Here is a 461,373-nt window from a genome sequence, read left to right on the forward strand (position 1 = left end):
GGGTAACTCGTTTGACGCCTGACCTGCACTCATTTTCTTGACCAACTCTTCGGCCCGCGTCAGAAACTCCTTGTAGGAGGCCGTTTCAGAGCGCCACTCCTCAATCAAGTCATTGAGCAGCGTCGACATTTCTTCGTAGAAGCGTGGGTCGGTCAACTGTTCGCGGATAATGGTTTTGCGCACATTGTTGATGATGCCTTCTGCCACCGCATTGTTCGAAAGCTTACCTTTGGCATTGAGCTTCTGGGCAATCGCATCATGAATACCAGTGTTTACAATCAGCTCCACCAGCGAGTAGGAATCCACCGCGCCCATATTGCTTGCAGGATCAGCCTGAATATAGGTGTTGATGAGATGGCGCATGTCAGCTTCAAAGGGCTTGATATCCAGCTCTTCACCGGAATGGCGTTTAATGGCGTCGCGCACTTCGCTGTAGAACGCCACTTCGTCGTTCAGCCGCTGTATGTCGCTCTCGGAATAGCCCGCTTCGTTCATGTGCTGGCTGATGTTGGCAAAAGCGCGCACAAAGCTGGTGACTGACTTGTAAAATGAAATCCGCAGCGTCTCCGTGTTGTCTAGCGCCTCGGGGTTGTAGGCCTCTCCACAGAAATAGTGGATATGCTGTTCGATATCCTTGGGGGGCGATACCGGGTCGCAGAGGTAGTGGAGTGCCTCGCGGGCAGTGTCCAGTGTCTCACGGCCTTCTTTCAGCCAATCTTTCAGTTCGATATTGTTCTCAGCCGCACCGCCGTCATCAAGGTCCAGCTCGTCCGAGCTATAGACCGCGATGGCGTTCTGCACATCACCGAACAGCTGCTTGAAATCGACAATATGGCCATAGTCCTTGTCGTCGCCATCCAGGCGGTTCGTGCGGCAGATAGCTTGGAACAGGTTGTGATCGCGCAGTTCGTTATCCAGGTAAATATAGGTGCAGGAGGGTGCGTCAAAGCCGGTGAGTAGTTTGCTTACCACGATCAACAGTTTGCAATTGGCTGGTTCTTCCTTGAAGCGGCGTTTCAATTCATTTTCGTATTGCTGGGTGGACTGGCCATCTTTCAAGACATACTGCTTGTAGGTATCAAACTTATAGCGCTCACCACTGTGTTCCGATTCGCGAGAGATGGCGTTGTGGTTGGGATCGAAGGACGTGATGATGCCGCAGTATTTACCAAAATACGTGTTGTGAAATAGTCGAAAATAATGGCAGGCATCGTAGATCGAGGCTGCCACCAGCATGGCAGTGCCTCGGTGGTTGTTTAGGCGCGGCTTGCGGCTGAAATCCTCAATGATATTGGCAATGATGCGTTCCTTACGCTCCTTGGCACTCATCAGATGTTCCAACGTCGCCCACTTGTTGCGCAAGATCGCCTTTTGATAGTTATTCAGGTTCTTGGTGGCGTGCTCAAACCAAGCATCCACTGCTTCTTGTGAAGTTAGTCGCTGGGGCACATCCCGAGCTTCATACTTCAAATCCAAAACGACTTTATCGGCTACCGCCTCGGGAAACTTATAGGTGTGAATGTAAGTGCCGAACACCTCGCGGGTAGTCTGTTTGTCTTTGCGCAGCAGGGGCGTACCGGTAAAGCCGATAAAAATGGCATCCGCCAGCCAGCGCTTCATCTGTTTGTTCAGGTGGCCACCTTGGGTGCGGTGGCACTCGTCCACGAACACATAAAAGCGCCCCTGAACCTGCGGTGGCTCGCCTTTAAAGTCAGATGGGTCAAACTTATGCACCAGGGCGCACAGTAGGCGGGGCGTGCTGGCGCTCAATTTCTCTACAAACTGGGCGCGGGAGTTAATGCGTGGGGAGGGCGCGTCTTCGCCCACCACGCCAGCGTTGCGCATGACGCCGACAATCTGCTGATCCAACTCGTCCCGGTCGGTCACCACCAGAATGCGCCCCTCTGGATCATGCTCCAGTAGCCACTTGGCCAGCAGCACCATTAGTATGCTCTTACCGCTGCCCTGGGTGTGCCAGATCACGCCGCCTTCGCGCTTGGCTACCCGGGCCTGCGCTGCCTTGATCCCGAAGTACTGGTGCGGGCGCGGTACCTTTTTCTGCCCGGCATCGAAGATCACGAAGTTGCGCATTACATCCAGCAACCGCTCCTTGCAGCAGAGCTGCGCCAGTGGCCGATCCAGCAGTGTGCCTGGGCTGATCTCCTCTGGGTGGTCTTCGTCCTTCCATTGAACAAAGAACTGCTCCGGGGTGCCGGTAGTGCCATAACGCAGGCCCTGGGAATCGCTGCCCGCCAACAGCAACTGCGAGGTGCTGAAAAACGCCTCGTTGAACAGCGGCTCTTGGTTAGTTATCAACTGACGAACGCCGTCAGCGGCCTCTACCGAGCTGCGCTTGAGTTCAATGACTGCCACCGCCAAACCGTTAAGGTAAAGCACAATATCAGGCCGCCGCTCATGCCCGCCCTTGAGGGTGACTTCCTCGGCCAACGCGAAATCGTTATTTTCGGGGTGTTCCCAGTCGATCAAGTGCACATCTTCATGGGGCTTACCCGGTGAAAGTAGCACTTTTACCGGGTAGCGCAGCAGGCTGTAGGTGCGCATATTGGCCTGGTAGAGCCCCACCCCAGTAACATCGGCGGCGGCTTCCAGCTTTTGTAGGGCCTGTGCGATATGGGCGTCCGAGTAACCTCGCGCCTGCAGGCTGGTGCGCAGCAGCGCGGGCTCTATAGCGCGGTTATTCCCCCGTTTGTTCCAGTCGCCCAGGTATTGATAGCCTAGCCCACCGTCTTTCTCAGACTGAGTAAACAGCGTTACTACGCGGTGCTGGGTTTCACTTTCTGGGCGAGGGTTTACAGCCATGAATTATCCCTTGTTGTTTTGTTGTTGAAGCCATGCTTTGCCAGCGGCCGTTAGGCGGTATTTTTGTAGGCGGCTATTAGGTTTGTCTGGGATCGTATACTCAATTAACCCCTGCTCCAGAGCCGGATCGATATAGTGCTTGCGCACATGAGTACGATCCTTGAGTTTTAGGTGTTCCCTGAGGCTAGCATTCGAGAGTTCACCTTCTTCTGCCAACAGTCCCAGCAACCTCTCCACTGGTGGAGTGACTGGTGGAGTGACTGGTGGAGTGACTGGTGGAGTGACTTGGTTGGTCACTTTCCCGGGCCACTCTGCTTCTGGCCGCCAGATCACCGTTCTGAACTGATTTCCCGCTGGGTCGTCCACTAGGTCAATTTGTGGCCAGGCTTCCAGCGCGCGAGGGATACCGCTGCCCATGCCGCGATAAGGCAGGATGTGAGAAGCATGTTCAGTGAGCGTGGGGTTGCGGCGGATGGTCTTTCCCCGGCTAATGTCGTCGGGGCTCAGGCTGTCCGGTAGGTGGCCAGGGCTGACGATCTCCACGCGGTCGGTAAAGACCATCAAGCGGACGGAGGCACTGGTGAAGTAGTCCCGGTGGATCAAGGCATTGACCAGCAGCTCTTCCAGAGCCGTTTCGGGAATTTCCAGCTCGCCTAGGGTGTTGAAGCTCCGTCCGTGCTGTACATGGTGCAGGTTGCGTTTGATAAAGGCGAAAGCACCTCGGAACTGCTCCAGTAGGGTGCCCTTGATATCTTCACTATCCAGGTAGCGGGTATCGTGAAGCGCGGTGCTGGGGAAGGCCACCGCCTTTACCTCAAAGGCGGGACGCCAACGCTGCGGATTTCGACCAAACAGCATCAGCCCCGCCAGATTCAGCTCCTGTCCATCGCCCAGCCCCAGGTTCTGTAGCAACTGCTCCCGTGTGAGGCCTGAAAACTCGCTGTTCTCGCCATAGCGACGATTAAAGTAGATGGTAAAAGCTTTGTCGTCGATATCATCGGTGGAAGTGCCCGCCACTGGCACCACATCAGCGTAAACCAGCCCGGAACGCTGGAACATGCGTTGCAGCTCTTCTCGGGAGGTCACATGCCGCTTATCAGAGCCTTGTTTCACCCAGATGCGGCCTTGATTATCGAGATACGGTTTGGCTAAGCCATCAGGCACCTCCATCGCTATCACGATGCCCTGATCCGTCTGCACATTCTCGGTAAGTGGATGCACGGGTGGGCGCACATGCTGGGAAGCGGCGTTGCCCAGCAACTGGTTCAATCGCCGAACCGCCGCACTATCCAGCCCCGCAATCGAGCCGTCATCATTAACGCCCAGAAACAGCCAGCCACCGCCACTGTTGGCAAAGGCAGCCAGTTCAGCAGCAAGGCCATCCGCGTTGGTGGCATCGCGTTTGAACTGGTGGCGGCTGTCTTCGCCGCGGGAGAGAGTGCTCAGCAGTTCGGTTTGATCCATTATTTTACTTCCAGCTTGGGGGGATATTCCTTTCCCCACGCCCTGTAAAGTGACTTAACCATTGGGCTTTACCAATCGTGTGCGACCAGTCAAAAGCTCCTGCATCATGGCTTGTTTGAGAGCGGCAGTTTTAGCTCGGCGCTGTTTCAAAGCGTCTATTTCGGTATCCATATCGGAAAGTATGGCAGCTATAGCTTTTTGCTCATCCAGGCTTTCCGGTAGGTATAAATCAAACTTATCCAACTGTTTTTTGCCGATTTCAAGAAACGTACTGCCAGCACAAAGCTGTACCAGTCGGCTTTTTTGAATTGTCATCAAGTAATAAAGAAACTCACAGTCTGCTGCTATAGGAACTAGATTTTTAAACCCTTGGTTGGTGGTCATTGGAACGGTATTGATTGCGCACTCACCAATGGTCGCTCTAGTTGTCATGATGACAGAGTTCGGAGGAATTGTTTCAGCCGAGCTGGCTTGAAGCCCCGACGGCGAAATTGTTCTCTCAGTGTTGGTAAGGTGTTTTTGGCCGCGTAGAGCCGTAATATCGGTCGGTGTGCACCAAGGTATCCCCCCATTCCAGAATCCGGGGGTTGATGTGCTTGGCGTGCCTCCACTGCGTATTTCAGCCAAATGTGCGAGTGTTTTCGCCTGCCACTCCTCCTTAAAGCCCGACAGGCGGGTTTGACCGGTGAGGAGTTGTTGCATGGTGGCTTGTTTAATGTCACGTTTTTTGGTGATCAGACCATCCAGTTCTTCCAGCAGGGCGTCCACGTCGCTTAGAGCGGTGGAGATGGCGCGTTGTTCAGATACTCTAGGCAACACAACTGGGAGTTGTCCGAGAGATGTTTTGTTAATTGATGCAAGGTTGGTTGTTTGCCTTCCAGCAATCAGAAAATACTTTCTAGCCTCATCACCAGCAGACCAGAACGCAAGGTACTCTGGATCCACTACTTTCTTTGGCCTAACCACAAATACGTGATTTTGATGTATGCAAGGCTGATATTGGCCACGCCAGATTGCACCTCGGCCCAGTTTATCCCGATCACCCCCCTCATTCATGAGGACGTCACCGGACTGCACAGAGAACCGTGCCAAATCTGACCGCGAAATGGTGATCTGGCTCATATCTGAGAGATCAAGGTATCCATCTTGAACATTCGCAACTCGTAGATAGTGAACGTGAATAGGATCTTGGACTTGGGCTGAAGAGTTCTTCGCGATACCAGAACGAATCTGTGTGATTTCACACAGCTGTTTTAATTCCCAATCCTCAGGAATCATCCCAACCTCGGTCTGCTTATACCCGGCAGGTACTGCAGGCTTAGCCGCTGTGAAGCCATACTTTGGCGATGCTTCTTGAACGTCCGTTGCTTCGCTGCTCATGCCCACTCGACCCCCATCTTTTTCAGATGCTCATCCACCTTGGCTGACAACACTTCCACCCGCTGGGTGAGTTGCGGTAGGGGGGTGGCGTAGCGCTCAGTTAGTTGGCGCACGCGAGAAGTCAGGGTTTGGGAAACACGCTCCAGTTCACCCTGCACGGCGGCTTCCAGGGCGGTGAGCCATTTGTGGTCGACGACTAGGGTTTTGATTTCGACTTCGGTGAGTTCTGGGTATTTGTCATGGGCGAGCTGGTCTAGTTCGGCGTCTTGTTCCTTGATTTGTTTTTTCAGTTCGCTTTGGCGCTTTTCCAGGTCACTCCACTGTTTGAGGACAGTGACCTCATCAGCGTAGTCGGGGTCTTTCTTGATCTCTTTCAAGCGCTTGGTGACTTCGCCCTTATTAATTTTATCCAGCTCGGCAAAAGCGCCGTCTTCGCCGCCGTGCTCTTCTTCCAGCTCGGTGATCTGGCTGGCGAGGGTGTCCAGCTCGGTTTGCAGGGCATCCAGCTCTGCCTGCTGCTCGGCAAAGTAGTGCGCAACCATGTAAGGCTTGGGCAGCAGGTCGCACGTCCAGCCTTTGTCTTTCAGCTGGCCTTTTTTCTTGCCGCTGGTGATCTCTTCCTTGATTCGGCGGGTCTTGGCCACCCAGCCGTCGGCGGCGATTTCGTAGGCATCGTCTTGCAGTGTCTCGTACCAATAGTCCATCAGATGCTGGTAAATATCGTAAGGATCCAGCAATGGCGCGTTACGGAAACTGTCGAGCAGGTCTTCGCCCACTTCTGTGATCAGTGCCTTGGGTTGGCTGTCTTCACCGAAGGCTCTCAGGCGTGGCGTGTTACGCTCGCGCCAGTCGTTGAATAGGCCGATTACCTCTTGGCGAAAGGCGGCGAACTCCTGGTGCTCCAGGATGGCGGGTTTGATGGCCGCTGCTTTTATTGCCGGGTCGGCGTAGCCTGGACGGCGGTTGGGCCGAAATAGGGTTTGGCGCAACTGCGGAAATACCTGCCAGTAGGCAGCCAAACCTTGCACCGGTGGAATGGCATGCTCGTCGCCGTCGATATCCCGTAAAGGAATGCCGCCGTTGAGGTGGGCGTGGATGTCGTGCTGGTCTTCCGGCTCGCTGGTATCGATGTAGCGCGGCAGGGTGAGGTTGAAATCGTTTTTTGGGTCGGCGATTTCATCAAAGGGCACCATGCGGGCATAACGCGGCACGGACACTTGCTTTTTGAAGGAGTCCACCATGCGGTGGATGTCCTGCTCACGCAGGCGGGTTTTATTGCCGTCTTTGATAAAGCCTTTTGAGGCATCGATCATAAAGATGCCTTTGCGAGCCTGGGCGTTCTCCTTGTCCAACACCAGGATACAGGCGGGGGTGCCGGGGCCGTAGAAGAGGTTGGCAGGAAAGCCGATGATGCCTTTGAGCATGCCGGAGCGCACCAGTTGCTTGCGGATAACTGCTTCGGCGTTGCCTCGGAAGAGTACACCATGGGGCAAAATGACCGCGCCCTTGCCGGTGCTCTTCATGGAACGAACGATGTGCAGCAAGTAAGCATAGTCGCCCTGCTTGGCGGGCGGAACGCCCCAGTTGAAGCGCTGAAACTCGTCGTCCTCCGGCGTTAAGCCGGTACTCCAAGCCTTATCGGAAAAGGGCGGATTGGCCACGACATAATCGTAGGTGCGCAGGTCTTGTCCGTTGTCACTCTTGAATTTCGGGTTGGCTAACGTATCACCCTGCAGAATGTTGGCGCTGGGAAAATTATGCAGGATCATGTTCATGCGGGCGAGACCGGCAGTGGTCACGTCCTTTTCTTGGCCTTCCAACGTGATGTATTTGCCCGCTTCAGCAGCGACTTTGAGCAATAGGGAGCCCGACCCGCATGTTGGGTCATAAGCGGTGGTGGCAGCCACGGCGGTCTTCGGGGAAATGCCAATGACCTGGGAGATGACTCGGCTCACTTCCGAGGGGGTGTAGAACTGGCCCTTGCTCTTGCCGCTTTCACTGGCAAAGTGGCGCATCAGGTATTCGTAGGCATCGCCGAGAATATCGTCGTGTTCGGCGCGATTCTTGGCAAAGTCCAGCTCCGGCTTCTGGAAAATGCCAATCAGGTTGGTCAGGCGATCAACCATCGCCTTGCCTTCGCCCAGCTTGTTGGGGTCGTTGAAATCCGGGAAGTCGCTGCGCGCCAGCCGGGAGTTGTTATCGATCAAAGGCTGAATGATCTGGGTGTTGATCTTGTCGCCAATGTCGCTTTTGCCCTTGAGCTGAATCATATCCTTGAAGCTGGCGCCCTTGGGGATGACTACCGGCGGGGCAAAGTCGTCCGAATCGGCGTACTTATCCGAAATGTACTTGATAAACAGCATAAACAGGACGTAGTCCTTGTACTGGGACGCGTCCATTCCCCCGCGCAGCTCATCGCAGGAGGCCCAGAGGGAGGAGTAAAGTTCGGATTTCTTGATGGCCATATGGGTTACTTGCTCAACCTGATTTTGATTTTGATCGTACTTTTTTACCAACTATCTCAGCCATTACCCAACTTATGTGGCACCACTTCATGACCCATTTCTTTATAGCGCTGCCAGCAGGCGCGTTTGGCGACCAGTACTTGTTGGTGCTGATTGATAATTTCGGCAATGCGGGAGTAGCGTTCCACGCCGTCGGGAATGTCAGGGTGCAAGTTCAGTAGTGCGGTCTCTTGCGTTGGCACGGGGAGTTGTTGCCAGCCTAGCGTTATCGGCACGCTGGCGGCCATGTCGCTGTCTTCCAGCGCGTGGGGTAGGTAGGCATCTTCACGGAACTGCCAAAGGGCCTCGTCGGCCTGTTCTGCCAGGGCTTTATCTTCGCAGTGCAGGTGTAATCGATAGCCTTTGCGGTGAATAGTTTCGGCTAGCTTGCAAGCAAACTGCAGACGCGCTTCCAGGGTAGTGTCAGGAAGAATATAAAAATCGATACGTGCCATCAAAGGCTCCAGCGGTTCCCGCTTTTTTCAAAACCCGTCCCTACCACCGCGGCTAGCGGTGGTAGGGAGCTAGGTTATACCAGTTGCTTTATACCAACTGATCTATACCAACCGGGTGAGCCAGCCGTATTTATCTTCACTGCGGCCATATTGTAGGTCGAGCAGCGTTTTACGGATGCGCTTGGCAATTTCGTTGTTGCCATCGCCTTGTAAACGAATACGCTCGTTTTCAGTGACCAGTTCGCCGACCGGGGTAATGACCGCTGCTGTGCCGCAGGCGAACACTTCGGTAATCTCACCAGACGCAGCGCCTTCGCGCCATTCATCGATGCTGATGGCGCGCTCTTCCGGTGTTAGGCCCGCATCTTTTGCCAGGGTAAGCACTGAGTTGCGGGTAACGCCTTCAAGGATGGTGTCGGTGAGACGGGGTGTCACTAAGCGACCATCTTTATAAACGAAGAACAGGTTCATACCGCCCAGCTCTTCAATCCACTTGTTTTCAGCGGCGTCTAAGAACGCTACCTGGCTGCAGCCATTCGCGGCGGCTTCTTTCTGAGCTGCCAGGGAGGCTGCGTAGTTCCCGCCGCACTTGGCAAAGCCGGTGCCGCCAGGGGCTGCACGCTTGTAGTGGGAAGAGAGCCAGATAGACACCGGCTCAATGCCGCCCTTGAAGTAAGCCGCCGCCGGTGAGGCAATCACGTAGTAGTCCACTTCATGGGCCGGACGTACGCCTAGGAAGGCTTCGGAAGCGATCATGAACGGACGTAGGTAGAGGCTGGACTCGTCGGCATCGCTAGAGGGCGTGGGCACCCAGGTGTGGTCTTGGGCCAGCAGCGCTTTCAGTGAACCGATGAAGTCTTCATCGGGAAGCTCCGGTAGCGCTAAACGGCGGGCACTGCGGCGAAAACGTTCGGCGTTTTTCTCTGGGCGGAACGTCCAGATAGAGCCATCGGCATGGCGATACGCTTTAATGCCTTCAAAAATTTCCTGACCGTAGTGCAGCACAGAGGCCGCTGGGTCGAGGGTGAGCGGGCCATAGGGGCGCACTTGATGGCCGTGCCAGTCGGCGTCGACTGTCCAGCGGACGTGGGCCATGTGGTCAGTGAAGTGCTTGCCAAAACCTGGGTTTTGCAGAATGTTGTCACGAATCTCATCAGCCATCGGTTGATTGGACGGCAGTATTTCAAAGTGTGATTCAAGCTGGGTATCTGAAGCTGTGGGCACGGCGTATTCTCTCCGCTATAGCCTGGCCCCGAAGGGCAAGTGTTAGTGTTTATTTGGCGTAGCGTGCGCCCTGAAAACAGTACGCACGCTAATGCCCTTAGATGTAACGTTTACGTCAACCAATGGCAACCGTTGATCGCCTGATTGTGATGTTAGCCGTCGCTATTTTCTACTTGTGCATCGGCCTCACGATCAAGCAAGTACTGGGTGAGCAGTCCTACTGGTCGGCCGGTAGCGCCTTTTTGTTTGCCGGAGTGCCAGGCGGTGCCCGCGATATCCAGATGCGCCCAGGGGAAGTGGTCGGCAAAGCGTGATAGGAAACAGGCTGCCGTAATGGTGCCTGCCGGGCGGCCACCAATATTGGCCAAGTCGGCGAAATTAGAATCTAGCTGTTCCTGATACTCATCCCATAGCGGCAGATGCCAAGCACGATCCCAAGCTGCTTCGCCAGCGTCCAGCAGGTCAAGTGCCAAGTCATCATCGTTGGAAAGCAGGCCCGTTGCATGGTGGCCAAGGCCAATAATGACAGCACCAGTGAGGGTGGCAATATCAACCACGCTGGCCGGGGTGAAACGCTCGGCGTAGGTAAGCGCATCGCACAGCACCAAGCGGCCTTCGGCATCGGTGTTGAGTACTTCAACCGTCAACCCCTTCAGGGTTTTGATAATATCGCCGGGTTTGGTGGCTGCACCGTCAGGCATGTTTTCAGCGGCGGCAACAATAAACACCACGTTTAGCTTGGGCTTAATGGCGAGTACTGCTTTTACGGTGCCGAATACGCTAGCCGCACCGCCCATGTCGAACTTCATTTCATCCATGCCTTCGCCGGGCTTCAGCGAAATACCACCGGTATCGAAGGTGATGCCTTTGCCCACTAGCACATGGGGCGCTTCTTCAGGATTTTCCGCTCCCTGGTATTTCATCACGATCAGGCGTGTCGGTTCTTGACTACCGCGTCCAACAGAAAGCAGTGAACCAGCACCCAGCGCTTCTAGCGCCTCTTCATCTAAAATTTCAACCTCAAGGGCGCCTTGGGATTCGCGGCCCAGCTGTTCGGCTTGTTCGGCTAAATAGCGAGGTGTACAGACATTGCCTGGCAAGTTACCTAGGGTTCGAGTGACGTTGATACCCTGGCCAATGGCGGTACCCAGCGCTGCTCCTTGTTTGGCCATGGGAGCTTCGTCGGCATCGCTGACAATAAGGTTCAGCTTGGCCAGGCTGGGGGCTTTTGCGGGCGATGATTTGAACTGATCAAAGCGATAAATGGCGCGCTCTGCTGCCTCCAGCGTTTTACGGGCTTTCCAGGCAGTGTCACGATCTTCAAGGGGAACATCGGTAAACGTAGCGCTAGCTTCGTCAATTGGCAGCTTGGTCAACGCTGCCATGGCGGCGTCTAAGGCTTTAATAAACGCTGCTTCCTGACATTTTTCGCGTTCGCCCAGGCCAACGAGCAATAAACGTTCAGCGCCCAGGCCCGGCGCAAAGGGGACAAGCTGCACATTGCCCAGCGTGGCATCAAAGTCGCCACGGTCTAGCAACTGGCCAATTAGCCGCTCGCTCGCGTCATCTAATTTGGCAACGGCGGGCAGTAAGTCGCTACCTTTAAAGACAGGCAAAACGAGGCAAGCCGTTTCGGCTTTGGCTGGGGTTGCGGTCTGAACGGAAAATTCCATGACGTCTCCAACAAGACAAGCATCGAGTGATTCGGGATAATGCCCCGTTACTTAGGTTTTTTGATAACAGGTTTTTGATAACAGTTTGATTAGTGTACCCAAGCCATGGGCGCATTGCATTGCAACCTGCGCTACTAGCCGGAGAGTGCGTTGATTTTATTTCGGTACTTAACTCGCGAAGTATTACTGACGATGTCAGCGGTGGCTGGAATTTTGCTGCTGGTCATCATGGGCAGCCGTTTTATTCGCTATTTCTCTGATGCGGCAGAGGGCGACATTCCTGTCACCATTTTAGGCAGCCTCATGGTTTTTCACCTGCCTGGATTTATGGAGCTGATCCTACCGCTATCTTTTTTCCTGGGGATATTGCTGGCCTATGGTCAGCTTTATATGAACAGTGAAATTACCGTGATGGTGGCTTGTGGTATGAGCCCTATGCGTCTGTTGCGAGTAACGCTGTTACCTGCTTCGGTCGTGGCGGTGCTGGTGGGGCTTTGTAGTTTGTGGCTAACGCCTGCGGGTGCGCTACAAACTGAGGCCGCGCTTGAAGAGCAACGCAGCCGACTAGATGTGTCAGTACTGGCGCCAGGGCGATTCCAAGATTTCGGTGGAGGGCGTACCGCTTACATCAGCGATTTCAGTAGTGATGGCACCGAAATGCAGGAAGTGCTGGTTCATGAGCAGCCCGTTTCTGGGGCGGAAAAGACCCATAGCTACGTGACCCGGGCAGGTTCTGGTTATCAAGAAACCAGCATGGAAACCGGCAGCCGTTTTCTAGTGCTGGAGGATGGCGAGCGGTATGGCGTGACGCCAGGCAGGCAAGTGGCCGAGCGGCTAACGTTTGAGCGTTACACGCTGCGCCTGGGTTTGAGCCGGAATCGACAAGAGCTGGATTCATTAGAGTACGCGACCACCACTGAACTATGGAACGACCCCAGTCCTCGTGCCCAAGCTCAGTTTCAGTGGCGAGCGGGGTTGCCGCTAATGGTGTTTGTTTTGGCATTACTGGCCCAGCCGCTTTCCAGAGTAAACCCTCGTCAAGGGCGGTTTGCCAAACTGCTGCCTGCCGTCTTTCTTTATGTGGCCTATTTAAGCCTGCTGCTGGCGGCGGTAGATGCCATTGGTAGCGGCTCGCTAGCGGTTGCTATTGGTGTTTGGCCAGTACACGGGCTGTTCCTGGCGCTGGGCTGCTTACTGCTATGGCACTCGCAACGTAAAGGAATGCGCTAATGAAGGGGCTCACACATGCTTGCTGATCGTCTTGATCGTTATATTGCCCGCAACGTATTAGCGGCCATCATTGTTGTTCAGTTCGTCTTACTTGGCTTGGATATCACCATTGCCTATATCGGTGATTTAGGTGACACCCAAGGTAACTATACCGCGTTAGATGTGCTGCTTTATTTGGGGATGCGCCTGCCCTGGCGTTTTTATCAATATGCCCCGGTGGCGGTGTTAATTGGCGCGCTGATTGGCTTGGGGAGTATGGCTTCCAGCAACGAATTAACCGTAATGCGTGCCGCTGGTCGTTCGCTTGCGCGGATTCTCTGGGGCGTCATGAAGCCGGTGTTGTTAGTGGTAGTAGTGGTACTGCTGGTCGCCGAATTTGTATCTCCCCGCACTGAGCAATTTGCCGAGGCATGGCGTTTAGAGCAGCGCCAGGGTGAAGGAGCGCTACTACCCAGCCGCAGTGGCTGGCAGTTCGAAGGAGAAAGTGTCTATCGCTTTGGCGCTATTCGTGCGGATAACGTGGTGCTGGATTTAACGCGCTATCGTTTTGATGAGCGTCGATTGATTGAGGCCACCCATGCTAATCGTGCCCATTGGGAAGAGGGCGCATGGCAGCTTGAAGGCGTTACCACTACGCGTATTTTTGATGATCATACTGAATCGGCATATCAGGAGCGTGCAGGTTGGGAGACAGCGTTGACGCCTACCCAATTGGAGCGCCTGCTGCGCGATATTGAGAGTCAGGCACCCAGTGAGCTGTGGGCGTACGCCAACTTTTTGCAAAGCCAAAACCTCCAAGCTGATCAACCGTTGCTCTACTTCTGGCAAAAAGTACTGATGCCGCTAACGATGGGATCGCTGGTATTAATCGCCGCTTCCTTTGTGTTTGGCCCATTGCGCACGGTAGCGGCGGGTACGCGAGTGTTTTATGGCGTGGTAACAGGTCTTGTTTTTAAGTATGTACAAGACCTGCTGGCGCCTGCGTCAACCATTTTTGGTTTTTCGCCTGTGTGGGCAGTGTTGGTACCAACCCTTGCCTGCGCGGCGGTGGGTATTTATTTCTTACGCCGCAACGGTTAGTTGGGGCTGCGATAGGTGAAAGAGAATGAGCAAGGTGACGAACACCCGACGCTTTACCCAATTAGATAGTGTCTGGCCTGCTGGTTTAAGCCGCCGTTTGGGCGCGATGCTGTATGACGGTTTTCTGGTGACGGCCATTTGGATCACGGTAACGGTGGCTCATCTGGCATTTTTTCGGTTTTTGCTGGGGCAACAGGCAGATGAGATAGGCACAACCTCGTTCGATATCTGGAGCCTTAGATTGATGCTGTTGTTTTTTGTCACGCTGTTCTTTGTCTACTCTTGGCGGCGCGGCGGCATGACGCTAGGCATGCAGGCGTGGCGGCTGAGGGTGCAAACTGTCGATGGTCATGCGATTACGCTTAAGCAAAGCCTAATTCGCTGCGTGACAGCCTGGCTTTCCCTCGCCGCATTTGGCATTGGTTACTGGTGGGTCTTATTTGATCGGCAGCGGAGAAGCTGGCCGGATATCGCTTCTAATACGCAAACGGTGGTGCTACCGAAAAAATAATTTCATCGCCTTTTTTGCTAAAAATATTGTTATGACAAGACGTTAACATATGGCTCATTTTTATTAAGACGAATGGCTACCAAAAAGCATCCATTTCTACTTGAAAAGATGTATGCGAATCATTTACATTCATCTCATGATCTTTATGAGGTGTCGCCATGTACGTTTGCGTGTGCAAGGGAGTAACCGACCATCAGATTCGCCAGCACGTTAGCGACGGAGCGCGCAGCTGGCGAGAAGTACGCGAAGCCACAGGTTGTGCAACCCAGTGTGGCAAATGCGCCTGTTTTGCTAAATCGCTTACCCGTGAAGCGGTTCAGGAGGCTCGTTGCGAAGCGAATATGGGGCTTGCCTACGCTGTGTGACGCGAATCACTATTGTTAGGGTTATCGTTAGCAAATATATGATTTTTTTGAGTTTTTAGTCACTTGCTATATACTCCCAACATCGTTGGGAGTAAGCCTTTTTATGGCCTATACTCTCTAGTTAGCGTAGTAATTGCACACTAAGAAAGGTGACGTCATGAAAGGTGATCCCAAGGTCATTCAGCATCTCAATATCGCCCTCGGTAACGAACTGGTAGCGATCAACCAGTATTTCTTGCATGCCAAAATGTACAAAGACTGGGGCTTTAAAGAGCTTGCCAAGTGGGAATACGATGAGTCTATTGAGGAGATGCAGCACGCCGATAAACTCATCGAACGTATTCTATTCCTTGAAGGCATTCCTAACCTTCAGGATCTAGGCAAGCTACATATTGGCGAAAACGTCAAAGAAATGCTCGAAAGCGATCTAAAAATTGAGCACGACGGCCGCAACGACTACATCGAAGCGATTACCTATTGTGAAAGCGTTAAAGATTACGTGACTCGTGATCTACTGCGCGACCTGCTTGCCGATGAAGAAAGCCATATCGACCATATCGAAACGCAGCTTGGTCTGATCGATAAAGTGGGTATCCAGAACTACCTGCAAAAACATATGCAGTTGGCGACTGACGAAGAGTAACACCGCTTAACTGGATTAAAGCAAAACGGGCAGCCAAATGGCTGCCCGTTTTGTTTGGGGCTGTTTACGTCTTCTATTTTTGCGCTTGATGATCTTAGCGAGGTAGCTTGCGCAAGCCCACAATACTTGAAAGTGACCCCGCCAGTACCGATAGCAAAATCAGTGCTAGCGCAGGAATCAGCACTGCCCAGGGGGCTCGCTCAATATAGGGCATGCCTTCGGCAAGGATCAGCCCCCACTCCGGCGAAGGCGGGCGGGGGCCCAGGCCGAGAAAGCCAAGTGCCGCCAAGGCCAGCGCCACGCCGGGTAGGCGCAGCATGGCGTGGCGAAACACGGGGCCAAGCACCGCCGGCAAGATGTAGCGGCTCATTAAGCGGAAATGCCCCACGCCTAGCATCGGCGTAATGCGAACGTGGGGCTGGGCTTTCACTTCCGCCACCAGTGCCGCTGTGTGCGCTGCAAGCGGAGCCCAAGCTACGGCTGTTACCGCAATGATCGCGCCGCTAGCACTTGGCCCTATTAGCCCCGCGACAATCAACCCCGCAATGGTGGGTGGCGTTGCCTTGGTGATTTCAATAGGGCCAGTGGCTAGCTTGGGAGCTAGTCCAATCAGTAGCCCTATGACTAGCGAAAAGAATACGACGACTGTTGCCATGCCCATGGTGGACAGCGCACCGTGAGCCACCCGTGCCAAAATATCGCGCCCAGTGCCGTCGGCACCTAGTGGTAGCGCAAGGCTTGGTGACTCTAGACGCATAAACGCAGAGCTAAACGGGTCGCGACCAATCCCTGCAGCGATTAGCACAAATAGCAGCAACATCGCGATGACGGGTACGATCCATGCCCTGCGTTGAATACGCTGTTCGCTATGCGCTACGGGTAGAGCCCCGAGCTGAAAGGCACGGCCTAGTAACAGTACGCGACCAATATTGGCCAGGCTGCCTAATATAATGGCGATAATCAGCAGAATCAGAATGCCAGTTTGCAGGGCCGGTAGGTCCTGGGCAGATGCTGCACCAAGCGTTGCTCGGCCCAGACCTGGAATGGAGAACACCTGTTCGACGGCAATGGCTCCTCCCGTCAGGCCCACCATCACCATGCCGACCTGAGGCATAAGGCTCGGTAAGGTGCGTCGCAGTGCGGCTATGATAATGCGGCTGCTTGAGAAGCCCGCTACGTTCCAGGTAGCGACCCAGCGCTCGCTGAAGGTGGCCGCAAGGCCATCGCTAAACAAGCGCCCCAATAATCCGCCCGCCGGAAGGCCCAGCGCAAAGGCGGGCAATATGGCATAGCTAAAACCTCGCCAGCCGTAAGGCGGCAGCCAATTAAGCCATGCCGCAAACACGACTAGCAGTATTGAGGCGAGTAGGAACTCAGGCAGGGCCGTCAATGCTGCGCCAATCGCGCCGGAAGAGCGGCTGACCTGACCTCTCAAACCACGCCGTACTACGGGTAGGCAGATAAGCGTAGCGGTAATTATCGCTACCAGCATGCCAAAGGTCATTAGTGTAAGTGATACCTGGGCGCTTTTTAACATACCTGGTAGCACGGGTGCGCCGGAGATCCAGGAATTGCCTGCATCGCCATGCAGCAGGCCCATCAGCCAGCTCTGTAGCTTTTCGAAGGGGCCAAGATCAAGGCCTAACTGAGCACGAATGGCTGCTAAGGCTTCGGGCGTGGCTTCCTGCTCAGCAGAGCGCGCTCGCAAAATGCTCAGCGCTGGATCTCTGCCGGATAACCATGGCAGTAGCCCTACCAGCACCACCACACCGGCTAACGTTAGCAAACGTGAGAGCAGCGGAATAAAGGCCGTGATGCGCAAGCTGCGCCATAGGCGCAGCGGTATTGCGGTTGTCATACGGGGCGCACCCTTAGGAGTCACTGTCGGCGACAATGGTGGTCTCTTCAGTAATTAGCATGCGCTCGCGGGGGTCGCGCTCGGCGTTAGAGACCCGCGCCGACTCGCCCTGAATAACGCGTTCGTGGAGCATCGGAATAGCCGCATCGGTGCGTAAAATAGCTGCTTCCGCCTCGCTAATTGCCTGACGGCGCTCATCTCCGGTGGGCAGTATGGCGGCATTGGCCAGCGCTTCATCGACGGCGGGGTCACACAGCTGAGCGATGTTGAAAGAGCCCGCACAAGCGAAATCGCTAAACATATAGGCCACCGGGTCGCCGGAGTCGAGGACGGTGGCACGCGAAAGAATAAAGGCGTCAAATTCACCGGCTAAGGCGTCTGCCTCTATATGCGCGTATTCGCGCACTTCTTGGTTCACGTTAAAGCCTGCACGGGTCAACTGCTGTTCAAGCAGTACGGCCACTTCGGGCAGCTCGGCGCGGTCGGTGAAGGTTGCTAGGGTGATTTCAGTGCCGTTTGGCTCAGTGGGTAAGGTGCGATCTTCAAGCGGGGTGCGGTAGTTGCTTGCCCACGCTAGCGCCGGGCCGAGCAACCCTTCGGCGATATCCGCGCGCCCTTCGTAAACGGTATTCACAATAGCGGAGCGGTCTACCGCTTCGCGGACGGCTGCGCGAAGGCCGGGGTCGGTCATTGGGCCTGATTCGGTATTCAGGTAAAGCGTATTGGTGCGTGGCATGGGCACTTCGTGGACTAACTCAGGGTCAAGCAGCGCCACCTGGGAGACTGGAATTGCTTCAACCACATCTGCCGCGCCGGTTCTCAAGGCTGCCGCTCGAGCGGTGCCGTCGGGGACATAATCAGCATCAATACCGGCCACTTTGGCGGGCTCGCCCCAGTAGTCATCAAAGCGGTCTAGATGTGCGCTGGTAGTGCCGTTGATCTCTGTTAATACGAACGGGCCGGTACCCGCTTTGATGGGGTTAACCCGGCCATCTTCGCCATAGGCGCTGGCGGCCAGAATCGCTAGTTGCGGGCTTGAAAGGCGGTTGGGAATCAGCGGGTCATCGGTTTCTGTGCGCACAACCACCGCGTTATCACCATCGTCTTCGATGGTCATGTTCACGCCGTCTAAAATGCGTGGCTTGGGGGCGGCTTTGGTGGCCGCAGTAAGAGCGTTCACTACGTCGTTAGCTGTCAGGGTTGTGCCATCATGAAAGGTGACTCCATCGCGAATCACAAACCGCCATGTGTTGGCATCGAGCTGCTCCCACTCGGTGGCCAGAAATGGCTGTGGGTCGCTGCTGTCATCCAGTCGAATCAGGGTTTCTGCTGCGCTCCAGCGCGACAGTTTGAAAGCATCGTCGGAAAGGGGGGTTAATCCCGAGCGAGGTGGTTGCAGCATGGCCAGGCTGATCCGCTCACCAGCTTCTGATGAGGCGGGGTCGCGCTGTTCATCGAAACAGCCAGCAAGCAGTAGGGGGGCAGCAAGGGCAATAGGCAGAGAAAGGCGCAGCGGGCGGCGTAGCATCGTAACGACTCCAGTCGAAGTAACGGGTAGCAAAAACGTGTAGAAAAGATGAATAAAAAACGTCACGGATGCGTTATAAAAGCGCTTCTACCTCAGCCGCATTGCAGTTTGGGTGCGCACAAGTGGGTAGTTGCGCAACCGCATTGATTAGCGAGCGCGTTGTCGGGTGACGGGGTGTGCGCCATAGCGCTTCCGTTGGGCGGTCTTCAACTATCTTGCCGTCATCCATGACCAGCGTGCGTTGGCACAGTTTGGTGACCACCGATAAATCATGGGACACCATCAGCAGTCCGGTGCCACTTTCATCACAAAGCTGCTTGAGCACGCTAATCACCTGCGCGCGAACCGGTAGATCCAGGCCGCTAAGTGGCTCATCGGCCAATAAAAAGTGCGGGCGTGTGGCTATCGCGCGAGCAATGGCGACCCGTTGGGCTTGGCCGCCGGAGAGTTCATGAGGCAGGCGCTCCAAAAACTGGGTATCCAAGCCGACTTGCTCCAATGCTTCTCGGGCGCGTTCTCCAGGGTCGCAATCAACGTTTAGGCGTATCAATGGCTCGGCCACTAGTGCACGAACATTCATACGAGGGTCAAGGGAGGCACCGGGGTCTTGGGGAATATACTGAACAGCCCGACGGTACCATCTAAGCTTGGCCGTGGAGGCGGGACGTACCGTTTTATGCAGACAAGTAATCGAACCAGTATCGGGCGCTTCAATCGCTAACAGCGAGCGCAGTAATGTCGTTTTCCCCGACCCTGACAAGCCGACTAGTCCGACACGTTCACCCGGATAAAGCCTCAGGTTGATGTTATTCATGACTTGTTTGCGTTCACCCGCCCGCCAGAAAACAGCGCGGGGTAACGAGACGCTTTTATAGAGCCCGTTTGCTGAGAGGAAAGCTTCCTGGCACTTGAAAAGTGGATGGCTCTGCATTTAGGCACTCTTCAAATAGTCAGTTGGGACTACTTCAGGCGGTTGCACATTATGCGCCGCCGCTACTAGCGCTTGAGTGAAGGGGTGCTGCGGGGAGGTGATTAGGGTATCTAGCTCACCGCTTTCGATCATCGTGCCCCGTTCAATAATGACTGCCCGCTGGCATAGCTGTGCTGCCGCGTGTAGATCATGAGTAATGAATAGCAGCGCAGATGCTGAGCTGTCGGTATGTTGATGTAAGGCGCGCAGCACCTGGGCTTGAGTGACGACGTCCAACGCAGTCGTAGGTTCATCGGCAACCATTAGCGACGTTTTACAAGCCATTGCTAACGCAATGCATACCCGCTGACGCTGTCCACCAGAAAGCTCTGCTGGGGTACGCTTGATTAACCGTTGAGGGTCTGGAAGGTCCAGTGACGCGAGTAGTGCCACTGTGGCGTCATTCGCGGCAGAGCGCGATAGGCCATGGTGGCGCAAAAAGGGTTCTCGCAGCTGGGAGCCGATAGAAACTAAGGGATTAAGTGCCGAGAGCGAATCCTGAAACACCATCGACACCCGTGAGTTTTTCGGCCGCTGTGTGGCAGGGGTTGCAATCGCCTCTTGGCCTTGAATACGTATGCTTCCCTGAGTTCTAGCATTGGGTGGCAGCAAGCCGAGCACTGCTTTAGCTGTGAACGATTTGCCTGAGCCAGAGGCGCCCAAGAGGCAAACACGCTCGCCGGGCATGACATCAAACGAGAGTCCATCAACAACCTGTAGCTGGCCGATTTTGATGCGCAGATCACGCACGGATAACACTGGGTCGCTGCACATTGACACCATCGTTTGCTATACCGCTCAATAAGATATTTTAGTTATGATATAACATTGGCTGGATGGGCATCAATCTATGCGTTAAGTCTGCGTCTAAAAAGCGTATTTATGTGGTTAACAAAGGTCGTCAAAACAGTTTGTTAAAACAGTTTTTAAAAACAGATTTTCAAAATACAGGGCTAAAATGAAGGGAAGGGTGTACCCATAAAAAAAGCGCTGATTAGCTCAGCGCTTTTGTTTCTTCAGGTTAGTAAAACAATAACTTACTTGGTAGCAGTAGATAGTGTTTGTGTTTGTCCCTCTTTGCCTTCACCGAAGTCATCAGCATGCTCATCAACAGCAAAGGTAGCGCGGCTTAATCGGTGTACACGCTTCATGAAGAGTGCAATGCATACCAGCGTACCCAGAGCTGCCACGATATAGCTCGTTTGCAGTGGCAAGCCAAAGCCAATCGGTGCGTAGGCTAAATAGGTAAAAGTCGCCATGGTCATAAAGACGGCTGGGATCGACGTGATCAGATAAGGTTTACGCGACAACACGAGGTACATGGTGCCAACCCACAGCGCAATCACCGCCGTGGTTTGGTTGGCCCAGGAGAAGTAGCGCCATAGCAGTGTGAAGTCCATGTGGGTAAGCGCGTAAGAAGCAACAAACAGTGGCAGGGCGATCAAAATGCGCTTAATAATTGGTTTCTGCTCAACCTTTAGATAGTCAGCAATAATCATCCGTGCACTGCGAAAGGCGGTATCGCCTGAGGTAATAGGCAGCACAATAACGCCTAGCACAGCCAACGTTCCGCCTACTGCACCAAGCATGGAAATAGACACTTCGCTCACTACCGCGGCAGGGCCGCCAGCCGCTAACACAGCAGACAGCGATTGTTCACCCTGGAATAGGCTCATGGCGGCGGCGGCCCAGATCATCGCAATCACGCCCTCTGCAATCATCATCCCGTAAAAGATTCGACGGCCATTGGTTTCGTTTTGCGTAGTGCGCGAAATGATAGGGGTTTGCGTGGCATGGAAGCCTGATAGAGCACCGCAGGAGATCGTTAAGAACAGCAGCGGAAAAATGGGCGCGCCTTCCGGATGCATGTTCTGGAAAGAGAGTTCTGGAATCGGTGCGCCGGTAACAACCAAACCGATGCCAATGCCTGCTGCGCTGAAAAGCAGCAAAGCACCAAAGTAAGGGTAGATACGCCCAATGACTTTATCAATCGGCAGCAGCGTAGCAACCAGATAGTAGGCAAAAATCGCTACAATAATCAGCGTTAGAGAGAGCGACGTCATATTAGAAAGTAGCGCTGCAGGCGAGGTTACAAAGACCGTGCCCACTAGTAACAACAGCAAAATTGCAAAGCCGTTGACCACATGCTTCATGGTTTTACCGAGAAACTTCCCCGCCAATTGAGGCAAATGAGCCCCGTGATTGCGAATCGAGATCATACCGGTGAGGTAATCATGTACGGCACCCGCGAAGATGCAACCAATCACAATCCATATGAAGGCCACCGGGCCATAAAGCGCCCCTAAAATGGGGCCAAAAATTGGGCCGACACCGGCAATGTTAAGCAATTGAATAAGTGAGTTGCGCGTGGTGTTCATCGGCACATAGTCAATATTGTCACGCATACTAAACGCCGGTGTTTGACGCTTGCGGTCAGTAACAAACACGCGCTCAACAAACTTGCCGTAGGTGAAGTAGCCCACGACTAGAAGCAGTATCGATACAATGAAGGTGATCATTTAGGGCACTCAGTATCAAGGGAATTAAGATGGTTGTGCATGCTAGTGAGTTACTTGTTAGCACGCTTATTTGGCCGGGCTGAATGTACCGACTCATCAGGAGAATCGCTTTAAGACTTTAGTTGCCTATGGTGCTAGCGAGAGCAACCAACAACATAAGGCTTCATCAACACAAGAAATCATCAACACAAAAAAGGGCAGCGCTACGCTGCCCGATAAGTCGTCACAATGATGAGTTTTAAACGTTACGATTCAACGACGCCGCAGGCCATGCGCGCACCGCCGCCGCCTAAGTGGGGATCATCTGAATAAGTATCGCCGCCAGCGTGAATCATCAGGCTTCGTCCTGGCATATCTTCCATGCTCAAGCGCGGTGCCAACACGGGAAGGTTAGCTTCACCATCTTCATTCACTGTGAGAACCGGTAGGTCACCCAGATGACCGTCGCCGTAAGGACCTTGGTGGGTGTCGGACTCTTCTGGGTCGTAGTGACCACCAGCAGACAGCGCTGCTGTCATTTCGCCGCTATCGTTTTCAGCAGGCTCGCAACTGGCATTTTGGTGGACATGAAAGCCGTATACACCGGGCTCTAGGTCAGTTAACGACGGCGTAAGCAACACGCCGTGCTCAGTATGCTCAATAGCGACAGTCCCAATAGACTGTTCAATTCCTTCAGCGCTGACCTTGTGCATTTCAACGTCGAGCGTCTCATTGGCCTGAGCGGTGGTTGCCAGCAATAGCCCCGCGGCAATACCTGTTAGCGGTAGTGAATAACGCATAGTGCATTCTCCTTTCCTTATCCATGGAAGCTCGTAAGACGAGTTGCCACTTTAAGGTAGCTTCCTGGAAGCAACTCTGCCAATGGATTGGGTATTGGGGCTATTCGCTTTCTTGATGCCGCTAGTAGCGGATGACATTGAACCGTTAAGCCGCGACAATAGCGCGCTGCTTCAAATCACTGCGATTTGTTATCTCAATTGCCGCTATCGGGGAGTGCCATGTTGCCATTGAACATCCTTTATCAGGATGAGCACCTTGTTGCAGTGCATAAGCCGTCTGGGTTACTGGTGCACCGCTCGGCGCTGGCGCGTGGAGAAACAGAGTTTTTGCTTCAACGTCTGCGCGACCAAATTGGCAAACGGGTGTATCCAGTGCATCGGTTAGATAGACCTACCTCTGGAGTGATGGTGTTTGGCTTATCATCCGAGGCGGCAGCCTTGTTAAGTGAAGCCTTCAGCGAGCGGCAGGGAGAAAAACGCTATCTGGCGGTAGTAAGGGGCAAGGCGCCGGAGCAAGAGCGCCTTGATTACCCGTTACGGGAAGAAGATGGTACGCGGCCCAAGGCCGAGATGCCTGCTATGCCCGCGATGACCGATATTCGCCGCCTGGATAGTGTTGAACTGCCTGTACAGGTAGACCGCTATCCGGTGGCGCGCTATTCGCTAGTGGAAGCGCGGCCCATGACCGGGAGGCGACATCAGATACGTCGCCACCTTTCTCGGCGTGGTTATCCGGTTATTGGCGATGCCAAACACGGAAAAAGTGTCCACAACCGCTTTTTTGCGGATCAGCTTAATGCTCCCCGTCTGCTGCTGGCTGCCACCTATTTGGCGTTTGATCACCCGTTGATCGATAAGCGTATCCAGCTAAGCTGCGCACTCGACGAGACCATGAGAAGCCTGTTCGAGCAGTTCGGCTGGGTTGGGCATCTGCCGCTAGACAGCGTGCGAACCCCACCCATTGCCACGCCCACAGTGCTTCAGCGGTAGCTGGTACGAATCGAGCCATGTTTTTATTAGAGAGACCCTGCCATGTCTTCGGATTACGACTTTCGCTTTGGTGGCATTCGTCGCCTGTATGGCCAGCGTGCCGCTGAGGCGTTTCGCCATGCCCATGTTGTGGTAGTGGGTGTGGGCGGTGTGGGCAGTTGGACAGTGGAAGCCCTGGCGCGCTCTGGTATTGGCAAGCTGACGCTGATTGATCTGGATGATGTGTGCGTGTCCAATGTGAATCGCCAGCTCCACGCGCTAGACGGTACTATTGGTCAGCCCAAGGTGGCGGTGTTGGCTGAGCGCTGTCGTTTGATTGCCCCGGAGATTGAGATTGTGGCTGACACCGCTTTTGTCACACCCTCCAACTTGGCCGAGCGTATTCCCGATGATGCCGATCATGTGGTCGATGCCATTGACAGCGTCATCGCTAAGGCAGCGCTAATCGCCTGGTGCAAACGACGTAAACTACCGATTACCGTGACGGGAGCTGCCGGCGGGCAGACAGATCCTACCCGCATTCAGGTGGCAGATTTAACGCGCACTGAACACGACCCGCTACTTTCCAAGGTGCGCTCGCGGCTGCGCAGGGATTACGGTTTTTCCCGTAATCCAAAGCGGCGCTTTTCCGTTGAGTGTGTCTATTCTGATGAGCAGTTAGTGTATCCCAGCGCTGATGGTGAAGTTTGCCTGCAAAAGCCCGGCAACGGTGACGCGACCCGTTTAGACTGCGCCTCAGGCTTTGGCGCCGCCACCTTTGTCACTGGTACGTTTGGTTTTGTCGCTGCCTCAAAAGTGCTTGAACGGTTGGCTAAAAAAGCCGCTAAGCCCATGCCATCAACGACCCATCAAGAGGAAAGTGAATGACTGCGCCTGTTCCTGGTATATATCGCCACTATAAAGGCAGCCTTTACGAAGTGCTGGGCACCGCTCAGCACAGTGAAACTGAAGAGGTGCTGGTAGTTTACCGTGCGCTTTATGGCGACTACGGCCTGTGGGGGCGCCCGCTTACAATGTTCACTGAAAGCGTTAACAAAGACAGCCAACCACAGCCGCGCTTTGCGTTAGAAAAAGTGTTTAATTAATCCGGCGTTCCCCAATAGCGACAACACTCAATAGCGTTACGTTTCTCCCTTCGGTATTTATGCGCCACCCGGGGCTTTTCTCAACAAAGCCCCGGGTGTTTTTGTAGTGCGCTATTGCTTATATTCCAAAATAAGCTATGTTTATAACATTATTTCAATGGCATGTTATGCCTGCACTGCTGCTTAAAACGGCAGTGAGAAACGCTAGGAGAGATGCATGCAAACACAACCGTTAGAGAAGGGCGTCGATATTACTTCGCAGCTCACGGTAGAAGGGCTCGAGCAAGTAAAAGAACAGGGCTTTAAAACGGTGATCTGTAACTGCAAGCCGGGTGAAAGCGCTGAGTTTCCAGGTGAAGATGCTTATCGCCGCAAAGCAGCGGAAATCGGACTTCACTGGGTGCACATCCCTGTGACCCCCGGCGAGTATAGCCAAGCGGATGTAGCCGCTTTCGCTGAGGCGTTGCAGCAGCTACCCCGGCCCATTTTGGCGTTCTGCCGGTCAGGTAAGCGCGCTACCCATCTTTGGGCTTACGCCAAGCGCCACACTGAGAAGTGCGATCTGGCGGAACTGTTTTCCGCTGCAAAAGCAGCCGGTTTTGATTTGGAAGAACACCGTCATGGGCTCGAAAATCAGACAGCGTAAGCGGGCGATGTGATTCGTCGTGGTCAGTGTTATTACCAGAACGAGTATGCCCCATGATCATAGAGCGTTGGGTGCCTTTGATTGGCTGGCTGCAGCGCTATAACCAGGCTTTGTTATTTAAAGATGCGCTGGCAGCCGTTATCGTCACGCTAATGTTGGTGCCCCAGGCGCTGGCCTATGCCTTGCTGGCTGGGTTGCCGCCAGAGATGGGCCTGTATGCCAGTATGCTACCGCTGGTGCTTTACGCCATCTTTGGTACCAGTGCCAGCTTGGCGGTAGGGCCGGTAGCCGTGGCAGCGTTAATGACGGCGTCGGCTTTAAGCAGCTTTGCCATTCCAGGCAGCCCTGAATATATTGGCGCTGCATTGGTGTTGGCTGCGCTTTCAGGATTGATGTTGATCGCCATGGGCGTTCTGCGGCTGGGCTTTTTAGTCAACTTCTTAAGCCATCCGGTTATTTCTGGGTTTATCACTGCGTCGGGTATCTTGATCGCCATTAGTCAGTTCAAGCATATTCTAGGCGTGGAGGCCACGGGACATAATGTTATTGAGCTGCTGGGCGCACTGTTCAGTCAGTGGCAGCAGGGCAATCTCATCACGCTGCTGATTGGTTTAGGGGTGTGGGGCTATCTGCTGATTTGCCGCAAGCGGTTACACACATGGCTGATGGCTATAGGCGTCTCAGCCAGCGCTTCAGGGTTGATGGTTAAAGCCGCGCCGATTTCGGCAGTGATCGTCACCACACTACTAGCTTGGCAGCTTAATCTAGATCAGCGCGGTGTGGGGCTGGTCGGCTTTGTGCCTAGCGGCTTCCCCGCCATTGCGCTGCCTAGCCTAGATCAGTCGTTGTGGCTTGGCCTATTGCCTGCGGCCTTACTGATCAGCTTGGTAGGCTTTGTGGAGTCGGTATCCGTGGCGCAAACGCTGGCCGCTAAGCGCCGCCAGCGTATCGATCCTAATCAAGAGCTTATTGCCCTGGGAATGGCCAATTTTGGTGCTGGCATCAGCGGCGGGTCGCCGGTGTCAGGTGGGTTTTCACGCTCGGTAGTGAACTTTGAAGCGGGCGCGGCAACACCGTTAGCCGGGGCATTTACCGCCTTGGGTATCGTGCTTGCAACGTTGTTGCTCACTGGTCTGCTGGCATTCCTGCCGACGGCGACATTGGCCGCTACCATTATCGTCGCCGTGGGCACATTGATTGATCTGCCTGCAGTAAAGCGCACTTGGCAATACTCCCGCAGCGACGGCGTGGCAATGGTGGCGACCTTACTACTGACCCTGCTGCACAGTGTCGAGGTCGGTATTATCAGCGGCGTTGTGCTTTCGTTAGGGCTACATCTTTACCGCACCAGCCAGCCCCACAGTGCCGTGGTGGGCCGGGTGCCGGGCACCGAGCACTTCCGCAACGTGAAGCGCCATGACGTTGAAACCGATGAACACGTGGCCATGTTGCGCATTGATGAAAGCCTTTACTTTGCTAACGCTCGCTACTTAGAAGATACCGTGATGGCGCTGGCTGCTCGTTCGCCCTCGTTAAAGCATATTGTACTGACCTGCCAAGCGGTGAATGTGATTGATGCGTCCGCGCTTGAAAGCCTAGAAGCCATTAACGGACGGTTAAAAGATGCTGGCGCGATGCTTCATTTGGCAGAGGTGAAAGGCCCTGTGATGGATCGCTTAACGAATACGGCGCTTTACCGTGAGCTAACGGGGCGGGGGTTTTTTACCACCTTTGAGGCTTGGCAGGCGCTGGCTCTGTCCACGCAGAAGGAGACGCCACAGCCTTGTTCTTAACGGCTACCGTTAATTGGGTAAGACGACTAATTGGAGAAAACGACGTGAACACGTTAGCTTAGCCGCTAACGTATGTTGACTCTCGTTTTTTTGACTCTCCAGGGACCGGCCATGACCTCACTATCACCGCAGCAGACGCTGAAGACAGTATTCGGATTTGATGATTTCCGCGGCGGCCAGCAGGCGGTGGTGTCTAGAGTGTTGGATGGGCACTCTACCGCAGCGATTTTTGCCACGGGGGCAGGGAAGTCGCTCTGCTATCAGCTGCCTGCACTTCATCTTCCGCACCTGACGCTGGTGGTATCGCCGCTGCTGGCGCTGATGCAGGATCAACTCGCTTTTCTGGCACGCCATGGTGTTGCAGCGGCCAGCATTGATTCCACCCAAGATCGCGCTACGACCCGTGATGTGATGGAGCGCGCCAAAAACGGTGAGCTGAAAATCCTCATGGTGTCGGTGGAGCGGCTTAAGAACGAGCGTTTTCGGCACTTTCTACGCCAAGTACAGATATCGCTGCTAGTGGTTGATGAAGCACACTGCCTCTCTGAGTGGGGACATAACTTCCGCCCGGATTACCTCAAACTGCCGGATTATCAGCGCGATTTCGCCATTCCCCAGGTACTGCTACTGACTGCCACGGCCACGCCAGCGGTTATCGCGGATATGCGTGAGAAGTTTTCCATCGTTCCGAAAAATGTCATTACCACCGGCTTTTACCGCGCTAACTTAGAGCTTCTGGTGGCGCCCGCGATGGAAAATCGTCAGCAGCAGCTGATTGATTGGCTTAAACCGCAAATGCCGCCTGGCAACGAAGCGCCCACGATTATTTACGTCACCTTGCAGCAAACCGCCGAGCAGGTGGCAAACGCGCTAGCGGCCCATGGGATTGCCGCCCAGGCCTACCATGCGGGGTTGGATTCAGTCCGCCGTGACGAGATCCAGCGCCAGTTTATGAGCGGCGAGTCGCCCTGCATTGTGGCTACCATTGCCTTTGGTATGGGGATTGATAAAGGCAATATCCGCAACGTCGTGCACTTTGATCTCCCCAAATCGATTGAGAATTACAGCCAGGAAATTGGCCGAGCGGGTCGCGACGGGTTGCCTTCGACTTGCTTGACGATCGCTGGGCGCGATGGACTGAGGGTGCTGGAGAACTTCGTTTACGGCGACACGCCTGAATACGTGGGTATTCTGCGCTTACTGGAAGAAATTTCATCAGCCGGCCAAGCGCAAGATCGTCAGTGGGAAGTGCTGCTCAACACACTTTCCCGAGATACTAATATCCGTTTGCTGCCGCTAAAAACGTTGCTGGTGCGGCTGGAAATGCACGGCATTATTGCGCCGCGCTTTGCGTTCTTAGCCGAGTATCGGCTGCGCTACCACATTGAGCCTACTGCCTTAGTAGGGCGTTTTGAAGGAGAGCGGGCGGCCTTTGTTCGCCTATTGATTGACAATATTGCTATTGCCCGGACCTGGGGAACGGTAGATTTTGAGCGGTTGCATCAGGCTGGGCAAGCGCAGCAGATTGATGCTTCCCGGGCTCGCGTGATAACCGCACTTGAGTACTTTCAGGATAAAGGCTGGCTGACCCTGGAAGGCAAACGCATGACCGACGTGTATGAAATTTGTCAGCCGGGATTTTCGGTCGAGGCGCTGGCGAGCCAGTTGTTTAATGAGTGCTTACATCGAGAGCAAATCGAAATTGAACGGTTGCACTCCATGCTGGCACTGTTTGAGTCGGAAAGCTGCCTGACTCGGCGATTGGCTGAGCATTTTGGGGATACCACCTTCGATGGGCCATTTGATACCGAGCAGGGGCGCTGTGGCCACTGCTCGGTATGCTACGGCAACCCAGTTCGGTTGCCGGATGCCCCGCCGTTAACCACACTGTCTGATAATGATTTTATCCGCTATGCCACACCGCTGATTGAACGCCACACCGAAAAGCTCGGCCAGCCACCTAATGCTCAGCGGCTGGCGCATTTTCTGTGTGGCTTAACCATGCCGGTCTTTACGCCACTCAAAGCCCGCGGCCTTAACGGCTTTGCGGTCTTTGAGCAGCGTGCCTATCCTGAGGTGCGACAGTGGGCAGAGCGCTATTTGGCCAGTTTAGGCGGCGACACCTTACTCCCAAGCGGGGAAAGGATCGGGTAGCTGCTTCCAGGCTTCCATGCCTTCCAGCAGCTCCGCTTCGCTTAGCAAGCAGGCGTCCAGCGCTTCGCGCATGTTGTCTTGGTCTAAGTTCTGGCCGATAAACACCAGCTCCTGGCGCATGTCGCCAAACGGCTCCTGCCCCTTTTCCATAATGAACTGGCGAGTTTCAGGATCTTCCGGCCAGTTAGCTTCTGGGATAGCTTTCCAGAACACGCCCGCTGGGCCGTGATGAGCAATACCACCTGCTTGGCTCCATTGGCCTGCGAAGCGTGGCCGAGTAGCAAGCCAAAAAAAGCCTTTCGAGCGCAGCAGCCCCTCACCAAACCACTCCTGATTCAATAGGTCGTGGAATTTTTGCGGGTGGAAGGGGCGGCGAGCGTGGTAGGCAAAGCTGCCGATACCGTACTCCTCCGTTTCCGGCACATGCTCGCCGCGCATCTCTTTTAGCCAGCCGGGGGCTTGCTGGGCGCGCTCGAAATTGAACTTGCCTGTATTAAGCACTTTCTCTAGCGGCACGCTGCCTTGGGTAATGGGCACCAGCTCAGCATCAGGGTTCAGTGAATGCAGAATCGCCTTCAACGCCTCGAGCTCTTTTTTATTGATGAGATCCGTTTTACTGATCAGCAGCACATCACAAAACTCGATCTGGTCGACCAGCAGGTCAGCGACATTACGCTCGTCGTCTTCACCCAAGCTTTCGCCGGCTTCAGCGAGACTCTGCGCTTCGCGGTACTGGGCAAGAAAATTGGCACCATCGACCACGGTTACCAGCGTATCCAATCGTGCAACGTGGGAAAGGCTTTGGCCGCTTTCATCTTCAAAGGTGAAGGTTTCTGCCACCGGTAGCGGTTCGGAAATGCCGGTGGACTCAATTACCAGATAATCGAACTTGCCTTCCCTGGCCAGTTGGCTCACTTCTTCTAGTAAGTCTTCACGCAGCGTGCAGCAAATGCAGCCGTTGCTCATTTCTACCAAACGCTCTTCAGAGCGGTTTAGCGCCACCTCGCCATCTAACGTTGATTCGCCAGGGCCGCCGCGCACTAATGCACCATCGATATTGACCTCGCTCATATCGTTGACGATTACCGCAACACGGCGACCTTCGCGGTTAGCCAAAATATGATTGAGTACGGTAGTTTTACCGGCACCCAGAAAACCCGAGAGCACGGTCACGGGCAGGGGAGAGAACGCGGTCATTGCTAGCACCTCTAAGCGGGTTTTTATAAACGGCTTTATGTTATGTGATAATATAACACTTTGTCGGCAGTTAAAAAGACCCGGTTAGAAAATGGCAACCTATGAATTTTCGGTGCGAATGAGGATTAGCGCTTATATTGCGTTGGGCAGTAGCCCCGTAAAACATCCGGCGATCGCAAAGCCGTATGTTTAGTCGCCCGACCTGTAACGCGTTTACGCCATAACCGAAACGAGGCAGGCTTAAGCTGGTGGCGCATTACTTCGATGACTTCTGGCTCGCTCAAGTCAAACAGAGTGTCGATCGCTTCAAACGGGGTGCGATCTTCCCAGGCCATTTCAATGACGCGGGATTGTTCTTCTTCGGATAAGCGACGAAAGCGTTTCACGGCAGGTTTAGGCATCAGACACCTTATGAGTTGATGAGGTGAGCAAATAACAAGGTGACATTAACTATACCAGTGTTAGACGGAGCGTTGCTCACTGTACTGATATTCTGGAGAGATGTGTAGATGTGTAGATGTGTAGATGTGTAGATGTGTAGATGTGTAGATGTGTAGATGTGTAGATGTGTAGATGTGTTGGGTAAGCTACTTTATTGCTAACAGCGCGCGAAAAAGGCCATTCATCAATACGGGTTCGTCGCGGCGGATGTTGAAGCCTGCTTGTTGAAGCAGTGGTGTCGCCTGGCGGGTGATGTCGGTCGCGATCAATGAAGTAATGACGTTCAGTGCTCGCCGACTTGGACCAGCAATGTGGGTGTCGGGTTGAAATTTATCCATAACACAGAGCTGCCCGTCATTTTTCAGTACCCGGTGCGCTTCGGCTAGTCCCTGTTCCGGATTGGGCATCACCGCCAAAATAAGATGCATCACAACGACGTCAAAATGCTCATCTGGGTAGTCCAGTGCAGCAGCATCCATCACACGACATACCACGTCACGTTGCGCATGTTCCGCTCGCTCACGGGCGCGCGTCACCATGGCGGGAGTAAGATCGGTCAAATGAATTTCTAATTCGCGGGGTAAATAAGGCAGGTCTAAGCCAGTGCCAGCACCTACCAGCAGCACGCGCATGCGGGGTTCCCAGTCGACTTGGCTAAGTGCACTCCTGCGGGGTTTACGAAACGCTTTAGTCGCCACCAGATCATACATTGGCGCGTAAATGCTGTAGCGCAATCGGTTCCAGGCGGTGGTATTTACCATAGGGTCTACCTCGAATAGGCGGTCTTGCGCGCTTAATAAGTCGTGTTTAACGTCTGCGAAGGGCTTTCGCCAAACTGCTGCTTATAATCATGAGCAAATTGCCCCAAATGCCAAAAGCCCCAGTAGGTGGCAATTTCAGTTACCGTCTGGTGGGGCTCGGCACTGCGCAGGGCGCGGCGCACTCGGTTAAGCCGCGTTAAACGTAAAAACTGCAGCGGGCTAATACCTAGGATAGTCGTAAAACTGTATTGCAGCGTACGCCTGCTGACATGAGTCAGTTCGCATAGTGTCTCCATCGTCACCGGACCTTCCAGGTGTTCATCAACATAGCGCTTCACCCGGTCAACCACTGCTTTTCGATGGGTATAGCTGGGTGGCAATTCATGGCTTGTTTGGTTGGCTTTTAGTAGCTCCAGTAAGCCCGTTAGCAAAATATCTTGATGCACGTTTTCGGCGATGGCGCCCTGCTGATTTGAGAGTAAGCGTTCAAGCAAAAACGACACAGCATGCAGTGTTTCAGGCGCAACCCGGCGTCGGGGTGACGCGTGCCACTCATTATCAAGTATTACACCTTGTCGCTGGGCGCCAGCCTGTAATAACGGCATACGTATCACCAGTCCATAAATATCAAATGCCTCTGGTGTTACCAGCTCAAAATCGCGACCGCCGGGGTGGCACATCACCTCATGCTCTTCCAACGCCTGTCCATTGATTCGTGACCCTGGTGCCTGGGTGGGGATTCCCAGCCATAGGGAGTCAGCCCACACTCGGCAGTCTTGGCGCAGCGCTTGCCCTGTATGTTCTTTAAACACCTGCATGGCGGGTAACTCAATTTCATCTAGTCGCCCGTAAAATCGCCCTGGACTCAGTTGGTCGTATTGCTGCTGCCAGCGGGTCAGGTTTTGAGCATGTTCGTCGGCATCAAACGCCTCTTGCATGCACTTTTTTGGTGCAATGTCTTGGCTTGTCAACGTCATGAGAAACTCCTGTGAACGTGATTAAAGCGCTATCACGTTGCTTGCTTGTTTCTAATTTATTGTATTTGTTTGAATTTTTATCAGTATGACAGGTTTGCCAAAACTCGATACTCCCCATTAAGTGATAGCGCTATTGTGGAAACAAGCAAATTTTGTTCCTCAACGCGCATTCGGCGACGTTGTTTTAGAGATAGTCAGCTTTTAAATATAAAAAAGGAAGGTCCCATGGCGCAGACCTATCAAACGACAGTGGGAAGCCGCCGTTATCGCTTTAATGGCTTGGCGGAATTAATGGCCAAGGCCACGCCGCCACGTTCCGGTGACCGCTTGGCAGGTGTCATTGCGGAAACAGCAGAAGAGCGGGTAGTGGCGCAAATGGTCCTGGCGGAGCTGCCGCTTACCACGTTTTTGAATGATGTACTGATTCCCTACGAGCAAGATGAAATTACCCGCTTAATCATCGACGAGCACGATGCTGATGCATTTGCGCCGCTGAAGCATTTGACCGTGGGGGACTTTCGTAACTGGCTGCTGTCCGACTACGCCACCAGTGATGTGTTGGCTGCGGCCCGCCTCGGCATTACCCCTGAAATGGCCGCCGCTGTTAGCAAGTTGATGCGCAATCAAGATTTGATGCTGGTCGCCAAGAAATGTCAGGTGACGACCGCGTTTCGCAATACTATTGGACTGCCAGGCCGGTTATCCACACGGTTGCAGCCCAATCATCCCACCGATGACGTGACCGGGATTGCTGCCAGTATTCTGGATGGCCTGCTGTATGGCAGGGGCGACGCAGTCATTGGCATCAATCCTGCCACCGATAACGTCGCCCAAAGTATCAAGCTGATGCGCCTGATGGATGACGTCATCCAGAAATACGAAATTCCCACCCAATCCTGCGTGCTCACCCATGTCACCAACACGCTAGAAGCGATCGAGCAGGGCGCGCCTGTAGATCTCGTCTTTCAATCCATTGGCGGTACCGAAGCTACCAACCGCAGTTTTGGTTTTGATTTGAGTACGCTGGCGGAAGCCGAAGCGGCCGCTCAGACGCTGAACCGCGGTACGGTCGGACGCAATGTGATGTATTTCGAAACCGGCCAAGGTAGTTCGCTTTCCGCTGACGCCCATCATGGCCTGGACCAGCAAACCTGTGAAGCCCGTGCCTATGCCGTGGCACGTAAGTTCAACCCGTTGTTGGTGAATACGGTGGTGGGATTTATCGGCCCCGAGTATCTGTACGACGGCAAAGAAATTACCCGAGCGGGGCTGGAGGATCATTTCTGCGGCAAATTGTTAGGCGTGCCCATGGGCTGCGACGGGTGCTACACCAATCACGCTGAAGCCGATCAAAATGATATGGACAACCTGCTAACGCTATTAGGCGTGGCGGGCTGTAGCTTTGTGATGGGTATCCCTGGTTCTGATGACATTATGCTCAACTACCAGACCACGTCCTTTCACGATGCTCTGTATGCGCGGCGGGTGCTTGGGTTGAAGGCCGCCCCGGAGTTCGAGCAGTGGCTGGCGAAGATGCAAATCTTCCAAGACGTTTCTTCCTATCGGCTAAACGATCAATTACCGGCCGCTTTCGCCAATAGCCTTCGCCACCTGCCAAAGGAGGCTGCCCGCGATGTCTGATAATGAATCGAAAGAGTCCCCATCTATCGTTATCGCGAACCCATGGGAGCGGCTGAGGGCATTTACCGATGCCCGTATTGGGCTTGGTCGTGCGGGTATTAGCCTGCCTACACATCAGCTATTGGCGTTTCAGCTGGCTCATGCCCAGGCCCAGGACGCCGTTCACTGCCCCCTTGAGTGCGACGCGTTGGCCGATGAGTTAACGACAGCGCTGAACCTGAGCCAGGCGCCTATTCATGTACACAGCCACGCAGTGGACCGGGCCATGTATCTGCAACGCCCTGATTATGGCCGTCGTCTTAACGACGCCTCGCGCGCGAAGTTGCAGCAATGTGCGGAAAGTGGCCAGCGCTTCGATTTGGCGGTGGTCATTGTCGATGGGCTTTCCGCACTGGCGGTGCAGCAGAATAGCGCGCCGTTTCTTACTGCGCTGTATCGCGCCTTTGAACATGATCAGCGGGAGTGGCAGCTCGCGCCGCTAACCATTGTCGAGCAGGGCCGCGTGGCGATTGGTGATGAGGTTGGCGCGCTGCTTAATGCCGATGCCGTGCTGGTGATGATTGGTGAACGCCCAGGCTTAAGTTCCCCCGATAGCCTCGGGCTGTATATGACTTGGGCACCTGAAGTGGGCTTAAAAGATGACCGCCGTAACTGCATTTCGAACGTTCGCCCGGCAGGGCTGAAACCGGAAGAGGGCGCGCGGCGGCTGCTGTTGCTATTAACCGAGGCCCGTCAGCGAAAACTGTCCGGCGTTCAACTTAAAGATCGTAGCGAGGACAACGTATTAGAAGGTGCATCGGGTGGCTCAACACAAAACTTCCTGGTGGCCGATTAACGGGGGCTTGCGTGCTAAGAGCAACCCATTAACAACCTATCAATAACAACACTTATAGAAACGCTCCTAACAACACTCCTAACAACAATACGGAACCAACACCCCGACTCAGCACGCCGCTGACAATGATTGCGTTCCACACTGAAAAGGGCATGACAATGACACAACCTTCTGTCGATCAAGCGTATCTGGCCAAGCGCCAGCTGAGAAAAGGGACCGCGGGCTGGCTATTACTAGCAGGGCTTGGGGTTTCTTATGTTATCTCCGGTGATTTTGCCGGCTGGAACTTCGGTATTGCCGAAGCGGGCTGGGGTGGTTTTGCCATTGCCGCCTGCCTAATGGCGTTGATGTACCTTGCACTCGTATTAGCATTGGCGGAAATGTCCGCAGCGATTCCAGCCGCGGGTGGGGGCTATAGTTTTGCCCGCCAAGCGATGGGGCCAGCCGGTGGTTATTTAACGGGGCTTGCGGTGCTGATTGAGTACGCGCTTGCCCCTGCCGCGATAGTGATTTTCATCGGCTCGGCAGTCGAAGCGCTGCTGGGTATTAATGGACCGTTGGTTTACCTGCTGTTCTACGCAGTGTTTATCGGTATTCATTTAGCAGGCGTGGGTGAAGCGCTAAAAGTCATGATGGTGATTAGCGGCCTGGCGGTGTTTGCGATTTTGGCAACAGCAGTAGCGCTGATTGGCGATTTCGATTCAGCGAACCTCTTTGATATTGCGCCCACTGATGCCGCTGGCGCGAGTACCTTTATGCCCTATGGCTGGTACGGTATTTGGGCCGCGCTGCCGTTTGGTATGTGGCTATTTTTAGCGGTTGAGGGTGTGCCCCTAGCGGCAGAAGAAGCCAAAGATCCCGCGCGCGATATGCCTAAAGGCATTATTGCTGCGATGCTGTTTCTGCTATTTACCGCTTTATTAGTCGTGGTGTTACTGGCAGGCGCAGCGGGTGCTGAAATGATAGGTCAAAGCGGTGTGCCGCTGGTCGATGCGCTTAAGGTTGCAGGCAACCCTACGCTTGCCACACTGGTTAACGTGCTGGGCCTTGCGGGACTGGTGGCATCATTTTTCTCGATTATCTATGGCTACAGCCGTTTGGTTTTTGCGCTTTCACGAGCGGGTTACTTGCCTAAGCAGTTGTCACTAACCAGTGAGCGTAAAGTGCCTTATCTGGCGCTGATCGTGCCTGGTGTATTTGGCTTTTTGGTCTCACTTAGCGGCGAAGGCGATCTAATTTTAGGGATGGCCGTTGTCGGTGCAACGCTCTCTTATGCATTGATGGCGCTCAGCCACATTCTATTACGAGTTAAACAGCCTGACTTGCCGCGCCCTTATAAAACACCCGGTGGTGTGGTGACCTCTGGGGTTGCATTAGTTCTTTCACTCGTCGCGCTGACCGGTGTCTATGCTTTCGACCCACGGGCGTTTAATTACACCATTGTTCTATTCATCGCCGGTGCAGCGTACTACTTCCTTTACAGTAAGCATAAGCTGGTGGCGAAAACCGCTGAAGAGGAGTTTGCGTTGGTGACTGCCGCCCCGGAAGAGGTAGGCATTAGCGAGCCAACGCCAGCCGCTGCCAAGCTGTAATGTTCGGCCCCAATCGCCTAACCTGATTAGGCAGTTTAAGCCTCTGTGCCTAACGGCCCAGAGGCTTTTTAGTAACTATGGTAACAAACAGCGAAACGTTGACGACGCCAGGAGCCAACATGACATTAACCTTTTTGTCCCGCGCTAACGCCCCCGATTTTAATCAGCACCGTGAGGAGCAGCGCTGGTTTGCAGTGAATGACGGTGTAATGGGCGGCGTGTCTCGCAGTACGTTTCGTATCGACGCGGGGGCGGGCTGTTTTATCGGTGAGGTGTCGCTTGATAATGGCGGTGGTTTTGCCTCGATACGCCGCGAACCTGACCACTTTGAGCAATCGCTTGCCAAAAGTAACGGCGTTACTCTACGTATACGGGGCGACGGGCGTACTTATCAATTGCGTTTGAAAAGTACGGCGTTAGACGAAGCCAGCGCCTATCGGGTAGCGTTCACACCGCCCCAAGGTCAGTGGGAAACGCTGGCGTTTACTTGGAATAGGTTTGAAGCTGTGCGGCGTGGCACTCTTCTTAACGATGCGCCGCCACTTTCTTCTGAAAGCATTTATCAACTTGGCTTCTTGATTGCTGACCGAACTGCTGGACCATTTCGACTCGACATTGCATCCATTGCAGCGCTTTAGCAGTCTATTTTGCAAAGTAATTTTCCAATAAGAGCACACCGCCATGAAGCACTCCCCAGCGTATCGCTTAGCGGTCACTATTCTGCATGGGTTTGATGGTTACCGTGCTCGCTTTAAGCAGATAACCTTTGATGCCAGCCGTCGTTTTCGAGAGGCAGCATGGCGGGAGGCTCAGCAAGCCTCCGCAGCGCGGATTAACCTGTATGAAGAGAAAGTGGGCGATACGCTAACACGTTTGCAGCGCACGTTTGATCATGAATCGCTTACGTACTGTGAAACATGGCGAGAGGCGCGTGAGCACTATGCGCAGCTGATCAGTCAGCGGTTGGATTACGAATTGGCAGAGACATTTTTTAACTCGTTATTCTGCTCGATTTTCCACCACCGCCATATTCGCAATGACTGGATGTTTGTGTACAGCTCTCGAGAAGATGCAGCGCATCATTCTGGAATTGAGCTTTGTCGCCAGCATTCAGTCAGCGGTGATTGGCCCCAGGCACTTGCCTGGGCGCTTGAAGAAGCACCGTTTGATAACGCTTTTGCTGATCTGGAACGCGATATTGAACTAGGTGCTGGCTTATTAGAAACCCTGCTTCCTGCCGCTATTCTGCAATCAGAAGATGCTCAATTAGAACTGTTGAAAAGCGTCTTTTATCGCAATAAAGGGGCTTACTTGGTGGGCCGCATTTTGGGTGGCGGTGAGCAGGTGCCGTTGGTATTACCTATTCTACATGGTGAAGGGTTGGGCGAGCAGCAGGGCGGCGACCCCTGCCTGCACTTGGATACCGTGCTAACCGAGACTGATGAAGTCTCGATTATTTTCTCGTTTACCCGTGCCTACTTCCAAGTCGATGTGCCGGTGCCTGGGGAGTTTGTTCACTACTTAAAACAGCTGATGCCTCATAAACCCGAAGGTGAGCTGTATGCTGCGATTGGCTTTTTTAAGCATGGCAAAACCGAATTTTTCCGTGCGTTAAACCTGCAAGTAGCCAAGCGTGAGGACCAGTTTGTCATTGCACCTGGCGTGCGTGGCATGGTGATGGCGGTGTTTGTGCTGCCCAGTTTTCGCACTGTGTTTAAAATCATTAAAGATAAATTTGATCCGGCCAAGGATGTCACGCACGCGGTGGTGCGCGAAAAGTACCGCTTGGTGAAACGCCATGACCGAGTCGGGCGTATGGCCGATACCCAGGAATTCTCAAATTTTATCGTGCGCCAGGACCATTTTTCCCCAGAGTGTCTGGAGCACTTGCTAGAAGTGGCACCCTCTACGGTGTCGCTGAAAGATGACAAGGTGATTATCAAGCACTGCTATACCGAGCGCATGATGACGCCGCTGAACATCTACCTTGAACAGTGCAGTGCGGATGAGCGCGTGATGGTGCTCAAAGACTACGGTAACGCCATTAAACAGATGGCTGCGGCCAATATTTTTCCTGGCGATATGCTGTTAAAAAACTTTGGTGTTCCCCGCCATGGTCGAGTGATTTTTTACGATTACGACGAGGTATGTTATCTCACGGAGTGCCGCTTTCGACACATGCCTAAATCGTATGGCAATGATTACCTGTGCGGCGGTGGCGAAAGCTTTTCTATCGGCCCCAACGATATTTTCCCCGAGGAGTTCGGGCCCTTTATGTTTGCCAACCCGGAGCTGCGCGGTATTTTTATGGAACAGCATCCGGAGTTATTTGATCCCGATTACTGGTTGGAGCTGCAGCAGGCTATTGTCGATGGGCGAGTGATTGATGTTTACCCATATCGTAATAAGCAGCGCTTCGCGGGGACCATAGGGCAACTGGTATATTAGAAAACAGTAAGCAGTGATTTAGTCGAGGAAAACATGACAGCACCACCGCACCTAGTGGTTTTTACTGGCTCGGGCATTAGTGCCGAAAGTGGTATTAAAACGTTCCGTGCCAGCGATGGCCTGTGGGAAGACCATCCGGTTGAAGAGGTAGCCACGCCCGCGGGCTGGCGACGAGATCCTCAGCGGGTGCTGGAGTTTTATAACCTGCGTCGGGAGCAAATTCGTAAGGCTAAGCCCAACGCTGCTCATAAAGCCCTGGCGGCACTTGAAAAAGATGGCTTTAGAGTTAGCGTTGTAACGCAGAATATTGACGATCTGCATGAGCGTGCAGGGTCGCGAGATGTGTTGCATCTTCATGGCGAGATTTTGAAGGCGCGATCTTCAGTGGATATGCGGCTGCGCTATCCACTGCCGAAAGGCGGTATTGCGCTGGGCGATATTTGTGACAAGGGCAGCCAACTGCGCCCGGACGTGGTGTGGTTCGGTGAATCGGTACCACTGTTTGAAGACGCCTGCGAGCTTGTTAGCCAAGCAGATTTTTTGCTGGTGGTGGGCACGTCATTGGCGGTTATGCCCGCGGCATCGCTGCTATCGTATATTGACTTGGATACCCCGTGTGCCCTGGTCGACCCAGACGCAGATGCCTTAACACCGCCGGGCGTTCTAGCGATTAACACCACCGCAGGCGAAGGCGTTCCTGCCTTGGTCAATCAGTGGCGCAAACAGGGCAATTTGATGCTGCCTTGAACTGTCTATCGCTTCAAAAACCATGCTTTCATTACGTCGGTAATCTGAGTGATGTCGGCGTCGGTAGCGATATAAGCGGGCATGGTGTAAAGCCAGCGGCCTATCGGACGCAGCCATACACCGCGCTCGCGGGCGAATTGCCCGACACCTTTCAGCGCCTCGGCGGAGTGCGCTTCAATCACCGCGGTGGCACCCAGTACTCGCACATCGGCCACGTCTGGGTGGGCGTTCAGCGCGGAGTCGTCAATTAACGCTCGGCTAAGCTGTTGGCTAAGAGCCGCAATCTTGTCCAGGTAGTGCTCCTCTTCAAACACGCGCAGGCTTTCCAGCGCGACGCGGCAGGCCAGCGGGTTGCCCATAAATGTAGGGCCGTGCATAAAGGCATGGTGGGCGCTGTCGCCAACAAAAGCGTCGTGAACACGGTCGCTGGCCAGGGTCGCTGCATGGCCGAGGTAGCCGCCGGTTAATCCTTTTGAGAGCACCATAATATCCGGTGTTACGTCAGCGTGATTGGCGGCAAACAGCTTGCCAGTGCGGCCAAAGCCGGTGGCTACTTCATCAAAAATCAGCAACACGCCAAACTCGTCGCATAACTCCCGTGCACCGCGCAGGTAGTCAGGTGAGGTCATATTCAGCCCGCCTGCCGCCTGTAGTAACGGTTCCATCAGCAGGGCAGCAACTTCATGATGGTGGCTCGCCAAGACGTCGCGAAGTGCCGCTAAATCGTCGGCTACCTGTTCCGGTGTGGCGTTAAACGGTGCGGTGGGCGCGGGGGCGAAGTGGTGTTGGGGCAGCAGGCTGGCGAACAAGCTATGCATGCCTTCTTCAGGGTCACATACCGCCATACAGCCAGTGGTGTCGCCATGGTAGGCCTTCATTAACGAAAGCATCTTGCATTTTTCGGGGTGGCCGATGAGCACCTGGTACTGCAGGGCCATTTTCATCGCCACCTCCATCCCGACTGAACCACTGTCGGAGTAGAACACGTGATTAAGGCCGTCAGGGGTGATGCGCACTAGCTCCCGAGCAAGCTGGTCGGCGGGATCATGGGTGAGGCCACCGAGCATTACATGGCATAGCTCGCCTGCCTGTTCACTAATGGCAGCGACTAAACGCGGGTGGCCGTAACCATGAATCATGCACCACCAGGAGCAGGTAGCGTCGAGCAGTTGCTCACCGCTTTCCAGGGTGAAATGGCTAACGCTACCGCCGACCACTTTAGGGGCGGGTGCTTGTGTTTTGAGGTGGGCATAAGGGTGCCAAACGGGAGAACTCATAGAGCGGCTTCCTGATTCAAAACTGAGGTGTTGAGCAGCGCGGTTAGTGAGAGAGCGTGGCGCGCATGGACGGCATCGGCGATAGCTAAATGGGGAATAATGCCCAGACATGGCGCGTTAAGGGTGTTTTTAAGCAGGGCAATGTTGGCATCAAAGCGTGCTGTATCAGAGGAGAATACAGGGTCCACTACGCTGCCGACCCAGCCTGCAAGCATTAGACCATCGGCAGCGATGACCTCAGCGGTAAGCCGCGCATGATTAAGACAGCCAAGCTTTAGGCCCACGACCAGAATGACTGGCAACTGCATCATCCGTGGTATGTCGGAAAAGTCGTTGTGCTCATTGAGTGGCACACGCCAGCCGCCAGCGCCTTCGATGAGCGTTAAATCGCGCGGCGTGTCGTTTAGAGTGGCGTTAAGCGAGTCAACCACGCGGTTGACATTAAGAGAGTGCCCCGCCTCGCTGGCGGCCAGATGCGGCGCAATAGCGGGCGCAAATGCCCAAGGGTTAACGGTGGTGTAATCGACGGCGGGAGCGCTTTGTGCCTGTAGCGCCAACGCGTCGCTATTGCGCAGCCCATCCGTCGTGATGTGGCTACCAGAGGCAATCGGCTTAAGACCCAGCGTGCTGAGCTGCTGATGTTTGGCAGCGCACAGCAGTGCGCTGGTGGCCAGGGTCTTACCCGCATCGGTATCGGTGCCGGTCACGAAATAGACGGTCATGATGATTTTTCCAAGTGCAGGGTGATGCAGTGATAGCTAACGGGGAGCCCTTGGGGGTCACGTAGCGTTTCAAACCGCTCGCGGGCGGCGGCCAGCTCTCGGCGGGTAAGACATGCCTTGGGCCGCGCCACCTGGGCGCCTACCCCCTTGATTGAAGCCATGACGGCAGTGAGATCGGGGTAGTAAAACCGCCGCCATTCGGTGATGCGGTCAACCAGCGTTAAGCCGCTTAAGCCAACGGCGCGTTCAAGCGCTTGGGCATTCGGCGTTTGTAGTAACGCCTCTGGGCGCTGCAAAGCCGTGGCGACTTCTGACAGCGTGCCAGGTAAGAGCGTTGTGAGGCGCACTTGGCCGCCAGGGGTCAGTGCTCGTTGAAGCTCGCGCATAACAGTATCGATATCGCGGCACCACTGGATGGCAAGATTGGAAAATATCAGATCGAAGGTGGCGTGCTCAAAAGGCAGCGCAGCAGCATCGCCTTGCTGCCAGCGAATATGATGGCCATAGCGCGCTTGGGCGTGAGCGAGCATGCCAGGGGCAATATCCAGCCCAGTGACGTGAGCTCGGGGAAATTGAGTGGCTAGCCGTTGTGTCCAGACGCCAGTACCACAGCCAAGGTCGAGTATGTTGTCGGCACTAGGCGGAAGTGATGACCAGAGCGTTTCCCCTATTTGGCGCTGAGCACTGGCCAGAGCGTCGTAGCGCGGAGCCGCCCGAGAAAAGGCGTGGGCGACTTTTGCCTGCCAGTTTGGTGCGGGCATTGTCGTTAGGTGCATGCGTGCTCCTTAGTGACCAGTGCGGCGTGGGAAGCGATGGTCGTGACCAGCTGAGCTGGCTGGGAAAGCATCGGGCAGTGCCCCGCGTGGGCAAGGTTGATGGCCTGAGCGCGGATACCGAAAGCCACTAACGGGTCGTGCTCGCCAACTAATCGAATGACCGGACAGGGCGCTTCTTGCAAACGCTGGGTGTTATCCAGGCTGGCAAGCCAGTGAAGCCCTTGGGATAGAGTGCTGTTAGTAGCGCTGGGGGTGTCACCCAACATGGTGCGTAGCTGTTGATAGGCATGGCGGGCATTGGGTTCGCCCTGAGTTTGCCAGCGCAAGAAATGCCGCCACGTGGCGTCGGGGTCGCGGGTGAAGGCGCGATGAAAGCTGGCAAGCTCGGCTTTGCTCACGCCGTCATCGCTACAAAATTGATCGCCCGTGCCAATCAGCACAAGGCCGCGTGGCGCAGGCAGCTTATCGAGCAGCGCGCTGGCTAACAGCCCGCCCAGCGACCAGCCGACCCACACAGCGTTACTGGGTAGTTGGTCGGCCATGGCGCTGGAAAGAGTATCAAGGGTGGCCGGTTCAGCCAGGGCAGGAGTGTCGCCATAGCCTGGCCAGTCCACTGTGTGTACCTTGCTATGGGCGGGCCAGTGGTGTTCCAACGGCTGCCAGATGCGCTGGTCGATTCCCCAACCCGATAGCAGCACCAGACGTTGAGGGGCACCTAAGCAGGACATAGTGTCTCCTCGCGCTGACAGGCGCTCAGACCTTCGACAAGCCGATCAATATCGCCGGGGGTATGGCGGGCACTCAGCGTAATACGCAGGCGAGCGGCACCATTGGGCACCGTGGGTGGGCGAATCGCCCCTACTTGGATGCCTCGCTGGGAGAGCTTAGCCGCCCAAGCCATGGTGCGTGGCTCGTTGCCGAGTAGCAGCGGTTGAATAGGCGTATGGGAGTCTGCAAGGGGCAGCCCTAGCGCCTGGGCCTGCTGGCGGAAATAGCTGATATGGTGCTGGAGTCGCTGGCGGTGTTCGGGTTCACGCTGCACGATAGTTAGCGCTTCCAGGGTCGCTGCGGCAATGCTGGGGGGCTGGGCCGTGGTATAGATATAGCTGCGAGCAAACTGGGTGAGGTGGTCAATCAGCGCAGCGTCACCGGCCACAAACGCGCCAGCGGTGCCCAATGCTTTGCCCAGTGTGCCCACCAAAATAGGCACCGCTTGGCTGTCGAAACCTTCCACACAGCCGCTGCCGTTATCGCCTAAAACACCCAGACCGTGAGCGTCATCAATCATTAGCCAGGCGTTGTGCTGCTGGCTGACGTGGGCAAGGGTGGCAATATCGGCAACGTCGCCATCCATACTGAACACGCCATCGCTGACCACCAGCTTATGGGTGGCGGAGCTTCGCGCCAACAGGCGTTCAAGATCAGCACTGTCGCGGTGATGAAAACGCCGTGAGCGAGCGCCGCTTAACACTGCGCCATCCAACAGCGAGGCATGATTCAAACGGTCTTGAAAGAGGGCGGTATTTGAGTCGGCGAGCGCCTGCAACACGCCAAGGTTAGCCATATAGCCGGTGGAAAACAGCAGTGCACGCTGCCGTCCGGTCCACTCGGCCAAGGCATCTTCCAGTGCGTCGTGGATTTCCAAATGGCCGCTGACCAAGTGCGACGCGCCCGCGCCTGCGCCATAGCGGCGCGCACCCTCTGCCTGGGCAGCTTGTACACGTGGATCGCAGGCCAGCCCAAGATAGTCATTACCCGCAAAGTCCAGCGTGCTATGGGTGTTCACCCGCCGGTGTCGCCAGCGTTGTTGATCGACACGCTGCTGACGGACGCTGGCTAGGCGCTGCAGCCACGCTTCAGACACTGGCATCTACTGCCAGTGCTGCTGCCCGCTCTGCCTGGGCGCGCTGCTGAGCTTGTTGGGTGAGTCGCTCGGTGTGAGCGGCTTCATCTTCGCAGGTATCGCGGCGCTCTGGGTGCAGGCCTAATTTTGCAAATAGCGCGCGGTCGCGGTCTGCCTGAGGATTGCCGGTGGTTAGTAGTTTGTCGCCGTAGAAGATCGAGTTGGCTCCAGCCAAAAATGCCAGTGCCTGAGTCGACTCGCTCATCTGCTCGCGGCCAGCGGAAAGCCGTACATGGCTTTGCGGCATCATAATACGCGCCACGGCGATAGCGCGGATAAACTCAAGCGGGTCCAAGTCTTCGACGTTTTCCAGCGGTGTGCCCGGTACTTTAACCAGCATATTGATGGGGACGGATTCTGGGTGCGGTGACAGCTTTGCCAGCTGCTGTAACAGCGCGCTGCGGTCTTGCGCGCCCTCACCCATACCTAAAATGCCGCCGGAGCACACTTTCATGCCCGCTTCACGCACGGTGGCCAGGGTGTCCAGGCGGTCGCTGAAGGTGCGGGTGGTGATGATTTCACCGTAAAAGTCGGGGGAGGTATCCAGGTTATGGTTGTAGTAATCCAACCCAGCCGCCGCCAAACGGTTGGCTTGATCGCCGTCGACCATGCCTAGTGTCATGCAGGTTTCCAGCCCCAGGGCTTTTACTTGGCGAACCATCTCTTCGACCAGCAATAAATCTTTATCCCGCGGGCTGCGCCATGCCGCGCCCATACAAAAACGGCTAGCTCCGGCCTCCTTGGCAGCCTTGGCTTGGGCAACGACTTTTTCGATTTCCAGCAGTTTCTCTTTTTCGAGCTGGGTATTGTAGTGACCGGACTGCGGGCAATATTTGCAGTCTTCCGGGCAAGCCCCCGTTTTAATCGACAGCAGGGTAGAAACCTGCACCGCGTTAGCATCAAAGTGGGCGCGATGCACTTGCTGAGCTTTAAATAACAGGTCGTTGAAGGGCAGCGCGAACAGCGCATTAATTTCGTCCAGCGTCCAGTCGTGGCGCGGGGCGGCGGCATTGAAAGCGGTGGCGGTCACGGGTAAACCTTTTTTCTTTTGAAAGTTGACGAGACTCTAGCGGCGTTACGCTTTTGGTGTCAACTGTTCAGAGTGTTCTGGTTTACTACGAGTGGTTTTAGAGAGCAGGGGTTCGTCATGGTGGCCGAGCTGCTTTATACTCGGCGCCCTTTGTTAACCGTCTTTTGTTAATCGCCCTTTGTTAATCGCCCTTTATTAATCGCCCTTTATAAATTGGAGCGCGGATGTCTGACGCTACGTCACAGCCCCCTGAGTCTTCTTCATTGACTGACTTCGACCCTGCTACGGGGCATCCGCGCCCACCTCGGCGTGAATTTAAAGCACGGGGCAGTTTTGTCACGCGTTGCGCGGGGTGCAATCTTCCCGAGCTTAATTGCTTGTGTCCCTACCAGGTGAAAGCGGATAGCACCGCCCAGGTGTGGCTATTGACCCACTCTATAGAACACTACAAGCCAACTAATACAGGACGGTTAATTGGGGATGTGCTGACGCAAACCAAAGTGTTTACCTGGTATCGCACCGCACCGGACGAAGAACTAGCCGCACTGCTTAAGGATCCGCGCTACGCGCCTTTTGTGATCTTTCCTGATGACCAGCCCGACTATTCAGATCGTGTGGTGGACATTAATGCCGTGCATGCGGTGAAGCAGCAAGCGCGTATTCCGGTATTTGTGATTTTAGATGGCACTTGGCGCCAAGCGCGGCGAATGTTCCGTAAGAGTCCTTATCTGGATGCGCTGCCGGTATTACCGCTGCGCACTGAGCGGGAAACACGCTATCGGCTACGCAAACCCGCCTCAAAAGCGCATCTTTGTACTGCGGAAGTTGCTATTGAGCTGCTGCGCCAAAGTGGTGATGAAAATGCCGCCGATGTGCTAGACGATTACTTTGATGTATTTAACGATAGCTATGCCGAGAGCCGCTACTATCGCAAAATTGCTGAACCAACCACTGCCATGCAGCGGCTATTAGACCGAAAGGGTTAGCGCTGAGCGCCAGGTAGCCAGCGAAGCATCACTTTGCGCACCCAGTACCAGCGGTTAATCAATAGGGCGGTAAAAATCAGGCTACAGCCAAGTAGCTGTAGCAGGGTCATGGTTTCGCCAAACCACCAGGCTGCGAATAGGGCAGTCCACACTGCTTCAAGCATTAAGATAACCGCCGCGTGGCTAGGCGTGGTCATGCCCTGGGCTTTGATTTGCAGAAAGAAGCGCAGTGAACTTGCTAGCAGCACGCTGGCCATAAACCAGCCCAGTATTGAGGGGCTGAGCGCTAGCGGCTGATGCTCGATGACCAACGATAGGCAGGTCAGTATGCTGCCTACCGACATCAGCTGTAGTGTCGTTAATGGCAGCGCGGGCACGTTGCGCACCACGCGGGTGTTGACGTTGATCAACAGCGCGAAGCAGAGCGCCGCGCAGACCATCAGCAGTTGACTAGCTTCTACTTTGAATCCTGCGTTTAGCGACAGGAGGGCAAAGCCCAGTAGTGCTACCGGCAGGGCAATCCAAGTAGAGCGTGGCGGACGGTCGCCAAACAGTAGTCGCGCCACTACAGGTACCAGCAAAATCCCCAAGCTGTTGATAAACGCGCTTTCACCCAGGTGGTCGGAGTAATTTAATCCCAGAATCCAGAAGGCAATCGCGGCGCTGAACAAGAAACCCACCATGACGCCGCGTCTTATCCTACGTGCGGGTAAGCATCTTAGGGCAGGCCAGGCGAAGGGTAGGAGTATCAGCCCTGCCAGTAAAAAGCGCGTACCAATAAACAGTAACGGTGGCATGCCCGCTAACGCTTCTTTAGAAAAAATCCAACCGCCAGCGGCTACCACCGTTACCAGCAATAGCAATGCATCGGCTTGCCATGGCGCTTGTTTGATCGCGCTCAAGCAGCACCACTACCGAACAGTGCACCGGCAATTCTAAAGCCTGCTACCCAGGTGCCCACCGCAGACCCTAATGTTGCCAAAATAAACACCAGCAACGTACGAGAGACGCGATTTTTCCACCAACCTTTGAGCTCGGTGACATCATGGCGCAGTGTCGAAAAATCGCGCACCTTCGGTTTACGCATATAGAGTTCGACCCCCGCAGCGACAAAGCCTGCACCAATGGTGGGGTTAAGCGAGGTCAACGGGGCGGCAAAGAACGTGGCGATCACCGTCACAGGGTGTGCCAGAGCTAGAATAGTTGCGCCGCCGGACAAAACACCATTAATTAAAAACCACTCCATGACCAGCTGCCAGCCAAGCTCGGTATTGCGTGAAAAGCCGATCACAAAGCCGGTCAGAACTAGCGCGGTAATCAGCCAAGGGGCTGCTTTCCAGAGTTTAGACGGTGGTGGCGTTGCCTCCAGCGTCTCTCGCTCAGTGGTAGGGTTCTCGGGAAGCGGTGTTTCCAGATGCTCACCGGTGCCTTTTAAATGCCCGGCACCCAGTACCACGAGCACGTTTTGGTAGCGCCCAGGCGGTGCTTCTTCAGCTAAGCGCAGTGCCATATAGCGGTCGCGTTCGCGAATAAGCGGGGTATAAAGTGCTTCTGATTCGGCAGCAAATTCGCTGAAAGTGGCTTTCAGCATATCGCCTTCTTTGAGCTTTTCGATGTCCTCTTTGGAAACATCCTGGCGCGACATTACGCTGCCAATCAGCCCCGAAAATAGCGAAAAACGTTGCCACCAGGGAACATTGCGGTAAATGCGTTTTAATGTAATACCGACGTCGCGGTCGACCAACAGTAGCGGCAGCTTGCGAGTGCGGCACTCTTCTACTGCTGCACGCATTTCAGCGCCTGGCTGAATGCCTGATTGCTCGGCAATCCGTTGCTGAAACGCACCAAGCGCCAGGCTTGCCGCGACCATGCCAGCTTTGCCCTGTCTAAATACCTGAAAAAGATCCTGCTCGCCCATTGCATCAGGGTTGTCCATGCTGTGATGGCGAGCGTCGCATAACTCAATGGCAACAGCATCAAAGTTGCCACTGTTGATTAATTGGCGAACATCGTCGGCACTTTCGGCAGAAACGTGTGCGGTGCCGAGCAGGGTATAACGGGTGCCGCCAACGGTGACGGTTTTTAACGGGCCGCTGGTAGCTGGTAACGCGTTGGGGTCTTGCGCCAGCGGTGTTGCATCGTCATGGATCATTAATGTGTCTCAATTTGAATAGAAAGCATTGATACGTGTTTAACGACGCCAGAAGGCGGGTGTAAATAGCACGAGTACCGTGAAAATTTCCAAACGACCCAATAGCATTGCTAGTACTAATATCCACTTGGCGAGGCTGGGTAAGTCGCCATAATGACTGCTAGCTTCGCCCAACGCTGGGCCTAAATTGTTTAGCGCAGAGCCAACGGTTGACCAAGCGGTAACTTGGTCAACACCGGTGGCCATCACGCCCACCAGCATCAAGAAAAATAGCATGACGTAGGCAGAGAAAAAGCCCCATACCGCCTGGGCGATGCTGTCGGGGACACTGACTTTGCCCACTTTAACGGCAATGACTGCGTTGGGGTGAATAAGGCGCATGACTTCGCGCATGCCCTGCTTCAAAATCAGAATAATACGGATTACTTTCATGCCGCCCGCCGTCGAGCCGGAGCAGCCGCCTACAAACGCGGCGACAAATAAAAGAAAGGGTAACGCCCCTGGCCAGCCTGAAAAGTCGGCAACTGCAAAGCCTGCCGTGGTGGCGACAGAGACTACCTCAAATAACGCATGTCTCAGACCTTCAACATCGTCGTAGGTGTCAGTGAGCCACAAAGTAATTACGGTAATCGTGGTTAACCCAGCAAGAAATATCATTAAAAAGCGGGCTTCTGGATCCTGGAAATAATGCAGCAGGCTTTTTTCACGCCAGGCAATAAAGTGCAGACTAAAACTCACCGCTGAAATCAGCATGAAACCAACGCAAATCAGCTCAATGGCGGCGCTGTCAAAATAGCCTATGCTGGCATCATAGGTAGAAAATCCGCCAATCGCGACAGTCGAAAAACTGTGGCCCAAGGCATCGAACCAGCTCATTCCTGCCAACATGTAAGCGACCATACAGGCCAGCGTTAGTGTCGCGTAGATGTACCAAAGCGCTTTGGCGGTTTCGGTAATTCGCGGCGTCAGCTTTGAATCTTTGAGTGGCCCAGGAATTTCAGTGCGGTACAGAGCCATTCCTCCGACCCCCAGGGTGGGCAAAATGGCCACCGCTAACACGACAACCCCCATGCCGCCTAACCACTGCAACTGTTGGCGATAGTAAAGAATGGATTCTGGTAGAAAATCGATGCCAGTAATGACAGTTGCACCTGTCGTGGTTAGCCCGGAAAACGATTCAAATACCGCATCGGTGATGCCGAGTGAGCCTTCACCAAACAGCATCAGCGGTAGCGAGCCGAACAGTGCCAATACAGTCCAAAACATAGCCGCAATAATGAAACCGTCGCGAATCCGTAGCTCTTTATGGGCGCGGCGATTGGGTAGGAAAAGCAGTAAGCCGGTTATAACTGTAATAGCGATGCCGCTCATGAAAGCGTGCCAAACACCGTCGCGAAACCAGAGTGATATCAGCATGGGTGGCAACATGGTGAGGCTAAATAGCATCAACAGCAGCCCTAAAATGCGTAGTATGACCCGCAAACTCATAGCAGTGGTTGCCTCATAGCGGTGGCCTGGTTTCTTGAAGAACGTTACCTAGAAGAACGTTAAACCGACTTGGAATAGGCGCTCCACATCACGGATGCGCCGCTTGTCGATCACGAACAGGATAATGTGGTCACCGCTTTCTACCATCACATCCCCATGGCCAATGATGACCTCTTTACCCCGCACAATGGCACCAATGGTGGTGCCTTCAGGCAGGGTGATCTCTGCAATGGTGCGGCCCACGACCTTGGAAGACTGCTTGTCGCCGTGGGCGATGGCCTCAATGGCTTCTGCAGCGCCACGGCGCAGCGAGTGTACATTGACGATGTCGCCCCGGCGGACGTGGGTAAGTAGGCTGCCGATAGTCGCTTGCTGGGGTGAAATGGCGATATCGATTTCGCCCCCCTGAACCAAGTCTACATAGGCCGCGTTGTTAATCAGCGTCAGTACTTTCTTGGCTCCCAAGCGTTTGGCCAGCAGCGACGACATAATATTCACCTCGTCGTCGTTGGTCAGAGCACAAAAGATATCGCAGTCTTCGATGTTCTCTTCTTCCAGCAGCCGTTTGCTGGTGGCGCTGCCGTGGAGTACCACCGTGCGGTCAAGTCGTTCGGAAAGGGTATTACAGCGCTCTAAACTGTGCTCAATAATTTTAACCTGATGGCTATGTTCCAGGTGTTCGGCCAAGCGTTCACCGATATTGCCACCCCCGGCAATGACCACCCGGCGAAAATCCCGTTCAACGCGGCGTAGTTCGCTCATTACTGCGCGAATATCGCGCCGTGCCGCCAGGAAAAACACCTCGTCATCAGCTTCAATCACCGTATCGCCACGGGGAATAATCGGCCGGTTGCGGCGGTAAATCGCCGCCACGCGTGTTTCCACATTGGGCATGTGCTTGGCTAAAAAGGCTAAATCCTGCCCCACCAATGGGCCACCGTAAAATGCTTTTACCGCCACCAGTTGTACCAAGCCACCGGCAAACTCCAACACCTGCAGTGCACCGGGGTGCTCAATCAGGCGGCGCACATGATCTGTCACCACTTGTTCAGGGCTGATCAGTACATCAATCGGAATTGCTTCGTTGGCAAATAAGCCTTTACGGGTGAGGTAGGCCGTTGAGCGCACACGGGCAATTTTGGTGGGGGTACGAAACAGCGTATGCGCCACTTGGCAGGCGATCATGTTGATTTCATCGGTGTTGGTCACCGCTATCAACATGTCGGCATCTTCACAGCCCGCCTGACGCAGTACAATGGGGTACGAAGCCGCGCCTGTGACGGTGCGAATATCCAGTTTAGTGTGTAGTTCGCGCAGTTTCGCGCCGTCAGTATCGACGACGGTGATATCGTTTTCCTCGCGGGCGAGGTGCTCCGCTAAGGTGCCGCCGACTTGGCCGGCGCCAAGAATGATGATTTTCATTACTGAGCATCGGTTCCGTTGTAAGCGCCAGCGCATTCTCGGCAAGTGATATGTGCGCTGCAATAAAGACGGCGGCCAGTGTAAACCAGCCGCCGTTGAAAAGCAGGTCGGAATTACTCGAGCGTGAAGCCGACTTTAATCGTGACCTGCCAGTGAGCGACACGGCCATCTTCGATATGGCCGCGTGTGTCGGTGACTTCGAGCCAGCGCAAGTTATGAACGGTTTCAGATGCTTTGGCGAGGGCATTTTGCACGGCTTCCTCAATTCCCTTCTCAGAAGAACCAGTTAGCTCAATATGCTTATAAGTGTGAGTGCTCATAGTGTCTCCATCCTTGCCATCAATTCACTGCCCTGTCAGGGGCAGTAGGTTAAGCAGTACGCTTCTCTAGTCTGGCATAAAAAAAGCCATCATGACTGCTTTGCGCGGGAAACAGTTGGCGACCTTGGCCGCTTGGTTCGCCCCAAGCCACGTCGTTTGGTGTTGTGACCTTTGCATCTGGCGTGCGGGCCAGAAATGCATCGATTTGTTCAGCGTTTTCTTCGGGCAGCACCGAGCAGGTGGCGTATAACAATGTGCCACCAGGACGAAGTAGTGACCAAAGGTTATCCAGCAGTTGGCGCTGTAGTTTGGCGAGCTGGCGAATATCCTCTTTACGGCGCAATTTTTTAATATCGGGATGGCGACGAATAACGCCCGTGCCTGAGCAGGGGGCGTCGAGCAAAATAGCGTCAAAAGACGTGCCATTCCACCAGTCTTGCTGAGTAGCATCAGCGTGCTGCAGCTCTGCCGTTAAGCCTAGTCGGTTCAATGTGTCGTCTACGCGGCCTAGGCGCTGGTTGTCGCTATCAATCGCCGTCAGAGCAACATCGAACTGCTCTAGTAGGTGAGCTGTTTTACCGCCAGGTGCACAGCAAGCATCGAGTACATGAGCACCTGGTCGGGGGGCTAATGCGGGGCCTAGCAGTGCGGCGGAGAGCTGAGCTGCTTCATCTTGAACGCTGACATGACCTTCTTCAAAGCCGGGAAGTATGGTGACATCACAGGGCGCATCCAAAGTAATGCCATCCGGCGCATGCAGACAAAGATGCCCACTTAACCCCTGTTCAGTGAGCTGTTGTAAATAGGCTTCACGATCGTTGTGGCGCTGATTAACTCTCAGCGTCATGGGGCCTGGCTCATTGTTGGCTTCGGCAATGGCGCGCCACTGCTCAGGCCAAGCGCTGTGCAAGGCATTGAGCAGCCAGGGTGGGTGCTCCAAAGCAACGCTCTCGTCGCGGTCGACGGCGGCTTGCAGCTCGTCAGATTCACGTTGGAGACGGCGCAGGCAACCGTTTAGCACTCGGGTAGCCCACTCTTTGCCTAGCAGACGAGCAGCACCAGCGGTTTCGCCAACCGCTGCGTGGGCCGGAATACGCATATACAACAATTGGTAAATACCCACGAGTAGCAGGGCGTGGATATCGCTATCGCGTTTTTTAAAAGGCTGTTTCAGCAGCGAGTTAGCTAACGCTTCCAAGCGCGGTAAGCGTCGGCAAGTACCGTAACAGAGCTCTTTTAACAGGCTGCGATCGCGAGCAATGACACTGTGCTCATCTAGCCCGGCTAGCGAGCCTTGATCGGTCAATATAGGCACTAGCGCACGGGCGGCTGCGGCGCGAACTTCCTGGCCGCTGCCGCCTTTAGGTGGGCGATTCTGGCTCATTCACTAACTCCTTGATGAGCGGCGGCGTGCCCAAGGCGTGCGCCGACGGTAAGCGGGGTTTGACGGGCGTTAAGCAGGTCGCGCACGGCCATCGCTTTACCACCAGGTAACTGAGCGTGGCTAACGCACAGTACTTCTTGGCCTTTCTCACCACAGGCAATGCGCAGGTGATCCTCGCCATGTTTTAGTAGCGTACCGGGCGGAGAGGGCGGTTGTTCACCTGATTCAACACTGGCCATTAATAAACGTAGGCGGTCATCGCCAAGCGTGCACCAAGCGACTGGCCAGGGGTTAAAAGCACGGATTTTGCGCGCCAGCTGTTCAGCAGGCTGGTGAAAGTCGAGCTCGGCTTCCGCCTTGCTGAGCTTAGCAGCGTAGGTGACGCCCTCGTCAGGCTGCATCGTTGCTTCTAAATCGTTGCTGTCTAGCGCATCCAGCACGTTAACCAGTGCATTCGCCCCTTGAATAGCCAGCCGGTCATGTAAGTCACCGCCCGTGGTGTGGGAAGTGATCGGCGTGCGAACTTCATACAGCATCTCTCCGGTATCCAGGCCTGCATCCATTTGCATAATGGTAACGCCTGATGCGCTATCACCGGCTTCAATGGCGCGCTGGATGGGGGCAGCACCTCGCCAGCGTGGCAGCAGGGGTGCGTGCACGTTGATGCAGCCTAAGCGGGGAATGTCGAGCACGGCCTGTGGTAGTAAGAGCCCGTAAGCAACCACGACCATCACGTCGGCATTCAGCGCTGCCAGTTCCGCTTGGGCATCAGTATCTTTTAAACTGACAGGTTGGTAGACCGGTAGCCCGTGCTCAAGAGCAAGCTGCTTGACGGGGCTGGGGGTGAGTTTGCGCCCGCGGCCTGCTGGGCGGTCAGGTTGAGTATATACCGCCACCACCTGATGCTGACTTTCGAGCACGGCAGCAAGGCTTGAGGCGGCGAAATCAGGCGTGCCAGCAAAAACAACGCGCAACTGTGACATGGTGATAGCTACCTAGCATTGAAGGGGTAAAGTAATCGTGCCGTGGGTGAAACAAATAAAGGCCGAGAAGCAACGCTACAGAACACAGAATTAATATTCCGTGCGCTTGCAACGTGTCAGCTCGGCCAGTCATGCCAGCAATCACACACGGCGTAGGTCGGTTTACGCGTCGTGTAATAGCTTGTGGCGTTTCTGCATCTTTTTCATCACTCGGTCACGCTTCAGGGGTGACAAATAGTCAACAAAAAGCACGCCTTCCAGATGGTCATACTCATGCTGAATGCAGTGGGCTAATAAGCCATCGGCTTCCAGCTCGTAAGGCTCACCACTACGATCTAGCGCGTTCAGCGTTACTTTTAAATAACGCGGCACTTCAGCGTAGTATTCAGGAATCGATAGGCAGCCTTCAGAAAGGGGCTCTTTTTCGTCACCAATCGGCTCGTAGCGCGGGTTAATAAGCACCAGCGGCTGCGAGTTATCGTCGCTGACATCCATCACCACGACGCGACTATGAACGTCGACTTGCGTCGCAGCAAGGCCGATACCGCGCGCGTCGTACATGGTCTCCAACATATCGTCGACGAGCTGGCGGACCTCATCGTCAACGGTTTCCACCGGTGCAGCCTTGGTGCGCAGGCGCTCGTCGGGGAATTCGAGAATAGGAAGTTTGGCCATGGCGTTACAATCACCGTTATGCTGAGTCTTTAATATGAGCAGGCCTTGCCGTCTGTGTTGGCAGGCCTAAGTGCTTTACTATCGGCCACTATATCATGCTGTAAGCGTTCCTGGGCACGCACAACGCCATGCAGCTCCCCTCAACGGCTTCACCAATAACTGGCAAGGGAGAACAGGATGGTGGTGAAAAGGATCGTGGCGAAAAAGCCTCTCTATTATAGCCTGTCGTTAGCATGTTTGACGCTCATGACGGCAGGTGCGTTCGCGTGGGAATCACCGCAACGGGTGGGGAAGCTTTCACCCCAGATGCGCGCTGTTCCTCAGCAAGAAGCAATGGCACCGCTTCCGGTGGATACGGTTCAGGCATTTTTACGTGAACACCGAATCATCGAGCCAGACGTGCCCTCACGGGAACTGGCCTACGTGGTCGGTGGTGAGAATCAACGATTGATGAGTGGCGCGGGCGATACGCTGTATGTGCGCGGCAAACTACCGCCCAGAGCGCGTTTAGGCATTTATCGGCCGGGCGAGCATTACGTTTCTGCTGATGGTACACCGCTGGGTATGGAGTTAATCAGTATTGGCGAAGCGCGCCAGCTCAGCAGTGAGGGAGACATTGCTCGCTTAGAAGTACTCAGTGCTTACCAGGAAGTGCGTAATAACGATATTTTGCTGCCGCTTGATCCTCAGTTGTTTGAATCTCAGTCGTTAGAAAATAGCGTTCAGCCTCGTTTACCGTTGAACGATGTCGCTGGCCAGATTGTTGCGGTGCCTGGCGGAGTGCGCTTTATTGGACGTTTACAAATGGTTGCACTGGATGTCGGTACTCAGGACGGTTTGCAGCCCGGTCATGTGTTGCGCGTTGGGCAGCAGGGGGAGCTCGTTAATGACCCACGTACCCAAGAGCTTCTGCAACTACCCGCCACCGATGCTGGAAGGGTTATGGTCGTTAAGCCGTATAACCTGATGAGCTATGCCCTGGTGATGCAGGCATCGAGTGTTTTAGCCGTTGGCGACACGGTACGCACGCCGACGCACTAAACGCCACACAGCTAATAGGGGATACGTATGGATGCCAAGGAGTGGCTAGTGGTGAATGAGCTGCCGGGTATGGGAGCGCTTCGCACGGCAGCGTTGGCCGCCAAGCAACCGCAATGGCCACATGGTTGGCTTGCGGGGTTGCCTAGTAACGCTGCTAGTGCACTACGGCTTTGGCTAGCGCAGCCAGAGCGCAGCCCGCTGCAGCAGGCAATCGATCATACCTTCGCTTGGTTAGAGGCCGCGCCTAATCGACATTTGCTCCACCGTAACCATCCGGCATGGCCAGAGCTACTCGATCAACTGCCAGATCCGCCTGTAGTGCTATGGGCGCAAGGTGATCTCAGCGCATTGGATGGCCCAAAACTGGCCATGGTTGGTACTCGACGTCCCACTTCGGAAGGCAGCGGTAATGCTCAGGCGTTTGCCCGAGAGTTGGCCAATCGCGGCTGGTGTATTGTCAGCGGTATGGCGCTAGGGGTTGATGGCGTTGCACAGCGCGCAGCGTTAGCGTCAGGGGGCCGGTCGATTGCTGTACTTGGCTGTGGCATAGATGTCATTTACCCGCCACGTCACCGTGATCTACATGAGCAACTAAGTACCGTAGCAGGAGGCTTGTTATTATCGGAGCATCCACCGGGAACCGTTGCTCGGCCAGCCTTCTTTCCTCGACGGAATCGAGTTGTGACCGGTCTTTCATTAGGTACGTTAGTGGTCGAAGCGACTGAGAAGAGCGGCTCATTGGTCAGTGCACGATTAGCCCTTGAGCAAGACCGTGAGCTGTTTGCATTGCCCGGCTCACTACATAACGTACAGGCTCGCGGTTGCCTGCAGCTAATACGTAGCGGTGCGACGTTGGTGCGTCATGTAGACGATATTTTAGAAGAACTGCAGCACTGGGCTGAACGCTATATGCCAACCAGCCCAAGCGTTATCGCTGACAACGCAAGCCTCGATTTGCCCATTATCGATAACGAAGCGCCCAAGGACGATGTGTTAAGCACTTTGGGCGCAACGCCAACGCCAATTGATGTATTGGTTCAGAGCGTGGGCATCACGGTCAGCGAATGCCAACAACGGTTATTGATGCTGGAGCTTGATGGCAAAGTGGCGCAGCAGGCGGGCGGCTGGGTGCGCTTGACGCGGCCATGGTAGGATGTATGTAACCGTTTTTCATCTACTGAGGCTGTATCAAACCCAGATGATGAAGGGCCGCGTTTGTGACGAGGAGCATCTATGAAATCGGCTGTTGACGTTAAAGAGGCGGTACGTGCACTGAAAGAAGGGGGCGTTATCGCCTGCCCCACTGAAGCAGTGTGGGGGCTGAGCTGTGACCCAGATAACGACGAAGCGTTAGCGCATTTGATGCGTATGAAAGAGCGCGCCCCCGCCAAAGGCGTCATTCTTGTCGCTGCGAGTATTCAGCAATTTCAGCCCTGGCTAAACCAACTGCCGCTTGAGCTGCATGCACCTTTAGCGGCCAGTTGGCCTGGCCCCAACACATGGCTAGTGCCCGACAATGGCCGTAGCCATGGCTTAGTACGCGGCGCTCACCAGAGTGTGGCACTACGAGTGACTGACCACCCTCTAATGAAGGCGCTTTGCGAGGCCTTTGATGGCCCATTAGTTTCCACTTCAGCTAATCGTGCGGGCGACCCTCCTGCCATGAGTGCTGAAGAAGTCGCGTCCATTTTCGGCGATGAAATAGCCGCGATTGTCGCGGGTGAGCTTGGGGGAAATGCAAAGCCCAGCACCATTAAAGACTTGGTGACTGGCAAAATAATGCGTTCTTAACCCAGCGTCTCAAACGGCCTCTGCCATTCACTATTCACCAATCACACTTATCCTCGACCCCTTTGGAGTTACTGTGGCTCACGAGCACCTAGATGACGTTAAACATTACCTTCTGGACCTGCAGGAACGGTTGTGCGCAGGGCTTGCCGCTGCTGACGGAAAAGCGGCGTTTAAAGAAGATAGCTGGCAGCGTGAAGAAGGCGGTGGCGGTCGTTCAAGAGTCATTGAAGAAGGCGCTGTTTTCGAGAAGGGCGGTGTTAACTTCTCCCATGTTTACGGTGCTCAACTGCCTCCCTCGGCGACGGCTGCACGGCCGGAACTTGCCGGACGCAGCTTTCATGCGGTCGGTGTGTCCTGGGTGCTCCATCCTGAAAATCCTAATGTGCCGACAAGTCACGGAAACGTGCGCTTTTTTATCGCTGAAAAACAGGGTGAAGCACCGGTATGGTGGTTTGGTGGCGGCTTTGATCTAACGCCTTACTACCCTGTGTTTGAAGATGTTGTGCACTGGCATCGGGTAGCCCAGGCTGCCTGCGTGCCATTTGGCGAAGAGGTCTACCCGCGCTACAAAGCTTGGTGCGATGAGTACTTCTATCTTAAACATCGTGAAGAAACCCGAGGTGTTGGTGGGCTATTTTTCGATGATTTAAATGAAGGCGGTTTCGACGACTGTTTTGCTTTCCAACGTGCGGTGGGCGACAGCTTTCTGGATGCCTACGTACCGATTGTGCAGCGCCGTAAAGATGATGCATGGGGTGAAAAAGAGCGTGATTTTCAGCTCTATCGTCGCGGCCGCTATGTTGAATTTAATCTAGTCTGGGATAGGGGCACTCTGTTTGGCCTGCAAAGCGGCGGGCGCACCGAATCCATCTTAATGTCTATGCCGCCGCTGGCCCGTTGGGAGTACGCATTTACACCGCCCGCAGGTAGCCGAGAGGCTAAATTGCACGAGTACTTGGTACCACGCGATTGGCTAGCCGAAGCCACCCAGTTGGGTAAAGCGTAAGGAGCTTATATGACCGACCGTTACTGTGTCTTTGGTAACCCAATTAAGCACTCTAAGTCGCCGTTAATTCACGAAGAGTTTGCTAACCAAACCCAGCAATCCATGACCTATACCGCCGAACTTGCACCGGTGGAGGGCTTTTCCAGCGCTTGGCGAGAATTTGTGGCAACGGGTGGCCGCGGGGCAAACGTCACCGTACCGTTTAAGGGCGATGCCTTTGCGTTGTGCGATACCTTGAGCCACCGCGCCAAGCGTGCTCAGGCGGTGAATACGCTGATTGTCGGCGGCAACGGCCGCACCTACGGTGACACCACTGATGGCATTGGGCTGGTACGTGACCTCGGGTACCACCGCGTCCCCATCCAGGATAAGCGCGTGCTGGTGATTGGCGCAGGCGGTGCGGTGCGTGGCGTGCTTGAACCGCTGCTTGCTGAGCAACCCCGTGATGTGGTTATCGTCAATCGAACGGCGGAGAAAGCCGCCCAATTGGCAGAAGCGTTTGCCGATTTAGGCACCCTTCAGGGCGGCGGATTTGACTCGTTAGAAGGCCAGTTTGATCTAGTGATCAATGGCACTAGCGCCAGTCTTTCTGGGGATTTGCCGCCGTTACCGGATAACCTATTTAACCAAGGCGCTTGGGCCTACGACATGATGTATGGCTCGGAACCTACGGTGTTTTTACAGTGGGCAGGGCCACGCGGCGCTAAGCTGCTCGATGGTCTGGGTATGCTGGTAGAACAAGCCGCCGAATCCTTTTTCTTGTGGCGTAACGTGAGGCCCGAAACTGCTTCGGTGCGCACACTATTAAGGCAATCTTTGAACGTCGCCAGCGACTAGCTAACTTTCGAACGTTCGACAAAGAAAAGGCAGCCATCGCGGCTGCCTTTTTGCGGTTTTATTTAAGTAATTGATATTGAATGATGAATATATTTATACGGCTTTAAGCTAAGGCCAGCCTAAGAATACTAATTAGTGGTGTTGAGTGGAGCGCTGGTGCAGGCAGCACCGATTGGGCAGCGCTGGACATGCTGGGTGCGGAAGGTCATTCACGCTAGGGTAGTGTGGCTCACTGGCGCTGTGGGGGCTGCTCAATGCGGGCCGAAAGGGGGTTAAGATCAGCGGCAGGTGACTGATGCTCAGCCGACGCAGGGTCTCGCGGAGCAGGGCATCAGGCTCGGGGCGATCTCCAGGTTGAGGCCGGGCGCGCTGAGACCGTGCAGGTGGCCGCTGCTGTAGGCATGCCTAAGTTTAGTGTGATTGAGTCATAGTGAATAGCGCCGATTGTGATTGCCACGCTACCGCCAAGGAGAACAGCACATGCCTTCCCTGGTGGATGGAGCAACATCTGTGTTGCAGTTATTGGTTGAGTTCAGGATTCATATGGTCACATATAGTAATCCACTACCATCGAAGTCAGTGCGGCAAAATATAGATTAACGAAAACCATTATTTTCCAAAATCCATCATCCTTTGGCACTCCCATAACTTGTGGATATAAAAATAAGATTATCATCCATACGGCAAAATATTCCCTATACAGTAGTAAGCTAGTCCATAAAAAAGCACAAAAAAAACAAACTGATATCAATATTTTTGCAGGTATTTTAGTTCCCATGAAATGTTGCCTCAAGAACTCGGTAGACAACTTCTTCGCATTCCACATGAGGATTTTCTTTGATTAGATCCTCCACTGCTACGGACACATCACCATATAAAGCGGTAGGGCCCAAGCCGGTAAGTGTCCCCATGAAAGCTCTCCCAGCCATGAATCCTTCACCGCAGTAATCCTTTACTCTGGAGTTTGCCTCTTCCCGCACAAAGTCATTTGAAGCATACAGCCTAGCTGCCTCATCAATTGTATTACCCCTTGGCCGCAGAAACTGAGTGCAACACCTGAGCATTTCGCTAAGGTGTTGTCCCATGTCTTACCTCGAACTCAGTATTGAAGAACGTGCCAGCATCCAAGTGGGTCAAGCCCAAGGGATGAGCCTTCGGCATATTGCCCAGCTCCTGGGGCGAGCTCCTTCAACCATCTCTCGTGAAATACGCCGTAACCAAATGGCCCAGAACGGTTACTGCGCCCGGTACGCCCAACGTCAGCGAGAAAAGCGTCGAGAGGTCTGTCGTCCTGCGCGTAAGCTTTTGCCAGGCACCGAGCGGTTTGATCTCATCGTGCATATGTTGCGGCGACGCTTGTCTCCCGAACAAATTAGCGGCAAGCTCAAGACGATGAAACTACCTGATTTGCGCGATGCCTACGTCTGCCGAGAGACCATCTACACGGCCATTTATGCCTTGCCTGTTGGCCACCTTCGCAAGGAACTGATTCACTGCTTGCGACAAGGTAAAACCACACGCAAGCCTCGCCGTGGCGAAGTGGATCGACGTGGCCAGATCCCTGACATGGTCAGCATTCACTTACGTCCGCCCGAGGTCAGTAAGCGTGAAATGCCCGGCCACTGGGAAGGCGATCTGATCAAAGGTAAGAATAACGCGTCCGCGGTAGGCACCTTGGTAGAGCTTAGTAGTGGCTATCTGATCCTCGCAAAAATGGACGACGCCACCGCCACCTCCGCCGTAGCAGGCTTTAGTGCTGCTCTGAATCGAATGCCGACCACCGCTCGAAAAAGCATGACCTATGATCAGGGGCGTGAAATGGCACAACATGCAAAAATCACTCAAGAAACCGGCGTTGCGATTTACTTTTGCGATCCCCATAGCCCCTGGCAACGTGGGGCCAATGAGAATATCAATGGCCTTATCCGTCAATATTTACCGAAAGGAACGGACCTTTCAGTACATAGCCAGGAAGAGCTGGACGCCATTGCCTTTGAGCTGAATATGCGACCTCGAAAACGCTTTGGATTTAAATGTCCGATAGAAGTGATGAGCGAGCTGATGGCCAAGTACCATGAAAGCCCATCAACCATCCAATGAGTGTGTTGCACTCAGAGTCTGCATCCGCCCCCTCTATCGTTACTCGCTTCATCTCCTCTCTACCTAACAGTCTCGCATTTCTAGATAGAGTTCTGAGGAAATTAACATTTCCACCTATAACAGATGCAACTCCCTGCCCAAAGCCAATTAAGTGATTACTACTGGCGCTACAGCTCTTAGTTGCTGATTCAGTTTGTTCCACAGATCTGGAAATGCGATTTGACTGTGAATACGGGCCTCCGCCTAATCCATAATGCCCACCGCTCAACCCCAGCGGATCCACCATCCCCCTCTGGTTCGTCACATACCCATACAAATTCGTGCCGCCGTTGAAGCCGATGGGATCCTGGCTGATATAACGCCCCTGCTTGGGGTCGTAGTAGCGGTGTCGGTTGTAGTGCAGGCCACTCTCTTCGTCGTGCCTTCTGGCCCAGTGACCGAGATAGGATGACCGCAGTCATTGCGTTCGATCTGCCAGCGCTGATCGTCGGGGCCGTTGAGGCTCATCGGCTGTCCCAGGGCATCTCGTTCGATGGTCTAGCGGCTACCGTCTGGGGTGGTCTGGCGTTTGCTGACCACATTGGGAAGAGGCATTGTTTAAATGTTGCCTTTCTATGTACGCATCACTACATAGCTACTCCAACACATACACATGGCCATCAATACTGCCAAAGTACAAACGTCCATCGACTACTGCGGGCGAGGAGGCAATACCTGCCTCCGTTTCATAACGCCATTTCAACTCACCAGTGTAGCGGTCAACAGCATACATATAATGATCATAACTACCGAAGTACACCGTGTCCCCTGCAATAGAGGCCGCTCCTCCGACCAGATCGTCTGTTTCAAAACGCCAAATCAATTCTCCATTTTCAACATCCATAGCATTCATATAGCCATGAGTATCTTGCCCGCCCCCGTCATCACCGAAAAATGCAATACGGTCAGCCAGGCTAACCGAAGACATACTAGATGAGTTAATGGGGAATATGGCTTCTTCCTGTCCATTATGCCTGTTTAATTTAACAAGCTGCCTACCTTCTAAATTCCTAGTCAGTGCATAAACACAACAATCTTTTAGAGCAGGCGTACTGAAGAGGGATTCTTTACTGTTTGGAGGGACATATTTCCAATGAGGCACACCATCACTAAGAGACAAAGAATATATTGTCTGTGAGTCATCTTGAAAATAAAGCACCTCATCATAAATTAGAAGTTGCCTGCTTACTCCTGAAATAGGATGCCGCCACCTCTCTTCCCCAGTACTTAAGTCTAAAGAAAAAAGATGATTAGAGGACGCAAGATACACCCTTTCATTGTATATGGCAGGAGACTCCATTCCCGTAATATCATCTGCTTCAAACTTCCAGAGTTCTTCGCCTGAAAGCCGATCAATTGCTATCAAGTATCCTCCATCACCACGATTAAAGTGATACCCAACTAGAAGCAGATCCTCATTTAATGTGATTTGAAAGCTTGGCTGCCCCCCTAAATTTTTTTCCCACAGTACCGAGCCATCTTCCTTATCAACGGCGTAAACGCCTCCTTCAAAACTGACAAAGTACACCGAACTGTCGTACACCAAGGGGGTGCTAAAAACCGCGGAACCAGCATCAAATTTCCATACGAGTTCCGGGCTTTCTTCTGGCCCCAGATCCTCATAAACTCCCGTTCGTTCTAGATTGGCTTGAAACATCACAGAGTCAGCCATACCGAGAGCAGGTATTAGTATCATCACTACAGCACTAGCGGTGAAAGCGAAGGAAAACACGCTTAAAGATTTTTGTTTCATTTAACTCACCTAACTTTTTATATCCACATTATCTGCTGCGGGGTGTTGGAATATCTAAATCAGCAGGATTGGGCATCGCACAGCCTGTAAATATTCCGTTTAGGCCATCATTAATAGATGTGTGGCGGGCAGCGTCTCGTTGAGTCAATTCCCCAACCCTATCGTTATACTCTTCTGCAACGTCTTCTTGGCAGGGGTTAAACTTACCTTCGTTGACATTCTCTTTAGTGCCAAAAATACGTCGGTTTCTTTTTTCTTGGCGGCATAGTTCTAGATCAATAGCTCTAGACTGTCTGGCCGCATCCATTTCTTCCTCCAAGATGTCCGGTAGTTGATCTCGACTATTGTTTAAAGCAACATCCTGGCCAATGCACCAGCCTACATTTCTGACTTTTTCTGCAGTTTGTGCGGCTGTCACAATGGCTCTTGGATTCAACCCCAGCGGATCTACCATGCCCGTCGGGTTGGTGACGTACCCATACAAGTTCGTCCCGCCATTGAGACCGATGGGATCCTGGCTGATGTATCTTCCTTGCTCGGGGTCGTAGTAGCGGTGGCGGTTGTAGTAGAGCCCGCTTTCTTCATCGTGCCATTGGCCTTGGAAGCGGATCGGTTGGGTGACGCCGCGTACGGCGCGTTGGTTGGTGACGGCGGCCCAGTCATCGGGCTCGGCCAGCCAACGGGGTTGGCCGTTGGGGCTGAGCAGTTGCAGCGGGGTGCCGAGGGCGTCAGTGATGTAGGCGCTTACCTGTTTTTCCTCGTTCGCTCCGGCTGTGCCGTTGTTGTGTGAGACGCGTTGGTCAATTCTGAGCATCGGCACAAAGCTGCCGGGTTCGTAGACCACCGTGGTGCGTTGGTTGCTGGTCTCTTCTCGTACGATGCGGTCGCCGCCCCAGCCGTAGTGGGTGGGGGCGGTGGTGCCATCGGTGTGGCTCACGGTTTTGTTGATGCGCCGCCCCAGGCCGTCGTAGCGGTAGCTGGCGTGGCGGGTATAGCCCAGTTTGCTGATGTGGGTCAGTTGCACCAGTCGGTTGGCGCCGTCGTAACCCAAGGTGAGGCGCTCGCCGTCGGGGTGTTCGCGATGGATCAGATTGCCTGCGCCGTCGTAGCGGTAGCGGGTGCCGTTAAGCTGGGCGAGCTGGTTGGTGGCATTAGGTGTGGAGCTGCTCGCGGCACTGCGGTTACCGGCGGCATCCACCGGGTAGCGGTGGGCATCGTGGCCGTGCTGGCTGCCGATTAAGCGCCCGGCCTTGTCGTAGTTATACGCAATGGTCGGGCTGGTTTGGCCTTGCCCTTGTGAATGCTGCTGGGTGCGGAAGGTCATTCTGCCCAGGGCGTCGTATTGGTAGTGTTGCTCACCGGCGCTGTGGGGGCTGCGCAATGCGAGGTGATCCACCTGGCCCGTGGCGGGATAGCCACGCTCTAAGATCAGCGGCTGGGTGTGATCGCCGGTACTAACGCCGGTACTGAGGCTCAGGCGGCGCTGGGTCTCGCGGTGCAGGGCATTGGGTTCGAGGGCGATCTCCAGGTGTAGGTCGGGGGCGCTGAGACCGTGCAGGTGGCCGCTGCCGTAGGTGTGTTTGAGTCTGATGTGGGTCATGGTGGAAGCTACACAGCCACGCTACCGCCAAGGAAAGTAGCCAGTGGCTTCCTTGGCGGTAGCTGGGAAAATGCCCTTGTTGTGGTTCCACTGTAAGCCCAGGGGCTAAGCATGATACCTACCACTTAGTAGCATTAAAAAAGTCACTAACATTGCAAGTGAAGCAAGGATTATGCAGACTTTTAAATATGCGCCATATCTCTCATGGAAGTTCCAGTGCGCTGTAATTATCAATAGAATCCCAATAATTAAATATAAAATAGCTAAACCTTTGTTTACATAAACAACCTGTGATAAAGAATTAAATTTTATAGAAAGCCACAGCCAGTGAAAAAACCTTTCAAAGCCAAAGTAGCAATATAGAGTTAAAGTAAAAAAGGCAAGTAAACGAAAAAAATCCATGTCAATTATTTCCCGTCACTTTAATACGGCCATATCTTATTAGTTGCTCTTTTCGAGAGCTAAATGGATTGCGGCTTTTTGAATTAACTGCTACCGAATCTGTAGCTGTGGAAAGCACGGCTTTCCTCACTTCTAACCAATTACTAGAATCTTTTGCTGCAATACAACCAATAGTCATGCCTGGCCTATGAAGTCGAAATAGATCTCTACCCGATTCTTCATGGATGTCATCCCCATAATTTGAATCCCGAGGTTCTAAGCGAAAAAAATCTGGGTCGGGATGTTCAAGAATATCATATTCTCCATTGGGTATAGGCTCACCATAAGGAACACCTCCAGATCGAAATACTCCTCTTGTTTCTACCCCAGTATTACTATCAATCAACATTAAATCGCCAGTAGAAACATCAAAGGTACCAACAACTTCCAACCCCAGCGGATCCACCATGCCCGTCGGGTTGGTGACGTAGCCATACAAGTTTGTGCCGCCCCTTAACCCAATCGGATCCTGGCTGATATAGCGCCCCTGCTCGGGGTCGTAGTAGCGGTGGCGGTTGTAGTACAGCCCGCTTTCCTCATCGTGCCATTGGCCCTGGAAGCGGATCGGTTGGGTGACGCCGCGTACGGCACGTTGGCTTTTAACTGCGGCCCAGTCGTCGGGCTCTGCGAGCCAGCGGGGCTGGCCGTTGGGGCTGAGCAGTTGCAGCGGGGTGCCCAGGGCGTCGGTGATATAGGCGCTGAGTTGCGTGTCTTGGTTGCCTTGCGGGTCTTGGGTTTCATCAATGCGTAGCATGGGAACAAAACTGCCCGGTTCGTAGACCACCGTGGTGCGTTGGTGGTTGGTCTCTTCCCGTACGATGCGGTCGCCGTCCCAGCCGTAGTGGGTGGTGGCGGTGGTGCCATCGGTGTGGCTCACGGTTTTGTTGATGCGGCGGCCCAGGGCGTCGTAGCGGTAGCTGGCGTGGCGGGTATAGCCCAGTTTGCTGATGTGGGTCAGTTGCACCAGCCGGTTGGCGCCGTCGTAACCCAAGGTGAGGCGCTCGCCGTCGGGGTGTTCGCGATGGATCAGATTGCCTGCGCCGTCGTAGCGGTAGCGGGTGCCGTTAAGCTGGGCGAGCTGGTTGGTGGCATTAGGTGTGGAGCTGCTCGCGGCACTGCGGTTACCGGCGGCATCCACCGGGTAGCGGTGGGCATCGTGGCCGTGCTGGCTGCCGATTAAGCGCCCGGCCTTGTCGTAGTTATACGCAATGGTCGGGCTGGTTTGGCCTTGCCCTTGTGAATGCTGCTGGGTGCGGAAGGTCATTCTGCCCAGGGCGTCGTATTGGTAGTGTTGCTCACCGGCGCTGTGGGGGCTGCGCAATGCGAGGTGATCCACCTGGCCCGTGGCGGTATAGCCACGCTCTAAGATCAGCGGCTGGGTGTGATCGCCGGTACTAACGCCGGTACTGAGGCTCAGGCGGCGCTGGGTCTCGCGGTGCAGGGCATCGGGTTCGAGGGCGATCTCCAGGTGGAGGTCGGGGGCGCTGAGACCGTGCAGGTGGCCGCTGCCGTAGGTGTGCCAGTTAAGGGCCGGTAACTCGCCGAACTGGCTGGCCTGGGGCGCGCCGGTAGCAGTGAGTGTGTGCTGGTGTTGCCAGCTCCACGCCGTGTGTTCGTTGGTGGCGCCTTCGAGGCTGGCATGGCGTTGCTGTTCGCCGATCATCCGTTGGGCGTGGTCGTAGCGGAACGTGACTTCGCTGTGGTCGTTGGTGACGCTGTCCAGTTGCCCATGGGTGCCCAGTGGTAGTGTTCACTGCTGGCGGGGGCGTGCTCGGTGGCGGGCAAGTGGCGGGTGATAAGACGCCCGGCGTTATCGTAGTCGTACCGCGTCACTAGTGGCTGGCCGTCAGGGCCGGGGCGGTTGGCTTCCACTCGCTCGATCAGTTGCCCGGCGTCGTCGTAGCGGTACTGCTGTTCCCGGCCATCGGGGCCGGTCTCGCTGGCGAGACGGTCCATGGTGTCATAGGTAAAGCGGTACACCGCGCCGTTGCCCAGAGTGAGTTCACTGAGTCGCCCAGCGTCATCGTAGGCGGTGTGCTGCTGACTGCCGTCGGCCTCGATGCGCTGCACCGGACGGCCGTGGTCATCATAGAAGATCTGTTGCCGGAACCCGTGGGGCCCTTCCAACTCGACCAGCCGCCCTTGAGGGTCCACATGGTGGTGCCAGTAATGTCCGTCGGGGAGTTGGGTGGCGACTCGCTGGCCGCGTTCGTCGTGCTGGGTGCGAGTCGTCTCGTTCAGGGCGTTGGTGACACTGGCCAGATAGCCGTGGCGGTCGTAGGTGACGGTGGTACGTTGCTGGGAGCAGTCGGTCTGGGCGGTGATTTGGCCCAGGGCGTTGTACTCGCGCTGGTGGGTGGCCCCAACCGCATCCGTCAGCGTGGTGGGCCGGTCAGGAAGTGACGCGTTCTCATAGGCGAAGGCGGTGGTGCCTTCTGGCCCAGTGACAGAGATAGGATGACCACGGTCATTGCGTTTGATCTGCCAGCGCTGATCGTCGGGGCCGTCGAGGCGCATCGGCTGTCCCAGGGCATCCCGTTCGATGGTCCAGCGGCTGCCATCCGGGGTGGTCTGGCCGACCACCTGGCCGTGGTCGTCGCGCTCGATCAGCGTCTCACGCCCTAGCGAATCAATCGTGGCCACCTTACGCCCGGCACGGTCGTAGCGGAACTCGATGCGTGAGCCGTCGGCGCGGGTGTGGGCTGTCCAGCGTTTGCCGGGGCCGCTGCCCACAAAGTGGAAGCGCTCTTCGCGGCCCAGGCTGTCGGTGACCAGGGTGTGATCCACCTCGTAGCGGTACGACCGCGCCAGGCCGCCGGCTTCCTGTTGACCGATCACGCGGCCATCCGGGGCATGACGATCCCAGGTGTAGTGGGCTTCTATCCCCCGGGGACGCGATGAGCCGTCAACATATGGGTGTCCCACTCGAACTCGCGCATCACCTCACCGTGGCGGTGGCGCACGGCGATCAGGTCGCCCACGGCACTGAAGGAGTAGCGTACCAACCAGTCATCCGTGGCGCTGCCGTCGTGATCTTGAACCAGCTTGACGACGGTTAAGCGGTAACGAATCAAGTTGAATCCCAGCAACTAATTAAGATCAAGAGGCAAAGTTAACGTCGCTTTTTCTTGTTCTTTTCTCCTTTTTTTCTCTGTAATTCATTAAGCCCGTTACCAGCACTATCTATAAGCACTATAAACGTAGTCACCACAGCGAAAACTGCTGATATACGACTAGTATTCGCCAATATTCCCCATAATGCACCCTCTAAAAAATCGTTGGGTCCAAACACGAGAGCCCCCCCCCTCAAAAAGCAAATCACAAAAGACCATATGCGTATTTTATTTATTAAGGGCATGCTTTTAGTCTCCTGGCTTTTCACGCACGGTTGTAGTGGTTTTACAATGTTGAATGCCACCTGCCATGCCATAGCTTGGTCCAAACCAGCCACTTGCTCCTGCAATGGAGTTACTTCCGACATCAATCGACCCACCACCCCCCTTCATAGCTCCCGCACGCACAAAAGCCCCCCAAGTTTCAGACACTCCGTTTTCAAGAGGCCCAGAGCTAACCCCGATATTTCCTCCAGTGCCTGCCCCTCTAAAAATCCCCAAACCATACTGCTGACACTCAGTTACTACTGTGGCGATATTTCCTTCAGAATCAAACTTAAGCCCAGTTGATACTGTTTGTCCGAATACACCGCCAAACGTTTCAGCCGCGACGTTCGGTTCCACGCTTGTAACAAGCTCCTCGCTCTTCCTTCTCACCGTATTCGATTGACTATAAGGCCCACCTCCAAGCCCATAAACACCACTGAGGCCGAGTGGATCGACTTCCATAATCGGCGACGCCGCATATTGGTAGAGGTTATCTCCGCCATTGAGACCAATCGGATCCTGGCTGATGTATCGGCCTTGCTGTGGGTCGTAGTAACGGTGGCGGTTGTAGTACAGGCCGCTTTCTTCGTCGTGCCATTGGCCTTGGAAGCGGATCGGTTGGGTGACGCCGCGCACGGCGCGTTGTTTTGTGACCGCCGCCCAGTCGTCGGGCTCGGCGAGCCAACGGGGTTGGCCGTTGGGGCTGAGTAGTTGTAACGGGGTGCCCAGGGCGTCAGTGATATAGGCGCTGAGTTGCGTGTTTTGGTTGCCTTGCGGGCCTTGGGTTTCATCAATGCGTAGCATGGGCACAAAACTGCCCGGCTCGTAGACCACCGTGGTGCGTTGGTTGCTGGTATCTTCATGGACGATGCGGTCGCCGTCCCAGCCGTAGTGGGTGGTAGCGGTGGTGCCATCGGTGTGGCTCACGGTTTTGCTAATGCGCCGCCCCAGACCGTCGTAGCGGTAGCTGGCGTGGGTAGTGCTACCGCGCTGAGTGGTTCGGGTTAACGTCACTAGCCGATTGGCGCCGTCGTAACCCAAGGTGAGGCGCTCGCCGTCGGGGTGTTCGCGATGGATCAGATTGCCTGCGCCGTCGTAGCGGTAGCGGGTGCCGTTAAGCTGGGCGAGCTGGTTGGTGGCATTAGGTGTGGAGCTGCTCGCGGCACTGCGGTTCCCGGCGGCATCCACCGGGTAGCGGTGGGCATCGTGGCCGTGCTGGCTGCCGATTAAGCGCCCGGCCTTGTCGTAGTTATACGCAATGGTCGGGCTGGTTTGGCCTTGCCCTTGTGAATGCTGCTGGGTGCGGAAGGTCATTCTGCCCAGGGCGTCGTATTGGTAGTGTTGCTCACCGGCGCTGTGGGGGCTGCGCAATGCGAGGTGATCCACCTGGCCCGTGGCGGTATAGCCACGCTCTAAGATCAGCGGCTGGGTGTGATCGCCGGTACTAACGCCGGTACTGAGGCTCAGGCGGCGCTGGGTCTCGCGGTGCAGGGCATCGGGTTCGAGGGCGATCTCCAGGTGGAGGTCGGGGGCGCTGAGACCGTGCAGGTGGCCGCTGCCGTAGGTGTGCCAGTTAAGGGCCGGTAACTCGCCGAACTGGCTGGCCTGGGGCGCGCCGGTAGCAGTGAGTGTGTGCTGGTGTTGCCAGCTCCACGCCGTGTGTTCGTTGGTGGCGCCTTCGAGGCTGGCATGGCGTTGCTGTTCGCCGATCATCCGTTGGGCGTGGTCGTAGCGGAACGTGACTTCGCTGTGGTCGTTGGTGACGCTGTCCAGTTGCCCATGGGTGCCCCAGTGGTAGTGTTCACTGCTGGCGGGGGCGTGCTCGGTGGCGGGCAAGTGGCGGGTGATAAGACGCCCGGCGTTATCGTAGTCGTACCGCGTCACTAGTGGCTGGCCGTCAGGGCCGGGGCGGTTGGCTTCCACTCGCTCGATCAGTTGCCCGGCGTCGTCGTAGCGGTACTGCTGTTCCCGGCCATCGGGGCCGGTCTCGCTGGCGAGACGGTCCATGGTGTCATAGGTAAAGCGGTACACCGCGCCGTTGCCCAGAGTGAGTTCACTGAGTCGCCCAGCGTCATCGTAGGCGGTGTGCTGCTGACTGCCGTCGGCCTCGATGCGCTGCACCGGACGGCCGTGGTCATCATAGAAGATCTGTTGCCGGAACCCGTGGGGCCCTTCCAACTCGACCAGCCGCCCTTGAGGGTCCACATGGTGGTGCCAGTAATGTCCGTCGGGGAGTTGGGTGGCGACTCGCTGGCCGCGTTCGTCGTGCTGGGTGCGAGTCGTCTCGTTCAGGGCGTTGGTGACACTGGCCAGATAGCCGTGGCGGTCGTAGGTGACGGTGGTACGTTGCTGGGAGCAGTCGGTCTGGGCGGTGATTTGGCCCAGGGCGTTGTACTCGCGCTGGTGGGTGGCCCCAACCGCATCCGTCAGCGTGGTGGGCCGGTCAGGAAGTGACGCGTTCTCATAGGCGAAGGCGGTGGTGCCTTCTGGCCCAGTGACAGAGATAGGATGACCACGGTCATTGCGTTTGATCTGCCAGCGCTGATCGTCGGGGCCGTCGAGGCGCATCGGCTGTCCCAGGGCATCCCGTTCGATGGTCCAGCGGCTGCCATCCGGGGTGGTCTGGCCGACCACCTGGCCGTGGTCGTCGCGCTCGATCAGCGTCTCACGCCCTAGCGAATCAATCGTGGCCACCTTACGCCCGGCACGGTCGTAGCGGAACTCGATGCGTGAGCCGTCGGCGCGGGTGTGGGCTGTCCAGCGTTTGCCGGGGCCGCTGCCCACAAAGTGGAAGCGCTCTTCGCGGCCCAGGCTGTCGGTGACCAGGGTGTGATCCACCTCGTAGCGGTACGACCGCGCCAGGCCGCCGGCTTCCTGTTGACCGATCACGCGGCCATCCGGGGCATGACGATCCCAGGTGTAGTGGGCTTCTATCCCCCGGGGACGCGATGAGCCGTCAACATATGGGTGTCCCACTCGAACTCGCGCATCACCTCACCGTGGCGGTGGCGCACGGCGATCAAGTCACCGACGGAGTTAAACGAGTAACGGACTAACCAGTCGTCCTGGGCGCTGCCGTCGTGGTCCTGGATCAGCTTGACGCCGGTTAAGCGCAGCCCAGCGTCATCAGGCTGGGCGGGAAGGACACGGTCATAGACCAACTGATAGTGACGCTGGGCACTGTCGATCACCCGTACCAGCAGGTCTGCTTCCCAGTGGTACTGGGTGGTATAGCCGTTGCGGTCGCGCTCTTCAATCAGCGGCCAGCGGGCGGTGTCGGTGTCGGTTGTTTCCTCCTGCTCTACGGTGGAAGGTGCAAACACATAATAGAGGCCGCTGGCATCGCTGAGCACAATATGCTCAGGATCACTTCGCAGCGTTTCGTCTAACGCTTGCCAGCGAGACGCGTTGCTCTCTTCATCGACTGAGGCACCCCCACGGCGTATCCATAGCTGCTCGGTGGGCGAGTGGCGCGCCTGACCGGGGGCCAGTGAGCCAAAGGTAATCTCGCGCCCCTGTGCGTCGTGGATAATACAAGCATCCGCGTTGAGGGTGATCGACAGACTCTCCCCAGGCAACGACCAGCCTTGGCCAAGCGCGCCGATGTGCGCATTGCTGGAGAGGTAGCCGCGGCTAAACACCCAGGGCCGTGGCGCCGGTAGCGCAAAATCGGTCTCGGCGGGCAGCAGCTTGGCGCCGAGCAGCGGGTTGACCGGGCTGCCCACCGCAGGCTCGCAGGCGCTGCACTGGTCGGCCAGACCATCGGCGATGTCGATATCCTCCATCGCGAGCGGCGTGGCGGCGATAATATCGCTGACCAGCAGCGGGGTTTGGTGCGGTTCTAGGGTGACGTACTCACTGGCTTCCGAGGCGGCTTCACCCGGTAACCGCGGCAGCACAATGGCGTGGCCGCGGCCACGACCGGGGCTGCCGCCGGAGTTGATCTTGACCATGGCGCCGACGATGGTCACGCCGCCGCTGTCCAGCTTGATAAAGCTGCCGCCCGCGTTAAGGGTAATTTCATTGCCCGCATCCAACACGATCTGGCTGCCCGCTTTGTGGTGCAGTTCACGGCCTGCCTCGACCAACTGCGCCTCGCCGTAGTGTTCATGGCGGGTGTCATCGACCTGGAGGTGATCATCGCCTTTGATCAGGGCGTGGCGTTTGCCGTGTACCGTCAGGTGATCATCGTGGTGGATCTCGCTGAGGCGGTCGTGGTGAACGGTGAGGTGGCTATGTCGGCGGATTTCTTCGGTGCGGTCGTTGAGGGTCAGCAATTCCAGGTCTTTTTGGGCGTGGAGCCAGATCTGCTCTTGATCGGTTTTGTCGTCAAAGCGCAGTTCGTTAAAGCCACTGTGGTGCTCTGGGTGCGCAATACGTACGGGTTTTGTTCCGGCAGGGTAGGGGCCGTTCACGCGTGGTAGGTGCGGCCAGTAACCAGTGGTTGATCCGGGTCGCCTTCTAAAAACGAGACAATAACCTCATGGCCGATCCGCGGTATTGCCATGCTGCCATAGCCGCCGCCTGCCCAGCCTTGGGCAACCCGTACCCAGCAACTGGCGGTCTCGTTGGGTTCGGCGTAGCGGTCCCAGGGAAATTGCACTTTAACGCGGCCATGTTCGTCGCAGTAGATCTCTTCGCCCTCTGGCCCGACCACGAACGCCACCTGAGGGCCATCGACTCGGGGCTTGGGGGCGGGCGTCGGGCGAAAGGGTTGATCCCGCGGCATGATTACCACCTCGTTGTGGTAGCGGGTCATGCCGTCACCCCCTGCGGCATCTTCTTCCAGGGCCTGGGGCTGTTCCCCGTAGTGCACCACCGAGACCACTTGCCATTCCTGGTTCAGCTTTCCGTGTCGTGCTCGGTGAGGGTAAAGCACAGGCCGGGGGCCAGTTCAGGTAAGTCACTCTCCGCTCGGCGGTGGTAGCATCAGCGCGCAGCGCTTCCAGGCGGTGGCGGGTAAACGGCTTGCCGGAGGCGTCTTTTTTATAGCGCCCTGGGTAATCGAAGTGTTCGTAATCCTCCCGCTGGGCATGTGCTTCCAGGTCGCGAGCCTCATGCTGGTGCGCTGTGCATAGGCGGGGTTCTTAAAGCTGTAATCCTTGAGCGTGCCGAGGCAGGGCGTACACGCTGACCTGACGCAGCTTGCGCAGGTGGCGCTGGGGCGGTGTACCGCCCGCACGGCCGTGGTAGGTGCGCTCGCCGACGTTGGGCAGAATCGAGGCATCGCAAACACCAAACGGTGTTGACCGCCATCCGCATTCTCAAACTCGTGAAAGTAGAAATAACCCTCTTCGGCAGCTAAGCGCTCAATAAAGGCCAGATCGGTCTCGCGGTACTGAACCAGAAACTCACGCTCGGCGGGCTCACGGAAGGCAGACACGCCCATATCGGTAAGCCCACGCTCGTTGGCCAGGGTGGTGATGGCATCAAACGGCGCGATGTCTTGAAAGATACGCGAGTTGTGACGCAGCGACAGCCGCCACAGGGCGGGGCGAATCTCGACACGATAAAAGCTGCGGCGGTGACCGCGATCACCGCGATGAAACTCACTGACGATGCCATGCACGCGGCGCAGCGGCTCGCCATCCTGCCAGATCGTCAGCGTGGCATTCTGATCCAAACAATCAGAGGGCGACAGGTCATGGGTACGGCTGGCAAATTCCACCGAGAGCAAAAACGGCGCTGATAGCGCCTCGCGGTGTGTAAAACGCACCACGGCTGTGTCCCTCGCTCCGGGTAGCGAGAGGGTGAATTGTAGGCCCGTTCCCTGTGCCATCGTGCCGCTCCTTGGATCATTACTGAAAAAGTCAGAATCGTCCAAAGTAGCGTGTTAAGCACAAACTGCAATCGCTAAAGGTGCTTTTAAACAACCGTTTACGGTCTTGTAGGTAATGGCTTACAAGGTGTAGGAGATCTCTTACAACCTAGGGTTAGTTAATAAGATAGTGCTTAATAATGGAGGATGGTTCTGTTTTAAATTTGGATGCCTAACAGCGCAGCATTGGTGGGAAGTAAATGACGGCTGTATAAGGATAAATGCTCTTCAATATCAAAAGGCAGCCATTGCGGCTGCCTTTTTCGGTTAATGCTGGTTGTTCTCTCTTGTTTAGCGAGATTTGGTGTAAAAGCCAATCATGCACATAACGAGTCCAACCACCGAGACCAGCATGCCGCCGTTGACCAGCAGTGGAGAACGCTCAAGCCACGATACAAAGGGCTGCGGCGACTCGCTGCACGCACTTGCCAGGTAGTCCCAGTGTCCCCCGTCGAGCTGGCAGGCACGTACATCACCCAGCTCCCAGAAATAGACGCCGAGTAATACTAGAATCGGCAGGGCAAGCAGCAATAAACCAAATCGAATCATTCAAACCTCAACATTAAGGTGCCTAAGGACGTGTGCAGTTGGGGGTGCGGCCGCTATTACGCGCCTGCTCGTAGCTTGCCATAGCGTTATTCATGTTAGCTTGAAGCCCTTCGATGCGCTGGCCTTCGCTTGGGTGAGTCGACATCCAGGCGGGCGGAGCGCCACCGCTGGAGGCAGCCTGCATATTTTCCCAAACGGTAACACTTTCTCTTGGGTCAAAACCGGCCTGGGCCATCAGTTGGAGGCCGATAACATCGGCTTCACTCTCATGACGACGAGAGAATGGCAGCGCAATTCCGTACTGCGCACCCATTCCCAGTACGCCCATTAGCTGTTGGCCACCAGGGGTTTGCATTCCTGATGTGCTGGAAAGTACCGATAAACCAAGTGACGTGGCACTTTGGGTCGAGGCGCGCTCGTTGGCATGATTTGCAATTACGTGACCAATTTCGTGGCCGACAACTGAGGCTAGCTGATTTTGATTAGTTGCGATATCGAGCATGCCAGTATTCACGCCCATGTAACCACCAGGCAGAGCAAAGGCGTTGGGCTGTTCAGATTCAAAGACACGGATTTGCCAATCAAGATTACGCTGTTCGGCTGGCAATCCCTCTACGATGGCATCCGTAATGCACTGTACATAGCGATGGCTTGCCTGACCTGCAGTGGGAATATCTTGTTGATATTGCGCAAAGGCTTGCTGACCCATTTGATTGAGCTGATCATCAGAGAGCAGCAGCAACTGGGAGCGACCGGTAGGTGACGTGGAGCATGCTGCAATAGAAGCACACAGTGCAGTAACAGCCAGTGGGCGAAGCCAATGCATAGACGGTTTCCTTATAGACGAGTAGGGATCTTGCACACAAGATAACCACTGTCAGTGGTAAATCAACTCATATCATAACGCACTCTGAGGACAATCATGGATGCTGAATTGAGCCAACGCTTAACGCGGTTACTGGACCACGTAGAACACTGGCTGCCGCCTGCGCCAATCCCGGTGGATTGGAGCAAGCATGTGGCGGCCATTTGGCAGCGTCATCCGTTAGGAGGGCGCTTGGTTCCCGTGCCACCGCGAGACACAATGACACTGGACGACCTGTTAGGCATCGAGCGTCAAAAATTAGCGTTGGTCGATAACACACGTGCTTTTTTGCAGGGGCTACCCGCCAATCATGGTTTGCTGTGGGGATCACGGGGCAGCGGGAAGTCATCGGTGATTCGCGCGCTGCTTAACTCACTGGCAAGTGACGGGCTGCGCTTGATTCAGGTGGATCGCCACGATTTGGGTAGTCTGCCGATGTTGGTAGAACAGTTGCGCGATACGCCGCATCGTTTTGTGGTGTATTGCGACGATCTTTCGTTTGAAGGCAATGACGATGCTTACAAGGCACTCAAAAGCGTGCTAGACGGCGCATTGACGGGGCCGCCGGAAAACGTCTTGTTGTATGCCACTTCTAATCGTCGCCATTTGTTGCCGGAATCCATGGACGACAATAGCGGTACGCGTCTCGTGGGTGAAGAGCTACATCATGGTGACGCTGTTGAGGAGAAGATCTCATTGTCGGATCGCTTCGGCTTATGGTTAGGCTTTCATCCTTTTAGCCAAGCGACCTACTTAGAGGTCTGTGAGCACTGGGTTGCTCGTATTGGTGATAAGCAGGATTGGAGTGATGCTGCGCGGGCAGAAGCGGTTCGCTTTGCAACGCTAAGAGGTGGGCGCAGCGGCCGAACGGCTTGGCAGTTTGCAGCCCAGTGGGTGGGCCGCAAACGGCTTCATGAGAAGGCTACATAGCTAGTATTTAACGCACTGGGGTTAGCTGACCGTCGGCGCCTACGTTCAGGCGAATGGTCGGCGTTAAAAGCCCTGCGGGTAATGTCATACCCAGTCCACGCAGGTCTCCTGGCGTGATGGCAAGCTCACTGCCAGGCGGTAGAGCGCCCTGGGTAGCTAACTGACTGGCGAGTTCTAGCATTGGCATCATGCGCTGGGTATCGGTCGTCAGGATGTCAAATGATACGGGTAGACGTAATGTGGAGTCCTCCCCAGACGTGAGCGTTACATCCTCTTGGTATTGACCCTGCACTGGATCGACGCCCGGCATATCTAACATCCAGCGGAAACCTGACATCTCAACAGCGGGCATGCCGGAGGGTAAGCCAAGTCCCATCGCTAAGGTGGCTTGAACGGGCAAGCTGCCAGCACCAAGGCTAGACGCGAGCAAGCTTGTCAGGTCGCTGGTATCAAGCCCTGCTTGCACGCTGTAAGGGCCAATACGCACCTCTTCAATGCCTAGCGATGTTACCGCCAAGCGAAAGGCAAATAAGCCTGTTTGGGGCAGGGCAAGGCAGCCTGCTAGCAAGCTTGCCAGTAGCAGTAAGAGCAAACCGCGCCCGCGTTTAATTGCGTAGTGCATTAATATCCCTCCTAAGAAGGGCAATGGGTATGAGTGGCGATTGCCGAAAAGCGCGGCTATTTGAGGGCTCGTGCGGATAGCTGTCAAGCTAATTCACTAGAGAATGATGACCATTAACCAAAACGCCTGCTGATGGTCAGCAGGCGTTTGGTAGGTTCAATTAATGAGATAGCGTTAGCGGCGGCTTTTACGTGCTTCCTTTGTACGGTTGAGCTCGCGTTTTTTGGCCTTCTCTTTATCGCTTGCCCCTGCCATGTGGTCAAACGGATTGCTGCCCGAACGGAATTCAAAGCGCATCGGAGTACCGCGAACCTTTAACACTTTACGGAACGTGTTGGTTAGGTAGCGGCGGTAGGCTTCCGGCAGTGATTCAGTCTGGTTGCCGTGTACCACGATAATGGGTGGGTTGCTGCCACCTTGGTGCGCCATGCGTAGCTTGATACGCCGGCCGTTGACCATGGGCGGCGGATGTTGGCTGACTGCATCTTGAAGCAGCGTGGTCAATCGATTGGTCGACCAGTGAGCATTAGCGGCATCGAAAGCCCGTTCGATCGAAGGATAAAGATCGCCCACAGCGGTGCCGTGTAGTGCGGAGATAAAATGCATCTCCGCATACTCAGCAAAGCCTAAGCGGCGCTTAATTTCTGCGCGCATCTTCTCTTTCGCGTCGCTTTCCAGTCCATCCCACTTGTTGATTGCCAGCACCAATGCGCGGCCAGAGGTAAGTACGTAATCAAGCAGGTGTAGATCTTGCTCAACCAAACCGCTACGCGCATCCAGTACCATCACTGCGACGTGACACTCTTTGATAGCATCGAGCGTTTTGATGATGGAAAACTTTTCAGCGATCTCGCTCACGTTTTTACGCCGCCGAATACCTGCAGTATCGATCAATACGTAGGGCTTGCCACGACGTTCGAAAGGGATTTCAATCGCATCGCGGGTAGTGCCTGCCTCATCGAATACGACAACGCGCTCTTCGCCCAGCAGCCGGTTAACCAACGTGGATTTACCCACATTGGGGCGGCCAATAACGCCTATGCGAATGCCTTTGGTACCCGTATCCCCAGGAATGCTGGGGTCACGCTCGGGAAACGGCTCCAGTACGGTATCAATTAGCAGTGAAACATTGCGGCCGTGGGCGGCAGCAATCGGCCATGGGTCGCCAAGCCCTAAGGTCCAGAAGTCGGCCATGGCCGAATGCTCTTCCAAACCATCGGTTTTGTTGACCACCAGCCAGGTTTTTTTCTGATTAACGCGCAGATGGTTAGCAATGGCCTCATCAGCCACGTTAAGCCCCGCGCGAGCGTCTACCAGAAACAGTACAATATCGGCTTTATCAATCGCGGCCAGAGACTGCTCGGCCATTGCCGCATCAATCCCTTCTTCGTCACCGCTGATGCCGCCGGTATCAATCACCGTATACGCTTTGCCGCCTAGCATGCCGTTCCCGTATTTACGGTCACGGGTAAGGCCAGGAAAGTCCGCCACGAGCGCATCGCGTGAGCGGGTTAGGCGGTTAAACAACGTCGATTTGCCCACATTGGGCCGACCGACTAAAGCAATGACGGGTGTCATGGAGTTACTTCCAGGGTTTCCAGGCGACCATTATTGGCCTGGACATGAATGGTGCTGCCTTCAGTGGCAGGGCGCACGCTGATGCCCGATTTGTGCACGCGCGTACGGCCTACTAACGTGCCTTCGCGGGCATCAAGTAGATGAACGTAGCCTTCGAAGTCACCGACGACCACACGGCCATCTGCAAACGCAGGCGCTGTTAACCAGCGGTCTTCTAGGTCATCGTTACGCCACACTTCCTGTCCGCTGTCGGCATTCAGGCCAACGACGTGGCTATCATCAGTGACCACTAGCAGAATGTTACCTACCAAAATAGGGGTATGGCGGCTAGATAAGTTGCTTTCCCATAGAACGCCACCGCGCGTCGCTTCTAAAGCAACAACGTTACCGTTGTAGCTAGTGACGAAAAGTCGTCCATCGGGGGTTACTACTGGCTGACCGGCAAGGTCAACCAATCTGTCGACGTCGCTACGTCCGCGAGGAGTGGCAATCTGCAATTCCCAAAGTGGCTGGCCATTGCGGTTGTCTAATGTTGCTAGTCGCCCGTTAGCAAAGCCAACAAAACTCACGGGGTCGATGACCATTGGCGTGCCGGTACCGCGAAGGGTGAGCGAAGGTTGTGAGCTGGCATATCCCCAACGCTCCTCGCCACTGACGCGATCGAGAGCCGTAATTTGGCCATCAACGCTCTGAACAAGCAGTAGCTGTTGGTTCGCTTGAGGTGCTGCCAGCACTTCACTGGAAACCCGTGAGCGCCAATTAACACTGCCGTCGCGCTGATCTAGGGAGATAACTTCACCGTTGCGTGTGCCTAGATAAACCTGACCTGCAATGGCGTTCAGGGCGCTTGAAATAGGCGTGTCCAGCTCAATTTCCCACTTGCGGTTGCCGTTATCAGCGTTAAATGCGGCGACTAATCCATTGGCATCCGCTGCAAATATGGTGTCGCCTTCGCGAGCCGGTGCAATGGGGTAACGGGCGCGGCCAAAGCCATCGCCTACGTTCCTGCTCCATACGCCATTAAGCGAGGAAGTCTCTGCAAAGCTACGCAGTTCTTTTGGCGTATAAGCAGGTTCGCTTTTACTGGCACAGCCTGAAAGCAATGCTAACGCCACCGCTCCGACGGCAATGCGTAAAGACGGCTTGGAAAATAGCGATTTAGGAAGACTGGTCATGATCATTGTGTCACCTCTTCAACGCCGAGATCGTCAAGCTTGAACTGTACGCCGTAAAGCGGCTGATTCTGGGTTTGGGCCAGTTCTAGCGCAGTTTGCCAAGCGTCTCGCGCTTGTTCTGTTTGGTCTAACGCGGCATAAGCGTCGCCGCGCACGTTGGCTTGCTGAGCTGCCAGAGCATCAGTAATAGACGCATCTAACACGCTTAGGGCTGCTTCTGGATTGCCGTTTGCGATCTCAATCCGCGCCAATCTTAGCCATGCGAGACTTTGTACATAACGGCGAGAAGAGTCGCTAGCCACGTTCTCAAGCACGCTTTTTGCTGCGTCAAGATCACCTTGTTGAACGGCTAAACGCGCTTCCAGCAGCTGTGCTAACTCTGCATAGAGGGTGTTGCCATGATCACTGGTGATTTCGCTAATGAGCTCACGGGCATTGGCTAACTGATCATCTGCCAAGGTATTACCAGCCGTCATGTTGACGAGTTGCTGATAACGCACGGAGGCGGCTTCTGCTTGGCCTTCTTGATAGTTCTGCCATGCATTCCAGCCAAATACACCCGCCGCCGCAAGAACAGCCCCTGCTATGAGAGAGGTTCCGTTCTCTTTCCACCAGCGTTTAATTACCTCTAGCTGTTCTTCTTCGCTTCTCAGCTCCGCCACGGGCGGCCTCCTGTTCTTTAGCTCAGCCACTAAGGCGGCTGACGAGTGTTCGTCTGCCAGATAGTAGGCAGTAAGGTTAGTGGGACACTAGGTTTTGCAGTGTCGCGGTGAGCTCTGCTTGAGAAACGCGCAACTGTTCGCGATCATCACGCAAGAACTTAAGCGTTACGGCTTGCTCTGCCAGCTCGTCTTCGCCCAATAAGACTGCAACAGGTGCGTTGCTTTTGTCCGCTTTTTTCATTCGGCTTTTAAAACTGCCGCCGCCACAGTGCAACTGCAGCCTAAGGGTTGGCAGCTCACTACGTAGTTTTTCAGCCAGGGTGAGGGCGACAATGGTAGCGTTGTCATCCATGGGCAGCAGATAAACATCGCAGCCACCTAGCGCTTCTTCTGGAATCAGGTCTAATGTTTCCAGCAGCAATATTAAGCGCTCGATGCCCATGGCAAAACCAACGGCTGGCGTGGGCTTTCCGCCTAGTTGTTCGACCAGGCCATCGTAGCGGCCGCCTGCGCATACCGTGCCTTGGCTGCCTAGGGCCGTGGTCGTCCACTCAAATACTGTACGGCAGTAGTAATCAAGGCCGCGTACCAAGCGTGGGTTAACAACGTAGTCAATGCCTGCTGCATCCAGCATTGCTTTGAGTTGTTCAAAATGTGTCCGCGACTCCTCATCCAAATGATCCATCAACTGCGGCGCACCGTTCAGCATTTCTGCCATCGCTGGATTCTTGGAGTCCAAAATGCGCAGTGGGTTGCTGGTGAGGCGACGCTTAGAGTCGTCATCGAGGACATCGTGATGTTGTTCAAAATAGGCGACGAGTTTATCGCGATAGGCCGCGCGTGCGTCTGTGGAGCCTAGAGAGTTAAGCTCTAGCGTAACGTGTTCCAGTAAGCCGAGCTCTTGCCATAGACGAGCAGAAAGCAGAATGACTTCGGCATCAATATCCGGTCCATCAAAGCCGTACGTTTCTACGCCAACCTGATGAAACTGGCGATAGCGGCCTTTTTGCGGGCGCTCATGTCGGAACATGGGGCCTTGATACCACAGCCGTTGCGTTTGGTTATGCAGCAAGCCATGTTCCATCGCTGCTCGTACACAGCTGGCGGTACCTTCTGGCCGCAGCGTTAGGCTGTCGCCGTTGCGGTCATCGAACGTGTACATCTCTTTTTCGACAATATCGGTGACTTCACCAATAGAGCGAGCAAATAGCGCCGTTTGTTCAACAATGGGCGTACGGATTTCATCAAAGCCATAGCGATGCATGAGCTGACGCACCTTGGCTTCAAAAAATTGCCAGCGGGGACTTTCGCTGGGCAATAAATCATTCATACCACGGATAGCTTGAATTTTTTTTGCGGCGGACTTGCTCAATGAAAACTCCTTGTATGGGAGACAACGCTGGGGCGAGAAAAGAAACGTTATGCTCGCCTCCAGGTTGGGTATCACTTGCTCGGCTTTTTTAAACGCTGCGAGCAATCATGTCGTCTTCTTGCTGCTGTTTTTGGCGTACTTTCTCGCGGATCAGCTTTTCAAGGTCATCCACCAGGTGGTCATTACGTAGTTTGCTGGCAGGGTTGCCATCGATATAAACCAAGTTGGCAGGGGAGCCGCCGGTTAGGCCGATATCAGTTTCTTTCGCTTCACCTGGGCCATTAACGACGCAACCAATCACCGATACGTCCAGAGGGGTCATGACGTCTTCAAGCCGCTCCTCAAGCTGGTTCATGGTGCTGATGACGTCAAAATTTTGCCGCGAGCAACTGGGGCAGGCAATAAAATTAATGCCTTTGGCTCGCAGCCTCAGGCTTTTAAGCATGTCAAAGCCAACTTTAATTTCTTCTACTGGATCGGCGGCGAGCGATACGCGAATCGTGTCGCCAATGCCGTCCATCAGTAGCATGCCAAGGCCAATCGATGATTTGACTGTGCCTGAGCGTAGGCCGCCAGCTTCGGTAATGCCCAGGTGTAGTGGCTGGTCAATACGAGTAGCTAGGTCGCGGTACGCTGCTACCGCCATAAACACATCTGAGGCCTTTACGCTGACTTTAAATTCCTGAAAATCAAGACGATCAAGATAATCGATATGGCGCATGGCCGACTCCACTAACGCTGCGGGAGTAGGCTCGCCGTACTTTTTCTGAAGATCTTTTTCCAGTGACCCAGCATTGACGCCAATGCGAATCGGTATGCCGTTATCGCGGGCAGCACTAACAACCGCGCGCACTCGATCTTCGCGGCCAATGTTGCCTGGGTTAATACGCAAGCAGTCGACACCCAGTTCGGCAACACGCAGGGCAATTTTGTAGTCAAAATGAATGTCTGCTACCAGCGGTACGTCGACGCGCTGCTTGATTTTGCCAAAACTTTCAGCGGCATCCATATCGGGTACAGAAACGCGGACAATATCGGCTCCCGCTTTTTCCAACTGCTGAATTTGTGCCACGGTGGCATCGACGTCTAGGGTATTTGTGTTGGTCATGCTCTGAACGGCAATAGGTGCATCACCACCGACAGCAACATTGCCAACGTTAATTTGACGCGAGAAGCGGCGTTTAATCGGAGAAGGGGCGTGCATAAGACGGGTCACTCTCCCAGGGTAAAGCGGGCAACATTATTAGCACCGGCGCGCTGGACAAGATTAACGTTCTCGCCTTCATAGCGCAGTTCTACACCGGTGGCATTGCCGATAGTTAAACGAAAAGGCGGTTCGCCCTCAACACTTGCTGTGGTACCGGGCGTTTGCAGACCAACGAACACCCGCTGGTTATTGGCATCAAAAATTTCAGTCCACGACTGCTCGTTAAACGTAAGCTCAAGCAGATTGGGGTTTGTTGCAGGTGCCGTTTCGGCCGCATTGTCTTCACTAGCAGCGGCGGCATCAGCATCAGCTTGCCCAGCCGTATCGTCTGCAGAGGCGAACTCAGCGTCTTCTGCCCCTTCGGAAGAAGTAGGCGACTCTGATGCCGACTCAACGGCTGGCGCTGCGGCGTCAGCCGCTCCTTCATCGATGCTAGTCTGCTGTGCTGGCGCGCTGCTAGGAAGCTGAGGTGTGGCAACCTGCGCTTGCTCTGTCGGTGCTGCATTTTCGGCTGGCGCGCCCGTGGAGCTGCTCTCATCTTCTAAAGAGGGGTTGCTCCCCATGCTGGGTGGCTCGCTGCCGCCACGGCTTTGCCACCACATTACCGTGACTGCAATTAAGGCAACAATCACTAGCAAGGTGACTAGCTTGAATAACCAAGCGCCAATACGGGAGGGTGGCCGAGTGACTGAAACAGGGGCCACTCGACGATCTGTCTCTGTATTCCCATGGTTAGCTTGGTAGGCCTCAAGTACTAAGCGATCGTCCATGCCTAGGTACTTTGCGTAAGCACGTAAATAGCCCCGGCGATAAGCGGCAACGGGGATTTCTTCGTAGTTATCTTGTTCTAAACCGTCGACAACCGCAGGGCGTAAATTAAGGGCCCGTGCGGCATCGGTAAGCGGTACGCCGAGTGCTTCGCGTTGGCGTGAGAGAAGCTCGCCAGGTGTTGCAGTTGGGCTAGAGGTCGTAACATTATCGTGTGATTGTGTATCGCTCATAGCTGAGCATCCTTCAATAATTAGGTGGTCAGGGCACCGTTAGTCAATATTCAATAAGCGCTGGTAGTTCGCAGCCGCAGCGTGATCACCACGGGCGTGGGCGATATCGATCGCCATTTCCAACGCGACTGGATCTTGCCCGGCCAGTTGCAAGTAGCTCTGCAGCGGCTCCCAGGCTTGACCATAATTGCCCTGTGAAACTTCAAGTTCGGCTAATAATAAATATCCACGCGGGCTACGTGGATCAATGCTCACTGCGCGCATTAGGCGTTTGCGCGCTTCATCAATGTTATCGGCTGCCAAATAGCATTGCCCCAGGTTAGTAAACAGCTGGGCACGATTGGCATATTGGGCATCGTGAGATGCGGTTTCTAACTGTTCGCAGGCGGCGTTGAACTGCCCCTGCTGATATAAAAACGCCGCGTAATTGTTACGCGCACGCGTTAAAGAGGGCGCTGATTTAATCGCTTGCTGAAAATAACGACTTGCAAGCTCATTTTCGCTCTGCTGTTGATAGACCAGCGCAAGCGCCTGAAGTGCCTCAGCATTGCGAGGATTAATTTCAAGCGCACGATCCAGCGCGCCGAGCGCACGGGTCAGGTTGTCGCGTTCTAGGTAGGCAACCCCTAGTTGGGTGTAAGCGTCTGCAGCGCCATCGTTAGCCTGAGAAGACGTGCTACCTGAAGAGGCACAACCGGCTAACAACATGCTGCTTACTAGCATGCACAGCATGGGAACCCGGGATGGGTAAAATCGCCAGCGGTGACCGATCATGTACACCCTCTTGTAGTAACCATCTTCTCGTAACCGTCTTCAAAGAGCTATTTTCAAAAAAACATCTTCAAAGAACCATCTTTCAGTGACCATTAGACACGTAGTTATTCGATATTCGAAAAAATTTGCGCTTGTGGCGGGTTGAAAACGTGTCCATCAAAGCGCTGCACTCGACGGAAGTCAAGATAACGACGGTTTAGTCCGCATCAAGCTGTACGGACTGAATATAGCGCGCACTTCGCTTAGTGCGGTCTTTGACACGGCCGACTAGCTGACCGCAGGCAGCGTCGATGTCCTCACCCCGCGTGACGCGTACGGTGGCGTTATAACCCAGGTCATAGAGCCATTGCTGAAAGCGCATCACTTGGTTACGTGAGGGCTTTTCGTAGCCTGAGTTAGGAAATGGATTGAACGGTATCAGGTTGATCTTGCAGGGCAGTTCTTTTAACAGTGCCGCCAGTTGCTCGGCATGTTCCTGCTGGTCATTCACATCTCTAATGAGCGTATATTCAATGGTAACCTGACGATTATCCGGGCATTTGGATAGGTAACGATGACAGGCGTCCAGAAGTGCGCGGATATTATATTTACGATTAATCGGTACCAGCTCGTTGCGTAGCTCGTCGGTAGAGGCATGCAACGAAATGGCTAAGCTCACGTCGATCTCATCGCCAAGTTTATCTATCATCGGCACAACGCCTGATGTGGAAAGCGTGACGCGGCGTTTGGAAAGTCCGTAGCCGTTGTCGTCTAGCATCAGCTTCATTGCCGGAACAACGTTATCGAAGTTGAGCAGCGGCTCACCCATGCCCATCATGACCACGTTAGTCACCGGGCGATTAGCGGTGTCGCGACGCGGGCCAACGCTACGCTGGGCGACCCACACTTGGCCGATAATTTCGGCGGCGGTCAAGTTGCGCTGGAAGCCTTGCTTGCCCGTCGAGCAAAAGCTGCAATCTAACGAGCAGCCTACCTGGGAAGAGACACATAGCGTCCGGCGCTTGCCGTTTTCCGCAGGAATCAGCACCGTTTCCACGTAACTGCCATCTTCTACTTCCAAGACCCACTTACGCGTGCCGTCGCTTGAAGTACCTTCATAGACAACGGCAGGGCCACGAATCTCTGCCAGCCGAGCCAGGTTTTCACGCAGCGGTTTAGAGAGATTCGTCATGGCAGCAAAGTCATCGCTGCCTTCCTGGTGAATCCACTTCATTAGCTGGGCAGCGCGAAACTTCTTTTCGCCGATCGACAAAAAGAAGTCTTCCATCTGCTCACGAGACATACCAAGCAGGTTCTGGCGCTCTGGCGCGTTAGTGGCGGCAGGTTCGCTTTCGGTCGAGGAGCGAGAGGTAGGCGTATGTTGAGCTACGGTAGTGGTCATGGCGGTCAGCGTTCAGAGAAAAGGCGGGGGCATAGCCCCCGCGAAAATGGCCGGCAACGGATGTTGAATCGGCGGCACGCTTGGCTTAGCGCGGGCAAATTTCGTCGTTACCGAAGAAGTAACTAATTTCGCGTTCAGCGCTTTCCGGAGAATCAGAACCATGGACAGCGTTTGCGTCGATTGTTTCCGCAAAGTCAGCGCGGATAGTGCCGGCTGCCGCTTCTTTCGGGTTAGTAGCACCCATCAGATCGCGGTTTTTAGCAATAGCACCTTCGCCTTCTAGTACCTGAACAACAACCGGGCCAGAGGTCATGAAGCCAACCAGGTCTTTAAAGAAAGGGCGCTCTTTATGTTCGGCGTAGAAACCGCCAGCTTTCTCTTCAGAAAGATGAACCATCTTAGCAGCAACAACTTTCAGGCCTGCTTTTTCAAAGCGAGAAATGATGTCGCCAATCGCATTTTTAGCAACGGCATCAGGCTTGATAATAGAAAGAGTACGTTCAATTGCCATGGTGTAATCTCCTTAAGAGGCATAAAGCAGAAGTGCCGCCCCGGAAAGCCGAGGCGGCGCAGGAAAAATGAGTCGGCAGGGCTGCCATTGCATTACCGGATGCCGAGTGGCCGCGATTATAGCGCCTCAAGGGGATGATGAATACCGGTGATGCAGCGCTAAACGCTTAGACCGTGAAGCTTTCGCCACAGCCACACTGATCTTTAACGTTAGGATTGTTGAAGCGGAAAAAGCGATTCAGCCCTTCGCTTACATAGTCCACTTCACTGCCGTTGAGCATTTCGAGCGCGTCTGGAGCGACATACACGCTGGCGCCATGCTCTTCAAAGCGGATTTCGTCATCGCTGACGTCGTCGGCAAAATCGAGTACGTAGCTATAGCCTGAACAGCCGCTAGGCTTTACGGAAACGCGCAGCCCAAGCCCTTGGCCACGTTCATCAAGAACGTGACGAATTTGCTGAGCAGCAGCGGGAGTAATGTTGAGAGTTGCCATAGGGGCGTTCTCCTTCAAGAAATCGGTAGGTTGATTGCCTAGTGGTGGCATCAGCCATTTAACGCGTTGCTGAGCGTAGGCCGCTCAACGCGTGGCGCAGTAGTGTCAGCGCATGATCAATGTCGGCGTCGGTAGTGAAACGCCCAAAGCTGAAACGCAGTGATGAGAGTGCAAGGGCGCGCGGCGTACCAATTCCCAATAAAACATAGGAAGGGTCGACGCTAGCAGAGTTGCAGGCAGACCCAGTTGACACAGCAACATCGCGCAGCGCCATCAATAGAGATTCACCATCTACCCCTTGAAATGCCAGATTTAAAATATTGGGAACGGCATTTTCCAGAGGCGAGTTGGCGAAGACACCATCAGCATCTTCTAGCCCCTTTAGGAAGCGCTCGCGTAGCTGGGCGATATGCGCTTGATCTTCCTGATGGTGGTGTTGCATTAACGCAAACGCTTCACCCATGCCAGCAATTTGATGGGTAGGAAGTGTTCCAGAGCGCATGCCTCGCTCGTGGCCGCCGCCATGGATGAGTGCTTCTATGCGTATATCTGGATGGCGTTTGACGTAAAGTGCGCCTACCCCTTTGGGGCCGTAAGCCTTATGACCAGACAATGACATCAAATCAATCTGCTGTGCCGCTACGTCTAATGGGATGCGTCCAACGGCTTGGGCTGCATCGGTATGGAAAACGGCTCCAAATTCATGGGCAACCTCTGCTAACGCGGTAATATCATTGATGCTACCCAATTCATTATTACCCGCCATTAATGACACGAGCGCCGTGTCATCACGCATGGCTGCGCGCAACTGTTCAGGCGTTGTGCGTCCGTCTCGTCCTGGCGTGATCCACGTCACCTCGAAACCTTCGCTTTCTAAGGCGTTGGCAGTATCGACAATCGCTTTATGCTCAATGGTAGACGTTACCAAGTGCATGCCGCGCTCACGATTGGCGCGCATGTAGCCAATCAGCGCTAGATTGTTAGCCTCAGTGGCACCGCTGGTCCAAACCACTTCACGTGGGTCAGCGCCAATGGTGTCCGCTACTTGGCGGCGGGCCTGCTCTATCACCTGCTCCGCCTGCCAGCCCCACATATGGCTGCGCGAGGCAGGGTTGGCAAATAGCTGGTCAACGGTTAAGTAGCGCTGCATGACGTCAGCCACGCGGGTATCGACCGGCGTGGTCGCGGCATAGTCCAAATAAATCGGCAGCGAAGGTGAGGAGGTCATCGTCATAGAGTCCAACGTGCGGTGAAAGCCGTTAAGGGGATGAGGCGAGAATGCCTGCTTCTACGCGTTGCTTTTGCCGAGAGGCAATGCGCATAACATCGGGGCGCTGCATCAGTTGTGCAAGGCTGGTGTCATCCAGGAAATTACGAATTTGGCCTGACAGATCACACCACAGGTGGTGGGTTAGGCAGGTGTCGCCTTGTTGGCAGTCTGAAAGCCCTTGGCAGCGTGTTGCATCCACGGTCTCATTAACGGCATCAATCACTTGGGAAACACTGATATCTTCGGCTGGTTTAGCCAGCAAATAGCCGCCACCAGGACCGCGCACGCTGCTAACTAGGCCCGCTCGGCGTAGGCGTGCGAATAGCTGCTCAAGATAGGAGAGCGAAATTTCCTGACGCTGAGAAATATCCCCCAGGCTGGTAGGGCCTTGAGGGGTATTTATCGCCAAATCGAGCATGGCGGTAACGGCGTAACGGCCTTTAGTGGTCAAGCGCATGACAGGCACCTCGACGCTGAACCTCAGCGCACTTACGGCAAATGTAGCGCCATTATGGAAATCCTGAGTGCTTTGGTCAACTATTGCGCGATGTCGTTGAGTCAGATGACGAGTCAGCAGTTGTGTCAGGAGCTGTTTTCTGTGGGCTGGCTGCTACTGTCTCGGTTGTCCCAGCGTTGGCTTTTGGGTCGTGGCTGTGTTTGCCACCCCCTGGGCAGCCTGTATCGTTTTCGTCAAGAATGTCGGCGAAATCTTCATCCCGCAGGGCAGGTAGTTGGCCGTCGCGATAGTTGGCATCTAATTTACGCAGCGTTGAACACATACGCTCAATGCGCTCATCCACGGCGTGCATGTGGTCAAGCATTGCCTGCATCGAGCGTGCCACAGGGTCGGGCATGTCTTGGCTAACACCATAAGCATCGAAGCCGAATTTTTGGCAAATCGCTTCACGGCGAGCCGGGTCAACGTCTAACGCTTCTTCGACATCGGGGTCGGCGCGTTTAACGATTTTGCCAGGAATGCCAACCACTGTAGCGCCAGATGGTACTTCTTTGGTTACCACTGCGTTAGAGCCAATTTTGGCTCCCGCGCCAACGGTGAATGGACCAAGAATCTTGGCGCCAGCACCAACAATGACGCCATCTTCTAGCGTAGGGTGGCGCTTACCTTTATTCCAACTGGTGCCGCCCAAGGTAACGCCTTGATAAAGGGTGACGTTATTGCCAACTAACGCTGTTTCGCCGATCACTACGCCCATGCCGTGATCAATAAAGAAACGGCGGCCAATGGTGGCTCCTGGGTGGATTTCAATGCCGGTCAGCCAGCGGGAAAACGTCGATAGCGTTCGCGCTAACCATTTAAGGTTTTTCTTCCATAGCCAGTGGCTGCAGCGGTGAAGCAGCAGGGCGTGCAGGCCGGGATAGTTGGTCAGCACCTCAAGAAAGTTACGTGCCGCAGGGTCGCGGTCGAATACGCTATTAATGTCTTCACGCAGGCGTTGAAACATGGGTGATCCTTGGGCGTTAAAGGGCAGTAATCATAATTTCTTGGAATATGGTTAGGGCAATGTAGCGTTCAAAAAAGCGATGTTGGGGCGTACTGATGCGACTTCAAGTTTAGGCCGTTCAGGCTGCTAGCAGCGAGCAGCGTTAAGGACGGTGTTTATTCGCCGCTTTTTCGGTTGCCGAGAGAATGCCACGCAGAATGTTCATTTCCATTTTTTCTGGGCGAGCACGCAGATACAGGCGACGTAATCTAGCCATTAGTTGGCGCGGCTGTGCAGGGTCATGAAATTCAATAGCAATCAGCGTGCGCTCCAAGTGCTCAAAATAGCGCTCAAGCTCGACGTGGGTTGCTAGCGCATCATCGTCTTCGTGTGCGGTGCTGGCGGTATCCTGTTGGCTAAGCCATGCCATACGACACTCATACGCGATAACCTGAACGGCAGCGGCCAGGTTTAGCGAGCTAAAGTCCGCATTGGTGGGAATATGTACGTGGGCGTGACAACGCTGCAGCTCGGCATTGGTTAAGCCGCTGTCTTCACGGCCAAATACCAGGGCGACACGTGCATTGTCGGGCTGGCATTCACTGGGCAGCCGTTCGGCCAGCTCGCGGGGGGAGATCATCGGCCAAGGCAGCGTGCGCGAGCGGGCGCTGGCGCCCACGGCAAGCGTGCAGTCAGCAACAGCGTCTTCGAGGGCAGGGTGAACCTTTGCCTGGTGAAGCAAGTGGTCGGCTCCCGAGGCGCGGGAAATGCTGTCTTGGGCAATCACCTCACAGCGCGGTGCCACCAGGGCTAAGTCGGCTAAGCCCATGTTGTGCATGGCGCGGGCGACGCCGCCAATATTACCAGGATGGCTAGTGCCAATAAGAACAATACGGATGCGCTCAAGCATAATGGGCTCGGTAATCAAGTGCGGAAAACGCGCAGTTTAGCATGAGTCGATAGCATGCCCGAGGGGGCTCTGTTAGAATTGCGCGCCAAAGCAGTCCTGCCACTGCCTCCGTTCTTTAACATCACTGTGACAAGGCCCGATCATGAATCCTATGGTCCAATTTACGCTGCGCGCTGCGCGTGGCGCTGTTGAACACTTTTTACGTGTTCGTGAGCGCATTGAAAATGCTCACGATGAATTTAACCTCGACCGCTTGCTGGAAGACACCGCTCGCAAAGCAGAGGCTACCATTGTTCAGCAGCTGCAGCGTGGGTATCCCCTGCACGGCTTCAGTGGCCGCTATACGCCCCATAAAGCGGGTGAAGGCGAAGGCGCTGATATCGTCTGGAAGATTGAACCAATGCACGGCTATTCCAATTTAGCGGTGGCAGGTAAGGGCTTTGCTCTCTCAGTGGTGTGTCTCGTGAAAGGTCGTCCTGAGCATGCGGTCATTATTTGCCCGTTCGCCGATGACGAATATATCGCCAGCCGCGGTCGCGGCGCTCAGCACAACGACAAGCGCATGCGTGTAAGCAAACCTACCGCCATTAGCGGTACGCGAATAGCGATGAGCCTGCCTGAAACTTGGTTGCGCCCAAGTCATTTGTCAGCTTACCTGACCATTACTCAACAATTAGCGCCCCAAGTAGAAGCCATGTTGGCTTCTGGTAGCGGCCTGCTGGATATTTGTGAACTCGCCTGTGGCCGTGTGGACAGTGTTTTTGTACTGGGCCTTGAAGAGCAGGATATGCAGGTGGGGACGCTATTGCTGAAAGAGGCTGGTGCGTTGATGGGCACGCCTGATGGCAAGCCGACAGTGAATGCTGAAGGCCAGCTAATGGCCGCTGGTCCGCGACTGTACAAGGCCTTGATTAAACAATTGGCACCGCATTTTTAAACGTTTAAAAATGATGTAATTAAAAAGCCCTGCTGGTGAAAACCAGCAGGGCTTTTTGTTGTGCGCCAATCAAAGCGCTGGCGCGATAGAGCCGCTGTTTAAGGTAGCTCTTCTTCCTCTTCGTCCACTTCTTTCTTCGTGGGGATAAGGTCTTCCCGTGAAAGCCTAAGCGGGATCAGTAGCGCGCCTGAGATATAAATTGATGAGAACGTACCCACCACGATGCCAATCAGCAGCGCAATAGCGAAGTTCTCAATCATATCGCCGCCCAATAGCAACAGCGCCAGCAGCACCAGTACGGTAGTGCTAGAAGTGGCGAGCGTGCGGGACAGCGTGGCATTGATCGCTTCGTTGAAGATTTGCGGCATATCATCAATACGCGATGTGCGAATAGACTCGCGGATACGGTCATACACAACAATTGTGTCGTTTAGCGAGTAGCCGATAACAGCCAAAATCGCTGCCAGTACAGTGAGATCGAAGTCCAACTGAAACAGCGCAAAAATGCCAACAACGATGATGACATCGTGTAGCAGAGCCAGCAGGGCACCAAGCGCAAACTTGTATTGAAAGCGAAAAGCAACGTAAAGCATTACCACGCCCAATGCCACCAGAAGGCCTAAGCCGCTTTGGTCGCGTAGCTGGTCGCCGACCTGTGCGCCGACAAACTCGGCTCGTACAAGATTAACGCTATCGCCACTGGCACGTAGCAAGCTGACGACTTCGTTGCCGACATCAGCATCGAACGCCTGCTGAAGACGGATAAGTATCTCAGTTGATGCCCCAAACGTTTGTACCGACACATCTTGGAAGCCACTGTCTTCGAGCAATTGACGAATCGCGTCTAAGGAAGGTGCTGCGCCATAGCGCACTTCCACCAGCGTACCGCCAGTGAAGTCCAGCCCAAGGTTTAGCTGCTGAAAAATAATCGCGCCAATCGAGATGATTAGCAGCACGGCAGAGACGACAAACGCAAGGTTGCGCCGCCCCATAAAGTCGATTCGCAGTTGTGATAGGGGTTTCATTACCACCTCTTAAATTCTGGGCTAAGCACGTGGTTCAGATCCATGCTTTTCAAATCTATGCCATTTAGATCCATGCGTTTAAATCCACAGCTTTTTGACGGGTTTGCTGCCATAGGTCAGGTTGACCATGGCGCGCGTCACCAGCAGTGCCGTGAACATGGATGTCAAAATGCCAATGGAGAGCGTAACGGCAAACCCTTTCACCGGGCCGGTACCAATCGAGAACAGAATCACTGCTACCAGCAGTGTGGTGATATTGGCATCCACGATAGAGGTGAAGGCGCGCTCGTAGCCCGCATGGATTGCTTGCTGAATCGACATGCCGTTGCGTAATTCTTCGCGTATGCGTTCGAATATCAGGACGTTGGCATCAACTGCCATGCCCAGCGTAAGCACGATCCCGGCAATGCCTGGTAGCGTTAACGTGGCGCCCAGCATCGACATAACAGCGACGAGTAGCGTTAAGTTAAGCGCCAGGGCAATGTTGGCAAACACGCCAAACACTTTATAGCGTACCAGCATAAACAGAACGACCAGCAACAAGCCGATTTGAACCGATAGCAGGCCACGTTCAATGTTCTCGGCACCCAGGCTTGGGCCAATGGTGCGTTCCTGCACAAAGTAGATAGGTGCAGCCAGTGAGCCAGAGCGGAGCAGAAGGGCAAGCTCAGCAGCTTCAGTCGGTGAGTCTAAGCCGGTGATGCGGAAGCTGTTGCCCAATGCGCTTTGGATGGTGGCAAGACTGATCAAGCCGCGTTCGACGTAAGGTTCACGAACGATGGTCTCTGCGCCGGTCTCTGGATCGATTTCAACACGGTCTTCGCTTTTATGCTCAATGAACAACCCCGCCATGTTGCGACCGATGTTAGTCCGCGTGGCGCGGTTCATTAGCGTACCGCCGGTGCCGTCCAGGTTAATGTTGACCTGTGGGCGACCATTTTCATCAAAGCTATTGCTGGCACTGGATACGCTATCACCAGTAATAATGACATCGCGCATCAGCTCTGCCGAGCGTGTTGGGTCATTACGGAATTCGAGGCGCTCGGTTTCCGATTCAGGCGTGTCATTACGCGCTTCCAGGCGAAACTCTAGGTTTGCCGTCGCGCCGACAATGCGCTTTGCAGCCACGGTATCTTGAACGCCGGGCAGCTCAACCACGATTTGGCTAGGACCTTGGCGTTGAACCATCGGCTCAGCCACACCCAGCTCGTTCACACGGTTACGTAGCGTGGTTAAGTTTTGATTGATCGCATAGTCCTGAATCTCGTTAACCGTTTGGTCGCTGAGCGTCATGACTAGGTTGGCGGCGCGGCCATCGCCTTCAGTGCTATATTCAAAATTAGGAAAGTCGCGGCTAATCAAGCGTCGTGCGGTATCGCGATCTTCTGTACTTCCGAAGCCGATTGAAAGCGAGCGCTCGTCGATGGTGGTATTGCGATAGCGAATGCGCTCTCCACGCAGCAGTTCGCGCATGGCGCTGGCATTCACTTCTAAACGCTGGGTAAGAGCGGCGTCCATATCCACTTCAAGTAAGAAGTGCACGCCTCCGCGTAAATCGAGGCCCAGCGTCATGGGGGATGCGGAAAAGGCTTGCAGCCAACCAGGGGTGGCGTCAGCGAGGTTGAGCGCGACAGTGCCGTCACTACCCAATACATCAGAGGCAATATCACGGGCATCAAGTTGGTCATCGTCACTTTGTAGGCGAATCAGCCATTGGCCATTCGCTTCTTCAATGGCTTTAATGGCGATATCGCTGTCGATGAGTGCTTCTTCAACGCGGGATATTTGCCGTTCATCCAGCGAGTCGCCCTGGGCATCGCTAACCTGGATGGCGGGATCTGCGGGGAATAAATTGGGAAGCGAATAGATAAGGCCAACCACCAGGACGACCAGTATCAGCAGATACTTCCACAGGGGGGAACGGTTGAGCATGCAAGCCCTGCCTTCAATTACAAACGGAATTGCTGTGCACGGACAGACCGCGCACAGCAAAGTTCACCATCGTGGCTACCATGTCACCCCTGCCGGGGTGGCTGGCACTGGATCGGCAGGGGGGAGAAGCAGGCGTTAGATGGACTTAATAGTGCCTTTAGGAAGTACGGCAGCAACGGCATTTTTCTGCACGTTAACTTCGGTGCCTTCAGATACTTCCAGCGTCAGGAACTCATCATTAACTTTGGTAACACGACCAACAAGGCCGCCACCGATGACGACTTCATCGCCTTTAGCCAAGCCGGTAACCAGCTGTTTGTGCTGCTTAGCGCGCTTTGCCTGGGGGCGCCAAAGCAGGAAGTAAAAAATCAGCACAAAACCAACCAGCATAACAATTTGCGCGATGCCACCGCCGGCAGCGGCTTCTTGGGCATGGGCTGGTGAGATGAAGAAATCCAGCATTGCAGAGAACTCCTGGGTTAGAAAACTCAATGGGTGAACCGATTAAACCACCCGCCAATGGCGGATGGCGATTAATTTGCTAGGGGAGGCACTGGCAGGCCGCGCTGGGCATAAAAGCCTTCCACAAAGGTCGTCAATGTACCCGCTTCGATTGCCGCGCGCAAATCAGCCATTACCCGCTGGTAGTAGCGTAAGTTATGGATGGGATTGAGCATGGAACCCAGCATTTCGTTGCAACGATCCAAGTGGTGCAAATAGCCCCGTGAGAAATTCTTACAGGTATAGCAGTCACACTCGGCATCAAGCGGTCGGGTATCGAAGCGGTGCTTGGCGTTACGGATCTTGACCGTACCCTCTGAGGTAAACAGGTGACCGTTGCGTGCATTACGGGTAGGCATCACGCAATCGAACATGTCGACGCCGCGGCGCACGCCCTCTACCAAGTCTTCTGGTTTGCCAACGCCCATCAGGTAGCGAGGGGTGTCGTCCGGCATCCATGTCGGTAGATAATCAAGCACCTTGATCATCTCTTCTTTGGGTTCGCCTACCGACAGACCGCCAATGGCTAAGCCATCAAAGCCAATGTCGAGCAGCCCTTTTAGTGAGCGTTCGCGAAGTTCAGGGTGCATGCCGCCTTGAATAATGCCGAACAGCGCTGAAGGTGAGTCACCATGAGCATCGCGTGAGCGTTTCGCCCAACGAAGTGAAAGCTCCATGGATTTTTCGGCTTCTTCAAAGGTGGCTGGGTACGGCGTGCACTCGTCGAAAATCATCACCACGTCAGAGCCCAACGAGCGCTGCACGGCCATGGATTCTTCCGGCCCCATAAATACCTTGCTGCCATCGACTGGCGAACGGAAGTGAACGCCTTGCTCGGTAATTTTGCGCATTTCACCCAAGGAAAAAACCTGGAAGCCGCCGGAGTCGGTCAGGATCGGTTTGTCCCATTGGGCAAAGTCATGCAAGTCGCCATGGGCTTCAATAACGTCGGTGCCTGGGCGCAGCCATAGGTGAAAGGTATTGCCGAGAATGATTTCTGCGCCAATCTCTTTCACGGAGTCAGGTGTCATGCCCTTCACCGTGCCGTAGGTACCCACCGGCATAAAGGCAGGGGTTTCGACGGTGCCGCGGGGGAAGTGCAGGCGCCCCCGGCGCGCACGGCCATCGTCGGCTAGGCGCTCAAAGCGCATAAAGCATTCGTTTCGCATCTAAATAACTCGTCAATAATCGGTTAAGGCGCTGGGCGTATCGTGTCTAGCGGGTCAGCAGCATGGCATCGCCATAACTAAAGAACGCGTAGCGCTCGTCAACTGCCGTGTGGTATGCCCGCATCATGTGGTCATAGCCTGCAAACGCGGAGACCAGCATCAGCAGGGTCGACTCGGGCAGGTGAAAGTTGGTAATTAGGGCATCCACACAGCGCCACTCATAGCCAGGGTAGATAAAGATATCGGTGTCGCCGCTGTAGGGGGCGATCTGGCCGTCGTTACTTTTCAGGCAAGCGCTTTCTAAGCAGCGCACGCTAGTAGTGCCGACAGCAATGACCCGTTTTCCAGCGGCCTGAGTGTCGCGAACTTTTTGACAGGCGTCCTCAGAAACCTCAATCCACTCGCTGTGCATGTGGTGTTCGAGGATGTTGTCGACGCGCACAGGCTGAAAGGTGCCAGCGCCGACGTGCAAGGTCACAAAGGCACTGTTAATGCCTTTCTCTGCCAGGGCATCCAGCAACGGCTGGTCAAAGTGAAGCCCCGCGGTAGGCGCTGCTACTGCGCCGTCGCGGCGGGCGTACACGGTTTGATAGCGTTCCCGATCACTCAGCTCATCGTCACGGGTGATATAGGGTGGCAGTGGCATATGGCCGTGCTTTTCAAGCAGCGCAATCATGGGCGTGTCGCCTAAAAAGCGCAGCTCAAAAAGCGCATCGCGACGGCCTTCAACCACCGCATGAATATCGCCTTCAAAGATCAGTTCGGTGCCAGGTTTGGGCGATTTGCTCGAACGGATATGCGCTAAACCACGGTGGCTATCCAACGGACGCTCCAGCAGCATTTCTACTTTACCGCCGCTAGCTTTGTGGCCGTGCAAGCGTGCTGGAATGACACGCGTATCATTGAATACCAGCAAGTCGCCGGGTTCGAGTAGCTCAAGTAAATCAGGAAATCGACGATGCTCGAGTGCGCCGCTTTGACCATCCACACATAGCAAACGGCAGTCGCTGCGCTGCTCAGAAGGGTAGCGAGCAATTAGCTCGTCGGGTAGCTCGAAATGAAAATCCGCGCGCTGCATGGAAATGGCTCTTATCAGTGGTCAAACAGGCGGCATAGGATAGCGCTTTAGATAGATAAAGTCAGTCAATGTGATTGACCTGTGAGGTTATCTACGTATAATGCGCAGCCATTGCCGGTGTGGCGGAATTGGTAGACGCAGCGGATTCAAAATCCGCCGCCTTTACGGGTGTGCCAGTTCGAGTCTGGCCACCGGCACCAAATTCAAGGGCTTAGCGATTTATCGCTAGGCCCTTTTTTGTGCCTGCTTTTTACGATCCCTTTTCATCTGGCCGCGCTTTTCGGCTGATTCCATTGCTTGCTACCGCGTTTCGGTAGTGGCGATGCGTCTAATGCTCTGTTACCGCTATATAACCAGTCTTTTTCAGGGTTTGGCTAACACTTCTTTGTGGAATACTTAAGCCTATTTTTCTAATGCGCTTGGTAAGCACGGTGTGTGCAGGCGCGTGGGCGATGTACGCCAACCGGATATAAAAACGATTAGGCGCCAAGCGCCTGCGAACTTTCAGTGGAGAAGTGCTCAATGGCGATATCATCAGCCGATATTCTTAAGTCGACCCAGCCTGGTGTGATGAACGGCCACTTGCTCAATGGCGTCAGGGTGAGTTCAGTGGGCTCCCAGGGCGACTGGCAAGCGTTCGCTGACACCCAAGAGGGTGTGGCGCGCATAGAAATACCGGCTGATCCGCAGGCACGCCTTGCTTTCGTTCGCCGTTGGATGGCGAAAAACCAAAAAGTGTTAAAGCATGGTGGAATGGCGGCAACGCTGGTTCTACCGCTGATGGCTCAGCAGGCGATGGCAGATGACATGGTTGCTGTTAATGACCTGCAAGGGGTTGATGAGGTTATTCGCCAACCTAATGGCAGCCTGACATTGGTAATGGATAACGGCCAGCGTATTTACCTAGCGGCTGCGGATGTTGAGCTTGAAGGCGGGCGCGTGGTGGTCGATATCACGGCGCTTATGGAAAAGCTGGATGCCGACAGCGGCCTTCTTGTGCCGTTAAGCCAGTTGCCCAATGTGCAGACATGGGAGCTGTTGCCCGATGGTAATGTAATGATTACCCGTGCTGATGGCTCACTGTTGCTCGTGGAGCGTGGCGCTGTGGTTCAACAGGGCGATCTTTTGTTGATCAGCCCGAGCAGTGCGTTGCAGCAAGGTGTGGCAGAAAGCACTGACTTTGGCACGCTGCTCTTTGTGCCTAGTGCGTCTTTTTCACCTAGCGTTAGCGGCAACGAAACCACGCCAAGTAATACAAGTGCCACAAGCGGTAGCAGCACCCCAGTTAGCTCTTTTGGTGAGATTCCACCTTGGCTTTACATCGGTGGCGGTGCGCTGGCGTTAGGAGCTGCTGCAGCTGGGGGCGGGGGAGGTGGTGGTTCCTCAACACCGCCTGCACCAGAACCACCCACGATCAGCGGCTATGTGATTGATGGCTATATTGCTGGTGCCACCGTTACTCGTGCCGTTAACGCTAATCAAGTGGAAACCGATAATAGCGGTTTCTTCAGTGGCCTGCAGGGCAGCGGTATCTTGACTGCCACAGGTGGCGTTGACATTGCCACTGGGCTGCCCTTCAACGGGGTGTTGCGAGCGCCAGAAGGTGCCACAGTGATCACGCCGTTGACCACCATGATGGTTCAGCTATCGGCGCAGTTTGATGTCAACGATGCTACGTCGCAAAGTGTGATTAAAACCGCGTTGGGGCTAGATGAGCGCGTTGATTTGCTGACTACCGACCCACTGGGAGAAGACTCTGCTAGCGTTGAGTTGCTTGTCGCGGGTGTTAAAGTTGCTGGCTTGCTAGCGATGGCCAACAGTGCGGGTATTAGCAGTAGCGACGCGCTTTCACTACTTGCCAACGCACTCAATCAAGCCAATGAAGCGGGTCGTGAGCTGACCAATCAGCAAATGGCTGATGCATTAGGGCTGCCTTCTATCGCCGGTCAGGTAAAGCAAGCACTAGACGCTATTGATAACGCGGGGGCGGACGTCAACCTTGATGCTTATCGAGACGGCGACAGCAACCCACTTCGCGATGCTCAACAAGCGGTTCAAAACCCCAACAGCGATCTTTCCAATACGATTGATGTTCGCGCTGATCTTCCTTATCTCACGCTTCAAACCGCGGTTAATCTTGCGCAAAAAGGAGACTTGCCCTCTCAGTACTTGATCAACCCTGATCAGTCGTTCTCTGCGGGCACGTTGGGATTGACCGTCGCCGCTGACCGTTTAGCGCTGGTGGAGAAGATCTTAGCAGGTGATTACGATGTTGGAACGGCGCCTATCGAGCTTTCCGACATTTACACTTGGTCAATTCGCGCTAGCGTCGAAGATGTGTTGGTGACTGGCGGTTTGGAGCCCCCCGCCGTTTTAGGTGCTGAGCGCGTTACGCTAACGGATGAAACGATCCGGCCGGACCAGTTTGCAGACTTGAATACGCTGGATAACTTTGTACTTGGCAGCACGGTGGTGCCTTACACGCTTGAAGAGGCGCTGAAAACGGCAGAAATGCCCGCAAACTACACGTTAGATCCAGAAACGCCGTTTGTTAATAATGAATTAAGCCTGCGTGAAGCGGCAGAGCTTATTGATGAAACACGGCTGTTAACAGATCGCGCGCTGAACACTGGGGATGATGGTTTAACACGCGAGATGTTGTTGAACTGGACCATCCTCGATAGTTTTGACAACGTGATAGACGCTTCCAGCGCTGACCCGCAGCTTAATGAAGCCCGCCGTGTCAGCGTCACAGAAGCCGTCATTACGCCAGAGCAATTTAAGCAGCTCGATGCGCTGAGCAATTTCGAGCTAGGTGCCACAGAAGTAGGCTATACGCTTGCACAAGCCCTCGATGCAACACCGCTGGCCAGCAACTACATCATTGATCTCGATGCTCCCCTTGATGTCGGTACCGTGACTGTCGCACAAGCAGCTTCAGCCTTTGCCGATGTTTCGCGGGTTTTGGAAGGTGCCAACAATCAACCGCCACTGACGCTATTTCAGTGGGCCGTGAGTGATAGTGCTAGTGCCATTATTGCGGATATCAACGATGGCCACGTCGCTGGCGCTAACCCCGTCACTATTAGTGATCGTGCGATAACCGTCGGTGAATTTGATCAGCTTAATACGTTGGATAACTTCCAGCTAGGCGACACCGTTGTGGGCTACCCCTTGGCACAAGCAATCGCTGCCGACGTGCTTGCCGAAAACTACGAAATCGCCCAACAACCGCCCTTTAATGCGGGCAGTGTTAGCGTGTTGAAAGCAGAAGATACGCTCGCGACCGTAGACAACATTCTGGCGAATGCGCTGAACCCAGAAACGCCCAATGTCGATCAACTCTTCAACTGGACAGTGCTTGATACGGTTGGCGCTATTTTGGATGCGGGTGATGTTGCCCATTTACTGCGTGCCAATGCCGTCAACGTTAGCGATGGTGTGATTACCTTAGCGCAGTATGAAGCCCTAACAGGACTTCAGAGCAATTACGTACGCACCGGAGAAACTGTTGAGTACACGTTGTCGGAAGCCATTGAAGCTGAAGATGCTGGCTCGTTGCTCACCAATTATGCGATTAATTCTGAGGCCAGCCGTCAGGGTGGCGAGCTCACCGTGGCAGACGCGCGGGAACAGTACCTCCAGATCGATGCGTTAGTAGAAAACGCTGAAAACAGTGAGGAGCTGCGCGAAGTTTTGCCGTTTAGCTGGGTAGTGGTCGATAACGCCAATACTATCATTGGCGATATTGCCGAAGATCACGTGATGCTGGCGGACCAAGTGCGTGTCGCCAATGCGGGAATTAATCAATCCCAGTACGAACGCTTGGCCATGTTAGATAACTTTGAACTGGCTGCCACGGTTGTTCGCTACACCTTAGAAGGTGCTATCAGTACAGACATTGAGCTGGCGGATAACTATCAAATTGCGCCAGAAGCTTACAGCCCAGGAGAACTTAGCGTTGCTGGTGCTAGTTCTGAGCTTGCCCGTGTTGAAGACATTATCAGCGGTGCCAATAACGCCGATGGGCTAGACGCTAATGAGCTGTTTGATTGGGTGATTAATGATACTGCTGAGGCGATTTTAGCCGTTGAGCAAGGTGCATTGCATATCGCTCTTGCTGATGAACTTCGTGTCACCGACCAAGCGATTACCATTGTTCAATACAATGCGCTGCTAGCGATTGAAAGCAATAACGCTGGGTATCAGCGTGGCGACGAACAGGTGGAGTACACGCTAGCGCAGGCGTTTAGCGTCGGTATCGACGATGTCGTGGCTAATTACATTATTAGTACTGGCGCGTTATTTGCCCCACAACCATTGACCGTACAGTCTGCTATCAATGATCTGGCCGCTGTGCGCCAACTGCTAGATAGCGCCGAAAACGCGCCCAATCTCGGCAATGTTTATACCTGGAGCGTGCTTGATAGTTATACCAATATCCAGGCGCAGTTAAGGGCTAATCTTCCAGATGGGTTGCAGCTTGCGGATACCATTCAAGTCACTAACCTCACCTTAACCGCAGCGCAATATGAGCGTTTGGATACGACGCTGAACAACTTTAGCTTAGGTGATACGACCGCAGTAACCTACGCCGATATTAGCGATGCGTTGCGTGCCGAAGAGGCCGATCTGCTCGCACCAGCAGGACGTTTTAGCCTGCTAGATAACAAAACAGCCCTGGTAGAGCCCTTACCCGTCGCAGAATCCGCCGATACCTTGGCAAACATCCGGACGGTTTTGGAAGCGGCTAATGGTCTCGAAAATAACAATGAAACCGTTCAAGCCCTGTTCGACTGGACGGTAAGCGACACGGCTGACAACGTTATTCGTGCGATCAATCAGGGCCATATAACGTTGGCTGGCAATGTCGTGATTACGGATGATCAAATCACCTACGCGCACTATCAGTCGTTGATGACTCTAGGCAACTATCAGTATGCCGATGACCCCATTGAGGTGCTGTACACCCTAGAAGAAGCATTAGAGATCATTGACGAAGAGGGTGTTGAAAGTCTCAATAAAGATCCAGGCGATAACAGTGTGGGTTATCGTATTGCTGATGAAGAGCTGTCCGTGGGTACCTTCACCGCTGCTGACGTTAAACCGTTGGTGGATAAGGCGCTATCTGCATTGGCAAATGCCAATGGGCCCACGCCTTCGGTGAACGCATTACTGAAGTGGACGGTTGTTGATACGGCAGCTGCCTTGCTAGAGGCTCAGGCTGGCACCGAATTCCCGCTGCATATTACCGGTGCGGAGCAGGTGTCGGTTAATAACGATATTCTAGCGATTGCCGATTTACAGCGTTTACAACGGTTAGATAATTTTGAGCTTGGCGATACGCCAGTGCGGTTTATTTTAACCAGCAACTTAACGCTGAATCAGATTGAAAGCATTGCCAATAGCTATGAAATTACGCCAAGTAATATTGAATTGCCGAATTTCCTACTGGCTACGGTTGCTGATGCTGAAGCTCGATACCAGTCAGTTCAGGCGATTGTGGATGGCGCGCTAAACAGCCGCAATGTCAGTGTGGAAATGCTTCAGACCTGGAGTATTACCGATGCTCAGGCGGCTAATCTATTGGTGGCAAGTGAAGAGGCGTGGGTAACGGGCGCAGCTAACATCAGCTTGCAGTTGGGAGCTGATGAGCTTCTGACCGCCGAGCAGTACGAGGCGTTTGTTGCGCTAGGCAACGTGTCGCTCGATAGCGTAGAGGTGGGTTACTCCTTACAAGAAGCGGTTGCCGTAATAAATGCCGGAGAGGTATTGCCTGCCAGCTCCGATGAGCGTCCGGGTAGTTACCAAGTGCTGGCTGACCAGCCTTTCGATGCTTCCTCGTTAACCGTAGCGGAAGGTGAGCAGCTGCTAGCCACCGTTGCCTCCATTATGGCAGGGGCCAACAATGCCGCTGAGCTAGACCGCGAAACGCTGCTGAACTGGGTGATAGAAGATAGTGTTCAGCAGCTCATGGAGGCTATCGATAGTGACGTGCTGTTAGCGGCGAGTAGTGTGCGCGTCAATACTGATGAGATCGGTTATCAAGATTTTGAAGTACTCAGCGAGCTAGAGAACTTTGACCAAACAGGGCTAACGGTTTCTTACCCTCTGGCAGACCTAGTGCAGCGCTTTATCAGTGGAGGAAGCATCCCTGAAAACTACTCGCTGGATACCGCTCAAAGCGCATTTTTCGATGCTGGATTGCTGGATGTTCGCGCGGCCGAGGAGCTGTTTGTCACCGCCAGTACGCTGCTGGACGGCGCGGTAAATAACGACGTGCCTCTCTCCTCGCTAACCTCATGGGTAGTGCAGGACACTTATAGCAATATCTACACGCTTAATGTCGCAGGCAATGGTGGTGTACCAGCTGAATTTCTGGTCAATGATGCCGCAAGCATTGTCGTCATTGATGACCCGCTTGAGAGTGACGCCGAGCAGGATCTGAATATTGCCTTTACGGTCAATGGTTACACGCATCAGCCGGGTGCCGAAGCCGGTGGTAGCGTTGATCAACTCGCCCAAACCTTTACGGTGGATGGTCAGCCTGGTAGCGAGGTGATGAGCATCACCGATTTCCGCGTCGGCAATGTGCCAGGTGCCGACGAGCTACGTGTTGACCTGACCGCCGAGGAGTTTGCAGCACTGCGTGGCGAAGGCGCAGGACTTGTTATTAGCGAGGAGGTGCAAACGCTAGATGTTAACGACGCCTTCGCCGTGTTCACAACTGCTGAATTCGAGAGCGGCGTTGATTGGCTCGATCAGCTTGGCCTGGAAAGCGGTGATGTGGTGTACCTCTTGGCGGGTGATGGTAGTACGCAAGAGATCGCCGATGACGCGCTGCTGCAACGTGTCGAAGCACTTTCAAACAGTGCGTTTGAAACTGACACGCTAGCGTCGTTCGAGAATATTAATCTTGGCGACTTTGATAACGTTAACTGGAATACCAATTACAACACGATTGCCTAATGACTGTGTGAAGGCGGTGTTGGCTAGTTTGGCGGGGACCGTCTTTCAAACGTCGATTTAGCTGTTTGTAAAATTGTTTTACGTATTAAAGAAAGCGTTAGCCAAGCGTTGGCGCTTTCTCGCTTTTCTATGGTCAGCCGTTTTATAGTGCAATCGTCAACGTAGAACCAAACGGTACGTCCATGGACCAGTTTGAGCTGCATAATCGCAATTTAGCCCCAGAGCAGGTGTCTCACTCCCACGATTTTCACCAGTTAATACTGGCGACGTGTGGCGTGACTGAGCTTGCTATGGAAGGGCAGAGCGAGCGCGTCACGGCACGCCGTGGCTGCTTGATTCCATCGTCTCGACATCATGAGTACCAAGGCGATGGCAGTAACCGCACGCTGGTGCTGGATATTCCGGTGAAGCACTTGGCCGTGTTGGAGAAAGGCAGTGAAATCGAGCGGCTGGTCGATAAGCCGCGTTTTTTCACCGTGCCTCCGGCGCTTAATCAGCTTACCCATGCCTTGACGCATCAGTTAGAGCAGTGTCCCGCGCTACAAAATGAAATTGCCGTGCTGCTGCTTCGAGCGCTGTATATGTACCTCCAAGATGAGCCGAAGCAAGTTGCTGATCAGATTGGCGTGCGTTGTATCAGTGAGCGGCTGGATCTAGAAAGGCTGGATGCTTGGCTGGATCAGCACTTGGCGGACGATATTCGGGTTGAGCAATTAGCCGCATTATGTGCGCTAAGCCCTGGCCATTTTCATGCTTGCTTTCGTGAGCTAACCGGTGTGACACCCTTAGCGTATGTTCAGCGCAGGCGGCTTGAACACGCGCGTACGTTGGTTAGGCACAGCGCGCTAAGCCTGGGCCATATTGCCATGCTGGTTGGCTTCCGCGACCAAGGTAGCTTTTCACGCGCCTATCGGCGCTACTTTGAGATTGCCCCCTCCTCAGATCGCTAGCCTACCCGCGATCAACAATGCCCGGCACGTTTCAACACTTACGGGCAAATTTCCCAGAGTTTCGGGCAAGCACGCCGCTCATCATCATCGTAGTCTCAAGAGGATTCCCACCTTCCTTGGAGAGACACCATGAGCGTTACCTATCAAGACAGCAATGCCCGTATGAGCCAAGTCGCGATTCACAACGGCACCGTTTATCTCGCCGGCCAAGTGCCTAGTGATGCAACGGCTGACATGCGTGGCCAGACGGAGCAAGTGCTCGCGCGCATTGACCAACTGTTAGCTCAGGCAGGCACCTCGAAAGAGCAGCTTATCTCGGCGCAAATTTGGGTCACCAGCATGGCTGAGTTCGATCAAATGAATGCTGCCTGGGATGCCTGGGTTGTGCCTGGCCGCCCACCCGTACGTGCAGCGGTTGAAGCCAAGCTTGCTAAGCCGGAATGGAAAGTAGAAATCATGGTTGTTGCTGCGCTGCCGGAGGCTTGATATGCGGGTTGTGTCTGCGGCGGAAGTGGAACGCTATCTTACCTGGAAAGGTTTGATTAAGCGGCTACATACCACCTTTGTGAACGGCGTTGAATCTCCGCCACGCCATCATCACGCGATGCATCGCCCCGACGGTGAAGCCACCATGCTGCTAATGCCTGCCTGGGAGCCAGCAGGCTATATTGGCGTCAAAATGGTCAATGTGTTTCCCCAAAATGCACAACACAATATTCCTGCTATTTCAGGGCTGTATTTGCTTAGTGAAGGCAAGCATGGCCAGCCACTGGCCTGCATTGATGGCAGCGAACTAACGCGCCGCCGCACAGCGGCTGGTTCTGCCTTGGCGGCGCAGGCGCTGGCCAGCGAGACAGCAGAAACGCTACTGGTTGTGGGTACTGGCAAGTTGGCTCCTATGGTCATTGAAGCTCATGCCAGCATTCGACCGATCAAACGTGTCCTGGTGTGGGGCAGAAATCCTGAGAAAGCTTCTGCTATTGCTGAGGCCTATGCGGATCGTTTTGACACCCAGGTCGTTAGCGATCTGCAAGAAGCGGTTGTGCAGGCTGATATTGTCAGCTGCGTCACGCTCTCCACAGAGCCTTTAATTAAAGGTGAGTGGTTAACACCGGGCACGCATGTTGACCTAATTGGTGCCTTCCGCCCCCAAATGCGCGAACCCGATGCTGAGTGTCTGCGTCGATCTGCCGTATTTGTGGATACCTACGCAGGGGCTAAGGGTGAAGCTGGCGATATTCTTCAGGCAATCGACGAAGGTGCGTTCCGTTTCGAGGATATCAAGGCCGAGCTTGCCGAGGTGCTTGTGGGAACTAAGCCAGGCCGACGCTCTGCAGAGGCCATCACGCTGTTTAAGTCAGTTGGCGCATCGCTTGAAGACTTAGCGGCGGCCATTGAAGTGTGGGAGGCCATTAACCAGTAACTCACAGAGAGCCGAGTAACTAACAGAGAGCCGTCACGTTCGTCTTCTACGGCTTTAACAATAACGACAATAAAGCGATCGCTTACGAGTGGAAACGCCAGTCATAACGCAAACCAGCTAATAACCAAAACGAGGTAAGTTATGAAACCTACACAGTCTTTTTTATTCGCTGCCATGGCCACGCTGCCACTGGCGATTGCCAGTGCCACCGCCCAGGCGCAGTCCTATGAAATGGTCATCGCTACCCAACTGCCAGAGGATATGAAAAATAACGAAATCTATCCTGCCCTGGTGCATTTCAAAAACCTTGTGGAAGCACGCACCGATGGAGACCTTGAAGTCTCTATTTTTGGCGGTGGTCAGCTAGGCTCAGAAGTAGAAAACGGCTCAGAAGTGCAGGGCGGCCGCACGCTGCAATCGACCATTATGTCAGCGGGTGCGATGTCATCGTTTTATGGCGACTATCAAGCGGTAACGGCGCCATTTTTGTTTACCAGTTGGCGTCAAGCGTGGAGCTTCTTTGACAGCGAATGGTTTGCTGACTTTATGTCTGGCACCGTTGAAGACGCCAATATGCGCTACTTAGGTACGTTCGATGATGGCGGCGGGTTCGTGGCCTTCACTAACAACGTGCGCTTGATTGAGACCATGGAAGATCTAGAAGGGCTCAATATCCGTACCGAAGAGAACCCAGCTCACGTGGCTATCATGCGCTCACTTGGTGCTTCTGCCACGCCCCTCCCTTGGGGTGAGCTGATTACTGCCCTTGAAACGGGGCTGGCGGATGGGCAATTTAACGCTCCCGTGTTGAATACCACGTTCAACTTTGATGCGGTAACGGACTACACCACCCTGACAGGGCATGTATACAACAGTGCCCCTTGGGTCGTCAGTGAATCCTGGTATCAGTCGCTACCGGAAACGCATCAACAGGCGTTAATCAGCTCTGCCCGCGAAGCGATTCAACTGAGCCACGGTATGTCTGGTGCGCTTGCCACCGCCAGTTGGGTAGAGTCCTGCGAACGCTTTGAAGCTTGCTACCTAATGCCCGATGCCGAGCGGGAACGGATGGCAGAGGTTGCCCGTCCCGCTTGGAAAGAGGGGATCGTCGATGACTTCGGTATGGATGAAGCCCGCGTGCAGGGGCTACTTGACGAAGTCGAGCGGGTTGGTCAGCAGCTTGCAGATGATGATCTGCGCATTTACGGCCAGTAAGACTTAGCGACGGACAAACGCTGGGGTAGCACGCCTGCCCCAGCGTGAGGAATCACGATGAGCGTTTTACTCCCGTTACGCCGCCTGAGTGATCACGTCAATCAGGTGGCAATTGTGGTATGCGTTGGCTGTATTTTATCGATGCTGGGCATTTCTTTTACCGCCTTTCTCTACAAGCTGTTTACCGGCAGCACGCTGAGCTGGACCTATTCACTGGCCCGGCTTTTTTTGCCATGGATAGGCTTTCTCTCAATGACCATTTCACTGCGTTATGGCGAGCATGTAGCGATGACGCTGCTAGTGCGTAGCCTGCCCAGAATCATGGTGAAAATAGCGGCGGTGTTGTGTCTGGCGGTCCTCGGCTTATTTGCACTCATGCTTACTTGGTATGGCTGGGGCTACTTCACCAACGCGACGCAGGTTTACATGGTGTCGGATCAGATCCGCATTCCTAGCAAAGTGACGGCCATTGTTGTTCCTATCAGCGGCCTGATTATGTTGCTGCATCTCGTTCACGGCTTTGCACTGCTTGAGCACTTTACAAGCGAGCATGAGGTGATTGATGAGCTTCTTGAGAGTTCTGAAGGGGAGACCCGGCCATGACGCCTACTATTATTGTATTTGTGCTGTTGCTGTTTATTGGTGCTCCCGTGGCGGTTGTCATGGCTATGTCAGGACTGGCTGGGGGGTTCTCCCTGGGCGGAGAGCGCATGCTCGGTATCATTGCCGACCGGATGTTTTCAGGGGTTTCAGGGTTTTTGTTAATCGCGGTGCCTTATTTTATTTTTACCGCCGAGCTAATGAATCAGGGTGGACTAACTCACAAGTTGATTGCGTTTAATAATTCATTGTTTGGCCGTGTTCGGGGTGCACTTTCCCACGTCAATATTTCGGTATCGGTGTTTTTTGCCGGGTTAACCGGTGCTGCTGTCACTGACACCGTGGCAATCGGCAAAATCATGATTCCCGAAATGAAAAGGCAGGGTTACGACGCTGAGTACGCGGCAGCCGTTACGGCGTGTTCATCGATTATTGGGCCGATTATTCCACCCAGTGTGGTGATGGTGGTATATGCCACCCTGTTGCGTGATATTTCGGTGATCGATCTTTTCGCGGGCGGCATTATTCCTGGGCTTTTGATGGCGTTGGCGCTGTTATGTGTGAGCTTTTTCCTGGCCTGGAAACGGGGTTATCCCAAACAGGCACCTACGCCGTTTAAAGTAGCGCTGATGTCGTTTGTCGTTGCGCTGCCTGCCATGGTGGTGCCACTGATTATTTTGGGTGGCATTCTGTCGGGCTTAACCACCATCACTGAAGCCTCTGGGTTTGCGGCGGTGTATGCCATCGTGATTGGCGTCGTATTTTACCGAAATCTCACTTGGCGAAAAATTTGGGACGCGCTGGTTGTGACCGTGCGCTTCTCCGGCGTGGTGTTTTTCTTGCTCGCTACCTCGGCGGTACTGGGCTGGTTTGTAACACGCTCAGGAATTGCCAGAGACGCTGCTGGGCTTATTACCACCTTCAGTGATGCCGCATTCCTACAGTTAATGCTGGTGTGCTTGCTACTGTTGGTGATTGGTACGGTGATGGATGTGCTACCTGCGCTCGTAGTGGTAGCGCCCGTACTTGTGCCAGCCATGATTCAGCTGGGTTTTGACCCGTTGCATTTCGCCATATTGATGATTGTGGTGCTCAACGTTTCCAATGTGACGCCCCCCGTGGGGATGACGCTGATGACGGCCGCCCGAATAGCCGAAGTGCCTTATGAGCGAGCCATCGTGGCATCACTACCATTTTATGTAGCGTTCATTGGCGTTATTGTGCTGTTAGCGGCATTTCCAGCGCTTTCAACTTGGATTCCTTCACTACTTTAAAAGGTGGATAGCAACACATGAAGTGCTTTTACCATCCTGACCAGGACTACCATGCGCCGCCGACCTTTCTGTTGCGCGCCCAGCCAGCGCCTTCGCCGGAGGGGCCGGTACGCGCTGAGCTGCTAAGCAAAGGGTTGGCGGCGGCTGGTTTGAGCCTGACTGAACCTAGTGAAACCGACTCGCCGACGCTGCGGAAACGTCTAGAGCAGATTCATACGCCGCGCTACTTACGCTTTCTGGAAACGATTTATGAGCGTTGGCAGGCGCTGCCTAATGCAGCGGCGCTGGTGGCACCGAACGTTCACCCTTGCGGCGGTGCGCGCCACTATCCTGATCACCCGATTGGCCAGACGGGCTGGCATTTGCACGATATGGCCTGCCCGTTAAGCGAAACAAGCTTTCAAGGGGCGCTGGCCTCGGCAGCGACAGCCGTGGCTGCGACGGAGGAGGTAATGAGCGGGGCCCCACGTGCTTACGCCTTGTGCCGCCCACCGGGTCATCATGCGGGGCCGGATAACGCGGGTGGCTTCTGTTTGTTGAATAACGCTGCTCTGGCTGCCAGCGTGCTGCGTGAGAAATTTGCCAAAGTAGCGATCATTGACGTGGATTTGCATCACGGTAACGGTACTCAGGATATTTTCTATTCCCGCGGGGATGTCTGGACCGGCTCTGTACACGTCGACCCGAGTGATTTTTATCCCTTCTTCTGGGGTGGCGTGGACGAGATAGGGTGCGAAGAGGGTGAAGGTGCCAACGTCAACTTACCTTTGCCCTTGGGCAGTGATGGCGGGACCTATCTTAACGCGGTGGCCACGCTGATTGAGCAGCTCAACCGTTACCAGCCAGAGGCGGTCGTGGTGTCTTTGGGGCTGGATATCCATAAGGATGATCCGCTTGCTGGGTTCAGCGTGGAAACGGAAGCCTTTGTGGCATTGGGTGAGCAGTTGAGCGCCTTATCGCAGCCCACCGTGGTGATTCAAGAGGGCGGCTATCCGACCGAATATCTCAGCGCTAACCTTGCCGCCTTTATGCGCGGTTATCAGAGAAGTTGAGAGACGCTCAATGAGTAAGACAGGGTTTTACTGGCACGAACGTTGCTTTTGGCACGACCAGGGTGCCATTGGTGTTTTTTCTGCTCCCGGTGAGTTTCTGCAGCCGCAACCAGCGTCGGAAAGTCCCGAAAGCAAACGGCGGCTGAAGAATATTCTTGAGGTTAGCGGGCTGATTGACGAGCTCCGCGTCGTCAAACCTCCTGCCGCATCTGTTGAGGACCTGCTGCGCTTCCATACGGCTCCTTATCTTTAATCACTTCAGGCCGGTGACCAGGCGCGCGGTGGTAACGGCGGCGACTGCGCGCCTTTCATGCCTGGCAGTTGGGCAGCAGCAAGGCACTCAGCGGGGCTTGCCGTCGCAGCGGTAGAAGACGTGGCGCTTGGGCATGTCAATAACGCTTATGCGCTTTGCCGCCCGCCGGGGCATCACGCCGAGGCGGATCAGGGGCGTGGTTTCTGTTTGCTGGGCAATATCCCGGTAGCCGTGATGCGTGCCCGGGCCTTGGGGCAAGTGAAGCGGGTAGCGATTCTTGATTGGGATGTGCATCACGGTAATAGCCAGCAGTCGGCGTTTTACGCTGAGCCTGAGGTGTTCACCGTTTCCGTTCATCAAGCCGCGAACTACCCTCTCGATACAGGCAGTTTTGAAGAGCAGGGAGAAGGCGAGGGGTTAGGGGCGAATCTTAACCTGCCGCTACCGCCGGGCTGTGGTTTGGGCGCTTATCGCTATGCGATGGCGTCGCTGGTGTTGCCAGCGCTGGAAGCGTTTAACCCAGACTTAATCGTGGTGGCCTGTGGCTATGATGCCTGTGCAAAAGACCCGTTAGGCAAGATGCTACTCAACAGTGCCGCGTTTGCCGAAATGACCGCACAGCTAAAAGCACTTGCCGCCCGTTGCTGCCAGGGAAAGCTGGTTTTTGTCCATGAAGGTGGTTACTCAGAAGGCTATGTACCGCTATGTGGGCATGGCGTTATTCAAACCTTGGCAGGTAGTACGATGAGTGTCCCCGATCCGCAAAACGATGAAATTGCTGCCTGGGGGTATCAAGCCTTACAACCGCACCAGCAGGCGCTTATCGATGGCTGGCGCCAACAGTGGGAGCAATGCACGCAATGACACCGCTTTATGATCGCGATGGTTGGATTTGGCAGGATGGTGAATGGCTGGCTTGGCGAGAGGCCAAGGTTCATGTGTTTACCCATACGCTGCACTATGGAATGGGCTGCTTTGAGGGCGTGCGCGCCTATGAGGGGGAGCAGGGAACGGCGCTGTTTCGCGTGGCTGAGCATACCCGCCGCTTGGCAGAGAGCGCCCACTCCTTAGATATTCCGATCGCTTTTAGCGAAGAGGCGCTGATCGAGGCTCAGCAGGAGTGCTTGCGTAAAAATCAGCTGACGAACGCTTATCTTAAGCCAACGGTGTTTCTTGGGGCGGAAGGCCTTGGCCTACGGGCCAAAGGATTAAGCACCCATGTGATGATTGCTGCCTGGGACCTTGGGCCGTATCTGTCGCCGCAGGCAACCCGCTGTGGGTTACGTGCGCTGACGTCTTCGTGGGCGCGTCACCATGTCAATATCAGCCTGTGCCGTGCCAAGACCAGCGGTCATTATGTGAATTCGATGCTGGCGCTGAATACCGCTGTGAAAGCAGGGTTTGATGAAACCATCATGCTTGACCCAGAAGGCTATGTAGCCGAAGCGTCCGCCGCGAATGTTTTCTTGTTGCGCGATGGTGTACTGCACACGCCTGAAGTGACGTCCTGCTTGCAGGGCATCACCCGCGACAGCGTGATCCAGTTAGCCCGCGAGGCGCTGGGCATAGAAGTGCGCGAGCGACGCATCACCCGCGATGAGCTATATACTGCCGATGAGGCGTTTTTAACCGGTACCGCTGCGGAAATTCTTCCTCTGCGTGAACTGGATGGCCGCCGCATCGGGGGAAGGGCGGGGGCGCCGGCAGTCGACGCGCCGATACCGGACGACAGTGTGACCGCGCGCTTGCAGCGCCTGTATCGCCAAGCGGTGCGTGGCGAGCTGGCCGCGTTCAAGCACTGGTTAACGCCCGCTTAGGCTCATTGCCCGCTATTAGCGAGCGTTTTGCATTTAATTAGCGGGGGCAGTTTGCCACGAGGGCGCTGTAAACCCATCCATGGGCGCTACTTTCGCCATCCATGGCGAAAGACCCTCGTTTCAATCTGCCCCCGCACACCAACACCACTGGCAGATTTTCTAACTGAGTCAGGCATTCTCTTTAATGGCCTGCTCAAGAATCGCTAGCTGCCCTGGTTCCAGAGCATCCGCGACGGCGGTAATGCGTAAGACATGACCAAGCGCTGGGTGAGCGGGGCGGGCGATTAAACGGCCTGCTTCCAGTAGCTCACGGTTTACCCGCTCGGCCAGTTCGGCAGTTGGTAAGCGAATGCCGATAAAGTTGGTGGCGCTAGGCAGTACGTCGGCACCCAGTGCTTGGAAATGAGCCGCTAACTGTTCCCTGCGTGCTTTTACTTCCGCAATATGTTGGTGGACTTCAGTTGGGTGATCGAGCACGACTTCTGCGGCTGGCTGGGTAAAGGTGGATACCGCGTAGTGAATGCGTACCTTCATCATCAATGCGAGCACATCAGGGTCAGCAATCGCATAGCCAATGCGTAAGCCTGCTAAACCGTGGGCTTTTGACAGCGTGCGTAGGCGAATGACACCTGGAAGTGCCTTGGCCGCGAAGTCACTGTTGGCGTCATCACGAAAATCGCCATACGCCTCATCCAGCAGCAGCCAGCAGGTATCCGGCAGTGCGTCGCGCAGCTTGAGAATGGCACTGTCGCTATGCAGGTGGCCGCTAGGGTTATCGGGGTTGGCTAAATAAACCAGCTGGGCATTTTCCTGGTGTGCTCCCGCCGCTAACGCTTCCAAATCAGGGGCCAGTAGGCCAGGGGCTTCAACATAGCTAGGCTCTACTAAGTGGCAACCCTGGCCTTTCGCAAAGTAGCCAAAGGTTGGGTAAGTGCCCGCCGTGCTAACCACGGTGTCGCCCGGTGTGCAGGTGGTGCGCAGTGCTAATGCAATCAGGCTATCGGCACCGGCATCCACCAGTAAATGATCAAGCGGTATACCCTGCTGGGCGCTTAGTCGCTGACGAACGCCGAGAGCTTCCGCATCGCCGTAACAGTACACATGCTCGGCGACAGCATCGCCAAAATGTTCACGTAGCGCACGATGGGGCATGTCCAGCCCTTCATTAGAGCCCAATCGATGAGGGATTTCGCGGCCAATGCGGCGCTCCAGAACTTTAATCCCAGGAAACGGATTAAGGGGACCTTCACCAGTAAGATGATGGGGGTAGGAGGGCATATCGATATCCTAATAGTGAAAATTTTCAGCTCAAAATTTTACCGCGATTAAGCAACTGATGTGGGTCAAACGCCTGCTTCAGTGTGTGCATTAATTCGATTTCCGCCTGAGAGCGGCAGGGACTAAGCCAGGGGCGCTTTTCCAAACCAATGCCATGCTCTGCTGAAACAGAGCCTCCCAGCGCTTTAAGTGGCTCGTAAACCAGTGTTTCTACCGCGTGGCGCTCTTCCGGCGCATCGCTGCCAACGCTAATAGAAATATGCAGGTTGCCGTCGCCAAGATGACCAAATACCACCAGGCGGCCATCTGGCCAGCGTTGTACTAGTTGCTTCTCTAATGCATCGGTATAGCGCTGCATATCGGCAATGGGGAGGCTGACATCAAAGGTAAAGATGGGTGCCAGCCCCTTGATGAGCCCTTCAATATCTTCTCGTATCGCCCATAAACCATCGCTTTGCGAGCTTGATTGGGCAATCACCGCGTCGACGATTAAGTCTTGTTCAAATGCCTGTTCAAGCGCTACACGGAATTGCTCTGCATGGTGAGTTTCATCGTTACCGAGCGACTCGATAATCACATAAAAGGGGTGCTCTGGTGGAATAGGAGGCGTGTGCCTCGCCAGCGTTTCGGTGAGTAGGCGATAGTGGTTTTGCCACATCACCTCAAAGGCTCCCAGGCCACCCCCAAGCGCTTTGCCCATGTGGCTTAATAGCCCGGTTAGCGCGTCAAACGAGTGGCAAGCCACCAGTGCCGTTTGCTCGCTAGGGGTAGGCGGCTAAAGCCGCAGCACGGCGCGGGTAATAATCCCCAGGGTGCCTTCACTGCCAATAAATAGCTGCTTTAAATCAAATCCTGCATTGTTTTTCAGCATGCGATTCATGGAACTGACAACACGCCCGTCGGCCATCACTGCTTCAAGCCCTAGTACTTGCTGGCGCATCATGCCGTAGCGAATCACCCTGACACCGCCAGCATTGGTGGCGATATTGCCGCCAATCGTACAGCTTCCACGTGCGCCTAAATCCAACGGGAACTGCAGACCAACCTCGTTAGCGGCTTCTTGTACCCGCTGAAGGGGGGCGCCTGCTTGTACCGTTATCGTGCCGCCGACCTGGTCAATCTCTTCGATAGCGGTCATGCGCTCCAGGGAAATTACCAACTCTTCTGGGCTAGCCTCCGCGCCATGCACTAAACCGGTTAAGCCGCCGTGGGTCACTACTGGCTGTTTAAGCGCGTGGCAGGGCTGCATGCCAGCCGCTAACTGTTCGGTGTCTGCCGGGCGCACGATAGCGCCTGCTTGGCAGGGCGCGCCGGTCATCCAGTCAACGCGGCGACTAGTGACATCATCACCCGTGAGCACATGGGCTGAACCAACAAGTGCGCTCAGCGCCTCCAGGGTTATCTGCATGGGTGTTCCTTGGTAAAGAGGTTAACGATTCAATGATTAGGCGGTAGCCGCCACCGGCGCTTGACGACCAGGAATCGCATCAAGCAGCGATTGGGTATAGGCTTCTTTTGGCTGAAGGAATATTTGTTCAGCGCTGCCTTGTTCAACAATACGGCCATGCTGCATCACCACGATGCGGTCGCAAATTTGCGCGGCTACCCGTAAATCGTGGGTAATAAACAGCAGTGAAAGCGAAAGCCGTTGCTTCAACTCTTCAAGCAGTTCCAGTACCTGGGCCTGAATAGACACATCCAACGCTGAAACAGCTTCATCAGCGACAATCAGTTCAGGGTTTAGCGCCAACGCACGAGCAATGCCAATGCGCTGGCGCTGTCCGCCGGAAAACTCATGGGGGAAGCGCTCCACGGCGCTTGCGCCAAGGCCCACAAGGTCAAGCAGATCACCTGCCTGTTTGAGCGCCACGTTTTTGGGTGTGCCATTGGCCATAGGCCCTTGAGCAATCGCCATGCCGACCCGAGTGCGTGGGTTGAGTGAGGCGTAGGGGTCCTGAAAAATCATCTGCACGCGGTGGCGTTCACGGCGTAACGCGTCGCCTTTTAGCTGTGAAAGGTTAACGCCATCCAGCAACAGCTCACCGCTGTCCGGGTGTTCAAGACGTACCACACAGCGGCCAAGGGTGGATTTCCCCGACCCCGATTCACCAACAATGCCCATGGTTTCGCCACGGGCCAGGGTTAGCGAGATATCATCCAGTGCGCGGACTTCTCGGGCAGGCTTAAACCAGCCCCCGCGTGAACGAAAGACTTTATTAAGCTGTTTGATCTCGAGTAGCGGAGCCACCTGGCTTGTTTCACGGTGGGGCGGCACTGCATTGCTGGGAATGGCGGCAATCAGTGCTTTTGTATAAGCGTTTTGCGGATTTTCTAGCACCTCTTTGGCTTCGCCGATTTCGACAATCTTACCATGGCGCATGACACAGACGCGGTTGGCAATTTCAGCCACGACCCCAAAATCATGAGTGATAAACATCACCGCCATACCACGGCGGCGCTGCAGGTCACGAATAAGCTCGAGAATCTGCGCCTGGGTAGTCACATCCAGCGCCGTAGTGGGTTCGTCGGCGATCAATAGTACGGGCTCTAGGGCTAATGCCATGGCGATCATGACGCGTTGCCGCTGGCCGCCAGATAGCTCAAAAGGGTAGGCGCTAATGGCTTTTTCCGGCTGTGGAATACCCACTTCAATCAACAGCTCCAAGGCACGTTCTTGACGCTGTTTCGGTGTCAGTTGACCATGCGCTTCAAACACCTCAGCGATTTGGGCGCCAACTCGCATTAACGGATTAAGCGCGGTCATGGGTTCCTGAAAGATCATGCCGATTTTAAGGCCGCGCAGGGCACGATGCTGCTTTTCGGTTAGGGTGATGACGTCTTGGCCCAGAAAGTCGACCTCACCTTGAACGGGGCGAACGCCTTTAGGGAGCAGGCCCATCACGGTGTTGGCGGCCATTGATTTACCCGAGCCGGATTCCCCAACCACGCACATGATTTCGCCGCGATTAACGTCGTAGCTAACGTTTTCCACCGCCAAGGCACGGTCGGCCCCTTTGGGTAGCGCCACGCTTAAGTCACGAATGCTAAGCACTGTTTCAGCTGATGGGTGCTGTTTTTTAGAATCAATAGTGACCGTCATGAAGGGCTCCTAGCGCTCGCGGGAAAGTTTGGGGTTAAGCGCATCGTCTAGCCCTTCACCGACTAAGTTCAACGCCAGAACGGTGAGTAGAATCGCTACACCAGGGAAGAAGCTCAGCCACCAGGCTTGGCGAATAACCGTGCGTGCTGCGCCAATCATGTAGCCCCAGGACATCACATTGGGGTCGCCCAAGCCTAAAAACGAAAGCGCCGATTCCAGCAAAATAGCGGTAGCGACCATTAACGAGGCCAACACAATAATCGGCGACAGCGTGTTAGGCAGAATTTGACGCAGGATAATGGTGCTGTTGGTTTGGCCGACTAAGCGAGCCGCTTCAACGTATTCACGGTGCCGCAACGACATAAACTCAGCCCTTACCAAACGGGCAACGGGGGGCCAACTGACCAGCGCAATCGCCAGCACAATGGAGGTGATGCTGGGTTGCATAATCGCCACCAGCACAATCGCCAGGGCAAAGTTGGGAATGGTTTGAAAGAACTCGGTAAAGCGCATGAGTACGTCGTCAATCAGTCCCCCGTAGTACCCCGCAATCGCTCCCAGCGGCACGCCAATCAGCAGGGCGACGCTGGTGGATACCAAACCAATCAGCAGCGATACCCAGGCGCCATGCATTAACCCTGAGGCGACGTTACGTCCCATGGTGTCGGTGCCCAGCAGGAAACCGTCCTGGGAAAGCGGCGGCAAAAAGGGCCGCTGAACCATGCGCCAGGGAGACTCAGGAAATAGCAGCGGCGCCAGAATTGCCATGATGATAATTAGCAGCAGAATAATCAGCCCTACCAGGGCACCACGGTTTTGCGCAAAGCGTGCGAAAAAGCTCATGAGGCCCCCTTGATGCGCGGATCAGCCAAGCGGTAAACCAAGTCGGTAAGAATATTGAAGACAATCACTAAAGCCGCCGAGAAGAAGAAAATACCCAGCAGCAGGTTGTAGTCACGCTGTTGTAGCGCTTCAAACATCAGCCGCCCAATACCCGGCCAAGCAAATACGGTTTCTGTCAAAATAGCGCCACCAACCATCTGCCCAGCCTGCAAGCCTGCCAGGGTGATAATCGGCAGTAAGGCATTGCGGAGAATGTGTCGGCGCTGAATGACGCTAGGTTTTAAACCCTTCGCACGGGCGGTTTTAACGAAGTCCTGCTGGGCTGCATCGAGCATCGAGGTGCGCGTCATGCGGGTATAAATCGCCATAAAAAATAGCGCCAGCGTGGTGGCAGGCAGTATCAGGTGTTTGGCAACATCCAGCACAAGCGCAAATCCAGTGTGGCCCGCGCCAACGGTGTAAAGACCGTAAGCGGGCAGCCAGCCGAGGTAGACAGAAAAGACCACCACGGACATCAGCGCTACCCAAAACAGAGGCGTGGCATAGAACACCAGGGCTAACGCCATAATCAGTGAACCAGAAGGTTTTTTAACCCGCGCCGCGGCCATGGAACCCGCCACAATGCCGAGCACCAGCGAGAGCACAAACGCCGTGCCTGTTAGTAGCAGTGTTGCGGGTAAGCGATCCATGATGAGGTCAAATACGGGCACACCAAGCCGGTAGGAGTAACCGAAATCGAGCATGGCAATGCCCGACACGTAGCGCCATAGCTGCACATACATCGGCTGATCAAGGCCGAAGCGTTCACGAAGCTGGTTGAGAAATTCCTGGTCAGCAGCGCCCGCCTCACCGGCTAAAATCGCCGCGGGGTCACCGGGAGCCATCTGAATAAGGAAGAAGTTAAAAATAACGATTAAGAACAATACGATAACGGCCTTCAATAGCCGCATCACTATCAAGCGAGCGTAAACCATAGACACCTTCCTGACCGATACCTTCATAACATGGCTGAAGCACCCAGGCAGCTTGCGCGGCCTGGGTGTCGCTTTGGACTAGCGGTCTAACCAAGCATCTTTGAAGCCATCGTTGACACCCACACCGGAAGTCACGAGGTCTTTTACGTCACAGCGGTAAAGGGTAGGGAAGCCAAGCTCCATCAACCAGCCGACAGGCACGTCTTCATGCAGAATTTCCTGCACTTCATGGTATAGCGCTTCACGCTCTTTATCGGGGAAGGCTGTGGCCGCGGCGTTAAACAGCTCGTCAACACGCTCGTTTTCGTAGCCTTCCACATTGTTCCAGGGTGAACCTTTGGCAATATTGTCGGACAGGTAAGTACGTGAAATGCCCAGCGCCGGGTCGCCATATTGGAACAGGTAGGTGAAGGCGAGATCGTAATCCCAGTCGCCAAGACGCTGGTTCCAGCCGCCCACGTCGGTGGCTTGGGGTCTTACGTTAATACCCACTTCACGCAGGTTCTGTTGTACGGCTTCAGCCCAACGGGTCCACGTTTCACCGTAAGGAAGCGGCAGGATAGTGATCTCTTCGCCGTCATACTCCATTTCTTCCAACAGCTCACGGGCACGGTCTGGATTGTGATCGTAAGGCTCTAAACCATCATGTTGGAAACGCGCATTGGAGCCAAAGGCTGAGAGCGGCACATTGCCTAAGCCATTCCACAGCACATCTTTGGCAAACTCACGATCCATGGCATACATCACTGCTTGGCGGAAGCGTTTGTCGGCGGGTGGGCCTTCACGGTTGTTCATCCACAACATAGCGAAGGGACTGAAATACTCGTGGCCTTCTTCCGTCATACAGACGTTATCCATAGCGGATAAACGTGGAATATCGAAGTTCTCAACGGTGCCGCTTGGTAGTACATCAATGGTGCCATTCTCGAAGGCGACCGCACGGGAGCCACCGTCCGGGATGATGTGCCAGTTGACGCCGTCTAGATAGGGCAGCCCGTCTTCGTAGTAGTCGTCATTTTTAACTAGCTCGATAACGGTGCCGCGTTCCCAATTAGCAAATTTGAAGGGGCCTGTGCCAATGGGGTGGTCGTTGTGTTCATTGTTGCGAAAATCGGTGTCCGCATACAGGTGCTCAGGCACCATGGTGAAGGTGCCTGCCTCAAAGGAGATCAGGAACGGGCCGAAGGGGTCGATTAAGGTAAATACAACGGTGTGGTCATCCGTTGCTTCGATGCTTTCCACATGTTGTAAAACGGCCCGCGCACTGGGGTTCAGCTCGCGGTGGAAAACATCGGCAGAAAATACCACGTCGTCAGCAGTGAAGGGTTCGCCGTCGTGCCAGGTAACATCTTCCCTCAGGTGAAACGTATAGGTGCGGCCATCGTCGCTGACTTCCCATGATTCAGCCAACTGCGGCATGGGTTCCAGGTCAGTGGTATAGCGCAGTAGTCCTTCATAGATATTGCCTGCCACGGTGCGCGTAGGCGCGTTTTGCACCATCCCCAGCACTAAGCCTGGCGGTTCTGGTTGGATAATGGTGTTAACTGTGCCGCCCTGTTTCGGGTCGTCTGCCAGGGTGGCCGACGAAAAGGCGAATGCTGCAGCGGAAATTGCCAACGCTAAAGATGTTTTCATTTTGTTTCTGCTCCTCGGTTACTAGGCCAAAGCCTGGCACGTAATGGATTTACGTTGTCGTTAGGCGAGCGAGGCGTGATACAAAACAGCCCAGTTGTGATTGTTGTTATGAATTGTTGTGGATCGTCGTTATAGATCGTTATAAGAGGCCTTTTTGAACATAGCAGTGGTTTGTAAAACTGTCGACAGTCGGCAATCGGCCGTCGACAGAATGCTTTTTTGCGTCATACTAAAAGTACGTAATACCTAATAAGAGTAGACTCTATGGCCTCCTCCTCAGCGGCTCCCGGCGCTTTTATTCAACAGCAAAACCTTGTTGAACAGGTGGCCGACTATTTGACGCAAGCGATTATCCAGCAACACTTTTTGCCCGGTGAGCGGCTTTCGGAAGTGCAGCTTTCCAGGGATTTAGGCGTTAGCCGCGCGCCGGTTCGCGAAGCCGCTCGCTTATTGGAAAGTCGTGGGTTGTTGGTCTCAAAACCGCGGCGTGGTTTTTTTGTCAGGGCGTTGAATGCCGTTGAATTAGAGGATGTCTTCGATCTGCGGCTATGCCTTGAGCGCCATGCTATCCAGCGCTTATCTGAGCGCTATAGCAGCGACGCTGAGCGCGCGCTAAAACAGCAGGTAGAGGTTTTGTGCGAAGCGACCGCCAGCAATGATGGAACACGCCGCATTGAAGAGGACCTGCAGTTTCACCGCTTAATGATTCATTACGCGGGCAACGAGCGGCTGCTGCGGGCATTTGATGGCTTAACCCACGAACTTCGCCTGTGCATTACGTTGATTACCAAAACCCACGAAGCCCCCGATACCATTGCCACCAGTCACTTTAAGCTGCTAGATGCCTTGGGTAGCGGCCGTTCCGAGGCTTGCCGCGAGGCCATTGACTACCATATAGGCGTTGCTAGGGATTTTGTGGTGAGCAGCGTGGGGGAGTGAATAAAAGAGTGCGTGAGAGCAGCTAGCCCCTAATCTAAATGTGCATTGTCATTAGATAAATCAATAGTTCACACCTGAACAGATGTCGCCTTGCTCTAGGTCTGGCAAGATAGCGTTTTCGGACGTTTGACGATCAAGGACACGGCATGGCGCATTTGCTACGCATCGTTATGATTCACGGCCACTTGTCGGGAGTGGTTGAGCTCAATGTGGATGGCCACACCAATATCTGCGGCACCAACGCGTCAGGCAAAACCACGCTTCAGCGGTTAGTGCCGGTGTTTTATGGCGAACTGCCCAATAAGGTAGTGCCGAAAACTCGCATGAAGTTTGATGCCTTCTATTTGCCCACTCGTCAAAGCTATCTGGTCTACGAATCCCGCCGCGAAGCAGGCAATGTTTGCCAAGTAGTGCTGACGCGCAAGCAGGAAGGCGGCGTGGAGTACCGTTTTGTCGGTGCCCCTTATCGACCAGAAGACTACCTGATCGAAACTGAAAAAGGCCCCTTGGCACTGGAGTACCCACAGTGGTCTAGCGGATTGCGCCGCAGCGGGATTCCTGTCTCATCTAAGTTGGGGGCTACCTCCGAGTTTCGCTCGGTGATCCAAAACGACTTCACCCAGCTTCACGGTAATAGCCGCGATGGCCTAAAATTGCGCCAAATTGCAGCGCAATTTAGCCTGGTTAACCCTGAACGGCGTATCCGTCATATCGAAAAACTGGTGTCTGCTGTGCATGCGAAAGAGGGCAAGATGGACACCCTCAAAACCATGCTGGCGGCAATTTTCGAAGAGGATGGCGTCGAGCTGCCGGTCACCCGCATTCGCAGTGCCAAAGCGCGGGAGTGGATTTCCCAGATGCGCCAGTCCATGCGCCTGGAGCCGCTGCAAGCCGCGCTGACTAAGCTTGGTGGCATCGACCGCGAATTGGCCCATTTAGAGACCACGCTTTGGCAGTTGAAACCCCAGCTAAGCGCCGATCATCAACAGGCTGAACAACGCATTGCGGATCTGGATGGTGAGTTAAATCGCCACCAGCGTGAATTCCAACAGCGTGAAAATGCCTACACCCAGCAGCGCGATGAGCTGAACGCCCGCCACAGTGAAGTCGCGAGCGACTTGCAGCACACTCAGCGTCGCCTGAATGACCTGCAAACCCAGTTTGAGCACTACGCTGATGCTGACATGACCGGCCTGGAGCGGGACATCAACGCCTTGCCCCAGTGGCGTGAACAGCGTGATCAGCTTCAGAAGCATCTGCAAGTCATGCAAGAGGCGGTAAAAGAGAGCCAGGCGCGCTTAGATGGCCGGTTACGCGAGCTTTCCGAAGCACTTGCCCGCCAAACTCAAGAAAACCAGGAATTGATAGATGCCCTGGTCGAGGAAAAAGCGCAGCGCCGAGAGCAGCAATGGCAAGCCGAACAGCAGCATAACGAGCGCTATCAGCAAGAGCGCCAGCGGTTAGAGGGGGAGTATCAAGCGCAGTTAGAACTGGGTGTTGAGCAGCTTGCCGAATTAAAAGCGCAACTGGCGATGCCCACCCAAACTGCTGAAGAAGCCCAAGAAGCCGAGCTTGCCCAAGCGCGTTTAGACCAAACACAGCAGGAACGCAGCGCCGCCACCGCCACGTTGGAAGCGCTGCGCCGCGAGCTTGAAAGCCACAAACGTGAACGCGACGCCGCCGAGCAGCAGCTGGTGCAGTGTCGCCAGCAGCGTGAGCGGGCCGAACAACACTGCTATGCGCTCTATCAACAGCGTGACCCCGAACAAGGCAGCCTGCGTCACTTCTTGCGCTACCATCGCCCTGGTTGGGAGCAGCAGCTTGGCAAGGTTATTGCGCCAGAGCTGCTTGAGCGCCGAGATCTTGCTCCGCAGCTTGCTGAAGGCGCCAGCGACGACCTGTTCGGGTTAGCGCTGGACCTAAGCGCCATTGCACTGCCGGATTACGCCCAAGACGAAGCCAGTTTGCTGGCGGCGATTGAAGAGGCGGATGGCGCTAAACAGCGCGCCCAAGCCGAGTGTGCCGCTGCCGAAAAAGCCCTAAAGCAGCACAACGAACGGGTGCAACAGGCCGACGAGGCCCAAGATCAGGCGCGTATGGGGTATCAGCGTGCCGAACAGGAAGTGGAGTATGCCCTTGAGGCTCGCCGCCAGCAGCAAGAGCGCCATACCAAGCGCCAGCAGGCACGTCGAGCGGAGCACCAAGCGGCGTTGGCTCGCCAGGAGCAGGCCCAGGCCGAACTGCGTGAAGAGAAACGCCAGTCGCTTGCCGAGCTGGCCGAGACCCATCAGGGCCAACTGCTGGAGTTAAAAGCCGATGCGCAAAACCAGCTGGATAGCCTGGATGCGCAGCTACGCCAGTACAAGCAGCAGCTCAACGATGCCAACGCGGAACATCAGCGCCAGCGCAATGAGCTGGAAGCCGCCTTCAGCCAGGAACTTGCCGAGCAGGGCGTGGACCCCGCGCAGCTTCAGGAAACGAAAAAACGCCTAGAGCAACAGAGTGACCGCATTCGTAAGATCGCCGCTCGCCAGGAAGAACTCACCGAGTACCAACGCTTTATGCGCGTGGAGTGGAGCCAGCACAAGCCCCAGCTGGTGGCCCAGGAAGCGGAGCTTGTTCAGCTTGACCAGCAGTTGAAACGTGAAAAAGCGCACCTCAAAAACGACTTCCATGCCGCACGTGAAGCGCATCAATCAGCGGTTAATGAGCTTAAAATTCAGCGCGCAAATGCCCACGGCAGCGTAGAAGCCCTTAAGCCGCTGCTGACCCAGTTAGAAAGTTTGGACATCGTTTCAGAGGGGGCGCCCTTAGCGGATGCCGTAGGTGACATGGAGGAGCGCATTGAGCGTGCTCGCCAAGCGTTACCCAGCCGCCATCAGCAGCTTGAACAACTGCGCCGGGGCTGCCTGGAGGTAGAAAGCCAACTGATTAAAGATGCCAGCAGCGGCTTTGCCGATGCACTGCAAAGCGAACGCGAGAAGCTGCCGAACGACAGCCCGCGACTAGTGTTGCCGCTGCTGCGCGACATGCTAAAACTATTGGAAGATCAACAGCAGCAGCTGATTCAGGAAGGGCGCAATTTAAGCGATGACCTGGATAAATTCTTTATTGTCTTCCGCGACTTAAATCGCCGTATCAGTGCGCAAAGCCGTCGGCTTTCCGACGAAGTGGCGGATGACCTGCGCTTAGAAGGCATCAGCAAAGCGGAAGTGCGCATTCAATCGACGATCGATGAGCTGGGTTTCTGGGAGCCTTTAAAGTTGTTTGCCCAGCGCTACAAAGCGTGGCGGGAATCTGGCCAGATGCTGCCCAGTGACGATTACCTTAATGCGCTGGCCGATGTGGTCGATTTGCTGCGCAGTGACCAGCAGTACAGCTTTGAAAGCCTGCTGCGCCTTGAGCTGCACCTAAACGAAGGCGGCACTGACCTGGTGATCAAAAATGACCGCCAGTTGTTGGAGTCTTCCAGCCATGGCATGGCCTACCTGATTTTGTGTAAGTTCCTGCTGGCGTTTACGCGGCTGCTGCGGGGGGATGCGCAAATCGCTATCCATTGGCCGATTGATGAAATCGGCACGCTGGCCTATCACAATGTCGAAAAGTTGTTCGACGCTTGTGACAGCAACCGCATTCATATTGTGGGGGCTTTCCCCAACCCGGAATCAGATGTGCTGCTGCTGTTTGCTAATCGCTACCTGATTGAGCGGGACCCTAACCAGCCCAACCAGCGCCTGCTAAAACGTATTGAACCGCGCCTTAGCCCGCTTGCGCAGCGGATCAAGGAGCGTCAGCAAGAGGTGACCGCATGATCGAACACGGCCCGCTACTGGAACGCTTGCTGGCTGGCGAGTTTGTCTGCGCCGTTAGTGATGACAATGCCTTTCGCCACTTAGCCAACGAAGAGACCCGCGACGCGATTGATGACTATCTGCGCCCGCTCAACCGCAGGCTGGCGAGCAATGATGAAGGCAGTGTCTACTTTTTAGCTTGGCGACAGCTGAACGAAGCCGCTCGGGAGCAGCTATCGCGCCAGCTGAGTGACACGGTCAACAGCCTGTTGCCGCTGCTGGAATGGCTGCAACTGGTTCAAGAGGCGCTAGGCCGCGACACCTTGGCGGCCCCTGGCGACGTGCTCAAGCCCGCAGAGTTCAGCGCTAAGTGCGAAGACAACCAAAGCCTGCGTGAGCGTTTGGAAAGGCTAGCCACAGACAGCTTCTTTGGCTCCCAGAGCGACCAGCTGGATGCCCAAGTAAAGCAGTTATTTAAGCGCTTAAAAGAGCATGGCTACTTGCTTCAGCCCCACACTGAGCGTCAGGTGTTTGTGGTCACCGGTAAAATTGATTACCTGATCGAGGTGGTGCGCTTTATCCGCGATGAGGAAAACTTGCCCATTGACGTGGAGCAGGAAGAGGGTGCCCAGGAGGCGCTGCTGTGAGCGAACTGGAAAGCCGCCTGCTAAAAACCGGCGCTGAGCGGCTGGCGCTGTTGGGCAAGCATGCCGAACGACTGATGCAGGGCTACACTCGCGATGACGTGCCGTTAGACGGACTCAACGACAGTGCGCTGCGCAAGCTGTTGGCTGCTCGAGTGTTATGGCGGCCCGATGAGCAGAGCGGCGTAAAGCTCTCCCCTAAAGTGCGCGAGCTGATCGCTGAAATGCTCGCCGACGAAACCCGCCGTCATGTGAATGCCGATGTTGCGGAAACCCTTGAGCTGGTGCGTTCGTTGGTGCACAGCTACCGTGAAGCCCGCAGCCGAGGTGAGCATTGGCGACAGGAGCAGCAGCTGCTGCGCCTGCGTCAGGAAGTTGACGATCTAAACGGCCGCTTTGCCGATGCTATTGATAGCCTTTGGCAGCGGCTCAATAGCGATTTCGGCTTTGTTAGCCAGTTGAGCGATAAGATCCGCGAAAACGACCGCGCCCAGAAGCAGATTGTTAGGTTGTTGGATGGCCTGGCGCTGATCGACTTCGACGAACTGATTGCGTTAGTAGGCAGTGATGGCAGCCTGCGCAAGCTACTGATCAGTCAGCTACAGCAGCGCTAAAGCCACCATTACACCAGCCTGCGGGAAGTGCAACGGCGGTTAATTGAGCTAATGGCACGCTTTCGCAAACAGCAGTCACGCAGCCGCCTGATCAGCGGCATGGTCGCGTTTATGCGCGAACACCCAGGCTTTGTGCCGAGTAATTACGCCAAACGCAGCGATGTACCGGCGTTATTTAACCACGCTGCGCCGTTACACCCCGCCGCTGCGCCAGCGTTAGATCGCGCGCTGGAAAGCCGCGTGCTGGCAGAACTGTTGCATGAATTGCCAACCCCACGCCATGCCACGCAAACCGTTGAGTCGGCCGTGCCTGCGCTCACGCCGGAAGATAATCTTGCCGCTGCACGCCAGCAGGCGCTTAAGCAAGATGTCGAACGCTTTTATCTTGCGGTGTTAGATCAGCCCCCCGCCGAGCCGATTAGCGCCCTCGCTTATCTGTATGACAGCCACCTCGACTGGCCCGATGAAATTTGGCTGTTTCAGGTTATCTCCGAATATCAGGGCTTGCCGCGTAGCGAGCAGCAGGCGTTTCGCCTACACCAAGACGAATCACCGGCCAGCCCATTTAACGATCTGCGCCTGATTCATGACGTCGCACTGGCGGTGGCAGTATGACGTTATCAGGCCGCGCCCGTGCCGGGCTTAACAGTGTTGTTCGAGAGCTTAACCGCCAGCCCGTGGTAGAAAAATCCCGTGGCAAGTGGGTAGAAGATGTGGTGGCGTGGTGCCATCAGCAAGATATTGATCTGACCATGCGGATTTCCAACCAAGCGCTGCGCTTTGACGCCACTCTCGTGGCGCAAATCAACAGCATGTTGGAGAGTGACCGTTTGGCACCGCTAGGGCGCTCGTTAAGTGGCTTAAGCAGTACCGCCCAAGCAGCAGAAGGCGTTGAGGAGGATAAAAGCCGCCGCGAAGGCCCTCGTGCAAAACGCGTGCTGATCAACTTGCCGTCACAGCCCTCTGCATGGCTTGTGCCAGAGCCGCGCAGCATACGCGATGTTGATGTAAGCGGCCTTAAGCTGGCGGTGTTTGGCGCGCTCGTTCAGGTGGAAAACCTGGATAGCTTCTACGCGTTTTCGCCAGAGATAGCAGCGCTTAGCGGCTAAGCTAACCCGCTGGTGGTCTATCGTGGCGACAGCCACTACGGCGGCGGCTTTGCCGAACTGACAAAAGCATGGCGCAAAACCAATCGGCCACACCTCTACGCCGGTGACTTCGACGCCAAAGGCGTGACCCTAGCCCTAGACAGCGGCGCCACGCATCTACTACTACCTGACATCGAATGGCTCACCCAGCACGTCACGCCCTTGCACCAACCCGCCGAACAGCTGTCGTTCCAACGCCGCCTACGCCAACGGAACGTTACGCTGCCCAGCCACCACCCCCTACGCCCATACTTAGCCCTGCTGGAAAAACAGCGCGGGCTAAAACAGCAATGGTTTGGAGGGGAGTTGGCGTGTATATCACTCAGTTAAAAGCAGCCTTAGGGCTGCCACTCAACCCCGCTATTTTACGCTTTCCCTTACTTGGCCGTTAACGAGTTCGCAAATACGCGACGTTTGGATAGTTTGCCAACATTGGCTTTTCCCTAAAGGGAATTAATGGGGTAGATTCAGGTGAGGGCGACAACAACCATTTTTAAGCAAAGCGTATCGCGTAGGCGAGCTTTTTTATAAATTTCAATGTATGGCAGGGAGATGGTTTGGCTGCTGGTTGTTAGGAAAATACGCATGCGCATTAATAAACTGTTAGACGAGTAGGTATATGTCACTCATCATTTCCGCTTTTGCACTCCTAATATCGTTGGGAAGCTTCTGGGTCAGCTTTGACTCAGCCCGACTGGCCAGGAGAACTGCTGCTGCAGAGAAAAGGACGCATGTCAGGACTATTCTTTCCGGCGTTCTTTTTGAGGTGCGTGAGCTTCACCAAGTTGTAGCAATGGCCATCAATTACGAAGGTGAAGAGTACCGATTCCCTGATGGTTTAGACAAAATAGAGCAGGAGTTGGCGCGGTATGCGGCAGTTATCCCTGGCAGGCTAAAGTGGCTGAGCGATGATAGCCCCGATGACCCGGTAAAGCTTGAGGAGTATCGGTCTCATGCCCTAGAGCTAGAATCTCGAATGACGAAGGTCCGGCCTATGATTCAGGAATTAAAAGTTGAAGTCATACCGGGCAAGTCGTCTAACAAATCGCTCAATTCGTCGCCGCAAAACGGCGCGAATTAGCGCAGCGTTAAGTTTTTTGCTCCATCCTCGCAGACTATGATGTAATACGTTGTAGTCGCCAAATTTGAGGGTATCGTCATGAGCGTCACCACAGTCCGCCTTCAAGCAGACGTTGAACAACACCTGGAAGCAATCGCTAGCAGGTTACACCGGAGCAAAGGCTGGGTGATCAACCAGGCATTGTCGGAATACATAGCAAAGCAGCAGCTTGAGCAAGAGCGGTGGAAACAAACGTTAGAGGCAATGGAGTCTGCTGCCCAAGGCAAGGTTGTTGATGCCAGCGAGGTTCACAGCTGGCTTAATAGCTGGGGAACCGAAAACGAGCAGGATGCGCCAGGGTCAGGTAAGTGAAACTGGTTTACACGGCCGAAGCCATTGACGATTTGAAACGCCTCCGAGAGTTCATTGCGGATCACAACCCGTCTGCGGCGGCCAGGATTGCCGCCGAGCTTGTTGGCAAAATCGAATTACTTCCAGGCTTCCCCAATATGGGCGCACCGGTTGAAATGGCACCGGTGCCTGACTCTGTTCGAGATATGGTTTTCGGAAAATACGTCGTTCGATATTCAGTCCATGCCACTGCCATCATTGTTCTCCGGGTATGGCATGGTCTTAAAGGTGAACGGTAGTCATTAAACCAGGCGTGGCACTCGGATGCCTTTGTATCTGCTTTGCTGCGTAAAAACTATCGGCGCTCTGCGCTCATCGGCGAATTCTGAGCATTTGAATCGCTCAATTGAACAATTCAAAGCAGGTAAGGTAACCCGCAGAGACTTGATGGATGAGTCGCCGATTACTGTCATGGACTGACGAATCCTGGAGCGATTCCCTTCACTGGCAAACCAGCGCCGTTAAAGGAAAACTTAGCTGGTTTTTGGTCGCGACGTATAGATGATACGAATCGATTCGTCTACGCAGTTGATGATAATGCGATTACGATTATTTTGTGTCGTTATCACTATTAGATTAGCGCTACTCCAAATCCCGAAAGGGTAAGTTGTTGGCTCAGGCTCGGGTAACTCAAATAATATAAATCTGGTTGTTGCGCGGTGCGCAACGAGCTATGATGTGCTTATGATTAAATCATTCCGCCACAAGGGACTCAAGCGGTTCTACGCTAGTGGCAGCACCGCTGGTATACAGGCGGATCATGCCAAGAAATTGCGTATGCAGCTTGCCGCTCTGGACACGGCCGTGTCAGTAGAAGATATGGATATCCCTGGTTTTAGGCTCCACCCGTTGAAGGGGAGAGACAAAGCGCGGTGGTCAATTTGGATCAACGGAAATTGGCGCATGACGTTCGAATTTCGAGATGGCAACGCGTACATTCTTGATTATGAGGATTATCACTAATGACGATGCATAATCCGCCGCATCCCGGCGAATTTATTCGGGAAGTGTACCTAGAACCTTTTGGTATCAGCTCCCGTCAGCTTGCTTCCAACTTGGGCGTTTCACCATCCACCTTGTCACGGTTGCTCAAAGGGGATAGTGGCATTAGCCCCGAAATGTCTTTGCGCTTGTCGAAGGTTCTCGGACGTACCCCGGAGAGCTGGCTATCAATGCAGGACATGTATGACCTATGGATGGCTCGCAGCACAATTAATTTGGACGACCTGCAGCCATTGGACTTTGAGGCCGCTTAACGATTGCTACTGTTGTCGTTGGCATCCTGTCGTAAAAAGCTGAGCAACCAAACTTATTGGAAATCTGTATGCCGCCAGACTAGGTCAGGTTTCTAAAGAGAAAGCACGGACGCGATATGAACCTACTCTTCCTCGGCCCCTCCGCCGGTGTACCCACCAAAACAAGAAATGTCACCGGGATCGCTTTGCGTGAAAGCAAAGGGAAGGGCTGGTATCTGGTTGATTGTGGTGAAGGTACCCAGCATCAGGTCTTGCATACCAAGCTATCGTTCCATTCATTGAAAGCCATCTTGATTACCCATGTGCACGGCGACCACTGCTACGGGCTGCCGGGTATTCTGGCGAGTGCGGCTATGGGTGGCCGGAAAGCGCCACTCACTATTGTTGCGCCCGCAAGTATCAAAACTTGGTTGGAGGCAACCTGCGAGGTGACGCAGCTATGCCTACCTTTTGCCTTGGAGTTTATCGCCTCAGACGACCTGCCAAGCGTTGAGTTTGAGAACATCGCGGTTGAGACATTCAGCCTTTCACATCGGGTGGCGTCTTATGCCTATGCATTTACGGAGCGAAAGGTTGATGCTGTCTTGGACGTGGCTAAGCTAGCGCAAAAGGGGATTCCAAGAGGGCCGCTGTGGGGGCAGTTGAAGCAGGGGTTTGATATTGAGTTTGCAGGTGAGCGGTTAAAAAGCCATGACTACTTAATCTTCAAGAACACGCCCAGGAAAGTAGTGATCGCTGGGGATAACGACCAGCCTGACTTATTGAACGAGGCGTGTGCAGAGGCGCAGGTGCTGGTACATGAGGCCACCTATACCGAAGAGATGGCCCAGAAGGCCGGTGATGTGGGGCATAGCTACGCCAAACTTGTTGCTGCTTTTGCCGAATCGATAAAGCTACCTAGTTTGGTGCTGACGCACTTCAGCCCTCGTTATCAGTTCAGCTCCCATGCGTCGCCGTCCATCGAGGACATTCGCAAAGAAGCTGAGGGTGCCTATTCAGGCTCTCTTTTCTTGGCGCGGGATTTTGGCGAATACACCTTGGAAAAAACGGGCCACTTTTCTGAGGTGGTGGGCGAGTAGTGTTTTCTGCGCGTGGTCGTCTGGGCTGGTTACGTTTATGGGTTTCGTGTTACAAGCCAGTGCTCGGCGCTGTTTGAGCCCCGATGACCGAACCCAGCAAGGAGAGTCCTCATGCAGAAGTTGAGAGTCGATTTAGTGTCCGATGTAGCATGCCCGTGGTGCGCGATCGGCTATCGGCGCTTCGAACAAGCGTTAGAGATACTTGATGGTGAGATCGATGTTGAACTCTTCTGGCAGCCCTTTGAACTCAACCGTGACATGCCGCCCGAGGGCGAGCCGATCCTAGAGCACTTATGCCGCAAGTACGGCAAGGACGCGGCCAGCATGGAGCAGTCCCAGCGGGAGATTATGGCCGTGGCCGAAGAACTTGGGCTGAATTTCCGTGGTGCACTGGAGCGCCGGGCGAATAATACCTTCGATGCCCATCGTGTGCTTGCGTGGGCCGCAACGCAGAACCGAGAGACGGCGCTGCAGTTGGCATTATTTGAGGCCTACTTTGGTGAGGCCAAGCGTCCTTCGGATCCAGAGGTGCTACGAGAGAAGGCTATTGAAGTTGGGCTTGACGGCGACGTTGCCGAGGCCATCGCCCGGTCTGATCAGTACGCGGACGACGTTCGAGAGGCAGAGCAGAAATTCATGGAGGCAGGGGTCACTGCCGTGCCGGGCTTTATACTCGATGGACGCTACCTGATTTCTGGCGCCCAGCCAGCCGATGTGCTTGTCGATGCGCTTCGTCAGGTGGCTGAGGAAAACGCGAGCCGTTAATGCCCTACAGCCTCTGGGGCGGCACTAGTAGTGCATCACCATACGCCGGGTGAATGCTCTTCGCTTCCCAGCGTTTTTGTCGCTGGCGTATGGCTAGTCAAACGATTTCAAAACGCTATTTCTCAAGCGCGGGCTCTCAATAAGCCCGCGCGTTACTCGCTATTTCAAAAGCTATTTTAAAAGCTATTTCAAAAACGCTCGCAGCGTTTCGCTGGCTTGGTCGATAGCGACAACGCCATCTAAATGGCCGCGGTTGCCTTCCAGGGTTTCAAGCGTCACCTCGGTGCCGTCGGCTTCAATCAGCTCGGCAGTGCGGCGTACGCCTTCAGGCGCAAAGACGAGGTCGTTTTCGCTGTAGAGCATCAGCGTGGGGGCGTCGATGGCGGCCAGTCCTTCTTCTAACGAGTCACCGTGTCCCGCCATAAAGAGCTGGTTGGCGCGAACCAAGTACAGCAGATGGTTGGCATCGGAAAGCTCGGCGCGGGCGGCGGCGACGTCATCCAGCGTTTGCTCAATGGCGTAGCGGGCGTTGATATCTTGAGCGGGGTCGCGCTCTTCGTCGGCCCAGTCGCGGTTGAAAGTTTCGTTGGCCCACTGCCAGTGATTGGCATTGAGGGTGACGAGCTTGAGCGCTTCTTTTAGGCCATCGGTGGGTGGCTCGCCATCGTAGTAGTTGCCTTCATTCCAGTTGGCGTCTAGGCGAATGGGCGCTGCCCAGGCGCTAAGCGTTGCCAGTAACCAGGGGTCGGCAACGCCGCCGCCAATAACAGGAATCAACCTATCCACTTTGTCAGGGTACGCGCTGGCCCATTCAAATGCTTGAAGCGCCCCCATGGAGGCGCCCATGACCGCGTGTAGTGACTCAATGCCCTGGCTCTCTAACAGCGCACGCTGTACCTCGACAAAGTCACGAATCGTTACCACAGGAAAATCCATTCCCCACGGTTTGCCGGTGTCTGGATTGATAGAGGCGGGGCCAGTGGTGGTGACATTGGGGGCGTGGGCGTTGAGGTTCACCAGCGTATCGGACGCAATAATGTAGTACTCGTCGGTATCCAGTGGTTTGCCGGGGCCAATGATGGCATCCCAGTAGCCGGTTGGCTCGCCATCCGGATCATAACGACCTGCTGCGTTGCTGGTACCAGAGAAGAAATGGGTGATTAAGATGGCATTGTCACGGGCGTCGTTTAATTCACCGTAGGCTTCCCAACCCACCGCAAGTTCGGGAATTGTTTCGCCGCCTTGGGTAGTGAAGTCTTGCATCTCGAAGGTTTGTTTTTCGACGACGCCATCCCAGGCCAGTAGCGGTGATGCTGCCAGTAATCCGAGGCTGGTAACTGTCACCACGGTCAATAAAGAGTGTCGTTGCTTGAGGGGCATACGCCTTCCTTAAATGAGGGATTGTTATGATTATTGTTGGCAACGGCTGCGTTGCCACCCTCTTAGCGTAGACGGCTTTAGCGCATTTTAAATGGGTTTAGCCCGTTAGCTTGTTGCATCATCATGCGTTTGGCGAGCGGTACGCGTTCGGCAAGGTGCAGGCTGAGGTCACCCAGCTGGCGTAGCGGTTTTGCGCCGGTAAACAGGTGATGGAAACTGTCGGTGGCGGCAATCATTGCTTGGTTGGCCAAACGGCGGTGGCATTCGAAGCGGTGCAGGCTGATAGCGTCACCGGGGTCGCGGCCTTTGATAATCAGCTCTGCCAGGGTGTCAGCATCATGCAGGCCAATATTCAGTCCTTGTCCTGCCAGCGGATGCACCACGTGGGCGGCATCGCCAATCAGTGCTAAGCGCTTGCCGATATAGCGTTTGGCGTGCTGGCGTCTAATTGGAAAACTCGCCTTTGCGACCACACGGGTTAGCTTGCCTAGCCGCTTGGGAAAGGCTGTTTCAATGGCCGTTTTTAGGGCGTCGTTGGAGAGCTGTTCACGGGCTTTGGTGGCTTCGTCGCTGTCATACCACACCAGCGATGCACGATGGCCTGGTAAGGGAAGCATGGCAATCGGGCCGGTGGGGGTGAAACACTGCCAACTGATATCTTGTTGGGGTAGCTCGGTTTCCACGTTAATAATCATCGCCCGCTGATGGTAGTCGTAGCTACTAACGGCAATGCCAGCAAGTTCTCGTAGCGTCGAATGCGCGCCATCTGCGCCAACAATCAAGCGGGCGCTTAAGGTTTTGCCGTTATCTAGCTCTAGCATGCGGCCAGTGCTGGCGGCCATGGTGCTGAGCGGTGCGCACTGGGTATAGCAGGTCACGCTGGGAAGATTCTCTAAGCGCTGCCACAACGCATATTGCAGGGTGCGGTTTTCGATAAAAATGCCGAAGTTATCCATGCCACTGTCCTGGGCAGAAAACAGTGAATGGCCGGAGCCATCCTGGTTGGCGACATCAATATGGCGAAACGGGCAGCAGCGCTCTTCGGGAAGCGCGGTGCCGCTCGCTTTTACAAACGCCAGCGAACGGGCATTAAGTGAGGAGATACGCAGGTCATAATCGCCGCTGGGCGGGGTGGGGGCACTGCCGCGTTCTACCAGCCCAACCGACATGCCGGTATGTCCTAATCGGGCCGCTAGCGCGGCACCCACCATGCCACCGCCGACAATGATAATCTCGTGATCCCACTGCATGAGACACTCCTTACGTTGAATAACGAGGGCATATTGCATGACCCTTTATTGTCATACAGTATCGGTTACTTGTCGCAGTGTTGCATAGGGTGATCCATTGACGCAGGCCGTGGAAATGACAAATAGCATCGCACAGGCGGGGGGGGCGCTGGCGGGTTTTATTGAGCGCCACCCTAAACTGTGGGTGATTACTGGCGCAGGAGTAAGCACCGACAGCGGCATTCCTGATTACCGCGATGCGGATGGGCAGTGGAAACGCCCGCCGCCGGTACAGCATGGCGATTTTATGGCCTCACTTGCTGTGCGCCAGCGTTATTGGGCGCGGGCGCTGATCGGTTTCAAAGCTATGCGTGAAGCCCAAGTGAGTGGTGCGCATCGTGCACTAGCGGCGCTGGAAACCATGGGCTACGTGGAACTGCTGGTGACACAGAACGTAGACCGTCTGCATCAGCGGGCAGGTTCCAGCAAGGTGATTGATTTGCACGGGCGAGCAGACATGGTGGCGTGCATGACCTGCGGTTACCAACTCATGCGCCACGCCATGCACAGCGAAATGGCCAGGATGAACCCGCGTTTTGCAGCGTTAGATGCCCGCCATGCGCCCGACGGCGATGCGGATTTAGAAACCGATTTTTCGACGTTTAAGGTGTTGGACTGCCCGCGCTGCCAAGGCATCCTAAAGCCCCAGGTTGTCTATTACGGCGATGTGGTGCCGCCAGCGCGGCGCTTGGCTGCTCAAGCAGGGCTGCAAAACGCCGATGCCGTGTTGGCTGTGGGCACCTCGTTGATGGTGTATTCAGGCTACCGCTTCTGCCGCGATGCCCACGCCATGGGTTTGCCAGTTGCCTCGCTATCGTTGGGCGTCACTCGCGCCGATGCGCTGTTGACCCATCAGTGGCGTGCGCCGTTGACGCCAGTGCTAGAGTACGCTGTCGGCTGTTTGCAGCAGCGTTTACTTGACTAAAGTGCTAGGGTATTAGGCAACGATTGTCATCAACAGCGGAGTCGCCCGTGCTGTCATTTGAACACCAGTTTGCAACGCTTCCCGAGCCACTTTGGATGGCTTGCCAGCCCACGCCAGTGAGCCAGCCCACGTTGATTGTATTTAATGAGCGTCTGGCAGAAACACTGGGGTTTAAGACAGAACTGAAGAATAAGCCCGATGATGCCACCCTTACCCAGTGGTTTAGTGGAAATCAGCTGCCTCCGGGCGCAGAACCACGGGCGCTGGGCTACGCTGGGCATCAGTTTGGTAACTTTGTACCGCAGTTGGGTGATGGCCGTGCACTGCTGCTGGGGGAAGTTATCGACCAGGATGGCATACGACGCGATGTGCAGCTCAAAGGCAGTGGCCGCACGCCATTTTCCCGTGGCGGTGATGGACGTTCGCCGCTAGGCCCGGTGCTACGGGAGTATCTGGTCAGTGAATTTATGGCTGCAATGGGCGTACCCACCACCCGTGCGTTAGCTGCAGTTACCAGTGGCGAGCGAGTCGTGCGCCAATTACCTGAGCCCGGCGCAGTATTTACCCGCGTCGCAAGCAGTCATATTCGTGTGGGCACCTTTCAATTTGCTGCGGTACGTAGAGATGAAGCTGCCCTGAAAGCGCTGGCCGACCATGTGATTGAGCGCCACTATCCGGAAGCCGCTAGTGCAGACGATCCTTATTTAGCCTTGTTAGAGGCGGTGATTGCTCGCCAAGCGGTGCTAGTGGCGCGGTGGATGAGCCTTGGATTTATTCATGGTGTTATGAATACCGACAACTGCAGCATTGCCGGAGAAACTATTGATTACGGCCCCTGTGCCTTTATGGAGCAGTTTGACCCGCAAAAGGTCTTCAGCTCAATTGACCAAAGTAAACGCTATGCCTTCGATAACCAGCCCGCGATTGCTCAATGGAACCTTGCCCGCTTCGCCGAAACGTTGCTGCCGCTGATGCGCGAAGAAGGCGATACTGTCGTCGAGCAGGCCACTGATATCATCCGCCGCTTTGAGCCACTGTTTGATGCCGAGCAGCACCGCTTGCATGCGGATAAGCTTGGCCTTGCAGCAGACAGCGACCAATCGGTACCGCTAATGAAGGCGCTGGAAAGCCAGATGCACCAGGGGCGGATGGATATGACCGCCACCTTTGATGCGCTGACACATTACGCCAGCACCTCAAGCGAGCCGCATAAAGAAGCACTGCTGGCGCTGACGACCCAACCCAATGAGTTGGCGGCATGGTTAGATAAGTGGCAAGCCGCACAGGCTGCCAGCCAAGACAGCGAGCGTTTAGATGCTATGCGGCGTGCTAATCCAGTTGTTATTCCCCGCAATCACCGCATTCAGGAAGTTATCGATGCGGCTTACGAGGGCGATTTTGCGCCGTTTCACAGCTTACTTGCTGTGGTCACCCAGCCCTTTGATGAATCAGCAGAAGCACGACGCCTTGCAGCCCCCGCAACGGAAAACGAGCAGGTACTAAGAACGTTTTGCGGTACGTAATCTCGACTTTTCCTGTGGTAAGCTGTGATTATTTACAGGTAAAGGGCGGAGGCAAGGGCAATCTGTGCGCAAAATTATTCATTGCGACTGTGACTGCTTCTACGCAGCGGTTGAAATGCGCGACAACCTAGCGCTTAACGATGTGCCTATTGCGATAGGCGGCAGCGTTGAGCAGCGCGGGGTTGTCGCTACCTGTAACTACCCCGCCCGCGAATTTGGCATCCACTCGGCCATGCCCATGGCGCAGGCACTCAAACGCTGCCCACATTTGACCGTTATCCGTGGTGACATGGCCAAATACAAAGCAGTGGCGCGTCAAGTGTTTGCGATCTATCGCGATGTGACTGAACTGATTGAACCGCTTTCGCTAGATGAAGCCTTTTTAGACGTTACTGATATTTCCCTGTGCAACGGCAGCGCCACCCGCATGGCCGAAGCGATTCGCCAACGGGTTAAGCAAGAAGTAGGCATTACCGTCTCGGCAGGTGTCGCTCCCAATAAGTTTCTTGCCAAAATTGCCAGTGACTGGCGTAAGCCCGATGGTCTGTTTGTGATCACGCCGAACGATATCGATGGCTTTGTACAGCAACTGCCGGTCAAGAAAATCCACGGGGTAGGGCCGCGCACGGCTGAAAAATTGGCGGGGTTGGGTATTCAAACCTGTGCGGATTTGCGGGCTCGTCCGCTCACTGAGCTGGTCGAACAGTTTGGCCGCTTCGGTCATCGACTGTTCGAGCTTAGCTTTGGACGCGACGAGCGGCCAGTGAAAACCCACCGTGAGCGGAAATCGATAAGTACCGAGCAAACCTACTCCCAGGACTTACCCACCCTAGAAGCCTGTCGCCAACAATTACCTGATCTTCTCAACGACTTAGAGCAGCGCTATGCCAGACTAGACCCCGCGCCCGCCGTGCGTGGGCTAATGGTAAAGGTAAAATTCAACGACTTTACCCAAACCACCGTGGAGCACGCCGATCCCGCGCCTAACCTGGATCAATTCGAATCCCTGTTAACTATTGGTTGGACACGAGGGGAAAGGCCTGTTCGGCTATTAGGCGTGGGCTACCGCTTGGCAGAAGAAGCCACCGTTCAACAACTCTCGCTGTTTTAATTAGCCTGTTAATACTTATGTCGATTGACGCTCATTCAAAGGCGCGTTAAAACAGACGTATGATAGTTTGTCTACTTGCTAGCTAGCGTGGGTGCTGCCGCCGCGCTGCTTTCCTGTCATCTTACCCTGCGAGCTAACCATGTCTGCCCATGCCACCCAACGCCCTCGTTTAGTGTTCGCCCATGCGAATGGCTTTCCTGGCTTAAGCTATCGCACGTTGCTGGAACCGCTGGCAGAGTCGTTTGACCTCCATCCGCTGGACCGATTGGGTCATCACCCGGATTACCCGGTGAACCATAACTGGGGCAATTTAGTCGATGAACTGCTGAGCTACTTGCCGGTTACAGACGCACCGTTATTGGGTGTTGGTCACTCGTTAGGCGGTACGCTGATGGCGATGGCTGCAGATAAACAGCCAGAACGCTTCTGCGGCGTCATTATGCTCGACCCGCCGTTGATGCTGGGGCCGGATGCTTGGGTGATGAAAGCCGCAAAGCGGTTTGGCTTTATGGATCGCATCACGCCTGCTGGTAAAACCCAGGGGCGGCGCAGTGTGTGGCCTAGCCGAGAAGCAATGGCTGACTCGCTGCGCCGTCGTGGGTTATTTCGCCGCTTTACCCCAGAGGCATTGAACGACTACATTGAAGCAGGAACGCGCTTGCTAGATGACGGTAGCGCTGAGCTAACCTTCGACCCAGGGGTTGAGGTAGAGATATTTCGCCATCTGCCCGACCACCTTTCTGGATTGCCACGTCGAGTTGGTGTGCCGATCCACTTGGTAGCAGGGCAGGAGTCGCACTTACTCACCCCTACACGGGTCAAGCGGCTTCAGCGCCGTGGGTTAGCTATTAGCGAGGTTCCCGGTACTCATATGTTCCCTATGGAGCATCCAGATGAAACGCGGGCGGCCATATTGGCGGCGTGGCAGCGTTTTGAGCTGGGAGCCAGTAAGCGCGCATAAAGCGCATAAGGAGGCAGGATGTATCTTTCCGTACAACTAAGCTATTACCCGCTGGCCGATGATTTTAAGCCAGTGGTGAAAGACGTAGTAAAACGTTTGGAAGCGACAGGATTAGAAGTACACCCTAATCGAATGAGTACCCAGGTGTTCGGGGAATTCGATGCGGTGATGGCGGCGTTAAGTGAAGTCATGAAGTGGTCGTTTGAGACCCACGGGAAAGCGGTTTTTACAGCTAATTTCCTGGAAGGCGATCGACGCCCACGTTAAAGAAACGCCGCCCGATTTGGGCGGCGTCTATGTTGGCGCTAATAACTGCTAAACCAGCGATTCCAGGCAGGATTCAATAATATCCAGCCCTTCGTTGAGGACGCTGTCTTCAATCGTGACAGGCATCAAGAAGCGAATCGTATTGCCGTACATGCCGCAGGAGAGCAGGATTAATCCCTCTTCACGGGCTTTCTTACACAGCGCTGCAGCAAGTTCAGCGTTGGGCGTGCGATCCGTTTTGTTCGATACTAGCTCAAATGCCGCCATAGCGCCCATGTTGCGCACATGGTCAATGCAGTCGAACTTGTTCTGCCACTCGCCAAAACGAGCCGCTAGCTTTTCGCCCAGCGCTTGGCTTTTCTCAAGAATGTTTTCCTCTTCGAACACTTCCAGCACGGCCAGTGCAGCGGCACAGGCGGTAGGGCTGCCGGGATAAGTGCCGCCGAGAGAGTTGGGGCCTGAGGCGTCCATGACCTTATCGGTGCCGACAATCGCAGAGATAGGCATGCCGTCAGCCATGCTTTTCGCCATGGTCATTATGTCCGGCTCAACGCCGCTGTGCTCAATGGCGAACATTTTGCCGGTACGGCCAAAGCCAGACTGCACTTCGTCGATGATCATCAGTATGCCGTGTTCATCGCAAATTTCGCGGATCTTCTCCAAGAAGCTCTTGGACGCAGGATAGAAACCGCCTTCGCCAAGCACCGGCTCCAAGACAATTGCGGCGGTGTCTTTTGGGTTGGCGTCGGTTTTTAGGGTCATTTTCAGACCGCGAATGGCTTCGTCTTCGCTGACACCGTGGTAGGGCACCGGATACGGCGCGCGGAATACCGTGCCAGGCATCGGGCCGAAATCGGTTTGATACGGAGCCACTTTGCCATTCATAGCCATGGTGTAGAACGTACGGCCGTGATAACCACCGTCAAAGCAGATCACGTTAGAACGGCCGGTGGCAGCGCGGGCAATTTTAACGGCATTTTCCAACGCTTCTGCGCCGGAGTTAGCCAGCATTACTTTTGCATGGCCGCGTACCGGTACGATATGGCTAAGTTTTTCAGCAACCTTCACATAACCTTCATAAGGCATCACTGTCTGGCAGGTGTGCATGACCTTATCAAGCTGGGCTTTCACAGCAGCAACGACTTTTGGGTGGCGATGCCCTACGTTCAAAACGCCAATGCCGCCTGCGAAGTCGATAAAGCGGTTGCCGTCGGCGTCCCAGATCTCAGCGTTTTCAGCGCGATCTGCAAAAGCAGTGGCGGGGCTAGCGGCGCCCGCTGCGACATACTTCTGCTTTAGTTCGTTTAGCTCGGCGTTGCTCATGGCTCAACTCCTTTGGATGTTGGGTATTGCTTGCGCAATTTGTGCAGTGTCACTGCTTATAGGACAGATTCAGTCGTCATTGTTTCAGAATCGTTATTTAGACGGTAAAACGGGTGTAATAAGGTGAACAGGGAGCGTCAGTAGATCGATGCTTCTAAGCCTACACATACCTCTTCTCTTAAGTCTAATAATAGAGGGACTAGATCTGGGCCTAAGGAATTGATAGCTGGTTTTGCATAGAAAAAGCCCTGTTGACGAGCAATGCCCGCCCGGGCTAACCATAGCGCCTCTGCGCGTGTTTCTACCCCTTCGGCAATGAGCGTCATGCCTAGTTCTTTGGCTAGCAAAACGACGGAATTAAGCAGCGCTTGGCGACGCGAGTCGTGGTCACAGTTCATCACCAGCTCGCGGTCGATTTTGAGCTTATCCGGTGTTAGATCAGTTAAGAGGTCCAGGTTGGCATAGCCGTTACCAAAATCATCAAGCGCCGTTTTAAAGCCCATTTCGCGGTAGGCTTCGATGATGTTGCGAAGGTGTTGGCGGTCACGTACGCGTTCGGTTTCAGTAATTTCAAAAATTAGCCGATCCATTGGCCATCCAACGCGTCGAGAAACATCAAGCGTTGCTTGAATGCAAGCTTCAGGCTCATAGACAGCATTGGGTAAAAAATTGATCGATAGCGCCGTTGGCATGTTCAATGCGCTTGCCATCTCAATTGCCTTGACACGACAGGCTTGATCAAAACGATAAAGCAGGTCGTCGGTCACCTTGGAAATGACGCTCCAGGCAGATTCACCATTGACGCCTCGTACAAGCGCCTCATGAGTCACCACCCGAGCAAGTGACACGTCCACAATCGGCTGGAAGGCCATCGTGAAATCAAAAGGAAGGTCTCCCTCGCATCGTTTACAGCTACCGTCTACCCGTGCGCAGTGACCCATGAAATCCCCCTATAGCAGTGCGCCCAGTTACTCACTGGCTAATTTTTTATCGTCGTCGCCAGTTAATTTAAATTTTTTAACTATTTAATCATAGACGAAATCAGTTTAGCCGCGTGTTAACTTTTCGTATAGGTTTTGTATAGAAATTATGAGGTGGCGCTTTGCGCCGACAAAAAAGCGCCCAAGTGGGCGCTAAAGTGAGTCGTTAAGTGGACACGAAAGGGCGTTTAACAACGAGCGTTAAATAATGCCTGCTTGTTGCAGAGCGCAGCGCTGTTCGCTGGTAATGCCAAGCTCGTCAAGCACCTGCTGAGTGTGCTCACCTAGTGAGGGTGGGGCTGTCTGGGCGCTGATGGACTCGCCGTTGATACGGATAGGATTCGCGACTAAGTCGACGTGACCTGCTTGGCTGTGGGGAAGCGTTTGCTTCAGACCACGGGCTTTTACATGGGGGTCGTCAAATACGCGATCCAAGGTGTTGATTGGCCCGCTGGGCACACCGGCGGCTTCAAAGGCTGCCAGCCATTCGTCGGTTTTCTGTGTCAATAATCCGGCTCCCAGCAACGGAGCCAATACTCCTCGGTGTTGCACACGTGCGCCGTTGGTTGCAAACCGCGTGTCTAGCGGCAGGCTTGGCTGATCGATCACTTGGCAGAAACGCTTAAACTGTTCGTCATTACCGACCGCAACAATCATATGACCATCTGCTGTGGCAAACGCTTGGTAGGGCACAATATTGGGGTGTGCATTCCCCAGCCGCTGGGGGACCTGACCAGAAGTTAAGTAGTTGAGCGCTTGGTTCGCCAGTACGCCTACCTGCACGTCCATCAGCGCCATATCGATATGGCAACCAAGGTCGGTATCGCGGCGCTGGTAAAGCGCTGCCAGCACCGCATTGGCAGCATACAGGCCGGTGAAAATATCGGTAAAGGCAACGCCGCTTTTGATGGGGCCGCCGCCGGGCTCATGGTCAGGCCTGCCAGTCAGACTCATAATGCCGCCCATTGCCTGAATCATGAAATCGTAACCGGCGCGGTGTGCGTAAGGGCTTTCCTGGCCAAAGCCCGTGATTGAGCAGTAGATTAGCCGAGGGTTCAGTGCCTTAAGGCTTTCATAGTCCAGACCGTACTTTTTCAGGCCACCCACCTTGAAGTTCTCTAGTAGCACATCTGACTTGGCGGCGAGCTGCTTAATCAATGCCTGGCCTTCAGGCTTGGCCATATCCACTGTGACCGAGCGCTTGCCACGGTTGGCGCAGAGATAATAAGCCGACTCTGAACTACCAGAGAGCCATGGAGGCCCCCAGTGGCGAGTGTCATCTCCATTGACGGGGCGCTCTACCTTGATCACATCAGCCCCCATGTCTGCGAGCATCTGCCCGCACCACGGGCCAGCCAGTACGCGGGAAATGTCGAGTACTTTGATGCCTGCTAGTGGTTTGGTTGCTGTGCTCATCGGATGCCTCGCTCGCCGTTTAGAAAAACGCCTGAATACCAGTTTGGGCGCGGCCAAGAATCAAGGCATGTACGTCGTGAGTACCTTCGTAGGTATTTACCGATTCCAAGTTCACCATATGGCGAATAACGCCGTACTCGTCGGAAACGCCGTTACCACCGTGCATATCACGTGCAACGCGGGCGATATCCAGCGCTTTGCCACAGTTATTGCGTTTGATCAGCGAGACCATTTCGGGTGACCAGTTGCCGCTGTCCATCAGGCGACCCACTTGAAGGGCAGCTTGCAGGCCCAGCGTGATTTCAGTCTGCATATCTGCCAGTTTCTTCTGGATCAGCTGATTTGCAGCCAATGGGCGGCCAAACTGCTTGCGGTCCAGAGTGTACTGGCGGGCGGCATGCCAGCAGAACTCGGCTGTGCCTATGACACCCCAGGCAATGCCGAAGCGGGCTTTGTTTAAGCAGCCGAAGGGGCCTTTTAAGCCGCTAACGTTAGGCAGCAGGTTTTCTTCAGGGACAAAGGCGTTGTCCAGCACGATCTCGCCGGTGATGGAGGCGCGAAGTGATACCTTGCCTTCAATTTTGGGCGTGCTGAAGCCTTCGGTGCCGCGCTCAACAATAAAGCCTTTGATTTGATTGTCGTGGGCAGCGGATTTTGCCCAAACCACTGCAATATCAGCAATTGGGCTGTTGGTAATCCACATTTTGGCGCCGGTTAAGCGGTAGCCGCCGTCAACTTTTTCTGCCCGAGTGATCATTGAGCCGGGGTCTGATCCATGATCTGGTTCGGTTAAACCAAAACAGCCGACCATTTCACCGCTAGCGAGCTTTGGCAAATATTTGTGCTTTTGCTCTTCAGAGCCATAGGCTTCGATCGGGTACATCACTAGTGATGACTGAACGCTCATGGCTGAGCGGTAGCCTGAATCAACGCGCTCTACTTCGCGGGCAATCAGTCCGTAGGCCACATGGTTCACGCCTGAGCCGCCATATTCAGGGGCAACGGTCGCTCCCAACAGGCCAAGCTCACCCATTTCGCTCATGATTTCACGGTCAAAGCGCTCTTCACGAAAAGCACTCAGCACGCGTGGCTGCAGGTTTTCCTGGCAGTAGTCGTGGGCTGCATCGCGAATTTGGCGCTCTTCATCGGTGAGCTGGTGTTCGAGCAGCAGCGGGTCGTCCCAGTTGAAGTGGGTCATGGCGTGGACTCCTATGTAATTGTACTGATAGGCCCAATGTATCGCCGTTCTATAAAAATATCTACATTTTAAAGTAAAGAATTTAATGGATAACACGCGCCTTGAGAACGCGAGTAATAATCGGGACAGGTGTCATCAAATGGTCACGCATGAGATTGGCTGCCTGTTCTGTGTCGCGGGCAAGAATGACGTCTACTAAGGCGGCATGCTCTTGTCGTTTGACTTCAAGTGCTTGGGGAGACATGACCGTTTCCTTCAGCCATAGGTGGCGGTAGCGCTCTACTTGATCAAACAGCGTGTCGCGCATCTGTAATAGGTGCGGCGAGTTGCAGCCGCTAGCAATAGCGGTATGAAATGCCTTGTGGCGTAAATCCCAGCCATCGAGTAGTTCATCGGGTGAACTCACTTCGGTCACTTTGGCCAGTCGGTGGGCGGTGGCGAGTACGTTGGCTTCCCAGTCGTCGTCGCCGCGCTCAATGGCCAGGCGCAAAATCAAGCCTTCCAACTGAGCACGAGCGTCGTAAATATCGTTTAGCTCGGCTAGCGACATTGGCGCGACCCGATAGCCGCGCTGGCTAATCGCAATCACCAGGCGGTCGGCAACTAATTGGGAAAGCGCTTCCCGAAGCGGGCCAGTGCTAGCCCCGTAATACTCCTTGAGACGGCTCATCAAAAGCTTCTCTTCAGGCGCATAACGGCCGCGAATAATGTCGTGCTTCAGGGCGCGATAGGCGCTGATAGCGAGGTTGGGGCGCGGCGCATCGTGCTCCATGGTATCTCCTTAGGCCAATATTGGGGCGTGGCGATTAGCATTGACTAACGGTTATTATCAATAAATTTTAAAATTTTGGCACAGGTAACGACATTTATGCGGGGTTCATCGGTGAATAGTGTTGCATTAGCATCTCACGCTAAAGCCGTGCTAACTTCATTGCACCGCGTTTGCTTGCCGTTTACGGTAACCAGAGGCTGGGACTTCACACCTCCTTATCGTCAACCATACTTATAAGTCCAAACAGGACGGAGGAACCGCTCATGCGAACTCTAAAATACACAGTGGCAGCATCTATGTTAGCCGTCGCACTTCCAGCCAGTGCGCAGCAGCTTTCTATCGCGACCGGTGGTACCGGCGGGGTTTACTACCCAATCGGCGGTGGCTTTGCTGAAATGATCAATAACCATATCGAAGGCGCTCAGGCGACTGCAGAGGTCACCGGTGCCTCAGTTGAAAATATGGGGCTGATTATGCGTGGCGATGCCGATTTGGCGCTAGCACTCGCTGATACGGTCTATCAGGCCTATAACGGCAGTGGCGACTTTGAAAGTCGTCAGATTGAGAATACCCGTGCACTGGCCTCTGTTTATCCGAATGCGGTGCAGTTAGTGACGCTGGCTGAGTCTGATATCCAGACTATTGCTGACCTTGCCGGGAAGCGCGTTTCCGTTGGGGCGCCAGGTAGTGGCACCGAGCTAAATGCACGCGCTGTACTGGAAGCTAACGGCATTAGTTATGAAGATTTTACCCCTCAGCGACTCAACTTTAACGAAACCGCAGATGCCATTCGTGATGGTGATATCGACGCCGGCTTCTGGAGCGTTGGGCCTCCCACCAGCTCTATTCTTAACCTTGCTGCTACCCGTGATATCCGTCTAATCGGCCTTTCCGATGAAGAAGTTGCCAATGCCCAGGAAGCAGAAGCGGTGTTCGCGCCCTACCAACTGGCAGCGGGCATGTATGACGGTATGGACGAGGCGGTTCAGACGATCGGTATTCCCAACGTGTTGGTGGTGAATTCTGATATGGACGAAGAGCTCGCTTACCAGCTGACTCAACTACTGTTTGAAAACACCGACGAGTTGATTGCTGTACCCCCAGCCGCCAACGACACCACCATTGAGTTCACCATGAACTCTACGCCTGTGCCGCTGCACCCGGGTGCGATTCGCTACTTTGAAGAAGTAGGGGCTGATATTCCTGACCGTCTGCGCCCTTAACAGTTAAAGGGTCTTGTCATAAGACCTTGCCATAAGGACATTGCCATGCAGTGGCAACAACGGCTGATGGCGCTACTTTTTGTATGTCTACCGCTCGCCGAAGTGGGGGCTTCCCCCGCTTCGGCGATTGCGTCTATGCGTTTAGCCGTGGTGACTGAGCAAGGCGACATCCTTGTGGATGAGCCGGTACCCTCGGGAGGTCGCTGGTGTATCCAGTGGCAGCACTCTGTTGAGCACTTTACGGTACTTGACTGTTATCGCAATGTGGCAGGCGTTATGCAACTTGAGCGTAGTCATCAACCTGACTTTGCCGCAGGGCTTGGCCATATCTTTGGCCGTGGGGTACAAGTCTCAGACGATGAGGGCGGTTATTGGATTAATGCTATTAATGAGCCGGTCGCAAATAACCGTTATGCATTAAGGGTGGGCTCTTCTGCCGTCAATCACCAAGTGGTGTGGCCGGACGGTGAGCATTCACCGGTGAGTTTAAGTGAGTACGCATCCGGGCAACGTGTGACCATCCAATTAATAGCACCTCGCGCCGCCCCGCGTGAATAAAAACGACATTAGTTAACGCTTCCGAGGACGTTCATGAACGAATCCACTTCACCGCCGGTAGTGATGCCCGGCGCGAATGCGATGCAGCCCCGCATTGTACTGTGGTGTATCACCGCGGTTGCGGTGGGGCTTTCACTCTTCCAACTCTACTCTGCCGGTATCCAGCCCCTGGGGCTTTTCTACCAGCGCAGCATTCACTTAGCGCTAATTATGTTGCTGGCGTTTCTGATGTTTCCTGCGTTTGGGCCGAAGCGAAAGCGTGGTGTTTTGGGTTGGGGCATTGATTGTCTATTTTTAGCCGGTGCGATGATGACCGGTGGTTACTTAGTGTTCAATCTAGACGCGATTTTTAGCCGTGCAGGTTTTTGGAATGATACCGATATTTTAGTGGCCTGCATTGCGACGGTCACAGTGCTTGAAGCAAGTCGGCGGGCCGTTGGGTTTGGCATGACGGTGATTGGCCTGCTTGCCATTATCTATGCGTTTGCAGGGCCTCGGGGCGAGTTGCCATGGCTAGGCGAATGGATGCCCGGCATCTTAGAGCATCGAGGCTATACCTTAGATCGTGTCGCGGGGCAGCTCTATTTAGGGCAAGAGGGCATTTTTGGTTTGCCTTTGGGGGTTGCGGCGACCTACATCTTTATATTCGTGCTATTTGGTGCCTTTTTGGAAAGTACCGGCGCGGGTAAATTTTTTATAGATATGGCCTATGCTGCCACTGGTCGCCAACGGGGCGGCCCCGCGAAAGCAGCCGTGCTGGCTTCAGCCGGTATGGGCTCAATCTCGGGTAGCGCGATTGCCAACGTGGTAACCACCGGAGCATTTACTATTCCGCTGATGAAAAAGCTGGGCTATCAGCCAAAGCAAGCGGGAGGAATAGAAGCCGCCGCTTCTACCGGTGGGCAAATTATGCCGCCGTTAATGGGGGCGGGGGCGTTCTTGATTGCTGAATATACCAATACGCCTTATTTGGAAATCGTTAAAGTCAGCATTCTGCCGGCGATTATGTACTTTGCAACGGTGTATCTATTTGTCCATATCATTGCATTGAAACAGGGGATGCAGGGGTTGGCGAAAAGTGAACTGCCGCAAATGCGTCAAGTCATGAAAGATGGCTGGCACTTCCTGCTTCCTTTAGCGGTACTGGTGTGGCTGTTGGCGATGAGTATGTCGCCTATGCGCGTGGGTTATTACGCCGTGGTCACTATCATCGCTGTGGCGGTTCTTCGCTATGCGCTGTGGTACTTCTTTATTGCCCCCAAACAAGGTCAGCCGGTAACTATAAGCCGCACCAAAGGCGTGGTATGGGCAGGGCTTGTGAAGTTGGTTCAAGGCTTAGAGCTGGGTGCGCGTAATGCCGTTGCAGTTTCTATGGCTTTTGCTGTGGCCGGTATTATTGTCGGCGTTGTGGGCCTGACAGGGCTAGGGCTGAAGTTTTCTTCCATGATGTTGGCTTTCTCTGGCGGCAACCTGGTGTTGGCGCTGGTGATGGTGCTGCTGGCAAGCTTGATTTTGGGGATGGGGCTGCCAGTGACCGCCAGTTATATCGTATTGATTGTATTGGTGGGCCCGGCGTTAACCGCTGAATTCGGGGTGCCACTATTGATTGCTCACTTGGTAGTGTTCTGGTACTCCCAGGACTCTAACGTGACGCCACCTATCGCTTTGGCAGGTTTTGCGGGGGCGGCGATTGCGGGGAGCAAGCCCATGGAAACCGGTTTCCAGGCCTGGAAGTTTGCAAAAGGGCTCTACTTGATTCCGCTGTTTATGGTGTTTAACCCAGAAATCATTGTCGGTGGGCCAGTGCTTGTGGTGGTTTGGAATGCGCTGATTGCCATTTTGGCGCTGTGTGCTTTTGCTGCAGCGCTTGAAGGCTATCTGTTTACCAAGATGTCTTGGTTACCGCGCTTGGCGATTGGCGGCGCTATCGTTGGGGTGTTCTATCCCAGTCTGTTAACTGAAATTGCTGGGGTGGTAGTGATGATTGCCGCGATTGGTGCCAACTGGTCCGCCAGCAAGCGCGAGGCTCAGCCAGTAAACAGTTAATCGCAGCACGTTAATGCACACCATAAAAAAGCCCGGAGGCCTTAAGGCCTCCGGGCTTTCGCATTGTGTAGGTCAGGTTTAGAAAATTGACTCTGGCGTACCAGATCCTTGCGAGCCGCTAGCTTCTTCCAGTTCACGACTAATGCGGCGTTGCTGCTGGAAGCTTGGTAGGTGGTCGCGGTGGAATAGCTCAGAAATACCTCCTGACTGTCCATCCGCCAAGCGGCGGCCAGTGGTGGGATCAACCCGTAGGCTTACAATAGTATCTGGACGTTCGGGTAACGCAGAAGGGGTGCCTTCTAACGCATCGCCCATAAAATCAACCCAGATAGGCAGAGCTGCGTTAGCGCCATATTCAGCGATGGTATCGTTGCTGTCTTTGCCGACCCACACAGTGGTCACCAAGTCGCTGTTAAAGCCTGCGAACCACGCATCACGCTGGTTATTGGTGGTACCTGTTTTGCCGACGATATCGTCTCGGTTCAGGCTTAGAGCGCCACGGCCTGTGCCAGAAGTGATAACGTCGCGAAGCATGTCGCGTAGAATATAGACAGCAGCAGGATCAGCTACTCGAGGAGCAACTGGGTACTCTTTACCATCGATTTCAACCGTTTCCTGTCCTTCCGTACAGCTAGGGCAAGCAACCTGAGGCGTAGCCTCATCCACAAGCTCCTCATCATCGTTGCGCGTGACGCGTTCGATAAACCATGGCGCGACCTGGAAGCCACCGTTGGCAATAACGGAGTAAGCGTTGGTCATTTCCATGGGCGTTAAACTGGCGCTGCCTAAGGCGAGTGATAGTCCGCGTGGTAGGCGGTTGGGTGAGAAACCAAACCCTTCTAAATAGCGAATGGTATGGTCTAGCCCCATGGTTTGAAGCACACGAATGGTGACCAAGTTGCGCGAACGAGCAAGCGCTGGGCGCAAGCGCATCGGGCCTTGGAAGTCGCGGCTTGAATTGACAGGGCGCCATAAAGAATTACTGCCGTCATCTAGTACGACGGGGGCATCATTTACCACGCTTGCTGCATTCATATCGCCGTCTTCTAGAGCGGCAAGATAGATGAATGGTTTAAAGATTGAGCCTGATTGGCGCTGAGCCTGAACGGCGCGGTTGAATTTGCTGGCGTTAAAATCAAACCCGCCTTGCAGGGCCAAAATAGCGCCAGTGCGTGGGTTCTGTGCAACCAAAGAACCTTCGGCGTCGGGGCGCTGTGATAGGCGCAGTGAACCGTCTTCGTTTTCAATCACGCGGACTAAGTCGCCGCGAACAGCAATTTGGCTAGCTGAACTGGGTTCTGCGCCTCGGCTGCGTGGGCTTAAATAGGGGCGTGCCCAGCTCAGGCCACTCCAGGCAATTGTTTGCAGTTCGCCACCGCGGGTAAGTACCTGCATTTCACGGCCATTGCTTTCAGCCACAATCGCTGGCTGCAGCAGGCCATAGTTGGGCGTGCGTTCTAATACCTGTAACCAGTTACTGACGTCGCCGTCTACACCTTCAATTTTCGTTTGGCTGCGCTCAGCTGCCTGGCGGGCGGTTTGACGAATTTCCGGTGATTCTGAAAGCTCTTCTTCAAGCCCTTGGGTAGCGGTTTGCTCTTGAGCTTCTACTAAGCTGGCTGCGATATCTTGCTGCTCTGACCCGCGCCAGCCATGGCGTAGGTCGTAAGCTAATAGGCCATTTGCCAATGCTTGGTGAGCATGGGGCTGCATTTCGCTATCAATCGTGGTGTAAATTCGGTAGCCACCGGTATAGGCGCTATCTCCAAATCGCTCTATGGCATATTGGCGCGCCATTTCTGAAACATAAGCCGCATCTACTTCGGTTTGAGTGTAGTGTCGGCGAGCTGTTACAGGCTCCTGCACGGCCGTTAGATAAGCATCATTATCAATATGCCCAAGCTCACGCATGCGGAATAGAATCCAGTTGCGGCGAATAAGCGAGCGCTCTGAATTAGCAAGCGGGTTAAAGGCTGAGGGCGCTTTAGGAAGTCCCGCGATCATCGCCGTCTGAGCTAGCGTTAATTCAGCCAACGGCTTGTCGTAGTAAGTCTCTGACGCGGCAGCGATGCCATAGGCGCGATTGCCGAGGAATATCTTGTTGACGTAGAGCTCGAAAATTTCCTCTTTATCAAGAATCTGCTCCATTTGCAGGGCAAGCAGGATCTCGCGAATTTTCCGAGTGAATGTCTGGTCGAACGTCAGCATATAGTTACGCGCAACCTGCATGGTTATGGTCGAACCGCCTGACTGAATAGCACCGCCGCTTTGAGCCAGTTCCACCGCCGCCCTAGCGATGCCACGAGGGTCAACGCCCGCGTGCTCAAAGTAACTGGCATCTTCCGCTGCGATCAGTGCGTTGATCATGTTCTGTGGGATATCAGCAAAATCGACGGGCATACGGCGTTCTTCACCAAATTCACCAATGAGTTTGCCGTCATTGGTGAAGATGCGAAGTGGTGTATGTAGCTCGAAATCTTGCAACTGGCGAACATCAGGCAGGCCAGGGGAGAAATAGATAGCAGCCCCCACCACTGCCAGCACGGTGGCGCCAATGAGCGCAACGATTAGCGAAAATAGTGACAGGATGAGGGTTCGAAAAAACGTCATGAACAGAGTACACCCGTGGAAAGGATAATAGACACGGTATCTAAACGACCGTATCACGCAATTGGCTGCCATTATAGGAAGGCGAGGCAGCGGTCACCAGTGTTGATATGCCTTAATGCCATTCGCGTGTGACTTCACTAAAAATCATGTAACCTCGAAACTCGCACGATAGGCAGGCGGAGCCGAACCCAAAATGCGTTTACTCAAACCCGGTAAAGGGTTGATTGGAGTCGATATTACATCGGCGACCGTCAAGCTGTTAGAGCTCAAACAGTATAACGATAACTATCAAGTAGAAAGCTATGCTGTTCGGCCGCTGCGAGAAGGTGCGGTTGTTGAAAGGCGCATCCGCGACATTAATGATGTGGCAAATGTGCTCCGGCGTGCTGTTGAGCATGCAAAGCCTTCTACGCGTAAAGCAGCAGTGGCCGTTCCAGCAAGTGCCGCCATTACCAAAACGCTTACTTTTCCTGCTTCGTTAAGCGAAGAGGAAATTGAAGAGCGAATAACCGCCGAATCAGACCGCCATATTCCCTTTCCGTTCAGTGAGGTGGCATTCGATTTTCAGTGCCTGGGTCCTGCTCCTTTCGATGAGGATCAGCAAGAAGTTATTTTAGTGGCGTGTCGTCAGCAAGATGTGACTCAGCTTACCGAAACGCTAGAGCGTGCGGGGCTTGAGCCTGCCGCTGTCGATGTAGAAACATTCGCGATGGAGCGTGCGTTGGCCGAACTACGTCGGCAGTTAAACGTGGAAAATGATCCAACTGCTTGTGTGGGGTTAGTTGATATCGGGGCCAACATGAACGCCTTCCATGTCGTGCGTGGTGGGCACATTGTCTATAGCCGCGATACGGTGTTTGGTGGGCGTCAGCTAACAGATACGATCCGCGAGTATTACCACATGAGTATAGAAGAGGCTGGATTTGCTAAAAAGCGTGGAGGTCTTCCTAGCGACTACCAGGAAAAGGTGCTCACGCCTTTTCTAGAAACGGTGGTACAGCAGGTGGGGCGCTCGCTGCAGCTTTACTACACAGCTGGTCGTCAGCATGAGGTTCAGCATATTGTGCTAGCGGGTGGTTCTAGTGTTATCCCAGGCCTAGCAGAACGTATTGCCGAAGATAGTGGTATGTCGGTAACCATTGCCAACCCGTTTCAACGTATGCGCATTAACAAACGGCTTAATAAAGAAGCGCTAAGCAACGATGCCCCTGCGATGCTAACGGCCGGAGGGTTGGCGATGCGAGTTAGCCAATGAGTATTAATATCAATCTTTTGCCTTGGCGCGAGGCGCGGCGAGAGAGGCGAACTCGGCAATTTTACGGGGTCATGTTGTTTGTGTTGCTGTCGGGCGTAGCGTGTGGCTTTGCGGTGTTGCACGTATATCAACAGCAGTTAGCTGCCCAGCAACAGCGCAATGCCCATATCTCATCTCAGTTAGAGCAGCTAGACGATGAAATCGCCGATGTACGACGTTATCAGGGCGATACGGAACGGTTGGGAGAGCAGTTAGCGCTGTTCCACACGCTTAATAATGAGCGCATGAGTACAGTGAGGCTATTTAACGATATTGCCGCTAGCGTAGCTGATGGTGTCGTCTATCAGCGCCTGTCGCGTAGTGGACAGCGTGTGAGTCTTTCAGCGGTCGCCAGTAATGAGCGTCAGATTTCTGAGCAGCTACGCCAAATTGCAGATATGCCAGGGCTGGGGGTACCGCTGTTTTCTGAGGTTGCTAGCGGCCAGGATGACAGTCGGCGTGTTTTTCAGTTTGAAGTCATGCAATTGTCTCCCGATGAGGCCGTTTCCATGGAGGCATCACCATGACGCCTACTCGTGAACGCTTTAGAAATGATTGGCAGCGCCTGCGCAACGTTGACTGGCAATCGCTGGATATTAAAGAAGCGGGTGAGTGGCCCTGGCTACTTAAAGCCGTTATAGGGTTACTCATTTTTTTGATTGCTCTTTTAGGTATCAACTGGTGGCTAGTGGGGGAGGCGCGCGACTCGCTTGCGACAGAACAGCGCCAAGAAGAGCGTCTGCTAGTCGAGTATCGACGCAAGTCGTCTGAAGCTGCCTTTCTGCCGGATATTCGCAGTCAGTTGACCATTCTTGAAGATCAGATGGTGCAGATGCAGGCGATGCTGCCTACCAGTGCAGAAATTCCCTCTTTATTAGATAGCATCAGTGACGCCGCTATCGAGAACCGGCTAACCATTGAAACTATTCGTTTGCGACCTACGGTTAGTAACACGCACTATATTGAGCACCCTTTAGATATACAGGTGCGCGGTGATTACCATGCATTGGCGCAATTTGTTTCGGATATCAGCGATTTGGCGCGAATTATTACTCAGCATGATTTAACTCTAGTGCCTGTTGATCAACGTGGTGACACGTTACGGATGTCGCTGCTTGCACGCACGTACAGCTACAAGGCAGCATCACAAGAGGGAGCCAGTACGCCATGAAGCGCTTGATAAGCCTGTTGTGTATTGCTGGCTTAGCTGGCTGCAGCGACCCTCAGCTAGGGCAGTTAGATCAAACCCTTGCGGAGATACGCCGTGCTCCTGGTGGAAAAGCGCCTGAAATAGTGGAGAAGTTGCCCGAGTATCAGTCGCTTGATTATCGCTTTAGCGATGCGCGTAGCCCTTTTCTAGCGCCGGAAGGTGTGCGCGAAAACGTATTACAAGTGGAGCAGGCAACGAGCGAGCTTGCCCCAGATCAGCAGCGTACCCAAGAACCTTTAGAACGTTTCCAACTCCAGACGCTGCGCTTAGTTGGTACGCTGCGCATGGGTGGTCAGCAAGTCGCATTGATTGCGCCTCCCGAGGGTGAAGTTGTTAGTGTTCGGGAAGGTAATTATTTAGGCACCAATCATGGTCTTATTAACCAGATTAGGTCACGAGAAATCATTATTGTTGAACGCGTTTTCAGCCCTCAGCAAGGGTGGCAAGAGCGTCAGGCAACGCTCACCCTTGAGGAGTAGCCTTTTTACTTGTTATCGGATATCACCCTATGGTCGTCACACTTCGCCGAATTTTGCTGTTGTTGATAGCCTTGGTGCCGTCGCTCAGCATGGCATCAGTGCTCACCGATTTAGATGTGCGCCAAACCAATAGCGGTGACGTAGAGCTAGTGCTGCAATTTAGTGGCGGCGTTGCCCAGCTAAGAGGTTATCGATTAGACGCACCTCCTCGTCTAGCGCTTGATTTAGCCGATACACAAAGTGCGATTGCCCAACGCCGTATTGCCGTTAGCCGAGGTGGTGTTGAGCAGGTGACGGTGTTAGAGGGCAGTGGGCGTACGCGTCTCGTGGTTGATTTGAAAGAATCTCTTGATTACACCTCTCGAGTGGTCGGCGACCAGCTAAGAATCACACTAACATCAGGTGGCTCTGCGTCTAGGCCAGTGCTCCGGGCTACCCAGCAGACTGCCCAAGCTATCCAGGGGCCGCGTGTTGAAAATATTGACTTCCGGCGTGGAGAAGATGGTGCAGGGCGTGTATTGGTGACGTTTGATCGTGTGGGCGTGGTCGCTAACGTGCGTGAAGGTAGCGAAGGAAGGGTAATCGTCGAGCTGCGTGATGTAGCGCTGCCGGATGCGCTTAACCAGGTTTACGATGTCACCGATTTTGCGACGCCGGTTACCCGCATTACCCCTCGTCTTGGACAGCGTGATGTGCGGCTGGAGCTGCAAACGAACGGCCCCTTCGCGATGATTTCATCACAAAGCGGGCGTACGTTGACGATTGAAGCACAACCAGTGAGCCAAGCTTCACAGCAGGAGCGAGAACAGCAGGAGGAGTCTTTTACCGGAGAGCGGTTAAGTCTTAATTTTCAAGATATTGAAGTGCGTGCAGTGCTTGCCACGTTGGCAGAATTTACCGGCCTGAATCTATTAGCCAGTGATAGCGTTTCTGGACGCATTACGCTTAACTTAAACGATGTTCCCTGGGATCAAGCACTAGCGTTGATCTTGCAAAGCCAAGGGCTGGCAAGCCGAGAACAGGGTAATGTGATCGTCGTGGCGCCTGCCAGCGAGCTAGCAGATCTCGAACGCCAAGAGATAGAGACACGCAACCAGCGCCAAACGCTGGCACCGTTAGTCACTGAGTTTATCGAAGTAAAATACGCGCGCGCCGAAGACCTTGCTCAACTGTTGCGTGGTGGCGACGGCTTTGGCCTGTTAACCGACCGTGGGCGCGTTAGTATTGATCAGCGTACTAACACGTTACTGGTGCAAGATACCGCAGAGCAGGTGCGCGATATTATCCGCACTTTAGACCGCTTGGATGTCGCCGTACGTCAGGTGCAAATTGAGGCAAGAATTGTCATTGCTCGAGATACTGCATCACGAGAGCTGGGGATTAACTGGGGAGTGTCGAGTACTCGAGGCTTTCAGCAGAACGACGATGGCGTTTTTGAAAGGCGCAACGTGAACCCTAACAGCATCAATCGAACCCAGGCGGGTCTGGCCGTTGATCTGGGTTCGACGGCAGCTTCCAATACAGGCTTTAGCTTTGGCTACCTTTCGGGTGATATTTTACTGGATTTAGAACTGCGGGCGCTGGAAAGTGAGGGCAAAAGCCAGACGATTTCACAGCCCCGAGTGATCACTGCCAACCAACGCACGGCTATTATTCGTCAAGGTGAAGAGCGTGCTTTTCAAAGTGTAGATGCACAGGGGAACCCAGATACAGAGTTCAAGGAAGCCGAGCTTTCCTTGGAAGTAACGCCACAAATTACCCCGGATAACCGCATCATTATGGATTTGGTGATTAAAAACGATAGCTTCCGGGAAAGTGAGTTTGGTGGTGACCCGCCGATTGATACCAACCAAATAGAGACCCAAGTGCTGGTCGATAATGGTCAAACGGTAGTGTTAGGCGGTATTTTGACAACAGAACAGTTGAGCCAAATAGCGAAAACACCGCTCCTAGGAGATATTCCTTGGCTTGGGCGGCTGTTTCGCTATACCGAAGAGAGCAATGAAAAGGTAGAGTTATTGGTCTTTATTACTCCACGACTACTTGATGATGGTTTGGCGGGTCGCTGATGCAAGAGTTACCCAATATTTTTTTAATTGGCCCCATGGGGGCTGGCAAGAGCACGATAGGCCGCTTACTCGCGGCTGAATTATCGCGCTCGTTCTTTGACAGCGATCACGCCATACAAGACCGCTGCGGTGCGGATATCCCCTGGATTTTTGACGTTGAAGGTGAGCCCGGCTTTCGTCAACGCGAAAGTCAGATGATTGACGAACTCACTCAGTTGCCCAGCGTGGTAGTGGCCACCGGCGGTGGCGCCGTGCTACGTGAAGAAAATCGACGTGCTCTGCGTGAACGAGGAACGGTCGTTTATTTGCTGACCACTGTTGATCAGCAACTGAAGCGAACCGCCAAAGATCGGAATCGACCGCTATTACAGTGTGATAATCGCGAACAAGTGCTGAACGACATGTTTGCCACGCGAGATCCGCTGTATCGAGCGCCGTCCGATATTACGGTGCGAACGGATCGGCGCAGTCCACGTGCGGTGGTCAACGAAATACTGCGTCGCGTTCATCGCATGGTGGACCCTTTGGAAATTGCGCGGGCTCAAAGTAAAAAGGTATCACAATGACTGAAATGACAAGTGCCCAGCGCACGCTAACCGTCGCATTGGGTGAGCGTAGCTACCCCATACATATTGGCGTTGGGCTTCTGAAGCGTGCCAATGTGCTGGAGCCTTATATCGCTGGTCAGCAGGTGATGGTAGTGACTAATGAGACCATCGCTCCGCTTTATTTAGAAACGCTTTGCGCCAGTCTGCCAAGTCATTTAGAGGTTCGCACGGTAGTGTTACCTGACGGAGAGCAGTACAAAACCATCGAGCAGGTAAGCCAGATTTGGGATGCGCTGTTAGAGGCGGGTTTCAATCGTCGCTGTACGCTGATTGCCTTAGGTGGCGGTGTGATTGGCGATATGGTCGGCTATGCAGCGGCAGCTTATCAGCGCGGCGTTGCCTTTATTCAGGTGCCTACCACACTACTTTCCCAGGTTGACTCTTCGGTGGGTGGAAAAACCGGCGTTAATCACCCTTTGGGTAAGAATATGATCGGCGCGTTTTGGCAGCCGAAAGCCGTCATCGTGGATATCGACACCTTGACCACGCTGCCCAGCCGCGAGCTTTCTGCAGGCTTGGCAGAAGTGATCAAGTACGGATTAATCCGCGATGAGCGTTTCCTAAGCTGGTTAGAAGAGAATATGCAGTCGCTGCGTAGTGTTGAGCCTGTGGTTATCGCTGAGGCGATTGCTCAAAGCTGCCAGATTAAAGCCGACATTGTGGCGGAAGACGAAACTGAGCAGGGTGTTCGCGCGTTGCTGAACCTGGGCCATACGTTTGGTCACGCTATTGAAGCGCATCAAGGTTACGGCAACTGGCTGCACGGTGAGGCCGTGGGTGCAGGCATGGCGATGGCCGCGTCGCTCTCTCATCAGCTTGGCTGGATCGATAGCAATGCACTGGTACGTGCCAAGGCAGTTATTGAAAGTGCCGGATTACCGCTAGCAGCGCCTGCCGGAATGTCAGTAGATGACTTTTTAGCCCGCATGAAGTTGGATAAGAAAAATATCGATACCAGGCTACGCTTGGTGCTGCTCAATGCCCTAGGCGACGCCTGCGTGAGTGATGCTACGCCGCCTGATATGCTGCGTGAGTTACTTCATCACTATCCGCGCGGCTAATTGCCGAGGCGTATTGGCCATTGATAAACAAGTCTGCACGGAAAGCCCACCATCGCGTGGGTTTTTTGTTGTCTGGCCGTTAAGTGATGATCGATTTGTATGTAATCCGTATGCCTTATGCGCTATCGGCATGGGTTTTTTGGGCTTACCAAGACTAAAGTCTAATCGTGAGTTGTTGTCGTTGAAATATCGTTTTAATGCTTTGCAAGTGATTGAAGTTAATATGTTTTTTTATTAACTGCGAATGCAAATGCAAGATTTGACAAGGTTTTTTAAGGATTGGCGGGTTCTGGATGATTGCGCTACACGCAGGCAAATCGCTATGCTGAGCGACCTTTTCTTGAAGCGGTGAATGCGGGAAATACCCTATTTTGAGTGGGTAGCAAGACATCAAAAAAAAGAAAAACCCGCAACGATAACATGAAAACACTGCTAAATAAATACGCTGACTAGAGGCACGCCCATGAATAAAGGTCTTCACCAGCCTGGCGAGTTTCGCGATAACTGTGGCTTTGGCCTTATTGCCCATATGGAAGGGCAGGCCAGCCACGACTTGCTGAAAACGGCTATTGAATCACTTACCTGCATGACCCATCGCGGCGGTATTGCGGCAGACGGCAAAACCGGTGACGGTTGCGGCTTGCTGCTGAAAATGCCGGTGCAATTCATGCGCGCCGCCGCGAAGCAGGCGCTTGATGCGGAGCTTGGCGAGCGCTTTGCTGTAGGCGTCATCTTTTTGCCAGATGACGATGCACGTGCCGCTCATGCTAAAGAAACCCTTGAGCGCGAACTAAGCAGCCGAGGCTTAGAGGTATTGGGTTGGCGCGAAGTCCCCACCGACTCAAGCGTATGTGGCCCAATGGCGCTGGACTGTCTACCGCGAATTGAGCAGCTGTTTGTCCAGCCAGGTAGTAGTGGAACAGTTAGTAGTGGAAATTTAAGCAGTGATCGCTTCGATGTCGACCTGTTTATGGCGCGCCGCTATGCAGAGCAAGCGCTACGCAGCGACGAAGACTTTTATGTTGCTTCGCTCTCATCAGAAGTCGTTTCCTATAAAGGCCTAGTCATGCCGGAAGACTTGCCGGCGTTCTACAAAGACCTGAATGACCCGAGCCTGGAAACCGCCATTTGCGTGTTCCACCAACGTTTCTCTACTAACACTGCACCGCGCTGGCCGCTGCCCCAGCCATTCCGCCTGCTAGCTCATAATGGCGAAATCAATACGATTGAAGCCAACCGCGGCTGGGCGAACTCTCGTAAAGCCAACTTTGTTAACGAGCGTCTGCCTGATATTGCTGAGCTTGACGAAATCGTCAATACCACCGGTTCTGACTCCTCAAGCATGGATAACATGCTGGAAGTGCTGCTGACCGGTGGTATGGAGCTGCATCGTGCTGTCCGCATGATGGTGCCGCCTGCCTGGCAGAACGTTGAGACCATGGACGCCGAGCTGCGCGCGTTCTACGAATACAACTCCATGCACATGGAGCCTTGGGATGGCCCGGCTGGAGTGGTAATGACCGACGGTCGCCAAGCCGTTTGTATGCTAGATCGCAACGGCCTTCGCCCAGCGCGCTGGGTGATTACCAAAAATGGCTACATTACGCTAGCATCTGAGATTGGCACTTATGGTTACCGTCCTGAGGACGTAGTTGCTAAAGGTCGCGTTGGTCCAGGTCAAATGCTGGCAGTAGACACGCAGACCGGTGAAGTGCTGCACACCCAGGATATCGATAACCGTCTGAAGTCAGCTTACCCCTACAAGCGCTGGCTCAAGCAAGAGGCTAATTACCTAGAGTCGGCGCTGACTGAGCTTGCGCGTTTCCAGACAATGGACACTGACGCACTGAATGTTCAGCAGAAAATGTTCCAGGTGAGTTTTGAAGAGCGTGATCAGGTGCTGCGTCCGCTGGCAGAAAGTGGCCAGGAAGCGGTTGGCTCGATGGGTGATGATACTCCCATGGCCGTGCTGTCTAGCCGTCCGCGTCTGCTGACCGACTTCTTCCGCCAAAAGTTTGCCCAGGTGACCAATCCCCCGATCGACCCTCTTCGTGAAGCGATCGTGATGTCGCTTGAGACTTGCTGTGGCGCTGAGCTAAATGTCTTTAAGGCGACGCCTGAACATGCCCACCGTTTGATTCTGACAACTCCGGTGCTGTCGCCACGTAAGTTCACTGCGCTGGTCAGTCAGGATGATCCTGCCTTTGCTAGTCACACGCTGTCACTCGGGTACGACCCGGAGCACACCAGTCTGCAGCGGGCAGTCACCTTACTTTGCCAAGAAGCCGAAGCGCAGGTAAAAGCGGGCAAGGTGATTTTGGTGTTGACCGACGCTGACCTTCCCAAAGGGCAGTTGCCTATCCAGGCTGCTTTGGCGGTAGGGGCCGTTCACTCCCACCTTGGCCATTTGGCGCTACGTCCTAACGCCAATATTGTGGTGGAAACTGGCTAAGCAAGGGATGCCCACCAAATGGCGGTACTGTTTGGCGTCGGCGCGACGGCTGTGTATCCATGGCTTGCTTACCAAGTGATGGCAGACATGCATCGCACCGGTGAGCTAACAGGCAACCCTGCCGATGCCCGAGAGAACTACCGTAAAGGCCTACAGAAAGGGTTGTTCAAAATTCTTTCGAAGATGGGTATCTCAACGTTGGCTTCATACCGCGGCTCTATGTTGTTTGAAGCGGTGGGGCTATCGGATGAGATCATGGATACCTGCTTTGTGGGCATGGCATCGCGTATTCAGGGCGCCGGTTTTGCAGAGCTACAAATGCAGCAAGAGCTACTGGCGAAGGATGCCTGGATTGCCCGCAAAGGTATTTCTCAAGGCGGTATGCTGAAGTATGTTCATGGCTACGAATATCACGCCTACAACCCAGATGTAGTGAAGTCCCTGCAGGCGGCGGTACAAGAAGGCAGCTACGCAAAGTGGAAAAAGTTTGCTCAGCTGGTCAACGAGCGCCCGGTTGCCACTATTCGCGACCTACTTAAGCTTAAACCAGCTGAAACGCCCATTCCGTTAGAGGATGTTGAGCCGGTTGAAGCGCTGATCCCGCGCTTTGATAGCGCCGGTATGTCGCTGGGTGCACTTTCGCCGGAGGCCCATGAAGCGTTGGCCCAGGCGATGAATGAAGCGGGTGGCCGCTCTAACTCGGGCGAGGGCGGTGAAGATCCCGCTCGCTATGGCACCATTCGTAGTTCAAAAATTAAGCAGATCGCTTCTGGCCGCTTCGGCGTTACCCCGGCCTATTTGGTCAATGCCGACGTGTTGCAGATCAAGGTTGCTCAGGGTGCGAAGCCTGGTGAAGGTGGTCAGCTCCCTGGTGGCAAGGTTAACCAGCTGATTGCTCGGCTGCGTTACTCGGTGCCCGGTGTAACGCTGATTTCGCCGCCTCCACACCACGATATCTACTCGATTGAAGATTTGGCGCAGCTGATTTTCGACCTCAAGCAAGTCAATCCAGATGCCCAGGTTTCCGTGAAGTTGGTCTCTGAGCCAGGTATTGGCACTATTGCTACCGGTGTGGCGAAAGCCTATGCGGATCTGATCACCGTTTCTGGTTACGACGGTGGCACCGCGGCCAGCCCATTGACCTCTATCAAGCACGCGGGCTCGCCTTGGGAGCTTGGGCTGCCTGAGGTCCATCAGGCACTGCGCATTAACGGCCTGCGAGACAAGATTCGTCTGCAAACAGACGGTGGTCTTAAAACGGGGCTCGACGTGGTTAAAGCGGCAATCCTCGGGGCTGAGAGCTTTGGTTTTGGCACCGCACCCATGGTGGCGCTGGGCTGTAAGTATCTGCGTATTTGTCACTTGAACAACTGCGCAACTGGCGTGGCAACGCAGGATGACTTCCTGCGTGGCGAGCACTTCCGCGGCACTGTCGATATGGTGAAAAACTACTTCCGCTTTATTGCTGAAGAAGTTCGTGAACTGATGGCTATGCTGGGGGTGCGCCAGTTAACCGACTTGATTGGCCGTACTGACCTACTTGAAGTGTTGGAAGGCAATACTGCCGCCCAGCGTAAGTTGGATTTAACCCCACTGCTGTCGAATGACTTCGTGCCCGCTGATGCGCCCCAGTTCTGCAATGTGAGCCGTAATGTGCCCCACGACCCAGGTGCTAAAAACCAGGAAGTGCTGGCCGCGTTGAAAGAGGCCATTGAAAACCAGTCTGGGGGTGAGTTTGATTTCACCATTACCAACTGTGACCGCAGCGTAGGTGCGTTAACCTCTGGTGCCATTGCCAAGCGCTACGGCGAAGATGGCTTAGAAGCAGCGCCGGTCACTGCCCGCTTTGTCGGGGTAGCGGGACAAAGTTTCGGTGTTTGGAATGCCCGTGGCTTAAACCTCTATCTCGAAGGCGATGCCAACGACTACGTGGGCAAAGGCATGAACGGCGGGAGCATTGTGATTGTGCCACCTAAGGTTAGCCAGTTTGAAAGTCACAAAACCGCCATTATCGGTAACACCTGTCTGTACGGTGCGACAGGCGGCACGCTGTTTGCCGCAGGTACCGCGGGTGAGCGCTTTGCAGTGCGTAACTCCGGGGCTACTGCTGTTATTGAAGGCGCAGGTGACCACTGTTGTGAATACATGACCGGGGGCTTGGTCTGCGTATTGGGTGAAACCGGCGTTAACTTTGGCGCGGGCATGACCGGTGGTTTTGCCTATGTATTGGATGAAGACCGTACCTTTGTGGACAAGTACAACCACGAGCTGGTCGAGATCCACCGGGTCAATACTGAAGCGATGGAAGCATATCGTCGTCACCTGCGTGAAATGATCGAAGCCTATGTTGCGGCAACAGGCTCTGCTCGAGGCGCGGCGATTCTGGAAGACTTCGGCGACTACGCGCGCCACTTCTGGCTAGTGAAGCCAAAAGCGGCAAGCTTGGGCAGTTTGCTGAATCAATCTCGGCGTCAGCCGGAATAACCCGCCAGAGCCTACGCTTCGAGGAGAGATATCATGGCTAACCGCTTAAATAACGATTTCCAGTTTGTTGATGTGGGTCGTAAAGACCCACAGAAAAAAGCCGCACACACACGGTCAAAAGAGTTCGCTGAAATTTACGAGCCCTTTAAGCCCACCGATGCGGCGAGTCAGGCGCACCGTTGCCTGCACTGCGGCAATCCGTACTGCGAGTGGAAGTGCCCGGTACATAACTATATTCCCAACTGGCTTCAACTGGTGGTGGAAGGCAATATTATTGAAGCAGCCGAGCTTTCACACAAAACCAATTCTCTGCCGGAAGTGTGTGGCCGCGTATGCCCGCAAGATCGTTTGTGTGAAGGCGACTGTACGCTGAACGACGGCTTTGGCGCGGTTACCATTGGGTCGGTAGAGAAGTACATTACCGACACTGCGTTTGCGATGGGCTGGCGTCCAGATATGTCTAAGGTGGAGTGGACCGATAAGAAGGTCGCCATCGTGGGCGCTGGGCCGGCGGGTCTGGGGTGCGCTGATATCCTGGCACGCAACGGCGTCAAGCCGGTGGTGTTCGATAAATACCCTGAGATTGGCGGTTTGCTAACCTTCGGTATTCCAGAATTTAAACTGGAAAAGAACGTGATGGAGCGTCGGCGCGCCGTCTTTGAAGAGATGGGCGTCGAGTTTCGTCTGAATACCGAAATTGGTACCGACATCGAATTCGACACGCTGCTGCAGGAATACGATGCTGTTTTCCTAGGCATGGGCACCTATAAGTACATGGAAGGCGGCTTCCCCGGCGAAGATTTGCCTGGCGTTTATAAGGCGCTCGATTTCTTAATCGCCAACGTTAATCGTCGCTTAGGCTTTGAAAAAGATCCTAACGACTTTATCTCGATGGAAGGTAAGCGTGTGGTGGTGCTTGGTGGTGGTGATACGGCAATGGACTGTAACCGCACCTCGATCCGTCAGCGCGCCGACAGCGTGATCTGCGCTTATCGTCGTGATGAAGAGAATATGCCGGGCTCCCGTCGTGAAGTCGCCAATGCGAGGGAAGAGGGCGTTGAGTTTCTGTTCACCCGCCAGCCGGTTGCAGTGGTGGGTGAGGAACAGGTCGAAGGAGTGAAGGTTGTGCGCACCCGTTTGGGTGAGCCCGATGAAAATGGCCGTCGACGTCCTGAAGTGGTGCCTGGGTCTGAAGAGATTATTGCCGCCGACGCAGTCGTAGTAGCGTTTGGTTTCCAGGCAAGCCCTGCGCCGTGGTTCGATAGCGCCAATATCCAGGTCGATGAGCGTGATCGCGTAAAAGCGCCAGAGCATGGCCAATACGCCTACCAAACCAGCAATGCGAAAATTTTTGCCGGTGGCGATATGGTGCGTGGCTCTGACTTAGTAGTTACCGCGATTTACGAAGGCCGCCAAGCTGCTGAGGGGATTTTGGATTACCTAGGCGTTTAGTTTTGATAGTGAGGGGCGTCTTCCCCCCTCTGCCACCTGCAGTTCAAATTGAGCCTTTAGGCGTACTCTGCTATTCTGTCATCCCATCCTGGTGTGGCTTTCTGTTACGCCTTTTGATCACGTTTCGACAGGTTTTCCATGACACGATATATCTTCGTGACCGGCGGCGTTGTGTCCTCTCTTGGCAAGGGCATCGCGTCGGCCTCGCTGGCGGCGATTCTAGAGGCCCGCGGCCTTAAGGTCACCATGCTCAAGCTCGACCCCTACATCAACGTGGACCCGGGCACCATGAGTCCTTTCCAGCACGGCGAGGTGTTCGTCACCGAAGATGGCGCCGAGACGGACTTGGACTTAGGGCACTATGAGCGCTTTATTCGCACCAAAATGACCCAAGGGAACAATTTCACGACGGGGCGCGTGTACGAGAATGTACTGCGCAAAGAACGCCGAGGTGATTACCTGGGCGGTACCGTTCAGGTAATCCCTCATATTACCGATGAAATCAAACAGCGCGTCTATGCGGGCGGTGAAGGCTTTGATGTGGCGCTGGTGGAAATCGGCGGCACGGTAGGCGATATCGAATCGCTGCCGTTCCTGGAGTCGATTCGCCAGATCCGCAGCGAGCTGGGCGCTAGCCGAGCGATTTACATGCACCTCACGCTGGTGCCGTATATCAAGACGGCAGGCGAGACTAAGACCAAGCCGACTCAGCACAGCGTCAAAGAGCTACGCTCGATTGGTATCCAGCCGGATATTTTGATTTGCCGTAGCGAAGTAGAGCTTGAAGAGAGCGAGCGCCGCAAAATCGCCCTGTTCACTAACGTGGAAGAGCGTGCCGTCGTACCGTTACAGGATGCCGATACTATTTATCGCATCCCGTTGATGCTTCATGAGCACGGCCTGGACGACATCGTTTGCGATAAGCTGCGCTTGGAAGCAGAGCCTGCCGATCTTTCGGAGTGGGTCAAGGTGCTGGATTCCAAGTTGAATCCGCTGAAGTCGGTGAGCATTGCCATGGTGGGTAAGTACATGGAACTGCTGGATGCCTACAAGTCGCTCAACGAAGCGCTTATTCACGCAGGCATTCAAGGTCGTATTAAGGTGAATGTCGACTATATCGACTCCGAAGATATCGAGCACCATGGCACCGAGCGGTTAGCTGGCAAAGATGCCATCTTAGTACCTGGCGGCTTCGGCGAGCGCGGCGTGGAAGGCAAAATTCTTACTGCTCAGTTTGCTCGTGAGAACAACATCCCCTACTTGGGTATTTGCTTGGGCATGCAGGTGGCGGTTATCGAGTTTGCCCGCAACGTAGCTGGCTGGAAAGACGCTAACTCTACCGAATTTACTCATGATACCCAGCACCCCGTGGTGGGCTTGATTACCGAGTGGATTAACGCTGAAGGAAAGATCGAGCTGCGCGACGCCGCGTCTGATTTAGGTGGCACCATGCGTCTAGGCGGTCAGGTCTGTCACTTGAAATCCGGTAGCAAAGCTCGCGAAGCCTACGGTGCTGATGAGATTGTCGAGCGTCACCGCCACCGCTTTGAAGTCAATAACCAGTTTATTGATGAGCTAGAGCAGGCAGGTTTGGTTGTCTCAGGCAAGAGTGTCGATCAATCCTTGGTAGAAGTAGTCGAGCTGGCTGACCACCCTTGGTACGTGGCGTGTCAATTCCACCCGGAGTTTACGTCGACACCGCGTGACGGGCATCCGCTGTTCTCCGGATTTGTTAATGCCGCTTTAGAGCATAAAACGGCACGTACGCGCGCCCATACAACGACTCAGGAATAAGGGAGAGCGAATACCATGTCTTCGGCTTCTCAATCACCATTTCCAGAGCGTCATATTAACGTTGCCGGCCTAACCGCCGGCAATTCTTTGCCGCTAATGTTATTTGGCGGCATGAATGTGCTGGAGTCGGCGGAGCTTGCTGATGAAGTGGCACAGGCCTACGTTAATGTAACGCAAAAGCTCGGGATGCCTTATGTGTTTAAGGCAAGCTTTGATAAAGCAAACCGTAGCTCGATCCACTCCTATCGCGGGCCTGGGCTAGAAAAAGGCTTGCAGATTCTAGCGGATATTAAAGCGCGCTATGGCGTGCCTATCATTACCGACGTTCACGAGCCCTGGCAGGCAGAACCTGTAGCTGAAGTCGCCGATATTATTCAGCTACCAGCGTTTCTTGCCCGTCAGACCGACCTAGTGGTAGCGATGGCTAACACCGGCGCTGCGATTAATATCAAAAAACCGCAGTTTCTGGCGCCTCACGAAATGCGTCATATCCTCACCAAGTTTCAGGAGGCGGGTAACGACCGCCTGATGCTATGTGAGCGTGGCACCAGCTTCGGCTATAACAACCTTGTGGTGGATATGCTGGGTGTTGGCGATATGAAACAGACCGGTTATCCGGTGTTTTTCGACGTCACCCATGCTTTACAACGCCCAGGAGGCCGCGCGGACAGCGCCGATGGTCGTCGTGCCCAAGTGGCAGAGCTGGCTCGTGCGGGCGTCGCCGTTGGTTTAGCGGGGGTTTTCCTAGAAGCTCACCCCGATCCAGATAACGCTAAGTGTGATGGCCCCTGCGCACTGCCACTGGATCAATTAGAGCCATTTTTGACTCAGCTTTCGCAGTTAGACGCCTTGGTGAAGGGGTTTGAGCCTTTATCCATCCGTTAACCACGACGGCAAACATGGTATACATTGGACCCACAATCATCCATTAGACTGACAACCAAAAAGGACACTGTTATGACCAAAATTGTTGAAATCAGCGCACTAGAGGTGCTTGATTCCCGCGGTAATCCGACTGTTCAGGCCATGGTTCGCTTGGAAAGTGGCGCCGTAGGTGAAGCATGTGCGCCAAGCGGTGCTTCTACAGGCTCCCGCGAAGCGCTCGAGCTGCGCGATGGCGACAAGACACGCTACCTTGGCAAAGGCGTTTTAAAAGCCGTTGAGGCCGTGAATGGCAAAATCAGTGGTGCGTTGTTGGGAATGGATGCGCGTGATCAGCGTGGGCTGGACGACGCAATGCTGGCCCTGGATGGCACTGAAAATAAAGCTAATCTGGGCGCGAACGCCATTCTAGCGGTGTCGCTGGCTGCCGCTAAAGCTGCTGCCAACGCTAAAGGTGTGCCGCTGTATGCGCACATTGCCGAGCTTTATGGCCAGCCGGGCCAGTACAGCATGCCGGTGCCGATGATGAACATTCTTAACGGTGGCGAGCACGCTGATAATAACGTTGATATACAGGAATTCATGGTACAGCCAGTGGGTGCGGCTAATTTCCGTGAAGGCTTGCGCATGGGGGCGGAAATTTTTCATGCGCTAAAAAAAGTGCTGTCTGCTAAAGGTCTTTCTACATCCGTAGGTGATGAAGGTGGTTTTGCCCCTAACTTGGCATCTAACGCAGATGCTTTGGCGATCATTAAGCAGGCCGTTGCTGATGCCGGTTACGCATTGGGTAAAGACGTTACCTTGGCGCTTGATTGTGCTTCTTCTGAGTTCTACAAAGATGGCCAGTACAACCTGTCCGGTGAAGGCAAAAGCTACGATGCCGAAGGCTTTGCCGATTATCTGGCTGGCCTTTGTGCGGACTATCCGATCGTATCCATCGAAGATGGTATGGATGAATCTGATTGGGCGGGCTGGAAAGCACTGACTGACAAGCTGGGTGACAAAGTACAGCTGGTTGGCGATGATTTGTTTGTTACCAATACCAAGATTCTTAAACGTGGTATCGACGAGCAAATCGGTAATTCAATCCTGATCAAGTTCAACCAGATTGGTTCGCTGTCTGAAACGCTGGATGCGATCAAAATGGCCCAGGATGCAGGCTTCACGGCGGTGATTTCTCACCGTAGTGGCGAAACTGAAGATACTACTATTGCCGATTTGGCAGTGGGTACCTGTGCAGGCCAAATTAAGACAGGCTCCTTGTGCCGTTCCGACCGCGTAGCGAAATACAACCGTCTGCTTGTCATTGAAGCGGAATTGGGCGATGTGACTTACCCTGGCTTGAAAGCCATTAAAGGGCAGTAAGCGAAAAATGGGCGTCGGTGTGTAAGAGATATCTTAAAATTTTGTAAGAGATATCTTACAAATGCCGACGCTAACCGCTCAAATGGTTTTTTTGCTTAAGATTATGTTTTTGATTTTGTTGGATTTTTAGATGACAGGCGAGCCGCTGCGGCTCGCCTGTTGCCGTTTTGGCCTGCTTGAGTTGTGATGGCTTTCTGCCACAATGCAATCAGGACAGGGGAGGCAAGGATGCTTCAGGCAGGATGCAGCGGGATGCAGGCCAGATACGCCGGGTGACACAGTGATGTGAGCCCTGGCAAGGATCGTATCTGAGGAGTTTGACACATGGAGCGGTCAGAGGAAGTGCTTGGAGCGGGCGGCCTACGGGCCGCCTTTTTTTGTGCGCCCGATCCGTGGCGCACAAAAAAACCAGCGCGAACGCTGGTCTGAAAAGGCGTGGCTTATTGGATTAGCGTTCTAGCTTTTCCAGCTTGCCTGTTTTGCCGTCCCACTCTTCTGCATCGGGCAGCGGATCTTTTTTCTCGGCAATATTCGGCCATACGTCGGCTAATTCAGCGTTGATTTCTATAAACTGTTCTTGGCCATCCGGCAGCTCATCTTCAGAGAAGATCGCTTCTGCAGGGCACTCCGGTTCACACAGGGCGCAGTCAATACACTCGTCTGGGTGAATGACCAGGAAGTTGGGCCCTTCGTAGAAGCAGTCGACCGGACAGACTTCCACACAGTCGGTGTATTTGCACTGGATGCAGTTCTCGGTAACGACAAACGTCATCTTGCTATCCCTCTTGCGGGACCGGGTGCTTCCCGGTCGTGGTCAATAGTGAATGGTTATAAATCAGTCGTTTTTTATAAGCTAAAATAGTATGGGCGACATTCTAGTGGTGCCCTTACGTGGCGGCAAGCGCTCGGTCCATCTCATTACAGCAGTCCCCGCCATTGATACAGCAGTGCCAGTGCTTCGCGGGGTGTTAAATCGTCTACATCGGCCTTGCCTAGTGCTTCCACTACGGGGTGCGGTGCACTGGCAAACAAGTCGTTTTGTTGCGGTGCTGCGGAAATTCCGCTTGGGCGCTGCAGTTCATCCACGTCGCGCTGCTCCAGCGCCATCAGTTTTTCACGGGCTCTGCGTATCACATGGCTGGGAACACCTGCCAACTGGGCTACTTGTAAGCCATAGCTCTGGCTAGCAGGGCCAGACTCGATGCGGTGCATAAACACGATGCTGTCGCCGTGCTCGGTTGCTGTCAGGTGAATGTTTGCAACGCCCTCGGCCTGCTCCGGTAGCGCGGTCATTTCAAAATAGTGAGTGGCAAACAGAGTGAGTGCTTTGGCTTCGGCTAGGGATTCAGCACTTGCCCAGGCTAGCGAAAGGCCGTCAAAAGTACTGGTGCCACGGCCAATTTCGTCCATTAATACCAAGCTATGCTCGGTAGCGTTGTGCAAAATATTAGCGGTTTCGGTCATCTCGACCATAAACGTAGAGCGACCACCCGCTAGGTCATCTGACGAGCCAATACGAGTAAAAATACGATCTACAGGACCTATTTCAGCGCTGTCGGCAGGGACGAAGCTACCGCTATGAGCCAGCAGCGCGATGAGCGCGGTCTGGCGCATATAGGTCGATTTACCACCCATATTGGGACCGGTGATAATCAACATGTGCTGATCAGGTGTTAGCGTGACATCGTTGGGTACAAACGGTGTGTCGCTAACGTGTTCGACGACGGGGTGTCGTCCAGCAGAGATTCTAAGGCCGGTGGCATCGCTAAGCTGGGGCCTTACCCAATTGAGTGCTTCTGCGCGCTCGGCAAAGGCGCAGAGTACATCAAGTTCCGCCAACGCCCGCGATGTGTTTTGCAGCGCGTGAAGCGCCGCGTTGAGTTCGCCCATCAGGCGCTCGTAGAGCCACTTTTCACGAGTGAGGGCTCTGGACTTGGCCGAGAGTGCTTTGTCTTCGAACTCTTTTAGCTCTGGAATGATAAAGCGTTCAGCATTTTTTAGCGTTTGTCGGCGGATATAGTCCGCGGGCGCTTGCTGAGCTTGAGAGCGAGGTAATTCAATAAATTAGCCATGAACCCGGTTATAACCGACTTTCAAATTGGCGAGACCAGTGCGTTCGCGCTCGCGAAGCTCCAACTGCACTAGATAATCACCGGCATTTTCAGCCATGCCGCGGTGTTCATCTAGCTCGGTGTCAAAACCGTTTGCAATCACGCCACCATCGCGAATCACCACCGGCGGGTTCTCAACTAGCGCGCGGGTTAAGGTATCTGCTATCTCTGGGTAGGGGCGAATGTGAGGTTTAAGTCCGTCTAGGGCGCTACCGTTATCAATTTCGCTTAGCAGTTGCTCAAGTGCCGGTAGTGTTACCAAGGCGTCGCGCAGGCGTGCCAAGTCTCTGGGGCGGGCGCTATATAGCGCGACGCGGGCCAAAATACGCTCGACGTCGCCTACATCACTCAATGTATCGCGTAGCGGGAGGTAGGCCGCTTCAATAGAGAGCAGCGCCACGCCAGCGTGACGATCTTCTACGACGTCACGCTGGCGCAGCGGGCGGTTAAGCCAGCGCTTTAATAATCGCGAACCCATAGCGGTGGTGCAGGTGTCTAGCACACTGGCCAGCGTGTTATCGCTGCTACCGCCCAAATTAATATCAATTTCCAGATTGCGCCGACTGGCCGCGTCAATCACCACGGCATCGTCGCGGTTTTCGACGCTAATGGCCGTTACGTGGGGCAGGCGTGAGCGCTGGGTGTCTCGGGCGTAATCGATCAGCACCCCCGCAGCGATAAGTGCGGTGGTTAAGTGTGCGCACCCAAAGCCGCGTAAATCCTGGACTTCAAACTGATCGCACAAGCTACGAGTGGCGCTATCTAAGTCAACCAGCCACTCTCCTTGGCGCCGCAGACTGCGCTTTTGCGACCATGCATCGGGCAGGGTCAAACTTTCGGGTACTAACAGTTCGGCAGGCGACAGGCGGGTTAGCTCTGCCTGCATCTCGGCTTCACTTTCTACTTCCAAGACATTGAAGCGCCCACTGGAAAGCTCCAGCCACGCAAGGCCCCAGCCGTCTTTGCTAGGCGCCACGGCGACCAATACGTTATCGCGGCGTGCATCCAGAAGGGCTTCATCGTGAAGCGTGCCAGGGGTGACAATGCGCACTACTTGACGGTCAACAGGACCTTTACTGGTAGCGGGGTCGCCTATCTGTTCACAAATGGCGACCGATTCACCAGCGCTTACCAGTCGGGCTAAATAGCCTTCAGCGCTATGGTAGGGCACGCCTGCCATAGGAATGGGTTTACCACCTGACTGGCCGCGCTGGGTAAGGGTGATATCCAGCAGCATTGCAGCGCGCTTGGCATCATCGAAAAATAGCTCGTAAAAATCCCCCATCCGGTAAAACAGAAGTACCTCAGGGTGATCGCGTTTGATCTTAAGATATTGCGCCATCATTGGCGTGTGAGCGGGGCTGGCCTGTGACATGGGCGTCCTGGTTGAGCGTTGCGCAAGCAGTCTCAGCTTGCGGCATGTTCTTGGGCAGTTGCTTTAAGCGATTTCTATGAGCAATTTCTTTGGGCAATTTCTTTGAGAAAGCTAAACGCTGTATTCTACGCTGAACTAAGGTCTCACATGAAGGAGTCACCATGGCACCTAGCGTTTCAAGCCTGAAGAATCTTGACCTATCGCTGCTTGCTCAGCGGCTAGGAAGGCTGTGCCAACAGCTTGGGGTTGAAGTTTCCACGGCAGAGTCCTGCACGGGAGGCGGTATTGCCAGCGCAATTACCTCTGTGGCGGGAAGTTCAGCGTATTTTACGGCGGGCTATGTGACCTACTCCAATGCCGCTAAAACACGGATGCTGGATGTCCCCGAGGCGATTCTCGAAGCCCATGGCGCAGTCAGCGAGCAGGTAGTTAATGCAATGGTTAAAGGTGCTTGCTTAACAAGTGGTGCTAGCTTAGCCGTTGCAGTGAGTGGGGTGGCAGGCCCAGATGGAGGCAGTCAAGAGAAACCTGTTGGTACCGTATGGCTTTCTTGGGGTAATGCAGAAAGCCAGCAGGCAGCGTGCTTCCAATTTTACGGCGACCGGCAGGCGGTGCGCGAACAAGCCGTGCGTGAAGCGTTGGCTGGGTTGGTGGCACGATTGATGGCTCAGGCAAAAGACAGTGAAAAGAAATAAACATTAAATATAGTGCTGAGGATTTGTTTAGCCGCTAATCTTTGGCATACTACTGGCTAATTATACAGTTTGTAACGAGGAATTTCTGCATGGCTCAGGATGACAACCGCACCAAAGCGCTAAATGCTGCACTTAGCCAGATTGATCGCCAGTTTGGTAAAGGGACCGTTATGCGCCTTGGCGATGCACCGCGCGTGATAATGCCGTCTGTCTCCACCGGTTCATTGGGGCTTGATATTGCGCTAGGTATCGGCGGGCTGCCGTTTGGACGCGTATGCGAAATTTATGGCCCAGAATCATCAGGTAAAACGACCCTGACCCTATCAGTGATTGCGCAGGCGCAAAAACAGGGCAAGGTATGTGCGTTCGTCGATGCAGAACACGCCCTGGATCCAAGCTATGCAGAAAAACTTGGTGTTAATCTAGACGACCTGCTGGTGTCTCAGCCTGATACTGGCGAACAGGCGCTGGAAATTACCGATATGCTGGTGCGTTCCGGCGGTGTAGACGTGATCGTGATCGACTCCGTGGCTGCATTAACACCGCGTGCTGAAATCGAAGGTGAAATGGGCGACTCTCACGTTGGCCTTCAAGCGCGTTTAATGTCTCAAGCATTGCGTAAAATTACCGGTAATATTAAAAACGCCAACTGTTTAGTGGTGTTTATCAACCAGATTCGTATGAAGATCGGCGTGATGTTCGGTAGCCCTGAAACTACGACCGGCGGTAACGCGCTGAAATTCTACGCCAGTGTGCGTCTGGATATTCGCCGTACAGGCTCCGTAAAATCGGGTGATGAGGTCACGGGTAACGAAACTCGCGTGAAGGTAGTTAAAAACAAGGTGGCGCCGCCATTTCGTCAGGCCGAGTTCCAAATCCTCTACGGTAAGGGTATCTACCATGCGGGCGAGGTTATTGACTTGGGCGTGCAGTGCAGCTTGGTAGACAAAGCGGGCGCGTGGTACAGCTACAAAGGCAAAAAAATTGGTCAGGGTAAAGCGAATGCTGCGCAGTATTTAGAAGAGCATCCTGAGACCATGGAAGAGATTGAAGCGCAAATACGAGCGCAGCTACTTGCTCCGCCGGATGCGAAAAAAGAAGAAGCGCCTGTGGCTGATGTTGAAGCCGAGAGCGATGATGATTTGCTATAAGCTGCTTTGTGATACTGTTCTTTAAACCGTTGAGAGAACGCTATGTTTTCTTCCGGTGGTGAGTTAACACCGCGTGAAGTTGCGATTCAACTGCTGTCTCGGCGCGAGTACTCTCGCGCCGAGCTAGCGCGCAAGTTGCAGCAAAAATCTTTTCAGCCTAATGAGATTGCTGCTTGTCTGGACACTCTGGAAGAGCAGAATTTACAGTCCGATGAACGTTTTGCCGAAAGCTTTATACGTTCGCGGGTTTTTCGTGGGCAAGGGGTTATTCGCATTAAAGGTGAGCTGCGCCAGCGCGGCGTAGATCAAGAAACGTCAACGACGGCTTTTGCCACAGTAGAAGAGCACGAAGCCGTAGACTGGTTTGAGCTAGCTCGCGATACCTTGGCTCGGCGCTTTTCCTCGCCAGGTGATACGCCCAAAGAGCGTGCTAAACGCGAGCGTTTTCTCGCCACGCGTGGCTTTAATTTTGAGCAAATCCGCTACGCGTTGTCTTGCTTGTAATTCCCCCTATGTAAGCCTTTTCTGGTTGTTTTTTCGCCGTCTGTTTTAGTTCTGCCACTAACTGCGGCTTTAGTCGTTTGACAACTGCGTTATAATGCTCCCTTTGCGACCCCAGCGGGTGGCGGCGACAGCGCCCTGGGGCATCATGCTTTCTTGTCACGGATACCCTATGAAAAGCGCAGAGATCAGACAGGCCTTTTTATCTTTTTTTGAAAAGCAGGGGCATACTATTGTGCCCACCAGCTCTCTAGTGCCGGGTAATGACCCGACGCTGCTCTTCACCAATGCAGGCATGGTGCCCTTCAAAGACGTTTTCCTTGGCCGCGATCCGCGCCCCTATGTGCGCGCCACATCAGCCCAGCGTTGCGTGCGTGCTGGCGGTAAGCACAATGATCTAGATAATGTCGGCTATACCGCGCGTCACCATACGTTCTTTGAAATGCTGGGTAACTTTAGTTTTGGCGACTATTTTAAGCGTGAGGCCATTCGCTTTGCCTGGACGTTTTTGACAGAAACGTTGGGCCTGCCCAAAGAGAAGCTCTGGGTAACGGTGCATATCAGTGACGACGAAGCAGAGCGCATCTGGAAAGACGATATCGGCATTGACCCTGAGCGTTTTTCAAAGCTTGATGAAGATAACTTCTGGCAAATGGGAGACACCGGTCCTTGTGGCCCCAGCTCTGAAATCTTTTTTGATCATGGTCCTGAAGTATGGGGTGGCCCGCCTGGCAGCCCTGAAGAAGATGGCGATCGCTACATCGAAATCTGGAACCTCGTGTTCATGCAGTTCGACCGCGATGCTTCTGGAACATTGAATCCGCTGCCCAAGCCTTCCATTGATACGGGAATGGGCTTGGAGCGGGTGGCTGCCGTTATGCAGGGCGTTCACTCCAACTACGAGATTGATCTGTTCCAAAACCTGCTGAAAGCTGCTGCCGAAGCGACTGGCCATGGGGATACCACTACGCCGTCGCTACGCGTGATTGCCGACCATATCCGCTCTTGCGCTTTTTTGATTGCGGACGGCGTATTGCCCTCTAACGAAGGGCGTGGCTATGTGTTGCGTCGAATTATTCGCCGAGCGATCCGTCATGGGCACAAACTTGGCGCTTCGGAGCCGTTTTTCCACAAGCTGGTTGCGGCGCTGGATGCCGAAATGGGCGATGCCTACCCTGAGCTGCGTGAAGCGAGCGAACAAATTGCCCGCGTGCTGCTTAAGGAAGAAGAGCAGTTTGCGCGCACGCTGGATCACGGTATGGGTCTGCTGAATGCGGCGCTTGAAGAGCTTCAGGGTGATGTGCTGCCTGGCGAGACTGTCTTCAAGCTCTACGATACCTACGGTTTTCCCTTCGATCTGACCGCAGATGTTTGCCGCGAGCGCGAAGTTACATTGGACGAAGCTGGTTTTCAGCGTGAGTTAGAAGCGCAACGTGAGCGTGCTCGGGCGGCCAGCCAGTTTGGCGCGGATTACAGCGCTGCTATCAACCTGGAGGGTGAAACCCAGTTTACAGGTTACGAGCATCTGGCCGATCAGGCGACGGTAACGGCTATCGTGGATAGTGAAGGCAATGCCTTAGCTGCCTTGGAAGCTGGTCAGAAAGGCACCGTTGTGCTGGATCGTACGCCATTCTACGGTGAGTCGGGCGGCCAGGTGGGCGACACCGGCTACTTATACGTTGATGGCGCTCGCTTCCAGGTAACCGACACGCAGAAACAGAGTGGTCACCACCTTCACCAAGGCATTATGGTAGATGGCGCGCTCAGCGTAGGCGCGAATGTCCGAGGCGAGGTGGATGCCAGCTTGCGTGGCGCAACCATCCGCAATCACTCAGCGACTCACTTGCTACATAAAGCATTGCGGATGGTGCTGGGTGATCACGTCCAGCAGAAAGGCTCTCTGGTCAATGCTGAGCGCCTGCGCTTTGATTTTAGCCACTTCGAGCCGATGACTGCTGAGCAGATAGCGGAAGTAGAACGGCTAGTAAATGAGCAGATCTTGGCGAATGCGCCGACTAAAACAGAGCAGATGAGTCTGGAGGAAGCGAAAGCCAAAGGAGCCGCCGCATTGTTTGAGGCAAAATATGCCGATAACGTACGGGTGCTGACTATTGGTGCTGATGACTTCTCTATTGAGCTTTGTGGCGGTACCCATGTTAGTCGCAGCGGCGATATTGGCTGCTGTCATGTGATTAGCGAAGTGGGTATTGCTTCCGGTGTGCGTCGTATTGAAGCGATTACGGGTGAAAACGCGCTGGCTTATTTCCGCGAGCAGGAAGCCCGTGTTCAGCGGTTAGGTGAGCGCCTGAAAACCAAACCCGAGTTGGTAGAAGCGCGGGTTGAATCGCTGGTTGAGCGCAATCGCTCTTTGGAAAAAGAGCTTGAACAACTGAAAGCGAAGCTGGCAAGCGCTGCGGGCAGCGATATGCTTAGCCAAGTGCAAGAAATTAACGGTGTCAATTTACTGGTCACTCAGCTTGAAGGCGTTTCCGGTAAAGATTTGCGCGGCGTACTTGATCAGTTGAAAAACAAGCTTGGTTCAGGTGTCATCCTGCTTGGGGCTGCGGATACTGCAGCAGGTAAAGTGAGCTTGATTGCCGGGGTTACCCAAGACTTAGTCGGCCGCGTAAAAGCTGGTGAACTAGTCAACCATGTCGCTTCACAGGTGGGCGGTAAAGGTGGTGGCCGCCCCGATATGGCACAAGCGGGAGGAAGTCAACCTGACGCTTTGCCAGCTGCATTAGACAGCGTGCCAGCTTGGTTGAAAAATACGCTTAGCTAAATACAAAGGCCGGTGGCACTATCTGTGCTACCGGCCTTTTTGTTAAATAGTAATAACAACGCTCATTCTCCATTCCCGAACCTATAGGAAAAAACGGCATATGGCATTATACGTACAGAAGTTCGGCGGCACCTCGGTGGGCTCTGTCGACCGTATCAAGGCCGTGGCGGAAAAGGTTAAAGGCTTTCGCGATCAAGGTCACCAAGTTGTAGTAGTGGTGTCAGCGATGAGCGGAGAGACCAACCGCCTGACCGATATGGCAAACGCGATCAATGATGACCCAGCACCGCGCGAAATGGACATGCTGCTCTCTACCGGTGAGCAGGTGACTATTTCGCTGTTGGCAATGGCGCTTCAGCAAATTGGTGTTTCAGCCACTTCCCACACAGGTGCCCAGGTCGGTATTCATACCGATAGCGCCTATACCAAAGCGCGTATTCAGCGCATTGAAACCGATGACCTGAAGTCTGACCTTGATGAAGGCAAAGTAGTTGTAGTGGCTGGGTTTCAGGGCGTTGATGAAGACGGCAATATTACAACGCTTGGGCGTGGTGGTTCAGATACGACGGGTGTTGCGCTTGCCGCAGCGCTTGGGGCCGATGAGTGCCAGATTTATACCGATGTTGATGGTGTTTACACCACTGATCCCCGAGTGTGTTCCAAGGCTCAGCGTCTTGAGAGCATTACCGTGGAAGAAATGCTTGAGCTCGCAAGCCTAGGCTCCAAAGTGCTACAGATTCGCGCCGTCGAATTTGCTGGTAAGTACAACGTACCACTTCGCGTGCTGTCGAGCTTTGAAGAAGGCCCCGGCACCCTAATTGTTGCAGAAGCAGACCAAGACGAGGACTCTATGGAAGAACCGCTAATCTCCGGTATCGCGTTTACCAAAAACGAAGCCAAGTTGACCCTGTTGAACACGCCTGATGTACCTGGTGTGGCATCGCGTATTCTTGGTCCAATTGCAGACGCCAATATCGAAGTCGATATGATTGTACAAAACGTGGCGCCTGCCGGTGATTACACCGACTTCACTTTTACCGTTGCTAAAGGTGATTACAAAGCGACCAAGAAGTTGCTTGAAGAGACGGTAATTCCGGATCTAGGCGGTGGTGAACTGCGTGGTGATGATAATATTGCCAAAGTATCACTTGTGGGTGTTGGTATGCGCTCTCACGCAGGTGTTGCCTCTAAAATGTTCCGTGTTTTGGCCGATGAGAACGTTAATATCCGTATGGTTTCCACGTCGGAAATTAAAATTTCTGTGGTTATTGATGAAAAGCATATGGAACTTGCGGTTAACGCCTTGCATAAAGCATTCGGTTTAGATAAGTCTGATATCGAATCTGAATAACAATTGCGCGCTAAACCTTCTACGCTGAAGAGTACTTGCTGCCGTGTGGTGGTGAGCTTTCTTTCAACGGGAGGTTAAGGTGTCATAGGGGCTTGAGCCATTGGTGACGGCGACACCGTGCCGCATAATAGCCTGGTGTCGCTTCTAGCGGACACATCCCGTTGTATAAAACGTCTGAGAAGGAGATCAGCCATGCTCATCTTAACCCGCCGTGTCGGCGAAACACTGATGATAGGTGATGAAATCACCGTCACGGTGTTAGGTGTGAAAGGTAATCAAGTACGTATTGGTGTTAATGCGCCGAAAGACGTCGCGGTTCACCGTGAAGAGATCTATCAGCGCATCCAGCGCGAACGTAATAGCGAAAGTGAGTCTGAGTAGTTGTACGCCTATATCACGCCCATTAAAGGGCGTTTAAGGGGTAAGAGAGCAGGTCGGCGCGAAAAAAATCGGCATAGGGCTGGACACCAGTCATCATAATCGGTAACATTCGCGCCGTGCTGTTGAGGAGAGGTGGCCGAGTGGCTGAAGGCGCTCCCCTGCTAAGGGAGTATAGGGTTTATAGCCCTATCGAGGGTTCGAATCCCTCTCTCTCCGCCAACTGCATAAAGCAACATCAATTTGGATAAGCGCCCGTAGCTCAGCTGGATAGAGTACCTGACTACGAATCAGGGGGTCGGAGGTTCGAATCCTCCCGGGCGCGCCAGCTTGAATTAAGAAGTTATTGATGTTACTATGTTTTTTATCACGCAAGTGATGTTAAAAACTGTTAAGCGCCCGTAGCTCAGCTGGATAGAGTACCTGACTACGAATCAGGGGGTCGGAGGTTCGAATCCTCCCGGGCGCGCCAAATTCGAAAAACCCGCTTTCTACTGAAAGCGGGTTTTTCTTCTTTCTAGCCTGACCACAGTGGCTCGCGCTTTGGTCTTGCGATCGTTTAAAGCGCCCCCGCGCACAGCGGTAGGGCGCTTTTTTTTGATCTATATTTTTGATGTGGGTTTTTGATATAGATTTTTAGTTTTATCTGGTGCGGTAAAAACGATTTGCTTACGCAGGTTCGCAGTAAAGAGGTGCGTTGGGGGTCAGGTTGTTTAGTAGCGTATCAAGATCCGTAAGGCGTTTTAGGCGCTGAAAGTGTTGGTTCGCTTCGGCATTGCCTTGACGCATTTGTGCCAGCCACTGTTTGACTAGTGACACCACCACCCGCTCTGGTAAGTGCTGCCGCTGTAAATCAGCGTATTGTTTTAGCACGCTGGCGCGCATTGCCCAGGTGGTATCAGGTAGGCGCTCACCTGTACGCTGCCAGTGGCGTATACGAGCTGCAAGCCATGGGTCTGAGAGGGCGCTACGGCCAAGCATGACATCCTGGCAGCCTGAGAGGGTGCGAGCCTTCCAGTAGTCCTCTAGAGTCCAAATATCACCGTTTGCAACGACAGGCATCGACACGTGGTGGCGAACTTTGCCAATCCACTCCCAGTGCGCAGGCGGGCGATAACCTTCATCTCGCGTACGTCCGTGGACGACTAGCTGTGCAGCACCGCCAGCTTCTGTGGCCTGGGCGCAGGCCACTGCTAAGCGACGATCAGAAAAGCCAAGGCGGATTTTAGCTGTCACTGGGATTACGCCGTCTACGGCCTCGGCGACCGCTTTCACGGCGCGATAGACGCGTTCAGGCCGACGCAGTAGTGATGCGCCACCATCATGGCGGGTGACCAGTTTGGCTGGGCAGCCAAAGTTAAGATCAATGCTGATAGCGCCCAGCGAGAGCGCTTGTTGCGCATTGCTGGCTAGCGCCTCGGGGGCTGATCCCAGAAGCTGTAAATGCACGGGAACACCGCTAGGAGTGGCGACGCGACCTGCTGTCAGCTCGGGGCAATGTTTATAGAACACGCGAGGAGGGAGGCGTGCGTCAACCACCCTGACAAATTCTGTCACTGCCCAGTCAAACCCTGCCTGCTGAGTCAGTAGGTCACGCGTTAAGGCGTCGATGACCCCTTCCATAGGCGCTAGGCCTATCCTGCCTTTATGTAGTAAATTAACAACCATGACTTCCACTATGGCGCGATTGCAATCTATCCTGGATATGGCAGGTTAGTGTATTAGCCTCACTGCGCCAAGCGCCTTTAGAGGCCGTTGGTGTGCCGATAAGCATTTGAAAGAGGGAGAATGCGGTATGCAAGAGTCAGAGTTGCTCCAAGAAGGGCTTTCCCTTATGGGGTTAGGTATGGGTTTTGTGTTTGTTTTTCTTACGATTTTGGTAATTAGCGTTACGCTGATGTCGAAATTGATTGGCCGTTTTCAGCCTGCCCCTGTAGCAGCGCCGAACGGTCGAAATAACGCAAAATCACCTGCACCGAAAGGCCAGGATGATGAAGTCATGGCAGTGATTAGTGCTGCAGTGCATCGTTATCGTTCTTCGCGCCGTAAATAAGACCCTAGTTTTGTAGCTATCCTACCGCTCCATTAATAATTTTTTTGTTAAATTTACTACAAATCCATAACGTAAAAACTGTGAGCCACGACCATGAATGAAACAAAACGTCCTCTGGGGATCACTGATGTTGTTCTTCGCGATGCCCATCAATCGCTGTTTGCCACTCGTATGCGTCTTGATGACATGCTGCCGATTGCCGAAAAACTCGACAACGTCGGCTATTGGTCATTAGAGACCTGGGGTGGGGCAACGTTTGATTCGTGCATTCGCTATTTGGGTGAAGACCCTTGGGAGCGTATTCGGGCATTAAAAGAGGCTATGCCGAATACACCTCAAGCGATGTTGTTGCGTGGCCAAAACTTATTAGGCTATCGCCACTACGCCGATGACGTGGTTGATAAGTTTGTTGAACGCGCCAAGACCAATGGGGTTGATGTGTTCCGCGTATTTGACGCGATGAACGACCCGCGCAATCTTGAGCGTGCCATCAAAGCGGTTCGCCAAGTAGGTGGACATGCACAAGGCACTATTTCCTATACGGTTAGCCCGGTACATACCCTGGATAGCTGGGTAGAGCTCGCTAAAACCATTGCCGCAATGGGGGCAGACTCGCTGGCTATCAAGGATATGGCGGGGCTCCTGACGCCTTATATCGCCTATGATCTTGTCTCGCGGCTGAAAAAAGAACTGTCTATTCCCGTTCACCTGCATTGTCATGCCACTACCGGTTTGTCGACCTCGACAATTTTGAAAGCCGTCGAAGCGGGGGTCGATAATGTCGATACCGCGATTTCTTCCATGTCCATGACTTACGGCCATAGCCCGACCGAATCTGTCGTGGCCATGCTCAAAGATACCGACCGCGATACCGGTCTTGACCTGGAATTGCTGGAAGATATCGCCAGTTATTTCCGTGAAGTGCGCAAAAAGTATGCGGCGTTCGAAGGTTCGTTGCGTGGCATTGATTCACGTATTCTGATCGCTCAGGTGCCTGGCGGCATGCTCACCAACATGGAAGGCCAGCTAAAAGAACAGGGTGCCGGTGATAAACTCGACGACGTGTTGAGTGAAATTCCTCGCGTACGTGAGGACCTTGGCTTTATTCCGCTGGTGACGCCAACTTCCCAGATTGTTGGTACTCAGGCAGTGATGAACGTCATGATGGGCGAGCGCTACAAGTCCATCTCCAAAGAAGTTCAGGCACTATTAAAAGGTGAATACGGCTCTGCGCCTGCGCCATTTAACGCAGAGCTGCAAAAACGCGTGCTCGAAGGCGGTGAACCGATCACCTGCCGCCCAGCAGATAACCTATCGCCAGAAATGGATAGGCTCGCTACCGAGCTTAAAGAGAAGGCCAGTGCAGACAGTATTCGTATTGCTGAGGGCGAACAGGAGATAGACGACGTACTAACGTATGCGCTGTTCCCGCAAATTGGTCTGAAATTCCTGAAAAACCGTGACAACCCGGATGCCTTTGAGCCCGTCCCCCAAGCGGCTGAGACGAAAAGCGCTAATGTACCGGCAAAAGCCGAAAGTAAAGCGCCTGTGGTCTCGAGTGGCCCGGAAACCTACACCGTTAAACTCAACGGAAAAGCGTTTGTGGTGGAAGTCTCAGAAGGAGGCGACATCGGTGAGGTGAAAGAGCAGGCCGCGGGTGCCTCAAAAGAGCCAGCGCCCAGCGCCGAGGTCGAAAGCAGCGGCGACAGTATTGATGCGCCACTGGCGGGCAATATCTTCAAGGTCAATGTGCGCCCAGGCGACCAAGTAGCGGAAGGCGATGTGGTGATAATTTTGAAAGCCATGAAAATGGAAACCGAAGTGCGCGCCAGCAGTGCCGGTACCGTATCGAAAGTTAACGTCAGCGAGGGTGACAGCGTCACCGTCGGCGATTCGCTGATCGAGCTTTAAGGGCATTCGGGAATGGATAAGTTAATCACCTTATGGGAAGGCTCGGGGCTTTATAACCTCGAACTTGGTCAGGCGGTCATGATTTTGGTAGGGCTGGGGCTGCTTTACCTTGCCATCTACAAGAAGTTTGAGCCGCTGCTGCTGGTGCCGATTGGGTTTGGCGGTATTCTTGCCAATATTCCTGAGGCGGGCTTGGCAATTTCAGCGCTTGATCAGGCGATTGAAGTAGCAAAACCCGCGGTACTTCAACAGATAGCCTCCGTACTGGGCGCCACCCTTGATCCATTAAGCGGTGTGGAAGCCTGGCGGGAGTCGCTAAAAGCGATTGCCCACGATGCTGCTGCCCCAGATCAGTTGCGCGCAGCGAAGGATATCGCCATGAACGTTGGTTATGGCGATGGCATGCTTTATAGCTTCTATAACGTAGCGATTGCCTCCGGCATTGCCCCGCTGATTATCTTTATGGGCGTGGGGGCAATGACCGACTTCGGCCCATTATTGGCTAACCCGCGCACGCTCTTTTTAGGGGCGGCTGCTCAGTTTGGTATTTTTGCCACGCTGTTTGGTGCTGTTGCACTGTCGTCGATAGGGGTGATGGACTTTTCCCTTAATCAGGCTGCGGCAATTGGTATTATCGGTGGTGCTGACGGCCCGACGTCTATTTACGTATCGAGCGTGTTAGCCCCTGAATTGCTTGGCGCTATTGCAGTGGCGGCGTACGCCTACATGGCGCTTGTACCACTGATTCAGCCGCCGATCATGCGCCTGCTGACCACTCAAAAAGAGCGTCAAATTAAGATGACGCAGCTGCGGCCGGTATCCAAGCTGGAAAAGGTTGTTTTCCCGCTAGTGTTGTTGATTCTGGTCGCACTTTTCTTGCCTGATGCAGCGCCTCTGTTAGGGATGTTCTGCTTTGGTAATTTGATGCGTGAGTGTGGTGTGGTTGAGCGCTTATCGGATACTGCGCAAAACGCGCTGATCAATATCGTGACGATTATCCTAGGGCTATCGGTAGGCTCAAAGCTGATGGCAGAAAGCTTTCTGACGTTTGAGACGCTGGGCATCTTAGGCCTGGGTATTGTGGCGTTCGGTATTGGCACGGCTGCAGGCGTATTGATGGCCAAGCTGATGAACCTAGTCAGCAAAATGCCGATTAACCCGCTGATTGGTGCTGCTGGTGTTTCGGCGGTGCCGATGGCCGCGCGAGTGGCTAATAAGGTTGGCTTGGAGTCGAACCCGCATAACTTCCTGCTGATGCATGCCATGGGCCCCAATGTGGCAGGGGTTATTGGTTCTGCTGTCGCGGCGGGTGTGATGATTAAATATTTAGGCTAATACACGCTAGTAGTGCTATTGCGCAGCTATCGCTATGTAATGGTTAGCGTCTAAAACGCGGCTTACCGAGCAATTGCTCGCGTAAGTCGCGTTTTTTTGTAGGGTATATTGATGACTTTATTACGGTGCCACTTTTTGAATATCGAGGGCAGTTTTTAGCCGGTTTTCAAGCGTGGTGAGGTTTAGGGTGTCATCCCTTGGCCAGCCAATCGTGAGGCATACGCCACCGCCATCATAATCGGCTTGTTGGACGGGGATTTTCTGCTCGTCACACCAGGCACGCGCTACTGCCTCATGGGCAAAGTTAACGCGAAGCAGGTAATTATCTCGTTCGACGACTTCTCGCGTGGGTAATGTTTCAATCCCAGCGTTAACTGACTGGGCGTAAGCCCGGGCAAGTCCGCCAGTGCCCAGCTTGGTGCCGCCAAAGTAGCGAATCACCACGCAGCCTATTTCCCCCATCTGACTACCGAGCAAGGCTTGATACATGGGCCTACCTGCGGTGCCACCGGGTTCGCCATCATCAGAGAAACCTATGTGCGTTTGCTCTCCGGGAGGGCCTGCAATAAAGGCAGTGCAGTGATGGCTTGCATTGGGGTGAGCGCTCTTAGCTGCCTGCAGCAATGCATGGTAGTCCGCAGTGTTGGGTGCATGACATATCCAAGTGAGGAAGCGACTTTTTTCAACCTCAATTTCAGCGGTATGCCATGCGGCGGGTGCTAAGTCTGGGACTCGGTAACGCAATCGATACTCCCTAACGGATGAGCGGCGAATTAATGGTGCCGAGTGTTACTGGCGCCATGTTCTACGCCCATGACCATTCCCAGCACCTGAATATCACAATTATGCAGGAAAACAGCAGGCATCGCTGTATCTTCAGGCCATAAGTGAACGCCAAGCCGGCTAATAGAAAGTTGTTTTAGCGCAACCTCTCGCTGATTAATCGTCGCGATAGCGGTTTCTTGATGGCTACCTTGCTGATAACGGCGAATAATAATGACATCGCCATCAAATAGATTGCATTCGCGCATTCTGTTGCCGCGCACGCGAAGCGCATAGGTGTTGCGCCGCGTTACACGAGGTGCCGAATAAACAGGGCGACCGGTATTCGGTGTCGTTTGAGGCGGTGCTTGAAGCGGCGCTTGTTGAGTTACGTTCAAGGGTGTTGGCATTGTCATCGTCATGCTGTTTTCTCCAATGCAGCGCCCGCTCCCTAGGCGTGTAATTGAGCAGATTGCTGTGTTTATAATCGGTAGTGTTTTTTCATACAGTGTTCGTAGTATAGGCCTGTTTTTGCATACAGTGCTAGTGTTGTGCATTATTCATTGTTCTTAAGCGAAGATTGGTAGGGTCGTGCTGCGACCCCAGACCGCAGAGAGCGACTGGCGGGAAAGGGGCTTTCCGTGTAGAGTTCGACGCAAAATCTACGTGCCTGGAGATATCATTGAGCCTCTGCCTGCAAGCCCGACAGCTAGCCTGTGAGCGCGATGACCGCTGGCTGTTTGAGGGGCTAGACCTTGATATTCAGCGTGGCGAAATTGTCCGCATCGAAGGCCCTAACGGGAGCGGCAAAACCACGTTGTTGAAAATTCTCTCAGGCCAATTGAGCGACTACCATGGCGACATTTATTGGAATGGCGACTCAATGCGCGAGGTGCGTGAACATTTTCTCGCCAATCTACTCTATTTAGGACATGCCCCTGGCGTAAAAGCAGGCCTTTCTCCGCTGGAAAACCTGGCGTGGTACCAAGCGCTTAGCGGTGAAAAGGGAGATGATTATCAGCGTGAAGAAGCACTGGCGCAGGTAGGGCTTAGCGGCTTTGAAGATGTGCCTGCAGGCCAGCTTTCCGCAGGCCAGCAGCGGCGAGTGGCCCTTGCTAGGTTGACGCTCACCCAGCGGGCATTGTGGGTCCTGGATGAGCCTTTTACAGCAATTGACCGCCATGGAGTGGCAGCATTAGAAGCGCAGCTTGTTGCACATGCCAACGCGGGAGGCTGTGTATTAGTGACGACACATCATGAGTTAACCGCATCATCCGTGCTTAGGCGCGTTCAACTGGGGTAGAAGGAGACAGCGTTGCCAAGCTCACACGCCACGACCGGCATCCCAGAAATGTCGATGCATGCGCCTTCTGGTGGGCTCATGGTTGCCATTAGTGCCACTTTTAAGCGAGATCTAACGCTTTTGCTACGCCGTCGTGGTGAAGTGCTTAACCCACTGGTGTTCTTTGCCTTGGTGATAACGCTCTTTCCGATCGGTATTTCACCTGATCCCCAGCTGCTAGCGGAAATAGCGCCTGGGCTGTTGTGGGTGGCGGCGTTGCTGGCGGCACTGCTTTCTCTGGATAGTCTTTTCCGGAGTGACTATGACGACGGCAGTTGGGAGCAGCTACTGCTAGCCCCTCAGCCGCTGGCGGCTCTTAGCCTTGCTAAAGTTGCCGTTCACTGGTTGCTGACAGGACTACCTTTGGCACTAATGGCGCCGATTTTAGGTATCATGTTGGCACTTCCTGCTGGTAGTTACGTGGTTTTAGCGATCTCGCTGGCATTGGGAACCGCAAGTCTCAGCTTGATTGGTGCGATTGGCGCGGCGCTTACCGTCGGGTTGGCTCGAGGTGGTGTATTGCTGTCCCTGCTGGTGTTGCCGCTCTATATTCCGGTTCTTATTTTTGGCGCGGGCGCCGTACAAGCCGCCATTTTAGGCGATGGTATCGCGGCACATCTTGCTATTTTAGGCGCACTTTTAGCGATTTCGTTAATGCTAGCACCCTGGGCTATCGCCGCATCGCTACGCATCAGCATCAACGGTTAAAGGACGAAAACACCATGTGGGCCTTTATAAATAAACTGAGATCACCCAAGTGGTTCTACTCGATTAGCGCCAAGCTGCAGCCCTGGTTCTGGGCAGCGGCGGTGCTCTTGCTGCTGGTGGGAACCGTCTGGGGGCTGGCATTTGCTCCCGCGGACTACCAACAGGGCAATAGCTTTCGCATTATCTATGTCCACGTTCCTGCCGCTTTTTTAGCGCAATCCATTTTTGTATCGATGGCGATTTCAGGCTTGGTATTCATGGTCTGGAAAATCAAAGTAGCCGATATGGCAGCTACAGTGATGGCACCCTTGGGCGCTGTTATGACCTTTGTAGCGCTTTTTTCAGGCGCGGTATGGGGAGTTCCTACCTGGGGAACTTGGTGGATGTGGGACGCGCGCTTAACGTCCATGCTGATTTTGCTGTTTTTGTATTTAGGTGTCATTGCACTACGCGGCGCTTTCAATAGCCGCGATAGCGGCTCCCGAGCAGCATCAGTGCTAGCGATGGTGGGCGTGATTAATATTCCGATCATCAAATATTCAGTGGACTGGTGGTATACCCTGCACCAGCCTGCCTCGTTTACGATTACCGGACGCTCGGCAATGCCCATGGAAATGTGGGCACCACTGCTCATTATGGTGCTGGGTTTCTACTGCTTTTTTATTGCGTTGACCCTGATGCGTACACGCAGCGAGATACTGCGTCGTGAAACCAATAAGCGCTGGGTGCAAGAGTTAGTAGAGGAGGTGAGATAATGGCTTTTTCCTCGCTCAATGAATTTTTTGCCATGGGTGGTCACTGGCTCTATGTTTGGGCTGCTTGGGGCATTACTGCGTTGTTGATGCTGGTAATAGTTTGGCATGCGCGCCAAGAGCGCAGCCAACTTCTGAAAGGCGTAAAGCGCCGCGTGCGCCGCCAAAACGCTCACTCCCAGTCCGCGCAAGTACCGGTTAACTCTGCTCAAAGGGACGTTCGTAATGACGCCTAAACGTAAACAGAAGCTGTTCGTTATTTTAGGGTTGGTTTCATTAACCGCGATAGCGGTGGGGCTAACCCTTTATGCGCTGCGCTCCAATATCAATTTATTTTTTAGCCCAGTACAAATTGCTCAGGGCGATGCGCCTATGGAGCGCCAGATTCGCGCGGGTGGAATGGTTAAAGAGGGCTCGGTGTCGCGAGACCCCGAAAGCCTTGATGTTGAATTTACCGTGACGGATTACGTCGATGACTTAAACGTCTATTACAGCGGGATTCTGCCGGACCTCTTCCGTGAGGGGCAGGGCGTGGTCGTAGTAGGTGAGCTACAGGCAGATGGGCGCTTATATGCCGATAAAGTCTTAGCTCGCCACGATGAAAATTATATGCCGCCTGAGGTGGCGCAAGCATTGGAAGAAGCAGGTTACTCTCCGGCAGATTTTCAGGCAAAAGCGGCCGAAGTGGGTAAGCGTTTGGAGCAGGAAGGCACCCCCAAAGCAAGCGATTATTAATGTCTTATCGTGTCAAACAGACGGTTATGCCCAATGCTAATTTGGAGCGCTCATGTTCATCAAAATGATTCCTGAAATCGGCCACTTTGCTCTGGTCATTGCCCTGTTGATGGCCGTGATTCAAGCTGTGATGCCGCTCGCAGGTGCAGCTACTCGTCGCCCGTTATGGATGGCTTATGGCAAGCCTATGGCAACAGGGCAGTTCTTCTTTGTTGCCATTGCCTATTTGTGCCTAACGGCCAGTTACATGCTGGACGACTTCAGCGTGGCGAATGTCGCCAATAATTCAAACTCACTGCTGCCCTGGTACTACAAGTTTAGTGCCGTATGGGGAAACCATGAAGGGTCGGTATTGCTGTGGAGCTTGATGTTGGCTGGCTGGGGTTATGCCGCTTCAGTGTTCTCCGGCGATTTGCCTCGCGACATGGTGGCACGTGTGCAAGGCATCATGGGAATGGTCTGCGTTGGCTTCCTGCTGTTTATCTTGATGACTTCCAACCCATTCGAGCGACTATTGCCGAACATGCCTCAAGACGGGGCCGATCTTAATCCGCTGCTGCAGGACTTCGGGTTGGTTGTACATCCTCCCATGCTCTACATGGGGTATGTGGGTTTCTCAGTGGTATTTGCATTTGCGATTGCCGCACTGCTGGGTGGGCGTTTAGACGCTGCCTGGACCCGCTGGGCGCGCCCCTGGACTAATGTGGCCTGGGCATTTCTTACCGTAGGCATTGCACTTGGTAGTTGGTGGGCTTATTACGAGCTTGGCTGGGGCGGTTGGTGGTTCTGGGACCCGGTCGAAAACGCCTCATTGCTGCCCTGGTTAACAGGAACGGCGCTGGTGCACTCGTTGGCGGTCACAGAAAAGCGCGGCTCTTTTAAAAGCTGGACGGTGCTGCTGGCTATTTCAACCTTCTCGCTGTCACTAATGGGCACGTTCCTAGTGCGCTCTGGTGTACTAACTTCAGTGCACGCGTTTGCTAATGACCCTTCTCGCGGCTTCTTTATCTTGATGCTGCTGGCAATTACTGTGACGTTGTCACTGCTGGTATTTGCACTGCGCGCCCCTCGTGTGAGCCATAAAGTCGGGTTTAATTGGTTATCCCGTGACTCATTGTTGTTGGTCAATAATATTCTACTGGTCATTATGACGGTCACCGTGCTGTTAGGGACGGTCTATCCGCTAATTTTGGACTCTCTTGGGCTAGGCAAAATCAGTGTTGGGCCTCCTTACTTTAATGCGCTTTTTGTGCCGTTAACGGTACTCATGTGCATGTTTATGGGGCTTGGCCCCATTGCCCGCTGGAAAAGTATGAATGCCAGTGAGCTGTGGCGTAAGCTCTGGCTATCCGGCGCTGCTGCGCTAGTGCTAGGCGGTGCGATGCCTTTGCTATATGGCGGCGAATGGGATTTGTGGGTGTCCTTGGGGATTATTTCGGCACTCTGGATCGTGCTGCCTATCGTGCGCGATCTATTCGACAAACCCCGCCATGCCAGCTCCTTTATGGCCGGGCTGCGTAAGCTGTCGCTAGCGTACTGGGGCATGGTGCTTGGTCATGTGGGAATTGCGGTCACCATCGTCGGTGTGGCGGTTGTTTCCAATTACAACATCGAGCGCAACGTGCGGATGTCACCGGGCACGACTGTTGAAGTGGCCGGTTATCAGTTCACCATGACTGAGCTGACAAATCGCCGAGGCCCCAACTTCCTGGCAGACACGTCCATCATTCAGGTACAGCGCGGCGACTCTGGGCGTAGCTTTGTGATGCGTCCAGAAAAACGTCTCTATCTTGCGACGGGTATGCCAATGACCCAGGTGGCGCTTCGCCCAGGGCTGTTCCGTGACCTTTATGTAGCCATGGGGGAAGATTTAGGCGACGGTAGCTATGCGATGCGTGTTCAATACAAACCGTTTGTACGCTGGCTATGGCTTTGCGGGGTGCTGATGGCCTTCGGTGGCATTCTGGCGATAGTCGATAAGCGATACCGCCGTGTCGTATCGCGCAAAGCGCCTGCTAACGCAGCCTCTGCAACGCCTGAGTCTGGAATGTCTAAGGAAGCTACGGTATGACACGTCGCCTGTTGCTTTTACTGCTGCCCATTGGCTTTTTGGGGATCGCACTATTTCTGTATCAGGGGCTAGGGCGCGACCCCTCGCACCGTGACTCTGCGTTAATGGCCAGACAGTTTCCTGCGTTTGAAGCCACAACACTGCGCGATGAAAACCGCCAAGTTGATCAAGCATTGTTAACTGGTGACGTCACCCTGGTGAATGTATGGGGCGAGTGGTGCCCTGCCTGTAAGCAGGAAATGCCGCAGCTGCTGGAATTGGCTGATCAGGGAATTCGCATGGTCGGCATTAACTATCGAGATACTCGCGAAAAAGGGCTGGAATTTTTGAGTGAGTTTGGTGATCCCTTTGAAGTGAATATCTTTGATCCCGACGGTAGCCTTGGCTTTGATTTGGGGGTTTACGGCGCGCCGGAAACCTTCCTGGTTGATGCTGACGGCGTCATTCGCTACCACCACAAAGGCTACGTGTCACCGGAAGACGTTCGTGAACGCATTTTGCCGGAGGTGGAAAAATGGCGCTAATACGCTTAATGCTTACCGTCGCGCTGCTGGCACTGACCAGCAGCGCGTTGGCTGCTGGTATCGAGATACGAGAGTTTGACGATCCTGTTATGGAGCAGCGCTATCGCGACCTGACTGCTTCAATGCGCTGCCCTCTGTGTGAGAACCAAGCAATTGATGATTCTGATGCGCCAATTTCCGGTGATATGCGTGAGCGCGTTTATCAGTTGCTAAAGGATGGTCAATCGGATATCGAGATTGTTAACCACATGGTGCAGCGGTTTGGAGAGTACATTCTTTATAACCCGCGCTTAGAAAACCGTACTTACCTGTTGTGGGGATTACCGATAGGGTTAGTGCTGCTCGGCGTGATTGTCGTCGTGATGATGGTTCGCGCTCGGCGTAATGCCTCAGCGAAGGCGCTTAGCGCCGAAGAGCGTGCCCGCCTGGATGCCCTGATTAACCGCGAGAGGTCTTCATGACACCGCTGTGGATTGCGATTGCTTTACTATTACTGCCCGCGCTTTGGTTAATGATAGCGCCGATGCGCGGTGCCCGAACGCTGCGTGACCAACTAGATCACTTTGAAGCAAACGATACTGCTGATGAGCAAAACGTGGCAATTTTTAAGCGCCGTTTGGCTTCGCTAGAAGCTGCTTACGAACGTGGCGATATGGATGAAGAGCGGTTTAAAGAAGACCGCCTAGAGTTAGAGCGTAGCCTATTAGAAGACACTGCCACCCGTACTAAGCGCCCCTTAAAGACGGCGACGGCAGGCAGGCTTGCTGTTCCCTTGGTTATGGTGGCTGTGGTGGGAGCGAGTACATTTTGGTATCAGCAAAACGGCGCAGAAGGCGATTTAACGCTTTACGCTATTCAGCAAGAAGTGCAAAACGACCCCGATGGCTCACTGGCCATGTATTTAGAGCGCATGGAAGCAGAAGCCATGCGTCAACCGAATAATCCCAATGTATGGAGTTCGCTGTTTCCGCTTTACCGTGAAACCGGTCAGGCCGACAAAGCAGCTGATGCGTTAGAGCGGTTGATTGCTATTGAAGGGCGTATTCCTCCGCTGCTCGCCCAGCTTGCTCAACTGCGATTTTTTATGGCAGGGCGCGAACTGACCCCCGAGGTACAGTCGTTAGTGGACGAGACGCTAGCGCAAGATCCACGCCAGCCCACGGTGCTTGGCTTGCTGGGTATTCATGCGTTTGATAATGGTGATTATGAAACGGCGGTAGATCGCTGGCGTCGCGCTGTTGCAAACATCGAAGATCCCGATACGGCATCCTCTTTACGTGAAGGCATTCGCGTTGCTCAAGAGCGTTTAGGTATAGCGCCAGAAACAGCGGCGGTTGAAACCGCCCAAAGCCAAGGCGTGCGTGTGACCGTCTCATTAGACGAAGCGCTGATGGATAATGTAAGCGACGATGCTAGCGTGTTTATTACCGCCCGCGACATGGAGGGCGAGTTGCCGCCGCTCGCTGTTATTCGTGCCCAGGTGTCAGAGCTTCCCATGACAGTCGTACTGGATGACACCGCAGCCATGTCACCTCAAGCGCAAATCTCACAGGTACGTGAAACACGCTTAGTCGTTCGTGTTTCTCAATCTGGTCAGGCAACCCCTCAGCCAGGCGATCTCTTTGGTGATCTGGAGAGCGTTAGCGTTGGAACGATTAGTGAGGATGATGCGGCAAATGTTGTTATTGACCGCGTTTTTGAATAACGTCCACGCAAACAACCGCTGCGAAGGGTCGCAATGCGCTTAACCTCTATTCGTCTTGTTGGGTTCAAGTCTTTTGTTGATCCAGTAACGGTGCCTTTCGATGGCAATATGACTGCCATCGTTGGGCCAAATGGCTGTGGCAAATCCAATATCATCGATGCAGTGCGCTGGGTAATGGGGGAGTCCTCCGCTAAAACTCTGCGCGGCGAATCCATGGCTGATGTTATTTTCAACGGCTCCACGGGCCGTAAGCCGATCAGTCAAGCTTCTATCGAGCTCAAATTCGATAACCGCGATGGCGGTATGGGCGGCGTTTACGCTCAGTACTCAGAAATTGCGGTAAAACGCTTAGTCACCCGCGACGGCCAATCCAATTACTTCTTTAACGGTCAAAAGTGCCGTCGGCGAGATATCGCCGACCTGTTTATGGGCACCGGTTTAGGCCCACGTTCTTACGCCATTATTGGCCAGGGAATGATTTCACGGCTAATCGAAGCACGTCCCGATGACCTGCGTGCCACGCTTGAAGAGGCTGCCGGTATTTCAAAATACAAAGAGCGCCGCCGGGAAACCGAAAACCGCATGCGCCGCACTCAGGAGAACTTGGAACGCCTGGATGATATCCGTGAAGAACTGGACAAACAGCTCGAACGTCTCAAGCGTCAGGCAGAAGCAGCCAAGCGCTATCAAGAGTTAAAACAGCAGGAGTACCGCCTAAAAGGCGAGCTGGCGTTAGTGCGCGGACGTGCATTGCGCGCTGAGCAATCTCATCAAGAGAGCCGAGTACGCGAGCTGGAAATTGCGGTAGAGAAAGATGTCTTTGGCGTGCGCCAGTGTGAAACGCGCCTGGAACAAGCGCGCGAACAGCACGATGAACTGGCCGATGTACTGGATCGCCATCAGCAACAGTTTTTTGAAACCACCACCCGTATTGCCCGCCTGGAGCAAGATCAAGCGCACCGACGCAGTCGTGAAGCTCAATTGGCCAGCGATATAGCAACGGCCCGCCGCGATCTTGACGAACAGCGTCGGGTCAGCGAAGGCGACCAGGAGCGTTTTGTCGCCATAGAGGCTCGCTTGGAGGATTTGCTTCCGGAGCATGAAGCCCTTGAAGAGCAGCTAGAGACGCTTGAGCAAACGTTAGCGGATGCGACTCCCGTCCTAGAAGCTGCCGAACAGCAGTGGGCAGATGCGGAGAATCACTGGCGCGATGCCAGTCGGGAAGCGGACCGTAGCCAAGACCAGTTACGCGACTTAGAGCAGCGCATTGCGCGCATGCAGGCGCAAAATCAGCGCCGCCGTCAACAGCGTGGCGAACTTGCAGATGTCACTGAATTGCGTAACGAACACGCTGAATGCCAAGCCCAGCGAGAAGAGGCTGAGCAACGTGCTGAAGCCTTCCAAGCCGAACGTGACCAGTGGCAGCAACGCTATAGCGATGCCAAAACAGCTTATCAACAGGCCTCCCAGGCTCGTGATCACCAGCGTGCCGAATTAACTCAACATCAAGGCGAACTCTCGTCACTAAAGGCGTTAATTGATGCTGCCCTAGCAGATCACGACCCTGATTTAAGTGACGCATTAGTGGCTCAAGGCTTAGCCGATGCGCCACGGCTCGGTGAAGCGATTAGTGTGGCACCTGGCTGGGAGCGAGTGATTTCCTGGCTGCTTGCGCCGTGGTTAAACGCCCGCTTAGTGTCTGCGAACCAGCTAACCGCGCTACCTAACGCCCTTGCCACTGATTGGTGCTTGATTGATCAAGCTGAGCGGCCTGCGTCATCAGCGCAGCGCTTGGATTCGTTGGTGAAGGGAGCCGGTGCGTTAGGGGGGTGGTTATCAAGTATTCACTACGCTGAAACGAACGAAGATGCTGATGCGCGGTTAGCTGACTTAGCGCCAGGGGAGAGTGTTGTCAGTCGGGAAGGCGTGTGGCGCGGGCGCGGCTGGCTGCACCAGCAGGCTAACGGTGAAGGCGTCGATGCACTGCTGGTCACACGCCGCCGGTTTGATGAATTAGACGCCCGTCTCACACAGGATGAAGACGCGTTAGCGTTGCTGGATGAGCAGTGCGAAGCCGCGAGCGAAGCTATTGAGGCGCTAGAGCAAACCCGCGAGCAGCAGGCCGAGCAAGAGCGTGCCCACGCGGCTGTGCTTCAGCAACTTGCAGTGAAAGAGCAGCGACTAGCCCAACGTCTGGAACATTTAGAGAGTCGCGCCACTGAGTTGGATGATGAACTCGCTCAGCTACAAGAGGATGAGGCGGAGTTAACGCTCACTCTAGAAGAGCAGCGCGCTCGATGGCATGCCGCGATGGAGCAACTGGAAGCCGCTACCGAAGCCCGTGAAACCAGCGCTGAACATCGCGGCCATCAGCGTGAGCAGCGTGACCTGTTAAATCAACAGCATGCTCCTATGAAGGCGCGTCAGCAGGCATTGGCACTAGAGCGAGAGCGGTTGAACGCTGAACGGGATAGCCTACGTGCCCAGCAAAGTCGCAGTAGCGACAGCGAAGAGCGCCTTTCGCTACGTATTGCTGAGTTAGAAGAGTCGCGGGAAATGCTGGTAGAGCCCGATGAGTTGGCTGCCGAAGAGTTAGAAGAGCTGCTACACCAGCGCGAGCAGCAGGAACGCCGCCTCAATGACACACGCCAGCAAGCCCAGGCATTGGCGGAGCAGCTGCGCAATGATGAGCTGGCCCGCCAGCAGCATGAGCGTAACTTGGAGCAAAGTCGTGAACAGTTGCAGCAGCGCCGTATGGATGTACAAGCGCTGGCGCTTAAGGCGGCTACTCAGGATGAACAATTAGCAGAACTGGGCCATGACCCAGATGTTCTGGCCGAGCATCTGCCTAGCGATGCCAGTGAAACTGCTTGGCAGGAACGGTTGGAAAACACGACAGATAAGATTCGCCGTTTAGGTGCCATCAACCTTGCGGCAATCGAAGAGTACGATCAACAGGCCGAACGGCGTAACTATCTGGAAGCGCAGCACGCTGAGCTTACGGAAGCATTGGAAACCTTAGAGCGGGCTATTAAACGCATCGATCAGGAAACCCGCGTGCGTTTTCGAGAAACATTCGATCAAGTTAACACTGGCCTACAAACGCTATTTCCACGGGTGTTTGGCGGAGGGGCTGCTTGGTTAACGCTCACTGGGGATGATTTGCTAGAAACCGGTGTGGCAATTATGGCGCGACCGCCAGGTAAGAAAAACAGCACCATTCACCTATTGTCGGGTGGTGAAAAGGCGCTAACAGCACTGTCGTTGGTTTTTGCAATTTTTCAGCTGAATCCTGCGCCTTTCTGCATGCTGGACGAGGTAGATGCCCCGTTGGATGATGCCAACGTAGGGCGCTATGCCAAACTTGTTAAAGAAATGTCAGAAAGCGTTCAGTTTATCTATATCACCCACAATAAAATCGCGATGGAGGCCGCCGAGCGCTTAATGGGGGTCACCATGCAGGAGCCTGGTGTGTCGAGGCTTGTATCGGTGGGTATTGATGAGGCTGCTGCGCTGGTTGATTGAGTGTTTTATCGGAAAATGCAGAGCCTTCTATTGCAGTGAATTAAACGAATTTACTCCTTAAATGTCTCGTGAAATATGAAAAAATGGCTATTCAGCGAGCCTGTGACCGATTGTGTGTTGAATAGATAGAGAGCCCTGCCGCTTTATAGTTGACGTTGCCTAGCTATCCCAGGCTGTGCTCATTAGTTACTATTTATAGCGCTTCTTTCTTTTTATTTTCATTATAAAAATCTATATTTATCAGCGGTTTATTTTATTTCTTTGTTTTTGGTTAACTGAGTTGATCATGATGCTGGGGGTTGCTCCTGCTAAAGAAAATCGCGCAGCTGAACAAGCTCATTTATCTAAAGCGGATAAATCTGAAATGTGAACTTTTATTATCTTTGTGCAGCGTTAGTTAATGGTTTAAAACATATATGCTATGATTTCATTAGCTATTACATGCGGTTTGTTATGACAACGCTTCTTGTGAAGACAGTTTTGATAGCGCCGCATTTGTTGAAACGTTTTTGATAGAACGATTTTGATAGAACAGCAGTTGGCAGGGCAGTCTTGGCAGAGCAGTGGCGTTTCGTTACGTGAGTTTGAATGTAGGCTTGTCATGTTTAGGTGTGAAGGGCGAGCGAGGGAAAGAAAATCTTCCCTATAGAAAGCAGACAATGATGTGGCGATATGTCCTGTCGGGATAAATTAGCGCTAAAATGGCACTTTTCTTAGTTGATATAGTCCAAGATTTGGCCTAAAACCACCTATAGCGGTGTTAAAGCGTGAAAATCTGCAAAAAGTGGCCCTTTTCGTAGCAACCGCGCTATGCTTGATGGTAGTTAGCTAACATCGGATATGTTACGTCATCAGGCATAGCGCCTTTGCAACCGGTATATTGACCCATGGAATGCTCGACATGGAATTAAGAGAGTGGTTAATCATTCTAGGACTGGCACTGGTATCGCTCATCGTTGTTGACGGTGTGCGCAGGCTTCAACGCCAACGCCGTGTGCCCCGTCTGGATCAAGCAGTCAAAGACTTGCCAGCCGCTAAATTCGAAGAATTTAATGATGAAGTCAAAGAAGCGGAAATAAACTGGGAACTGCCTAATGGTGGTGCTCGGGTCGTTAAGCCTGCTGACTATAGCAATCTTGGGCAAAAACCCAAGTTGGAACGCCAAGAGCACCCTGGGCCTTCCAAAGTGCTGTCTGATTTTCGCCGTTCTTTTTCTAACTCTGCCAGCTCGGCTAAATCAAAAGCTAATGCTCATTTCTCATGGTCTCGTAAAAATGAGCCACGAAAACATGAACAGCCGTCTGCTGTCGGGCATTCCATGTCGGCGAATCACACACACGTTCAGCCAGATACTGCTTCAGTCGAGCACACGCTAGGCATGTCTGCGATTCCTGAACCCGAGCGCCGGGAGCCTAGCGTATTTATGGCTGACGAAAAAACCAACAATATCGCTAGCACTGAAACTCAGCAAACAGAAGCCGCTCGCCAAACGACGAGCGAAGAACCTACATCTCCAACTGAACCTGTTAGCCCTAAGTCGTTTAATCCTGAAACAAATAGCCCTGAGGCACTTCGCACCGATAGCCCCGGCGCACAGCCAGTACCTGAACGAGCCGAGCATTACAAATCAGACGCCAATGATCAGAGAGTAGATGTTGAGAAAGTGAAAGTAGGTGAGGAGCAAGAACATCAGACGGCTACTCAAGAAACTGCAAATCTTGAAGCTAAGAACCGCGCGGAAGCGGCGTCAGCTGGAATTGATGAGCAAATTGCATCAAGTGTAGAGACTTCAGTTGGAAAAACGGCAGAAGATACCATTACTGCAGCTGAACCGAGCGTAGAAGTAGAGCCGACGCTGAGAGCCGAACCTGAAGATGCCGTATTTGCTCAACATGCCTCTGACACTCCCAAACGTCGTCAATTGCGGTCAGACACTGCGGGTGAAGACAGAGACCTAGACGATGATGAGGTTGATGAATATCGTTTGGTCGACTTCGAAGGTATTGGGCGTTCCTTCAAACGTCGCTTAATTGAGCGTCGTAAAGAAAAAGCGCGTAAGAAAGCAGAGAAAGCTAAACGAGCGGAAGCTCTTGCCAAGCAAAAAGCAGAACGTAAAGCACTTGAAGCCGAGCGCAAAGCGCTTGAGGCGCAGCAGCGTCGCGAAGCAAAAGAGGCGGCAGAAGCCGAAAAAGCGCGTATTGCACAAGAACAAGCTGAAGCACGTGAGGCCGCTGCGGTGGGCGCTGCCGCGGAGCGTGAGGCTGCGCAATATAACGAGGCGACGATTTCTGCGCACGACGATAGCTATCACGATGTTGATGGTTATGAAGATGTTGATGGCTATGACGATTACGCACCCGAAACGGGATACCGGGATAATGTTGTGCGTACGCATCCCACGTTAGAAAAAGCGCTACGTCATGATGTTAACAGCGAGCGCGCCAGGGATACGCTCACCGACGCTTCTGAAATGGTGGTGATCAGCGTGCTTTCGCGGGAGCCTGAAGGTTTTGACGGCGGTAAGCTGCTTGAACTAATCATGGCCTGCGGTCTTCGCTATAGTCGTGAAATGGGCGTCTTTCACCGATTCGAAACAGAAAGCTTCGACAGCGAACTGCAATTTTCAATGGTGAATGTACTCAAGCCTGGTACGTTCCCTATTGAAGAAATGGATGAGTTTGTGACCCCTGGTATTACGTTCCTAATGCCGCTACCGGGTGCCAGTGATAGCTCAGCGGCGTTTGAAGCCATGGTCGAAACAGCAATGGTTGTCGTACGCCATATGGGCGGTGAGCTTAAAGATGAAAACCGTAGCGTGATGACCGCGCAAACGATAGAGTTTGCGCGCCAGCGGGTTCATGAGTTTGAACGTCGCCATCGCCTGCATCGTCATATGCAGGCACGCTAAACGCCGCGTCGCTTCAACACCCGCCTTCCTAAAGAAGGCGGGTGTTTTTGTTACTAAACACCTGTTTTTTTGTATGCCGGAACAACTGAATGAGTCAGCCTGAGAAAAAACTTCTGGAAGAGATTAGCCAGCTGCGCGCTGATCTTGATGATGCAAACTACCGCTACTATGTATTAGACAACCCTAAGCTGACCGACGCAGATTACGACCGCAAGCTGCAGCGGTTGAAGCAATTGGAGTCTGAATACCCCCACTTGGTCTCGCCGGATTCCCCTACTCAGCGCGTGGGGGCTGCACCAGCGGAAGGTTTTCCTGAAGTCGCCCACGCGATCCCGATGCTTTCATTGGATAACGCTTTTAGCCGCGATGATATTACGGCATTTGCCGAGCGAGTGGCTGAGCGTTTGGAGTGTCAGGTCGGAGACATTGAATTTAGCTGTGAGCCAAAGCTTGATGGTGCCGCGGTATCGTTAGTATATGAGCAGGGCATACTGGTTAGCGGCGCAACCCGTGGCGATGGCCGTACTGGGGAAGGTATTACATCGAATTTGCGCACTTTGAAGTCCGTTCCGCTAAAGCTATTGGGCGACAATATTCCAACGTTATTAGAAGTACGCGGCGAAGTCATTATGCGTCATGCAGGCTTTGAAGCGCTCAATGATCGAGCCAGGGAAGAAGGCAGTAAGGTCTTCGCTAACCCGCGTAATGCGGCGGCTGGCAGCCTACGCCAGCTTGATCCGCGAATTACCGCAACACGCCCATTAGAGTTTCATGCTTATCAAGTCGCCCGAATTGATATAGCGAATATTGCCGATAGCGCACTCGGCAATAGCATAATGACAACCCATAGCCAGCAAATGGAAAGGCTCAAAGCGTGGGGCTTTCGCTCCAGTGCGGAGCTTCGTACTGTCAGTGGCCCTGAGTTGGTGGCTGACTACTGCGAGCAACTGGGTGAAAAGCGAGACCAGTTGGGTTACGACATTGATGGCGTAGTGATCAAAGTTAACGACCTGCGCCACCAGCGGGAGCTTGGTTTTGTGGCGCGTGCGCCACGTTGGGCAGTAGCGTTTAAGTTTCCTGCCCAGGAAGAAGTTACGACGCTTAACGATGTAGAGTTTCAGGTAGGCCGTACTGGCGCGATTACCCCGGTCGCTAGGCTAGAGCCCGTCACCGTTGCCGGTGTTACGGTATCGAACGCCACGCTGCATAACGCTGATGAAATCACCCGTTTAGGTGTGATGGTTGGTGATACGGTGGCTATTCGCCGCGCGGGCGACGTGATCCCTCAAGTGGTGCGGGTAGATATCGACAAGCGCCCTGCGCAGGCGCGTGCGATTACCTTTCCTGAGCACTGCCCGGTGTGCGGTTCGGATATTGAACGGCTAGAAGGCGAAGCGGTAGCTCGTTGCTCAGGTGGGCTTTATTGTGCCGCTCAGCGTAAAGAAGCGCTAAAGCATTTCGTCAGCCGTAAGGCGTTAGATGTGGATGGGTTGGGCGAAAAGCTGATTGAACAATTGGTGGAACTGGACTGGGTGAAAACACCGGCGGATTTGTTTCGCTTAACCGTTGAACAGCTTCAGACGCTACCGCGCATGGGGGAAAAATCCTCGACCAACTTGGTAAATGCGCTGGATAAGGCCAAGCACACCACGCTGGCACGTTTTATTTACGCTTTAGGTATTCGCGAAGTAGGCGAAGCCACAGCGGCAAATTTAGCCAGCCACTTCGGTACACTTCAGGCCCTGCAAGAAGCTGATCAAGCGGCGCTAGAAGCGGTTAATGATGTTGGTCCGATTGTGGCCGCTCATGTTCACACTTTTTTCCGCCAAACGCACAATCAGGAAACGATTGTAGCACTGCGCGATGCTGGTATTACCTGGCAAGAGAGTGTAGTGACTCAAGGCCCGACGCCCTTGAAGGGGCAGACCTGGGTGCTCACCGGCACGATGGACACCATGACCCGCGATGATGGCAAGGCTCGGCTGCAAGCGCTAGGTGCTAAGGTGGCCGGCAGTGTTTCCAAGAAAACCACCTGCCTTGTGGCAGGCGAGGCCGCAGGCAGTAAATTAACCAAAGCAGAGCAGCTGGGCGTTGAGGTGATCGATGAAGCCACCTTTATCGAGCGTCTAGCTGCCTGGGAGCAGAGTGAATGAGCCGTTTTATTGAAGTTCCAGCACGCATGCTGCCGCCGGAAACGTTGGATGCTTTGCTTGAGACATTTGTGACTCGTCAGGGATATGACACCACCGATACTGGCGCGGGCATGGACGGCTGGGGGGTTGAGCTGAAGCAGCAGCTTGAGCGTCATGAGCTTATTATCGCTCACGATCTCGAATTGGAAATGACCGAGGTGATGACTCTCGCCCAATGGCGCTCCTTTGGGCGAGATCTTGCCGATGATGAGGAAGAGGGCGATTACTGAGCGCGTACTAGCGCGCTAATAATCCGCCGACCTGGATGTAAATGGTCCACTAACGACAGCTCTAGTGGCATCGGCTCATCACACATTCGCGAGGCAATGACCTCGGCACAGAGCGGGGCGCTGGCAAGTCCCCGAGAGCCGTGTGCGGTAGATATCCACAGTCCTGAATGGTGCCTCCCTTGGGTGTCAGGCACGTTAGACGCATCTTTTCGCAACGCCGCGTAATCCTGCTGCCATGCATCGGCATTAGGCACTGGCCCCGCGTAGGGGCTTTTGTCTGGGCTTGCTGCACGTACGGCAGCACGGCCTGCTAGAGTGTCGGGGGTTAGTGTTACACCAGCAGTCTCAAGTGCGGCGACCCACTCAGGCAGTGCTTGGCGAAGTTCATCGATATTGCGCTGGTGATCCGCTGTTGTAACGTCGCTCGTGGCGTTATTGGGCACAAAGCTGGCCCCAAACGTCAGCACGCCTTCCACTGGCGGGGATACATAGCCGCCAGCACATACCACACGTTGCGGGCCTTGAGTTCCTGCAGGAAGCGTCATCTCGCTAACCTGGCCGCGAACCTGCTGCAATGGGAGCGCCGCGGTTTGCGCAAAGCGGTTGGCCAGCGACGCATTGGCCACCACAACATGGTCGGCGGTCAGCGTATCGCCACTGGCCAATTTGACCTGCCAACCGCTGCCGTGCTGCAGACTCATCACTTCCCCTTGATGCAAGGTGATATTAGCGTGCTGTAACAGCTGTTCGCAGAGCAGTTTGGGGCGCACCCAGCCTGCCTGGGGATAAAAAAGCCCGTGACCCGCTGTAACAGGAACACCAGCTAGTTCGCTAAGCGTCTCCGTTTGAGCTGACACCACCGCTTCTGGCAGCGGGTGGCGTGCCATAAAGTGCTGCTGGCGAATAGCCTCTTTGTCACTTAATGCCAGTTGCACTACGCCACATGGCTGCCACAGCGGCGTTTTCTGTGGCGAGGTGGACGCCTGTTGGCTAAGCCACCGCTGGCTGTAGAGAAGTCCTGATAAATAGAACCGGCTTTGGTTATTCGTTTCCGCTGCTAGCTTTACGTACAGCGCTCCCTGACGATTGCCAGAGCCACCTGCGCCGGGAGCATCGCGTTCAATGACCGTTACTTGAATATCCCGCTTGGCTAACGCCGCTGCAATGCTGCAACCGGCCATGCCTGCCCCAATGATGACTACATGGTTGGCGGGCCTTGCCGCAGGCGGCGTGAACCAAGGGGTGGATTGGCGGCGGGTGTCGTTAGGCGGCGTGTCGATATGGCCCGCTAACATTTCCCGCTTCCGTCCATATCCAGGGACCTTTTGCCAGCTAAACCCCGCTGCTTTTAATCCTCGTTTAACGACACCGGCACAGGTAAACGTGGCGAATGTGGCCCCTGGTCGAGAGCGCGCTGCCATGGCCTCGAATAGCTCAGCCTGCCACATTTCTGGGTTTTTAGAGGGAGCGAAGCCGTCTAGAAACCATGCGTCGACTTGGCCATCTAGCAGGTTTAGTCGTTCTGTGGTGTCGCCAAAGTGCAGGTCCAGAGTTACCCGCTCGTTGAGATGAAGACGGTGAATGCCGCTGACGGCTTCAGGCCATTGGGCGCATAGCGCCTGTGCATAGTGCGCCAAAGAAGGCCAAGCGCTTAGCGCGCGCTCAAGAGACACTCGGTCAAGCGGAAACTTCTCAGTGGATAACAGATGAAGGCGCGCAGTACCCGGTGCGTGTTGTTCAAAACAGTCCCACGCGCACAGCATATTAAGCCCAGTGCCAAAGCCTGTTTCGCCAACCACAAACGCGCGGCTGTGTTGCCAATCCGCAAAGCGCTCGGGAAGGTGATTCGCCCCCAGGAAAACGTGTTCGGTTTCAGCACGGCCGTCTTCCCTGGAAAAATACACATCGTCGAAGGCGTCTGAATGGGGAGACGTCTCGTTCCAGGTGAGTAAGGGAGCCGTTAACGCCGCGAGTGGGGGCAGGGCAGTAGAGCGTTGAGTCACGCGGGTATCCCCGTACTGATGAAGTTTGTGTTAAAGATTGGTTAAAAAATGATCAACTTGTTGATAAGGGCATCATCTCTAGCTTTGGGAAAAGCGTCCGCCGAGTTTTCACAGAGTTTTCCACAGGCTCTGTGAAAAAGAAGACGGACTCTTCACACTCGCCGCTATCGGTCAAGGCATAACTTTTTTAAACGGCTTAACAATTACCTTGGCATAGACCCCCGCGATGATGTATGGATCTGCATCAGCCCATGCTTGTGCGTCCTCAAGACTTTCAAATTCGGCAACGACTAAGCTACCGCTAAAGCCCGCATCGCCTGGGTTGTCGGTATCAATAGCGGGGTGGGGGCCAGCCAGAACTAGGCGGCCTTCATCACGTAGCTTTTCCAGGCGGCCAAGGTGATCCGGGCGTGCCGCTAGTCGGCGCTCCAAGCTGTTAGATACATCTTCACTGATAATAGCGTAAAGCATGGGGATAACTCCTTGTATGCTGGGGCGGTTGTCCAGTGTCGAATTGACCGCGCCCTTGTAAGCGCGCACCATGGCGAGCGCCTGTATACCGTTAAATGAAAACAGGATGCCTGTTTTGTTCACACCATTTTTTATTCACACCATCCTATTCTGACAAACTCGCCACACGGCGTCATGCTTATGCCCCTACTTCCTGAGAACTATCTTCCTGCTAACTCTCTGCCCCCTGTGTTTGATGCCGACCAGCGTTATACGGTGGATTTACACATGCACTCTACCGCGTCAGATGGCGCGCTTACCCCTACCGAGCTGGTAAAGCTGTGCGCTGAGCGTGGTCTTACGCACATGTCGCTGACAGATCATGACACCATGGAAGGCATTGAAGAAGCCGGAGTCGCGGCTCAGCAAGCTGGGATTTGCTTGGTGCCTGGCTGTGAGTTATCCACGCGCTGGCAAGGAATCAACATTCACGTAGTGGCGCTTATGCCCGGCGGTTTGCAAGGGCCGCTGGTAGAAGGGCTTGAACAGCAGCGCGAAGCGCGGATCAAGCGGGCTGAAGTGATCGCCGAGCGGTTAGAAAAAATGGGTTTACCCAACGCGCTAGAAAAAGCGCGTGCCCAGGCGGGCAGCGACCGCCCCTTAGGCAGGCCAGACTTTGCACGCGCGCTGGTAGCTGAAGGTGTGGTTGCTGACTGGGCAGGCGCGTTTAAGCGCTATTTAGGCAGCGGTAAAAAAGGCGATGTAAAAGCCCACTGGCCGGAAATTAGTGATGCAGTGGCCTGGGTGGTGGCTTCAGGTGGTGTAGCGGTGCTGGCGCATCCGCTACGCTACGGGCTTACTCGGCGCAAGCGCGGCTTACTGATGGATACCTTTCAGGCCGCAGGTGGGCAGAGCGTTGAGCTGGTGAGTGGTCAGCAGAATCCCGATAGTACCCGCGACCTGGCCCGGCAACTAGTCGAGCGCGACCTGTATGCCTCCATGGGTAGCGATTTTCATTTCCCTGGCAGCCATGCCGCCCCCGGTAGTATGAGCGTGATACCACGCACTGCTGCGCCGCCGATTTGGCAGCACCCGCGCTTAGTTCATTTGCGCGATGCACCTAGTGGTATGTTAGGTCCTGGGTCTTAAACCGCGTATCGGCTAACCTAAAAACATAATGGACAACGATATGCCCACGGGCAGGAGCAAGTGATGAGTCAATATTTTCAGATTCACCCCGAAAATCCGCAGAAACGCTTGATTGACCAAGCCATAGAAGTCATCCGTAAAGGCGGTGTGGTCGCGTATCCAACGGATTCAGGCTATGCGTTGGGCTGCCACTTGGGTGAGAAAAAGGCCATTGAGAAGATCAAATGGCTGCGCTCGCTAGATGATAAACACAACTTTACGCTGGTGTGTTCGGATCTTTCCGAGATTGGTACTTACGCTAAAGTGGACAACGCAGTGTTTCGGCTGCTGAAGGCCTATACACCAGGCCCTTACACCTTTATTTTGGATGCCACCACAGAGGTGCCGCGACTGTTGCTGCACCCGAAGCGCCGCTCCATTGGTGTTCGTGTGCCGGATCACCGCATTACCCACGCGCTGCTTGGTGCGCTGGGTGAGCCGCTGATGAGCGTGACGTTGATTCCGGTTGGAGATACCCTGCCGATGAGCGATCCTGAAGAGATCCGCGACCGCTTTGGGGCACATCTTGATGCCATTATCGATGGCGGAGCCTGTCACCTTGACCCCACGAGTGTGATTGATCTGCGCGAGCTGCCGCCCAAAATTGTACGAGAAGGCCGCGGCGATGTTACGCCGTTTACGAGTTAACACCTCTCTCTAGCTTGTAATGGTAGCCCCTGGCGGCAAGTCTCAAGGGGGCTGCTGATGTCCCGCCTGTTTCTCTATTCATAAAAAAATCCATAAAAATGATAACCATATTGATAGGTAATTCATTTAGCGCGCTATCTTTCTTATTTGAATGACCAATAAAAATAAATTATGATGATTATGCTTATTTTTGATAATTAATGATGATGGGTGGTACAGGAACTTCCCTGCAACCTGATGACCATCACTGACTGGAGATTGCTTAATGACGATATCTCGATACCGCAACGCTGCCACTGCAACGGCATTCGCAAGCTTAGCGCTACTTCCTTTATCAGGTAACGCTGTAGCCGATGACGCTAGCGCTTGTGATCAGGTTGAGTACGCCATGGGACTTCGTTACCAACAGCAATCCGCAGAAATAATTGCTTTACAGCGCCAAGGCTTCGAGCTGGCGACCTATCGTTTGGAAAAACAGATTGAAGCGCATGGTGAAGATGCCGATTTGGCCATCATTACCGATGTGGATGAGACACTCATCGATAATAGTGCCTTGTTAGTGCGCGATATGCAGGCCTGCCACGACTTTACTACTTGGGATACTTGGTTGCATTGGGAACGCGAAGGCGAGCCGCGTTTGAACCCAGGTGCCATGGAATTCCTGGAATTTGCCGATGAGCAGGGTGTGTCGATCTATTACGTGTCGGATCGCTATCAAGAAAACAAAGCAGATACGCTGGCTACCTTAGAAGCGTTATCACTCCCTCAAGTATCTGACGAGCGCGTTATGCTACTTGGTCCCCCGAAGACCGAGCGTCGCGCTATTGTCGAAGACAATCACACGTTGGTAATGCAACTGGGCGATACGCTGCATGATTTCTCGGGTGACTTTGTCGGCGCAAGCCTTGAAGAACAGCGTGATCTGGTTAACGACCACGCTGAGCGTTTTGGCCAAGACTGGATTGTTTTCCCCAATGCGAGTTACGGAAGCTGGAGCGACGCGGAGCTAGAAGCGTGGGAAGCACCTTTTGAAGACGAGTAAGCTTTAGCTTCCCATTTTAATGGGAAGCTAATTAGCTGAAGAGGCCCTAGTGAATGACTAGGGCTTTTTTTCGTCCTTTTGCTGTTCTTTTTGCTCTTCTTTTTTGCGCGGGTCTTCGCTGTCTTCGTCCAGCCATGTGCCACAGCGCAGGCAATAACGAGCGCGTTTATCATGGCGATCATGGCCACAGCCGGGGCAGGCTTCTTCCGAATAACGGTCTTCGCGAATAGAGCGGATAACTTGGGCGGAAAAAACCCCGGTAGGCACGGCGATAATCGAGTACCCCAGCAGCATCAGAATCATCGTGATCGCTTTGCCTACCGACGTGGCTGGCACAATATCTCCGTAGCCCACGGTAGTCATGCTGACGATTGCCCAATACATCGACATAGGAATGCTGGTAAAGCCGGCTTCAGGCGACTCGATGGTGTACATCAGCGCAGCAAACAGTATGACGACCATCATGATGCTGCTAAAAAACAGCAGGATCTGACGAAGACTGCGTTTAAGCGCATCGAGTAGTAAACGCCCCTCGCCGATAAACTCCATCAATCTCAGAATCCGGAAGATGCGTAGCACCCGCAGTATCCGAACGATCACGAGTCCGTGAGCACCAGGCACCAGCAGTACTAACCAGGCTGGGATAATCGCAATCACATCGACAATGCCGTAGAAGCTTTTGAGGTAAATCGTTGGGCGCTCTAAACAGTAAATCCGCACCGCCAGTTCAATGCTGAAAAGTAGGGTAAATATCCACTCTGCATAGTAAAAAATGTGCCCGTAGCGTTCGGAATAACTATCCACGCTGTCCAGCAAAATACCCGCCACGCTGATTAGGATGGCGATAATCAGCGCAATATCAAATCCTTTGGCCCCCGGCGTATCGGACTCAAAAATAATATGGAAAAGCCGTGTGCGAAGTCCTTCTGCACCGGGAGTTAATTGAAAACTCATCGCGTCATCCTGAAGTGAGCTAAATGCTTCTAGCGTAGCGTGGTTTGATAGGCGAAGCGATGGGCCAGAGTTAACGCAGCAACGCCATAAGCGGAAGTTGGCTGTCCGTTATCAGTCAGTGCCGTGGCCAATGTCTGAGCATCGCGGTGGGTGCTTTCATCCAACTGCGGGTGGGCGGCCAGTGTGTCTAACGCCTGTTGTGCGATGGTTAGGTGCTCCGCTAGACCACTGTCGTGATAGGCATCCAGCGCCACCGTAGCTCTGTTTAGCCACTGAGCCGGGGTATCAGCTTCAGGTAGTGACCACTGCTGCACGCCTAACGCATTTCCGCGAGCGGCTTTGCTGGTATCAGAAGGGCGAAGCGGTACGCTTTCCGCGAGCTTCAATGCCAGCGACCAAAGCGCCTCTGGTTTGCCTGCTTTTAATTCCAGCTCAACCTCGCAAATAGCCGCTTGAGCACCACCACTGACAATCTCTCCCTCGTCCAACACTAACTCGATATGGCTGCCTTGCCAGTCGATTTGCCAGCTGCGCCGAATAAAATCGGTGCGCAACGCAGGGCGTAGCGCTGAAATAACGGTGCCTAGTGAACCTTCAAAAGGCGGTAGGGCGGCCAAGTCATGTTGGTCAAGCTGTGGGCCTGGAACTTGCCACTCCCACTCTTGTCGGGTGGAGAGGCCGCCACCGCCGTGGCCTGCGGTTTTTACCGTTTGTAGCACACGGCCATCTATTTGGCGTAAGCGCACGGCGATCCGTGCCTTGGCCATATCGCCCGCAGGGGTATCGAAATAGGTGTTTGCAAGGTGCTGCTGTTCGGGGGGGGCTGCTAGCGCAGTGTGACACAGCAGCGTGTCTAGCTGAGCAGGTGAAAGGGCGAGTTTAAGCTCGATTTCGGTAGGTGCTGAAACAGAACTAGAAGTAGGAGTTGAATTTTTCATGACATTAGCCACCTTTATATTGTGACATTTCAATTAATTTTTAATTACATTGTGAACTTTTCATGACGGCGGCGAGCGCACTCTTTATACTGGCGCCGCCATTTCCAGGCTCCCCGAAAACAGGCTAAAGGCTATATGGTTACCTCCAACCCTTTTTCCGCGATGTTTGGCCGCTCGCCATTCCAGCCGCTGCTGGCTCACATCGTCAAGGCCAATGAATGTGCCGACCAACTGTTGCCGTTCTTCGAGGCATCACTTGCCGGTGATTGGGATACCGCAGCTGTATTGCGTGAAAACGTCACTCGTTTAGAGCATGACGCCGACACGCTGAAAACAGAGCTTCGGCTTAATTTGCCCAACACGATGTTCCTTCCCGTCTCGCGTTCTGACTTGCTCGACCTTATCAGCGTGCAGGACAAGATCGCCAACAAGGTGCGCGACATTACCGGCATTATGCTGGGACGTAAAATGCGTGTGCCTGATGAGCTGGCCGATCCCATGCGTGATTATATGCGCACCAGCGTGGCTTGCGTGGCTCAGGCGCGTCAGGCGTTAGAAGAGCTGAAAGACCTCCTTGAGTCCGGCTTTGGGCGTAACGTTTCCGATGTTATGCAGAAAATGATCCGCGAGCTGCATACGCTTGAGCACCAAGCTGATGATCAGCAGGTGAATATTCGGCGACAGTTGTTTGCGCTTGAGAGCCAGCTTCCCCCCGTTGATGTGATCTTTCTTTACAAGATTATCGATTGGGTCGGTGAGCTATCCGATCGCGCCGAACGCGTGGGCAGCCGCCTGCAGATTTTGACCGCACGCTAAGGGGATTCCATGCAGATTATTGCCCAGCACGGTGAAATTTTTATTATTTTGGCCTGTTTGTTTGGCTTCTTTATGGCTTGGGGCGTGGGTGCAAACGACGTTGCCAATGCGATGGGAACTTCGGTGGGGTCGAAAGCCATCACCATCAAACAAGCCATTATTATCGCGGTTATCTTTGAATTTTTAGGTGCTTGGCTGGCGGGCGGCGAAGTGACCGCTACTATCCGAGGCGGGATGCTTGACCCTGTCTTACTAGAGTCAAACCCCCAACTATTGGTTTACGGCATGCTTTCCGCGCTGCTGGCGGCTGCTATTTTGCTGATGATTGCATCGGCTCGTGGCTGGCCGGTTTCCACCACCCACTCTATCGTGGGCGCTATTGTTGGTTTTGGCGCGGTGGGGCTTGGAATGGAAGCCGTCGCTTGGGGCAAAGTGGGTCAAATTGCTTCCAGCTGGGTCGTTTCACCACTGTTGGCCGGTACGATTGGCTTTGTGCTGTTCAAATCAGTTCATCACCTGATTTTCGAAAGTGATGACCCATTTGCCGCCGCCAAACGTTACGTACCCGGCTATGTGTTCCTGGTTGGGTTTATCGTGGCGATGGTGACGCTGACCAAGGGCCTTAGCCACGTTGGTCTGAACTTGACGTTTGGTCAGAGCTTGCTGCTATCGGTTTTAATCGGTGCAGGGATCATGGGCTTGGGCTTGATTATGCAGCGCCGCATTAAGTTCGAAAAAAATGCCAGTGACCACTTTGGCTACGCCAATGTTGAACGGGTATTTGGCGTTCTGATGATCTTTACGGCTTGTGCGATGGCGTTTGCCCACGGCTCTAACGATGTTGCCAACGCCGTAGGCCCGCTGGCAGCGGTAATTAGCGTGGTACGTAGTGACGGCGTTATTGATAGCGCGGCGTTAGTGCCTTGGTGGGTACTGGTGCTTGGCGGCGGCGGCATTGTGTTTGGCCTTGTTACTTACGGCCATAAAGTCATTGCAACCGTTGGTACCGGCATTACCGAACTTACGCCCAGCCGTGGTTTTGCTGCCACGCTGGCCGCTGCGACCACCGTGGTGTTGGCATCCGGTACTGGCTTTCCGATCTCAACCACCCACACGCTTGTGGGGGCTATCCTTGGTGTGGGTCTGGCACGCGGTATGGCAGCGCTTAATCTGCGTGTTATCGGTACGATTGTGATGTCTTGGCTTATCACACTGCCAGCAGGTGCCGGTTTGGCCATCCTGTTCTTCTTTATGTTCAAAGGCATGTTCGGTTAACACGGGGGTAAACCCGCCGTAGTACGCCATTGCTCGATGCTATTTTGGATAGATAATGCAGCGGCACCTTCGCGCAAATCAGCCTGTATCTGGGTGGATTTGCACAAGAAGGTGCCGCTGTTTTTTGCGCTCTGTTAAAGTAAACGCTGATACTTTCATTCACCTGCTGCCGGAGAGCGGCCCTTGGACACACGCTTCCCTTTTGTTGATTGGTTTCGTAACGCTTCCCCTTACATTAACGCGCACCGGGGACGAACCTTTGTCATCTTAATTGAGGGCGAAGCCATGGCGTCTGGCCGAGGGGAGCAGCTGATTCAGGATTTAGCGCTGCTACACACCCTGGGGGTGCGGCTAGTCGTGGTGTTTGGTATTCGCCCACAAGTGCATGATGCATTAACGGCTGCCGGTGTAGAGCCAACGCGGGTGGATGGCCGTTGGGTAGCTGACCGAGCGGTGATGGCCCATGTGGAACAGGTAGCAGCGCACCAACGGTTATGGTTAGAGGCGCGGCTCTCCTTAGGCCTGCCTAGCACGCCGCTACACGGTGTGGAGCTTAGCGTGATTTCCGGCAACTTGGTGACCGCTAAACCACTCGGTGTACGTGAAGGCGTAGATTTTGATCACAGTGGTGAAGTGCGCCGGGTACGCGCTAGCGCTATTGAAGGGCTGTTGGAAAAAGGCTCACTGGTGCTGCTGCCGCCGCTAGGCTTTTCCAGTACGGGGGAAGTGTTTGATTTAGACGCCTCGGAAGTGGCGCAACATGCTGCCGTAGCGCTGAAAGCGGACAAGCTCATTCTGCTGGGCGAGTCGGAAGGGCTAGAGGACGAGCAGGGCGCGCTATTACGCCAGCTTTCCCCGGCAGAGGCCGAACCTCGGCTGCAGCAGGCGTTACCGGGCAGTGAGCTGGCACGCCACTTAAACGCCGCCTGCACCGCCGCCCGAGAAGGGGTCGCGCGCACCCACCTGCTTTCCTGGCGCAATCACGATGCGCTGTTGGGGGAGCTGTTTACCCGTGACGGCGTTGGCACCATGATCACCCAGCACCGCTACGAGCAGTTGCGACCAGCCACGTTAAACGACGTCGCTGGCCTGCTAGAGCTGCTGGAGCCGCTTGAGCGGCGTGGCATGTTGGTGGCTCGTTCGCGGGAGCGGTTAGAGCACGAAATTGATGACTACATGGTGATAGAACGTGATGGCATGGTGATTGGCTGTGCCGCACTGCATGTTTTCCCAGACACCACGGTGGGGGAAATGGCCTGTGTCGCGGTACACGGTAACTACCGCGGCGGTGAGCGTGGCGAGCGTTTGGTGGAAGCGTTAGAACGACGCGCTCGGCAGCGCGGGCTTTCCGAAATGTTTGTGCTGACTACCCACACGGCTCATTGGTTTGTTGAACGTGGCTTCCGTGCGGCCAGCCTGGACGACCTGCCGCCGCTAAAGCGTGAAGCCTACAACCACGCCCGAAAATCCAAGGTGTTGGTCAAAAATCTAACGTAAGAGCGCTTATTTAAACAGAAAACGCTAGCCGAGCCGGGTGTCTTTACGACATCCGGCTTCGCATGCGTGCAAAAAATTAATGCAAATATTTGGTCATTTTTGTTATCTGTGCAATTATATTTGCATGCAGATTTGAAGAAGCTAATCCAAACCAACAACAACGAACAACGCCGTTATCTGCACGCAACGTCACTCACAAATTGCCAACAACATCGACGTCACGAGGATTACCCCATGAAGACACTAACCACTCTAATGGCTGGTACTGCTTTTTCTCTCCCTGCCACGCCTGCCGCTGCGGAAAAGCTAGTGGTTGCCACCGATACTGCCTTTGTGCCCTTTGAATTTGCCCAGGACGGTGAATATGTCGGCTTCGATATCGACATGTGGACAATGATTGCCGAAGAGCTTGAGTTGGATTTCGAACTGCGGCCAATGGATTTCAACGGCATTATTCCTGGCCTGCAGACCGGCCAGTTAGATGTTGCCCTGGCGGGTATCACCATCCGCGAAGACCGTGCTGAGGTGATCGATTTTTCGGATGGCTACTATGAAAGCGGCTTCCGTATCATGGTGCCAATCGATAGCGATATCGAAAGCGCAGAAGACCTAGCGGGCAAAACCCTGGCCGTGCGCACCGGCACCTCCGCTGCTGATTACGCCCGGGATAACTTCACCGACACCCAGCTACGCCAATTCCCCAATATCGATAACGCCTACCTTGAATTACGCACTGGCCGTGTCGAAGCCGCTATGCATGATACGCCCAACGTTCTCTACTACATCGCCACTGCTGGTGACGGCCAGGTTAAAGCCGTAGGCGAGCAGATGATGGCGCACGAGTATGGCATTGCTTTTCCCAAGGGGAGCGAGCTGGTCGAGCCGGTTAATGGCGTGTTAGCCGCCATGCGTGAAGATGGTCGCTACGATGAAATCTATGCCAAGTGGTTTGGTGAAGCACCGACTGAATAACGCCTGATTATTCCATACATCTTGCGGAGGGCAGTGTCCCTCCGCTGAGTTCGATAGATCAGGAGCAAGGCAATGAATGTCGATTGGTCGATTATCATTAATTTCCTGCCTCAACTATTCCATGGGGCAAAAATCACGCTGTATATCACCGTAACGGGCTTGATCGGTGGTATTTCATTGGGGGCTGTTATTGGCCTGATGCGTGCCTACGGCGGCTATATTCTCAATACGCTTGCGTTTATCTACGTCGAAATCATTCGTGGCACGCCGATTGTTGTCCAGGTGATGTTTCTATACTTCGCCTTGCCGGTATTGGTGGATATCCGTATTGACCCGATGACAACGGCCATTCTTGCGATCGTTATTAATGCCGGGGCGTATGTTGCTGAGATTGTGCGTGGCGCAGTGCTATCGATCTCAAAAGGATTAACCGAGGCAGGACGCGCCATTGGTTTGCCGCGCTGGAAAGTGGTGGTCTATATCGTTGGCCCACTGGCCTTTCGTCGGTTGATTCCACCGCTGGGTAACCAGTGCATTGTCAGTCTGAAAGATACCTCCTTGTTTATTGTGATCGGCGTCGGCGAACTGACGCGCACTGGCCAGGAAATCATGGCGGCTAACTTCCGCGCGGTCGAAATATGGACGGCGGTTGCCGTGTTCTACCTAATTATGACCGGCACGCTGTCGCTGCTGCTGCGTATCATCGAGAAGCGGATGAGGATCTTATGAGCGCCATCATAGAGTTCAAAAATGTGTCCAAGCACTTTGGCCCGCTTAAGGTACTTGAAAAGGTTGATCTGGAAATTAATCGTGGCGAAGTGGTCGTGCTAATAGGGCCATCCGGTTCTGGAAAATCCACCTTGCTGCGCTGTATTAATGGGCTGGAAATGATTACCTCGGGTGACCTTCTTGTTGACGGTATGAGCGTTAAAGGGGGGAACAAAACGCTGCGTGAAATTCGCCAGGAAGCGGGCATGGTCTTCCAGCAGTTCAACCTGTTTCCACAGATGACAGCGCTGGAAAATGTGGCCTTTGGTCAACGCCATGTGCGAGGTATGGGGCGCAAGGCTGCTGACATTAGTGCCCAGGAGCTACTGGAGAAGGTCGGCCTAGGGGACAAATCCAAACACTACCCCCATGAGCTTTCGGGTGGCCAGCAGCAGCGGGTAGCGATTGCTCGAGCGCTAGCGATCAAGCCCAAAGTAATGCTGTTTGATGAACCTACCTCGGCGCTTGATCCTGAGCTAAAACAGGAAGTGCTGACTGTCATGCATAAATTGGCAGAAGAGCATATGACTATGGTGGTGGTGACCCATGAAATGTCCTTTGCCAAGCAGGTGGGCACACGCTTGATTTTTATGGAACACGGCAAAATTGCTGTTGATGCCAACCCTGTTGATGTCATCGATAACCCGCCTAATGACCGGATGAAGGATTTTCTGCGCCATGTCTAAACAAGTAAGCTCTATTGGCTGGCAGATTATCAACGGACAGCCACGCGACATTGGCGTTGCCCTTGGTCGCGCAGGGCGCGATGCGGTGCATCGGTTTCTGTTGCCGAGCGCTATTTGGGCCGAGATTAACGACCCGATTCACCAGAATGCTGTTGCTACCATGGCAGCCAATACGCAGCGTGATTTCCCCCAGGTGTGGGAAGAGCTAGAGGGGCTTGCGGAAGGCCTTAATCTGCCCATTGAGGCGGTATTTGCTTGGAACTGCCGTGGTGACCTGTTGGCCCATGCACCGGACGGCTGTACTACCTTGGCGGTTCCCGGAGAAACGCCGCTGGTGGCGCATAATGAAGATGCCCTGCCATTTTTCCGCGGCCACTGCTTTATGGCTGAAGTAACATCAGCGCCGGGAGAAGGGTTTACAGCCTTCTGCTATCCCGGCTCGATACCCGGTCACACCCTGGCGTTTACCCGCCAGGGCTGGGTGCAGGCGGTCAATAATTTGCGCCTGCTCGATATCACACCCAAGGTGCCAAGAATGGTGTTAGGGCGAGCAGCCCTAAACCAGCCCAATGTAACCGACGTGGTGGCGCTGCTGCAGCGCTACAATGAGTGTGGCGGCTTTCATTTTTCGCTTGCCGAGTGCGGCCAGCCCGAGGTGACGAGTATTGAGTTCGGTGGCGGGGGGGCTGCCCAGAGGGCGTTGAATGCCCCCAGCGTGCACGCCAATCATGCGCTGTATCACCCGAGTGGTGTGGCGTCACAATGGATTACTGACTCCTCTAGAGACCGCCAGCAGCGTGGGGATCAGCTGCTGAAAGAAGGAGAGACTGCGCCGCTGGCCATCTTGCATGATCAACAAGCCAGTGGTCTGCCAATTCTGCGGCTTAGCGCTGACGATCCTGATCACGAGAATACCCTGGTTACGGCTGTGATGCGTCTTGAAGCGGATGGTGTAGCATGGCAGCTTTATGATCGTACTGGAGCGCCGCCCGCTTATGCCGGAAAACTTATCTACCCGACGTGAGAATGACCAAGCGTCATCAAGTACTCAGCCTCCCCAAACGCTGGATGCGCTACGTGAACTGGCACTGCGTATTGCCAGAGGTGAGAGTGAGCTGCGACTTGGCCCTAAAGCACGGGAAGTACTGGCGCGCCTGATCGACCTTCAGGGGGACCAGGTCTTGCTGTCTATTTCCTCGGCAGCCCGTCGTTTAGAGGTCAACCCGTCGAGTATTTCTCGTTTGGCACGCTCTCTCGGCTATGCCCGTTTCAGTGATTTACAAAGAGTCCTGCTGAGCGCGAACTTTACTTCTTCAGCATCTTTTTACCGCGACCATGCTGCCAGCGCGTTGGCAGCAGACAAGCGCAGTTTGCATGTCCAGGCGGAGCAGTTATGCGCTGAAAACAAACACAATATCGATCGCTTTCTACAGGGTGTGAAGCATGATGATATTGAAACTTTCGCCCAAGCGGTGATCAATGCGCCCAGAGTAAGGCTGTACGGTGTGCGTCAGTTTCATGCACTGTGCAGTTTCTCAGCCTACGGGCTAGGCATGTTGCGTCCTGATGTAGCACTGCTTAGCGACGCCACTAATGGGGTCGCGGAAGGATTGGCGTCGTTGTCCGAAGGTGACGTGCTGATTGTCGCCAGCTGTCAGCCCTATACGCGCCAAGTGGTGGATGTCTGCCGCATGGCGCAGGCTCACGGTATTCAAACCTTGGCCGTAACCGACTACGCTAGTTCTGCACTGGTCGAATATGCGCAGGTATCTATCCTGGTGCCCCATGAAAGCAGCTTTATTTCCAACAGCATGGTGGCCTATTTTGCCGCCATGGAGTGCCTGATTAATGCTTGTGCCACCCTGGCAGGCGACTCGGCAGGTAAGGCAATCTCGCGGCGGGACCGCTTTATCACCGAGTTGGATATCGAAATACGCTGACAAGTCGTTAAATGCAGCTTTACTGATCACCGCAGATACTTAAGCTCAGTTATTCAAGCTTAAGTATTTAAAATACCCCCGCCATTTAAGTGCAACGTTTGGCCGCTCATGTAAGACGACTCTTCGCTGGCGAGGTATACATACGCTGGGCCAATTTCACTGGGATGGCCGGCTCGCTTCATGGGGACTTGCCCGCCAAAGTTGGCGACTTTTTCGTCATCAAAGCTGGCGGGAATTAACGGTGTCCAGATTGGCCCCGGCGCGACGGCATTAACCCGAATGCCTCTATCCATTAACGACATAGCCATTGAGCGTACAAACCCTTGGATGGCGCCTTTCGTGGCGGTGTAGTCAATTAGTGTGTCGTTGCCTTTGAAGGCGTTGATGGAGGACGTGGCGATAATGGTGTCGCCTTCACTCAGGTGGGGCAGTGCCGCTTTCGTGAGATAAAAATGGCTGAACACGTTCGTTTGAAACGTGCGTAGTAGCTGCTCATCAGGAATGTCAGTGACATCGTCCCAGTCATACTGCTCAGCGGCATTATGAATAACTACGTTGAGCTTGCCGAACTCTTTCAGGGTATGTTCCACAATGTCGCCACAAAAGATGGGTTCCGCCACGTCGCCTTGCAGCACCAAGCAACGGCGTCCCTCTGCCTCTACTAAACGCTTGGTATCGTCGGCATCTTTGGGCTCTTTAAGGTGCACAATAACGCTATCGGCACCTTCACGGGCGTAATGTACGGCCACCGCTCGGCCAATGCCGCTGTCGCCACCAGTAATGATAGCAACTTTATCTAATAGCTTATCGGCACCGCGGTAGCTTTCGCGAATATACTCCGGCGTTGGCTGCATCGCATGCTCATCGCCGGGCTGTTTATTCTGATGCTGCGGGGGTTGCTGTTGATCACTCATGTGCGGTCACTCCTTTGTTGGCACATTTTTTTAACGCTAGCCTATTGGAAGGCTAGAAAGATTCAGCACTGGGAAGAGTTGAAAATGACAGTGTATGTTTCATCCGGTTTCAGTGGCTAAATAGGGCATCCCTATTTTTGAATGCCTTATGTTCTTAATTCGAGTGCTTCTAACGTAGACCAATGGCGCATAAAGTGACAAGTAACCGCTGGATAACCCCGCGGTAAAGGTAATAGAAAACGTTAATAATGACTATTTGAAATGTCTATTAGATCGTTTTTAATAACGTATTAATATCACAAGTGGCTGGTTTATAAGTTTTATAAAAGGTAAGTGTGCTGCGTGCTTTGGATGATTTTTATTTTGCGTAATGGCAAGTAGGTTACGAGCGACTATAGTGAATAAGCCAATTCATTCCCCTTGGCACGTAAGGCGATACGGCGACTACCAAGGAATAGGAGGTAATATGCAGCAACCTGATAAAGACGATCACAAGAACGATCATAAGAAAGATCAGCGCCAAGATCACCATGATGATGCCAATCCGATGCCCGACACGCATCATGTCAATCCTGATGCCGACGATAAGTCGTCCACCAAGCAACCTAAACACTAATTTAACCGGTTTGCCTAATAATGGGCGCTACCCAATAGTAGCGCCTTTTTTATAGGATGTTGTAATAGTTAGCAGTATCTCCGGTGAGTGGGTTTAAATGCTAATATTTTAATTTTTGTTATTTATATTCGCTGTCTTTTGATTTGATTTATGAAAATTAACGATATTTGTTGGGTTGGATTGGGTTGGGTTGGATTGGGTTGGGTTGGGTTGGGTTGGGTTGGTTTTTTTGATCATTAAGCTGTTTTGAATGGAAAGCTAATGGCGGTTCGCTATAGTTTTAAATAAGAGGTGATTTTCGAAGCTATTTTAACGACACGGAGGGCGTCACCATGGATGAGCAAGGAAAACAGAACTATTCACATATTGAAGATTCACATATTGAAGATTCACATATTGACGATTTACATCTTGATGAGCTGGATGATCACGGTTCACTTAAGCAAAAAAGCCGAGAGAGCGCTGAGGAACTAAAAGTGACTGCTCAGCAACAAGATAAAGAAAAAGCGCTGCATATCAGCTATAGCTCTAGAGGCGCAGCGCACCACTTAGAGGAGAACGTCAAATCAGTTAAACGATGGAACGGCTAAACAGTTGGTCGATGATAAGCATGATTTGTCACACCGTAGGCCTAACTAGCGGCAAACTCATGGCCATTCACGCGGCGCTACTTTTTGTTGTAGCGCCGTTTTACTTCTACGCTTAGCCTGCCTTCGCCCAGCCGTAGCGAGAGTTTCTGGCCTGGCTCGGTGTCCTCTGCTCGGCGAATGACATGGCCCTTTTCATCCTGGGCAATGGCATAGCCGCGCCCCAATACCGCAAGTGGGCTGACGGCATTTAGCTCACGGGCAGCGCTACTCAAGAGTGCCTGACGTACTTCCAACGCCCGCTGTATAGTGCTGGCTAAACGGCGCTGGAGCTGGCTAACACGCTCTTGCTCTGTGCGGTGTAGGCGTGCCATGTCTTGGCTGGCTAAGCGTTTGCTTAACTGTGTGACCCTAGTTTGCTGCTGCTGAACGCTTTGCTGCATTGCGCGTTGCAGCCGTTGGGTTAGGGCGGAAACATACTGGCGCTGGCGGTTAAGCTGCTCCCCAGGGTGGCGAAGGCGGGCACGCAAGGTATCCAACCGTTGGCTATCTCGTTCTAAGCGCGCCTGCATGGCACGACGTAAGCGGTTTTCTAGCTGTGACAATTGGTGCTTTAGCGCTTGCTGGTCGGGTACTAAACGCTCGGCCGCCGCCGATGGGGTAGGGGCGCGCATATCGGCGGCGAAATCTGCCAGGGTGGTATCTACCTCGTGGCCCACTGCTGACATCACCGGCAAGCGGGAGTGAAAAATCGCCCGTGCCAGATGCTCGTTATTAAACGCCCACAAATCCTCTAAGCTACCGCCACCGCGGGTGATCAGCACCACATCCTGGTCAGGGTCTAAACGCGCCTGCCGGTTTAATAACCCCAGTGCAGAAATCATGGCGGGGGCGGCCTCGGCACCTTGTACGGGCACCGGAATCAGCGTGACATCCGCCAGGGGCCAGCGAGCCGCCAGCACCGCCAATACATCGCGAATCGCTGCGCCGCTGGCAGAACTCAAAATCAAAATCTTGCGGGGTGGAAAGGGCAGAGGGCGAGCATTGGCAAACACGCCTTCGCTTTCCAACTGCACTTTTAGGCGCTCAAATGCCGCCAGTAGCTCCCCCAAGCCCGCCGCCTGCACGGCGTCGGCAATCAGCTGATAGTCGCCGCGCGGCTCGAACAGCGAAACACGGCCGCGTAGTTTTACCTGATCACCATCACGCATGGGGCCCGCCACAAAACGCGCCCGCTGGCGAAACAGTGCACAGCGAATTTGCGCGCGGTCATCCTTCAGCGTGAAGTAAATATGCCCAGAGGCCGGGCGGGAAACATTGGAAAGTTCGCCTTCTACCCACACCTCGCCCACCTCTCGCTCAAGGGTCTGCTTGGCGCGCTGATTCAACTGACTAACAGAGAGCGCTTGTGGCGTTTCGTGCATGGAGCAACCTTACAAATAAATGGGCGAGCGGGTAGTTTTCGCAAGAATCCTAGCTTATTAGCCATTGGTCTGAATTGAAAACCTTCTTCACATTGCTGGTACGGCCTTCAAAACGTTATAATAGGGGATTAACTTTCCACGCCCCACTTCCTCTTCCATCAGGGTGTTGCCGCTATGCTACGTATGGCCCAAGAAGCACTTACGTTCGACGACGTACTCCTCGTTCCCGGCTTCTCCGATATTCTGCCTAAGGATGTCAGCCTCAAAACCCGCCTGACCCGCAATATTTCACTCAATATCCCGCTGCTTTCCGCTGCAATGGACACCGTTACCGAAGCGCGTCTAGCAATTGCGATGGCCCAGGAAGGCGGCATCGGCATTATCCATAAGAGCATGGCCATGAGCCAGCAAGCCGCTGAAGTGCGCAAGGTTAAAAAGCACGAAAGCGTGATTGTAAAAGATCCGGTCACCGTTAGCCCCAAGGCGAAGCTGGAAGACCTGCTGGCGATGGCGCGCGAGAACGGCTTTTCTGGCTTCCCCGTTGTAGAAGGTGAAACGCTGGTTGGTATTGTGACCGAGCGTGATATGCGCTTCCAGCCTAACCACGGCGACAGCGTAGCGGACATCATGACCCCCCGCGATCGGTTGATTACTGTCAAGGAAGGCACCGACCTTGAAACCAGCAAAGCCAAAATGCGCGAACACCGCATTGAGAAAATGCTGATCGTCGATGACGAGTTTCACCTGCGGGGCCTGGTGACCTTCCAGGACATCGAAAAAGCCCGCACTTATCCGATGGCTGCTAAAGATAGCGATGGCCGCTTGTTGGTTGGCGCCGCCGTTGGTACTGGCCCAGAAACGCCTGATCGCGTTGCGGCTCTGGCCGAAGCCGGTGTGGATGTGATCATTGTTGATACTGCCCATGGCCATTCCAAAGGCGTTATCGACCGCGTGCGCTGGATCAAAGAGAACTTCCCCAACATTCAAGTGATTGGCGGCAACATCGCCACCGCCGCTGCCGCGAAAGCGCTGGCTGAAGCGGGCGCAGACGCTGTTAAAGTGGGCATTGGCCCCGGTTCTATCTGCACCACGCGTATTGTTGCAGGGGTTGGCGTACCGCAAATCACCGCGGTTTCTAACGTGGCAGAAGCGCTGAAAGAGTTCGATATTCCGCTGATCGCTGACGGCGGCATTCGCTTCTCGGGTGACTTAGCCAAAGCGATCGCCGCTGGCGCAAGCGCGGTGATGGTCGGTGGCCTGCTCGCCGGTACCGAAGAAGCCCCCGGTGAAGTCGAGCTTTACCAAGGCCGTACCTACAAAGCCTACCGTGGCATGGGTTCCATGGGCGCCATGTCTCAGAACCAGGGCAGCGCCGACCGCTACTTCCAAGACAAGAGCGAAGGTGCCGAGAAGCTGGTGCCGGAAGGCATTGAAGGCCGCGTACCCTATAAAGGCATGATGGGCGCTATCGTTCACCAGCTGATGGGTGGCCTGCGCGCTTCCATGGGTTACACCGGCTGCCGCGATATTCAAGAAATGCGCACCAAGCCAGAATTTGTACAAATTACCAGCGCTGGCTTTAACGAATCCCACGTGCACAACGTGCAGATCACCAAAGAAGCTCCCAACTACCGGGTGAGCTAACCAGCACGTTTAGTTAAATGGCGCGGCGGGCATTGCCCCGCCGCTTGCTTTTTGGCCTTACCAGCGGCACCCACACCGCTTAACCGAGACCCCGCCATGAGTGACATTCACGCCCATAAGATCCTGATTCTCGACTTCGGCTCCCAGTACACCCAGCTGATCGCCCGCCGTGTACGTGAGATCGGTGTATTCTCCGAAATCCGCGCCTTCGATATCACCGAAGAAGAAATTCGCGAATACAACCCTAACGGCATCATCCTGGCCGGTGGCCCGGAATCCGTGACCGAACTGGATTCCCCGCGAGCACCGGCGTGCGTGTTCGAAATGGGCCTGCCGGTGTTTGGTATCTGCTACGGCATGCAGACCATGGCCGAGCAGCTTGGCGGCAAAGTTGAAGGCTCTAACCAGCGCGAATTTGGCTACGCCCAGATTCAAATCGACGGCGACACCCCGCTGTTCAAAGACATCAAAGACCACATCGATACCGACAGCGGCAAAGGCCTGCTAGACGTATGGATGAGCCACGGCGACAAGGTCTCCCAGGTACCTGACACCTTCACCGTGACCGCTTCCACGCCGAGCTGCCCGATTGCCGCTATGGCCTGGGAAGAGAAGCAATTCTACGGCGTACAGTTCCACCCGGAAGTGACCCACACCCTGCAAGGTCAGCGCATTCTTGAGCACTTCGTGCTGGATATTTGCGGTGCTGAAAAACTCTGGACGCCTGCACAAATTATCGAAGACCAAGTGCAGCGCGTACGCGAGCAAGTGGGCGACCGCCATGTACTGCTTGGCCTTTCCGGTGGTGTCGACTCCTCGGTTGTGGCGGGGCTGCTGCACAAAGCCATTGGCGACCAGCTGACCTGCGTATTCGTCGATAACGGTCTGCTGCGCAAAAACGAAGGCGACCAAGTGATGGAAACCTTCGCCAAGCACATGGGCGTGAAAGTGATCCGTGTCGACGCCGAAGAGCTGTTCCTGGGCAAGCTGAAGGGCGAAAACGACCCGGAAGCCAAGCGCAAAATCATCGGCAACACCTTTATCGACGTGTTCGATGAAGAAGCCAGCAAAATTGAAGGCGTCGACTTCCTGGCCCAGGGCACCATCTACCCGGACGTGATCGAATCCGCCGCCTCTAAAACCGGCAAAGCGCACGTGATCAAATCCCACCACAACGTGGGTGGTCTGCCGGAAACCATGAAGCTCAAGCTGGTGGAACCGCTGCGCGAACTGTTCAAAGATGAAGTGCGCAAACTCGGCCTCGAACTCGGCCTGCCTTACGATATGGTCTACCGCCATCCGTTCCCTGGCCCCGGCCTGGGCGTGCGCATTTTGGGCGAAGTGAAGAAAGAGTACGCCGACATCCTGCGTGATGCCGACGCCATCTACATCGAAGAACTACGCGCCGCCGGTTGGTACGAAAAAACCAGCCAAGCCTTCGCCGTGTTCCTACCGGTGAAATCGGTAGGTGTCGTCGGCGACGGCCGCCGCTACGAATGGGTCATCGCGCTACGCGCGGTCGAAACCATCGACTTCATGACCGCCCGCTGGGCGCACCTGCCCTACGAGCTACTGGAGAAAGTTTCCAACCGGATTATCAATGAGTTGGAAGGGGTTTCGCGGGTTACTTATGACGTGAGCAGCAAGCCACCGGCTACGATTGAGTGGGAGTGAATGTAGGCTTATTTATATAGTTGCGTGGGCGCAAGTGATGTAGCCTAACCTTAAACTGTTCGGTATCAGGTCTATATTTAGTATTGAGAATATGCAACGGTAAAATTGTTCGCTTCGAGCGGCGGTAAGGATACTGCCGTTTTTGCTAAATGTAGGGTAGGGGGCAACTCATGCACCCTGATTTGTTCGAAATGGACGGCTGAGGTAGGAGCATGAAAAATTATAGTACATCGCAACTGTCCGCCCTGACTCGACTCTTCTCTGCCGCTGTCTTCCGTGAATTGGCGAAAAAAGGCCAATCTGGCTTATTCTGTCGGTTACTCGGACAAACAAATTTGCTTGATAATGCCGGTTCAGATGCGACTGTTGGCGATGTTTTCGACCAAGCATTCGAAATTTTGAAGGTCGCTGGACAACGCGATGAATATATTTATCGAGCGGCTATCAGCCAGAAGATACTGATGGGAAGGCACACTCTACGCACAGCCTCGATGCTCAATGAGTTTCGTGCTGGTAGTAGTAAGGCTGATCTCGTTATCTTGAATGGCACTGCTACCGTTTATGAGATCAAATCAGAGCGGGATTCGCTTGCGCGGCTTGCTAACCAGGTGGAAAACTATAAGCGCGTTTTCGCCAAGGTAAATGTAATCGCGAGCGAAGGTCATATAGACGGGATAATAGAAACGGTTCCGAAAGACGTAGGGGTAATGTGTCTTTCAAAGCGCTTCCGGATAACAACAGTGCGTGAAGCAGCGGAGTGCCCTGCGCGAATCTGCCCGGTAACCGTTTTTGAGTCATTGCGTATGGCCGAAAGCAACTCAATCTTGCAGACAATGGGCGTAGTGGTGCCTGAGGTTCCTAACACTCAACGGCACGCCGCTATGCGTGACCTGTTCGCTAGGCTAGACCCGGTAGAGTTACATATAGAGATGGTTCGCACGCTCAAGCGGACGCGTGACCTCGCACCGCTTGGTGACTTTGTCAATCGTTTGCCCAAATCTTTGCAAGCTGCGGCGCTTTCTATATCGGTGCGCCGCTCTGATCACCCGAAGCTGATTGGCGCCATTGAGACTCCGTTGCAAACAGCCATGACTTGGAGCTGAACGTCGTATGTATTATCCCTATTTTCGCGGAAAACAATACGAGCTTATTACCATCCGAGAGATGGCGGTAGTGCTTGCCGAAAAGAATTTCGTACCTGTGATTGAGCCAGTGAGGGAATCACTTGGCGGTCTTAAAAAGGCCTTAAGTGCAGTATACGAAGCTGGGGGACGTGCAATTGTTATCGTGAATCCTTATTACGGTGATCATAAGGAGGACGGGGCGAGTATTACTGGCCTACTCCAAGAAAGTTTTAGCAACATTGACAATATCTCCGCCGGCATTTTGTTGCGTAATGACATGGACGTTAACGAAGTAATGGCTTTTTATGATCAACACGTCGATCATAACCCTGTTCTAGTCCACGCAGGCTTCACTGCTCCTAAGGAGCTGGCAGTTGCGCTGGAGAAAGAAATGGCTGGGCTCACCAACATCTTTATCGAAGATTATGCAAAGCTGCTCTACCGGAAGCACTTTGGACAGGGGCGACGCATCCTCGTGCGTGATGGTTTTAAGCGGCAGCGTAATGCTGATTATAAGCCAATAGAAGAATTCACTGATCTTCATGTCACTTATGATGAACTTGGCATGGCGGGATTTGGAGATTTTTTGATCGCGGGTGACGTCTATAGTGAGAGTGGAGGCCCGGCTTATGCCGTTGCGATCCACATTACATTCATTGATCCGGACAAGGACGATGTCATGTACATCTATCACTTCGTCTCGAATACAAATGACACTCCAACTGATCCTGCCGGAAAGTTCGCCCAAGCACTGGAAAAACTGATCGCGAAACTGGACAGTGGAAATTCGCATATTCTTGAAACTGATGCGGTACAAGAGTTTCGCTCACTGCATGCAAAGGGCCATTTTCCCGGACTCGGCTACGTCAAGAAGCTCTCGATGAAGCATCATATCGAGACTCTTGCCGCCTATTGTGGCTGAGCTCTATGCCAAAGCGATTTTGTTGTCCAGAATGTTTCGATGATCGTACCTTGCGTGATGAACTCTTCCCTTCTCTCGATCCTGGTCACGGAGCATGTGATTTCTGTGGAACCGCCAACGCCCAGCTCGTTGAGCCATATAAGCTGGCCAATTATTTCGAGCTCCTAGTCAATGCCTATGAGCCAAGTGAGGGCGGCAAGCTGCTGGTAGAGTGGATGAAGGATGATTGGCAGCTTTTTAGCCACCCGCGGATGGATACTGCTCACGCTAAGGAATTGCTAGGTGAGATTCTGGATGATGGGGAAATCGTCAGAAAGGGCTTTTCACCGTCCTCAAGCTATATCAGTGAGGGCATTGCGCGATGGGATGAACTGCGTGACGAAATGATGTATGCCAATCGTTGGTTTCTTGAAGTTGAAATCGACCAAGTACGTCTCCGTGAACTCCTAGGAATGCTGTTAGCTCGACAGTTGCCCCGGCAATGGTATCGCGCACGCATCTCGACCGAAGATGAGGCCTTCCTAATTGAGAATATGGGCTCCCCCCCGAAAAGACGCTCATCACATGGTCGAGCCAATCCGGCGGGCATTCCCTATCTTTATTTGGGATCGCTCTCAGAAACCGCTGTGGCCGAGATCAGACCCCATACCGGTGAGCTTGCTTGCGTTGCCGATTTTACTATCCCAGAAATTAAGGCTGTGGACTTGCGCAATCCGCGTAAGATCGTTTCTCCTTTCATCTTTTCCGAGTCTAGCGCGATTGCTCAGCTGCGTGCCGATTTACCATTCCTTGAACGTTTGGGTGAAGAATTGACTCGACCAGTTCAGCCTATGGGCGCGGCAATCGACTACATTCGGAGCCAGTATCTTTGTGAGTTTATTAAGAAGCAAGGGTTCGACGGGGTTGTCTATCGTAGCTCAGTCAGCGATGGCAACAATCTCGCACTGTTTGATCCCGAAAAGGCTGTCGGCGGGGAAGTGGAACTCTACAGCGTGTCCAAAGTTTCGGTCAAAGTAGCCGCCCTCTGAAATAAAAGCACATTCTTATAGCTACAGTTCTGGTGAGCGTCAGCTTCAATCACCAATGAAGAATCATCTTATCATTAGTTTGAAGTGCCACTGAACTCCCCCTAGATTAGTACCACTCGCTTAATGAGATTTTCCATACTATGCCGAATTTCGAGCATACTTAACTGATGGCTGCTTTCCAGGTCGGAGTACGTACATTGGTAGCCGAGTGGGATATTCTTTCTCTTTCCTGTACCAAAACGGTTTAATTTTAATAAATATGTTGAGATGAGCCGAGGGCCTATTGACGTTTCACTCATTGCCGCGCTGGTGCCCGTTTTTATTCGCGGCGAGGCAGGAGGCGAGAGGTTTGGTTATTCCAAATCAACGACGACTAACGCCGCCGCGAGTAAAACGGGCCCAGCCCTTCGGGTTGCATCACAAAGCGCGCCATACGGCGTTGCAAAACTTGAAAAGGGAACCCACCTGTCCTGCGTTTTGCGCCTTGTCTGGCGCGCTTTGTGGTGCAATGCGGTTCACGATGAAGAGTCAACAGGCCCTCCTGAAGACTGGAGTAAAGTGATAACTCTCTTTTCAGCTGCGCCAAGACACAGTTGGCATAGCTACGCGATATGTTCCTACCCTGGCTCAGATACCCCATACTTTCTATCAAAAGATTGTGCATCGTTTAGTGTGAGCCCTTCATTGCGAATTGGAAAGTTCAGAAGTCTTTTCGACGTTATATGGTTGTGATGGCCTAACGTTCTAAAAAAATGCATGATGAGCTGAATATTCATGTGTCTATCATCCTGCCAGAGGCATTTTGGTTATGCGGGTACTTAAGCGGGTTCAGCCAACACCCGAGCAAATCACTATAGTCAGGCGGATTCAGACCGGAACTTCGCTCATTCGCGGTGCTGCCGGAAGTGGCAAAACAACTACTGCGTTGCTGGCGCTTAGGGCTGCGACAGGCGCAGCAGTAAATCAACTGCGTAACGATAATCGATTGCCAGCAAACGTATTAGTACTCGCTTTCAACAACTCATTGCGTAGCTATTTACAAGTCGTTGCTGAAGATGAAATGGCGGATTATGCGGGCGATGTGCGCATGTATATTTCGACTTTCGATAGGTGGGCAATAGACACACTAAATACATCAGGGATGAATAGCGCGAATGAAGCACGAAGCTATCTTAGCCGACTTGCCATTTCATTTCCCCGCGACACATCATTTGTTGTAGACGAGGTTGAGTATTTGCTGGGAAGGCTTCCGCCTGAGCGTCTGGATGAATATCCAATGATCAGGCGTAGTGGTCGCGGCGGATCTCCTGCGATGCCGAATGATGTGCGCAAGAAATTGCTAGATGAGGTTGTAGTTCCCTACCTTGAGTGGAAGCAATCGAACGGTGTTAGAGATTTCAACGATCTAGCCGTGGATATGATGCGAGCCGAACCTGAATTCAAGTATGACGTGATCGTTGTTGACGAGGCGCAGGATCTTTCCGCCAATCAACTACGCGCGGTTGTCCGCCACGCTGCAGAAGACGCTACTATCACAATCGTTACAGACTCAGCACAACGAATATATCCACGAGGAGCACCTTGGTCGGAAGCTGGTATTGAAATAGTACCCACACGGAGCTTTAGGCTAAACATAAATTATCGAAATACTCGTGAGATTGCGACACTCGCTGCCTCGCTCTCTGACGGAATCAATATAGATGACGATGGGAGTCTTCCCGATCCTGGGGCCTGCCAACGGAATGGTCGACTACCAACTTTGATACTTGGTAAGTTTGGGCATCAGTTAGCCTATGTGGTTGACCGTCTTCGACATATCGATCTGGAGAGAGAGACCGTCGGTTTTCTCCACCTCAAAGGTGGTGGTTGGTTTGATGATGTAAGAGCGGCACTGAACTACAACGGGTTTGTTTTTTGTGAACTACAGGGAGCGCATGTATGGCCGGCGGGGGCAGCGAACATTGGACTTTGCACTCTCCATAGCGCCAAAGGGCTAGAATTTGATCATGTATTCATGATTGGCCTTGCTGCTCAGCATGCCTCTTACGGAAAAGCTCTTGATGATGACCGGTACGATACGCACCGGAGGTTGATCGCGATGGGGATTGGGCGTGCTAGACAAACTGTGATTTTGGGAACTAAACCGGGCGAGCATCTGCCGCTACTCCAAGCAATCCCAGCCGGTACAGTGGAGGTAGTTAAATTATGAGCGTAGCCGAAACTGTCGCAGTCAGGGGCATCAGTGAAGTAGTTCACTTCACGACTAACCACGGATGTCTTGGAACACTTTATACGCAAGCTCTGCAGTCACGCGCTCGATTGCAAAACGACGAAATGGTGAAGTACCTGTTCGCAGCAAACGCCGAATTGCGTCGCGATATTGAGTATCTTGACCATATCAGCTTATCTCTGGAGCATATCAACACTAGTTTCTACCAGATCAGTGCTGGAAAATGGCATCGTGAAGAGCCAATATTTTGGTGTATTCTCGCGTTTGATCCAGTGGTGCTTACCCACGAGGGTGTTGTCTTTGCATCTACGAATAATATTTACACGTCTGTCACAAGAGGTGTAGGAACAGCTGGACTATCTAATCTTTTCTCAGATTGCGTTGTCCGTTGGAGTAATAACGTAGTGAAGCGAAATCATACAACTAGGCTCTGTTACCCAACGTGCTATCAAGCCGAAGCACTGTACCCGAAATCACTTTCGACTGACTATTTACAAAGAATTTACGTCAACACTCACGATGACCAGTCGGAAACAATCGGCTTCATCAAGGCCACATTCCATCGCGATGTTGATGTAATCGTGGCTCCTGAAAAATTCGGAGTTAGGCCGCTTTGAAAATGGATCGCAAAAAACAGAACAGGTTATCTGCTGAATGGGCTGCATATGGTGACGCACTTGGATTTATGACAGAGCTTGCGGATGCTAGTCGTGTGCAATACCGCATTGGGGCGGATGAAGTTCAAGACACTGTACCTTGGAAGAGAAAAGTCGGTGGGTACAGTGGAGTAAAAGTAGAGCTGCCTGCCGGTACGTATTCAGATGATACGCAGTTGCGTCTAGCTACGTCGCGAGCAATTCGTGGCGACGGGGCATTCAATGTTGCTGCGTTCGCGAAAGTTGAGTTACCGGCATGGGCGAATTATGCCCTAGGGGCTGGGGTTGGATCGAAGGAGGCGGCGTCGAACCTCGCTCGAACGTCAGCTACTTGGTATTCAAACTTTTTTGATAGCAAAAAAGCGACCTATATTAGTGTTGGAGGAAACGGTGCTGCCATGCGCATACAGCCACATGTTTGGGCTGCGCCGGATCTTCACAATTTAAACAGTATTTTTCTGGATGTCATTAGAAACTCTGTATGTACTCATGGGCATGTCCGAGGAATAGTAGGGGCTTGTTTTCATGCTAGTTCTCTTAGCTTCGCGTTATTGAACGGCGGAGCCGCTAATCTAGCAGAGCTAAAAGTAATGGTTAATCAATTACGATCAGTTGTGGATGTCGTAAATAATGATGGCGATCTTCGCATGTTTTGGCTAAGTGTTTGGTCAGGGTGCAATAAGATATCGTTCGAAGAGGCAGTCGCGCAGGTAGTCCAAGAGATGTTGGATGATATCAACATACTTGAACCACTTGGTGAAGGCATACTTGAAGATGTTTATCCTCAAGCGGTTAATGCGCTTGGAGGGCTTACGCCGTCTTCACGAGGATCGGGTACAAAGACAGCAATACTTGCTTCCTTTGTAAGCTTGCTCGCTGATACTTCAGCCCCCAAAGATGCTCTACTAAAAATTGTCAATGTTTTTGGATCGGATACCGACTCGATCGCAACGATGGCGGGGGCGATTATAGGGTCTTGTACCGATCAAGAATGCGAAGGGGCAGTTCAGGACAGAGATTATATTCGGGTTGAAGCTGAACGACTCACACTAATAGCGAAAGGGGGTGAAGCATCGTCCTTTCGCTATCCAAATCTCAGGTCTTGGAAGCCTGCAAGGGCTGCCGTTGATTCAATTGGCATTATCGACGGACATCTATGGTTGAATGGAATAGACCGTATCGAAGCAATTTCCTCTTCACCAGTTGCAAAGATCAGTGGCGACTTGATTGGCTGGGTCCGTCTTTTTTTTGGGCAGACCATTCTGGTGCGATCCCGCTCAGAGCCTCGTAATATAGCTCGGGAGAGAGTCTCCAACGAATTGAACCTTGAAAAATCAGAGAGCCGCTTCGCTGCTGAACCCCCAGACAGACTACGAGACTTGTTCGAACAGGATGAAGGACAGAAAGTATCAAATGATGGCCATGGAAAGGTCGTCACTTCTGGTTTAGAAGGGCTTACTCTAAACGAGATGTTACAGAAAATTATAGGCGGCGGGGTTTCGCCTGAAATGATAGGTCAAGCGCTGCTCCAACAAGTTGATGAAGGGGGTAATGACTTTGTAGAGCGTGGTATTGCTTTGACCTCTAATGTTCTGACCGCATATGAAGCGCGAGTTAAAAGACGCCGGAAATGATTTGTGTCAAATGCAGCTGTTTCTGCACGCCACAATCAGTATATTCGCAGCAATTGGAAGTACTACCCGATCATACTGGTTTTGCTACCCTTTCCTTGCGCATCAGCGAGCAAAACACAACTGGTATCGGTACATCGACACAATCACGATGCTGATAATGGCAAGCTCACCTTCCTGCGATAACGAATACAGCGTTAGCCCCAGTGCACTAATATCACCCGCTGCGGTTGCCAGCACTGGAAAGCGCTTTCGTGTTGGGTGTGGTGTTGATAAATGGGCAGACAACATATAGCGCCGCTGAGCATGCAGAGGGCGATCCCATAGAAAGCGCTTTGCTCAGGCACTTGGCCAAGGAAATGAAGTTGCAAGGCAAACCCTAATCCGCGTCTAAACCCAATAGCAGGCCCTCTCTGGTGCCGCTATTCATCCGCGCTTTGTTCGGCTTACCCCCGCCCGCCGTTAACCAGATGGCGGGTAGGGCAATCATCACGCCTAGCCATACCCAGCCATTGGGTCGCTCGCCCAGGAAAATCAGCGAAAGCCCGAGGGCAATAGTGACCATTGCGACAGCGCTAACAGGCACCACGATGGCGAAGGGGCGCCCGCGATAATCCTGGTAAAGCAGCCACGCCCCAAGGGCGGAGCCGATGCCCACCAGCGTGCCCCATATCCACACGTGCGGCTCCCAGGTGGAAAAGAGCAGTGCGCCTGCAAAACGGACAAGCGCGCCGCCCAGATGAGTGTAAAACGCAATATTAAGCGGCGGGTAAAAACGGGCGAGTAAACCATTGATAAAATGCATACTGCCGAGTAGCACCATGGCGCTTAGCGCAAGGGCGATAGATATGCGGGCTCTTGGTCACGATGATAAGGGAAGGGCCAGCATAGAAGCCGCTAACATGCGGCTAGAAACTCGATTAGGTCATGGTCGCTATGAGGAGTTGTGATGATCAGAGGGGCGGATATCTCCATTGCCCAACTTCGCGCGCTGCTTGCCGTGGCGGAAGCGCAGTCTTATACCCATGCGGCGGAGCGCCTTGGCGTCAGCCAGTCGGGGGTGAGTCATTCCATGCAAGCACTGGAGAAGCTAGCGGGTGGCCCGCTGATTAAAAAGCCCAGAAGGGCTGGTGACCACTGCGCTAGGAGAGTTAGTGCTTACTAGCGCCAGAAAGGTGGTAGGTGAGCTTCAGGTATTAAACCAGCAGGTGGAGCAGTTTCATAACGAGGCGGATGAAGCGCTGAAAATTGGCGTTATTCTCAGCGCGTTATCTGGCTGGTTGTCGCCTCAGCTTGCGAGCTTCACGAGCCGCTACCCGGATGCCATCAGCCTTGTTCTGGAAGGCATAGAAGAGGAAATAAAGGAGTGGGTGGAAAGCGGCGTGATCAACATGGGCGTCACAACCGATGTCACCCAGTTGAACCTCACCTACTGGCTTGAGAACTTTGAGTGGCAGCTATTAAAGAAGGACGAGATTGTTGCCGTGCTGCCTGAAAGCCATCCACTCAGTAAAGAAGCCAGCGTCACGGTGGCGGAACTAGCGGAACACCCCCTTATAATGTCGTCAGGCGGTTGTGAGGCGCTGATCCAGCAGATATTTGCTCACTCGTTGGAGGAGGTTGATACCTTCCAGGTCGATTTTTGTGTGCGCGATACGTGGACGTTATTGCAGATGGTTGCTGGCGATGTCGGTGTTAGCTTGGTTCCTACCTTGGCTTTAAGCAATAAGCCAACGGCTAACGTAGTGACGCGGCCGCTATCACCAAGGCGCGACCGGAACCTGATTGCCTTTTGGCCTAAACGGCAGCCGCTTAATCCCGTGGGTAAGCAGTTCTTGAAGGAGTGTTGGTGATCAACCAGGCAGAAAATAAGAGACGATAGCCATCTCTTTATGAGGAATGCCGATTATCTCAATGCACCCTTGGCCAATCAGGTAAAAGATAACGTGCTGGCCCTGGGGGTAGCTGTAATAACCCTCGCTGATATCCGAGCGATGTTTTCCTAGCAGGGGATTTTCTGGGAGCCAGTGAAACCGTTTTTCAAAATCCCTTAGATAGGTATTCCGTTGGTTCTTGCCCCACTGCCATTCCGTATAGCGACCGATATCTTTTAAATCGTCTCTTGCTCTCGGTGTGATACGGAACCTGGGCATTACGTTTCGCTATCCAAGTCGTTGATTAATGCATCCATTGAGAAATCGTCCACGAATTCACCGGCGCTAGCCTGCTTGGCACCTTGGGCTAGATGTGTACGTAGCGCCTCAAGTTTACTTTTGCGTTCCTCCATGGAGCGTAGCGCATCACGCACAACCTCACTTGCGGAGCCGTAGCGGCCACTGGCGACTTCGTTTTTGATAAAGACTTCCCAGTGCTCCCCTAGGCTAAGACTGGTCGTTGCCATGATGTGCTTCCTATGTTCAAAAGTAACAAATATGAATATAGGTATGGCTGGCAAGAATGACAAGAGGGCAGCCCAAGTGACTGTCCTTTCTGTGTAGTCACGATTCTCTATCCGATTAAGGCATCCATCGGAAAATCGTCCACGAAATCCCCGGTACTCACTTGTTCAGCCCCTTGAGCGAGGTGTTTAAGCAGCGTCTAAAATCCATTTTCAGGTAACTCAGTAGCTATGTGCGTTACTATCAGCACCTGTTATTCACGAAGGAATCACCCATGGCCATAGGCGGCTTGATAGGGTTACTGGATGACATTGCCGCATTGGCAAAGTTGGCCGCAGCATCATTGGACGATGTGAGTGCCGCCGCTGGGCGAGCAACGGCGAAGGCGGCCGGGGTGGTGGTGGATGATACGGCGGTGACGCCGCAATATTTGCAGGGGGGGACAGCGGAGCGTGAACTGGCGATTGTGAAATAGATCGCGCTGGGGTCGATCCGCAATAAGCTGGTTTTGGCGCTGCTGCTCTATCACTTTTTGCCCGCGCTATTGCCGATCATCCTGCTGGTGGGTGGCACCTACCTAGCCTTTGAGAGGGTGCGGAGAAGACAGTTGCTATTCACGGCTACGTGCGCGAGCGCCAGCTTTGGCAAGAACGCGGCGTGTTAGCACCGCTGGCTGGAAAGCTGTTATTCACGCAGTATTTTCGTTTTTCATCCCCTTCAACAGCGGCAGGTGTACTGGTCGGCGGAAGCGCCAATGGCCGATTCGTCTGGAAAGGTGAGAGTGGTAAAGCCCTGAAGGCTACTCAAAAGGCGTGCTAGGCAAACATTTAAGTATTGGTGGTGCCCATCGGTCAAGCACTCGGCATCTTGGTTGTTGAGTTCAATGATTCTTAAATAAGCTCACTAATAGTGATCAAAATTTATTTCAGGTAAACCTCGTATTCACTGGACAAGGTTACCCAAAGCCGTAATATGTTCACTATGAGTGAACAAAAACCATCGAAGATAAACCATCTGTTAGCTAGCCTGGAAGATACGGATTTAGTCTCCAGTCGCTGGCTGCAGGCGCATGGCTATTCGAGAAGCCTTGTGGCGCGCTATGTCTCCAGCGGTTGGCTGGTGTCACCGGCGCGTGGCGTCTATCTGAGAAAAGGAGGGCGGCTACAGTGGCAGGGCGTACTGCGAAGCCTGCAAGAGCGTGAGGGCTTGGCGTTATACGTTGGTGGGCGCTTCGCGCTGGCAATGCATGGGTACGAACACTATCTGCGGCTGGGCGAACCTGCCACGATAACGCTTTACGGGACTACTCGGCCACCAGGTTGGCTGAGCCAGTTGGCTCTGCCTGAGAGATTTGTATTCTGCGGCAAGCCTCCCTTTGTTTGGCCGTTTACTGCAGATTCTCAAAAGGATCACTTACTCGAGCAGGGGCTGAAACGGCAAGAGATGCTTTCTGGTGCGGGAACCATCGTTTGTTCGACACCGGAGCGCGCGATACTGGAACTGTGCGATAGCCCCACCTGCGCGGCGATGGTCTATGAAGCCGATGCGCTTATGCAGAGCTTGGCAACACTGAGCCCAAAGCGCATGACGGCGTTGCTGCGCCATTGCAACAGTATCAAGGCCAAACGCCTGTTTCTCGCCTTGGCGGATCGATACCAGCATGCGTGGTTGCGTCGCCTATCGTTGGATGAGGTGGATCTCGGCAGTGGCAAACGCGTGCTGATACCCGGAGGACGTTTGCACCCGATTTATCAGATCACGCTACCGAGGGACTTGGATGAGCACTTGGGATAAACGCTACACCGACCGCGTACAGCTGCTGGTAGATATTCTCCCGTAGAGCCGCGCTTTGCATTGAAAGGCGGAACGGCGATCAATCTGTTCGAGCATGATCTACCTCGGTTATCGGTGGATATCGATCTTACCTGGTTGCCGGCCCACGGTTTCGCCGAGGATGCCGCTGCGATTGATAAGGCGCTGACAGCGCTGGCTGATACATTACGAATTCAATCAAAAACAATGCATGTGCAACCATCGGCGAGCCAGGGTAGTCAAGGTAGCACGAGACTGATTGTCAGGCGCGGAAGGTCGCTGGTACAGATTGAGACCACGCCAGTCATGCGTGGAACGGTGCATCCAGTGCGTGAGATGGATGTTCGGCCTGTGGTAGAGGACGCGTTTGGATTCGCTTCCGCACAAGTGCTGAATTTTGCCGATCTCTATGCAGGGAAACTGGCAGCAGCATTATCGCGTCAGCATCCACGTGACCTATTTGATGTAGGACTATTGCTGGATGATGAACGAGCCGATAAGGCGCTGTGGTACACCTTTTTGGTTTACCTGACGTGTAGTCCAAAACCTGCTTGGGAAATGCTTGAGCCGCAGATACCTAGGGACTTTGAAGACATTTTTCAGGCGCATTTTAAGGGCATGACGGCGGCGCACGTCGCTGCGCATGAGCTATTGGAATATCGGAAGAGGCTACTGATGCGCATTGCTGAGTGGATGGATGAGCCTTCTCAAGCGTTTCTGTTTTCCGTCGAAGATGAGCAGCCGGATTTCGAACTGATTGGGCTGCCTCAGGCTCTCGAACTACCCGGCGTTAAGCGCAAGTTGCAGAACCTGGGGCGGCGTTCCGAGGATAAGCGTCGGGCAGATAGGCTTCAATTAGAACAAGCTTTGACGCGGCTTCCTCCGAACTGACTCCATCGAGAGCCTTCAGTATGGTGAATTGAGCACTACGCACCGGTCACTGATACACCCCGTCAGCGTCTGGTATTGTAAAAGGTAACTCGGCAACTGACTCTGCACAAAAAAGAGGAGGCGTTATCCAATCAGGACGTACGCTTGGCAAACATTTAAGCAGGGCAGTCGTTAAACTATTTTGGCTCATTCAGGCAGAAAATATGAAACGATATCCATCTCTTTGTGAGGAATGCCAATGATTTCAATGCATTCCTGGCCGATTAGATAAAAGATAACGTGCTGGCCCTGAGGGTAGCTGTAATAACCCTCGCTAACATCCGAGCGGTGCTTTCCCAGGTGGGGATTTTCTGCGAGCCAGTGAAACCGTTTTTCAAAATTCTTCAAATAGGTATTTCGTTGGTTTTTGCCCCATTGCCACTCCGTATAGCGGCCGATATTTTTTAAATCGTCTCTTGCCCTTGGCGTGATACGGAAGCTGAGCATTACGTTTCACTATCCAAATCGTTGATTAATGCATCCATCGAAAAATCATCCACGAATTCACCTGCTCTCGCTTGCTCTGCGCCTTGGGCTAAGTGAGCTCTAAGCGCTTCAAGTTTGCTTTTGCGCTCTTCCATTGCACGTAACGCATCACGCACAACTTCACTTGCGGAGCCGTAGCGTCCGCTGGCGACCTCGTTTCTGATAAAGACTTCCCAGTGCTCCCCTAAGCTAAGACTGGTCGTAGCCATGATTCTCTTCCTATATTCAAAAGTAACAAATATGAATATAGGTATGTTTGACAAGAAAGACAAGACTCCTCAAAAGCTCTCTGACTAGCCTATGAGCTGAATATAATTCATAATCGGCTCATAATATGATCTGAATAGGCGGGGTGATCGGCTCATGTATATCTGGGAACAGCGCAACTGGCCGCATTTTGAGTGGGATGAATCCGTTCTGCGGCCTACGCTGGACGCCGTGCGGCTACTGCAGGGCCGGGTGCTGGGTAAAACCGAGGCGGCCCACGGTCAGGCTGAACTGGACGTGGAGATGGATGCGCTGATCCAGAATGCTATTCGTACCAGCGAAATCGAAGGTGAGCGTCTGGACGTTGGCTCTGTGAGGTCTTCCGTTGCTCGCCAGTTGGGCATTGAGCAGGCCGGTATAGCTGGCAGAACAACACCAGAATCCGAGGCGCTGATAGAACTGTTGCTGCAATCCACGCGTCAATTGGATGAGCCGCTTACCCATGAGTGGCTGTGCCTTTGGCAGTCCATGCTGTTTGTGCAAGGCCCCGGTTTGCTTGGCAATGTACGAGTAGGCGAGCTGCGTGGGGATCACCCCATGCAAGTGGTGTCGGGGAGGCTTGATCGGCCTACCGTTCATTTTGAAGCGCCACCCCGTGGGCAGTTGGAGGCTGAGCTGGATGCCTTTATTACTTGGTTCAACCAGCCGCCTCAGGGGCTTGATGGGCTGGTTCGCGCTGGCATAACCCATCTATGGTTGATTACCTTACACCCCTTTGATGACGGCAACGGTCGCGTTACCCGTGCGGTGACCGATCGCGCGCTTGCGCAAGCAGAGCGTCAATCCGTGCGGTTCTATTCCTTGAGCGCGGCCATCATGGCGCGCCGCCACGCCTACTACGATCACCTCGAAAGCGCTCAGAAGGGCAGCCTAGATATTACGCCGTGGTTGTTGTGGTTTCTGGACACGCTGAAGGAGGCGCTTGAGCAGGCGCTGTTAAGAATCGACCGTGTGTTAATGAAAGCCACCTTCTGGCAGCGCCATGCCACCACTGTGCTGAACGAACGGCAAATCAAGGTGCTGAACCGCTTGTTGGATACAGCGGGGGAGGAGTTTGAGCAGGGCATCAATGCTCGTAAGTACCAATCGTTGGCCAAAGTGAGCAAAGCCACCGCAACGCGGGACTTGGCCGAGCTGCTGGAAAAAGGTTGCCTCTACAAGCTACCCGGCGGCGGGCGTAGTACGCGTTATTCGGTGTTACTTGGACAAGCTTATAAAGGTACGCAGTAAGCAGTGGACTTTGTCAGTGAGGCCATATCGCTTGCAATGAAAATCGACCTATAGCAAGTGAATGCCTTTGCCTCAAAGCACTTTGAAGGTAACTCACCCGCTGTATGCTTTACTATCAGCACCTGTAATTCACGGAGGAAGCATCCATGGCCATAGGTGGCTTGATAGGATTACTGGATGACATTGCCGCATTGGCGAAGTTGACCGCAGCATCACTGGATGATGTGAGCGCTGCCGCTGGGCGTGCGACGGCTAAGGCGGCCGGGGTGGTGGTGGATGATACGGCAGTGACGCCGCAGTATTTGCAGGGGGGGACAGAGGAGCGTGAACTGGCGGTTGTGAAATAGATCGCGCTGGGGTCGATCCGCAATAAGCTGGTTTTGCCACAAGCTGGTTTTTAGCCCACCAGTAGCGCTGCCGATGTGCCATTGCGTTTGCCCATTCGGCTTCTTTTGTCATCTGAAATAACTCCCTCACGTCACCCATGAGCCGAACATATATCTTATTCGGCTCGCAATATGAGCTGAATAGGCTGAGTAATCGGCTCATGGATGACTTCGGGGCAAGTTTGAAAGCGTGGTGAGCACTAAGGATATGAGAGCTAAGAGTTACGCTGTTTCTAAGCCATCAACAATAAACACGCGATAGTCGGCACCCTGGAAACGGTGTTTGCGGGCTTCCTGATAGGCGGGGCTTTCGTACCAGGCGCGGGCGGCGGCCATATCGGGGAAGCGTAGAATCACCGCACCTTCCATGGCGCTTCCTTCTAGCACCTCAAAATCACCATAAAAGGCGAGTGGTTGTGGGTCGTGGCCTTCGCGGGCGGCTTTGGCCTTTTCGCTGTAGCGCTTCATTTCTTCGTTGTCGTGAGTGTGTTCACGGGTTAGTACGATGTAGGCGGGCATTCGGCTCTCCTCGTAGGTATTCAATGCGCTATGCAATCATACCTGTTGTTGGTTGGGCGCTGTCCACTTGCTCTCAAAACCTTGCTCTCAAACCCCTGCTCTCAAAACCTTGCTCCCAAAGCCCCATTAGCAAGCCACCTACCTATTCGATTGCCTTGTTAGCATCTGTCGGTATCATATTGGTGATGCTGTCCATCATTATGGCCTTTTACCGCGAGCTTCTATGACCCAATCTAAAACACCTTTCATTGTGGTACTGAGCTTGGCATTGACCATGATGCTGGGCCCGTTTTCCATGGATACGTACCTGCCGGCCTTTCCGGTTATCGGCGAATCGCTGGGGGGTTCTCAGCAGGCGGTATCACTGAGCGTTTCAGTGTATATACTCGCGATGGCGTTTGGTCAGTTAATCGGCGGTGCGCTTTCAGACCGCTTCGGGCGTCAGCGGGTGTTGATGAGCGGCCTGGCGATTTTTGCGCTCTCAAGCATTGTCATTGGTATGGCGGATTCCTTAAATACGCTGCTCGTCGGGCGAGCCGTGCAGGCCCTTGGCGCCGGTTGTACCCTGGTATCGGTGCCGGCGCTGGTGCGTGACAGGGTGTCAGGCCGCGAGGCCGCGAAACTATTTTCGATGATGGGCTTGATCATGGTGCTGGCCCCGGGTATTGCGCCGAGTGTAGGCAGCGCTATTCTGGCGTTTGGTTCCTGGCACACTATCTTTTTCGCCTTGGCGGTATACGCGGTGCTGCTGGTGCCGTTGTTGGTGCGGGTGCTCTTTACCGGTACGGGCAAGGTGTCTCGCGTGAAAAGCCCTAAGATGAGCCTGCTGGCGCGTTACAAGCTGGTTCTTTCGACAAAACCGGCCCTGCCGTTCATCGTTTGGCAGGCTGCCTCTTTTTCTACCCTGATGATGTTTATCACCTATGCGTCATTTATTTATCAGGGGCATTTCAGCCAGTCGCCCTCGGCTTTTTCGATGCTGTTTGCGGCGAATATCGTCGCCATGCTTATCTTCAATATTCTCAATCGAATACTGCTTTCCAGGTTGCCGTCGCTGCGTATCCTGCAGTTGGCAACGGGCTGTCAGGGAGTCGGCATACTATTTTTGGTGATGGCTACCTTTATGGAGTGGCCGCTTTACGCCTTCTTGCTCGCCATGATGCTGACCATTGGCTCGATAGGGGCGATCTCGCCAAATATTCAGGTCTGCTTTTTGGAGTTCTTTCCCACCAGTAGTGGAACGGCCGCAGCGCTTCTGGGCGCAGCTCAGTTCGGTGTTGCTGGGCTTTTGAGCGCATTGTCCGCTATGTTGCCGCATACGCTTGAAGCGGTCATTCTGGCCATGGCCGCCTGTGGCTCGGTGGCGTATCTGATGCTTGCCCGCTCTATTATCAAAGGGCGTGCCTCTGCTTAGGCGCCTTAGGTTAGGTGGCGTGTCCTTGCCAAAAGCCTCGTGTTATCTAAAACATAATGACCCATGACATTAGAAAAGGCTGGCTGTAATGAACATTGATCTTTACCAAGTAGATGCATTTGCCTCTAAGCCGTTTGAAGGTAACCCTGCGGCGGTTTGCCCGCTGGAAGCGTGGCTGGATGATGCGTTGTTGCAGGCGATAGCCACAGAGAGCAATCTCTCTGAAACTGCTTTTTTTGTGCAGACTGAGTCTGGTTATCACCTGCGCTGGTTTACCCCTTCGGTGGAAGTGGATTTATGTGGCCATGCCACGCTGGCGGCGGCGTGGGTGATTTTTAATGCGCTGGGCGATAACGCTGAAACGCTGCATTTCGAGACCCGCAGCGGGCAGCTTTTAGTGCAGCGTGACGGCGACGAACTGGCGATGGATTTCCCTGCGAAGGCAACTGAACCCTTAACGATGGTGGCTGAGGTAAAGGCAGCGCTAGGGATTAACGAGATCGAAGAGCTGCTGATGTCTGACGATATCGTGGTGGTGGTTAACGATGCGCAGTTGATTGAAGCGCTAACGCCGGACATGCAGCAATTGAAGCGCCTTCCAGGCCGCGGCATTGTCGTTACTGCGAAAGGCAGCGATGTGGATATTGTCTCTCGCTGGTTTGGCCCTAAGGTGGGCGTGGAAGAAGATCCCGTTACCGGTTCTGCGCATACCTCGCTTGCGCCTTATTGGGCGAAGCGGTTAGGCAAGCAGCAGTTTACCGCACGCCAGGGTGGTGCCCGTAAAGGTGCGCTGAGCTGCGTGGTAGAAGGCGAACGCGTCATTATCAAAGGCCGCGTTGCGCCTTACATGAAAGGGGTGATTACGCTGCCACCACAGTGACGGGCCAGAGCTGGCGTCGTCGGTCATTCGCTAATGGAGATTAGTGGGGTCGTTGGCAGGGATAAAGGTCGCAGGCTCAGCCGCGCGGGGCAGTTGCTTGTTTTCCAGGGTTGCCAAGGCAATTTTGTAGCAATCTTCGATATGGCTGTTGCCCATGTACTTCATGGCGGAAAAGCTAATCCTGCCTGCCACGGCGCTGCCAATGAAGGGAAAAAACTTAGAAACTCCTTTGGCGGCGACCTTAACGCCCATCTTATTTAGCAGCATGATGATTAATTTCTTGGTGATGTATTTTCCGGCCAACTTGCTTCCCGTATTGGAAATGGCGGTCATCACAAAGAGCTTGGTTTCGGTATCAAGGCCTTCGATTTGCTCCGGGGATAATCCAAACTGAGCATTAATTTTGGGAATTATGCGCATTAAGATGGCTACGTCTGAACCAATATCCAGTCCCGGTATAGGAATGATGGCGGTGCCCGCCGAGATACCTGCACTTTTGGTCACCATCGAATAGCATGACTTTTTAATAGCGTCGAGTTCTTCCTTTGTCTCAATCATGCGACATTCCTTTTTTACGATGCTGACATAGCCGTAGCCGACGGCTGCGCGAAATTCGATGTTGCCGGGGGCTGCCCCTTATGCTGTGACTTCTCCACATCCCCGCTCGGTGCAGGTGGGTTGGTGGTCATACAGCGTTTGAATGATCTGACAGTTGGCAGTTTTTCCACCTCGGCATTGGTGAACCACTTGGCGCAGTTCGCCTGCCAGTGCTTGTAAGGCAGCGATGCGCTCTTCCAGGTGTTGTAGATGGCGGCTGGCGATGTCATCGGCGGCGGTGCAGTCGGTATCGGGGTTGTCGGAAAGCGCTAGCAGTTCCTGAATACTGTGCAGGTCTAACCCTAGGCTGCGGCCATGGCGAATAAAACCAATGCGTTCTAGTGCGGCCTGATCATAAGACCGGTAGCCTTGCTCACCCCGCTGTGGCGGTGCCAGTAATCCCAATTTTTCATAATGGCGAATGCTTTCCGGCGAGCATCCGGTTCGGCTGGCAACTTCCCCAATACGATAGTGGCGTTTCATCGGCTTGACCCTGTAACGATTACAGGGTTTAGGCTAGTCGTTATTCTCTTGGCTAACAAGCAGGTAACCGACGATGAGTCTGATCAATGAGCTGTTGAGCATTGCGCTAAGTGCTGCGCCCTGGCTAATGCTGGGATTGGTGATTGCGGGATTAATTAAGGCATTAATGCCAGAGCACTTATTACAGCGTTGGATGGGGGGGCGTGGGCTGGGCAGCATTTTACGCGCAGCGGTGATTGGTATGCCGCTGCCGCTGTGTTCGTGTGGGGCGATTCCCACCGCGCTGGCGCTGCACCGGGGTGGGGCGGGTCGTGGGCCAACCACATCTTTTCTGGTTAGTACCCCCGGCGTTGGAGTGGATTCAATGCTCATCACCAGTGTGCTATTAGGCCCATTAATGGCGCTGGCGCGGGTGCTGGGAGCCTTGGTAACGGCGATAGTGACAGGCATTTTAGTGGGCTTTACCGGCCAAACAGCACTGCCGAAAACCACCCCCGTTAGCAGTTGCTGTGCATCAAAAGGCTGTGACGATGGCAACGCTAACGCACATGCTACTGAGTCGGCGGGGGGAATCGCAGGGTTGAAGTATGCCTTTAGTGATTTATTGGATGACATCAGCAGTTGGATGTTTGCCGGTTTATTGCTGGCGGGGGTACTGGTTACCTTTGTGCCGCCGGAAACTCTGGTAGGTTTTTCGGGTGGTTTATTGGCGTTACTTCTCATGGCAGTCATCGGTATTCCCTTGTATATCTGTGCTACCGCAGCTACCCCAGTTGCCGCTGGTTTACTATTGGCGGGCATTTCGCCGGGGATGGCGTTAGTCTTTCTACTTGCTGGCCCTGTGACGAGCCTGGCAACCCTGGCCATTCTGCGTCGTGAGTTTGGAAGCCAAGCATTGGTGGTTTATCTGGGCAGCATTCTGCTGGTGACTGTGCTGATTGGCTGGGGGTTTGATCAAGGGCTGGCGATGACGGGTTGGGACCCGGTTCAACAGGCGAACCAAGTTCAGGAACTGCTACCCGCGTTTGCTGAATGGCTGGCTTTAGGCGCGCTGGTACTGTTCTCTATTCGTCCTGTTCGTAAGCGGTTGTTGGGGTTTTAGGTCGCTTTATCCACTAATAAGCTTTTTAAAAATGAACATAAACAGAGCTGAACTATACCGAGAGCTAGCCTTAGAGACGCACCTACGACAGGGGCTGTCGACCATTAATAGAGTCATCTGCGTGCTGATTTTGCTGGCATCACTGGTGGCTATTTTGGAAACGGAGCCAATGCTGCGGGCGCTTTCGCCACGCCTTTTTCCTACCTTGGAAACCGTGTTTGTGGTGATCTTTATCGGTGAGTACTTATTGCGTTTGTATGTTGTCGGTGAAGACCCTCGTTATCGCGGGGTAAGAGGCCGGTTACGCTATGTGTTTTCGTTTTGGGCCTTGGTGGATTTACTGGCAATTTTGCCTTATTTCTTTGGAGCTATGGTTCAAAACAATGGCTTTTTACTACGCCTGTTGCGTTTGGGGTTAATGCTGCGGCTAACCCGTTTAGGTAGATTCAGCCAAGCTTGGGTAGCACTGGCAGAAGCGCTGAAGTCCCGTTCTCATGAGCTGTGGTTGAGTGCGGGTTTGGCAATGCTATTGCTGCTACTTTCCTCTTTCTGCCTTTATTTGGCGGAAGCGTCAGCCCAACCGGATGCTTTTGGCAGCGTGCCCCGTGTGCTGTGGTGGAGTGTCACTACGCTGACGACGGTGGGGTATGGCGATATGGTTCCTATCACCGGGTTAGGCAAGTTTTTTGCGGGCTTAACGGCGGTGGCAGGCATCGGGATTATCGCGATGCCCACGGGGATTTTAGCGGCTGCGTTAAGTGATGCGTTTCAGAAAAACCGTTAATACTCAGGTGGCGAGTCAATCACCGAGGCCCTTGGGTGTTAGTACCACGACTAACGGGGCGTCATGCCGTGGGAAACGTTGTTATTAAAACATCCAGGTCGCGCCTACTAGTGGGCCGCTCATCGACACATCAACGCGGGTGCCGTTTTTATCGCGGTCTACTGCCAAGTGGCGAAAGCCTGCTGAAAGGTGAAAAGCATCACTTACCCGGTAATTCGCGGTGGCGACAGCTTGCCAAGTGCTACTGCCACTTATGCCGAAGCCGCCGCCATCAACATGCACTAAGGTTGACCACTTAGGTGTCCACGTTGAACGTAGCCGGGCGGCTAGTAGTGGGTCGACCCAGCGTTCAGTGTGACTGGCACTAACGCCTAAGGCGGGCGCGCTCACGTCAGCTTCTATTCGCCATGCGCGTGCGCCCGCTAATAGATCTAGGTATTGGGTCGGAGTGCTGAGCACTTGATAGCCAGCAGATGCGGTTAGTGAGCGTTGGCGAAGGTTGCCTTCTACCGCAACGCCGGGCGGCAGCTTACCGTCATGGCTAAGTGATGCCCAGGTAATATCTCCAAACAATACCCAGCGGTCTTTACGGGCGCTACCGGCCATAAAAAAAGCACCTTCCAGATCACTCAATACATCACTAAAAGAGCGTGAGGTGCTGATGGTTGGGGCGTTGGAGAGTGGCCGCACATCGCCAGCCAGCCCAACCATCCACACATAGGGGGTTAGCTGGAAACGCCAAGAGTCGTCTTGTGCGTGAGTATTGGCGGCGAAGCCAGCGGCTAAAAAGCCAACGGCGGCAATAAGCAAGCGGGCATTAGGCATCATTATTATCCTTAGTGGGTGTCTTTATGTTAGCCGTGCCGTTTAACTTTTACCGACATATGTTCACCGACTCAATCGATAGCGCAGTTTTGGTAGTGTGCGAGCGACTGGCGGCAGGCGAGTTGCCATGACTAACGCGGTAATGGCGGCATACATGGCCCACTCTTGCATGTCGGCACGTACTACCCAGAAAAAGTGCAGCAGCACCAAGCCTAAAATAGCATAGGAAAATTTGTGCAGTGGCTTCCAGCGTTTACCTAAGCGGCGCATTGACCAACGGTTGGAGGTAGCCCCCAATATGGCAAGGCCGATCAGCGCGATCATGCCGACAATGATGTAGGGCCGCTTGATCAGTTCGCTACCAAGTAGCGCCCAGTTAAGCCCCAGAATAAACAGCGCGTAGCTGAGCATATGTAGGGTGGCGTAGGCGAGTGTCCAGAGGCCAAGCTGGCGGCGGATCAATGCAAAGCCTTTCCAGCGGGTGAGTTTGGTGAGCGGTGTAAGGCTTAGCGTGAGGAGTAGCATCCATAGCCCGCCAATACCGATGTTCAGCAGCAGGTAATTGCCAGGCTCGGGACCAGCGGCGTTAATGGCTACCTGCCAGCCCCAGAACACCAGCGGCGCGAGCGCCGCCAGGAAAACGCCTATCCGCCACAGTAACCATATCCGTGGCGCTGCCATTAGTAGTGCTTCCTTAAATCCATGCCTGCATATAGCTCGGCGACTTCGTCGGCATAGCCGTTAAACATCTGGGTATCAATCGTATTGGAGTTGAACAGGCTGTTAGGAAGCCGCCGCTCGGTGGCTTGGCTCCAGCGTGGGTGGTCAACTTGTGGGTTTACGTTGGCATAAAAGCCGTACTCATCAGCGGCGATTTGCTGCCATGAGTTGACTGGCTGGTCTTCCACTAACGATATGCGCACAATGGATTTAATACTTTTGAAGCCATACTTCCAAGGCACCACTAGCCGCAAGGGCGCGCCGTTCTGATTGGGCAGTTCACGGCCATACATGCCCATGGCGAGCAGTGTCAGCGGGTTCATTGCCTCGTCTAAGCGCAAACCTTCTACGTAAGGCCAGTCGATTATCGAGAACGAAGAGCGCTGGCCACGCATCTGCTCTGGATCGACTAGGGTTTCAAAGCGCACGTACTTGGCTTTGCTGGTGGGATCGGCACGTCGAATCACCTCCGCAAAGGGGATGCCCAGCCAGGGAATCACCATTGACCACGCCTCTACGCAGCGCAGGCGGTAAATACGCTCTTCAAACTGCGAAGGCTTGGCGAAGTCTTCTAGGGCAAAGCGCCCGCCGTTATTCACTTCACCATCGATCACTACGCTCCAGGGCTGGGTTTTCAGGCTGCCTGCATGGCGGGCGGGGTCGCGTTTATCGGTGCCAAACTCAAAGAAATTGTTGTAGCCGCTGGCATCATCAAAAGGGGCGATTTTATCTTTCTCGGGGTTGCTGGGGGTGATGGCTCGCCATTGGGTGTCGCTGATTTTTTCCTTCAGCCATGCTGGGGCATCGCCTTCCGGTACATCAGAATAATCTTCGTTGGCGCGGACGTGGCCGGAGAGGGCAAGCCCGGCGCCTAAGCCCGCCATGCCGCCCATAAAGCGCCGTCGGGAGAGGTAAATAGATTCCGGTGTTACATCGGATTCGTGTAAATCACTCGGTTTGGCAATCTTTATAAGCATGTGGTGTCTCCACTCGCTACGGGGAGGGGGGGATAAATACTGTGACCAGTTTGCATGAGATTTATCACAACCCGCTCTCTAGGTTATTACGTATTTATAACGTTGGAGGGCGGAGGCGAGGGCGCAGTGGGTAACCGTATGCAGAAGGAAGCCCCTCCAGCGGCTAGATTTTCGACACAAATATCACCGCCCTGCAGCGTCATGATTCTGCGCGCAATGGCCAGCCCTAGCCCTGCATGGCCAGCGCCGCCAGAGGTCTCTCCACGATAGAACGGGTCAAAGATATGCGGCAGGTCCTGTTCCGAAATGCCTGGGCCGCTGTCTTGTATGCAAACCTGTGGCTCTCCATTCGTTTGACTAAGCACAACGTCGATGTGGCCGCCAGCGGGGCTGTAGGCAATGGCGTTGCTGATTAAGTTGTCCAGCACACGTTCGGTCATGGCAAGGTCGGCGTACGCGGTTGGTAATGCTGGGTTGCCACTTAACGTTAGCGCCAAGTGGTTGTCGCGTGCAGCTTGGTCGTGCTTCTGCACTACGTCATGTACCAGTTCTGCTAGCGGGAAGGGTTCAGGCACTGGCTGTTTCTCTCTTGCCTCAAGGGCGGCAAGCTCGAAGAGCTCATCCACTAAGCGGCTTAACCGACGGCCTTCTTTGAGGGCAATGTCGAGAAAGCGATCCTGTTCTTGGGGGCTGAGACGATCACGCCTTAATTTCAGGCTTTCGATATAGCCTTGCATGGAGGCAAGCGGGGTACGCAGGTCATGAGATACTTGGGCGATCAAGCGACGGCGTTGGGTATCCTTTTCTGTCAGCTGTTCGATCTGTATGGCAATTCGATGGGCCATGTCGTCGAAGGTAGCGTCCAGATAATCGATCTCATCGCGCACCACGGACTGTTTTTCGTGCCATCTGCTATCGAGCCGGGGCTGGCTTATGTCGCTGTTCTCAAACGCTTCCACTCGGCGTGTTAATGATCTCAGGCGGCGAGTCAGCAGGCGGAAAATAGTCAGCCCTGCGAGCATCGCCACCGTCAGGCTGACTAGCAACGCCCAGGCGCTCATTTCCAGTAGTTTGCCACCACGGGCCATGGTTTCCGCCGTGTCGTACTCTTCACCCCGTAACACGACATAGAGGTACCCTTCGGGGTTGTCTGCTGTTGGCACTGGGGTAACGGAAAAGACTTTCTGCCGGTCATGGCTGCGAGGGTCGTCGCCGAGTATCGGATAAAGGCTCATGTCAGCCATCAGCCTGTGTATAGGGGCCATCGAGACTTGCTTGCGTTTAATCTTCGCTGGGTCTGCTGAATAAGACAGAATGGTGCCATCCAGCCCTAGCAGGTAGATCTCGATGCTGGGATTAATGGCCATGTACAGTGCGAATAGTTCTTCCAGAGCGCTACTATCAAGCTGCCCGTTGCTGACCAGATTTCTGTCTGATACTAGATTTTTGGCCAGATTCTGGTGTAACGCCTGATTGACCGAAGCGTTGTATTCACGCAGCGAATAGAGGCTGATGAAGGTATATAGCAGGCCCACGGCGAGCAATAACAGAAATAAGCCTAAGGCTAGCCGAGTATAGAGTGTTTTCAGCATAACTTATTCGCGGAAGCGATAGCCCACCCCCCCAACGGTTTGGATAAACACCGGGTCAGCGGGGTCCGCTTCGATCTTGCCTCGTAAGCGATTGATATGAGTATTGACGGTATGTTCGTAACCTTCGTGGCTGTAGCCCCACACGGTATCAAGCAGTTGGGCACGGCTAAATACCCGCCCTGGATGTGTGGCAAAGTGCCATAGCAGGTCAAACTCCCGGGCAGTGAGTTCAACAGGCTGGTCTTTTATAAATACCCGCCGACGCAGCGGGTCAATGCGCAGCCCATCGGTGATTAATGCTTGCTGGCTGGGGTCCGTGACTGAGGAAGATGCCATGGCATCTACGCGTCGGAACAAGGCTTTCACCCTTGCTGATAGTTCAGCCACACTGAAAGGTTTGGTGAGGTAATCATCCGCCCCCATTTCCAGGCCCAGCACTCGATCAAGCTCCGTACTTTTGGCGGTTAGCATCAGTACCGGAACGTAACCTGGGCCGGCGCGGATTTCGCGGCAAATTGACAGCCCGTCCAGGCCGGGCAGCATCAGGTCGAGAACCACAAGGTCGATGCCCCCTTCACGAAAACGCTCAAGCCCGGAATCACCGCGCTCGCAAAGAATAGGGTTCATGCCAAGCTCGGCCACATGCATGCGGACGAGTTCACCAATACCCGGGTTATCCTCAATAATCAGTACGTTTCGTGTCATAGGTAGTCGCATTATCTTCTTTTGTGCTTTCGCCTTATGGCTCTAGGCGCTTGGATGCTCGTGATATTTTCCTACTCATTGGTCGGAAGATTCGAGACTATCTTCGATGTACACCATTACGGGGGTGTCACGGGGTGATATAGAGTGTATCGCGCAAAGTTCACAAATGTGTCACGGGGACTCTAACGATAGGGCGATGTCTGCATTAACGCCTCCCCTCATTTCAATAAGTGTGTTTCAGCAAGGAGAGCGCCCATGGCGACTACACGCCGTAAACTCATGTCGTTAATCGGGCAGGGAGTGATACCTCCTGAGCAAGTGCCGTTAGCGGTTAAAGTGGCGGGGCTGCACCCGTCGCCCCACGCCTGGGCGCTGTTGATTGACCGGCTGCTACTGTGGCTGGGGAGCTTGGCGTTGGCTTGCGCGGTGCTGTTCTTCGTGGCTTTCAATTGGTCGGACATGGGCCGCCTGCCGCGCTTTGCGTTAGTGCAGGCTGCGTTGGTGTTGGCGGCAGGCATCGCGGTGTGGGGCAGCGCGAGCGTGATGCTTTTTCGCGTGACGTTAACTGCTGCGTCTCTATTGATAGGAGTACTACTGGCGCTGGTGGGTCAGATTTACCAAACCGGTGCTGACCCATGGCAGCTGTTTTTCACCTGGGCGCTGCTCACCTTGCCATTGGTATGGATAGCACGCTTTGATGCGCTTTGGTTGGCGTGGTTAGGGCTTTTGAACCTATCCGTGTGGCTGTATAGCAGCACCTGGGGCGGTGTTTTTGGCAATGTGTTCTCTGCCGATAACGCGGGCTTATGGGGACTGGTGCTGATCAACTTAGTGGCTCAAGTCGTGTGGGAGTGGGGCGCGCAGCGCCGAGGTTGGCCGGGGCGTTGGGCGATTTGCTTACTGGCGCTAGGTAGCGGCGTGCCACTGACGCTACTGATGATGGCGTGGGTGAGCGGGGAAACGCATGCGTTGACACCGATTGTGGCGGTTTACCCTGTGTGGTTGGCAGTGCTGTATGGCGTTTATCGTCAGTGGCGGCTTGAGCTATTTATGTTGGCAGGGGGCTGCGTCTCGGTGATTGCGGTGGTCACATTGCTGCTTGCACGCTACATGCTATGGGAAAGCCAATGGAATGAAGGCGGCTTGCTGTTGCTGGCAGGTGCTGTCTTTGCCATGGGGGCGGCAGCGGTGACGTGGTTGAAACGCTTAAACGCTGAGGACGCATCATGAACCAGCCGATGAATACGTTAACGCAGCGATTAACTCAGGCGGGCGTGTCACTAAACGAACCTTCATCAACAGCACCGCTGGAGTCACCCTGGTTTGTGAGGGTTCTGCAGGCGTTCTCCGGCTGGTTAGCAGCGCTGTTTTTGTTGGGCTTTATTGCCACGGCAGTGGTGTTTGTCATGGAAAGCCCAATGGCTTCTCTTGTTGTAGGCAGCCTGTTGATTAGCGGGGCATTTGCGCTACTACGCGCCGCGCGAAGCGATGTGTTGGAGCACATGGCGCTGGCGTTTAGTTTAGCTGGGCAATTATTAGTGGCCTGGCCAGCGGTCGAAATGTGGGGTATTTCCGCCAGCCTATGGTGGGTACTGCTGGCGCTACAGTGCTCGCTGGCACTGATCATGCCGAGCCAGGTTCACCGCAGTATGTCGGCGTTTTTAGCAAGCCTAGCGTTAACGATGGCGCTGGCAGTCAATGGACTGGCACCGGTGGCGATTGGTTTGGTGGTGCTGGTGCTGACACTGCTCTGGTTGAATGAGTATCGTTGGCCAAGGCGCATAGGGGCGGTTCAGGCATGGGGGGCTGGACTGTTAGTGGGTCTGCTAGTGCTTCAAGGGCAGGCGTACTCTAACCAGCTTAGCTGGTTTTATGATTCAGACGTTCGGTGGTTCGGCCCATGGCTCGCCAGCTGGCTAGGCACTGCGTTGGTGGCGTTGGCCTTAATGTGTGTTATTCATCAGGCATTTCGTCAGCATTCTCAGCCTGCCATTGCACAGCGCTTGGCGATTTATGGCGCAGTCGCGCTAGTCGCGGTGGTGTCGGTTTACATGCCAGGGTTTGGCGCCGGGGTTACCGTACTACTGCTCGGGTTTACGATTGGCCATCGGGTGCTGATGGGAAGCGGTATTTTGTTACTACTGATGGCGGCTAGCAGTTATTACTACTGGCTGGACGTGACGCTGTTGGTGAAATCACTCATGTTGCTGGCAATGGGGGCGTTCCTGTTAACCCTTCGCTGGTTATTGATGCGTTGGTTGCTAAACCAGTGGCTAACAGTGCATAAGCCTGAGCCGCAAGGAGATGCCAATGAGCAGTAACGTGAAGCGACACCGCTGGATAGTGATTGCCGCCACTGTCGTTGTGCTAGCGGTGGTTAACTGGACTATTTGGCAGAAAGAGCATCATCTGGCCGAAGGTGAGATTGTTTATTTGGAGCTTGCCCCCGTTGATCCGCGCTCGTTAATGCAGGGCGACTACATGGCGCTAAGCTTTGCGTTGGCTAATCGTATCCGCATGCAGCGTGCAATTGATCGCCACGAAGAGGAGGGTGGAAATGCCATGCAAACGGCAGCCAATGACAGCGTGGTGGTTCGTTTGGATGAAGCATCAATCGCCCACTTCCAGCGCTTGGATGATGGCACGCCGCTAGGCGATGACGAGAGGCGTTTACGTTATCGGCTGCGCAATGGGGACGTGCGCTTTGCTACGGATGCGTTTTTCTTTCAGGAAGAACAAGCCGAGCGTTTTGAGCCTGCCCGCTACGGCCAGTTCCGAGTCAATGAGCACGGCGAGCTGCTGCTAGTCGCGCTATATGACGAAGAACTCGAGGCGCTGGGTGAAATGGAGCGTTGATACGTGTATTAGCGTTCAATCCCAATGGCTGTGTATCGCTCGGCAAGAAAGTCTAACAGTGCTCTGACAGAGGGCAGCAAGCCTCGACGGGAAGGATAAACCGCATGAATAACTTCTCGTCGAGGCTCCCATTCGGGCAATACCGATATAAGTGCTTTTGATGTTAGTGAATCCTCCAGCATTAGTCTTGGTAATTGAACGATGCCAACACCCGCCAATGCGGCTCTATAAAGTGCGGTCATATCCGTGGTAATAAACCGTGGCGAATGTTCAATTTGGCGCTCTTCACCGTCGCGCTGAAGGTGCCAAACGTGAGCTTCCTCTGGCCTTGCTCTGCTTAAACTGGGCAGTTTGCAAAGGTCGTCAGGTGTTGATGGCATGCCATGCTGCTCAATCAGTGCTGGGCTTGCTACCAAGCATTGCCCGCGATCCGATAGTACCTTCAGAATAAGCTCGCTATCTTCCAATGGAAGGGGGCGGGCTCGGAGCGCAATATCAAAGCCTTCAACAAAAGGGTCAATACGGCGGTTAGTTCCTTCCAGGTGTACCTGGACATCTGGGTAGAGCACCATGAAATCCGCCAGTATTGCACTCACGTGAAAGCTCAATAGCCCCGTAGGGCAACTGATACGGATAGTACCGCAGGGCACTTGTTTGGTTTCTTCGATGAACTGTTGAGCTGCTTCGGCCTCTACTAGCATGGCTTTGCAGTGCTGGTAGTAGCGTTGACCAATATCAGTGAGCGTTAAGTGGCGGGTCGAACGGTGCATCAAGCGCACGTTAAGCTGATTTTCTAATTCTCCCACCCGTCTGCTTAGTTTTGATTTAGCAATACCCAAGGCGCGGCCCGCCGGAGAAAAACCTCCATGGTCGACTACCTTCACAAAATAATAAAGATCATTCAGATTAGGGGGCGTCATGTGTTCTCCCTGTGCAACGCTGTGTCTTAATTTTCCATCTAATCATCGAGTCAGCGAACTACTAAACTCCGTATGGCATGTGGAAGAGCTGTTGGATCTTTGTTTTCCAAAAGCCCACTCAGCCTAATAGATAAAGGAGTATGTCATGACTAATCCCTATGTTCGTCTCGATAAAGATAATGCCGCTGTTCTTTTAGTAGATCATCAAACTGGGCTGTTGTCCTTGGTTCGTGATATTGACCCTGACCGGTTCAAAAATAATGTACTGGCGCTTGCGGACTTGGCGAAATACTTTGGTCTGCCAACGATTCTTACAACAAGCTTCGAAGATGGGCCTAATGGGCCGCTGGTGCCTGAATTAAAAGAGATGTTTCCAGAGGCACCTTACATCGCACGCCCTGGACAAATAAATGCCTGGGATAACGAGGATTTCGTAAAAGCGGTTAAGGCTACTGGTAAGAAACAATTAATTATTGCAGGCGTAGTGACAGAAGTGTGTGTTGCTTTCCCGGCGCTTTCCGCACTTGAAGAAGAGTTTGATGTATTTGTTGTCACCGATGCATCGGGTACCTTTAATGAACTCACTCGTGATGCTGCTTGGGATCGGATGAGTAGTGCAGGCGCGCAGTTGATGACCTGGTTTGGAACAGCCTGCGAGCTACATCGCGACTGGCGCAATGATATAGAGGGCTTGGGCACACTTTTCGCCAATCACATTCCTGACTACCGTAATTTAATGAATAGCTACAGTACTTTGACAAAGAGTTCTGACAAAGGCCTCTGACAAATAACTCTGACATGAAGTAAACCGTGTTTTGACCGGAAGTGAGTGAGCTTCCGGTTTTTTTAATAATTTTGAGCTATTTATTAAAGGCAAAAGACTGGCTAGACGATAGCTTTGTAAAAACAAAACTATCGATGATGCCATTGCTCCGTTGTCCATTGTATATGGAGGAAATTCCTATGAGCTGGATGCCCGATATTGAGCCAAAATGCCCTTCCGCAGGCAACCTACACGATATTGAAACACTGATCGTACCTCGTGCTCACGACTTGGGGGGCTTTGAAGTACGACGTGCGCTTCCCGCGCCCAAGCGCCAGATGGTTGGCCCGTTTATTTTTTTTGATCAGATGGGGCCCGCTGAATTTCTTAGAGAAGATGGTATCGATGTTTGAATCGCCCCGGATATTTTAGACACCCGTTAGGCTCTTAAAGTAACGCCTTTCATAATCAACCGGTGACAAGTTATCACTTGTGCCGTGTCGGCGCTTTGGGTTGTAAAACATTTCAATGTAATTGAACACGTCACGTCTAGCCGCTTCGCGTGTTGAATAAATCTGTCGCTTGATTCGCTCCCGCTTGAGAAGTTGAAAGAAGCTTTCAGCAACGGCGTTGTCATGACAGTTACCACGTCGGCTCATACTGCCTACCAAGCAATTCGCTTTCAGAAAGCTTTGCCAGTCTCCACTGCTAAACTGGCTCCCTTGATCCGAATGCACCATCACCGTTCCTTGTGGCTTGCGTCGCCAGACTGCTGATAACAAAGCATCCAGTGCCAACTCCGTAGTCATGCGAGACTTCATCGACCAGCCAATCACTTGACGGGAAAACAGGTCGATAACTACCGATAGGTAAAGCCAGCCTTCGTAAGTGCGGATGTACGTGATGTCCGTCACCCAAGCAATATTTGGCGCTGTTACTTCAAACTGACGGTCTAAATGGTTAGGGGATACGGCAGTCGGTTTCCCATCGCCATAGCCGCCAGGGCGTCGTCGATAGCCCGTCTGAGAGCGTAAACCTTCCCTATTCATAAGACGCGCCACACGGTGCTTCCCACAAGCTTCGCCAGCTTCACGCAAGTCCTGGTAGACCTTGCGATAGCCATATACACCGCCGCTTTCAAGCCAGGAGTGCTTGATCAATCCCAGCAAGCGCTCATCTTCCCGCGCTCGATTAGAGAGCGCTTTTTTACACCATGCGTAGTAACCGCTGGGGTGCACTGCCATCATCTGACACAAGCGACGTACCGAATATTGGCTCGAATAATTTTGAATAAACGCGTACCTCAGTCGGACTCCCTGGCGAAGTACGCGGTGGCCTTTTTTAATATGTCTCGCTCTTCTAATACGCGTTTGAGTTCGGCCTTCAAACGACGGTTTTCAGCTTGGAGATCATCATCCTCTTGCCGTTGTTCTACCGGCTTATCGTATCGCTTAATCCAGTTGTACAGGCTGTGACCTGACACGCCTAGCCGCTCAGCGACCTCGGCCACGCGATGGCCGCGCTCTACCACTTGTTTGACGGCTTCGATTTTGAATTCTTCAGTGTAGCGGGGATGGCTCATGGTTCCTCCTAGATACCTTTAGTATAGGGCCTGGAGGTGTCTATGAAACCTGGGGCGATTCAGTTCGTCCTCATCCCCATATTGGACTTGCCACCGTTACTTACTTGTATCAGGGAGAGTTCCAGCATCGAGATAGTCTGGGGACTAATCAGATGATCTATCCAGGGGCGGTTAATTGGATGGTTGCTGGCAATGGGGTAACCCACTCTGAACGCACTAGCCCTTCTACACGTCAGAATAAGCACTCGCTGTTTGGTATTCAGACGTGGGTGGCCCTGCCTGAGGCTCACGAAGATAAGCCAGCCAGTTTTGAGCATCATAGTGAAGATGTACTGCCGATGCTTAACGGTGAGGGCAAGAATATACGTTTGATTCTGGGAACTGCTTGGGGTGAGCGGTCACCGGTGCAGACCTTCTCGGAAATGTTTTATGCGGATGCGATCCTCCAGCCAGGCGCTAAGCTTCCTTTGCCTGATGGCCACGAAGATAGAGGCATCTATGTGACGTCGGGTAGCGTTATCATTGCTGGAGAGACGTTTGACGCCGGACGAATGATGGTTTTCCGTCCTGGTGACCCCATTACAGTAACAGCAGGCGAAGCCGGAGCCCGGCTAATGCTGCTCGGTGGCGAAACACTCAATGGGCCACGTTATATCTCTTGGAACTTCGTTGCGTCTTCACGGGAAAAGTTAGAGGCTGCCAAGCAGGCGTGGATGGAAGGTGACTTTGAGCATGGACGGTTTAAATTGCCGCCAGGGGACAATGCAGAATTTATTCCTTTTCCTGGTCAGCATCGCAATTAATTTGTAACGAAAGAGCTGGCTGCCTAAGGCAGCCAGATTTGCTACTTAAGTAGCGGTTGCTTAAATAGCGACGTAATTAACTTGGCATTTGGCCAAAGCGGCCGCGGTTAAAGTCTTCTATCGCTTCAATGATTTCACGTTCGCTGTTCATGACAAACGGGCCGTGTCCTATGACCGGCTCATTGAGCGGTTCTCCGCTCAGTAGCAACAGGGTGGCATCGCTATTGGCTTTTAGAGTGACGTTGTCGCCATCGCGAGTTAGTTCCGCCACTTGTGCTTCGCGGAGCACTTCTTCGCCGTTGATTTGCACCGTGCCTTTTAGCACGACCAATAGAGTCGTCCATCCTTCCGGCTGTGCCAGCGTCGTTGTCTTGCCCTCTTTTAACTGCACATCCCAGACATTCATCGGGGTGAACGTTTGTGCTGGCCCTGAGTGAGTGGCGTAGTCTCCCGCGATCACGCGCACACTACCTGCGTGATCAGGTAACGCTGCGACAGGTATCTGCGCATTAAAAAATGCCTGATAGCCTGGCGTGGCCATTTTATCTTTGGCGGGCAAGTTTACCCACAGCTGCACCATCTCGAGTGTGCCACCTGTCTCTGTAAACGCGGGCGAATGAAATTCATCGTGTAGGATGCCCGCACCTGCTGTCATCCATTGCACGTCGCCTGGGCCAATCACGCCGCCTTTGCCCGTTGAGTCGCGGTGCGCCACTTCCCCTTGATACACAATCGTGACGGTTTCAAACCCTCGGTGTGGGTGCTGCCCGACACCGCGTGGCCGTGTAGTGGGGGTAAAGCTGGCGGGGCCAGCATAGTCCAGCAGTAAAAAGGGGCTTAACTGCTCGGAACGTGAGCCATAGGAGAACAGCGAGCGCACCGGAAAGCCGTCACCCACCCAATGAGGGTGCGGTGCGTTGGTAACACCTACTAACTTTTTCATTGTTTGCTCCTCAAAGAATGCGTTGTTGGTTAAAAAGTGTACGCGTTAGGGGACGCAACTAATAGATAGTGCATCTGGGACTCAGTGTTGCAGTGTTGGAACACTAGGTGCTTGCTTGATTGAAGAACGTAGTCTGTACTTTGGTCAACCACTGACATGGAGGCACTGTGTTCACGCAGGGCTGGCGGCTTTTGCGCCAGTTGGTGGCTGATTGTTTGGCTCACTTACTTTTAATGACAAGGTTAGTATGAAAAAAAACAGCTCGTGGCCTGTGTGGGTTGTGCTGGTTGTCACTTTGGTGTTTTCCAGCGTCTGCACAGCGCAAACTCAAGGAGATGAGAGCGAGGATAAGCGATGGTTCGCCATTGATTCGCTTAACACAGGGCTAGGAGATGTGCCTGAGGATGTTGGGCGGATGTCGCCAAGGGAAATGGTTCGCAGCTTTTTAGCGTTCACCGAAAGCGAGAATTACGCCGCAGCCGCGCATTTGCTTAACCTCAATGATATTGATCCAGGCGAACAGCAGGCTCAGGGCGCCGAGCTCGCTAAGCAGTTGGCTGAGGTATTAAAGCGCGGTGAGTGGCTGGACGCATCTAATATGTCCGGCCGTCAAGACGCGGTGATAGAAGACCCTTCCGGGCAGAATCCGCAGGCAGGCGAGCCCCAGCGCAATATTGAGCTGGCAGCCCTAACGGTAGATGGCCAAGCCTACGATGTCCGGCTAGGCCGCTACCGCGTGGGGGGAGAAGATCCTGTGTGGTTAGTGATGCCAGAGAGCGTGTCGTTTATTCCGATTCTCTATGAAGAGTACGGGCCTTCAATGCTGGAACGCTATATTCCTGAGCGGTTAAAGGCGTCGTTTGGCATGCTAAAAATCTGGGAATGGTTAGCGATCCCGGTTTTTTTAATCGCCATTGGCACGGTGGGAGTGATCACTTACTACGTGGTTGGACTAGTGGCTCGCATCCTGCCTTCTGGCGTATCTACTATTTTTGCCGATCAAATTGGCGTGCCCATGGCGATGATTGTTATGTCGCTGGTAACGCAGATGCTGCTGGACTACGTCGTATCGTTTTCCGCTATTGCGACAACAACGTTTCGTGTGTTGTTGATCTCTATTATGGCCTGGGGTGCAGGTGTCATTGCGCTGCGCTTGGTCGACACGATCATGCTGCGCTTAACGCGGCGCCTAGTGGGAGAAATTGATGACACGAAGCCAAGAGATCAGCGACGGCTGTTAACCTCACTATACGCATTGCGCCGCGCCATTATTCTGATCACCGTGACCGGCGTATCGATTTATATCCTAGGCCAGGTTCAGCTCTTCGAAACCCTTGGTTTATCTATTCTGGCGTCTGCCAGCGTATTGGCAGTATTAGTGGGCGTGGCGGGCCAAACGGTGCTTGGCAATATCCTCTCCTCTTTTCAGTTATCGTTTGCCAAACCCATTCGTATTGGCGACCTCGTGATCTTTGAAGGTGAGTGGTGTTATGTGGAAGGCATCTTTTATACCTTTATTCGGCTGAGATCATGGGACGAACGACGCTTGATTGTGCCTGTCACCTACTTTACCTCTAAGCCTTTCGATAATTTGTCGGTGAAGAGTACTAAGATGTACCGGTCCTTGGTGCTGACGCTCCACCTAAGTGCCGATATAGAGCTGCTAAGAGATAAATTTCTCGAATTCGCCAAAGAAGAAGATAGCGTTATTGAGCACCACAAGTTGCTATGTTACGTGACAGAGCAAACCGGCACGGCCCAAACTATCACCTGCTATTTAATGACGTCAGATCCCATGGCAGGCTGGACGGCTGAGATGAATTTGCGCGAGAAGCTGCTAGCCTTTATCCGCGATAACCATCCAGAGTGGTGGCCTCGGGAAATCATGGTTATCAGCCATGAAGATATTGCGCGTGGGGAAGGGCAAGGAAAACGTTCTCAGGAAGCGGATAGTTCTACTAAGAAACCATCCGAGTAAGGCAATTACGCTGCTCGATTGCTGGTGGATAAATAGCCTTCTTACGAAGCCAAGGAGTGGTTCAGGATGATGTTAAATATCAAACAGCGCTTTCTGCCCGGTTGGGGCGCTACCTATGGCCCGGCAGGCGATGGTCCTTTTCCAGCGATCATGTTGTTGCATGGTTCTGAAGGCGCATGGGCTGGCTGGAGTCATCGAGACGCCGTCTTGTTTGCAGCACATGGTTTCTTGGCTTTCCCCTATGGCTACTCAAGCGGCGGTAATATGTGGAATGCAGGGCATATTATCGATTACCCACTGGAGTGTAGTGTGGAAGCGCTTAGGGCACTCAGAGATTTTCAATACGCTGATGAGCGTGTTGGGCTTTATGGTGTTTCACGCGGGGCCGAACATGCGTTGTTGCTTGGCTCACTGATGGCCAGGGATAAACTAAAAGGCGCGCCTGATGCTATCGCTGTACATAGTGCCCCAGATGTCGTTTGTGGAGCCTTTGATGCGCGTGGTTTTCGCGATGCGGGGGACCCCGGTTGGCAAGCCTGGGATGTCAGTAAACGCGCCTGGACATGGCGTGATAATCATGAAGACTTACTGCCGACTACGCCGATTGAAATTGAGCGCTACCCTGGGCCGCTAATGCTTTCTCATGGCACGAAAGACCGCATGTGGTCGGTTGAGATGACTAGGCGACTGGAAAAACGTCTACGCGAGTATGGTCGTAACCCTGCGGTTCACTACTACGACGGTGAAGATCATATACCCAGCAGCGCCGGGCAGAATATTCACTACCCGTTGTTGCTGGATTTTTTCTCTAAGCATTTGTAGAAAATGATTGGATATTGCGGCAACAGTGGAATCTATCGTATTGACCAATGTTTAAGCATGGCGGCCAATCAGGGTTAAAAAGCCGTCTTCATCGATAAACCCTTTATCGCCGGTGACAAACCAGCGCTGGCTGTCGAGTTCTTTAATGGCGGCGGCGGTGCGTTTCGGGGCGTTTAGGTAGCCCTGCATCACCTGAGGACCGCTGATCAAAATCATGCCTGCTTCTCCGGTAGGCTGTTCCGCAAAGCTATCGGGTTCAACGATCTTAATGCTGGTACCGGGTAGCGGCATGCCTACGGTGCCTGCTTTACTGCCTTGCTGTATTTTCTGGTAATGAGCGCCCAGGGAATCCGGTAGATTGACCGATGCCACAGGAGCGGTTTCGGTTGCCCCGTAGCCTTTATAAATGGGCTTATGGAATTTTAGAGTGAAGTCGCTGCATACCTGCTCATCTAATGCTTCGGCACTGATAACCATTGCTCGTAAGCTTTCTAACATGAGTGGGTGCACGTTAGGGTTGTGGTTCAAGCGCTGTAGAAAGTCTGGGGTGCCAAACATTAGGGTGGCTTTGTGCTTGGCGACAGCGCTGGCAATACCAGCAGTGTCGTTGGGGTCCGCGTGGCAAACCAACGGCAGGCCTTCGATAAGTGGCAGCAGTTGGGTAACGGTGAGCCCAAAGGCATGAAACAGAGGCAGCGATCCGATCACCACATCGTCATGCTGGGTATTCAGTACATCGGAGGTCTGCTTGATATTGGCCATCAGGTTGCGGTGGCTCAGCATGATGCCTTTAGGCTGTCCTTCGCTTTTGCTTGGAAACACAATGGTGGCGGTGGCATCGGCATCCCTACTGCGACAGTAAAGGCGTTGTAGCAGCCATGCAGGCAGCAGGCGAACGGCAAGCCATGCGCTGACGCGTTCATGACGGCGGATGCTGGCTTGCAGGTCTTCCAGGTAAATCGTCTGGGTATTGGCTAGCCGCTGACTGATGTTTAACCCTTGTTGCTGGAGTTTTTCGACGAAGTGGCGCGAGGTAAACACTGTGTCGATGTTGGCTTGGGTGAGCGCCGCAGAAAATGGGGTTTCGTACGAATTGTCATTGGGGCTGTCGTGGAGACTGCCGTCAAAATGATAGTTGAGGTTAACCAGTGTTTTTCCAGCCAGAAGTGCTGCCATATTGGCCAGTGCACCCACGCTACTATTGGGCAGCAGTAGGCCCACGTTTTGCCCTGGGGTTAGCGTGTGGATGCGCTTTGCAATAAGCAGACTGGCGGTAAGTGCTTGGCCTGCCGTCAGAGGGTGGCTAAGGGTATCAGTGAGTGCTTGTGCGCCAAGGTTACGCTTCACGCTTCGAATCCAGGCGTCAGGCAGCGAGGGCAGTTCATCGATAGCATGTTGCCACGAGTTGGTTGCTTGTTCGAAGATGCGCCGTTTGAGCACGTCGGCCGGGGTGTCTTTAGGCAGCGGCTTGCCAAACGCAACGACGACTGAGCGATGTAGAGGCGCGTTACGCAGCTCTTTGAGTTTGCTGGATGAGCGAGAAAACTGGCTGCCCCACAGTCCGCGCAGGTAAAACGGTACAATGCGTACCTCTGGGTTCGCCAACTTACAGGCGCGCTCGTAGCCTCGGCGCAGTTCACCTAGCTGGCCGTTGCGGCTAATTGCGCCTTCGGGAAACAGGCATACCACTTCACCATTATTCAGCTGTTCGGCTACGGCGGCTAAGGCGTTGTCGGCTCCTGCGCCCCGTTCGATAGGAATACAGCCCAGCGCCTTAAAAAACCAACGTAGGTACCAACGCTGATAAATATCCTTCAGCATGACAAAACGCACGGGGCGAGGGCTGGCAATTTGCACCATCGCCCAGTCCACCCAACTGATATGGTTGCCGAGCAGCAGCACGCCGCCTTGGGCGGGCAGGTTTTCGAGCCCATGGACATCAACACGATAGCGGCGGGTCAGCAGAAAACTGAGTAGAAAGCGCACCAAGCTTTGGGGCAATTTGAAGATAGTGTAGCCACCGCCCACCATGGCAACGGTCGCCACGAGCAGCAACAGGTAATGGCTATCCACACCTGCCAGGGCAAACAGCGCGGTAAGCGCCAGAAAGCCCAGCATAGACAGGTTCTGAATCCAGTTGTTGGCAGCCAGCACAGTGCCTAGTTCATGGTCTGCCGCATGAAATTGAATCAGTGCATTGAGCGGTACAATGAATAACCCGCCCATCATGCCAATAAATACAAAGTTCAGCGCTTGGCTGATGGGGGTGGTGAGCAGTGGCAAGCACCACAGACCCACCGCAACGCCGACAGCGCCTAATGGAATCAAGCCGGTTTCAATACGGTTACGAGACAGTTTGCTGGCAAGCAATGATCCCAACGCAATCCCAATACCGCTAGCGGCAAGAATCCCTTGCAGCACTAAGGTGTTATCAATGCTGAGTGCATCTTTGGCATAGGCGGGAAACGCGGCGAGCAGCACTTGACCCACCGACCAGAAAGTCGCAAGACCGATAATTGACAGCCGCAGCACCGGTTGACGGCCCAGAATGCTTAGGTTGTCTTTCAGTGCGCTGCCTTTGATATAGCGCTGCCAAGTGAGTGGGGGCGTTGAGGGCTGCGCACTATCTGGCTTCAGGCGATAAAGCGCCATCACTTGGATGCCGCTGTTCAACACCAACAGCCAACCTAGCGGCGCAATGCTGTGCAATAGCTCGCTGGGTGTTTGGGCACTGGGTAAAATCCAGCTTTCAAACAAGGCGGTAAAGACCACGGTGCCCGCCAAAATGGCACCAATGGTGACGGCCTGGATAAGCCCGTTAGCTTCTGCCAAGCGGGGTTTGCCAAATAGCCCTTTCACCAAGCCATACTTAGCGGGGGAGTAAAAGGCTGACTGAATCGCCAGCACCAACGTCATCGCAAACGCCAGCCAAAACCAGCCTTGGTAATAAGCGGCGGTGATGCCCAGTGAAACAGCAACGGCAGCCCAGGCGGAAACCCGTAGAATACGCACTTTGGGGTAGCTATCTGCCACATGGCCTGCCGGGCTAAACAGTAAAATAAACGGCAAAAGGATAAGCCCGTTGACCAGTGCCGTGAGTACAACCTGGGTTTCACCGTCGTAGCTTTTAAAGATCGTGTTTTGAATAACAATTTTATGCCCTAAATCCACAAAGGCATTTAAGAAAATGGCAATCAGATAGGGCCAGACGCCCGCGATGCGTAGTAAAGGTTGCATGAAATGACGCCTTGTAAACCAGAAGTTAGAGCACTTTCGGTAAATGGAGCTAATGTTGCAACTCTGGTGGTTAAAGTTGTGTTATTTGGGCTTTAAGGTATCGTTATACGCTACTTTGCGTGCCTGGAGGTCATGTGTCTCAGACAAGTGCACTTATCGATACCTTAAAACGTCAGCTGCGTTCCCAGGGTAAAACCTACGCTGATGTGGCGATATGGCTTGGGCTAAGCGAGGCCTCGGTCAAGCGATTGTTCGCTGAACAGCACATTACCTTAGAGCGGCTAGAGCGCATTTGCGACCAGCTTAACCTGGAATTTGCTGAGTTGGTGCAATCCATGCAAGAGGAAGAGCACCGTTTGCAGGAGCTGACCCAGGCGCAGGAGCAGAGTATTGTCGATGACCGTGAACTGTTTTTGGTCGCTGTATGTGTGATCAATGGCTATCGGTTTGATGAAATTCATCACCAGTACCGGCTCAGTGAGGCGCAGTGTACTCGGCAGCTACTGGCGCTAGAACGACTAAAGCTGATTGATCTATTGCCGGGTAATCGAATCCGGCGGCGTGTGGCCGCGAATTTTCGCTGGCGCCCTGGTGGCCCTATTCAGCGTTTTTTCCAGCAATATATTGCCACGGAGTTTTTTCATTCCCATTTTGATAGTAACGGCGAAAAGCTGATGGTACTGAATGGCCTGCTTTCCCATGCGGGCAATGCGGAATGGCAGCAAACGATGCAGCGGCTGGCGAAAGAGTTTCATGCCCTGTGTGAACGAGAAAGCGGGCTGCCCATTCATCAGCGCTTTGGCACCACCTCGGTGCTGGCTGTTCGTCAGTGGCAGTCAACGCTGTTTAAAGATGTTGCCCGTGGGTCGTACCAGCAAAATAAGAGTTTATAAAAACTGTTTTTATTACCGAATACCTTAAAAGTACCCATTTTATGAGTTCACATTGTTATGAATAGCACTCCTTTTCAAGCGCTGGCCTGTCCGTTAGATGGTAAGCCGCTTCATCTGGCTGGCAGTGCTTGGCGCTGCTCTGCTGGGCATAGCTTCGATGTTGCCAAGCAAGGTTACGTCAACTTGCTTCCAGTACAGCAAAAGCGTTCCACCGACCCCGGCGACAGTAAGCTGATGGTGGCGGCAAGGCAGCGTTTTCTTGAAGCTGGCTACTATCAGCCTATTGCTCAGGCGGTAAGCAAACATCTGTTAAACCATGCTGAGGCTCAGCCTGCTAGTTCGCTGTTTGGCTGCTTGGATGCTGGCTGCGGTGAAGGCTATTACTTGCGTGAGCTATCTCGTGCTGCATCGAATTCGCGGCCACTTTCACTGGTGGGGTTAGATATTTCCAAGTGGGCAGTGCTGTCGGCGGCCAAGCAAGATGATAAAAACCTGCCACTCTGTAGCTGGGTAGTCGGCAGCAACGCGCACTTGCCAATTCAAACGGCAACACTCAATAGTGTGCTGTGTATGTTTGGCTTTCCAGTACATCACGAATTTGCGCGGGTATTAAAGCCGGGTGGCTTGTTGTTGCAGGTTGAAGCAGGGGCGGGGCACCTGCGTGAGCTGCGAGAGGTGATTTATCCCACGCTTAAGCCAGAAGCGATAAGCGAACGGGAAGTGCCGGAAGGCTTTGTATCGTTGCAGACAGAATCACTTAGCTATCAAATAGCGCTGGTAGGGCAAGACTCGATTGGTGATTTATTAGCGATGACGCCCCATCTTTACCGCGCTAGTCAGGAAGGCCGTGCGCGTGCAGCAGCGCTTGATGCGTTAACGCTAACGGTGGATGCCAGGCTAATGATATATGAGCGGAAATAAGGAGTAAGCATAAGAAGGGTAGCGATAAAGAGGGTGTTAAAAATCCAATCGTACTCTCCCAAAAAACCCTTCTTTTATTCTCAATCTACAAACGCAACAAGGCCCGCATGAGCGGGCCTTGTTATTCGAACCGGTTAAGGTTCGAGCAAATTCTTAAACCGTTAAGGCTTAGGACATTTGCTTGATGTTAGAAGCCTGAAGGCCTTTCTTACCCTGGGTAACGTCAAAAGAAACGTTAGCACCTTCTTGAAGGGTTTTGAAACCGTCAGACTGAATTTCAGAGAAGTGAGCAAAAAGGTCGTCGCCGCCGTCAGAAGGAGCGATGAAACCAAAACCTTTAGTGTCGTTAAACCATTTAACTGTGCCAGTTGCCATGATGTAGATCCTTTCGCGCTAACGCGCCGTAATAAAGTTCCTGGTATTACCCAGATGAAAAGTAGCGGGTGAAACAAGGAATACAATATCAGGCTGCCGAAATAGATCGTACACTTCTGAAACCATGCTGCTTGCTAACCAACTGACGCTACAGTGACATGATTTTCCCTTCGGGTCAAAGCCTTTTATGAATATTTTCTGAGGGCGGTGCCAGAATAATGGCTATTTACACCCCATTTTCCAGGCGCTTAGGTGCTTTACGGTGAGCCAGATCGTCAATGTTAGAAATGGTATCTTTGGCAAAGCATCTTTGAAACGACACCCACTGCCGGTAAGGCACATTATCAAAACAAGGAGAATTCTATGATTGCCGAATACGAATTGGCCTACCTAAAGCGCGCTGTGGTCTTGGCAGAGGAGGCTTTAAATGCCGGAGATGAGCCATTTGGTAGCGTGCTGGTTAATGCCGAAGGCGAGGTATTAGCCGAGGACCGCAATCGCATTGCCGGTGGCGATTCCACTCAACACCCAGAGTTTTCGCTGGCCCGCTGGGCAGCAAATCACATGACGCCTGAAGAGCGTGCGAAAGCGACCGTATATACCTCTGGAGAGCACTGCCCTATGTGTGCGGCGGCCCATGGATGGGGAGGGCTAGGTCGTATCGTTTACGTAAGTTCTTCTGAACAATTGGGCGCTTGGCTAGCTGAACTTGGTGTAGCGCCACCGCCTGTCGCCACGCTAACGATTAATGAGGTAGTGCCTGGTTTGGCTGTTGATGGCCCAATCCCTGGGCTGGATGAGCAAGTGCGAGCCTTACCCCGCCGCTTGCATGCATAACTGAGTGACCAGGGAAATTCGGTGAGCAATGCATGGCCACTTAAGACAAACACCACCTTGTGTTCAGCAAGGCGGTGTTTGTTAAATCGGTGCAAAAAAGTGCATTAGTGCTTCAGGATATGCCTAGTGTTTCAATATGACATAAAACGCATGAATGATGCCTGGCACAAAGCCAAACAGCGTCAGAATGATATTCAGCCAGAAATGTCCTTTGAAACCGACCTCAAAAAACACCCCTAATGGGGGCAGAATAACGGCAAAAATCATCTTAATCGGATCCGTCGCGGTAAATGCCATGAAGCCTCCTTTGCTTACATAGTCAGTGTTCTGATTGCTGCTTTGATAACAATGCGTTGCTGGTACTACTGTAAGTGTAGTCACAACAGTTACGCTTAGCGAACCAATACGACTTAGGTATTATGCTGTTCCTTCTTTATCGTTCACATGCCTAACCAAATGTGTCTACAAAACCCCGCCGAATACTGAATAGGAAAGGACGCCATGACTCACACCTTGCCGCCATCACTGCTACTTGCGAGTGTCGTTTTAGCCAGCCCTGTGTGGGCGCAGGCACCCAGCAGCGAAGAGACTGTGCTGGCTACAGTAGAGGTGAGCGCCCCGCGTTTAGCCCGCGAGCTGTATGCCACGCCAGCGGCCATTTCTACCTTGGAGCGTGAAGAGATTGCCCAAGGTCAGCAGCGGGTGAGGTTGGATGAAGCGCTTAACCGAGTGCCGGGTGTGTTTTTACAAAACCGCGATAATTTCGCTCAAGGGCAGCGAATTGCTATTCGCGGCTTTGGCGCGCGTGCCCCATTTGGCGTGCGTGGGATTACCGTCATGGTGGATGGCATTCCTTACACGCTTCCGGATGGCCAGGCGCAGTTGGATGCCATTGATTTAGATAGCGCCGAGCGCATTGAGGTTATCCGTGGGCCGTCTTCAGTGCTTTATGGCAATGCGTCTGGCGGAGTGATTGATGTGACCACTGCCGATGGACGTGATAATCCTGGTACAAGGCTGCGGATGGGCGCAGGTAGCGATGGCTATCAAAAAGTGGCACTGCAAAATGGTGGTGTACAGGGCGATTGGTCGCACCATATCAGTCTGACGGCGCTTAATGTTGATGGCTATCGCGAACAAAGCTCAACCGAGAAGTATTTGCTGAATGCAAAATTACGTCGAGAGCTAGGCAGCGAACGGGCGATGACCGCGATTATTAATCTGTTGGATAACCCCCGTTCGGAAGACCCCGGTGCGCTTAATGCCCGTGAAGTTGCCGCTGGGCGGGATCAGGCCGCGCCCAATTCGATTGCGCTGGATGCGCGGCAAAGCGTCGATCAGCAGCTATTTGGCCTGCAGTACGAAGACTTAGCGGTAGGTGATGGTGAGCTGTATCTCAAGGGATTTATTGCTAAACGTAGCTTTGAACAGCAACTTCCATTTGTGGGCAGTAGTCGCTTGGGCTATCAGCGTGACTATATGGGCGCAAGCGCCGAATACCATCACGAGGTGGCGTTAGGGAGCCTGCCGCTTAGCTATATTGTGGGCGTTGATGTGGCTCGCCAAGAGGACGAGCGTTTTCGTAACCGAGTAAATGCCCAGGGGGTGGTTGGGGAGCAGCTTGCCAAAGAGACTCAAACGGCCACTGCCAACGGTGTTTTCGCTCAAGGGGATCTGACGCTTTCCGAGCAGCTTACGTTATCGCTAGGTGCGCGGTTTGACCGGGTGGCGCTAGACGTCGACGATACGTTTCTTGCCGACGGAGATCAAAGCGGGAAGCGTACCTTTAACGAGTGGAGTGGCTCGGCGGGGCTAAGCTACCGCTATCGTCCGCAGCATCAAGCTTATGTCAATACGGGGACAGCCTTTGAAACGCCGACATTTTCCGAGTTTGCTAACCCGACTGGCGGGGGCTTCAACCCCGCTGTTGAACCGCAAAAAGCATGGAACCGCGAAATAGGGTTGCGTGGCTACATTGAGCCGTTGGCGATGGATTACGATCTTGCGCTGTTTTCGGTCCGCGTTCGCGATGAGCTGGTGCCGTATGATGAGGGTGGCCGTACCTTCTATCAGAATGCAGGCGACACAAATCGCGATGGCCTAGAACTGGCGCTGGGCTGGCAGCTTGCCGACCACTGGCGTCTTAACAGCGCTTTAACGCTCGCGCGTTATGAGTTCGACAAGTTTGCAACACCAAGTGAGCGCTTTGATGGCAACCGGATTCCTGGGCTGCCAGAGCAGACGTGGGTCAATCAATTAACCTGGGAAAACCTGGATCAGCGTTTTGCAACGTTGGAAACCGAATACATCGGTGATTTAGTGGCGGATAACGCTAATGCGACGGAAGTAGATAGCTATTGGCTGCTCAACCTACGGATAGGCGATGGTTGGCAGTTAAGTGAAGGTACGCGACTAAGCGCTTATCTTGGTTTGCGCAACGTGCTTGATGAAGAGCACTACGCCAACGTGCGTTTAAACGGCACGTTTGGCCGCTTTTATGAGCCAGCCCTAGGGCGAAGTGTTTATGGAGGCGTGGAGCTGAGTTTTTAATAAGCAAAAAAACGGGCGGCTCATTGAGTCGCCCGTTCTCGTTTATTACTACGCTAAGTGATGGCTATTCCGGTAAAGCGTAACCAATCACGTAGTCACCCATTTTGGTGCCGAAGGTGCCGTGACCACCGGCGGTAACGACCACATACTGGCGGCCGTCTGCGCCGGTGTAAGTCATCGGCGTTGCTTGGCCGCCAGCAGGCAGTCGAGCTTTATACAGTTCTTCGCCAGTGGTGATGTCGTAGCCGCGCAGGTATTGATCCAGTGTGCCGCTTAAGAATGAAACGCCACCCGCAGTAGTCAGCGGGCCGCCTAGCGCAGGAACGCCGACATTCAGGCCAATCGGCAGATCAAAGGGCATGCTGTCGCGGGTGGTTCCATTGCGGTGCTTCCACACAACCTCGTTACTTTGCAGGTCGATTCCTGCCACATCGCCCCAAGAGGGCGCCTGGCAGGGAAGGCCGAGTACTGACAGCAGCGGGCCGAGTTCAACCGCATAAGGTGCGCCTGTGTTGGGCTGCAAACCTTGCTCGCTAGCGGATCCTTGGCCATCTTCAACCTCATCACGTGGGATCAGTTTGGAAACAAACGCTAAGTACTTCGCGCCGGTAAACAGTGCTTGGCGTTCGGGGTCTACCGCAACCCCCCCCCAGTTCATCACTCCAACGTTGCCGGGGTAGATAATGCTGCCTTCCAGAGAAGGCGGTGTGTACTGGCCTTCATAACGCAGCGAGCGGAACTGGATGCGGCACATCATCTGATCAAAGGGTGATGCGCCCCACATGTCGCGCTCAGTAAGCGTCGGTGGCAGCAAATTCAGCGCTGAGCGAGGTTGAGTTTCTGCTGTCCAGTCGCCTTCAATAGCACCTTGAGGAGCGGGCACTTCTTCAATGGGTACAATCGGCTCGCCGGTCTCACGGTTTAATACATACAAGCTGCCTTGTTTAGTGGGCTGAATGATGGCCGGCTGGCTGCCATCTGTCGTCGCCAAATCAATCAATACGGGTTGGGCGGGTGTGTCCATGTCCCATAAGTCGTGGTGCACAAACTGGTAAACCCAAGCCACCTGGCCATCATCTAGGTTAAGCGCGACGAGCCCAGCACTGTAAGTTTCGTCATTTTCGGTGCGATTTGCGCCGTACTGGTCGGGTGTGGCATTACCCATGGGGAGATAAACGAGGCCGAGCGCTTCATCAGCGCTAATCGGCGCCCACACGTTTGGTGAGTTACGTGTGTAAGTCTCGCCTTCTTCTAATGGTGTGGTGTCTTCAGGGTTACCGCTATCCCAGTTCCACACTAGCTCGCCAGTATGCACATCAAAGGCACGAATAACGCCAGAGGGTTCGTCGATTGAGCTATTGTCGGTAACGTGTCCACCCAAAATCACCAAGTCTTCAGTGACAGTGGCAGGCGACGTTGAGTAATAGCCCCCTGGGCTAAATTCGCCAATATTATTCGTCAGGTCGATCTCACCGTTTTCGCCAAAGTTTTCACAGCGCTCTCCGGTATCGGCGTTAAGCGCAATCAGTCGGGCGTCGGCGGTGGGCAGATAAAGCCTGCGTGGGCACATGACGTCGGTGGCGCTTAGCAGCTCAGAAGAGGAGCCTTCGTCAGGGGTCAGCGAGAAGGATAGGTCGAGTTCAAATTGGCTGCCATCGGCATACAGTGTTGGTTTATCGATGGTGGAATCTTCAGCACTGCTGGAATAGTTAGCCGCATCGTAGTACGCCAAACCACGGCAGGTCATATGCGCCCAGCCGGAAAAATCCTCTGCGCCCATGGTGCTAATATTGGGATCAAACTCCCATAGAGTTTCGCCGGTTTCGGGCGACAATGACATCGCACGGCTGTGCGATGTACAAATATAAAGGCTATCGTTGACCTTCAAGGGTGTGTTCTGGTTGGTGATTTCAGGTGGTGCATTGGGGCCGGGTTCATCACCGGTTTGAATACGCCATACTTCTTCCAGCTCGCCGATATTGTCGGGGGTAATCTGGCTAAGTGAGGAGTAGTGCGTACCTGCATTGGTGCCGCCGTAAGCGGGCCAATTATCGCCTGCAGCCTGTGCAGGGTTAACTTCTGCATTGTTACTGGCCGACTCAATCGTGCCTTTAATAGTACCTGGGTAGGTAAATTGGCTGGCAATTGCCACGATAATCGCTGCGGCAATGCTTGCCATTAGCGCTAGGCTGCCACCGCGTGAATGCAGCGGTTTCCGCCACCAGGGAAGCAATAAAATGATGCCAATTAAGCAGACAATGGCAACCCTAGGAACCAACTGCCACCAGTCTAAGCCGACTTCCCAGAGTGCCCATAGTAACGTTGCAAACAGTACCGCCGCATAAAGCCATAATGCTGTGCCTTTGCGCATTGCCAGCAGTACACCGACAACAAAAATACTAACACCAGCGATTACATAGTAAGCGCTACCGCCTAAGCTGAGCAGCTTGGCGCCGCCAATGGTTAGTGCAACACCAGCTACCGCGAGCAGTAGGCCTAATAGTAATGCTGGCCATTTTCCGCGGGCACGCGTGTGTTCATCCATGAGAAAGCCCCTATTAACAACGAATTGAAGTCGCTTAGTGAAATTAGAAAAGCGACGGATTTACAACGTGCCCTAACCCATTGGCAGTGATGATGGGTTAAAACACACATTGATTATTGGTAATTTTAATAATCAATTCGCTTTTGGTCTAATGATTTGCTGGCTAAGTAATGCCATAAACCAAAAAGCCACGCTAGTTACCATAGCGCGGCTTGTCGTTGGGAGGCGGAAAATGGGGGGTGTTTTAACTTAACGTAAGCATGGCTCAGTCGGTGAGTTTCACCAGCATCTTGCCGGTATTACCCCCTTCAAAAAGCGCTAAAAAGGCATCAGGTGTGCTTTCAAGGCCTTCTTTGACGGTCTCTTTATAGACTATTTTCCCCTTCGCTACCTGGGGAGCAATTTCGTTAAGGAAGTAGCGATAGCTAGTCCAGTGATCGGCGACAATAAACCCTTGCATTTTAGCTTTACGTACCACCAGTTGAGAAAGATTGCTCGGCCCTGGTGCTGGCGCTTCGGCGTTATAGCTGTCAATCATGCCGCATACGGCAATACGTGCGCCGTCATTGAGCTGGCTTAACGCTGCCTCTAAGCAAATACCGCCAACGTTCTCAAAGTACACATCAATGCCATCAGGACTAGCAAGCTTAATAGCGTCGCTTAATTCCTGTGCACTGCGGTCTTGGTAGCTGACCGGCTCAACGCCCAATGATTCAAGCCACGCAAGCTTATGGGCAGCTCCAGCAATGCCAACCACGTGGCAACCTTTTGCTTTCGCCAGCTGTACAGCAAGCGAACCAACGGCACCACTGGCAGCGCTTACCAGTACATTGTCGCTAGGTTTGCACTCGGCAATAAGGTTCAAGCCTGTCCATGCAGTCATGCCCGGCATACCTAATACGCCTAGGTAGGCTTGTTCAGGCACGTCGCTGTCGGGGAGGGGGGGGACACTGTCGCCCGGCACCTGAGCTATGTCACGCCAACCGCCCATGTGGCTGACCTTATCGCCTTGCTTAATCGTTGGGTGGTTAGATGCAATGACGTCGCCAATCGCGCCACCTTCCATCGGCTTGCCCAGCTCAAAAGGGGCAACATAGGTGTGCATTCCGGTCATTCGACCACGCATGTAAGGGTCAACTGACAGCCAGCGATTGCGAATTCTCACTTCACCTTCGCCAAGTTCGGGAAGTTCCTGGCTTTCCAGCGCAAATAACTCGCGCTTAGGTAAGCCCGTGGGATAATTAGTTAATGTAAAAAAGCGAGATTGCATGATTGCCTCCTGCATGGGTGCCTCCTGCATGTGTAATTTGGACAAATCTTCTTGCAGCATAGAGACCGTTAGCGTGCTTTCAAGTTCGCCGAAAAATTAATTTTCAGCGCAATAAAAAAAGCGGCCTTGGTGAGCCGCTTTCAATCAAGCTGATTTTTCTTCAACGCTGTTTGCTTAAGGGGTATCACGCGCTTGCGAGTGTGTTATCCGTTAATCGACCAGGGTGATCATGACTGGGGCAACGCCGCGTCGAATCATGCCGAGTTGGCGAGCTGCCCGTTTTGATAGATCAATAATTCTGCCCTTAACAAAGGGGCCGCGATCATTAATCAATACTTCAACTTCCTGGCCTGTATCAGGGCGAGTAACTAGCACCTTGGTGCCAAACGGAAGCGTTGGGTGAGCTGCAGTCAGTGCCTGTTGGTCAAATGGTTCGCCACTGGCGGTGGGAGAACCCTGAAAACGATCACTGTAAAAGGATGCAACCCCTTCACGAATTTCGATATCAATTGCAAATGCATGACTAGCGGTAAAGAAAATGAGTAATGCCGCTGCACAACTCGTTCGGATGAAACGTTTAGATGCTCCCATTGGAGTGCCTCAGTTTTACATAGTGCGAATTCTGTACGCGTCGGTGTGTTACCGAACAGATCAGTTGATAGTAACGTGCCCTTTTTGATACGGCAAGCTTTAAGAAGATCGGCGCAATTGGCTTCTAAATTATGACTTTTTGCAACTTTCTTCAGTGCCGTTACAATTCAGCAAGTTAACGAAGTGTGGTTGATATAACTAGGCTGTGTTTTGTGTCTACTGTAAATTTTAGATAAACGCTCACTTTAATCAGGTAAGCATCATATAATTAGCACACGCTTAGTTTTATATTTTTGCCAATGAACAAGGATGCACCTATGGCCAAGTCCTCTTCTTTAACGCTGATTTTAGTTGCCGCAGGCGGGGCTGTTGTTGGTTTTTTAGCCGCTCAGGCAGCTCCTAGCCTCACAGCAACGGCAGTCGCAGAAGAATCTACCAGTGCGGAACAGGAACAGGTTTCCCAAGCATTAGTAGGGCTCGATAGCATCACGCTAGGTGAGCGCGCCCGAGGTGAGCTCACCTCGTCAGGCGAGCTAAACGGTAATGATGGTAGCCGCTATTTGCGCTATGCCATCAGCCTTGAAGAGGGCTCTTTAGTAGAAATTTCTCTTAGCGGAGCCTTAAAAGGTGTGCTTGCCCTTTATGACGATCAGCTGCAACTGCTGGAGAGCGCAGAAACAGTTCGCCACCATGTCGAGGAAAATGGAGATTACGTGGTGATTGTCAGTGGGGCGGATGCGCGTAGCTATGGTCCATTCAACCTTAATAGCCGCGCTATTGAGCTAAGCGACTCTGACACGCTTGCCGTTGGTACACCGATGGATAGCTGGTTAGATGGTTCGTCTCGGGAAGTGACGTTAACCGTTGAAGAAGCAGGTATGTATCAAATCGAGATGCGTGCTGATGAATTTGATGCGTATTTAGAGTTATCTGGCCCTAACAACTACTACCGTGAAGATGATGATGGTGCTGGGAACTTAGACGCACGTATTTCAGACTTTCTTGCTCCCGGTGATTATACCATCACCGCACGTTCTGCCTTCGGCGAGGGGAGTGGCCTGTTTACGTTGAGTGCCGAGCCGCGTGAATTGCCGGGTGATGGCGAGCTACGCAACGATGGTAGCGTTATGCCCAGCGATACGCTTAGTGGTTGGTTTAGCGGTCAGGAGCTGGATTATCAGCTAGAAATTGAAGAAGCCGGTATGTATCAAATTGATATGCGTTCAAGCGATATCGATTCTTACCTAGTATTGGAAGGGCCTAATGGCTATTTCCGCGAAGATGACGATAGTGCCGGGAATTTAGATGCCAGTATTGCTGATTTCTTGGCACCTGGTAGTTATCAGCTAACGGCGCGCACGGCGTATGGCTCTGATAGCGGTTTGTTTACGCTTTCGGTAGAACCACGCGAATTGCCGGAGGGTGTAGAGCTACGTAATGAAGGTCAGTTAACGCCCAATGAAACGCTCAATGGCTGGGATAGCGGGGAGCCGTTGACTTATGAACTCATTTTAGAAGAGAGCTCTTTAGTCACGCTTAACATGCGTTCATCCGACTTTGATACGTACTTAGAGCTTTATGGTGAAGGCGATTCTTACAGCGATGATGACGGCGGTAACGGCACTGATTCGCGCTTAGAGCAGGCGCTTCTGCCGGGTACCTACACTGTTATTGCACGTGGCTTCGCTGTTAGCGGCAGCGGTATGTTTGAGCTGCAAGTCAGCGCCGAGCCAACAGAAATGCAGCCAGACGCGTAATTTAAGCGCACGTTGCATTTTTAACAACGCCCTTGCTGATTGCAGCAGGGGCGTTGCTGTTTATGTATTACCATTCACGTGGTCAAGGTAGTGACGTTATTCACAAGGAGGTTTTATGCTGCGCTATTCAATCGGTTTAACGGTGATCAGTTTACTATTACTGGGCGGTTGTCAGTCGTCAGACGATGCGCCTGCAGAGCCGCTTAAGCTGGCTTCAATCGCGGTTGAAAAAGAGTACTTCGCACCTGGGTGCCAAGAAGCGCAGTGCTCTACTGTCACCGTGTCTGCGCTTATGTTTCCGCAATCGCCAGAGCTAACGGATCAGCTACAAAAGCGCCTGCTAACGCTTGCAATGGGCATCACTGAAGAAGGCGCATTGCCAGCGGATGGCTGGGATGCCTATGCACAAAACTTTTTTGAGTTAGCTGAAGAAGATAACCGCACCGCGCCTGGAACAATGACCAGTGAAGCGCTGTTAGAAGCAAAGGTTTATGGGCAGCACAACGACTTATTGATACTTGAACTAGAAAGTTACGTTTATCATGCAGGGCAAGCGCACGGTCTACCAATGACTGAGTTTATGGTGATAGATGAGCGCCTGCAGCGTGTGGTTGATCCAGAAGACATGTTGTTAGAAGGCCAACAAGAAGCTTTTCAGGCACTGCTCGATCAGGCGCATCAACGCTGGATAACGGAGTTGGGCCACGATGAGCAGTTTGCGGTCAGTTGGCCGCTTAGCGAAAACCGTAACATAGCGCCGCTAGCCACTGCCTGGGAGGTGAAGTACAACGTCTACGACATTGCCCCTTATGCCGTTGGCCAGCCTATCTTGACGCTACCCCTTGATGCGTTGGAAGGCATCGCAAAACCCCGCTATTTAGGCAAATAATGATTCAGCGGCTCGCTTTTAAACAGCCTACGACGACTAATAAGGCGGCTGTTGGGACCCGCCAGTCGAATACGCTGACGCCTGCTAGTACCAGTAGTAGTGCCGCTAGAATCGGTACGCCATAGGCCAAGCTGCCTACAAGACTGGCTTTACCAAAACGTAATGCTTTATCCCAGGCCACCATAGCAATGCCGTAAGGCCCAAGGCCCAGCGCGATGCCTGCAAACAAAGCCTCACCTTGCGGCATAGTGAAGGTTCCTTCCACTATCAGGCTGGCGCAGGTTGCAACCGCACAAGCGATCATCAATAACCGCGGGAGCAATGGGGTCAGCGGTATGGGAGCTACTTGCCCTAGCCAGGAGTAGAGCGCCCAGCAACAAGCAGCCAGTAGCGCTAGCCCATACCCTGAAGCGGCCCCACCAAAGCCACCATTTAAGGCTTGAGGCAGTAATAAAATAGCGGCGCCAGAAAAAGCGATAAGTGCGCCTGTTACGCTTGCGATATGCAGACGACCAAACCGGCTCCATTGGCTTAGCAGCACAAACAGCACCGGCCAGGTGTAAGTGATCAACGCGGCTTCTGCGGCGGGTGCTAAGCGCATACCAATGTAATAACTGCTAACTGCTCCGACAATCAACAGTGGTAGGCCGAGCCATACGCTAACTTGCCAGCGAGGTCGGCAAGCAGCCACGTTGACTCGACGGCTAAGTGGCAGCGTTGCAAGTGCGCCTGCCAGCAACGTAAGCGCGGTGAGCTGTAATGGAGAGGTCTCTCGCGCCAATTCTGCTAATAGCGGCGCAACGCTCCATAGCATCACCGCCACTAGCGCTGCACACACACTGTACCTGGGTGATATTACAACGGGGGAATGAACGGGATACATGGCGTCTCTCCTTGCGTTAAGCCTATGACGCGCAGCATACTCATTAAAGACTCATCACAATATCGATCTTTTATGATCATTATTATCAATAATGGTGATGTATGCGCGCACCGACGTTCGACTTAACGCTACTACGGACGCTGGTTGCTATTGCCGATACGGGGAGTGTCACTGCCGCGGCAAAGCGGCTGGCGTATACCCAGTCAACAGTGAGCATGCAGTTGCAACGCTTAGAGACGCAGCTTGATGTGAGCCTGCATGAGCGAGCGGGACGGCGGCTACGTTTTACCCCGGAAGGCGATCGTTTACTGGCTCACGCACGCCGCTTATTGGCACTCAATGACGATGCTTGGAGCGATATGCAAGCGCGCCAGATAACGGGCGATTTGACGTTGGGTATTCCTGAAGACTATGCGTCGCTATTGCCGTCAGTATTTGCCTACTTTCACCAGCTTTATCCCGCGGTGGGACTAACGGTGAAATGTGGCACCAGTGCTCACTTGGTCGAACAGGTTAAAGCAGCGGAGTTGGATTTGGCGCTAGTAACTCGCCAGCGTAACTCTCCAGGCGGCGATGTGATTCGTCGTGAGCCGTTGATATGGGCAGTGGGAGTTAATCAACAGCCTTCGCTAAGTGACCCTATTCCGCTGGCGCTCTATTCGCCAGGTGCTGATGTTTTTCGTGAAGTTGCTGAGCAGGCGTTACAAGGGGCTGGGCGTGATTGGCGCGTTGCGTATCCCAGCCAGTCAATGGCGGGGCTTGCGCCTATTGTAACGGCGGGATTAGCCGTTGTGGTAGTAACACGCAGTATGTTGACCCCATCACTGCGCCCGCTGGATGACAGCAGTGGCCTTCCTGCCTTGCCAATGATTGAGCTAGCGCTTCACCGTGCCCCGCATCGTCCTTCCGAGCCTGCGCGGCGTTTAGGAGAATTGATTCGAGAACAGCTAGCGGCACCTAGTGAAGCATTATAAGGTGTTGCTTCAACGTGTTCTTTGACAGGAATCTCAGATGCCTATAGTCACTATCCAGCAATTCCCTCGTGATATTGCGCAAAAGCGAGAATTAGCAAAGCGTATTACTGACGCTTTCTGCGATGTGTATGGTACCGATCCGGTAAGCGTGCAGGTGTTTTTTCAAGAAGTAACGCAGGAGAATTGGTCCAAAGGCGGCCAAATGGGGGTTGATCGTGATTCTGCTCAATGAGGAGCTCGATAATTAGTTTTTCTAACGCAACCTGACTGAACTAAGCTAACTACCATGACGCGAATGGCCCAGGAGTTCTGAATGCACGAGTTAGATCACTATATTTATCCGCACCGAGTGTTGCATTGGTTAGTGGCAGTCGCCGTGTTGCTGTCATTGGCAAGTGGCTTGACGCTTGGATTCCTGGGCTATGAACGCACCGTTGCTTTGCTGGGGAATGCGCTTACCAACGTGCTCTATACCAGCCATAAAACCCTAGGCGTGACGATACTGTTGCTAATGACCTTGAGGATTATTACGCGGCTAGCTTTTGTTGTGCCCGACCACGACCCGCCGCTCAATGCCTTCGAGCGGATTGTAAGCACTAGCGTGCATCACTTGCTTTATGCAGGGTTAGTGATTATGCCACTGATTGGTTGGGCAGCCACCGCTACCGGCGGCTTTCCTGTTGAGTTTTTTCAATGGCATTTGCCAGGGTTGCTGGGCAAAAACGAAGCGCTTTCGCAAACGCTGTTTGTTTGGCATGAGCGTTTAGGGTGGGCACTGGTCGTGCTTATTACGTTGCATATTGCGGGTGCTCTATTTCATTGGCGTATCAAGCGCGATAACGTTATGAAACGTATGAGCTTATTTGATTAATATAGCTTAATGCCCATCACCATTACGCTGAACCCCAGCCATAGTAGCGAGTGGTTTGGCGTGACTTGACCGCGTACATCTGGCTATCTGCCTCACGCAGCAAGCTGGCTAACGTATTGTTATTTTCATGGCTACTACTCATACCTATGCTGACGCCTACACTAACGAGTGAGCCACAAGGAAGCTTGATAGGTGAGCAAACGGCCTGTTCGATACGGTTGCGCATCTCCTCTAGTGCGGATGGATCAGATACCCCCTCCAGTAAGAGAATAAACTCGTCGCCGCCAAAGCGCGCGCAATGATCACTCTCACGTGCGACATGAACGAGACGTTTGGCAACTTGCTGGAGCACGAAGTCGCCTACTTCATGGCCATACTGGTCGTTAATAGGTTTGAAGCAGTCAAGGTCGCACATGACCAGAACCAAAGGCGTATGCGTTTGTTTACAACGTTTAAGGGCCGCTTCTGCACAGCGTGCCAGCCCGTTGCGGTTAAGCAAGCCGGTGAGCATATCGTGATTGGCTAGCTTTTCTAGTGCCTGGGGACGAGCGGCCACTTTTGCTTCAAGAATGGCTTCCTGCTTTTTTAGCATTGCTACCGTTTCTGCTTGAGCGCGCTCCTTCTGCCATTTTAATTTATTAAAACGTGCGGCCAGTGCAAAAGACAGCAGTAACATCTCAATGGCTGAGCCGATCTGTATACCGTGAAGCGTAATGAAATTGGCGGGCAGAATACTGAGATTTCGTAGTGCAAATACGGCGGCACCCAGTAGAAATATTGACCAAGCGAGCACGAAAATACGGGCGCTAGGCACGCGGCGCCAACTGCAATAAATACCGCACACAAGCATTAACAGCGATGCAGCGAATCCTGTTATATCCATTAAACGCAGTGCGGGCTGAATTGGCAAAAATATTACTGCCATCAGCGCTAAATAGCAGTAGCCACGAAACAGCGTGATGGTTTGGTGCCAACGTGGGCAGTAGATGGCTGTATTGAGAAAGCTTTGGGCGAACAGAGTTCCCATGGTAGAAGCAAACGTAAAGCCAATCGCTACCAGGCGTGCGGTGTTATCGCCTAGGAAGCTCCAAAACATCAGCGTGCCAATGCCATTGAACGTCAGGATTGCCAGCGTAAACCCGAAGGCAAATAGGGCGTAGTAGAGAAATACTCGCTCCTTAAGACCAAAAAATAGCAACAGGTTGTAAATACTTAATGCCAAAAGCATGCCGAAATAGGTCGCCAGCCAGAAATTATGACGATCATTTTGAGTATAAAAAGCCTCTGGTGTCATTAAGCTGTAGCTCAGAAACTTGCTACCTTTGGCATTCACCTGAGTATAAAGCGTCACTGTTTCTCCGCCGGCCAGCATTAATGGAAAAACAGCCTGTCGGTGGGCGATTGATCGCTCATCAATTGGCACGGCGCTTCCGCTGTGCTGAACGTCACTAGAGTACTGCCTCAGTGTATGCAGCGTGACATGGTCTAAAAACGGATATTCAAACTTAACCATCCAGGTCGTGGGTAAAGGGGATTCATTATGAATTCGTGTTTTTAGCCATACATCGCTTTGTGTATAACCGAAATGCAAATCAGAGGCGTGATGGACCGGTTGAAATGAGGGGGATAACGCTAAAATATCACGCAGGTTTAGCGATTTTGACGTATGCCAGTAACCGCTTACTTCATTTAAATCGTAACGTGTCTGCTCAGAAGAAACGACGATGGTAGTGGCTGGGATAGCCTGAGTGTGCCAGCTAATAATAAGCACTAACAACCCTGCCGGAAGGCGCTTTAACCAACAGTAAGCATCCATAGATATCGCTATTTTGATTTTTTTGCGTTGGGCTTTGTTGCTTCTAGGTCTTGGTGCCTAGGTTCCCTTGCCTGCCTTGGACGCGATTTCCTCCTAAGCTGAGTGTAGACGTCTTTCAAAGCGAATGGCCGACAATGAGGCTAAAGCATGAGGCAGTTCAGTCTTTCAGTTAGGTGTTGGACTAGTTGTCCGCTGTGACGCCAAAAATGCCAATAAAGTGGCACTGTAAGCGAATGACCAGGGGCGATGCTGATAAGTTGGCCGCTTTGCAACTGATCTAGTGCCTGCAATTGTGGAATCATTCCGTAGCCGATGCCTGCGGTGGCGAGTCGCACAAAGCCCTCTGAGGAAGGGCAAAGGTGGTAGGGGAAATGGCCATGATAACCACACTGGGCAAGAAACTGGTGCTGAAGCTGGTCATGAGGACCGAACACAATCACCGGAGCTTGTTGAAAGGCTTCTGGAGAAAGGCCCCCAGGAAAGTGGCGTTGCACGTAGGTAGGTGATGCTAGCGGGAGATAACGCATCTCGCCTACTTTGATACATCGAGCGCCCGCGATGGGCGTTGGCGTAGAGCAAAGACAAGCTGCTACATCACCATCTCGCAGACGTTTAAGCCCAACGTCTTGATCCTCAATGACTAAGTCGAGCAATACGCCCTCTGTCTGACAGATACCTGCCACTGCGGCTGCCCACCACGTCACTACGCTATCAGCATTAATCGCGATTCGTAGCCGGGTCGTTGCGTTGTCTAGGGTCGGTAGCGTCTGATGTAGGTCGCGTTCCAGCAGCTGTACTTGCTGGTAGTGAGTGAGTAACCGCTGACCCGCAGGCGTAGGCGAAAGCTTGGGGTGGCGCATTAACACCGGCTGGCCTAAGCGCACTTCAAGTGCTTTGATGCGTTGGGAGATGGCCGATTGAGAAAGTCCTAATACATCCCCTGCTCGTTCAAAACCGCCGCACTCCACAACAGTGGCCAGTGCATGGAGAAGCTTGTAGTCAAACATGACGGTATCTCAATCAGCTAGGCAGTAAACGATAATCAAAGCCCTTGCGTTAAGCAAAGCCAAGTCCCAAGTGAAGGCTGCTCTAAAAAGTTTAACTCGACTTGCTGGTGTGGCTAAAACTTATTGGGCCACGGCAATGTTGTGCTCTCCATTGGGATGCTTCATCACCTGCATGGGGAGGCCGTAAATCGCTTCTAAGGTGCTGTCGCACATCATATCGCCAGGCGTGCCGTGGGCTAGCAGACGGCCGCTGTGCAGTGCCATCAATTCATCGCAGTAACGCGAGGCCATATTGATATCGTGTAGCACAATTATAACGCCAAGGTTTAGATCATCACATAGCTTGCGAACCAGCGCTAGCACCTCAATTTGGTGGGCGATGTCCAGCGCTGCTAGCGGCTCATCAAGGAGTAGAAAACGACTTCCCTGGGCGAGTAGCATCGCCAGCCACACCCGCTGGCGTTCGCCGCCAGAGAGCGTATCGACTAGTCGGTCGGCAAATGCCTCTGTATGGGTTAACGCTATGGCGCGTTCTACGGCATCTTTATCTTTCTGTGTATGGCGACCCAGTAGCCCGTGCCATGGATAGCGACCAAAGCTGACCAGCTCGCGCCCAGTCAGGCTTTCAGCACTAGGCAAATGCTGTGGTAAGTAAGCTACCTGGCGTGCGAACTCTCGATTACCCCAATCGCTGAGAGGGCGCTGGTCAAAGTGAATCTCTCCCTGGCTGGTGGGCTGCTGCTGGGCCAACAGCTTAATCAGTGTTGATTTTCCCGAACCGTTATGGCCAATCAGGCCGTAAACCTTGCCCTCATGAAAGGTATGCTCAATGGGCGTTAGAATCGGTTTGCCATTGATTTCAAAGGTGGCACCTTTGACCTCGAACATGAATCACTCCTGGCGATAAGGTTAAGAATGGCCCTATTCTAGTGCTAATGGTTCTCATTTTTAATAAAAAAATGAAAAGATTTACACCGACAGCCTTATTAAACAGTGGGGGGGTTTGAGCAGCGGGGGTAAGTAAGTAGTGTGGGAGTATGCAGCGTAAGGAGGCATAGGTGAGTGGGAGGCCACTATCAGCTAGACTCTGTTTGAGAGCTTAGCCGATGAGATAAGTAGTGGCGTTGGTCGTTTGTCGGCAGGTAGTCCAACAAGCTAGCAGCTGGCTGTACCGCTCATGGAGCCCCCCGCTGGGAACAGTTGTCATAGAAAGCAACTGTGGCGGGCCAATCGCTGAATACGCCGATGACTCCCACTTCATTGACGAGGGCGTCCAGGGTGATCAGTTTGTCGCCATCACGCTTAATGACATCTTCAGTGGTGCTGTGGTACCACTGTCTGCCTTCCCCCAGCGGCCCCGAGCGCTCAAGTGTCCAGGTAATTATGGCTAGGCCTGCTTCCCGGGCGCGCTGGGCATAAAGTGAAGGTTGTAGGCGCCTTTCCTGCCCGTCATTGCCAAACGCTGGGTTCTCTTCGACCAGCATCCAGGTAGGTGGAGCAATAATTTGGACACCGCTTTCCACCAGCGACTGCATGCTTGGCTGCCACGTATCAGGGTTAGTGTGATCAAAGCCTTCATCGCTGTAGCGGCCATCCAAGTAAACTGCCTGCTTAGCAAATTCTGGCTCATGCTCAATCCAATAAAGTACATCATCCAGATTGAACGACTGCGGGAGCACATTGTTAGGGCGAATGCCTGCCGCTTTGTACTCATCTATCATTTTTTGTGCGTATGCCTGCTGCGTGAACTCTGGCGTAAACGGCATCTCTACCTCAGGCGCTTTCAGTTCTGGGGTCATCTGCACTCCAAGCTTCTGAAAGAGAGCAATACTGTCGGCATGGCTCATCAATGTGCCGCGGGTAGCATAAAGCTCTGTGCGCCACTCAGGCGTGCCTGAAAGATACTCTTCGAGGGTGGTGGCATCGGTGTTTACTCCCTCCATGGTGCCTTGCAGGCTGCGAAATTCAGCCAAGGTAATGTCGCTTGTACAGCAGCGAATATCTGCCGCATTCATTAGCTGGTCATTGGCTTTATCAACAACGGGAGGCACGCTGCATTTTGCAGCTAAGTCTGTCTCGACGATGTTGGTGGTGTAGTGTAAGTCGCACTGGGAATGGCGGCAGACGAGCTCCTCATCGGCGGTGAAGGTGACATCGCACTCCAGAATGCCTGCACCACCTTGAGCGCCAGCAATATACGATTCAAGGGTATGTTCAGGAAACTGTAACGGCGCGCCACGATGCCCAATCGTCAATGGAGACCGTTGCCACTGGGTTTGCTCAGCAGCGCAGTTCAATAAAGAAGCTTTCAGAGCACGCTCGTGATCGTTATCTGTGCTCATATCATTTACCAAGAACAACGGGCGCGGCCCTAGCGTTACCTGCTGTGCTGCGCTAATCAGGGCATCCTCCGAGTCTGTCGCTTCTTGGGCATGAACGGTGTTAGCGGCCAGCAGGCCACCGACGACAAGTGTGGTGGTTAGAAAATCAGAATAGGTCATCAACGAAATTCTCTGTGCCGCAAAGTGGGTGTTTTGAGTGTAGGCAGGACTTACGCGTTCTTCGATGACAATCGTGATCTTCTAAGACAATCTTTACATGCTAATGAGAATCATATTTAATTGGTATGTTATCTCATATCAATTAAATTGAAGGAGTCGAACATGCGAAAGGGGATTCATCCTGCCTATGACTACGTTGTGTTCCGCGATACCAGCTGTGGCACCACTTTCCGGATCCGTTCTACCTGCACCTCACAGCAGATAATTGTCTGGGAAGATGGCAAGACCTATCCATTGATTGACCTAGATGTTTCTAGTGCTTCCCACCCTTTCTATACCGGCGAGCAGCGCAGAGTTTCCGCAGAAGGCCGGGTGGCACGTTTCCAACAGCGCTTCGGCAGGGGTTTGCGCCAGCCCCCTGACGCCAAATAGCGGAGATATAGCGTGCAAGTACTTAGCTCACTTAAGTCCACCAAAACCCGCCATCCTGATTGCCAAGTGGTCAAGCGTCGCGGGCGGCTCTATGTTATTTGTAAGACGAATCCTCGTTTCAAAGCGCGCCAGGGAGGCAAGCACAAAAAATAAGCGGGGCTGTTTATAGCAGCGGCTAGTTTGCACCAACGAATAGGAAAACGCTGGAGTTCAGTGGTGTCATTGGCCATTTATCAGTAAGAGGTTAAATACGCTAGCAGTTGGCTATGCCGCTCAGGGTGCGCTGCAATTAGGCTATTCCATTGAGCAGGATTTGGCTCGCCAGTGAGGTCTGTGACGGTGTAACCAGCTTCTCGGGAAATCACAATGCCAGCGGCGATATCCCAAAAGTCGAGCTTAGCGCCCTGAGACCAAAAGGCATCGAAACGGCCTAGACTGAGGTAGGCAATTTCTAGCGCCGCTGAGCCAGGACTGCGGATGCCTGCCACCTGAGGCATTAGAGTGGCGAGTTGATTTAGGGCTATCGCGCAGTCGCCTTTGTCATGGTAGGGCAGGCAGGTGCTCACCAGCATCTCAGTCAGTGGGCGAGGGGCTGGTGTTGTTAACGGGCGATCATTGAGAAAAGCGCCTGCGCCTTGGCCTGCCCATAGCATCTCATCAAGCAGTGGTTGATAGACAACGCCGATGATCAGCACATCACCCTTGGTGACTGCGATCGACACCGAGAAGTGAGGCACTCCATGTAGAAAATTGCTGGTGCCATCAAGGGGGTCTATGATCACGGTGTAGTCGCTATCGGTGGGGGCCAGACCGCTTTCTTCGCCGAGGAACGCAATATCGGGAAAAGCGCTGCTGATGCAGTCGATAATGATATTCTCGGCTGCAGTATCGTAGTAGCTAACAAAGTCAGATGCCCCCTTTTGCTCAAATGCAATCCGTCCCTTTTGCGAATACCCCTCGCGCAACAGCGCGCCAGCCTCATAGGCAGCTTGCTTAACTGTTTCCAGCAAGCTGTTTTCATTCTCAAGCATGTAGTTTCTCCTGACTGGACGTCGCGCTGAGCGTGTACGGCTGTTACTGAAGTGTTTGATAAAGGTAACTAACCATCCATGACATGGCGATGACAGCGATGGTCAGTTGAACCCGTCGCGTGCAGAGCTTCGCTAGGGCGGAGCAGGCGAAGATTTAGCCATTGGCCTTACCCAGTCGCCAGTAGCCCATGCTGGTGACGTACTGTTTGGGTAAACCGCACTCGTTAATCAGGTAGCGGCGCAGCGTCATGGCGACCTTGGTTTCAGCAGCGATCCAGGCGTAGAAGGGGGCGCTGTTGTCCTGAGTGGCGGGTTCCCAGAGCGGGGCGTTTTCATCCTGACCCAGTTCATCATGATCCAGTTCATCCTCGCTGTTTTTATCTTTACTGCCATGAGTCGCAGGACTGCCCCCCAGAGCAGCAATCTCTTTTTGTAAATCGATATCGCGCAATGCTCTCAGCAGCAGCTCGCCATGCTTGCTGTGGGGCTCTCCATCACGCGCTAGCCAGCGCAGCTTGGCGACCTGGGGCAGTGGTTGAACATCGTCGCTACGAGGGACTTCAAAAAGCGCTTCGACGTTGGCTATGAGAGGTAAATCGTCAAGCGCTTCGAGTATGCCAGCGGCGGCGGGAAGCGCCGTTTCGTCGGCGATAATCAGGATACGTCGCACGTCCTTAGGCGGTTTCCATTCGTAACCCTGTTTTGGGCCTTCCGCATTGGCGACGGGGGCTGCCATGACTAAGCGGTCACCTGTTCGGGCGCGCATTGCCCAGCGTGATGCAGGCCCATTGTCGCCGTGCAAAACGAACTCTACATCTACCTCGGCCTGTTCTGAGCGGAGCGCGCGAATGGTATAAGTGCGCGCGGCGGGCCGCTGGGCATCGGGCAAGGCGCGGTAGGCATCGTACCAATCATTTTCTTCCCGTTTAGCGATCTCAAATAGTGGGTCGAGAGTGCCATCACCTTCTGGAAAGAACAGTTTGATGCGCTGATCTGGTGCGTAGGTCGCCATGTGGCTGACGTTAGGACCGCTAAACGTGAATTTAACTAACGAGGCGCTGACTTGGGTGCGCCGAGCTAAGGTGATATCGAAAAGCTGGTAGCTCTGCTTGGCCGCCATCGTAGCTGTCTCCATTAATAAAGGTGTTAATTGTAGTGCTAATTATTATCATTTAGAATATTTGTTGATAATTCAATCATCAACTCCAGAAAAGACCAGGGCTAAGACAATGACGCTGCTGCCTATCACGCCTCGCTTGGCGATGTGCCCGGCTATGACAAGAGGTTGTTCGCTATGTTAGGTGGCGCGCGATTTGCCCAGCGAATAGGAGGAATATCGCCCGCGAAAGCTTGCTTTCTACTTAGCCTGCCGATGGTGGTGCTGTTCTGGGTGGGCCTGAAGGGGCAGGGGGGTTTTACGCTGGGTCTGCAGGCATTAGTGGCGCCCTCCTTCGAAAACGTTGACGAACTATTGCTTTACTATGCGTGGTGGCCGCGCCTTTCGATCGCGCTACTAGCTGGTGGCGGCTTGGGGTTAGCGGGGGTGCTGATGCAGCAGGTGTTGCGCAACCCGCTGGCATCGCCGACAACTTTAGGGGTGGCATCGGGTGCCAACCTTGCGCTTATGACCGCCACCTTGATGACCCCTGGGCTATTAGCGATGGGACGTGAGTGGGTCGCTTTACTGGGTGGTGCGTTGGCGGTGGGGTTAGTTTTCCTGCTTTCCTGGCGGCGTGGATTGGCGCCGATCGTAGTAGTGTTGGCGGGGCTGGTGGTGAATCTGTATTTAGGGGCGCTTTCTACAGCGCTACTGCTGTATAACCACGAGGCGCTCTCTGGGCTGCTGATCTGGGGCGCTGGTTCGCTGGCGCAGAACGGTTGGGATGGCGTTGCGATTCTCTGGCCTCGGTTGGCAATTAGTTGCGTGGCAGCATGGTTTCTGCTGCGCCCCCTAGCGGTGCTGGAGTTGGACGATGCCAGTGCTAAGAGCCTGGGGGTCTCGCTAACCTATTTACGCTTTGCGGGGATGGGGCTGGCGGTTTTTATTACCGGTAGCATCGTTAGCGTGGTGGGTATCATCGGCTTTATTGGCTTAGCGGCACCCAATATTGTGCGTATGGCGGGTGCGCGGCGCTTAGGGCCGCGGCTGCTTTGGTCGACGTTGCTGGGAGCCGTGCTGTTGGCCACCACTGACCTATTGCTTCAGCAGTTCTCTGGCATGGCAGCGGCCTTTATTCCTACTGGGGCGATTACCGGTGCGCTGGGTGCACCGCTTTTAATGTGGCTGATTCCGCGTTTGAAGCTGCAGGGCGATCGGCCACCGAAAGGTGCGGGCGTTTTCGCCAATCGCCATCCTGCACCGTCACGCTTGGCTACCGGTTTACTGATCGCGTTGCTGGCCGCGACAGTGCTTGGGTTGTTAGTCGGCCAGGGGGTGGACGGTTGGTATTGGCTAGCGCCCCATCACTGGGGTGTTATGCAGTGGCGTTTTCCTCGGGTAATGGCGGCTGCGGCCAGTGGATTAATGCTGGCGATTGCAGGCACTATTCTTCAGCGACTTTCCGCTAACCCCATGGCCAGCCCTGAAGTGTTGGGTATCAGCGGAGGCTGCGCCATTGCGCTAATTTTGGGGATTTTCTTACTGCCCGCGCCCACCAACATGATGTTGATTGGCGTAGGTACCCTGGGGGCTTTTGCAACGCTGTTAGTGTTGGTCGTTATCAACCGCAAGAGCGGTTATCTCCCCGAACGTTTGCTGCTTACCGGGGTGGCGGTCAGTGCACTGTTTGATGCAGTGCGCAGCGTGATGCTGGCAGGCGGCGACCCGCGAGGCCAGCAGGTGATTGCCTGGCTGGCGGGCTCCACCTATTACGTAGATGTCACCAATGCGATAGTTGTGGGGGGTATTGCCGCTGTACTGGCGCTGGTTACGCTGCCCTTTACCCGCTGGCTAGATATCTTGCCCTTGGGCGCACCGACGGCCAAGGCCCTTGGGTTAACGCTCAACCGTGCTCGTTTAGCGTTACTGCTGTTGGTAGCACTGCTAACTGCCTGCGCCACCCTGGTGGTGGGGCCGCTTTCGTTTATTGGCCTGCTGGCGCCGCATATGGCACGCCTGCTGGGCTTCTCTCGGGCAGGGCAGCATCTGCTGGGGGCCGCGTTAACCGGCATGTTATTGATGGTGTTGGCCGACTGGGTGGGCCGTCAGATTATTTTCCCTTATGAGATACCGGCAGGCTTGGTCGCTTCCTTGGTTGGCGGTGCCTACTTTATGTGGGGGCTGCGGCGACTATAAGTAAAACTAATGCCCTATTAGCAGGATGATTTTTAGTTATTCAGATTGCCCGTTACCTTAGTGCCACGATTCTTTAAAGCGTCACTTATTCTGACACTGGGGGCAGGGCAATGTGGGAAAGCTACTTAACGGGCTTAGTGGTATCTGGCGGGATCATCATGGCTATCGGGGCGCAAAATGCTTACGTGCTGGGGTTGGCAGTGCGTCGTGAATACCACTGGTGGTCAGCTGGGTTGTGTATGAGCGCGGATATTATCTTGCTAACTGCCGGTATGTTTGGTGCCAGCGCGTTTTTACTGACGATGCCAAATGCGATGGAAGCCATGCGCTGGGTAGGCGTGGTGTTTTTAAGCTGGTTGGCCGCTCAGGCATTACTGCGGGCTGTTAGCGGGCGCGAAGGGTTGCAGGCGGGGGGCGTAAAAGCTCGGAGCTTGCGCGGAGTGCTACTGGCAACCTTGGCCGTTACAGTACTGAACCCCCAAGTGTATCTGGACACGCTATTGTTAATTCCTGCCATTGGTGCCCAGCAAGAAAGTGCCGGAGTGTTCGTTGCAGGTGCATCGACTGCCTCTGTTATGTGGTTCAGCCTGCTGGCGTGGGGCGGGGCCGCGCTTTCGCCTTGGCTTTCCCGCCCGGGAGCGTGGCGTACTATTGATGGGCTAATTGGCCTGATGATGGCGGCTATTGCTATACACTTGGCCCTGGGGTCTACGTTGCTTTGACAGGCACTGTCGCTAACTAATTAGTGGCGACTGAAATAGCTTTGCATCACAGCTATTACTTTATCGATATCAGTATCATCAATATCCCGGTGGACAACAAAACGCGTGGCGTAGAGTAGCTCAATTAAAATGCCATGCTCTTTTAGCCAAGCGGAGAGCGGCTTCACATGTTCGTCGGGAAAATGCGTGAACACCATATTGGTTGCTTGAGCAGTAATCTCGACGCCGGGCAGCTTTGCCAAACCTTCTGCCAAGCGTGCTGCACGGTGGTGGTCATGGGATAAGTCAGTTACGTGATGCTCCAGAGCATACTGGCAGGCGGCGGCGATAATGCCTGATTGGCGCATGCCACCACCGACCATTTTACGCCAGCGACGTGCGCGGTCGATCAATGCTTGCGAGCCCACTAAGGCAGAGCCGATGGGAGCGCCCAGGCCTTTCGAAAAGCATAGCGAGACGCTGTCAAACGGCAAACAGAGCTGCTTGAGTGAGGCATCAGTGGCTACTGCTGCATTAAATAGTCGCGCGCCGTCTAAGTGCGTTGCCAGCCCACGTTCCCGGGCAAGCTCAGTGGCCTTTAATACGTAGTCTGCGTTTAGCACTTTGCCGCCGATGGTGTTTTCTAGCGCTAGCAGCTTTGTGCGCGCAAAATGGAAATCATCGGCTTTTACCGCTGCACTGATTTTTTCCAATGGCAAGCTGCCATCGGCGGCATTTTCAATAGGCTGTGGCTGGATACTGCCTAACACTGCAGCACCGCCGCCTTCATAGCGATAAGTATGGGCGGACTGCCCGACAATGTACTCATCGCCGCGTTCACAGTGAGCCATTAGCGCCACTAGGTTGCTTTGTGTGCCGCTTGGGAACAGCAGTGCCGCTTCTTTGCCTGTTTGCTCTGCTAGCTTTTCCTGAAACGCGTTAACCGTTGGATCATCGCCCCACACGTCATCGCCAACCGGCGCGGCCATCATGGCATCTCTCATAGCGGCGGTAGGGCGGGTTACCGTGTCACTGCGTAGGTCAATCATGCGGAATTCCTTTTTGGGTTAGTCACGTTGAGACGCTTTACCGAGCAAGTTGTCAGGAACCATCTATGGTTAACAGCATACTTCTATCATCCATAGAATACTCTAGGGCAACCTAGCATAGGCAAACAGATGGATCTGAAAAGCGGTTATCCCTTTTGGGCAGTCAAAAATGGCCTATTGAAAACTTTCCCGCAGCTTACCCGCGACCATCAATGCGAGATTGCTATAATCGGTGGTGGCATTACTGGCGCACTAATCGCCGATGAGATTAGCCGCAATGGCCATTATGTGGTGGTGCTTGAACGTCGTGACGTGGGGTGGGGGAGTTCGGCTGCTAGCACGGCGTTACTGCAGTACGAAATTGATACCATATGAACGAGTTAGCCAAGCGCTATGGGAAAGCCGATGCGTTGCTTGCTTATCGTGCCTGTGCCGAGGCCATTGGTGAGCTTGAAACCTTGGCAGCTGGGTTGGGTGATGTAGATTTTGAGCGCCAGAAAAGCCTTTATTACGCCAGTAATGAAGAAGACGTAGCGCTATTAAAAGAAGAGTTAGCGTTGCGTCAAAAGCACGGCTTTGACGCTGACTGGCTTGAAAGCAAGGCAGTGTTGGCCGAGTATGGCTTTGTGGCACCTGGGGCTATTCTTACCCAGTTAGCTGCCGCTATTGACCCATACCGCATGGCGTACCAGCTGTTTTCCAGGGTTGTTGAGCGCGGTGGGGAAGTATACGACCGCACACAAATGAAGACGATGACGCCTGATGAACAGGGCGTCACGCTGACGCTAGTTAATGGTGCCAAGCTGCGTTGCCAGTACGTGGTGATGGCCGCAGGGTATGAATCGCAAGCCTGGTTGCCCGAACTGGTGGCCGTCAACCGCAGCAGCTATGCACTTATCACCGACCCGCTACCGCCTGAGGCGTTAGGTAAGTTACGCCACACCATGGTGTGGGAATCTGCACGACCTTACCTCTACATGCGCACTACCCGGGACGGACGGCTTCTTGTGGGCGGCGATGATGACGATGAAGATATTCCCAAGCGTCGTGACGCACGGGTAGAGAAGAAAGCCGAAGGGTTGGCACGCAAGATAGAGGCGCTATGGCCTAAACTTGATATTAACCCGACGTTCTCCTGGGGCGGCACCTTTGCAGAAACCGACGACGGCCTGCCGTTTTTTGGTCCCCATGAGGCACACGGTCCAAGGGTGCATTTTGCAATGGCTTATGGTGGCAATGGAATCAGCTATAGCATGATTGGGGCCAAACTGCTGCTGTCGCTTATTGAAGGCAAACAGCATCCCTTAGCCGCGCTTTTTTCGTTCCAGCGACTGACGAGATAGACCGTAAAATGCGATAGACCGTGAAATGTGATGACACCTCAATGATTAACGATTAATTTGAATGACGACGCATAAGAGTAGCAAGTGATGGAGAATCAACTTTATTTACGTGCGTTAGAGCGGAATGATTTGCGCTTTGTCCACGAGTTAAATAACAACCAGAGCATTATGTCGTATTGGTTTGAAGAGCCTTACGAATCATTTGACGAGCTGGAGGAGCTTTATAACAAACACATTCATGACAACGCCGAACGGCGCTTCGTAGCGGAGGATAGCGACGGGCATGCCATCGGTTTAGTCGAGCTGATTGAAATCGACTACATTCATCGCAGCGGTGAATTTCAGATCATTATCACGCCAGATCACCAGGGCAAAGGATTCGCTCGGTCATTGATCCGTCAAGCGCTGCACTACTCGTTCACAATTTTAAACCTACACAAAATATATCTGATTGTGGCGGTGGAAAACGTCAAAGCGATTCATCTCTACGAGGAGAGCGGCTTCATTGAAGAGGGGCACTTGGTTCAAGAGTTCTTTATCAACGGCAAATACCGTGATGTTAAGCGGATGTATATTTTGCAAGACACCTACCTTGCGCAGCTGGCTTGATAAACAATCAGAGAACGGTCTCTGGATTCAGGCTTACAAACAGGTGTTTTTGATTAACTATTGACCAATACTGCAACGCCTCAGGCCGAAAACTAACCAAGGGCTGAGGCGTTGTTGTTTACTGCTGACGCATATAAGCGGCGATGGCGTCAAAAGCTGCTCGTTGCTGTTGGGCACGATTAGCCCAGACCTGCATCACATCCACTTCTACGGTCTGATCTTGAGCAGCGAAAGATGACATGGCGAGTACTCCTAATTCAGAGGTTGAGGGACGGTTCAGCCATAATGGGCTCTGTTGACCCCGTTTTAGTTATACATGGTTTGCTTTGTGCATCGCAGCAAGTCAGCTGCGAGTTAAATTTTATGCGCATTCTAATCCTTAAAGCTAGTCCTAAAGATGTAAGAGAATTGCTATGGTGTGTAAGAAATGTCTTACAAAAGCCATGTCTTACTACCTATGCCTTTGAATGGAAAAGATTTTCATAATATAAAAAAGCCGACTAAAAGCGTCGGCTTGTGTGGTTATCTTTTGGTCTACAGGGGGGAGGATAGCGGTAAAAATCGCTGCTTTTAGCCGAAATAGGCCGCTAACGCTTCATTGGCAGCATGTTGCCAATTGGCTTGTAGGCGCCAAAAAGCAAGCACTTCTTCATCTTGAATCGATAATGCAAATGTAGAAATCATGAGGTGGTCCTCCTATTGGGACACACCTAGAGTATAGGTTATTTTTGTTGCGGTGCAGCATTTTAACCATTGTTAATAAAAATAAGCGGTGCACAATCATATGTACCTAGAATGATATGCTGACTGAATACCTATAACTAATTAATAAAACAACGAGTTATACCATGGTGCTACCAACTATCAATTGTGACATTAATTATCCTGAATCTACTTTCCATGACCGCTGGGTAGCAACTCCTTATGGTCGCGTGTTTACTCGTACTTGGGAAGCACCGCATGTGCACTCTGACGTGCCCATTGTTCTGTTTCATGACTCTCTGGGCTGTGTTGATTTATGGCGCAGTTTTCCAGCAGCGCTATGTGCGTCGACCCAACGGCGAGTGATTGCTTATGATCGTCTAGGTTTTGGGCGCTCCGATGCGTGCGTGGCACCGCCACTACTGAGCTTTATCGACGATGAACCCTCTACTAGCTTTGCGGCACTTCAGAACGCGTTTCAGCTAACGCGTTTTATTGCGCTGGGGCATAGTGTCGGCGGGTGTATGGCGGGGCACTGTGCAGGGCAGTATGCAGAGCAGTGCCAAGGAGTGATTACCATTGCAGCGCAGGCGTTAAACGAACCACGCACGCGACACGGTATTGAAGAGGCACGGGCCGTGTTTCAAATGCCGGAACAATTTGCCAAATTAGAAAAGTATCACGGCGATAAAGCTCGTTGGGTACTGAATGGCTGGGTAGACACGTGGTTGCATCCAGCGTTTGAACACTGGTCACTTATTCCCGCACTTAACCGCGTCCATTGCCCAACGCTAGTGCTTCATGGTGAAAAAGATGAGTATGGCTCCCACCGTCAACCAGAATGCATCGCTCGCTATACCAGTGGTGCTGCGCACAGTGAGATACTGCCGGGCGTTGGGCATGTGCCCCACCGTGAAGCGGAAGCAGTGGTTGTTAATTATGTTAGAGAATTTATTGAGCGGCTTGCTCCATGACACGGCCGTTACTTAGGGAAGAGTGAGGAATGCTATGCGCTTGCGAATTTTATCTGACCTTCATTTGGAGTTTTTTGACGGCAACCGTGAATTACCCGAGGTAGAGGCCGATCTCATCATCTTGGCAGGCGATATTTATCAGAGAACGGAAGGGCTTGCCTGGGCTAGGCAACGGTTTCCAGAAATGCCTATTTTATATGTGCCGGGAAATCATGAGTTTTATGGTACCTGTATGCCGTTACTGCGTGAGGAGCTAGCAATAGAAGCCGAACGACTAGGCATTGAACTCATGGATAACCGTGCCGTTACTCTCAATGGAGTGCGTTTTTATGGCACTACGCTGTGGACTGACTTTGCGCTGTACGCTGATGATCCAACCAAGGATCCAGTGGAGACAGTATCCAAAGCGTTGCGTGTAATGCCCGACTTTAAAATCGTTCAGACCTCGCCTGGGGTAACGTTTTCACCGCTGGCGAGCCAACAGTTACACGCTGAAGCGCTAGCATGGCTTGAAAGTGAGCTGGCTTTACCGTTTGAAGGCCCGAAGGTGGTGGTCAGTCATCATGCCCCGCTGCGCGACTGCATCCCTGGCCAATACCAGGGCGATGTACTTTCGCCTGCGTTTGCTTCCCACCTTCCTCATTTAATGGGCAAGATGGATCTATGGGTGCATGGTCATGTTCATGAGCCGGTGGATACTTTGTGTAACGGCACGCGCATCATCGCTAATCCAGGCGGTTATCCCTATGAGTTCTCTCCAGCTCTTTTTGAGCCGAGTTTGGTGGTTGAGGTTGATTTATAGGCCAATGAACTATCCTTCAATAAACCCTTTCGCTCTTGGATCCTGCATATAAGCAACGTTGAGTCGCCGCCAGGGCGTTGGTTGATGATCGGCAAAGAATAAATGCCCTGGCGACAGGGTAACTTTCCAGTCATCAGCCAGTTCACTCAATCTTTCAGATGTTATCGCTGCCGGTGGCTTTGCCCACACAAACATCCCGCCGGTAGGCTCGGTATAAACATCCCAACTGGCACGTTTGAGCATCGCAAGCGCCATAGACATGTGGTTGGAAAGCCTAGCACTTAGCCGCTCCGTCAGCTTTCGGTAGCTACCGTTTTGAAGCATGGTGGTAATGACTTGCTCAGCAAAGCGCGAAGAAGAAATGCTGGTCAGCATTTTGATATCGACAATGCGCTGCACTATTGAAGAAGGGGCCGCGATATAACCAACGCGCAGAGAAGAGGAGAGGCTTTTTGAAAAGCTGCCCAGATAAATAACTCGGCTGAGGCCATCTAACGCGGCTAAGCGAGTGCTTGGTGTATGTTGAAAGTCTGCGTATATATCATCTTCTATCAGTTTGAAATCGTACTGCCCGGCTAATTGTAATAAGCGATGCGCAATGGTGGGCGTTAGCGTTCCCCCTGTGGGGTTTTGAAAAACGCTGTTGGTATAAAAAAGTGTCGGCCGATGCTCTGCAAGTAATTCTTCTAAGCGTTCAAGATCAGGACCGTCGGCTAAGCGAGGTACGCCGATAACACGAACACGTTGCAGATGTAGCAGGCCAAATAGGTTGTAATAGCCTGGTGATTCCACGAAGACAACGTCTCCGGGTTCGAGAAGCAAGCGCACCAATAAATCTAGCGAATGACTGCTGCCGCTGGTGGTGACAATTTGCTGAGGATTTGTCGAGATCGCTAAAAGCCGAAGTCGCTCTTGTATTAAGTGCCGTAACGCCGTGGGGCCTTGGGGGGTACTGTATTCAAAAATGTCCGCGCGATTTATGCGCGCAACTTGGCGGATCGCATAGGTTAAATCATCGCTCTCCCGCCAATGACTGGGTAACCAACCACATCCAAGGGGCAGGGCAGTCTCATCCGCACTAAAAAGCCCCCAAAGCCCGTTGGTCACTTCCTGCAGTGGGCTGGAAACTGTTTGGTGCTCGCTTGGTGGACTATCGGCAACAAAAAATCCTGCCCCCGGTTTTGAGCGGACCAACCCTGCCGCGATTAAACGCTCGTAAGCCTCAATGGCCGCATTGCGGCTAACGTGATGTGTTGCAGCTAAATAGCGAATGGAGGGTAGGCGCCTGCCATTACCAGGTTTGTTTTGTTTAATCCAAGTGCTGATCGCCTCTTCAAGTTGCTGTGCAATAGGCGTATTGGCATGCCGATCAACTTTTAACTTCATATATAGTCCTGCTGGATCAACTGTTCATTAAAAAACCGGAACAGTGCCTCAATAATAGTGGCCCAGTGTATCTTACCCCGCTTGAATAAGCGTGCGAGCTTTATGGTTCTTTTAGCAATCTCAAGTGAGTTAATGCATGAACCAGTACAGCGCAGCCCGCCTTGCTTTCGGACTATGTATGATCACCACGGCCGTTAATTTGCAGGCACCGCTATATGGTGCGTTGGCAGCGCAAGGCGGGGTTGGTGTTGGTGCCACGACAATTGCTTTTGCCTGTTACGTAGCAGGGGTGATGCCTGTATTGCTGGGGCTTAATGGCTTGGCCGAGCGGGTAGGTTACAAAGCCATCATTGTCACTGCGTTACTGCTTAATATGCTGGCCACTTCCCTGATGCTAATAGCGCCTGGCATCGTAATGCTTGGCGTGGCGCGTTTTCTGCTTGGGGTGGGGACCGCGCTGGCATCCGCGGTAGCACCAGCTTATATGCAACAATTATGGCAAGGCGATGATAAGCAAGCTTCTACCAGTTACGTCACGATTAGCAGCGCGCTTGGGTTCGGTTTAGGGGCAGCGGTGACCAGCGTTTTTATCGTTACTACGCCTAGCTTAACGCCCCCCAGTTTGTGGTTATATCTATGCATTAGCGCTTTCGCATTAATAGGCGTGTTGACGTTGCGAAAAATCATGCCCAGTGGGCCGAAAGGCAGCATGTTACGTTTGCCCAGTTACCCAAAAGGGGCTATTCGATTTGGCTTTGCGATTTTAATTGCCTGGGCCACGGTGGGGTTGGTAATTGCCATATTGCCTTCCGCATTAGACCAGCATGGTTTAAGCGTTTGGAGTGGTTTCGCTGTTTTCGGTATTTGCAGCTGTGGCGTGTTATTTCAACCCTGGGCCAGAAAGTTGTCGTCATATCGGTCTACGTTATTGGGGCTTGCGATTCTGCCACCGGCTTATGGACTGATTGCTTGGGGAGCTATCGCGGGCCACTTACCCATATTACTACTAGGCACGATCATGGCTAGCAGCGCCTGTTACGGCTTTATTTATCTGGGTGGATTAAGTGGCGTGTTATCCGTGGCTGGCCCATCTTCTACCCAAGCGAGCGCTGGATATTTTCTAATGGCCTACATTGGTTTCAGTATTCCTGTGGTCACAACGGGAGTGCTTATAGATGCCCTAGGGCATAGCGCGGCATTAACGCTTTTTGGAGTTGCCTTACTTGGGGGAGTTGTCACAACACTCTGGTTAGTTATTCAGAATCAACGAGAGTACCGCCCAGTGCTAATGGATTAGGCTGGCTGCGTGGCTCTTGAAGTAAATTGCTGACGAAAAATTCAGTGGCGTTTTATATGCTGAGACTATTTAACAATAGTTGAAAGTTGCCGGCGTTAAGGCTTTGGTAGAGTCAGCAATTAGGGGAACTTAAACCAACAAAGATATTGCAACACAAACGTAAGCGTTGGTTATCCCCAAAACAGCACTGATAACAATACTGATAAAAACAACGCAGCAATGGAGCGCCACTAATGAGTGATACTAAGTTCGCCCAACAGGGTATGTCTTTTCGTGAAAGTGTCGAGCACATGGTGGATCACGCTATCGATATCATGGAGCTGGAAGAGGGCATTGGAAACGCTCTGAAGGTATGCCAGAGCGTAGTGCAGGTATCATTTCCGATTGATATCGACGGCAAGATTGAAATGTTTACGGGCTGGCGAGCCACGCATAGTGATCACCGTCTGCCCTCAAAAGGCGGTATTCGTTTTGCGATGATGGTCGACCAGGACGAAGTCGAGGCGTTGGCAGCGCTGATGACCTATAAGTGCGCGATTGTCGACGTACCGTTTGGTGGTTCAAAGGGCGGGCTGATCATTGATCCGAGCAAGTACACTCAAAAACAGCTGGAAGCCATTACGCGGCGTTTTGCGCGCGAGCTGATCAACAAGGGGTATCTAAGCCCTGCCACCAACGTACCTGCTCCCGATATGGGCACCGGACCGCGTGAAATGGGCTGGATGGTAGATACCTACCGCCAGATGTTCCCTAATGATATCAACTACATGGGGGCGTTAACCGGTAAGCCGGTTGAACATGGTGGTGTGCGTGGACGTAACGAGGCGACCGGGCGCGGGGTGCAGTATGCGTTGCGCGAACTTTTCCGCCACCCAGAAGAAATCAAGCGTTGTGGTCTGTCTGGCAGCTTGGCTGGCAAGCGGATTGTGGTGCAGGGATTAGGTAATGTGGGCTTCCACGCTGCGCACTTTCTACAGACCGAAGATGGCAGCCGGATTACCGCTATCATCGAGCGTGATGGGGCCTTGGTTAATGACGATGGCTTGGATGTTAAGGCGGTACGTGAGTATATCGCTGAGACCGGTGGGGTTAAGGGATATCCGCATGCAGAGTACCGAGAAGATGGTAACAAGGTGCTGGAGCTTGAGTGCGATATTCTTATACCGGCGGCCCTGGAAGGGGTTATCACTGCCAAAAATGCGCCCTATATTCAGGCGCCGCTTATCGCTGAAGCGGCCAACGGCCCTATTACCTATGAAGCAGATAAAATTCTTCAAGAGCGGGGTGTCGAGATTATCCCCGATGCATACTGCAACGCCGGCGGCGTGGTGGTTTCCTATTTCGAGTGGATTCGTAACTTAAATCACGTTCGCTTTGGAAGGCTCGATAAGCGCTTCCATGAAGCTCGTGGTCAGCACATTATTAAGGCGATTGAAGAGTCAACGGGCCATAAAGTACCAGATCATCTGGCTGACGAGCTAGCTCGCGGTGCCGATGAGTTTGATCTAGTACGTTCTGGTTTGGACGACACCATGCGTTTGGCGCTACAAGAGATCATTCGCACCCGTAATGAAAACCCGAAAGTTAACGACTACCGCATGGCGGCTTATCTGATTGCCATCGAGAAAGTTGCCCGCCACTATCGCGATATCGGTGTTTAATACAACGCTGCTATTGCTAGCTCAGCTGTAATGCAGTGGTGCATAAGCCATCCCTCATGTGTGTCATGAGGGATGGCTGAGTGTCTTAGCGATGACTTCCTTCCAGCTGCGCCATTAAATAGCCATACATTGCATCTGCGGCGGGTGAAAGGCTTTGACGTGCTCGCCTTAATACACCAATTCGGCGCTCCAAGTGTGGGGTGGCGAGTGGAATAAAGCGCAGCCGCTGATGTTCTTCCTGAAACGCTAACCGGGGCAGGGTGGTTACACCTATACCCGCTTCCAGCATGGCAGTCAGCGAAATCATGTTGGAAATATACAGCGTGCTATGGGCTAAAAGCTCTGCTGCTGGTGACCCTTCAAGCAGGCGCGAGGTGCCGTTACGAATGAGTGTATACGGCTTTAAAGCGCGCCAATGCAGTGCATCTTTCTGAGCCAGTGGGTGGTCGTCACGACACACCACGCCAATATCATCGTGGAGTAGCGCATCAAAGCGGAGGGTGTCATCGGGTAGCCATAAGCTAGTGATGCCGAGCTCTACCTCGCCTTTCAGAACCATCTCATTGACTCGCTCGGAGTGGCCGTCCTGTAGGCTGATATCAATACCGGGGGAAGCCTCCAGAAATCCGGCTAATAGAGCGGGCATAAGACGGCTGGCGACCGAGGGTACAGCGGCAATATCAACGCGGCCACGCTGCTGGCGAGCAATGGCCAGCGCATCGCGACATACTCGGTCGTGATGCGCTACCAATTCGCGAAAACGTGGTTCGCACCAACGGCCAAAGGGCGTTAACAGGGCTTTGCCGCCGCCTTTTTCAAAGATCGGCTGGCCAAGGCGCTCTTCAAGGTCACGCACGGCCATAGAAATGGCTGGCTGACTGCGATGCAACTGCTTAGCTGCGGCGTGAAAGCCACCCGAATCAAGAATCGCCAGTACATAGCGTAAAGGTGCCAGTTTCAATTCGGGGAGCATGGTCGGTGTTTCATCTCGCTATAGTGGCAAGCTGCAATGGTAAGTTTTGCTGATCATTTTATCTGAATTATTGATTATCCTTATCTTCCCGCCTTCTCTAGCATGTCGTCAACAACCCGTATCAACGACATTAAGAGAGAGGTCGCTATGTCATCCCTCCACGCGCTCTATATCAACGGCCAGTGGGTCGATGGCGAAAGCCATATCACCAACGTCAATCCCTCGGATCTTGCTGATGTGATTGGTGACTATGCCCAGGCGAGTGTTGCCCAGGTTAACGAGGCAATCAATGCAGCTCGCAGTGGTCAGCGGGAGTGGGCCAAGAGCGGTTTGGAACAGCGCTATGGCGTGCTGATGGCAATCGGGGATGAGTTAATGGCGCGAAAGGAAGAGCTTGGCTGCCTGCTATCCCGTGAAGAAGGAAAGCCGCTGGCTGAAGGTATAGGCGAAGTGGCGCGTTCGGCGCAGTTTTTTCACTATTACGCCGCTGAAGTGCTGCGCCAGATTGATGAGCGGGTAGAGTCAGTCCGTCCTGGCGTTGAAGTTGATACACGCCGCGAGCCGGTAGGCGTGGTGGGCATTATCAGCCCGTGGAACTTCCCCATGGCTAACGCGGTGTGGAAGATCGCCCCAGCACTGGCCTTTGGTAATGCGGTTATTTTTAAGCCTGCCAATCTAGTACCGGCCAGCGCTTGGGCGCTGACCGAAATCATCAGTCGTCAAGCACTGCCAGCGGGTTCCTTCAACCTACTGATGGGGAGTGGTGGTCGTGTTGGCGAGGCGCTGATCACAAGCCCAGTTATTAATGCGCTGACCTTTACCGGGTCGCTGGAAGTGGGGCGCCGGGTGGCGGCGGCTACCGCCGGTAATCTGGTCAAGTGTCAGTTGGAAATGGGCTCCAAGAACGCCCTGATTGTTGCTGAAGATGCCGATCTGGATCTAGCGGTGGAAGCGGCGTTTAACGGTGCCTATTCCGGTACGGGACAGAAGTGCACAGCGTCTTCACGGCTGATTGTTCATGAAACCATTCACGATGCGTTTGTGGACAAGCTGACTGCGCGGCTAGCGAAAGCCAAAGTCGGGCCAGCCCTGGAAGAAGGTGTGCAGATTGGGCCCGTCGCTGATGCCCGTCAGTTGGAGTCCAATCTTCATTGGATTGAACGTGGTAAAGCTGATGGCGCCAAACTGGTCTTTGGCGGTGAGCGGGTAAGTTGCGCCAGCCAAGGCTTCTTTATGGCCCCCACGCTGTTTGTGGAGACCACTAATGAGATGGCCATCAACCGCGAAGAGGTCTTCGGCCCAATAGCCTGTGTGATCAAGGTCGCCGATATGGACGAGGCGATCGCTACCCTGAATGACACTAATTTCGGCCTAACCGCAGGCATTATTACTGACTCATTGGCGCTGGCGACTCGCTTCAAAGCCGAAGCCGAGACCGGCTGTGTGATGGTCAACCTGCCCACCGCTGGCACCGATTATCACGTGCCGTTCGGCGGACGGAAGGACTCCAGTTTCGGCCCCCGTGAGCAGGGGCGCTATGCACGTGAGTTTTATACCGTAGTCAAGACTTGCTACGTGAAAGCGTGAGGAGCGGCGCATGTCTAAACAGGTGCTGACCGTTGATGGACTGCAGTATTCCAACTGGTCTCGAGAGATTTTTGAGCAGATGCGCGAGGGTGGTGTGGATGCCGTCCATGCCACTCTGGTGTATCACGAAACCTTGCGCGAAACCCTAACCCGCATCGGCGAATGGAACCGCCGTTTTGAAGCCCATGGCGATTTGATTATGCCGGTGCATGCCCCGAGCGATATTTTGCGCGCTCAGCAGGCAGGCAAAGTGGGCATATTCTTTGGCGCTCAAAACTGCTCGCCGATCGAAGATGATATCGACATGGTGGCGGTGCTGCGCCAGTTGGGCCTTTTGATTATGCAGCTCACCTATAACAACCAAAGCTTGCTGGCGTGTGGTTGTTATGAAAGTGAAGACAGCGGTATTACCCGCTTTGGCCGCCAGGTGATTCGCGAGATGAACCGGGTCGGTATGGTGATTGATATGTCTCATAGCAGCGAACGCTCGACGCTTGAGGCTATCGAGATTTCCGAGCGCCCGGTAATTATCTCTCACGCAAACCCGAGCTTTTTCCACGCCGCCAAGCGTAATAAGTCTGACAAAGTGCTTCATGCAATTGCTGAAAGCGATGGTCTGCTGGGCTTTTCGGCTTATCCGTTCCACCTGAAGAACGGCCCGGACTGCACTCTGGAAGATTACTGCGACATGATTGCCCGCACCGTAGACATGATGGGGATTGAACACGTCGGCCTGGGAACAGACTTGTGCCAAAACCAGCCGACCACGGTGCTGGAATGGATGCGTAACGGTCGCTGGTCGAAAGAGATGGATTACGGTGAAGGCAGTGCCAACAACGCAGGCTGGCCCCAGCCGCTAGCTTGGTTACGCGATAGCCGCGATTTCCCCAACCTGATTATTGGGCTGCGTACCAAAGGATTTGGCGACGAGGAGATTGCTCGCATTATGGGGCGCAACTGGGTCGAACTGTTAGAGCGAACGACCATGTTAACGACCTAACCGGCCAATTTATCACGCCACACCGGCTGCATTGATCACTATCAACACTTACCACCAACAATAATCAATAACGAGGTTCCCCCCATGAACTCACCCAAAGACACAGGCCCTGCCCATGGGCTTGCTAAGTTCGGCGACCCGGTGGTACTCGGGCTTAGCGGCGGTTTTGTAATTCTTTTCGTGGTGCTTTCGTTAATCAATCTCGAGGGAGTCGCTGGGGCTATTTCAGCTGGTTTTGCCTGGACAGCGGCTGTGCTGGGTTCGTATTTCCAACTGCTATTGCTACTGACGTTCTTTATTGCCATTGGCTTGGCAATTTCGCCAGCAGCCAGCGCTAAGGTGGGTGGTCTGGATACGCCCGAGCTGAGCACCTTTAAATGGCTTTCTATCATTATGTGCACCCTGCTGGCGGGCGGCGGCGTATTTTTTGCTGCAGGAGAACCGGTGTATCACTTCGTGGTTACACCGCCCGCCTTCGACACTGAAGCTGGTACGGTGGAAGCCATTGCCGGTGCGCTAGCGCAGTCATTTATGCACTGGGGCTTTCTGGCCTGGGCGGTACTTGGCTCGCTGACGGCTATTGTGTTGGCTTACTGGCACTATGACCGCGGCCTACCACTTCAGCCACGTACCTTGCTTTACCCAGTGCTGGGCGAGCGGTTGATGCGTAGCTGGGTCGGTGGTGTCGTAGATGCCTGCTGTGTCATTGCCGTAGTCGCAGGCACCGTTGGCCCCATTGGCTTTCTGGCGACCCAGGTCAGTTTTGGCCTGCATGAGCTGTTTGGGTTGAGTTCAGGTTATGGCACCCAGTTGGCCATTCTGTTGGTACTGGGCACTGTCTATGTCACTTCTGCCGCGACCGGTATCCATCGTGGTATTCAGCTGCTCAGCCGTTTCAATGTGTTTCTGGCCCTTGCAATCGCTGCCGTGATCTTTGTATTTGGCCCAACGCTGTTCTTTACCAATGCTTACCTGCAAGGCTTTGGTGTCTACATCAGCTCCTTTTTCGCCATGGCGACCATGACCTCGGAAACTGCGCCGGCTTGGTGGATGCAGTGGTGGGCTGTGTTCTTTTTCGCTTGGTTTATTGGTTACGGCCCACTAATGGCGATTTTCGTGGCACGTATTTCCCGTGGTCGCACTATTCGTCAGATGATTCTAGCAGTGGCGGTTATGGCGCCCATTGCGACTACCGTCTGGTTTACTCTGCTGGGTGGTGCCGTTATCCACTATCAGCTAACCGGAGCGATTGACTTGGCCGAGGCGCTCAATAACTTCCAGTTTGATGTGGCCACCTTGACGGTTGCACAGGCGCTACCGGGTGGCACCCTAATGGCTCTGGCAATTTTGCTATTAACGACCATCTTTGTGGCTACCACGGGTGACTCGATGAGCTACGCGATTGCTGTGGTTTGTACTGGTCATGATGAGCCACACACAGCTGTGCGCATTTTTTGGGGGATCACTATGTCGTTGATGGCCGCGATCCTGCTTTACATGGGCTCCGGTCAAATCGGTGTTCTGCAGCAATTTATCGTGATTACCGCAATTCCCGTTTCGCTGGTGCTGTTGCCATCTCTGTGGTTAGGGCCAAAAGCGGCCTATGCCATGGCACGTGAACAGGGACTGACGACGCGCAAGAAGGTGATCGTTAATGAGTAACCGAGACTGGGTGCTGGCGCCACTCGCGCCCCTGAATCTTCGCCCCGCTGATGAAGTGATGCGCTTGGAGCGTCTGGGCAGCTTGCATGCTTGCCGACTGAGTTTTGTGCGTTCCCTGATGCGTCAGATGGGGCGTCAGCGTTGGCAAATAAGCAGGGTGCGTTTTGATCTTGATGAAAATGGCTATGGCACTGCCGTTTATCGCCTCCAGACTCCCTATGGGCGTTACCACGGCGTTATGTTTGCCCAGGCGCTTGACGATGAGCGCCGCTCCGACCGCGTTATTGCTGACGCTTGGGACGTCACGTTTGGCTTAGTGGAAGGGGACGTAGATGACAGTTTGCTGGAACAAATGGCCGCCAATGTGCCCTTGCAGGAAGCAGGGCGTCAACATCCTCGGGTGCTGGTGCTGTCCCGCGCCAACAAGAGTTTGCGTAACTTTGCCCACTTTGTAGAAGCGTTAGGCAATGGTCAGCAGCCGGACCCGCAGTGGTTAACTCGGGTGGGCTATCTCTATCGCACCACGGCGGTTTACGGCAATGGTAAGTTTGGTCTCGCTGACTTCGCTCGCTTGCATGGAAACCCTGACTTCCGTCGGCCATTCTCGGTGCAGATGGCCGGCGTCTATTTGTTGCGGCATTTCTCGATTGAACAAGTGGAGCATCTGGCACGCAGTCAATCCCCTGAAACGGCTTGCGGGCTAGCCATCGAGTTGCGCCGCTATTTGGGGATAGGGAACTCAACTGGTCTAGGGATGGCTCCCTTTCTAATTAACCATCCGCAGCTGATTGCCCAGTGGGTCACCCAGCGTGAAACCGCATTGGCGTTGGCACAGCGTCAGGCGCCTAGCGAAGAAGAGCGAGCGCGCTTGATTGCGCTGACCAAACGTGCCCAGCAGCATTTGGCAGAAACCGTAACCGAGGATGCTGAGCAGCGCGAGCGCAACGTCGCAACCGTGGCCGCATTACCAGATGTGTTGAGCTGGTTGGAAAGTGTACCGTTGGAAGAGAACCTATGGGCTCAGTTAGTGGCGTGGAGCGAGCGCACTCTGTCGCTAGAAGCTCAGGAGCTCATCAATACGCTGTTGATCGAGCTGTACCCTGAGCAGGTTGACCCGCTGGAAGAGCAGATGGGGGTTAATGAAAACCTCGACCTTGAGCCGGATATGCCATTGATGCGTCTGCGCCAGCTAATTGAAACGCACTACGGTTGGGCACTTTCCCATGATTATACCAGCGATGAGGGTGCGTATTGGTTCTGGTACCGGTCGGCTGAAAAAGAGGAGCCGCGCCTAGGCGTGCGCGATGAGGAGCCTGGCGCTGAAAAGGAGGTGCCCATTGCCATGGGGCCACGTGTCGCCCACAGCCACGCAGCGATTTGTGAGTTTTTAGAGGATACACCGCGGGCCAAAGTGGTCGATTTTCTACTCGCCAAGCCACGGCATAAGGAAATTATTCGCCGCGTGCAAACCCTAGTAAAAGCCACTTACGGCGATATTCATGCCAATCTGTGGCATCGGGAAATGAAGCCGATGCATCTGCTGCGCACTAAGCTGGCGTTTTTTGGTGCTAGCCGCTTCGACCCCAAATCAGATCGCTGGGTGCGTATTACGCTGTTCCAAGGAGCGCCGTTGGTGGAAGAACTCAACGCCGAGCCGGAAGATCTCAGTCACTTCGATGATTGGAGTTTTCCGCTACAGCCACAGCTGGAAAAGGGCTGCGTGGCACCCGCTGGGCTATCTCCTCAGGGTGATCAATCTCCACAGGGCGAGCGGCCGCCATTACAACAGTCGTCATTCCAGCAACAGCGAACTGCTAAAGGGGGAGTGTCGCTATGAAAGTCTCCTTTAATGAGCTGCAAGGTCTGTGCAGAAAAGCGTTTACTGGGATTGGATTTGAAGACGGTGATGCCGCCGATGCCGCGGATATGGTGGCGTGGATGCAGTGTCATGGTTTCAACGCAATTGATCAGCTCAACCGCGGGCTAGATTTCCTGCTTGAAGAAGACCCTGAGTCGTTACCCAAGGTGATTTATCAGGACGGTGACCTAGCCGTACTGGATGGCCATGGCCAAAGCGTGCTGCGCAGTATTAGCTTGGCGACTGAATTGGGTTTTGCTAAGGCGCGTGCCCGTGGGCTTTCGGTGGTCAAAATTCGCCGCTGCCATAACCGCCAACTCATCATGGGCTATCTTTCACGCCTCGCCGGGCGTGGTATCAATATTACTGCCTTCTGGCGCAATGCTCAGGAGCCGCTCACCGAGCAGGTGGTGGGCTTTCGCGCAGGCCACTCCACGCCAGAAGTGCGTATCTATTCGGTGCGCGATGTTCCGGAAGAAAACGAACCCAACGACGGCATCACTCTGGTGATGGCCAACCACGTTGAGCTACTGCCTTCCCTGGGTGAAGACCACGATCTGGACCTGCTAGCACGCCATTCTGAGTCCGATTTAATGGCCTGCCGCGAGCGCTCGCTTCAGGAAGGCATTGAGGTAGATGATGCGATCTGGGCGCGTCTGAAAGCGCTGGCGCATCGCATCCTGGTGGAGTCTTCTGAGTCTTCCCGAGGCGGTGCTGGTGCAGGTGTCAACGATAACGATTGATAGATCAATGAGAGCATTGTCATGATTCAACCGGTAAAAACTGATCTCTATGCGGCCAAAGCTCCACTCGAATGGGCCGTGGTCGGCAATGGCATCTTATTCACCGCACAAATTCCCATCGGCGGCGATGGTGCCGTGGTAGAAGGCGGTATCGAAGCACAAACGCGCCAGACGCTAGATAATCTGCAACATACTCTGGAAAGCGCCGGCGCGGGTATGCAGCAACTGACTCAGGTATTGATTTACGTGACGCAACGCGAGGATTTGGCCACGGTTAATTGCGTCTATGCGGAATATGTCACCGCGCCTTACCCTAACCGGGCCGCCATTATTGTGTCTGGTTTTGCGCGAGAAGAAATGTTGGTAGAGATGGTGGCTTATGCTGCTGTCTCAGCGGTGCCATAGATGAAAATGTGGTTCATCTTCAAAGCGGCCCACGGGCCGCTTTTTTAGTGGTGCGCGATTAAGCGTGTTTCTTCACTAGCTGCCCGCAGGAAGGCGCTGCCCAGCGATCATCTTCGGTGAAGACCACATCGCAGACAACCGGTGAGTAAACGAGGCGCACTTCTTCATCAATTTGCTGGCGTAGGACATCTTGATGGGCAAGCGTAGACTCATGAAATGCTTTGGGTAGCACCACATGAACCATGATATACAGCAGGCGGCCAGGGCGTACCATGCGAACCCGCACTTCCTGGGTATCGATATCTGCAAGACCACGAGCAACCGCCTGGCGCACTGGCTCGGCGATTGTTTCGTCGGGCGTTTTATTGAGCAGCTCGCGCAGAGCCTGGGAGGCCATACGCACCGGTACGCCAAGGCATAGCAACACCACGGCCATCACCAGAAGTGAATCGACATAAGGTACGATTCCCCGCCAGTCTAGGCGCTCAAACAGCATCACCAGGCAGAACGCCGCTAACACGGCAGCTGAGATAATACTGTTTACCAACCAGTTGAGTTTGTCACCAGCCACTAGCGGGCTACTAACGTGGCGCTGGCTGCGGTGCATTACCCAAGCGGTGAGTGAGCAAGCGGCGGTGGCAAACAGTGCGTAGATAACCGCAAGCCCCGCTGAGATCTCCCGCCCACCTGTCAGTAGCGCAGCGATAGCGTCTACTAACGCAAAGATGGAAACGCCTAATATCAATAAACCTTTGCATAGATTTACTAAAGACTCGAAGTAGCTGTAGCCAAATGGGTAGGACTCGCTATCGGGTCGGCTGGCTAGCTTACTGACCTTGATGGTGACCAGCGCTACGCTAAAGTAGATAAGGTTAAATAACCCATCCAGCAAAATAGCCTGGGAGTTAGACGCCAACGTCGCAGTGATTCCTGCACAGCCAATCAGCAGTGCCATGAAAGCGGAAAATGCTAAGGTGCTGGACTCTTTTTTCACGAACTGTTGCTCCGAGATTGCCTAGCTAAGAGGCTGGCAAGCATAGCAATATCAGTGGCCGCAATGTCAGTGATTTGTTTACCCTGAGCCTATAGAAATAGCCTCTGATCGACCAACTTAGCACCCAGGGAGAAACGTGCTTATGCGTCACGCTAAGGATATAGCTTTTCAGCTCATTGCCCAGCAAGACGCTGCTGAACTGCTTCAGTTTGAGGTAGCCGAGCGGGTATGGTTTGAGCAGCATATAGAGGCCAGAGCGGAACACTTCTACACGCCTGAAGGTATTCGCCAGCATATTAATGAGTGCTTGGCGTTAAATGCCCGAGGACGTATGAGACCGCTTATTATCCAACATCGAGGTGCGATAGTTGGGCGCGCCAACCTACGTGAGATAGAGAATGGTTACGCTAAGGTGGGGTATCGGATAGCCCAACATGCGAGTGGTAATGGGCTGGCGCAAAAGGCATTGAACCATCTTATTAGCGAAGCTCGTTGCATTTACCAAATTAATACGCTCACGGCGACTGTTTCTTTAGACAATCACGCTTCACAGCGGGTACTGAAAAAAGCTGGGTTCGAAGTAATGGAAAAGCTACCTGAGTATTCGGTAGCAGCAGGGCGGAAGCTTGACTGCGTGGTGATGCAAAAAACAGATGTGTAGTGTTTAGAAACAAATGTATTGTTGTGAGATAGGGCTTTAGCTTTGGTTCGACACTTCGACGATGATTCAACTGATTTACCTAGTTATAGCAAGGGTGGCTACGCCGCCATCGCCCGCTAAAAGCGGCCTCCTACATTGGATGATGAGCCTTGAGTGCCTGAATAAAATTAAGTGGGCACTGATCATGGGCAGCCACTGATTTAATGAGACCTGAATCCTCGCAAACGTATGCATAAGTACTTAATGGTCTGCCCTGGGATAGGTTGAAGCCTGCACCAGGGACAGGAATGCCTACGAAGTTAATGAAAATAGCGCTGGCATTTTTTCCGCTTCTTTTTGAATGTTGTCGTCGACCGGTGTGTCGTAAGTCTTGAGCAGGTAGCCCAACACCGAATAGACCCCTACCATAGCAATCAGGTCGATAACGGCCTTACGTCCGATGGCGTCTGCTAACTCTGCTTCTTGCTCAGTGGACAGCATTCGCTGGTCAAACAATGCATCCACCGCGTCGACGATAAGACCATCAACGCCTTCGGGGCGAGTTCGAATGGCATCGATCCGAGTCGTGGAGAACCCGAGAGCGAGCGCCCGGCTAACATGATGAGCCCATTCGTAGCGTGACCCCATGCGCAAGCCCGCGCGTAGAATCACCACCTCGGTTAATTCTGGCCCTAAGGCATTTTCCTTAACAACATGCTGGCGCAAAGGTGCCCAGGCTTTGAGTAAATCCGGGTGATGAGCCATGGTGCGATAGACATTGAGAGCACCGGCAAAGTCTTCGCGTAATTCAGCGATTTCGTTTGGCCAATCGGCATCAGCAATAGGCGGACAGGGAGAGGGCGTCATGGGTGAGCTCCATTCAGATAGGGTGCGTGACATCACTCGGCGATGGCGGCGTTGATGGCGTCGGCAATGCGCTCAATGATTAGGTCGACATCATCGGCTTCAATAATATAGGGCGGTGCCAGCAGGATATGGTCACCGTGAATGCCATCAATCGTGCCGCCCATAGGGTAGCTGATTAGCCCACGAGCCATGGCTTGTCGCTTAATCTTGGCGTGAATTTTTCGGCTCGGGTCGAAAGGTGTTTTAGTGTCCCGGTCCGCCACCAGCTCGATACCGCGAAACAGCCCTCTTCCCCGGATGTCGCCGACATAAGGGGATGCACCGAGAACGGCTTCCAAACCGCTTTGTAATCTCGCGCCCATGGCGTTTACATTGGCAAGTGTCTCGGGGCGCGCAATGATTTCAACCACTTTGTTAGCAGTTGCCGCGGCAACAGGGTGGCCGATGTAAGTATGCCCGTGTTGGAACAGGCCAGAACCGTTGGCGAAGCTGTCGTAAATTTTGCCGGACAGCATCACCGCGCCGATCGGCTGATAACCCCCGCCCAAGCCTTTGGCTATGGTGACGATATCCGGTGTGACGTCGTCTTGCTCGCAGGCGAAGACAGTGCCGGTGCGACCCATGCCGCACATCACTTCGTCGAGGATCAATAGCACGCCATATTTGTCGCATATCGCACGCACACGTTTAAAGTAATCAGCGACAGAGGCGACAGCACCGAGGGTGGCGCCTACGACGGGTTCGGCAACGAACGCCATCACTTCTTCAGGGCCAAGTTCCAGAATTTTTGCTTCGAGTTCGTCGGCAAGCCGAATAGCGTACGCCTCAGGCGACTCATCGGGGCCTTTCTCGCGATAGGCATAGCAGGGGGATACATGATGAGTTTCTGGCAGAATGGGCTGAAACTGCTTACGCCGCATCGCATTGCCACCGGTTGCCAACGCACCAATCGTGTTGCCATGGTAACTCTGGCGCCTGGCAATGATGTGCCTACGCTGTGGGGCGCCAATTTCCACGAAGTACTGCCGTGCCATCTTCAGCGCCGCTTCAACGGCCTCTGATCCGCCTGACACCAGATAGACGTAATTCAAGCCTTCAGGTGCTAAGTTGACGAGCTTCTCGGCAAGTGCTTCGGCAGCATCGGTGGTGAAAAACGAGGTGTGTGCGTAGCAGAGGTTATCAATTTGAGCGCGCATCGCCGCCAGCACTTCCGGATGGGCGTGACCAACGCTGGTGACCGCAGCGCCACCCGAGGCATCTAAGTATCGGCGCCCAGCAGTGTCTGTAATGTAGACGCCTTGCGCCGACGCGGCATGAGGGAGTGTTGGGCCGATACTGCGATGAAGAATACGAGTCATGGAAGCTGTTCCTTATGGTCACCAAGCGATGTGAGCACGCCATGATGAGGAGATTGGCACAACCTCATTAACAAATGCAACAATTGAATCATTATGTTTGATGTTAAAACATGTAGATCATTGTTTTTTTAGAACAGTAACGTTTAAATCGGCTGCCGTTTTAACAAGCCGTATAAGAGGCAACACGCATGCCGCAGCGCGACCCTTTAAGGGAACAGATTATCGCCCAGTACGATGCCATGTCGCCGCAGCTTCAGCAGGCTGCCCGCTACGTGCTGGAACACCCGGATGAGGTGGCACTGGTTTCTATGCGCGAGCTGGCGCGCCATGCGGCGGTGCAGCCTGCCACCATGACGCGTCTTGCAAAGTTCCTGGGGAAGCAAGGATATGATGATATCCGCGAGCATTATGTGGCAGCGCTGCGGCGGGGAAGTGATGGCTTTGCCGCTAAGGTTCGCCAGCGAAACGAGGGGGCTAGAGCCTCGGCCAACGGCAATATCGCCGCGCATATGCTGCATGGGCTGAGTGCTCAGATTACTCGGCTCTGTGAGCCTGACTCACTGCAACGGTTGGAAGCCATCGCTAACACGCTGAAATCAGCAAGAAAAGTGTATGTGCTAGGCTTGCGTTCATGTCACTCCGTGGCGTGGCATTTCCATTACGTCATGTCACTGCTGGGGGAGCGCTCGGTCCACTTAGATGGACCGGCGGGAACCGGCGGCGATGCGCTAATTCGTGCCACGCCCGAAGATGCCTTGCTGGTTGTCTCCGTCAAACCTTACGCAGTAGCGACACTGGAACTGACGCAGTTGGCAAAAGACAAGGGGCTGACGATTCTGTCGATCACCGATAGTGAAGTATCGCCACTGGTAGGGATGTCAAAGCAGACGATTTTTTGCCCCACGGAAAGCGACAGCTTTTTCCATACGTTAACGCCCGCCTTAGCCATCTCCGAAGTACTGTGCACCTTATTGGCAGAAGATGATCGGTCACAGGCACTCGATGCGTTGCAGCGGGCAGATGAGCATTTTTTGAGCTTGAATACCTACGCGAGCGCTATTCCTCGACGGGAGTGACGTCATCGTAAAGCAGCTGTCAGTTACCCCTGCACCCATACCTCCTCGCCCCTAAACGCGACTTTCCAGGTACGCAGCTTGACGTCCTCATCCTCTAAGCATTGGCCATCTTCAAGGCGAAAATGCTGCTTATAGAGTGGCGAGGCAACCACAAGGTTGCCTTTAACATCACCGATAATGCCGCGGGCAATGACGTTAGCGTTAGAAAACGGATCAAAGTGGTCAAGGGCGTAGAGTTCTTTCTCCTGTCCCTGGGAACGCTGCCTCGGTAAGTAGAAAATGGCCACTTGGGCAGGGCCTTCTGACGTGTTCAACCAAGCAGCGACGCCGGAAAATGCCACTAAGTCAGCTTTAGCGCAGAGCGGCTGCCAGGTGTCAGTGCTCACGGTGTGTTTGAGTGCGGTCGCGGTCATCAGTTACCTCATTAACGTTGTCTGGTTTGCGATTATGTAGTGTTTAAGCAGGGCATTAGTGTTTAAGCGGGACGTAGCTGGCCGCGCTCGGACGTCATAATGATTGACGGGTCGGGACGCGCATCGTTGACGAAACTACGGAAGCGTTTGAGTTTGTCTGGGTCGCTAATGGCGTTGGCCCATTCGCACTGGTAGCTATCGACAACATGCTGCATTTGCCGCTCCAGCTCGCTATTAATGGCTAAGCTGTCTTCCAGAATCACCTCTTTGAGGTACTCCAGGCCGCCGTCGAGGTTTTCGCGCCATACGGAGGTGCGCTGCAGTCGGTCGGCGGTGCGTACATAAAACATCAAGAAGCGGTCAATAGTGCGGTAGAGCTGCTCGTCATCAAGATCTGTTGCAAACAGTTCAGCGTGGCGAGGGCGCATGCCACCGTTACCGCACACGTAGAGGTCCCAGCCGTTTTCGGTGGCGATAATACCGATATCCTTGCTCTGAGCCTCGGCGCATTCCCGGGTACAGCCTGAAACACCAAACTTAATTTTGTGGGGCGCGCGCAGGCCTTTGTAACGATTTTCCAGTTTGATGGCCATGCCGACGCTGTCCTGCACGCCGTAGCGACACCATGTGCTGCCGACACAGGACTTCACCGTGCGTAGTGATTTGCCATAGGCGTGGCCGGTTTCAAATCCTGCCTCAATGAGCTCGCCCCAGATAGCGGGGAGGTCTTCTAAACGTGCGCCGAACAGATCGATGCGCTGGCCGCCGGTGACTTTGGTGTAAAGCTGGTACTTCTGGGCCACTTGCCCGAGCACGACTAACTTATCGGGAGTGATTTCACCGCCTGCAATGCGCGGCACCACCGAGTAGGTACCGTTTTTCTGCATATTGGCCATAAAGGTGTCATTGGTATCCTGCAGCGGCACGTGAGCAGCATCGGTGATCGGTTCGTTAAAGCAGGAGGCTAGAATGGACGCCACAGCGGGCTTGCAGATATCGCAGCCCAGGCAGTGGGTGTCTTGATTGCCGTGTTTTTCGATCAATTCTCTGAAGGTTTTGATGCCTTCCACGCGCACAATATCGTAAAGCTCCTGGCGGGTATGGGCGAAGTGCTCGCAAATCGATTTATCAACTTCTACGCCGCGGGCTTCTAGCTCGTGGTCGACCACGCTTTTGAGCAATGCGGTGCACCCACCACAGCCTGTGCTGGCTTTGGTCGCCCCTTTGACGTTGGCAAGGTCAGTGGCACCGCCATCAATGGCGGTGCAGATATTACCTTTAGTGACGTTATGGCATGAACAAATCATCGCGGTTTCCGGCAGCGCGTCTGGGCCTAGCGCTGGGGCGGCTCCGCTCTGCTGGGGAAGAATCAACGAGGCTGGCTCTTTGGGCAGCTCAATGCCGTTGGCGTAGTACTGTAAGAGGGTGTCGTACGCGCCGTTGTCGCCGACTAACATTGCGCCCAGCAGCTTTTTACCATCACTGGTTACCACCATCTTGCGATACACCTGGGTGATCGGGTCGAGATAGCGAAACATTCGCGCACCGGGGTTTTGGGTGCCATGGGCATCGCCGATAGAGCCCACATCTACGCCCAGTAACTTCAGCTTGGTGCTCATGTCGGCACCGCTAAAGTGTGTATCGCCGCCAGTGAGGGTGGAGAGCGCCGCTTTGGCCATTTGGTAGCCAGGGGCGACTAAACCAAAAATACTCTGGTTCCACAGCGCGACTTCGCCAATGGCGAGAATGGCGGGGTCGCTGGTGCAGCATTGGTCATCAATAACCACGCCGCCGCGCTCGCCAATGTCTAAACCGCATTCGCGTGCCAAGGTATCTTGTGGACGAATGCCTGCTGAAAACACAATCAGGTCGGTTTCCAGCACTTTGTCATCCTGGAACACCATGCGCAGGCGGCTGGTCTCGCCAGGTTCGATACGCTGGGTAGCTCGCTCGGTAAGCACCTGGACGCCCAGTGCTTCAATTTTTTCCTTGAGTAGCTCACCGCCTTCGTTATCTACCTGCATAGGCATCAAGCGTGGAGCAAACTCCACCACGGCAGTATCTAGATTAAGGTCGCGTAGCGCATTGGCGGCTTCCAATCCAAGTAACCCACCCCCAACGACCACACCGTTCGTAGCGTTTTCTGCTGCTGCTTGAATGGCGTCCAGGTCATCCAGCGTGCGATAGACTAGACAGCCTTCGCTGTCGTTGCCGGGAATAGGCGGTACAAACGGGAAGGAGCCGGTGGCCAGAACGAGCTGGTCATACGGGTAGCTGCCCTGGGCAGTGATGACGGTTTGCTGTTCGCGATCAATGCGAGTGACCGCCTCACCGCTGCGCAAAGTAATGCCATGGGTGGTGTAGTAATCGGCTTCGCATAGCGCCAGCGACTCCGCGTCGCGCCCGCTAAAGTACTCCGAAAGATGCACGCGGTCGTAGGCGCGATGGCGTTCTTCGCCAAAAATCGTTACTTCGAAACGCTCAAGCGCACCGCTCTCCACTAGCTGCTCGGCCAAGTGGTGGCCGACCATGCCGTTACCAATAATGATCAGTTTTGTTGGGGTTGCCATGATTATGCCGCCTCTGAGGTCGGTGGATGAGAAGAGGATGGAGAAGACGATGATGAGGAAGCAGGACTGTTCGCGTTATCAGCGTGCTCGGTTTGCAGTACCTCGGCATCGCAAGGGCCAAACAGTAGTGCTTGGCGGCAAGCCGTAAGGTCAGCACTTGCCAATGCCTGTTCGAAATACCAAGGACCGTGGCGGGTATCGCCGTAGAGCACCGCCCCTTCAAGTTGGCCATCGCGGAGTAGCAGGCGGCGGTAGTCGCCGCTTTCTGGGTCGCGGTAGCGCAGTACGTCGTGCTCGGGGCCTGCTTCGGTAGGGCCAAATGCGAAGAGCGCTACGCCGCTGACTTTCAACTTGGTAGCAGTAGGGGCTTCTTGATAACCATCCGAGGATTCCCCACACAGTACGGCTGCTAACACGTCAACCTGATGCCAAATCGGCTCCACTAGTCCATAGGTGTGCTGCTCAAATTGGCAGCACTCTCCCAGGGCTGCGATATGCGGGTCAGACGTGGTCAGGTGCGCGTCAACCACAATGGCACGTTCGCAGCGAAGCCCCGCTTGCTGCCCCAGCTCTACATTGGGCGTAATGCCCGCCGCGACAATCACACTATCGGCGGGTAAACGGCGGCCATCGCTCAGCATGACCGCCTGGACGTGTCCGTGGCCGTTATCTTCCAGCGCAGCTAGCGAGGCGTTTGTTTCGATGTGGAGACCACGCTTACTCAGAGTGTTCTCCAGCAGTTGGGCAGCGGTTTCATCCAACTGACGATTCATTAAACGCGCGCTGCGTTGAAGTACGCTAACCGAGAGCTTTTGAGAGAGTTCTTGAAAAGGCTCTTGAGAAGGCTCTTGAGAGAACGACTGCTCGCTGCGCTTACGCAGGCCTTCGGCGGCTTCCAAGCCCAGCAGGCCGCCGCCGATAACGACCGCATTACCACCACGTTGGGCGATGGCTTTTAGGGCGGTGGTGTCTTGCAAATCGCGAAAGCTATGGACGCCCGCTAGCTCAATGCCGGGAACGTTGGGTATCGTTGGTCGTGAACCCGTCGCGATCACTAAGTGATCGTAATCCAGGCAGCGGTCGCTCTCCGTAGTAATACGGCAGTTGTCGCGATCAATCGTTACTACTTTTTCGCCGAGAAGTAGGGTAATGCCCTGTTTGGCGTACCATGCTTGGTCACGGAAAGTAAGCGCATCGGTGGCTAGCTCACCCGCCAATAAGGGGGAAAGCAGTATTCGGTTATAGGCAGGGACAGGCTCTTCACCAATAACGGTGATACACGTTGGGCGCCGTGGATGGCGCACCAGCGCTTCAATTAGGCGATGGCTGGCCATGCCGTTGCCAATGATAATTAGGTGGTCGATAGATGCGCACCGGGAAGTGGTTTCCATAGGTGGCTCCTTGCATTCAGCATGTGTGTCGAGCAATAAAAAAACGCCCCTGACACTGCCCTTCGTTAAGAAAGGTGTGTCAGGGGCGTCGTTGCCCGTTAGCGTCGTTAAGTCACGTCGATGAGCACGCTGTGCACCCGCCGTTGGCTGCCGAGTTGTCTCATATGCTTAATACGCAGCAAAAAATTAGCCAGCTACTCCCTTGATATGAATTAATCCTTTTTAATCAGATGCTTGGTTTTTTGATGTGCCCACAAGCTCTCGCCTGAGTAAATAAGTAAGCGCACACTATTGGTGCGTTTGGCGAGTGCTGCGCACGGTCATAGAACGCTAGTGGGCAAACAGAGGGGGTTGAACGTGCTATCAAATGATTTGGTGGTTTTTATAAGATTTTGTTTTTGAATGTTATTTTGTTTTTTGTAGGGAGTTGGGCTTATTGATTGCAGTAATGTTGATAACAAGTAATAACGGCTCATTGCAGTGTATTAGCCAAATAAAACACAACGACAAATCGCAACGAACAACACTAACTGCAGCAAACCACTGATGAGTATGGCACCAAAGTGGGTGCCCCTGTGACAACGGCGTCCAGGCAGGCTTCTTTTGAGAAGCTCGCTTGGGCGCTTTTTGCTTTTTAACGCCGGAGGAAAACGCAATGCCAAAGGCTAATCGGCTCGCTGAAGGCGATATCCGCACCACGTGTCCCTATTGCGGCGTTGGCTGCGGAGTGAAAGCAACGATAGACAGTGGCAACGTCATCGCTGTGGAAGGAGATCGTGAACATCCTGCTAACTACGGGCGCTTGTGTGTTAAAGGCACGGCGCTGCATGAAACACTGGGCGCGAATGACCGCTTGCAACACCCTCGGGTGGATGGAAAAGACGTTTCCTGGGAGCAGGCGTTAGCCGAAACGGCACGGCGTTTACAGGCGCAGCGTAACGCGCATGGCAATCATACGGTTGCCGCGTATCTTTCGGGGCAGCTGTTAACGGAAGATTACTATGTGGCTAATAAGCTATTTAAAGGCTTTTTGGGCACGCCGCATCTGGATACCAATTCGCGGCTGTGTATGGCGTCAGCGGTGGCGGGCTACAAGCGCGCTTTTGGCGCCGACGCGGTGCCCTGTAGCTATGAAGATTTAGAAGAAGCGGAATTGGTAGTGTTGGTCGGCTCTAATCTGGCCTGGAATCATCCGGTGCTTTATCAGCGCCTGAAAGTTGCCAAAGAGCGCAACCCATTGATGCGTGTGGTGGTCATCGACCCTAGGGTGACCGATAGCTGTGAAATTGCCGATCTTTATCTTGGTATTCGACCGGGCAGCGATGCTTATCTGTTCAACGGGCTGCTGGCGTGGATGTCGGCGCACCGTCGACTAGACAGCCTCTACCTTGAACGGCATACCGAAGGGTTTAGCGAGGCATTAAACGCTGCTCAGCAGAGTGCCAGCAGCGTGAATGATGTCGCAATAGCCTGTGACGTCGACCCCGAGCGCTTAGAAACTTTTTACTATTGGTTTGCCAGCCAGCTGCATGTTGTCACGCTCTATTCTCAAGGGGTTAATCAATCCACCAGCGGCACCGATAAGTGCAATGCCATCATTAATTGCCACTTGGCAGGCGGTAAACTTGGCCTGCCGGGTGCTGGGCCATTTTCAATCACTGGCCAGCCTAATGCGATGGGCGGGCGAGAAGTGGGTGGGCTTGCCAATCAACTGGCGGCGCATATGGACTACCATACCCCCGGTGCGCTTGATCTGGTCAGCCGCTTTTGGGCCACTGAACATTTAATTCCTACGCTGCCAGATGCTCCCGGCCATAAAGCGATTGAACTGTTTGATGCCATTGACCGTGGGGAGATTACGGCGCTGTGGGTAATGGCAACCAACCCCGCCGTTAGCCTGCCGGATGGAGCAAAGGTACGCCGCGCGTTAGCAGCGTGTCCGCTGGTAATTGTATCGGAATGCGTTGCTAACACTGATCTGTTGCCCTATGCCGATATTGTGCTACCCGCGTCAGGTTGGTCGGAAAAGGATGGGACGGTCACCAATTCTGAACGACGAATCTCCCGCCAGCGCGGCATGCTGACACCGCCTGGTGAAGCCCAACACGATTGGTGGATTATCTGCGAAGTTGCTAAACGCTTGGGGTTTGCTGAAGCGTTTAGTTACTCCCATCCATGGGAAATTTTCGACGAGCACGCACGGCTCTCCGGTTTTGAAAACAGTGGCACGAGCAAGCGGTTGTTTGATATTTCGGGACTGGCAGGCAAAGGGCAGGCCGCTTATGATGCGCTCTCGCCGATTCAGTGGCCGGTTAATCAATCTGCGCCGCGGGGCACACCAAGGCTGTTTGAAGAGGGTGTGTTTGCCACGGCCAATGGCCGAGCCAAACTATTGCCGATTACGCCGCGGCTGCCAGAACAGGCGCTCAGTTCGACCTATCCGCTGCGACTGAATACTGGGCGCGTACGCGATCAATGGCACACCATGACCCGCACCGCCAGAGCGCCGCGGTTAATGAATCATCGGGCAGAGCCGTTTATTGAACTGCACCCTGTGGATGCGGCCAACGCGGGCGTAGCTGACCAAGGGCTTGCGATGCTGACGGCAGCTGAAGGTGAGTACCGTGGGCGAGTACGTATTTCAAACGCCCAGCGGCAAGGGGAAGTGTTTGTGCCCATGCACTGGACCGACTGCTTTACAAAGCAGGGCCGAAGCGGCGCACTGATCACTGGCTATACCGACCCCGTGTCTGGCCAGCCAGAAACCAAGCAGGGCGCAGTGGCATTAACGAATCTGCCCATTGATTGGCAAGCAACGTTGCTGGTGGCCAACGACCAAACCAGTACGGATAACCCCAGTTGGTGTGAAAACACTTATTGGTCGCGTATTCCTATGGGTCACTGCGAGCGCTGGCAGCTCGCTGATAGGGCACCGGTCAGCGATTGGTTGGCAACGGTGGAATCTTGGCTCGATGTACCCGCGTCGCTGTGGTGCGAAGATAGTGGTAGCGGCAGACTGCGCGCAGCAGGAATAGTGAATGGCCAGTTACGCTGGTGGCTAATGGTAGGGCCACCGCAAGAATTACCGGGGTTTGCTTGGCTTGAGGCGCGCTTTAACGACGCGACGCTAGACCTTCACCATCGCCAACGGCTACTGGCAGGTTGCGATGATGGTGCGGTAGATGCGGGCCCCGTGGTGTGTAGCTGTCATCAAGTAGGACAAACCACTATCATTAAGGCAATTCGTGGGGGCGATATTAGTGTTGAAGCCCTCGGCGCCCGACTGGCTTTCGGCACTCAGTGCGGCAGCTGTATTCCAGAATTAAAATCATTACTTGAAGAGGAGCGTCCAAATGCGTGCGCTAAGCAAACAACTCACCCAGAAATGGCTTGAGGCCTTTATGCGCCTCAGCCAGCGGGTGTTAGCGCCCTTTGGCCGCGAATCAGCCACGCGCTTAAGCCTTCCGCTTAGCGGCGAATGCCGTTCTGGGACAGTGTATTTAGTCGGTGCAGGCAGTGGAGATATGGAACTGCTCACCTTGAAAGCAGCGCGTCTGTTAATGCAAGCCGATGCGGTAGTCTATGACCGCTTAGTGGGTGACGATGTGCTGGGGCTGATACCGCCAGGCACCGAACGCTATTACGTGGGAAAAGCAAGCGGGCATCATAGCGTGCCTCAAGATGAGATAGGTGCGCTGATCGTATCGCTTGCCCAGGCAGGTAAGTCGGTTGTGCGTTTGAAAGGTGGCGACCCAGGCGTGTTTGGGCGCATGGGCGAAGAGCTGGGAGCATTAGCAAATGCCTCAATATCAGCCGAAATAGTACCAGGCATTACCGCTGCCTCGGCAGCCGCTGCGGGGATGGGTATTCCGCTAACTGATCGTGGCCATGCCCAGCAGCTGCGCTTTATTACGGCGCAACTGTGCCGGGAGGGCGGCACGCCGGACTGGACCAACCTTGCCCGTCAGGATGAAACCCTGGTGTTCTATATGGGACTTTCCAAAGTAGACGCTATCTGCCACGGCCTACGCCAAGCGGGACTGCCGGATACGTGGCCCATTATGTTGGTGGCCAATGCTAGCCAGCCCGAACAGCAATCATTGGTGGGCACGTTAGCGGACATGCCCGCGCGACTCGCTGCTCAACCGTTACCCTCGCCATGCCTGATTATGGTGGGCAGCGTGGTGAGCATGGTGGCAGACAGTCCTGCCGCGAGCACGCTGGCCACCAATGGTGATCAAACGTCATCGTAAAGCATTGGGAACTTGATCAATCTCATTTGGTCGTAGAAGCGGCTAAACAAATAGGAATGGCGGCAACAGTAGGGGCAGGACAAACTACTGCGCTGCCAGATAAGCGTTTGTTAATGTCTGTTTTTTCAAAGACTGTTTTTTCAAAGACTGAGGAGTACACCGTGAAAAAAGGCAAGATACGCGATAACGCACTGAAAGCGCAGCTGCGAACGCCCATGTTCAAAATGCAGCAGCAAACACCGAAAAAAGGTAAAGGCAGCTACTCCCGCAAAGGTAAAGCCTCAGAGCGAGGGCATCGCCAAGCCGCTTAACCAGGCGTTTTGGCGATGCCTTCCCCAGGCATCTTATTGCTCGGCCTTTTTACCGAGCAACTCTCATCAGCTTGGCCGACCTATTGGGTCGGCTTTTTTATTGATAACCTTCTGCCTGCAAATGAAATAACGAAGCATACCTTCCGTTGACTGTTAGCAGTTCTTCATGGGTGCCGCGCTCAATAATTCTCCCCTGGTCAATCACAATGATCTGGTCGGCGCTGCGCACCGTCGAAAAACGGTGAGAGATCAAAATCGTCATTTTATCGCGGCTGTGCTCGCGGAAGCGGGCGAATACTTCTGCTTCTGCTGCGGCATCCATGGCTGCAGTAGGGTCATCTAGCACCAAAATATCGGCATTGTGTCGCATATAAGCACGCGAAAGCGCGACTTTCTGCCACTGGCCGCCGGAGAGCTCTTGGCCATTTTTAAACCAGCGTCCCAGCTGGGTTTGGTAGCCATGTGGCATGCGGTCGATAAAGCTATCCGCCATGCCATCGTGAGCAGCTTGCTGCCAGCGTTTCTCATCGCCAAAGGCATGCGTATCACCCACACCTAAGTTTTCACCTACTGAAAGCTGATAGCGCACAAAGTCCTGGAAAATAACGCCCACCCGTTCCCGTAATGCCTGGGTATTCCAGTGATTAAGGTCGCTGCCATCTAGCAGAATTCGCCCATTGGTGGGACGGTAAAGTCGCGTTAATAGCTTAATTAGCGTCGTTTTACCTGAGCCGTTTTCGCCAACGAGTGCAATACTTTTGCCAGGGGGTAAATGCAAAGAAATATCGTGTAATACTTCGCTGCCACCTGGGTAGGCGAAGCTGACGTGCTCAAAGCGCAGCCCATCTCCTGGCGTTATGCCCTGGGAAAGATCGCCTTCTTCGGCGTCCGTTGGCTGCTCAAGGTATTCGTAGAGGTTTGATAAGTAAAGGTTATCTTCGTACATACCGCTGACCGCTGTCAGGCTTGCCGATAACGCTCCTTGGCCTTGCTTAAACACCATTAAGTACATGGTCATTTGACCCAGGGTGAGTGCTCCAGCGACCGTTTCGACCACCACCCAGCCATAAGCAGCATAAAACGTGAGCGTGCCCAGTAAGCCAAGGATAAATCCCCAGCTTTCTCTGCGCAGGGTTAACCGTCGGTCTTCGGCAAATAGCTGGGTAAAAATATCTCGGTAGCGCTGCAGAAAAAGGCCTTCTAAACCGAAAAGCTTTACTTCTTTAATACTGTCTTCCCTTGCCAATACCGTTTCCAGGTACATCTGCATACGGGTTTGCGGTGAACGCCAGCGAAATAGCCGAAAGGCATCGCCGGAAAACTTCGCTTCTGAGAGAAACACCGGTAACGCTCCAACTACCAAGATCAATAGCGCCCACGGTGAAAACTGCACCAGGAGAAATCCGAAACTGACCAACGAAATAGCGTTCTGTAGCAGTCCAAAGGTTTTATTGACGAGGGCGAGCGGACGGGTGGATGCTTCGCGGCGGGCGCGAGTGAGCTTGTCGTACAGTTCGGAGTCTTCAAATTGGCTGAGTGATAAGGTGCCCGCCTTCTCTAAAATCATCACGTTGACTTTCTGGCCTAGCAACGCACGTAATAGTGATTGCTGAGCAGCCAGCCCACGTTGAGCCAGGGCGATAAACGCAATAATCAACCCTTCCAGGGCCACCAAACCTAATACCGGGGTTAGCGTTTCCCACAGATTAGGTGAATTCGCTGCCTGATAGCTGTCCATTGCCGCCACGACGCCATCAACAATCAACTGACCAACCCAGGCGGCCACGGCAGGCAAAACCCCAGCGACTAAGGTACATAACGCTAAACCAAGCATCATCCAGCGGGAAGTTTCCCACACCAACGCAAGCGCGCGTCGGCTATAACGGAACACGCTAAAAAATCCGCTGAAAGGGGAGTGAGCGGGTACAGAAGGGGGTGGCGTCATTGATTAGCAACATAACCGATAAAAGTGGTTGCCATGATGCGATGCTTTGGCGTTGATAGCTAGCCTACTGCTGGGCAGTGCGTTAATTGCCCAGCAGTAAGTGAACCAAGTCGGTGCTGCAACGTGGAGCTAAGGGCAGGTAGCAGAACGTTTAAAGAGGTAATACCGCACCATCAGTGCGTGGTTCGGTCCCCCCTTGCAGAACACCGCTGTCAGGGTCACGCAGGATAATTTGACCGCGGCCAAAGCTAATTGAATCAGCCACTTTTACAATGTGATGTCCGCGACTCGCCAACGCCAAGGCAAGATGGTTGGGGAAATCGGCTTCAACCTCAACCGTTGTGCCTTTGGTCCATTTCCAGCGGGGCATATCTAATGCGGCTTGCGGGTTTAAGTGATCTTCCAGCATGGCCGTCACTACCTGCAGCTGTCCTTGAGGCTGCATATAGCCGCCCATGACGCCAAATGGCCCCACTGCTTGGTTATCTTTGGTAATAAACCCAGGAATAATGGTGTGATAGGTGCGTTTGCCGGGGGCTAATGCATTGGCATGTTTTGGGTCTAGGGAGAACGACCAGCCGCGGTTTTGTAGGCTAATGCCGGTGCCTGGCACCACCATGCCAGAGCCAAACCCTTTAAAATTACTCTGGATAAACGACACCATATTGCCGTCGCTGTCGGCGGTCGCAAGATACACGGTGCCGCCTTGTAAGGGGTTGCCATGGACAGGATCAACGGCCTGCTCGCCAATCAGTGCGGCGCGCGCTTTTAAGTAGCCATCATCTAGCATCTGCTCGATGCTAGGAGCCATGTCAGCACGCTCAGTAATGTGTTTGAAACCATCCATGTAGGCCAGTTTCGTAGCTTCGATGCGGCGGGGAAGAGGTTCTAAGGGGTTACCTGGGCAGGCTTCTAGACGTTCCAACATACCAAGTGCTTGGAGCACGATCATACCGCTGCCGTTGGGGGGAATCTCCCAAATGTCGTGTCCTTTATAGCGAATGCTAATGGGATCTACCCATTCCGGCTGATAGGCGGCAAGATCTTCTTTACGCAATAAACCGCCGTGTTTCTGGGAAAACGCATCAATAGCGTCTGCCAGTTCGCCTTTATAAAAGGCTTCGGCCTTGGTGTTGGCGATAGCGTTTAAGCTGTTAGCGTGATCAGGCGATGACCACATCTCATCCGGGCGTGGAGCGCGACCTTTTGGCGCGAACGTATCGAACCAGGGCTTGAAAGCAGCTTCACTATAAGCTGAGTAGGTAGTGAAAGCTTCTTGCCACATTTGATGAATAACGGGCGTCACCGCAAAGCCTTCTTCCGCCAAGGCAATGGCTGGGGCTAGCAACTGTGCAAACGGTAACTTACCAAAGCGCTCAGAAAGCATCGCCCAGGCGGCGGGGGCTCCAGGTACGGTCACTGGCAGCATGCCGTGGTTGGGTATCGTGTCATGGCCCAGTGCTTTTATTGCCTCAATGGTCGCTGCTTGAGGGGCTGGGCCACTGGCGTTGAGTCCGTGTAGTTTGCCATTCACCCATACAATGGCGAAAGCATCGCTGCCAATGCCGTTGGAGGTCGGCTCCACCACGGTGAGCGCCGCTGCTGTGGCGATGGCAGCGTCAATCGCGTTACCACCCTGCTGTAAAATGCTAATACCGACCTGGGCAGCCAACGGTTGGGACGTCGCAACCATGCCGCGTTTGCCAAACGTCGCCATCCGGCGAGAAGCGTTAGGGTAGTAGAGTGCATTGTTATACATACGAGTCCCCGTATTTTTTGTTAGCTAATAAAAAGAGCGCCGTAAACTAATGCGCCGATAACAACAAACGCGGGGTGAATGTTAAAGCGCACTAAGGCAACCGCTGCGACACCCCCCAGTAAAAAGGTATGCAGCATGCCACTGCTGTTGATGCTTTCCATGAAAAAACCAAGGGTTAGCCATGCCATCATCATGGCGATTACCGGACGAACCCACTGGCTCATGCGTTTGACACGCGGAGAGTTGCGGTGGCGATAAAGCAGCCCCAGCGCCCCAATCATCAGCAGTAAAGAGGGAATCACCGTTGCTGAAACGGCCACAAATGCTCCGCCAATGCCAGCGACGTCATAGCCGACGTAGCCCGCCATTTTAGTAGCAATAGGGCTGGGGAGGGCGTTACCCAAGGCCAGGGTTTCGGCGAACTCTTGAGAGGTCATCCAGCCATAACGGCCAACCACTTCGGCTTCAACAAGAGGAATAATTGCTGGGCCGCCGCCGTAGCCAATAATGTTAGGAATGAAAAACGCTAAGAAAAGCTCCCAGTAGATCATGCCGAGTCTTCCACGCGTTTTTCACCCGCAGGGCGCAGCAAGGCTGTTAGCAGGATGGCACCAATCACCCAGCCCGGATGCACACCTAGCCAGTAGATTAAACCGCCCGAGATTAACGCCATGAGAGTGCTAGTTAACCAGCCGAGGGCAGCGTTGGATTTGTCAAAGAAGTCCCACGCTAACTGCCCCATCATGACCATAACGACAGGAATGACGGCCTGCCCCATGCCGCGTATCCAGGCGACGTCACGATAGCGACTAAAAATGCCTAGCATCGCTATCATCGCAACAATCATCGGCAGAATAACGGCAATAACAGCGGCTGCGCAGCCACTGACACCCGCGACTCGGTAGCCGATATAGCCAGGCATTTTAGTGGCGATAGGCCCCGGCAGCGTATTGCCAATAGCTAACACATCGGCAAACTCCTCATCGGTTAACCACTGGTACCGTGTAACGACTTCAGCGCGTACCAGAGGTATCATTGCTGGGCCACCACCGAAGCCAAAAATGCCAACGCGGAAAAACGCCCAAAAAAGCGCTGTTTGTTTCATGTGCCCACTGCCCACAGTGGAGACATCTCAATTAAGAACATCAGGCGTGCCTACCTATCGTTTGTGTGGCAAAAAATCGATTATTTTGACTAAAATAGAATATAGGTGCGCCTGTTGTGGGGCGTCAACAGCTAGTCATAGAATCTCCTTAACTACCGCGTTCGCGAAGGATACGCAAAAGGAGCATGGAGTGAACAAACACATACCCCTTCCTACTGGTACGGCCTCCTCTAGCCCTATTTATGATGCATTGCGTAAAGATTTAGTGGATGGCCGCTTTGCCGCAGGCGAAAAATTAGCCATTAATGCGCTCAAAGAGCACTACCAAGTAGGGTTAAGCCCGCTGCGTGAAGCATTAAATAAATTGGCGGCTTACGGCTTATTAATCCAAGAAAACCAACGCGGCTTTAGGGTGCCAAAGCTATCACGAGAGGAGTTGGATGATATTGCCCGCTTGCGAAAAGAACTGGAAGGGATGGCCCTAGAGCAGGCAATTGCTTATGGCGATGAGGTATGGGAAGCCGACCTGCTGGCAGCGGCGCATCGCTTAAAACGAGCCGATATGTCGCTCGACAAAATTGACGAGTGGGAGCGGCTTCATACTCAGTTTCATCGCACCCTGGTAGCACCTTGTGGGTCTGTCTGGTTGCTGCGATTTATCGAACAGCTCCACGACCAGTTTGACCGCTATCGCCGTTTGGGACCCAAAATACCCGCTGTTCGCCAAGCGTTAGATGAACAGCATGACGAACTTGTTGAACTGGCGCTAAGCCGAGATGGCAAAGCGGCTCCCGCCCTAATGGAAGCGCACATTCACAAATCCTATGAAGTGGCGCTGGCGCGATATCAGTCGCATGTCTGAAGTATTTGAGGTTTCCTGCAGGTACACTGGAGCGTTTTAACAGTGGCTTTCGGCCACGCCACGTAAGGTAGTAGGTGCAATGCAAGCGGCAGATAACCAGATAGCGGAACAGACATTAGCATGGGTGCGCACGTTTATTGTTGGGCACAATATATGCCCGTTTGCTAAACGCGAGCTTGAAGGCGGTACTCTTCGGGTTGAGGTAGTGCGCTCGAAAAAAATCGACGTGGCATTGGAAGAGCTTATTGCCGAAGTGGAGTGGTTAAATGAGCATCCAGAAACGGAAACCACGCTACTGATATTTCCCACGCTGTTTAAAAACTTTGACCACTACCTGGACTATATAGAGCTTGCTGAAAATCTTCTGGCAGAATTGGGGTATGAAGGGGTCTATCAGTTAGCAACGTTCCATCCTGACTACTGTTTTGCCGATGCTGAACCTGAAGACGCAGCCAATTACACCAACCGTTCGCCCTATGCGATGGTTCATCTGTTGCGCGAGGCTAGTGTCGAAAAAGCCATTGCTTTTTACGGTGATACGGAGCAAATTCCTGAGCGAAATATTGCCCACTTAACCGAATTAGGCAGCGCCGCTGCTGAAGAGCTATTGCAACGCTGTCTTAAATGATCCGATGCCCTTTTTATCAAGCGGCCATTAAAGCGCTTTATACATCACGTAGCTATCAACGAATCCAAGGGATGCATGCCGGTAGGCATTGGGAATCGTGCCGACAATAGCAACCCCTAGCCGTTGCCATAGGGCGACGGCCACTTGGTTAGTGGCCAACACCGAATTAAATTGCATCGCTTCAAAACCATAGTGACGTGCTATCTGTTGCGAGTGCTCGCACATTGCGCGGGCGACACCTTTTCCTCTGGCAGCAGGCGATACCATATAGCCGCAGTTACAAACATGCTGGCCAGGGCCTGCTGCGTTGGCTTTTAGATAGTAAGTGCCTAGTAACTCGCCTTGGTTATCTGTTATCGCAAATGACGCCTTGGGCTGCTTACACCACAATGTATAAGCCGCTTCAAAGCTAATGTCTGGATCTATTGCATACGTTTCTTGTGCCACAACAATGGATTGAAAGTGTGGCCAGAAAGTAGCGAAGTCCTCTTGCGTCATTGGCGTAAAGCTAAGTGTGGTCATGGTTTTGGCGTTTAGTCGAGTGATTATCGAGCGACGTCTGTCACGATTTCGTAGCTACGCAAGCGGTCGGCATGATCATAAAAATCGCTGTTGATCATTAGTTCGTCGGCCCCTGTCTGTGCTTGAAATGCCTCTAGTTCAGCTTTGACCGTATCGGGTCCACCAATAATGGCTGCGCCTAGGAATTGGCTTACTTGAGAGCGTTCCATCGGTGTCCAGTCTAGCTGTTCAAGGGGGGGCAGCGACTGGGTCGGCTTCCCTCGAATAAGGCTCAGGAATTTCTGTTGAGAGGTCGTTGCCAAGTAATGGGCCATAGCATCACTTTCTGCGGCGATAACGGGCAACCCTACCATGGCGTGGGGTTTATCCAAGTGCTCCGAAGGCCGGAAATTATCGCGATAAAGCCGCAACGCTTCAAATAAGTATCCCGGTGCAAACTGGGCTGCAAACGCAAAAGGGAGCCCGAGTTTTGCGGCTAATTGCGCACTATAGCCGCTAGAGCCGAGTAGCCAGATAGGTACGTGGGTACCCTGCCCAGGGACGGCTTTCACGCGCTGCTGTGGGTCCGCATCCGCTAAGTAGCTTCGCAGTTCATTAAGCAGTTGTGGAAAGTCATCGACGCCCGCCTGAGCATTGCGGCGCATCGCTTGCATGGTGGCACCATCTGAGCCGGGTGCACGGCCCAGCCCTAAATCAATCCGACCAGGATAGAGCGTTTCTAAGGTGCCAAACTGCTCAGCGATCACCAGGGGAGGATGGTTGGGCAGCATAATGCCACCGCTGCCCACGCGTATAGTGGATGTTTGCCCAGCGACATGACCAATCAATACGGCAGTCGCTGCGCTCGCGATGCCAGCAATGTTGTGGTGTTCCGCCAGCCAGTAACGCGTATAGCCGAGCTGTTCGGTCCGTTGTGCTAGGGATACGCTATTGCGAAACGTTTCTTCAGCGCTACCGCCTTGACGAATCGGTGCTAAGTCCAGCACAGAAAGGGCGGTATTGGCGAGTTGGCTCATGGGGCACCTGCATTAAAAAGCGTATGGACGGCTAAATTTACGGCGTTATTTATTAGCACGCTAGGTATCCCAGTGTTATGTGGGCATGCAAGAAGAAATGCAAGGTGCCATTGTTGCCCGTTCGCAGCGTCGGTTAGTCGGTGGGTGGCGTTGGCCGAATCAAAATCTCGTTCACATCGACGTGAGGGGGTTGGGAAAGCGCATAAATCACGGCGTTGGCAATATCGCGATCTTCGAGCGCATGCTCTGGTGGCTTATCAAAGAAGGGGGTATCCACCATGCCGGGTTCAATCAAAGTAACGCGCATTCCGGTTCCGCGTAGTTCTTCTCGCAGATTGTAGCCTATGCCGGTCACTGCCCACTTTGTGGCGCTGTACATCGAGCCTGGAATTGTGGTTCTCCCAGCGGCTGAACCGGTTAATAATACATGCCCTTTGCTCCGTTTTAGTGCGGGAAGGCATGCCTGAAGCGTTAGCCCTACACCGTAAATGTTGGTCAGGATCATTTCGCGCCAGGCGTCGTGATCTGCACCGCTAAAGCCTCCAGGAGAACCACCGCGCCCAGCGTTTGCAAAGACCGCATCTATACGCCCAAATGTTTCAAGTGCTTGATCGACCATTGCTTGTTGTTGTGCCATGTCGGTGACATCCAACGCACATGTCAGCACGTTTTCGGGGCCAAGCTCTTGAGCCAGTGCGGTGAGTTTGTCGGTAGAGCGGGCGGCAAGTATTAGCTTATAGCCTTCACGCGAGGCTGCTCGCGCGGTGGCGGCACCAATTCCACTTGAGGCGCCAGTGATCATTAGGACACGGTGCTGCATATCGTGTGCTCCTAGCTCATTCAGGAAAGGGGAGCTATTAGAATGGCTAATTGCCCACAGTGTTGCAAATGAGCTGGTTCAGCTAGTGTGCGTGTTTTTCGTCTTTGCGTTTGAGCATGGATGAGAGATCGAGTATCGACTGCGCCATGTCGGCCATGCTTTTACTTTGATCCATCGATGTTTTACGCAAAAACCGGTAAGCCTCCTCTTCGGTCATCTCCTGGTAGGCCATAATAAGGCCTTTGGCACGTTCGATGAGCTTACGCTCACGAAGTGCTTTGCGGGTATTTTCCAGCTCATCACTAAGACCTTGAAGATGGCTCGATTGGGCGTGAGCAAGCTCAATCAGTGAACGCCCTAATGGAGATGTTAAGGCGCTGGCCGTCAGCTCTCCTAAGGGTTGAGTATCGCTTAAGGCCAAGAGCTGTTCGCAAGGAGCGAGTGTTGGTTGGCTAAGGGGTGTTTTAGCCTTCTCTAACGTCGAATGCACCTGAGCAATTTTTCGATGGCATAACGCCGTTAACTGGCGATTTAGAGTGTCTTCAACGGCCTTAATGCTATCGATACGTAATGTGGTTAGTTCGTACCATGTTTCGCCAAGCGCTTTGTCTGTGCGGGTTTCTTGGTGAGAATATTGGCAAGCATGCTGGTAAGCAGTGTTGCGAAGCTGTTGAATCCCCGCGAGTGTTCGCGGCGAGAGAGCCTGTTGCCAAGCAAGCTCTGCCTCGGGCGAGGCAAACTCTTCAAAGGTATCGAAGCAGCGCTGCTGGTCACGTACTAATTGATTCATCAACTCGCGATGGGCATCGTCGAAATGCCCACTGGTAAAGCCAAAGGCACCGCAGGCACGTTCTTGCCCAGCGAGCTCTTTGCCTTGCATAAGGTGAAAAATAGCTACCAGTGCACGTGTGATGTCCGGGTCTACCGAGGTGTCTGCTGCTTCAAATACAATAGCGAGAAGACCGCTGATTAAGTGGTTAAACGCTTGAGTTGCCGCGTCAGGGGAGACTGCAAATGAATGGATTGCTTGTCGCAAAGTGTCAAGGTCATCCAGAGCAAGCCACACTGCAGCGATCCGCCTGAGTAAGCGTGCCGCTGCCTGTGGCCGTGCTTCTTCGGCAAGCGCTTCTAGTCGCTGGCGCATAACGGTCTCAGCTTCTTGGCTACGCTGTACAAATTCCTTTCGCCGAGTGGCAAACCGCTTACCTTTAGAGGCAAGATAAATTGTTGAGGCTCCTCGTTCACGTTGGAGTGCATGAATAAAACCACTAATATCGCCAACGATTTCTGAGGTAGTGGTTAAGTGGTGCAGACTGTCGATATCGCATCGAAGGGCGGTTAAGAGTAGCTGTTGGGCTGAAGACATAATGGTTTCCTTTAACTCCCCGCCTGAGATGAAGTCCCCCCTGTCGCAACAACGTGTCGCAAAAAATCGTCGCGGATAAAGCGTACAGAGGGGGTAAGTGAACACTAACGCAGCGAGAGTGCGCCTGCGTTCGTATCGTCGCCAACCGCATCACGATAGGCTGTTGCTTCTTCAGCTTCTGTAGCATCGCTGAAACGTACTACCAGTACACAAGAAGCGAGCACTAATACGGTAATGCCGAGGTAAAAAAGCCCTTGTTGATAACCAAGACTTTCACTACGGAACAGAAAAGCTGCAGATACGGCGCCCACGTTTCCACCCGCACCCACAATACCCGCAACAGCCCCCAGTGCTTTTTTATTAATAAAGGGCACCACACCAAATGTCGCTCCCTCAGCCATCTGAACAAACAGGCTAAATACCAGCATGATGCCGATTGCGAGGCTTAAGATATGCATTTGTGAGAAGGCAATGAGCGCTATTCCTTCACACACCAAGGCGATAAACAGCCAGCGGACTCGACCTTTTAAACCCCCTTGTTTGGCGAATAGGTCTGAAAAAACGCCACCAAGGGTGCGGGCAAAAATATTCATAAGGCCAAACAAACCAGCGATTAAACCAGCGGTTGCCAGGGTCAGGTCAAACTTGTCGAAGAAATAAATAGCGGCAATATTGTTGATCGTTAACTCAACGCCGAAGCAGAGCCCATAAACAATAAACAACGCCCATACACGAATATCCTTTGCGGCGGCTAGAAAACTTTGTACTGCACTATTTTCACCTGTGGCTTCGGGTAGCTCACCGCGGGCGCGCAGGTCGCTAAAATTGCCATGGGGGGCGTCTTGGGTAAACAACCAATATCCAATCCCGGTAAAGAACAGCACGACACCAGGCACCACCATCGCTAGACGCCATCCCAGCGTTTCACTAACGCCAAGCATTAGCAAACCTGAGAAGATCAACGGCATCAGAATTTGTGTGGTACCGCCACCCAAGTTACCCCAGCCAGCACTGGTCGCATTGGCGGTGCCAACGACATTCGGCGCAAACATCATCGTGGTGTGATATTGGGTGATAACAAAGGATGCACCGATGGCGCCGATAGCCAAACGAGCGAGCAAGAAGGTCTCAAAGCTATTGGCAAAACCTATGCCCATGACGGGTATAGCGCCTAGCATTAACAAGCCGGTATAGGTTTTACGAGGACCAATTTTGTCGCATAGCACGCCAATCAGCAGACGGACAATAACGGTAATAGCAACGGAGGCAATAATAGTATTGCCGATCTGCGTTTGGGTAAGTGATAGGTCTTCACGGACCACTGCCATTAGTGGTGCGATACCAACCCAGCCAAAAAAGCAGATATGGAACGCGAACCAAGAAAAGTGGAACGCGCGCATTTGAGGGGTGGAAAAGTTTAATAGCCGAATGCGGTTAGCTTTATTGCGAATGTCCATGGATGGCCTCACAGAGCACGATACGAGTGGGTCAAAACATGGCGCTTGGAAAGGCGCTATGTTGTTAACGAGAACATGCCTTCGCCATTGAAGGGCAGGTTCGACGCACTCGTACCCGTTGGGCCTGGTCCACGCCTACCATCATTCAGTAAGAGTGAAGCAATTAGTTCGCCATAAGATGATTTTGTAAATAAAATCATCCATTTATTTTTGTGTGTTTGATAGGAGGGGCGTTGTGGTCGCTGGCGATGCACCAAGGTGGCGCACCTGCGATGTAGAAGTGCGACACGTGAGTGCTGGTTATTCGTGCAAATAAACGGCGTCAATATCTAGTGTTGAACGCTCACCTATCTCCTCAAAGTGAGCCTCTAGCCAGCGCTCGGCAGCGGCGCGCCCTTGGTCAAACAGATAACATAGAAACGCCCACTCTGAATTCATTTTGCTAGATACCGAGAGATCCGCTAGGGCCTGTTCGCCACTGATGCGGTGGAAGAGCGCTTGCTGGTAGCAGTTTTCAATCCCCTGTTCATCCAGTGCGCGCTTAAGTAGCGCAATCATGCGTATTTCTTTAATTAGGGCGGAATTAAAGGTAATTTCATTTAGCCGATTCATAATGGCCGAAGCGGAGGTAGGGACTTCTTCTCTACTGATGGGGTTAATTTGTACCAGCAGAATGTCTCGTGCGCTGCACTCCTCCATCAAGGGGAACAGCGCTGGGTTGCCCATATAACCGCCATCCCAGTACGCTTCGCCTTCTATCTCAACCGCTTGAAATACAAAAGGCAGGCACGCTGAGGCCATGACTGCGTCTACGCTCATCTCTTCGCGGCGAAAGACACGCTGTTTTCCGGTGCGAACGTTAGTGGCCGTCACAAACAGTTTAAGCTGTTCGCAGCGTCTTACGCGTTCGAAATCAATATGTTCAGCAACAATATCGCGCAGTGGATTAATATTAAGAGGGTTCATTTGGTAGGGGGATACCAGCCGGCTTAAAAGGTCCATGGCCACGTAACCCGGGGAATGATCGAGAGACCAGTTTCCGGTAAGTACGTCTAGTGGTGAACGGCGAATTGGACTCGTCATACCTGCTCGACTAACCGCTTTCCAGAACTGGTGCAGCGCTTGCCGAGCCGTCTCTTTGTTACCGCGGGTGAGGGCGTCTGCCATGACCACACCATTCATCGCGCCAGCGCTTGTTCCACTGATGCCCTCTATCTCGATACGGTCGTCTTCAAGCAATCGATCGATAACCCCCCAGGTGTAAGCACCGTGGGCGCCACCGCCCTGTAAGGCGAGATCTAGCTTTTTGATCTGCGACATAGCCGTTCCCTGCTGAGTGGATGATTAAAAGCGGTAACGCACCCAGCATGGCATAAAAGCGTGTGATATGTGTACGTCTCCAAAAAAGGCGCGCAGCACGAAAAGGCGCACAGCATGCCATTAAGGTGAATCTGCTAATGGCGAGGGGCGTCCTGTTGAAAGGGGAACTTCATAAACGGCATGCTCCATCAGTTTATCAAGCTGTAGCGCTAGCTGGCTGCTGGCCTCTTCCATCATGGCTAGCGCTGCAAGCTGACCATTATGATCACCTTGGCGGGCAAATTTCAGCGCTTCTAAACCGCTTTCATGGAAACGCTTATGTGGCGCCGCCAGCGCTTTGTAAGCTTCCGTGTGCTTATAGCGACGACCATCACCCATAAAGTACCAGTGCCCAAGTGTGCAGTGCTGATGATCTTCTAAACTCTCTTCGAGGTGGGCAGAGAGTAGCTGCCTATAAAGGCGGCTTTTCCATACTGCATGCTCAAGTTTGGTGGCGTGCAAATAAGCCGTGGTTGTACTGTGGTGTATGACCTTATACATATGTCGTGACTGGTCTATCAACTGCTCAATTACCTGCTCTGCTGATTGGGCGGCGCTGGTTAGAGCCTTTATTTCCTGCTGCTGATAATCACGGATCTTTGCATCTTCATTTACTTGCGATGTGGTGCGCTCGATCCATTGCGCTAGCTGATGCGCTAATTGCTGAGAGTGTTCTGATAATTCCTGCAGGTCCTGCACAATCGCTGGCATGCCTGCCGGTTGCTCATGGAAGTGAGCGACTTCCAAGGCCGCAGTGATGGCTAGCGCTTGTGTGTGACCTGCGTTATGCCCTAATTCGACACTTAGCTGGCGTATATCGTGAAAGGCTTGCTCGGTCACTAAAGAAGACGATAAATACGCGTCTGTTTGCTGGCAGCGTTGGCGGGGTTGTTGCAATGTTTGTGCGGTTTGCTCGGCTTTATGGAGCCGGCCGAAGGTGTCGGTGAGTGTCGATTGCTCGGCAGCAAGATGCTGAGCGTGGACTTCTACGCCCTTGCTCAACGAGCAAAGCATATCTGCGCCTCTGGCCTGAAGCATGCTGAGTGACTCAACAGGCGTCATCAAGCTGATTGCGCGACAGCCGTGACGCTTTTTTTCGATATCTAACTGGGCATTCAACGCCGCTACTTCTTGTTCTAGGCGATGGATAGTTTGATAAGGGTGCATAAAAGCAAACATGGCCAGTACCTGCAAAATAGTAGTTAGCTTTGTGATGTTTTGTCACAAAGTATTGCAGGTGGTTGCCGTGCGTGCCTGAATTACCTTGTATTAATGATGAAAACCAGTCTCTTGCGTTTTTGGCGGCTATGTTTTTTAATGTATCTGGCTCAGTCTCGAAGACCAGTCTAAAAGACCGACCTTACAGAGTAGGTGGTTTAACCGCTCGGGTATTCTGATGAGAACGTTATCAGCGTTGGGCTAAGTGAGGAGCGTTGCCGCTTGGGCAGCGCAGAAACTGTGACGTCGCTAACCACTCTTCATCAGGGTAGTAGGCGAAGACATACTGGTTCTCTTTCAAACTGTCGATAAGCGGATACGTGATGTCTTCGCGTACGGCAGGGCAACCGTGGCTACGTCCCAGCCTGCCGGTCTGCGTAATAAAGTCGTCGCTAACATAGTCAGCGCCATGGATTACAATCGCCCGCTCAAACGCGAGGTCATTGACCTCTGGCTCTAAGCCATCCAGGCGCAACGAATAGCCATTACGACCATAATAACTATTCATTGTGCGAAAGAGTCCGATGCTGGATTGGTGACTCTCAGGGGTGTTGGAGAAAACCTCTGCCAACGCATCGCCAGAGCCTTGCCCGTGGGAAACGAGCTCTTCAAATAGCAGCTTATGTTGATGTAGGTCGAAGACCCACAGCCGTGGCTCGGTAGACGGAAGCGAGTAATCAATGACGGCTAAACGCTCAGCGGTTGGGTCAGCGCAGCTAAGTGATTGAGCGGCGAGTCTTAGCGCTTCTGGCGTTGCCGATGGCGCTAGTTGGAGCAGTTGATGATGTAATGGCGAAACACCGTGAGGTGGTGTGGAGGCTACTTGAGAGAAATAGCTAGCCGCTTGCAAAGGAAGGCTTAATAACGCTAATGGCAAAGAAATAATGACAGCAGAAGCACGCAGATATAAAGGCATAGAGTGCAATCTCACAATAGATATCGACGAAGGGTGTGCATAAACGGCTATGATGAAAGGAAGTGCCGCAACAATGATGAATAGTAACGCAAGGAGGGGCGATGAACGAGACACAGTTACTAAGACGATGGGCGATAGGGATGGCTCTATGTCTGACGCTGATCCAAGCGCCTCAGTTAATTACCAGCGCGCAAGCTGACCCAGGCTCACTTGAGCAGGCATTAGCTCAGCGTGTAGATGCTCAAACAAGTGCGTTACTGCCTGTTGGTGACTTTTATCAACAGCTAGATCAACGGCCAGTCTGGCAAGATAGCAATCGTGTTGAAGCGCTGGTGGACGCGCTAAATAGTCTTGAAGATGATGGCTTGGCCCCCGGTGATTATAGCGCTGGCGACCTGATGGACGCATTTCAGACTAGCCAGCAAGCAAGTACGTTGGCCCAAGCTGATTTTGATATTCAGGCCACGAAAGCATTGTTGCTAGCGCTTGAGCATCTCTCACGGGGCAAGGTAAATCCAAATGAAGTTGAGCCTAAATGGGATATCCCCAGGCCTGAGCGTCGCTACTCTTTACTGCGCATTGCCCATGCGGTCGAAAATGGCGATATTCAGGGCGCGCTTGATTATGTCAGGCCCTCATCGGCTGAGTACGCTCAGCTACGTGATGCGCTACGTCATTATCGTACGCTGGCGGAAAAAGACAGTGTTCCCTACCTGACGGGCCGCGATGAGGCGTTACGCCCAGGTGATGCCAATGAAGATGTGCTGGTATTGCGACAGCGCTTGGCCTATTGGGGAGAAACCGATTTGCTGGCGGCGGATAGCAGTGCTTATCCAATGATTGAGGCCCAGTCAGTGGTTAGTGACCAGCGTACCTACGATGCTGAGTTAGAACGGGCAGTTAAGCAATTTCAACGTCGCCATCAGTTACAAGAAGATGGCGTTGTGGGTGAGCGCACGCGACTTGCATTGAATACACCTGTTACGTCGCGTATCGATCAACTTCGTGTCAATTTAGAGCGAGCTCGGTGGATCAGGCCTACTCAAACCAATGAGCCGCGAGTATGGGTTGATATTGCGGGTTATCGATTGCATTACACTCGGCCCAATGGTGAGCACTGGGATGCTCGAGTGGTCGTTGGTACACCGCGGCGCGAAACGCCTATTATTCATTCGGCAATTAGTCACTTAACCGTGAATCCTTCTTGGACTATCCCGCCGACCATAATGCGTGAGGATGTTTTACCTCAGGTAAGACGAGACCCTGGCTATTTAGCACGGCGAAATATTCAAGTGTTAAGTCCCTCCGGCGAACGGCTAGACGCTGACGCTATTGACTGGCAGCGACCTGGTGCGGTGATGCTGCGTCAAGTATCAGGTGGCGGTAACCCGTTAGGCCGCGTGGTCGTGCGTTTTCCTAACAATGAAATGATCTATCTACACGATACGCCAGCAAGAGGGCTGTTTCAGCGGTCTCAGCGAGCGCTAAGCTCTGGTTGTGTGCGCGTTGAGGGTGTAACGGAATTTGCACAGTTATTGCTTCAGGATAGTGGCAGTCGCTACCAGCTATCATCATTGCTTAACAGCAGTGGAAGTGACCGTAATGTTAATCTCCCACAGCGCATTCCTGTCGCATTGCACTACCTGACTGCCTGGCCAAATGCCCAGGGGGAAGTGGAGTTCCGTGATGATATTTACCGCCGTGACGCTGACCTGTTAGCCGCATTGTTACAAGCTGCATAATGTGGTGGGCAGATTTTTGGGCTGTTTATAAGAACGGTTTATAAGACAAGGTCTGCCTAAAACAGTAACGCCGCCCAGAGGGCGGCGTTACTGTTTAATGCAGAGCAAGTAACGTTACTGCTCATCTTGGCGTTCGTAACTTGCAACACTGATAGTGCCTGTTTCACCGCTATCCAGTGCTGCCAGCATGGGTTCGGCTTGGCGCTGGAAAGCAATCAACGTGTCGCCGCTGAGGCTGGTGTTTTCAGGCAGCTCTACGCTCATCGCGTTCACTGGAGTGTTATTGACGATGACTTCATAGTGTAAATGAGGCCCCGTGCTACGCCCTGTATTACCTGAAAGCGCAATGCGCTCGCCCATCTCAATACGTTCGCCTTGAGTCACAAGTGGACGTGAAAGATGTAAATAGCGGGTGCGATAACCGTTGTCATGGCGAACGACAATGTAGCGCCCGGCAGCATGATGGTTGCCCACTCGCTCTACTCGGCCGCTGGCCGGTGCAGTAATCGGAGTACCAATGGGCATCGCAAAGTCGGTACCGTTATGTGGGCTTATACGGCCCGTCACCGGGTGTTTGCGGCGCGGATTAAAGTTAGAGCTTAAACGGTAATTACCTTCAAACGGATAGCGCGAGAAAGCAGGGTCTAAGCTGCTTCCTTCAGGCGTATAGAAATTGCTATCGGTGGCATTACGAAGAAGCGTTAAGTCCATGCGTTCGCCATTGTATTTAACGGCAAGGACACGAGAATCAAACGCTTCCCCATCAATCATGTCTGACTCAACTAGCACTTGGAAGCGATCACCACGACGGCTGTCGCGGCGAAAGTCGAGTTTCTTCTCAAGTAGTCGAGTGAGCTCAGTAACGGCACCGCTACTCAGGCCAGTTGCCTGGGCGGAGCGTGCAAAACTACCGCTTACGCTACCTGCGTAGAGACGCTGTACCGCTTCACCCTGGCGCTCAATAACGGTTGCTGCAAAGTGCTCTTCATCTTGCTCAAGCAAGATACCATCGCGAGTATTCTTCATCATGCGTAACGACAGTAAGCGACCATCTTCATCTAATTGATAGTCGAAACTGTTACCAGCACGCCAATGAGTAAGCATACGTGGATCTGGAAGGTCATCTAGCAGCGTCAGCACTTCGCTATAGCCAAGGCCTAGCTTATTCTGTGCTAGCAGCGCGAAGGTCTCACCCGATTCAACAATATGTGTTTTCCACTTTGGAACGTAGGGTTCGTCTGCAGCAAGTTCCAGCTCGAGAAATGAGATGTCATCAAACAGCTCAGCGCCATAATCTTCGTACGAAGTGGCATCGGCGATTTCAACGGAAGCAGTGTTGTCAACATCGAGCATGCCGCTTGAGAGAGTCCCTAATACTACGGCCATATGAAGCGCGCCGTCATCAAGCTGGGCATTAATGTAGGGGTCAGTCTTGGCGCTAGCCATCGAGGCTTCGGCGCTTGTAATGACATCCAGATCGACGATTTCCGTAGCCGCGAGGTCCTGCAACGGAATATGTTCGCGCGTGGCATCAAGAGCACGTGAGGCTCGATCAATGGCTTCAGCAACGGGGGGGCGCTCTTGGCGCAACGAAGGACCCCCCGGCGCCGAATCACTGGGAAGCGGAACAAGCACGCTTTCCAGAGGTGTGTGAGGTTGGTTTAAGTCGTGATAGGTCGTAATTAATTTTTGTGTGCCCAGCACAGTGACCATTGTGGCCACGGGTAACAGTAACAATTTATGCGTGCGGGGCAGCGAATGAAGAATTCGCAACATGGGTAAATGGGCCGCCGAGTTCGTGATAAATGAGTAACATGAAAGAAAGTAAACCCAAGAACCATACCCCATGACGGTGAGGGTGAACAGACTGTATGTCCATACACTAAATGTACTTCCGTTGGAATACGGAAGTAATAAGTAAGTAATATTGTTTATGAACGCTGTTTGCTAAAAAAAGTAACTTTACGAAATAACAATTGAGAGCTAAGTAGACGTACTAATTAACCATAGAGAAATGACGCTAATCAACATTTTTCGTCAAATTTAGAAGTTAAATTAATCATGTAATGCTTTTGTTTTGGTTTTGTGGATGTTTTGTCAAGCTTTGCGTTGCATGAAAGCTCATCACGTCCATGAAACGATCTTCAGGTAATTTGCATATAAGGCGTTAGGCATTGCATCTTCACTTTTTTGTAACGAATTGTTTTTTTTGCTGTGCTTGACAGAGCTAATGTCGATTGTCAGTGATTTAGAGGGTGGTCGTGTCAGATGGCCCCTTAGGCAGCCTGATACCTAGGAATAATTGTTTGCAAGCAAGTACTCAGCGCTTTTTCCTGGCATTCTATAAGGGTTTTTCGAAGATTAAGCGGATTATTTCGCTGTTTAGCGTCGAGGGAATCGAAATGTCTCGAGTAACTCTTGCACAGTGGCAGATGCTGGCAGCCGTTGTTGACCATGGTGGGTTTGCGCGGGCGGCCGAGGCTATACACAAAAGCCCATCTACGCTTAACCATGCCGTGCATAAGCTAGAAGAGCAGTTGGGTGTTCAGGTGCTGGAGCCGGTAGGTAGGCAGGTGCGCTTAACCGAAGCGGGCGAACTCTTACTGCGTCGAGCACGTCAGTTAATTGAAAGTGCCGCCTCTTTAGAAGATGTGGCTAACCGTTTGGCTGCAGGCCTGGAAGCTGAAGTCGTGGTCGCTATTGACCAGATTTTTCCAGCGGCTGCCCAAGCGAAAGCACTTGAGCGTTTCTCAGAAATGTATCCTCAGGTCAGAGTGCAGTTGCATGAGAGCGTACTAAATGGTGGTACGGAAATGCTCCACGATGGTCGTGCCGACCTGGTGGTCTCAGGGATTGCGGCTCAAGGGTATTTAGGTGAGCCGCTGGTGAACGTCCGGTTTATAGCCGTTGCGCACCCAAGCCATGAGTTACACCAGCTTAGTCGCTCGCTAGACTTGCGGGATCTTACCCAGCATCGGCAATTAGTAGTGCGCGATTCAGCGCTACGCCAGTCGACTAATTCCGGCTGGTTGAAAGCGGAGCAACGATGGACGGTGAGTCACTTAAATACGTCATTAGATATGCTGAAGCGTGGGCTTGGATTTGCCTGGATGCCAGAGACCCGTATTGCTGATGAACTTTCAAGTGGACAGCTCAAACCGTTGCCGCTCAGTGCGGGTGGGGTACGAATGGTGCCTATGCAATTAATATTCAGAGACCGAGATCAAGCTGGCCCCGCAGCGCATGCCATGGCACAGGCATTGAAGCGGGGAGTAAGCGAGCTCTGTCCTAAGGATTCGATTTCATCGAATGAATCGCCGTAAAACATCCGCTTGAGCATCGGTGGGGCGGGCGTATGCTAAATGTAATCAGCACTATTAATACGTTTATGGCATACGATTATTACAACAGGAGACGCCCGATGGGACTGCTTGTTAACGGCGAATGGGTTGATCAGTGGTACGACACTAAAAAGCATGGTGGAGAATTTGTCCGCGAGTCTGCCCAGCTTCGCGACTGGGTAGGTGATGATGCGATGATGGATGCACCGTCAGGCAAAGAAAGAGAAGGGCAGAGCTACCCTGCTCAATCAGACCGTTACCATCTTTATGTATCTCTAGCCTGTCCTTGGGCGCATCGAATTCTGATTATGCGCAAATTAAAAGGGCTGGAATCACTCATTGGCGCTTCTCATGTCAGCCCGTTGATGCTGGATAAGGGCTGGACGTATGACCAAAGTGAGGGCGCCAGCGGAGACCCTGTCAATCACGTCGACTATCACTATCAGCTCTACACCATGACCGACTCAGCTTATACAGGCCGTGTCACGGTGCCGGTGCTTTGGGATAAGCAGCGTAGCGCAATCGTTAATAATGAGTCGGCTGATTTGATGCGCATTTTTAATCGCGCGTTTGATGAGTTGACCGGTAACGATTTAGATTTTTACCCTGACGACTTGCGTAGCACTATTAATGACATCAACGACGATGTGTACGAGCACATTAATAACGGTGTCTACAAGTCGGGTTTTGCGACGGAGCAGCACGTGTATGAAAAACATGTGCAAGCACTGTTCGATGCCTTAGAACGCATGGAAAAACGCTTGAGCGAGCACCGTTATCTAGCAGGGGAGTGGTTAACAGAAGCGGATATTCGGCTTTTCACCACGCTGATTCGCTTTGATGCTGTCTATTACGGTCATTTTAAGTGCAACTTAAAACGTATCGAAGATTACCCAAATCTCGCAAATTACGTTCGCGAGTTGTATCAGTGGCCGGGCATTGCAGAGACGGTCAATATGGATCATATAAAACGCCACTACTACTACAGCCACGACACGATTAACCCAACGCGCATTGTGCCTGCCGGACCGCTGCTGGATTTAGAACGCACCCATGATCGTGAACGCCTATCAGGGAAGGGCATTCGTCGTCGAGCATTATAATTTATAAAAAGATAAAGATAGCTTCTCAAAAGCCGCTACTAACAAGTCGCTACTAATAAATAGGGCCACCTAGCAACTAGGTGGCCCATTTGGCTAATTAATCGCTAGGTTAAGCGATTTGAGCTGGCAGCTTACTGGTTATCGTTAACGGCTTCGCGAGTAGACTGCCAAGCGCTTTGAGCGCCTTCTTTGGTTGTTTGCCATGCATCACGTGCACTGCTTTTAGTCTGTTCCCACCAATCACGATCATAAGTAGGAAAGGATTCAATCTCTTCTTGGGAAGCTTCGAGCATAATGCGATGTTCGGTATCGCCATCACTCTCAGTATGGGTTTCCAGAGTAAATTGGTCGGTGTTAATGACAATTTCACGACCACCCAAGCCCAATACTGCGCCGCTTTCAATCACTAGCGCAGAAATACGCATCTCTTCATCAAAAAGGATGTCTTCGACTTCACCGATCTCTTCACCAGAACCGCCAGAGAAGAATACCTCTGCATCCATGATGTCATCTGCCGAATACATACCTTGGGGTTCAGTTGATGCCTGAACACCAAAGGCCAAGCTGCCTAAAAGGGCGGTGCTGATAGCGGTGGTAAGCATTGTCTTACGCATAGCATCTCTCCATGTAGCTATAAATGTGCGATTTAACACTTTCAGAGTGGGCGGTATACGTTAAAAGCTGTTTGCCCAATCGTCGGCACGACGTTCAGCCTCTTCCCGTTCTAAGCCATATTTCTGCTGTAGTTTGCCGACAAGTTGATCCTTTTTGCCACCAATCTGGGTAAGTTCGTCGTCAGTCAATTCGCCCCAGCTAGCGCGGGCTTTTCCCTTCATTTCTTTCCAATTGCCTTCGATCTGATCCCAGTTCATAGCATCACTCCTTGAAGTTAGTGAACATCATTAGGCACTTCTCAGGTTAGACGAACAGTGAGTATGTGCAAGTCGCAGTGTTAATAACGGTTAATGTAAAAAAACTGGTCATGAGCTACTGCCGGTGTTAGTATGCGCCCTCCTCGCATGTGTTGACCCCTCCATCACGACGATAAGCGATTTCCTATGTAGCTTTGACTACGCAGTGAAATGCTTGCGGGAACATCTTGCCAACTGCAGATGTTCATTGCTGTGAAGATGGCGCGCCTCCAGTATTTCACCAAACGGGTGAAATCGGCGCAGAAGGTCGCCACAGCGGTTAGCCCGCTACTGCGGTGTTTGCTAACCGAATGCTAGGTGCGACCGGCGTCTCCGACTCCACTGATGATGATATCCGCCCTGCGGATCCTTGTTTATTAATATGCATTGTCACGCGTATTAACGAGCAGAGTCAGAGACGCTTACGATGTTTTTTGCCGGTACAGCCGGCCTACCAAGGTGTGATTAATGACCTCGACTTCTGTCGCTTCGCCGAGCTTCGGCGATCTTGCTCTGTTGCCTGCCGTTCTCTCTGCTGTTGAAGCACAAGGCTACGAAATTCCCTCGCCAATCCAGGCGCAGACAATTCCTGCGTTGCTGGAAGGCCGCGATATGCTGGGCCAAGCACAAACTGGTACCGGTAAAACCGCTGCGTTTGCATTGCCATTGTTATCGCGTTTAGAACTTACCCGTCGCGAGCCTCAAGTGTTGGTTATGGCTCCGACCCGTGAACTTGCTCAGCAGGTTGCGGCTTCGTTCAGTAAATATGGCCAAAACCTTAAGGGTCTTGAAGTGGCGATCCTTTGTGGCGGCCAAGAATACCGTGAACAACTAGGTGCGCTAAAGCGCGGTGCCCAAGTCATTGTTGGCACCCCAGGCCGTATTATCGATCACCTTGATCGCGGTAGTTTGAAACTCGATGGCCTTTCAGCACTTGTGCTGGATGAGGCTGACGAAATGCTGCGCATGGGCTTTATCGACGACGTAAAACGCGTGGTTGCCGATACCCCAAAAGATGCTCAGCGTGTGTTCTTCTCGGCAACGCTGCCGACTGAAATTGAGCGCATTGTTAACCGCTATTTGGTTAATCCGGTGAAAGTCGCGATTGAGTCGCGCACGACCACCGGCGAAAACATTGAGCAGCGTATTGTACGCGTTGATGGTGGCGCTAAGCTTGAAGCCCTGGCACGTATTCTGGAAGTTGAGCCAGTTGATGGGGCCATTGTCTTTGTGCGTACCCGTGCGGCCTGTACCACGCTGGTTGAACAGTTAACGGCTCGTGGTGTTAACGCTGCAGGTTTGTCAGGTGATCTGGACCAGAGTCTTCGTGAACGCACCATTACACGTTTGAAGCGTGGCAAAGTCGATGTGTTGATTGCGACCGACGTCGCTGCACGCGGTCTTGACGTGTCGCGTATTACTCATGTTATTAACTACGATCTGCCGCAAGACGCAGAAGCCTACCCCCACCGTATCGGTCGTACCGGTCGTGCGGGCCGTAGCGGTATCGCGATTACTTTCGCTGGTTTCCGTGAAGGCCGTAAAGTGGGCTGGATGGAGCAGGCGACCGGTCAGAAAATGACTGAAATGCCGCTGCCAGACGAAGCGGCTATTCGCGCTCACCGTGATGAAGTGTTCCACCATCGCGTTGTGGCGGCCTTGACCAAAGGTGCTGAAGAGCAACGTGCATTGGTTGAGCGCTTGGTAGAAGAAGGTCATGACGCCGTTGAGCTAGCCTGTGCTTTTGCCGCGATGGCGCGTGCTGACGAAGCGCCTATTGGTCGCTTGCAAGCACCGCGTAAAGAACGTGCTCCGCGTGATAGCGCTCCTGGTGGTAAGCCAGGTGGCCGTCGCGAGCGTTCAAGCGCGCCTAGCGAAGGAATGATTCGTTACCGTGTTTCTGTTGGCCATAAAGATGGCGTTAAGCCTGGTCAACTGGTTGGTGCACTGGCGAATGAAGGCGGCATCGAAGGCGCGCGTATCGGTCGTATCGATATTCGCAACGCTTTCTCGGTAGTTGAGCTACCCAGTGGCCTGCCTTCCACTATTCTGGCGAAAATGGCGCGTGCCCGCGTTGCTGGTCGCCCGTTAGAAATTAGTGAAGACAGTGCACCTGAGCGTGCTCCACGTCGTCGTCGTGATGACGGTGATGCACCAGTTCGTCGCCGCGAACGCGCTTAAGTTAATGTATAGCGCCATATTTTAATGGTGCTTTAAAACGACGTTTAACGATCGTTCTATCCCCTTACGCCCAGCGGCTTAAGGGGATTTTTTTGCCTCTAATTGCAGCTGGGAAGTTGAGCTACGTTAGTATGATGATGGTTCAGTAAAAGGAGGCTGCATGGACGCACCGCTACATGACTGGAATTTAGCTCCAAAAGAGGCCGTAGCGCTGCAAACAGTGCTGGCGAAACGACTTGAAACCACGGATCGTATCGGCCCCGTACACCACGTTGCTGGGGTGGATATTGGGTTTGAAGCGGATGGTGAGATCACTCGCGCGGCGGTGGTTGTTCTAAAGTGGCAGCCTGACACCACGCAGCACTTGGCTATGGTTGAGCAAGTGGTTCATCGTGAGCCAACACGTATGCCTTATATTCCTGGTCTGCTCTCTTTTCGTGAGATCCCAGCAGCTCTGGAAGCATTCACTAAGCTTACGATCACACCAGAACTGGTAATGGTCGATGGCCAGGGAATTGCACATCCTCGACGACTTGGCGTAGCCGCTCACTTGGGGCTATGGCTAAATTTACCGACGATCGGCATCGCTAAGTCCCGATTAACGGGGCAGCATGCAGAAGTGGGAAATACGCGTGGTGATTGGGTGCCTCTAACATCAGGTAAAGACGTTATTGGCGCTGTGCTGCGTTCGCGGGCAAACGTAAAGCCGGTATTTGTGTCGCCTGGTCATCGATTATCCCTTGAAACGTCGCTGGACTGGGTGGTGCGCTGTTTAGGGCGCACCAAGTTACCAGAACCCACGCGGTTAGCGGACCGGCTTGCGTCAAGACGCGACCAAAAGCGACCTACGTAAAGCGCAGGAAATGGCGCAGTAGGCCAGTGGCCGCTTGGGTGTCGGTAATGGCGTTTATGAGCGCGTCAGGATTATCACCTTGGTCGCGCAATATGGCTTTCTGGCGCTCGATATAAGCATGCATTACTGGTCGGGTGAACTCTGGATGAAATTGCACACTCCATTGGCGAGGGCCATAACGTAGTGCTTGATGAGCATCGTGACTGTTATGAGCCAATACCGTGGTGTTGCGGGGCAGTTGCATGACGGACTGGGCATGGGTCAAGTGGGCCGGGAATTGCGTGGGCAGCTTGCTAAACAGAGGGTCTTGATGACCTGCTTGGGTGAGACGTACGTTGTGCGTTCCAGACTCTCTTCCTGCGGGGTGGTAATCACTAATGCCGCCGAATGCTGACGCCATCAACTGATGGCCATAGCACACGCCAAGCATTGGGACGTTCTCGGCTAACGCCTGCTGAAGCCAAGGCTTTAGCGCCTCGCTCCACGCTGCCTGTTCGCTCACCATGCTGTGAGAACCCGTGAGCATAATGCCGGCAAATGATGCAGGGGAAGGGGGAACGCCTTGTTTGCGGGCATCCCAAACCCTGAGCGACAGATGTTCAGGCAGTGCCGTCGAAAGTTGATTGATAAAGAGTTGCTCGAAATCACCGTATTGGTCGACCACTTCAGGGAAGGCGTCACCGGTTTTGATAATGACTAAAGAGGCCATGGCGTTCTCGTTGTCCTGTCAGAGGAAAGGTTAGAGAGGAAAGGTTAGCCCAATCAGGGCATTACCCTGTAAGGTGATAATTCTCACCATACACCTTTTTCGCTTTATATTAGGAGCCTAAAATGCAAAAGATAACTCGTGCTGGCGAGCCCATGGACGTTGCAGGTACGCTGCCTGCCCCAGGCCAAACGGCTCCGCTGATGACGCTCACCAATGCCGATTTAGAAGATGTAACCCTCGATACTTATTCGGGCAAGCGCAAAGTGCTGAATATTATCCCGAGTGTGGATACACCCACCTGCGCGGTGTCTACTCGGCGGGTTAATGAGCTGGCCTCGGAGTTGGACGACACTGTTGTGCTGGTGGTGTCTGCTGATTTGCCTTTTGCAGCCAAGCGCTTTTGTGGCGCAGAGGGGTTAGATAACGTTGAAACCCTGTCTACCTTTCGCCACCGAGAGTTCCAAGAAGCCTGGGGTGTCGCGTTAGCGAATAGTGCAATGGAAGGATTGTGCGCGCGTGCCGTGGTAGTGCTCGATGCGGACAACCGTGTGTTGCACAGTGAGCTTGTGAGCGAGCTGAAAAACGAACCTGATTATGAGGCCGCGCTGGCAGCCTTAAAAGGCTAGCCAGACGGCAGTGCGCAGGTATCTAGCGTGCACTTTGCTTAGCAGCCGCCACCAGTGCACTAATCAAGCGTTGCTGGGGGCGGTTGAAAATAAGCCACTCTGGGTGCCACTGAACGCCGATCAAAAAATCATGTTTTGTGGATTCAATTCCCTGCACCAGTCCGTCCCGGTCGCGGGCAACAATATTGATGCCGTCACCCGCTTTATTGACCGCCTGATGATGCAGGCTATTCACACGGCACCACGTGACGCCCAATAGCTGATAAAGCTTGCTCCCTCCGACTATATCCACTGTCTTACGCGGTAGAACCGTGCGTCGCCGCTTAAGCCCTTCGTGGGTAGTGTAAATATCAGGGTCGAGGGTGCCGCCCAAGTGAACGTTGATTAGCTGAGCCCCTCGACAAATGCCTAACACAGGAGTGTTTTGCGGAATAAATCGGCCGAGTAGGTTGAGTTCCAGTTCATCACGGGCCGGATCCAGCCGCACGTCTAGCTGTACTTCATCACCGTAAAGATGTGCTTGAATATCATCGCCGCCACCAATAATTAGCCCGTCTAAGTGTTCTGGCAGGGGACGTGAAGGGGACAAGCGAAGTGGTTTACCGCCATGTCGCCATACGGCGAACCAGTCAAACCACCAAGCTAGGTGGCTTTTTTGATCAGAAGTTGTAATCCCAATAAGCGGTCGAGACATGCTGGCAAGTTCTCACTAAGGCAGTGTATTTAGGATGACTTGAATAAGCCAAGCAGCTTCGTTTTACAGCGTCTCCACCAAGGCTGGCTGTGTTCAGCAATATACTCATTACAGCGTGCACGCAGCACGTCACTGTTTGCGGCCAGCTTTTCTACCTCAACCCAGCGGTTCCACTCCACTACTGACCCCCAACCAGGCTGTGAAAGCTGCGCATTCGGTAGCCGATAATGAAACGTTGGGCGTGGTTTAGTGAGCTGGCTATGCAGCAACTCATGGGGATGGTCGGGTCGCAGGTGCGCAAACAGCGGCAGTAGGTCTAGCTCCCGGTTCCGAGTAGGGTTGTAGTGTAAATAGTCATCGATAAACGTATCTAAGTCGGGCTGATAGCCGGAATTCAGGACTTTAAGCGCGTACTCTTTATGAAATGGATTAGCGTGGGGCAATACCTCACGGGTAATGTCGACTTTGATTTCATCGCGCAGCCAACTGGCGAGCAGTAAATACGCTTGCATCATTGCTAGAAGGTAATCAACGTCAAGTCGTTCTACTTCAGGGTTTAGATGCAGCCCAAATCCGTAGAGTAAGCTGGCATCCGTGCCTTTCGCTCCTTTGTCACGAAGGGCGCCAAATAGCTGGTCTAGTTGGTCCAGTTCATCCCAGGGAATCGGTGGACAGACAATTTCCGTAGGCACTAAGCCTGTCACCATGTCGCCAATAAGTTCGCGGGTTTTTTGATGGAACTCTATTCGACGCTGGTGCTGCTGGCGTGCCCATTCACTGTCGCCTTCATGGTGTTCTTCTAGTAGCGTCTTATCAGGATGAGCATACTGGGTGTCCAACTCAATGCCGAACTCGCCCCATCGAGTCGCTTCTACCAGTAGCCGATGGGGGCTTACCACGTTAAGCTCACCCCCAAATAGCTCGCGTACCAGTTTAGCGGTATCACGCGGCGGAAGTCCGGCGAATTCAATTTCAACACCGACACGCCTTGTTTTTCCGTCACTATTTGTACGGTTAGGAGGAGCTTGCAGCGTCATCTCGGTATCCTTGAGGTGAACGTTTAAGCCAACAGCCTATCATAGTCACGCATTAAGGCTGAGGGTATTAAGTTAAGTAAACGCTAACTAACCGGCGTGTTGTGTCGGTCTATTTCCAGGAGTCAAATGTGCGACAGCACTGGACAATCAATATCGTGTTAAGCGTTTTTTTGACGCTACTCATAGGTCTGATGACCCATGCTCAGGCGCAGAGCGTTTCGCTGCCTAGCCTGGGTGGGGGCAATGACGCATCGGAAGAGCAGAACGTCAGTGGTGAAAGCTTCCAAAACTCGCTTAACGATGTGATCACAATGCTGGAGAGCGAAGAACAGCGTAAAGCGCTGCTCGACTCTCTGCGAGAATTACAGCTTGCCACTGATGCGACCGAAGAGGACAAAATCGTCCATCAAGGCCTGCTGGGTGCATTAGCAGATACGCTGACCGATATTGGCGAGCACGCTCAGGCAGGTGACTCGCCGATTGATGAATGGTCACGGCAATTGGTGCAAGGGGCTGCCGATTTACGCGCATTAAATGATGGTGCTGACCAGGGTGAAGCGGTACGCGCCGTGGCAGAGGGTGCCGTCCTTGCAGTTGTTTGGGTCGTACTGTTGGTCGTTATGATTGCGTTTGGGCGCTTGATCGCCAGACGGCGGGAATGGCCTCTGGACTTACCTCGAGATCCAAAAGCATGGTTATTGGCTGTACACTTTTTACGTCGCATGCTGCCCTGGGCGCTGTCTTTCGCGATTACGCTGGGGGTTGGACAAATATTGCCGTACAGCTCCGGCCGCACGATTGTATTGGTTGTCGCTTATGTGTGTGTGTGTGGTCGCGCACTGTCGGTGGTGATTGAAACGGTCATTGCGTTTTTCAGCCGAGGCCATCGTTTTACAGCGGTGCAGGTGCTGCAACAGAAAGCCTTGCGCGGCCTGTTTGTCATTGGCGCATTAATCGCCTTGGGCGACGCGGTGAACTCCACCCGTTTAGTAGAGCTGTTGGGTAGCGAACTATCCAGCTTAGTGTCTGTCCTTGCGAATATGCTAGCTGCTCTGCTGTCTGCACGCTTCATATTTAAGTTTAAACGCCCCGTTCGTCATCTGATTTGTAACCGCCCTTACAAGCAGCGCCGCGATGCAAGTGCTGCCGTTGAGATGATTCGTGCGCTGGGCGGCCTCTGGCATATTCCTGCGCTGCTGATGGTGGGGGGGTCATTGTTGGCGATCTTCATCACCGTGGGGGATGTGGGAACAGCGCTTGCACGCTCGATTATCTCGGCAAGCTTGTTGGTGTTGACGCTAGTGGTGACGGGCTTGCTGAGACGTCAGTCAGAACGCTTAGGTAAACGCCGCCATCGTCGTCGTTACAGCCAATATCGTAAGCGTTTAGAGCGCTTTGGCTTTGTACTTGCCCACCTTTGCGCCTGGATGGTGTTCGCTGAACTGTTTATGCAGGTTTGGGGAGGGTCGTTGTTTGGGCTTGGTCAGCAAGCGGTAGCCAGTGCCCGTATTGGCCAAGCCTTGGTAAGTCTGGGTTCAACCATTTTGCTGGCTTGGCTGGTATGGATTTTTGCTGATACGGCGATTCAGCGGGCGCTAACATCATCCGCGCGCTCTCGCGGTAGGCGAGTGAATCAAGCCCGGGCGCAAACCATTACGCCGATGATTCGCAATGTGATTTTTGTCACGATTTTGATCATTGCGGTAATTGCCGGGTTAGCAAATCTTGGCGTTAACGTTACGCCACTACTTGCTGGTGCGGGTGTTATCGGCCTGGCGATTGGTTTTGGTGCCCAAACGTTGGTGCAGGATTTAATCACCGGGATCTTTATCCTGATTGAAGACTCCCTGGCAGTTGACGACTTCGTTCAGATTAACGGCCACATGGGAACCGTTGAAGGGCTAACACTGCGTACCGTGAAGCTGCGTGATTTAGATGGTGTTGTTCATATCATTACCTTTAGCCGCATTGAGTCGATTCATAACATGTCGCGCCAGTTCGGGATTGCGCTGATGCGTATTCGTATCCCCTATGCGATGAAAATTGATGATGCAATTACGCTGATGCAAGAGACAGCGCAAGAGCTACGCAAAGACCCCATGATGCGCCACTATATTTGGTCACCTTTAGAAATGCAGGGTGTGCAGGGCTTTGAAGATGGTTGCCCTATTTTGCGAATGCGTTTTCGCACCGCACCAGAAATGCAGTGGGACGTATCGCGTGCCTTTAACCTGCTATTGAAGCAACGCATGGAAACTCAGGAAATCGACCTGGGCGTACCGCGTCTCAGCGTCAGCATGGAAGCGCGCTCAGAAGATAGCAGGCAAGATCGTATGCCCGACGAGAGCACGAGAAAAGAGAGCACGAGAAAAGAGAGTGCTGGCACGGATTTCACGCTAGACGAGCCGACTGACAATGCCCGAGGGGATAAGGCCAGCGATGACGACGGTAGCTCACGGAAGCGGCCTACGCCGCCAAAACCTGCTCCGCGCCCAACAAAGGCTGAAACGCGCCAAGATGACCGCGAGCGGGCAGGGGCATCATCCCATGCCAAGCCCCAAGCCCAGGGTGAGCCCAAAGGCGAGACCCATGCCAGCACCAATGGTGAACAGGGCGACGAGTAACCACGGGCCTTTGAAGCGCCTCCAGCGGTTATAAAGTGATACCGCTAGACTAACGCGATCAATTAACTCGTCATGGCGCGAAATAGCATTATCGGGTGGCAGGGAAAAGTCATTGGCCACATCTCCCTGCCAATGAGCGCCGTGTGTTAGTCCCAGCCTTGCCCGCAATTGGCCTATGTCACTGACCGTTTTGTGGAGCTTGTTATAAGCGTCACGGTGCTCTGCAGCGCCCAGCACGGTTTCAGCGTCTTGGCGCAATGCACTGTTTGGGCAGCGTGCCACCGCGCTTTTGATTTCGTGATCACTCGCGTCGGGTGTCAGTGTCAGTCGTTGATACAAATCGCGCATAATGTTCGAGTTGATACTCACTGTCGGTTTGGGCGCTTAGCCCTTAATCGTTAACAGTAGGCTGGTCAGGTGTTTTGCATCAAATAATCATAGGCACTTTTGATGCGCTGAAAGCGTGTTGATGCCAGTGCTACTTGATGTTCACTACCCGAATAGAAGCGGTCAGGATGATGTAGCTGCGCCATGCGACGATAGGCACGGCGGATATCGGCACGATTTGCCCCAGGTGTCAGCCCTAATACAGCGAGAGCCCGAGTGGTGCGGTCGGGGGGAGGTGAAGGGCGTTCCCGTTGTCGGTGCTGGCGATGTGCTTCTTCCTGACGTGCTTGCTCTTGTTGCCAACGTTGTCGCTCTTGCTGTTGAGTGTGTTCTTGTCGATTGCGGCGCTCTTTTTGTTTGGACTGTTCCTTTTTTGCCTTCTCGCGGTGTGCTTCTTCCTGTTGGCGCTGTTTGTTCTGCCGCTTTTGTTGCTGTTGTTCCGTATTAGCACGCTGGCGCTCTTCGGCCTTCGCTTGGGCCTCTTTGGCTTTTTGCTCAGCAGCGTGCGCGTCGCGTGCCTTGCGAGCGTGATATTCTGGGTCGTGCACCTGCCAGTAAGCGTCTCGGCTGGGATCCTCTGCTGCTCGCAATGGTTTGCCCGTTAACTCATGAAAGAGTGTGTTAAGCGTGGCAGGCGTGACATTTAGCAAATCAGCGAGAAAGCCCAGAATGTAATGGTTATTCAGAGATAACTCACCATCGTCGGTGGCCACAGTGATCGCTTGGTGAAGTATGCTTAGGCTGCGCTCGCTGGAACACTCTTTGCGCACCACTTCAGCAGCTAATTGAATGGCTTGAAGGTCTTGGCTATGGGCAATACCCATCACTGGCCCAAGTTCGTGTCCATGGCGAAATTGCGCGGTGACCTGAGCCAGTCGGCGTCGCCGCTGGCCTTCAGACACCTGTTGGCGATGCACAAGCACCCAGGCTAACAGTAGTAGTGTTGCCGTATCCACTTGGCTGCGGCTTTTCAGCAGCAACAGCTCAAAGGGTGAAAAACGGGCAATGGACATTCCTTGGCTCCAAGGCAAAGACGGTGACCACAGTGGCACTTAAACGGCCATCCTGATAATGATTGGCCATGGTATATCATCGCGTTACGCAATGAAGTAGGAGATTCGTTAGGTGATCAATGTTGAGCGTAAAAATAGCTTTCAGCTGAGGCTCACTCGACGGCTCAAGGAAGAAACGTCGCACACGCTCGATGTTTACCTATTTGTGCCTAAAGAGCTTGGGCTTAGCACCCATGTCATTTCAGAAGAGGCGTTTTATCACGGTGCGATCAGTGTTTCACGTACTTACTACAGTGATGAGTACCATTTGCCGCTGGTTCATAGTCGTTTAGCGAGCCGCAATCAGTTGGGCAGTGATTCCTATCGGTTAAGTTTAAGTTTGTACGCTTATCAATACGTTGGAGCGTTAGAGCGAACGACACAGGCAATGCTGGTCAGTGCCCGAAAACTACGCCACGCAACCAGCGATCAGCGTCAAGAGAGTAGTGAGCTTCAAGAGCTAGCCGATGCGCTACGTGATCAACTGCATGAAATGAGCGATTTGAGCGAAGGTATTCTTAAACGGTTGCGTCGCAATTCGCCCACAGATGAGCGGCTCTATAAATACTTTGCCAACATCGATAATTACCTTTCCTGGTTTACCGAGCAGCAACTGCTGGCACTGGTAGCGCATATGCCTCGTGGCGGCGAGTTTAGCGAGATAAAGCGTCGCTTTATTATCGTCTGCCAGCGTGAGAGTGACTACCGAAAAGAGCAAGAGTATAACGCTGAGCGGGTAATGGAAGATCCCACTCGGATGTCGAATAAAATGCGCTTGCTACGGCGACTTATTGAACACCCGATTACGCTGAAACAGCGTGCCCTAGAGCTTGGGAGCGGCGAGCAGAAAGCAGTGAAAGCACTGGCTAACGCGGTAGTAATGACCTTTGTATCGCTTGGTGTGCTCCACCTGCGTAGCGTACTGGGCGATGTTACTGCGCTGTTTGTATTGGCCATGGCGCTGCTTTATGCGATGCGGGAAGTATTTAAAGACGACTTGCGTAACACGCTATGGCGCTGGCTTCGTCGTGGAAGGCCAAAGTGGCGGCGACAATATATCGACCCGACCCGTAATCAATCGGTGGGCCGGCAGTTAGAGTGGTTCGATTATAAACGTTATGCCGCACTAGAGGCGGATATTCAGCAAATGCGCCGTCGTACGGTTGCTCAGCGTGAAGAGGAAGTGCTTCATTACCGTTCCAGCTCGCGTATGTCACCCACCCGCTTTTTAAGCGGTTATGAGCATACCCGTGAAACGTTGCATATCGATCTTTCCATGCTGACGCGCTTAATGAGCAAAGAGAAGCACTTCATTTACCGTCTGAAAGAAGGGCAGGCTGTTAGAGAAAGTGTCGAAAGGCGTCACTTGTTTAACTTGGTCATTCGCGAGACCGGCAGTGAGGACACAACCTACCTAGCTCGGTGGAAAGTGGTTGTGAGTCGTTCAGGTATTGTCGATATCGAGAAAGTCGCTGAGGAAAGTGTAGAGAAAATCAGCAAATAAACTGCGTTGGATCAATAGACTGGCACTGATGTTGGGCCTGCATAGCGAAATCACCAGTAGCACACTAGTCTCAAAAGGTGAGCAATATAATTTGCGACTGCGACCCTGTCGCCAGGAGGACACTGTGCAAGCTATCGACATTATGACACCCAACGTGGTGTGTGTAGGCCCCGACGCAAACGTGCGCGATATAGCGCAGTTGCTACTCGAACACCGCATCAGTGCTGTACCGATCGTCGATGACGAACGTAGGGTGTTGGGTATCGTGAGCGAAGGCGATTTGATGCGTCGAGTGAAAGATGAAGCGGACGATAGCCGCTCTTGGTGGCTATCGCTCTTCAGTGGCGGTAAAGATGCGGGTGAGTATGTTAAATCCCATGGTCGTAAGGCGCATGAGGTAATGACCTCCAAGCCACTAACCGTCGAAGAGAATGCACCGCTGCATACCATTGCTCGTTTGCTGGAAAAGCATCACATCAAGCGTGTGCCAGTGGTGCGAGACGGTAAGCTCGTCGGTATTGTCAGTCGCGCAAACTTACTTCAAGGGATTGCTAACGCGATTGTAGCGCCGACTCAGTCGCCGGAGGATGATCGCTCTATTCGTGAAGCCATTCTTAAAGAGGTCGACAATAACACCGGCGTACGAACCGAAAGCTTTAGTGTGATTGTCGATGGCGGAAACGTAGAAATTTGGGGGCTAGTAGAGTCTGTAGAACAGAAGCAAGCGGTAACCGTAGCGGCTGAAAATACCCAGGGCGTCAAGAGTGTTGAAAATCACCTTGGCATGATGCCTCGTGGAGCGGGCTACTTCTAATACGCTGTGTTTCTTAGCTAAACAGCCCGTTGCTTAGTGCAGCGGGCTTTTTTGTGGGCGCTAATGCGCACTCTTTTTGCTCGTAAAAAGCGACTAAAGTTGTATTTAAGTAAACGTTTACTCTTTGCAAGTAAACGTTTACTTTAAGCCTCGTGGGTCATTTTTGAAGATGTTTTATTTCGCAGGAGAATGTATGAGCATTAACGTGACCGTATGGGGAGAAAACGTCCACGAGCAAACCAATGATGTCGTGGCGCGTATTTACCCTAAGGGCATGCACCAGTGCATCGCCGAAGGTTTAAACGAAGCGGAAGGCATAAATGCCACTGCCGTGACGCTGCAAGACCCTGAGCAGGGGCTTAGCGATGCGACGCTCGACAATACCGATGTACTGTTATGGTGGGGCCACGCCGCCCATGGTGACGTGCTTGAGGAGACCGTCGACCGCGTTCAAAAACGCGTGCTCCAGGGCATGGGCTTGATTGTGCTGCACTCAGGGCACTACTCGAAAATCTTTAAGCGCTTAATGGGAACTACGTGTTCACTCAAGTGGCGTGAAGCGGGCGAGCGGGAACGGCTGTGGGTGGTGAACCCAGGTCACCCGATTGTTCAAGGGCTGGGGGACTATATCGAGCTGCCCCATACCGAAATGTACGGCGAACCGTTTGCGGTGCCCAATCCTGATGAAGTGATCTTTATCAGTGCCTTTGAGGGGGGGGAAGTATTCCGCTCTGGTCTGACCTATAAACGTGGCAACGGTAAGATTTTCTACTTCCGTCCCGGCCACGAAACTTACCCGATTTATTACGATGCTCAAGTGAAAACTGTGTTGAAAAACGCCGTGACTTGGGCGCGCCCGGAAGGTTCTCGATGGATCGACAGCTGCCCTAATGTTCCCGCTGAACAAGCGCCTAATCCGGTCGAAATTAAAGGCGAAAGCCTGCATAAACCTGGCGAGGAGGGCTTCAAATGATCCGTTTGGCGATAATTGGTGCAGGCAGCATGGCCGGCGAGCACGCCAAGCATTTTGGCCGTCTTGAAGGAATCGAAGTGGTTGCCGTGTGCGACCGAGACCTTGCCAAAGCCCAGGCGTTTGCAGAGCATCATGGCATTGCTGACGTTTATCAAGACCTGGAAGCCATGCTGGCTCGGGATGATATTCACGCGGTAAGCAATGTAACTCCTGATGGTGTTCACAAAGCTACATCGTTGGCCGCCATTGCCGCCGGAAAGCATATTCTGTGTGAAAAGCCGCTGGCGACAAATGCACAAGATGCCCATGAAATGGCGGCGGCTGCTCAGGCCGCTAACGTGATCAACATGGTCAACTTAAGCTACCGCGATGCCCCAGCTATTCAGCACGCACGTGCGCTGATTGCGGGAGGGGCGATTGGTCAAGTTCGTCATGTAGATGCTAGTTACCGGCAAAGCTGGCTAGTGAGTAACGCCTGGGGACGCTGGAATGAAGATAGCCAGTGGTTGTGGCGGCTTTCCGAGTCCCACGGCAGCAAAGGCGTATTAGGCGATGTCGGCGTGCACATTGTCGACTTTGCCAGCTTCCCTGTTGGCGACATTACCCGCGTTAACTGTGAGCTAACCTGCTTTGAAAAAGCGCCAGACAATCGCATTGGTGAGTATGTGCTGGATGCCAATGATACGGCGCTGATGAGAGTGTCATTTGCCAATGGCGCAAAGGGCACTATTCAGGCTACACGTTGGGCAACAGGGCATCACAACTCGCTGGCGCTGAGTGTACACGGCGATAAAGGAGCAATTCGTATTGACCTGGACGCCTCAAAAGAGGATGTGCAGGTATGTCTCGATGATGACGTACATCCCGCTCGCTGGAGCACAGTGAAAGCACCGTCCACGCCGAGTATTTACCAGCGCTTCGTCGAGAGCATTCGCAGTGGGAATAACGATCAACCTGATTTTGCACGCGGCGCTGCGATTCAAACCGTGCTCGATGCCTGTTTCGTATCAAGCCAGGAAGACCGCAGCCTAGCGATTGCCAGCTAGGTGGGTGGCTCTTCAAATAACAAAATACTAATCCGATTAAGTTAACGAGCACCCTATCTACTAATAACAATCCTAACTACCAATAACAATAGAGGTGAATGCTATGCGTTATTACCTGCGCTCATCAGCTGTACTGCTTGCCCTGCTGCCCACAACGCTGCCTGCCATGGCGGCTGAAATTACCATTGCCTGCGGCGATGGTGGGGCAGCAGATTTCTGCCCAACGCTGGCAGAACAGTGGGCCAACGCTAACGGCCACCAAGTGAATATTGTCACCACGCCAGCATCGGCGACTGAGAAGTTGTCGCTCTATCAGCAACTATTAGGCAGCCAATCGCAAGATGTGGATGTGCTGATGGTGGATATTGTGTGGCCAGGGCTACTGGCCGACCACTTGGTTGACCTAAATGACTACTTGCCGGAGGGCGCGACTGACGGCTTTATTCCCTCACTGATGGATAACAATACCGTGCAGGGCAAGCTGGTGGCATTGCCGTGGTTTACGGATGCAGGGCTGCTCTATTACCGCCACGACTTGCTAGACAGATACGACGCCGAAGTGCCAGAAACTTGGCAGGCCTTGACTGACACCGCGCGGCGTATCCAGCAGGCTGAGCGCGACGCAGGTAATGCGCGCATGCATGGGTTTGTGTTTCAGGGGCGAGCTTATGAGGGGCTGACCACGAATGCGTTGGAGTGGATAGCTAGCTACGGTGGCGGCACCTTTGTGAATGCTGATGGGCAAGTCACCATCGATAATCCCCAAGCCGTAGAGGCCATCACGCTAGCAGCCTCTTGGGTGGGTGATATTAGCCCTGAGGGTGTGCGCAATTACATGGAAGAAGAAGCACGCGGGGTGTTCCAGGCGGGTAATGCTGTGTTTATGCGCAACTGGCCTTATGTCTGGTCGTTGGGGCAGGCAGATGGCACGCCCATTCAAGGCAAGTTTGGCGTCGCGCCGTTACCCCGCGGGCCCGAAGGGCAGTCTGTCGCGACGCTTGGCGGCTGGAACTGGGCGGTTTCGCGCTATTCAGAGCACCCTGACATCGCCGCTGACCTAGTGGCTTATCTCACGGCTGAGGAGCAGCAGAAAGCTCACGCCGTTGAGTTTGGTCGAAACCCGACGCGGCCTGTGCTCTATGAAAATGCCGAGGTGCTGGAAGCCCATCCGTTTATTGGCGAACTTTATGAAACCGTTATGAACGGCGTACCACGTCCTGCGAGCGTTACTGGAGAAGCGTATCCACGGGTGTCTAACGCAGTGTTTAACCGCGTGCATGATGCCCTATCCGGGGATACTTCCCCCGAACAAGCAATTCAGCAGCTCGATAGCGAGCTTGCCCGTATAGGGAGGCGTGGTTGGTAGCTGGATTTGCCGCAATGCTTAGCGATTTTCGGCACAATTTTTGGCACAATCATAAGCCGAGTCGCTGAGGCATGGCATGAAACAGACCAAACAGAGCGCCCAAACGGCGACCATACGTGAAATAGCCCGGCGGGCCGATGTATCCATTGCCTCGGTTAGTCGGGCGCTAAATGGTAAGCCTGGGCTAAGCGATGCGTTGCGGGAAAAAATTCTCACCATCAGCCGTGAAGTGGCGTATCAACCTAGCGCAGCAGCCAGGCAACTGATTAGTGGTAAAGCTGCTGTAGTCGGTATTTCCTTGGGGCGTCAGGATATCGAGCTTCGCCCCTACTATATTTTGCTGTATCAGCACTTAACCGTGGCACTGCACCAGCAGGGCATGGTGCCGATCTTTTTCCACCACGATCAAACTGCCGAGCTTCCCGAACGGGCGGGCGCGGCTATTCTACTGGGTGAAACCGCCGAGGATGAGCGCCCCAGCTTGCTAGAAAATGCCAGCGTGCCTTTTGTACGTATTGGCAACCCAGGGCAAGGATTTTCGGTCGCACCGGATGATGCTCAAGGGTTTTATGAAATGACGCACCACCTCATCGCGCAAGGGCGTCGACAGCTCGCCTTTGTTGGCGGTGAGTTGGAAATACCGCGTCCTCACAGCCGTTTAGAGGGGTACCGACGGGCGCTTGATGAAGCAGGGCTTTCTGAGCAGTTGATTAGCCTGCCGCACCGCTTTAGCTCAGATTCACTAACCAGCTATCGCTATTTAAATCGTTTGTTGGCGGATACATCAAACGGCCAAACGCTGCCATTTGATGCGCTAGTATGCGCCACCGACGAGCTGGCGCTGGGCTGCGTCGCTGCGCTAGAAGACAGGGGAATCGACGTGCCTCACCAAGTCGCAGTGACCGGCTTTGATGACCTGCCAACCCTTGCCACTGGGTTAACCACCATTCGCCAAGATATTGCAGCGATTGCGGCAATGAGTGTGGAGCTGTTGGGCGAAGCGCTAGCAAACAAAGCGCCCCGGCATGTATCGCTGCCGGTGACGCTGGTACTGCGGGAAACAGGTTGAATTTTCATATGGGCTACTGAGACTGCTTTGAAAGCGGCAAGCCAGGTAACGTTTTCAAGAATGAAGGCCAAGTATTTATTTCTTCCGCATCAACACTTTATTCACATAGCTTCCATCCTGGAGGCTTTCGACTGTCATTTTGGCCATTTCAGTTTCCATTTCACCCTTTCCTGCTCAAGATATGCCTCGACCAGTTCTGACGCAATGTGGGTGTCAGCCAGGATGGCCGCGCCCACCCAGTTGGCGGGGATTTTGTTATCAGTACTATGTCGCTCGGCGTAATGCTTCTCGACAGTTGAGTAGCACTCCTTTCCACTGTCATTACCCTCGACTTCTTCTATCAGAATGCAGCGAAAAAGGAGTAGTGAGTCATTTCTTGGCGCAATGTCAAAAGCGCTTTCCACATCACGTAGTGCGATATCGTAGTTTTGTCGGTAGACGGCAACCTGAGCTCTATTGAGCAGAGCTTCATGGTTGTTGGGATCTACTTCCAGCGATTGTTCGATCAGTTTCTTGGCTCTATCCAGTCTTGCGCTATTTTCTTCTGCTATTCCGAAGGCCACTTCTTCGTTGGCTTGTCTTTGAAGATCGATAGACTCGACATTAAGTTTGTGGTCTGTGCTTTCTTGGCAAGCTGAAATTAAAACGGAAATTGGCAGAATAAGGAGTAATGTCTTAATCATGTCATTTCTCTACTACTTGGATAGAAGTCGTCTTGCTGGTACTAGGTGGTATTGGAGTAACTCTCACCGTTAATATAACTTCGTTCAATTAGGATAAGACTATCGCTGAATTAATTGGCTGAAAAAAACAATGCATCGACCGATAAGACAGAGCAACACCGCAAGAATCCCGAAGATAAATAGGGACGCAAACAGCCATCCAAAAAATACGGAAGTGATGGCCCCGTACTGGTACTCACAGGAAGACATATCGGTTGTGTACGCGCAAAACTCCCCTTGGGGATTATGATCGAGTGCCACATAGACCATCAGGGTCGCAATAATCAAGGCAAGAGTAATCGAAATAAGTAGGCATATCACTTTGATGCGCTGTTTATTCACTTCTGCTTTCCCATAGCTCTTGATCGTAGATGAACTTCACTCGGGCACCGTAATCATTTACATGTTCTGCACCAAGAGCATTGTAGATACTAGCGACCTTTTCGATGCTGGAAGGTACAACTCTAGCTTGAATCCTTTTCAGCAGGACTGCAGAAACATAGATGTTAGGGTATGGATAATTGACAACCTCATACCGTGTGAAGCCCGCCTCATCTGCGATGGGCTTCCAATATTCGTAGTTTATATTCATGGGCCGGAATGATGTATTCCGTGGGTGAATCCTGTCGTAATAACCATGGGTTGTTTCAATGTACGCGATGGCCCTCAACAGTTTTGTGTCTACGCCTACCTCTCTGCCAACTTCTTCGAATGCTTGCTTGTTTTCATTAACTTCCTCGAACGCATTGAGCGCATACCATGGTTCTTTTCCAGACGTGTTCGGATTGTCCTCGATCTCAAATATTGCTGGTGTGTCGTTGACAATGCTCTCCCATCTATCTTCTGCCATATTAACGATGGGTGGCTCCTGTTCATCTCTCAAAACTTGCTCGCTAGCGCCACCTTGAGCTGATTTTTCACCTAGGTTATTGGCCCGAGGGGAACCGTATTCATTATTGATGTCGTTAGGCGGCTGAATGCTAGACAGAGATGAAGTGTTTGCCCCGCCTGAAGGTTGGCCAGTGACAGCACTGGAGGCTGCGATTACCGTTCCGCCACATGAAGTTTGGCTGCCATGAATGGCAGGCGCGGCACCTTCAATGGTGTACCAATCCAGGCCGGTGACGATACTGTCGCCGCAGGAACTGCGGTCGCCAACGCGGGCGGCGGGAACACCGTCAATAAAGGTGGTCGAGGCCGCACTGACAATGCGGTGAGGGCCTCCCTTACAGGGGCAGGCAACTTGGTCGCCGAGCTTCGCTTGTTCCATAGCAGTATTACCTTCCTGAAAGCCACTAAAGCGTGCTTAAGTGGCTGCTCGTCTGAGGTTTTTAAATGGTTTGAGTGATTTAAGCTGGCTAACATATCAGGCTCGTATTGGGGGAGTAAATACTTAAAATTGTGTAATATTAATACTTTTAAAAGATGATTTTACTACCAAGATAAATACTATTTAAGTTTCAAAAGCATAAAAAAACCGAGCAATTATTTGCTCGGTTTTTTTATGTTTTATAGTAAAATTAAGATTGATGCGACGGCAGTTGCTCGGGGCCGAAGGCATCGGGCAGTAGTGTTTCCATAGTGTAGGTTTTCAGCACGTCGCCCTGGTGGGAAAGCACCATAATTTGCGTTTCTGGGGTGGCGAATTCACGAATGCGCTGACGGCAGTCGCCACAGGGTGTGCACAGGTGCTCGCCTGGGCCCATCACGTACACCTTGGCCAGCTCGCGCTGGCCAGCGGTGATCATGGCGGAAATCGCCGAGGCTTCCGCACACAGCCCTTTATAATGCGCCACTTCCACGTTACAACCAGCAAATTGCTGGCCATCTGGGCACTCCATCACCGCTGCTACCGGATGATTGGAGTAGGGCGCATAAGCGTTGCCCAAGGTGGTCAGCAGCGTGTCAACCAGTGCCTTATCAGCTTGGCTCATGGCGTTATCCTCATAATGGCTATTAGGCCTTAGCGGCGTCGTCGCGCAGTACTGTATCCAACGCAATCGTCATCATGTCGTTGAAGGTGGTCTGACGGTCGGCGCTGGAGAGCGAGTCGCCTTTCAGAATATGGTCGGACACCGTGCAGATGGTTAGCGCGCGAGCACCAAACTCTGCTGCAACGCCGTAAAGGCCTGCCGCTTCCATTTCCACACCCACGATGCCGTAGCGCTTGAGCAGTTCGGCCATGTCGGTCTGCGGGTTATAGAACAGATCCGCTGAGAAGATATTGCCGACTTTTACCGGCACATTCTGTGCCTTGGCAGCTGCTACCGCGTGGCTTGTTAGCTCAAAGTCAGCGATGGCCGAGAAGTCATGGTCATTAAAGCGCATGCGGTTCACTTTGGAATCCGTGCAGGCTCCCATGCCGATGACTACGTCACGTACGTTAACGTCGTCGCGCACTGCGCCGCAGGAACCTACACGAATAATCGACTTAACGCCGTAGTCGGTAATCAGCTCTTTGGCATAAATTGACACCGACGGAATTCCCATGCCGTGGCCCATGACCGAAATTTCGCGGCCCTTGTAAGTGCCGGTGTAGCCGAACATGCTGCGTACATCGTTCACCTGACGAACATTTTCCAGGTAGGTATCGGCGATGTACTTGGCGCGCAGCGGGTCGCCGGGCATCAAAACGGTATCCGCGAAATCGCCCATTTCAGCATTGATATGTGGTGTTGCCATAAAACGCTCCTATCTAAAAAATGATTGGCCCGAACAACCCTAGGCGGGGGCGCTGTAAACCCTTCCCTGGGCGCTACTTTCGCCATCCTTGGCGAAAGACCCCCGCTACGGGTTGATACTGGCCTTGCACAATAGTGTGCTAATGATTTGTCATCGGCCTTTAAGCCGCTTTAGGTAAAAAACTCTTGCCGTCTTCCATCGCTTCAACGGCGAAGAAGGCGGCTAATGTCTGGCCGATATCGGCAAAGGTGTCGCGCTCGCCTAGCGGGCCGGGGGCAAACCCTGCGCCATGCACCATTACCGGCACGTATTCGCGGGTGTGTTCGGTGCCTTCCCAGCTGGGGTCGCAACCGTGGTCGGCGGTGAGCAGCAACAGGTCATCATCGTTCAGTGCGGCAAGCAGTTCCGGCAGGCGGGCATCGAAATGCTCAAGCGCGGCAGCGTAGCCCGGCACGTCGCGGCGGTGGCCGTAAACCGAGTCAAAATCAACAAAGTTGGTCATGATCATGGTGGTTCGGTCACTGGACTCTTTAGCGGTGCGTGCCACTTCGGCGAGCGTGGCTTCCATCAGGGCGTCGTGACCGCTGGCTTTGACCTTATGAGTAATGCCGCAATGCGCGTAAATATCCGCGATCTTGCCAATCGAGACCACTTCGCCGCCCGCATCTGCCAGTTTCTGCAGCACGGTGGGGCTGGGTGGCTCAACGCTGTAGTCGCGGCGGTTGCCGGTGCGGGCAAAGCTTGCGCTGTCATCGCCGTTAAACGGGCGGGCAATCACGCGGCCAATGTTGTAAGGCTCGAGAAGCTCGCGCACGGTTTCGCAAAGCGTGTAGAGGCGCTCTAGGCCAAAGTGCTCCTCGTGGGCGGCAATCTGAAACACGGAATCTGCCGAGGTATAAACAATCGGCTTACCGCTTTGGACGTGCTCTTCGCCCAGGCGGGCGATGATCTCGGTGCCGGATGCGTGGCAGTTACCGATTACGCCGGGCAGGCTGGCTTGTTGAACGATTTTTTCTAACAGCTCGGTGGGAAAACTGTCGGTTTTATCAAGAAAATAGCCCCAGTCAAAGCGCACCGGCACACCAGCAATTTCCCAATGGCCGGAAGGGGTGTCCTTGCCGCTGGAAATCTCTTTGGCGTGGGCATACGCGCCTTTCAATTGAGTTGGCAGGCTAACACCTTCGGCAACGTTTCCCGTCGCATCGCGGTGGGCGTGGAACAGACCTAGCGCCGCCATGTTGGGCAGTTTCAAGGGGCCTGAGCGCTCAGCAGTATCGGCGTCACCGCGGGCGCAGGCGGCTGCGATGTGGCCCAGGGTGTCAGCCCCCTGATCGCCGAATTTGTCAGCATCCGGGGCGCTACCAATCCCGAAAGAATCAAGTACTAATACAATCGCACGGCGCATTAGGCTTCTCCTCGGAAGGTTTCTTGAAGCAGTGTGTCCGCAGCGGCAGCCTCTTCGCTAAGGGTCATGGCAGCACGCAATTGGGCAGCGGCACGGTTGGCCGCGTCTTCACTGCGGGCGTGAACGATAGCTAGCGGGCGCTGACTATCGACGCGGTCACCAATTTCGACAATATCGCTAAAGCCGACGCTGTGATCGACGCTAGCGTCGTTGCGCAGGCGGCCACCACCCAGCTCGACCACGCTCATACCGACGGCACGGGTGTCGATGCGCTGTACGATGCCACTCTGCTCGGGGTACACCGGCTGAATGACCGGTGCGGTGGCTAAGTAGCTATCCGAGCGTTCCATAAAGTCGGCGGGGCCGCCCAACTCGCGCACCATCCGGGCGAAGACCTCGGCTGCTGCACCTGATGTGAGCGCTTTTTCCAGCTTGGTCAGGGCTTCTTCACGAGAGCTTGCCAGTTTGCCAGCCATCAGCATTTCTACCGCGAGCTCACGGGTGACCTGCATGATGCGGCTGTTAGCACGTTCGCCGCGCAACAGGGCCAGGGTCTCGACGATTTCGACCGCGTTGCCGGCGCAGGGGGCCAGCGGCTGGCTCATGTCGGTGAGCAGAGCCGTGGTCGGCGTGCCGGCCTGGGTCGCCACGTTGGCGATGCTCTTGGCAAGCTCGCGGGATTTTTCCGGCGTAGGCATAAAGGCGCCGCTACCAACCTTAACGTCCATCACTAAGGCGTCTAAACCGGAGGCCAGCTTTTTACCCAGAATAGAGGCGGTAATCAGCGGAATGGATTCCACGGTGGCGGTCACATCACGCACGCCGTAAATGCGTTTATCGGCGGGGGCCAGGTTGCCGGTTTGGCCGATAATCGCCACGCCGGTAGATTTCACCACGTTGCTAAACCGTTCTGGCGCTGGGTAGGGGTCGTAACCGGGGATCGATTCCAGCTTGTCCAGGGTGCCGCCAGTGTGGCCAAGTCCACGACCTGAAATCATCGGCACAAACGCGCCGCAGGCGGCGACCCAGGGGCCGAGTACCAACGACACTAGATCACCAACGCCGCCAGTGGAGTGTTTATCGACAATTGGGCCGGGCAGGTTGAGGGAATCCCACTGCATGACATGGCCGGAGTCGCGGGTCGCCGTGGTCAGTGCGACCACTTCTTCACGGCTCATGCCGTTTAAGAACACCGCCATGGTGAAGGCGCCAATTTGGGCATCGCTGATGCGATCATCGGCAATGCCCTGCACGAAGGCTTTGATCTCTTCCGCAGGTAGCGGCTGGCTATCGCGCTTCAGGCGAATCAGTTCCTGGGGCAGGAGAGCGTGATGAGAAGCGGTAGACGACATTTTAGTAGCCTCCATTAGTAGTGGAGAGCGGAGCGGCCTGTGAAGCGCCACTTAGCGTGTTCAATAAATTACCCAGCAGACTGGAAGCGCCAAACCGGAAGTGCTCAGGCGTTACCCACTGCGCGCCCATAATGTTAGTGGCAAGTGCCAAATAGTCGGCGGCTTCTTCGGCGGTGCGAACGCCACCTGCGGCTTTAAACCCGACATCTTCACCGCTGGCTTTAATCGCGTTGAGCATAATCTCAGCGGCTTCCAAGGTGGCGTTCGTTTCGACCTTGCCCGTCGATGTTTTAATAAAGTCAGCGCCGCCCTCAATGGCCAGTTCACTGGCACGCTTGATAAGCGCGGGATCTTTGAGTTCGCCTGATTCAATGATGACTTTTAAGCGTGCTTGTCCGGCGCAGGCGGCTTTACACATTTCGACCAGCTCAAGGCCGGTTGCTTCATCGCCTGCCATCAACGCGCGATAGGGGAAAACTACATCGACTTCATCGGCACCGGAAGCGACGGCGTCGCGGGTTTCACGGGCAGCGCCCATGATGTCGTCACCGCCGTCAGGAAAGTTGGTAACCGTGGCAATTTTAACGTGGTCATTGAGCTTGTGAGCGGTTAGCGCACGCTGCGCGGTAACCACAAATTGTGGGTAAACGCATACCGCTGCCGGGTTGCCAAAAGGCGTTTTAACCTGCTGGCACAGCGCTTCAATGGTGCTATCGGTGTCGCTGTCGTTCAGGCTCGTCAGATCCATGAGGGTGAGTGCTTGGCGGGCGGCTTGGATGATATGGGCTTGAGTGTGCTGAGAAGGGGCAGTCGCAGTCATGGAGTTCTCACAAATTAATAAAAGACAGAACGGGCACTGCGTGAAAACAGCAGCGCCCGTTGCATAGTATCGTGCTCGCTGCGTTAAGCCGTGGCGCTACTCAACGCAATAAAGAAGCCAGCAATTGAGGCCGACATTAGGTTAGAGAGTGTACCGGCCAATACGGCCTTCACGCCAAAACGAGCAATCTCTTTGCGGCGAGTAGGAGCAATACTGCCTAAACCGCCTAGCAAAATGGCAATGGATGACAGATTGGCAAAGCCACATAACGCAAAGGAAAGAATTGCCATGGTGTGTGGTGTCATCATCTGACCCGTGGCGGCCACTACCTGTTCCCCATCAATGTAGGGAGCCAGGTTAATAAAGGCCACAAACTCATTCACCACCAGCTTTTGACCAATAAACGACCCTGCCAGCGTGGCTTCTTCCCAGGGAACGCCAAGTAAGAAGGCAAGCGGTGCAAACAGCCAGCCGAGGATAAGCTCAAGGCTGAGCGATTCAAAGCCAAACCAGCCGCCGATGCCGCCCAAAATACCGTTAATAAGAGCGATAAGAGCAATAAACGCCAGCAGCATGGCACCGACGTTGGCGGCAAGCTTCATACCTGACGTAGCGCCCGCTGCGGCTGCATCTAATACGTTGGCGGGTTTGTCTTCCTGCTCTTTAAGCTCTTCTTCTACTTTAGAAACGCTGTCGCTATCGGTTGCGTCTTGGGTTTCAGGCATGATCAGCTTGGCAAACAGCAGGCCACCCGGTGCCGCCATAAAAGAAGCGGCGACCAAGTACTCCATAGGAATCCCCAGCGCGGCGTAGCCCGCCAGAACTGAACCAGCCACTGATGCTAGGCCACCGCACATCACTGCAAATAGCTGAGAAGGGGTCATTCGGGCGATAAACGGGCGAACCACCAGCGGCGCTTCGGTTTGGCCAACAAAGATGTTTGCCGTGGCTGAAAGCGATTCGGTACGTGAGGTGCCAAGTGCTTTTTGCAGCGCGCCGCCTAAAATCCGAATGACCCACTGCATGATGCCGATGTAATAAAGTACCGCGATGAGTGACGAGAAAAAGATAATCACTGGCAGTACTTTTATGGCAAAAACGAAGCCAACGTTGTCGACATCGGCTAAGCCGCCAAACAGAAAGCCGATGCCGTCATTGGCGTAGACTAATACTTGGCTAACGCCTGACGAGATAGCTTGTAGCACCGCTTGGCCAAATGGCACATAAAGAACAAATGCACCTATCCCTGCCTGAATGGCAAACGCGCCGAGCACAGTACGCAGCCGAATCGATTTACGGTCGTAAGAGAAGATTAGTGCGATGGTTACCAGCGTAACCATACCTACCAGGCTCATGATGAGGGTCATGTGGGTACCTTCCGAGCGAGTGAAGTGGGGCGATTACAGTAAGTTTAGCTTTACTGAGTAAATCATCGCATTTTGGTAAGCGTCCGGGGTACCCAGCTTATTCTCTGAGTAGCGATACTGCACGCCAGTGGTAATTAGCTCAGAAGGGTGCCACCACAAGCTAAGCGCGCCGTTGGTGCCCACACTGCCCGCTTTATCGCCTACGTAGTTCTGCTCCAGGTACTCGTCATCACGGCCAAAGGTTTGTTCATGCCAGTTGGTGACACTGAAGTTCTGGTTGAGCGCTGAGAAGTCATAACCTGCTACCCACCCTGCCATAAAGCCATTCATGCCAGTATAGCCGTCGCTCTGCACGCGAGCTGCGCCAATAAACGGTTTGAACCATAGGCCATTGTCGAAGGTCGTGCGGTAGCCAAGACCGAGAATTTGATCCTGCTCGCGAGCGTTGAAACCATAATCGCGGAAGTCGTACAGATGCGCGTAGATCGATAGCGGGCTGTCACCTAAATAAATGTGCGAGGTAATTTTGCCCGCGGTACGGAAGTTATCTTTACCGCCGCTTGATTCGTCAAACTGGTCGTTCGTCGGGTTCTCGAAATCGAAAAAGCCGTAGAATTCGCCCCAGCTGTAACCTACGCCGCCTTCGATTTCTACAAACGTGAAATCGCTTTTTGCTGCGTTATTAGCGGTACGTGCTTCAGTGCCGTTTGACCAATCCAAGTAGTTCACTGACACATTGGCAAATGACCAAAGGGGAGTCGTCGGTGACGCGAGGGTGTCGTTTGCTAACGCTGGCGTTACCAGCGCAGTACTTGCCAGTAAAACGCCAGCGCCAAGCGTGACGAAAGAAAAACGAGAAGGAGTTTGAATAGTCATGGAAGCCTCAACAGGTTTGTTATGAGTCGTGTGGGCTGGCGTTAATGTTAAAATTATAACATTGAGTGTTATTTTTTTAACGTTGATTTGCAAGTATTACGACATCAACGTCCTTTGGATGTGATATGACTCTCAAATAGTCGAATGATGGTGTCTGACAGTGGAAATAACGCAAGGGCTGGCTCAGCATAGGCTTCGAATACTTGCTAACCGCTGATAGAAAAATAACGTCTGAACTTGGGACTAAAGGAGAGATTTGCCATGAACGACCGAAGCGCTCAGCGTTTGGCAATGTTGCAAGAAGCGCTAGCCAGCGGGGGAACATTGCATCTGCGTGATGCTGCTGAGCTGTGCGGCGTTTCTGAAATGACGATCCGTCGGGACGTTACTACGCAGCCTTCGGCGATTAGCTTGTTGGGCGGTCGGCTGGTCATGGCAAACTACCCTGGCGTAACGCCGGTGTACGACCTAACCGAGCAGCAGGCGAGTCACTATCAGGTTAAGCACCGTCTCTGTCAGCGGGTTGCCAGCTTGATTGAGGAGGGCGACACGCTGTTTATTGACTGTGGTTCAACACTGATTCCGTTGCTTAGCCAGCTTAGCCATTTCCGCGAACTCACCGTGGTGACGTATGCCCTTAACGTGGCTAACTCAGTGGCCACGCTGCCCAATGTTCGGTTAGTGCTGCTAGGTGGGTTGTTTTACGCTTCATCACAGTCGTTTGGCAGTGATGGTATGCGAGCTGCTATTGAGCGTTTAGGCATTAATAAAGCACTGATCTCGGCGGCGGGGGTGGACTGCGAACGGGGCGTTAGCTGTTTCCATTTTCACGAAGTGGCTCCAAAGCAGGCCGCTATTGCGACTGCCATGCAACGCCTGTTGATTGTTGATGCCAGTAAATTTGGCTTAGTGCGCCCAGCCTATTTTGCCGCGTTATCCGATTTCGATATTGTCGTGACTGACGATGAGCACGCACCTAAATTACTAGACTGTCTTCCTCAGGCATCGCTTAGCGTGACAGTCGCTTAACATATTTTTGAGCCCTCAGGGTGCGGCAAAGCGCCTCTTTCTGATTGACCCAGATCAATAGAAAATACTTTAGTCTTAGTTTATGCACGCATGGCGTGTGCTGGCTATGGCTCGCTACCAACCCCCTTCGGTAGCGCATATTTTTCCCGGAGCAACGCATACGAACTCACTGTTCTGGGAAAAGTATGGGGTGTTAGTTAGCGCGCTATTTAGCTAGCTATTAAGCTGGTCATGTAGCGCGCTGTTTTGGACAACTCTCTGACGAGATCACACCATGCAACGACATACCCTCTGGCGCAGGCGAGGCACATTTGTGCTCGTCGTATTGTGCCTGTTGTTAACGGGCTGCAGTTCTGCATTGTTGGATCCCAAGGGACAGATTGGCGTTGAGCAACGCTCGCTAATACTGACCTCCTTTGGGCTGATGCTAATTGTGGTTATTCCGGTGATAGTGATGACGCTGCTGTTTGGTTGGCGTTATCGGCGCAGCAACCGCAACGTTGCTAAATACCTACCTGATTGGGCGCACTCTAATGCGATTGAAGTCGCGGTATGGACAGTGCCTTGCTTGATCATCGCTGTATTAGCGTTTCTTACTTGGAAAACCTCTCATAGTTTAGATCCCCATAAGCCAATCGAAAGCGATACCGCCGCGATGGAAATCCAAGTGGTAGCGCTGGACTGGAAATGGCTGTTTATCTACCCCGAACAAGGCATTGCCAGCGTTAACGAACTGGCCTTTCCTGTGGATACGCCGGTGCGTTTTCGGGTTAGCTCCGGCTCGGTGATGAACGCGTTCTTTATTCCTCGCCTGGGCAGCCAAATCTACGCCATGGCGGGTATGGATAACGACGTTCACCTGATTGCGGACGACGTCGGCGTTTATCCAGGCCGTTCCACAAATTACAGCGGTGCTGGCTTCTCAGGAATGACCTTCGATGCTCACGTTACCACCCCTGAAGACTTTGAGACGTGGGTTGAAAACGTGCGGGCTTCCAATGAAATCCTGTCCTATCCCGAACGCTATAGCGACTTAGCCAAACCGAGTGAATACCACCCGGTCGAGTACTTCTCTGAGGTATCCCCGGCGCTCTATACGTCGATTCTAACCAGCTTTCATACCGGTGGTAGCGGGCACGGTGGTCATGGCGACCACGCTCACCACGCTGAAACCGTCAGTGATACTCACGATAGCCACGGCGAGTCTGGCGAGCTAGAAAGCGCGAGCGCTACCCATCATCAGGCCGCGTTTGGCCACGTTACCAATCAGCATGCTAGTGAGGATCACGCGATGAGCGGCCATCCCACAAGCGTTGAAGCGGGGGGTTAAGCATGTTTGGAAAACTGACGTTAGAGTCGATTCCGTATCACGAACCGATCATTATGATCGTTGCCGCCATGATGGCGATTGGCGGTGCTGCGCTTATCGGCGCATTAACCTATTACCGAAAATGGGGCTGGCTGTGGAACGAGTGGTTTACCTCCGTTGACCACAAAAAGCTCGGTATTATGTATTTTGTGGTTGCCTTGGTGATGCTGCTTCGCGGCTTTGCCGATGCCATTATGATGCGTACCCAGTTGGCTATGGCTGCTGGTGGGGCCGCGGGTTACCTCCCTCCTGAACACTATGATCAGATCTTTACCGCCCATGGCGTGATCATGATCTTTTTTGTCGCGATGCCGATGGTCATCGGCTTGATGAATCTGGTGGTGCCGCTGCAGATTGGCGCACGCGACGTTGCTTTTCCTTTCCTGAATAACCTGAGTTTTTGGCTGTTCGCGGTGTCCGCGATTCTGGTTAATATTTCCCTAGTAGTAGGGGAGTTCGCCAAAACTGGCTGGCTCGCTTACGCGCCGCTTTCGGGGATAGAGTTTAGCCCTGGTGTGGGGGTCGATTATTGGATATGGGCGTTACAAATATCTGGCATAGGTACGACGCTCACCGGGATTAATTTCTTTGTCACGATCCTGAAAATGCGCACCAAAGGCATGACCATGTTCCGCATGCCTATTTTTACCTGGACATCGCTTTGTGCCAACGTCCTGATTATTGCCTCTTTCCCGATTCTTACCGCGACTATCGCGCTGTTAACCCTAGACCGCTACTTCGGCATGCACTTCTTCACCAATGATTTTGGCGGCAACATGATGATGTACGTCAACCTCATCTGGGCCTGGGGTCATCCGGAAGTGTACATCCTGATCCTGCCAGCCTTTGGCGTCTTCTCTGAAGTGATCGCGACCTTCGCGCGTAAGCGTTTGTTTGGTTACACCACCATGGTATGGGCCACAGTGGCGATCACGCTGCTGTCGTTTATTGTCTGGTTGCACCACTTCTTCACCATGGGGGCTGGGGCTAACGTCAACGCCTTCTTCGGCATTATGACGATGATTATTGCCATTCCTACTGGGGTGAAAGTATTCAACTGGCTGTTCACTATCTTCCGCGGCAGCCTGGAACTGACCTCGCCGGTGCTATGGACCTTAGGCTTCATTATTACCTTTACCTTAGGCGGTATGACCGGCGTGATGCTGGCGCTACCTGCGGCCAACTTCGTGCTGCATAACAGCCTGTTCGTGATTGCCCACTTCCACAACGTGATTATTGGTGGCGTGGTGTTCGGCATGATGGCGGGCTTAACGTACTGGTTTCCTAAAGCATTCGGTTTCACGCTTAGCGAGAAGTGGGGCAAGCGTTCATTCTGGTGTTGGTTTATTGGCTTCTACGTCGCCTTTATGCCGCTCTATGTGTTGAGTTTCTTTGGTGCGGTGCGCCGCATGCAGTCCTACACAAATCCGGAATGGCAGTCGTGGATGATTCTGGCCTGGGTGGGGGCGGTCATCATCATGATGGGCATTGCCTGCACCATTATTCAGTTCTGGGTGAGCATTCGTGATCGCAAGCTGAATGCCGATGTGACTGGCGACCCATGGGATGGCCGTACATTGGAGTGGTCAACTTCCTCACCAGCACCGTTCTACAACTTTGCCCGTTTGCCAGAAGTTGGCGATATCGACAGTTTTTGGTCGCAAAAACAGCGTAGCAACGAGCAGTTGGATGAAGCGCCTTATACCGATATTCACATGCCTCGTAATACCGTGGCAGGGCCGGTTATCAGCTTGTTTGCCCTGGTGCTTGGTTTTGCACTGGTATGGCATATCTGGTGGTTAGCCGCCGTCGGCGCGCTTGGCGTAGCCATCAGCTTCTTAGCGCGTGTTTTCAACGATGACATCGACTACTACGTGCCCGCCGCAGAAGTGGCTCGGATTGAGCGTGAGCACCAGCAGCGCAAAACCACGCCGCCCACCAGTGACTCAACTGATAGTAAGCAAACAAACTATGCGGAGGCGCGAGCGTAATGGCTACCGATACCTTACACCATGGCGCAACGTCTGAGCCCCACGAGCACCATGATGCTAGCGGCACCAAAGTATTCGGCTTTTGGGTCTACCTAATGAGCGATCTGGTGATCTTCGGATCACTGTTTGCTACCTACGCCGTGCTCATGAAGGGCACGGCGGGCGGCCCGACGGCGGCAGATATTTTCGAGCTGCCTTTCGTGCTAGTCGAAACCTTCTTGTTGCTATTTAGTAGCTTTACTTTCGGCATGGGCGTGTTGGCCATGAATGCTGAGCGTGTTGGCCAGGTAAAGGCATGGTTAGCAATAACCTTCCTGCTGGGCGCGGCGTTTGTTGGCATGGAACTCTATGAGTTCCAGCACTTGATTCATCAAGGGTATGGGCCGGATCAGAGTGCATTTCTCTCGTCATTCTTCACCCTGGTGGGTACTCACGGCCTACACGTGACCGTTGGTTTGGTATGGATTCTCGTCATGTTGGTGCAGCTTTCTACCAAAGGGCTAACACCGATGACTCGCCCCAGAATTCTGTGCCTAAGCCTGTTCTGGCACTTTTTGGATATCGTTTGGATCTGTGTTTTCTCGTTCGTTTATTTAATGGGAGTGCTGTGAGATGAGCCATTCTTCATCTAATTCAACTTCTTCCCATGGCAGCGTTAAATCGTATGTGACTGGGCTTCTGCTATCTTTAGTGCTAACCGTGATTCCATTCGCGGTCGTTATGAGCGGTGCGCTAAGCATCGCCACGACGGTGGTCGTTATCGCAGTAACAGCCGTGCTGCAGATTTTGGTTCAGCTGGTCATGTTTATGCATATGAACACCAAAGCCGACGAAGGGTGGAACGTGATGTCTTTCGTTTTCACGCTGACGATACTTGTCTTGGTGGTAGGGGGCTCTTTATGGATCATGCAGCATCTGCATCTCAACATGATGATCGGCTAACGGTGGTGCTTAGCCGTTGGCGTGACCTGCTCGCGCTGACAAAACCAGGCATTATTGGCGGCAATCTCATTGCGACCTTAGGTGGTTATTTTTTAGCCGCCCACGGTACCTTTGATTGGGTCACGTTTAGTACGGTCATGTTGGGTATTGCACTGGTCATTGCGTCTGGTTGTGCCTGTAACAACGTTATTGACCGTGATATTGATGCTTTGATGGCGCGTACGCGCCATCGCCCTTTGGCCAAAGGACGTATCTCTATTACTCAAGCATTAGGCGTTTCGGCGCTGCTTGGGGTAGCGGGCGTAGTGTGTTTGGCGCTGGGCACCAACGGCTTAACCGTGGCATTAGCGGTGATTGGCTGGGGGGTTTACGTTGGGGTGTACAGCCTTTATATGAAGCGGCACTCTGAGTACGGCACGTTGGTGGGCAGCCTTTCTGGGGCGATGCCGCCGGTCGTTGGTTATTGTGCGGTGACGGGGCAGTTTGATAGCGGTGCTTTCATGCTACTGGTTATATTCTGCCTTTGGCAGATGCCGCATTCGTATGCCATTGCGATTTTTCGCTATGCGGATTATCGCCGGGCATCGATTCCGGTGCTGCCGGTGGTGCATGGTATCAAACGGGCAAAACACCACATTCTGGGCTACATCGTCGCGTTTATTCCCGCATCACTTGCCTTGGTGCTGGCGAGCAAAGCGGGCACAGGATATCTGTGCGTTGCATTAGCAATGGGCGGTTACTGGCTGTACTTAGCGCTGTGTGGTTTTCGACTGGGTGATGACGTGCGTTGGGCCAAAAAGGTGTTCGGTGTATCGATTCTGACGATTACTGCAATGAGCTTAGTGATGGTGCTAGAAGCCATGGTGCCGATGTGGGCGTGATGCTTTGCCGCTCATTTAACGATGAAGCCTGATGCTAAACCTAAATACCCCGAGCAATCTGCTCGGGGTATTTTATTTACTTAGGGCACGCTATTTTTGCTAATAATTTTGCTAGCTATCGAATGCCATTAATCGTTATCTTGTTTTTCTTGAAATATGAGATAAAAGAAAAAATAAAAATAAAAATATTGATAAATAGTTCAAGGTAAAAGTATGCTGCATACCACTGGCTGTTGTGCCGTTCATAATACTCTAGGTGAGCTATATGGAATATCTCGTCATTGATTATAAAGTCTACTTCAAGTAATATTAAAATAAAAATTATTACTACATATGGCCAAAATGCCCAAGGTTTCCTTATTTTAGATACAATTAAAAAAGCAATAATTAAGATAATCGAAGTTAATAAAATATCTTGAGGTGTTCTTACTTTGTCTAGAACTTCAGCATGTGCTAATGATGAGTGGATAGTGCTTATAAAAACAACCAATAATTTCATGGTAGCACCTCTACAGGAATGGATGTGATTGACATTCTGATAATTTTTTTTAAGGTGTCAGTATTCTTATCGCCTAGCACCCCTCCGCCTATATCAATGCAGCCCGCAGAGCCTTGAATGGAGCCACCATGAAGGAAAAAATTATCCCTACCGTATAGATCAAATTCAGATCCTTGTTTTGGGTAAAGTCTAATTCTCCAGTCCCCCCAGTCTCCGTGCCTTAGATTTCGGTAAGTTCCTCTTAGTAGTCCTGGGTCGCTTAAGTCCTCTTTTTTTATTACGTAGCTTCCCACTGGTAAAGGGCCTTCCCATGAAGCTCTTTGACATTCAATAGAACTGTTATTCAAACACCTGCCGTTACCCGTTGTGGCATCCATCGTCATAGAAAAGCTGGGCGTGACAATAAATAATTTGCCTAATGAAATGTGGGATTCTAGCCTGACAACCTGCTGCGCGACAACTTCAACCGGAGTAGTTTTTTCATTGCTTGTTGTGACTAGTTCTCCTATTTCTGTTGAAATACCTTCATCAGTTAGTTGAAGTTCTGTATCGCTCATAATGTTTTATCCTCTACTATTAATATTATTTTTATTCTTTCAGGAGATTCATGGTCTTGGACTAAGTGTGTTAAACCGTCTTTGTCAGTTTGGCCATGCTCTTTTATTCCATTGTGACGCACTATGGCATAATTTTGATATGAAAAAGGAATGCCTCGAGGATCGAGGATCCTAATTTTTTCATTATATTTATTTTTTATAATGCTATTTGAATTTGAAAATGAGCTTCTTATGCTGTTGCCAGGTATGCCAGTCTTGCTACTAGAGTTAGCAATAACCTTTCCCCCGCACGATGTGGTGCTGCCATCTATAGCCACAGGCTGACCGTCAACAAGAAACCAATTTAGACCTGATGTGATAGTAGCACCACACGAACATTTATCTCCCACTCTAGCTACCGGCATACCATCCAGGATGCTTGAGGGGGATCCCATTACTATTTTGTGGGGGCCTCCTTTGCAGTTACATGCTAAGAGGTCGCCCACTTTTGCTTGTTCCACAAACCATCTCCTTCTGCATTACTCCGTCCATAACGATATATAGCACCCTTCAATATGTTAAAAATTAACAAAAGAATGGTGTTGTTCTCAGCTTTCTCATTACATTTAATTTTAAATAAATTGCAAGGTAAATGGTCGAGCCTGCTAATTAACATATCTTAATTATTTACGATGCTGGATTTAAATAACAAAACGCCCCGAGCAGTTCATTTACTGTTCGGGGCGTTTTTATTAGTGCGTATAAAGAGTAGCTAGTGGCCTAGCTTTCCCGTTGGCTGGCTTGAATCGCGGTGAGTGCAATGGTGTAAACGATATCGTCGACCAGTGCGCCACGGGAAAGATCGTTCACTGGTTTGTTCAAACCCTGCAGCATTGGGCCAACGCTGACCACACGGGCACTACGCTGTACGGCTTTGTACGTCGTGTTGCCGGTGTTCAGATCGGGGAAAACAAACACCGTCGCCTTGCCCGCGACAGGGGAGTCGGGTGCTTTCTGCTTACCAACGCTTTCAATGGCGGCCGCGTCGTACTGTAGTGGACCATCGATCGCGAGGTGCGGGGCGCGCTCTTTGGCGATGCGGGTGGCTTCGCGCACTTTATCTACATCCGCGCCGGTGCCAGAGTCGCCAGTGGAGTAGCTGATCATGGCGACTCGCGGTTCAATGCCAAACGCTTCAGCGGAGCGGGCGCTTTGTAAGGCGATTTCCGCTAGGGTTTCGGCGTCGGGGTCAGGATTCACCGCACAATCGCCATACACCACCACCTGCTCAGGCAGCAGCATAAAGAAGATTGATGATACCTGATTATATTCCGGTGCCGTTTTGATCAACTGAAACGCTGGGCGCACCGTGTTGGCGGTGGTGTGCACGGCACCTGATACGAGACCGTCGACTTCGTCTAATTGCAGCATCATAGTGCCCAGCACTACATTGTCCTGGAGTTGGGCCTCGGCGGTTAGCTCGTTCAGTTTGCCGCGGCGACGCTCTACCATCGGGCTGATATAGCTGGCCCGGGTGCTCTCAGGATCAATAATCGTGAGCGAATCCGGCAGCGTCAGGCCGCGATGACGGGCAACGCTTTCGATATCTTCACGCTTACCGAGCAATACGCAGTCGGCAATGCCACGCCGCTGACACACAATCGCGGCTTCAATGGTGCGCGGCTCGTCGCCTTCAGGCAATACAATGCGCTTCTTGGCTTGCTGGGCAAGTTTGACGAGCTGATGGCGAAACGCTGATGGGGATAGACGGTGGATGTAGCCACGGCTGAGCTTGGCTTTAAGCCACTCTAAATCCATGTGAGCTGCGACATAACGTGCTACCTGCTCAGCTCGTTCGAAATCGTCCATGGGAATTTCGCTGCTCAACTGGCTCAGGTTTTGCGCCGTGGTCAAGCTGTCGGTTTCCACTGCCAGTACAGGTAGGCCGGTTTTTAGTGCCGGGCGACACATTTCAATCATATTGTCGTTAGGCATGAAACCATTCGTGAGCAGCACGCCCGCTAGCTGAGTGCCGTTCATGGTTGCTAAGGCTGATGCCAGCATCACGTCGTCACGGTCACCAGAGGCGACAACTAAACTGCCCGGTTTGAAAATATGCAGCGCATTGGCAGCACTTCGTGCGCACAGGCTAGTAGAAAGCACGCGACGACTGGCGGCTTCCCCTTCATTGAGCATCTTGGCATTCAGCGCTCGCGCGACATCTAAGGTGCGCGGTGCGCTTAACGTATTGCTGTAAGGCACTACGCCAATCAGGTGAAAGCTGTCTGTTGCTAGCGCTGGCGAATAGCGACGTAGTTCATTGAGTATCGGCTCTTCAAGATGGGGCTTAATCGTGCCGGGTGCTGCAGAAAGGTCGTCCTCCTGACCATAAGGCAGGTTTTTCATGCGCATTAAAATGCCGCCAAGCGTGCGGCTGGAGCTAACGCCACCAAAGCTTCTAGCATGCATGTCCAGCTCTTCGGCAAGTCGCTGCGGCTCGTTTAAATCGCCAGTGCCGACCAAAATGATTCGCGCATTAAGCGCATCTGCCAACTGGGCATTGGTTTGGGTGGCGTAGGTGGTATGTTGGGTAGGAACAACACCTTCTACTACCACCAAGTCTAGAGTACTGCCGTCCCGATAGGCTTGCTGGGGGACCTGCTCAAAGAGCTCAACGACGTTTTCCATCAGCTCATCGGTTTGATCATCGCGCAGTAAACGTTCTAGCCTTGCCTGGGAAATAGGTGACGGCGGGCGTTGGTTTAGCGTGCGCGATACCAGAGCCGTTGAACGATCTAGCCCTGGGCCGTTCAGCTCATTTTGCATAAATGGCTTTAAAAAACCGGCTTTCAGGCCGATGGTATCCAGTGCTTGAATTAACCCCAGGCAAGCGGAGGTTAGCCCGGCCCCCATGCTGGTTGGCACCAGTAATATGGCTTGGGGTTGCTCGGCGGAGTTGTTCATTTAGTCGTCTCCACACAGTGGCGGGTTTCCATGGCAATACGCCCCTCTTCATCAGTTGGAATTACCCACACTTCGGGGCCATTGTGGCCAGCGTTGTCCAACTTGCCTTCTTTGCCGCGAATAGTGGCTTCGTTAGCCACGTCATCTAAACTGAAACGGAAGTGGGACAATAGTGCCAGTACGTCACGGCGAACGATTGGTGAGTTTTCGCCAATGCCACCGGTAAAAATAACGCCATCGAGTTGAGGAAGGGCACAGGAAAGGGCGGCCAGCGATTTAGCAATTCGGTAGCAGAATACCTCTAGCGCGAGTTTGGCACCTTTGTGGCCGGCCAGGGCTTGGTCTTCTACTTCACGCATATCATTGGTCAGGCCGGAAAGGCCCAGTAAACCGCTCTGCTTGTTGAGTACATTATCGATCTCATCCAGTGACCAACCAAGCTGGCGGTGGAGGTGAGCGTGCAAGCCAGGGTCAACATCGCCGCTGCGGGTTCCCATCACTAAGCCTTCTAACGGCGTAAGCCCCATGCTGGTATCCAGGCTTTGATTGTTCCATATGGCACTAGTAGAGCAGCCGTTTCCCAAATGGGCGGTTAACCAACCACCTGCACCGCGGCTACTTAATTTGGCAGCACGCTGACTGACATACGCATGACTAGTGCCATGAAAACCATAGCGACGGATGCCGTGCTCGGTGTACAGAGCTTCCGGTAGGGCGTAGCGGTAGGCACGAGGCGGCAGTGTCTGGTGAAAGGCCGTATCAAACACGGCTACCTGAGGTAAGTCTGGAAAGACGTGTCGGGTGGCGGCAATACCAGCCAAGTTAGCCGGGTTGTGCAGTGGTGCGAGTGCTGCTGTCGTTTCTATCGCGGCTATAACGCTATCGTCAATCATAGCTGCCTGGGTGAAGTGTCCGCCGCCGTGAACAATGCGGTGCCCAACTGCGCCAGGTACTCGACCTTCCAGGCGCTTTAGGATAGCGCTTAGCGCTTCAGCGTGATCAGCATTGGGCAGCGCTTGGGTAAAGCTTTCACCCACGCTGTTCTTACCTTTTAAACGAGCTTCGCTACTGCCTAGACGTTCTGCTAGACCAGCTAAGCGCGGTGCCTGAGGGTCTGAATCAATCAACGCATATTTAATAGACGAAGAGCCGCAATTAATGACCAGCACCGGTGTGTTCATAACAACCTTTGTAAAGTAGTTAGCGTAAAAGAGGGGTAGACCTTAGTATAACATGCTGCGCTGCAGGATATTAGCGCGCTATTTCGTTAGCCTTCATCATAAAATGTCGTCATCCTGCTTGTTAATCTACTGATCGTGAGCCGTTTTGTTCCTATGCCTTCTACGTCGTTACCAACGTTACTGCCTCGCCACCTAGCCATTTTGCTGATGATGTCGGTGGCTACCATGTTCGCAGCCAACCACGTTTCTGCGCGGCTAGCGTTTGATAACGGCACTGGCTTGCTGCTTGCGGTACTGATGCGTTCAGGTGTGGCGTGTCTGATTTTGCTGACGCTGGTCGTGGTTCAGAAAAAGCGGCTTTGGCTTCCGCCCGGCACCTGGCCATGGCAGTTGGCAGTGGGTCTTCTGATTGCCATCCAAAGTGTCAGTCTTTATTCAGCGGTAGCACGTTTGCCGGTGGTCATTGCGCTGCTACTGGTTAACACCTTTCCTATTCAATTAGCGCTATTAAGTTGGGCGCTGGGCGGCCCTCGGCCTTCGCTGCGTAGCTGCCTGATTATGGGCACTATTTTAATCGGGCTGTTAGTAGTGCTTGATATACCGAGCTGGATCGCAGATGCCGATGCCATGGGGCCGGAGTGGTTAGTCGGCATCGGGGTTGGGTTAAGTGCTGCCTTTGCGTTTGCCTGTGCGCTTTGGGTTACTGAGCATCGCTTGGCGAGGGTTGGCAGCACGTTACGTAGCCTGCTGACCATGCAAACGGTATTTATTGTCATGATCGTTGGCGGGTTGCTAGGGGCGGTTCCCGGGGGAATGAGCTTGCCCGATAACAGCGCAGGCTGGACAGGGCTAGCGTTATTAGCCTTGCTATACGGCAGTGCCTTTTCCCTGCTGTTTATTTTTGTGCCACGTCTAGACATGGCGCGTAATGCACCGGTTATGAACTTTGAGCCAGTAGCGTCTTTGCTACTCGGTTATATCGTTTTAGGTCAGATGCTTAGCCCTAGCCAATTAGTTGGCGGGGCAGTGGTCGTTTGCGGCATTGTCGTGCTCAGCCTTTCTAAAGGTCGGTAAACAGGAGAGGAAAAAGGAAATTATATGCAAGCTGGGCCAGCAAATTGCGTTCTCCTTAAGTATGAGCCACAATTAAAAAGTGTAAGGAAACACTGTTTTTTAACTGAGGTTTAACTTATGAAGATGACCGTATTATCACTCACCTCCGCTGCCCTTTTAGTTGGTGCAGGTACTTTCGCGGCATCGGCTCAGGCGCAACAACCCTTCCAGTACCCACAAGGATATGTGGGCGGTGATGCCATGTTTTGGAGCTTGAACCCGGATCGGGGTTCATCCCGCGATGATGTTGGCTTGCGTCTCCGTGGTGGGGCACAGTTCAATGACTATTTCGCCTTAGAAGGTCATTTGGGAACGGGTGGTTCAGATGGTGGTGCCGAGCTAGATCACGTCGCTGGTGCCTATGCGAAAGGTATCATACCCATTGCACCTGAAGTGCGTTTGTATGGCTTAGCGGGCTTCACTGAGGTTGATATTAACAACGACCGTGAAAGCGGTTTCTCCTATGGTGCCGGTGCGGAGATGGATATCAGTTCTAATGTATCGGTAGGCGCTGACTATATGCGTTACCTGGATAAATCTGCCTATGATTTTGATGCTGCCAGTGTAGGCCTAAAGTACCGTTTTTAAGTCAGTAGCCTAGTGCTCACTTAATCTACCAACAGAAATACAGCCCTATCGCTAACCGTGGCGATAGGGCTTTTTTATTGTGCTGAGCAAAGGGGCGACTCCTCGCTGCCGTTAAGGGTGTCTCTTTAGCATAAAAGATGAAGTATCGAGGGCTAATTACTGAGACGACCCCATCGAGTGATTGATCGCAGTGAAAATATTGTTAGCGTGCTAATGTTTTTGTTAGACTAAAGTATTCCATCTAACAATATCTCCAAGCGGCGACATAGCCGCTTCGGTGCTCGTCAATGAGAAGTCTCTATGTCTCCTGATCAACGCTTTACTCGCTGGGTGAAAATAGCCCTGGCAATGTTTTTACTGCTGTTTGTTTACTTCCTGCTAGCCGATAGCTTCATGCCTATGACACCTGAAGCGCGGGCAATGCGCCCCGTAACGCGCATTGCTCCTGAGCTAAGCGGCCCCGTGCAAGAAGTCGTGGTGGGCGATCATCAGCAGGTAACCCAGGGGGATGTGCTGTTTCGCTTAGACCCATCTCCCTTTCAAATCGCCCACTCCCAAGCCCAATTAAACCGGGAACAAGCGGAGCAAGAAAACGCCCGCTTGAATGCAGAGCTGGCGGCTGCCAGGGCATCGCTTTCCTCGGCGCAGGCCACTTTCGATGAGCACAGCGGAGAGCGCCGCCGTGCTGAAGCACTTCTTGGGCGGCAGGTGATTTCTCGTCAGCAGTACGAACAGCAGGCAGCGGCCGAACATACCGCGCAAGCGGCTGTGGCGTCTGCCCAGGCACAGATTGAAAGTTTAGAGGTACAGCTGGGAGAAGAGGGCGACGATAACTTGCGTCTTCGCCAAGCCAATAATGCCCTTGAAAAAGCTGAGCTGGATTTAGCCCATACGGTGGTAAAAGCGCCAGAGTCCGGTGTGATCACTAATCTTCAGCTACAGCCTGGCCACTATGTGCAGGCGGGGCAACCGGCGGTAGCGCTGGTCGCGAGCACGGTAGAGATAGTGGCTGATTTTCGTGAAAAGAGCTTGCGCCATGTTGCGCTTGGCGATGAAGCAAAAGTGGTATTTGATGCGTTGCCTGGGCGCATTTTTGAAGGGCATGTCAGTGCCTTTGATGCTGGCTCCCGTGCAGGCCAGCAGGCAGCGGATGGTCAACTTGTGGATATTCCTGCTTCAGATCGTTGGGTGAGAGATGCGCAACGTGCGCGTATTCATGTGGCGATAGATACGCCGTTGTCTGAGCTGCCCCCGAGTGGTGCACGAGCAACGGTGCAACTAGTACCGGGCGAGCATGGAATGGCTAAGCCGTTTGCGTGGTTGCAGGCGCACCTGATCAGTTGGCTGCACTATGTTTATTAAAGCGATTATTAAAAAGACGCCTGTAGTCGCTGTTAATAAGCCAGCGCTCTCTCAAAACGGCCTGCGCCAGTGCCTGCGGGTGGCGGGAGGTGGTTCGCTGGGTTTTATTATTAGCCAATTGATGGGCTGGAATTATGGGGTGTTTTTTACCGTTTTTCCGATGTTCTTGTTGGGAATGGTGCCCATTTTAAATGGCGGCATCATTCGCCAGTTTTTGGCGAACGTTAGCTTGAATGCTCTGGAAGTCAGCGTGGTGGTGGGGCTTCTAAAGCATATGCCGGTAGTGATGACGCTGGTCGTACTAGGTCTGTTTTTGCTGCGCTTCAATCTAATGGCAAAAGGCCCGCTGTTTCTGTTTGGCGCGAATGGCGTGTTGACGCTAAGCATATTGCTGCACTTTGCTAGCTACCCAGGTGTTGATTTAAGCGATCTCTTGGCGAGTAATATTATGGCCAGCTTACTGGCGGTATTTATTGCCATGTTGATGCATACGCTATTTCCCGATATTGAACCCCGCCAGCTACCACCGCGTGTTGCAAAGCCTGCAGCCCAAATTCGCCATGAAACATTGATGGGCGGCATTACGGCCACACTCTCGTTCGTAGTGTTCCAAATGTTTGACCTACGCGATTCACTGTCAGCGCAAATGGCCACCATTCTGATTCTGTTTGCTTTAGGTTATTCCGGGGCTCGCGTGTCGGCAGGTAAGCGAGCAATCGGCACGCTACTGGGCTGTAATCTGGCGCTGGCAATGCAGCTATTGCTTTACACTCAAAGCCATCATTTTTTGCTGGTGATTTTGCTCTATTGGCTGGGGTTAATGCTGTTTGCTAGAGAACATATTTTGGAAGGTGGCGGCTCAGGCATTGGCTTTGGAGGGCTGACAACGTTAGGTATTCTCTTTGGCCAATCGCTAGGCCCACAGCAAGACCTTGTTTATAGTGCGCTTTATCGGTTTTCTTCGATGAGCGTCGCGTTAGTGAGCACCTTATTGATAATGGCTTGTTTGCACTGCTTGCTAAATTGTTGGGAGCCAACGCGCCTGTCTAAAAGTAATTGAGGTAACTTTTCTAACAAAGGCTACGCTAGTAAAGGAGTCGCCATCCAAAGTAAGTATTCACTTAGTGAGCGACATCATCCCCACTAACGGATTAGAGGTGTTCGTCATGGCAAGTGGCAAAGAAGATAAAGTGAAAGGCACCGCCAACAAAGCCGCCGGAAAAGCGAAGGAAACAGCGGGAAAAGTAACCGGAAGTAGTAAAACAGAAGCTAAGGGTAAAGCCCAACAAGCAAAAGGCGAACTGCAAAAAGGTAAAGGTGAGGCCAAGGAAAAGGCTAAGAAATAACGCCTAGCCAGGGCATTATAAGACCAGCAGAGGCCAATAGCCTCTGTTGGTTTTCAGGCAATAACTCAGTAGTGGCCAAGCAGCTTCCACCACAAACCACCGACGACTACCCAAATGAGTAGGTTCACCACGCTCATAATGAAACCAGCTTTCCACCACTCTCCCAGCGTTAGGTAGCCTGAGCCAAAGATGACTGGTGAGGTGCCTGTGGCGTAATGGGTTAAGGTCATCATAATCGAAGACGTGCCCGCCATAATCAGCACAAAAGGCATAGGCGGGGCGCCGAGGCTTAATCCAACGGTGAGAAATGCTGCCATCATCGCGGTGATATGCGCGGTCGTGCTGGCAAAAAAGTAATGGGTATAAAGAAAGGTGAGTACCAGAAGTGCAGAGGCTCCGGCCCAACCAATCCCCATCATGGTAATCCAGCTTTGCATATTCGCTGAAAACCAACTAATAAGGCCTGTTTCGTTAAGTTGGCTAGCCATCATGATAAGTGCACCAAACCACAATAGCGTATCCCACGCATTTTTCTCTTTCAGCACATCTTCCCAGGTCAAAACCCCTGTTAGCAGTAGTAGCGACAAGCCAATAAACGCAGACGTGGTGGTATTAAGCGTGACTGCATCTCCCAGGAATATCGCTGGGATATCCGCCCAAAGCAAAAGCAGCACTAAGAAAACGAACAGCATGATGCCTTCGTTTCGGCTTAGCTTTCCTAGTTCGGCCAGTTTGTCTCTCGCTAACTGGGTGGCATTCGGGGTTTCTTTAATTTCCGGTGGGTAAAGCAAGTACAGAATGTACGGCATCGCCAGGATGGCGACCAAGCCCGGCAGCAGCATGGCGACCGCCCAGGTTAACCAGCTCAGCTGTATTTCCGCCCCAGTGGCGGGTGAGATAAGTTGAACGGTTAATGGGTTAGGAGCGGTGGCGGGGATGAACATAGCCGAGGTGATGGGGTTGCTGTGGTAATTCACCAGCGCTAGATATTTGCCGATTTTACCAGACGTGTTGTCTTCAGGATGTGAATCAAAACTATGGGCAATCGAGCGCATAATGGGATGAATGATACCGCCACCCCGCGCTGTATTACTTGGTGTGACAGGCGCAATTGAAAGCTCGGAAAAGGCGAGGCCATAGCCAATTCCCAACGTGCGTTTGCCAAAAATCGAGATGAAGTATTAGCCAATACGTGCACCTAGGCCAGTTTTAATCAACCCGCGTGAAATCATAATCGCAATGGCAATTAACCAGATAAGTGGGTTGGCATAACTACTTAAGGCGACACTGATGGCTTCGCCTGGCGTATCACCGGTCACACCACTTGCCGCGACAATAGAAATCGCAATCACAGAGATTGCCCCAATAGGCATGGCTTTGCCGATGATAGCGACAATAGTGCCGACAAATATTGCCAGCATGAGCCAAGCGTTTGGCGTCAGCCCTTCTGGCAAAGGAATTACCAGCCAAATAAATAGGGTGGTGGCCACAGCGATTGCGGTCGACCAGGGTTTGAAAGGTAGTGTCGACATGATGGGTACCTATAGATTGAAACAGCTGCTAGCGGTGCACTTGGTATAAATAAGATAGCGCGGTAAATGCTATTTAAGTCTATATATATCTAATGTATCTCTCATTGTTCCACGTCAATTGCTGTTCCTTAATCTAGTGGGCTCAATAGTGATGGGGTATAACTCACTTAAATAGGAGCCGTTACATGCCTACCATGATGAAAGCCGCTATTTTTGTTGAGCCTGGTCGGATTGAAATTGACGACAAGCCCATTCCCGAAATTGGCCCTAATGATGCGTTGATGCGTGTGACCACTACCACAATCTGCGGCACCGATATTCATATCCTCAAGGGTGAGTACCCTGTTGAACGAGGCTTAACCATCGGCCATGAGCCGGTGGGCGTGATTGAAAAGTTGGGTGCCAATGTGAAGGGGTACCAAGAGGGCCAGCGAGTCATCGCCGGAGCGATTTGCCCCAGTTTTACCTCCTATGCCTGCCAAGATGGTTGTTCCTCGCAAGATGGTGGTCACCATAGTCATGGGTACAAGCCGATGGGCGGCTGGCGCTTTGGTAACACCATCGATGGTGCCCAAGCTGAATATCTATTGGTGCCCGATGCCCAGTCCAATCTCTCGCCCGTGCCAGACGGCCTGACCGACGAACAAGTGCTGATGTGCCCCGACATCATGTCGACCGGCTTTGCTGGTGCTGAAAAAGCGGGTATTAATATTGGCGACACGGTGGTGGTGTTCGCTCAAGGCCCGATTGGGCTATGTGCGACAGCAGGTGCACGGCTGCGCGGGGCCGGGATGATTATTGCGGTAGACGGTGTCGATGAACGTTTGGCAATGGCCAAGCAGATGGGCGCTGATGTGGCGCTGGATTTTCGTAAGGTTGATGTAGTGGAGGAGGTTCTAAAGCTGACAGGCGGGCGCGGTGTTGATGTGGCCATTGAGGCACTCGGCCTGCAGCAAACCTTTGAATCTGCCTTGCGGGTGTTAAAGCCCGGCGGCACGCTGTCGAGCCTGGGCGTTTACTCTGAAGACCTGACGATTCCGCTGGGCGCTTTCTGCGCTGGCTTGGGTGACCACAAGATCATTACGTCATTATGCCCCGGCGGGAAAGAGCGCATGCGCAGGCTGATGAGCATCATTGCTGCAGGGCGATTAGATCTTGGTCCCATGGTCACGCACCGCTACGCGTTAGAGAACATTGTTGATGCCTACGATCTGTTTTCCCACCAGCGCGATGGTGTATTGAAAGTGGCCCTTGAGGTCTCATAGCGCTTAAGTAAGTTCAAGAGCCATCCATACACGCCACCTTTATCAGTGTCGCTGCCGACGAAAAACTCGCTAACGATTACAGCGGTAACTAAAAGCGAGTTTTTCGGAGCAAAAGCGTAGCCCGTTTTTATTTCAGTTCCAGCGAGAAACTCATTTCAACGCCAGCATCATCCACTCTGAACCAGTACTCCATGTTCTTGTAGATGTCGCTATATTGCCTGAGCAGATCAATATCAGACTCTGACATATCACTTTCTGGTATCTGTTCGACAATATCAGCCAGCGAATGATAGAACTCACCTGTTAAGTGGCCATGAAGCAGCAAGTTACGCTCTGAAACAGGGGCCTGCAGTTCTGCCTGGAGTGCCTCGGAATCGCTGATGCCAACGCCCAGAGAAATTGCGCTTTCAGACATGGCCGCGTAGAGCTCTGGTGAGTCCGGTGGCAGCATCATGCTCTCAATTCTTTTGGCTTTTCCACCGGGTTCAAGTCCAAGTGCCCCTAAATCAGGCGCGAACGCGCTTGCTGTAGACAGCAGTGCAAGCGGGTTTTGTGAAGCGAGGGTCAGAAGACCAGTACCGGTGGGTTCGCCATCTTTCATGGTAAGGCTATTAAAGCGAGCCCTGAAGCCAGAAAGGGATGGGCCAATCATCATGGCGACAGGATTGTTGATCGCCATATTGATCTCATTCCAGGTGCTGTTTAATTCCTGAAACTCATCACAGCTGAAGGGGTTTTGACGCACTTCCTGAGCATACTTCTGAACAGTTTGCATCAGTACCGGTAGATTCAGGCCTAGCCCAAAGCTGGCCATGCCGTCTGTGCTACCAAGGCCTGGAACCTGAGCGGTCATTGCACGAAGGTCGCTGACAATAGCCTCATCGGTTTCCAGAATGAGGTTCATCTCCATGTGGTCGAGATTATACTCACGCATGCCCATCACAAGGCTGGGGAAGCGACTGGTGATGCGGTCAATATCTGCTTGGCAGGTGGATAGATCCAGCCGCTCTGCATCAGCCGCGTCCAACAGTGCCTGAGTACCTGAATGCGTGGGTGTGCTCAGCTCACTAAGCAGTCGTGAAAAGTGGATTTGCCCGGCACCGTAGGGGGTGAAGCCATGGCGCTGCTCAAGCTCAACCAGAGCACCGGTATCACCGATGTTGCTGTCAGGCAGGGTGTTACCCAGCACCTTTGATAGCAAATCATCGCTGGCATTCTCAGGCACCATAGATATCAGCAGTTGCTTATCGATAATGGCCATGATTGCTTTAATCGGACCATCTTGTGTCAGCACCGAGTACTCTTTTCCATCTGTTGTGGCCGTACTCGGGTTGATATCTGCATTGGTGAGGATGCGCTGCAGCGTTTCGCGGAAAGCGTCTTCATCCTGCAATTCCATACGTAGAACGGGCAAGATACCCAATCCGTATAAAGCAACCTGAGAGCTCATCTTAAAGCCCAGTGCATGGATATCATCGAGTGTTTCAACATCGACAAATTCTTCACCCATAGCGATCAACAGCGACATCAGTGAATGCAACACGTCATCGTCTATTTCGTGCAGCATGTCGCGCAGTTCATCCAAGTCAGCTTCCAGATTACCCTTGGGCTGCATGCGCTGGTAAAGAGCAAAGGCATCTTGTTCAGACATTGCTTCACGTGTTGCCACGAAATAGGGGGAATCGGCGGGGATATATTTCAGCATGATGGCTGAAAGATTTTTCGGCGCCTCCTGCTGTGCGTCTGTTTCTATTGGTGCGTTATCGTCGCCACAGCCACTCAACACGCCAGCGCTGAACAGGGCAAGAGAAATAGCTATGGAAAGCTTGGCTTTCATGTGAAGTCAGTCCTTTGAAAGATGTTGGCTTTAAATTGAGCATTTTGTATAGGATTATCAGTGAATGATAATCATACACAACTTAAATTAAATTAACCTCTCCTTGGTTAAAAAAATGGCCCTTGAGGTCTTATAAGACCCAAGAGCCACTTGTTAGTAGCGAAACTTGCAGGCTGCTATTTTAAACTTCTTGATATAGCTCGCTGCCTTCGCGGCGGAACTTCTCTGCTTGCTCCTGCATGCCACGCTTGACTGCCTCAGAATCGCTTTCAGCGGCATTTTCCGGTGTGCGATCTCGGTAGGTATCGCGCACTTCCTGGCTGATCTTCATGGAGCAGAACTTCGGCCCGCACATGGAACAGAAGTGCGCCACCTTGGCGGAATCTTTCGGCAGGGGTTCGTCGTGGAATTCACGGGCGGTATCTGGGTCTAGGCCCAGATTGAATTGGTCTTCCCAGCGGAATTCAAAGCGTGCCTTGGAAAGCGCGTTATCGCGACGTTGTGCCGCCGGGTGACCCTTGGCCAAGTCTGCTGCGTGGGCAGCAATCTTGTAGGTGATGATGCCGGTTTTGACGTCATCTTTATTCGGCAGGCCCAAATGCTCTTTCGGCGTCACATAGCAGAGCATTGCACAGCCAACCCAGCCGATCATGGCTGCACCGATGCCCGAGGTAATGTGGTCATAGCCGGGGGCGATATCGGTGGTCAGTGGGCCGAGGGTATAAAAAGGTGCCTCATGGCACGCCTCAAGCTGCTTATCCATGTTCTCTTTAATCAGGTGCATGGGCACATGGCCAGGGCCCTCGATCATCACCTGAACGTCGTGTTTCCAGGCAATCTTCGTCAGCTCACCCAGGGTCTCCAGCTCAGCGAACTGTGCTTCGTCGTTGGCATCGGCGACTGAGCCGGGGCGCAGACCGTCGCCCAACGAAAACGCTACGTCGTACTGCTTGCAGATCTCACAGATCTCTTCGAAGTGGGTATACAGGAAACTTTCCTGGTGATGATACAGACACCATTTGGCCATAATGGAACCGCCACGGCTGACAATGCCGGTCACCCGGTTGGCGGTTAGTGGCACATAGCGCAGCAGCACACCCGCGTGAATGGTGAAGTAATCCACGCCCTGTTCAGCTTGTTCAATCAAGGTGTCGCGGAACACTTCCCAAGTCAGGTTTTCGGCAATGCCGTTGACCTTCTCAAGCGCTTGATAGATCGGCACGGTACCAATCGGCACCGGAGAGTTGCGGATAATCCACTCACGGGTCTCGTGAATGTTCTGGCCAGTGGAAAGGTCCATGATGGTGTCCGATCCCCAGCGGATACCCCAGGTCATTTTGTCGACTTCTTCTTCAATCGACGAGGTAACTGCCGAGTTGCCCAGGTTGCCGTTAATCTTCACCAGAAAGTTACGGCCAATAATCATCGGCTCGGATTCTGGGTGGTTGATATTGTTGGGGATGATCGCGCGGCCACGGGCGACTTCGTCGCGCACAAATTCCGGCGTGATCTCTTCCGGCAATTTTGCACCAAAGCTCTGGCCAGGGTGCTGGTGGCCAAGAATACGCTCCACTTCAGCGGTGCCTAACGTTTGGCGGCGCTGGTTCTCGCGGATGGCAATAAATTCCATTTCAGGAGTAATAATGCCCTGGCGCGCATAGTGCAGTTGGGTGACATTCTTACCTGGTTTTGCCCGGCGCGGGGTGCGCGTTAAATCAAAACGCAACTGAGCAAGCGTTGGGTCGTTAGCGCGGCGATTGCCGTACTCACTGGTGGGGCCGTCAAGGAACTCAGTATCGTTGCGCTCTTCAATCCAGGCGCGGCGCAGGGCGGGTAAGCCTTTGCGTAAATCATTGTTGGCGGCTGGGTCGGTATAAGGGCCAGAGGTGTCGTACACCAGTAGCGGCGGGTTCTCTTCATCAATGCTGCTGGTTTTAGTCGGCGACAGAGTGATTTCCCGAAACGGCACGCGGATATCGGGTCGTGAGCCTTCAACGTACACCTTGCGCGAGGCGGGCAGCGGTTGAATGGCGGCCGCATCGACCTGGGCAGTTTCGGCTAAAAAGTGGCTGGTGTTACTTTTTGAGGTCTTAGTTTTTAAAGTTTTAGTTTCTAAAGTCTTCGTCATGACGGTCGTCTTCCTTCGTTGTTGATTATGGTTATTGTGTTGGCTTAATGGGTGGGATCTTGGTCTGTCAGATCGCTGTCTATCAGATCCAGACCCATCTGCCAGAAATCGATTTCCAGTCGCGTGGCGTCGCGGAAGATCTTGCTCAGCTCGGCAAAGCGGGCAGGGGTAACATCGGCCAGGCGGGCGTTGAGCCATTCAAGCTCGGCCTGCATAGCGGCCTGAAACTCCTCGCTTTCGTACATCGCTATCCAGGCATCAAACGGGTTTTGGCTGCCGCGTAGGGTAGAAGGCTGAGCGTTCAGCCAGTTGGCGATTTCGCCGTAGCCCACTAAGCAAGGAGCTAGCGCTACGTGTAAATCGAGCAGGTCGCCGCGATTGCCGGTGTCTAATACGTAGCGGGTATACGCCAAGGTAGCCCTGGCTTCGGGAAGCTCCGCCAGCTCTTGCTCGGAAATTCCCCACTCCTGGCAAAAGCCCACGTGCAGGCCCAGCTCCACATCCACAATGGCTTTTAAACCTTCATGGGCCTGGCGCAGATCAGCCAGCGTAGGGCTTTTATAGGCGGCCAACGCGTAGGCGCGGGCGAAGTGAATCAAAAACAGGTAATCCTGTTTCAAATAGTGGCGAAACGATGCGTCTGGTAGCGCGGCGGTACCCAGCTGGCGGACAAAATCGTGCTCAATATAGGCGCGCCAGTCGTCATGGCAGGCATTAGTAAGATCAGCAAAGCGGTAGCCCATGGTGCCTCCGGTAGTAATGATCCGGAAGGTGGGCGGTTGAGATCGAGGAAATGGCGCAGAAGGTGGCGTGAAACTAAGCCGAGGCCATCGCTTGATCCCTACGCCGGTACCCGCGTGCTCTTCGTAGGAGCAACGCATTAGCCGGATCAGGTTCAGCGGGACCAGCGCTTTGGCAGTATCAAGTGGATACGCCCTGCGCCATCTCAGCCGGATTCACCGGCACCCCGTCAAGCAGTTAGTGCCAAGCAGTCTAGGAGGACGAGAGAAGAGATGCAAGGGGGATAGTGAGTGAATAGTAGGCTTCTTAGAAACGTTGATGGACTCGGCTACCCTAACGCCGCCACGCGTCTCTCGATTGCCAGATACTTTAAAAATTACCGCACTTCATGGCCTGACAGGGCGGCAGGGTGCCGCAAGTTGTGAAATCGAATGAAAAAGCGAATCCAGTAGCAATAGGTTTTCTCAGTACGGAGGCTATAGCGCTTGACCCGCAGGGTCGCCTTGACGCGTTCCACCAGTTGCATAAGAGATACCTTCGGATACTGTTCATGAGTACATAATTATTGAGCAGGGCAAAACATGCAAGCACGCGAATGTTGGATATTCAGCCAAAATTTACTTTGCTTTCAAGAGAATCAATGGGGTAGAGTCAAACTGGGTGGCTACACAACCCCAATAAATGTGATGTCGTGTTTATTGGGGTTGTGTAGAGAGGCGTGTAATCACTGTTATGCCTGAGGAGGATGTCTTGCAAGAAAGTGCCGATAGTAGACGCAATAAGCTATTGCAGATTCGCTCTAACGCGCTTTCTGCTGACTATATTTATTCGTCTGAGTTGTCTAGAATTAACTGGATCACAAACGCGATAACTGTCTTGGCAATAGTTGTACCAATTATCACTACTTTCTCATTGGTGCTAGCCAAAGATACGAGTTACGCCACATGGCTTAATACATTTTCGTTTATTTTTTCAGGCTTTTTATTATGCCTATCAGTGCTCGCTCTGATTTTTCGACTAGAGCACAAGAAAGAGCTTTATCTGATTTCTCGAAGAGCCAATATTTACATTAGCAATGAAGCTAGCGAGCTTCTTGAAAACTCCTCAGTAGATCCACGATGGTTCTACAAATATGTGTCAGATCAGGATGCCCGTGACAAGGAAAATATAAGTAACATCAGGGAGAAGAGGAGGCAAGAGGCATACCGTTATTCAATAAAACTCCTCCACCCAGGCGACAGTGGTGTGGTGTGCTCCGTTTGCGGGTCTTCACCTTATATTTTTAAAAAGGGGGCGTGCCAACTTTGCGGTAATACGCCTTCAATAACTGGAGAGAAAAATGTCAAATAAAGAGACGTTTGATAAATGGTTCAATAATTTAAGCGAGCAGGAACAAGACGAAATTATCAGTCATGTCATCAGAACCAAGCTAAGCATTTCAAATGAAGGATTTTTTTCTGGCCCTACCGGAAAAACGCTTGAAGAGGGGCTGTTTTCTGGGCCCGCTGGAAGCTCATCCAGACAAGTGTGTGGCGGGTGCGGGCGTCCGATTTAGCGGGCATAACAATTGGTTGTTGCCGGACGTGCCTACGCTTCGCTTCGGCACTCCGCAAAACCAAGCGTTAGGCAATAGGAAGAGCATCAACGAATGGAAATTTTGCTATCAATACTCGGTTCGTTAGCATCCATTGGTGGTGCAATCTGGGCGTATGTCCAAGCGCGGCGATCCAAAACGTTTGCAGAACAGGCAAAGACGGTCAGGGATGAGCTTGTTGAAAGAAGGAAGACTATTGAGGTTTCTAAAGTACATTCAGAAACTGCTAGGATTTTGCGTCTCGTTTCCAAGGTTGGGCCAACATGTACTTCTACTTCCGTAAAAACCATACGATGTCACGAGATAGCGCAAGAGGTTGAAGAATATACAAGGCTTCTTAACGAACAGAGCTCTCACTTTACTCATGTGCTTGATAGTCAGGCCCGGAAGCTTTGCGGTGATCTGAAAGAAGATATTGTTGGGCTTGCAGAAGCCATTGACTTTGAATCAAAGAAAAAGTTTGGAACAAGCATCTATTACAAAATTGATGATTTTATGCCTCTTGTAAAGATGGTTTTTGATGAAAAAAAAGAGCGGCAGCCCATTGTGGCGTCTTAAAGGAGGTTTCTCGGTGAAGATTTCAGATGGCGAAAAATTAATAGTCCTTATGTTAAGTGAGCTTTACGAAAAAATGGGCATAGAGGGCGAAATAGAGCCAGAGTTTATCAAGTCAGCAATATTTAGAGATCACTTATGGGGTATTCCATGGAAGTACTCAGGAATTCCATTTGAAGATCAAGAAACGCCTGAAATAGTGAAAGAGGTAGTAGATATTCTCGATATGTGGAGCTTCATCGAAAGAGGATATCAGGAGCTGTCTGATGAGGAGAAAGCACAGTTAGAGACTGATGCTGCCCCATTTGGAAAAGAGCCGAAGTTTCGAGGCTTCGACGGGAATAATGAAGCAGAATACATGAGCGTTGCCAGCTTTTTGATCAACGATCTCGATAGATTTCAAGAGTTCAAGGGTCGTAGCATGAATTCACATATGCCCTCAGTGGAAACATACGAACGCATGCTGCATACCTTTGAATCTAAACGCCAAAATTTAATATCCGGGCCACTCAACCTTGTTGAACTTTCTAAAATTCTTAAAGAAATGACTCATCCTGAAAACAGGTAAGAGCCTAACAATTTGCTGCACGCGGATAAATCACTCGCTGCGCTCGCAATTTACCGGTGAGCAAGGCGTTGAGCCTGTAGAAAGTGTGCCGCAGGCACACGGAAGAGCTGTTGATTCTTGGCATGTTCTTCGGTGTAGAAGCTGCATGAAAGATGAAGGTGGGCCCTTCGAAGTCGGCTTTCAGGAGCGGGCTTCAAACCACTCCAAGCTGCGTTGGTAAAGAGCCAGGGTAGTGAGCGTTGGGGTCAAAACCGCGAGAGAACATCTCGGGTAGGTGTGGATTAGAGAGACGAACGCAAGTGAACCCCCGTTGACGCGTCGTTATTCAGAGACCCGCTGTCAAAACCAGAGGCGTTTCTACCTTCTGGCGACGTCACCCCCAGATTGAGTAGCGCTACACTTTAGAGTCCGATCCTATGCTAAGGAGATTGGACATGAAGAAGCGTTTCAGCGAAGAACAGATCATTGGCTTCTTGGGCGAAGCGGAGGCGGGACTCCCCATCAAGGAGCTATGTCGTCGGCACGGTTTCTCGGAAGCAAGTTATTACCTTTGGCGCAGCAAGTTTGGCGGCATGAGCGTCCCCGATGCCAAGCGACTGAAAGAGCTTGAAGCCGAAAATGGACGCCTGAAAAAGCTGCTCGCGGAGTCGCTATTGGAGATGGAGGTCACTCGCGAGGCGCTGAGAAAAAAGTGGTGAGCGCCCCGGCACGTCGAGACGTGGTGCGTTTTATGGTGTCACGTGGCCTGAGTGAGCGCCGAGCGCTCCGTGTCATGCGTATGAGTGCCAGTGCATTGCGCTACCAACCGGCTCCTGACCGCAATGAGACATTACGTGAACGCATTGTTGCCTTGGCACACCGACATCGTCGTTACGGCGCGGGCATGATCTACCTGAAGCTGCGTCAAGCCGGTGAACAGGTCAATCACAAGCGCGTCGAACGCCTCTACGCGGCGGCTCGGTTGCAGGTAAAGCGACGCAAGCGTAAGAAGATTCCCCTGTCTGAACGCAAGCCCCTGGGCCGCCCTGGCGCTGCCAATCAGGTCTGGTCAATGGATTTTGTGTTTGACCGCACGGCGGAAGGGAGAGTGATCAAGAACCTCACTATTGTCGATGACGCCACCCATGAAGCCGTGGCTATCGTGCCTGACCGTGCCATTGACGGGCTGTCGTTAACACGGATTCTGGATCATCTAGTGCTACAACGTGGCCTTCCAAGTGCCCTTCGTACGGATAATGGGAAGGAGTTCTGCGGACGCGCCATGCTGACGTGGGCTCATCAACGTGGTGTTGCCCTGTTTTTAATCGAACCTGGAAAGCCCAATCAAAACGCCTACATCGAATCGTTCAACGGGCGTTTTAGAGACGAATGTCTAAATGAGCACTGGTTCACCAGCCTGCATCACGCGAGAGTCATCATCGAGGCGTGGCGACGGGAATACAACGAGGAAAGACCGAAGAAAGGACTGGGAGGATTAACGCCTTCCGCCTATGCCGAGCAACTGGTTTTAAAACACGATAAAGTAACGTCAGACTCTAAACCCGGGTGCTACTGAAGATGGGGTGACGTCGCTGGGACAAGTGTCGGACTCCTGATTACTGGACAAGCGGCAGCCGGCGTATAGGGGGCGTGAATCTGATTCAGGCTTTTGTGCGGAACTGCGGGAACCAGTCGTTCCGATGTTAAGGGAGAAGCACAAGTGGCTAAAACCACAAGGCGAGAGTACCGATGCGGAGCACTGGGACGGACCGAGTTGTAGTAGTGATGAAGGCCGGTAATGCGGCTGGAGCGAAGGACTCGGATCAAGTGGTTGTACTTGGCGTCCAGCTGGACACAGGAGGAGACGGATGAGTGCAACAAAGTCATACACCATTGATAAGTGGTCAGTGTACAACGCCTATAAGGCAGTGAAGACCAATGCGGTCGCTGCGGGTGTGGATAGGCAGTCACTTGCGGAGTTCGAGGCAGATCTGAGGAGTAATCTGTACAAGATCTGGAATCGGATGTCGTCAGGGACTTACTTCCCACCGGCTGTTAAAGCTGTGGCCATCCCTAAAAAGAGTAGTAGGGAGCGCATTTTGGGCATTCCCACCGTCGCTGATCGCGTGGCTCAAATGGTGGTCAAACGGGAGATTGAACCTGTTATCGAAGCCTGTTTCGCTCCGGACTCCTACGGCTAACGGCCCCGAAAATCGGCGCTGAATGCTGTAGGTATCACGCGTGAGCGATGTTGGCGATACTATTTTCGACATCAAAGGCCTGTTTGACAACATAGACCATGAGTTGCTGCGCAAGGCACTTCTCTCGGCCCCCCCAAGGGGGCGTGGTCAGTCCGCTGTTGGCTAACCTGTTCATGCATTATGCCTTTGATATCTAGATGGGGAGAACATTTCCGAGGGCACCTTGGTGCCGGTATGCGGATGATGGATTGGTGCATTGTCGAACCGAACATGAGGCCCTGGCTGTCAGGGCTGCGTTGGAAAACGGTTACGGGAATGCGGCCTGGAAATGCATTCGGTGAAGACTAAGGTTGCTTACTGCAAGGATGGAAAACGCAGACGGCAATACCCAAACACTCAGTTTGATTTCCTTGGGTACACCTTCAGACCACGCTGGTGAAGAACCTCAAGCGAAACAGCATGTTTGTGAATTTTACGCCAGCGGTCAGTCAAGCAGCTATGAAGTCCATGCGGCAAATAACACGGAGATTGAACTATCGCAATCGTTCCAACCTGAGTCTGGCTGATATATCGCGACGACATAACCCGATTTTTCGGGGGGCTGGCGTGCTATGGAAGGTTCTATCCTTCCGCCATATACCCAGTGCTGCGACATTTTAACCGGACATTGGTGGCCTGGCCGATGAAGAAGTTCAAACGCTTAAAAGACCGGAAAATGCGGGCAAATCAGCTTTTGAAAACACTGGCTAAGACCCGACTTTCCCTGTTTGTACATTGGCAGTGAGGCATGGTAAGTGACTTTGCTTGATGCGAGCGGTGTGAATCGAGAGGTTCACGCACCGTTCTGCGAGAGGCCGAGGGTGCAACTCCCTGGTCTACTCACCAAGGTCGTAAGTATTTATCGACCAGGAATTATTCAATAATTGAGCTAAAAATAGCCTCTAATTTTAAAATCTGAAGCACTTTTTACCGAAAGGCCTTCTATATTTCACGTATGAGCATAATCGAAAAATTGGTTGAGGGTTTTCTACAGCCTCGTTAGAGTACGGGAAATAAATATGAAACTTAGACAGATCCCAGCACTTCAAGCTTACTGGAGAGTACCATTTATAGTGCTGCTGATAATAGTTCTTGCAGCATGGATTAGTGCAATATACATAGGAACATTGTACGAGACCCATGGTGGTGAACTTCTAACCAATAGTGAAGTTGAGCAGCGATCCCAAAAAGCAGAAAGAAATACTTGTACATTTGTCGGTAAAGAAGGCTCCGAACAGGTTTCTTGCACCGAACTAAATGAGCACGAAAATGAAAAGCTGAACGAGTTTCTTCAATCCGACATAAAAGAATTTTTACTTGAGCACCATGGGAGTATCTTAAACGCTGCCAAGTACTCCTCCGACAATTATATTAAAGAGGGTGTTTTCCTTGTCGAATTGGGCGGCGACGTAATTCACTTGCTAGTTGTTATTGCATCAGTGACTTTTACAGCAATCTGTATACTCATTGCTGTTATTGTGCTTTTTATCTCTTTGCCTATATTCCTCAAGTCGGAGGATGAGCAAAAAGCTAAGAGAGCGGGCGGCATAGTGAAGACATGCCTTGGGTTCATAGTGGCATCGGGAACTACGTTGGTGGGTGGGTTTGTGATTTCGTCAGCTCTGCTCTAGCAAGCGAGTCAATCGGACGTGGCCTGTTTCGTTTAAGTTGTGCTGGCCTTCGGCCAAGTTTGCACAACGTTCTCTACGCAAACCACGCCAATTACCCGAACGTTGAGCCTGTAGGAAGGCTAAGCTTTGGTAGGATCGAGGAAACATACGAGGAGTGGTCAGCATGCCGCGCTTCAAGGCTTATAACTATGATCAAAACGCCATGGTGGTGATCAACTACCAAGATCAGCTCCAGCCGGGCACCTTTGAACACGCTGTGAACTACCTGATAGAACACAAACTCGACTTGTCAGTTTTCCATAAGCAAATACGGCAAGTGCCATCGGAACGGTGCCAGTCGATAGGTATCTTTTATTATCGAGAACAAACGCTTACCCAATTACACTGGCTGGATGAAGCACCGAGTCGATAGCCCCAAGGGCAAGCAGATCTACAGTCATCGCATGTCGGTAGTGGAACCGGTGTTCGGCAATATTGGCACGACGAAACGACTTAATCGGTTCATCCTACGGGGTAAGAAAAAAGTGCAAAGTCAGTGGCAGCTCTACTGCTTGGTGCACAATATTGAGGAGTTGGCGAATTACGGCCAATTGGCCGCGTCATGAAGGGCTTAGAGCGGGGTAAGTTGCTTTTTAAGAGCAAAAGGCCGTCTTCAACAAGCTTTAGCTGGGCGCCCAAGTGACTAAATGCCGATATTAATATTACTCAGCCAGATGACCGGATGGGTAAATGAATAAGGACAACAGGCGGTGGAAACGGCTCGAAATCGGGGTTTCTACAGCCTCGTTATGGCTACTCAACAAAGGGAATCATCTAAAGCATGGAGCATATGAAAGAAGTATTAATTGTATTGATGTTATTGTCGGCTTTATCTTCTGGAGTATTGCTATGGTTAATCCGAGACCCCAAGACACCTAAGGCATTAGATTTTATAGTTGGTGTTCAATTAATAATGTTTGCTGCTTTCTTTCTGGGATTGCTCGGTGATCTACGCGGCCTCTTACCAGACGGAAATGAAATTAAAGCAGGGTACGATGTAGCGCTATTAATCATTCCTTTTTTTACTGCTGGTTTAGGTACCAATATTATTTCTAATCTCGTGCTTGGCCAAAGAGATTATACCGGCACCATGACTACAGCTGAGATTTCGCATAAATTCTTTTACTTCCTAATAATCGTGGTTGGTATAGTGATTCCACCTTTGTTGTTAGGGTATTCCATATGGCTAAAAAGAAACAAAATGCCATAACAAGTGCATCTTCTCGGACTTGGTTGAACTGTCACCTTTTTCGCGCTGCGCGGAAAAAAAGCCGCCAGTTCACCCAAGCCGCAGATATAGGCATTAGAGCGTATTGGAAACCATGGTGAGTAATTTAGACTTGGCTCTTCTAGCCAATCACCCCGAACTACTGCCAGCACTTCGAGAAATGTTTGAGTGTGGATGGCCGGAGTATTACGGTGCGCGGGGCAGGGGAAACGCAGAAGAAGACCTGCTGGCATATTCTAATCACAATAAACTTCCTATTGGGGTTGTTGCGATGCAGGATGGTTCTGCTCTTGGTATCGCGGTATTGAAGGCTAAATGTGTTACTACACATGACCACCTCACCCCTTGGATTGGTGGCGGCATGGTACTCCCCCAGTACCGGCGTCGTGGAATTGGCGCAACATTGACTGTTAAGCTTGAAAGCATCGCACGCAAGCTGGGGTACAAAAAAATCTACTCCGGCACAAGCACAGCAAATAGCCTTCTGGAGCGAAGTGGCTGGTCGTATATCGAAACCGTGCTTTACGGAGGGGATAACGTATCCATCTATGAAAAAGCGCTCTAACTCAGGCGTTGCGGCTGTAGAAAGGGGCAGGGCCAGTGGCAGCTCTACTGCTTGGTGCACAATATTGAGAAGTTGGCGAATTACGGCCACTTGGCCGCATCATGAAGGGCTTAGAGTGGAGTAAGTTGCTTTTTAAGAGCAAAAGGTCGTCTTCAACAAGCTTTAGCTGGGTGCCTAAGTGGCTAAATACCGCTTGGCCGCAGAAACTGAGTGCAACACCTGAGCATTTCGCTAAGGTGTTGTCCCATGTCTTACCTCGAACTCAGTATTGAAGAACGTGCCAGCATCCAAGTGGGTCAAGCCCAAGGGATGAGCCTTCGGCATATTGCCCAGCTCCTGGGCGAGCTCCTTCAACCATCTCTCGTGAAATACGCCGTAACCAAATGGCCCAGAACGGTTACTGCGCCCGGTACGCCCAACGTCAGCGAGAAAAGCGTCGAGAGGTCTGTCGTCCTGCGCGTAAGCTTTTGCCAGGCACCGAGCGGTTTGATCTCATCGTGCATATGTTGCGGCGACGCTTGTCTCCCGAACAAATTAGCGGCAAGCTCAAGACGATGAAACTACCTGATTTGCGCGATGCCTACGTCTGCCGAGAGACCATCTACACGGCCATTTATGCCTTGCCTGTTGGCCACCTTCGCAAGGAACTGATTCACTGCTTGCGACAAGGTAAAACCACACGCAAGCCTCGCCGTGGCGAAGTGGATCGACGTGGCCAGATCCCTGACATGGTCAGCATTCACTTACGTCCGCCCGAGGTCAGTAAGCGTGAAATGCCCGGCCACTGGGAAGGCGATCTGATCAAAGGTAAGAATAACGCGTCCGCGGTAGGCACCTTGGTAGAGCTTAGTAGTGGCTATCTGATCCTCGCAAAAATGGACGACGCCACCGCCACCTCCGCCGTAGCAGGCTTTAGTGCTGCTCTGAATCGAATGCCGACCACCGCTCGAAAAAGCATGACCTATGATCAGGGGCGTGAAATGGCACAACATGCAAAAATCACTCAAGAAACCGGCGTTGCGATTTACTTTTGCGATCCCCATAGCCCCTGGCAACGTGGGGCCAATGAGAATATCAATGGCCTTATCCGTCAATATTTACCGAAAGGAACGGACCTTTCAGTACATAGCCAGGAAGAGCTGGACGCCATTGCCTTTGAGCTGAATATGCGACCTCGAAAACGCTTTGGATTTAAATGTCCGATAGAAGTGATGAGCGAGCTGATGGCCAAGTACCATGAAAGCCCATCAACCATCCAATGAGTGTGTTGCACTCAGAGTCTGCATCCGCCCCGATATTAAGATTACTCAGCCAGATGATTGGCTGGGTAAATGAATAAGGACAGCAGGCGGTGGAAACGGCTCGAAATCGGGTTTTTCTACAGCCTCGCTATGTTTCAGGTTCAATTTTCGTAAAATGAGGTAGATATGGCGTTTTGGCGTATGCAGTTACACCCAGATGATTCTGGGAATTCAGCTTTTCATTCTGCACAGAGTTTATCCGCAGGATTTATTGGTTTAGATTTTTCTGAGCGTGTAGGCGATTTAGAGTTTGAAGATTTGGAGAAGATTCCACAACACCAAAAAGATTATGTTGCGTTTGAAAACCAAATGAAGATCGGTGATAAAGTTCTAATTATCTCTCATCACTTTCCATTTGCTGTTTGTAATGTATCCGGTGACTACAACTATATAAAAACTCCAGTGCCAGAGTTGGGTGTATGGTTCCGACATTTTCGAAGAGTAGACAACGTTAAGTGTTTTTCTGATTTTAAAACCAATGCAAAAGCTTGGCAGCAAATAAAAATGACAGACACAATTTCCCCACTTGTTAACGAAGGGACTTTATCACTGAATCTAATTCGTGAGATGTATCCTGAAACATAACAAAGCATTTAAGAGTGATTCGCAACGCTTGCCGCTTTCGCTTCGCTCAAAGTATAGGAAAGCGCTACTCACACCTTAATGCGGCGTTATTCAGAACGTTCGTTTTGACGTACGTACCAGAGGGCGTACAATTGATAAAAAGTTAAACACGCAAGAGGTGCGTCATGACCGGGATCACAGCAACGGAGGCGCGTAGCAACCTTTATCGGTTGATTGACGAGACCGCCGAGTCCCACCAACCCATCGTCATCATGGGTAAGCGGAACAAAGCCGTCCTGGTTTCCGAGGAAGACTGGTCCGCCATTCAGGAAACGCTTTACCTGCTCTCCGTACCGGGTATGCGGGAGTCTATTCGTGAGGGAATGGATACCTCCGTGGATGAGTGCGATGAGGAGCTGGACTGGTGACATGGACGTTGGTTTACACCAAACAAGCCCAGAAGGACGCAGAGAAGCTGGCTTCAAGCGGCCTCAAGCCAAAAGCCCAAGAGTTGTTGGCCCTAATTGCAGAAGATCCGTACCGCAAGCCACCCCCGTTTGAGAAGCTCATTGGTGATCTTACGGGCGCCTATTCACGCCGCATTAATATTCAGCATCGTTTGGTCTACCAGGTGCTAGAAGACGAACAAGTAGTGAAAGTCCTCAGGCTATGGAGCCACTACGAATAATGCATAACAGGCCGCTGTTGCCGGACAATTTTTCCACCGCCTCGCGGCTCCAAAATTGCCGCAACGCTCTGCATTAACTCGCGAGTCTATCTTTGTGGGCTGGTTTACCAACACCTTCGAAAGGTTCACGCTTGGTCACACCATCATTAAACCCTGTTTACGTACTGGTGGCGCGTAAGCGGCGTCTATCTGTGCCAAATCGTCTTCGTCGAGCCGGATGCTATCTGCGTTGGCGTTCTGTTTGAGGTGGTCCAGGCTCACAGCTTTCGGGATGGCAATCACACCGGGGTGGCGCAGCGCCCAGGCAAGGGCGATTTGCGCGGGGGTGGCGCTGTGTTTGTCGGCGATGCGTTGCAGGGTAGCGTTACGCAGCAGCGCGCCGCCTTGACCAATGGGGCAGTAAGCCATCAGCGGCATGTTGTGTTGAGCCTGCCGGGGCAGCAGATCGTATTCAATGCCGCGTGCTTCGGGGTTATAGAGCACCTGGTTGGTGGCGCACGCGGGCGCGTCTAGCTCCGCTAGGTCGTCAACGTCAAAGTTCGATACGCCCCAACGCAGAATCTTGCCTTGCTCGCGCAGCCGCTCAAACGCTTCCACGGTTTCGCTTAACGGGTACTGTCCGCGCCAGTGCAGCAGGTAGAGATCAATCGTGTCGGTGCCCAATCGGCGTAGGCTGCGCTCGCAGGCAGCTTGAACACCCTGGGTGCTGGCGTTGTGCGGGTAAACCTTGCTGACTAGATACACCTGATCGCGCCGGCCACGAATCGCTTGGCCAACAATTTCTTCAGCGCCGCCCTCGGCATACATCTCAGCGGTATCAATCAGTGTCATGCCCAGTTCCAGGCCTTCACGCAGCGCCTTGATTTCAGCTTGGCGCTGCCCGGCATCCTCGCCCATATGCCAGGTGCCCTGGCCGATACGGGGTACGCTGTCTCCGCCTAGCTCAATCGTCTGCATGTCTATCTCCTGTTGTTATGCTGCTCTGACATCCCACTGCCATCGCAGTTCGTGGATCAATCCAACAAGGTTTGAACGTGGCGCTTACACCAGCTCGCGTTTCTCGCGCTTGGCAACGCGTATGTCTTTGATGGTGGCAATGCCGATAACCGCGAAAATAGCCAGTGAGATCAACGGCCAGATAAGGACATATAACGCCAATATAAAAGTTTGCATGTGCTTTCCTGTTAGTTGGCTGGTGCGCGATAGCACACCAGCCCTTGAAGTGACTCTAGCGCCACGCTGGGCTTACCGTTGAGCGGCAGGCTTGGCTGGGTCGTAGTTGATCACTTTCTGATCGATCTGCGAGAAGTCGAACTTGCTCGAACTCATCAGGCTGACTGCTACGCAAACAAGGGTGCTAACGCCGTAGGCCATTAATGAGGCTAGCAGTACTGTGTACTCACGTAGGAAGCCAATGCTGAAGTAGGCCAGTACAATGGCGCTGAGCGCGCCGACGATCACACCGCCCCTACGCCCGCAGAAGCCAAATGCCATCAGGCCGAGCACCACGCCACCGCCCACGGCGGCGAGTAGCTCAAACAGCCCCGCGACCACACTGACCATAGGCACTAATTCGAAGCGTGCGATGCAGAACATCACTAGGCCTGCAATTACAGCCGAGGTAAACGCCGTGTTGGTGACTCGATCCCAGAAACAGCTGGCGATGACCGGGAACACAATAGCCCCCCAAAGTGCGCCAACGAAGACCAGCATAATCAGAATATCCATCGAGAAACTGGCGAGAATCACCCCGATCAGTGTTGCGACAATCATCGTCAACCTACCAATAAATAGCTTTTTGGTCGGGTCAGGTTTGTTTTTAGCGATGTTTTTACCATACACATCGGCCATCACAATCGCGGACATAGCGGAAAGGTCTGAGTCAGCGGTAGAGGAGAGCGAGCCAATTACTAGAATAAAGAATAGTCCGATAAATACCGGCGAGAGGTACATCGACACCATTTGCGGGATCAGGTTGTTCATGTCACCACCGATGGGCTCCATACCGGTCATTAGTGCCATTAAGCCAATCATGCCTAGGCCAATAACAATCGCACCGTAACCAATGGTCGCGGTGATAAAGGTCGGTTTGATATGGTCTTCACGCACAGCGAATAGCCGCTGGGAGATGGTTTGGTTGCCAATCGCGTAGGCGAGCACCGCAACAAAGAAAGGTGCGCCTTGATTGAGAATTGCATCCATCGAGAACAGATTTGCCTGCTCTGGGGTGAGTAGGCTCATGCCATCCGATAGTGTCTGTGGGCCGCCGAGGGCAAACATCACCGCTGGAATAATTAGAATGGCGACAGCCATCATTGCCATCAGTTGGGCAAAGTCGGTGAGTACCGACGCGCGGAAACCCGACCACAGCGTATAAGAGAGCACCCCGACCCCCCCGATCACGACGCCCGCCTGGAAAGACAGTGGTGAGAGTACCGAGACCAGCGCACCAGACGCTGTGAAGTTAACCATCAAGCTGATAATGCTGCCCAGAATGTTGGAGGAGGCCAGGATTAGCTGACTTGAAGCGCCATGGCGAGCATGGATAAGTTCTCCCAGGGTGTGTGCGTTCGGGGCCAGTTTGCGAAAACGACGCCCAAAGGGGTAGATGAACAGAATCATCAGTGCGCCCCATAGCCCGTAATGTAAAGGGCCAGAAATGCCGTAGGTATAACCCGAGGTGGCGGCACCGTAGAATGAAGCTGCCCAGATCCAGGTAGCGGTCATACTGGCTGCGCCCAGACCAAAGCCAATCTGATGATTGGACACCATGAAGGCGTCGGTATTTTCCTTTTTCTTTTTGATCAGTAACGTCAGTAGGTACGTGCCGCCGTAAAAGGCCAACAGTAAGGCGATCACCGTTAGTGTCGAGAATTGATAGAAATTTTCTTCGTTCATTGAATACCCATAGGCTTTGCAGCCCTAGCATCCTAAATGGCAACCACAGTTCTCTTGACGGGGTGGCCGCGACAGGACGTAAGCAAAAAACAGAACATCTTTCTAGGTATGTCTGTAGCGAGAGGTGGCAGCGGTTGGCAGCCTGGTCGTGCACGTGTCAGGCGTTGGAGACGCCTTAAATAGAGGGGCCGAATTAACGCAAACAGTGAGCTTAAATAAAGCGCACATGGGGTCGATCCGGATGGCTACCCTACTCCCTTAAGCGCGAACAGTACAGGTTGAGGCCCGTTGTGAGGCCAGTGGATGACGGGAACTGGTCTTGATAGAGCAATTAATGGTGCTGCTTAAACAGCCACCACACATCGAAGCCAAATGAGTAGCTGAGTGTGACTAACGCACTCAGTGCGAGCAGGCTGGCAGCAAGAGGAGAGGTGAGTGGCGTTAACGCCAGCAGCAATGCGACGACCTGCCACACGCACACTGCTTTACGGCGGAAGCTGTCAAAGAGCGGTGCTTTTAACCACGGAAAAGGCCAGCTGGCGGCGATGAACAAATAACGCATGCCGCCAATGAGTAGTACCCAAGCGCCTAGATGTTCGCTCTGCAATAAGCCTATACAAAGTATCAGGATTAATACCGCATCCAGTTCCATATCAAAGCGCGCCCCGAACGGGGTATGAGTCTTTGTGCGTCTGGCAATCCAGCCATCCACACCGTCCAGTAACAGCGCGATAACAGCGACCGCTAGCCATAGCCAAATCGCGTTGGTAAAAGCATTCGCTGCCAGCGCCCCTGCCACGATGGCGACGAGTACGCCGCGCCCAAGCGTTACTCGGTTTGCCCAACCGAGCGGGCCATGGGGCCAAAAACTTACCACCAGTGCGCCCATCACGACGTAGAAGCCAGCTGCCAACCACCAGTTTGCAGCGCTGGCGACTAATCCCGGCAGCATTGCGCCCAAGCCTACTAGCAATAAGCTAGCCAACGCTATCTCAGCCAAGGTGTAGACACGCTTGGGCAAAGAGACGCTGGAGGTGTTGGAGAAAGAGGACATGCTTACTCGCAAAGCGGCGCGATGGCCCGCGGTTGAATTAAAGTGTGCAAATTATTTTCTATGTACCATTCTTGTATAAGAAGGAAAGGTTGTCCATGATGTAGAAACATTTGTTTTTAATCATCCTCGCGTTTACATGGGTTAAGCAACCACCTCGCTTTCTACGCTACGCTGTAAGGATGGATGAAGCGCTTAAACCATAAGGAAATGTCATGTTACCGCCTGATACCGCTACGGCTTTTTGGGTGACTCGCCCTATGTATGGTGAGCTAAAGCAGGAGCCACTAGCGTCACCCGCTGAAAATGAGGTGCGGGTTCGTGCCCTTTACAGCGGTGTTAGCCGCGGGACTGAATCGCTCGTATTTAATGCGCGGGTGCCGGAAAGTGAATATTCGCGTATGCGTGCCCCCTTTCAAGCAGGGGAGTTTCCTACTCCTGTGAAATATGGCTACTGCAGCATTGGCTATGTGGAGCAAGGGCCAGATTATTTATTCGATAAAACCGTCTTTTGCCTTTACCCCCATCAGGACTACTACGTCGTGCCTGTCGGCGCTGTTTTGCCGCTTCCCGACGACGTACCCGCTTACCGTGCCGTGTTAACCGCCAATATGGAAACTGCCATTAACGGCGTGTGGGATGCTAACCCCATGCTTGGCGAACGTGTGTGTGTGGTGGGGGCTGGCGTTGTCGGTGCGCTGGTGGCGTATCTATGTGCGCAAATTCCTGGTGTGGAAGTCCATCTGGTCGACATTAACCCTGAGCGAGAAGCTCTGGCAGCGCATTTAGGTATTCCTTTCTGTACGCCAGAACAGGCCCCCACGGACCAAGACTGCGTGATTCATGCTAGCGGCCAGCCAGATGGCCTGAGGCTGGCTATGGGCTTGTTGGGCAATGAAGGCCGCGTGATTGAAATGAGCTGGTTTGGCGAAGGCGACGTGTCGCTGCCGCTCGGTGGCGCTTTTCACTCCCAGCGTTTAACGCTTAGCGCCAGCCAGGTTGGGCAACTGCCTGCCAAGTTACAGCCGCGCTGGAATTATCGCCGCCGTTTAGCGCTCGCTTTACGCTTACTCACCGACCAGCGATTAGATGCACTGATCAGCGGTGAGAGCGATTTTGCCGATTTTCCAACGCTGGCACCTGCTCTGTTTGGGCCAGGTAGCACAGCGCTTTGTCATCGAATTCGTTATCCATTGCCCGCTTAATTAATGCGGCTTAATTAAGTACGAATTAGTTAGAACGACCTGGCTTTGAAGGTCTTATTAATACGACAGGAGTGTCTATGTACCGTTTATGCGTTCGTGACCATTTCATGATTGCCCACAGTTTTAATGGGGAAATATTTGGCCCTGCCCAACGCACCCACGGCGCCACCTATGTAGTAGACGTGGTGTTTCAGCGCCCTGAACTTGACCAGGATGGTCTAGTGATTGATATCGGTTTGGCTAGTGAGACGGTTAAAGAGGTGCTGGCGGATTACAACTATCGCAACCTTGATGAGGTGAGCGAATTTAGCGGTAAAAACACCACCACGGAATTTATGGCCAAGGTGATTTTTGACCAGCTGGCGGCTGCCATCAAAGCAGGAAAAATGGGTACCACCGCTCAGGGGCTGACGCACATGGAGATCAAGCTGCATGAATCTCATGTGGCGTGGGCAAGCTATGAAGGGGCGCTATGAGTCAGCCATTCACCTTGATAGTGGCTGGCGATCCAGACCAGCGTACCGGTGGGTATATTTATGATGCCCATATTGTCGCTGCACTGCGCGAGCGTGGGCTGGTTATCAATGTGGTGGGGGTGTCTGGGCGTTTTCCTGATGCCGATGATGAGGCCGCCCAGTCGCTCGCCGATACGCTTTCCGCGTTGCAGAATCATGCGCGGGTCATTATCGACGGTCTGGCCATGGGGGCGCTGCCAGAGGTAGTGGCTGTCCACGCTGAGCGCCTGGATATCACAGCGCTGCTGCATCATCCGTTGGGCGATGAGCAGGGCTTGAATGAGATGGAACAGCAGCGTTTTCACCGTAGTGAATTACGTGGGCTGGCGCACGTGAATAGAGTGATCGTGACCAGTCGCTTTACTGAGCGTCGCGTAAAGGCATTGGCGGAACAGTACGCGCTGCCATTTAGTGCCTCTATCACTGTGGTGGAGCCTGGGGTTGAACATGCCCCTGTCAGCTCTGCAGCGCAGCCCGACGAGCCTATACGTCTGTTATGCGTGGCAACGCTTACCCCGCGTAAAGGGCAGGATATTTTGGTGCAAGCCTTGGCGGGTGTTGAGAGGGGGCATTGGCGATGCGACTGCTTTGGCGGTGCTCGTGATGCTGCATTTACGGATCGCGTTCAAACGCTGATCGACAACCATCAGCTTGGCGATGGGGTAACGCTTCACGGCGAATGTGATGCCGCAACCCTGGAAGCCGCTTATCAAAACGCTCATGCACTGGTGTTGCCTTCTTGGTATGAAGGTTACGGCATGGTGGTCACTGAAGCGCTAGCCCATGGCTTGCCCGTTATCACCACCACCGGCGGTGCGCTGCGGGATACCTTGCCCAAAGGGGCTGGCATCAGCGTAGCGCCGGGGGATGTTGAGGCGCTATCGAGTGCGCTGGCGGCTTTCTGCCATGATGAGACACTACGCACTGAACTACGTGCAGGTGCCGCCGCTGCGCGTGCCTGCTTGGGCAACTGGCAGGCTGCAGGAAAGGCGTTTGCCGAGGCGCTGCAGCAATCTTCGACATTGTCGGCGGGAAGCCAATTTGCAGCGGATTGGTTATCGCTGCGTGAAACCGTCGATGCCCGCTCGCGCAGCCAAGCGCTGGTGGATGCGTTAGCGAGATGGTTATCAGAAAATCAGCGGAGAGCCGAGCTATCTAAGTCAGAAGAGCTCGCGCCGCGAGTAGAAGCTTCCTCGCCAGTGATACTGGCGGATTTAGGCTGTGGACGTGGTAGTAATAGCCAGTTTCTTGCGCCTCGCTTGCACGATGCCCAGCGCTGGATGCTGATTGACCATGATTCTGCCTTACTTAATGAAGCCTACTCGCGAACCAGCCAATTGAACACGGGTAAAGGTGAAACGCTCCAGGTGGAAACTCACTGCGCTTCTCTCGCACACCTTGATCACCCAGCACTTACGCACTGCGACGTAGTGACGGCATCTGCGCTGATCGATTTAGTATCTCAAGAGTGGATTGATGCCTTGGCTGCACAGTGTGCTAAACATCGGCAAGCGCTTCTTATCACTCTAAGCATTACCGGCGAATGGTACTTTACCAATGCCCAGCAGCAACCTCTGAACGACCCTGACGATCGTTGGGTCAGCGAGCTGTTCAACGCGCACCAGCGTCGGGATAAGGGCTTAGGCGATGCATTAGGCGGCGATGCCCACGGCGCGCTAGCCAAAGCGATGGCTCACTACGGTTATCGTGTTATTGAGGCTGAAACACCATGGCGATTGGCGGCGAGTAAGCTGGCGCAGTACCCCTTAATGTGCGCGTTAGTTGAAGGATGGGCGAGCGCTGCTACCGAACAGGCTCCAGAGGCGGCGTCACGGATTGCCCAGTGGCGTGATGAACGCCTGCGTAATGTGGCCGAAGGCGAGGTTGGTATTTGGGTAGGCCACCGCGACTTGCTGGCGCTACCAGCGGACGAGGGCTAATCCCATGCGACTCTGGCGCTGGCTGAGAACCCCATGGGTGCAAAAAGGGTTAGTGAGCTTAGGGCTGCTGGCCGCTGTTGCCCTGTGGGTAGAGCCAGACGCGGTGATGGCAGAAGTGCAGCGCTTTGCGCCGGGCTGGATGGCTCTGGCGCTGTTGATCAGTGTGCTGCAAGTGATGCTGAGTGCGTGGCGTTGGCAGTTGACGGCAGGCTTAATCGACGTGCCGTTGCGCTACCGTTATGCACTGCGGGAATACTACTTAGCATTATTGGTTAACCAACTTTTACCAGGTGGCGTGTTGGGTGATGCAGGTCGTGCCCATCGCCATGCTCGTCAGTCTTCTTCAAAGGGTAGTGCTTGGCGTGCGGTGGTGATTGAGCGTGCTTCTGGGCAGTTGGCGATTGCGCTTTACACACTGATCGCCTTGTTCACGTCGCCACTCTGGCTAACGGCTCTGGGTTTTAGTGGCTTGATGGTAGTGGTGGGCGTAGTGGGTATCGTGATGGTGGCCGGTGTGACGCTGATGGTCTGGCTGCGACGCTCGGCGGTGACGCTACCCACTTGGTGCGCTGCATTAGGGCAGGATATGCGTCGCGGGCTACTGCAGCGTGACGTATGGCCACGGCAACTGATCTCTTCTTTTTCTATCGTGCTTAGCTATGGCCTAGTAATGGTCTGTGCGGCTCGGGCAATCGGTGTGGAACTGGCAGCGTTAGATGTCTTGGCGCTGGCACCGGTATTGCTGCTTGCCATGCTGGTGCCCCTTTCGATTGCCGGATGGGGGGTGCGGGAAGGCGCCGCCGCAGGCATTTGGATGTTTGTTGGCTTGCCTTCGGCGCAAGGTGTGGCGATATCACTGGCTTATGGTGTGTTAGTGCTGATTTCTAGCCTGCCAGGCATTTGGGTGGCGCTGGCCTCGCGAACACGCGCTACGCCGTCCAGTTCTCCGCCATGCAGTTCTCCGTCAGGCAGTGCGCCCGCTCAGCACTACGTCGAAGAGCGTGTCGTCCCCGCACCGGAAAGATCGCATCGTAGGACGCAGCGCACTCTCAAGGGTGTCGATGGGCGTCATTTGCAACCCAGGCCTGCCGGAACCGATCAGCAGCGGCGCGACCAGCAAATGCAGGCGGTCAACCGCATTTGCTTCAATGAACTGCGAAACAGTAACGCCGCCGCCTTCTACCAATACCCGAGTCAGGCCACGGTTCGCCAGCAAGGCAATAACGTCGGCGGGGCGGAACTGACCATTGATATCCAGCGGCAACACGCAGTGTTCGGCCGTCGTTTGCGCCACCGTTGCCTCTGGCCCGGTGAGATGCAGAGTGGGTGCGGTAGGCGTGGTGAACAGCGCCAAATCAGCTGGTACGCGCCCTCGTGGGTCAATCACCACTCGGGTAGGGTGCTTGCCCGTTACGTGGCGTACCGTGAGTTGGGGGTTATCAGCACTCGCCGTGCCCGCTCCGATCACTACGGCATCTGCCAGCGCACGCAGTCGGTGCAGGTGCACCAAACTTTCAACGCCATTGATGTAGTGGGAATGACCGCTTTCCGTAGCAATGCGTCCATCCAGGCTCTGTCCCAGCTGGGCAACCACCCAGCTCGAATGACGCATCAGTGGCAGCAAACACGTCAACAGCTCCTGCGCGGCGCTTGTTACCGAGTCAGGGGAGTGCCAGCTGCCGTGAGTATCCAGCGTAATAGTGACGTCACTTCTGATGCCCTGCTGAGTGTCCAACAACCATGCCCACGCTTGGTCGGTATCGATCGTCACTTCATTGGTGCTAGGCATGGTATCTCCACTCAAAAAACAGAAACTCATCATGCGGGGCCATGTTGCCCGACGCAAGCAAACGTTGTCCGCCCCAACAGGCAACTTGGAGGCCTACATGTATCACATTGAACGCGCTATTTTCGATATTCGCCGTGGATTGCCCGTGGTGATTAATACCGGAGAGCAACGCCTGTTGGTACAGGCACTTGAAGGCAGTGTATCGGTCAGTTCACTGGCGAAACTTTCTGGCTCGCGACCTGCGCTGGTATTAACGCGTCATCGCCTGGAAGCAATGGGCATGACGCTTAAGGCGGATGCCGCTTGCTTACCGCTCACTGAGCAAATCAGTGAGCGTGATCTGCACCATCTTGCCGTGTCCCATGAAGCGTCGAAGATGTCCCACTCACTGTTAAGCGGCCTGAAGCCAGCAGGCGTAGGGGAGCGAGGCGCTGTGGCACTGATGCGTCGCGCGTTGTTGATACCGGCTGCGCTGTGCGCTGAGGTCAGTGCGGCATCCGCCGACCATATTGCTCAGCAGTTATCAAAAGGTGAACTGTTAGAGGTTAATGCCCGCGATGCTGAGAAGTGTTTAGCCGGCGCGCCGGGGATGCTAAAGCGCGTGAGTGAGGCGCGTATTCCGCTTGAAGAAGCACCCGAGAGTCGCTTCGTGCTGTTTCGCGAACCCGATGGCCTGCGAGAGCATGTGGCCGTGGTGATTGGCGATCTGGATGCCATCCCAGGTGCGGTTCCTTTGCGTATGCACTCGGCTTGTCTAACCGGTGACTTGTTTGGCAGCCTGCGCTGCGACTGCGGTGAGCAGCTACGTAACGCGGTGGCCGATATTCAAGCCATGGGCGGTGGTGTGTTGCTTTATTTAGCACAAGAAGGGCGGGGAATTGGCTTAGCCAATAAACTGCGCGCCTACACGCTGCAAGATGGTGGTTTAGATACGGTAGACGCCGACCAAGTGCTGGGGTTTGGCGAGGATGAGCGTCAGTACGCTGTCGCGGTTGATATGCTCAATGCACTTGAGGTAGATAAGGTTCAGCTACTGACCAACAACCCATTGAAAATGGCAGCCCTACGTGAAGGCGGGATTGAGGTCGTCTCACGTCAGGCGCTCTATGGCAGTGTGACTGATCACAATCACCGCTACCTAAGCGCCAAAGCAAGCCGGGCAGGGCACTTCCTAGACGAAGTGCTTGAAGGTCGTGGGCGTTAATTTGATGTTTTACGTGTGATAAGCGGCGGCAGGGGGGCGGTTTCGGCCACCACCTGCGCTAACTGAGTGGCGTAGTGCCTTACTAACCGTTCACCTAATGCTTTATGAGCATCCGTTGCATCACCGGCAACGCCGAACGTACTCAAGTCCTCGGCAAGCCAGGCAAACGCGGCGCTACCTTCTGGGCTCACTAGTGCGTCACCTTTAGGCATTGCCGGTGGTGTGGGCTGGTAGCTGTCGAGCTGCACAAATTCAGGTGCTAAATGCAGCATGATGGCGGTTTCCAGCAGTCCGCCATGCAACCCGTAGCGCAGCTCATCGGCATTGATAGCACCTTCCAGTGGCGGGAGGCGTGTATAAGTGGCTTTCACTACGCGCATTGCAAATTGCTTGCGTAGTGTCAGCGCGGCAAGGTCCATCACGGCTTTATTGCCGCCGTGGCTATTAATCAACACCAGCTTTTTTATACCTGCCTGGGCAATGCTTTCGCCGTAAGCCTCTAATGTCGCGATGGCGAGTGGAGCGGGTAGGCTGAGTGTTCCTGGGAAGTTGGCGTGCTCGTCGCTCGCGCCTACGGCAATCGCTGGCAGGCATAACACATCAAGCGCTGGGTCGATGATGTCCAGCATGGCGGCTTGTAACCCTTCACCAATCATCAGGTCGGTGCCTAACGGCAAGTGCGTACCGTGCTGCTCAATTGCCCCCAGGGTGATCACTGCAACTGGATCACCTTCGGCAATCGAGGCGAGTTGGGGAGCGGTGAGGGTTTGCCAGTGATAAATCATGCAGGTTCTCTTGTTTTAAAAGCTGTGTTTGGAAATAGATTTTGAAGAATTATGCGGATGCGTTTAACAGCGGATGGTCGGCACGGCAGGCGTAGAGATCCCCTGAGGCCATGCCTTCAACGCCATCGTTAAGCCACTGGGTAATGGTTTCAGGGGTTTGCCAGGTTGCCCAGCGAAAGTGGCGCTGCTCACCGGCAATTGCATTGAAGCGGTAGTCACCAAGGCGGCACAGCTGTTCAACGCAGGCATGGCTGGCCTCTAACACGCCTGCAACAAATTCCACTGAAAGCGCTGCGACGGGGTGATTAAGTCCCATTAGTACCTCTGCTTCAAACCCTTCAACATCAATTTTTATAAAGCTTGGTTCGCCGTAAGTGGCGATCAGTTGATCCAGTGTGGTGACTTCCACTCTTAGCTGCTGTTCCCATTGCACGTGCTGAAAGCCAGGGTTGCGTTCGCCCACCTGATGACGCCACTCGGTCGCTAGGGTAGAGAGGGTCGGGTTACTAACACTGATAGCGATATCCGCATGGCCGGGCTGCGGTCCAGCGGCCAGTGGTAGGAGCGTAATGTTCGGCCGATTGAGTATCCGTTTAAACCATTTGGCCAGTGCTGGCTGTGGCTCTAATGCCACTACCTTAGCACCTAGCGCGTGGAAGGCGGCACTACGGTCGCCTAAGTGAGCGCCAATATCAAAAGCGATATCGCCCGGCTGAATAAACGGACGATATAACTGCTTTAGGCCCCTTTGCCTTCCTGGCCGCCAGTAAATAAACAGTGAACGCGCCATACCGCTGGCACTGCGGAGCCGATCAAAAAAAGCAGAAGGCATTAGTAAGGCTCCTTAACGGATGGTGCATGTTCAGTTGCTGTTTGAGCGTGATAGCGAAACGATTGGCAGGGCATATCGCCTGGCTGTTCTTGGGGAAGCGCTAGAGAAAGTGTTAGCGACGGGTTAGATAAGGTGGTACTGGAGTGATGACTGTGGCTTTCTAACGCGGCAAAGTCCTCCAAAAGAGGTGGTTGTTGTGCTGAACTCGGCGTTTGCAGTAAGCCGAACTTGCGGCTAATGACGCTTCCCCAGGTGGCACTGCTGGAATATTTCACCAACGGAGCGGCTCCAATCAGCCCCAGCCATGCGGGTGTTAGCCAGCCAAACGCGGAGGGTGAAAAGTGCATCATCGTGCCTGCCCAGGCAATGCCACACAACGTCATCCATCCTGTGTGGTGCCATGTCTCTCGCCAACTGAGCGAACGCTCCCCACGATGCTGAGTTTGCCAGTCAATGGCCCGGCCAATCAGCACGTTGATGATAAATAAGCTGTGCCACGCCATCATCAGCGGCGCAATCAGAGCGGCAAACAGAATTTCCAATAACGTGCTGGTGACAAGCTTGAGTCGCCCGCCATACGCATGGGGGCATTGCCAGAACGTCAGTAACAGACCCAGTAGCTTGGGCGCAATCAGCATGCCCAGCGTTACGCTTAACAGCCCCAGAGAGAGGGCTTCAGGCAACGGCGGGGTTGACGTGGTCTCAATGGCTTGATAACCCACCATGAGGCTGGTGCAGAGTAGCAGCCCAAGCCAAACAAGCGAAGAAAGGTAGGCAAACGCGCCTAATAAAAAGTGTAGTCGACTAATCGGGTGGAACCCTGCGCCGGTGAGTAAGCGTAAGTGCTGTAGATTGCCCTGTAGCCAGCGGCGATCACGCTTGGCAAAGTCGAGCATGTTGCTGGGCATGGCTTCAAAGCTGTTGTGTGACGCGCTAGCGTAAGGGTTGTGACGAGATACGGCGGTTGTCGCAGAGGTATCCAGTAACACCTGCCAGCCACCTCGTTTCAGGAGAGCCGCTTCGACGAAGTCATGACTTAGCAACTCTCCCCCTAAAGGGGGCTTGCCTGAAAGCGTCGGTAGCCCCGCATGGGCCATGAAAGCGCGTGTACGAATGATCGCATTATGCCCCCAGTAATTCGCCGCATCGCCCTGCCAAAAACTTTGGCCTGCCGCTAGCATGGGGCTGTAAAGTGCCGAGGCTAGCTGGGTAAAACGACCAAATAGCGTACGTTGGCCAACGGGGATAGGCACTGTTTGGATAAGTCCTACGCTTGGCTGGCGCTGCATTCGGTGTACCAAATGCAGCAGCGTTGCGCCACTCATTAAGCTGTCGGCATCAAGCACTACAATGTAGTCATAGCGGCGGCCCCAGCGGCGACAAAACTCTGCAATATTGCCTGCTTTTCGGCCATCATTATTAGGGCGTCGCCGATAATGAATGGCTATCTGTCCGGCAAGGCGCTGTTGCAAGGCAGCCACATGGGCCGCTTCGATGTCTGCCATGGCCGACTCTTGGGTATCGCTCAACACAAACACTTCAAAGTATTTGTTGATAGCACTGGGTGTTCCTGCACCATACGCTTCTGCTTGCTGGAGAAGTGAACGACACGTTGCTTCTAGCCCCGCAATGGTAGGGATAGGAGGTTCTGCATAAATAGGCATTACGAGTGCGGTGCGGCTGACTAGCAGGCTGGCATTGGGGTTCACAATGGCTTGGCGACGTAAGCTGAGTGGGTCGCGACGTAGCGCACAAAGCACAAAGCCACACAGTGCTCCCCAGAAAGCCAGCGCTATCCAAGTAAACGTTAATGCAAAGAGTATCAACATGATGATTTGCCAACCAATGGCAAGGTTGGCAACTACCTTCGCCATCACGATACAGCCACCGATGCTGGTGGCTAACACCGTAAAAGCAAGGAAGGCTCGGCGACCGTTAAGCCAGGGCATCGAAGGCCGCAACGCGTGGAGATCAGGCATCGGGATACCACACGTAATTCCAGGTTTCAGTTACGGGCTCTCCTTTCATCATCAGGCGCAGCCGGATATCACTGGGCTCGCTGCCGGGGGGCAATCGGAAAGTAGCCCGTCGCCCGTTGTTGGGGAGTGTTTTGACTTGAGGTAGTAATGCCTCACTATTTTGCACGCTAATGTCCAGCTCGATTGGCTCGCTTGATGTCAGGTCATCCAGTTTGCCGCCCTGGAAATCTACGATGAATTGGCGCTGATCAGCAGAGGGGGAGTCGGCCTCGCCTGGAACCGCTGCGCTTCCATGGCGGGTGCGCACAACCTTGCCCAGTAAATTAGCCTCGGGCTGTTCATTGAGCGTAAACGTTCGATAGTGAAGGTGGCGTGATTCGCCAGCAGTGAGCGCCTCCTCGGCCACCCAGTAAGCCACAATGTTATCGTGGGTTTCATCTGGCGTGGGGATTTCGACTAGCTCTACATGTCCTGGGCCCCAATCCTCCAGTGGCTCGACCCACTGGCTGGGGCGGCGGTGGTAGTGTGCTTCAAGGTCTAGGTAGCGGCCAAAGTCCCGCTCCCGTTGCATTAAACCAAACCCATTGGGTGCATCATCTATAAACGCTGATACGCGTACGGATGAGGGATTTTGCAACGGCCGCCAAATCCACTCGTCGGCTCCCGTGTGTATTAGCAAACCATCAGAATCATGTACCTGAGGGCGAAAGTCATCAGGTCGTTCGGTGCTGGCTTCCCCAAAAGTGAACATGCTGGTGAGCGGTGCAACCCCTAGCTTTTCTATATCAGAACGTGCAAACAGCGTTGCTTCTACATCTGCCTTGGTGCTCTCGCCCGGTGTTAACGTAATGCGGTAAGCGCCGCTTAGCGACGGGCTATCCATGAGTGCGAGAAGCGTAATGCTGTCAGAATTTTCATCCGGCTTATAAAGCCAGAATTCGCGAAATTTAGGGAACTCTTCACCACTGGCTAACGCAGTATCAATCGCAAGCCCGCGGGTAGAAAGGCCGTAGGCTTGGTCGTGTCCTACTAGACGGAAGTAGCTTGCGCCAAGAAAAACAGCAAATTCATCGGCATAATCATCATTATTGATAGGGTAATGCAGCCTAAAGCCTGCATGACCGCTGCCTGTTAAATCATGCTCTAACAAGCGGTTGGCATCACCATCGTACTGAAAGTCATCTGCCGAGAAAGAGAGTGGTTCAACGTCACCGTTCTCGATCACATTAATAGCGACGGGTGTTTGAAATATAAATCCGCTGTGAAATAGCTGCATACTGAGAGGGCTTTCATCGCGCCAGTAGGCTCGCTCGGGTTTGAAACGGATTTCTCGATACAGGTCATAGTCCAACGACTTCAAAGCGCTGGGAAGCGACTCATTTGGCGCTTGGTAAGGCGCATCGGCTAGCGTCTGAGCGCGCTCAATGACGTGGTCAAAAACATCGTCATCGTTAGCAACCGCGCAAAAGGCGATCAGGCAGTTAAATGACAACATCCATTTTGCAGCAGTACGAACACTCATGGGCGAGTTCCTTTCGATTGCATGCCAACGTGGTAACCATAAAATCAGTATATGAAATATCTCAACAAAAGTTATACCATGCGGTCTATTGGTATATGATTTTTATGGTCGTGTGCAAGCTTTTTAAACTCCATTAAGCGTGTAATGTTGAGGTGATTGCTATGCTGTTGAAGCGCTGATGATTCGTCTTCTACTCACGTGTATAACGCTCAACTTTCTACTGGTATTGCCGCTTTGGTGGCGTTTCGGTGAGATTGGCTCCCCTTTAATTGCTTGGGAAGCATGGGTAATAGCACCCGTAATGCTGCTTATTCGCCCAGGTAACTTACGTCGCTGGCTGGCTATTTTGTTGGTAAGTTGGCTTGCCTTGGTAACGGCAGCCAATCTAGGTGATGCGGCGACACACACCGCGTTTGGTCGGTCACTAAACCTCTACCTGGACGTGCCCTTGGTGCGCTCTATCTACCATTTGTTAGTAGGTAATGTAGGTCAACTAGCAGCAACTTTCCTGATGTTGTTTGGCAGCGCTGCCCTGTTAGGGAGTTTATGGGTGATGCTGCGATTGCTGTTACCTGCGAAACATCTATCGGTATGGAGGGCTCCAGGTGCTCTAGCCATCCTGGTAATGATTACTGCGGCAGGGTTCGCGGTTTCCGAGGCCAACGGCAAGCGCTTAGTTGCTAAATCAACGTTGCCTGCTGTTAACACCACGCGTTTTCAGTGGGAACAGGTAGTGGCGACTCATCAGGCAAGAGTGGCGTTTACCGAGCAGTTGCAGGATACACCGTTAGAGCCCAGGCCATTACCTGGTTTGTTGGGGCGCAACGTCTTATTAACGTTTATTGAGTCTTATGGTGTATCGGCCATTAATGACTCTCGCTATAGCAATGTCTTGCTTTCCACGTTAGATGACATACAGCAACGTTTGGGGCAGCGCGATCTACACGTTGTGTCAGGCTTGCTGAAAGCGCCTATACGGGGTGGTCAGTCATGGCTTGCCCATGCCACGGCACTGAGCGGTCGCTGGATTGATAACCAGCTATGGTACAGGCTGATGCTGGAAAGCGACCATTCAACACTCGTTGATGATTTTAGTAGCACTGGGCAGCGGACGCTCAGTGTCATGCCCGCCATTACATTGGCTTGGCCAGAAGGGCTGGCCTACGGCTTTGATGAGATTGCGGCAGCGAAAGATTTACCCTACGCCGGGCCGCCGCTGAACTGGGTCACAATGCCCGATCAGTTCACTCTGGATTACACCCAGCGACATTTGTTGGGAGACATGCCGGTATTCGCGCAACTCGCACTGATTTCTAGCCACGCGCCATGGACGCCAATTTTGCCCGTTTTCGAAGACTGGTCGATGATTGGCGATGGGCGTATTTTCGCCCCTTGGGAGGAGGCCGGCGATCCGCCAGAAGTGCTCTGGCAGGATATTGAGCGCATCCGTGACCATTACGCGTGGTCAATAGACTACGCTGTGAAGGTCACAGGGCGCTGGGCTGAGCGAGTGGTTGATGACAACACACTATTGATTGTACTTGGAGACCATCAGGCGGCACCGTTGATTACTGGCGACAACGCCAGTGCTGCAGTGCCTGTGCATGTGATTAGCGGCGATCCTGGGTTATTAGCACCTTTTAAAGCACGTGGTTTTATTAATGGCATGTTGCCTGCACTGGAAAGCCCAGAGGAAGCCGCGAAAATGAGCCAGCTGCGTCATTGGTTGCAGCAAGACTTTGGTACGCCAGCATTAACCACTTCTACAGGGACGACACCATGATCCAGCCCGTCATTCTTAGCGGTGGCAGCGGTACGCGGCTTTGGCCACTCTCACGTGAGCAGATGCCAAAGCAGTTCTTGCGCTTAACGTCATCCCAAAGCCTGCTGCAGCAAACGCTTGCGCGTTTGGAGGGGTTGGATACTCAGCCGCCGATGTTGATGGGGCACCATGCTCATCGGTTCTTAATGGCGGGGCAGCTGCGTGAGAGCGGTCTAGCGGGAACGTTGGTGTTAGAGCCAGAAGGGCGTAACACGGCACCGGCAATTGCTTGCGCTGCGCTATTAGCCCGTCAAGCGGGCGAGGATCCACTGTTACTTGTGCTTCCAGCAGACCACGTTATCGGCAATGTAGTAGCGTTTACTCACAGTGTCGCTTGCGCAGAGCCGCTTGCTGCCCAAGGGTATCTCGTTACGTTTGGCGTGGTCCCTACCTATCCAGAAACAGGCTATGGCTATATTGCATGTGGCAGCCCTTTGGGCGGTGGTCACCAGATAGCATCATTTATCGAGAAACCTAGCGCAGAGCGTGCCCAGCATCTTTTAGAAGCAGGCAAGACCCTGTGGAATAGCGGTATGTTTTTACTGCAAGCATCCACTTACCTGTCTCAGCTTGAACGTTTGCAGCCAGCCATGCTGGCAGCCTGCCAACAGGCTGTTGACGACGCTCATCGTGACTTGGACTTTTTACGTTTAGGTGAAGATGCATTTTGCTCATCTCCGGCGGAGTCGATCGACTACGCCGTCATGGAACACTGTGACCACGCAGCGGTGGTTCCGTTGGATGCCCAATGGAGCGATATTGGTAGCTTTGATGCGTTATGGGCAACGCAAACGCCCGATAAAGCGGGCAACGTAGTTAACGGTGACGGGATCCTGGCCAATACGCAACGCTCGCTTGTTATTGCTAAGCACCGCCTGGTGGCAACGCTCGGTGTTGAAGATTTGATCGTGGTAGAAACATCAGATAGCGTGCTAGTTGCCCACCGCGATCAGGCGCAGCAGGTTAAACAGCTGGTGGCATCACTCACTCAAGCAGGGCGTCGTGAACCCCACGCTGCGCCGTTAGTTCATCGTCCTTGGGGAAGTTTTCAGGCCATGGATAGCGGAGAACGCTATCAGGTGAAGCACATCACGGTTAAACCTGGCGGGCGGCTTTCGCTGCAGCGTCATCACCACCGTGCTGAACACTGGGTCGTCGTGAGTGGCACCGCCCAAGTCACGGTGGGCGAGCAAACCTTTCTCGTTAGTGAAAACCAATCCACCTATATCCCCATTGGTGCGCTACACCGACTGGAGAACCCTGGGAAAATTCCTTTAGAGTTGATCGAGGTGCAGTCGGGCAGCTATTTAGGGGAAGATGACATCGAGCGTTTAGACGATGTGTACGCTCGCCTCAGTGATGAATAGGGGGTTGGATACTTAGTTATTACCAGAGCCAGCTGCCAGGACGAGCCGGTGGCTCTCCCTTGCGTACTGCAACCCAGCCAATAATGCAGCGCACACAAAGCCACACCACTAATAGTGGCCATAGCAATGTGCCCACTAACATTAAGCTAAGGGTAAAGGTAACTATAAAGTAGAGACAGCCTATCCAAAAAGTACGGATCAAATAACGGTAGTGAGCTTGCAGCCACGGCGCCGCTTCATTGCGATACACATAAGCGATAATAACGCCAATCAACAGCGTAATATTTGCTGTTACTAGGCCCGCTAAGTAAAGTGCGTAAATGATTTGTGGCGGGCGCATTTCCTCTTTGGGAATATAACGCTGGGTCATAAATTTTCTCATTACCCTTCAGTAAAGCCTAAATTGTTTGGCGTTTGCTAGCCCTTGCTGTTGCTCTATTACTTTGCGATAGCGCTTGTATTCCCACTGATACTGCGTCGGATCAAGAGCGATTGATGCTTCTACGCTGGCATTAACGCCAGTCGCCGATACCACATCATCTTCGCTGTAAACCTGCTCGTCGGCGTCAAGGAAATGAATTTCAAATCCTTTGCCGGGCACCCGTAAGGCAACGCCAGTAACTACCCTTGCCTGAGTGCGGGCGACTAGTTTGGGTAGCAGCGTTGCCGTATAAGCATCGCGTCCATAAAAAGGGGCGAATACACCGCTGCCCCAGTTTGGTTCTTGATCCGGCAAGATGCCGATAGCTTCGCTACGCTTTAGCGCTTTAAGAAGGGCAGCAACGCCTCTGGCGTTGGTGGGTACCAAGCTTGCTCCCATACGCTCACGGCCATGGCGAATAATTGGCTCAAGGTCGGCAATTTTGGGTGGCTCGTACATGGCGGTAAAAGGAAAGTGGCTGGAGAGCCAAAAGTTAAGCACTTCCCAATTACCAAAGTGTGGGGCAAGCACAATCACGCCGCGGCCATCGGCACGGGCGCTGTCTAGTTTATCTCGGCCATGAACCGATAAAATGCTGGCCTCTACTTTTTCGGGAGCAGCCATCCACGCATGGCCAAGTTCCAACATGGTGGCTGCCGAGTGGCGCAGGCTTTGTATGGCAAGTGCTTTGCGCTGGCTGGTAGTGGCCTCAGGGTTAACCACTTGCAGATTGATTTCCGTTACCTGGCGTTCTCGTTTACTAAAGCGATAGACCAGCGGGCCTAATAGCACGGCGATACGCCAAAGAACGGCAAGTGGCCAACGCGCCAGTAGTTTCCAAAGGCCTGTGATGGCACGTGCCTGGAAAAGCGATTTTTTAGAAGTTGCCTGCTCTGTCATAAGTTACAGGAACCAGCTATCAACGTTGGTTGGTGCACGCTTCTCCTGCAGACCCTTAAAGCCTTTCACACAGCGAACAATAAACCATACGGCCAACGCCAATAGCATGGGAATGCCAATCAGAATAAACGTTAGCAAAGTGGCGATGCTGCCGTAGAGCAGCCCAATCCAAAACGTGCGGATCTGATAGCGGTAGTGTTCATCCAGCCATTCAGGGCCTTTACCACGATAGACATAGGCGATAACGATGCCCACAAGCGAGGTGAACCCTACCAAAAAGCTTGCCAAATAAAGCGCGTAAATCACCATCGCCATAGTGGTGTCCGGCTGTTCTGAGGGCGTGCTTTCGTTAATTACTTCACCTTCTAAAGGTGCTTTATTGGCATCGTCGCGCATAACCGATCCTTTTTGCTATTCGCCATGAGGCGCCCTTAAGGGCACCGTTAAAGCCCACTATGATAGCGCGGCTGGCGCGGCTTATCATTAGCGGGCAGCAGGTCGGCAAATTTCCAGCAAATTACCGTCTGGATCGCGTAAGTAAATCGACTCAATTGGGCCATTGGCGCCTTGGCGGGCAACCGGGCCAAGCTCTACGTCAATAGCAAGCGCATCCAAATGCTGCTTGAACTCATCCAGCGGCAGCAGGCAGCGTAGGCATAAGTCCAGGCTGCCAGGGGTTGGAGTGGCAGAAACAGGGGCAATGTCGGTGTCGGTTTGATGCAGACGCAGTGCAGTGTCGCCGAGTATAAGATCAACCCGCTGTGCGTCTCGGTAGCGCACGTCTAAACCAAGCACACGAGAGTAAAAATCCACGGCGCGACCCATATCAGTCACCGTAACAACAAGATGGTCCAAACCTGAGAGCATGCCACTTTCCTTAAATACAAACGTAAAACATGAGAATACGATGATGCGACGCTGCCCGCTATGCAATACGCCTCACCCGACGCTATATCACCAAGACCGTCGCCGCGATTACTACCAGTGTGCCACGTGTGCCTTGGTGTTTGTGCCTGCTGAACAGCATTTAAATGCACTTCAAGAAAAAGCAGAGTACGACCAGCATCAGAATTCGCCGCATGATACGGGATATCGGCGTTTTCTGGGGCGTTTATTTGACCCATTAGTGGCTAAACTGCCGCAAGGTGCCCGAGGGCTGGACTTTGGCTGTGGTCCAGGTCCTACGTTGTCGGTAATGTTTGAAGAGGCGGGGCTCGCGATGGCGATTTACGATATTTTTTATGCCCCAGACGTCGCAGTGCTGAACTGTCGGTATGACTTTATTACTGCCACCGAGGTAGTAGAGCATTTGTCATCACCTGGCGACGAACTTAGCCAACTGGTCGAGAAATTAGTCCCTGGGGGCTATCTTGGGGTGATGACAAAACGTGTCAGCACCCCCGAGGCATTTGCCCGCTGGCACTACATTAATGACCCAACCCATGTGTGCTTTTTCAGTGAAGCGACGTTTTGTTGGTGGGCTGATCAGCGAGGTTTGTCAGTGGAATTTCCTGGCAATGACACGGCAATATTTAAAAAACACTAATTTATATACCAAGGCTATGAAAAAGCATTGACTTTGTAGCATTGAAAGCAATAATTGCGCGCCCGTTTTCTGCCTGCCTGATGTGATGGGCGTGCTTGAGATAGGCGAGCTAACGGCTAACCTCTCGTTATTCGTGCTTATCGTTATTCGGGCCACTCTTTATTCAGGCAAGGTAGGTATACACATGTCGCGGCAACTGCTAGCTATGGCGCTAGCGCCCTTATTAGGGCTGTTTATTCTTGGGATTGGCAATGGCTTTCTCGCCACGCTGATTACCGTGCGGCTAGACGCTGCGGGCGAGTCGGCAACGGTGATTGGTATTGTCTCCTCGGCTTACTTTATTGGCTTAGCGTTAGGTGCATTGGTTAATGACCGTTTGCTACTGCGTATAGGCCATATCCGCGCTTACGGTAGCTTTGCTTCACTGGTTGCTGTCACGGTGTTACTGCAAGGGCTGTTTTTTGACCCTTGGGCTTGGTTTGTGCTGCGCTTAATTGGCGGCTGGGCCACCGTGGGCGTTTACTTAGTGATTGAAAGTTGGTTGCTGACATCGGGCGATCAAAAAGTACGTGGTCGATTGCTAGCGATGTATATGATCTCGCTGTACGCCGCGGGTGTGCTGGGGCAGTTGCTGTTGGGGGTAACCAGTGCCATGGGGGTAACGGCTCCCTTTATGGTGATTGGTCTATTGGCGTCTTTATCGGTGCTGCCCATGGCAATGATTCCACGGGTATCGCCCATTATAGAGCACGCTGAGCCGCTTCCGCCGCACCGTTTGATTACCATGACGCCGACGGGAGTGATGGGGAGTTTAGGGTCTGGCATGGTAGTGGCTGGCGCTTATACCTTGCTGCCACTGTATTTGCAGCGCATTGGCATGAGCGTCAATCAGGTGGGGCAAATGATGGCCGTCGTGATTCTTGGCGCTATGTTACTTCAATACCCCATTGGCCGCTGGTCTGACCGCCACGACCGTCAAATCGTATTGATCGGAATCAGCGCTTTCTGTGTAGTGATTTCGGCGGCCATGATATGGCTGCCAATGTCGACGCCCTTGCTGGCAGCGCTGCTGTTCTTACTGGGTGGCGGTGTATTTGCGCTTTACCCGGTGGCGGTTAGCCATGCCGCCGACCGTGCTCCGGCAGGCGCACTGGTACGCATGAGCCAGGGCCTGTTATTAATCAACTCCATTGGGGCCACCATCAGCCCGCTTATGATCTCTCCGGTAATGACCGCCATGGGAGATGCGGGGCTGTTCTGGGCATTTGGCTCACTGAGTCTGTTTTTCCTCTTGTTCTTTGGTTGGCGGCGCAGCGTGCGGCCTGCACCGGTTCCCGTGGCTCCCTTTACACCAACAACGCCGATGACGGCGGCAGGTGCCGAGCTAGTGGTCACAGAGGAACTGATGCAAGGCGCGCTCGAGCACGAGCACTTGGAAGACCTTTCTGATGTCGTGCCTGACGTGGGTGCGGTTGAACCCATTGTTGGCCCGCCCTCAGAAGACCAAACCCATATCGTTTATTACGATGATGTGGAAACCGAGGCTCGTCGATAATTAACTCGGGCGGATAGGGCAAAATTGAGACAAAAACGTAGATAGTGAGCTGATGTTATTTCAGCAGGTGAGACCTTGGGCTAATGGTGTGATGAAAGTAGTGAAACTACTATTCGTGATAGTGTTTTTACTAATTGCTGTTTATCACCGATTTCCGCTGAGGTTTTGCCATGAATTATTATGCCGCGCCGGTACGCGATTTGCGTTTTGTGCTCGAAGAGTTACTCGCACACCGCTCGCTTGCACTGCCAGGCTTTGAAAAAGCCACTCCCGACTTGGTTGAGGCGGTGCTGGAAGAGGCAGCAAAACTCGCAGGCGATGTGTGGGGGCCACTCAATAGTGTCGGTGATCGGCAAGGTGCCAAGCGCCACACGGATGGTAGTGTCACCACCTCGGAAGGGTTCGCTGCGGCCTACCAAGCGTATGTAGAAGGCGGCTGGAATGGCATTGGTGTTTCTGAAGCGCTAGGTGGCCAAAACCTACCCGAAGTGGTCGCCAGTGCCGTTCAAGAAATGCTCCACGGCGCCAATATGGCCCTGGGTCTTTGCCCTATGTTGACGGCAGGCGCGATCGAAGCGCTGGCGCATCACGGCAGCGAAACGCTAAAAACGACGTATCTCCCCAAGCTCGTTGAAGGTACCTGGACAGGTACCATGAATCTGACGGAGTCTCAGGCAGGCTCCGATCTTTCTAAAGTACGCACTAAAGCCATCCCAGAAGGCGACCACTACCGCATTAGTGGCCAAAAAATCTATATCACCTGGGGCGAACACGACGCCGCCGAAAATATCATTCACCTTGTGCTGGCGCGCAAACCCGATGCGCCCGAAGGCAACAAGGGCATTTCACTTTTCCTAGTGCCCAAGTTTCTGGTTAATGCGGATGGCTCGCTGGGCGAGCGTAACGACGTGACCTGTGCCTCTATTGAACACAAGCTGGGCATTCATGGTTCGCCTACCTGCACCTTAAGCTTTGGCGAGAATGACGGCGCTATCGGTTATCTGGTGGGGGAAGAGGGACGTGGCCTCAACCACATGTTCACCATGATGAACGAAGCGCGTCACAAAGTGGGTATTCAAGGTATCGGTTTGGCAGAGCGTGCTTGTCAGCATGCATTTGCTTATGCCTTGGAGCGCACCCAGGGGCGTTCGCCTAAATCTCGTGGCGGTAGTGAATGCACTATCAGCGACCACTTAGATGTGCGCCGGATGCTGCTCTCAATGCGCGCTCGTACCGATGCCCTTCGTGCCCTGGCGCTTTACTGTGCTGGTCAGTTGGACCTTGCCCGGCACAGTGAAAGCGACAACGAGCGCCAAACTGCCCAGGCGTGCGCCGATGTACTGATCCCTATCGTCAAAAGCTTTTCGACCGACCAAGCCGTGGATATCGCATCGATGGGTATTCAGGTGCATGGCGGCATGGGCTATGTGGAAGAAACTGGCGCCGCCCAGCTACTTCGAGACGCACGAATTGCGCCTATTTATGAGGGTACGAATGGCATTCAGGCTCTCGATTTAGCGGGGCGTAAGCTACAGCGTGATGGTGGTGCGGCATTAACAGCACTGATAGATGACGTGCTCAATACGGCAGAAGCGCTGCGAGCCGAATCTAGCCTTACATCACTTGGTGATGCACTGGCTGCAGGAGCCGACGACCTGCGGGCCGCTATGCAGCTTGTGCTTGAGCAAGGCAGTGACCCAGAAACTGGCCCAGATGCGGTGCAGGCCTATGCGACGCCGTTGCTCAATCTGGCAGGCCATGTGCTGTGTGCCTGGCAGATGGGAAGCGCCGCACTTCATGCGACCAGCGCGCTACAAAAGGGCAGTGATGAGCCGTTTTATCGCGCCAAGCTGTGTAGCGCCAATTTTGTTATCACCCAGTGGCTGCCGAATGGCCGCGCGCAACGCGCGGTTATCGAAGCGGGTATGCAGTGCCTGAGTGACTTCGAATTAACGCCATAAACTACCCACAAGCGTGATTGCTTAACCATTGATTTCCGCCGACCCATTGGGTCGGCGGCTTACGTTAATACGCAGTGAAACGATCGTTTTAAAGCGTATCGCTGTGCTTAATCGCGCCAGTACGGCTGTGTGTATTGTCACGCTGAATCGTTGTTTCGGTTCAAAGCAATGGTATTCACAACAACATTAATGACTAAAACCAAGGAGTACTTCATGCAACTTAAGCACCGCCAGCACGGTGAAGAGCAGCCATATTGGCCCTTAGGGCCGTTTAAAGTGCGGCTCCCCTTTGTCCATTATCGTTGGGAAATGGCAGAGATGATTCAGGGGCTCATCATGTTTGTGGTTAGCCTGGCGATGATTCCGCTTTTAGAGCAGTTCCTTGGTTTGCCTTATGATGTTGCCCTGGCGTATGTGGTGGTGTGCGGCGTCGGCTTTATGCTTCCCGCGTTGCTAGGCGTGCCGATGGTGCCCGGCTGGATTACGCCTGCCGTGCCGGTGGTGTTGGCGTTCCTGGGTGATTTTGAGCCAGGCCCTGAGGCTATTCAGGCGCTGTTCGCACTTCAATTCTTGGTCTTTCTGATTTTCTTAATCTTAGGGGTAACCGGGCTGGGCCGTAAGCTGGTTCACCTGGTTCCTAACTCCCTTCAGGCGGGCATTATTATCGGTGCCGGTATCGCGGCCATTACCGGTGAAATACAGCAGGGTGGGCGTTTAGCTGAGACCCCTGTGTCACTGATCGCCGGTATGTTAATTGCTATTTTCATGCTGTTTTCGGTGGCCTTTAAACGCTGGGTGGAAGATCACGCAATCATGCGCAAAATTGCCAACTACGGCATGGTGCCAGGCATGATTATCGCGATTCTGGTGGCTTGGGCGATTGGTGAGTACCCACGCCCTACCATTGAGTGGGGGATTACCCAGCCGAATTTCACTGAGATGTGGAACTACCTACCTTTTACAGTCGGCTTTCCTGGCGTTGATGTCTTTGTGCTGGCCATACCCACGGCGGTGATTGCCTACGTTATCGCGTTCGGCGACATTGTCGTAGGGCGTACGTTGATGTCCCGTGTGGATCATATTCGTACCGATGAAAAAATCGACTACAGCACGGATCGTATCCACCACGTCACCGCTATTCGTAACGGCATGCATGCTTTCTTTGCCCCCTATCCTGGTTTGGCGGGCCCGATCTGGACTGCTGTAACGGCCACCATGGCTGAGCGTTATAAGAATGGCCGACATGCCATGGAATCGATTTATAGCGGCGGCGGCACTTTCTGGATTACCGGCTTTATTGCGCTATTTACGCTGCCATTGGTCAGCATGTTTCAGCCGGTGTTGCCCATTGCACTCTCGCTCACCCTGCTGCTGACTGGCTATATTTGCTTAATGGTAGGTATTGAACAGACTAAAACCACCGCTGAGCGTGGCGTCGCAGGCACGATGGCCGTCGTATTGGCGGTATATGGTGCAGGGTGGGGGTTAGCCGCGGGGGTCGTGCTGTACGTGTTAGTACAAAAAACAAATATGTTCGGGCGTGAGCCTGCGCCTAGCCAAGACGCGGAAGAGCAAGATCAACGCTAACGATAAAAAAGCTATTGCGCGATTAACTATCAAGATAAAAACGGTCAACACAAAAGGTGATTTATGAACGCATCCATTTTTGAGCAGGGCATGCCACCCACGATTGCTAACCATGTACCGCTATCTCCATTGACGTTTATTGAGCGTTCGGCGGCGGTGTATCCTGATTACCCGGCGGTGGTGCATGGCACAACGCGCCGCACCTGGGCAGAAACCTGGACTCGTTGTCGCCAGTTGGCTTCGGCGCTTGAAAAGCGCGGCCTTCAGCCCGGCCAAACGGTGGCGGCAATGCTGCCGAACATCCCGGCGATGTTTGAAGCCCATTTTGGGGTGCCACTGGCAGGGTGCGTGCTTAATACTTTGAATATTCGCCTGGATGCCGAAGCAATCAGCTACATGCTGGCCCATGGTGAAGCGAAAGCCATTCTTGTTGATCCTGAATTTGCACAGGTCATCAACGACGCCGTTGCCTTATTAGACGATAAGCCGCTGATTATTGACGTTTTCGATCTGGAGTTTTTAGGCGAAACCCAAGGCATTGGTGAGGTTGAGTATGAAGCGTTGCTTGCAGAAGGTGAGGCTGACTATGCCTACACGCTGCCTAAAGATGAGTGGCAAGCTATTTCACTTAATTATACTTCGGGAACTACGGGCAAGCCTAAAGGGGTGGTTTATCATCACCGTGGCGCCTACTTAAACGCGGTCAGCAATATCCTAGAGTGGGCCATGCCACATCATCCGGTGTATCTCTGGACCCTGCCGATGTTCCACTGCAATGGCTGGTGTTTCCCCTGGACGATTGCCGCCAACGCCGGTGTTAGCGTGTGCCTGCGCAAAGTCGACCCAAAGCGGATCAACGACCTTATTGTGGATGAGAAGGTCACGCATTTCAGCGGTGCGCCGATTGTACTGAATGGACTTGTGAACTTGCCGGCTGATCAGAAGCGTGAATTTGATCATCCCGTGAAAGTGACCACCGCCGGTGCCGCGCCGCCTGCGTCAGTGATTGCTGGTGTTGAGAAACTCGGCATTGAAGTGACCCATGTGTACGGGTTAACCGAGGTTTATGGCCCGGTGACGGTTTGCGCTTGGCGTGAAGCGTGGAATGAGCTACCGCTGGAATCCCGTGCCAAGATCAAGGCTCGCCAAGGGGTGCGCTACCACATGCTTGAGGCGCTCTGCGTGGCTGACCCGCTATCCCTTGAACCCGTCGCGAAGGATGGCGAGACCATCGGTGAAATTTTGATGCGTGGCAACAACGTGATGAAAGGCTATCTGAAGAATGCCGAAGCCACTGAGAAAGCCTTGGAAGGGGGCTGGTATCACACCGGTGATCTCGCGGTTTGGCACGCCGATGGCTATATCGAGATTAAAGACCGTTCTAAAGACATCATTATTTCCGGCGGTGAAAATATCTCCACCATCGAAGTGGAAGATGCCATTTATAGCCACCCTGCGGTAGAAGAAGCCGCCGTTGTGGCTAAGCCCGATGAAAAGTGGGGTGAGACACCTTGCGCGTTTGTTAAATTAAAAATCGGTTATGGTGAAATTACCGAAGCCGACATTATTGCTCACTGCCGAGAGCATTTAGCGAGCTTCAAAGTACCCAAGACCGTCATTTTTAGTGAACTGCCAAAAACGTCAACGGGAAAAATTCAAAAGTTTGTGCTGCGTGAAGAAGCGAAACAGCACTGATTCAGGGGAAAAATAACGATGAGTGAACAACCAATCGGGGTAGTGGGAGCTGGCACCATGGGGCAGGGGATCGCCCAGGTGGTCGCTGCCAGTGGTTTTACGGTTCGTCTCTTTGATGTCGCCGATGAGCAGCTTACTCGTGCCCAAGCCAATATTGATAAAGGTCTTGGCAAGCTGGTCGCGAAAGAAAAAATGAGCGAGTCAGCTAAGCAGGAGGCACTGTCGCGGCTTTCCACTACTACTGATCTAGAAGCGCTAAGTGACTGTGGCATTATTATTGAAGCCGCCCCAGAGCAGCCCGCGCTGAAAGAGAAGCTGTTTCGTGACCTTAGTCATTTAAGCAGCGACGCGATTCTTGCCTCTAACACCTCGTCACTCTCGCTAACGCGGCTAGCCGCTGTGTGCGAGCGACCCGAGCGGGTAGTGGGCATGCACTTTTTCAACCCAGTGCCGGTGCTCAAGTTAGTGGAAGTGATTCGTGCTGAACAAACCTCTGATACCACCGTTGAGCGCATAGAAGCGCTGGCGAAAGCGCTTGGTAAAACGGCGGTGCCCATTGGTGATGCACCGGGCTTTGCGGTTAATCGCTTGTTGGTGCCGATGATCAACGAAGCTGCCTTTATCGTTCAAGAAGGAACCGCAACGCCGGAGGCCATTGATGAAGCAATGAAGTTGGGCGCTGCCCACCCAATGGGGCCGTTGGCGCTTGCAGACTTGATTGGTCTCGATGTTTGTTTGGCGATCATGAATGTGTTGCAGGAAGGGTTTGGTGACCCTAAATATCGCCCCTGCCCGTTGCTAAAACGCATGGTGGATGCGGGGTACCTGGGACGTAAGAGCGGTCGCGGCTTCCATATCTACGAGTGAGCATGCGTAAGTAAGGATAAGCGGATCAGGTCAGTCAAGCGCGACAAAAGAAGTGATTGCCTACCAACCAAGCGTTCGCTAGGGTTGGCGGGTATTCATTTTTAATGCGCAATAACAATTAAGGAGCCTGTATGAGCGATGCAGTGATTGAAAAAGTTGATAACGACGGCATGGTGCGATTGACGATAAATCGCCCTAAAGCATTGAATGCATTGAATAGCGATGTGCTAAGTGCCTTAGAAGAACACCTTGTGGAACTTGAGGCGCACCCACGTTTACGCGCTGTCATCATCACTGGCGCCGGTGAAAAGTCGTTTGTTGCCGGTGCTGATATCACCGAAATGCGTGATAAACCCCCAGAAGAAGCGCGTGCTTTTGCTACCCAGGCACTGCGGACTATCAAGCGCTTAGAAACATTGCCCGTGCCGGTGGTCGCGCTAGTGAACGGGTTTTGCCTTGGCGGCGGCTGCGAATTGGCACTGGCCTGCGACTGGGCGTTAGCCAGTGAAAACGCTGTCTTCGGCCAGCCTGAAGTGTTGTTAGGCGTCATTCCTGGCTTTGGCGGCACCCAGCGTTTGCCGCGTCGTGTTGGTCCCGCCATGGCGATTGACCTAGTAACCACTGGCCGCAAAATTGATGCCCAGGAAGCGCTGCGCATTGGGCTAGTTAACCGTGTGATGCCCCAGGCTGAGCTTGAAAACTATGTGGAAGAGCTCACCAAGCAGCTTAAAGGTAACGGCCCACTGTCTGTGCGCGGTGCTAAGCAAGCCGTTCACGACGGGCTAGATCAAGACCTTGGTAGCGCTCTGGCGCTGGAAACCAGCCTGTTTGCGTTCTGCTTTGCTGGCGAAGAGCAGAAAGAGGGCATGAGTGCTTTCGTTGAGAAGCGCAAACCTAACTTCTAAGCTTTCGCTCATTCAAATTTTACTTATTTAGGGGGTAGCGCTTGCGCTCCCCCCGTTTTATTCTCAGGCTTACTACCTCTGATTTCTTTGGAACTGTCACGATGCAATGGGCCGCGTTTTTAATTGCCGCGCTTGGTTTTGCTTATCTACCCGGACCAGCGATGTTGTACACCGCAGCGCAAACCCTGGGGCGAGGCCGACGCGCAGGATGGTTAGCGGTTATCGGTGTACATATCGGTTGCTACGTCCACGTTATTGCTGCCGCGCTAGGCTTGGCGCTGCTGTTTGCGGCCATTCCGCCAGCTTACATTGCCATGAAGATCATCGGAGGGCTTTACCTGCTCTGGATGGGGCTGCGTTTATGGAAGCAAGGCATTCGCTCCCATGGCGACGAAGTTCCACTGGCTACTACTAAGCGCGTACTGCGTGACAGCTTTCTGGTAGAAGTGCTCAATCCTAAGACGGCGCTCTTCTTCGTAGCGTTTCTACCTCAATTTGTTCAGCCCGACAGCGTTATACCGGTGGCATGGCAACTGCTTTGGCTAGGTGTCGCCACCAATATGTTGTTCTCTTCTGCAGATGTCATGGTGGTGCTGCTGGCCAGCCCGCTGCGGGAGTGGCTACAAAAGTCCCATGGCCCCTCCAGGTTGATTCAACGCATCGGCGGCGGCGTATTAATGGGATTAGGAGGCAATACCTTAGCCCAGGCGGCGCGTTAAGAATGGCTGCTTATTAACTTCCTATACAAGGAATGTTGCATGTTTGATCTGTATATCGCCAACAAGAATTACTCGTCTTGGTCGCTGCGCCCTTGGGTGCTAATGAAGGCGCTGAATATCCCCTTCAATGAACATGTTATGCCATTTGAAGGTGGGGTGGGGGACAGTCATGCCACCTTTACGCGTTTCTCACCTTCTGGCTTGGTGCCATGTTTGGTGGATTCGGATGATGAGGTGGCGGTATGGGACTCGTTGGCTATTGTTGAGTATCTTGCTGAAACGTACCCAAGTGTGTGGCCGGAAGACAAAGCAGCACGCGCCTGGGCACGTTGTGCCAGCGCTGAAATGCACAGCGGGTTTGGTGCACTGCGCGCTGAGTGTCCAATGAACTGCGGCGTGCGTGTTGGGCTTAAAGAGCTTTCAGCAGGTCTAAACAACAATTTGGCACGGCTGGATACGCTATGGCAGGAAGGGCTTGAACGCTTTGGGGGGCCCTTTTTGGCAGGGGAAAAGCTGTCTGCTGTTGATGCGTTTTACGCGCCTGTTGCGTTTCGGGTACAGACCTTTACCCTGCCGCTGAGCGAAGCATCACAGGCTTATGTTCAGCGTCTACTGGCCCATCCGGCCATGGAAGAGTGGTACCAGGCAGCGTTGGCAGAAACCTGGCGTGAGCCAATGCATGAGCAGGACACGATTAAAAACGCCACTTTATTAAACGATTACCGCGCGGTATAGCGCACTGCCGCCCTGTGTTTCGATAAATCCGCTACACTGGCGCAAATTTTAGATGGATATCTCCAATGGCGTTGAGTGCTACCCCCTACAAAGTTGATGTCAACCTGACGGACCTTGATCGCAATGTCTTTGAGACGCTGCGTTTTACGGTGGCCCGCCACCCTTCTGAAACCGAAGACCGAATGTGCGCACGCTTGATCGCCTACCTACTGTGGTACAGCGAATCGCTCGCTTTTGGTCGCGGCCTTTCCGATGTCGACGAGCCTGCCTTGTGGGAAAAAAGCTTGGATGGCCGCGTGCTTCATTGGATAGAAGTGGGCCTGCCTGATGCCGAACGTCTTACTTGGTGTTCACGCCGTGCGGAGCGTGTTTCGCTGTTGGCTTATGGGCGAGTGGATCTGTGGGAAAATAAAGTGTTACCGGCAGTGGCAGCACTCAAAAATGTTCATGTGGCAGGGCTACCCCAAGAGGCACTTACGACCATCGCGGCGGATTTGCCGCGGTCTATTAATTGGGCAGTAATGATCAGCGACGGTTCGCTGTTTATTACCGATGAAAATGGCCAGCATGAAATCACGCCGCAATGGCTACTGCGAGACCGCTAACGGATTCAGCACTAGGTTTTGGCCATGGTGTGGTGACGTTTTTTCACGACAGGATGTCGTGATAGGCACTGAGTTAGCGAATAGATAGCAAGAAAGTACGCTTGCTATCTATTCGTGCTATTACATGCAATCATTCATGTTTGTTAATGATTGAACACTCTTGCCTCCCCCCGATACTCAAGGATTGAGCTATGAACAATACCTCCGCACTATGCTGGAAGGTACTGCCCATTATTTTGCCGTTAAGCTTACTGCCCTCATTGGCTATAGCTAGCGACAGTTCCCTGTCGGTTAAGCTTGAAAATGATGGCCTTGCTAGCAGCGATGACGGCCACTTCACCAGTGGTTTTGAGCTTAACTGGACCTTTACGCCGCAAGCACAAAGTTGGCTGCAACGCCTTGCGACGGCGCTGCCCGATAGCTTTATCGGCCAAGCGGATAGAGCGTCTTATCGCTTAATTCACCAGATTTATACGCCGAACAATATCGAACGCCACTCTCTGATAGAAGATGACCGCCCCTATGCAGGTCTTGTCTACGGCGGCCTGTCGCTTTATGAAGATGTACCGATGGGGCCGTGGACGCAAGCCACCGATTTACATCTTGATATTGGTGTCGTGGGGCCCTCCTCGCTCGCCGACAGTATTCAGCGTGAAGTACACCGTGTCACCGATAGCGACCGCCCCCGTGGTTGGAAAAACCAGCTGGGCGATGAGGCGCTGGTGAATGTAACCGTTCGTCGCCACTGGTGGAATGACATACCGCTAGCAGGTAAACAGTTCTCCCACGGCCCCAGTGTGGGCGCAGCGTTAGGCAACTTGTATACCTATGCAAGTGCTGGCTATAGCGCACGCTGGGGGGACGATGCCGAAGGCATTCCTACGCTGACACCTAACCCGGGCAGCCGCCATTTAATGAGTGGCCATCGTGGGTGGCAGTGGTATCTGTTTGCGAATGTAGAAGGCTACTACATGGCGCAGAACTTAACACTTGATGGTAATACGTTTAGAGATAGCCATTCTGTTGACCGTGAAGAATGGGTAGCAGAAGCCTCCGCCGGGCTTGCCATGGCCTGGGAAGATTGGCAGGTGACGTACGCCGCTGTTCAGCGTACGCGTGAGTTTGACGGACAAGATGAGCAAGACAAATTCGGTTCAATTACGCTAACGAAACGCTTTTAGTAAAACAATAAGCGGAAGGGGGCGGTATGGCCAACAAGTACTCACATACGCCGGATGGCCGCTATTTTGTGGCTAAAAACCGGCTATGGCGCTGTACCGACCCACGCTTGAGCGATGATGAAAAACGTACCCACATAAAGGCGCTGATGAAAGCCCGCCGAGCGGTGCGCACTGCTCAGCAACAAAACGATGAAATAGCGCTACGCCAAGCACGCGAGGCGGTGCAGTCTGCCAAGGAACTGCTGGGGGAGCGCGGCCCGGTATGGTGGCAGGACGGCGCCCCCGATGAAGGTGGTCTTGCCCCTCACAATAGCTCGTATGCGGAGTGGTGGGCATCGCACTCCTAGGTGGTGGTTGCTACCCTGAATATAGGAAGGCTCCAGATGTTCCTCATTAATAACCATTTAGGAGTTGATTCATATGGATATGGTCTTTTATAGCGGCTGGGGAAGTTTGCTGCGTACGTTGATCGTTGGGGTACTTGCTTATGGCGTGCTGGTCGCGTTTTTGCGTATTTCGGGAAATCGCACGCTGTCTAAAATGAATGCCTTTGACTTGATTGTGACTGTTGCACTGGGGTCTACGTTGGCCACCGTGCTGCTTTCAAAAGACGTAGCTTTAGCAGAGGGAGCGCTGGCATTAGCCTTGCTGATTTCACTTCAGTTTGTGATTACATGGCTTAGCGTACGCGTTAGTTGGGTAAAGCGGTTGGTGACGGGCGAACCATTGATGCTGCTGTACCGTGGCAAATTTTTAACGGCCTCCCTGCGCCGAGCACGGGTCACCAAAGACGAAGTGCGCTCTGCCGTCCGCAGCAGCGGCCTCGCAAGCCTAGAAGCAGCGCAAGCAGTTGTACTTGAAACAGATGGATCGCTTAGTGTTGTTAAGCGGGAAGATGAAGGTACAGGTTCAAGCCTGAACGGCGTTCGTGGACTTCACTAAACGATTAAAAATCATAAATTTATAGCCATGACGGCAATTTTTCATTCACGCTTACACACGTGGGTGGTAATCTGCGCCACTTTGTTTCTTAACGTTTAAGGGCGCACCGTGAATATTAAAGCGAATCTCTCTATTCTAGATATTATTGGCCACTTGTTGATTTGGGTGGTGCTAACGATTATTACCTTCGGGATTGCACTGTTTTTCTTCCCCTATTCGTTTTCACGCTTTGTGATTAATCGCACTTCAGTCGTGGATATTGCAACTGGTGCAGAGCGTAAGATGGTGTGTGATATCAATATTTTTAGCAATATTGGTCATATCATTTTGTGGATGATTATCTCAATTTTAACGTTTGGTCTTGGGTATATTTTTTACTTCTATCGTGTTTGGAATTACGCGCTGAATAACTCTCGTATTCAGTAAGTAGCAGGTGTTTTGACTTCTTGTTGATAGCTTTTGTTTTATTTCCCTCTCCTGCAGGGCTGCCAGCAGGAGAGGTTCCCTTCCAAGTCCATTTCTAGCGCCGCTATTGTCTTCTGCCACGTCGCCTTATGGGCGCATTGACATCGTTTGGTTAGGTCTCTATATTTTTGCGAATAAAAATTACTATCATTAACTTTAACATTCGCTCTGGAATCCTATTCAAATGACCTTTACACCTACTTTTCGATTGCGTCGGCTAAGCGTTGCTGTAGCGCTGACGTCGACTGCGGCTATGTCAGCCGTTCATGCGCAAGACAGCGCAACTAATGACAGCGTCGACCTTGGCACAGTCGAAGTGACTGCCGACGCAGCAGGGCGCTTCGGCTACATTGATGCTGAGCGAGATCCCAGTGTTGGTAAGCTTGATGTGCCGCTGGCAGACCAGCCATTCTCTATGTCGGTTATCGATCGAGAGTTTATACAAGACAGCGGTGCTAAAAATATTCAGGATGCGTTGCTCTACACCCCCGGTGTTTACGCCGGTAACTTTGGGTTTGATACCCGTGGCGATAGTGCCAAAGTACGTGGGCTAGATGCTGGGCGCTATTTGGATGGTTTGCGCCAATTGTATGGCTCTTATAATACGGTGCGAACAAATGTTTATGCGCTGGAAAGTGTCGAAGTGCTGCGTGGACCGTCTTCCATGCTTTACGGCCAAGCAGATCTTGGTGGCATTATTAATGGTGTTTCTAAGCTTCCCCAAGAAGAGCGTAGTGGAGAGGTTTGGGCACAGTACGGCTCTTTTGATCGCAAACAGCTAGCATTTGATTTCACTGGCGCTGCGGATGAAGAGGGCACATTTTTGTATCGGGTCGTTGGTTTGGCGCGCGATAGCGACACTCAGGTGGACCACGTTGCCGATGACGGTTACTTAATCGCACCTTCGTTTACCTGGCGTCCCAGTGACGATACCAGTATCACGCTGCTACTTAATCGCCAGGAAGATAAAAGTCAGGTGTCTGCCCAGTTCTTGCCTCAGGTCGGCACGTTAGAGCCGGGTTCAAAAGGCTTTATTGGTTCTGAACGCTTTGTCGGTGAACCTGGCTGGGATCGTTATGACAGCGAAAAAACTGAAGCAACGCTGTTTGTTGATCACCAGTTGAACGATAACTGGGGTTTTTCAGCCACCGCGCGCTACACCAATTCTCGCACCGAAACTCGCGAACATTGGGTAGATATCCCCAGTATTCCTGATGCCAGCGGTGATGTGAATCGTACGATCTTCATGGCAGATGCGGATACGCGTATTTTGAATATAGATGCGCGTATGGAAGGAACGTTTGAAGTGGGTGGCACCCAGCATACGCTGATTACCGGTATTGATCGTCAGGATGCCCGTTGGTCTCAGGATAACTACTATTACGGGTATGGCGAGGGCGGCCGCTTTAATGTGTATAACCCCCAATACGGCAACCTGAAGCTAGACGCGCTCAGCCCAACCGATCGCCCCGACAATGAAATCGAGCAGGTCGGGGTGTATCTTGCCGACCATATTGAAATCGGGCCGGTCGTTGTATCCGCAGGCTTGCGACGAGACTGGGCAGAAAATCGTACGCTAGCGTTGTCAGGGCCCGACACGGTTAGCGATGAAGGTGAAACAACTGGGCGGCTGGGGCTGATGTACCGCTTTGATAACGGCTTCTCGCCTTATGTGAGCTACGCGGAAGCCTTTTCGATGAATCTGGGCAGCGATGGCACGGCGAACCCCAGCCCGTTGAAACCTACCACCGGTGACCAAGAAGAGATTGGCTTTAAGTACATCTCGCCAGATCAGTCGTTGGCAATTAGCGCGGCTTACTTTGATATTACCCAGCATAACCGAGTCAGCGATGGCGCAACACCGGGCGGTGTAGAGCAAGTGGGTGCTGTGGTAGATGGCTGGGAGCTGCAGGTCAATAAACGCTGGCAGCAATTCGAGACGCAGCTAGCGTATACCAATATAAACGCGACCAACGATAGCACGGGTGCTCGGCTACCGTTCGTTGCCGAAGAGCAGGCCTCCTGGTGGAACCGTCTTTATGTCGGTAGCAACTGGCGTATTGGCGCAGGAGTGCGCTACGTAGGGGATAATGTTGGTTCTGGCAATGCCCCCGTTGTGCCTTCTAACACGCTTTATGACGCCATGGTGGGCTATACGGTGGGCGAGTGGGACTTCTCGGTTGATGTGAAAAATGCCACGGATGAAGAAACCATTTCCTGGTGCCGCTACGAAGGTGGCGATTGTGGATATGGCGCCCGCCGTAGCATTACAGGTAATGTTCGGTACCAGTTCTAAGTAGCGATATTACAACGGCGGCTACGCTAGAGCCGGGCTTGTGACACAGGCTCGGCTCTATCAACGGAGCTAAGTTTGGATGTTGGGCCTGGGTGTTTAGTATGAATATTTAGTGTGAATGTTTAATAAGCACCTTTACCAAGCGTCGTACGATAGGTGCTACTAAATTAATTACCGGTAGAGCAACCGCGAAAGCAAATAGCCACGCTTTCAACCAAACAAAGATGATGCCATCAATAAAGCCGACATTGTAGAGCGTAATCACCAGCGACATAATGCACGACATAAACAGTGCCATTAAGAAGGAAAATATCAGCTGGGCGTACTTTGGATCAAACATGGACTGCCTCTGGCAAACACGCTATGGACAATAAAATAAAGATCGATAGTGAAAAAGGTTGATTGCGAAGAACGGATAAATCGCCATCCTTGGCGGTAGTTAATCAATGCGACAGCTGCGGCGGTTCGCATTGATTCCGGGTTTAACGTTTATCTTCGGTCTTGTTAATAAAGTCACTGGCATCGTGGCGTTCGTGGAGCTGTTCGTTAGGTTCTCCCCAGGTGCGGTTAACCATTCGCCCACGTTGCACGGCAGGGCGTGCGTCAATCTCTTCGGTCCAGCGTAAAACGTTCTGGTAGGTATGGGCTTCTAGAAACTCAGCTGCTTCATACACGCGGTTTTTCACCAATGCGCCGTACCACGGGTGAATCGCCATATCCGCGATGGTGTACTCATCTCCCGCCATAAAGCGGTTATCCGCTAAGTGGCGATCCAGTACATCAAGCTGGCGTTTCACTTCCATGGTATAGCGATCAATCGGGTACTGATATTTTTCTGGTGCGTAAGCATAAAAGTGACCAAAGCCACCGCCAAGCATGGGCGCACTGCCCATTTGCCAAAATAACCAGGAGAGGCACTCGGTTCGCTTCGCCGGGTCATTGGGTAAGAACGCACCAAATTTCTCAGCCAAATAAAGCAGAATCGCTCCTGACTCAAAGACCCGCTGGGGCGGGGTGGTGCTGTGATCCATTAGCGCTGGAATTTTAGAGTTGGGGTTTACCTCAACAAAGCCGCTACCAAACTGATCACCTTCGCCAATTTGTATCAGGTGAGCATCGTATTCCGCTTGTTTAATACCCTGTTCTAGCAGCTCTTCAAGCATTACCGTGACTTTTACGCCGTTTGGGGTTGCAAGAGAGTAGAGCTGCAGCGGATGCTTACCCACGGGTAATGCTTTCTCGTGGGTCGCACCAGCAATGGGGCGATTGATGTTAGCGAATTTTCCACCGTTACCAGGTTCCCATTTCCAAACCCGCGGTGGCGTATAAGTCGTGTTGTCGCTCATGTTGTCCTCGCTATTCCTACAATTAAAAAGGGCGGTGCAGCGACTCACCCGAAATGTTGCGAATACTAAGGCGTTATGGGGCCATAAAACGTGGGTACAAGGATAGTGTGTTGTTAGCCTGATAATAAATAGTTATTTACCATGGAGAAATGTTATGCGGACTATTGGCGTATTAGGCGGCATGAGCTGGGAGTCGACACAAAGCTATTATCAGGCGCTGAACCAAGGCGTTAATCAGGCACTCGGCGGTTTCCACTCGGCGCAGATTGTGATGGTAAGTGTCGATTTTGCTGAGATAGAAACGCTGCAAAAACAGGGCGATTGGCAGACTGCTGGCCAGTTACTCGCAAGCGCCTCCAAACGCATTGAACAGGCTGGAGCAGAGTGTTTACTGTTGGCCACGAACACCATGCACAACGTCGCACCTGCGATAGAAGCCGCTATTCAGATTCCTTTTTTACATATTGCCGATGCTACCGGGGAAAAATGTCAGCGTGATGGCGTGACGCGGGTCGGATTAATAGGTACCCGTTTCACGATGGAGCAGGATTTTTACAAGGCACGCTTAAAAGAGCGCTTTGGGATCGATGTGGTGATTCCCAATGAAGAGGAGCGTGGCGTGGTGCATCAGGTCATTTTCGATGAACTGTGCCATGGCCATATCAACGACTCATCGCGCCAGCGGTATCTGGATATTATTGCGTCGCTTCATCAGCAGGGCGCACAGGCCGTGATTCTTGGCTGTACAGAGATAGCGCTGTTGGTTGAACAGCATCACACCCAAGTACCCCTATATGACACCACCGCCCTGCACGCAAGCAAAGCGGTGGCCTGGGCGCTAGGTAATTAAACCAGCGTCAGCGTGACATCAATATTACCGCGGGTAGCGTTGGAGTAGGGGCAAACAATATGGGCTTTGTCGACCAGAGTTTGGGCAACGTCTTTTTCAAGACCAGGCAAGCTGATTTTTAGCTCAACTTCAATACCGAAGCCAGTGGGAATGGCGCCAATACCCACACTGCCATCGATCTGGGTATCCTCGGGCAGGGTAACTTTTTCCTGGCTCGCTACGTGCTTAAGAGCACCTAAAAAGCAAGCAGAATAGCCCGCAGCAAACAGCTGTTCGGGGTTGGTGCCGTCGCCGCCAGAGCCACCTAATTCTTTCGGTGTGCTGAGTTTTACGTCCAGCGCGCCGTCAGAGGACTTAGCATGGCCCTCGCGGCCGCCAGTGGCGTGAGCGTGTGCGCGGTAAGCAACGGTTTCAATAGACATAGATCATTTCCTATACATGGTTGTTATGGGCCAAACTGGTGCTTGGGGTTTTAATTTAGTGCAGCTTTATTTTGTGCGCAAGTAAATAGGCAAAGAAAATGAGTATCTGACCACAGCGTTCATCAGGCTATTTGACCTTTTGTAAGCTTTTGCGCAGTTGGACTAAATCCTCTTTCAACTGGTTGAGTGTTTCTACCGACGTTTCGCTGGCGTTAACGACGCAGCTGGGAATATGGCGAGCCTGTTCACGTAGCGAACGGCCTTTCTTTGTCAGGAATAATTCAACGACACGCTCATCTTGAAGACTACGCTTTCGGATAAGTAGCTGGTCACTTTCAAGCCGCTTTAGCAGCGGCGTTAACGAGCCTGGGTCTGTAAGTAAACGTTTGCTTAGGGCACCTACTGTCAGGCCATCTTCTTGCCACAGTACCAGCATGGCGAGGTATTGCGGGTAAGTGAGCCCTAGCTCTTTGAGCAAAGGTTTATAAACTTTGGTCATCATCAGCGATGTTGAATACAGCGCGAAGCAGAGCTGGTGATCTAGCTCTAGTTCGCTACAAGGGTCTAGCGCTGGCATGTCGACTCCGGGACAGGGTGCATAACGCGTAATGTAGCGCGCGGGGCAGTGAGTAGCTATCCCTAGACGTTGGTCGTAAGTTGGACGTTTTGTTTTGACACCACGAGCCGGGGTAGCTAGCCTTCATCTATCGAATGTTACCGGTAACAAATTTGTTGAAACACAAACCGCAAACCTGATGGCCGATACAATTCGATAGTCTTTCGGTAAATAGCAAACTAACAACAACGAATACTCTGGAGATAACGTCATGACAACGATTTGGCGCAGCACGCTTACTCTGGTCGGTGCGACCACTCTGACTTTCGGCATGGCACATGCTCAAAGCCCTGAACTTTCTGATCCACCTGCGATTGAAGGCGAGGTAGTGGCTGACCACGGAAGTCACACTCTGCGTATGGGCATTGGGCTGTCCGAAACATCGCCGCAGTTTCTGTCTAGCCAGTACTTCGGTGAAATTCTTGAACAGCGCACAGATGGCCGTATCACGGTCAATGTTTTCCCTAACAGTCAGTTGGGCGATGACGTCCAGATGATGGAAATGCTGCAAACCGGCACGCTGGATATGACCTATCCTTCAAGTTCGGCTACCACCGGTTATGTGCAAGCGCTCTCTGCGTTCGACCTTCCATCCCTGCTGCCGAGCCGCGAAGCAGCGGTTGCTGTTATGCAGAGTGACGTTGCCCAGGGAATGCTAGATGCGTTTGAGGGCACCGGCCTGAAAGCACTAGCTTTCTCTGAAAATGGCTATCGCCAGTTGTCTAACAGCGCACGCCCAGTGGAATCACCTGAAGATGTTGCTGGCCTGGATGTTCGCGGCCTGAGCGTACGTACCATGCAAAACCCGGTTCATCTGGCAATTTGGGAAGCGCTGGGTGCCAACCCAACGCCAATGGCCTTCGGTGAGCTATTTTCAGCACTTGAGCAAGGCGTTGTGGACGGCCAGGAAAACCCGTGGAGTACTATCCTGACCTCTAACTTCAATGAAGTGCAGGATTACGGCACCGAAACACGCCACGTTTATACGCCATTTATCATGATGCTCTCTGAGCGTACCTGGAACCGCATGGCACCTGAGTATCAAGAGCTGGTGCAGGAAGCTGCCCGTCAGTCGGCTGAGTACGAAATCCAACTTTCTGCCGAGTATGACGACTGGTCGCGTGAACAGTTAGAAGCACGTGGTATGCAAATCACCCGTTTAGACGATGAGCAGTTAGCCGCTTTCCAAGACGCAGTACAGCCTGTTTATGAAGAGTGGGCGCCGCGTATCGGTGAAGATCTGATCGCTGAAATTCAACAAATCGTGGAAGAAAACAGCCACTAATCTGCTATGTATAGCGCGCCAACGGGCAGGCCCATGTGCCTGCCCGACGTGTTAGTGCCCCTTGGAGTTCTTATGACTACCTCCTCTACTCCCCCAAACGCGGTGACCTCGGAAGCACCGACGTTGGAAGATCCGTCGGTTTATTTGAACGACCCTAATCGCAAGCTACTTGAGCTTGATACCGAGACGCGCCAGGGCCCGGTGCTGTTTCGCTGGTTAACGCTCGCTATGGAGTATTTGATTGGCGCTATTCTGGCGGCGCTGATTGTGGCGGTTTCTAGTAATGTCGTTGGCCGCGCTGTGTTTAATCATTCACTTCCCTGGGTCGATGAGTTGGCGCGCATGCTGTTTATCTGGCTGGTCTTTATTGGCGCAGCGGCGGCGGTTGCACGCTATGAGCATATTGCTGTTGATGCGCTGGTGAGGCGCTTACCGTTGCGTGTTGCGCACATGCTCTATTTCTTACAACACCTGATTATCACCGGGCTGATGCTGGTAATGATCTGGGGTGGTTATCAAGTACTCACGCGTTCAAGCGGACGCTCCGCCATCATGGGCGTACCGCTAAGCTTGGTCAGCCTTTCACTGGTGTTGTGCGTTATTTTTATCGCGGCGGTATCGCTCTGGCGTATGTGGGTCAGCGTGGGTGTTATTCGTCAACCGCATCACCACTCGACTGACTTACCAGGGGAGCGTTAATCATGCTGTGGATTTTTCTAGCCATATTATTGGCGTCTATTGTGATTGGTTTGCCGATTGCGTTTGGCTTAGGGGTCGCTGCCCTGGTGATGGCGGTGCTCTCTGATATACCGCTATCGATTATGATTGAGCAGTCAATCCGAGGTGTGAATAGCTTCCCGCTGCTGGCGATTCCGTTCTTTATTCTCGTCGGTGAAGTGATGAGCAATGGGGGAATTGCCCGACGCTTAATGGAGCTTGCAGGTGCGCTGGTTGGCTTTATGCGCGGCGGGCTTGGCCAGGTAGCCATTACCGGCTCGATGTTTTTTGGCGGGATCAGTGGCTCGGCGTTAGCGGATACTGCCGCGACCGGTGCCATGATGATTCCGTCGATGAAACAACAAGGTTACACCGCTGCAAACGCTACGGCGATTAACACGGTGTCGTCGGTGATCGGCATTATTATTCCACCGTCCATACCGCTTATTTTATATGGCATTGTTACCGAGACGTCGATCAGTCGCCTGTTTATTGCGGGGATTGTTCCTGGCCTGCTAATTGGTGCCGCGCTAATGGTGACCACCTTTATTCTAGCGAGCAAGCAGGGTGGCGGTGTTCGCCAATTCCGCTGGGATCGGTTGTGGAAAGCGTTTAAAGATGCCTGGTTAGCACTGGTGCTCCCTGTGATCGTCATTGGTGGCATTATTGGCGGTGTGTTCACTGCCACCGAAGCAGCCGTTGCTGCATTGCTTTATTCGCTGGCCATTTCTCTGCTGGTATACCGTGAATTTAAGCTCAGCGAGTTGGGCGGTATGTTAATTCGCACGGCAAGGCTCACCGGCATGGTGATGATGCTGCTGGCATTTGCCACCGTTATTGCCTGGTTTTTAACCATTAACATGGTTCCACAAACCTTAGTTCGCCAAGTGCAGGCAATTACTCAAGAACCGTTTTTGCTGCTGCTGATTGTGGCGGGGCTATTGCTGTTGGTGGGCTTCGTAATGGACCTAACGCCAGCCATGGTGATTATGGCGCCAATGCTTGCGCCGATTGTGACATCGGTGGGTGTTGATGCCGCTTACTTTGGCGTTCTAATGGCCTTTATTTTAGGTATTGGGCTGTTAACACCTCCGGTGGGCCCCTGCCTGTACGTAGGGTGTGGCGTTGGCAAGGTGTCTATGGAATCCCTAGTAAAAGCCATGCTGCCTTACTACGCCGCTTTGATCGTTGTTCTGGTGGTGCTGATTGCGTTCCCTGGCATTGTTACTTGGCTGCCTGACCTCACCGCCGTTCGCGGCAATTGATAGGAGCATCGAGTGAATAAGCCATCACATCGTATTCTTGTCATGGGCGTTTCTGGGTCAGGAAAATCTCATGTTGGACAGCAGTTAGCGGCAGAACTGGGGGCAGCGTTTATTGACGGTGACGACCATCATTCACCGGCAAACGTGGCGAAAATGGCCAGCGGTACGCCTCTGAATGACGACGATCGTCGTGACTGGCTGTCAACGCTTGCTGACTTGTTCGCAGCGCATAAAGCGCGCAATGCCTCTGTAGTCATTGCCTGTTCCGGTCTTAAAAAACGCTATCGGGATCGTCTGCGTGAAGGTGACTCCGCACTGCGTGTTTTATATCTGGAGGGAAGTCACGCGCTACTGCGTGAGCGGTTGGAAACCAGGGCAGGGCACTTCTTTAAAGGCGACAGCATGCTGGCAAGCCAACTTGCCGATTTAGAGCCGCCAAGTAGTGATGAGGCAGTGACCGTATCCATTGCACTATCGCCTGACGAGATTGTTGAGCGCTTTACGGCAGCGCTAGCGCCCTCGCTGCGCGTTAATTAGGCTAAAGGATGGTATAGGCGAGGGGCCTTACTATTCGCTATGGTATGGCCCCTGCGTGTTTAACAGAACAATGAGTGACGCCGTTGAAGAAAAAACGCCCGACATTACAAGATATTGCTGATCGCGTTGACGCGACGAAAATGACCGTCAGTCGTTGTTTGCGAGACCCTGATACGGTCTCGGAAGGGCTTCGCGAACGTATTTTTAGCGTTGCCGAACAAATTGGCTATATTCCCAATCGGGCACCAGACCTGCTTTCTCGGGCCACCAGCCACTCTATCGGCGTACTAGTACCATCGCTAACCAACCAGGTATTTGCTGATGTCATTGTGGGTATCGAGGCGTATACCGAGCCTGCCGGATATCACTTGATGCTCTCCCACTACGGTTACAGCCCCGAGCTTGAAGAACGCAGTTTGGCCTCACTGCTGTCTTATAATGTGGACGGCGTCATCTTGTCTGACCGCGATCACACGCCGCGTAGCCTGCGGATGTTGGAGACAGCAGGTATTCCTATTGTGGAAATTATGGATACCCGTCGCCCGCCACTGCAGCAGGCGGTGGGTTACGATAACGTTCAGGCGGCTTACGATATGGTGAGTGAGATGATCCGTCGTGGCAGGCGCCAGATAATTTATCTTGCCGTGCGCCTGGATGAGCGGACACGTCAGCGCGAGCAAGGCTATCGCCAAGCCATGGAAGAGCAGGGCTTAATGCCGATAACGCTGCAGAGCAGTCAGCGCTCTTCCTATAGTGTTGGGGCGGCGCTTATGCAGGAAATTCAGAGAGATCACCCTGGTGCCGATGGCATTTTCTGCACCAATGACGATGTTGCGGTAGGGGCTTACTTTGAGTGTTTGCGCCACGGCGTCGATGTTCCCGCACAGATGGCGATTGCCGGGTTTCATGGCCATGATGTCGGCCAGGCAATGACGCCGCGTCTTGCCAGTGTTATCACCCCCCGGCAAGCCATTGGAGAAGCCGCCGCGAAAACACTGTTGTCGCGCATCCGTGGCGAATCACTTGAACAACAGGTGATGGATTTGGGGTATCGAATTGAGGCAGGTAAAACGCTTTAGCCGCTAAGTAGCTAGCGGCGAGCTGGCAAACTCGATAGGCTATTAATTAAAAGTTGATCATTAAAAAGGTCATTAAAACCTGCCATATTGAGTGCGAGATTGTCATGAAGATTACCCAGCTCACGGTCTATCCGGTTAAATCCCTGAAAGGAATTAGCGTTACTCAAAGTGAACTCCATGGTCATGGGTTGGCCTGGGATCGCCGTTGGATGCTGGTGGATGCACAGCAGCGTTTTGTCACTCAGCGCCAGTTACCAGGGCTTGCCACCATCGCGGTTGAATTAACCGATCAAGCATTAGTGCTATCTCACCCGAAGGTAGACCCGATCGCGATTTCCCTTGAAGACCCCCAGGGCAATTTACGCCTTGTAAAGGTGTGGAGCGATCACTGCAAAGCACTGCCAGAAAGCGACGACGTATCCCGCTGGCTTGTGGCGGCGCTGGGGGAGCAAGCACAAGGCATCAGTTTGGTGCGCTTTGCTACAGAGTTTACGCGTTCTGTTGAAGAGGATTTTCTGGCGGGAGGCGAGGCCCATACCTACTTTTCTGATGGCTACCCTTTTCTGATAACCACCACCGGCTCTCTGGATGCTTTGAATCAAGCACTTGTTGCCAATGGGCAATCCCCTGTACCGATGAACCGTTTTCGGCCGAATATTGTGATCGACTGTGATGATGCCTGGGCGGAAGACCAGTGGGCAACACTCGCGGGTGAAGGCGGCTATGAGCTGACGCTTCGTAAGCCCTGTCAGCGCTGCAAAATCACCACGGTTGATCAGCATACTGGCACCATACCGGCGCAGGCAGAACCCCTCAAAACACTGCTTTCTCTGAACACTCAGCCTCACCTGAAGGGAGCTCACTTTGGCCAAAATGCCACGCTGACCACAGGGCAAGGAGGCACTATTCGTGTGGGGGACGAGGTGGTGTCAACGCACCGCGAGACCTAAACTTTAATAGCCGGGTGGCAATGGCGGTGCCTGACAGGGTAATCACCATCCCAGTCACCACTTGAAGGCTAAGCGTTTCATCAAGCAGTAAATATCCCCACAGCAGCGCGCTGACGGGAATCAAAAAAGTGACGGTTGACGTGGCGGTAGCGCCTGCACTGGCTAATAGACCGAAGTAAAGCAGGAACGCGAGGGTGGTGCTTAGCATCGCCAGCGCCAGGGCGTTACCCCAGGCAAGCACGCTGACTGGCTCGCTTGGCCAGAGCAGCAGACCAGGTACTAGTAACACCAGTGCTGACATCGCGCTGCTACCGGCCGCCAGCACGCGGCTGGGTAGATGACTCAAGCGCGTTTTCGAGTAGTTACCGGCAAGCCCATAACAAAACGTTGCGCCGAGTACGGCAACAATAAACCAGCCGTCGCCGCCTAGGGCGAAGTCTAGCCGATCAGCAGAAAGCACATACACACCAAACAACGCCAACGCTAACCCTAGATATTGTTGGCGCTGAATGGGTGTGGCAAAAAAAGCAGCGCCCAATAACGCGGTAAAAATCGGTGTAGTGGCGTTAATAAGCGACGTAAAACCCGCCTCTAAACGAGTCGTTGCCAACGCCAGTAATGAAAAAGGTAGCACATGGTTAATGATACCCAGTATCAATAGCGAACCTTTATGCTGCCAAATTAGCGTTAAATAGCGCAGGCTCATTAGCAATGGCACTAAAAGCAGTGCGCCTATGCCCATCCTTATTAGCACGAGCGGGACTGGACCAAACTCCGGTGCTGCGACGCGCATAAAAATAAAAGATAGCCCCCATAGCGAAGACAGCAGTAGTAAGCGCAGCGCATCAGTCGATGACATGATGTGTCCTTAGATTAATTGCGGCGACCATCCACGTGGTGAGTGCCATAGAGTTGCTCAGCTTAGCGATAAAGCGTTGGAAAGCGAATACCCAAGACTGCCCGTGCATCAGCGTTTGCTAAAAAAGAGTTAGTGCGTTTGTCAATCTGTGTAACGTTATCGATTTGGCGTTGACGCTGTTGCAAGGAAACTCTACTGTCTCGGCAAATCGCTAGTTAGCATTTTTTTACATTCTTGAGGGAAGGCCGTGGATCTCGCAACGCTAATAGGTTTGGTAGGGGCTGCTGTGTTAGTGGGGGCCTCTGTAATCATGGGCACTTCGCCTGAGGTGTTTATGAACCCGACGGGGTTGCTGCTAGTGGTCGGGGGAAGCCTGTTTGTTGTGTTGGCGAAGTTTAGTATCACCCAATTTAAATTTGCCTTAAAAGCGGCGGCGCGGGCGTTTAAATTCCAGTTGCCTAGCGTTCAAGCAAGTATCGATGAATTAGTCGAGCTGGCGAAAGTTGCCCGCCGTGAGGGGATGATTGCGTTAGAAAGCCGAGAGGTGAATTCTCCGTTTCTTAAGAAAGGCCTACAAATGTTGGCCGACGGCTACAGCGCCGAAATGATTAAAGACATGATGGAAAAAGAGCGCCTGCTGACGCTGGAACGAAACGAAGCTGGCGGCCAAGTATTTTCGGCGTTAGGTGAAGTGTCTCCCGCGATGGGAATGATTGGCACCCTGGTAGGCTTGGTACAAATGCTTTCCAATATGGGCGACCCTTCTTTAATTGGGCCTGCTATGGCGGTTGCTCTGTTAACCACCTTATATGGTGCAATGATTGCAACGATGATCGCCAACCCGATCGCTCAAAAACTATGGGTGCGGATGAACCAGGAAGCCAAAATGCAGGAGCTGTGGATCGACGCGCTGATTGCCATTAAGAGCGATAAAAATCCACGAGTGCTTGAGCAAATGCTGACCATCTATTTGCCCCCTGAGCACCGTGGCTTGCCAGGCTCAGGTGAAACCGGCCCTGCTGGCGAGCGAACGTAATCCATGGCGCAAAAACAGACCAATATTCCTGCTTGGATGGTGACATACGCGGATTTAATGTCGCTATTGTTATGCTTTTTTGTGTTGCTATTGTCGTTTGCAGAAATTGATGCTGAAAAGTTTCGCCGTGTGGCGGAGGAGCTATCAAAAGCCTTCGGCGTGCAGCGCGATGTTGAGGCTACCCAAATCCCTATGGGGACCAGTGCGGTATTCCAGCAGTTTTCTCCAGCAGTACCTGACCGCACCTTGTTAGACGAAGTGCGACAACGAACTACCCAGCAGCAACCACAGTTGGAATCCATGCGTAGCATGCTGGATGTACAACGACAGCAGCGAACCCTTCAAGTGGCCGCTAGTCTCGAAGATTTGCTTAAAGCATCGTCGTTAGAAGGTGTTGCCGACATTGAGGTCGATCAGTTTCGCGTGGTCGTCAGGATTTCTGAGCAGGGCACATTTGGCTCCGGTAACGCCGATGTCATGCCCGCGTTTGCTGATCTGCTGGAAGAGCTGGCAACGGTATTAGCCGCTGTCACCGGAACGGTTTCAATTGAGGGGCATACGGACAACGTGCCTATCCGCACGTCCCGTTTTCGAAGTAACTGGGATTTGTCCGCGTTGCGTGCGTCTTCTGTTGCAAACGTGCTTGTTGCCACTGAAGAGCTAACGCCAGAGCGACTGATGATACAAGGCTTCGCTGATACTAGGCCGTTGGCTTCCAATGACACGCCTGAAGGACGAGCGGACAATCGCCGCGTTGAGTTAAGGATCGATCTTAACGACTCTTTTGAAGAGCGTGGAGAGCGTTCCATTCGATCACTGCAGGGCATTACAGAGCAAAGCAGTACAGAACGTGATGTAGCTGCACAATTAGACAGTCTGTCTGCCGAGTAAATTCGGCAGCGGCGATAGAATCAGCTACGCTGATTGAGTTGGCGGACGTAGTGTTTGCGTCCTTAAAACGAGTTTACGCTAACTATCAAAGGAAAGGAGAACGCAATGGATAGTAAAGCAAGCGCACGCTGGGAAGGTGGACTTAAAGATGGTCAAGGCAAAGTAGCGACGGAAAGTGGAGCATTGGATGCTGGCTATTCGTTCAAGCAGCGCTTTGAAGGTGAGCCTGGCACTAATCCGGAAGAGTTAATTGGCGCCGCCCATGCAAGCTGTTTTTCAATGGCGCTTTCTATGATTCTTGGAGAGAAAGGTTTTACCGCTGAGGCTATTGATACCAATGCTCGTGTAACGCTTTCACAGAGCGCAGAAGGCTTTGATATTTCCAATATTCATTTGGATGTTGTGGCCAGTGTAAGCGGTGCCGATGACGCAGCCTTCCAAGAAGCCGCCGAAACCGCTAAAGCGAACTGCCCTGTTTCCAAAGTATTAAATGCCGACATTACTATGGACGCAAAATTGAAGGGTTGATTCGAACGTCAGATAACGCCAAAAAGCGATGCATAATGCAGCGCTTTTTTATGCTCTTTTTAAGTAACAGCCGCTCAAAGCACTCACGAAAAGGGCCTTGCGGTTAGGCAAGGCCCTGTAACAGTGGGTACGAACTGCTAATTCAGCGAGAAAGTCTCGCTCGCGAGAACCGCGCTAACCGCACGCATTACTCGTTTTTAAGCTTATCGTCACTCTCGCTGTTATTAAGCTCAGTATCACGTTCGGTTTCATTGTCATCGTTACGTTTGTACTCTTCAGCGTTTTTAAGAGCATCTTCGGAGGCATTTACCGATATAACGTAATCTTCGCCATCTTCATCCTTGGTAAGCTCAAGCGAATCCCATTCGATGGCGACATCTTTTTCGCCCATACCCAGGAAACCACCCACGCCTACAACGACGGCATTAATTTGCCCATCTTCATCGATGATTAAGTCGTTAATTGTGCCGATGTCTTCATTGTTTTCAACGCTGCTTCTTACTTGATTGCCCGTTAGAGAATCTGAGTAGAAAGTGCCCTGCGGCGCTTGGGTCAAATAAGAGGCTTCCATACCGGTCTGATTGTCATCACTTGCGTGGGCAACACCAGCGACTGCAATAAATGTAGGAATAACCAGCGTGCTGAGGAAAGTCGTTTTCATCGTTTTGCTCCTTGCATGTCAATAAAGGCGTTAACAGTTGACCTGTTAATCCCTAAGTAACGTCGTAGCGGTAAACTGGTTGGCATCCTTCATGCTCCTTGCTGGCCAACTCTACCCGGTAGGTTCCTTCTATCAGGTGGCGCTACTGTTCCTGTTGGTGATGAGTGAGGCCCCACACGTTGCTGTGCGCAGGCACTTATAAAGGTAGGTGCTGCGCGCTGTATTGCAATGCTAATAAAGAACTCTTAATTAAGATCAATTCAAATGCGCGTCAGCGTTAAACCAGGACGTGTTAGATTTATTAATAAACGTTAAAATCACCCTCAGCGAAATGTCCCATTCACGTTGGGCAATGAGATTACTGCGACAGTCTGTCGAATTGACCCATCCAGACCCCTTGTCCATATTCGTACGCAAATCCCCCACAGCAGACTGCCTCACAGCAGATAGTGCCTTGGGTCATATAATAAAGGAGACCCCATGACGTTTATCGCGCGGTATCAAACGCTTCAACAGGTTAAAAAATTGTGGGCTAGCAGCGTCGCCCTGGGTGCTTGGCTGTTTGCATCCGGTGCTGTTGCCAGTGAGAGCGAGTTACCCAAAGGCCACTTTTTGCTCCCTGATGAGGGTAATATGGTGGGCGAGATGTATACCGTTGCGGCAAAAAAAGAGGATACCCTGCTCGACATCGCCCGTGAGCATAATGTGGGTTACGAAGAGATTCGTATGGCTAATCCGGATACGAGTATCTGGATACCAGGCGAAGGGACTGAGGTGACGATTCCCGGCCAATATATTCTGCCGGACGAGCCGCGGACTGGCATTGTGATTAATGTCGCTGAGCTACGTCTCTATTATTATCCAGAGGTGGAAGAGGGCAAAGCGCCACGGGTAGAGACCTATCCCATTGGAATTGGACGCGATGCGTTCAACACGCCGCTGGGCATTACTAAGACCACCATGCGCCTGGAGAATCCTGCATGGTACCCACCTGAATCTATTCGCCGAGAAGCTGCCCAGCGCGGCGATCCTGCGCCAGCAGTGGTTCCGCCAGGTGAGGATAATCCTTTAGGGCAATACGCTATTTTGTTGGATATCCCAGGCTACCTCATTCATGGCACTAATCAGCCCGACGGTATTGGCATGCGCGCTAGCCGGGGCTGTATTCGTATGCACCCAGAAGACATTGAGTCTGTGTTCTGGCGCATTCCGGTAGGCACGCAGGTGAATATTATCGACACACCTGTCAAGGTGGGCTGGGGTAGTAACGGTAACGCCTATGTTCAGGCTTTTACGCCCACGGATGAGCAGAGTTTCGGTATGGAAACGCTGCTAGAAGTGGTCAGTCTAATTGAGGCCCATGAAGGTGATGAACACAGCATTGATTACGAGCAGGTGCGTAATGTGCTGGAACCAGCCAATGGCCAGATTGTTCCACTTAGCTAGGTTGTTCGCTATCAATATGGGTGGCGCTGAGCGGAGAAACGAGCTCTAACGCCACCGCTTGACGCACCAGCTCTGCCAAATTTGCAGCGTGCATGGCCTTCATTGCTCTTAGCCGGTAGACCTCGACGGTTTTACCACTAACTGCCATGTGTTCGGCAATTTCACGACTGGTCATGCCTTCTGCTACATGAATCACAATGCGCTGCTCTTTCGGGCGTAGGGATTGGTAGCGTGCCCGCAGCAGTGCCAGCTGTTGTTTAGCCCGCCGCTGTTGATGGGCGCTGCCTAACGCCTGTTGCACGCTGTCAATCAACTGCTGATGGTTAAACGGATTTTCGATAAAGTCAAAAGCGCCATTTTTCAGTGCAGCCACCGCCATAGGAACATCACCATGCCCTGTCATCATAATGACGGGCAGGGAAGCGCCTTGATCAACCAGCTGTTGCTGCACTTGAAGACCACTCATTCCCGGCATACGAACATCAAGCAGTAGCGCGCCTAGTTCATCATGTTGGTTAGCTAAGAATTGCTCGCCGCCGTGAAACGCCTGAGCGGTTAATCCGACTGACTCGAGCAGCCAAACCAGCGATTCGCGCAGTGCCTGATCATCATCAACAACCGCAATAATGGCGGGAGATTTTCGTTCAACACTGCTGGTCATTACTGGCCCCTGGTGATGCACTGATTGCGCGATCATGCGCTTGTTTCTGTGCGAAGTGTTATATCAAAACATGCGCCTTTCACGCTTTGCTTAGGGCGTAGAGTAAGCGCACCCCCCATGCTTTCCATTAGCGAACGGCTAATTGCGAGCCCCATTCCCAACCCTTCATCGCGCGTGGTGAAAAAGGCATCAAAAATAGTGTCTTGGTGGGCTGGCGCTACACCTGGACCTTGGTCTTCAACGCTAAGGGTCAACTGCCGATTGCCGCTTTTTTGCGCGGATACGATGACCTGACTGGCGCCGAGGGTGTCACGGCTAGCGGTTAGCGCATTGAGCAATAGGTTAACGATTACTTGCTCAAGGGCAATAGGGTCCGCATAAATACGTGGCAACCCGTGCGGCAGCTGTTGGGTAAGTTGAACAGATGCTTGCTTATACTGCCAGTCACACAGTTGAAAGGCGGCGGCAATGACCTGTTCAAGCACCAGGGGCCTGACGCAGTGGCTTCGCTTACGCACAAAGCTGCGCATATGGCGGAGTCGCTGGGCAAGACGCTGCACCTGCTCGTCAATGCGGGCCAGTGGCAACTGTAGCTCGCTAGCGGGCAAGTTTGGCGTGTGCTTCGCTTTCAAAAGAGCACCGCTGGTGTAGTTGGCGATAGCGCCTAGGGGCTGGTTGAGTTCGTGGGCAATATTAGACGCAAGCTCTCCAGCGGCGGCTAACCGGTTGGCGTGGGCAATTTGTTCCTGGTGCCGACGTGCCTGAGCTTCGGCAGCTTTACGCACGCTAATATCGCGATTAATTAGTGCGAAGTGCCCAGGCTCCGCCCCTCGGCTGCGGTGAGTAAGCACGACACTAAGCACGGGAACGGAGCCGTTCGCGCTGAGCATTTCTAGCTCGCCGCTCCAGGAGCCATAGCGTTCAACGGCAGGGAATACCACCTGTTCCAGTAGTGCCAATGAGTCAGCTTGATAAAGCGCTGATAGGTCAACTTGCATTGCATCTCGTGGGAGTGAGAAACAGCGTCGAGCTGCTTCGTTGGCGCTGAAAATATGCTGGTTAGGCCCTAAAAAGAGCACGTAGTCGGTGGTAGATTCGACCACCTGGGCTAAGCGCTCTCGCGTTGCTTCGGCATGAACTCGCCGGCTCACGTCCCGAGAGACACATAAAATATCAATTAGCTCACCTGTGGCAGCATCTCGGCGGGTTCGGCTGGTGGTCTCAAACCAAACATAGTGGCCTGCTTTAGCCCGAAACCGATACGTTTGCTGATAAAAACCATCGTGATAGTAGACCCGAGGTGATTTGTTCAGTAGATCGCTTAAATCGGCGGGATGGAACAGCTGATACGCCGACACGCCAATCAGCTCTTCCGGTTCGTAGCCCAGTAAATCTCGCGCGGCCTGGGAGGCATATAAAAAAGTACCGTCACGAGCATGGCGAGATATCAGATCAGTGGTACTTTCTGCCAGCCACTGATAATGACGCTTCTCTTCTTCCAACGCTGCGTTTTGTGCTTCCAGTGCCTTGATCCTGGCGTTTAGTGTAGCTTCGTTAACGGTATCCATAGCGATTCAGCGCGCCGGGTCGAGCACACCACCCAGCGAGGCATTGCGCCTAACCCAGCCGGCAATGCTGGCCCGTGGCTGCTGAGTGGGCAGCACCTCATGGGGAATGGTTTCGGATAAAAAGCAGGCAAACGTACCGGCTTCAGGCATCACTCGGGCGACTTCCTGAGTAGGGGTGTCAGGGTGATAAATGACCATCTCTCCGCCGCCATCCGTGGGCCACTGAGGGTTTAGGTAACCGACGGTGGAAATAACCCGGTTGGCTCGCCCACGGAAGCTATCCAGGTGGCGTTGATAAAACGCGCCTGGGGGGTAATGGGCAAAGTGTGCCTCGTACTCAAATAACCCAAGGAAAAGCGCCTGATTGAGGGATTGCTGGAGTTCTGCCATGGCGTCAAGATAGCGGCGTTGGGCTTCGCTTTCCCTATCCAACCAGTGAATGGCATCACCGCGAATATCTTTGCGAAGGTGATGCTCTTTGCCACGGCCAATGCCCGCCTCATCGAGTACATCATGTTCAGCCATATGGTGCAGCTCACGATGCAGCGCTTGGCAAAGTTGAAGGTCTATTACGTTGTTACCCACGTACCAACCTTGCTCAACGAGCGCATCAACCAGTGCAATATGGGCAATAGGGTTGATCGCGGGTGGGCTATGTGCCGGGGAGTTAGGCGCTGCAGAGGCAATCATTTTATGGTTCTCTTAGTCGGCATGCGAGCTGCTTTCGGCAGGCGGCTGCTTCTTTCAGGATAGTGACGTAACGCCCCAGGAGGGCGCCGGTAGAGATCAATAGCCATACCAAAACCTTCCGCCAACAGTTCTACCAGCATCATTGCAGAAAGCCCCCAAATGACGTGGCCATCGACATGGTAGCTGGGTACATAGTGATCAACGCCATCCACCGTGATTACATCGGTGTGGGTGCGCTTATCGTCTAGAAAATGGCTGAGGGGAACTTCAAAAATAGTGTCTAGTTCGGAGGGATCTGCTACCAGAGGTAAATCTGGCGGGATAATACCGACCCATGGGGTTACTCGTATGCCGTGCAGTGAAATAACGTCTGATAACCTTCCCAAGGGTTGTACAAAGGAGGGCGCTAGCGCAATCTCTTCTTCTGCCTCGCGAAGAGCCGTAGCATAGAGATCGGCATCACAGGCCTCGCGTTTGCCACCTGGAAACGCAACTTGGCCACTGTGAGTGCTGAGATGGCTAGCTCGCCGTGTAAACAGCAGTGTGGGCGAGGGACGCTCAACAATGGGCATCAGCACGGCAGCCTCTGGCATCACAACGTGGTCTAGTCGTTGAGGAGAGTGCTGTTGCAGCTGTTTGCGCAGTTTCTCTAACATAGGGCTTCCATTTGCTTTGTTCTCTTTTACCCAGCAGCGGTGATTGACGTCAAGTACGTCAAAGCCTTACCCCATCAGCCGTAGAGAAAACGCGATGAATTTTTGTAGTCAATGTGGTGAAAAAGTCCGTTTTGCTGTTCCTGAAGGCGATGACCGTTCGCGCTATTTATGCGATGCCTGTGGCACTATTCATTACCAGAATCCGCGGATTGTTGCGGGTACGTTGCCGGTGATTGACGATAAAATATTGCTGTGTAAACGGGCGATTTCCCCTCGCAAAGGGTATTGGACACTACC

The 461,373-nt window shown here is 53.2% G+C and carries 418 protein-coding genes, 4 tRNA genes, 13 pseudogenes and 1 riboswitch (2 of these 436 only partly in view); of the genes and pseudogenes, 244 read left to right on the forward strand and 191 right to left on the reverse strand.

All coding sequences use genetic code 11. From position 1 onward, the window contains the following. The 7 genes from REH51_RS11935 to REH51_RS11965 form a co-directional block, all read right to left on the reverse strand. Positions 1-2,820, reverse strand: the 5' portion of a protein-coding gene (locus REH51_RS11935; protein ID WP_009724202.1) for a type I restriction endonuclease subunit R. Its footprint begins 297 nt before the window's first position; only the first 2,820 of its 3,117 coding nucleotides appear in the window; it begins with the start codon at positions 2,818-2,820; its stop codon lies beyond the left edge, outside the window. A gap of 3 nt (positions 2,821-2,823) precedes the next feature. Further along, positions 2,824-4,284, reverse strand: coding sequence for an RNA/DNA-binding domain-containing protein (locus REH51_RS11940; RefSeq protein WP_009724203.1), 1,461 nt, complete (start codon positions 4,282-4,284; stop codon positions 2,824-2,826). Between the two features lie 54 nt (positions 4,285-4,338). Next, positions 4,339-5,664: a restriction endonuclease subunit S gene (locus REH51_RS11945; RefSeq protein ID WP_498935843.1), complete on the reverse strand. Its 1,326-nt coding sequence runs from the start codon at positions 5,662-5,664 to the stop codon at positions 4,339-4,341. After that, positions 5,661-8,129 carry a type I restriction-modification system subunit M gene (locus REH51_RS11950; protein ID WP_498935845.1) on the reverse strand — a complete coding sequence of 823 codons (2,469 nt, stop codon included), beginning with the start codon at positions 8,127-8,129 and terminating at the stop codon, positions 5,661-5,663. Before REH51_RS11950 ends, REH51_RS11945 begins: the two co-directional genes overlap by 4 nt. Before the next feature lie 56 nt (positions 8,130-8,185). Next, entirely contained in the window at positions 8,186-8,623 is a 438-nt protein-coding gene (locus REH51_RS11955) for a DNA polymerase III subunit chi (protein ID WP_009724207.1), read from the reverse strand. A gap of 102 nt (positions 8,624-8,725) precedes the next feature. Continuing rightward, complete coding sequence (locus tag REH51_RS11960) at positions 8,726-9,847, reverse strand: branched-chain amino acid aminotransferase (RefSeq protein ID WP_498935847.1); 1,122 nt, start codon at positions 9,845-9,847, stop codon at positions 8,726-8,728. 152 nt (positions 9,848-9,999) lie between these two features. Next, positions 10,000-11,520: a leucyl aminopeptidase gene (locus tag REH51_RS11965; protein WP_498935849.1), complete on the reverse strand. Its 1,521-nt coding sequence runs from the start codon at positions 11,518-11,520 to the stop codon at positions 10,000-10,002. A gap of 150 nt (positions 11,521-11,670) precedes the next feature. Between REH51_RS11965 and lptF the strand changes: the two genes are divergently transcribed. The 5 genes from lptF (at position 11,671) to bfr (ending at position 15,349) form a co-directional block, all read left to right on the forward strand. Next, the gene (gene lptF, locus REH51_RS11970; RefSeq protein ID WP_083817078.1) at positions 11,671-12,750 is read left to right on the forward strand and encodes an LPS export ABC transporter permease LptF; all 1,080 of its coding nucleotides are present in this window, start codon (positions 11,671-11,673) and stop codon (positions 12,748-12,750) included. A gap of 15 nt (positions 12,751-12,765) precedes the next feature. After that, positions 12,766-13,830, forward strand: coding sequence for an LPS export ABC transporter permease LptG (gene lptG / locus REH51_RS11975; RefSeq protein WP_498935851.1), 1,065 nt, complete (start codon positions 12,766-12,768; stop codon positions 13,828-13,830). A 25-nt stretch (positions 13,831-13,855) separates the two neighbouring features. Next, on the forward strand, positions 13,856-14,341 hold the full coding sequence (locus REH51_RS11980) for an RDD family protein (RefSeq protein WP_009724212.1): 486 nt from the start codon (positions 13,856-13,858) through the stop codon (positions 14,339-14,341). 158 nt (positions 14,342-14,499) lie between these two features. Then, positions 14,500-14,706 carry a (2Fe-2S)-binding protein gene (locus REH51_RS11985; protein WP_009724213.1) on the forward strand — a complete coding sequence of 69 codons (207 nt, stop codon included), beginning with the start codon at positions 14,500-14,502 and terminating at the stop codon, positions 14,704-14,706. Between the two features lie 157 nt (positions 14,707-14,863). Further along, positions 14,864-15,349, forward strand: coding sequence for a bacterioferritin (bfr, locus tag REH51_RS11990; RefSeq protein ID WP_009724215.1), 486 nt, complete (start codon positions 14,864-14,866; stop codon positions 15,347-15,349). 94 nt (positions 15,350-15,443) lie between these two features. Here bfr and REH51_RS11995 read toward each other — a convergent pair whose 3' ends face one another. From REH51_RS11995 to sodC, 6 genes are all read right to left on the reverse strand, one after another. Then, positions 15,444-17,207 (reverse strand): ABC transporter permease subunit, encoded by a 1,764-nt coding sequence (locus tag REH51_RS11995; protein WP_498935853.1) that lies wholly within the window; start codon positions 17,205-17,207, stop codon positions 15,444-15,446. Between the two features lie 13 nt (positions 17,208-17,220). Further along, the gene (locus tag REH51_RS12000; RefSeq protein ID WP_498935855.1) at positions 17,221-18,735 is read right to left on the reverse strand and encodes an ABC transporter substrate-binding protein; all 1,515 of its coding nucleotides are present in this window, start codon (positions 18,733-18,735) and stop codon (positions 17,221-17,223) included. Positions 18,736-18,808: 73 nt separating this feature from the next. Beyond that, positions 18,809-19,666, reverse strand: a complete 858-nt coding sequence (locus REH51_RS12005) for an ABC transporter ATP-binding protein (RefSeq protein ID WP_009724218.1) — start codon at positions 19,664-19,666, stop codon at positions 18,809-18,811. Continuing rightward, complete coding sequence (locus REH51_RS12010) at positions 19,667-20,479, reverse strand: ABC transporter ATP-binding protein (RefSeq protein ID WP_009724219.1); 813 nt, start codon at positions 20,477-20,479, stop codon at positions 19,667-19,669. It lies immediately after the preceding gene. A 263-nt stretch (positions 20,480-20,742) separates the two neighbouring features. Further along, a complete protein-coding gene (locus REH51_RS12015; protein WP_009724220.1) occupies positions 20,743-22,224 on the reverse strand; it encodes a carbon starvation CstA family protein in 1,482 nt (493 codons plus the stop codon). A 245-nt stretch (positions 22,225-22,469) separates the two neighbouring features. Continuing rightward, positions 22,470-23,003: a superoxide dismutase family protein gene (gene sodC, locus REH51_RS12020; RefSeq protein WP_009724221.1), complete on the reverse strand. Its 534-nt coding sequence runs from the start codon at positions 23,001-23,003 to the stop codon at positions 22,470-22,472. Between the two features lie 219 nt (positions 23,004-23,222). On the opposite strand from sodC, the gene REH51_RS12025 reads away from it, so the two are divergent. From REH51_RS12025 to REH51_RS12050, 6 genes are all read left to right on the forward strand, one after another. Beyond that, entirely contained in the window at positions 23,223-23,993 is a 771-nt protein-coding gene (locus tag REH51_RS12025) for a pseudouridine synthase (RefSeq protein ID WP_498935857.1), read from the forward strand. Between the two features lie 42 nt (positions 23,994-24,035). Then, on the forward strand, positions 24,036-24,860 hold the full coding sequence (tcdA, locus tag REH51_RS12030; RefSeq protein ID WP_009724223.1) for a tRNA cyclic N6-threonylcarbamoyladenosine(37) synthase TcdA: 825 nt from the start codon (positions 24,036-24,038) through the stop codon (positions 24,858-24,860). Next, positions 24,857-25,078, forward strand: a complete 222-nt coding sequence (locus tag REH51_RS12035) for a DUF1653 domain-containing protein (protein WP_498935859.1) — start codon at positions 24,857-24,859, stop codon at positions 25,076-25,078. The genes tcdA and REH51_RS12035 overlap by 4 nt, the downstream gene beginning before the upstream one ends. A 217-nt stretch (positions 25,079-25,295) precedes the next feature. Beyond that, complete coding sequence (locus REH51_RS12040; RefSeq protein WP_009724225.1) at positions 25,296-25,724, forward strand: protein tyrosine phosphatase family protein; 429 nt, start codon at positions 25,296-25,298, stop codon at positions 25,722-25,724. A 53-nt stretch (positions 25,725-25,777) separates the two neighbouring features. Further along, complete coding sequence (locus REH51_RS12045) at positions 25,778-27,517, forward strand: SulP family inorganic anion transporter (RefSeq protein ID WP_498935861.1); 1,740 nt, start codon at positions 25,778-25,780, stop codon at positions 27,515-27,517. A gap of 111 nt (positions 27,518-27,628) precedes the next feature. Further along, positions 27,629-29,671 (forward strand): RecQ family ATP-dependent DNA helicase, encoded by a 2,043-nt coding sequence (locus REH51_RS12050; RefSeq protein WP_009724227.1) that lies wholly within the window; start codon positions 27,629-27,631, stop codon positions 29,669-29,671. Here REH51_RS12050 and zigA read toward each other — a convergent pair. The 4 genes from zigA to REH51_RS12070 form a co-directional block, all read right to left on the reverse strand. Further along, the gene (gene zigA, locus REH51_RS12055) at positions 29,642-30,868 is read right to left on the reverse strand and encodes a zinc metallochaperone GTPase ZigA (RefSeq protein ID WP_498935863.1); all 1,227 of its coding nucleotides are present in this window, start codon (positions 30,866-30,868) and stop codon (positions 29,642-29,644) included. The genes REH51_RS12050 and zigA overlap by 30 nt on opposite strands. 125 nt (positions 30,869-30,993) lie before the next feature. Further along, the gene (locus REH51_RS12060) at positions 30,994-31,269 is read right to left on the reverse strand and encodes a TIGR03643 family protein (RefSeq protein WP_498935865.1); all 276 of its coding nucleotides are present in this window, start codon (positions 31,267-31,269) and stop codon (positions 30,994-30,996) included. 186 nt (positions 31,270-31,455) lie between these two features. Then, positions 31,456-32,070 carry a class I SAM-dependent methyltransferase gene (locus tag REH51_RS12065; RefSeq protein ID WP_009724230.1) on the reverse strand — a complete coding sequence of 205 codons (615 nt, stop codon included), beginning with the start codon at positions 32,068-32,070 and terminating at the stop codon, positions 31,456-31,458. Between the two features lie 32 nt (positions 32,071-32,102). After that, positions 32,103-33,047 carry a helix-turn-helix domain-containing protein gene (locus REH51_RS12070; RefSeq protein ID WP_498935867.1) on the reverse strand — a complete coding sequence of 315 codons (945 nt, stop codon included), beginning with the start codon at positions 33,045-33,047 and terminating at the stop codon, positions 32,103-32,105. A gap of 225 nt (positions 33,048-33,272) precedes the next feature. Between REH51_RS12070 and REH51_RS12075 the strand changes: the two genes are divergently transcribed. The 6 genes from REH51_RS12075 to REH51_RS12100 all read left to right on the forward strand — a co-directional run bounded on the left by REH51_RS12075 (position 33,273) and on the right by REH51_RS12100 (position 40,310). Then, the gene (locus tag REH51_RS12075; RefSeq protein ID WP_498935869.1) at positions 33,273-34,688 is read left to right on the forward strand and encodes an ethanolamine ammonia-lyase subunit EutB; all 1,416 of its coding nucleotides are present in this window, start codon (positions 33,273-33,275) and stop codon (positions 34,686-34,688) included. Next, positions 34,681-35,523, forward strand: a complete 843-nt coding sequence (gene eutC / locus REH51_RS12080) for an ethanolamine ammonia-lyase subunit EutC (protein WP_009724233.1) — start codon at positions 34,681-34,683, stop codon at positions 35,521-35,523. The genes REH51_RS12075 and eutC overlap by 8 nt, the downstream gene beginning before the upstream one ends. 158 nt (positions 35,524-35,681) lie before the next feature. After that, entirely contained in the window at positions 35,682-37,115 is a 1,434-nt protein-coding gene (gene eat / locus REH51_RS12085) for an ethanolamine permease (protein ID WP_009724234.1), read from the forward strand. A gap of 119 nt (positions 37,116-37,234) precedes the next feature. Then, positions 37,235-37,753 carry a CIA30 family protein gene (locus REH51_RS12090; RefSeq protein WP_009724235.1) on the forward strand — a complete coding sequence of 173 codons (519 nt, stop codon included), beginning with the start codon at positions 37,235-37,237 and terminating at the stop codon, positions 37,751-37,753. A 43-nt stretch (positions 37,754-37,796) separates the two neighbouring features. After that, a complete protein-coding gene (aceK, locus tag REH51_RS12095) occupies positions 37,797-39,563 on the forward strand; it encodes a bifunctional isocitrate dehydrogenase kinase/phosphatase (protein WP_498935871.1) in 1,767 nt (588 codons plus the stop codon). A 33-nt stretch (positions 39,564-39,596) separates the two neighbouring features. Then, on the forward strand, positions 39,597-40,310 hold the full coding sequence (locus REH51_RS12100; protein ID WP_009724237.1) for an SIR2 family NAD-dependent protein deacylase: 714 nt from the start codon (positions 39,597-39,599) through the stop codon (positions 40,308-40,310). Positions 40,311-40,315: 5 nt separating this feature from the next. On the opposite strand, the gene bioA is transcribed toward REH51_RS12100, so the two are convergent. From bioA to bioB, 6 genes are read right to left on the reverse strand one after another with little or no spacing between them, the layout of a single operon-like run. Further along, positions 40,316-41,587 carry an adenosylmethionine--8-amino-7-oxononanoate transaminase gene (bioA, locus tag REH51_RS12105; RefSeq protein WP_498935873.1) on the reverse strand — a complete coding sequence of 424 codons (1,272 nt, stop codon included), beginning with the start codon at positions 41,585-41,587 and terminating at the stop codon, positions 40,316-40,318. Continuing rightward, positions 41,584-42,309: a dethiobiotin synthase gene (gene bioD / locus REH51_RS12110; RefSeq protein ID WP_009724239.1), complete on the reverse strand. Its 726-nt coding sequence runs from the start codon at positions 42,307-42,309 to the stop codon at positions 41,584-41,586. Before bioD ends, bioA begins: the two co-directional genes overlap by 4 nt. Continuing rightward, positions 42,306-43,085, reverse strand: a complete 780-nt coding sequence (bioC, locus tag REH51_RS12115; protein WP_498935875.1) for a malonyl-ACP O-methyltransferase BioC — start codon at positions 43,083-43,085, stop codon at positions 42,306-42,308. The genes bioD and bioC overlap by 4 nt, the downstream gene beginning before the upstream one ends. Further along, positions 43,076-43,813 carry an alpha/beta fold hydrolase gene (locus REH51_RS12120; protein WP_498935877.1) on the reverse strand — a complete coding sequence of 246 codons (738 nt, stop codon included), beginning with the start codon at positions 43,811-43,813 and terminating at the stop codon, positions 43,076-43,078. Before REH51_RS12120 ends, bioC begins: the two co-directional genes overlap by 10 nt. Further along, positions 43,801-44,955 carry an 8-amino-7-oxononanoate synthase gene (bioF, locus tag REH51_RS12125; protein ID WP_039869485.1) on the reverse strand — a complete coding sequence of 385 codons (1,155 nt, stop codon included), beginning with the start codon at positions 44,953-44,955 and terminating at the stop codon, positions 43,801-43,803. Before bioF ends, REH51_RS12120 begins: the two co-directional genes overlap by 13 nt. Next, the gene (gene bioB / locus REH51_RS12130) at positions 44,942-46,018 is read right to left on the reverse strand and encodes a biotin synthase BioB (RefSeq protein WP_009724243.1); all 1,077 of its coding nucleotides are present in this window, start codon (positions 46,016-46,018) and stop codon (positions 44,942-44,944) included. The genes bioF and bioB overlap by 14 nt, the downstream gene beginning before the upstream one ends. A 224-nt stretch (positions 46,019-46,242) precedes the next feature. Here bioB and REH51_RS12135 point away from each other — a divergent pair, with 224 nt between their 5' ends. Beyond that, a complete protein-coding gene (locus REH51_RS12135; protein WP_234667909.1) occupies positions 46,243-47,004 on the forward strand; it encodes a tRNA-uridine aminocarboxypropyltransferase in 762 nt (253 codons plus the stop codon). On the opposite strand, the gene REH51_RS12140 is transcribed toward REH51_RS12135, so the two are convergent. The 8 genes from REH51_RS12140 to def all read right to left on the reverse strand — a co-directional run bounded on the left by REH51_RS12140 (position 47,001) and on the right by def (position 55,428). Beyond that, a complete protein-coding gene (locus REH51_RS12140) occupies positions 47,001-47,906 on the reverse strand; it encodes a DMT family transporter (RefSeq protein ID WP_234667908.1) in 906 nt (301 codons plus the stop codon). The two genes, REH51_RS12135 and REH51_RS12140, sit on opposite strands and share 4 nt — an antisense overlap. After that, the gene (locus tag REH51_RS12145; protein ID WP_498935879.1) at positions 47,903-49,156 is read right to left on the reverse strand and encodes a TraB/GumN family protein; all 1,254 of its coding nucleotides are present in this window, start codon (positions 49,154-49,156) and stop codon (positions 47,903-47,905) included. Before REH51_RS12145 ends, REH51_RS12140 begins: the two co-directional genes overlap by 4 nt. Before the next feature lie 39 nt (positions 49,157-49,195). After that, positions 49,196-50,644 (reverse strand): TrkH family potassium uptake protein, encoded by a 1,449-nt coding sequence (locus REH51_RS12150; RefSeq protein ID WP_498935881.1) that lies wholly within the window; start codon positions 50,642-50,644, stop codon positions 49,196-49,198. A 48-nt stretch (positions 50,645-50,692) separates the two neighbouring features. After that, positions 50,693-52,066, reverse strand: coding sequence for a Trk system potassium transporter TrkA (gene trkA, locus REH51_RS12155; protein WP_498935883.1), 1,374 nt, complete (start codon positions 52,064-52,066; stop codon positions 50,693-50,695). Positions 52,067-52,179: 113 nt separating this feature from the next. After that, on the reverse strand, positions 52,180-52,386 hold the full coding sequence (locus REH51_RS12160; protein ID WP_009724250.1) for a dodecin: 207 nt from the start codon (positions 52,384-52,386) through the stop codon (positions 52,180-52,182). A gap of 49 nt (positions 52,387-52,435) precedes the next feature. Continuing rightward, positions 52,436-53,770: a 16S rRNA (cytosine(967)-C(5))-methyltransferase RsmB gene (gene rsmB / locus REH51_RS12165; RefSeq protein ID WP_009724251.1), complete on the reverse strand. Its 1,335-nt coding sequence runs from the start codon at positions 53,768-53,770 to the stop codon at positions 52,436-52,438. Then, a complete protein-coding gene (gene fmt, locus REH51_RS12170) occupies positions 53,767-54,753 on the reverse strand; it encodes a methionyl-tRNA formyltransferase (protein ID WP_498935885.1) in 987 nt (328 codons plus the stop codon). The genes rsmB and fmt overlap by 4 nt, the downstream gene beginning before the upstream one ends. A gap of 162 nt (positions 54,754-54,915) precedes the next feature. Beyond that, positions 54,916-55,428, reverse strand: a complete 513-nt coding sequence (gene def, locus REH51_RS12175) for a peptide deformylase (RefSeq protein WP_009724253.1) — start codon at positions 55,426-55,428, stop codon at positions 54,916-54,918. A 177-nt stretch (positions 55,429-55,605) separates the two neighbouring features. On the opposite strand from def, the gene REH51_RS12180 reads away from it, so the two are divergent. From REH51_RS12180 to REH51_RS12205, 6 genes are all read left to right on the forward strand, one after another. After that, positions 55,606-56,469 (forward strand): peptidoglycan-binding protein, encoded by an 864-nt coding sequence (locus tag REH51_RS12180; protein WP_498935887.1) that lies wholly within the window; start codon positions 55,606-55,608, stop codon positions 56,467-56,469. Positions 56,470-56,496: 27 nt separating this feature from the next. Continuing rightward, positions 56,497-57,621 carry a DNA-processing protein DprA gene (dprA, locus tag REH51_RS12185; RefSeq protein WP_009724255.1) on the forward strand — a complete coding sequence of 375 codons (1,125 nt, stop codon included), beginning with the start codon at positions 56,497-56,499 and terminating at the stop codon, positions 57,619-57,621. Between the two features lie 81 nt (positions 57,622-57,702). Next, the gene (tsaC, locus tag REH51_RS12190; RefSeq protein WP_498935889.1) at positions 57,703-58,260 is read left to right on the forward strand and encodes an L-threonylcarbamoyladenylate synthase type 1 TsaC; all 558 of its coding nucleotides are present in this window, start codon (positions 57,703-57,705) and stop codon (positions 58,258-58,260) included. A 73-nt stretch (positions 58,261-58,333) separates the two neighbouring features. Further along, on the forward strand, positions 58,334-59,266 hold the full coding sequence (hemF, locus tag REH51_RS12195) for an oxygen-dependent coproporphyrinogen oxidase (RefSeq protein WP_009724257.1): 933 nt from the start codon (positions 58,334-58,336) through the stop codon (positions 59,264-59,266). Between the two features lie 9 nt (positions 59,267-59,275). Next, positions 59,276-60,103 carry a shikimate dehydrogenase gene (gene aroE / locus REH51_RS12200; RefSeq protein WP_009724258.1) on the forward strand — a complete coding sequence of 276 codons (828 nt, stop codon included), beginning with the start codon at positions 59,276-59,278 and terminating at the stop codon, positions 60,101-60,103. A 1,083-nt stretch (positions 60,104-61,186) separates the two neighbouring features. Beyond that, positions 61,187-62,203, forward strand: coding sequence for an IS30 family transposase (locus REH51_RS12205; protein WP_234667734.1), 1,017 nt, complete (start codon positions 61,187-61,189; stop codon positions 62,201-62,203). Here the strand turns inward: REH51_RS12205 and REH51_RS12210 are convergent. The 12 genes and pseudogenes from REH51_RS12210 to REH51_RS12265 all read right to left on the reverse strand — a co-directional run bounded on the left by REH51_RS12210 (position 62,133) and on the right by REH51_RS12265 (position 76,609). After that, positions 62,133-62,660, reverse strand: coding sequence for an RHS repeat-associated core domain-containing protein (locus tag REH51_RS12210; RefSeq protein WP_498937751.1), 528 nt, complete (start codon positions 62,658-62,660; stop codon positions 62,133-62,135). The two genes, REH51_RS12205 and REH51_RS12210, sit on opposite strands and share 71 nt — an antisense overlap. Positions 62,661-62,837: 177 nt before the next feature. Then, on the reverse strand, positions 62,838-63,995 hold the full coding sequence (locus tag REH51_RS12215) for an outer membrane protein assembly factor BamB family protein (protein WP_009724261.1): 1,158 nt from the start codon (positions 63,993-63,995) through the stop codon (positions 62,838-62,840). 28 nt (positions 63,996-64,023) lie between these two features. Next, positions 64,024-65,595, reverse strand: a complete 1,572-nt coding sequence (locus REH51_RS12220; protein ID WP_498935892.1) for an RHS repeat-associated core domain-containing protein — start codon at positions 65,593-65,595, stop codon at positions 64,024-64,026. A gap of 403 nt (positions 65,596-65,998) precedes the next feature. After that, entirely contained in the window at positions 65,999-67,699 is a 1,701-nt protein-coding gene (locus REH51_RS12225; RefSeq protein ID WP_498935894.1) for an RHS repeat-associated core domain-containing protein, read from the reverse strand. After that, on the reverse strand, positions 67,696-68,679 hold the full coding sequence (locus REH51_RS12230) for a hypothetical protein (protein WP_498935896.1): 984 nt from the start codon (positions 68,677-68,679) through the stop codon (positions 67,696-67,698). The genes REH51_RS12225 and REH51_RS12230 overlap by 4 nt, the downstream gene beginning before the upstream one ends. Positions 68,680-68,915: 236 nt before the next feature. After that, positions 68,916-69,110 (reverse strand): hypothetical protein, encoded by a 195-nt coding sequence (locus REH51_RS12235; RefSeq protein WP_498935897.1) that lies wholly within the window; start codon positions 69,108-69,110, stop codon positions 68,916-68,918. Between the two features lie 288 nt (positions 69,111-69,398). After that, on the reverse strand, positions 69,399-72,392 hold the full coding sequence (locus REH51_RS12240; protein WP_498935899.1) for an RHS repeat-associated core domain-containing protein: 2,994 nt from the start codon (positions 72,390-72,392) through the stop codon (positions 69,399-69,401). Further along, a complete protein-coding gene (locus REH51_RS12245) occupies positions 72,347-73,831 on the reverse strand; it encodes a bacteriophage T4 gp5 trimerization domain-containing protein (RefSeq protein WP_498935901.1) in 1,485 nt (494 codons plus the stop codon). The genes REH51_RS12240 and REH51_RS12245 overlap by 46 nt, the downstream gene beginning before the upstream one ends. After that, the gene (gene tssI, locus REH51_RS12250) at positions 73,828-74,244 is read right to left on the reverse strand and encodes a type VI secretion system tip protein TssI/VgrG (RefSeq protein ID WP_498935903.1); all 417 of its coding nucleotides are present in this window, start codon (positions 74,242-74,244) and stop codon (positions 73,828-73,830) included. Before tssI (REH51_RS12250) ends, REH51_RS12245 begins: the two co-directional genes overlap by 4 nt. Further along, positions 74,180-75,195: pseudogene (gene tssI, locus REH51_RS12255) on the reverse strand (type VI secretion system tip protein TssI/VgrG). Before tssI (REH51_RS12255) ends, tssI (REH51_RS12250) begins: the two are co-directional and overlap by 65 nt. A 330-nt stretch (positions 75,196-75,525) precedes the next feature. Continuing rightward, the gene (locus REH51_RS12260; RefSeq protein ID WP_498935905.1) at positions 75,526-75,783 is read right to left on the reverse strand and encodes a hypothetical protein; all 258 of its coding nucleotides are present in this window, start codon (positions 75,781-75,783) and stop codon (positions 75,526-75,528) included. A gap of 22 nt (positions 75,784-75,805) precedes the next feature. Next, positions 75,806-76,609 carry a M48 family metallopeptidase gene (locus tag REH51_RS12265; RefSeq protein ID WP_498935906.1) on the reverse strand — a complete coding sequence of 268 codons (804 nt, stop codon included), beginning with the start codon at positions 76,607-76,609 and terminating at the stop codon, positions 75,806-75,808. Positions 76,610-76,705: 96 nt separating this feature from the next. On the opposite strand from REH51_RS12265, the gene REH51_RS12270 reads away from it, so the two are divergent. Beyond that, positions 76,706-77,578, forward strand: a complete 873-nt coding sequence (locus REH51_RS12270; protein WP_009722107.1) for an ATP-binding protein — start codon at positions 76,706-76,708, stop codon at positions 77,576-77,578. 7 nt (positions 77,579-77,585) lie between these two features. Here REH51_RS12270 and REH51_RS12275 read toward each other — a convergent pair whose 3' ends face one another. The 15 genes from REH51_RS12275 to trmJ all read right to left on the reverse strand — a co-directional run bounded on the left by REH51_RS12275 (position 77,586) and on the right by trmJ (position 91,976). Then, the gene (locus tag REH51_RS12275; RefSeq protein ID WP_009722108.1) at positions 77,586-78,200 is read right to left on the reverse strand and encodes a hypothetical protein; all 615 of its coding nucleotides are present in this window, start codon (positions 78,198-78,200) and stop codon (positions 77,586-77,588) included. Positions 78,201-78,374: 174 nt separating this feature from the next. After that, positions 78,375-79,778, reverse strand: a complete 1,404-nt coding sequence (der, locus tag REH51_RS12280) for a ribosome biogenesis GTPase Der (RefSeq protein ID WP_498935908.1) — start codon at positions 79,776-79,778, stop codon at positions 78,375-78,377. Next, positions 79,775-80,959, reverse strand: coding sequence for an outer membrane protein assembly factor BamB (gene bamB / locus REH51_RS12285; protein WP_498935909.1), 1,185 nt, complete (start codon positions 80,957-80,959; stop codon positions 79,775-79,777). Before bamB ends, der begins: the two co-directional genes overlap by 4 nt. Further along, the gene (locus tag REH51_RS12290; protein ID WP_009722111.1) at positions 80,956-81,615 is read right to left on the reverse strand and encodes a YfgM family protein; all 660 of its coding nucleotides are present in this window, start codon (positions 81,613-81,615) and stop codon (positions 80,956-80,958) included. Before REH51_RS12290 ends, bamB begins: the two co-directional genes overlap by 4 nt. 76 nt (positions 81,616-81,691) lie before the next feature. Beyond that, a complete protein-coding gene (gene hisS, locus REH51_RS12295; protein WP_009722112.1) occupies positions 81,692-82,987 on the reverse strand; it encodes a histidine--tRNA ligase in 1,296 nt (431 codons plus the stop codon). A gap of 88 nt (positions 82,988-83,075) precedes the next feature. After that, on the reverse strand, positions 83,076-84,191 hold the full coding sequence (gene ispG, locus REH51_RS12300) for a flavodoxin-dependent (E)-4-hydroxy-3-methylbut-2-enyl-diphosphate synthase (protein WP_498935911.1): 1,116 nt from the start codon (positions 84,189-84,191) through the stop codon (positions 83,076-83,078). 8 nt (positions 84,192-84,199) lie between these two features. Next, positions 84,200-85,195 carry a RodZ domain-containing protein gene (locus REH51_RS12305; protein WP_498935913.1) on the reverse strand — a complete coding sequence of 332 codons (996 nt, stop codon included), beginning with the start codon at positions 85,193-85,195 and terminating at the stop codon, positions 84,200-84,202. A gap of 39 nt (positions 85,196-85,234) precedes the next feature. After that, complete coding sequence (gene pilW / locus REH51_RS12310; protein WP_009722116.1) at positions 85,235-85,969, reverse strand: type IV pilus biogenesis/stability protein PilW; 735 nt, start codon at positions 85,967-85,969, stop codon at positions 85,235-85,237. Positions 85,970-86,165: 196 nt separating this feature from the next. Next, positions 86,166-87,350 carry a dual-specificity RNA methyltransferase RlmN gene (gene rlmN / locus REH51_RS12315; RefSeq protein ID WP_498935915.1) on the reverse strand — a complete coding sequence of 395 codons (1,185 nt, stop codon included), beginning with the start codon at positions 87,348-87,350 and terminating at the stop codon, positions 86,166-86,168. 85 nt (positions 87,351-87,435) lie between these two features. Next, positions 87,436-87,861 carry a nucleoside-diphosphate kinase gene (gene ndk, locus REH51_RS12320; protein ID WP_009722118.1) on the reverse strand — a complete coding sequence of 142 codons (426 nt, stop codon included), beginning with the start codon at positions 87,859-87,861 and terminating at the stop codon, positions 87,436-87,438. 166 nt (positions 87,862-88,027) lie between these two features. Continuing rightward, the gene (locus REH51_RS12325) at positions 88,028-88,354 is read right to left on the reverse strand and encodes a HesB/IscA family protein (protein WP_009722119.1); all 327 of its coding nucleotides are present in this window, start codon (positions 88,352-88,354) and stop codon (positions 88,028-88,030) included. Between the two features lie 58 nt (positions 88,355-88,412). After that, entirely contained in the window at positions 88,413-89,582 is a 1,170-nt protein-coding gene (locus REH51_RS12330; RefSeq protein WP_498935917.1) for an aminotransferase class V-fold PLP-dependent enzyme, read from the reverse strand. Between the two features lie 31 nt (positions 89,583-89,613). Beyond that, complete coding sequence (gene iscR, locus REH51_RS12335; protein WP_009722121.1) at positions 89,614-90,081, reverse strand: Fe-S cluster assembly transcriptional regulator IscR; 468 nt, start codon at positions 90,079-90,081, stop codon at positions 89,614-89,616. A gap of 76 nt (positions 90,082-90,157) precedes the next feature. After that, entirely contained in the window at positions 90,158-91,087 is a 930-nt protein-coding gene (gene cysE, locus REH51_RS12340) for a serine O-acetyltransferase (protein ID WP_498935919.1), read from the reverse strand. A 142-nt stretch (positions 91,088-91,229) separates the two neighbouring features. Next, positions 91,230-91,976, reverse strand: coding sequence for a tRNA (cytosine(32)/uridine(32)-2'-O)-methyltransferase TrmJ (gene trmJ / locus REH51_RS12345; protein WP_009722123.1), 747 nt, complete (start codon positions 91,974-91,976; stop codon positions 91,230-91,232). Positions 91,977-92,118: 142 nt separating this feature from the next. On the opposite strand from trmJ, the gene REH51_RS12350 reads away from it, so the two are divergent. Then, positions 92,119-92,913 (forward strand): inositol monophosphatase family protein, encoded by a 795-nt coding sequence (locus REH51_RS12350; RefSeq protein WP_009722124.1) that lies wholly within the window; start codon positions 92,119-92,121, stop codon positions 92,911-92,913. Positions 92,914-93,011: 98 nt separating this feature from the next. Here the strand turns inward: REH51_RS12350 and secF are convergent, their stop codons facing one another. From secF to queA, 5 genes are all read right to left on the reverse strand, one after another. Beyond that, positions 93,012-93,938, reverse strand: a complete 927-nt coding sequence (secF, locus tag REH51_RS12355) for a protein translocase subunit SecF (RefSeq protein WP_009722125.1) — start codon at positions 93,936-93,938, stop codon at positions 93,012-93,014. A 78-nt stretch (positions 93,939-94,016) separates the two neighbouring features. Next, complete coding sequence (gene secD, locus REH51_RS12360; protein ID WP_498935921.1) at positions 94,017-95,870, reverse strand: protein translocase subunit SecD; 1,854 nt, start codon at positions 95,868-95,870, stop codon at positions 94,017-94,019. A 135-nt stretch (positions 95,871-96,005) separates the two neighbouring features. After that, entirely contained in the window at positions 96,006-96,332 is a 327-nt protein-coding gene (yajC, locus tag REH51_RS12365) for a preprotein translocase subunit YajC (protein ID WP_009722127.1), read from the reverse strand. Between the two features lie 71 nt (positions 96,333-96,403). After that, positions 96,404-97,522, reverse strand: a complete 1,119-nt coding sequence (gene tgt / locus REH51_RS12370) for a tRNA guanosine(34) transglycosylase Tgt (RefSeq protein WP_498937752.1) — start codon at positions 97,520-97,522, stop codon at positions 96,404-96,406. Between the two features lie 64 nt (positions 97,523-97,586). Continuing rightward, positions 97,587-98,618, reverse strand: a complete 1,032-nt coding sequence (queA, locus tag REH51_RS12375) for a tRNA preQ1(34) S-adenosylmethionine ribosyltransferase-isomerase QueA (protein WP_009722129.1) — start codon at positions 98,616-98,618, stop codon at positions 97,587-97,589. A 113-nt stretch (positions 98,619-98,731) separates the two neighbouring features. Here queA and REH51_RS12380 point away from each other — a divergent pair. The 11 genes and pseudogenes from REH51_RS12380 (at position 98,732) to REH51_RS12430 (ending at position 114,171) form a co-directional block, all read left to right on the forward strand. Beyond that, positions 98,732-98,818: transfer RNA gene (locus REH51_RS12380), tRNA-Leu, on the forward strand. A gap of 322 nt (positions 98,819-99,140) precedes the next feature. Continuing rightward, positions 99,141-105,587, forward strand: a complete 6,447-nt coding sequence (locus REH51_RS12385; RefSeq protein WP_498935923.1) for a calcium-binding protein — start codon at positions 99,141-99,143, stop codon at positions 105,585-105,587. Between the two features lie 182 nt (positions 105,588-105,769). Next, positions 105,770-106,537 carry a helix-turn-helix transcriptional regulator gene (locus REH51_RS12390; RefSeq protein ID WP_498935925.1) on the forward strand — a complete coding sequence of 256 codons (768 nt, stop codon included), beginning with the start codon at positions 105,770-105,772 and terminating at the stop codon, positions 106,535-106,537. A gap of 129 nt (positions 106,538-106,666) precedes the next feature. Continuing rightward, complete coding sequence (locus tag REH51_RS12395) at positions 106,667-107,023, forward strand: RidA family protein (RefSeq protein ID WP_009722132.1); 357 nt, start codon at positions 106,667-106,669, stop codon at positions 107,021-107,023. A gap of 1 nt (position 107,024) precedes the next feature. Continuing rightward, entirely contained in the window at positions 107,025-107,960 is a 936-nt protein-coding gene (gene lhpI / locus REH51_RS12400; protein ID WP_498935927.1) for a bifunctional Delta(1)-pyrroline-2-carboxylate/Delta(1)-piperideine-2-carboxylate reductase, read from the forward strand. Between the two features lie 141 nt (positions 107,961-108,101). Next, complete coding sequence (dctP, locus tag REH51_RS12405; protein WP_498935929.1) at positions 108,102-109,175, forward strand: TRAP transporter substrate-binding protein DctP; 1,074 nt, start codon at positions 108,102-108,104, stop codon at positions 109,173-109,175. 57 nt (positions 109,176-109,232) lie between these two features. Continuing rightward, complete coding sequence (locus REH51_RS12410) at positions 109,233-109,778, forward strand: TRAP transporter small permease (RefSeq protein ID WP_009722135.1); 546 nt, start codon at positions 109,233-109,235, stop codon at positions 109,776-109,778. Beyond that, on the forward strand, positions 109,775-111,049 hold the full coding sequence (locus REH51_RS12415; protein WP_009722136.1) for a TRAP transporter large permease: 1,275 nt from the start codon (positions 109,775-109,777) through the stop codon (positions 111,047-111,049). The genes REH51_RS12410 and REH51_RS12415 overlap by 4 nt, the downstream gene beginning before the upstream one ends. A 17-nt stretch (positions 111,050-111,066) precedes the next feature. Beyond that, positions 111,067-112,101: a histone deacetylase family protein gene (locus REH51_RS12420; protein ID WP_498935931.1), complete on the forward strand. Its 1,035-nt coding sequence runs from the start codon at positions 111,067-111,069 to the stop codon at positions 112,099-112,101. Positions 112,102-112,111: 10 nt separating this feature from the next. Beyond that, a pseudogene (locus REH51_RS12425) lies at positions 112,112-113,218 on the forward strand (class II histone deacetylase). Next, the gene (locus REH51_RS12430) at positions 113,215-114,171 is read left to right on the forward strand and encodes a branched-chain amino acid transaminase (protein ID WP_498935933.1); all 957 of its coding nucleotides are present in this window, start codon (positions 113,215-113,217) and stop codon (positions 114,169-114,171) included. Before REH51_RS12425 ends, REH51_RS12430 begins: the two are co-directional and overlap by 4 nt. Before the next feature lie 168 nt (positions 114,172-114,339). Here REH51_RS12430 and REH51_RS12435 read toward each other — a convergent pair whose 3' ends face one another. The 6 genes and pseudogenes from REH51_RS12435 to REH51_RS12460 form a co-directional block, all read right to left on the reverse strand. Further along, complete coding sequence (locus REH51_RS12435) at positions 114,340-115,449, reverse strand: pyridoxal phosphate-dependent aminotransferase (protein WP_498935935.1); 1,110 nt, start codon at positions 115,447-115,449, stop codon at positions 114,340-114,342. Positions 115,450-115,474: 25 nt separating this feature from the next. Continuing rightward, positions 115,475-116,857 (reverse strand): annotated as a pseudogene (locus REH51_RS12440) (FAD-binding oxidoreductase). A 36-nt stretch (positions 116,858-116,893) separates the two neighbouring features. Continuing rightward, positions 116,894-118,549 carry an ABC transporter ATP-binding protein gene (locus REH51_RS12445; RefSeq protein ID WP_009722142.1) on the reverse strand — a complete coding sequence of 552 codons (1,656 nt, stop codon included), beginning with the start codon at positions 118,547-118,549 and terminating at the stop codon, positions 116,894-116,896. Between the two features lie 9 nt (positions 118,550-118,558). After that, positions 118,559-119,392: an ABC transporter permease gene (locus REH51_RS12450; RefSeq protein ID WP_009722143.1), complete on the reverse strand. Its 834-nt coding sequence runs from the start codon at positions 119,390-119,392 to the stop codon at positions 118,559-118,561. Next, positions 119,389-120,366, reverse strand: a complete 978-nt coding sequence (locus REH51_RS12455) for an ABC transporter permease (RefSeq protein ID WP_009722144.1) — start codon at positions 120,364-120,366, stop codon at positions 119,389-119,391. The genes REH51_RS12450 and REH51_RS12455 overlap by 4 nt, the downstream gene beginning before the upstream one ends. A 78-nt stretch (positions 120,367-120,444) precedes the next feature. Beyond that, the gene (locus REH51_RS12460) at positions 120,445-122,001 is read right to left on the reverse strand and encodes an ABC transporter substrate-binding protein (protein WP_498935937.1); all 1,557 of its coding nucleotides are present in this window, start codon (positions 121,999-122,001) and stop codon (positions 120,445-120,447) included. Between the two features lie 264 nt (positions 122,002-122,265). Between REH51_RS12460 and REH51_RS12465 the strand changes: the two genes are divergently transcribed. The 14 genes and pseudogenes from REH51_RS12465 to REH51_RS12530 all read left to right on the forward strand — a co-directional run bounded on the left by REH51_RS12465 (position 122,266) and on the right by REH51_RS12530 (position 133,708). Next, complete coding sequence (locus REH51_RS12465) at positions 122,266-122,940, forward strand: GntR family transcriptional regulator (protein WP_009722147.1); 675 nt, start codon at positions 122,266-122,268, stop codon at positions 122,938-122,940. Between the two features lie 146 nt (positions 122,941-123,086). Then, positions 123,087-126,752 carry an ATP-binding protein gene (locus REH51_RS12470; RefSeq protein WP_498935939.1) on the forward strand — a complete coding sequence of 1,222 codons (3,666 nt, stop codon included), beginning with the start codon at positions 123,087-123,089 and terminating at the stop codon, positions 126,750-126,752. Beyond that, positions 126,749-127,378 carry a condensin complex protein MksE gene (locus tag REH51_RS12475; RefSeq protein ID WP_009722149.1) on the forward strand — a complete coding sequence of 210 codons (630 nt, stop codon included), beginning with the start codon at positions 126,749-126,751 and terminating at the stop codon, positions 127,376-127,378. Before REH51_RS12470 ends, REH51_RS12475 begins: the two co-directional genes overlap by 4 nt. Further along, positions 127,375-128,604, forward strand: a pseudogene (locus REH51_RS12480) (hypothetical protein). Before REH51_RS12475 ends, REH51_RS12480 begins: the two are co-directional and overlap by 4 nt. Next, complete coding sequence (locus REH51_RS12485) at positions 128,601-129,098, forward strand: hypothetical protein (RefSeq protein WP_498935941.1); 498 nt, start codon at positions 128,601-128,603, stop codon at positions 129,096-129,098. Before REH51_RS12480 ends, REH51_RS12485 begins: the two are co-directional and overlap by 4 nt. A 12-nt stretch (positions 129,099-129,110) precedes the next feature. Beyond that, positions 129,111-129,467 (forward strand): hypothetical protein, encoded by a 357-nt coding sequence (locus tag REH51_RS12490; RefSeq protein ID WP_498935943.1) that lies wholly within the window; start codon positions 129,111-129,113, stop codon positions 129,465-129,467. Between the two features lie 289 nt (positions 129,468-129,756). Then, positions 129,757-130,218, forward strand: a complete 462-nt coding sequence (locus REH51_RS12495; protein WP_009722153.1) for a hypothetical protein — start codon at positions 129,757-129,759, stop codon at positions 130,216-130,218. A 78-nt stretch (positions 130,219-130,296) separates the two neighbouring features. Beyond that, positions 130,297-130,569: a CopG family ribbon-helix-helix protein gene (locus REH51_RS12500; RefSeq protein ID WP_009722154.1), complete on the forward strand. Its 273-nt coding sequence runs from the start codon at positions 130,297-130,299 to the stop codon at positions 130,567-130,569. After that, positions 130,566-130,847: a type II toxin-antitoxin system RelE/ParE family toxin gene (locus REH51_RS12505; RefSeq protein ID WP_009722155.1), complete on the forward strand. Its 282-nt coding sequence runs from the start codon at positions 130,566-130,568 to the stop codon at positions 130,845-130,847. The genes REH51_RS12500 and REH51_RS12505 overlap by 4 nt, the downstream gene beginning before the upstream one ends. Before the next feature lie 152 nt (positions 130,848-130,999). Beyond that, positions 131,000-131,183: pseudogene (locus tag REH51_RS12510) on the forward strand (type II toxin-antitoxin system YoeB family toxin). 109 nt (positions 131,184-131,292) lie between these two features. Further along, the gene (locus REH51_RS12515) at positions 131,293-131,571 is read left to right on the forward strand and encodes a type II toxin-antitoxin system RelE/ParE family toxin (protein WP_009722156.1); all 279 of its coding nucleotides are present in this window, start codon (positions 131,293-131,295) and stop codon (positions 131,569-131,571) included. Continuing rightward, entirely contained in the window at positions 131,571-131,864 is a 294-nt protein-coding gene (locus REH51_RS12520) for a HigA family addiction module antitoxin (RefSeq protein ID WP_009722157.1), read from the forward strand. The genes REH51_RS12515 and REH51_RS12520 overlap by 1 nt, the downstream gene beginning before the upstream one ends. Positions 131,865-131,980: 116 nt before the next feature. Continuing rightward, positions 131,981-132,943 (forward strand): ribonuclease Z, encoded by a 963-nt coding sequence (locus REH51_RS12525; protein ID WP_498935944.1) that lies wholly within the window; start codon positions 131,981-131,983, stop codon positions 132,941-132,943. Between the two features lie 111 nt (positions 132,944-133,054). Next, entirely contained in the window at positions 133,055-133,708 is a 654-nt protein-coding gene (locus REH51_RS12530; RefSeq protein WP_009722159.1) for a DsbA family oxidoreductase, read from the forward strand. A gap of 183 nt (positions 133,709-133,891) precedes the next feature. On the opposite strand, the gene REH51_RS12535 is transcribed toward REH51_RS12530, so the two are convergent. After that, entirely contained in the window at positions 133,892-135,088 is a 1,197-nt protein-coding gene (locus REH51_RS12535; protein WP_009722160.1) for an E22 family MetX-like putative esterase, read from the reverse strand. Between the two features lie 77 nt (positions 135,089-135,165). Next, complete coding sequence (locus REH51_RS12540) at positions 135,166-136,338, reverse strand: UbiH/UbiF/VisC/COQ6 family ubiquinone biosynthesis hydroxylase (RefSeq protein ID WP_009722161.1); 1,173 nt, start codon at positions 136,336-136,338, stop codon at positions 135,166-135,168. 115 nt (positions 136,339-136,453) lie between these two features. Here REH51_RS12540 and REH51_RS12545 point away from each other — a divergent pair, with 115 nt between their 5' ends. The 5 genes from REH51_RS12545 (at position 136,454) to REH51_RS12565 (ending at position 141,164) form a co-directional block, all read left to right on the forward strand. Beyond that, complete coding sequence (locus tag REH51_RS12545; protein WP_498935946.1) at positions 136,454-137,302, forward strand: NAD-dependent protein deacetylase; 849 nt, start codon at positions 136,454-136,456, stop codon at positions 137,300-137,302. Between the two features lie 47 nt (positions 137,303-137,349). Next, positions 137,350-138,825, forward strand: coding sequence for a protein adenylyltransferase SelO (locus tag REH51_RS12550; protein ID WP_234667888.1), 1,476 nt, complete (start codon positions 137,350-137,352; stop codon positions 138,823-138,825). Positions 138,826-138,889: 64 nt separating this feature from the next. Then, positions 138,890-139,936, forward strand: a complete 1,047-nt coding sequence (gene dinB, locus REH51_RS12555) for a DNA polymerase IV (RefSeq protein ID WP_009722164.1) — start codon at positions 138,890-138,892, stop codon at positions 139,934-139,936. Between the two features lie 139 nt (positions 139,937-140,075). Further along, positions 140,076-140,897: an alpha/beta fold hydrolase gene (locus REH51_RS12560; RefSeq protein WP_009722165.1), complete on the forward strand. Its 822-nt coding sequence runs from the start codon at positions 140,076-140,078 to the stop codon at positions 140,895-140,897. Between the two features lie 18 nt (positions 140,898-140,915). Next, complete coding sequence (locus REH51_RS12565) at positions 140,916-141,164, forward strand: YkoF family thiamine/hydroxymethylpyrimidine-binding protein (protein ID WP_009722166.1); 249 nt, start codon at positions 140,916-140,918, stop codon at positions 141,162-141,164. Between the two features lie 48 nt (positions 141,165-141,212). Here the strand turns inward: REH51_RS12565 and gabT are convergent, their stop codons facing one another. The 5 genes from gabT to csiR all read right to left on the reverse strand — a co-directional run bounded on the left by gabT (position 141,213) and on the right by csiR (position 146,853). Next, positions 141,213-142,487, reverse strand: a complete 1,275-nt coding sequence (gene gabT, locus REH51_RS12570; protein ID WP_498935948.1) for a 4-aminobutyrate--2-oxoglutarate transaminase — start codon at positions 142,485-142,487, stop codon at positions 141,213-141,215. 137 nt (positions 142,488-142,624) lie between these two features. After that, the gene (locus tag REH51_RS12575) at positions 142,625-143,428 is read right to left on the reverse strand and encodes an EAL domain-containing protein (protein WP_039868658.1); all 804 of its coding nucleotides are present in this window, start codon (positions 143,426-143,428) and stop codon (positions 142,625-142,627) included. 240 nt (positions 143,429-143,668) lie between these two features. Next, the gene (locus tag REH51_RS12580) at positions 143,669-144,883 is read right to left on the reverse strand and encodes a CaiB/BaiF CoA transferase family protein (RefSeq protein ID WP_498935950.1); all 1,215 of its coding nucleotides are present in this window, start codon (positions 144,881-144,883) and stop codon (positions 143,669-143,671) included. Positions 144,884-144,902: 19 nt separating this feature from the next. Further along, a complete protein-coding gene (locus REH51_RS12585) occupies positions 144,903-146,081 on the reverse strand; it encodes an acyl-CoA dehydrogenase (protein WP_009722170.1) in 1,179 nt (392 codons plus the stop codon). A gap of 82 nt (positions 146,082-146,163) precedes the next feature. Then, a complete protein-coding gene (gene csiR / locus REH51_RS12590) occupies positions 146,164-146,853 on the reverse strand; it encodes a DNA-binding transcriptional regulator CsiR (RefSeq protein WP_498935952.1) in 690 nt (229 codons plus the stop codon). Positions 146,854-147,116: 263 nt separating this feature from the next. Here csiR and REH51_RS12595 point away from each other — a divergent pair, with 263 nt between their 5' ends. Genes REH51_RS12595 through REH51_RS12605 form a run of 3 tightly spaced genes read left to right on the forward strand, consistent with a single transcriptional unit; the run spans position 147,117 to position 150,680 of the window. Continuing rightward, positions 147,117-148,076: a TAXI family TRAP transporter solute-binding subunit gene (locus tag REH51_RS12595; RefSeq protein WP_498935953.1), complete on the forward strand. Its 960-nt coding sequence runs from the start codon at positions 147,117-147,119 to the stop codon at positions 148,074-148,076. A gap of 45 nt (positions 148,077-148,121) precedes the next feature. Continuing rightward, positions 148,122-148,634 carry a DUF1850 domain-containing protein gene (locus REH51_RS12600; RefSeq protein ID WP_009722173.1) on the forward strand — a complete coding sequence of 171 codons (513 nt, stop codon included), beginning with the start codon at positions 148,122-148,124 and terminating at the stop codon, positions 148,632-148,634. A gap of 33 nt (positions 148,635-148,667) precedes the next feature. Beyond that, the gene (locus REH51_RS12605) at positions 148,668-150,680 is read left to right on the forward strand and encodes a TRAP transporter permease (protein ID WP_498935955.1); all 2,013 of its coding nucleotides are present in this window, start codon (positions 148,668-148,670) and stop codon (positions 150,678-150,680) included. 78 nt (positions 150,681-150,758) lie between these two features. Here REH51_RS12605 and REH51_RS12610 read toward each other — a convergent pair whose 3' ends face one another. Continuing rightward, positions 150,759-153,290 (reverse strand): penicillin-binding protein 1A, encoded by a 2,532-nt coding sequence (locus tag REH51_RS12610; RefSeq protein ID WP_009722175.1) that lies wholly within the window; start codon positions 153,288-153,290, stop codon positions 150,759-150,761. A gap of 193 nt (positions 153,291-153,483) precedes the next feature. On the opposite strand from REH51_RS12610, the gene pilM reads away from it, so the two are divergent. The 12 genes and pseudogenes from pilM (at position 153,484) to eno (ending at position 170,440) form a co-directional block, all read left to right on the forward strand. Then, positions 153,484-154,545 carry a type IV pilus assembly protein PilM gene (gene pilM, locus REH51_RS12615; RefSeq protein ID WP_009722176.1) on the forward strand — a complete coding sequence of 354 codons (1,062 nt, stop codon included), beginning with the start codon at positions 153,484-153,486 and terminating at the stop codon, positions 154,543-154,545. Then, complete coding sequence (locus REH51_RS12620; RefSeq protein ID WP_009722177.1) at positions 154,542-155,111, forward strand: PilN domain-containing protein; 570 nt, start codon at positions 154,542-154,544, stop codon at positions 155,109-155,111. Before pilM ends, REH51_RS12620 begins: the two co-directional genes overlap by 4 nt. Next, positions 155,108-155,755, forward strand: coding sequence for a type IV pilus inner membrane component PilO (locus tag REH51_RS12625; protein ID WP_009722178.1), 648 nt, complete (start codon positions 155,108-155,110; stop codon positions 155,753-155,755). The genes REH51_RS12620 and REH51_RS12625 overlap by 4 nt, the downstream gene beginning before the upstream one ends. Next, complete coding sequence (locus tag REH51_RS12630) at positions 155,752-156,273, forward strand: pilus assembly protein PilP (protein ID WP_009722179.1); 522 nt, start codon at positions 155,752-155,754, stop codon at positions 156,271-156,273. The genes REH51_RS12625 and REH51_RS12630 overlap by 4 nt, the downstream gene beginning before the upstream one ends. Positions 156,274-156,302: 29 nt before the next feature. Continuing rightward, positions 156,303-158,342: a type IV pilus secretin PilQ gene (locus REH51_RS12635; protein ID WP_498935956.1), complete on the forward strand. Its 2,040-nt coding sequence runs from the start codon at positions 156,303-156,305 to the stop codon at positions 158,340-158,342. Beyond that, on the forward strand, positions 158,342-158,908 hold the full coding sequence (gene aroK, locus REH51_RS12640) for a shikimate kinase AroK (protein ID WP_498935958.1): 567 nt from the start codon (positions 158,342-158,344) through the stop codon (positions 158,906-158,908). Before REH51_RS12635 ends, aroK begins: the two co-directional genes overlap by 1 nt. Continuing rightward, positions 158,905-160,011, forward strand: a complete 1,107-nt coding sequence (gene aroB, locus REH51_RS12645; RefSeq protein WP_009722182.1) for a 3-dehydroquinate synthase — start codon at positions 158,905-158,907, stop codon at positions 160,009-160,011. The genes aroK and aroB overlap by 4 nt, the downstream gene beginning before the upstream one ends. A 463-nt stretch (positions 160,012-160,474) precedes the next feature. After that, positions 160,475-164,947 (forward strand): annotated as a pseudogene (gene gltB, locus REH51_RS12650) (glutamate synthase large subunit). Between the two features lie 33 nt (positions 164,948-164,980). Beyond that, on the forward strand, positions 164,981-166,399 hold the full coding sequence (locus REH51_RS12655; protein WP_498935960.1) for an FAD-dependent oxidoreductase: 1,419 nt from the start codon (positions 164,981-164,983) through the stop codon (positions 166,397-166,399). A gap of 138 nt (positions 166,400-166,537) precedes the next feature. Continuing rightward, a complete protein-coding gene (pyrG, locus tag REH51_RS12660) occupies positions 166,538-168,193 on the forward strand; it encodes a CTP synthase (RefSeq protein WP_009722186.1) in 1,656 nt (551 codons plus the stop codon). 15 nt (positions 168,194-168,208) lie between these two features. Further along, on the forward strand, positions 168,209-169,078 hold the full coding sequence (kdsA, locus tag REH51_RS12665; protein WP_009722187.1) for a 3-deoxy-8-phosphooctulonate synthase: 870 nt from the start codon (positions 168,209-168,211) through the stop codon (positions 169,076-169,078). Positions 169,079-169,150: 72 nt separating this feature from the next. Next, entirely contained in the window at positions 169,151-170,440 is a 1,290-nt protein-coding gene (gene eno, locus REH51_RS12670; protein WP_009722188.1) for a phosphopyruvate hydratase, read from the forward strand. A gap of 448 nt (positions 170,441-170,888) precedes the next feature. Here eno and fdxA read toward each other — a convergent pair whose 3' ends face one another. Beyond that, entirely contained in the window at positions 170,889-171,212 is a 324-nt protein-coding gene (gene fdxA / locus REH51_RS12675) for a ferredoxin FdxA (protein ID WP_009722190.1), read from the reverse strand. 146 nt (positions 171,213-171,358) lie between these two features. Continuing rightward, positions 171,359-173,926 (reverse strand): annotated as a pseudogene (mutS, locus tag REH51_RS12680) (DNA mismatch repair protein MutS). Between the two features lie 161 nt (positions 173,927-174,087). On the opposite strand from mutS, the gene REH51_RS12685 reads away from it, so the two are divergent. From REH51_RS12685 to REH51_RS12725, 9 genes are all read left to right on the forward strand, one after another. Then, complete coding sequence (locus tag REH51_RS12685) at positions 174,088-174,621, forward strand: CinA family protein (RefSeq protein WP_009722192.1); 534 nt, start codon at positions 174,088-174,090, stop codon at positions 174,619-174,621. Positions 174,622-174,710: 89 nt separating this feature from the next. Beyond that, positions 174,711-175,772 carry a recombinase RecA gene (gene recA, locus REH51_RS12690; RefSeq protein ID WP_009722193.1) on the forward strand — a complete coding sequence of 354 codons (1,062 nt, stop codon included), beginning with the start codon at positions 174,711-174,713 and terminating at the stop codon, positions 175,770-175,772. Positions 175,773-175,814: 42 nt separating this feature from the next. After that, entirely contained in the window at positions 175,815-176,276 is a 462-nt protein-coding gene (locus REH51_RS12695) for a regulatory protein RecX (RefSeq protein WP_009722194.1), read from the forward strand. Between the two features lie 169 nt (positions 176,277-176,445). Beyond that, positions 176,446-179,055: an alanine--tRNA ligase gene (alaS, locus tag REH51_RS12700; protein ID WP_009722195.1), complete on the forward strand. Its 2,610-nt coding sequence runs from the start codon at positions 176,446-176,448 to the stop codon at positions 179,053-179,055. A gap of 100 nt (positions 179,056-179,155) precedes the next feature. Continuing rightward, a complete protein-coding gene (locus REH51_RS12705) occupies positions 179,156-180,406 on the forward strand; it encodes an aspartate kinase (RefSeq protein ID WP_009722196.1) in 1,251 nt (416 codons plus the stop codon). A 192-nt stretch (positions 180,407-180,598) separates the two neighbouring features. Then, positions 180,599-180,787, forward strand: coding sequence for a carbon storage regulator CsrA (gene csrA, locus REH51_RS12710; RefSeq protein WP_009722197.1), 189 nt, complete (start codon positions 180,599-180,601; stop codon positions 180,785-180,787). A gap of 126 nt (positions 180,788-180,913) precedes the next feature. Beyond that, positions 180,914-181,006, forward strand: a tRNA-Ser gene (locus REH51_RS12715). Positions 181,007-181,035: 29 nt separating this feature from the next. Next, positions 181,036-181,112 (forward strand) — tRNA-Arg (locus REH51_RS12720). 67 nt (positions 181,113-181,179) lie between these two features. Continuing rightward, a tRNA-Arg gene (locus tag REH51_RS12725) sits at positions 181,180-181,256 on the forward strand. Positions 181,257-181,453: 197 nt separating this feature from the next. On the opposite strand, the gene REH51_RS12730 is transcribed toward REH51_RS12725, so the two are convergent. Then, entirely contained in the window at positions 181,454-182,452 is a 999-nt protein-coding gene (locus REH51_RS12730) for a tRNA dihydrouridine synthase (protein ID WP_498935962.1), read from the reverse strand. A gap of 127 nt (positions 182,453-182,579) precedes the next feature. Here REH51_RS12730 and REH51_RS12735 point away from each other — a divergent pair, with 127 nt between their 5' ends. The 3 genes from REH51_RS12735 to REH51_RS12745 all read left to right on the forward strand — a co-directional run bounded on the left by REH51_RS12735 (position 182,580) and on the right by REH51_RS12745 (position 186,083). Beyond that, positions 182,580-182,837, forward strand: coding sequence for an OadG family protein (locus REH51_RS12735; protein WP_009722199.1), 258 nt, complete (start codon positions 182,580-182,582; stop codon positions 182,835-182,837). Between the two features lie 93 nt (positions 182,838-182,930). After that, positions 182,931-184,748: a sodium-extruding oxaloacetate decarboxylase subunit alpha gene (oadA, locus tag REH51_RS12740; protein ID WP_498935964.1), complete on the forward strand. Its 1,818-nt coding sequence runs from the start codon at positions 182,931-182,933 to the stop codon at positions 184,746-184,748. A gap of 12 nt (positions 184,749-184,760) precedes the next feature. Further along, positions 184,761-186,083, forward strand: coding sequence for a sodium ion-translocating decarboxylase subunit beta (locus REH51_RS12745; protein ID WP_009722201.1), 1,323 nt, complete (start codon positions 184,761-184,763; stop codon positions 186,081-186,083). 120 nt (positions 186,084-186,203) lie between these two features. Here REH51_RS12745 and REH51_RS12750 read toward each other — a convergent pair whose 3' ends face one another. Then, positions 186,204-186,827, reverse strand: coding sequence for an IMPACT family protein (locus REH51_RS12750; RefSeq protein ID WP_009722202.1), 624 nt, complete (start codon positions 186,825-186,827; stop codon positions 186,204-186,206). Between the two features lie 29 nt (positions 186,828-186,856). Next, positions 186,857-187,267 carry a LexA family protein gene (locus REH51_RS12755; RefSeq protein ID WP_009722203.1) on the reverse strand — a complete coding sequence of 137 codons (411 nt, stop codon included), beginning with the start codon at positions 187,265-187,267 and terminating at the stop codon, positions 186,857-186,859. 260 nt (positions 187,268-187,527) lie between these two features. Here REH51_RS12755 and ccmA point away from each other — a divergent pair, with 260 nt between their 5' ends. The 13 genes from ccmA to REH51_RS12820 all read left to right on the forward strand — a co-directional run bounded on the left by ccmA (position 187,528) and on the right by REH51_RS12820 (position 203,537). After that, a complete protein-coding gene (ccmA, locus tag REH51_RS12760; protein ID WP_009722204.1) occupies positions 187,528-188,148 on the forward strand; it encodes a cytochrome c biogenesis heme-transporting ATPase CcmA in 621 nt (206 codons plus the stop codon). A gap of 48 nt (positions 188,149-188,196) precedes the next feature. Continuing rightward, complete coding sequence (gene ccmB, locus REH51_RS12765) at positions 188,197-188,895, forward strand: heme exporter protein CcmB (RefSeq protein WP_498937754.1); 699 nt, start codon at positions 188,197-188,199, stop codon at positions 188,893-188,895. 14 nt (positions 188,896-188,909) lie between these two features. Continuing rightward, positions 188,910-189,650, forward strand: a complete 741-nt coding sequence (locus tag REH51_RS12770) for a heme ABC transporter permease (RefSeq protein ID WP_009722206.1) — start codon at positions 188,910-188,912, stop codon at positions 189,648-189,650. Further along, positions 189,650-189,883 (forward strand): heme exporter protein CcmD, encoded by a 234-nt coding sequence (gene ccmD, locus REH51_RS12775; RefSeq protein WP_009722207.1) that lies wholly within the window; start codon positions 189,650-189,652, stop codon positions 189,881-189,883. The genes REH51_RS12770 and ccmD overlap by 1 nt, the downstream gene beginning before the upstream one ends. Continuing rightward, a complete protein-coding gene (gene ccmE, locus REH51_RS12780; protein ID WP_009722208.1) occupies positions 189,873-190,382 on the forward strand; it encodes a cytochrome c maturation protein CcmE in 510 nt (169 codons plus the stop codon). The genes ccmD and ccmE overlap by 11 nt, the downstream gene beginning before the upstream one ends. 52 nt (positions 190,383-190,434) lie before the next feature. After that, entirely contained in the window at positions 190,435-192,453 is a 2,019-nt protein-coding gene (locus REH51_RS12785) for a heme lyase CcmF/NrfE family subunit (protein WP_498935966.1), read from the forward strand. Then, positions 192,450-192,977: a DsbE family thiol:disulfide interchange protein gene (locus REH51_RS12790; protein WP_009722210.1), complete on the forward strand. Its 528-nt coding sequence runs from the start codon at positions 192,450-192,452 to the stop codon at positions 192,975-192,977. The genes REH51_RS12785 and REH51_RS12790 overlap by 4 nt, the downstream gene beginning before the upstream one ends. Next, positions 192,968-193,438, forward strand: coding sequence for a cytochrome c-type biogenesis protein (locus REH51_RS12795; RefSeq protein ID WP_009722211.1), 471 nt, complete (start codon positions 192,968-192,970; stop codon positions 193,436-193,438). Before REH51_RS12790 ends, REH51_RS12795 begins: the two co-directional genes overlap by 10 nt. Continuing rightward, positions 193,435-194,682 (forward strand): c-type cytochrome biogenesis protein CcmI, encoded by a 1,248-nt coding sequence (ccmI, locus tag REH51_RS12800; protein ID WP_009722212.1) that lies wholly within the window; start codon positions 193,435-193,437, stop codon positions 194,680-194,682. The genes REH51_RS12795 and ccmI overlap by 4 nt, the downstream gene beginning before the upstream one ends. Positions 194,683-194,715: 33 nt before the next feature. Continuing rightward, the gene (smc, locus tag REH51_RS12805) at positions 194,716-198,207 is read left to right on the forward strand and encodes a chromosome segregation protein SMC (RefSeq protein ID WP_009722213.1); all 3,492 of its coding nucleotides are present in this window, start codon (positions 194,716-194,718) and stop codon (positions 198,205-198,207) included. A 901-nt stretch (positions 198,208-199,108) separates the two neighbouring features. After that, positions 199,109-201,115 (forward strand): cell division protein ZipA, encoded by a 2,007-nt coding sequence (locus tag REH51_RS12810; RefSeq protein ID WP_498935968.1) that lies wholly within the window; start codon positions 199,109-199,111, stop codon positions 201,113-201,115. 89 nt (positions 201,116-201,204) lie between these two features. Further along, entirely contained in the window at positions 201,205-203,268 is a 2,064-nt protein-coding gene (ligA, locus tag REH51_RS12815) for an NAD-dependent DNA ligase LigA (RefSeq protein WP_009722215.1), read from the forward strand. After that, entirely contained in the window at positions 203,265-203,537 is a 273-nt protein-coding gene (locus REH51_RS12820; RefSeq protein ID WP_498935970.1) for a YheU family protein, read from the forward strand. Before ligA ends, REH51_RS12820 begins: the two co-directional genes overlap by 4 nt. On the opposite strand, the gene mnmC is transcribed toward REH51_RS12820, so the two are convergent. Both mnmC and REH51_RS12830 read right to left on the reverse strand, forming a co-directional pair. Next, the gene (gene mnmC / locus REH51_RS12825) at positions 203,531-205,540 is read right to left on the reverse strand and encodes a bifunctional tRNA (5-methylaminomethyl-2-thiouridine)(34)-methyltransferase MnmC2/FAD-dependent 5-carboxymethylaminomethyl-2-thiouridine(34) oxidoreductase MnmC1 (protein ID WP_498935972.1); all 2,010 of its coding nucleotides are present in this window, start codon (positions 205,538-205,540) and stop codon (positions 203,531-203,533) included. The genes REH51_RS12820 and mnmC overlap by 7 nt on opposite strands. 171 nt (positions 205,541-205,711) lie before the next feature. Next, complete coding sequence (locus REH51_RS12830) at positions 205,712-206,011, reverse strand: YciI family protein (RefSeq protein ID WP_009722218.1); 300 nt, start codon at positions 206,009-206,011, stop codon at positions 205,712-205,714. A gap of 180 nt (positions 206,012-206,191) precedes the next feature. Here REH51_RS12830 and REH51_RS12835 point away from each other — a divergent pair, with 180 nt between their 5' ends. The 3 genes from REH51_RS12835 (at position 206,192) to REH51_RS12845 (ending at position 208,868) form a co-directional block, all read left to right on the forward strand. Continuing rightward, positions 206,192-207,139 (forward strand): PHP domain-containing protein, encoded by a 948-nt coding sequence (locus REH51_RS12835; RefSeq protein ID WP_009722219.1) that lies wholly within the window; start codon positions 206,192-206,194, stop codon positions 207,137-207,139. 63 nt (positions 207,140-207,202) lie between these two features. Beyond that, positions 207,203-207,826 carry an L-threonylcarbamoyladenylate synthase gene (locus tag REH51_RS12840; protein ID WP_009722220.1) on the forward strand — a complete coding sequence of 208 codons (624 nt, stop codon included), beginning with the start codon at positions 207,203-207,205 and terminating at the stop codon, positions 207,824-207,826. 265 nt (positions 207,827-208,091) lie between these two features. Continuing rightward, the gene (locus REH51_RS12845; RefSeq protein ID WP_009722221.1) at positions 208,092-208,868 is read left to right on the forward strand and encodes an HAD family acid phosphatase; all 777 of its coding nucleotides are present in this window, start codon (positions 208,092-208,094) and stop codon (positions 208,866-208,868) included. A 57-nt stretch (positions 208,869-208,925) separates the two neighbouring features. Here the strand turns inward: REH51_RS12845 and REH51_RS12850 are convergent, their stop codons facing one another. Together REH51_RS12850 and REH51_RS12855 are read right to left on the reverse strand one after the other, a co-directional pair. Next, positions 208,926-209,822: an ion transporter gene (locus tag REH51_RS12850; RefSeq protein WP_498935974.1), complete on the reverse strand. Its 897-nt coding sequence runs from the start codon at positions 209,820-209,822 to the stop codon at positions 208,926-208,928. 29 nt (positions 209,823-209,851) lie between these two features. Further along, entirely contained in the window at positions 209,852-210,760 is a 909-nt protein-coding gene (locus tag REH51_RS12855) for a CYTH domain-containing protein (protein WP_498935976.1), read from the reverse strand. Between the two features lie 135 nt (positions 210,761-210,895). Here REH51_RS12855 and REH51_RS12860 point away from each other — a divergent pair, with 135 nt between their 5' ends. The 8 genes from REH51_RS12860 to REH51_RS12895 all read left to right on the forward strand — a co-directional run bounded on the left by REH51_RS12860 (position 210,896) and on the right by REH51_RS12895 (position 218,714). Then, complete coding sequence (locus tag REH51_RS12860; protein ID WP_009722224.1) at positions 210,896-211,576, forward strand: TIGR00153 family protein; 681 nt, start codon at positions 210,896-210,898, stop codon at positions 211,574-211,576. Positions 211,577-211,585: 9 nt separating this feature from the next. Further along, the gene (locus REH51_RS12865) at positions 211,586-212,851 is read left to right on the forward strand and encodes an inorganic phosphate transporter (protein ID WP_498935977.1); all 1,266 of its coding nucleotides are present in this window, start codon (positions 211,586-211,588) and stop codon (positions 212,849-212,851) included. 183 nt (positions 212,852-213,034) lie between these two features. Further along, positions 213,035-214,348: an amino-acid N-acetyltransferase gene (gene argA, locus REH51_RS12870; RefSeq protein WP_009722226.1), complete on the forward strand. Its 1,314-nt coding sequence runs from the start codon at positions 213,035-213,037 to the stop codon at positions 214,346-214,348. A gap of 234 nt (positions 214,349-214,582) precedes the next feature. After that, the gene (glnH, locus tag REH51_RS12875) at positions 214,583-215,320 is read left to right on the forward strand and encodes a glutamine ABC transporter substrate-binding protein GlnH (RefSeq protein WP_498935979.1); all 738 of its coding nucleotides are present in this window, start codon (positions 214,583-214,585) and stop codon (positions 215,318-215,320) included. Positions 215,321-215,392: 72 nt separating this feature from the next. Further along, positions 215,393-216,049, forward strand: coding sequence for a glutamine ABC transporter permease GlnP (gene glnP / locus REH51_RS12880; RefSeq protein WP_009722228.1), 657 nt, complete (start codon positions 215,393-215,395; stop codon positions 216,047-216,049). Continuing rightward, the gene (glnQ, locus tag REH51_RS12885; RefSeq protein WP_009722229.1) at positions 216,046-216,774 is read left to right on the forward strand and encodes a glutamine ABC transporter ATP-binding protein GlnQ; all 729 of its coding nucleotides are present in this window, start codon (positions 216,046-216,048) and stop codon (positions 216,772-216,774) included. The genes glnP and glnQ overlap by 4 nt, the downstream gene beginning before the upstream one ends. Next, the gene (locus REH51_RS12890) at positions 216,767-217,798 is read left to right on the forward strand and encodes a C45 family autoproteolytic acyltransferase/hydrolase (RefSeq protein WP_498935981.1); all 1,032 of its coding nucleotides are present in this window, start codon (positions 216,767-216,769) and stop codon (positions 217,796-217,798) included. Before glnQ ends, REH51_RS12890 begins: the two co-directional genes overlap by 8 nt. Further along, positions 217,743-218,714 carry a MurR/RpiR family transcriptional regulator gene (locus tag REH51_RS12895; RefSeq protein WP_234667880.1) on the forward strand — a complete coding sequence of 324 codons (972 nt, stop codon included), beginning with the start codon at positions 217,743-217,745 and terminating at the stop codon, positions 218,712-218,714. The genes REH51_RS12890 and REH51_RS12895 overlap by 56 nt, the downstream gene beginning before the upstream one ends. Positions 218,715-218,773: 59 nt before the next feature. Here REH51_RS12895 and REH51_RS12900 read toward each other — a convergent pair whose 3' ends face one another. After that, the gene (locus REH51_RS12900) at positions 218,774-219,628 is read right to left on the reverse strand and encodes an SDR family oxidoreductase (RefSeq protein WP_498935983.1); all 855 of its coding nucleotides are present in this window, start codon (positions 219,626-219,628) and stop codon (positions 218,774-218,776) included. A 466-nt stretch (positions 219,629-220,094) separates the two neighbouring features. Between REH51_RS12900 and REH51_RS12905 the strand changes: the two genes are divergently transcribed. Next, complete coding sequence (locus tag REH51_RS12905) at positions 220,095-220,244, forward strand: hypothetical protein (RefSeq protein WP_009722233.1); 150 nt, start codon at positions 220,095-220,097, stop codon at positions 220,242-220,244. A 332-nt stretch (positions 220,245-220,576) separates the two neighbouring features. Beyond that, the gene (locus tag REH51_RS12910; protein WP_009722234.1) at positions 220,577-220,834 is read left to right on the forward strand and encodes a hypothetical protein; all 258 of its coding nucleotides are present in this window, start codon (positions 220,577-220,579) and stop codon (positions 220,832-220,834) included. A 77-nt stretch (positions 220,835-220,911) separates the two neighbouring features. On the opposite strand, the gene xseA is transcribed toward REH51_RS12910, so the two are convergent. Further along, a complete protein-coding gene (gene xseA, locus REH51_RS12915; protein ID WP_498935985.1) occupies positions 220,912-222,255 on the reverse strand; it encodes an exodeoxyribonuclease VII large subunit in 1,344 nt (447 codons plus the stop codon). A 174-nt stretch (positions 222,256-222,429) separates the two neighbouring features. Between xseA and guaB the strand changes: the two genes are divergently transcribed. The 8 genes from guaB to REH51_RS12955 all read left to right on the forward strand — a co-directional run bounded on the left by guaB (position 222,430) and on the right by REH51_RS12955 (position 233,167). Further along, positions 222,430-223,899 carry an IMP dehydrogenase gene (gene guaB, locus REH51_RS12920; protein WP_009722236.1) on the forward strand — a complete coding sequence of 490 codons (1,470 nt, stop codon included), beginning with the start codon at positions 222,430-222,432 and terminating at the stop codon, positions 223,897-223,899. Between the two features lie 96 nt (positions 223,900-223,995). Continuing rightward, positions 223,996-225,573 (forward strand): glutamine-hydrolyzing GMP synthase, encoded by a 1,578-nt coding sequence (gene guaA / locus REH51_RS12925; protein WP_498935987.1) that lies wholly within the window; start codon positions 223,996-223,998, stop codon positions 225,571-225,573. Between the two features lie 212 nt (positions 225,574-225,785). Then, positions 225,786-226,676, forward strand: coding sequence for a sce7726 family protein (locus tag REH51_RS12930; protein WP_009722238.1), 891 nt, complete (start codon positions 225,786-225,788; stop codon positions 226,674-226,676). Between the two features lie 7 nt (positions 226,677-226,683). Next, on the forward strand, positions 226,684-227,619 hold the full coding sequence (locus tag REH51_RS12935; RefSeq protein WP_498935989.1) for a sce7725 family protein: 936 nt from the start codon (positions 226,684-226,686) through the stop codon (positions 227,617-227,619). A 50-nt stretch (positions 227,620-227,669) separates the two neighbouring features. After that, entirely contained in the window at positions 227,670-228,647 is a 978-nt protein-coding gene (locus REH51_RS12940; protein ID WP_498935991.1) for an RES family NAD+ phosphorylase, read from the forward strand. An 808-nt stretch (positions 228,648-229,455) separates the two neighbouring features. Beyond that, entirely contained in the window at positions 229,456-230,856 is a 1,401-nt protein-coding gene (locus REH51_RS12945) for a UvrD-helicase domain-containing protein (RefSeq protein WP_009722241.1), read from the forward strand. Beyond that, complete coding sequence (locus tag REH51_RS12950; protein WP_009722242.1) at positions 230,853-231,494, forward strand: DarT ssDNA thymidine ADP-ribosyltransferase family protein; 642 nt, start codon at positions 230,853-230,855, stop codon at positions 231,492-231,494. The genes REH51_RS12945 and REH51_RS12950 overlap by 4 nt, the downstream gene beginning before the upstream one ends. Before the next feature lie 2 nt (positions 231,495-231,496). Continuing rightward, the gene (locus REH51_RS12955) at positions 231,497-233,167 is read left to right on the forward strand and encodes an ADP-ribosylglycohydrolase family protein (protein ID WP_498937755.1); all 1,671 of its coding nucleotides are present in this window, start codon (positions 231,497-231,499) and stop codon (positions 233,165-233,167) included. 102 nt (positions 233,168-233,269) lie between these two features. Here REH51_RS12955 and REH51_RS12960 read toward each other — a convergent pair whose 3' ends face one another. Together REH51_RS12960 and REH51_RS12965 are read right to left on the reverse strand one after the other, a co-directional pair. Next, positions 233,270-233,455 (reverse strand): hypothetical protein, encoded by a 186-nt coding sequence (locus REH51_RS12960; RefSeq protein WP_234667875.1) that lies wholly within the window; start codon positions 233,453-233,455, stop codon positions 233,270-233,272. An 88-nt stretch (positions 233,456-233,543) separates the two neighbouring features. Next, complete coding sequence (locus tag REH51_RS12965) at positions 233,544-233,969, reverse strand: EamA family transporter (RefSeq protein WP_009722246.1); 426 nt, start codon at positions 233,967-233,969, stop codon at positions 233,544-233,546. A gap of 144 nt (positions 233,970-234,113) precedes the next feature. Here REH51_RS12965 and REH51_RS12970 point away from each other — a divergent pair, with 144 nt between their 5' ends. Then, the gene (locus REH51_RS12970) at positions 234,114-234,329 is read left to right on the forward strand and encodes a helix-turn-helix domain-containing protein (protein ID WP_009722247.1); all 216 of its coding nucleotides are present in this window, start codon (positions 234,114-234,116) and stop codon (positions 234,327-234,329) included. Then, entirely contained in the window at positions 234,319-235,017 is a 699-nt protein-coding gene (locus REH51_RS12975) for a LysR family transcriptional regulator substrate-binding protein (protein ID WP_009722248.1), read from the forward strand. The genes REH51_RS12970 and REH51_RS12975 overlap by 11 nt, the downstream gene beginning before the upstream one ends. Here REH51_RS12975 and REH51_RS12980 read toward each other — a convergent pair whose 3' ends face one another. After that, positions 235,018-235,317 (reverse strand): type II toxin-antitoxin system RelE/ParE family toxin, encoded by a 300-nt coding sequence (locus REH51_RS12980; protein WP_498935993.1) that lies wholly within the window; start codon positions 235,315-235,317, stop codon positions 235,018-235,020. Continuing rightward, a complete protein-coding gene (locus REH51_RS12985) occupies positions 235,317-235,565 on the reverse strand; it encodes a type II toxin-antitoxin system ParD family antitoxin (RefSeq protein ID WP_009722250.1) in 249 nt (82 codons plus the stop codon). The genes REH51_RS12980 and REH51_RS12985 overlap by 1 nt, the downstream gene beginning before the upstream one ends. A gap of 272 nt (positions 235,566-235,837) precedes the next feature. On the opposite strand from REH51_RS12985, the pseudogene REH51_RS12990 reads away from it, so the two are divergent. The 4 genes and pseudogenes from REH51_RS12990 to REH51_RS13005 all read left to right on the forward strand — a co-directional run. Continuing rightward, a pseudogene (locus REH51_RS12990) lies at positions 235,838-236,227 on the forward strand (DUF808 family protein). Further along, positions 236,188-236,382: a DUF4357 domain-containing protein gene (locus REH51_RS12995; RefSeq protein WP_009722252.1), complete on the forward strand. Its 195-nt coding sequence runs from the start codon at positions 236,188-236,190 to the stop codon at positions 236,380-236,382. Before REH51_RS12990 ends, REH51_RS12995 begins: the two are co-directional and overlap by 40 nt. Before the next feature lie 162 nt (positions 236,383-236,544). Then, on the forward strand, positions 236,545-237,357 hold the full coding sequence (locus REH51_RS13000) for a type IV toxin-antitoxin system AbiEi family antitoxin domain-containing protein (protein WP_498935995.1): 813 nt from the start codon (positions 236,545-236,547) through the stop codon (positions 237,355-237,357). Between the two features lie 48 nt (positions 237,358-237,405). Next, positions 237,406-238,266, forward strand: a pseudogene (locus REH51_RS13005) (nucleotidyl transferase AbiEii/AbiGii toxin family protein); the annotation flags it as partial. 186 nt (positions 238,267-238,452) lie between these two features. Here REH51_RS13005 and REH51_RS13010 read toward each other — a convergent pair. Both REH51_RS13010 and REH51_RS13015 read right to left on the reverse strand, forming a co-directional pair. Beyond that, complete coding sequence (locus REH51_RS13010; RefSeq protein ID WP_009722255.1) at positions 238,453-238,752, reverse strand: type II toxin-antitoxin system RelE/ParE family toxin; 300 nt, start codon at positions 238,750-238,752, stop codon at positions 238,453-238,455. Continuing rightward, positions 238,752-239,000: a type II toxin-antitoxin system ParD family antitoxin gene (locus REH51_RS13015; RefSeq protein WP_009722256.1), complete on the reverse strand. Its 249-nt coding sequence runs from the start codon at positions 238,998-239,000 to the stop codon at positions 238,752-238,754. Before REH51_RS13015 ends, REH51_RS13010 begins: the two co-directional genes overlap by 1 nt. A 154-nt stretch (positions 239,001-239,154) precedes the next feature. Here REH51_RS13015 and REH51_RS13020 point away from each other — a divergent pair, with 154 nt between their 5' ends. Further along, entirely contained in the window at positions 239,155-240,288 is a 1,134-nt protein-coding gene (locus tag REH51_RS13020) for a Fic family protein (protein WP_009722257.1), read from the forward strand. Between the two features lie 146 nt (positions 240,289-240,434). Beyond that, a complete protein-coding gene (locus REH51_RS13025; protein WP_009722258.1) occupies positions 240,435-240,635 on the forward strand; it encodes a DUF808 family protein in 201 nt (66 codons plus the stop codon). Between the two features lie 261 nt (positions 240,636-240,896). Here REH51_RS13025 and REH51_RS13030 read toward each other — a convergent pair whose 3' ends face one another. Next, complete coding sequence (locus tag REH51_RS13030; protein ID WP_009722259.1) at positions 240,897-241,193, reverse strand: DUF1330 domain-containing protein; 297 nt, start codon at positions 241,191-241,193, stop codon at positions 240,897-240,899. Positions 241,194-241,416: 223 nt separating this feature from the next. On the opposite strand from REH51_RS13030, the gene REH51_RS13035 reads away from it, so the two are divergent. Then, positions 241,417-242,607, forward strand: coding sequence for a multidrug effflux MFS transporter (locus REH51_RS13035; protein ID WP_498935997.1), 1,191 nt, complete (start codon positions 241,417-241,419; stop codon positions 242,605-242,607). A gap of 88 nt (positions 242,608-242,695) precedes the next feature. Beyond that, on the forward strand, positions 242,696-243,487 hold the full coding sequence (locus REH51_RS13040; RefSeq protein WP_009722262.1) for a PhzF family phenazine biosynthesis protein: 792 nt from the start codon (positions 242,696-242,698) through the stop codon (positions 243,485-243,487). Between the two features lie 30 nt (positions 243,488-243,517). Here the strand turns inward: REH51_RS13040 and REH51_RS13045 are convergent, their stop codons facing one another. Then, a complete protein-coding gene (locus tag REH51_RS13045; RefSeq protein ID WP_498935999.1) occupies positions 243,518-244,045 on the reverse strand; it encodes a hypothetical protein in 528 nt (175 codons plus the stop codon). A 78-nt stretch (positions 244,046-244,123) separates the two neighbouring features. Continuing rightward, positions 244,124-244,567: a MerR family transcriptional regulator gene (locus tag REH51_RS13050; RefSeq protein WP_009722264.1), complete on the reverse strand. Its 444-nt coding sequence runs from the start codon at positions 244,565-244,567 to the stop codon at positions 244,124-244,126. A 73-nt stretch (positions 244,568-244,640) separates the two neighbouring features. Between REH51_RS13050 and REH51_RS13055 the strand changes: the two genes are divergently transcribed. Next, entirely contained in the window at positions 244,641-245,669 is a 1,029-nt protein-coding gene (locus REH51_RS13055) for an SO_0444 family Cu/Zn efflux transporter (protein WP_498936001.1), read from the forward strand. A 31-nt stretch (positions 245,670-245,700) separates the two neighbouring features. Next, on the forward strand, positions 245,701-246,453 hold the full coding sequence (locus REH51_RS13060; RefSeq protein ID WP_039868673.1) for a potassium channel family protein: 753 nt from the start codon (positions 245,701-245,703) through the stop codon (positions 246,451-246,453). Between the two features lie 84 nt (positions 246,454-246,537). On the opposite strand, the gene REH51_RS13065 is transcribed toward REH51_RS13060, so the two are convergent. The 5 genes from REH51_RS13065 to REH51_RS13085 all read right to left on the reverse strand — a co-directional run bounded on the left by REH51_RS13065 (position 246,538) and on the right by REH51_RS13085 (position 251,272). After that, positions 246,538-247,281 carry a hypothetical protein gene (locus tag REH51_RS13065; RefSeq protein ID WP_039868676.1) on the reverse strand — a complete coding sequence of 248 codons (744 nt, stop codon included), beginning with the start codon at positions 247,279-247,281 and terminating at the stop codon, positions 246,538-246,540. A 60-nt stretch (positions 247,282-247,341) separates the two neighbouring features. After that, on the reverse strand, positions 247,342-247,959 hold the full coding sequence (gene msrQ, locus REH51_RS13070; RefSeq protein WP_009722268.1) for a protein-methionine-sulfoxide reductase heme-binding subunit MsrQ: 618 nt from the start codon (positions 247,957-247,959) through the stop codon (positions 247,342-247,344). Further along, the gene (gene msrP / locus REH51_RS13075; RefSeq protein ID WP_498936003.1) at positions 247,959-248,975 is read right to left on the reverse strand and encodes a protein-methionine-sulfoxide reductase catalytic subunit MsrP; all 1,017 of its coding nucleotides are present in this window, start codon (positions 248,973-248,975) and stop codon (positions 247,959-247,961) included. Before msrP ends, msrQ begins: the two co-directional genes overlap by 1 nt. An 86-nt stretch (positions 248,976-249,061) precedes the next feature. Beyond that, positions 249,062-250,567 carry a HAMP domain-containing sensor histidine kinase gene (locus REH51_RS13080; RefSeq protein WP_009722271.1) on the reverse strand — a complete coding sequence of 502 codons (1,506 nt, stop codon included), beginning with the start codon at positions 250,565-250,567 and terminating at the stop codon, positions 249,062-249,064. Positions 250,568-250,570: 3 nt separating this feature from the next. Then, a complete protein-coding gene (locus tag REH51_RS13085; protein WP_498936005.1) occupies positions 250,571-251,272 on the reverse strand; it encodes a response regulator transcription factor in 702 nt (233 codons plus the stop codon). A gap of 255 nt (positions 251,273-251,527) precedes the next feature. Between REH51_RS13085 and REH51_RS13090 the strand changes: the two genes are divergently transcribed. Genes REH51_RS13090 through REH51_RS13100 form a run of 3 tightly spaced genes read left to right on the forward strand, consistent with a single transcriptional unit; the run spans position 251,528 to position 254,128 of the window. Continuing rightward, entirely contained in the window at positions 251,528-252,502 is a 975-nt protein-coding gene (locus REH51_RS13090; RefSeq protein WP_009722273.1) for a DUF2157 domain-containing protein, read from the forward strand. Then, complete coding sequence (locus REH51_RS13095; RefSeq protein WP_009722274.1) at positions 252,499-253,593, forward strand: DUF4401 domain-containing protein; 1,095 nt, start codon at positions 252,499-252,501, stop codon at positions 253,591-253,593. Before REH51_RS13090 ends, REH51_RS13095 begins: the two co-directional genes overlap by 4 nt. After that, positions 253,583-254,128 (forward strand): GDYXXLXY domain-containing protein, encoded by a 546-nt coding sequence (locus tag REH51_RS13100; RefSeq protein ID WP_009722275.1) that lies wholly within the window; start codon positions 253,583-253,585, stop codon positions 254,126-254,128. Before REH51_RS13095 ends, REH51_RS13100 begins: the two co-directional genes overlap by 11 nt. Positions 254,129-254,136: 8 nt before the next feature. Here the strand turns inward: REH51_RS13100 and REH51_RS13105 are convergent, their stop codons facing one another. Then, positions 254,137-255,048, reverse strand: a complete 912-nt coding sequence (locus REH51_RS13105) for a LysR family transcriptional regulator (RefSeq protein WP_009722276.1) — start codon at positions 255,046-255,048, stop codon at positions 254,137-254,139. A 145-nt stretch (positions 255,049-255,193) separates the two neighbouring features. Between REH51_RS13105 and ycaC the strand changes: the two genes are divergently transcribed. Continuing rightward, positions 255,194-255,832: an isochorismate family cysteine hydrolase YcaC gene (ycaC, locus tag REH51_RS13110; RefSeq protein WP_009722277.1), complete on the forward strand. Its 639-nt coding sequence runs from the start codon at positions 255,194-255,196 to the stop codon at positions 255,830-255,832. A 179-nt stretch (positions 255,833-256,011) separates the two neighbouring features. Beyond that, complete coding sequence (locus tag REH51_RS13115; protein WP_009722278.1) at positions 256,012-256,224, forward strand: Pirin-like protein; 213 nt, start codon at positions 256,012-256,014, stop codon at positions 256,222-256,224. Between the two features lie 15 nt (positions 256,225-256,239). On the opposite strand, the gene REH51_RS13120 is transcribed toward REH51_RS13115, so the two are convergent. Next, positions 256,240-257,393, reverse strand: a protein-coding gene (locus REH51_RS13120) for an IS3 family transposase (protein ID WP_143759676.1) whose coding sequence is annotated in 2 segments (ribosomal slippage) — positions 256,240-257,150 and positions 257,150-257,393 — 1,155 coding nt in all. Because the reading frame shifts where the segments join, the coding sequence is not laid out codon by codon here. A 23-nt stretch (positions 257,394-257,416) separates the two neighbouring features. Between REH51_RS13120 and REH51_RS13125 the strand changes: the two genes are divergently transcribed. Then, positions 257,417-258,196, forward strand: a complete 780-nt coding sequence (locus tag REH51_RS13125) for a pirin family protein (protein ID WP_260648579.1) — start codon at positions 257,417-257,419, stop codon at positions 258,194-258,196. A gap of 76 nt (positions 258,197-258,272) precedes the next feature. On the opposite strand, the gene REH51_RS13130 is transcribed toward REH51_RS13125, so the two are convergent. Continuing rightward, a complete protein-coding gene (locus REH51_RS13130; RefSeq protein ID WP_498936007.1) occupies positions 258,273-259,139 on the reverse strand; it encodes a pirin family protein in 867 nt (288 codons plus the stop codon). 247 nt (positions 259,140-259,386) lie between these two features. On the opposite strand from REH51_RS13130, the gene REH51_RS13135 reads away from it, so the two are divergent. Both REH51_RS13135 and REH51_RS13140 read left to right on the forward strand, forming a co-directional pair. Further along, positions 259,387-261,117, forward strand: a complete 1,731-nt coding sequence (locus REH51_RS13135) for a mechanosensitive ion channel family protein (RefSeq protein ID WP_498936009.1) — start codon at positions 259,387-259,389, stop codon at positions 261,115-261,117. A gap of 66 nt (positions 261,118-261,183) precedes the next feature. Further along, positions 261,184-261,939, forward strand: a complete 756-nt coding sequence (locus REH51_RS13140) for an alpha/beta hydrolase family protein (protein WP_009722283.1) — start codon at positions 261,184-261,186, stop codon at positions 261,937-261,939. Between the two features lie 51 nt (positions 261,940-261,990). Here REH51_RS13140 and REH51_RS13145 read toward each other — a convergent pair whose 3' ends face one another. Further along, positions 261,991-265,176, reverse strand: coding sequence for an acyl-[ACP]--phospholipid O-acyltransferase (locus tag REH51_RS13145; protein WP_009722284.1), 3,186 nt, complete (start codon positions 265,174-265,176; stop codon positions 261,991-261,993). 134 nt (positions 265,177-265,310) lie between these two features. Here REH51_RS13145 and REH51_RS13150 point away from each other — a divergent pair, with 134 nt between their 5' ends. Beyond that, complete coding sequence (locus REH51_RS13150; protein WP_009722285.1) at positions 265,311-266,069, forward strand: helix-turn-helix domain-containing protein; 759 nt, start codon at positions 265,311-265,313, stop codon at positions 266,067-266,069. A 57-nt stretch (positions 266,070-266,126) separates the two neighbouring features. Then, a complete protein-coding gene (locus tag REH51_RS13155; protein WP_498936011.1) occupies positions 266,127-266,990 on the forward strand; it encodes a putative RNA methyltransferase in 864 nt (287 codons plus the stop codon). A gap of 168 nt (positions 266,991-267,158) precedes the next feature. On the opposite strand, the gene REH51_RS13160 is transcribed toward REH51_RS13155, so the two are convergent. Further along, positions 267,159-267,365, reverse strand: a complete 207-nt coding sequence (locus REH51_RS13160) for a cold-shock protein (RefSeq protein WP_009722287.1) — start codon at positions 267,363-267,365, stop codon at positions 267,159-267,161. 363 nt (positions 267,366-267,728) lie between these two features. On the opposite strand from REH51_RS13160, the gene REH51_RS13165 reads away from it, so the two are divergent. Further along, positions 267,729-268,202, forward strand: coding sequence for a nucleoside deaminase (locus tag REH51_RS13165; protein WP_498936013.1), 474 nt, complete (start codon positions 267,729-267,731; stop codon positions 268,200-268,202). 123 nt (positions 268,203-268,325) lie between these two features. Here the strand turns inward: REH51_RS13165 and REH51_RS13170 are convergent, their stop codons facing one another. Next, the gene (locus REH51_RS13170) at positions 268,326-268,499 is read right to left on the reverse strand and encodes a YqaE/Pmp3 family membrane protein (protein WP_009722289.1); all 174 of its coding nucleotides are present in this window, start codon (positions 268,497-268,499) and stop codon (positions 268,326-268,328) included. Positions 268,500-268,703: 204 nt separating this feature from the next. Between REH51_RS13170 and REH51_RS13175 the strand changes: the two genes are divergently transcribed. Then, positions 268,704-270,752, forward strand: a complete 2,049-nt coding sequence (locus tag REH51_RS13175; RefSeq protein ID WP_009722290.1) for a TonB-dependent receptor family protein — start codon at positions 268,704-268,706, stop codon at positions 270,750-270,752. Positions 270,753-270,816: 64 nt separating this feature from the next. Here REH51_RS13175 and REH51_RS13180 read toward each other — a convergent pair whose 3' ends face one another. From REH51_RS13180 to REH51_RS13190, 3 genes are all read right to left on the reverse strand, one after another. Next, positions 270,817-273,297, reverse strand: coding sequence for a glucose/quinate/shikimate family membrane-bound PQQ-dependent dehydrogenase (locus REH51_RS13180; RefSeq protein ID WP_009722291.1), 2,481 nt, complete (start codon positions 273,295-273,297; stop codon positions 270,817-270,819). A gap of 265 nt (positions 273,298-273,562) precedes the next feature. Continuing rightward, complete coding sequence (locus tag REH51_RS13185; RefSeq protein WP_498936015.1) at positions 273,563-274,567, reverse strand: NADP-dependent oxidoreductase; 1,005 nt, start codon at positions 274,565-274,567, stop codon at positions 273,563-273,565. A gap of 210 nt (positions 274,568-274,777) precedes the next feature. Next, a complete protein-coding gene (locus REH51_RS13190) occupies positions 274,778-275,158 on the reverse strand; it encodes a septal ring lytic transglycosylase RlpA family protein (RefSeq protein WP_009722293.1) in 381 nt (126 codons plus the stop codon). Between the two features lie 317 nt (positions 275,159-275,475). Here REH51_RS13190 and REH51_RS13195 point away from each other — a divergent pair, with 317 nt between their 5' ends. Both REH51_RS13195 and REH51_RS13200 read left to right on the forward strand, forming a co-directional pair. After that, complete coding sequence (locus REH51_RS13195) at positions 275,476-276,915, forward strand: hypothetical protein (protein ID WP_498936017.1); 1,440 nt, start codon at positions 275,476-275,478, stop codon at positions 276,913-276,915. Between the two features lie 115 nt (positions 276,916-277,030). Further along, on the forward strand, positions 277,031-277,804 hold the full coding sequence (locus tag REH51_RS13200; RefSeq protein ID WP_009722295.1) for an RsiV family protein: 774 nt from the start codon (positions 277,031-277,033) through the stop codon (positions 277,802-277,804). Between the two features lie 4 nt (positions 277,805-277,808). Here REH51_RS13200 and REH51_RS13205 read toward each other — a convergent pair whose 3' ends face one another. After that, on the reverse strand, positions 277,809-278,687 hold the full coding sequence (locus REH51_RS13205; RefSeq protein WP_498936019.1) for a DMT family transporter: 879 nt from the start codon (positions 278,685-278,687) through the stop codon (positions 277,809-277,811). 101 nt (positions 278,688-278,788) lie between these two features. Between REH51_RS13205 and REH51_RS13210 the strand changes: the two genes are divergently transcribed. From REH51_RS13210 to REH51_RS13220, 3 genes are all read left to right on the forward strand, one after another. After that, entirely contained in the window at positions 278,789-279,661 is an 873-nt protein-coding gene (locus tag REH51_RS13210; protein ID WP_009722297.1) for a LysR substrate-binding domain-containing protein, read from the forward strand. Between the two features lie 37 nt (positions 279,662-279,698). Then, complete coding sequence (locus REH51_RS13215) at positions 279,699-279,893, forward strand: tautomerase family protein (protein WP_009722298.1); 195 nt, start codon at positions 279,699-279,701, stop codon at positions 279,891-279,893. Between the two features lie 81 nt (positions 279,894-279,974). Then, positions 279,975-280,532, forward strand: a complete 558-nt coding sequence (locus tag REH51_RS13220) for a cytochrome b (protein ID WP_498936021.1) — start codon at positions 279,975-279,977, stop codon at positions 280,530-280,532. A gap of 22 nt (positions 280,533-280,554) precedes the next feature. Here REH51_RS13220 and REH51_RS13225 read toward each other — a convergent pair whose 3' ends face one another. The 4 genes from REH51_RS13225 to REH51_RS13240 form a co-directional block, all read right to left on the reverse strand. Beyond that, on the reverse strand, positions 280,555-282,348 hold the full coding sequence (locus tag REH51_RS13225; protein ID WP_498936023.1) for a sensor domain-containing diguanylate cyclase: 1,794 nt from the start codon (positions 282,346-282,348) through the stop codon (positions 280,555-280,557). A 140-nt stretch (positions 282,349-282,488) separates the two neighbouring features. Then, complete coding sequence (locus REH51_RS13230; RefSeq protein WP_498936025.1) at positions 282,489-283,355, reverse strand: LysR family transcriptional regulator ArgP; 867 nt, start codon at positions 283,353-283,355, stop codon at positions 282,489-282,491. Between the two features lie 120 nt (positions 283,356-283,475). Then, positions 283,476-284,243, reverse strand: coding sequence for an ABC transporter ATP-binding protein (locus REH51_RS13235; RefSeq protein WP_009722302.1), 768 nt, complete (start codon positions 284,241-284,243; stop codon positions 283,476-283,478). A gap of 287 nt (positions 284,244-284,530) precedes the next feature. Continuing rightward, positions 284,531-285,856 (reverse strand): glycerophosphodiester phosphodiesterase family protein, encoded by a 1,326-nt coding sequence (locus REH51_RS13240; RefSeq protein WP_498936027.1) that lies wholly within the window; start codon positions 285,854-285,856, stop codon positions 284,531-284,533. 162 nt (positions 285,857-286,018) lie between these two features. Between REH51_RS13240 and REH51_RS13245 the strand changes: the two genes are divergently transcribed. After that, positions 286,019-286,288 (forward strand): type B 50S ribosomal protein L31, encoded by a 270-nt coding sequence (locus REH51_RS13245; protein ID WP_498936028.1) that lies wholly within the window; start codon positions 286,019-286,021, stop codon positions 286,286-286,288. A 12-nt stretch (positions 286,289-286,300) separates the two neighbouring features. Further along, a complete protein-coding gene (gene ykgO, locus REH51_RS13250; RefSeq protein ID WP_009722305.1) occupies positions 286,301-286,441 on the forward strand; it encodes a type B 50S ribosomal protein L36 in 141 nt (46 codons plus the stop codon). An 80-nt stretch (positions 286,442-286,521) separates the two neighbouring features. Here ykgO and REH51_RS13255 read toward each other — a convergent pair whose 3' ends face one another. Beyond that, positions 286,522-287,319 (reverse strand): inositol monophosphatase family protein, encoded by a 798-nt coding sequence (locus REH51_RS13255; protein WP_009722306.1) that lies wholly within the window; start codon positions 287,317-287,319, stop codon positions 286,522-286,524. Between the two features lie 154 nt (positions 287,320-287,473). After that, a complete protein-coding gene (locus REH51_RS13260) occupies positions 287,474-288,439 on the reverse strand; it encodes a siderophore-interacting protein (RefSeq protein WP_009722307.1) in 966 nt (321 codons plus the stop codon). 174 nt (positions 288,440-288,613) lie between these two features. On the opposite strand from REH51_RS13260, the gene fhuB reads away from it, so the two are divergent. Next, positions 288,614-290,614: a Fe(3+)-hydroxamate ABC transporter permease FhuB gene (gene fhuB, locus REH51_RS13265; RefSeq protein ID WP_009722308.1), complete on the forward strand. Its 2,001-nt coding sequence runs from the start codon at positions 288,614-288,616 to the stop codon at positions 290,612-290,614. 110 nt (positions 290,615-290,724) lie between these two features. Further along, positions 290,725-291,336: a LysE/ArgO family amino acid transporter gene (locus tag REH51_RS13270; protein ID WP_009722309.1), complete on the forward strand. Its 612-nt coding sequence runs from the start codon at positions 290,725-290,727 to the stop codon at positions 291,334-291,336. Positions 291,337-291,356: 20 nt separating this feature from the next. Here the strand turns inward: REH51_RS13270 and ltaE are convergent, their stop codons facing one another. Further along, positions 291,357-292,364 carry a low-specificity L-threonine aldolase gene (ltaE, locus tag REH51_RS13275; protein ID WP_009722310.1) on the reverse strand — a complete coding sequence of 336 codons (1,008 nt, stop codon included), beginning with the start codon at positions 292,362-292,364 and terminating at the stop codon, positions 291,357-291,359. 129 nt (positions 292,365-292,493) lie between these two features. On the opposite strand from ltaE, the gene REH51_RS13280 reads away from it, so the two are divergent. The 3 genes from REH51_RS13280 (at position 292,494) to speG (ending at position 294,316) form a co-directional block, all read left to right on the forward strand. Continuing rightward, positions 292,494-292,739: an FAD-dependent oxidoreductase gene (locus REH51_RS13280; protein WP_009722311.1), complete on the forward strand. Its 246-nt coding sequence runs from the start codon at positions 292,494-292,496 to the stop codon at positions 292,737-292,739. Next, positions 292,736-293,707, forward strand: a complete 972-nt coding sequence (locus REH51_RS13285) for an NAD(P)/FAD-dependent oxidoreductase (protein WP_498936030.1) — start codon at positions 292,736-292,738, stop codon at positions 293,705-293,707. Before REH51_RS13280 ends, REH51_RS13285 begins: the two co-directional genes overlap by 4 nt. 87 nt (positions 293,708-293,794) lie before the next feature. After that, a complete protein-coding gene (speG, locus tag REH51_RS13290) occupies positions 293,795-294,316 on the forward strand; it encodes a spermidine N1-acetyltransferase (protein WP_009722313.1) in 522 nt (173 codons plus the stop codon). Between the two features lie 118 nt (positions 294,317-294,434). Here the strand turns inward: speG and REH51_RS13295 are convergent, their stop codons facing one another. Then, positions 294,435-294,557: a hypothetical protein gene (locus REH51_RS13295; RefSeq protein WP_009722314.1), complete on the reverse strand. Its 123-nt coding sequence runs from the start codon at positions 294,555-294,557 to the stop codon at positions 294,435-294,437. Between the two features lie 607 nt (positions 294,558-295,164). Between REH51_RS13295 and REH51_RS13300 the strand changes: the two genes are divergently transcribed. Together REH51_RS13300 and REH51_RS13305 are read left to right on the forward strand one after the other, a co-directional pair. After that, positions 295,165-295,992, forward strand: a complete 828-nt coding sequence (locus REH51_RS13300; protein WP_498936032.1) for an alpha/beta fold hydrolase — start codon at positions 295,165-295,167, stop codon at positions 295,990-295,992. 34 nt (positions 295,993-296,026) lie between these two features. Then, positions 296,027-296,794, forward strand: coding sequence for a metallophosphoesterase (locus REH51_RS13305; protein ID WP_498936034.1), 768 nt, complete (start codon positions 296,027-296,029; stop codon positions 296,792-296,794). 9 nt (positions 296,795-296,803) lie between these two features. On the opposite strand, the gene REH51_RS13310 is transcribed toward REH51_RS13305, so the two are convergent. Beyond that, on the reverse strand, positions 296,804-298,180 hold the full coding sequence (locus REH51_RS13310) for an aminotransferase-like domain-containing protein (protein ID WP_498936036.1): 1,377 nt from the start codon (positions 298,178-298,180) through the stop codon (positions 296,804-296,806). Between the two features lie 136 nt (positions 298,181-298,316). On the opposite strand from REH51_RS13310, the gene REH51_RS13315 reads away from it, so the two are divergent. Both REH51_RS13315 and REH51_RS13320 read left to right on the forward strand, forming a co-directional pair. Beyond that, a complete protein-coding gene (locus REH51_RS13315; RefSeq protein WP_009722319.1) occupies positions 298,317-299,477 on the forward strand; it encodes an MFS transporter in 1,161 nt (386 codons plus the stop codon). A 233-nt stretch (positions 299,478-299,710) separates the two neighbouring features. Next, positions 299,711-301,138, forward strand: coding sequence for a Glu/Leu/Phe/Val family dehydrogenase (locus REH51_RS13320; RefSeq protein ID WP_009722320.1), 1,428 nt, complete (start codon positions 299,711-299,713; stop codon positions 301,136-301,138). Positions 301,139-301,223: 85 nt separating this feature from the next. On the opposite strand, the gene REH51_RS13325 is transcribed toward REH51_RS13320, so the two are convergent. Further along, entirely contained in the window at positions 301,224-302,111 is an 888-nt protein-coding gene (locus REH51_RS13325; RefSeq protein ID WP_498936037.1) for a LysR family transcriptional regulator, read from the reverse strand. Positions 302,112-302,258: 147 nt separating this feature from the next. Here REH51_RS13325 and REH51_RS13330 point away from each other — a divergent pair, with 147 nt between their 5' ends. The 6 genes from REH51_RS13330 to REH51_RS13355 all read left to right on the forward strand — a co-directional run bounded on the left by REH51_RS13330 (position 302,259) and on the right by REH51_RS13355 (position 309,366). Then, the gene (locus tag REH51_RS13330; RefSeq protein ID WP_498936039.1) at positions 302,259-303,698 is read left to right on the forward strand and encodes an aldehyde dehydrogenase family protein; all 1,440 of its coding nucleotides are present in this window, start codon (positions 302,259-302,261) and stop codon (positions 303,696-303,698) included. 10 nt (positions 303,699-303,708) lie between these two features. Then, on the forward strand, positions 303,709-304,698 hold the full coding sequence (locus tag REH51_RS13335; protein WP_009722323.1) for a dipeptidase: 990 nt from the start codon (positions 303,709-303,711) through the stop codon (positions 304,696-304,698). 84 nt (positions 304,699-304,782) lie between these two features. Continuing rightward, on the forward strand, positions 304,783-306,360 hold the full coding sequence (locus REH51_RS13340; protein ID WP_498936041.1) for a BCCT family transporter: 1,578 nt from the start codon (positions 304,783-304,785) through the stop codon (positions 306,358-306,360). After that, on the forward strand, positions 306,353-308,197 hold the full coding sequence (locus REH51_RS13345; RefSeq protein WP_009722326.1) for a hypothetical protein: 1,845 nt from the start codon (positions 306,353-306,355) through the stop codon (positions 308,195-308,197). The genes REH51_RS13340 and REH51_RS13345 overlap by 8 nt, the downstream gene beginning before the upstream one ends. Further along, entirely contained in the window at positions 308,194-308,961 is a 768-nt protein-coding gene (locus REH51_RS13350) for a DUF3726 domain-containing protein (RefSeq protein WP_009722327.1), read from the forward strand. The genes REH51_RS13345 and REH51_RS13350 overlap by 4 nt, the downstream gene beginning before the upstream one ends. A 21-nt stretch (positions 308,962-308,982) precedes the next feature. Next, complete coding sequence (locus tag REH51_RS13355; protein ID WP_009722328.1) at positions 308,983-309,366, forward strand: RidA family protein; 384 nt, start codon at positions 308,983-308,985, stop codon at positions 309,364-309,366. Between the two features lie 58 nt (positions 309,367-309,424). On the opposite strand, the gene REH51_RS13360 is transcribed toward REH51_RS13355, so the two are convergent. Next, entirely contained in the window at positions 309,425-310,360 is a 936-nt protein-coding gene (locus tag REH51_RS13360) for a cation diffusion facilitator family transporter (RefSeq protein WP_498936043.1), read from the reverse strand. A gap of 142 nt (positions 310,361-310,502) precedes the next feature. Here REH51_RS13360 and REH51_RS13365 point away from each other — a divergent pair, with 142 nt between their 5' ends. Beyond that, a complete protein-coding gene (locus tag REH51_RS13365) occupies positions 310,503-311,021 on the forward strand; it encodes a GNAT family N-acetyltransferase (RefSeq protein WP_009722330.1) in 519 nt (172 codons plus the stop codon). A 291-nt stretch (positions 311,022-311,312) separates the two neighbouring features. Here the strand turns inward: REH51_RS13365 and REH51_RS13370 are convergent, their stop codons facing one another. Together REH51_RS13370 and REH51_RS13375 are read right to left on the reverse strand one after the other, a co-directional pair. Further along, a complete protein-coding gene (locus REH51_RS13370; protein ID WP_498936045.1) occupies positions 311,313-311,867 on the reverse strand; it encodes a carboxymuconolactone decarboxylase family protein in 555 nt (184 codons plus the stop codon). Between the two features lie 32 nt (positions 311,868-311,899). Beyond that, on the reverse strand, positions 311,900-313,225 hold the full coding sequence (locus REH51_RS13375) for an aspartate aminotransferase family protein (RefSeq protein ID WP_009722332.1): 1,326 nt from the start codon (positions 313,223-313,225) through the stop codon (positions 311,900-311,902). A gap of 188 nt (positions 313,226-313,413) precedes the next feature. On the opposite strand from REH51_RS13375, the gene REH51_RS13380 reads away from it, so the two are divergent. Further along, the gene (locus REH51_RS13380; protein WP_009722333.1) at positions 313,414-314,301 is read left to right on the forward strand and encodes a MurR/RpiR family transcriptional regulator; all 888 of its coding nucleotides are present in this window, start codon (positions 313,414-313,416) and stop codon (positions 314,299-314,301) included. A 23-nt stretch (positions 314,302-314,324) separates the two neighbouring features. Here REH51_RS13380 and nirD read toward each other — a convergent pair whose 3' ends face one another. From nirD to REH51_RS13395, 3 genes are all read right to left on the reverse strand, one after another. Beyond that, positions 314,325-314,714, reverse strand: coding sequence for a nitrite reductase small subunit NirD (gene nirD, locus REH51_RS13385; protein WP_009722334.1), 390 nt, complete (start codon positions 314,712-314,714; stop codon positions 314,325-314,327). Between the two features lie 62 nt (positions 314,715-314,776). Next, positions 314,777-317,284 (reverse strand): nitrite reductase large subunit NirB, encoded by a 2,508-nt coding sequence (gene nirB / locus REH51_RS13390; protein WP_498936047.1) that lies wholly within the window; start codon positions 317,282-317,284, stop codon positions 314,777-314,779. Between the two features lie 2 nt (positions 317,285-317,286). Further along, complete coding sequence (locus REH51_RS13395; RefSeq protein ID WP_234667867.1) at positions 317,287-318,675, reverse strand: NAD(P)/FAD-dependent oxidoreductase; 1,389 nt, start codon at positions 318,673-318,675, stop codon at positions 317,287-317,289. A 655-nt stretch (positions 318,676-319,330) separates the two neighbouring features. Between REH51_RS13395 and REH51_RS13400 the strand changes: the two genes are divergently transcribed. The 3 genes from REH51_RS13400 (at position 319,331) to arfA (ending at position 323,239) form a co-directional block, all read left to right on the forward strand. Beyond that, positions 319,331-322,069 carry a nitrate reductase gene (locus tag REH51_RS13400; RefSeq protein WP_498936049.1) on the forward strand — a complete coding sequence of 913 codons (2,739 nt, stop codon included), beginning with the start codon at positions 319,331-319,333 and terminating at the stop codon, positions 322,067-322,069. Continuing rightward, complete coding sequence (gene cobA / locus REH51_RS13405; protein ID WP_009722338.1) at positions 322,029-322,928, forward strand: uroporphyrinogen-III C-methyltransferase; 900 nt, start codon at positions 322,029-322,031, stop codon at positions 322,926-322,928. Before REH51_RS13400 ends, cobA begins: the two co-directional genes overlap by 41 nt. Positions 322,929-323,089: 161 nt before the next feature. Continuing rightward, positions 323,090-323,239 (forward strand): alternative ribosome rescue factor ArfA, encoded by a 150-nt coding sequence (gene arfA / locus REH51_RS13410; RefSeq protein ID WP_009722339.1) that lies wholly within the window; start codon positions 323,090-323,092, stop codon positions 323,237-323,239. A gap of 97 nt (positions 323,240-323,336) precedes the next feature. Here the strand turns inward: arfA and REH51_RS13415 are convergent, their stop codons facing one another. The 4 genes from REH51_RS13415 to REH51_RS13430 all read right to left on the reverse strand — a co-directional run bounded on the left by REH51_RS13415 (position 323,337) and on the right by REH51_RS13430 (position 328,048). Next, on the reverse strand, positions 323,337-325,184 hold the full coding sequence (locus tag REH51_RS13415) for an ABC transporter ATP-binding protein (protein WP_498936050.1): 1,848 nt from the start codon (positions 325,182-325,184) through the stop codon (positions 323,337-323,339). A 151-nt stretch (positions 325,185-325,335) separates the two neighbouring features. Further along, the gene (locus REH51_RS13420) at positions 325,336-326,943 is read right to left on the reverse strand and encodes a gamma-glutamyltransferase family protein (RefSeq protein WP_498936052.1); all 1,608 of its coding nucleotides are present in this window, start codon (positions 326,941-326,943) and stop codon (positions 325,336-325,338) included. Between the two features lie 20 nt (positions 326,944-326,963). Beyond that, positions 326,964-327,494, reverse strand: a complete 531-nt coding sequence (locus REH51_RS13425) for a chromate transporter (RefSeq protein WP_009722342.1) — start codon at positions 327,492-327,494, stop codon at positions 326,964-326,966. After that, the gene (locus tag REH51_RS13430) at positions 327,491-328,048 is read right to left on the reverse strand and encodes a chromate transporter (protein ID WP_234667865.1); all 558 of its coding nucleotides are present in this window, start codon (positions 328,046-328,048) and stop codon (positions 327,491-327,493) included. The genes REH51_RS13425 and REH51_RS13430 overlap by 4 nt, the downstream gene beginning before the upstream one ends. Positions 328,049-328,238: 190 nt before the next feature. Here REH51_RS13430 and REH51_RS13435 point away from each other — a divergent pair, with 190 nt between their 5' ends. Then, positions 328,239-328,910 carry a GntR family transcriptional regulator gene (locus REH51_RS13435; RefSeq protein WP_498936054.1) on the forward strand — a complete coding sequence of 224 codons (672 nt, stop codon included), beginning with the start codon at positions 328,239-328,241 and terminating at the stop codon, positions 328,908-328,910. A 79-nt stretch (positions 328,911-328,989) separates the two neighbouring features. Further along, positions 328,990-329,538 (forward strand): DUF1415 domain-containing protein, encoded by a 549-nt coding sequence (locus REH51_RS13440; protein ID WP_009722346.1) that lies wholly within the window; start codon positions 328,990-328,992, stop codon positions 329,536-329,538. 27 nt (positions 329,539-329,565) lie between these two features. Here REH51_RS13440 and REH51_RS13445 read toward each other — a convergent pair whose 3' ends face one another. From REH51_RS13445 to REH51_RS13480, 8 genes are all read right to left on the reverse strand, one after another. Further along, positions 329,566-330,060, reverse strand: a complete 495-nt coding sequence (locus tag REH51_RS13445; RefSeq protein ID WP_498936056.1) for a GNAT family N-acetyltransferase — start codon at positions 330,058-330,060, stop codon at positions 329,566-329,568. Positions 330,061-330,083: 23 nt separating this feature from the next. Continuing rightward, complete coding sequence (locus tag REH51_RS13450) at positions 330,084-331,076, reverse strand: LLM class flavin-dependent oxidoreductase (protein ID WP_498936058.1); 993 nt, start codon at positions 331,074-331,076, stop codon at positions 330,084-330,086. A gap of 133 nt (positions 331,077-331,209) precedes the next feature. After that, on the reverse strand, positions 331,210-331,896 hold the full coding sequence (locus REH51_RS13455; RefSeq protein WP_009722349.1) for an SDR family oxidoreductase: 687 nt from the start codon (positions 331,894-331,896) through the stop codon (positions 331,210-331,212). Positions 331,897-331,978: 82 nt separating this feature from the next. Continuing rightward, positions 331,979-333,262 (reverse strand): nitrate regulatory protein, encoded by a 1,284-nt coding sequence (locus REH51_RS13460; RefSeq protein ID WP_009722350.1) that lies wholly within the window; start codon positions 333,260-333,262, stop codon positions 331,979-331,981. Between the two features lie 104 nt (positions 333,263-333,366). Beyond that, a complete protein-coding gene (locus REH51_RS13465) occupies positions 333,367-334,719 on the reverse strand; it encodes a NarK family nitrate/nitrite MFS transporter (RefSeq protein WP_498936060.1) in 1,353 nt (450 codons plus the stop codon). Positions 334,720-335,019: 300 nt separating this feature from the next. After that, positions 335,020-336,039 carry a patatin-like phospholipase family protein gene (locus REH51_RS13470; RefSeq protein ID WP_009722352.1) on the reverse strand — a complete coding sequence of 340 codons (1,020 nt, stop codon included), beginning with the start codon at positions 336,037-336,039 and terminating at the stop codon, positions 335,020-335,022. A 120-nt stretch (positions 336,040-336,159) separates the two neighbouring features. Further along, positions 336,160-337,257: a methyl-accepting chemotaxis protein gene (locus REH51_RS13475; protein WP_498936062.1), complete on the reverse strand. Its 1,098-nt coding sequence runs from the start codon at positions 337,255-337,257 to the stop codon at positions 336,160-336,162. Between the two features lie 229 nt (positions 337,258-337,486). Next, complete coding sequence (locus REH51_RS13480; protein ID WP_009722354.1) at positions 337,487-338,212, reverse strand: murein L,D-transpeptidase catalytic domain family protein; 726 nt, start codon at positions 338,210-338,212, stop codon at positions 337,487-337,489. Between the two features lie 101 nt (positions 338,213-338,313). On the opposite strand from REH51_RS13480, the gene REH51_RS13485 reads away from it, so the two are divergent. Continuing rightward, on the forward strand, positions 338,314-339,954 hold the full coding sequence (locus REH51_RS13485) for a L,D-transpeptidase family protein (protein ID WP_009722355.1): 1,641 nt from the start codon (positions 338,314-338,316) through the stop codon (positions 339,952-339,954). A gap of 114 nt (positions 339,955-340,068) precedes the next feature. On the opposite strand, the gene REH51_RS13490 is transcribed toward REH51_RS13485, so the two are convergent. Next, on the reverse strand, positions 340,069-341,730 hold the full coding sequence (locus REH51_RS13490; RefSeq protein ID WP_498936064.1) for a peptidoglycan DD-metalloendopeptidase family protein: 1,662 nt from the start codon (positions 341,728-341,730) through the stop codon (positions 340,069-340,071). A gap of 626 nt (positions 341,731-342,356) precedes the next feature. Between REH51_RS13490 and REH51_RS13495 the strand changes: the two genes are divergently transcribed. Together REH51_RS13495 and REH51_RS13500 are read left to right on the forward strand one after the other, a co-directional pair. Next, on the forward strand, positions 342,357-343,277 hold the full coding sequence (locus tag REH51_RS13495; protein WP_498936066.1) for a LysR family transcriptional regulator: 921 nt from the start codon (positions 342,357-342,359) through the stop codon (positions 343,275-343,277). A 98-nt stretch (positions 343,278-343,375) separates the two neighbouring features. Next, positions 343,376-344,398: a glutathione S-transferase family protein gene (locus tag REH51_RS13500; protein WP_009722358.1), complete on the forward strand. Its 1,023-nt coding sequence runs from the start codon at positions 343,376-343,378 to the stop codon at positions 344,396-344,398. A gap of 131 nt (positions 344,399-344,529) precedes the next feature. Here the strand turns inward: REH51_RS13500 and REH51_RS13505 are convergent, their stop codons facing one another. Both REH51_RS13505 and REH51_RS13510 read right to left on the reverse strand, forming a co-directional pair. After that, positions 344,530-345,012: a PRC-barrel domain-containing protein gene (locus REH51_RS13505; protein ID WP_009722359.1), complete on the reverse strand. Its 483-nt coding sequence runs from the start codon at positions 345,010-345,012 to the stop codon at positions 344,530-344,532. A gap of 60 nt (positions 345,013-345,072) precedes the next feature. Beyond that, positions 345,073-345,270 carry a CsbD family protein gene (locus tag REH51_RS13510; protein WP_009722360.1) on the reverse strand — a complete coding sequence of 66 codons (198 nt, stop codon included), beginning with the start codon at positions 345,268-345,270 and terminating at the stop codon, positions 345,073-345,075. 507 nt (positions 345,271-345,777) lie between these two features. Between REH51_RS13510 and REH51_RS13515 the strand changes: the two genes are divergently transcribed. Together REH51_RS13515 and nfi are read left to right on the forward strand one after the other, a co-directional pair. Beyond that, positions 345,778-347,490, forward strand: coding sequence for a DEAD/DEAH box helicase (locus REH51_RS13515; RefSeq protein ID WP_498936068.1), 1,713 nt, complete (start codon positions 345,778-345,780; stop codon positions 347,488-347,490). Positions 347,491-347,650: 160 nt separating this feature from the next. Continuing rightward, entirely contained in the window at positions 347,651-348,343 is a 693-nt protein-coding gene (gene nfi, locus REH51_RS13520) for a deoxyribonuclease V (protein ID WP_009722362.1), read from the forward strand. Here nfi and REH51_RS13525 read toward each other — a convergent pair. Next, positions 348,336-349,052, reverse strand: a complete 717-nt coding sequence (locus REH51_RS13525; protein ID WP_009722363.1) for a glutamine amidotransferase — start codon at positions 349,050-349,052, stop codon at positions 348,336-348,338. The genes nfi and REH51_RS13525 overlap by 8 nt on opposite strands. A gap of 122 nt (positions 349,053-349,174) precedes the next feature. On the opposite strand from REH51_RS13525, the gene tpx reads away from it, so the two are divergent. After that, positions 349,175-349,678 carry a thiol peroxidase gene (gene tpx / locus REH51_RS13530; protein ID WP_498936070.1) on the forward strand — a complete coding sequence of 168 codons (504 nt, stop codon included), beginning with the start codon at positions 349,175-349,177 and terminating at the stop codon, positions 349,676-349,678. Between the two features lie 22 nt (positions 349,679-349,700). On the opposite strand, the gene REH51_RS13535 is transcribed toward tpx, so the two are convergent. Together REH51_RS13535 and REH51_RS13540 are read right to left on the reverse strand one after the other, a co-directional pair. Next, positions 349,701-350,372 carry a gamma-glutamyl-gamma-aminobutyrate hydrolase gene (locus REH51_RS13535; RefSeq protein WP_009722365.1) on the reverse strand — a complete coding sequence of 224 codons (672 nt, stop codon included), beginning with the start codon at positions 350,370-350,372 and terminating at the stop codon, positions 349,701-349,703. A 29-nt stretch (positions 350,373-350,401) separates the two neighbouring features. After that, positions 350,402-351,409: an amidoligase family protein gene (locus REH51_RS13540; protein ID WP_009722366.1), complete on the reverse strand. Its 1,008-nt coding sequence runs from the start codon at positions 351,407-351,409 to the stop codon at positions 350,402-350,404. Between the two features lie 128 nt (positions 351,410-351,537). On the opposite strand from REH51_RS13540, the gene REH51_RS13545 reads away from it, so the two are divergent. After that, on the forward strand, positions 351,538-354,033 hold the full coding sequence (locus REH51_RS13545) for a mechanosensitive ion channel family protein (protein ID WP_009722367.1): 2,496 nt from the start codon (positions 351,538-351,540) through the stop codon (positions 354,031-354,033). On the opposite strand, the gene REH51_RS13550 is transcribed toward REH51_RS13545, so the two are convergent. Both REH51_RS13550 and REH51_RS13555 read right to left on the reverse strand, forming a co-directional pair. After that, entirely contained in the window at positions 353,950-354,381 is a 432-nt protein-coding gene (locus tag REH51_RS13550; RefSeq protein ID WP_083817049.1) for a hypothetical protein, read from the reverse strand. The two genes, REH51_RS13545 and REH51_RS13550, sit on opposite strands and share 84 nt — an antisense overlap. Positions 354,382-354,446: 65 nt before the next feature. Continuing rightward, complete coding sequence (locus REH51_RS13555; protein ID WP_234667863.1) at positions 354,447-355,433, reverse strand: J domain-containing protein; 987 nt, start codon at positions 355,431-355,433, stop codon at positions 354,447-354,449. A 112-nt stretch (positions 355,434-355,545) separates the two neighbouring features. On the opposite strand from REH51_RS13555, the gene REH51_RS13560 reads away from it, so the two are divergent. From REH51_RS13560 to REH51_RS13585, 6 genes are all read left to right on the forward strand, one after another. Further along, positions 355,546-356,976, forward strand: a complete 1,431-nt coding sequence (locus REH51_RS13560) for a hypothetical protein (RefSeq protein ID WP_498936072.1) — start codon at positions 355,546-355,548, stop codon at positions 356,974-356,976. A gap of 124 nt (positions 356,977-357,100) precedes the next feature. Then, positions 357,101-357,790, forward strand: a complete 690-nt coding sequence (locus REH51_RS13565) for a CBS domain-containing protein (RefSeq protein WP_009722372.1) — start codon at positions 357,101-357,103, stop codon at positions 357,788-357,790. Between the two features lie 193 nt (positions 357,791-357,983). Then, positions 357,984-358,763, forward strand: a complete 780-nt coding sequence (locus tag REH51_RS13570) for a ThuA domain-containing protein (protein WP_009722373.1) — start codon at positions 357,984-357,986, stop codon at positions 358,761-358,763. After that, on the forward strand, positions 358,760-359,809 hold the full coding sequence (locus REH51_RS13575) for a Gfo/Idh/MocA family protein (RefSeq protein WP_009722374.1): 1,050 nt from the start codon (positions 358,760-358,762) through the stop codon (positions 359,807-359,809). Before REH51_RS13570 ends, REH51_RS13575 begins: the two co-directional genes overlap by 4 nt. Before the next feature lie 103 nt (positions 359,810-359,912). Next, positions 359,913-361,175, forward strand: a complete 1,263-nt coding sequence (locus REH51_RS13580; protein WP_009722375.1) for an ABC transporter substrate-binding protein — start codon at positions 359,913-359,915, stop codon at positions 361,173-361,175. Between the two features lie 76 nt (positions 361,176-361,251). Continuing rightward, the gene (locus REH51_RS13585; protein ID WP_009722376.1) at positions 361,252-362,244 is read left to right on the forward strand and encodes a LacI family DNA-binding transcriptional regulator; all 993 of its coding nucleotides are present in this window, start codon (positions 361,252-361,254) and stop codon (positions 362,242-362,244) included. 134 nt (positions 362,245-362,378) lie between these two features. On the opposite strand, the gene REH51_RS13590 is transcribed toward REH51_RS13585, so the two are convergent. The 9 genes from REH51_RS13590 to REH51_RS13630 all read right to left on the reverse strand — a co-directional run bounded on the left by REH51_RS13590 (position 362,379) and on the right by REH51_RS13630 (position 371,468). Further along, the gene (locus tag REH51_RS13590; protein WP_009722377.1) at positions 362,379-362,927 is read right to left on the reverse strand and encodes a tetratricopeptide repeat protein; all 549 of its coding nucleotides are present in this window, start codon (positions 362,925-362,927) and stop codon (positions 362,379-362,381) included. A gap of 373 nt (positions 362,928-363,300) precedes the next feature. Beyond that, on the reverse strand, positions 363,301-364,236 hold the full coding sequence (locus REH51_RS13595; protein ID WP_498936074.1) for a PAAR domain-containing protein: 936 nt from the start codon (positions 364,234-364,236) through the stop codon (positions 363,301-363,303). A gap of 250 nt (positions 364,237-364,486) precedes the next feature. Beyond that, positions 364,487-364,900, reverse strand: coding sequence for a cytidine deaminase (gene cdd / locus REH51_RS13600; protein WP_009722380.1), 414 nt, complete (start codon positions 364,898-364,900; stop codon positions 364,487-364,489). 22 nt (positions 364,901-364,922) lie between these two features. Next, entirely contained in the window at positions 364,923-365,648 is a 726-nt protein-coding gene (gene deoD / locus REH51_RS13605) for a purine-nucleoside phosphorylase (protein ID WP_009722381.1), read from the reverse strand. Between the two features lie 160 nt (positions 365,649-365,808). Next, positions 365,809-367,053: a phosphopentomutase gene (locus REH51_RS13610; RefSeq protein ID WP_009722382.1), complete on the reverse strand. Its 1,245-nt coding sequence runs from the start codon at positions 367,051-367,053 to the stop codon at positions 365,809-365,811. Further along, complete coding sequence (gene deoA, locus REH51_RS13615) at positions 367,053-368,405, reverse strand: thymidine phosphorylase (RefSeq protein ID WP_009722383.1); 1,353 nt, start codon at positions 368,403-368,405, stop codon at positions 367,053-367,055. Before deoA ends, REH51_RS13610 begins: the two co-directional genes overlap by 1 nt. A 1-nt stretch (position 368,406) precedes the next feature. Next, entirely contained in the window at positions 368,407-369,225 is an 819-nt protein-coding gene (gene deoC / locus REH51_RS13620) for a deoxyribose-phosphate aldolase (RefSeq protein WP_009722384.1), read from the reverse strand. Positions 369,226-369,308: 83 nt separating this feature from the next. Then, positions 369,309-370,592, reverse strand: a complete 1,284-nt coding sequence (locus tag REH51_RS13625; protein WP_009722385.1) for a NupC/NupG family nucleoside CNT transporter — start codon at positions 370,590-370,592, stop codon at positions 369,309-369,311. Between the two features lie 33 nt (positions 370,593-370,625). Beyond that, the gene (locus REH51_RS13630; protein WP_009722386.1) at positions 370,626-371,468 is read right to left on the reverse strand and encodes an outer membrane protein OmpK; all 843 of its coding nucleotides are present in this window, start codon (positions 371,466-371,468) and stop codon (positions 370,626-370,628) included. A gap of 261 nt (positions 371,469-371,729) precedes the next feature. Between REH51_RS13630 and REH51_RS13635 the strand changes: the two genes are divergently transcribed. The 6 genes from REH51_RS13635 (at position 371,730) to cyoE (ending at position 377,680) form a co-directional block, all read left to right on the forward strand. Further along, complete coding sequence (locus tag REH51_RS13635; protein ID WP_009722387.1) at positions 371,730-372,497, forward strand: DeoR/GlpR family DNA-binding transcription regulator; 768 nt, start codon at positions 371,730-371,732, stop codon at positions 372,495-372,497. Between the two features lie 274 nt (positions 372,498-372,771). Further along, positions 372,772-373,827 carry a ubiquinol oxidase subunit II gene (cyoA, locus tag REH51_RS13640; protein ID WP_009722388.1) on the forward strand — a complete coding sequence of 352 codons (1,056 nt, stop codon included), beginning with the start codon at positions 372,772-372,774 and terminating at the stop codon, positions 373,825-373,827. 2 nt (positions 373,828-373,829) lie between these two features. Next, positions 373,830-375,857, forward strand: a complete 2,028-nt coding sequence (cyoB, locus tag REH51_RS13645) for a cytochrome o ubiquinol oxidase subunit I (RefSeq protein WP_009722389.1) — start codon at positions 373,830-373,832, stop codon at positions 375,855-375,857. Beyond that, positions 375,857-376,468, forward strand: coding sequence for a cytochrome o ubiquinol oxidase subunit III (gene cyoC, locus REH51_RS13650; protein WP_009722390.1), 612 nt, complete (start codon positions 375,857-375,859; stop codon positions 376,466-376,468). Before cyoB ends, cyoC begins: the two co-directional genes overlap by 1 nt. A 1-nt stretch (position 376,469) precedes the next feature. Further along, positions 376,470-376,799, forward strand: coding sequence for a cytochrome o ubiquinol oxidase subunit IV (gene cyoD / locus REH51_RS13655; RefSeq protein ID WP_009722391.1), 330 nt, complete (start codon positions 376,470-376,472; stop codon positions 376,797-376,799). Beyond that, positions 376,757-377,680: a heme o synthase gene (cyoE, locus tag REH51_RS13660; protein ID WP_498936076.1), complete on the forward strand. Its 924-nt coding sequence runs from the start codon at positions 376,757-376,759 to the stop codon at positions 377,678-377,680. Before cyoD ends, cyoE begins: the two co-directional genes overlap by 43 nt. A gap of 115 nt (positions 377,681-377,795) precedes the next feature. On the opposite strand, the gene REH51_RS13665 is transcribed toward cyoE, so the two are convergent. The 5 genes from REH51_RS13665 to REH51_RS13685 all read right to left on the reverse strand — a co-directional run bounded on the left by REH51_RS13665 (position 377,796) and on the right by REH51_RS13685 (position 382,860). After that, entirely contained in the window at positions 377,796-378,179 is a 384-nt protein-coding gene (locus tag REH51_RS13665) for a hypothetical protein (protein WP_009722393.1), read from the reverse strand. Continuing rightward, entirely contained in the window at positions 378,176-378,736 is a 561-nt protein-coding gene (locus REH51_RS13670; protein ID WP_498936078.1) for a tlde1 domain-containing protein, read from the reverse strand. The genes REH51_RS13665 and REH51_RS13670 overlap by 4 nt, the downstream gene beginning before the upstream one ends. Then, complete coding sequence (locus tag REH51_RS13675; RefSeq protein ID WP_009722395.1) at positions 378,733-379,236, reverse strand: PAAR domain-containing protein; 504 nt, start codon at positions 379,234-379,236, stop codon at positions 378,733-378,735. The genes REH51_RS13670 and REH51_RS13675 overlap by 4 nt, the downstream gene beginning before the upstream one ends. Positions 379,237-379,495: 259 nt before the next feature. After that, positions 379,496-381,679 carry a phosphate acetyltransferase gene (pta, locus tag REH51_RS13680; RefSeq protein WP_498936080.1) on the reverse strand — a complete coding sequence of 728 codons (2,184 nt, stop codon included), beginning with the start codon at positions 381,677-381,679 and terminating at the stop codon, positions 379,496-379,498. Next, positions 381,676-382,860 carry an acetate/propionate family kinase gene (locus REH51_RS13685; RefSeq protein ID WP_498936082.1) on the reverse strand — a complete coding sequence of 395 codons (1,185 nt, stop codon included), beginning with the start codon at positions 382,858-382,860 and terminating at the stop codon, positions 381,676-381,678. The genes pta and REH51_RS13685 overlap by 4 nt, the downstream gene beginning before the upstream one ends. A gap of 153 nt (positions 382,861-383,013) precedes the next feature. On the opposite strand from REH51_RS13685, the gene REH51_RS13690 reads away from it, so the two are divergent. The 5 genes from REH51_RS13690 to REH51_RS13710 all read left to right on the forward strand — a co-directional run bounded on the left by REH51_RS13690 (position 383,014) and on the right by REH51_RS13710 (position 387,269). Then, the gene (locus REH51_RS13690; RefSeq protein WP_498936084.1) at positions 383,014-383,934 is read left to right on the forward strand and encodes an EamA family transporter; all 921 of its coding nucleotides are present in this window, start codon (positions 383,014-383,016) and stop codon (positions 383,932-383,934) included. A gap of 117 nt (positions 383,935-384,051) precedes the next feature. Then, positions 384,052-384,561: a porin family protein gene (locus REH51_RS13695; protein ID WP_009722399.1), complete on the forward strand. Its 510-nt coding sequence runs from the start codon at positions 384,052-384,054 to the stop codon at positions 384,559-384,561. Between the two features lie 300 nt (positions 384,562-384,861). Further along, complete coding sequence (locus REH51_RS13700; RefSeq protein WP_009722400.1) at positions 384,862-385,923, forward strand: HlyD family secretion protein; 1,062 nt, start codon at positions 384,862-384,864, stop codon at positions 385,921-385,923. Beyond that, positions 385,913-386,983, forward strand: a complete 1,071-nt coding sequence (locus tag REH51_RS13705) for a DUF2955 domain-containing protein (protein ID WP_009722401.1) — start codon at positions 385,913-385,915, stop codon at positions 386,981-386,983. Before REH51_RS13700 ends, REH51_RS13705 begins: the two co-directional genes overlap by 11 nt. Positions 386,984-387,089: 106 nt before the next feature. Beyond that, on the forward strand, positions 387,090-387,269 hold the full coding sequence (locus REH51_RS13710) for a CsbD family protein (RefSeq protein WP_009722402.1): 180 nt from the start codon (positions 387,090-387,092) through the stop codon (positions 387,267-387,269). A gap of 65 nt (positions 387,270-387,334) precedes the next feature. Here the strand turns inward: REH51_RS13710 and REH51_RS13715 are convergent. Beyond that, a pseudogene (locus REH51_RS13715) lies at positions 387,335-388,801 on the reverse strand (DASS family sodium-coupled anion symporter). A 185-nt stretch (positions 388,802-388,986) separates the two neighbouring features. Here REH51_RS13715 and REH51_RS13720 point away from each other — a divergent pair. Continuing rightward, positions 388,987-390,066 (forward strand): NAD(P)-dependent alcohol dehydrogenase, encoded by a 1,080-nt coding sequence (locus tag REH51_RS13720; protein WP_009722404.1) that lies wholly within the window; start codon positions 388,987-388,989, stop codon positions 390,064-390,066. A gap of 127 nt (positions 390,067-390,193) precedes the next feature. Here the strand turns inward: REH51_RS13720 and REH51_RS13725 are convergent, their stop codons facing one another. The 4 genes from REH51_RS13725 to REH51_RS13740 form a co-directional block, all read right to left on the reverse strand. Beyond that, a complete protein-coding gene (locus REH51_RS13725) occupies positions 390,194-391,903 on the reverse strand; it encodes a hypothetical protein (RefSeq protein WP_498936086.1) in 1,710 nt (569 codons plus the stop codon). 181 nt (positions 391,904-392,084) lie between these two features. Next, positions 392,085-394,031 (reverse strand): phosphomethylpyrimidine synthase ThiC, encoded by a 1,947-nt coding sequence (gene thiC / locus REH51_RS13730; protein WP_498936088.1) that lies wholly within the window; start codon positions 394,029-394,031, stop codon positions 392,085-392,087. A 44-nt stretch (positions 394,032-394,075) separates the two neighbouring features. Next, entirely contained in the window at positions 394,076-394,774 is a 699-nt protein-coding gene (gene tenA, locus REH51_RS13735) for a thiaminase II (RefSeq protein WP_009722407.1), read from the reverse strand. 78 nt (positions 394,775-394,852) lie between these two features. Further along, positions 394,853-395,011: riboswitch (TPP riboswitch) on the reverse strand. A gap of 137 nt (positions 395,012-395,148) precedes the next feature. Further along, a complete protein-coding gene (locus REH51_RS13740) occupies positions 395,149-395,298 on the reverse strand; it encodes a phage integrase N-terminal SAM-like domain-containing protein (protein WP_009722408.1) in 150 nt (49 codons plus the stop codon). A gap of 224 nt (positions 395,299-395,522) precedes the next feature. On the opposite strand from REH51_RS13740, the gene REH51_RS13745 reads away from it, so the two are divergent. The 6 genes from REH51_RS13745 to REH51_RS13770 all read left to right on the forward strand — a co-directional run bounded on the left by REH51_RS13745 (position 395,523) and on the right by REH51_RS13770 (position 399,669). Then, positions 395,523-396,122, forward strand: coding sequence for a mobilome CxxCx(11)CxxC protein (locus REH51_RS13745; RefSeq protein ID WP_234667862.1), 600 nt, complete (start codon positions 395,523-395,525; stop codon positions 396,120-396,122). Next, complete coding sequence (locus REH51_RS13750; RefSeq protein ID WP_009722410.1) at positions 396,112-396,327, forward strand: hypothetical protein; 216 nt, start codon at positions 396,112-396,114, stop codon at positions 396,325-396,327. The genes REH51_RS13745 and REH51_RS13750 overlap by 11 nt, the downstream gene beginning before the upstream one ends. Positions 396,328-396,420: 93 nt before the next feature. After that, positions 396,421-396,924 (forward strand): hypothetical protein, encoded by a 504-nt coding sequence (locus REH51_RS13755; protein WP_009722411.1) that lies wholly within the window; start codon positions 396,421-396,423, stop codon positions 396,922-396,924. A gap of 13 nt (positions 396,925-396,937) precedes the next feature. Next, on the forward strand, positions 396,938-397,489 hold the full coding sequence (locus REH51_RS13760) for a YfbU family protein (RefSeq protein WP_009722412.1): 552 nt from the start codon (positions 396,938-396,940) through the stop codon (positions 397,487-397,489). Between the two features lie 434 nt (positions 397,490-397,923). Further along, positions 397,924-399,044 (forward strand): IS3 family transposase gene (locus REH51_RS13765; RefSeq protein ID WP_409559424.1). Its coding sequence is split into 2 segments (ribosomal slippage): positions 397,924-398,182 and positions 398,182-399,044, totalling 1,122 coding nucleotides; the frame shifts between segments, so codons are not numbered across the junction. A gap of 292 nt (positions 399,045-399,336) precedes the next feature. Beyond that, the gene (locus REH51_RS13770; protein ID WP_498936090.1) at positions 399,337-399,669 is read left to right on the forward strand and encodes an RNA-directed DNA polymerase; all 333 of its coding nucleotides are present in this window, start codon (positions 399,337-399,339) and stop codon (positions 399,667-399,669) included. A 34-nt stretch (positions 399,670-399,703) separates the two neighbouring features. On the opposite strand, the gene REH51_RS13775 is transcribed toward REH51_RS13770, so the two are convergent. Continuing rightward, entirely contained in the window at positions 399,704-399,844 is a 141-nt protein-coding gene (locus tag REH51_RS13775; protein WP_498936092.1) for a hypothetical protein, read from the reverse strand. Positions 399,845-400,727: 883 nt separating this feature from the next. Here REH51_RS13775 and REH51_RS13780 point away from each other — a divergent pair. From REH51_RS13780 to REH51_RS13820, 9 genes and pseudogenes are all read left to right on the forward strand, one after another. Continuing rightward, on the forward strand, positions 400,728-401,339 hold the full coding sequence (locus REH51_RS13780; RefSeq protein ID WP_009722417.1) for a hypothetical protein: 612 nt from the start codon (positions 400,728-400,730) through the stop codon (positions 401,337-401,339). A 163-nt stretch (positions 401,340-401,502) separates the two neighbouring features. Next, positions 401,503-401,751: a transposase gene (locus REH51_RS13785; protein ID WP_234667860.1), complete on the forward strand. Its 249-nt coding sequence runs from the start codon at positions 401,503-401,505 to the stop codon at positions 401,749-401,751. Beyond that, positions 401,660-401,944: pseudogene (locus REH51_RS13790) on the forward strand (transposase); the annotation flags it as partial. The gene REH51_RS13785 and the pseudogene REH51_RS13790, both read left to right, overlap by 92 nt. Positions 401,945-402,168: 224 nt before the next feature. Then, positions 402,169-402,588 carry a hypothetical protein gene (locus tag REH51_RS13795; protein WP_143759711.1) on the forward strand — a complete coding sequence of 140 codons (420 nt, stop codon included), beginning with the start codon at positions 402,169-402,171 and terminating at the stop codon, positions 402,586-402,588. Between the two features lie 112 nt (positions 402,589-402,700). Beyond that, the gene (locus REH51_RS13800) at positions 402,701-403,171 is read left to right on the forward strand and encodes a GNAT family N-acetyltransferase (RefSeq protein WP_009722419.1); all 471 of its coding nucleotides are present in this window, start codon (positions 402,701-402,703) and stop codon (positions 403,169-403,171) included. 246 nt (positions 403,172-403,417) lie between these two features. Next, positions 403,418-404,433 (forward strand): annotated as a pseudogene (locus tag REH51_RS13805) (IS30 family transposase). 165 nt (positions 404,434-404,598) lie between these two features. Further along, positions 404,599-405,057, forward strand: coding sequence for a hypothetical protein (locus REH51_RS13810; RefSeq protein ID WP_009722421.1), 459 nt, complete (start codon positions 404,599-404,601; stop codon positions 405,055-405,057). Positions 405,058-405,221: 164 nt separating this feature from the next. Next, positions 405,222-405,464 (forward strand): type II toxin-antitoxin system Phd/YefM family antitoxin, encoded by a 243-nt coding sequence (locus REH51_RS13815; RefSeq protein WP_009722422.1) that lies wholly within the window; start codon positions 405,222-405,224, stop codon positions 405,462-405,464. Next, positions 405,461-405,724, forward strand: coding sequence for a Txe/YoeB family addiction module toxin (locus REH51_RS13820; RefSeq protein ID WP_009722423.1), 264 nt, complete (start codon positions 405,461-405,463; stop codon positions 405,722-405,724). Before REH51_RS13815 ends, REH51_RS13820 begins: the two co-directional genes overlap by 4 nt. A 135-nt stretch (positions 405,725-405,859) precedes the next feature. On the opposite strand, the gene REH51_RS13825 is transcribed toward REH51_RS13820, so the two are convergent. From REH51_RS13825 to REH51_RS13840, 4 genes are all read right to left on the reverse strand, one after another. Further along, entirely contained in the window at positions 405,860-406,681 is an 822-nt protein-coding gene (locus REH51_RS13825; protein WP_009722424.1) for an aldo/keto reductase, read from the reverse strand. A gap of 84 nt (positions 406,682-406,765) precedes the next feature. Beyond that, positions 406,766-406,897 (reverse strand): putative transporter small subunit, encoded by a 132-nt coding sequence (locus tag REH51_RS13830; protein WP_009722425.1) that lies wholly within the window; start codon positions 406,895-406,897, stop codon positions 406,766-406,768. 72 nt (positions 406,898-406,969) lie between these two features. Further along, a complete protein-coding gene (locus REH51_RS13835; protein ID WP_498936094.1) occupies positions 406,970-408,622 on the reverse strand; it encodes a sodium:solute symporter family protein in 1,653 nt (550 codons plus the stop codon). A 331-nt stretch (positions 408,623-408,953) separates the two neighbouring features. Then, positions 408,954-409,676, reverse strand: coding sequence for a CDP-alcohol phosphatidyltransferase family protein (locus tag REH51_RS13840; protein WP_009722427.1), 723 nt, complete (start codon positions 409,674-409,676; stop codon positions 408,954-408,956). Positions 409,677-409,888: 212 nt separating this feature from the next. Here REH51_RS13840 and REH51_RS13845 point away from each other — a divergent pair, with 212 nt between their 5' ends. The 4 genes and pseudogenes from REH51_RS13845 to REH51_RS13860 form a co-directional block, all read left to right on the forward strand. Then, a complete protein-coding gene (locus tag REH51_RS13845; protein ID WP_009722428.1) occupies positions 409,889-410,878 on the forward strand; it encodes a zinc-dependent alcohol dehydrogenase in 990 nt (329 codons plus the stop codon). A gap of 77 nt (positions 410,879-410,955) precedes the next feature. Next, positions 410,956-411,354, forward strand: coding sequence for a 6-pyruvoyl trahydropterin synthase family protein (locus REH51_RS13850; protein ID WP_009722429.1), 399 nt, complete (start codon positions 410,956-410,958; stop codon positions 411,352-411,354). After that, complete coding sequence (locus REH51_RS13855) at positions 411,351-413,333, forward strand: glycosyltransferase (protein ID WP_009722430.1); 1,983 nt, start codon at positions 411,351-411,353, stop codon at positions 413,331-413,333. Before REH51_RS13850 ends, REH51_RS13855 begins: the two co-directional genes overlap by 4 nt. Positions 413,334-413,337: 4 nt before the next feature. Then, a pseudogene (locus REH51_RS13860) lies at positions 413,338-414,204 on the forward strand (lysylphosphatidylglycerol synthase transmembrane domain-containing protein); the annotation flags it as partial. A 93-nt stretch (positions 414,205-414,297) separates the two neighbouring features. Here REH51_RS13860 and REH51_RS13865 read toward each other — a convergent pair. Next, on the reverse strand, positions 414,298-415,155 hold the full coding sequence (locus REH51_RS13865) for a RibD family protein (RefSeq protein ID WP_313769749.1): 858 nt from the start codon (positions 415,153-415,155) through the stop codon (positions 414,298-414,300). A gap of 64 nt (positions 415,156-415,219) precedes the next feature. On the opposite strand from REH51_RS13865, the gene ribA reads away from it, so the two are divergent. After that, a complete protein-coding gene (gene ribA / locus REH51_RS13870; RefSeq protein WP_009722432.1) occupies positions 415,220-416,326 on the forward strand; it encodes a GTP cyclohydrolase II RibA in 1,107 nt (368 codons plus the stop codon). Here the strand turns inward: ribA and REH51_RS13875 are convergent. From REH51_RS13875 to REH51_RS13890, 4 genes are read right to left on the reverse strand one after another with little or no spacing between them, the layout of a single operon-like run. Continuing rightward, positions 416,323-417,111, reverse strand: coding sequence for a creatininase family protein (locus REH51_RS13875; protein ID WP_498936096.1), 789 nt, complete (start codon positions 417,109-417,111; stop codon positions 416,323-416,325). The two genes, ribA and REH51_RS13875, sit on opposite strands and share 4 nt — an antisense overlap. A 49-nt stretch (positions 417,112-417,160) precedes the next feature. Further along, complete coding sequence (locus tag REH51_RS13880; RefSeq protein WP_009722434.1) at positions 417,161-417,943, reverse strand: FkbM family methyltransferase; 783 nt, start codon at positions 417,941-417,943, stop codon at positions 417,161-417,163. After that, entirely contained in the window at positions 417,943-419,922 is a 1,980-nt protein-coding gene (mdoH, locus tag REH51_RS13885) for a glucans biosynthesis glucosyltransferase MdoH (RefSeq protein WP_009722435.1), read from the reverse strand. The genes REH51_RS13880 and mdoH overlap by 1 nt, the downstream gene beginning before the upstream one ends. Then, positions 419,915-421,444: an OpgD/OpgG family glucan biosynthesis protein gene (locus REH51_RS13890; protein WP_009722436.1), complete on the reverse strand. Its 1,530-nt coding sequence runs from the start codon at positions 421,442-421,444 to the stop codon at positions 419,915-419,917. Before REH51_RS13890 ends, mdoH begins: the two co-directional genes overlap by 8 nt. A 178-nt stretch (positions 421,445-421,622) precedes the next feature. Between REH51_RS13890 and REH51_RS13895 the strand changes: the two genes are divergently transcribed. Both REH51_RS13895 and REH51_RS13900 read left to right on the forward strand, forming a co-directional pair. Then, positions 421,623-423,227 (forward strand): alkaline phosphatase family protein, encoded by a 1,605-nt coding sequence (locus REH51_RS13895; protein ID WP_234667858.1) that lies wholly within the window; start codon positions 421,623-421,625, stop codon positions 423,225-423,227. Beyond that, positions 423,224-424,633: a mannose-1-phosphate guanylyltransferase/mannose-6-phosphate isomerase gene (locus REH51_RS13900; RefSeq protein WP_498936098.1), complete on the forward strand. Its 1,410-nt coding sequence runs from the start codon at positions 423,224-423,226 to the stop codon at positions 424,631-424,633. The genes REH51_RS13895 and REH51_RS13900 overlap by 4 nt, the downstream gene beginning before the upstream one ends. A 19-nt stretch (positions 424,634-424,652) precedes the next feature. Here the strand turns inward: REH51_RS13900 and REH51_RS13905 are convergent, their stop codons facing one another. The 4 genes from REH51_RS13905 to REH51_RS13920 all read right to left on the reverse strand — a co-directional run bounded on the left by REH51_RS13905 (position 424,653) and on the right by REH51_RS13920 (position 426,821). Then, complete coding sequence (locus REH51_RS13905) at positions 424,653-425,003, reverse strand: DUF4870 family protein (RefSeq protein ID WP_009722440.1); 351 nt, start codon at positions 425,001-425,003, stop codon at positions 424,653-424,655. A gap of 18 nt (positions 425,004-425,021) precedes the next feature. Next, positions 425,022-425,954 (reverse strand): lysophospholipid acyltransferase family protein, encoded by a 933-nt coding sequence (locus REH51_RS13910; protein WP_009722441.1) that lies wholly within the window; start codon positions 425,952-425,954, stop codon positions 425,022-425,024. Positions 425,955-425,957: 3 nt separating this feature from the next. Beyond that, positions 425,958-426,350: a DUF4870 family protein gene (locus tag REH51_RS13915; RefSeq protein WP_009722442.1), complete on the reverse strand. Its 393-nt coding sequence runs from the start codon at positions 426,348-426,350 to the stop codon at positions 425,958-425,960. 87 nt (positions 426,351-426,437) lie between these two features. Next, a complete protein-coding gene (locus REH51_RS13920) occupies positions 426,438-426,821 on the reverse strand; it encodes a VOC family protein (protein WP_009722443.1) in 384 nt (127 codons plus the stop codon). Positions 426,822-426,861: 40 nt separating this feature from the next. On the opposite strand from REH51_RS13920, the gene REH51_RS13925 reads away from it, so the two are divergent. The 15 genes from REH51_RS13925 to REH51_RS13995 all read left to right on the forward strand — a co-directional run bounded on the left by REH51_RS13925 (position 426,862) and on the right by REH51_RS13995 (position 443,013). Continuing rightward, on the forward strand, positions 426,862-427,500 hold the full coding sequence (locus REH51_RS13925; protein WP_009722444.1) for a class I SAM-dependent methyltransferase: 639 nt from the start codon (positions 426,862-426,864) through the stop codon (positions 427,498-427,500). A gap of 184 nt (positions 427,501-427,684) precedes the next feature. Further along, on the forward strand, positions 427,685-429,055 hold the full coding sequence (locus tag REH51_RS13930) for an MFS transporter (RefSeq protein ID WP_498936100.1): 1,371 nt from the start codon (positions 427,685-427,687) through the stop codon (positions 429,053-429,055). Positions 429,056-429,225: 170 nt separating this feature from the next. Then, positions 429,226-431,016, forward strand: a complete 1,791-nt coding sequence (locus tag REH51_RS13935; protein WP_498936102.1) for an acyl-CoA dehydrogenase — start codon at positions 429,226-429,228, stop codon at positions 431,014-431,016. A gap of 213 nt (positions 431,017-431,229) precedes the next feature. Then, complete coding sequence (locus REH51_RS13940; RefSeq protein WP_009722447.1) at positions 431,230-432,603, forward strand: solute carrier family 23 protein; 1,374 nt, start codon at positions 431,230-431,232, stop codon at positions 432,601-432,603. Positions 432,604-432,666: 63 nt separating this feature from the next. Then, positions 432,667-434,298 (forward strand): acyl-CoA synthetase, encoded by a 1,632-nt coding sequence (locus REH51_RS13945; protein ID WP_009722448.1) that lies wholly within the window; start codon positions 432,667-432,669, stop codon positions 434,296-434,298. Between the two features lie 18 nt (positions 434,299-434,316). Beyond that, positions 434,317-435,165, forward strand: a complete 849-nt coding sequence (locus tag REH51_RS13950) for a 3-hydroxybutyryl-CoA dehydrogenase (protein WP_009722449.1) — start codon at positions 434,317-434,319, stop codon at positions 435,163-435,165. A 131-nt stretch (positions 435,166-435,296) separates the two neighbouring features. Continuing rightward, positions 435,297-436,070 carry an enoyl-CoA hydratase/isomerase family protein gene (locus REH51_RS13955; RefSeq protein WP_498936104.1) on the forward strand — a complete coding sequence of 258 codons (774 nt, stop codon included), beginning with the start codon at positions 435,297-435,299 and terminating at the stop codon, positions 436,068-436,070. A 101-nt stretch (positions 436,071-436,171) separates the two neighbouring features. Continuing rightward, positions 436,172-436,789, forward strand: coding sequence for a LysE family translocator (locus REH51_RS13960; RefSeq protein WP_009722451.1), 618 nt, complete (start codon positions 436,172-436,174; stop codon positions 436,787-436,789). Between the two features lie 39 nt (positions 436,790-436,828). Further along, positions 436,829-437,524 carry a glutathione S-transferase family protein gene (locus tag REH51_RS13965; protein ID WP_498936106.1) on the forward strand — a complete coding sequence of 232 codons (696 nt, stop codon included), beginning with the start codon at positions 436,829-436,831 and terminating at the stop codon, positions 437,522-437,524. A gap of 65 nt (positions 437,525-437,589) precedes the next feature. Then, on the forward strand, positions 437,590-438,129 hold the full coding sequence (locus tag REH51_RS13970; RefSeq protein WP_009722453.1) for a YaeQ family protein: 540 nt from the start codon (positions 437,590-437,592) through the stop codon (positions 438,127-438,129). A 191-nt stretch (positions 438,130-438,320) separates the two neighbouring features. After that, on the forward strand, positions 438,321-439,310 hold the full coding sequence (locus REH51_RS13975) for a lipid A deacylase LpxR family protein (protein WP_009722454.1): 990 nt from the start codon (positions 438,321-438,323) through the stop codon (positions 439,308-439,310). A 26-nt stretch (positions 439,311-439,336) separates the two neighbouring features. Beyond that, positions 439,337-439,657, forward strand: a complete 321-nt coding sequence (locus REH51_RS13980) for a hypothetical protein (protein ID WP_009722455.1) — start codon at positions 439,337-439,339, stop codon at positions 439,655-439,657. Between the two features lie 73 nt (positions 439,658-439,730). Next, complete coding sequence (locus REH51_RS13985) at positions 439,731-440,252, forward strand: DUF421 domain-containing protein (protein WP_498936107.1); 522 nt, start codon at positions 439,731-439,733, stop codon at positions 440,250-440,252. A 108-nt stretch (positions 440,253-440,360) separates the two neighbouring features. Then, complete coding sequence (locus tag REH51_RS13990; protein ID WP_009722457.1) at positions 440,361-440,678, forward strand: DUF6693 family protein; 318 nt, start codon at positions 440,361-440,363, stop codon at positions 440,676-440,678. Between the two features lie 223 nt (positions 440,679-440,901). Then, the gene (locus REH51_RS13995) at positions 440,902-443,013 is read left to right on the forward strand and encodes a TonB-dependent siderophore receptor (protein ID WP_498936108.1); all 2,112 of its coding nucleotides are present in this window, start codon (positions 440,902-440,904) and stop codon (positions 443,011-443,013) included. 109 nt (positions 443,014-443,122) lie between these two features. Here REH51_RS13995 and REH51_RS14000 read toward each other — a convergent pair whose 3' ends face one another. Both REH51_RS14000 and yghU read right to left on the reverse strand, forming a co-directional pair. Next, on the reverse strand, positions 443,123-443,353 hold the full coding sequence (locus REH51_RS14000) for a DUF2798 domain-containing protein (protein ID WP_009722459.1): 231 nt from the start codon (positions 443,351-443,353) through the stop codon (positions 443,123-443,125). A 142-nt stretch (positions 443,354-443,495) separates the two neighbouring features. Next, a complete protein-coding gene (gene yghU, locus REH51_RS14005; protein ID WP_009722460.1) occupies positions 443,496-444,359 on the reverse strand; it encodes a glutathione-dependent disulfide-bond oxidoreductase in 864 nt (287 codons plus the stop codon). 154 nt (positions 444,360-444,513) lie between these two features. Here yghU and REH51_RS14010 point away from each other — a divergent pair, with 154 nt between their 5' ends. Beyond that, entirely contained in the window at positions 444,514-445,209 is a 696-nt protein-coding gene (locus tag REH51_RS14010) for an aspartate/glutamate racemase family protein (RefSeq protein WP_009722461.1), read from the forward strand. On the opposite strand, the gene REH51_RS14015 is transcribed toward REH51_RS14010, so the two are convergent. After that, positions 445,206-445,631: an organic hydroperoxide resistance protein gene (locus REH51_RS14015; protein ID WP_009722462.1), complete on the reverse strand. Its 426-nt coding sequence runs from the start codon at positions 445,629-445,631 to the stop codon at positions 445,206-445,208. The two genes, REH51_RS14010 and REH51_RS14015, sit on opposite strands and share 4 nt — an antisense overlap. Positions 445,632-445,758: 127 nt before the next feature. After that, positions 445,759-446,208, reverse strand: a complete 450-nt coding sequence (locus REH51_RS14020) for a MarR family winged helix-turn-helix transcriptional regulator (RefSeq protein ID WP_009722463.1) — start codon at positions 446,206-446,208, stop codon at positions 445,759-445,761. Positions 446,209-446,458: 250 nt separating this feature from the next. On the opposite strand from REH51_RS14020, the gene REH51_RS14025 reads away from it, so the two are divergent. The 6 genes from REH51_RS14025 to REH51_RS14050 all read left to right on the forward strand — a co-directional run bounded on the left by REH51_RS14025 (position 446,459) and on the right by REH51_RS14050 (position 452,080). Then, positions 446,459-447,532 carry a TRAP transporter substrate-binding protein gene (locus REH51_RS14025; RefSeq protein WP_498936110.1) on the forward strand — a complete coding sequence of 358 codons (1,074 nt, stop codon included), beginning with the start codon at positions 446,459-446,461 and terminating at the stop codon, positions 447,530-447,532. Positions 447,533-447,604: 72 nt separating this feature from the next. Further along, positions 447,605-448,231, forward strand: coding sequence for a TRAP transporter small permease (locus REH51_RS14030; RefSeq protein ID WP_498936112.1), 627 nt, complete (start codon positions 447,605-447,607; stop codon positions 448,229-448,231). Between the two features lie 2 nt (positions 448,232-448,233). After that, entirely contained in the window at positions 448,234-449,514 is a 1,281-nt protein-coding gene (locus REH51_RS14035) for a TRAP transporter large permease (protein ID WP_498936114.1), read from the forward strand. Between the two features lie 12 nt (positions 449,515-449,526). Then, positions 449,527-450,051, forward strand: coding sequence for a gluconokinase (locus tag REH51_RS14040; protein WP_009722467.1), 525 nt, complete (start codon positions 449,527-449,529; stop codon positions 450,049-450,051). A gap of 83 nt (positions 450,052-450,134) precedes the next feature. Next, a complete protein-coding gene (gene gntR, locus REH51_RS14045; protein WP_009722468.1) occupies positions 450,135-451,130 on the forward strand; it encodes a gluconate operon transcriptional repressor GntR in 996 nt (331 codons plus the stop codon). A gap of 104 nt (positions 451,131-451,234) precedes the next feature. Continuing rightward, the gene (locus REH51_RS14050) at positions 451,235-452,080 is read left to right on the forward strand and encodes an MOSC domain-containing protein (RefSeq protein ID WP_009722469.1); all 846 of its coding nucleotides are present in this window, start codon (positions 451,235-451,237) and stop codon (positions 452,078-452,080) included. On the opposite strand, the gene REH51_RS14055 is transcribed toward REH51_RS14050, so the two are convergent. Then, a complete protein-coding gene (locus REH51_RS14055; RefSeq protein ID WP_009722470.1) occupies positions 452,034-452,939 on the reverse strand; it encodes a DMT family transporter in 906 nt (301 codons plus the stop codon). The two genes, REH51_RS14050 and REH51_RS14055, sit on opposite strands and share 47 nt — an antisense overlap. A gap of 247 nt (positions 452,940-453,186) precedes the next feature. On the opposite strand from REH51_RS14055, the gene REH51_RS14060 reads away from it, so the two are divergent. The 3 genes from REH51_RS14060 to REH51_RS14070 all read left to right on the forward strand — a co-directional run bounded on the left by REH51_RS14060 (position 453,187) and on the right by REH51_RS14070 (position 455,394). Beyond that, positions 453,187-453,975 (forward strand): MotA/TolQ/ExbB proton channel family protein, encoded by a 789-nt coding sequence (locus REH51_RS14060; protein WP_009722471.1) that lies wholly within the window; start codon positions 453,187-453,189, stop codon positions 453,973-453,975. A 3-nt stretch (positions 453,976-453,978) separates the two neighbouring features. Beyond that, positions 453,979-454,866, forward strand: coding sequence for a flagellar motor protein MotB (locus tag REH51_RS14065; RefSeq protein WP_009722472.1), 888 nt, complete (start codon positions 453,979-453,981; stop codon positions 454,864-454,866). A gap of 105 nt (positions 454,867-454,971) precedes the next feature. Then, the gene (locus tag REH51_RS14070) at positions 454,972-455,394 is read left to right on the forward strand and encodes an OsmC family protein (protein WP_009722473.1); all 423 of its coding nucleotides are present in this window, start codon (positions 454,972-454,974) and stop codon (positions 455,392-455,394) included. A 187-nt stretch (positions 455,395-455,581) separates the two neighbouring features. Here the strand turns inward: REH51_RS14070 and REH51_RS14075 are convergent, their stop codons facing one another. Beyond that, positions 455,582-456,055, reverse strand: coding sequence for a PRC-barrel domain-containing protein (locus REH51_RS14075; protein WP_009722474.1), 474 nt, complete (start codon positions 456,053-456,055; stop codon positions 455,582-455,584). 480 nt (positions 456,056-456,535) lie between these two features. Here REH51_RS14075 and REH51_RS14080 point away from each other — a divergent pair, with 480 nt between their 5' ends. After that, complete coding sequence (locus tag REH51_RS14080; protein ID WP_498936116.1) at positions 456,536-457,501, forward strand: L,D-transpeptidase family protein; 966 nt, start codon at positions 456,536-456,538, stop codon at positions 457,499-457,501. On the opposite strand, the gene REH51_RS14085 is transcribed toward REH51_RS14080, so the two are convergent. From REH51_RS14085 to REH51_RS14100, 4 genes are read right to left on the reverse strand one after another with little or no spacing between them, the layout of a single operon-like run. After that, positions 457,494-458,198 carry a response regulator transcription factor gene (locus tag REH51_RS14085; protein ID WP_498936118.1) on the reverse strand — a complete coding sequence of 235 codons (705 nt, stop codon included), beginning with the start codon at positions 458,196-458,198 and terminating at the stop codon, positions 457,494-457,496. The two genes, REH51_RS14080 and REH51_RS14085, sit on opposite strands and share 8 nt — an antisense overlap. Further along, positions 458,195-459,730 carry a PAS domain-containing sensor histidine kinase gene (locus REH51_RS14090; RefSeq protein ID WP_009722477.1) on the reverse strand — a complete coding sequence of 512 codons (1,536 nt, stop codon included), beginning with the start codon at positions 459,728-459,730 and terminating at the stop codon, positions 458,195-458,197. The genes REH51_RS14085 and REH51_RS14090 overlap by 4 nt, the downstream gene beginning before the upstream one ends. A gap of 6 nt (positions 459,731-459,736) precedes the next feature. After that, the gene (locus tag REH51_RS14095; protein ID WP_498936120.1) at positions 459,737-460,420 is read right to left on the reverse strand and encodes a 2OG-Fe(II) oxygenase; all 684 of its coding nucleotides are present in this window, start codon (positions 460,418-460,420) and stop codon (positions 459,737-459,739) included. Further along, a complete protein-coding gene (locus REH51_RS14100) occupies positions 460,417-461,076 on the reverse strand; it encodes a CoA pyrophosphatase (RefSeq protein ID WP_009722479.1) in 660 nt (219 codons plus the stop codon). The genes REH51_RS14095 and REH51_RS14100 overlap by 4 nt, the downstream gene beginning before the upstream one ends. 94 nt (positions 461,077-461,170) lie before the next feature. Between REH51_RS14100 and REH51_RS14105 the strand changes: the two genes are divergently transcribed. Continuing rightward, positions 461,171-461,373 carry the 5' portion of an NUDIX hydrolase gene (locus REH51_RS14105; RefSeq protein WP_009722480.1) on the forward strand. Its footprint extends 355 nt past the window's final position, so 203 of the gene's 558 nt are visible here — the first part of the coding sequence; it begins with the start codon at positions 461,171-461,173; its stop codon lies beyond the right edge, outside the window.

The sequence above is a fragment of the Halomonas bluephagenesis genome (assembly GCF_054790765.1).

Coding starts and splice junctions, on each gene's coding strand:
- REH51_RS12905 (WP_009722233.1), top strand. CDS start 220,095: ATGCAGCAACCTGATAAAGACGATCACAAGAACGATCATAAGAAAGAT.
- REH51_RS13930 (WP_498936100.1), top strand. CDS start 427,685: ATGTCGCGGCAACTGCTAGCTATGGCGCTAGCGCCCTTATTAGGGCTG.
- REH51_RS14065 (WP_009722472.1), top strand. CDS start 453,979: ATGGCGCAAAAACAGACCAATATTCCTGCTTGGATGGTGACATACGCG.
- REH51_RS12445 (WP_009722142.1), bottom strand. CDS start 118,549: ATGACGGTCACTATTGATTCTAAAAAACAGCACCCATCAGCTGAAACA.
- REH51_RS12000 (WP_498935855.1), bottom strand. CDS start 18,735: ATGCTACGCCGCCCGCTGCGCCTTTCTCTGCCTATTGCCCTTGCTGCC.
- REH51_RS13050 (WP_009722264.1), bottom strand. CDS start 244,567: ATGAAACGCCACTATCGTATTGGGGAAGTTGCCAGCCGAACCGGATGC.
- REH51_RS13420 (WP_498936052.1), bottom strand. CDS start 326,943: ATGTATAACAATGCACTCTACTACCCTAACGCTTCTCGCCGGATGGCG.
- REH51_RS12930 (WP_009722238.1), top strand. CDS start 225,786: ATGAAAAATTATAGTACATCGCAACTGTCCGCCCTGACTCGACTCTTC.
- pyrG (WP_009722186.1), top strand. CDS start 166,538: ATGACACGATATATCTTCGTGACCGGCGGCGTTGTGTCCTCTCTTGGC.
- REH51_RS13255 (WP_009722306.1), bottom strand. CDS start 287,319: ATGCTTGAGAATGAAAACAGCTTGCTGGAAACAGTTAAGCAAGCTGCC.
- REH51_RS13195 (WP_498936017.1), top strand. CDS start 275,476: ATGGCCAAGTCCTCTTCTTTAACGCTGATTTTAGTTGCCGCAGGCGGG.
- REH51_RS12415 (WP_009722136.1), top strand. CDS start 109,775: ATGACGCCTACTATTATTGTATTTGTGCTGTTGCTGTTTATTGGTGCT.
- REH51_RS13665 (WP_009722393.1), bottom strand. CDS start 378,179: ATGAAATTATTGGTTGTTTTTATAAGCACTATCCACTCATCATTAGCA.
- tpx (WP_498936070.1), top strand. CDS start 349,175: ATGCAAAAGATAACTCGTGCTGGCGAGCCCATGGACGTTGCAGGTACG.
- der (WP_498935908.1), bottom strand. CDS start 79,778: ATGACACCCGTCATTGCTTTAGTCGGTCGGCCCAATGTGGGCAAATCG.
- REH51_RS13260 (WP_009722307.1), bottom strand. CDS start 288,439: ATGGCGGCCAAGCAGAGCTACCAGCTTTTCGATATCACCTTAGCTCGG.
- REH51_RS13800 (WP_009722419.1), top strand. CDS start 402,701: ATGGTGAGTAATTTAGACTTGGCTCTTCTAGCCAATCACCCCGAACTA.
- REH51_RS13455 (WP_009722349.1), bottom strand. CDS start 331,896: ATGCAGCACCGTGTCCTAATGATCACTGGCGCCTCAAGTGGAATTGGT.
- REH51_RS12180 (WP_498935887.1), top strand. CDS start 55,606: ATGGTGGTGAAAAGGATCGTGGCGAAAAAGCCTCTCTATTATAGCCTG.
- REH51_RS13345 (WP_009722326.1), top strand. CDS start 306,353: ATGAGTAACCGAGACTGGGTGCTGGCGCCACTCGCGCCCCTGAATCTT.
- REH51_RS13300 (WP_498936032.1), top strand. CDS start 295,165: ATGGTGCTACCAACTATCAATTGTGACATTAATTATCCTGAATCTACT.
- REH51_RS13020 (WP_009722257.1), top strand. CDS start 239,155: ATGTATATCTGGGAACAGCGCAACTGGCCGCATTTTGAGTGGGATGAA.
- REH51_RS12755 (WP_009722203.1), bottom strand. CDS start 187,267: ATGACGATGACAATGCCAACACCCTTGAACGTAACTCAACAAGCGCCG.
- REH51_RS13720 (WP_009722404.1), top strand. CDS start 388,987: ATGCCTACCATGATGAAAGCCGCTATTTTTGTTGAGCCTGGTCGGATT.
- REH51_RS12350 (WP_009722124.1), top strand. CDS start 92,119: ATGAATCCTATGGTCCAATTTACGCTGCGCGCTGCGCGTGGCGCTGTT.
- cyoD (WP_009722391.1), top strand. CDS start 376,470: ATGAGCCATTCTTCATCTAATTCAACTTCTTCCCATGGCAGCGTTAAA.
- fhuB (WP_009722308.1), top strand. CDS start 288,614: ATGTTAGGTGGCGCGCGATTTGCCCAGCGAATAGGAGGAATATCGCCC.
- REH51_RS13950 (WP_009722449.1), top strand. CDS start 434,317: ATGAGTGAACAACCAATCGGGGTAGTGGGAGCTGGCACCATGGGGCAG.
- REH51_RS12810 (WP_498935968.1), top strand. CDS start 199,109: ATGGAATTAAGAGAGTGGTTAATCATTCTAGGACTGGCACTGGTATCG.
- cyoC (WP_009722390.1), top strand. CDS start 375,857: ATGGCTACCGATACCTTACACCATGGCGCAACGTCTGAGCCCCACGAG.
- REH51_RS13845 (WP_009722428.1), top strand. CDS start 409,889: ATGTTACCGCCTGATACCGCTACGGCTTTTTGGGTGACTCGCCCTATG.
- REH51_RS14020 (WP_009722463.1), bottom strand. CDS start 446,208: ATGCCAGCGCTAGACCCTTGTAGCGAACTAGAGCTAGATCACCAGCTC.
- REH51_RS14055 (WP_009722470.1), bottom strand. CDS start 452,939: ATGTCATCGACTGATGCGCTGCGCTTACTACTGCTGTCTTCGCTATGG.
- REH51_RS13215 (WP_009722298.1), top strand. CDS start 279,699: ATGCCTATAGTCACTATCCAGCAATTCCCTCGTGATATTGCGCAAAAG.
- REH51_RS12890 (WP_498935981.1), top strand. CDS start 216,767: ATGTCTAAACAAGTAAGCTCTATTGGCTGGCAGATTATCAACGGACAG.
- REH51_RS12225 (WP_498935894.1), bottom strand. CDS start 67,699: ATGATCGGCGAACAGCAACGCCATGCCAGCCTCGAAGGCGCCACCAAC.
- REH51_RS13750 (WP_009722410.1), top strand. CDS start 396,112: ATGTCAAATAAAGAGACGTTTGATAAATGGTTCAATAATTTAAGCGAG.
- deoC (WP_009722384.1), bottom strand. CDS start 369,225: ATGACTGCGACTGCCCCTTCTCAGCACACTCAAGCCCATATCATCCAA.
- REH51_RS13140 (WP_009722283.1), top strand. CDS start 261,184: ATGATGTTAAATATCAAACAGCGCTTTCTGCCCGGTTGGGGCGCTACC.
- REH51_RS13915 (WP_009722442.1), bottom strand. CDS start 426,350: ATGCGCGACGATGCCAATAAAGCACCTTTAGAAGGTGAAGTAATTAAC.
- REH51_RS13080 (WP_009722271.1), bottom strand. CDS start 250,567: ATGCTGAAAACACTCTATACTCGGCTAGCCTTAGGCTTATTTCTGTTA.
- REH51_RS12955 (WP_498937755.1), top strand. CDS start 231,497: ATGGATCGCAAAAAACAGAACAGGTTATCTGCTGAATGGGCTGCATAT.
- REH51_RS14025 (WP_498936110.1), top strand. CDS start 446,459: ATGACAACGATTTGGCGCAGCACGCTTACTCTGGTCGGTGCGACCACT.
- REH51_RS13895 (WP_234667858.1), top strand. CDS start 421,623: ATGATTCGTCTTCTACTCACGTGTATAACGCTCAACTTTCTACTGGTA.
- REH51_RS12900 (WP_498935983.1), bottom strand. CDS start 219,628: ATGAGTGATCAACAGCAACCCCCGCAGCATCAGAATAAACAGCCCGGC.
- tsaC (WP_498935889.1), top strand. CDS start 57,703: ATGAAATCGGCTGTTGACGTTAAAGAGGCGGTACGTGCACTGAAAGAA.
- oadA (WP_498935964.1), top strand. CDS start 182,931: ATGAATGAAACAAAACGTCCTCTGGGGATCACTGATGTTGTTCTTCGC.
- REH51_RS13630 (WP_009722386.1), bottom strand. CDS start 371,468: ATGACTATTCAAACTCCTTCTCGTTTTTCTTTCGTCACGCTTGGCGCT.
- tgt (WP_498937752.1), bottom strand. CDS start 97,522: ATGCGCTTTGAGCGCCTAGCCGACGATGGCCGTGCGCGCCGGGGGCGC.
- ispG (WP_498935911.1), bottom strand. CDS start 84,191: ATGCACGCCCCTTCTCCGATTAAACGCCGCTTCTCGCGTCAAATTAAC.
- REH51_RS12455 (WP_009722144.1), bottom strand. CDS start 120,366: ATGGTTTACGCTCGCTTGATAGTGATGCGGCTATTGAAGGCCGTTATC.
- REH51_RS13840 (WP_009722427.1), bottom strand. CDS start 409,676: ATGTCCTCTTTCTCCAACACCTCCAGCGTCTCTTTGCCCAAGCGTGTC.
- REH51_RS12035 (WP_498935859.1), top strand. CDS start 24,857: ATGACTGCGCCTGTTCCTGGTATATATCGCCACTATAAAGGCAGCCTT.
- REH51_RS12895 (WP_234667880.1), top strand. CDS start 217,743: ATGATCGTACTGGAGCGCCGCCCGCTTATGCCGGAAAACTTATCTACC.
- REH51_RS12600 (WP_009722173.1), top strand. CDS start 148,122: ATGCAGTGGCAACAACGGCTGATGGCGCTACTTTTTGTATGTCTACCG.
- cyoE (WP_498936076.1), top strand. CDS start 376,757: ATGGATCATGCAGCATCTGCATCTCAACATGATGATCGGCTAACGGTG.
- nirB (WP_498936047.1), bottom strand. CDS start 317,284: ATGGCAACCCCAACAAAACTGATCATTATTGGTAACGGCATGGTCGGC.
- REH51_RS12770 (WP_009722206.1), top strand. CDS start 188,910: ATGTGGGCCTTTATAAATAAACTGAGATCACCCAAGTGGTTCTACTCG.
- REH51_RS13330 (WP_498936039.1), top strand. CDS start 302,259: ATGTCATCCCTCCACGCGCTCTATATCAACGGCCAGTGGGTCGATGGC.
- ycaC (WP_009722277.1), top strand. CDS start 255,194: ATGACTAATCCCTATGTTCGTCTCGATAAAGATAATGCCGCTGTTCTT.
- REH51_RS12160 (WP_009724250.1), bottom strand. CDS start 52,386: ATGAGCACTCACACTTATAAGCATATTGAGCTAACTGGTTCTTCTGAG.
- REH51_RS13985 (WP_498936107.1), top strand. CDS start 439,731: ATGGATATGGTCTTTTATAGCGGCTGGGGAAGTTTGCTGCGTACGTTG.
- REH51_RS13555 (WP_234667863.1), bottom strand. CDS start 355,433: ATGTCCATTGCCCGTTTTTCACCCTTTGAGCTGTTGCTGCTGAAAAGC.
- REH51_RS13445 (WP_498936056.1), bottom strand. CDS start 330,060: ATGACCACACTTAGCTTTACGCCAATGACGCAAGAGGACTTCGCTACT.
- REH51_RS12305 (WP_498935913.1), bottom strand. CDS start 85,195: ATGAGCGATACACAATCACACGATAATGTTACGACCTCTAGCCCAACT.
- cdd (WP_009722380.1), bottom strand. CDS start 364,900: ATGAGCCAAGCTGATAAGGCACTGGTTGACACGCTGCTGACCACCTTG.
- msrQ (WP_009722268.1), bottom strand. CDS start 247,959: ATGGCAGCGCCACGGATATGGTTACTGTGGCGGATAGGCGTTTTCCTG.
- REH51_RS13995 (WP_498936108.1), top strand. CDS start 440,902: ATGACCTTTACACCTACTTTTCGATTGCGTCGGCTAAGCGTTGCTGTA.
- REH51_RS12460 (WP_498935937.1), bottom strand. CDS start 122,001: ATGAAAACATCTTTAGCGTTGGCAATTTCCGCTGCAGCATTCGCCTTT.
- REH51_RS13480 (WP_009722354.1), bottom strand. CDS start 338,212: ATGCCTTTATATCTGCGTGCTTCTGCTGTCATTATTTCTTTGCCATTA.
- REH51_RS13425 (WP_009722342.1), bottom strand. CDS start 327,494: ATGATCTACTGGGAGCTTTTCTTAGCGTTTTTCATTCCTAACATTATT.
- REH51_RS13165 (WP_498936013.1), top strand. CDS start 267,729: ATGATTGCCGAATACGAATTGGCCTACCTAAAGCGCGCTGTGGTCTTG.
- REH51_RS13975 (WP_009722454.1), top strand. CDS start 438,321: ATGAACAATACCTCCGCACTATGCTGGAAGGTACTGCCCATTATTTTG.
- lptG (WP_498935851.1), top strand. CDS start 12,766: ATGCTTGCTGATCGTCTTGATCGTTATATTGCCCGCAACGTATTAGCG.
- rlmN (WP_498935915.1), bottom strand. CDS start 87,350: ATGACCACTACCGTAGCTCAACATACGCCTACCTCTCGCTCCTCGACC.
- REH51_RS13690 (WP_498936084.1), top strand. CDS start 383,014: ATGCCTTCTACGTCGTTACCAACGTTACTGCCTCGCCACCTAGCCATT.
- REH51_RS13145 (WP_009722284.1), bottom strand. CDS start 265,176: ATGCAACCTTTACTACGCATCGCGGGCGTCTGGCCCTATCTGATTGCC.
- bioD (WP_009724239.1), bottom strand. CDS start 42,309: ATGACCGTCTATTTCGTGACCGGCACCGATACCGATGCGGGTAAGACC.
- REH51_RS13320 (WP_009722320.1), top strand. CDS start 299,711: ATGAGTGATACTAAGTTCGCCCAACAGGGTATGTCTTTTCGTGAAAGT.
- REH51_RS12965 (WP_009722246.1), bottom strand. CDS start 233,969: ATGCATTTTATCAATGGTTTACTCGCCCGTTTTTACCCGCCGCTTAAT.
- REH51_RS13775 (WP_498936092.1), bottom strand. CDS start 399,844: ATGAACAGGTTAGCCAACAGCGGACTGACCACGCCCCCTTGGGGGGGC.
- REH51_RS13475 (WP_498936062.1), bottom strand. CDS start 337,257: ATGTTTGCTTTTATGCACCCTTATCAAACTATCCATCGCCTAGAACAA.
- REH51_RS12845 (WP_009722221.1), top strand. CDS start 208,092: ATGACGATATCTCGATACCGCAACGCTGCCACTGCAACGGCATTCGCA.
- REH51_RS13850 (WP_009722429.1), top strand. CDS start 410,956: ATGTACCGTTTATGCGTTCGTGACCATTTCATGATTGCCCACAGTTTT.
- REH51_RS13770 (WP_498936090.1), top strand. CDS start 399,337: ATGAGTGCAACAAAGTCATACACCATTGATAAGTGGTCAGTGTACAAC.
- REH51_RS12385 (WP_498935923.1), top strand. CDS start 99,141: ATGGCGATATCATCAGCCGATATTCTTAAGTCGACCCAGCCTGGTGTG.
- REH51_RS13925 (WP_009722444.1), top strand. CDS start 426,862: ATGATGCGACGCTGCCCGCTATGCAATACGCCTCACCCGACGCTATAT.
- cyoB (WP_009722389.1), top strand. CDS start 373,830: ATGTTTGGAAAACTGACGTTAGAGTCGATTCCGTATCACGAACCGATC.
- REH51_RS12500 (WP_009722154.1), top strand. CDS start 130,297: ATGAGCGTCACCACAGTCCGCCTTCAAGCAGACGTTGAACAACACCTG.
- lhpI (WP_498935927.1), top strand. CDS start 107,025: ATGCGGGTTGTGTCTGCGGCGGAAGTGGAACGCTATCTTACCTGGAAA.
- secD (WP_498935921.1), bottom strand. CDS start 95,870: ATGCTCAACCGTTCCCCCCTGTGGAAGTATCTGCTGATACTGGTCGTC.
- REH51_RS12100 (WP_009724237.1), top strand. CDS start 39,597: ATGACAGCACCACCGCACCTAGTGGTTTTTACTGGCTCGGGCATTAGT.
- REH51_RS13245 (WP_498936028.1), top strand. CDS start 286,019: ATGCGAAAGGGGATTCATCCTGCCTATGACTACGTTGTGTTCCGCGAT.
- REH51_RS13685 (WP_498936082.1), bottom strand. CDS start 382,860: ATGAACACACCGGTGCTGGTCATTAATTGCGGCTCTTCGTCTATTAAA.
- REH51_RS13815 (WP_009722422.1), top strand. CDS start 405,222: ATGACCGGGATCACAGCAACGGAGGCGCGTAGCAACCTTTATCGGTTG.
- REH51_RS13030 (WP_009722259.1), bottom strand. CDS start 241,193: ATGCCCGCCTACATCGTACTAACCCGTGAACACACTCACGACAACGAA.
- REH51_RS12585 (WP_009722170.1), bottom strand. CDS start 146,081: ATGACCCACTTCAACTGGGACGACCCGCTGCTGCTCGAACACCAGCTC.
- REH51_RS13905 (WP_009722440.1), bottom strand. CDS start 425,003: ATGACCCAGCGTTATATTCCCAAAGAGGAAATGCGCCCGCCACAAATC.
- bamB (WP_498935909.1), bottom strand. CDS start 80,959: ATGATCATGACCAGTCTTCCTAAATCGCTATTTTCCAAGCCGTCTTTA.
- def (WP_009724253.1), bottom strand. CDS start 55,428: ATGGCCAAACTTCCTATTCTCGAATTCCCCGACGAGCGCCTGCGCACC.
- REH51_RS12220 (WP_498935892.1), bottom strand. CDS start 65,595: ATGACCCACATCAGACTCAAACACACCTACGGCAGCGGCCACCTGCAC.
- cysE (WP_498935919.1), bottom strand. CDS start 91,087: ATGTTTCAACGCCTGCGTGAAGACATTAATAGCGTATTCGACCGCGAC.
- REH51_RS13880 (WP_009722434.1), bottom strand. CDS start 417,943: ATGCCTTCTGCTTTTTTTGATCGGCTCCGCAGTGCCAGCGGTATGGCG.
- REH51_RS11995 (WP_498935853.1), bottom strand. CDS start 17,207: ATGACAACCGCAATACCGCTGCGCCTATGGCGCAGCTTGCGCATCACG.
- REH51_RS12790 (WP_009722210.1), top strand. CDS start 192,450: ATGACACGTCGCCTGTTGCTTTTACTGCTGCCCATTGGCTTTTTGGGG.
- REH51_RS13175 (WP_009722290.1), top strand. CDS start 268,704: ATGACTCACACCTTGCCGCCATCACTGCTACTTGCGAGTGTCGTTTTA.
- REH51_RS13060 (WP_039868673.1), top strand. CDS start 245,701: ATGAACATAAACAGAGCTGAACTATACCGAGAGCTAGCCTTAGAGACG.
- deoA (WP_009722383.1), bottom strand. CDS start 368,405: ATGTCGTCTACCGCTTCTCATCACGCTCTCCTGCCCCAGGAACTGATT.
- iscR (WP_009722121.1), bottom strand. CDS start 90,081: ATGCGCTTGACCACTAAAGGCCGTTACGCCGTTACCGCCATGCTCGAT.
- REH51_RS12625 (WP_009722178.1), top strand. CDS start 155,108: ATGACGCCTACTCGTGAACGCTTTAGAAATGATTGGCAGCGCCTGCGC.
- dprA (WP_009724255.1), top strand. CDS start 56,497: ATGGATGCCAAGGAGTGGCTAGTGGTGAATGAGCTGCCGGGTATGGGA.
- REH51_RS12565 (WP_009722166.1), top strand. CDS start 140,916: ATGTATCTTTCCGTACAACTAAGCTATTACCCGCTGGCCGATGATTTT.
- ccmE (WP_009722208.1), top strand. CDS start 189,873: ATGACGCCTAAACGTAAACAGAAGCTGTTCGTTATTTTAGGGTTGGTT.
- REH51_RS13025 (WP_009722258.1), top strand. CDS start 240,435: ATGGCCATAGGTGGCTTGATAGGATTACTGGATGACATTGCCGCATTG.
- REH51_RS12830 (WP_009722218.1), bottom strand. CDS start 206,011: ATGCTTTACGCTATTATCAGTGAAGATGTATCTAACAGCTTGGAGCGC.
- REH51_RS12635 (WP_498935956.1), top strand. CDS start 156,303: ATGGTCGTCACACTTCGCCGAATTTTGCTGTTGTTGATAGCCTTGGTG.
- REH51_RS13465 (WP_498936060.1), bottom strand. CDS start 334,719: ATGGACATTCGCAATAAAGCTAACCGCATTCGGCTATTAAACTTTTCC.
- smc (WP_009722213.1), top strand. CDS start 194,716: ATGCGCTTAACCTCTATTCGTCTTGTTGGGTTCAAGTCTTTTGTTGAT.
- REH51_RS12985 (WP_009722250.1), bottom strand. CDS start 235,565: ATGGCAACGACCAGTCTTAGCCTAGGGGAGCACTGGGAAGTCTTTATC.
- queA (WP_009722129.1), bottom strand. CDS start 98,618: ATGCAGCGCGCGGATTTTCATTTCGAGCTACCCGACGAGCTAATTGCT.
- REH51_RS13965 (WP_498936106.1), top strand. CDS start 436,829: ATGTTTGATCTGTATATCGCCAACAAGAATTACTCGTCTTGGTCGCTG.
- REH51_RS12470 (WP_498935939.1), top strand. CDS start 123,087: ATGGCGCATTTGCTACGCATCGTTATGATTCACGGCCACTTGTCGGGA.
- csrA (WP_009722197.1), top strand. CDS start 180,599: ATGCTCATCTTAACCCGCCGTGTCGGCGAAACACTGATGATAGGTGAT.
- REH51_RS13460 (WP_009722350.1), bottom strand. CDS start 333,262: ATGTCTTCAGCCCAACAGCTACTCTTAACCGCCCTTCGATGCGATATC.
- REH51_RS13960 (WP_009722451.1), top strand. CDS start 436,172: ATGCAATGGGCCGCGTTTTTAATTGCCGCGCTTGGTTTTGCTTATCTA.
- REH51_RS12450 (WP_009722143.1), bottom strand. CDS start 119,392: ATGAGCTTTTTCGCACGCTTTGCGCAAAACCGTGGTGCCCTGGTAGGG.
- REH51_RS12215 (WP_009724261.1), bottom strand. CDS start 63,995: ATGAAACAAAAATCTTTAAGCGTGTTTTCCTTCGCTTTCACCGCTAGT.
- nfi (WP_009722362.1), top strand. CDS start 347,651: ATGGACGCACCGCTACATGACTGGAATTTAGCTCCAAAAGAGGCCGTA.
- REH51_RS13010 (WP_009722255.1), bottom strand. CDS start 238,752: ATGCTCAGCTTCCGTATCACGCCAAGGGCAAGAGACGATTTAAAAAAT.
- REH51_RS13515 (WP_498936068.1), top strand. CDS start 345,778: ATGACCTCGACTTCTGTCGCTTCGCCGAGCTTCGGCGATCTTGCTCTG.
- REH51_RS13725 (WP_498936086.1), bottom strand. CDS start 391,903: ATGAAAGCCAAGCTTTCCATAGCTATTTCTCTTGCCCTGTTCAGCGCT.
- REH51_RS12465 (WP_009722147.1), top strand. CDS start 122,266: ATGGCCTCCTCCTCAGCGGCTCCCGGCGCTTTTATTCAACAGCAAAAC.
- REH51_RS13105 (WP_009722276.1), bottom strand. CDS start 255,048: ATGACGCCCCCTAATCTGAATGATCTTTATTATTTTGTGAAGGTAGTC.
- REH51_RS12260 (WP_498935905.1), bottom strand. CDS start 75,783: ATGATTCGATTTGGTTTATTGCTGCTTGCCCTGCCGATTCTAGTATTA.
- yghU (WP_009722460.1), bottom strand. CDS start 444,359: ATGAGCGACAACACGACTTATACGCCACCGCGGGTTTGGAAATGGGAA.
- REH51_RS13235 (WP_009722302.1), bottom strand. CDS start 284,243: ATGTTCGAGGTCAAAGGTGCCACCTTTGAAATCAATGGCAAACCGATT.
- REH51_RS13415 (WP_498936050.1), bottom strand. CDS start 325,184: ATGACGCCACCCCCTTCTGTACCCGCTCACTCCCCTTTCAGCGGATTT.
- REH51_RS13155 (WP_498936011.1), top strand. CDS start 266,127: ATGAATAGCACTCCTTTTCAAGCGCTGGCCTGTCCGTTAGATGGTAAG.
- REH51_RS13755 (WP_009722411.1), top strand. CDS start 396,421: ATGGAAATTTTGCTATCAATACTCGGTTCGTTAGCATCCATTGGTGGT.
- trmJ (WP_009722123.1), bottom strand. CDS start 91,976: ATGCTTGAGCGCATCCGTATTGTTCTTATTGGCACTAGCCATCCTGGT.
- REH51_RS12530 (WP_009722159.1), top strand. CDS start 133,055: ATGCAGAAGTTGAGAGTCGATTTAGTGTCCGATGTAGCATGCCCGTGG.
- REH51_RS12410 (WP_009722135.1), top strand. CDS start 109,233: ATGAGCGTTTTACTCCCGTTACGCCGCCTGAGTGATCACGTCAATCAG.
- REH51_RS12265 (WP_498935906.1), bottom strand. CDS start 76,609: ATGCATTGGCTTCGCCCACTGGCTGTTACTGCACTGTGTGCTTCTATT.
- REH51_RS11940 (WP_009724203.1), bottom strand. CDS start 4,284: ATGGATCAAACCGAACTGCTGAGCACTCTCTCCCGCGGCGAAGACAGC.
- REH51_RS14080 (WP_498936116.1), top strand. CDS start 456,536: ATGACGTTTATCGCGCGGTATCAAACGCTTCAACAGGTTAAAAAATTG.
- REH51_RS11985 (WP_009724213.1), top strand. CDS start 14,500: ATGTACGTTTGCGTGTGCAAGGGAGTAACCGACCATCAGATTCGCCAG.
- REH51_RS12495 (WP_009722153.1), top strand. CDS start 129,757: ATGTCACTCATCATTTCCGCTTTTGCACTCCTAATATCGTTGGGAAGC.
- REH51_RS14010 (WP_009722461.1), top strand. CDS start 444,514: ATGCGGACTATTGGCGTATTAGGCGGCATGAGCTGGGAGTCGACACAA.
- aroE (WP_009724258.1), top strand. CDS start 59,276: ATGACCGACCGTTACTGTGTCTTTGGTAACCCAATTAAGCACTCTAAG.
- REH51_RS12275 (WP_009722108.1), bottom strand. CDS start 78,200: ATGCACTACGCAATTAAACGCGGGCGCGGTTTGCTCTTACTGCTACTG.
- REH51_RS13305 (WP_498936034.1), top strand. CDS start 296,027: ATGCGCTTGCGAATTTTATCTGACCTTCATTTGGAGTTTTTTGACGGC.
- REH51_RS12060 (WP_498935865.1), bottom strand. CDS start 31,269: ATGCCTAAACCTGCCGTGAAACGCTTTCGTCGCTTATCCGAAGAAGAA.
- REH51_RS12730 (WP_498935962.1), bottom strand. CDS start 182,452: ATGGTTGTTAATTTACTACATAAAGGCAGGATAGGCCTAGCGCCTATG.
- REH51_RS12580 (WP_498935950.1), bottom strand. CDS start 144,883: ATGAGCACAGCAACCAAACCACTAGCAGGCATCAAAGTACTCGACATT.
- glnP (WP_009722228.1), top strand. CDS start 215,393: ATGAATGTCGATTGGTCGATTATCATTAATTTCCTGCCTCAACTATTC.
- REH51_RS12630 (WP_009722179.1), top strand. CDS start 155,752: ATGAAGCGCTTGATAAGCCTGTTGTGTATTGCTGGCTTAGCTGGCTGC.
- REH51_RS13740 (WP_009722408.1), bottom strand. CDS start 395,298: ATGCAACTGGTGGAACGCGTCAAGGCGACCCTGCGGGTCAAGCGCTAT.
- dctP (WP_498935929.1), top strand. CDS start 108,102: ATGAAACCTACACAGTCTTTTTTATTCGCTGCCATGGCCACGCTGCCA.
- xseA (WP_498935985.1), bottom strand. CDS start 222,255: ATGCACGAAACGCCACAAGCGCTCTCTGTTAGTCAGTTGAATCAGCGC.
- REH51_RS13200 (WP_009722295.1), top strand. CDS start 277,031: ATGCTGCGCTATTCAATCGGTTTAACGGTGATCAGTTTACTATTACTG.
- REH51_RS13470 (WP_009722352.1), bottom strand. CDS start 336,039: ATGTCGCAGATCAAAAAGCTAGATCTCGCCTTACAGGGCGGTGGCGCC.
- REH51_RS12745 (WP_009722201.1), top strand. CDS start 184,761: ATGGATAAGTTAATCACCTTATGGGAAGGCTCGGGGCTTTATAACCTC.
- glnQ (WP_009722229.1), top strand. CDS start 216,046: ATGAGCGCCATCATAGAGTTCAAAAATGTGTCCAAGCACTTTGGCCCG.
- REH51_RS12420 (WP_498935931.1), top strand. CDS start 111,067: ATGAAGTGCTTTTACCATCCTGACCAGGACTACCATGCGCCGCCGACC.
- REH51_RS13380 (WP_009722333.1), top strand. CDS start 313,414: ATGCCGCAGCGCGACCCTTTAAGGGAACAGATTATCGCCCAGTACGAT.
- REH51_RS12865 (WP_498935977.1), top strand. CDS start 211,586: ATGCAGATTATTGCCCAGCACGGTGAAATTTTTATTATTTTGGCCTGT.
- REH51_RS13015 (WP_009722256.1), bottom strand. CDS start 239,000: ATGGCTACGACCAGTCTTAGCTTAGGGGAGCACTGGGAAGTCTTTATC.
- REH51_RS14095 (WP_498936120.1), bottom strand. CDS start 460,420: ATGATTGCCTCTGCAGCGCCTAACTCCCCGGCACATAGCCCACCCGCG.
- REH51_RS12685 (WP_009722192.1), top strand. CDS start 174,088: ATGGCACCTAGCGTTTCAAGCCTGAAGAATCTTGACCTATCGCTGCTT.
- REH51_RS13510 (WP_009722360.1), bottom strand. CDS start 345,270: ATGAACTGGGATCAGATCGAAGGCAATTGGAAAGAAATGAAGGGAAAA.
- REH51_RS12785 (WP_498935966.1), top strand. CDS start 190,435: ATGTTCATCAAAATGATTCCTGAAATCGGCCACTTTGCTCTGGTCATT.
- REH51_RS13045 (WP_498935999.1), bottom strand. CDS start 244,045: ATGATTGAGACAAAGGAAGAACTCGACGCTATTAAAAAGTCATGCTAT.
- REH51_RS12820 (WP_498935970.1), top strand. CDS start 203,265: ATGAGCCGTTTTATTGAAGTTCCAGCACGCATGCTGCCGCCGGAAACG.
- bioF (WP_039869485.1), bottom strand. CDS start 44,955: ATGCCAGTGTCTGAAGCGTGGCTGCAGCGCCTAGCCAGCGTCCGTCAG.
- REH51_RS13625 (WP_009722385.1), bottom strand. CDS start 370,592: ATGACCCTCATCATGAGCCTGGTAGGTATGGTTACGCTGGTAACCATC.
- cyoA (WP_009722388.1), top strand. CDS start 372,772: ATGCAACGACATACCCTCTGGCGCAGGCGAGGCACATTTGTGCTCGTC.
- REH51_RS13000 (WP_498935995.1), top strand. CDS start 236,545: ATGAGTGAACAAAAACCATCGAAGATAAACCATCTGTTAGCTAGCCTG.
- REH51_RS13595 (WP_498936074.1), bottom strand. CDS start 364,236: ATGGAACAAGCGAAGCTCGGCGACCAAGTTGCCTGCCCCTGTAAGGGA.
- REH51_RS13350 (WP_009722327.1), top strand. CDS start 308,194: ATGAAAGTCTCCTTTAATGAGCTGCAAGGTCTGTGCAGAAAAGCGTTT.
- REH51_RS12855 (WP_498935976.1), bottom strand. CDS start 210,760: ATGAAAAATTCAACTCCTACTTCTAGTTCTGTTTCAGCACCTACCGAA.
- glnH (WP_498935979.1), top strand. CDS start 214,583: ATGAAGACACTAACCACTCTAATGGCTGGTACTGCTTTTTCTCTCCCT.
- gabT (WP_498935948.1), bottom strand. CDS start 142,487: ATGAGCAACGCCGAGCTAAACGAACTAAAGCAGAAGTATGTCGCAGCG.
- cobA (WP_009722338.1), top strand. CDS start 322,029: ATGCGTGCGCTAAGCAAACAACTCACCCAGAAATGGCTTGAGGCCTTT.
- REH51_RS13440 (WP_009722346.1), top strand. CDS start 328,990: ATGCAAGCGGCAGATAACCAGATAGCGGAACAGACATTAGCATGGGTG.
- REH51_RS12390 (WP_498935925.1), top strand. CDS start 105,770: ATGGACCAGTTTGAGCTGCATAATCGCAATTTAGCCCCAGAGCAGGTG.
- REH51_RS13285 (WP_498936030.1), top strand. CDS start 292,736: ATGAACGAGTTAGCCAAGCGCTATGGGAAAGCCGATGCGTTGCTTGCT.
- REH51_RS12065 (WP_009724230.1), bottom strand. CDS start 32,070: ATGGTAAATACCACCGCCTGGAACCGATTGCGCTACAGCATTTACGCG.
- REH51_RS12475 (WP_009722149.1), top strand. CDS start 126,749: ATGATCGAACACGGCCCGCTACTGGAACGCTTGCTGGCTGGCGAGTTT.
- REH51_RS12025 (WP_498935857.1), top strand. CDS start 23,223: ATGTTGCCATTGAACATCCTTTATCAGGATGAGCACCTTGTTGCAGTG.
- REH51_RS13695 (WP_009722399.1), top strand. CDS start 384,052: ATGAAGATGACCGTATTATCACTCACCTCCGCTGCCCTTTTAGTTGGT.
- REH51_RS13500 (WP_009722358.1), top strand. CDS start 343,376: ATGGGACTGCTTGTTAACGGCGAATGGGTTGATCAGTGGTACGACACT.
- REH51_RS13395 (WP_234667867.1), bottom strand. CDS start 318,675: ATGGAAACCACTTCCCGGTGCGCATCTATCGACCACCTAATTATCATT.
- REH51_RS12045 (WP_498935861.1), top strand. CDS start 25,778: ATGATCATAGAGCGTTGGGTGCCTTTGATTGGCTGGCTGCAGCGCTAT.
- REH51_RS12960 (WP_234667875.1), bottom strand. CDS start 233,455: ATGTTGTCTGCCCATTTATCAACACCACACCCAACACGAAAGCGCTTT.
- REH51_RS13090 (WP_009722273.1), top strand. CDS start 251,528: ATGGCGACTACACGCCGTAAACTCATGTCGTTAATCGGGCAGGGAGTG.
- yajC (WP_009722127.1), bottom strand. CDS start 96,332: ATGCTGGATTTCTTCATCTCACCAGCCCATGCCCAAGAAGCCGCTGCC.
- REH51_RS12040 (WP_009724225.1), top strand. CDS start 25,296: ATGCAAACACAACCGTTAGAGAAGGGCGTCGATATTACTTCGCAGCTC.
- REH51_RS13375 (WP_009722332.1), bottom strand. CDS start 313,225: ATGACTCGTATTCTTCATCGCAGTATCGGCCCAACACTCCCTCATGCC.
- REH51_RS12980 (WP_498935993.1), bottom strand. CDS start 235,317: ATGCCCAGGTTCCGTATCACACCGAGAGCAAGAGACGATTTAAAAGAT.
- REH51_RS13040 (WP_009722262.1), top strand. CDS start 242,696: ATGAACATTGATCTTTACCAAGTAGATGCATTTGCCTCTAAGCCGTTT.
- REH51_RS11955 (WP_009724207.1), bottom strand. CDS start 8,623: ATGGCACGTATCGATTTTTATATTCTTCCTGACACTACCCTGGAAGCG.
- REH51_RS12850 (WP_498935974.1), bottom strand. CDS start 209,822: ATGAGTTTTCAATTAACTCCCGGTGCAGAAGGACTTCGCACACGGCTT.
- aceK (WP_498935871.1), top strand. CDS start 37,797: ATGAAGCACTCCCCAGCGTATCGCTTAGCGGTCACTATTCTGCATGGG.
- REH51_RS13340 (WP_498936041.1), top strand. CDS start 304,783: ATGAACTCACCCAAAGACACAGGCCCTGCCCATGGGCTTGCTAAGTTC.
- REH51_RS11950 (WP_498935845.1), bottom strand. CDS start 8,129: ATGGCCATCAAGAAATCCGAACTTTACTCCTCCCTCTGGGCCTCCTGC.
- REH51_RS13100 (WP_009722275.1), top strand. CDS start 253,583: ATGAGCAGTAACGTGAAGCGACACCGCTGGATAGTGATTGCCGCCACT.
- ccmD (WP_009722207.1), top strand. CDS start 189,650: ATGGCTTTTTCCTCGCTCAATGAATTTTTTGCCATGGGTGGTCACTGG.
- REH51_RS13355 (WP_009722328.1), top strand. CDS start 308,983: ATGATTCAACCGGTAAAAACTGATCTCTATGCGGCCAAAGCTCCACTC.
- REH51_RS12795 (WP_009722211.1), top strand. CDS start 192,968: ATGGCGCTAATACGCTTAATGCTTACCGTCGCGCTGCTGGCACTGACC.
- pilW (WP_009722116.1), bottom strand. CDS start 85,969: ATGATCGGTCACCGCTGGCGATTTTACCCATCCCGGGTTCCCATGCTG.
- guaB (WP_009722236.1), top strand. CDS start 222,430: ATGCTACGTATGGCCCAAGAAGCACTTACGTTCGACGACGTACTCCTC.
- REH51_RS13700 (WP_009722400.1), top strand. CDS start 384,862: ATGTCTCCTGATCAACGCTTTACTCGCTGGGTGAAAATAGCCCTGGCA.
- REH51_RS13890 (WP_009722436.1), bottom strand. CDS start 421,444: ATGAGTGTTCGTACTGCTGCAAAATGGATGTTGTCATTTAACTGCCTG.
- REH51_RS12835 (WP_009722219.1), top strand. CDS start 206,192: ATGCCCCTACTTCCTGAGAACTATCTTCCTGCTAACTCTCTGCCCCCT.
- REH51_RS13785 (WP_234667860.1), top strand. CDS start 401,503: ATGCCGCGCTTCAAGGCTTATAACTATGATCAAAACGCCATGGTGGTG.
- REH51_RS12525 (WP_498935944.1), top strand. CDS start 131,981: ATGAACCTACTCTTCCTCGGCCCCTCCGCCGGTGTACCCACCAAAACA.
- eat (WP_009724234.1), top strand. CDS start 35,682: ATGACACAACCTTCTGTCGATCAAGCGTATCTGGCCAAGCGCCAGCTG.
- REH51_RS12005 (WP_009724218.1), bottom strand. CDS start 19,666: ATGCAGAGCCATCCACTTTTCAAGTGCCAGGAAGCTTTCCTCTCAGCA.
- REH51_RS12270 (WP_009722107.1), top strand. CDS start 76,706: ATGGATGCTGAATTGAGCCAACGCTTAACGCGGTTACTGGACCACGTA.
- REH51_RS13575 (WP_009722374.1), top strand. CDS start 358,760: ATGATCCGTTTGGCGATAATTGGTGCAGGCAGCATGGCCGGCGAGCAC.
- REH51_RS13535 (WP_009722365.1), bottom strand. CDS start 350,372: ATGTCTCGACCGCTTATTGGGATTACAACTTCTGATCAAAAAAGCCAC.
- REH51_RS13635 (WP_009722387.1), top strand. CDS start 371,730: ATGAACGACCGAAGCGCTCAGCGTTTGGCAATGTTGCAAGAAGCGCTA.
- REH51_RS12435 (WP_498935935.1), bottom strand. CDS start 115,449: ATGCCCTCCTACCCCCATCATCTTACTGGTGAAGGTCCCCTTAATCCG.
- REH51_RS12620 (WP_009722177.1), top strand. CDS start 154,542: ATGAGTATTAATATCAATCTTTTGCCTTGGCGCGAGGCGCGGCGAGAG.
- REH51_RS13540 (WP_009722366.1), bottom strand. CDS start 351,409: ATGACGCTGCAAGCTCCTCCTAACCGTACAAATAGTGACGGAAAAACA.
- eno (WP_009722188.1), top strand. CDS start 169,151: ATGACCAAAATTGTTGAAATCAGCGCACTAGAGGTGCTTGATTCCCGC.
- tenA (WP_009722407.1), bottom strand. CDS start 394,774: ATGGGCTACCGCTTTGCTGATCTTACTAATGCCTGCCATGACGACTGG.
- REH51_RS13485 (WP_009722355.1), top strand. CDS start 338,314: ATGAACGAGACACAGTTACTAAGACGATGGGCGATAGGGATGGCTCTA.
- sodC (WP_009724221.1), bottom strand. CDS start 23,003: ATGCGTTATTCACTACCGCTAACAGGTATTGCCGCGGGGCTATTGCTG.
- msrP (WP_498936003.1), bottom strand. CDS start 248,975: ATGCTTATAAAGATTGCCAAACCGAGTGATTTACACGAATCCGATGTA.
- REH51_RS12575 (WP_039868658.1), bottom strand. CDS start 143,428: ATGGGTCACTGCGCACGGGTAGACGGTAGCTGTAAACGATGCGAGGGA.
- REH51_RS13400 (WP_498936049.1), top strand. CDS start 319,331: ATGCCAAAGGCTAATCGGCTCGCTGAAGGCGATATCCGCACCACGTGT.
- REH51_RS11980 (WP_009724212.1), top strand. CDS start 13,856: ATGAGCAAGGTGACGAACACCCGACGCTTTACCCAATTAGATAGTGTC.
- REH51_RS13365 (WP_009722330.1), top strand. CDS start 310,503: ATGCGTCACGCTAAGGATATAGCTTTTCAGCTCATTGCCCAGCAAGAC.
- REH51_RS13230 (WP_498936025.1), bottom strand. CDS start 283,355: ATGTTTGACTACAAGCTTCTCCATGCACTGGCCACTGTTGTGGAGTGC.
- REH51_RS12485 (WP_498935941.1), top strand. CDS start 128,601: ATGACGTTATCAGGCCGCGCCCGTGCCGGGCTTAACAGTGTTGTTCGA.
- REH51_RS13325 (WP_498936037.1), bottom strand. CDS start 302,111: ATGCTCCCCGAATTGAAACTGGCACCTTTACGCTATGTACTGGCGATT.
- REH51_RS14100 (WP_009722479.1), bottom strand. CDS start 461,076: ATGTTAGAGAAACTGCGCAAACAGCTGCAACAGCACTCTCCTCAACGA.
- REH51_RS13135 (WP_498936009.1), top strand. CDS start 259,387: ATGAAAAAAAACAGCTCGTGGCCTGTGTGGGTTGTGCTGGTTGTCACT.
- REH51_RS12735 (WP_009722199.1), top strand. CDS start 182,580: ATGCAAGAGTCAGAGTTGCTCCAAGAAGGGCTTTCCCTTATGGGGTTA.
- REH51_RS12560 (WP_009722165.1), top strand. CDS start 140,076: ATGTCTGCCCATGCCACCCAACGCCCTCGTTTAGTGTTCGCCCATGCG.
- fmt (WP_498935885.1), bottom strand. CDS start 54,753: ATGTCACAGTTGCGCGTTGTTTTTGCTGGCACGCCTGATTTCGCCGCC.
- rsmB (WP_009724251.1), bottom strand. CDS start 53,770: ATGAGCCAGAATCGCCCACCTAAAGGCGGCAGCGGCCAGGAAGTTCGC.
- REH51_RS13055 (WP_498936001.1), top strand. CDS start 244,641: ATGAGTCTGATCAATGAGCTGTTGAGCATTGCGCTAAGTGCTGCGCCC.
- REH51_RS12205 (WP_234667734.1), top strand. CDS start 61,187: ATGTCTTACCTCGAACTCAGTATTGAAGAACGTGCCAGCATCCAAGTG.
- alaS (WP_009722195.1), top strand. CDS start 176,446: ATGAAAAGCGCAGAGATCAGACAGGCCTTTTTATCTTTTTTTGAAAAG.
- aroK (WP_498935958.1), top strand. CDS start 158,342: ATGCAAGAGTTACCCAATATTTTTTTAATTGGCCCCATGGGGGCTGGC.
- REH51_RS14000 (WP_009722459.1), bottom strand. CDS start 443,353: ATGTTTGATCCAAAGTACGCCCAGCTGATATTTTCCTTCTTAATGGCA.
- REH51_RS13185 (WP_498936015.1), bottom strand. CDS start 274,567: ATGCAATCTCGCTTTTTTACATTAACTAATTATCCCACGGGCTTACCT.
- REH51_RS12520 (WP_009722157.1), top strand. CDS start 131,571: ATGACGATGCATAATCCGCCGCATCCCGGCGAATTTATTCGGGAAGTG.
- REH51_RS13875 (WP_498936096.1), bottom strand. CDS start 417,111: ATGATTTATCACTGGCAAACCCTCACCGCTCCCCAACTCGCCTCGATT.
- REH51_RS13780 (WP_009722417.1), top strand. CDS start 400,728: ATGAAACTTAGACAGATCCCAGCACTTCAAGCTTACTGGAGAGTACCA.
- REH51_RS13280 (WP_009722311.1), top strand. CDS start 292,494: ATGGATCTGAAAAGCGGTTATCCCTTTTGGGCAGTCAAAAATGGCCTA.
- REH51_RS13955 (WP_498936104.1), top strand. CDS start 435,297: ATGAGCGATGCAGTGATTGAAAAAGTTGATAACGACGGCATGGTGCGA.
- REH51_RS13315 (WP_009722319.1), top strand. CDS start 298,317: ATGAACCAGTACAGCGCAGCCCGCCTTGCTTTCGGACTATGTATGATC.
- REH51_RS13945 (WP_009722448.1), top strand. CDS start 432,667: ATGAACGCATCCATTTTTGAGCAGGGCATGCCACCCACGATTGCTAAC.
- REH51_RS12705 (WP_009722196.1), top strand. CDS start 179,156: ATGGCATTATACGTACAGAAGTTCGGCGGCACCTCGGTGGGCTCTGTC.
- pilM (WP_009722176.1), top strand. CDS start 153,484: ATGCGTTTACTCAAACCCGGTAAAGGGTTGATTGGAGTCGATATTACA.
- REH51_RS13160 (WP_009722287.1), bottom strand. CDS start 267,365: ATGGCAACTGGCACAGTTAAATGGTTTAACGACACTAAAGGTTTTGGT.
- REH51_RS12330 (WP_498935917.1), bottom strand. CDS start 89,582: ATGACCTCCTCACCTTCGCTGCCGATTTATTTGGACTATGCCGCGACC.
- REH51_RS13370 (WP_498936045.1), bottom strand. CDS start 311,867: ATGACGCCCTCTCCCTGTCCGCCTATTGCTGATGCCGATTGGCCAAAC.
- REH51_RS13935 (WP_498936102.1), top strand. CDS start 429,226: ATGAATTATTATGCCGCGCCGGTACGCGATTTGCGTTTTGTGCTCGAA.
- REH51_RS12120 (WP_498935877.1), bottom strand. CDS start 43,813: ATGTCCTGCTTAGGTGCCCCTCAACGTCTGGTGCTGCTATCGGGTTGG.
- REH51_RS12545 (WP_498935946.1), top strand. CDS start 136,454: ATGACAAATAGCATCGCACAGGCGGGGGGGGCGCTGGCGGGTTTTATT.
- REH51_RS12010 (WP_009724219.1), bottom strand. CDS start 20,479: ATGTGCAGCGACCCAGTGTTATCCGTGCGTGATCTGCGCATCAAAATC.
- REH51_RS13430 (WP_234667865.1), bottom strand. CDS start 328,048: ATGAAACAAACAGCGCTTTTTTGGGCGTTTTTCCGCGTTGGCATTTTT.
- REH51_RS12950 (WP_009722242.1), top strand. CDS start 230,853: ATGAGCGTAGCCGAAACTGTCGCAGTCAGGGGCATCAGTGAAGTAGTT.
- REH51_RS12535 (WP_009722160.1), bottom strand. CDS start 135,088: ATGCCCCTCAAGCAACGACACTCTTTATTGACCGTGGTGACAGTTACC.
- REH51_RS12860 (WP_009722224.1), top strand. CDS start 210,896: ATGGTTACCTCCAACCCTTTTTCCGCGATGTTTGGCCGCTCGCCATTC.
- REH51_RS12945 (WP_009722241.1), top strand. CDS start 229,456: ATGCGGGTACTTAAGCGGGTTCAGCCAACACCCGAGCAAATCACTATA.
- REH51_RS12695 (WP_009722194.1), top strand. CDS start 175,815: ATGTTTTCTTCCGGTGGTGAGTTAACACCGCGTGAAGTTGCGATTCAA.
- REH51_RS13180 (WP_009722291.1), bottom strand. CDS start 273,297: ATGGATGAACACACGCGTGCCCGCGGAAAATGGCCAGCATTACTATTA.
- mdoH (WP_009722435.1), bottom strand. CDS start 419,922: ATGCCTGATCTCCACGCGTTGCGGCCTTCGATGCCCTGGCTTAACGGT.
- REH51_RS12540 (WP_009722161.1), bottom strand. CDS start 136,338: ATGCAGTGGGATCACGAGATTATCATTGTCGGCGGTGGCATGGTGGGT.
- REH51_RS13710 (WP_009722402.1), top strand. CDS start 387,090: ATGGCAAGTGGCAAAGAAGATAAAGTGAAAGGCACCGCCAACAAAGCC.
- trkA (WP_498935883.1), bottom strand. CDS start 52,066: ATGAAAATCATCATTCTTGGCGCCGGCCAAGTCGGCGGCACCTTAGCG.
- REH51_RS11965 (WP_498935849.1), bottom strand. CDS start 11,520: ATGGAATTTTCCGTTCAGACCGCAACCCCAGCCAAAGCCGAAACGGCT.
- REH51_RS13270 (WP_009722309.1), top strand. CDS start 290,725: ATGTGGGAAAGCTACTTAACGGGCTTAGTGGTATCTGGCGGGATCATC.
- REH51_RS13240 (WP_498936027.1), bottom strand. CDS start 285,856: ATGACCTATTCTGATTTTCTAACCACCACACTTGTCGTCGGTGGCCTG.
- aroB (WP_009722182.1), top strand. CDS start 158,905: ATGACTGAAATGACAAGTGCCCAGCGCACGCTAACCGTCGCATTGGGT.
- thiC (WP_498936088.1), bottom strand. CDS start 394,031: ATGACGAAGACTTTAGAAACTAAAACTTTAAAAACTAAGACCTCAAAA.
- REH51_RS13550 (WP_083817049.1), bottom strand. CDS start 354,381: ATGCGCGATTTGTATCAACGACTGACACTGACACCCGACGCGAGTGAT.
- REH51_RS13065 (WP_039868676.1), bottom strand. CDS start 247,281: ATGATGCCTAATGCCCGCTTGCTTATTGCCGCCGTTGGCTTTTTAGCC.
- REH51_RS12135 (WP_234667909.1), top strand. CDS start 46,243: ATGTCTGACGCTACGTCACAGCCCCCTGAGTCTTCTTCATTGACTGAC.
- REH51_RS13810 (WP_009722421.1), top strand. CDS start 404,599: ATGGCGTTTTGGCGTATGCAGTTACACCCAGATGATTCTGGGAATTCA.
- ligA (WP_009722215.1), top strand. CDS start 201,205: ATGAGTCAGCCTGAGAAAAAACTTCTGGAAGAGATTAGCCAGCTGCGC.
- ndk (WP_009722118.1), bottom strand. CDS start 87,861: ATGGCAATTGAACGTACTCTTTCTATTATCAAGCCTGATGCCGTTGCT.
- ribA (WP_009722432.1), top strand. CDS start 415,220: ATGTATCACATTGAACGCGCTATTTTCGATATTCGCCGTGGATTGCCC.
- REH51_RS13525 (WP_009722363.1), bottom strand. CDS start 349,052: ATGGCCTCTTTAGTCATTATCAAAACCGGTGACGCCTTCCCTGAAGTG.
- csiR (WP_498935952.1), bottom strand. CDS start 146,853: ATGGAGCACGATGCGCCGCGCCCCAACCTCGCTATCAGCGCCTATCGC.
- REH51_RS13225 (WP_498936023.1), bottom strand. CDS start 282,348: ATGGATGCTTACTGTTGGTTAAAGCGCCTTCCGGCAGGGTTGTTAGTG.
- bioA (WP_498935873.1), bottom strand. CDS start 41,587: ATGAGTTCTCCCGTTTGGCACCCTTATGCCCACCTCAAAACACAAGCA.
- REH51_RS12515 (WP_009722156.1), top strand. CDS start 131,293: ATGATTAAATCATTCCGCCACAAGGGACTCAAGCGGTTCTACGCTAGT.
- REH51_RS12090 (WP_009724235.1), top strand. CDS start 37,235: ATGACATTAACCTTTTTGTCCCGCGCTAACGCCCCCGATTTTAATCAG.
- bfr (WP_009724215.1), top strand. CDS start 14,864: ATGAAAGGTGATCCCAAGGTCATTCAGCATCTCAATATCGCCCTCGGT.
- speG (WP_009722313.1), top strand. CDS start 293,795: ATGGAGAATCAACTTTATTTACGTGCGTTAGAGCGGAATGATTTGCGC.
- bioC (WP_498935875.1), bottom strand. CDS start 43,085: ATGCACCTAACGACAATGCCCGCACCAAACTGGCAGGCAAAAGTCGCC.
- REH51_RS12840 (WP_009722220.1), top strand. CDS start 207,203: ATGAGTCAATATTTTCAGATTCACCCCGAAAATCCGCAGAAACGCTTG.
- REH51_RS13490 (WP_498936064.1), bottom strand. CDS start 341,730: ATGTTGCGAATTCTTCATTCGCTGCCCCGCACGCATAAATTGTTACTG.
- REH51_RS13095 (WP_009722274.1), top strand. CDS start 252,499: ATGAACCAGCCGATGAATACGTTAACGCAGCGATTAACTCAGGCGGGC.
- REH51_RS13310 (WP_498936036.1), bottom strand. CDS start 298,180: ATGAAGTTAAAAGTTGATCGGCATGCCAATACGCCTATTGCACAGCAA.
- REH51_RS12935 (WP_498935989.1), top strand. CDS start 226,684: ATGTATTATCCCTATTTTCGCGGAAAACAATACGAGCTTATTACCATC.
- REH51_RS13610 (WP_009722382.1), bottom strand. CDS start 367,053: ATGCGCCGTGCGATTGTATTAGTACTTGATTCTTTCGGGATTGGTAGC.
- REH51_RS13920 (WP_009722443.1), bottom strand. CDS start 426,821: ATGCTCTCAGGTTTGGACCATCTTGTTGTTACGGTGACTGATATGGGT.
- REH51_RS13830 (WP_009722425.1), bottom strand. CDS start 406,897: ATGCAAACTTTTATATTGGCGTTATATGTCCTTATCTGGCCGTTGATC.
- ccmB (WP_498937754.1), top strand. CDS start 188,197: ATGTCGATGCATGCGCCTTCTGGTGGGCTCATGGTTGCCATTAGTGCC.
- pta (WP_498936080.1), bottom strand. CDS start 381,679: ATGAACAACTCCGCCGAGCAACCCCAAGCCATATTACTGGTGCCAACC.
- recA (WP_009722193.1), top strand. CDS start 174,711: ATGGCTCAGGATGACAACCGCACCAAAGCGCTAAATGCTGCACTTAGC.
- REH51_RS13205 (WP_498936019.1), bottom strand. CDS start 278,687: ATGTATCCCGTTCATTCCCCCGTTGTAATATCACCCAGGTACAGTGTG.
- REH51_RS12610 (WP_009722175.1), bottom strand. CDS start 153,290: ATGACGTTTTTTCGAACCCTCATCCTGTCACTATTTTCGCTAATCGTT.
- REH51_RS13900 (WP_498936098.1), top strand. CDS start 423,224: ATGATCCAGCCCGTCATTCTTAGCGGTGGCAGCGGTACGCGGCTTTGG.
- REH51_RS13825 (WP_009722424.1), bottom strand. CDS start 406,681: ATGCAGACGATTGAGCTAGGCGGAGACAGCGTACCCCGTATCGGCCAG.
- REH51_RS12430 (WP_498935933.1), top strand. CDS start 113,215: ATGACACCGCTTTATGATCGCGATGGTTGGATTTGGCAGGATGGTGAA.
- REH51_RS13670 (WP_498936078.1), bottom strand. CDS start 378,736: ATGAGCGATACAGAACTTCAACTAACTGATGAAGGTATTTCAACAGAA.
- REH51_RS12325 (WP_009722119.1), bottom strand. CDS start 88,354: ATGGCAACTCTCAACATTACTCCCGCTGCTGCTCAGCAAATTCGTCAC.
- REH51_RS14015 (WP_009722462.1), bottom strand. CDS start 445,631: ATGTCTATTGAAACCGTTGCTTACCGCGCACACGCTCACGCCACTGGC.
- REH51_RS13220 (WP_498936021.1), top strand. CDS start 279,975: ATGCACGAGTTAGATCACTATATTTATCCGCACCGAGTGTTGCATTGG.
- REH51_RS12655 (WP_498935960.1), top strand. CDS start 164,981: ATGGCTAACCGCTTAAATAACGATTTCCAGTTTGTTGATGTGGGTCGT.
- REH51_RS13980 (WP_009722455.1), top strand. CDS start 439,337: ATGGCCAACAAGTACTCACATACGCCGGATGGCCGCTATTTTGTGGCT.
- REH51_RS12015 (WP_009724220.1), bottom strand. CDS start 22,224: ATGATCACCTTCATTGTATCGATACTGCTTCTAGTCGTGGGCTACTTC.
- REH51_RS13865 (WP_313769749.1), bottom strand. CDS start 415,155: ATGATGAGTTTCTGTTTTTTGAGTGGAGATACCATGCCTAGCACCAAT.
- REH51_RS12070 (WP_498935867.1), bottom strand. CDS start 33,047: ATGACGTTGACAAGCCAAGACATTGCACCAAAAAAGTGCATGCAAGAG.
- REH51_RS13295 (WP_009722314.1), bottom strand. CDS start 294,557: ATGTCATCTTTCGCTGCTCAAGATCAGACCGTAGAAGTGGATGTGATG.
- secF (WP_009722125.1), bottom strand. CDS start 93,938: ATGAAACCCCTATCACAACTGCGAATCGACTTTATGGGGCGGCGCAAC.
- tcdA (WP_009724223.1), top strand. CDS start 24,036: ATGTCTTCGGATTACGACTTTCGCTTTGGTGGCATTCGTCGCCTGTAT.
- REH51_RS13495 (WP_498936066.1), top strand. CDS start 342,357: ATGTCTCGAGTAACTCTTGCACAGTGGCAGATGCTGGCAGCCGTTGTT.
- REH51_RS13210 (WP_009722297.1), top strand. CDS start 278,789: ATGCGCGCACCGACGTTCGACTTAACGCTACTACGGACGCTGGTTGCT.
- REH51_RS13910 (WP_009722441.1), bottom strand. CDS start 425,954: ATGACAGAGCAGGCAACTTCTAAAAAATCGCTTTTCCAGGCACGTGCC.
- eutC (WP_009724233.1), top strand. CDS start 34,681: ATGTCTGATAATGAATCGAAAGAGTCCCCATCTATCGTTATCGCGAAC.
- REH51_RS13835 (WP_498936094.1), bottom strand. CDS start 408,622: ATGAACGAAGAAAATTTCTATCAATTCTCGACACTAACGGTGATCGCC.
- kdsA (WP_009722187.1), top strand. CDS start 168,209: ATGTCTTCGGCTTCTCAATCACCATTTCCAGAGCGTCATATTAACGTT.
- guaA (WP_498935987.1), top strand. CDS start 223,996: ATGAGTGACATTCACGCCCATAAGATCCTGATTCTCGACTTCGGCTCC.
- REH51_RS12595 (WP_498935953.1), top strand. CDS start 147,117: ATGCGAACTCTAAAATACACAGTGGCAGCATCTATGTTAGCCGTCGCA.
- REH51_RS13940 (WP_009722447.1), top strand. CDS start 431,230: ATGCAACTTAAGCACCGCCAGCACGGTGAAGAGCAGCCATATTGGCCC.
- REH51_RS14030 (WP_498936112.1), top strand. CDS start 447,605: ATGACTACCTCCTCTACTCCCCCAAACGCGGTGACCTCGGAAGCACCG.
- REH51_RS12150 (WP_498935881.1), bottom strand. CDS start 50,644: ATGAGTTTGCGGGTCATACTACGCATTTTAGGGCTGCTGTTGATGCTA.
- REH51_RS13590 (WP_009722377.1), bottom strand. CDS start 362,927: ATGATTAAGACATTACTCCTTATTCTGCCAATTTCCGTTTTAATTTCA.
- REH51_RS13035 (WP_498935997.1), top strand. CDS start 241,417: ATGACCCAATCTAAAACACCTTTCATTGTGGTACTGAGCTTGGCATTG.
- REH51_RS13130 (WP_498936007.1), bottom strand. CDS start 259,139: ATGAAAAAGTTAGTAGGTGTTACCAACGCACCGCACCCTCATTGGGTG.
- REH51_RS12050 (WP_009724227.1), top strand. CDS start 27,629: ATGACCTCACTATCACCGCAGCAGACGCTGAAGACAGTATTCGGATTT.
- REH51_RS13855 (WP_009722430.1), top strand. CDS start 411,351: ATGAGTCAGCCATTCACCTTGATAGTGGCTGGCGATCCAGACCAGCGT.
- REH51_RS12970 (WP_009722247.1), top strand. CDS start 234,114: ATGATCAGAGGGGCGGATATCTCCATTGCCCAACTTCGCGCGCTGCTT.
- REH51_RS13570 (WP_009722373.1), top strand. CDS start 357,984: ATGAGCATTAACGTGACCGTATGGGGAGAAAACGTCCACGAGCAAACC.
- REH51_RS11945 (WP_498935843.1), bottom strand. CDS start 5,664: ATGAGCAGCGAAGCAACGGACGTTCAAGAAGCATCGCCAAAGTATGGC.
- REH51_RS13335 (WP_009722323.1), top strand. CDS start 303,709: ATGTCTAAACAGGTGCTGACCGTTGATGGACTGCAGTATTCCAACTGG.
- REH51_RS13085 (WP_498936005.1), bottom strand. CDS start 251,272: ATGACACGAAACGTACTGATTATTGAGGATAACCCGGGTATTGGTGAA.
- REH51_RS13170 (WP_009722289.1), bottom strand. CDS start 268,499: ATGGCATTTACCGCGACGGATCCGATTAAGATGATTTTTGCCGTTATT.
- REH51_RS13190 (WP_009722293.1), bottom strand. CDS start 275,158: ATGGGAGCATCTAAACGTTTCATCCGAACGAGTTGTGCAGCGGCATTA.
- REH51_RS13580 (WP_009722375.1), top strand. CDS start 359,913: ATGCGTTATTACCTGCGCTCATCAGCTGTACTGCTTGCCCTGCTGCCC.
- REH51_RS12145 (WP_498935879.1), bottom strand. CDS start 49,156: ATGATCCATGACGATGCAACACCGCTGGCGCAAGACCCCAACGCGTTA.
- REH51_RS13115 (WP_009722278.1), top strand. CDS start 256,012: ATGAGCTGGATGCCCGATATTGAGCCAAAATGCCCTTCCGCAGGCAAC.
- REH51_RS14070 (WP_009722473.1), top strand. CDS start 454,972: ATGGATAGTAAAGCAAGCGCACGCTGGGAAGGTGGACTTAAAGATGGT.
- REH51_RS14090 (WP_009722477.1), bottom strand. CDS start 459,730: ATGGATACCGTTAACGAAGCTACACTAAACGCCAGGATCAAGGCACTG.
- REH51_RS13450 (WP_498936058.1), bottom strand. CDS start 331,076: ATGAGCCAACTCGCCAATACCGCCCTTTCTGTGCTGGACTTAGCACCG.
- REH51_RS13585 (WP_009722376.1), top strand. CDS start 361,252: ATGAAACAGACCAAACAGAGCGCCCAAACGGCGACCATACGTGAAATA.
- REH51_RS13505 (WP_009722359.1), bottom strand. CDS start 345,012: ATGCGTAAGACAATGCTTACCACCGCTATCAGCACCGCCCTTTTAGGC.
- REH51_RS12075 (WP_498935869.1), top strand. CDS start 33,273: ATGGCGCAGACCTATCAAACGACAGTGGGAAGCCGCCGTTATCGCTTT.
- deoD (WP_009722381.1), bottom strand. CDS start 365,648: ATGGCAACACCACATATCAATGCTGAAATGGGCGATTTCGCGGATACC.
- REH51_RS14035 (WP_498936114.1), top strand. CDS start 448,234: ATGCTGTGGATTTTTCTAGCCATATTATTGGCGTCTATTGTGATTGGT.
- REH51_RS12910 (WP_009722234.1), top strand. CDS start 220,577: ATGGATGAGCAAGGAAAACAGAACTATTCACATATTGAAGATTCACAT.
- REH51_RS13795 (WP_143759711.1), top strand. CDS start 402,169: ATGAAAGAAGTATTAATTGTATTGATGTTATTGTCGGCTTTATCTTCT.
- fdxA (WP_009722190.1), bottom strand. CDS start 171,212: ATGACGTTTGTCGTTACCGAGAACTGCATCCAGTGCAAATACACCGAC.
- nirD (WP_009722334.1), bottom strand. CDS start 314,714: ATGACCGCGACCGCACTCAAACACACCGTGAGCACTGACACCTGGCAG.
- REH51_RS14085 (WP_498936118.1), bottom strand. CDS start 458,198: ATGATCGCGCAATCAGTGCATCACCAGGGGCCAGTAATGACCAGCAGT.
- REH51_RS14075 (WP_009722474.1), bottom strand. CDS start 456,055: ATGAAAACGACTTTCCTCAGCACGCTGGTTATTCCTACATTTATTGCA.
- REH51_RS12395 (WP_009722132.1), top strand. CDS start 106,667: ATGAGCGTTACCTATCAAGACAGCAATGCCCGTATGAGCCAAGTCGCG.
- REH51_RS13970 (WP_009722453.1), top strand. CDS start 437,590: ATGGCGTTGAGTGCTACCCCCTACAAAGTTGATGTCAACCTGACGGAC.
- zigA (WP_498935863.1), bottom strand. CDS start 30,868: ATGACCGCGTTCTCTCCCCTGCCCGTGACCGTGCTCTCGGGTTTTCTG.
- REH51_RS13705 (WP_009722401.1), top strand. CDS start 385,913: ATGTTTATTAAAGCGATTATTAAAAAGACGCCTGTAGTCGCTGTTAAT.
- ccmI (WP_009722212.1), top strand. CDS start 193,435: ATGACACCGCTGTGGATTGCGATTGCTTTACTATTACTGCCCGCGCTT.
- REH51_RS12605 (WP_498935955.1), top strand. CDS start 148,668: ATGAACGAATCCACTTCACCGCCGGTAGTGATGCCCGGCGCGAATGCG.
- REH51_RS14050 (WP_009722469.1), top strand. CDS start 451,235: ATGAAGATTACCCAGCTCACGGTCTATCCGGTTAAATCCCTGAAAGGA.
- ltaE (WP_009722310.1), bottom strand. CDS start 292,364: ATGATTGACCTACGCAGTGACACGGTAACCCGCCCTACCGCCGCTATG.